Consider the following 452,868-nt stretch of genomic DNA (forward strand, 5'->3'; position numbering starts at 1 on the left):
CGACGACGATCTCGTCGGCATCGGGGAAACGCGTCTCCGTGGCGAAGACGGGCCGCGCGTCACACACGGTCACGCGGTAGCCGAGGAACTTGCCGACCCTGACGAGCGCCGACGCGAAGTCGATCGCGCCGAACACGATCATGCGGGGCGGCGGGACGCTGGACTCGACGAGGATCGTGAGGGGCTGCCCGCAGCGCGAGCCGTCCTCGCCGATCTCCGTCGTACCAGTGCGCCCGGCGTCCAGCATCGCGCGGGCCTCGCCCGCCACGGTGCGGTCCAGCTCGGGATGCCCGCCGAGCCCGCCCTCGAAGCCCGCGTCGGCATCGGCATCGGCACGTACGAGAAGGGCGCGGCCCACGAGTTCCGCGGGCCCGGAGGTGATCCGGGCGATCGCCGCGGCCCGACCCGCCGCGGCCGCGGCGATCGCGGACGCGAGTACCGGCCGCGCGGCGGAGTCCGCGCGGACCGGGGTGACGAGGATGTCGATGATGCCGCCGCAGGTCAGGCCCACGGCGAAGGCGTCCTCGTCGCTGTATCCGAAGCGTTCGAGCACGCTCTCGCCGTCTTCGAGTGCCTGCTGACACAGGTCGTAGACGGCGCCTTCCACACACCCGCCGGAGACGGAGCCGATCGCCGTGCCGTCGGAGTCGACGGCCAGAGCGGCGCCCGGCAGCCGGGGCGCGCTGCCGCCGACCGCCACCACGGTGGCGACGGCGAAGTCGCGTCCCTGCTCGACCCACCGGTTCAGCTCTTCGGCGATGTCCAGCATGTCCGTTCTCCTAACGGGTGTGTGGTTACCAGGATGAGCGGCTACTTGACGCCCATCCAGTTCTCGATGGGATGGAGCGCGAAGAAGGCGAGGAACACGAGCGCGAGCACCCACATGAGCCAGCCGATCTCACGGACCTTGCCCTGGCCGGCCTTGATGAGGACGTGGGCGATGACGCCCGCCGCGATACCCACCGTGATGGAGTACGTGAACGGCATCAGGACGGTGGTCAGGAACACCGGAATGGCGGTGGCCTGGTCGGTCCAGTCGATGTGCCGGGCGTTGCTCAGCATCATCGCGCCGATGACGACGAGGGCGGCCGAGGCGACCTGGGTCGGGATGAGCTGGGCGAGCGGCGTGAAGAAGAGGCACAGCGCGAAGGCGAGGCCGGTGACCACGCTCGCGAAGCCGGTGCGCGCGCCGTCGCCGACGCCCGCGGTGGACTCGACGAAGACGGTCTGGCCGGAAGCTCCGGCGAACCCGCCGACGACACCGCCGGCACCGTCGATCGCCAGGGCCTTGTTCAGACCCGGCATCTTGCCGTCCTTGTCGGCGAGGTTGGCCTGCTGGCCGATGCCGATGATGGTGCCCATGGCGTCGAAGAAGCCGGCGAGCACCAGGGTGAAGACGATGACGCCCACGGTGATGGCGCCGATGTCGCCGATGCCGTTGAAGGACACCTCACCGAAGAGGCCGAAGTCGGGCGACGAGACGATGGAGCCGCCCAGCTCCGGAGCGTTCAGGCCCCAGTCCTTGGGGCTCATGCCCGCGAGCTGGTGGACGATCGCGGCGAAGACGGTGCCGCCGACGATGCCGATGAGGATCGCGCCGGGGACCTTGCGGACCTGGAGCAGGAAGATCAGCAGGACGGTGACGGCGAAGCAGAGGACGGGCCAGCCCATGAGCTTGTCGTCGACGCCCAGCTGGATCGGCTTCGAGTACATGTCGCCGTGCTTGGACGGCATGGAGGTGACGAAGCCCGCCTGGACCAGACCGATCAGCGTGACGAACATGCCGATGCCCATGGTGATGGCGTGCTTCAGCGCCAGGGGAATCGCGTCCATGATCAGGGACCGCAGGCCGGTGAGGACAAGCAGGATGATGATGGCGCCGTAGATGAGGCACATCGCCATCGCATTGCCCCAGGTCATCTCCGGGGCGACCTGGAAGGCCATGACGGCGGAGACACTGAGTCCCGCCGCGAGGGCCAGCGGCACATTGCCGAGGAGCCCCATGACGATGGTGGTGGCGGCCGCCGCGAAGACGGTGGCGGTGGTCAGCTGATCACCGTCGAGCCGGTGTCCCGTGGCGTCGGGGACCGAGAGGATCACGGGGTTCAGAAGGATGATGTAGGCCATCGCCATGAAGGTGGTGACGCCGCCACGCACCTCCCGACCGACCGTCGATCCTCTCTGGGTTATGTGGAAATAGCGGTCGAGCCAGGACCTGCCGGCCGGGACGCGTGAGCCGTTGCCCGCGTCCTCTGCCGTGGTCTTCGGCTCCGTTGACTGCTGGGTCATGGTGCCTAACTCCCAAGGTTCATAGGGGCACCCGCAACAGGCTGGTCGAAAAGGGGGTCGGGCCTGTGGAGACTGCGGGATTTGGGATGGTGCGTTTGGCTGCACGACCCGGGGGACGGCCCGAGACGAACTGGGGCTCCGAAGAGCGTGGGTGCTGCGTGGGTACTGCTCAGGTACTGCGATGACCGCGAGCGGTGCGGTACTGGGGTTCTCCGGGCGGCGCGCGCGACGGGAAGTGTGACGTTCCATGGGAGGCACACGCCGCCCGGAGAGATCTTGGGATCAGATGCCGGTCACGTACCAGTCAGGTGTTCCGGACGTACCGGCGTCTTGTTCAGCTCCAGGCCCGTCGCATTCCGGATCGCCGCGAGGACGGCCGGGGTCGACGAGAGAGTCGGGGCCTCGCCCATGCCGCGCAGGCCGTAGGGCGCGTTCGGGTCGGCCAGTTCGAGCACGTCGACCGGGATGGTCGGCGTGTCGAGGATGGTCGGGATGAGGTAGTCCGTGAAGGAAGGGTTGCGCACCTTCGCGGTCTTCGGGTCGACGATGATCTCTTCCATCACCGCGACACCCAGGCCCTGGGTGGTGCCACCCTGGATCTGGCCGACCACGGAGAGCGGGTTGAGCGCCTTGCCGACGTCCTGGGCGGTGGCCAGTTCGATGACCTTGACCAGGCCGAGCTCGGTGTCCACCTCGACGACCGCGCGGTGCGCGGCGAACGAGTACTGGACGTGGCCGTTGCCCTGACCGGTCTTCTTGTCGAAGGCCACGGTCGGACGGTGCCGCCACTCGGCCTCGACCTCGACGCTCTCGCCTTCGAGCAGCTCGGCGAGGTCCGCGAGGGCCTCGCCGCCGTCGGTGACGACCTTGCCGCCCTCCAGGAGGAGTTCGGCGGTGGCCCACGCCGGGTGGTACGAGCCGTACTTGCGGCGGCCGATCTCCAGGACCTTCTCGCGGACGAGCTCGCAGGAGTTCTTGACCGCGCCACCGGTGACGTACGTCTGACGGGACGCGGACGTCGAACCGGCGCTGCCCACCTGGGTGTCGGCGGGGTGGATGGTCACCTGCTGGACGCCGAGCTCGGTGCGGGCGATCTGCGCGTGGACGGTGATGCCGCCCTGGCCGACCTCAGCCATCGCGGTGTGCACGGTCGCGACCGGCTCGCCGTTGATGACCTCCATGCGCACCTTGGCGGTGGAGTAGTCGTCGAAGCCCTCGGAGAAGCCGACGTTCTTGATGCCGACCGCGTAGCCGACGCCGCGGACGACGCCTTCGCCGTGCGTGGTGTTGGAGAGTCCGCCGGGCAGCGCGCGGACGTCCGCGCCCTCACTGGACTCCCACTGGCGCTCGGGCGGCAGCGGACGGGCCTTGACGCGACGCAGGATCTCGGCGACCGGGGCCGGCGAGTCGACCGGCTGTCCGGTCGGCAGGAGCGTGCCCTGCTCCATGGCGTTGAGCTGGCGGAACTCGACCCGGTCCATGCCCACCTTGTCGGCGAGCTTGTCCATCTGGGCCTCGTACGCGAAGCAGGCCTGGACGGCGCCGAAGCCGCGCATCGCGCCGCACGGCGGGTTGTTCGTGTAGAGGGCGATCGCCTCGATGTCGACGTCCTCGACCACGTACGGACCGACCGACAGGGACGAGGCGTTGCCCACGACCGCCGGGGAAGCGGACGCGTAGGCGCCGCCGTCCAGGACGATCTTGCACTTCATGTGCGTGAGCTTGCCGTCCTTGGTGGCGCCGTGCTCGTAGTAGAGCTTCGCCGGGTGGCGGTGCACATGGCCGAAGAAGGACTCGAACCGGTTGTAGACGATCTTGACCGGCTTGCCGGTGCGCAGCGCCAGGAGGCAGGCGTGGATCTGCATCGAGATGTCCTCGCGGCCACCGAACGCACCGCCGACGCCGGAGAGCGTCATGCGCACCTTCTCCTCGGGCAGGCCGAGGACGGGGGCGATCTGTTCGAGGTCCGAGTGCAGCCACTGGGTGGCGACGTACAGGTCGACGCCGCCGTCCTCGGCCGGTACGGCGAGGCCGGACTCCGGGCCGAGGAAGGCCTGGTCCTGCATGCCGAAGGTGTACTCGCCCTTGACGACGAAGTCGGCCTTCTTGGCCGCCTCTTCGGCGTTGCCGCGGACGATCGGCTGGTTGTGCACGATGTTCGCGTGCGGGACGTGCTCGATGTACTCGTCGCTGCGGCCCTCGTGCACGAGGACGGCGTCCGGAGCGGTCGCCGATGCCTCGTCGGTGATGACGGGCAGTTCCCTGTACTCGACCACGATCTTCGCGGCGGCGCGGCGTGCGGTCTCCGGGTGGTCGGCGGCCACGAGGGCGACCGGCTCACCGTGGTGCCGGACCTTGCCGTGGGCGAGGACCGGGGTGTCCTGGATCTCCAGGCCGTAGTTCTTCATCTCGGCCGGCAGGTCGTCGTACGTCAGAACGGCGTAGACACCCGGCGTCTTGAGCGCCTCGACCGTGTCGATCGACACGATCTCGGCGTGCGCGACGGTGCTGCGGAGCGTCTGGCCCCAGAGCATGTCCTCGTGCCACATGTCCGAGGAGTAGGCGAACTCGCCGGTGACCTTCAGAGTGCCGTCCGGGCGCAGCGTGGACTCGCCGATGCCGCCCTTGTTGTGCTTCTGGGTGACGTTGGTGGGCGCGCCCGTGGTGGTCTTGGAGGGCGTACCCGTGGTGGTTCCAGCCATGATCAGACCGTCTCTTCCTGACGGGCGGCCGCCAGGCGGACCGCGTCCAGGATCTTCTCGTAACCGGTGCAGCGGCAGAGGTTGCCGGAGAGCGCCTCACGGATGTCGGCGTCCGACGGCGACGCGTTGCGCTCGAGCAGCTCATCGGCAGCGACGAGGAGACCGGGGGTACAGAAACCGCACTGGACGGCGCCGGCGTCGATGAACGCCTGCTGGATCGGGGAGAGTTCGCCGCCCTCGCCGGTCTGGCCGTCGGTGCCTTTCGCCTGCCACTGGCGGGCTTCCTGGAGGCTGGTGCCGCCGCAGACGGAGCCGCAGGCGCCGCCCGGGTGGGAGTCCTCGCGGTGCTTGGCGTAGTCCGCGAGGCCCTCGACGGTGACGACCTCACGGCCCTGGACCTGACCGGCCGCGACCAGACAAGAGCACACCGGTACGCCGTCGAGGCGGACGGTGCAGGAACCGCACTCGCCCTGCTCGCAGGCGTTCTTGGAACCGGGCAGGCCCATGCGCTCGCGCAGGACGTACAGAAGGCTCTCGCCCTCCCAGACGTCGTCGGCTTCCTGCTGACGGCCGTTGACAGTGAAATTGACGCGCATGGTTACGCCGCCCCTTCAAGCTTGCGGCCTTCGCCGCGGTACGACTCCCAGGTCCACATCAGCGTGCGGCGGGCCATGACACCGACCGCGTGGCGGCGGTAGTTGGCCGTCCCGCGCACGTCGTCGATCGGGTTGCAGGCGCCCGACGCGAGCTGCGCGAACTGCTTCGCGATGGAGGGGGTGATGATCTTGCCGTTGTCCCAGAAGCCACCCTCTTCGAGGGCCGCGTTCAGGAATTCCTCTGCCGCCTTGGCACGGATCGGGGTCGGTGCCGCCGAGCCGATGCCGGTGCGGACCGTGCGGGTCGCGGGGTGCAGCGCGAGGCCGAAGGCGCAGACCGCGATGACCATGGCGTTGCGGGTGCCGACCTTGGAGAACTGCTGGGGGCCGTCCGCCTTGGGGATGTGGATGGCCTTGATCAGCTCGTCCTGCTCCAGGGCGTTGCGCTTGACGCCCTTGTAGAACTCGTCGATCGGGATCAGACGCGCACCACGGGCCTGCGACTCGACCTCGACGTCGGCGCCCGACGAGAGCAGCGCCGGGTGGGCGTCACCGGCGGGCGATGCGCAGCCGAGGTTGCCGCCGACGCCGCCGCGGTTGCGGATCTGCGGGGACGCGACCGTGTGCGAGGCCAGCGCGAGACCGGGGAGCTCCGTGCGCAGCTCCTCCATGATCTGGGTGTACGGAACCGAGGCGCCCAGCTGGACCGTCTCCTCGCCCACCGCCCACTCGCGCAGCTCGGCGATGCGGTTGAGGTCAAGCAGGTACTCGGGACGACGGTGGTCGAAGTTGATCTCGACCATCACATCGGTGCCACCTGCAATCGGCACAGCGGTGGGGTGCTCGGCCTTGGCGGCGAGCGCCTCCTCCCAGCTGGCGGGGCGAAGGAAGTCCATGAGGCTCTCTTCTTCGTATCGTGGGTCGTTCTTCGAGGCGATCCAGCCAAGCCGGACCGAAGGCCTCTCGACTGCTCGTTCATGTGCTGTTAACGCGGAGTGGGGCAAGTACACCGCCCCGTCGTCCGGTGGGGTCAGTCACCGAAACCATGAAGGAGTTGGCTGGCCAAGCCGCGCGTCTTGTAGATTCGTATGAAGAACGGGTCTCAGCAACCTCGCGGATTCCCCCTGGAACCCGGAGGCACCCCAGGACACGAGGGCCCGAGTCGACCATCGGCAACACAGAGTCGACACACCTGAACTGTCTGTACATCCCATTCGAGACAAGATCGGCGGCGACCACCATGCGGCTGCGCGCACTCCTTGACACCGACGCGCTGGGCCTGCGGCTGCTCGGCGGTGAGGAAGAGCTCGACCGCACCGTGCGCGGTGTGATGACCACGGACCTGCGCGACCCCAGCCGGTACCTCGCGGGCGGCGAGCTGGTCCTGACGGGCCTGGCCTGGCGCCGCGACGCCTCGGACACGGAACCCTTCGTACGCATCCTCGCGAGCGCGGGCGTCGCGGCACTCGCCGCGGGCGAGGCCGAGCTGGGCGATGTCCCGGACGACATCGTGGAGGCCTGCGCGCGGCACCGCCTGCCGCTGTTCGCCGTCAACGAATCGGTCGCCTTCGCGACGATCACGGAGCACGTCGTCCGCCAGGTCTCCGGCGAGCGGGCCGGCGATCTGGCGGCCGTCGTCGACCGGCACCGCCGCCTGATGACCTCGGGCCCGACCGGCGGCGGCCCCGACGTCGTCCTCGACCTGCTCGGCTCCGACCTGGACCTGCGGGCGTGGGTCCTGTCCCCCGCGGGCCGCGCCATCGCGGGATCCAGCGCGGCGGGCCCGGCCCTGCCCACGCCGGTGTGCGCGCGCCTGGCCGCCGAGCACCTGGCCGCGGCCCGCACGGGGCGGCGGGGGCCGCACCGGGCCCAGGTGGAGGGCACGACATACTCCCTGTTCCCCATTCGGAGCAGCGGGCGCGGTCCGGTTTCCGCGTCGGCGGCGTCCGCGGCGAGCACGGCGGCCCTGCGCGACGTGCGCGAGACGGTCCTCTCGGACTGGTTCCTCGCGGTCGAGGCCGACGCGGGCGACTGGCCCGAGGAGCGGCTCGACCTGCTGCAGGGCGTCACCCAGCTGATCGCGGTGGAGCGCGACCGGCGCGACGCCGCCCGCACGGTGCGGCGCCGACTGGCCCAGGAGGTCCTCGAACTGGTCCAGACGGGCGCGGCCCCCGCGGAGATCGCCGCGCGCCTGCGGGTCGCGGCCCCCGTACTGCTTCCGGGTCTGGGCGCCGCACCGCACTGGCAGGTCGTGGTGGCCCGCGTCGAGTGGGAGGGCGGCGAGATCGAGGGCGGCCCCGTGGCCCAGTCCCTCCTGGAAGAGATCCTCGTCGACCCCCTGTCGGCGGGCCCCGAGCCGTCCGACCGCATCGCGGTGGCCCATACGGGTGACGAGGCGATCGCGCTCGTGCCGCTGCCCGCTGTCTCCTCGGAGCACGACGGCTCGGAGACGGGCCTCCTTGCCGATTCACTCCTGGAGTCCGTCCGCGACCCGCTGTCGGCGGGCCTCGACGGCGACGGCCGCCTCACGCTCGGCGTCAGCGCGTCCGTGCACTCGGCGGAGGGTCTGCGCGGCGCCCTGGAGGAGGCGCGGCACGCCCGCCGGGTCGCGGCGGCGCGTCCGGGGCGGGTCTGCGCTGCGGGTCACCAGGAGCTGGCCTCGCACGTCCTGCTGCTGCCCTTCGTCCCGGACGACGTGCGCAAGGCGTTCACGGCCCGTCTCCTGGACCCGCTGCGGGACTACGACCGGCGCCACCGGGCGGAGCTGGTCCCGACCCTTGAGGCCTTCCTCGACTGCGACGGCTCGTGGACGCGGTGTGCGGCCCGGCTGCACCTGCACGTCAACACGTTGCGCTACCGGGTGGGCCGTATCGAGCAGTTGACGGGTCGTGACCTTTCGCGCCTCGAGGACAAGCTGGATTTCTTCCTGGCACTGCGGATGAGCTGACCCGGCGGCCTCGGTCAAACCCCTTTCATGGCAAGCCCTTTGTGAATTCTTTCACCCAGCCCCTTGGCCGGATGAGCCGATCCATGCTGAGATGCGCCCACGACTCAACAGCTCAATGGCGTGCTCGGGGAGGGCAACGTGGCGCATACCGCCATGTCTGGTTCCGGAACGACTGCAGGGGACGATCCACTCCAGACCGCGGTATGGCGGCTGCGCTCGCGCGGCTGTTGGACCGACGCGGCCGCGCTGCTCGCCACGCGAGGGGGTCCTGCGGCGGCTCTCCAGAGAACGTCACTCCTGGTGGAGCGGTGCCTGTTCACGGGGGACGGCTGGGCCGAGGCGGAGGACGGACTGCGTACGGCCGAGGCGCTCGCCGTGGAGGACGACGACCGCGGGGCCGCGGCGTGCGAACGCGGTCAGCTGGCGTACGCGTCCACGGTCCTCGCGGTGCGGGACCGGGCGGACGAGGCGCGTACGGCGCTGGGGCGGGCGGCGGCGCTGCTCGCCCCGAATGCTTCGGGGCGCCCTCTCCTGGACTTCCGCCGGGGCCTGATCGCCGAGCACATCGCGGACTCGCCCCAGGCGGCGCGGGCCGCCTACCGGCGGGCGCACGCGGGGGCGACGGCGCACGGGGACGCCTTGTTGCTGTCCTTCACATGGCACCACCTGGCCGGACTCGCCCTGCGGGAGGGGGAGTTGGCGGAGGCGCGGCACGGGTTCGCGGAGTCGCTGCGGATCCGGGAGGAGCTGGGGTACTTGGTGGGGACGGCGCCTGCGCTGGCCGCTTTGGCTGACGCGGAGCCGGAGCCTGAGGCGGGCCGCCTCCGGGCCGAAGCGGCGCGACTGTTCCGGTTGATGGGTGGGGTGCCGTCCTGGCTGGCCCACCATTTGTCGCCGCCGGCGCCGGCGGCGTGAGGTTCGGGCGGGCCCTGCGGGACTTTCCCCCACCCCGCCCCTTCCCGAAACCATGGGGCTCCGCCCCCTGAACCCCCGACAAGATGCCCTCGATCGCCGGACGGGCTGATGTTCAGCCCGTCCGGCGACTGAGGACGAACTCGGCGGAGCCGGTGATGACGGCAAGCAAGGCTCCGGTCCAGCGGATCCTTCAGCCCCCCGCCCCCGCGAAGTGCTCCCTCACCAGGGCCTGCACGACCCCCAAGTCCTGCACCACCAAGGCCTCGAGCAGAGCCATGTGCTCCGCCGCGTCGGCGACGAGATCCGCCCGGCGGCCGTGCACGGGCCCGCTCACCAAGGGCCACTGCGACCGGCGGTGCAGATCGTCCGCCACCTGAACCAGCTGCTGGTTCCCCGAGAAGGCGAGGACCGCGCCGTGAAAGGCCCGGTCCGCCTCCGCGTACCGCGCCAGGTCACCGCCCGCCGCCGCCACCACACTCGCCTCCGCGAGCGGCCGCAGCTCGCACCACCGCGCCGCGGGCACCGTACGGGCGAGCCGCAGCATCACCGGGACCTCGATCAGTGCCCGCACCTCCGCCAGCTCCCCCAGCTCGTGCGCGCTGCGCTCGGTGACCCGGAAGCCGCGGTTCGGTACGACCTGGACCGCTCCCTCGATCGCCAGCTGCTGCATGGCCTCGCGCACGGGAGTCGCCGAGACCCCGAAGCGCTCGCCGAGCACGGGCGCCGAGTACACCTCGCCCGGCGCGAGGTCGCCCCCGACGAGCGCGGCCCGCAGGGCGTCCAGGATCTGGCCGCGGACCGAGTTGCGCTGCACCGTCTTGCGGGGCGCGGGCACCACCGGCACCGGCGCTTCCCCGTGCGTGTGCTCACCGCGGGCCGACGAGGCCCGCACCTGCTCCGGTACACGGACGGCGAGGCGGTACGCGTCATGCGCTCTGGCCTGCTCCACGAGGTCCACCCCAAAGTCCACTCGGTCCGAAAGGTACGAGAGGCACCATAGGCGGACAGCCCCGCAGTTGAAACCTCGATCATTCCGGGTAAGGTTAGGCTTACCTGTAATCGATCGCGATTCGGTGGTCCCCGTATGTCCGTTCCCGCCTTGGCGAAGCGCGCCCCGAGCGCCCTCGCGGACGCCTACGTACGCCTCAACGAGGTGTTCCCCGGACTGCGCGTGACCGAGCTCGGCGACGAGGAGCAGGCCCCACAGGGAGGCGGTTGGGTCACCGCTTCCCGGCTCGCGGAGGGCGGGGCCGACCTCGACGCTTTCCTGGCGTGGGACGACGCGCAGGTACGGAAGGACTACGGACAGGCCGGACGCCCGGACGTCATCGCCGGCTTCGCGCTGCACCGCTACGCCTGGCCGGCCACGCTCCTGATCACCATGCCGTGGTTCCTGCACCGCCGCGTGCCCCGCTATCCCGTGCAGAACGTCTCCTTCCAGCGCACCCTCGGCCGCCTGGCCGTCCGCAGCACGGGCTTCGCCTGTCTGCCCGGGGATCCGGCGGCCTCGCTCCCCGGCGCGCACGTGGTGCCGGACGAGGAGGCCCTGCGCGCGGAGGTGCGGGCCGCCGTCGCCGAGCACCTGGGACCGCTCCTCGACGCCTTCGGGCCCCGGATGCGGCGCCGCTCGCGCGCCCTGTGGTCCGTCGCCACGGACGAGATCGTCGAGGGACTCTGGTACATCGCCCATCTCCTCGGCGAGGAGCAGCGCGCCACGGCCGATCTCGAGCGACTGCTTCCGGGCGCCACCAAGCCGTACGTGGGGACGGCGGGGTTCCGTGAGCTGAGGGGGCCGAACGGCGAGTCCCTGCCGACACGGGACCGGGCGAGCTGCTGCATGTTCTACACGCTGCGCCCCGATGACACCTGTGTGACCTGTCCGCGCACCTGCGACGCGGAGCGTGTCGAGAGGCTGAGCGCCGCCGCGGCAGCCTGACCTGAACGCCGTCCGGCCCCGAAACCGCAGCCTCTCCCCCTTGAACCACCCTTTCGTGTTCGTTTAATCGAACTCAACTCCCCTCGCCTAGGCCTGAGTTCGAGCAAAACGGCGCGCGCCGCACCCCTTTGCACCCCCCTAGGCGTTCTCTTGCCCGAAAACCCCTCTGGGGGCCATCGGGATTGGGTCACTATGGCGCCCGAACGCCCTACCGCGACGCAAGGGACCCCAGATGAGACTGACCGACATATCGCTGGACTGGCTGCTTCCGGGCTGCGTCCTGCTCCTGGGCATGCTGGTGGCGGTGGCGGTACTCGCACGCGGCAAGCGCGCCGGGCAGAAGGCGGCCGCCGGTGCCTCCAGCGACGACTCCTGGGAACGCAGCGAGGAGCGCCGCAGGCGCAAGGAAGCCATCTATGGAACGGCCTCGTACGTTCTGCTGTTCTGCTGTGCGGCGGTCGCCGCCGCACTCTCCTTCCACGGCCTGGTCGGCTTCGGCCGGCAGAACCTCAACCTCACCGGCGGCTGGGAGTACCTGGTCCCGTTCGGGCTCGACGGCGCGGCGATGTTCTGCTCCGTGCTCGCGGTGCGCGAGGCGAGCCACGGTGACGCGGCCCTCGGCTCGCGCCTCCTGGTGTGGACGTTCGCGGGCGCGGCCGCCTGGTTCAACTGGGTGCACGCGCCCAGGGGGCTCGGCCACGCGGGCGCCCCGCAGTTCTTCGCGGGGATGTCGCTTTCGGCGGCGGTGCTCTTCGACCGCGCGCTGAAGCAGACACGCCGTGCGGCACTGCGCGAACAGGGCTTGGTGCCGCGGCCGTTGCCGCAGATCCGGATCGTGCGGTGGCTGCGCGCGCCCCGGGAGACCTTCGGCGCCTGGTCGCTGATGCTCCTCGAAGGCGTACGCACCCTGGACGAGGCGGTCGAGGAGGTCCGCGAGGACCGGCGCGAGAAGGAGCGCACCCGGATCACCAGGCGGGGCCGGGAGAAGCTGGAGCGTGCGCAGCTCAAGGCGATCAGCCGCGGCCATCGCAGCCTTCCCGGCCGCGGCACAGGACGCCAGGTCGATCTGCCGGCGGTCGCGCCTGCCGCCGGCGCCGCGCAGGTCGGCACGGACCCCGTCATAGCGGCGCAGCCGCAGGAACAGCTGCCGCTGCGCTCCCGCCCCTCTCTCCAGGCCGTGAAGGGCGGCACTGAACCCGTCACCGTCGACCTCACGGCCGAGGACGACACCCAGACGCTGCCACGGCTCGACTCCCTGGAGCAGAAGCTCAAGGATCTGGAGCAGCAGTTCGGCTGATGTCAGCAGCGTGGGACGGGAGTTGACCGGCGGCCTTGCTCATGCCGGGCCGCCGTCCAGCTCGAACCACACCACCTTCCCGACCCCGTGCGCCCGCACACCCCACGCGTCCGCGAGGGATTGCACGAGCAGCAGACCCCGGCCGTGCGTGCTGTCGTCGGCGTTCGGCACGTTCAGCTTCGGGTGTCGCCCCACGAAGTCCCTGACCTCCACCCGCAGCCTGCCGGGCCGCAGGGTCGCCGTCAGGATGGCGTCATGGTCGGTGTGCACCAGTGCGTTGGTGACCAGCTCGCTGGTCAGCAGCTCGGCTGTCTCGGATCTTCCGGGCCTCCCCCAGGGCCGGAGCATTTCACGCAGCGCGCCCCTTACTTCGGGCACCGCTCGCAGGTCTGATCGGCCCAATCTGCGCCGGAGTTGAGCCCGATGAGGCTCCACCGGTTTGCTGTCGGTCGGCTCGTCCCTTGCTTTCGGCGAAGAAGTCCCGAGATGAATGGGACCGCCCCCTCTTACCTGCCTTGTCATGACCCCCGCCCACAAACGAGTCAGATCCTTCCTTCTCGAACACCCTCACGGAATGCATGCCCCACCCGGTTGGCGGCACTCATGTCCAACCATCAACCTTTGGCGTGGGTGCACCCGAGCCCGGCGGGGAAGTGAAGCGGTGGACCGTTTCTGATTGATCCCGACCGAGCCCGATCGAGCCGCACCGGGCCGGCCCGAGCATTCCGAGGAGCCGCCGTGCACGACGACCGACTGCTGGTCGAGGGACGCCTGGAGCGCGCCCTGAGGCAGTTCATCCGCCCCGCCCAGTACGCGGACCGCGTGCCGCTCGCCCTCTCCGTCTGGCACGCGCCGGGCGAGCCCGTCCCCGTCGCCGAGGCTCTCGACGCCTCGTACGAACCCTTCGAGACGGGCACCGAGTGGGGAAAGCCCTGGTCAACGAGTTGGTTCCGGCTGCGCGGACAGGTGCCCGACGCCTGGCGCGGGCGCCATGTGGAGGTGGTCGTCGACCCCGGCTTCACCGGCGACGGGCCCGGTTTCCAGGCGGAGGGTCTGGTGTACGACGCGGCGGGCGTCCCCCTCAAGGGCATTCACCCGCGCAACCGGCACATCACCGTGGCGGCCGCCGCGCAGGGCGGTGAGCCCGTCCACCTCCTCCTGGAGGCGGCGGCCAACCCAGCGGTCCTGCACGACTTCGAACCGACGCCCCTGGGCGACGTACTGACCGCTGGCGATGGCACCATCTACCGATTCGCGTCTGCCGATCTCGCCGTACTGGACGAGGACGTCTGGCAGTTGACCCTGGACATCGAGGTCCTCTCGGAGCTGATGTACGAACTGGACGCCGCCCGTCCGCGGCGCCACGAGATCCTGCGCGCCCTGGAGCGGGCGCTCGACGCGCTCGATCTGCACGACGTGTCGGGCACGGCGGCAGCCGCCCGCGCCGAGCTGACGGAGGTCCTCGCGAGCCCCGCGCACGGCAGCGCGCACCGGGTGTCGGCCACCGGGCACGCCCACATCGACTCGGCCTGGCTGTGGCCGCTGCGCGAGACGGTGCGCAAGGCATCCCGCACCTTTGCCAATGTGACGGCTCTCGCAAAGGACTATCCCGAGCTGGTCTTCGCCTGCTCACAGGCCCAGCAGTACGCCTGGGTCAAGGAGCACCAGCCGCACATCTGGGAGCGCATCAAGAAGGCCGTCGCGGACGGCAATTGGGCGCCGGTGGGCTCCATGTGGGTCGAGTCGGACGCCAACATGCCGGGCGGCGAGGCCCTTGCCCGGCAGATCACGCACGGGATGCGGTTCTTCCGCGAGGAGCTGGGGGTTCGGACGGAGGAGATCTGGCTGCCGGACTCCTTCGGCTACACGGCGGCGTTCCCGCAGCTGGCGAAGCTCGCGGGCGTCCGCTGGTTCCTCACCCAGAAGCTGAGCTGGAACCAGTCCAACAAGATGCCGCACCACACCTTCTGGTGGGAGGGCATCGACGGCACCCGCGTCTTCACGCACTTCCCTCCCGTGGACACCTACAACTCCCAGATCCACGGCGCCGAACTCGCCCACGCGGAGCGGAACTTCACCGAGAAGGGCCGCGCGTCCCGCTCCCTGGTGCCGTTCGGCTGGGGCGACGGCGGCGGCGGCCCCACCCGCGAAATGCTGGAGAAGGCACGGCGGTTGCGCTCCCTGGAGGGTTCGCCGCGCGTCGAGATCGAGCGGCCTTCGGCATTCTTCGCCGCCGCCGAGGAGGAGTACGGGGCCAAGGCGCCGGTCTGGTCCGGTGAGCTCTATCTGGAGCTGCACCGCGCGACGTACACGACACAGGCGGCGACCAAGCGCGGCAACCGCCGCACCGAACACGCCCTGCGCGAGGCCGAGTTGTGGTGCACCGCCGCCGCGGTGCGCGACCCCTCGTACGTCTACCCCTATGCGACCCTCGACCGGCTCTGGAAGACGGTGCTCCTGCACCAGTTCCACGACATCCTGCCGGGGTCGTCGATCGCGTGGGTGCACCGGGAGGCCCGCGACACCTACGAGCGCGTGCTCGCCGAGCTGGATGGGATCACCGCGTCGGCGGTCCGTTCCCTCGGCGCGGGAGGACCCGCCGCGCTCAACGCGTCGCCGTACGCGCGCAGTGAGGTCGTCACGACCGACGAGGGCGCCCTGGTGCACGTCAACGTCCCGGCCCTGGGCAGCACGAACCTCGAAGAGGCCGCCTCGTACACACGGGAGACCGGCGCCACCGCTCTCCTGGCCGACGGCGAGATCAAGTTGCTGAACGAGCATCTCCAGGTCGCGATCGACGCGGACGGCCTGCTGACCTCCGTGCACGACGTCGACGCGCACCGCGAGGTCCTCTCCCCCGGCTCGCGCGGCAACCTCCTCCAGCTGCACCCCGACCACCCGACGCACTACGACGCGTGGGATCTCGACAAGCACTACCGCAACACGCACACCGACCTCACGGACGCCGAGTCCGTGGAGCTGGTCGAGGACGGCCCGCTGCGGGTCGCCGTCCGTGTGGTGCGGGCCTTCGGGGATTCGCGGATCACCCAGGAGATCCGCCTCGCGGCGGGCAGCCGTCGCGTCGACGTCGTCACGGAGGTCGACTGGCGGGAGTCGGAGAAGGTGCTCAAGGCCGCCTTCCCCCTTGACGTGCACGCCGAACGGTCCGCCGCCGAGATCCAGTTCGGGCACGTGCACCGCTCCACGCACGCCAACACCGGCTGGGACGCGGCCCGTTTCGAGATCTGCGCGCACCGGTGGCTGCGGGTCGCCGAGGACGCGTACGGGGTGGCGGTGCTCAACGACTCGACGTACGGCCATGACGTGACGCGCGCGCCGCACGGCGACGGGCTCGGCACCACCGTGCGCCTCACGCTGCTCCGCGCCCCGCACAGCCCGGACCCGGAGACGGACCTGGGCGTGCACCGGTTCACGTACGCGCTGCTGCCCGGTGCGACGACGGGTGACGCGGTCCAGGAGGGGCTCGCGCTGAACCTGCCGTTGCGGGTGGCCGCCGCGCCCGTGCTGCCTTCCCTGGTGAGCGTCGACAATCCGGCGGTGACCGTGGAGTCGGTGAAGCTCGCCGACGACGGGAGCGGCGACGTCGTGGTGCGTCTGTACGAGTCGCGGGGCGGGCGCGCGGCGGCCGTGCTCACCACGTCGTTCGCGGTGAGCACGGCCGAGGTGGCCGATCTCCTGGAGCGCCCGCTCGAACCGGCCCACGCCGACGACGCGGGGCTCGTGCTCGCGCTGCGGCCGTTCCAGATCGTGACGCTGCGGCTCAGGCCCGCCTGAGCGGCCTGATCCGACGTCAGGGGCGTGGCACGTTCCGCAGGTTGGAGCGTGCCATCTGGACCATGCGGCCGACGCCGCCGTCCAGGACGATCTTGCTGGCGGAGAGCGCGAAGCCGGTCACCATCTCGGAGCTGATCTTGGGCGGGATGGAGAGGGCGTTCGGGTCCGTGACGATGTCGACGAGGGCGGGGCCCTTGTGCGAGAAGGCGTCCTTCAGGGCGCCCACGAGCTGCTTGGGCTTCTCGACGCGCACGCCGTAGGCACCGGCGGCGCGGGCCACGGCGGCGAAGTCGGGGTTGTGGTTGGCCGTGCCGAACGAAGGGAGCCCGGCCACCAGCATCTCCAACTCGACCATTCCCAGAGAGGAGTTGTTGAACAGGACGATCTTCACTGGCAGGTCGTACTGGACGAGCGTGAGGAAGTCCCCCATCAGCATGGAGAATCCGCCGTCGCCCGACATGGAGATGACCTGGCGCTTGCGGTCGGTGAACTGGGCGCCGATCGCCTGCGGCAGCGCGTTGGCCATGGAGCCGTGGCTGAAGGAGCCGATGATGCGCCGCTTGCCGTTCGGGGAGATGTAGCGGGCCGCCCAGACGTTGCACATGCCCGTGTCGACGGTGAACACCGCGTCGTCGGCGGCGAGTTCGTCGACGACGGACGCCACGTACTCGGGGTGGATCGGGATGTGCTTCTCGACCTTGCGCGTGTAGGCCTTGATGACGCCTTCGAGCGCGTCCGCGTGCTTCTTCAGCATCTTGTCGAGGAACTTGCGGTTGGTCTTGGGTGTGACGCGCGGGGTGAGACAGCGCAATGTCTCGCGTACGTCGCCCCAGACGGCGAGGTCCAACTTCGAGCGGCGGCCGAGGCGTTCGGGCCGCACGTCGACCTGGACGATCTTGACGTCATCGGGCAGGAAGGCGTTGTACGGGAAGTCCGTGCCGAGCAGGATGAGCAGATCGCACTCGTGGGTGGCCTCGTACGCGGCGCCGTAACCGAGGAGACCGCTCATGCCCACGTCGAAGGGGTTGTCGTACTGAATCCATTCCTTGCCGCGCAGGGCGTGGCCCACCGGCGACTTGATCTTCTCGGCGAACTCCATGACCTCGGCGTGCGCGCCGGCCGTGCCGCTGCCGCAGAAGAGGGTGACCTTGTCGGCCTCGTCGATCATCGCGGCGAGCTTGTCGATCTCCGTGTCGCCGGGGCGCACCGTGGGGCGCGAGGTGACGAGGGCGCTCTCGGGTGCCTTGTCCGGGGCGGGCTCGTCGGCGATGTCTCCGGGCAGTGTGACGACGCTGACGCCCGACTGCCCGATCGCGTGCTGGATGGCGCTCTGCAGCAGCCGCGGCATCTGCTTCGGGCTGGAGATCATCTCGCTGTAGTGACTGCAGTCCTGGAAGAGCCGGTCGGGGTGGGTCTCCTGGAAGAACCCGAGGCCGATCTCACTCGACGGGATGTGCGAGGCGAGGGCGAGGACGGGCGCCATGGAGCGGTGGGCGTCGTACAGGCCGTTGATCAGGTGGAGGTTGCCGGGGCCGCAGGAACCGGCGCAGACGGCGAGGCTCCCGGCGATCTGGGCCTCGGCGCCCGCCGCGAAGGCCGCCGTCTCCTCGTGCCTGACCTGCACCCACTCGACGCCCTTGGTACGCCTGATCGCGTCCACGACCGGGTTGAGGCTGTCGCCCACGACTCCGTACATGCGGCGCACACCGGCGCGGTGGAGGATGTCGACGAACTGTTCGGCGACGTTCTGCTTGGCCATGGCTTCACGAACCCTTCAGTCCCCTTGACTCTCTTGGGTCCATGAATTCACAGGGCGGGCGCTCACGCCTCCCAAACGGTGGCCGCCGTCCGGTCGTCCGCGTACCCCTTGACCCTGACCTGGATGTCCGCGAGGAAGGTCGCGAGGCCCGGCGGACCGCTCTTGGCCCACCGCTGCGTGAGGTGAGCGGCGAGATCGGGCTCGCCGCGCAGAGGCTCGGCGAGACCGCCGCTGCAGAGCATCAGGGCATCACCCGGGCGGGCTACGGAGGCGCGGAAGCGGAAGGGTTCGCGGGGTGGCGGCTCGGGGGCGGGCTCGTACGGACTCGGGGGCGTGATGATGCCCATGTCCATGGTGAGCCGATCGCCGTCGGGGGTCTCCGGAGGCACGGAACCGAACCCGACGACCGGGGGGCCCGCGTCATTCGTGGAGTCGCTGACGTGCGGCTCGATGTCCTGCCACGCGCCGTCCCTGAGCCGGAAGAGTCCGCCGCCGCCGACACCGAAGAAGACGCGGGTGCGGCACTCGGGGTCGGCCGGCAGGAGGAGACACCGCAGGGACGCCGCGTACTCCTCGGGTTCGATGCCGAGGTCGACGGCGTGCGCGCGGAGCTTGCCGAGGCTGCGGTCGGTGAGCCGGTGCAGGCCGCTCTTGAGGTCGCCGCGCCGGGCGGCCCGGATGTCCTCGGAAAGCCGCTGGTGACTGCGGCCCACGGCCCGCCCGATCCACGCGCAGGCCTCGGCGGCGGCGCGATGGGCGCCCGGGGTGGCCCGCGCGCCGGTGGCCATGGCCACCAGGACCAGGGCGCTCTCCCCGGTCCCGAAGCGCGCGGTGAGCAGCGAGTCGCGCCGCGGCTCGCCCCGATAGCGGGCGGAGTCCCCGCGCACGGAGACGGCGCGGAGCGTGGAGGTGCCGTAGCGGGCTCCGTCCAGGACGGTGTCGGCGACGAGGTCGCCGAGGTCGTCCGGGTCGGCGGTGGGCAGGACCGTGGGCTCGGCGTCGTAGGTGGGCGGGCCGTCCCCCACGTACGAGACGGCGGCGGCCACGGGGTCCGGCGCCACGGACGGCTCCGGTTCCACCGGGGCAGGTGCCTGCTGTTCCGGAACCGCAGACTCCTCGGGCGTGCGAGGCGCGGGCACGGCGGTGGTGCGGCTGGGGTCGCCGGGGGGCTTCGCGGGCCCCGCCGGGAAGGTGACCGGGCCCGTGGGCGCGGCGGGGGGTTCCCAGGGAGCGATGCCCCGTGGAGTGAACGGTTCGCGTGGGGTGAGCGGTTCGCGCGCGGGAAGCGGTTCGCGCGGGGTGAGCGGTTCGCGTGGGCTGAGCGGTTCGCGCGCGGGAAGCGGTTCGCGCGGGGTGAACGGTTCGCCTGATTCAGGCCCGGCGCCCGCTCCACCCCGCCGGTCCTGGGCATCCGGGGGCGGTGCCTCCGGGGCCGCCCCGGGGGCGGGTGCGGGATCGGTTACGGCCTCGCCCGCCGCCGCGGAGACCGCCGAGGCGAACCTGTCGTCGAGGGTGTCGGCCGCCTCGGCCGGACCCGTGTCATGAGCGGAGTCGTCGTACAGCTGACCCCACCAGTCGTCCTCCTGGCCGGAGGCCCCGTCGTGCCTCTCCCCCTGCTGGCTCATGCCCCTATTGTCCACCGCTGGAGCCGCACGAAAACGGTGCATCCGGAAATTCCGGCCACCAGAAGGGTGATGAGGGCCGCCGGGCGGGCCCACCCCCCACGGGAGGACCGCCCGGCGGTGTCTGTGTGTCTAGCGCACGTCGTAGGCGCGAGCCACCGTCTGAGTGACGGAACTTCCGTTCGTATCCGTCAGTTCGGTCCTGAGCCAGACCTGCTGGCCCGAGGCGCCCGCGTGATCCACGGTGGCGGTCCACTTCCCTCCGGAGGCGGACGTCTTGGCCTCGGTCCAGGTCTTGCCCTCGTCGTACGAGTAGGACAGGGCCGCCGACTTGAGCGCGCCGGGCTCGTAGCCGGCGTGGCCCGTGGCCGTGAGGGCGATGCGCTGACCGTCCTTCGCCGCCAGGGTCTTCATGCCGTCCTCCGGCAGCTCGTAGCGCGGGAACAGCATCGGGATCCCCTGCGAGTAGGCCTCCTCGTCGAGGTGTGAGCGGAATGCCCACGTGGTCTGCGTCTCCGTGGACCGATGCCAGACCTTCGAGCCGATCTTCCGGGTGTCGAGGGTGAGTTCGTACGCGGAGTCGTCGGCCGGGACCGTGAACACCCCGAACGGCCAGCCCGACCGTCCCACGACCTCGCCGTCACGCTTCAGCTCGACGCTGCCGATGTCACCGAAACCGCCCTGGACGCCCTGGTGTTCGCCGTCGCCCCAGAAACCGGGAGCGACTCCGATCTGGTTGCCCTGCCGTTCCCCCGCGAGGCCGAGTTCTCCGTCGGCGTCACGGGGCGCGACGGGGGTGAGCACTCCCTCGTACCACTTCTCGATGCGCCGCTCCCCCTTCTCGTACGTCCGCACCGGGTCGATCATGAACTCCCCGAACGGGAAGCTGCTGGACACCTGGTGGCCCCAGCCGGTCGTGCCCGCCGAGTAGTACTCGGTGCGCTTGCCGGGGGCCGGCACCGACTCGATGTCGGCGAAGTACACCTCGAGTCCCGAAGGGCGGACGGCCGAGGGCAGGTCCACGTAGTCCGTGGCCGTGCCCATCGCGCGGTACGTCGCCTCGTTGGCGGCGAGGTCCTTGTCCCGCACGCGGTAGGTGCGGTCGTCGCGGATCTGGCCGGTCTCGGGGAAGGCGAGGTTGTAGACGTAGGGGCTCTTCGCCGTCCCCCTCCACGTCAACTCGACTGTTCCTTCGCCCAGTTCAGTGAGCAGTGCGGTCGCCTCGGCCGTCTCGATGCCGAGGACCGGCAGCGGGGAGCCGCCCAGGCCGACCGAGGGGTACCAGCGGCCCGGCGCCGCGCGGTGGGCGATGACCGCCACCGCGCCCGCCGCCTTCGCGTTCGTCGCGACGGCGTTCGCACTGCCGCCGTCCGGGAGCTCGACCAGGGCGATCTTGCCCTTGACCCCGGCGGCCTCCAGCTCGGCCGGTGTGCCGGACCCTGCGTCCACGAGAGCCGCCCTGCCCGTGCCGTCCAGGTTGGCCGATCCTGTGGACGCGGTCACGGGATGCAGCGACTTGCCGCCCACTACGGCGAGTTCGGAGAGCAGGGGCGCCGCTGCGCGCCAGTAGCTGCCGGACTCGAAGGTGCCGTCGGTCGCCTTGCCCTCGACGGACTGGTAGAAACCGCGGATGGAGCGCGGTCCCGCCGCGGTGCCCGCGTGCAGCCAGTTGTCGGCGCCCCAGGTGCGGGCGAACCCGAGGGTCGCGCCGCGCACTTCGGACTCCTTGTCCGTCTTGACGGCGAGGCGGTGCGCCTTGCGGGCGTCGAGCGTGACGGTCATGTCCTTCTTGACCTCGACCTGGGGCCGGGCGATGTGCGTGAGCGAGTCGGTCAGGGTGCCGCCGTCCGCGTCCGGGGTCGCGATGAAGCCGGTCAAGAAGTAGGCGCCGGGGCGGACTCGGTACGTCTGGTCGTTCGCGCCCTCGTTGAAGCGCCGTTCGCCGGTGGCGTCGTCGGTGCCGATGAGGTCGACGGACGACGGGCCGTCGGCAGGCTTCCCGGCGCGGTCGACGAGCTTGACGCGCAGGCTCACGGTCTCCGGCTGGACGTAGAGGGAGAAGGGCGTGGAGACCGCGACGCCCCCGTCGGCCTTCGCCAGGACGCGGCCGGTCACGTCGCCGTACTGCGCCTTCTTCAGGTCCGTGTCGGGGTCCAGCTTCAGCGGGACCTCGACCGTGGCCCCGGCGGCGACCTGCACGGAGCGTTCGCCGAGCCTGGCGATGCCCGAGCGCACGGGCGAGCCGTCGTTGCCGGTGACGCCCTGCACGGACAGCTTCAACTCCACGGCCTTGTCGGTGGTGTTGGTGTACGGGACGTCGACCGTCGTACGGTCCGAGTCGTCCTGGGGCCAGCCGAAGCTGCCGCCCTGCACGGCGGGTGAGCCGAGCACCTTCTGGTCGACGGCGGCCTTCACGTCGAGGCGGCCACCGCCCGTCTCGGTCACGTCACCGGGGATGCCGCTGTCCGCCGACGACACGAGGGCCGACTTGATCTGCTGCGCGCTCCAGTCCGGATGGCGCTGCCTGACCAGGGCGGCGGCGCCCGCGACGTGCGGGGCCGCCATCGACGTACCGCTCATGGACTGGTAGGCGTAGACGCCCCTGCCGCCCGCCGCCGCGGCGGAGATGCCGACGCCGGGCGCGGCGATCTCCGGCTTCAGCGTGTGCGAGCCGTACGCGGGCCCGCGGCTGGAGAAGTTCGCCGTCGAGTCGTCGCGGTCGACGGCGCCGACGGTCAGGACGCTCGGCGCACAGCCGGGCGAGGAGACGGAGTTGAGGCTCGGCCCCGTGTTGCCCGCGGCCAGGACGAAGAGGGTGTCCTTGCTCGACTGCGCGAGCTCCTCCGTGGCCGTGCTCATCGGGTCCGTGCAGTCGGTCCGCGCCGGGTTGCCCAGGCTCATGGAGACGACGTCGGCCTTCTCGTCGACGGCCCACTGCATGCCCGCGATGATCCATGAAGTGGCCCCGGAACCACTGTCGTCGAGGACCTTGCCGTGCAGCAGCCCGGCGCCGGGTGCCACGCCCTTCTTCTTGCCGTCGCTCGCCGCGCCGGTGCCGCCGACGGTGGAGGTGGTGTGGGTGCCGTGGCCCTGGCGATCCTCGTTGTCCGGCGAGTCGGTGAAGTTCTTCGTCGCGCCCATCCGGCCCTTGAGGTCGGGGTGTTCGGCGTCGGCTCCGGTGTCGAGCACGGCGACCTTGGTGCCCTTGCCGTCGTAGCCCGCGGCCCACGCCTCGGGGGCGTGCACCTGCTTGGTCGAACGGTCGAGGGTGGCCTCGACCTTGGCGTCCAGCCACAGCTTCTTCAGGTCGGACGCGGAACGGGACTCGGGCGACGTGATGTCCGCCCAGAAGTCCGCGGCCTTCTTCTTGTCGGCCCGCAGCGCGACGCCGTCGACGGGTTCGAGGACGAGCCCGCGCTCGGCGCCGCGCGGCGTCGCGGGCACGGAGCGCGTGACGTCGACCGAGGTGTCGTACACCGCGATCAGCGGCAGCTGCTTGGCGTGCGCGTCGTCGTAGCCCTGGCGGACGAGCCCTGTGACGTTGAAGAGTTCCTCGTCGACCTTGCCCTCGGAGATCGCGTGGACGGCGCCCTCCGGGTAGACGTACAGGTCCTGGCCGGACTGCCGCGTCTGGATGAGGGGCACGGTCCCGTCGGCTCCGGGCAGGGCGCTCGCGCCCGCGCGATCCTTGCCGTCGGACGTCACGAGGATGCGGTCGCCGGTGACGAGGGTGACGACGGAGCTGCCCCCGTCGCGTGCGGCGCTCCCCGCGGCCCCCACCAGGGGACTCGTGTCCGCCGTGGCCACGCGTGGCTCGGCCACGGACGGGACGGCCGCGGTGACGGCGAGGACGGCGGCGGACGCCGCCCCCAGGGCCGTACGCGATATCGGGCGCATCGCTCTCCCCAAGGTTGTCGGGCATGCGGAACCACAGCCGATATCCGACCAAAGGCCGTATTCGCGGCTGCCGTTGGTGCTGCGGTGGCGTCACCTTGGCAGAGAGGCGGGGGGTACGGGGATGATGTCCGGGGGCGGGTTTACGCCGTGGCTGTTTTCCGCCAGGGCGCCGTCGGAACGGATCCTTGGGGAGGGATGTCGGCGCATGCTGGCTGCGATAGGTCTGGACGAGACGCACGAATCGGCGTACCGCGCGCTGGTCGCGGTGGGCGCCGCCGACGTGCCCGATCTCGCGCGGCGGCTCTCGCTGGGCGAGCCGGACACCGTGCGCGCGCTGCGCCGCCTGGAGCTGGCCGGCCTCGCGGCCCAGGCGTCCGGCAAGGCGGGGCGGTGGGTGGCGGCCCCGCCGGGTGTCGCGCTCGGCGCGCTCCTGACCCAGCAGCGGCACGAACTGGAGAAGGCCGAGCTCGCGGCGAAGCTGCTCGCCGAGGAGTACCGCGCGCAGGCCGCCGAGCCCGCGGTGCACGACCTGGTCGAGGTGGTCACCGGCGCGGGCGCGGTCTCACAGCGCTTCCTCCAGCTCCAGCTGGGCGCGAGCGACGAGGTGTGCGCCCTGGTGACCGGCAACCCCGTGGCGATCACCGGCATGGAGAACGACGCGGAGGAGCAGGCGGCGGGCCGCGGCGTCACCTACCGCGTGGTGGTCGAGCGCTCCGTGCTCGCGCTCCCCAACGGCCTGGTCGAGCTCTCGACGGCGATCGGCCGCAACGAACAGGTGCGCGTCGTGGACGTCGTCCCGACGAAGCTGGTGATCGCGGACGGCTCGCTCGCGATGGTGCCGCTGACCTCGCGCAGGGCGGAGCCGGCCGCGCTCGTGGTGCACGCGAGCGGCCTGCTCGAATCCCTGACGGGCCTCTTCGAGGCGGTGTGGCGGGACGCGCTGCCGCTGCGGCTCGGCGAAGGCGGCAACTCGGTCACCGAGAACGCCCCCGACGGCCCGGACGGCGCGGACCTGGAGATCCTTTCGCTGCTCCTCGCGGGCCTGACGGACGCGAGCGTGGCCAAGCAGCTCGACCTGGGCCTGCGGACGGTGCAGCGCCGGGTCAAGCGCCTGATGGAACTGACGGGCGTGACGACGCGGCTGCAGCTGGGCTGGCATGCGTACGAGCGGGGCTGGGTGGCGCGGTAGACCTGGCCGGAAGGCGCTGCCCTGGGAGCCGGCCAGGAGGACGCGACCTGCGGTTTTGCCCCGGCTCCTGCACGCTTGACAGATGGGAGCGTGGGAACTCCTGCTGGTCGGAGTGGTGCTGCTGCTCGGGATCGGCGGAGTGCTTGTGCCCGGTGTGCCGGGGCCGTGGCTGGTGTGGGCCGCGGTTCTGTGGTGGGCGCTGAAGGACCCGGAGCCGGTCGCCTGGTGGGTTCTTGTCGGCGCGTCCGTGGTGCTCCTCGTGGCACAGGGCATCCGATGGCTGCTGCCGCCACGGCGCTTCCGGCAGAGCGGGGCCACGCGGCGGACAGCCGTGTACGCGGGGGCCGGGGCGCTCGTCGGGTTCTGTGTGGTGCCGGTGATCGGGTCGATACCGGGGTTCATCGGAGGGATCTACCTGTCGGAGCGGCTGCGGCTCGGCAGGCGCGGGGACGCGGTCGCGGCGACGCGGACGGCCATGCGGGCGGGCGGCTGGAGCGTGCTGACCGAGCTGTTCGCGTGCCTGCTCATCGCGGGGGCGTGGCTGGGGGCCGTGATCTGGGGCTGAGGCCCGACCGGGCGTCGGCGCGGGGAGCCGCCGGGGGCTCTTCTTGCGCATTCGCAGGGGGCTCTTCTTGCGCACTCATACGCATACGCAGCGCACGTTCACATACATGCACCCCCATCGGATCTCTCTCGACTCATTGACGAGATGACGCGCCTTCTCTAGCTTTCAGCGAGGTAAAGCTCCGATGACTCGGGAGACGCGATGCCCAGACCGTCCAGAAGAACCGTGCTCGCCACCGGATCGGCGGTCGGCGGCGCCCTGATGGCCGGCGGCCTGCCCGCCCAGGCCTCGGCCGCGTCCCGGGAAGCGGCGGAGGTGACCACACCCGGCGACCCCTGGCGCACCGTCCTCGATGACGCGGACCTGGTCTGGCAGAAGCTGCCCAAGACCTGGTACGAGGGCCCGTACCTCGGCAACGGTTTCCTCGGCTCGGGCATCTACGCGGAACCGAGCACGCGGCCGGGCGGCGGGACCACCGCGCTGCGCTTCAACGTCCAGCACGCCGAGGTGCAGGACCACCGCCCCGAGTTCGGCTCCCTCTTCGGCCTCGCGCGCCTGCCGATCGGCCACTTCACCCTCGAACCCGTCGGCAGGATCACCGGCATCGACTGGCGCCTGCGGCTGCGCGACGCCGAACTGACGGGCATCCTCACCACGGACAAGGGCACCCTGAAGCTCCGGGCGCAGATCCACACCACACGCTCGGTCCTCGTCGTCGAGGTCACGCCGAGCGCGGGCGAGCGCGGCTTCCGCTGGGTGTTCCACCCGGCGGAGGCGATCAGTCCGCGCGCCGCGTTCAAGCCGCTGCCGGAGGGGTACGCGGGCAACCCTCCCGCCCAGGTCGAAGAGCACGACGGCGTGACGGCCGCCGTGCAGCCGCTGCTCGCGGGCGGCCAGCACGTCACCGCGTGGCGGGAGCGGACACGGGGCGGCGTTCGGACGCTGTATGTGAACGTGGCGCACTCGCATCCGAGGACGACGGCCCACGACCGTGCGGTGCGCGCGGTGCGGAGTGCGGCGAGCCTCTCGTACGACGGGCTCGCGGCGTCGCACCGGGCCTGGTGGCACGCCTACTACCGCAAGAGCTTCCTGTCGCTGCCCGATGCCCGGATGCAGCGCTTCTACTGGATCCAGCTCTACAAGACGGCGGCCGCCGCCCGTCGCGACGCACCGGTGATGGCGACCTGCGGCCCCTGGCTGGAGCCGACGCCATGGCCCAACACGTGGTGGAACCTGAACGTGCAGCTGGAGTACTGGCTGATCCACGGCTCCAACCACCTCGAACTGGACGCGGTCACACGAGCGTTGAGCGAGTTCCGGTCCAACCTCACCCAGGAGATGGCGGCCCCCTACCGCGCCGACTCGCTCGGCGTCCCCCGCACCACGGACCCGTCCCTGGTGAACGGAGCATCGGTCACGGACGGCGGCTACGGGGTGGGGATCCCCGGCCAGGACCCTCCAACACCCGAGGTGGGAAACCTCACTTGGGCCCTGCACAACGTCTGGCTGAGCTACCGCCACACGATGGACGAGTCGATCCTGCGAGACGTCCTCTTCCCGCTCCTCCGTAAGGCCATCAACTATTACCTGCACTTCCTGGAGCCGGGCGCGGACGGCAGGCTGCACCTCCCGGCGACCTACTCCCCCGAGTACGGCGGCAACTCGCGCGACTGCAACTACGACTTGATGCTGCTGAAGTGGGGCTGCCGAACACTGCTGGAAGCCGCTGAACTCCTGGGCGTGGACGACACGTTGGCGCCGCGGTGGAGGGAGGTGGACAGCAGGCTGGCCGCGTACCCGACGGACGAGAACGGCTACATGATCGGCGCGGACATCCCCTTCGCGAAGTCGCACCGCCACTACTCCCACCTGCTCGCGGTGTACCCGCTCTACGAGGTGACGGGCCGCACGTCGGAGGAACGTGCCCTAATTGAGAGGTCGTTGGCGCACTGGGTCGGCTTCGAGGGAGCGCTGCAGGGCTACACCTTCACGGGCGCCGCGTCGATGTCCGCGCTGCTCGGCAAGGGCGAGGACGCGCTGAAGTACCTGGGCCAGCTGATGAGCCGCTTCATCCAGCCCAACACCATGTACAAGGAGTCGGGTCCGGTCATCGAGACCCCGCTCTCCGCCGCGCAGTCCCTGCACGACATGGTCTGCCAGTCCTGGGGCGACGTCATCCGCGTCTTCCCCGCTCTGCCGTCGGCGTGGGCGGACCTCACGGTGCACAACTTCCGTACGCAGGGGGCGTTCCTGCTCAGTGCGGTGCGGGAGGGCGGGGCGACCCGGTGGGTACGGCTCGTGAGTGAGGCGGGGGCGCCGTGTGTGGTGCGGCACGGGATCGCGGGGGCGGTCGAGGTGCGGGACGGGCGGGGGCGTGAGCTGCGGTACGAGGATGTGGGCGAGGGTGGCGCCGGGGTCATCAGGATCACCCTGAGGCGGGGCGAGTCGGCGCTGATCACCGCGAAGGGTGACCGGCCGGATCTGCGGATCACCCCGGTCGAACCGAACGAGGAGGCACCGCGCTGGGGCCTGCCCGCGGCTTAGGCTCTCGCCATGACCGAATTCAGCGAGGCCGAGCGGGCGTACCTCAAGTCCCAGCGGCTGGGGCGGATGGCCACCGTCGACGCGACGGGGCAGCCGCAGGCGAATCCTGTCGGGTTCTTCCCGCAGGACGACGGGACGATTCTCGTGGGCGGGTACGCGCTGGGCACCACCAAGAAGTGGCGGAATCTGCAGAAGAATCCGAAGGTGTCGCTGGTGGTGGACGATGTGGTGAGTGAGAGGCCGTGGAAGGTGCGGGGGGTCGACATCCGCGGGGATGCCGAGCTCCTCACGGGGCCGCACGAGTTGGGGCCTCACTTCAGTGAGGAGCTGATTCGGATTCATCCTCGGCGGATCCACAGCTGGGGGCTTGAGCAATAGATGGTCCCCAACCCCGCCCCTTCCCGAAAACCCGCTCTGGCGCGGGGGGCCTTGGCTGCCGTCCATCACCGGCTCCGCCGAGTTCGTCCTCAAACGCCGGACGGGCTGGAATACAGCCCGGCCGGCGTTTGAGGCCATCTTGTCGGGGTCCGGGGCGGAGCCCCAGATAGGTCCGGGGCGCAGGCACGGTTTTCGGGAAGCGGTGGGGTGGGGTGGGGGACAAAATCCCTACCCCGCCGCCAACAAATGCCGCACGCCATAGGACCGCCACGGCCGCCACCCCTCAGGCACCGACACCGCGGGCAACCTCACATCCGGATCCCCCAGCGCCCTCATCCGGATAACCGCCACGGCCCCCGCATCCACCCCACCCAAGGCCGCAAGGCCAGCCCCCGCATCCTCCCGATCCGCCCCCGCGTCAAGCCGAACCCGCCCATCCGCAAGGGCAGTAGCCAACTCCCCCAGCGGCCCCGGCTCGTCGGCCAGCGCGCCCGGCTCCGGGAAGACACGCGTCAGCGACCCGCACGCCGCGTCCAGCGCCTTCCCGTACCGCTCCACAAGACCCGCAGCCGCGCTCGTCCCCACCAGCGCCCGTACCGCGAACTCCTCGGGATCCGCCGCACCCGGCGACCGGAGGCCGGGACGCGCCGCGACCAGTGGAGCCAGCCGCGCGTCAGCGCCGAGCCGCTCGTCCACCGCGTACGGATCCGCGTCGAGGTCGAAGAGGCGCCGCAACCGCTGCACGGCGGTCGTGAGGTCGCGGAGGTCGGTCAGGTGGAGCCTGGCGTCCAGCCAGCCGCCGACCCCGTGGTCGCTCTCCTCCACGGCCACGATCCCCGTGCCGTACGGCAGCCGCAACGTACGCCGGTACGTCCGGCCACCCCGCTCCCCGGTGACCTCCTCGATCCCGGCGACGGCCTCATCGGAGAGCAGGTCGAAGACGGCGCCCGCCTGGTACGCCCCTCGGTAGGCGAGCCGCAGCGGAACCCCGGCCGCCGGGGTCGCCTGCCCCGCGCCCCCGCCCCGCGGCGCCGCGGCCCGCAGCGCGGTGGGCGTCAGGGCGTACACCGCCCGGATCGTGTCGTTGAACTGCCGCACGCTGGCGAACCCCGCGGCGAACGCGATCTCCGTGATCGGCAGGCCCGTGGTCTGGAGCAACACCCTTGCGGTGTGCGCCCGTTGGGCACGCGCGAGGGCGACAGGGCCCGCCCCCAGCTCGGCGGTGAGCTGACGCTGCACCTGCCGTGCGCTGTAGCCGAGCCGCACGGCGAGACCGGAGACGCCCTCGCGGTCGACGACGCCGTCACCGATCATGCGCATGGCCCGGCCCACGACATCCGCGCGTACGTTCCACTCCGCGGACCCCGGCACGGCGTCCGGGCGGCAGCGGCGGCAGGCGCGGAATCCGGAGCCCTGGGCTGCGGCCGCGGTGGCGTAGTACCGGACGTTCTTGCGCTTCGGGGTCACCGCGGGGCAGCTGGGCCGGCAGTAGATGCCGGTGGTCTCGACGGCGAAGAAGAACTCCCCGTCGAAGCGCGCGTCGCGGCTGAGGACCGCCTCGTACCTCGTCTCTTCATCGATCACGTCTCCCAGTGTGCGACGTCGAGCGCACTTCGGCTGGCGGAATTCGGACACCGCGTTGGAGGGGGGAGGGCAGCGCCACGCTCGCGGCGGCTGCCGCGCCCGGACCAGGTGACGGGTCACGAGCGCTGTTCACCGGCATGAGCCGCTCCGGCACAGGAGCGCGAGTGGGCAGCGGGGCCGGGCGCCCGAAGCGCCCGGCCCCGCCCCGCACCGCCCCTAGCGGAGGCGCCCCCGCTTGGCCTCCATGGCCGCCCTGCCCTCCGCGCCCCGCAGCTTCCACATGCGCCGCATGTCCGCCCTGACCTTCGCGTCCGTCTTGGCGACGATGCGCTGGTTCTCGCGGATCAGCTTGCGGTAGCTGTCGAGACGGCGGTCGGGCAGCGTGCCGTCCTCCACGGCGGCGAGCACCGCGCAGCCCGGCTCCGCGGTGTGGGCGCAGTCGTGGAAGCGGCAGTCGGCGGCAAGCTCCTCGATCTCGGAGAAGACCTGGCCGACCCCCGAACCGGCGTCGAAGAGGCCGACTCCTCGCAGCCCCGGCGTATCGATGAGGACACCACCCGCAGGGAGCACGAGGAGGTTGCGGGTCGTCGTGGTGTGGCGGCCCTTGCCGTCCACGTCACGGGCGGCGTTGACGTGCATGACGTCCTCGCCGACCAGGGCGTTGGCCAGCGTCGACTTGCCCGCTCCGGACTGGCCGAGCAGGACGGACGTACCGCCGGAGACGATGGCGCACAGGACGTCTACGCCTTCCCCGGTGGTGGCGCTGACCGGGAGCACCTGGACGCCGGGGGCGGACGTCTCCACGTCCTCGACCAGGTAGGACAGGCCCGTGGCGTCCGGGACCAGGTCGGCCTTGGTGAGGACCACCAGCGGCTGGGCACCGGACTCCCAGGCCAGGGCCAGGAACCGTTCGATCCTGCCGAGGTCGAGCTCGACGGCGAGCGAGATCGCGATGATCGCGTGGTCGACGTTGGCCGCGAGGATCTGCCCCTCGGACCGCTTGGAGGAGGTGGAGCGCACGAACGCGGTGCGGCGCGGCAACAGCGTCCGGACGTACCGCGGATCGCCGCCCTCGGGGTCGACGGCGGCCCAGTCCCCCGTGCACACGACCTTCATCGGGTCGCGGGGCACGACGAACTCGGTGTCGGCACGCACCGTGCCGACCGGCGTGACCACGTCGCACTGACCGCGGTCGACGCGCAGGACACGGCCGGGCAGCAGGCCCTGAGCCGCGTACGGGGTGAACTCGGCCTCCCGGTCCTCGTCCCAGCCGTAGGCCGCGAGAGGGTGCGAGGACGGAGAAGAAGGCTGCGGAGTCGCAGTGGAAGACAAGGGGTGACCCTTCACAAGGGTGGCCCGGCGCACGCGCACTCCGGCGCGCGAAAGAGAGGAAGGTCAGCCGGTGGCCACGGAGGTGGAATGAACGGACTTCTCGATGCGGGCAGCGCCCATCTCAACGACAGCCATCGGTCACACCTCCTGGATCACACTCGACCTGCACCGGCAGCGGATCAGCCGCCGGACGACAGAGGCAACCCTAGCTCCGGGGTCAGGCGGAGCGCCAACCCTTTTCGCGCCCCGCGGTGACCGGCGCCCCGGCCGCCGCTCGGGCCCGGCGTACCGCGGACACCGGGGTCGGCGCGAGCGTCTTGCGCAGGTTGGTGCGCATCGTCGACGCGGCGTCGAGCACGTAGTTCTGCCGGACCTTCCAGGGGCCGCGGTCGCCCTGCCGGGGGAAGGCGTCGATGGAGCGCTGGACGTAGCCCGACGCCAGGTCGAGCAGCGGGCGTTCGTTGAGCGTGGTCGTCGGCCTCGGCTCCACCGCCGCGTAGTCGTTCTCGCGCATGTGGTTGAGCACCTTGCACACGAGCCGGGACGTGAGGTCGGCGCGCAGCGTCCAGGACGCGTTGGTGTAGCCGATGCAGACGGCGAAGTTCGGTACGCCGGTCATCATCGCGCCGCGCCACACGAACTGCCGGTTCAGCCGCACCGGTTGACCGTCGACGCGCGGTGCGATGCCGCCGAAGGCGAGGAGTTGGAGTCCGGTGGCGGTCACGATCACGTCGGCCTCCAGGACGCGGCCCGACCTGAGGCGGATGCCCTCGGGGACGAAGCGGTCGATGTGATCGGTGACGATCTCGGCGTCGCCCTTCTTGAGGACCTGGAACAGGTCGGCGTCGGGCACCGCGCACAGCCGCTGGTCCCACGGGTCGTAGGTCGGCGTGAGGTGGTCGGCGACCAGCTGGTCGTCCTTGACGATGCGCTTGTTGAGGCCGGTGAGCAGCTTCCGCGCGGCCTTTGGGCTGCGGCGGCAGAACTGGTAGAGGCCGATGGCGAAGAGGATGTTCTTCGTCCGCACGAGCCGGTGCGCGGCGCCCGCGGGCAGTACGGCGCGGATGCCGTCGGCCAGCCTGTCCCGCGAGGGCAGCGAGCCGATCCAGGTCGGGGTGCGCTGCAACATGGTGACGTGCGCTGCGCTCCGCGCCATGGCGGGCACCAGGGTGACGGCGGTGGCTCCGCTGCCGATGACGACCACGCGCTTGCCCGCGTGGTCCAGGTCCTCGGGCCAGAACTGCGGGTGCACGACCGTGCCGGTGAAGGAGTCGGCGCCTTCGAACTCGGGGGCGTGGCCCTGGTCGTAGTCGTAGTAGCCCGTGCAGGAGTAGAGGAAGTCGCAGGTGACGGTGGTCAGGGTGCGGCTGCCGTCCTCGTCGGTGCGCTCCAGCGTCACGGTCCAGCGTGCCGTAGCGGTGGACCAGTCGGCCCCGACGACCTTGGTGCCGTAGCGGATCCGGCGGTCGATGCCGAACTCCGCGGCCGTCTCCTTGATGTAGCTCAGGATGGACCGGCCGTCGGCGAGGACCTTGGAGTCGCGCCAGGGCTTGAAGGCATAGCCCAGGGTGAACATGTCGGAGTCCGAGCGCACACCCGGGTACCGGAACAGGTCCCACGTCCCGCCCATGGACTGCCGGGCCTCGATGATCGCGTACGAGCGCTCGGGGCACTCGGTCTGCATCCGGTACGCGGCGCCGACGCCGGAGAGACCGGCGCCCACGATCACGACGTCGATGTGCTCGGGCAGGTCACCGACAGCGGCGGTGGCGGCGGTGCTCGTGTCTGCGGTGTGGGTCATGGTCCTCAGTGTCCGGAAGCACACCCGGCAGGAATTGACCGGGGACGACAGTTCTTTGACCCTGGACGACATGTCCGTGATCAGATCGGCGGGGTTGCGCGGTTTCCGCGCCACGGTGGCGGAGCTCGGCGGCGACGCCGAGGCCTATGCCCGGCAGGCTGGCTGCCCCACGGCCGCTCTCGACGGGGACGACCTCCTGGTGCCCGAGGAGGCGATGGCCACCGTACTGGAGCTCGCGGCCGAGGATCTCGGCTGTCCTGATCTCGGCCTGCGCATCGCGGCCCGGCAGGACCTCGGCATGCTCGGCGCCCTGGCGCTCGCCATCCAGAACTCCGACACCCTCGGGGACGCGATGGAGTGCACCACGCGCTATCTGTTCGTCCACGCGCGTTCGCTGAGCCTCAGCCTGGAGCCCGATCCGTACGGCACACCGGGGGTCGCCGCCCTGCGCTACGGCGTGCGCGAAGGGGTCGAGGCGCCACCTCAGGGCATCGACCTCTCCCTGGGGTTCATGCACCGGGCCATCGTCTACCTGGTCGGTCCGTACGGCCTCGGCTCGGTCGAGCTGCCGCATCCTCTGCTGGCCCCGCTGTCGGTGTACGAGGACTTCTTCGGCGTACCCGTGAAGGCGGACCGCCCCGCGGCTCTGCTGCGGGTCCCGCTCAGCCTGGCCGACCGGCCGCTCGGCGGCGGCAACGCGCATCTGCGGCGCCTCGCGCTCGCGTATCTGGACGAGCAACTGCCCAGGGAGCGGGCGGACGTCGTCAGCGGCGTCCGTGCCGTGGTCGGGCGGTCGCTCGGCACCTCTCCGCCCGAGATCGGGACCGTCGCGCGCCTCCTGAACGTCCACCCGCGGACCCTGCAGCGGCGGCTGCGCGCCGCGGGCACGACCTTCGCCGACGTCGTCGACGGGGAGCGCCGCGACGCCGCCCGCCGCTATCTCACGGAGACCGACGTGCCGCTGGGCCAGATCGCCCTGCTCCTCGGCCTCTCCGAGCAGTCGGCCCTGAATCGCTGTTGCCGTCGCTGGTGGGGCATGACCCCGCGAGCGGCACGGATGGACGCGGGCCGGTTGAGCGGAGGGTGCGATTCCGGCCAGAATCGTCCGCCGAAAGGGCCATGATCTGGCTTGTCTTGCCGTGGACCACGTAGATGCCCCAGGCATCCAATGGGACGCGTAAAGGGAGCCCCTCCGCTTGTGAGGTAAGTCCATGACGGAATCAGTCGCGTCCGAACAAGTAGCTTTCCCGCAGGACCGTAATTGTCCCTATCACCCGCCGGAGTCGTACGAACCGCTCCGCGAGGCCCGGCCGCTCTCCCGGGTCCGGTTGTTCGACGGGCGTTCCGTCTGGGCGGTCACCGGCCTCGGGACGGCCCGAGACCTGCTCATCGACCCGCGCCTCTCCGCCGATCGCGAGAACGAGGCGTTCCCCATGCCGACCGAGCGCATCGCGAAGGTGCGCAATCGCCGTGTCGCCCTGCTCGGCGTCGACGACCCCGAGCACAACACGCAGCGCCGCATGCTGATCCCCAGCTTCTCGGTCAAGCGGATCGCCGCGCTGCGCCCCCGGATCGAGGAGACGGTCGAGCGGCTCCTCGACACCGTGGAGGCGCAGGGGTCGCCGGCCGAGCTGGTCGGCGCGTTCGCGCTGCCGGTCCCGTCCATGGTGATCTGCGCGCTCCTGGGCGTGCCCTACGCCGACCACGAGTTCTTCGAGGAGCAGTCGCGCCGGCTGCTGCGCGGCCCGCGCGCCGAGGACATCGAGCGGGCACGGGACGAACTGGACGCCTACTTCTACACGTTGATCGACCGCAAGCAGCGGGAGCCGGGCGACGGCCTCCTCGACGAGCTGATCCACCGCCAGCTCTCCGAGGGCGCGCTCGACCGCGAGGAAGTGGTCAGCCTGGCGACGATCCTGCTCGTCGCGGGGCACGAGACCACGGCGAACATGATCTCCCTGGGGACGTTCACGCTCCTCCAGCACCCGGAGCGGCTCGCCGAACTGCGCGCCGAGCAGAGCCTGATGCCCGCGGCGGTCGAGGAGTTGCTGCGCTTCCTGTCCATCGCGGACGGAATCGTCCGGGTGGCGAAGGAGGACATCGAGGTCGCGGGAAGCACCATTCGCGCGGACGACGGCGTCATCTTCTCCACCTCCCTCATCAACCGCGACACCACGGCCTACGAGGCGCCGGAGGAACTGGACTTCCACCGTGCCGACCGCCACCACATCGCCTTCGGGTTCGGCATTCACCAGTGCCTCGGCCAGAACCTCGCCCGCGCCGAGATCGACATCGCCCTGCGGGCCCTCTTCCGGCGAATGCCGGAGCTCCGGCTCGCGGTGCCCGCGCGGGAGATCCCGTTCAAGCCGGGCGACACGATCCAGGGGATGCTCGAACTCCCCGTCGTCTGGTAGGAGATGGAGGACATGAAGGAGATGAGCGTGCGAGTCCATGTGGATCAGGAGCGGTGCGTGGGCGCGGGCATGTGCGCGCTCACCGCTCCGAGCGTCTTCACCCAGGACGACGACGGCTTCAGCGAGGTCCTCCCGGGGCGCGAGGACGGCGGCGGCGATCCGCTGGTGCGGGAGGCGGTGCGGGCCTGCCCGGTGCAGGCCGTCACCGTCGAGGGGCTCTAGGGCCGCGGCGTCACACGGCTGCTAGCCCCGCAGCTTCACCGTGAAGCTGCGTCCGTACGCGTGGTGGGTGTCGACGTCGATCCGGGTCCCGCCCTTGACCCGGCTCACGCGCACGCCTTCGTCGGCCGTCACCTTGCTCAGGCGACGGCCGCGGAGCAGCACGCTGATCCTGTCGCGGTCCATCGTCGGATCGGACACCGCCACGGTCGTCGGGCCAAGCCGCTCGCGGCGCACGAGCACCGACGCGGGGCCGTCGATCCGCATCCCGGCGGCCTCGTGGCGGCCCGCCGTGAAGCTGTTCGCGGCGGTCAGGCCGAGGCCCGCGTGGCTGACGGCCTGGAGCCGCACCGTGTTCGCGAGGACCTTCAGCGGCTGCCCGCCGCGGTACGACCTCAGCCCGGCCTCGCCCGCGTTCGGCACCAACGCGTAGGCCAGGGAGACGGGCCGGGCCCCGGCGGCCCGGTCCACCGTCACGCCGAGGACGTTGCGCGTCACCGGGGTGTCCGGGTTCGCGGTGCGGACGACGCGGCGGCTGCGGGTGACCTCGTCCAGGGCGACCCGTACCTCGGGGGTGTCCAGGAAGACGTAACCGACGGAGGTGCGCTGCGTGGCGTTGGCGTAGCGCAGCCACCGGAGGTCGCCCGTGCCCGCGCCCGTCCACGGGCGGCCGTCGCGGAGCTCCCCCGTGACGGAGACCCGGTCGCCCGGTGCCGCGGTCCGCGCGTCGACCGTCGTCGTCACGGCCCGCCCGGCGCCGTCGCCGACACCCGCGGCGAGCACCACGATCTCCTCGTCGAGCAGGAACCACGACTTCGTGGCGTTCGCGCCCCGGTAGACCGTGAAGTCGTCAGGCAGCAACTCCCGGTCGTCGAAGGCGACATCACTGGACTGCACCGCGCCCACCGCGCCGTACGCCCCGAGGACCGCGCCCCCGGAGTGCTGGTTGGTGCCGCGCGGGAAGTAGACGTACTTGTTCTGCGACTCGGACGACGAGGTGAAGTTCAGCGGGTGGCCGGGGTTGTCGTAGTACGGCTTCCCGTACAGCTCGGGGACCGTGCCGCGCCGCTCGACGGGAGCGGTGACCCCCGCGAGGCCGTACGGCGAGACCGTGGTGAAGTAGTCGACTCCGTACGCCTGGGTCTGGTCCTGCCCGGAGAGGTAGAGGTAGTGCGCGCCGTCGCCCTGGAACCACGGCATGAGGTTCTCGCCGTTCATGTACTCGTACTTGCTGATCCGGTCGGAGCTGCGTGCGAGCGCGAAGGCGTAGCCCGGTCTGCGGTGGACGTTCTTGTCCATGGCGTTGAAGGCGACGCTGCGCGACGCGGGGTTCAGGTCGGCGGGCGGGACCGAAGCGTCGCCGATGATGTCCGCGTACCGCACGATGCTGACCGGTGAGACGAAGCTCGTCGGGTTGAGGGCGGCCCGGGAGGTCGACCTGATGTGCTTGACATAGCTCTGCAGGGCGGTGGCGTCGGCGCCGGTGGAGAGGGACGAGAGGTCGACGACGGCCTCGACCACGACCGCGACGTCGACGTAGCCGCCGTCAGGACGTGACACCGCGCGCCCCTTGACGATCTCCATCATCCAGCCCTCGAAGATGAGCGGCGCGAATCCGTCGCGCACCCACCTCTGGACGGTCGGCACCAACTCGTCGCCGTGCGCGAAGCCCGTGCCGTCGAGGATCTTGAGGGTCTGCACGACCCGCGTGAGCAGACCCTTTCCGTACGAGCCCGTGTACGCGACGGAGGCGTGCTGGATGAACGAGCCGTCCGCGTAATAGCCGTCCGTCACCCCGTGGTTGAGGCGGTACGGGTCGATGGTGACGAAGACCGTCAGCTGGTCGGTGAGGGCCTTGCGGATGCGGGCCTCGCCGCCCGCGCCGATGAGCGCGCCCTGGAGGATCCGGTTGGTGGTGATGTCGGCGAGGTTGGCGCCGGTGTGGAAGCGCGAGTCGAGGTTCACGTCCCCGTCGGTGCCGTTGCGCAGGTAGGCGTCCATCGAGGCGACGTAGGTGGCGATCAGGTCGGGCGCGTAGCCGCGCACCTCGTCGACGAGGAGCGCGAGGGTCTTGCTGACGTGCTGGGAGATGCCGATCTCCCAGTGGAACCAGTTGCCGTAATAGCCCTTGGACTGGTCGCCGTAGTAGCGCTCGTGCAGCCAGCCGAGGCCGTCGATCACGCGGCGCTGCACCGCGGTGTTCCCGTAGAGGTCGGAGGGGGTGCCCGGGGCGCGGGTCGCGAGGGCGATCTCGTACAGGCGCTTGAAGGCCGTGTTGAGGTTGGCGTCGTCGGTGCCGAGCACCAGGCCGGCGAAGAGTTCGCCGTCGCCCGCGTCGTCCATGGACTTCAGGTTCGTCCGCGCGGTCTTCTCGACGGCGGCGAGCTTGGCGGCCGTCTCTGGGCGCGCGTTCGACGCGGTGGTGCCCGCGAAGATCCCCACCGTGTTGGCCAGCAGGCGCTCGCTGTCCGCCGCGGCTTCGGCGGCGCTCACGGGCAGCGCGGGGATCACCGCCAGGAGACCGGCGGCCGACAGGGCGGACAACAGGCGTCTGCGGGTGATCTCCATGGCGACCTCCGCCGGTGAGTTGGCGTTGCGGCGTTCTGGCGGGCGGAGTCAAGCAGATGCCCCGGGCCGGGACAAGGGTGGGTGCCGCGCCGCCCCACGCCACGGCACCGTTCGGAGCAGCAGCGACTACGCTCGCTGTGTGAGGTCGGAACTGCACACATCGGGGCCGTACGCCGTCGTGGCCGTCGCGTCGTCCGCCGGAGGCATTCAGGGCCTCGGCGCGCTCCTGGGCGGGCTCGGGCCCGATCTTCCGGTGCCGGTGCTCGTGGTCCAGCACCTCGATCCACGCCACCGGACGCTCCTCGCGCAGGTCCTGGCCCGGCGCACGGAACTCGGCGTGAAGCTGGCGGAGGACCAGGAGAGCGTCGAGGCGGGGACGGCGTATCTCGCGCCGCCCGACCGGCACCTCCTCGTGGGCCCGGAGGGCGTGATCACGCTGTCGAACAGCGAGCTCGTGCACTTCGTGCGCCCCTCGGCCGACCTGCTCTTCGAGTCGGTCGCCGGCGCGTACGGACCGCGGGCCATCGCCTGTGTCATCACCGGCACCGGCATGGACGGCGCGATGGGCGTGGAGGCCGTCAAGTCGCGCGGCGGCACCGTGATCGCCGAGGACCCGCACACCGCACGGTTCGCGGGGATGCCCACGGCCGCGGTCGAGACCGGTTCCGTGGACTTCGTGCTCCGCATCGACGAAATCGCCGCGGCCATCCGAGGACTGGTAGAGGACAAGAGGCAGTGATGAGCGAGTCGCCCGGCGCCGGGACAGAGCAGGGCTCCGCACAGGGTGTGCAGGGGCACCCGGGGCCGGCGAGCGAGACGGAGCAGGTGCAGGAAGCGGAACGAGTGAGTGCGGTGGAACAGGAGCATCAGACGGAGCGCGCGCAGGAGACGGTCAAGGCGCGAGACGCGGACTCCGACCGGGCTCCCGACCTCGGTCTGGAGGAGCTGCTCCTGTTCATCCGGGACGCGCGCGGATTCGACTTCACCGGATACAAGCGGTCCACGCTGGGACGCCGCATCCGTAAGCGGATGGGCGATGTCGGCATCCCCGACTATGGGGACTACCGCGATCTCCTGGAGACGGACACGGACGAGTTCCGCGCGCTGTTCAACACGATCCTGATCAACGTCACGTCGGTCTTCCGCGACCCGGACGCCTGGGGGCTCCTCAAGCACGACGTACTGCCCGCGATGATCGCGGAGGCCGGGCCCGACAGCGAGATCAGGGTGTGGAGCGCGGGCTGCTCCAGCGGCGAGGAGGCGTACTCGCTCGCCATCCTGTTCGCGGAGGAGATCGGCGTCGAGGAGTGCGTGCGCCGCGTCAAGATCTACGCCACTGACGTCGACGAGGAGGCGCTGCGCGACGCCCGCCTCGGCCAGTATCCGGCGAAGGCCTTGGCGTCGCTCTCCAAGGAACTGCGCGACAGGTATTTCGAGCGCCAGGGCGCACAGTACGTCTTCCGCACCGACCTGCGGCGACGGGTGATCTTCGGGCGGCACGACATCACACGGGACGCCCCGATCTCCCGCCTCGACCTGCTCGTCTGTCGCAACACCCTGATGTACTTCAACGTCGAGGCCCAGACCCAGATCCTGGACCGCTTTCACTTCGCCCTGCGGGAGGGCGGTCATCTCTTCCTCGGCAAGGCCGAGATGCTCCTGAACGACGGGGAGCGGTTCGAGGCGGTCAGCATCCGTCAGCGCATCTTCCGGCGCCGCCCCGGCGACAGCTCGCCGCCCTACCCGTCGATCCCGGTCAAGGTCCGGACCACCGGCGTGACGGAGGAGCAACAGGCCACCCGCCACCGCCAGTTGCTCGACCTGATCCTCGACTCGACGCCGGGCGCCAGCGTCGCCCTGGACAGCAACGGCATCATCATGCTGGTCAACAACGGGGCCCGCGCCCAGTTCGGCCTCACGTCCAACGACATGGGCCGCCCGTTCCAGGACCTGGAACTCTCCTACCGGCCCACCGAGCTCCGCTCCCTGATCGACCAGGCCACGCACGAGCGCCGGACGCTCCAGGTGCACGGGGCCGAGCGGCGTCTGGGCAACGATCTGCAGTACTTCGACATCACCATCCAGCCGATCATGGGCGGCCCCGGCGTGCCGGTGGCCACCAACGTCACGTTCATGGACGTCACTCAGTCCACCAAGCTCAGGGCAGAGATAAAGCGCGTCCGCGTGCACCTGGAGGCGGCCTACGAGGAACTCCAGTCGACGAACGATGAGCTGGAGACCACCAACGAGGAACTCCAGTCGAGCATCGAGGAGTTGGAGACCACCAACGAAGAGCTCCAGTCGACGAACGAGGAGCTGGAGACGACGAACGAAGAGCTCCAGTCCGGCAACGAAGAGCTCGAGACGATGAACGACGAGATGCGCTTGCGCACCACGGACCTGGACGAGGCCAGGGCCCTCCTGGAGGGCGTGGTGAGCAGCATCGCGGCAGGAGTGGTGGTCCTCTCCGCCGATCTGCGGGCCAGGAGCTGGAACCGCGGCGCCGTCGACCTCTGGGGTCTGCGCCCGGACGAGGTGCTCGGCCGGCCGTTCTTCGCCCTGGACTTCGGGCTGCCGACCGATCGGCTCCACGACGTCATCCAGCAGTGCGTCGCGTCGGGCAAGCGGTCCGGTCCCGTGTCCATCCCGGCGGTCAACCGCCTCGGACGCCACATCGAATGTTCGGTCATCTGCTCCCCGTTCGACGCCCACAACGGCGGCGTCGTCCTGCTCATGGAAGACCTCGCGAGCGAGGGCGGCAACTGAACCGGTACGCCGTATTCTGTCGGCATGAGCTCCATGCAGGGCGGCAGTCCCGGACTGTCGGGTGGTCAGGCCGAGGCCGCCTGGCAGAGAGCCCATCGAGCCGCTGAACGCGCCGAGCGTGAAACGGCGAACGCCGAACGGCACGACGAGCTGTTCGCGGAGACCGGGCGCGAGTTGCACGTGGGGATGGCGACTCGGCACCGTGCGGTCGCCAAGCGCCACCAGACCACGGCCGGCCTCCAGACGGCTTATGCCCGCCGACTGACGGAGGCGGCGGTCAGGGGTGGTGGTTTCCGCCCTCTTTTCATGGCAGGCGTAGCGGAGGCCTGCGGAACCTCAAGCGCAGCCCTCACCCTCGTCGGGACGGACCTGAGCCAACTCGCGGTCGCCGCTTCCGACCGGCCGTCGCGCGGCGCCCAGGATCTGGAGTACGTCCTGACCGCGGGCCCCGGCCGCGACGCGGTCCGCCTCCGCCGAGCGGTGTACGCGTCGGGCGCGGCGCTGGAGAGGCGCTGGCCCGGTTACGGTTCCGGCCTCGCCGCCCTCGGCCTGAAATCGGTCGCGGCACTTCCGTTGGGGATGCCTTCGGAATGCATAGGGGCGCTCACCGTCTTCGATTCCTCGTCGGTCGTCGCACGATCGGGGAAGTTCCGCGAGGTCGCCGCCGCGCTGGCGGACGGCGTACTGATCGGCCCGGACTCCGATCCCGGGCTCTACGGCGGCACGGATCTGCGTACCGTGGTCCATCAAGCGGCCGGTGTGCTGTCCGAGCAGGCGGGCGGTTCGATCGCCGACGCGCTGGCACTCATCAAGGCGCGGGCGTACGCCCTGGGCATGCCCCTGGAAGCGGTGGCCCGGCGCATCATCTCCGGGGAGCTGAACCTCCGGTAGCCCTCGCCTCACCCCCCGGCCCCGGTCAGCCGTGCCGCGTCCCGCCGCGCCCGGCGATGTGCGGCGGGGCCCCGATGCCGGGCGGGAGCAGCGGGTCGGCGACGGGTGTGCCCCAACTGGCCGTCAGGGGAAGGTTTCCGGCCCATACGCCGAGACCGGCGTCCGGCCCTTCGCCGTCGTCCGGTGGACCCACGCTCGTCTTGACCGACGCCTCCTCCAGGGAGAGTGCGAGCAGTGTCGTCGCGGCGAGCTCCTTGCGGCTGGGGCGCCGGGCGTAGTCCCACTGGCCGGGGGCCGCGTGCTCGGTGAGCAGGCGCAGGCCCGTCAGCTTCTCGTCCGGCTCTGTGACCTTGCGCGGGACGCCGTGGATCATCGCGCTGCGGTAGTTGACGCCGTGCTCGAAGACCGAGCGGGCGAGGATCAGGCCGTCCACGTGGGTGACGGTGACGCAGACCGCCGCGCCCGGGTCGGCGGCCAGGCTGCGGCTCGCGACCGAGCCGTGCAGATAGAGCTGGGTCGCGTCCCTGCCATAGACGGTGGGCACGACCATCGGATGGCCGTCGACGACGACGCCGAGGTGGCAGACGAACCCCGCGTCGAGGATCGCCTCGAGGTCGGCGCGGTCCAGACTGCCTTGCTCGCGAAGGCGGCGGTGGCGGGTGCGGTCGGTCTGCGGGAGCGTGCCGGGGAGGCCCGGGGGCGACGGCACGTGCTGGTCGGTCTGCTGCTCGCTGCTGGTCACGCCTCCGCAAGCTACCGATATCGCGCCCGGAACGCCATACCCCAACGAATTACATCCAGAACGTCGAGCATGTACGACGAAATCCGCAGCCCATGCCGTATTCGTCCAACTCCGTCGCGGAGAATCCAACAACCCCCGCCGCGCGAGTGTTGTGACGTCCCACCTCCCCGCTGTCTGATGGAGGCCATGGAGCTTCCCTACTTTGAGGACGTATCCCCCGGCACCGGCAGCCTCCCGCCCCGCGCGTGGTACGCGCAGTCGGATGCCACATCCCTTTTCCTGAACGGCAGTTGGCGCTTCCGACTCTCCCCGACAGCCCACGCCGCCGACGACTCCTTCGCCTCGGACGGGTACGACGCCACGGCCTGGGACACCGTGGCGGTCCCCGGCCACTGGGTGCTGCAGGGGCACGGCGCGCCCATCTACACCAACATGGTCTATCCGTTCCCGGTCGACCCGCCGCGCGTACCCACCGAGAACCCGACCGGCGACCACCTGCGCACCTTCGACCTGCCGGCCGGCTGGCCCACGACGGGCGCCGCGACCCTGCGCTTCGACGGCGTCGAGTCCTGTGCACGCGTCTGGCTCAACGGCACGGAGCTCGGCGAGTTCAAGGGCTCGCGGCTTCCGCACGAGTTCACGGTCGGCCACCTCCTGAAGCCGTCGGGCAACGTCCTGGCGGTCCGCGTCCACCAGTGGTCGTCCGGTTCGTACCTGGAGGACCAGGACCAGTGGTGGCTGCCGGGCATCTTCCGGGACGTGACCCTCCTGCACCGCCCGGAGGGCTGCGCGCTCGACTTCTTCACGCACGCCTCGTACGACCATCGCGCGGGGACAGGGACGCTGCGCGTCGAATCGGACGTGGACGGCCGGGTCACCGTGCCCGAGCTGGGGATCGATGTCTCCACCGGCGAGTCCGTGACGGTGGCCGTGGATCCCTGGACCGCCGAGACGCCCCGCCTTTACGACGGGATCCTGGCCACGGCGGGCGAGCGCGTACCGCTGCGGATCGGCTTCCGCACGGTCGCCGTCGAGGACGGGGTCATCAAGGTCAACGGCCGCCGGATCCTGTTCCGCGGCGTGAACCGGCACGAGTTCCACCCGGAGACGGGCCGCGCGCTCGATCTCGCCACCATGCGCACCGACGTCCTGCTGATGAAGCAGCACAACATCAACGCGGTCCGCACCAGCCACTATCCGCCGCACCCCGCCTTCCTCGACCTCTGCGACGAACTGGGCCTGTGGGTCATCGACGAGTGCGACCTGGAGACCCACGGCTTCACCGAGCAGGGGTGGCGCGACAACCCCGTCGACGACGACCGCTGGACCCCGGCCCTCCTGGACCGCGCGGCCCGCATGGTCGAGCGCGACAAGAACCACGCCTCGGTGATCGTCTGGTCCCTGGGCAACGAGTGCGGGACGGGCCGCGGCCTGACCGCCATGGCCCGCTGGATCCGCGCGCGGGACGACGGCCGCCTCATCCACTACGAGGGCGACGCGTCCTGCGCGGACACCGACATGTACTCACGCATGTACGCCGACCACGCCGAGGTCGAGCGCATCGGCCGCCGCGAGGACATGGACGGCCCGAAGTCACGCCGCCAACTCCCCTTCATCCTCTGCGAGTACGGGCACGCGATGGGCAACGGACCGGGCGGCCTGAGCGAGTACCAGGAGCTGTTCGACGCGCATGAGCGCAATCAGGGCGGCTTCATCTGGGAGTGGATCGACCACGGCATCGAGCACCCGGAGTTCGGCTACGCCTACGGCGGCGACTTCGGCGAGGAGCTGCACGACGGGAACTTCGTCTGCGACGGCCTGGTCTTCCCCGACCGGCTGCCGTCGCCGGGGCTCGACGTATACAAGCGGGTCATCCAGCCGGTGCGCTTCGCGTACGACGCGGACGCGGGGACGGCCAGGATCACCAACCTGCACGACTTCGCGGACCTGTCCCATCTGTCCTTCGAGTGGACGTACGTCGGCGACCACGACGCGGTGTGCGAGGCGGGAGAGCTGGCCGTTCCGCCGGAGCTCGGACCCGGCGAATCCGTCGAACTGAAGCTGCCGGGCGCCCCGTCGGCCGGCCCTGACGTCGAGACCTTCCTGCATCTCACGGCGATGGTGGGCGTGAGGACCATGAACTGGACGAAGCTGGATCACGTGGTCGCGCGGGCCGCGTTCCCGGTCACTCCCCGTCCTGCCATCCGCCCTGCCGCGGGTGAACAGCCGCTGCCCGACGGGGACTTCATCACGCTCGGACCCGGCACGTTCGACGCCCGCACCGGCGAACTGCGCACCCTGCACGACATTCCCCTGACCAGCACCCCGCGCCTGGACATCTGGCGGGCCCCCACCGACAACGACAACGGGGCCTCCTGGCAGGGCGGACAGCGCAACGGCCTCGTGTGGCGCGAGCTCGGTCTGCACCGCATGCAACACCGCCTTGATGCCGTCGAGTTGACGGACGACACGCTCACCGTCCGCACCCGCGTAGCACCCGCCTCGCGCGAAATCGGCCTGCGTGCCGTCTACCGCTGGACGTCCGACGGAACCCAGTTGCGCCTCACGGTCTCCGTGGCGCCCGAGGGCGAGTGGACGGCGCCGCTGCCCCGGCTGGGCATCCGACTCGGGCTGCCCGCCGCGTACGGCTACGCGCACTGGTTCGGCGGCGGCAACGGCGAGGCGTACCCGGACACGGCGGCGGCCTCCGACATCGGCCACCACCGTATGCCGGTGGACCGGATGCAGACCCCGTACGTGCGCCCGCAGGAGAACGGCGCCCGTGCGGACGTCCGTTGGGCCGAGCTGCGGGCCGGATTCACCGGTGCGGGGGTGCGGGTGGTCGGCGATCCCGCCTTCTGGTTCACGGCGCGCCGCTGGACCAGCGAGCAACTGGACGCGGCCACGCACCGCACGGATCTCGTCCCCGGCGACACGGTGTGGGTCCATCTCGACCACGGGCAGCACGGCATCGGATCGCAGTCGTGCGGGCCCGGTGTGCTGCCGCAGTACGAACTCCACGCCGCCCCGGCGGAGTTCGCGTTCACCTTCTCGCACCGCGAGGCCACACCCGAGGAGGAGCCGCCGTCGATGCCTCCGCCGGGGCGAACCTCGCTCTGACCGGGGTTTTCCGGTGTCTCAGCACTAGACTGGACGTCATCGTCGAACCACGTGTCACCTTGGGGGGAGGGAGCACCCCTTGTCGCAACAGCGGCTCGGCCGCAACCCGCTTGGACCACCGGCCACCCCTCCTCCCGCGCCGGGCGACTCGCGCCCCAGCCGGTTCGTGGGCTGGCTCGGCGGCTTCGGGTGCGCCGCGGCGGGTTACGCGGTGTTCCAGTCCCTGGTGGGCGTGTTGCCGGACGCGATCGCCGGCGACACCGCCCGCTATGGAATCGCGGCGGTCAGCGGCATCGGCACGGGGGTCGCCGCCTGGCTGGCCGCCGCGCTGATCCGGGCCAGGGCGGACGCGGACGGCACGGCGGGCGCCCGGCTGCCTGCCCCCAGGGCGCCGCAGGCCGCCCCCGCCCCCGGCCCGTTCCCGCTGCTCGCCGCCGCCGCGTATGCCACGCTCACCAGGGAAATCGCCACCGTCGACACCACGGAGAGCGGCCGCCTCACCGGCTGGGCCCACGCCCTGGACGAGCAAACGCTGCCGGTGCGCCCCACGCCGACCGGCACGGGGTACGGACTGCACATCGTGCTCGAACTCGGCGTGCAGGACGGCAGGTTGAGGGCATCGGAGCTGGTGGACACCCTCTGGCGGCTGCGACTCGCGGACGGCGGCTGGGCCGCACGCTCGCAGGGGTCGACGGCCCGCCCCGAGGTGACCGCGCTGGTGCTGGGTGCCCTCGCGCGGGCCGGCGCGGATCCGGAGCGGCTCGCGCAGGAGGCGACGCGGTGCGCGGCACGCTTCACCGAGGCGATCGAGCCGTCGGGGCTCGGCAGGACCCATGTCGTGACGACCATGCTGCGCGGTCTGCTGCGCGCGGCGCCCGACTCCCCCGACCTGGCACGGCTGCGGGCCGAGCTGGTCGACCGCACGGTCACCGATCCGCTGCGTGAGCACCGGCGCTGCTGGGGCCCCGCCCTGCGCGCGCCGGTCACCCGGCCGTCGGCGGTGCACACCGCGCAGGCGGTGGTCGCCCTGGACCGCGCGGCCCGGGTGCTCGGCGAGGACAGCAACACCCGCGCCGCACGGGAGGACGGCATCCGCTGGCTGCTCGCCTGCCCGTCGCCCGAGCACGAGGACTGCGCCGACCTGCGCAACACCCAGGAGGAGGTGCGCCGCCCGCATCCGGTCGACTCCTGGCGCCAAGAGGTCCTCTCCGTACGGCACTTCACCGCCGCCTGGATGATGCGGGCGCTGCTCACGCCGGGCGCCTGGGAGATCGCTTCGGAGGAAGGCCGCGAGGACGCGTGGCACGCGCTGGTCGCCGGAGCGGTCCGCTCGGTGTGGCGCCAGCAGGACGACGGGATCTGGAACTGGGACGGGTTCGATCTCGGCCGCCCCCTGTGGATGACCTATCAAGGGCTTTCGGCGCTGCGCGCCCATGCCGTATGGATGTATCAGCCGGGTGGTTGATCCCCGGCGGCGCGCTCGCGACCGAGGGGGAGAGTGACCGCATGGGTGGTCGGCACGTGCACAGGGCCAGGCGCCTGCTCGAAGGGGCCCTGGACGCGGCGCTGCCGGAGGAGCAACTGGTGCGGGCGGCGCGCGCGGTCGTCGCCGAACTCGGCTCCCCCGACCGACTCTTCGACCTGGTGCGCGAACTGGCGACCGGTGTCGGGGCGCCATCGGGCTGCGCACTCCTGTCGTACCGCCATGTCCTCGGCTTCGACAAGCTGCTGCTCGTCGACGGCGGTCCGCGGCACATGCTGCGCGCCCACGTCTGGCACCCCGGCACGCGCGATGGGGGTCTCCCCCGCTCGAACGCGGTTGAGAGCTTGGGGAAGGGCCGCGAGGACATCCACAACCACCGCTCGCCACTTGCCTCTTACGTGGTGCGGGGCGCGCTCGGCATGGAGCTGTACGAGCCGCTGCGTGGCCCCGCGGACCCGGGCGAGAGCGGCATCGCGGCGTCCCGGTACCGGGAGTCCCTGTCGGACGTGGAGGGCCACTGGCTCCTGGAACCGGCGGGCCCGGCGCGGCTGCGGCTCACGCAGACCGCGGAGTACGGCGCGGGCAGCGGTTACGGACTGCCGTCGTACGCCCTGCACCGCGCGTGGTGCGCTTCGGCGGGGACGGCGGTGACCCTGTTCCTGGAGACGGGGGCGGGGCGGCGGCGGTACACGGACGTGTTCGCCGACCCGGCCGCCTCGGGCGCGGGTGGCCGCGCGGAAGCGATCGTCAAGCGCCCGATGGAGGTGACGGAGTATCTGGCGGAGCTGGAGTCACTGGCGAAGCTGCTCGTCCAGTGACCACGCCGCCTGGCGCACGATGTCCCGGTTGTAGTCGTCGATCTCGACCGAGCCGAGGTCGTCCGGGGGGAGCCACCGGTGGTCCTGGTCGGGGTGCGGCAGCGACACGTCGAGACTCAGCGGCCTGATCAGGAAGTTGTCCTGCCAGTTCTTGACCTCGTGCCCGCGGTAGTGGCTGACGAAGGACGACTCGCCGACCTTGCGGAGCACCTCGCCGCGCAGCCCGGTCTCTTCCTTCAGCTCCCGAAGGACGCCGTCCAGCGGACTCTCGCCGGGCTCGAGCTTCCCGCAGGGAACGCCCCACACCCGCGGCAGGAACCGCTCGGTCTCGCTGCGTCGCACCAGCAGCACACGCCCGCGGTGCACCACGACGGCAGCCGCCAGTCGGTTGTCACTCGGCAAGTCCATGGCATCCACCGTAGCGAGGATTCGCGGGCCGGGACAGTCGGCCGGGGCGGCTCCACTCCCCCGGCGTCCGTTTTCTTCAAGACGCGCGGGGGGCCGCTGCCTAGGCTGCGGAGCATGAACACGGACATCACACCCCGCTTCGACCTGGTCGGTCTCGTCGTCTCCGACATGGCCGCCACACTCGCCTTCTACCGCCGTCTCGGCCTGGAGTTCCCCGCGGGTTCCGAGGACCAGCCGCACGTCGAGGCGGCTCTCCCCGGCGGTCTGCGCATCGCGTTCGACACGGAGGAAACCATCCGCTCGTTCGTCGAGAACTGGGAGCCGCCGCAGAGCTCGGGCCGCATCGGTCTCGCGTTCCACTGCGAGACGCCCGCGGGCGTCGACGCCGCGTACGAGGAGCTGGTCGGCGCCGGCTACCACGGTGAACTCAAGCCGTGGGACGCCTTCTGGGGCCAGCGGTACGCCTCCGTACTCGACCCGGATGGGAACGGCGTCGACCTCTTCGCCCCGCTGTCAGGCCCGGCCGCTTAGCCCGGCCACTTGGCCCGACTGCCTGGTCCGACTGCCTGGTCCGGCTGCCTGGTCCGGCCGCTGACCGAGCAGTTCGCTCAGCGGCATACCCGCCAACTCCTTGACGTCACGGGCCAGATGGGCCTGGTCGGAGAAGCCCGCGACGACCGCGGTCTCCGCGTACGCCAGGCCTCCCCTGGCCAGGGCGAGCGCGCGCTGCAGCCGCAGGACACGGGCCAGCGTCTTGGGACCGTAGCCGAACGCGGCGAGTGAACGCCGGTGCAGGAGACGGGCGTTGACGCCCGCCTCCTCGGCGGTCGCCGCGATGCTGCGCCCCGCGTCCAGGGCCTCGACGACGTGCGCGAGCAGCGGGTCGGGCGGCTCCGCAGCGCCCGCGCGCGCCAGCGCGACGGACTCCAGCACGGCCGCCGGATCGCGGGCCGCGTCCATGCGTTCGGTCAGGCGGCGGGCCTCGGCGGACGGCCACAGATCGGCGAGGTCGACGCGCCGGTCGCGGAGTTCGTGCGCGGGCACGCCGAGGAAGGCGGGGGCGGTGCCGGGGTAGAAACGGATGCCCACGTACCGGGCGGCGACCTCCGGTTCCGGGCTGTACGCGCGGGTGTCGGGGCCCGCGACCATGAGCCTTCCGCCGGTCCACAGCAGGTCCATGCACCCGTCGGGCAGGACCGGGTAGACGGGGCCGGCCGCACCGCCGCTTGTGCGGGTCCACAGGACCGCGCCCGCGACACGGGACGGCCGCTCCGCGTACTCGACAGTCTCGTACGACACGCCTTCAGGCTACGCCGCTCAGGTGCTATGCCGCCCGTGAGCGGTGCTCCTGCGGGCTGACCCCGTACACCCGCTTGAAGGCGCTGGACAGGGCGAACGCACTGCCGTACCCGACGCGGCGCGCGATCGCGGCGATGGTCTGCTCGCTGTCCCGCAGCAGGTCGGCGGCGAGCGCGAGCCGCCAGCCCGTCAGGTACGCCATCGGCGGCTCGCCCACGAGTTCGGTGAACCGCCGGGCGAGCGCGGCCCGCGACACCCCCGCCTTCGCGGCGAGCGCGGCGATCGTCCAGGGGTGCGCGGGGTCGTCCTGGAGCAGCCGGATCGCCTGTCCGACGACGGGGTCCCCCATCGCCCGGTACCAGGCGGGCGCCTCGGCCTCCGGCCGCGAGAACCAAGCCCTCAGCGAGGCGATCATCAGCAGGTCGAGCAGCCGGTCGAGCACGACCTCCTGCCCCGGCTCGTCCTTGGCGATCTCGTCGGCGAGCAGCGGGGTGAGCGGGCAGTCCCACACCTCGGTCGGCAGGATCAGGAGCGGGGGCAGGGCGTCGAGGAGCCGCCCGGTGATCTCGCCGCGCGCCTGATAGGACCCGATCAGCATTTCCGCGGCGCCGTCGAGCGATTCGCCCCAGGTGCGCAGGCCGAGATCCTTGTACTGCTCTTTGGGGGTGCCGACGAGGGACACACACCGTTCTCCGGGGAGGATCTCGGCGCGCGGCGGCGTGTCCGGGGCGTCGGCGACGGTGTAGTGGTCGGGGCCGCGCGCGACGGCGACGTCTCCGGGGCGGATCAGCTGGGGCTCGGCGTGGTCGGGCACGATCCAGGCGGTGCCGCGCACCATGATCATGATCGAGAGGGGTGCCTCGTCCGCGATGCGGACGGACCAGGGCGGGTCGAAGCACGCGCGGATCATGAAGGCGCCGCGTGCGCGCGGGCCCTCCAGCAAGCCTGCGAGTACGTCCATGTCCGAAGCGTAGACGCACGCGTATGAGGGTGAGTCCCTGGCGGATGGCTCCTTGTGGCGCGGGCCAGTTCACTGAAGTCATGACAGAGAACGCGCTCAACGCGCAGAGCACTCAGATCATGACGGTGCTGGTCACCGGCGCGACCGGCAAGACCGGCCGCCGGGTCGTGGAGGCCGCCGAGGCGGCGGGCCACACGGTGCGGGCCGCTTCGCGCTCGGGTGCGGTGCGGTTCGACTGGTACGACCCCTCGACGTGGGACGACGCGCTGCGGGGCGCGGACGCCGCGTACCTCGCCTACCAGCCCGACGTCGGCGCGCCCGGAGCGGGCGAGACGGTGGGTGCGCTGGCCCGCCGCGCGGTGGAACTGGGGGTGCGGCGCCTGGTGCTCCTCTCCGCACGGGGCGAGGACCAGGCGGAGCCGACCGAGCGGGCGGTGCGGGAGTCCGGGGCGGAGTGGGCGGTGGTGCGGGCGAGTTGGTTCGCCCAGAACCTGAGCGAGGGGCCGCTCCTGGAGGGGATGCGGGCCGGGGAGCTGGTGTTCCCCGGCGGTGAGGTGCTCGAACCCTTCATCGACACGCGGGACATCGCGGATGTGGTGCTGGCGGTGCTTCGCCCTGGCTCGGGCTACGCGGGGCGGGTTCTGGAGATCTCGGGGCCGCGGCTCCTGTCGTTCCGCGACGCGGTGGCCGAGGTGTCGGTGGCTGCGGGGCGGGAGATCAGGTATGTCCCCGTCTCGGCGAGGGAGTACGGGGGTGCTCTCGCCGAGTACGGGGTTCCCGCGGAGGAGGCGGAGTTCCTGATCGAGCTCTTCGAGACGAACTTGGACGGCCGCAACGCGCGTCTCTCCGAGGGGGTGCGGGAGGTCCTGGGGCGCGCGCCTCGTGACTTCGCCGATTTTGCTCGGGAGCAGGCGGAGGCGGGCGTCTGGAAAGCATGAATCCTCCCCGACCCCGCCCCTTCCCGAAACTGGGGCTCCGCCCCAGACCCCGGTCCTCGATCGCCGGAACGGGCTGAAAGATTCAGCCCGGTTTCCGGGAAGGGGTGGGATGGGGGAGCCCGCAGGGCCCGCCCCTACTCCGCCGGTGGCTCCCCGTTCTTCTTCACGTGCGTCCGCAGCCGCGACGAAACATCGTCCGGCGGCAGGAACCGCGACCACCGCTCGGGGAACTCGGACGGCATGTCCGGGTCGTCCGGATCCGCCGAAGCCTCCCGCGCAGCCGCCGCCCGCGCCACCACCTCAACCGCCCGTGCCTCCCGGATCCGGTCGTTGGCCGCACGCGCGGCGGCCGTCGCGACGGAAGGCCACACCCGGTCGATCGCGGCGTTCACCGCGGCGCCCACCAGAACCGCGAACGCCGACACACCGATCCACAGCAGCACGGCCACCGGCGCCGCCAACGAACCGTAGATCGTGGGTCCTTCGACCGTGCTCGTCAGGTAGATCCGGAGCAGGAAGCTGCCCAGGACCCACATCCCGAGGGCGATCAGCGCGCCCGGCATGTCCTCCACCCAGGGCGAACGCACCGGCACCGACACGTGGTACAGCGTCGTCAGGAACACCACCGAGAGCAGCGTCACCACCGGCCAGTACAGGACCTGCACCACCGTCGTGGAGCCGGGCACCAGATTCACCACCGCGTCCGGACCCGCCACCATCAGCGGCAGGGCCACCGAGCCGATCAGCAGCGCCACGATGAACAGGCCGAACGCGAGCAGCCGGGTCTTGACGATGCCGCGGGCGCCGTCCAGGCCGTACATGACCGTGATCGTGTCGATGAAGACGTTCACGGCACGCGAGCCCGACCACAGGGCGAAGAGGAAGCCGATCGAGATCACGTCGGGCCTGCCCACCCGCATGACGTCCTCCAGTATCGGCTGCGCGATCTGGCTGACGCCCTTGTCGGAGAGGACCGTGCGGGACGCCTCCAGGATGTTGTTCTCGACGCTGGCGATCGTGTTCGCGCCGGTCCACCGGTCCACGTACGCGAGCAGACCGATCAGGCTCAGGAGCAACGGCGGTACCGACAGGAGGGTGAAGAACGCGGCCTCGGCCGCGAGCCCCAGGATGCGGTATTCCACGCATGAGTTGACCGTGTCTTTGAGCAGCAGCCAGGCAGTCCTGCGCTTGGAGACGTTGCTGTAGAGAGCGCGGGCCCGGTTCCAGCGGCCCGACGGCCTTCCGGGAGTTTCATTTGCCTGGTGCACCTCCTTACCGTAGCGGCATGGCAGCCAGCACCCACACAGTGACCAACCAGGCTCCGCCCCTGGTGGGATACGACGTCTTTTCGTCCGACCGGGCTCTCACAGAGGCAGTCGAACGGCATCTCGATCCCGCCCTTCTCAGTACCGCTCGCGAGCAACTCTCCCAACTCGGGCGCACCGCCGGGTCGGCGCAGGCGCGGGAATGGGGGTTCCTCGCCAATGAGAATCCGCCCGTTCTGCACACCCATGACCGCTATGGGAATCGCGTCGACGAAGTCGCCTTCCATCCCGCGTGGCACCGGCTGCTCGGCAAGGCGGTGTCGTCCGGTCTGACCACCGCCTGGTCGCGGCCCGGCGGTCATCTGCGGCGCGCGGCCGGGTTCCTGGTGTGGACGCAGGTCGAGGCGGGGCACGGCTGCCCGCTGTCGATGACCCACGCGGCGGTGCCCGCGCTGCGGACCGATCCCGCGCTCGCCGCCGAATGGGAGCCCCGGCTCACTTCTCTCGTCTACGACGAAGGTCTGCGGCCCGCGCCCCAGAAGGCGGGAGCTCTCTTCGGGATGGCCATGACGGAGAAACAGGGCGGAAGTGATGTGCGCGCGAATACGACGCGTGCGCGGGCCCTCGCGGAAGACGGGACCTATGAACTCACGGGGCACAAATGGTTCTGTTCCGCACCCATGTCCGATGCCTTTCTCGTGCTCGGGCAGACCGACGCGGGACTCACCTGCTTTCTCGTGCCCCGGGTGCTCGACGATGGAACGCGGAACGCCTTCGCCATTCAGCGCCTGAAGGACAAACTGGGCAATAGGTCGAACGCGTCCAGCGAGGTCGAGTTCGACGGGACGTGGGCGCGCCGGGTCGGCGACGAAGGGCGCGGGGTGCGCACCATCATCGAGATGGTGGCGGCCACGCGGCTGGACTGTGTGGTGGGCTCGGCGGCGATCATGCGGCAGGCCGTCGCGCAGGCCGTGCACCACGCCACGTACCGCGAGGCGTTCGGCGGCAAGCTCGTCGACAAGCCGCTCATGCGCAACGTACTGGCGGACCTTGCCCTGGAGTCGGAGGCGGCCACGACGCTGGCGCTGCGGCTCGCGGCGGCGTACGACGACGGGAGCGAGCAGGAGCGGGCGTTCCTGCGGATCGCGGTGCCGGCCGCGAAGTACTGGGTGACGAAGCGCTGCACGCCGCTCGTGGTGGAGGCCTCGGAGGTGCTCGGCGGCAACGGCTACGTCGAGGAGTCGGGGATGCCCCGGCTGCTGCGCGAGTCGCCGCTCAACTCGATCTGGGAGGGCTCGGGGAACGTACAGGCGCTTGACGTGCTGCGTGCGTTGCAGCGGGAGCCGCAGGCGCTGAACGCCTTCCTCCAGGAGGTCGGCCTCGCACGCGGCGCCGATCACCGTCTGGACGGCGCGATCAAGGGGATGCTCACCGAACTGGCCGATCTGGACGGCATCGAGGCGCGGGCCCGCCGGCTCGTGGAGCGGATGGCGCTGGTGCTCCAGGGTTCGCTGCTCGTGCGGTACGCGCCCCCGGAGGTGGCCGACGCGTTCTGTGCGTCACGGCTCGGCGGTGACTGGGGCTCGGCGTTCGGGACGCTGCCGCACAGCCTGGATCTGGCCGCCGTGGTGGAGCGGGCCGCTCCCGGCGGCGACTGAGCGCCTGCGCGACCGGATGAAGTCGCGGGGGTGATGCTGCGCCGACACGGCACCACCCCCGCTTTCAAGCCCCGTTGAGGAGCGTGAACGCCGCGCGAGCGGCGTTGGCCTCATCTTCGACCGGCGCACGGCTGTTCGCGAGAGTTGCAGACCGTTGCAAGTCATCCGTTTATCACTGAACTAATACCCTCGCAGGCGGCGAGGGGGCACGATGGGTAGATGCCACGACGCACTGGCTCTGCTCCGGAAGGACCCAGTGATGAACGCGACTTCGACGATCAACCTCGCGAGGATCTCCACCATGGACTGCACGCAGGCCGCGCGACTGCTCGCAAGTGTCCGTCAGGCGGCACTCGCCGGAGAGCAGCCGCGCATGCTGCCACGCCCGGTGATCGAGGAGTCGTGGGGGCGCATGCTGCTCGACGGGGTCGATCCGGACCGCGACTTCCGCTCCAGGCTGCTCAGCATCGAGGAGCTGGAGGAGCGCCGCCGCGCGTCGCCGCTGATGGAGATCATGCCGGTGCTGCGGGACGCGCTCGTCTCGGTGGCGGACGCGGCGCACCACATCATGGTCGTCTGTGACGCGGAGGGCCGGGTCCTGTGGCGCGAGGGCGAATCCTCGGTGCTGCGCAAGGCGGACTCACTCGGCTTCGAACTGGGCGCGGACTGGGCCGAGAGCACCGTCGGCACGAACGGCATAGGCACACCGCTCGTCGTGCGCCGCCCGGTGCAGGTGTTCTCCGCCGAGCACTTCGTGGAGACGCATCACGCGTGGACGTGCACGGGCGCCCCCATCACCGACCCGCGTGACGGCCGCCTCCTCGGCGTGGTCGACATCAGCGGACCGCTGAGCACGATGCATCCGGCGACGCTCGCCCTGGTCGACTCGGTGGCCAAGCTCGCGGAGGCCCGGCTTCGGGAGAACCATCTGCGGGCGCTCGACCGGCTGCGCTCGGTGGCGGCGCCCGTTCTCGCCCGCCTCGCGGGGCGCGCCGTCGCGGTGGACTCCCACGGGTGGACGGCGGCGGTCACGGGCATGCCGCCGACGGACCGGATATCCCTGCCCAAGTCCCTTTCCGCGGGCCACATCTGGCTCTCCTCGCTCGGGACGTGTGCCGTGGAGCCGCTGCCCGGCGGCTGGCTGCTGCGCGTCGAGGATGACCCGAAGCCGCTGGCCGCGACCCGCGTCGTCCTGGACGTGAGCGCGCCGCGCCGCTGGTCGGTCACCGTCGAGGGCGGCGGCACGGGCGGCTGGACGCATGAACTGAGCCCGCGCCACGCGGAGTTGCTCTACCTCCTGAGCACGCATCCCAAGGGGCGCAGCGCGTCGGGCCTCGCCGAGGACATGTTCGGCGACCCGGCACGCACGGTGACGGTGCGCGCGGAACTCTCCCGGGTCCGGCGCTACTTGGGCGGGCTCCTGGCCCACCGCCCCTACCGCTTCCCCGAGGACGTGGACGTGGAGGTGATCCTGCCCGAGCACCCGGCCAACCTGCTGCCGCACTCGACGGCGCCCGCGGTGCGCGAGGCCCGGAGCAGACCGGAGCGTTGAGTCGCGCTACGCCGCTGCCGCGATCGCCCGGACGGGTTCGTACGCGATGAGTACGTCCTCCGGATTCCGTACGCCCTCCAGCGCGGCGGCGGCCTGGGCGAGGACGGCCGCTTCGGCCGCCACGAGCTGGACATCATCGCCCCGGCCGTGGCCGACCTCCGCGCCGCGGGCCTCGACGTGACGGGCCCGTTCCCTTCGGACACGATCTTCCTGCGCGCACGGTCGGGCGAAGCGGAGCCGCGCCAGGCAAGGGTGGCGGACCGGAACCTCACACCCCTTGAGCAGGCGGGCCACGGCACGAGTGACCCCGCTCCGCATCGGCGCGGCCCCGCCTTGGCCGTCGCCCCCGCCCCATGGTTCTCTGACCTGCATGAGCCTCACCGTCACCACCTGGTCCCTGGAGCAGACCGCTCCCACCGATCTACTGCCCGCCGCCGCCCCTGAGGGCGACGACGTACGGATCGTCCGGGCCGAGATCCCCTCCCCCGAGTTCAGCCGCTTCCTCTATGCCTCCGTCGGCGGCGACATCCGCTGGACGGACCGGTTGTCCCTCTCTTACGCGCAGTGGCAGGAGGAGCTGGGGAAGCCGGGCGTCGAGACCTGGGTCGCGTACGACAAGGGGACGCCCGCCGGGTATGTGGAGCTGGCGGCGCAGGAGGGCGGTGTCGTCGAGGTCGTGTACTTCGGGCTCATCCCCGCCTTCCGGGGGCGGCGGATCGGCGGGCATCTGCTCTCGTACGGGGTGCGGCGGGCCTGGGACCTCGCCGAGCGGTGGCCCGAGCTCACCCCGACCAAGCGGGTCTGGCTGCACACCTGCTCCAAGGACGGCGAGCACGCGATGGACAATTACCTGCGGCGGGGCTTCAAGCTGTTCGACACGAAGGTCGAGCAGGAGCCGGACGTTCCGACCCCGGGGCCCTGGCAGGGGGCCTAGCGTTCCGCGCGGGGGCTGCCTTCTTCGGCCGCGGGTCCGTCGTGGCTGGTCGCGCGGTTCCCCGCGCCCCTTCGGGGCCCGAAGCAAGTGACCGACACCACACCGTCTCGTATAGCGAGACCACTCAGTCCACATTTTGGATAATGGTGGACTGGGCCGAAAGTCCCGTGACACGCTTCCGTCATGGATCGCACTGGAATTGCCTTGGTGAGTCGACGTCACGTCGATCTCTGCCGCATGTCCAGCGCCATGTGTCCGGCGAGCTGACAGCACCAGCGCCGACGACTCCCCCTGCTTGACCATCCCCTTGCGCACCGCCGCGCCCCTAGCGCGAAGTGTGCAGGTCAGAGCCGCCCTCAGCCCGCCTTGAAGGACGTATTAGCCATGGCTGCCACCCCTGAAAAACCCACGACTGCCGCGCCCCGGCGCAAAGCGAGCCGTCACCGTGGTGAGGGCCAGTGGGCCGTAGGCCACTTCACGCCGCTCAATGGCAACGAACAGTTCAAGAAGGACGACGACGGTCTCAATGTGCGGACACGCATTGAGACGATCTACTCCAAGCGTGGGTTCGACTCCATCGACCCGAACGATCTTCGTGGACGTATGCGCTGGTGGGGGCTCTACACCCAGCGCCGGCAGGGGATCGACGGCGGCAAGACCGCCATCCTGGAGCCCGAAGAACTCGACGACGAATACTTCATGCTGCGCGTGCGCATCGACGGCGGGCGGCTCACCACCGAGCAGCTGCGCGTCATCGGCGAGATCTCGCAGGAGTTCGCGCGCGGCACCGCCGATCTCACCGACCGGCAGAACGTCCAGTACCACTGGATCCGCATCGAGGACGTCCCCGCGATCTGGGAGCGGCTCGAAGCCGTGGGGCTCTCCACGACCGAGGCCTGCGGTGACACGCCCCGCGTCATCCTCGGCTCGCCCGTCGCCGGTGTCGCCGAGAACGAGATCATCGACGGCTCCCCCGCCATCGACGAGATCCAGCGCCGCTTCATCGGCAACCCGGAGTTCTCGAACCTGCCGCGCAAGTTCAAGACGGCGATCTCGGGTTCCCCTCAGCTCGATGTCGCGCACGAGATCAACGACGTCGCCTTCGTCGGCGTCAACCACCCCGAGCACGGCCCCGGCTTCGACCTCTGGGTCGGCGGCGGCCTCTCCACCAACCCGAAGCTGGGCGTGCGGCTCGGCGCCTGGGTGCCGCTCGACGAGGTGCCGGACGTGTACGGCGGTGTCATCGGCATCTTCCGTGACTACGGCTACCGGCGCCTGCGCAACCGCGCCCGCCTGAAGTTCCTCGTCGCCGACTGGGGGCCGGAGAAGTTCCGGCAGATCCTGGAGGACGAGTATCTCGAGCGGAAGCTCGTCGACGGGCCCGCGCCCGAGCAGCCGTCCGGCGCCTGGCGCGACCACTTGGGCGTGCACAAGCAGAACGACGGCCTCTTCTACGTCGGCTTCGCCCCCCGCGTGGGCCGCGTGGACGGCGCGACGCTCACGAAGATTGCCGACGTCGCCGCGGCCCACGGCTCGGGCCGCCTTCGCACCACCGCCGAGCAGAAGATGATCGTGCTCGACGTGGCGGAGGCTCAGGTCGAGTCCCTCGTCGCCGGGCTCGAAGCCCTCGACCTGCGGGTCAATCCCTCCCCCTTCCGGCGCGGCACCATGGCCTGCACCGGCATCGAGTTCTGCAAGCTGGCCATTGTCGAGACCAAGGCGCGCGGCGCCTCGCTGATCGACGAACTGGAGCGCCGCATCCCGGAGTTCGACCAGCCGATCACCATCAACATCAACGGCTGCCCGAACGCCTGCGCCCGCATCCAGGTCGCCGACATCGGCCTGAAGGGGCAGTTGGTCCTGGACGGCGACGGCAATCAGGTCGAGGGCTTCCAGGTGCACCTGGGCGGCGCGCTCGGCCTGGAGGCCGGGTTCGGCCGCAAGGTCCGTGGCCTGAAGGTCACTTCGGCCGAGCTGCCCGACTACGTGGAGCGCGTCCTCAAGCGCTTCGAGGAGGAGCGCGCGGACGACGAGCGCTTCGCCACCTGGGTCGCCCGCGCCAGCGAGGAGGCGCTGTCATGAGTGAACGTGCCGCGCCCTTCTACTGCCCCTACTGCGGTGACGAGGACCTGCGTCCCAACGAGACCGGTCACGGCGCGTGGGAATGCGCCGCGTGCAATCGGGCCTTCCAGTTGAAGTTCCTTGGGCTGCTCGCCCAGGGAGTTCAGCGCAACGGCGGTGGAGGGGAAGAGATATGACGGCCGTTCAGGCTCAAGGACAGCGTACCGACGAGGAATTGAAGGCTCTCGCCGAGCAGGCGGGGCGCGACCTGGAGGACGCATCGGCCCTGGAGATCCTGCAGTGGGCCGTCGACACTTTCGGTGAGCGCTTCTGCGTGACCTCCTCCATGGAGGACGCCGTCGTCGCCCACCTCGCCTCGCGCGCCCGCCCCGGCGTCGACGTCGTGTTCCTCGACACCGGCTACCACTTCCCGGAGACCATCGGCACCCGTGACGCCGTCGCCGCCGTGATGGACGTCAACGTCATCACGCTCACGCCGCGGCAGAGCGTCGCCGAGCAGGACGCCGAGTTCGGCGCCAAGCTGCACGACCGCAACCCCGACCTGTGCTGCGCCATGCGGAAGGTCAAGCCCCTTGAGGAGGGACTGACTTCGTACGCCGCGTGGGCGACGGGACTGCGCCGCGACGAGTCGCCGACCCGGGCGAACACCCCGGTCGTCGGCTGGGACGAGAAGCGCCGCAAGGTCAAGATCTCGCCGATCGCCCGCTGGACGCAGGACGACGTGGACGCCTACGTCTCCGAGCACGGCGTCCTCACCAACCCCCTCCTCATGGACGGCTACGGCTCCGTGGGCTGCGCCCCCTGCACCCGCCGCCTTCTGGAGGGCGAGGACGCGCGCGCCGGACGCTGGTCGGGCAACGCCAAGACCGAGTGCGGGATCCATTGATGACAGAGCCGCAGAGCGTGACAGAGCCTCGACACGTATCGGAGAAGCACGTGACCACCGGAGCCACCATCTGGCTCACGGGTCTGCCCAGCGCGGGCAAGACCACCATCGCCCACGAACTCGCGGGCAAGCTCGGCGAGGACGGCCACCGCGTCGAGGTGCTCGACGGCGACGAGATCCGCGAGTTCCTCTCGGCGGGCCTCGGCTTCAGCCGCGAGGACCGGCACACGAACGTGCAGCGCATCGGCTTCGTCGCCGAACTGCTCGCGCGCAACGGCGTAAAGGTCCTGGTGCCGGTGATCGCACCCTTCGCCGACAGCCGTGAGGCGGTGCGGGGGCGCCACCAGACGGCCGGCACGCCCTACCTGGAGGTCCATGTGGCCACGCCGGTGGAGGTCTGCTCCGTACGCGACGTGAAGGGTCTGTACGCCAAGCAGGCGGCCGGCGAGATCTCCGGGCTCACGGGGGTCGACGACCCGTACGAGGCACCCGAGTCACCCGATCTGCGCATCGAGTCCCAGGACCAGACCGTGCAGGAGTCCGCGGCGGCCTTGCGCGCGCTGCTCATCGAAAGGGGTCTGGCATGACGACCACCGTGGCCACCGTGACCGAGGGGACGGACAGCCCGTACGCGCTGTCCCACCTGGACGCCCTCGAGTCCGAGGCAGTGCACATCTTCCGCGAGGTGGCGGGTGAGTTCGAGCGGCCGGTGATCCTCTTCTCCGGCGGCAAGGACTCGATCCTCATGCTGCACCTGGCGCTGAAGGCGTTCGCCCCGGCGGCGATCCCCTTCTCGCTGCTGCACGTGGACACCGGGCACAACTTCCCCGAGGTCCTGGAGTACCGCGACCGCGTGGTCGCCGAGCACGGCCTGCGGCTGCATGTCGCCTCCGTGCAGGAGTACATCGACGCGGGCAAGCTGCGCGAGCGCCCGGACGGGACGCGCAACCCGCTCCAGACCGTGCCGCTGACCGAAAAGATCCAGAGCGAGAAGTTCGACGCGGTCTTCGGCGGCGGACGACGGGACGAGGAGAAGGCCCGCGCCAAGGAGCGCGTCTTCTCCCTGCGGGACGAGTTCTCGCAGTGGGACCCGCGCCGCCAGCGCCCCGAGCTGTGGCAGCTCTACAACGGCCGCCATGCGCCCGGAGAGCACGTCCGCGTGTTCCCGCTGTCCAACTGGACCGAGCTGGACGTGTGGCAGTACATCGCCCGCGAAGGCATCGCACTGCCGCAGATCTACTTCGCGCACGAGCGTGACGTGTTCGCGCGCTCCGGCATGTGGCTGACCGCCGGTGAGTGGGGCGGGCCGAAGGACGACGAGACGGTCGAGAAGCGGCTCGTCCGCTACCGCACCGTCGGCGACATGTCCTGCACCGGCGCCGTCGACTCCGACGCCACCACGCTGGACGCCGTCATCGCCGAGATCGCCGCTTCGCGGCTGACCGAGCGCGGCGCGACGAGGGCCGACGACAAGCTCTCCGAGGCCGCCATGGAAGACCGCAAGCGCGAGGGGTACTTCTAACCATGACCAGCACCACCGAACCCGACAAGGCGCAGCCGCTCTCCACGGAGCAGCTGTCGGCCACCACCCTGCTGCGGTTCGCCACCGCGGGCTCCGTCGACGACGGCAAGTCCACCCTCGTGGGACGCCTTCTGCACGACTCCAAGTCGGTCCTCACCGACCAGCTCGAGGCCGTGGAGCGCGTGTCGCTCGGCCGTGGCCAGGAGGCGCCCGACCTGGCGCTGCTCACCGACGGTCTGCGGGCCGAGCGCGAGCAGGGCATCACCATCGATGTCGCCTACCGCTACTTCGCCACCGCCCAGCGCCGGTTCATCCTCGCCGACACCCCGGGCCACGTGCAGTACACCCGGAACATGGTCACCGGCGCCTCGACGGCCGACCTCGCCGTGGTCCTGGTCGACGCCCGCAACGGCGTCATCGAGCAGACCCGCCGCCACGCCGCCGTCGCCGCGCTCCTGCGCGTCCCGCACGTGGTGCTCGCCGTGAACAAGATGGACCTCGTCGACTACGAGGAGACGGTCTTCGCGAGGATCGCCGAGGAATTCACCGCGTACGCCAGCGAGTTGGGCGTCCCGGAGATCACCGCGATCCCCATCTCGGCGCTCGCCGGCGACAATGTCGTCGAGCCGTCCTCGAACATGGACTGGTACGGCGGCCCGACCGTCCTGGAACACCTGGAGACGGTCCCGGTCAGCCACGACCTGACCTCCTGCCACGCGCGTCTGCCCGTCCAGTACGTGATCCGCCCGCAGACCGCCGAGCACCCCGACTACCGCGGCTACGCGGGACAGATCGCGGCGGGCACCTTCCGGGTCGGCGAGTCCGTGACCGTGCTGCCCTCGGGCAAGACGTCGAAGATCGCCGGGATCGACCTCCTCGGCAAGTCCGTGGACGTGGCGTGGACGCCGCAGTCCGTGACGCTGCTCCTGGAGAGCGACATCGACATCGCGCGCGGCGACCTGATCGTGCCGAGCGGTGACCAGCCGGGGACCTCGCAGGACCTCACGGCGACGGTCTGCCACGTCGCGGACACCGCGCTTGCCGTCGGCCAGCGGGTGCTGCTCAAGCACACCACCCGCACGGTCAAGGCGATCGTCAAGGACATCCCCTCGCGACTCACCCTGGACGACCTCTCCCAGCACCCGGAGCCGGGGCAGCTGGTGGCCAACGACATCGGCCGCGTCGTGATCCGCACCGCGGAGCCGATCGCCGTCGACGCGTACGCCGCCTCGCGCCGCACCGGTTCGTTCCTCCTGATCGACCCGGCGGACGGCACGACGCTCGCGGCGGGCATGGCGGGCGACGCGTTCGCCGAGACCGTCGAGACGGTCGAAGAGGCCAAGAAGGCGGCGGACGACGAGGGTTGGGACTTCTGACCATGACCTCGATCGACTATTTCTCGACCTTCGCGAAGGAGGGCGGCCGCGTCGGCAGCGGCGCCCTCGGCAGCGGGCAGGGCGGAGTCGGGCGATGTGCGTAATGACGTACGCGCACCGCATGCGCGCCCACACCCCCCGCGAGTTCCACCTGCGAAGACGAAAACCTGCCGATCTCCCGGCCACGCCCTGACGGTGTGACCGCCGGGCCAACGAGAGGACCACCTCCCGTGCCTGCCAGCTTCCGCACTCCACGCACGACCGGCGGCCGCCCCGCCCTCGCCGCCGTCGCCGCCCTGCCGCTGATCGCCGTGGTACTGACCTCCTGCGGTTACGGATCCGCCGCTGAGGACAAGAACGACAAGGCCGAGGTGGCCGCGGGTGCGAAGAGGATCGAGGGCCTGGACGAGGTGAAGATCGGGTACTTCCCGAACCTCACGCACGCCACCGCCCTTGTCGGCGACCAGGAGGGCCTGTTCCAGAAGGAACTGGGCGCGACGAAGGCGAAGTACACGCAGTTCAACGCGGGTCCATCGGAGATCGAGGCACTGAACTCGAAGTCGATCGACATCGGCTGGATCGGCCCGTCGCCCGCGATCAACGGCTACACCAAGTCCCAGGGCGAGAACCTGCGCATCATCGGCGGCTCGGCGTCCGGTGGCGTGAAGCTCGTGGTCAACCCGGACAAGATCAAGTCCCTGGACGACGTCAAGGGCAAGAAGATCGCGACGCCGCAGCTCGGCAACACCCAGGACGTGGCCTTCCTCAACTGGATCAAGGAAAAGGGCTGGAAGGTCGACGCGGAGAGCGGCAAGGGCGACGTCTCGGTGGTCCGCACCGACAACAAGATCACCCCGGACGCCTACAGGTCCGGCTCGATCGACGGTGCCTGGGTGCCGGAGCCGACCGCGTCGAAGCTGGTCGCCGAGGGCGGCAAGGCGATCCTCGACGAGGCCGACCTGTGGCCGGACAAGAAGTTCGTGATCACGAACATCATCGTGTCGCAGTCGTTCCTCAAGGAGCACCCGAAGGTCGTCGAGGCCGTCCTGCGCGGTTCGGTGAAGACCAACCAGTGGATCAAGGACAACCCCGGCAAGGCAAAGGCGTCCGCGAACGCCGCCCTCAAGGAGGCGTCCGGCAAGGAGCTGCCCGCCGAGGTCATCGACCCGGCGTGGAAGTCCATCCAGACCACGGACGACCCGCTGGCCGCCACGCTCGACTCCGAGGCGAAGCACGCGGTCAAGGCCGGCCTCCTGGACCAGCCGAACCTCAAGGGCATCTACGACCTGAAGCCGCTGAACAAGGTCCTCAAGGGCGAGGGCAGGCCCGCCGTCGACGACGCCGGTCTCGGCGTCAAGTAACCCCGGAATCAGACCAGTTCCCAGGAGGTGACGACCATGGCGACCACGACCCTCGCCAAGGCGGCGGAGGACATCATCGCCGCCCCGCACGCAGCCCGGATCGAGCACGTCTCGAAGTCCTTCTCCACGCCCGCCGGGCAGCAGCTCGTCCTGGACGACATCACGCTCGATGTCGCTCCGGGTGAGTTCGTCACCCTCCTGGGAGCCTCGGGCTGCGGCAAGTCGACGCTGCTCAACCTGGTGGCCGGGCTCGACAAGCCGTCCGCGGGCGACATCGCCACCGACGGCCGCCCCGCCCTGATGTTCCAGGAGCACGCGCTGTTCCCGTGGCTGACCGCGGGCAAGAACATCGAGCTCGCCCTGAAGCTGCGCGGCGTCGCGAAGGCCGAGCGGCGCGAACGGGCCGAGGAACTCCTGGGTCTCGTACGGCTCCAAGGGGCGTACGGAAAGCGGGTGCACGAGCTGTCCGGCGGCATGCGCCAGCGGGTGGCGCTGGCCCGCGCGCTCGCGCAGGACGCCAAGATCCTGCTGATGGACGAGCCGTTCGCCGCGCTCGACGCGATCACGCGTGACGTCCTGCACGACGAGCTGACCCGCATCTGGCGCGAGACGAACGTCTCCGTCCTCTTCGTCACGCACAACGTGCGCGAGGCCGTGCGCCTCGCCGAGCGCGTCGTGCTCCTCTCGTCGCGTCCGGGCCGGGTGGCGCACGAGTGGCGTGTCGACATCCCCCACCCGCGCCGCATCGAGGACTCCGCCGTGGCGGAACTGTCCGTCGAGATCACCGAACAACTGCGTGGGGAGATCCGCCGACATGGCCAGCACTGACACTCCGGTCGACAAGGCCGAGAGGGACAGCAGCCAGGACCTGGCAGGTCTGGAGGCGGGCCTGGACGCCCTGGACGCGGTCCAGACCCGGCGCATCCCCTTCCGCCAGACCTTCGTCCAGAAGATCCTGCCGCCGGTGACCGCCATCGTGCTGGTGCTCGTGGTGTGGCAGGTCCTGGTGTGGGCGAAGGTCACCGACTCCTACAAGCTGCCGGCGCCCTCCGCCGTCTGGGACGAGGTGGAGGAAGCCTGGCTGCAGGGCACGCTCCTTGAGTACATCTGGACGTCCGTGTCGCGCGGGCTGCTCGGCTTCCTGATGGCGCTCGCCATCGGTACGCCGCTGGGTCTGATCGTGGCCCGGGTGCGGTTCATCAGGGCCGCGATCGGCCCCATCCTCTCGGGCCTGCAGTCGCTGCCGTCGGTGGCATGGGTGCCGCCCGCCGTGATCTGGCTGGGTCTCAACGACCAGATGATGTTCGCGGTGATCCTGCTCGGCGCGGTGCCCTCGATCGCCAACGGCCTGGTCGCGGGCGTCGACCAGGTGCCCCCGCTGTTCCTGCGGGCCGGCCGCACGCTGGGCGCGACGGGGCTGCGTCACACCTGGCACATCGTCATGCCCGCCGCGCTGCCCGGCTATCTGGCGGGCCTGAAGCAGGGCTGGGCATTCTCCTGGCGTTCCCTGATGGCCGCGGAGATCATCGCGCAGTCGCCGGATCTGGGCATGGGCCTCGGCCAGCTCCTGGAGGCGGGCCGTACGAACAGCAGCATGTCGCAGGTGTTCTTCGCGATCCTCCTCATCCTGATCGTCGGCATCGCCATCGACCTGCTGATCTTCAGCCCCCTTGAGCGGCGCGTGCTGCGCAGCCGCGGACTCCTCGTGAGGAGCTGACCCACCATGTACCCCCGTCCCGTCCTCTTCGTCGTCGCCCACGGCAGCCGCGACCCGCGGCATGCCGCGACGGTGCGCGCCCTGGTGCGGCGGGTGCGGGAGCAGCGGCCGGGGCTGCGGGTGGAGACGGGGTTCCTGGACTTCAACTCGCCCTCGGTCCCCGAGGTCCTCGAGTCCCTGGACGCCGAGGGGATACGCGACGTGATCGCCCTCCCCCTGCTCCTCACCCGGGCGTTCCACGCGAAGTCGGACATCCCGGCGGTCCTGGGCCAGGCGCCGCCCCGCCTCCGCATCCGCCAGGCGCCGGTGCTCGGCCCGTCGCCCCTGCTCCTGACCGCTCTGGACCAGCGGCTGTACGAGGCGGGGCTCACCCCCGCCGACAAGTCCTCGACCGGGGTCGTGCTGGCCTCGGCGGGGTCATCGGACCCGGAGGCGATCGCAGTGATCGCTGAAATCGCGCGGGAGTGGCGGCACACCGGTTGGTGCGCCGTGCGGCCTGCGTTCGCCTCCGCATCTCTGCCCCGTACGGAGGATGCCGTACGGGAACTGCGCGATCTGGGGGTGCGCAGGGTGGCGGTGGCGCCGTACGTCATCGCGCCCGGTTTCCTGCCGGACCGCATCGCGCGGGGCGCCGCCGAAGCGGACGTCACGGCCCAAGTACTCGGCGCGTCCGCCGGGTTGGCACGGCTGCTGCTGCGGCGCTACGACGAGGCGCGCGCCGAGTCCGGTGCGGTCGGGCGGGTGGCGCGGGTTCCCGTGCTGGCCTAGCTTGTGGGTTCATGACCCTCACCAGATCCCGCACGCTGTGGCTGCGGACCGAGCCCCTGCACGCAGTGGTCTACTTCGAGGAGCGCTGCCGCGATCTGGGCAGGGCGCTGGGCCTCAAGGGCTTCTGGATGGGCTATTTCGCCGCCCGTACGGCACCCATGGGCCCGGTCGAGTCGGGCCCCGCGACAGCAGCGCTCGGTGTCTTCGCCCCCGGGATGGTGGCGCAGGCGCTCCCCGCCGCCTGGCAGTACGTGTCGCCGGGCCGGATCGTGGAGGAGCGCGCCGGCTACACGGCGCGAGCCCTGCGCGCGCTGATCCCGGGCATCGACGACCAGGCCAGCGCCCTGTGCCCGCCCCTCGCGGCGATGGTCGGGGACGCCCCGTCGCTGGCCCGCCCGCTGTTCACGGCCAACCGTGACGTGAGCGAGCGGACCGACCCGGTTGAGCGGCTGTGGCAACTGGTCACCTGTGTGCGCGAGTTCAGGGGCGATGCGCATGTCGCCGCGCTCGCCGACCACGGCCTGGACGCCTGCGAGGCGCTGGTGCTCGCCGCCGCGACGGGCCGCGTGGACCCGGACACCATCCGGCACGACCGGGGATGGTCCGAACAGGACTGGGCGCACGCGGTGGACCGGCTGCGCGGGCGCGGCCTCGTGGACGGGGAAGGGCACATCACGGAGCGCGGTCGCACGGAGCGGGAGTCGATCGAGGACGCCACGGACCGCCTGTCGGCGCGCCTCCTTCGCCCGCTCGCCGCGCGGGACGCGGACACGCTCCTGGTGGCCCTCGAGCGTCCGGTGCGGCATGTCCTTGCGGCGGCCATCATCCCCTTCCCCAACCCGATCGGGCTTCCGCGGCCCACGAGTTAGTCAAGCGGGTTGCCGAAGTACGGCTCCTGCCCCTACCGTCACGCCGATGACCCCCGTACTCCGCTCCGAGCGTCTGCACCTGTCCCCCTACGTCGCCGCCGACGAGGAACAGTTCGTCTCGCTCCTCCAGGACGAGGCCGTGGGGCGCTGGTTCGGGGACGGGATGCAGAGCGTGGAGCAGACCCATGCGCTGTTCCGCCGGATCTTCGGCCTCGTGTACGCGGAGAACCAGTTCCCGGTCTGGGCGGTCAGGCACGAGGGGCGCTACATAGGCCACGCGGAGATAAAGCCGTCGCCGGAGAGCTGGCTGGACGGCCACGAGATCGTCTACGGCCTCTTCCGGGGCAGCTGGGGCATGGGCCTGGGCACGGAACTGGCCCGCCTGCTCACCTCGTACGGCCATGAGACCTTGGCCCTGTCCGAGGTGCACGCGACGGTGGACGCGGAGAACACCGCGTCCCTCACGGTCCTCAAGCGCCTCGGTTTCACGCAGGGCCGCGCGGTCGCGGAGGACAACGGCCGCACCACGCTCCTGATGACCTCGGTGCTCAGCTGACGGCCGCCCCCGAGGCCCTCTCGCCCGCTCGCGCCACAAGGCCGAGCAGTTCGGTCACCGACATCGAGCCCGCGTCGCGCCGCTCCCGTGCGAACGCGTTCGCCACGCCCTGCAGGGCATCGTTCACCGGTGTCGGCACCCCGTGCAGGCGGCCGAGCAACGCGATCTCGCCGTTGAGGTAGTCCGCCTCGATGGAGCCGGTGCCCCGGCTCAGGCTCTGCCAGGACGAGCCGCCGCCGCGTTCCGAACCGTCGAAGGGCTCGAAGCGGATGTGGTCGCCCCGTGTCTCCTTCTGCTCCCGCTCGCTCGCCGCCGCGATCCCGGCGGCGGCTAGCACGGCCTCGCCCTCCGCTCGGGCCTGCCGGTAGAGCGCGATGGCCTCGGGGTCGGCGAGCACGCCCGTGACGGCCTCGATGGAGTTGGCCAGGTTGGCGAGCAGCTTCCCGTACTTCCAGCGCATCACGTCCGCCACGACGGGCGAGAGCAGCCTGGACTTCTCCAGGTCGGCGGAGACGAGGCGGGCTGTGTCGTCCGTGCCCCGCGGGTAGCGGCCGATGTGCAGGATGCCGGTGTAGGGGGCACCCGCCGCGGAGACGTGGCCCGGCTCGACGTGGGTCGCGGGCAGCCAGACGCACATCCCGTACACCCGCCGGAAGCGGCGCAGCGCGATGCGCTCGCTCTCCACGCCGTTCTGCGCGCAGATCAGCGGGAGCACCTCGCCCGCCGTGCCGCCGCCCGCGACGGGGCGCCCGCTCCAGGCGTCGAGCGCGGCCCGGCAGTCCTGTGTCTTCACGGCGAGGAACAGCACGTCGTCCGCCCGCAACTCGCCGAGTTCGGCGGGCCCTTGGACGACGGGCAGTCGGTGGGTCGCCGTCCCGTCGGGTGTCTTGACCCGAAGGCCGCCCTCCCGCACCGCCTCGTAGTGCGCACCTCGCGCGACGAGGACCACGTCGTGTCCGCTCTCGGCGAGGCGTCCACCCACGGTGCCGCCGATCGCCCCTGCCCCGATGATGATGTAGCGCATGGATCCGAGCCTCGCACATCACGGCGGCCTCGCACATCACGGCGGGACGATCAGGCCTCTGGCGGGCCGTCCGCGCTGAACGGCGTCCCCTGGTGGAACCAGAGCAGCCACTCGTCCGCGTACAGCCGCCACAGCGAACTACGGTGCGCCAGACGGCCGTTGCTGTCCGTGTCGAAGGTGAGGTGCACGAGGTCGTCGGCGAGCTGGACGCCCCGCATCCGGGAGGTCATGATCGGGCGCCCGGTCCGGCTCGTGCTCTCGGTCAGGGCCTTGATGATGGACGCGCGGTCCCAGTGGGTGCCGGAGACGCCGAACTCGGTGAACTCCGGGTGCAGCAGCCCCTCGAGCAGCTCGGGCGACGACCGGACCTCGGGGGCGAGCAGGCGCAGTTCGGCCTCGATGGCCGCATCGACGGCGGGCGTGCGCTCAGCCACGGTCCGACTCCTTTGTCAGCTCCACCAGTTTGGAGACGGTGTTCCAGTTGCGGGACGTGGCGACGACACCCCTGAACAGGGCGGGACGCGAAAGGGCCTCGCCCAGTTTGGAGCCGCCGAGGCCGTCCGGCGCGTAGAGGTAGAGCGCGCGGTCGCCGAGCCGGAACTCCTCGGGCAGGAAGGCCGCCGCGTCGATCGCGTCGAGCCGGGACGCGTCGATGGGCTCGGAGAAGTACGTGACGTGCAGCTGCTTGCCTTCGAGCGATGCCGCGGGGAAGGGGCAGGCGTCGGCGACCGCCTTCAGATAGGCGCCGTCGCGCACCAGGACGTCCACCGTGAAGCCGAAATGCCGCTCGATGGCCTCGCTCACGCGCGCGGCCAGGTCGTCCTCGTCGGCGGCTTCACAGGTGAAGACCGCGTTGCCGCTCTGCAGATGGGTGCGTACGTCGCCGAACCCGAGACCGGAGAGCAGGGTGCGCAGCTGAGCCATCGGCACTTTTCTGCTGCCGCCCACGTTGATGCCGCGGAGCAGCGCCGCGTATGCCTTGACCGTCATCCGCACACCATAGGACGGCCGTCGCGCCCCGTGGGGGTGGGCGCGACGGCCGCCGGTCCAGTGGGCGTTACCCGTCGGTTGTTACTCGACGACCTTGAGCAGCTTGTTGGGCGTGCCCTCGCTCGGGTTCGAGATCTTGTCGGGGGTCGCACCGTCGGTCAGCGCCTTGGCGACGGCGTCCGGCTTGGCGTCGGGGTGGGCGGCGACGTAGATGGCGGCGGCGCCCACGACGTGCGGGGTGGCCATCGACGTACCGGAGATGGTGTTGGTGGCGTCGTCACCGGTGTTCCAGGCGGACGTGATGTCCGAGCCGGGAGCGTAGATGTCCACGACCGAGCCGAAGTTGGAGAAGTCCGACTGCTCGTCGTCCTTGGTGGAGGAGGCGACCGTGATGGCCTCCTTCACGCGGGACGGGGAGCCCTGACCGGCGTCCGACGACTCGTTGCCGGCCGCGACCGCGAAGGTGACGCCGGAGGCGATCGCCTTCTGGACCGCCGCGTCGAGCGCCTCGTCGGCGCCGCCGCCCAGGCTCATGTTGGCGACCGAGGGGCCCTCGTGGTTCTTGGTGACCCAGTCGATGCCCGCGACGACCTGCTCGGTGGTGCCGGAGCCCTGGTCGTCCAGGACGCGGACCGCGACGATCTTCGCCTTCTTGGCGACGCCGTGCGCCTCACCGGCGATGGTGCCGGCGACGTGCGTGCCGTGGCCGTTGCCGTCGTCCGCGTTGTCGTCGTTGTCGACGGCGTCGAAGCCGGACGTGGCGCGACCGCCGAAGTCCTTGTGGCTGACGCGGACACCGGTGTCGATGACGTACGCCGTGGCGCCCTCACCGGCGGCGTCCGGGTAGGTGAACTTCTTGTCACCGGCGGTGTCCGCCTGGTCGACGCGGTCCAGGCCCCACGACGGCGGGTTGTCCTGGGTGGCGTCGATGGTGAACTTCTTGGACTGGACGACCTTGCCGACGGCCGGGTCGGCGGCCAGGCGCTTGGCCTCGGTCTCGCTCAGGCTCTTGGCCGAGAAGCCGTTGATCGCGGACGAGTAGTTCCGCTTCAGCTCGCCGCCGTACTCCTTGGCCAGGTCGGACTTGGCGCCCTTGTCGGCCTTCTCGTCGAGCATGACGATGTAGCTGCCGGAGACGGCGCCCTTGGCGTCGGCTCCGTAGACCTTGCCCTCGGCGGGGGTTGCCGCGCCGGCGAACGAGGTGGCGAAGACGGTGACGCCGACAGCGGTGGCGGTCGCGGCTATGGCCGAGACGAGCTTCACCGAGCGTGCACGCTTGTGTGTTGCCATGAAGAGGGATCTCCTCGTGGTGATGTGGGGGGATGTGGGGGTTTTCAAAACTTCACTGCAACGACCCTTGAGATCCGGAAGATCTCCGGGCGTTGGGACGAAACCATGTCTGATTGACGCGCGCAGATCAATACCTACATACACCTGTGACTTGTTCAACAAGGTTCTGTAATAACAAAACGGGCCCCCGTCGGCAGATCGGACATCACGCTGCCCAAACCCCTCAAGTCGTCATAGATGTAAGGGGCTTGTGCTGCCCGGACTCCTTCTTGACGAGGAGGGCTCCCGGTCCCGAGGGAGGAGAGCGCGCCCGCCGGGTTCACCGGCCGGCACGACGAGCGCTTCCCGGCCCCGCCCTAGTTTCGAGCCATGGGGAATCAGAGCATGCGAGTACGGGGGACAGCCGCTCGGGCCGGCGCTGCTCTCGCTCCTGGGCGAGCGGGTGGAGAAGGGCCGCGTGCCGTTCCTGCGGCGCAAGGAGCGGGCGGGCGGCGTGCCCAGCGAGAGCAGGCTGTGGCGCGCGGTCGTCGGCAAGGTCCTGAGGCGTCCGGTCGTCTCGGTGGCGATCTCGGCGGGCGTCCTCGCGGCGATCGCGCTGCCCGCGCTCGGCATGAAGACCCAACAGCTGACGCTGGACCAGGAGTTCGGCGACTCGCTGCCGATCGTGGCGACGTAGAGCGGGTGAACGAGGCGTTCCCGGGCGGCTCGGAACCCGCCGAGGTCGTGGTGAAGGCGGACGACATCGACGCGGCCCCGGTGCGGGCGGCGATCGCCGACTTCCGTGAGCGGGCGGTGAGTTCGGGGGCGTCCAAGGGGCCGGTCGAGGTGAAGGTGCACGAGCGCGAGAACGTCGCCTTCCTCTCCGTACCGCTGGTGGGCGGCTCCGATCAGGAAAAGGCCGAGAAGAGTCTCGACCTCCTACGGGATGAAGTGCGGCCCGCGACGTTCGGCGACCTCCCGGATCCGGGAGGCGCGGCTTCAGGGTCGTACGACGAAGGACGCGATCAGCCACGGGGTGGTGACCACGGCGGGCGTCGTGACGAGCGCGGCCGTGACTGACGAGGTGTGTCCTCAAACGCCGGACGGGCTGGATGGTTCCAGCCCGTCCGGCGTTTGAGGACGAACTCGGCGAAGCCGGTGATTTACGGCATGCAAGGCCAGGTGCACGCCTACGCCGCGGCGATGAGTTTCCGCTCCTCGAAGGAGTCGATCGTCCGCGTGAAGTCCCGCGTCGACAGCAGCAGCTTGTAGATGATGGCCAGCTCGAAGACGAGAAGGAGCGCGCCGGAGACGATCGTCGCCGGAAGCACCACGTCGAACAGCGGGCCGATCATGAAGACGCCCATCTGGAACTCGATCCCGCTCACCAGGTGCGTACGGATCCGGTGCCGCAGCAGGAAGGACCGCGCCCGCAGGTACGCGGGGAACTTGCCCCGGAACTCCTGGTGCAGGTCGATGACCTGGCGCTTGGGCGCGAGGTCCGCGGCCGCCGGGGTCTCCGGTACACCCTGCTCCGCCTGCGTCTTCTGCAGGTCCTGCTCGATGTCGGCCTCGGGGTTTTCCCGGAGGAGGTCCTCCATGAAGGCCAGCTCGGCCTCGTTCTCGGCCCGGCGGGCCGCCTTCATGCGGACCTTGATCTGCTTGCGCATGGTGTGCCTGATCTTGAAGATCTCAAGCCCGTTGATGTAGCGCAGCGTGTCTAGGGCGACCACGGCGACCGCGGCCCAGATGTAGAAGGCGTCCCCGGTGCGGTGGAACTGCCCGCCCATCAGGGCCACCGCACACGCCATCACGCGGATGCGGTCGAAGACGAAGTCGAGCCACGCACCGAACACCGAACCGGTGCCGGTGAGCCGGGCGACCTTCCCGTCCATGCAGTCGAGGATGAAGCTGAAGTGGTAGACGACGGCACCGGCGACGAGCCACTGCCAGTCACCCATCGCGAAGAACGCCGCGGAGACGAGGCCGAGAAGGAACGCGCCCCAGGTGATCTGGTTGGGCGTGATTCTGGTCCGCATCGCCGTCCACCGCACGAGCGGCGTGGCGACCGGATCGACCAGGATCACGGTCCACCACGCGTCGCGCTTCTTCTGTGTGATGCGGCGCACCTCGTCGAGGGGCGGTATGTCTCGTCGCATGGGGGTCAACTTCCTGGCGTTCGCGGAACGTTCACCTCACGCTAAGAAGACATTGGTTCAAGGAACAAGAACCTGAGTGTGCAACCTTTGGCCGGGGGTAACGGTCAACCTTGCAGGACGAGTCAATACCCATGCCAGAACCACCCTGCGTTACCTGAGCGTTATCGAACGACAGCTGTGTAACAGAACCGGCCGGGGCGAAACCGGAACGCCGCGCGGAGCATCACGGCAACACGCCGGACGAGCGTCATACCGGACGAGCGTCACGCCCGAGCCAGCCGGAGCCACAGCCAGACCGCCGTCGGCGTCACGCCCCGGCCTCCTCGGTCGCCTCGGTCGCCCCGGTCGCCTTCGCGAGCTCCTCCTCGATCAGGTCGGCGGCCATCTTCGTGCCACCCTCCCCCGCCATCCCGGCCCGCACATCGGCGAGACGGCGCGCCACCTCCGGGTCGCCGACCAGGCCGAGCACCGCGTCCCGCAGCGTCTGCGCGGTGGCCTCCTCCATCGGTACGTGCCGGGCCACCCCGAGGCCCTGGAGCATGTCCGCGTTGCCGAACTGGTCGACGGCCTGCGGCACGGCGACCATCGGCGTCCCGGTGGCGAGCCCCTCCTGACTGCCACCCGCACCGGCGTGCGTGATGAAGGCGTCGGCCTGCTTGAGCACCGCGAGCTGCGGGACCCACTGGTGGACCTCCACGTTGCCGGGGACATCCCCCAGTTCGCTCGCCTCGACGTGCTTCCCGACCTGGAGCACGACATGCCATCCGGGCAGCTCCCCGAACGCCTCGATGCACGCGCGGTAGAAGTCCGGCTGCTTGGTGAAGGACGAACCGAGCGAAACGAGCAGCACCTTCTCCGCACCGGCCGGACGCTGCCAGTCACCGTGTGCCGAGCGGTCACCCTGGCAGGCGCCGACGAACGTGTGCACCGTCTCGTCGACCCGGTCGGCGTTCGGCTGGAACGCCTTGGGGATCAGGACGAGCGAGCGCGGCGGGCGGCCGACGAAGGGGTCCGGGTGCTGGGTGATCCCGTTCTCCTCGAGCCAGGCGTGGAAGCGCGCGTAGTACGCCTGGCCGCGCTCGGTCTCCTTCAGCTCGGCGTACATCGGCTCCGAGACCTCCTCCTCGTACCCGTCCCAGGCCACGAGGTTCGGCGAGAGCGAGATCTCGGGGACGCCCCAGCGGCGGGCGAGGACGCGCGCGGGATAGGAGGTGATGTCGTGCAGGACGAGGTCCGGCTCATCGCCTTCGTACGCCTCGGAAAGCTGGGGCAGCACGTGGATCGCGTCATGGAGGAACGGCTCGATGTTGTCGATCACTTCGGTCCCCCAGGCCTCGGGGTCGTCGTCCGGGCCCGGCAGCGTCGTCTCGTAGGGGACGGGCTCGGCGCCCGTCTCGGCGACCTTCTCGGCGAAGAGGTGCGGGATCGCGTACGTGACGCGGTGGCCGCGGGCGACGAGCTCGCGGATGACTTCCAGGCTCGGATTGACGTGCCCGTGGGCGGCGATCGAGAACATGGCGATATGGGCACGCTGGCGTGTGGTCATGGAGAGACCATAACGAGACGAGACGTCTCGTGCAACGTGTTTGCCCGACCCCTCGCTCCATTCGGCCCGATCGAGATCGAGCTACTCGACGTCCAGCCCACTCCGCGATGCCGCGTCGTTGTACCGCAGCAGGCACTCGGCGAACTTCTCCAGATCCGGACCGCTCCACTCCGCGAGCCGCTCCTGGAACGCGACCCGGCGCGCGTCGGTGACCTGCGCGAGGACCTCGATGCCCCGGTCGGTGAGGTGCAGCACGTGCACCCGGTGGTCGGTCGGGTCGAGGCGCCGCTCCACGAGGCCACCCTTCTCCAGCGCGCCCACCTGCCTGCTGATCGTCGACTTGTCCAGCGTGTAGTGCACCGCGAGGTCCGTGGCCCGGCATCCGCCCTGGTACTCGAGGTGACTCAGGAGCGTGTACGACACGAGCGAGAGCTCGGGGTGCATCCGCGCGGCGGTGGCGCGGGCCCGCCGGGCGAACGCCGTCATCTCCCGCTGAATGATCTCGATGGACCCGTCTCGGTCGGCCACGATTTCTCCCTCTCCACGAATGGTTGTACAGTACAACACTGAGATTGAGTGTAAAAGCCAACTATTGCGAGAGGTCTCCGATGACCGCCACCTCGGCGCCCGCCCACAAGGCATCTGCCGGCCCAGCACCCGCCTCCGGACCACTCCGCCACGTCCTGCTCCACCTGGTGACACCCCTGCTGATGTGCCTCGGCATGGGCCTCGCCTACATGGGCGCGTTCGTCACGCCGGAGCCGCACGACCTGCCGATCGCCGTCGTCGGATCGGGCGAGCAGACCCAGGCCCTCGCGCAGACCGTCAAGGACGAGGCGGGCGACGCCCTCGACGTACGGACCGTCGGCTCCCGTGCCCAGGCGGTCGAGGGGCTCACGTCGATGGACATATCCGGGGCCTACGTCCCCGACGCCGAGCACCCCGAGGTGATCGTGGCCACCGCGGGCTCGGACATGAGCGCCATGGCGGTCGAGAAGATCTTCACGCCGGTCGCGGCGGAACAGGGCGTCCCGCTCAAGGTCAGCGATGTGGCGCCGACCGTGGACGACGACCCCACGGGGCAGGGCCTGTTCTTCCTGCTCGTCGCGGTGAGCATCGGCTCGTACGCGTCGGTCGCGGCGCTCGGTGCCGCCGGGGCCGGGATGCGGATGCGGGCACGGGCGGGGCTCGCGGTCGGCGTCTCGTTCGCCGTGAGCCTGATCGGCGCGGCGCTCGCCGGGCCCGTCTTCCACCTGGCGCACCAGGGGCTGTGGGGCGTGTGGGCCATGGCGTGGCTGTACTCCGCCGGGATCCTGCTCATCGGCGTCGGCCTGCACACCTTCCTGAAGCGCTGGACGACGCTGACGATGATGGTGCTCTTCGTGATGCTCAACTTCACGTCGTCCGGCGGTCTTTTCCGGCCGGAACTCCAGAACGGCTTCTTCGGCTCACTGCACGCCTTCTGGAACGGCGCCGGATTCGTCGAGGGCATCCGCAGCCACCTCTACTTCGGCGGGCACGGACTCGGCGGGCACGTGTGGACGTTGGCCGGGTGGCTGCTCGTCGGCCTGGCGGTCACGGGCGTCGCGGCGCTGTGGGAGCGGCGTGGGGCCCTGTCCCGGCCTTCCCCCACTTCCCCCTCCCCCGAGAGCCGCGAGGAGTCCCAGGAGAGGTCCGAGGAAGAGATGGAGGAGTCGGTCGCCGTCTGACCTACCGCTGGTAGCGCGCCAGCACCAGATTCCCGTCCTTCACCAGGCGTTTGCGCAGCTCGTCCAGACCGATCGCCCCGCTGTAGTACTCCTGGAGCGCCGGGGTCGCCACCTTGTCCTTCCACTCCGGATACCCCCGCACCGACTGCGCGGGCGCCGACCGCAGGTCCTTGGCGAGGGCCGTGCCCACCGCCCAGTCGTGCTTCTTGGTGTGCAGGGCCGGATCCTTCAGGGCCGCCGAGCCGGTAGGGAGCATCCAGTCGCCCTGTGCGAGGCGCACCATGTTCTCCGGTTGGAGAAGGAAGTCGATGAACTCGACCGCCTCCTTCTTGTGCTCGGTGTCCTCCGCGACGGACAGCGTCTGCGGGCTCACGCCCTGCGCGAGCCCCTCCGCCCCCGCCGGGGCCGGGAGCACCTGCCAGTCGAAGCCCTTGGGTACCTGCTGGACGATCTGCTGGCGGTAGGAGAAGCCGAGCGGGACCATCGCGTACTTGCCGCCGAAGAAGCCAGGCAGCGTGTCGGAGCCGCCCATGCCCAGAGTCGTGCCGGACGCGCTCTTGTCGGTGGCGACCTGGTCGTGGACCGTGCGCGGCATGATCTCGTCGGCCTTGTCGAAGCGGACGTCGACCTTGCCGTCCTCGCCCCGGTGGAACATCCGGCCGCCCGTGGAGAGCGAGAGGTTGAGCGTCGCGGAGACCGGCTCCTTGAGCGGCCAGGCCACGCCGTACTTGCCCTTGCCGTCGCTCAGTTCCTTGGTGACCGACCTGAACTCGTCCCAGGACCAGGGCTTCTCGGGCGACGGGATCCGTACACCCGACTCCTTCAGCCACTTCGCGTTGGCGATCAGGACGCGGGGCTCCTGGAGGAACGGCACTCCGTAGACACCGTCCCCGAACCGTGTCGTCTCCCAACTGCGTTCCGGGATATCGGACTTGAGCCGGTCGGGGAGCAGCTCGTCGAGGTCCGCGAGATAGCCGCCGTACGCGAAGTCCGCGAGGTCGTCCGACGCGTCATGGATGATGTCGGGCGCCTCACCTCCCTCGAAGGAGGTGAGCAGCTGGTCGTGGACGCTGTCCCAACTGCCCTGGACGTACTCGACCTTGACGTCCGGATGGGCGGCGTTCCACTCCTCGACGAGCTCCTTGTTCGCGTCGATGGACTCCTTCTGCCAGGCGAGGGACTGAAACCGCAGAGTGATCTTCCCGTCGTCGTCACCCGAGTCGCCACTGCAGCCGGTGAGCAGCAGCGCGAGGGCCGCGGCGGCCGCGGTCACGAAGCGTGGGGTCGTGCGGCATGGGGGCACGAGGCGTGGGGTCGTGCGCATCAGGCCTTCACCGCCCCCGCCAGCATGCCGCCCGTGATCCGCTTCTGGATGATCGCGAAGATGACGAGCGAGGGGATGGTCGCGAGGAACGCCGCCGCGGCGAGCGGCCCGAGGTCCGCGACGCCCTCGGTGCCGATGAAGCGGTTGAGGATGACCGGCAAGGTCTGCTTCTCCGGGGTCTTGAGCAGGACGAGCGCGAAGAAGAACTCGTTCCATGCGGTGATGAAGGCGAACATCGCCGTGGCGACGATGCCGGGGGCGAGCAGCGGGGCGACGACCGAGACGAACGTGCGCACCTTGCTCGCGCCGTCGACCGCCGCCGCCTCCTCCAGTTCGGTGGGCACGGCGCGGACGTATCCGACGAGCATCCACAGCGCGAAGGGCAGCGACCACACCACGTAGACCAAGATCAGGCCGAGCAGCGAGTTGATCAGGTGCAGGTTCTTCAGGATCAGGAACAGCGGGATGATGATCAGGACGAAGGGGAACGCCTGGCTGATCACCACCCAGCCCGTCGCCGCCTTCGAGACGCGATTGCGGTGCCGCGCCATGACGTACGCCATGGGGGTCGCGATGACGACGGCGATCAGGGACGCGCTGAGCGCCGCGATCAGGGAGTTGCCCGCGGCCTGGAGCAACGGCTGTTCGTCGAAGGCCTGCCGGAAGTTCTCGAGCGTCGGGTCCTCGGGGATCCAGGTGGGGTGCAGACTGCCCAGTTCCCGCGCGGGCTTGAAGGCCGTGGAGATCAGCCAGAGGAACGGGAAGGCGAGGAAGACGAGATAGGCGGCGAGAGCCAGATACTGCGCGGCGCGCGTCGACTTCTTCGTACGCATCATGACTCGTCGCCTCCCTTCAGGCGGCCGACGAGGTAGAAGGCGAGGATCACGGAGATCACCGCGACCATCACGCAGCCCATGGCCGCGGCGTAGCCGAACTGGCCGTACCGGAAGGCCTCTTCGTAGGCGAAGAGCATGGGCAGGCGGGTGCGGCCGCCGGGGCCGCCCTGGGTGAGGACGTAGACCAGGGCGAAGGAATTGAAGTTCCAGATGAAGTTGAGCGCCGTGATGGCGAGCGCGATCGGCTTGATCGCGGGCCAGGTGACGGTGCGGAAGCGGCGCCAGGCGCCCGCCCCGTCCATCGCGGCGGCCTCGTGCAGCTCGCGCGGGGTGTTCTGCAGCCCGGCGAGCAGCGCGACGGTGGTCTGCGGCATGCCGGCCCAGACGCCGACGACGATGACGGCGAGGAGTGCGGTGGCCGTCCCGGTCAGCCAGTCCTTGCCCTCGCCCAGGCCGAAGTTGGAGAGCGTCTCGTTCAGGACGCCCGCGTCCGGGTGGTAGACGAGCCGCCACATGATGCCGACGACCACCTCGGGCATCGCCCAGGGAATGATCGCGAGCGCCCGTGCGAGCCAGCGCATCCGCAACGGCTGGTTGAGCAGGAGGGCGAGGCCGAGCGCGAGGAAGAACTGCGGCACGGTGACGCCGAACGCCCAGATCAAGCCGATGCGGAACGAGTCCCAGAACAGGGTGTCGTGCAGCAGGTCCTGGAAGTTGAGGGCGCCGACCCACTGGGTCGGTTCGGTGCGGCCCGACTGGGAGTCGGTGAACGCGAGCGTGATGCCGTAGAGGAGCGGGCCCACGCTGAGGATCAGGATGGGGATCAGCGCGGGAAGCACCAGGAACCAGGCGCCGTGGTCCGCGCCTCTGCGGGCGGACGCGCCGTTCGCTGACCGCTTCGTCGCGGTCGCCAATGTCACGGAATCGGCTCCTTTGGGCGGCTCATCGGGTTTTGGCCGCCCAGGCGGCCCCCGTCATCGTGCTGATGGGATCTTGATACGTCAAGCAGCTACGCAGGCCTCACAGCCGCTTGGCCTGTGCGAATGGGAGACTGTGTCGGCGGTGGGCGTGGCGAACGGTGCGGGAGGCAACGGATGGACGAGGCGCGGGCACGGGACGTACTGAGCGCTGCGGGCCTCGAGGGGGACGCGGCGCTGCTCGCGCTCGGCGAGAACGCGGTGTTCGGCAGCGGTGACACGGTGGTCAAGGTCGGGCGTGCGGCGCCCGAGCTCCTCGACCGTGCCCGGCGGGAGTTGAGGATCGCCCGGTGGCTGGAGAAGTCAGGGGTGCCCGCGGTGCGGGCGGCCGAGAGTGAGCCCCGCCTGGTGGACGGTCATCCGGTGACGGTGTGGCACCGGCTGCCCGAGGCCGTGCGCCCTGCCGAGCCGCGTGACCTCGCCGCACTCCTGCGCCTCGTGCACGCGCTGCCCGCGCCCGCGTTCGAACTGCCCCGGCGTGAGCTCCTCGGCGGGGTCGAGCGGTGGCTGCGGCTCGCCGGAGACGCGATCGACGTCGAGGACGCGGACTATCTGCGCGAGCGCAGGGACGGCTTCGAGGCGGCGGCGTCGGCGCTCACCCCGCGCCTTGCTCCTGGCCCCATTCATGGCGACGCTCTCCCCCGGAATGTGCTCGTGGGCCCGGACGGCCCGGTTCTCGTGGACCTGGAGACCTTCTCCGCCGATCTGCGGGAGCACGATCTCGTGGTGATGGCGCTCTCGCGGGATCGGTACGGCCTGGCGGCCGAGGCGTACGACGGGTTCGTCGCGGAGTACGGCTGGGACGTGCGGGAGTGGGACGGCTGCGCGGTGCTGCGGGGCGCCCGGGAGACGGCCAGCTGCGCGTGGGTCGCGCAGCACGCCCCCAGCAACCCCAACGCCCTGGCCGAGTTCCGCCGCCGGGTCGCCTCGCTCCGGGACGGGGATCCGGCCGTGCGGTGGTATCCGTTCTGAGCCTCGCCGGGCCGGGGGCACCCGTCCTCAGACGCCGGACGCGCTGAACTCCTCCCGGAGGGGCCACACACCGTCCACGACGGCGTCCGTCTCCCCCTTCTTCCGCAGGAACTTCTGGAAGTCCGCCGCCCACTCCGCGTACCAGTCGATCTGCCGGCGGTGCAGCTCGGCCGGGCCGACAGCGGCCAGCTTGGGGTGGCGGTCGGCTATCGCAGTGGCCAGGCGGGCCGCGGCCAGGGCGTCCGACGTGGCGTCGTGGGCGGACTCCAGGCGCACCCCGTACTCCGTGCAGACCGCTTCGAGGTTCCGCTTGCCCTTGCGGTAGCGCTCGACGGAGCGGTCGATCGTGTACGGGTCGATGACCGGGGCCGGTTCGGCGCCGCCCAGGCGCTCGCGCAGGGACGGCAGGCCGTGCCGGTGCAACTCGGCGGAGAGCAGGGTCAGGTCGAAGGTGGCGTTGTACGCCACGACCGGGACGCCCGTCTGCCAGTACGACACGAGCACGGCGGCTATCGCGTCGGCGACCTCAGCGGCCGGTCTGCCGTCCGCCGCCGCCCGTTCGTTCGAGATGCCGTGCACCGCGACCGCCTCCGCGGGGATCTCGACCCCCGGGTCGGCGAGCCATTCCCTGCGACCGAGCGTCTCGCCGGCCCTGACCTCGATCACAGCGCCCGTGACGATGCGCGCCTCGCGCGGATCCGTCCCGGTCGTCTCCAGGTCGAAACCGATCAGCAGCTCCCGGTGCCAGCCCATGGCCGCCCCCTTCTCTGTGGTGCTTTCCCCCATTGACCACCACGATCCCACGCGCCACTGACAATCCGAGGCGCGCGTTCCGCTTGCTCAGGAGACCGGCCGCGAGTCGGCCCAGGCCAGTTCGAACTCCTCCCGGTACGTCTCGAAGAGTCCGTTCTCGTCCGGCTCGTCCGCCTTCACCACCCGGCGGCCGCCGCGCAGCACGAGCACCGGCGCCTCCATCCCGCGCGTCCTGCGCAGATACGACTGGACGACCGCGATGCCGTCCGCGCCGTCCCCGTCGACCAGATACGCGGTGAAGCGGGGCGTCTCGTCGAAGACCTGGATCTCGAAGGCGCCCGGATCGCGCAGGCGGGCCCGCACCCGGCGCATGTGCAGGATGTTCATCTCGACGCTGCGGCTCAGCTCGCCCCGCTTCAGGCCCAGTTCACGCTCCCTGCGCTTGACCGCGCTGCTCGCCGGGTTGAGGAAGAGCAGCCGCACCCGGCAGCCGGACTCCGCGAGGCGGACGAGGCGGCGCCCGGAGAAGTTCTGGACCAGGAGGTTCATGCCTATCCCGATCGCGTCGAGGCGACGGGCGCCCCCGAAGATGTCCTCGGCCGGGAACTGCCGGAGCAGCCGTACGCGGTCCGAGTGGACGCCCACCACGTCGGCGTACCGGTCGCCGACCAGGGACTCGACGGCGTCGACGGGCAACCGGCGCGCGGACGGCACGTCGGTGCCCGTGCCGAGTATGTCCAGGAGCCTGGCCGACGCCCGCTCCGCCTGGGCGAGCACGGCCGTGGACAGGGCGCGGTTGCGCGACACGACGTTCCGGGTGACTTCCAGCTCGTCCAGGGCGAGTTCGACGTCCCTGCGGTCGTCGAAGTACGGCTCGAAGCACGGCCAGTGCTGCACCATCAGCTCGCGCAGCTGGGGCAGCGTGAGGAAGCTCAGGACGTTGTCGTCCGCCGGGTCGAGCAAGTAGCCCTTGCGGCGGCTCACTTCGCGTACGGCGACGGCCCGCTGGACCCATTCCTGCCCTGCGGGCCCCGCGGCGGCGACCACCCAGTCGTCGGCGTGGACCGGTTCGTAGATGGGGCGCAGGACAGCGGCCACGACCGCGCGCAGCCGCTGCTCCACGAGATTCAGCCAGATGTAGGCCCGCCCGGCGCGCTGGGCGCGGGTGCGCACCTCGCGCCAGGCTTCGGCGCCCCAGTCCAGTTCGGGTCCGATCTGGGATCCCATCTCCATCGGCCGCGCCAGGGACACCGCTCCGGGCGGGCCGTCCGCGGAACCCCCCTCGTGACCCTCGTCACCAGGGGGCAGTTCCCGCCCTCCCGAGCTCACCCAGCGCACCCCTTCCGCTCCCCCGAGCACTCCCCCGTTCAACGATCAAGGAAGGGTACTCCGGGAGCGGCGGCCGGTGCAGCCGGATGGAGAGGGAGTTTTCTCAACTACCGCCCTCTGGATTGCCGTTCTGGTCGGCGAGCTCGGCGGGAGTGAGCGGATTCATAGCGGTCACGTCACGCGGGGCCAGGGAGAAGCCCTGCCAGTGGACCGGCATGGGCTGCTGGTCCTCGTCCCGTGCGACGTGGTGGAAGCCGATGTTGACCCAGGTGATCGGGTGCTTCAGCGTCTGGCCGTTGACCCATTTGTCCACGCTCTTGGGGCCGCAGTTCTCGGACAGATTGTCGCTGGTGTACTTCTCGCATTTCTTGTACTCGGTGAAGTACACGTCGTGGTTGCTGTAGTTGCGGCCGGGGTGCTTCACGGAGTGGCCCGGCACGATCTCGTACGACCGGGGGTGGCCGTCGCTGTTCTTGCCGGCCGTGCTCACCACGCGCCACCAGCGCATGCCCTTGACGTCGCCGATGAGTTCCTTGGTGACGGGGGTGCGGGTCGTCTTCGTCTTCGGCTGGCCGTTGCCGGTGGGCCGCGTCACCTTGGAGTCGTACTGCTCGACCTTGGCCTTCGGGGAGCCGTCAAGGCCGAAGTTGAGGCGCCAGGAGACGTTGTGGCTGTGGCTCTCCGCGTAATCGCTCGCGCCCTTGCCGATGGGCCAGCCGCGGCCGTCGGTGCCGTTGTAGTCGCTGGGAGAGAGGCTGCCGGTGGCGCCGACGTTCGAGGTGATCGTGCCGTCGGACGAGAAGCGCCACTCGGTGATGTACTCGTACCAGGACGCCTGGTTGACGGTGTAGATGAGCAGGTCCTTGCCCTGCGCCTGGTAGACCTTGTTCGGGTTCGAGTACAGGTCAGGGGTCATGCGGTAGGCGTGGCCACGCGCGCGCGTGGTGGTGCACAGGCCCTTGACCTTGCCGCCGGGTATGGGCGACGAACTGCCGACCTTGACGGTCTTGATGGTGCCGCCGGGACACTCGGCGGGCTTCAGGGGGACGAGGTCGGTGCCGAAGGTGGCGCCGGTGATGTCCTGGTACTCGTTCTCGCCGTCGTCGTAGGGCACATGGACCTGGGCGAGCCGTGCGCTGGTGAGGACGGGTATGGGCTTGGGCTCGTTCTTGGGCTGGTACGAGATGTTGTCGAGCACGAGGCCGGCGTTGGTGTTGTAGTGCCAGCACATGCGCCAGGTCGTGCCGCCGTCGACGGTCTGCTCGATGCGGTAGTCGGCGCTGCACGCCGGGGCGGCGGCAGCGGGGGCGTCCTTGGCGGTGTTCTGTGTGGCGCCCGCCGGGCCTGCGGCGGCGACGGCGGTGCCCAGGAGCGCGGTGACCGCAAGGCCGATGGAGAGGCGCTTGCGGGCACCGTTGAGTCTGTTCACGTGCATGCGAGATGACTCCCTTGTACGGAAGTGAAAGAGTGCGGGCGGGTGGCCCGGCCGCTCAGCGGAGGCGGGTGACGGTGCGGTCGCTCAGGTCGACGATCAGGTCACGGGTGTCGATCCAGGGCCCGTTGACGACCTTGCTGACGACGCTGAGGCACCGGTGCTTGCCGCACTCGGCGAGCGGGGCCGGCAGCTTCTCGACGGTTTCCTTGTGGAACACGAAGGCGCTGAGCGTCAGTTGGTCGGGCGAGGTGAGCGCCTTGCCCATCGCGTCCTTGTAGTCCTTCTTGAGGTCCGCGCCGAGCGCGTCGGCGATCAACAGCTGCGCCGCTTCCCGGAGTTCCTCCTTGGCCGCGGGCGGCTGGACGCCGTGCGAGGTGTCGGTGTCCTCCACCTTGCCGGTGTCGAGGTTGACGGTCCTGGTGACCAGCGCGTCGTCCTTGTAGTCGTAGTAGACGATCTCCGCGCGGCGCGGCCTGTCGGGGTCGACGGCCTCGGTCGGGTCCGCCTCGCTCAGATTGCTCGCGAGGAGTTGCGGGCCGCGGTCCCCCTCCACGTCACGGGCGGACATGCGGACGTCGCCCTTCATGGCTATCTGCTCGGCGCGCTTCATCTCGTCGTCGGTCAACGGATCGCTGCCGACGCCCTTCTCGCCCTCCTCGGGCGCGGCCTCGACGACCGCGTCCTTCGGGATCGCGTTCTGCTCCGCCGCTGCCGCGGCGGCACTGCGGTCCTGGCCCCGGGACTCCCCCGCCCCGGCCGTGCCCGGCAGTGTGATTCCTGCCATCACTGCGGTGGCGGCCACGGCGACCGCCGTACCCGCCACTACCTTCCCCAGATGGCGTCTGACTAGTTCGCGCACATCCTCCCCCTACTTCCCCTGCTGTCCCACTCATGGGCATACCGAGTATGTGGTCGGTGCGTTAGACGGCTTCAACTCCTGGGTGGTTGCCCCACTTTCGGGGAGACTCTGACCAAAGTCACCCCGAGCCGAGGGGGCGGTAGTGGAAGAGTCGTATGCATGCAGGTGTGGCCAGGGCAGGCGTATCCACTCGGTGCCACGTACGACGGCGCCGGCACGAACTTCGCGGTCTTCTCCGAGGCCGCCGACCGCGTAGAACTCTGCTTGTTGCACGACGACGGCTCGGAGACAGCCGTCGAGCTGCGTGAGTCCGACGCGTTCGTGCGCCACGCGTACCTGCCCGGCGTGATGCCGGGCCAGCGGTACGGCTTCCGCGTGCACGGCCCGTACGAACCCGCGCAGGGGCAACGCTGCAACTCGGCGAAGCTGCTGCTCGATCCGTACGCACGGGCGGTCAGCGGCCGGATCGACTGGGGTGAGGAGGTGTACGGCTACCGCTTCGGCGCCCCCGACAAGCGCAACGACATGGACTCTGCGCCGCACATGATGACCTCCGTGGTGGTCAACCCGTACTTCGACTGGGGCGACGACCGGCCCCCGCGCACCCCCTACAACGAAACCGTGCTCTACGAGGCCCACGTGAAGGGCCTGACCATGCAACACCCTGACCTGCCACAGGAGTTGCGCGGCTCCTACGCGGCGCTCGCACATCCGGCGGTCATCGACCACCTGACGCGACTGGGCGTGACGGCCCTCGAGTTGATGCCGGTGCACCAGTTCGTGAACGATCACCGACTGGTCGACATGGGCCTGAACAATTACTGGGGCTACAACACGATCGGCTTCTTCGCGCCCCACAACGCGTACGCCTCCTGGGGCGACCGTGGCGAGCAGGTCCTGGAGTTCAAGCAGGCGGTCAAGGCGCTGCACGAGGCGGGCATCGAGGTGATCCTCGACGTCGTCTACAACCACACGGCCGAGGGCAACCACCTGGGCCCGACGCTCTCCTACAAGGGCCTTGACAACGCCTCGTACTACCGCCTGACGCACGACCCCCGCTACTACATGGACACCACGGGGACCGGCAACTCCCTCCTGATGCGGTCGCCGCACGTACTCCAAATGATCATGGACTCACTGCGGCACTGGGTCACCGACATGCACGTGGACGGCTTCCGCTTCGATCTCGCGGCCACACTCGCCCGGCAGTTCCACGAGGTGGACCGTCTGTCGTCGTTCTTCGACCTCGTGCAGCAGGACCCCGTGGTGAGCCAGGTGAAGCTGATCGCCGAGCCTTGGGACGTCGGCGAGGGTGGCTATCAGGTCGGCAACTTCCCGCCGCTGTGGACCGAGTGGAACGGCATGTACCGCGACACCGTGCGCGACCTGTGGCGCGGCGAGCCGCGCACCCTGGCCGAGTTCGCGTCACGGCTCACCGGTTCCTCGGACCTCTACCAGGACGACGGTCGGCGCCCGCTGGCGTCGATCAACTTCAGCACCTGCCACGACGGCTTCACGCTGCACGACCTCGTCTCGTACAACGACAAGCGCAACGACGCCAACGGCGAGGACAACCAGGACGGCGAGAGCCACAACCGCTCCTGGAACTGTGGCGTGGAGGGCGAGACCGACGACCCGGACGTCCTGGAGCTGCGCGAACGGCAGATGCGCAACTTCATCGCGACGCTGATGCTCTCCCAGGGCGTCCCGATGCTCAGCCACGGCGACGAGTTCGCCCGCACGCAAGGAGGCAACAACAACGCCTACTGCCAGGACAACGAGATCGCCTGGGTGCGCTGGCCGGAGAGGGAGAGCACGCAACTGGAGTTCACCCGCGCCATGGCCTGGCTGCGGCGCGATCATCCCGTCTTCCGCCGGAGGCGGTTCTTCCACGGCCGCCCGGTCGAGGGCACGCACGACGACCTCTCGGACATCGCCTGGTTCACCCCGGAGGGCGAGGAGATGACGCAGGAGGACTGGGACGCGACGCAGGCACGGGCGCTGACGGTGTTCCTGAACGGCAACGCGATCTCCGAACCGGGCACGCGCGGCGAGCGGATCGCCGACGACTCGTTCCTGCTGATGTTCAACGCGTCGGCCGGGCCCCTGGAGTTCGTGGTCCCCGTCAATCACGGCCGCCAGTGGCAGGTGGTCGTGGACACCGCGCGGGCGGACGGTGTGCCTCCGGGCACCGGGCCGAAGGCGCGGGCCGGGGAGCGCCTGACGCTCACCGACCGGAGCCTCACCGTTTTGCAGCGCCCGGCGTGACCGGGGACCTGCCCTGCGCCGGGGGGCGGGCCACCAGCGCCACAAGGAACGCGACGCCGGCCGCGGCGCTGCCGAGCGCGAACGCCGCTCCGGGTCCGTAGGACTCGGCCAGCCGTCCCGCCACGGCGAGCGTGACGGCCTGGCCGCCGACGAAGGCACTCGCGGCGAACGTCATCCCCTCGGCGAGCCGCCGCGGCGGGCAGGAGCGCTCGGTGAGCGCGAAGCCCGTGATCAGGTTCGGGGCGAAGATGGCGCCGAACACCGTCACCACGAGATACAGGCCCGTCATGCTGTCCGTCCACACAAGCGGCAGCGAGAGCAGCGCGGCGGAGGCCGTCGCCACGCGCCAGCGCGCATAGAGCCCGAAGCGTTCGGGCAGCGCGGCCATGGAGAGTCCCGCGACGGCGCTCATGACGCCCATGGCGGCGTAGACGAGGCCCGCCTGACCCGGCTGCCCCAACTCCTCCGTGAGGGCCGTGATGCCCGCTCCACAGGCGCCGAGCAGGACGCCGACGAAGACGAGCCCGACGCGTACGACGACGACCGCGCGCGGGAGGCGCTGCCGACCGCCACGCGCGCGTGCCGCCCCGTCCGCCCCGTCCGCCGCGTCGGTCGCGTCGGTCGCGTCGGTCGCGCGCACCGTCCGGCCCGTGGGGTGCAGCGCGAAGCCGGAGCCGCAGACGGCGACCAGGAGCGCGGCGGCCCCGAAGGCGTACGCCGGGTGGCCCGCGACGGCCGCGAGGCCCACCAGGGCGGGGCCGAGCACGAAGGACAGCTCGTCCATGGTGCTCTCCAGGGACAGCACGGTGTTGACCGTACGGCCGTCGCCGCCCGCCGCCCGGACCAGCGGGACGGCGCGTGCGCGGGCCAGCGGGCCGATCCCGGGGATGCTCGCGCCGGCGAGCACGGCGAGGACGATCAGTGCGGGCGTGGGCAGGTCGAACAGGGCGCCGAGCGTGTACACGGCGATCGCCACGGCGTTGAGCAGCGAGAAGCCGAGGACGACGGCGCGCTGGCCGCGCCGGTCGGCGAGGCGGCCGACGAACGGGCCCATGGTCACCTGGCCGAGCGCGAGCGCGCAGGCCACCACGCCGCCCGTGGCGAGCGATCCGCTGGTCTCGGTGACCAGCAGGACACTGCCGAACTGGATCATGGCCACGGGGAGCCGGCCGAGGAACGAGATCACCGGAAGGAGCGCACCGGTGTGCCCGATCACTTCCCGATAGGTGTCGAGGAGTCCGGGGGCGTCCTGGGCCTGGCGCGGCTCGTCCCGTGCGACCTGTGCTTTTGCAGCCATCGTCCGAAGCTAGCGACACCCTGCCCGCCAGAAGCATGAGTCGATGGCACGAAAGCCCGCCAGGCGGGTACGTACGTTCGCATGACGCCTGAGCGCTCAGAGCCCGCGGTGCCGCCACCGCCCACCGCCACCTATCGGCTGCAGCTGCAGCCGGAGTTCCCGTTCGCGGCCGCCGAGGCGGCCGTCCCGTATCTGGCCTCGCTGGGAGTCTCGCACCTGCATCTGTCGCCGGTCCTTGAAGCCGTCCCGGGGTCCACACACGGCTACGACGTCGTGGATCCCGCGCGTGTGCGCGCCGAGCTGGGCGGCGAGGAAGGGCTGCGCGCCCTGTCGCGCACCGCGCGGACGCACGGTCTCGGTCTGGTCGTGGACATCGTGCCGAACCACATGGCGGCGGTGCCGCGCCACAACCACGCCCTGTGGGAGGTGCTGCGCGAGGGCCCCGCATCGCCCTACGCCCGGTGGTTCGACATCGACTGGGACGCGGGCGGCGGTCAGGTACTGCTTCCGGTGCTCGGGCGCGGGGTCGGGGACGAGCTGGAGCAGCTGCGGGTCGACGGGAACGAGCTGCGCTACCACGAGCACGCCTTCCCCCTCCGCGAAGGCACCGCGGAGCTGCCGCTGCCGCGGCTCCTGGACGCCCAGTGGTACCGCCTCGGGTGGTGGCGGCTTGCCCGTACGGAGCTCAACTACCGGCGCTTCTTCACCATTTCGGACCTCATCGGGGTGCGCGTCGAGGACCCGGAGGTATTCGACGCGACCCACGCGAAGATCCTCGAACTACTGGGGGAGGGGGTCGTGGAGGGGCTGCGGATCGACCACCCCGACGGGCTCGCGGATCCGGGGGCCTACCTCCAGCGGCTCCAGGAGGCCACGCGCGGGCGCTGGACGGTCGTCGAGAAGATCCTCAGCGACGGGGAGCAGCTGCCCGCCGCGTGGCCCGTGGCGGGCACCACCGGATACGACGCGCTGCGCCACCTCGACGGCCTGTTCACGGATCCGGCGGGCGCGGGCGAACTCCTGGGCCAGTACCGGAGGTTCACGGATCCGGCGGTGGACCGGGGCGGCGACTGGGGGGCTACGGTGCGGCGCGCCGCGTACAAGGTGCTCACCCATGAGCTGGCCGCCGAGACCGACCGCCTCACGCGCGAGGCGACCGCGCTCTGCGCACCGGATCCGGCGCTGCGCGACCACGCGCCCTGGGCGCTGCGCACCGCGCTCCTGGAGCTGCTCGTGCGGCTTCCCGTCTACCGGCCCTACGTCTCCGGGGGCGCCGAACCGGCCTCGGTGCTCACGGTGCGGGCCGCCGACGAGGCCAAGGCGGCCTTCGCGGTGCGGGAGGAGGCCGAGGCGGTCGACGTCGTACGGGACTTCGTGCTCGGGCGGCTCGGCTCCGGGCCCGCGCTCGACGGCTTCCGCGCGCGGTTCGCGCAGACGGCGTCGGCGCTGCGGGCCAAGGCGGTCGAGGACACGGCGTTCTACCGGCACGCGCCGCTCCTGTCGGCGGCCGAGGTGGGCGGCTCACCCGAGCGCCCCGCGGTGGCTCCGGAGGCCTTTCACGCCTACTGCGCGCGCGTGCAGCGCGACTGGCCCTACGCCGGGACGGTGCTCAGCACGCACGACACGAAGCGCAGTGCCGACGTGCGGGCGGGCATCGCCGTGCTCACGCAGTGCCCGGACCGGTGGGCCGACCTCCTGGTGGACGTGACCGAGCAGACCGCCCGCATGGGCGGCACCAGTGCGCCGGATCCCCAACTGGCTTGGGCGGCCTGGCAGACGGCCGTCGGCTTCGGCTTCCCCTACGACGAACGGCTGCAGAAGGCCCTGCTCAAGCACGTGCGCGAGGCGGGCCTGCACACGAGCTGGACCGAGCCGAACGAGGCGTACGAGAAGGCCGTGACGGCGTTCGCCGAGGCGGGTCCCTGCGGGCCGCCGCTCTACACGATCGCGGAGTTCGCGGGCGGCCTGCGGCCCCATGTGCGGGCGATCGTCCTCGGGGCCACACTGCTCCAGCTGACGATGCCCGGGGTGCCGGACCTCTACCAGGGCACGGAGGGCGAGTACCGGGCCCTGGTGGATCCGGACAACCGGCGGCCCGTGCGGTTCCAGCCGCATGTCCTGGAGTACCTGGAGCAGCACCGTGACCGCTGGGACCTCTCCGAGGAGAAGCTCGCGCTGACGACGACCGCGCTGCGGCTGCGCAGGCGCCGCCCGGAGCTGTTCGGCGGCGCGGCCACGTACGAGCCGCTGGCGGCGCGAGGGCCCGGCGCGGCGCACTGCGTGGCCTTCGCGCGCTCCGGAGAGGTGATCGCGGCGGTGACCCGGCTCTCCTTGCGGCTGGAGGAAGCGGGCGGCTGGGACGCGACGGAACTGGTGCTTCCGGAGGGGCGGTGGACGGATCTGCTCACTCGGGGGCGGGAGTTCACGGGGCACGCGCGCGTGGCGGAGCTCTTCGGGGAGCTGCCCGCGGTGCTCCTGGAGCGGATCCCGGCACGGCAGGAGCCGTCTCCTGCGGGGTCCGAGGCCTCAGCGGGGGCGGACGAGTAGCAGGCGGGGCGCCCGCGCCATGAATCCGCTGGGCGCTGCCCTGAAGCCGGGCGCCCAGCGCAGGCCCGGCATCGCGTCGAGCAGGGCCCGCAGTCCGCACTCGGCGGCGAACCCGGCCAGGGCGGCTTCCAGGCGGAAGTGGCGTCCCGCGCCGAACGCGAGGTGTGCCGGGTCCGCGCGGAAGATGTCGTAGCGGTCGGGGTCGGCGAAGCGGAACGGGTCGCGCCCCGCCGAGCCGATGAGGCAGGCCACGACGGCTCCCGTGGGCAGCGTGGTGCCGCCCAGGTCGAACGGCTCGGTCACGCGGCGCAGTACGACGGGGGTGGGCGGGTCACGGCGCAGGGACTCCGCCCAGGCGCCGGGTATCAGCGCCGGGTGCGCGCGCACGAGGTTCAACTGGGCCGGGTGGTCGAGGAGGTTGGCGAAGAAGGAGGCCAGTGCGAGCGCGGTGGCCTCGCCGCCGCTGAGGAGCGTCGCGGCGAGACCGGTGACGGTCTCGTCGGCGAGCGCCCGACCGTCCACCCGCACCCCGCACAGCAGGGAGAGCAGGTCCGAGCCGGGATGGGCGCGCCGCCGCGTGACGTGGCGGCGCAGGAGTGCGCCCAGCTCCGGGTGAGCGGATCCGCCCGGACGCACGGGCCCTTTGCGGCACCACTCCTGCACCCGGGCGGCGTCCTCCCAGGGCAGCCCGAGCGCGGCTACGGCGGTCGCTGCGGGCAGCCAGACGCTGAACTCGGCGACGAGGTCGACCTCGCGCCGCCCGGCTATCCGCCGGGCGAGGACATGGGCGGTGCGCTCGGCGGCGGCCCGCAGCACGGGCTCGAGCAGCCCCCGGTAGGCCGGGCTCAGCCGGGATTCCACCGGCCCAAGCCGCACGTCACCGAGGGCGGCCCGCACATCCGCGTACCGGCTGAGCAGCCAGGCGCCGAGGAGCTCGTCACGGACGAGGGGGAAGTCCTCGCGGAGGGTGCGATAGAGCGGGTACGGGTCGTGCGCCACGTCGGTGGCCAGGAGGCTGAGCAGCTCCGCCCGTCCGGCGTTCGAGGACGAGCTCGGCGGAGCCGGTGACACGCGGTGCCCCTGCGGGGCCGAGCTCGAGTACACGGATTCAGGGCATCACCGAAGGACAGCTCACGCCCTCCGCATACACCCATTCGGGTGACAGTGCGGGGCAAGCCCGCAGGGGGATGACATCCCTTGGGTCGCGCGCTTGACACGTGCCCGACCGCGTGGCGTACTGCGGATTGCGTCAGCGGACAAGACGGGGGTGAGTCAACTGGCGGATCAGCGCTATCCCAATGTGGCCGAACTCGTGCTGTCCGCCCGGGAGTTGGCCGCCCACCGCCCCGAGCTGAGCGCCCTGCGCCAAGTGGGCGCGTCGCGCGCCGGACGGCCGCTGCACCTGCTGTCCGTCGGCCGCTCTCCCCGCGCCGTCCTCGTCGTCGCCGGCGCGCACTCGAACGAACCGACCGGCGGCTCGACGCTGCTCCACCTCGCGGAGTGGACGCTGCGGGACGAGGACCTGCGTGCCGACACCTCCTGGCACTTCCTCCTGTGCGCCGACCCGGACGGCGCGAGCCTGCACCGTACGCCGGCGCCGCGCACCCTGTTCGACTACCACCGGCACTTCTTCCGCCCCGCGGGACCCGAGCAGCCGGAGTGGTCGCCCTCGGTGCTTCCGCCCGACCGGCTGCCACCCGAGACCCGCACCCTGACCGGCGTCATCGACGAACTGCGGCCCTACTTGCAGGTGTCGCTGCACGGAACCGATCTCGGCGGCAGCTGGGTGCAGTTGACGCGGGACATACCGGGGCTCGCCGAGCCGTTCGCCAAGTCCGCGGCGGCGCTGCACATCCCGGTGGAGACGGGGGCTTCGGACGCCGCAGGCTGGCCGGTCTCGGGGCCGGGGGTCCATGTGCTGCCGGGCCCCGGTTCGGCGGCCGCCTATCCGAGTCTTCCCGAGGACGCACGGCACACCACCTGGCACCACGCGCACCGGTACGGCGGCCTGACCGCCATCGTCGAGGTCCCGATGTGGGCGAGCGACCTCGTGGACGACCTGACCGTCCATCCCGCCCCTGCCCTCGCGCTGCGCGGCTTCTCGCAGCGGCTGCGCGCCGACGCACGCCTGGTCGAGGACATCCTCGGGGAGGCGCTGCCGCGGCTCCCCCAGGCGCAAGGGCCACTGCTGCGCGCGGCGCGCTGGGCACTCGACCTGGTGCCGGGCCTCGCCGACGACTGGGCCAGGCTGCCGCCCGCCGGTACGTCGATGGCGTACGTCGGCAGCGTCGACGCCTTCGGGCGCCGCCTGCCGCTGCGGGCCGCCGCGATGCTGCTGCGGGTCCTGGACGCGGCCGGGGACCGGGCAGCGCCTCGCCTGGAGCGGCTCGTCCTGCGCTGGAGCGACGCGTTCGCCGAGCGGTTCAGGGCGCGCTGGGTTCCGCTGGAGGACCAGGTCGAGCACCAGTCACGGACGACGGTCGAGGCCGCGCGCCACGCGCGCGTGCGGGGAAACTGACGCCACGCGCGCGTGCGGAGATAGAGAAACCGACCGCACGCGCGATTGCGGGGAAACTGACCGCACGCGTCAGGAGGCGGAGAGCCGGAAGCCCATCTTCCCGAAGCTGACCTGATCGCCGTCCTGGACGACGGCCGCGCCGATCACCCTGCGGCCGTTCACGGACGTGCCGTTGGTCGAGCCGAGGTCGCGCAGCACCCACATGCCGCCCTGCCTGCACAGCTCGGCGTGCACCCGGGAGACCGTCTCGTGGCTGAGCCTGAGGCCGTTCGCCGGGTCACGGCCGATCCGCAGCGGAAACGGATTCGCCTGCACCGGAAGGAGCAGCTTCGGCAGCTTCTCGGCCTGCCAGGCCCTGCGCAGCCGGACCGTGAACCCGGAGACCGCGCCGACGGTGCCGAACACCACCCGCGAGAGGCGTCCCTCGGTCCGCAGATCGGCGGTGAGCGCGGCGAGTTCGTCGGGCTGACGGGCGGCGAGCGCGAGCTCCATGCGCCGCACGAACGTGTCGTGCGACAGCTTGCCGAGGGCAGCGCCCTCCCTGAGCACCTCAAGCGCCCTGTCGCGCTCGGCGTCGGTCAGCCGCGCGGGGTACGTGTGGATCTCGAAGGACGACGTCACGCTGCTGATTGTCGGTCAGCTCGGCCGGGGTGTCCAGAAAACGCGGAACGACCCCGAGCCGATCACTTCTGAAGCACGATGGACGGACGTCACCAGGTATGACGTAGGGATGAAGACGGATGGCCGAGCGCGGATGACAGACGAGGGGGAACTGTCAGTGGAGTTCGAGGTGTGGGCACCGGAGGCCGAGCACGTCACGCTGGAGTGCGAGGGCACCACGCGCGCGTTGGCGCGCGACGACGGCAGGCCCGGGTGGTGGACGGTGGAGGCGGAAGCCGCCGACGGGGCGCGCTACGGCTTCTCGCTCGACGGCGGCCCCGTGCTGCCCGATCCACGCTCGCGGCGCCAGCCGGACGGTCCCGACGGGCTCAGCGCCGTCGTCGAGCACGACCGGTACGCGTGGCGCGCGCCCTGGGCGGGGCGCGGGGTGCGGGACGCGGTCCTGTACGAACTGCACGTGGGGACGTACACACCGGACGGCACGCTCGACTCGGCAGCGGGGCGGCTCGGTCACCTCGCCGAACTGGGCGTCACGCACGTGGAGCTGATGCCGCTCTGCCCGTTCCCGGGACGGCACGGCTGGGGGTACGAGGGCGTGTCCCTGTGGGCCGTGCACGAGCCGTACGGCGGGCCCGAGGCCCTGAAGCGGTTCGTCGACGCGGCGCACGCGCACGGCATGGCCGTCGTGCTCGACGTGGTCCACAACCACCTTGGCCCGTCCGGCAACCATCTGCCCGCGTTCGGGCCCTACTTCACTCAGACCCACCACACGCCGTGGGGCGCGGCGGTCAATCTCGACGCTCCCGGCTCGGACGAGGTCCGCGCGTTCCTGATCGGCAGTGCTCTCGCCTGGCTGCGCGACTACCGCCTGGACGGTCTGCGCCTGGACGCGGTGCACGCGCTGCGGGACACGCGCGCGTGCCACTTCCTGGAGGACCTCTCGGCGGCCGTGGACGAGCTGGCCGTGGAGCTCGGCAGGCCGCTCTCGCTGATCGCCGAGTCCGACCAGGGCGACCCACGGGTCGTCACCCCACGGCCGGAGGGCGGGCTCGGCCTGCACGCGCAGTGGAACGACGACTTCCACCACGCGCTGCACACCGCGCTCACCGGCGAATCGCACGGCTACTACGAAGACTTCGCCCGCGCGCCGTTCGCCGCGCTCGCCAAGACGCTGACGGGTGGCTTCTTCCACGACGGCACGTACTCGACCTTCCGGGGGCGCGGGCACGGCCGTCCCGTGGACCGTGCCCGGACGCCCGCGTACCGCTTCCTCGGCTATACGCAGACCCACGACCAGATCGGTAATCGCGCGCAAGGAGACCGGCTCTCCGCCACCCTCTCCCCCGGCCTGCTCGCCTGCGCGGCCGCGCTCACCCTCACCGGGCCGTTCACGCCGATGCTGTTCATGGGCGAGGAGTGGGGCGCCGCCACGCCCTGGCAGTTCTTCACGGACCACACCGACCCGGAGCTCGCGGACGCCGTGCGCCGGGGCAGGCGGCGGGAGTTCGCGGCGCACGGGTGGGCCGAGGGCGACATCCCGGATCCGCAGGATCCGGCCACGAGGAAGCGCTCCTGTCTCGACTGGGCCGAGCCGCTGACCGACCCCCACGCGCGCGTGCTGGCCTGGTACCGCGAACTGATCGCCCTGCGCCGCACCCGCGGCGACCTCCTCGACCCCGATCTGGCGGCGCTCCGGGTCGCCTACGACGAGCAGGACCGCTGGTTCGCGGTCCGGCGCGGCGATCTGCGGATCGCGGTGAACATCGGCAAGGAAGCGGTCGACATCCCGTTGGGCGGCCGGGGCACGCGGGTGCTCGCGGCGTGGGACCCGGTCACCGCGCCGGGCGCGGACGGGCTGCTGCGGCTGCCCGCCGAGTCGTGCGCGGTGCTCGCGACGCCGTGAGGCCCGGCGACCCCCGGGTGACGTCAGTCGACGATCGCCAGCTCGCGGGGCGTGGAGTTGAGACGCCGTGCGCCGTCATCGGTGACCGTCACGATGTCCTCGATGCGCACTCCGAAGCGGCCCGGCAGATAGATGCCGGGCTCCACGGAGAAGCACATCCCGGGCACGAGCGGCAGCTCCTCACCCTCGATCATGTACGGCGGCTCATGGGTGGTGACGCCGATGCCGTGCCCGGTGCGATGGATGAAGCGCTCGCCGTACCCGGCGTCGGCTATCACCGCCCGCGCCGCCCTGTCGACGTCCTGGCAGGCGGCGCCGGGCCGCACCGCGCGGCAGCCGGCTTCCTGTGCCTCGCGCACGATGTCGTGGACCCGCTGCTCCTCGGCGTCGGGCTCGCCGACGTGCACCGTGCGCGAGGTGTCCGAGCCGTAACCGTGCATCAGACCGCCGAAGTCGAGGACGACCATGTCACCGTGTTCGATGACGCGCCGGCCCGCTTCATGGTGCGGATTGGCGCCGTTCGGTCCGGACCCGACGACGGTGAAGTCGACCTGTGAGTGCCCGAACTGCCGCAGCAGGTGGGCGAGATCGGCCGCTACGTCGGTCTCCGTGCGGCCCGCGAAGGGAACCTTCTTGATCTCTTCGTACGTCGAGTCCGCGGCGGCACCGGCCGCCGCGAGGCGCTCCAGTTCCGCGGCGTCCTTGACGGCGCGCAGCATGGGGAGCGCCTCGGTGAGGGAGACGTAGGAGGTGTTCGGCAGCTCCTTCTGGAAGCCGAGGAGATGCATGGCCCAGGAGTTGTCGCTGATCCCGAAGCGGCCGTCGACGTCCAGGAGCGGCGCTGTCGCGGCGTACGGGTCCTTGCCGTCGGTCCAGTCGCGCAGCGAGAGCGCGCTCGCGCCCGCCGCCCGTTCCGCGTCCGGGGCCTCCAGGGTGGGCACCATGAGCACCGGATCCTGGCCCGCGGCCAGCACGAGGACGGTGAGGCGCTCGGTGTCCGCCGTCGGCGCGTAGCCGGTGAGCCAGACCAGGTCGGGGCCCGGCGCGACGAGCAGTCCGTCGAGCCCCGCGTCCGCCGCGGTGGCCGCGGCGCGATCCATGCGGGCCTTGTAGTCGTCGGCGGTGAAGGGCGCGGGGGTGCTGCCGGTCATGAGGGCCTCCAGGGCTGCTCGCTGGGCGCAGGGCGCGGGCACTGGGCGCTTACGGCGCGGTGCCGGTGCTGCCGATCCTGCCCCTGCCGCGCCGCGTGCGCGACCCAGTTCTGGCCCTCCCCGTCACGTCATGTCACGAAGCCCGGCGTCACCGACAGGGACTGCCGCTCCCCGCTCGCGTGGCGGACGGTCACAGTGACGTTCCTGCCCGGGTCCGCTGCGGCGACCGCCGCCGCGAGGGCCTTGGCCGACGCGACGCGGGTCTTTCCGAAGGCGAGCAGGACGTCTCCGCGTACGAGACCGGCGGTGTAGCCGGGGCCCGGACTGTGCACACCGACGAGCAGGGCTCCGGCGCCCCTGGGGGCGTCGACGGCCTCCACGCCGAGGGTGGGGCGCGCGGCGCCCCGCTCCTCGCGCCTGTCGGGCTTGGCGGGCTTGGCGGGCTCCTTCTGCGGAGGCTGCGGCAGCGGCGGGGCGGCGGGCTTCGATGCCGCACCCGGAGCGGCGGGACCGCCGGGCCCTTTGGCCCCGGCCTGTGCCTGCGCCTCCTTCTGCATGTCCGCCAGCTTGCTCATGCCGATGACGGTGGCGCTGACGGTGCCGAGCCCTATGCCCGACAGCACGAGGACCGCCGAGAAGAGCAGCCCGAAGAGCAGGGTGACCAGCCGCCGCCCGCGCCGCCGGGCGGCGTGCGGGCGGTGGCCGGATCCGGACCTGCGGCCGGCACCGATACCGGGGCCACTGCCAGTTCCGGTCCCTGTGCCTGTGCCTGATGGCCGCCCGGCACCGGCCTTCCGCCCGAAGCCGAGCTTCCGCCCGATGGCGAATCTCCCGCCTCTGCCGCCTCTGCCCCCTCGGCTGAACTTGGCGCCTCCGCCGGGATCCTGTCCTGGCATCGGCTTGGGACGCAACGCAGTCTGTTCCATGGCTCGCCTCCGGCCACAGCCCTACCCGGCGTGACCCGGCGCGACGATTCACGAACGAGTGACGTCCACGTGTGCGGCCACGGAACGGGACGGCCGTCCGCGGGCTCCGTCAGCCCGCCCGGCCTCCCCCGTCGTGACCTCCGTGACCTCCCTCGTCATGGCCTCCGTGCCCCGCCCCGTGGTCGAACTTCAGGGCCTCCTTCGGCATGACCACGAAGGGGCGCATCATGCCCATGTCCTCGTGCTCCAGGAGGTGGCAGTGGTACATGAAGCGGCCATACGCCCCGTCGAACCTGCCCATCACCCGCAGCAGTTGGCCGCCTGGGACGAGGAAGACGTCCTTCCAGCCGCGCTCGTTCGGGGCGAGGGGGATCTCCGTCTTCGGGTCGAAGGCGATCGGGGCCAGGGTGCCGCCCACCGTGACGTCGAAGCCCGACGTGTCGTACGCGTCGCGGCCCAGGAGCTGGAAGTCGGCCAGGTGGATGTGCATGGGGTGGGTCACCGGCGGGTTCACCGCGAGGTTCAGGAAGCTCCACTGTTCGTGGCTGCCCTCGGCGATGGTGAAGCCCAGGCCGTCGTTGAAGGTGCGGGCGGTCCTGCGGTAGGTCTTGGTCTTCCCGTCCTCGCCCCGGAGCTGGATGACTCCCTCGGTCGGGACGCGGATGTCGCCCGCATCCTTGATCTCGGCCATCTCCCAGATCTCCGGGTGACCCCCGCCGCCCTTCGTGGCGGGCGGCGTCAGGACGATCAGGCGGTGGCCGTGCTCGGTGTCGTGGCTCAGCGGGCGGAAGGTGCCGGACAGGATCTCCGGCAGCGAGAAGGGGTCGTCGCATGCGGCGTCCCTCACGCGGAACTCCATGACCTGCGGATAGCGCACGTCGTTCGCCGGGTCCGGCACCCCGGGCGCCTGCCCCCTGCCCTTGTTCACCAGACGGACCCGCTTGCCCCCGAGCGCGCGGAAGTCGATCAGCAGGTCCATCCGCTCGGCCGGGGCGACGGTGAGCGTGGGCAGCGCCTCGTCGAAGTCCACCGGCACGGGACGCGGCAGCAGGCCGCCGTCGCTGCCGATCTGGTGCAGGACGCCCCGCACCGGGTTGTTGTCCTCGTCGACCAGGACGAGGTCATAGATGCGGGCGTTCGACGCGTTCACCAGGCGGAAGCGGTGCCAGGCCGCGTCCACGTCCGCGTACGGCCAGATGCGGCCGTTCACCGTGCTGTAAGGGCCCGTGAAGGGGATCGAGACGGGCTTGCCCGTCTCCGGGTTCTCGGCCTGGACGATCACGGTCTTGTGCAGCAGGCGGCCGTTCAGCCGGCCGTCCTCGTCCGTGTCCAGGTTCCGGTCGGCGAGCAGCAGCGGGATCTCCCGCTCCCCGGAGGGGAGGTGGAGTGCGTCCTCTTCGTCGTCCCTCACCAGATACGTGCCGTACAGCCCCGCCTGGACGTTCCAGCGGGTGATGTTCATGGCGTGGTCGTGATACCACCACTGCACCGCCTGGTGGTCGTTCGGGTACTCGGAGAGCTGTGCGTCGCCGAAGCCCACCGCGTTGTCCGCCCAGCCGTCGTTGCCCCCGCCGGTCTGCGCGCCGTGCAGATGCGTCACCGACCACGCCGGAAGCGCGGCGACGTCCTTGTTCGGCTCGACGCCCCCGCGCCCCGGCAGCGTGGCCGGACTCGGGTCGGCCCGCGGGACCTCGACGGAGGTGACGGGATACTCGCTGCCCTTCGGGATGCGGTTCGTCCAGGCGATCCGGACGCGGCGGCCACGCCGCACCTCGATCGTCGGGCCCGGTACGCGGCCTTCGTACCCCCACATCAACGTCGGCGGGAGCTGCGGGTGCAGCCGGATCCATGCCGGGCGCAGCGCGACCTCGGTCTCCGCGGGCACATCGGTCTCGTCGCGCACGTCGACGGAGTCCGGCCGCAGGACCGGCGGCACCGGCAGCGGCGCGACGTACGGAGTCAACTCCCCCGGGGCCGGAGCCGCGTCGGCCCCTTTGTCCGTGATGCGCTCAATGATGTCGGTCAAGATGAACACCCCCCGTGTTGATCAATGCAAACGCAATGACCCCTGTCGTACGGGCCAGTTGGGCGGGCCTGGTCTGCGGCCACCCCTCACCTCAGAAGACTCGCGGCACATCGTCCAAGTTCCACGAATCCCCCATTCCGCAAGAAAAGTATCGGAAACCACATAGGGAATCGGCTCGTCCTGTTGTGGGTCTGCCGTCAGTGACCGCTGTTACTTTCGGAGCATGACCGAACGTGCACTCCGCCTGCTGCGACAGGACCCGCGTCTGGCCGAGCTGGCCGCGTTCCCTTTCGCATTCGACCTGTCCCGCGCGGACCACGTCGAAGAGGTCCGACTCGCGTCGGGCGGGTCGCTGGACCCGATCGCGGGGGACGATTCCGGGGGCACGTATTTCGTGTGCGGTGACGGATCCGTGCTGTACGCCGACTCCGAGGGGTCCGCCGGGACCATCGGGGACAGCGTGGACGAGGCCCTGGAGATCCTCGTCGGCCTGCCCGGCTGGCTGGACTACGTACGCCTGTCGCCGACCGACGGCGAGGCGCGGATACTCGCCGAGATCGCCGACACGGAGGGCGACTTCCGTGAGGACTGCGTACCCGATCTCGACGCGCGCCGCGCGGAACTGCGGGCCGCGCTCGGTCTCCCCGAGCGCTCCCCCCTCCAACTCGTCGCACGCCTGCACGCCGCGCTCCTGCGCACCGAACCGGACCACCTCCTCCTCAACGCCCTCGAGCACCTGGCGTACCGACGCCTCGACCCGCATCCCCGCCCGCCCCTCTGGGAGCAGGTGCTCGCCAAGGGCCGCACGGACCTGGCCCTGCTGCGGACGGGCGACCGAACGGTCTGGGACGCCGTCGCCGGGGACCGGCCGCGCAGAGTGGCGGCGCTGCGCGCCGCTCAGTACGACCGGCGGAACACGGACCGCGCACTCCTGCGCCACCTCCTCAAGCACGAGGCGGACGCCTCCATGTCCGACGAACTGCGGCTCGCCGTCGTCCTGGTGGGGCTCCACTGCCTGACCGAGGACCTGCCGCTGCTGCGTCAGGTCCACGAGACGACGTACGACACCTGGTGCGGCCTGGCGGGGCTTCCGGAGGAGGCCGGTCAAGTACAGGCGTGGGCGCGCTCGTTCGACGAGTCCAACTACGGGGTGGACCCCGGCGACGAACCGGAATCCACCTGGCTGGAGCTCGCGCGGGACCAGGGGATGGTGGAGGCCGCCCGCACCTACCTGATCCGCGAGCTGGACGACACGGGCCCCGACGCCGCCCAACTGGCCGTCCTGCGCGATGAATTGACACTGATCGGCGACTACACCCAGGCGGTGCGCGCCCAGCGTCTGCACCGGTCCCTGCAGGACACCGACGAGGGCCGCGCGGCGGCCGACGCACGACTCGCCGACCTCGAACGGAGGGCAGTGGAAGCGACGGCGACCGAATCGTAGATTTTCCCGCACCGGCGGCGTCGCCGCCTCTAGGCTGCGGGACGGAGATCAGCTCCGGGAAGGACCACGTCTATGACCGACGCACCGCTGCCCGCGGAGCTGCTCCTGGACCGGGACGCCTCTGACGACCTGCGGCGGGAGCTGGTCTCCGCGCTGGAAGGTCTCGGCGTCCACACCGCGCGCGTGCGCCGCGCGGTCGACCACCGGGGCGCGGCGGACATCCCCTGGATCATGCTGGCCTCCCTGCCCCTGCAGGCGTTCCTGAGCGGGCTCGGCGCGGAGGCGGTCAAGGACTCGTACGCGGCGTTCAAGGACGTCGTACGCCGGTCGTCGCGCGCTGCCACGGATCCCGCCGACCCGGCCCCTCGGCCACTGGTGCTCCAGGACCGGCGTTCGGGACTGCGCGTGGTCCTGGAGCCCGACCTGCCGGGCGAGGCGTACGAGCAGCTCCTCGGCCTCGACCTCACGCAGTTCAGCGAGGGCCCGCTGCACTACGACAGGGAGCAGGGCCGCTGGCGCTCCGAACTGGACGAAGCGGCCGGCTGACCCGACGGGCGGCGACGGGAACGGGGGTGGTGTGACGTGGGGCCGCATGCCGACCTGGGCCGCGCGGAACAGGCGCGCGTCCACCTCGGGCTCGGGCGGGCTCACCTCGCGGCGGGGGACGCCGGACAGGGGGCCGTGGAGTTCGGGCGGGCGCATGAACTGCGGCCCGACGATGCCGAGCCCCTGCACTGGCTGGGGTGCGCGGCGGCGCACCGGGCGGAGTACGAGTCAGCGGACGCCTACTTCACCGCGGCGCTCGGGTGCGCGAGGCCACACCGCCGGTCGCTCGTTCAACGGGCTTACGTACGCGTGCGGTTGAGGCGGTACACGGATGCGCTGGACGATCTGCGCACCGCGAGCGGCGAGGACGCGCTGGACGCCGACGCGCGCTGGGTGATGGCGGCGCTTTCCGGCGGCGGCGCGGCGGGGGATGACCTCGCTCTGTTGCTGCGCAAGGCGGCGCTGACGGAGTTGGCGGGGCCGGCGGGGCCCGCCGATGACGACAAAGGGTGGCCGTCTGCGAGCAGCGGCGTTCGGGCAGCCCAACTACTCGATGCTTCCCGGGCGTTAAGCGGTCCTGCGGTGGAGGCGGAGTTCGTGCCGCTCTACGCGGTCGCCCTCGTCCTCGGAGGGCGGCGCGAAGCCGCGGTCGGGCTGCTGGAGGACGCCGCCCGGCGCGACCCCGCGGATCACCGCGTCACCCACACGCTGGCCCTCGCGCTGCTCAACGCCGCGGGCCGCTGGGAGCGTTGCGTGGCCGCCTGGGGCGCCCTCCTGCACGACGCCGCCTTCTGGGAGCACCGGCGCACCTCGGCCGAGGCCAGGTTCGGCGTGACCGCGGAGGAGGACCTCGACGCGGGGCTCCGGGCAGACCTGCGGGAGCTGCTCGAGCGGCGGGTGCCGGAGGGGGACGGCGGTGACCGGGTGCCCCCTGGGGCGCTGCTGCGGCGGGAGGCGGACGCCGCGAGGATTCTGGCCGGGGTGGGCGGGTTCCCTGCCGGGCGCGGCGGAGGTCACCTGGCGTGCGGCCCGTTACGCGTCGCGGGGCTCGGCCTGGTGGACGAGTTCGGCGCCTTCGCCGCGACGACCGCCGCCCCCGACCCTCACGTCACGTACGCCTTCTCCGAACTCGGCTTCGCCCAGCTCCTGCTGAAGCAGGGCAAGCCCGCGGACGCCCTCGCCTCGCTCACCGAACTGCGCTGCAGCCGGTGCCGCGAGCGCACGAACGGGCAGGCCTCGGACGAGGAGGAGCGGAAGGACGGGCCGGGAACAACGACCCCAGTAGCCGCCGCCATCTGTGAACCTGACTGCGGGCGCTTCGACGAGCTGAACCCCGCCTATGCCGGACACCCCGACAAGCACCACCGCCTCGCGCGTGACGCCCGCGCGCTCGCGCTGCGGGCCCGACTGGACCTGGGACGCACGCAACTCACCGCACCACTGCCCGACTTCGACGGGGCGGCGGCTTCCTGGCGGCGTGCCCTCGTGCACGCCAGGGAGCTGGAGCGCTACCGCGAGACCCAGGCCGCTGTCGTCGACCTGGCGCTCGGCGCGGCGCGGGCGGCGCACCGCGCGGGGGATCCGACGCGGGCCGTGGACACGCTTGAGACGGTCCGCTCCATCACCGGGGCCAATGAACGGGGCCGCCTGGAAGGGCAGTTGGCGCGACTCCTCGCCGACCGGGGCATCACGGCGGTCAACCGGGACAGCACCCTGCTCGACGGCCCCGCGGATGACCTGAGGCGCTCCGTCGCCTTCAACCCGCACCTGCTGCGCGCACAGGTCAGCCTCGGTGTCGTACTGCGCGGGCTCGCGGCGCGGCGGTGGCGTTCGGGGAGCGTGTCCGGGGCCAGGGCTACCCTGCGGGACGCCCTGGACCAACTCGGCGCCGCGCTGGTCCACTTCCCCGACGACCCCGAGCTGACGGAACAGCGCGACGCGGCCCTCGCCGATCTGGACCACGTCACGGCAGAGCGACACGAGAGCGGGAGGTGACGGCAGTCGATGCTCGCCTACGAAGAACTCCGCATCCGCATCCGCCCCATCGGCACGAACCGCTATCTCGTCACCGCCAACGGCCCCGCGACAGCCGCCGAAGCGATCGCGGTGCACGGCGAACCCGCCGCCTTCCGTGACCGGTGGGACGAGCTGATCTCGGCCGAGCTCGGCCTGTCCCCCATGGGCGAGCAGCACACGGTGGCGCAGCTCCAGGGTCTCGGCCGTGGCGTCTTCCGGCTGCTCTTCGGCGAGCGGAACCCGGAAGGTGTCGGCGCCTGCGTCGGCCTGGCGCTGGAGCGGGCCCAGCAGATGCGGCCCGCGCGCGGACTGCGGATCCGGTTCGACGTGCCGGAGGAGCTGCGTGACCTCCCCTTGGAGACCCTGTGCGCGCCGCCGGGGCAGCCGGAGCAGTCGATCGCCCTCAACAACGGTTATTCGTTGGTGCGTTCACTTCCCGGCGGCCCACTGGGCCAGCGGCTTCCGGAGCCCGCGGACGAGCCGAGCCTGATCCGGCTGCTCGTGGCCTGCGCTTCGCCCCTCGACGCGAGCCTGCCGCGCCTGCGCCCCGACGCCGAAGTGGCCGCCCTGCGCCACGAGTTGCCCGAGGTGGCCGTGCAGACCACGGTGCTCGAACGGGCCACGCGCAAGAGCCTGGAGACGGCCCTCGGCGCCCACTCGCCCCTGCCGACCGCCCTGCTGCTGATCGCGCACGGGACGTACGACCATGAACTCGGCAAGGGCGTGGTGGCCCTGGAGACCGAGGGCGGCGGCGTCGACCGCGTACCCGCCGACCTGCTCAGCGGGATCCTCCTGAAGGCACCGGGGCTGCGCCTCGTGGCGCTCAACCTCTGCTCCGGGGCGGACAGTTCGCTCGCCGAACCCTTCTCCGGGCTCGCTCAGGCGCTGATCGGCGGAGGCATGCCCGCCGTGGTGGCGATGCGGGGGCGGGTGAGCGACGTGTCGGCGGGGCAGTTCAGTCCTGAGCTGTTCAAGGGGCTCGCGGCGAACCGTACGATCGACGAGGCCATGGGCGCCGCGCGCCGCCGCATCTCGCATCTGCCGGGGCACACGGCCGTGGAGTGGGCGACGCCCGCGCTGTTCCTGCACGAATCCTGCCGCCAGGGCTGGCTGTTCAAGGCGCGCGAGGTGCGGGACGACGGCGGCGCCGTCGCCGACCCGCTGCGCGAGGGCGCGGACGCGCTGCTGGCCTTCCAGCGTCCCGTCGGGCACGTCGACTCGACGGTCCTGATCGGTGCGGCGCGGTATCAGCGCGATCTCGGGCAGTGGGCGCAGGTGCAGCGGATACTGCGGGCCGAGACCCGCCAGTTCGAGGGCGAGCAGCGGCGGCTGCGCGCGGAGGCGGCGTTCGAGCTCGCCTGGGGCGAGCTGGAGAAGCTGTGCGGTCTGCTGGCGGCCGAGCGGGACGCGGACGCCGCCGTCGAGCAGCTCGAGTCCCTCCGTGACGCGCTGCCCGACCCGGCGCCTGCCTGCCTCACGGCGGAGGTGGAACGGCTCCGGCGCCTCACGGGGCTCGCGGAGCAGGCGCGCGCCGCCGAGCGGGCCGGGGACTGGGCGGAGGCGATCGCACGGTACGAGGAACTGCTCACCGCCCACCCGGTGGGCCTCAAGGACACGACGTCCCGCCTCTCCACGGCCCGCGACGAACTCCACGTGGCCGAGGCCTTCGCCACCGCCGAGCGGGCCCGCGTCGGCGCCGACTGGGCGACCGCCACGGCCGCGTACGCCGATGTCCTCGCCCGGCGCTCCGACCACGGGGCCGCGGTGGCGGGCGCCGCGTACGTGGGGGGCCGCGTCGCGCAGGACGCCCGGGAGTGGGCCGCGGCGGAGGCGGGGTTCGCCGCGTGCCGGGGCCTCGCGGACTCCGTGGCTCGGGCGGCATACGTACGCGGGCGGGCGGCGGCCGAGGCGGAGGAGTGGGGGGTGGCGTGCGGGGCGTTCGCGGAGGCCGTGGCGGTGACGGACGCGGGGCCAGCTGCGGGGCCGGACGCGGGGCCGGACGCGGAGGCGAAGGCGCTTCACACGGCGAGCGGCAGCGAGCCGCCCCCCGCAGAAGCCCCCTGCCCCGGCCCTGACCTCACTTCCTGGCACGCCTACGCCACCGGCCGTGTCGCCGCGGCCGGGCGCACCTGGGCCGATGCCGTCGAGGGGTTCGCCGGGGCCGGTGACTTCCTGGACGGCGGCGTACGACTGCACTACGCGCGGGCGCGAGATGCCGCGGACCGTGAAGCCTGGCCGGAGGCGCTCGTCGAGCTGGAGGCCGCCGCGGCTCAAGGATGGGACGCGGAGCCGTGGTTGAGCGGGCTGCGGGAGCGGACGTACCAGGGGGTGCTGGACGCGGCGGGCGTCGGGAGCTGGGCCGACGCGCTCGCGGGCCTCGACCTGTTGCCCCCCGAGTACCGCGATGTGCGGCCACGCAAGTACTACGTCCAGGGCCAGTTGGCGGCCTCCGGAGGCGACTGGGTGAAGGCGGCGGACGCCTTCGCGGAGTGCGTGGCCGCGGGCCCGGCGCCGGCGGGCTGCGGGTTCGACGACGTCGACGCGCTGCGGACGTACGCCCAGGGGCGCCGCTGCCAGGACGAGTCGCGCTGGCAGGACGCGCTGGCCTGCTTCACCCACCTGTCGTCGGACCTCCTCGACGTGCCCGACCGTCTCCTGTACGCACGCGGCCGGGTCGCCGACGCCCGCGCGGAGTGGGCCGGGGTCATCGACGGCTTCGGCCGGCTGCCCGACACGTACGCCCACGGCGAGGTCCGCGACCGGCGCCGCTATGCGCGCGCCCGGGTCGCCGCCGAACTGCGCGGCGACTGGGGCGCGGTCCTGAGCCTGCTGGCCGACGTCCCGGACACGGGCCGCGCGGGAGCGGTCGGCGCCCTGCGCCGCAAGGCGGAGGGCCGCCTTGCGGAGGCGGCGGACGACTGGGCGGGCGCCTGCGAGATCTACGCTCGGGGGCTTCCGCCGGAGGGCGCCGAAGCGAGACAGAACGGCACCACCCACGAGAGCCCCCGCTACCTCCCCGCCCGCGCCGCTCCTGCTGAGGAGACCGGAGCGCGGGTCAGCGTGACCGCCCTCGCGCCCGACGCCAGCCCTGAACCTGAACCTGAACCCGAACCCGACCAAGAACCCCGTCACCTCCACCTCTACGCCCTCGCCCGTACCCACGAGCTCGCCGGCGCCTGGGGTGACGCTCTTCTCGGGTACGAGGCGCTGCCCGACAGCTGGGTCGATGTCGTGGTGCGGCGGCGGTACTCGCGGGCGCGAATCGCCGAGGAGGCCGCCGCGAGCGCCGTGGAGTGGCGTGCCGTCGTGGACGCCTTCAGCTCCGTCAGCTCCGGGAGCCCCGGGAGCGCCGAAGCCGGGCCCTTCGGGGACGCCGCCGCTCGGCGGCGGTATGCCCAGGTGCGGCTCGCCGAGGCCGAGGGGGACTGGAGCCGCGTGCAGGAGGAGGCCGCCGCGCTCGGGGAGCACCGGGACGCCGCCGCGCTCGGCGACTACGCGCGCGGACGCCTGGCCGACGCCCGCCAGGAGTGGCAGCAGGCCGTCGACGCCTTCCGGCGGTGTGCGGGGCACCGGGACGCGCGGGCCCATCTCGCGTACGCGCAAGGGAGGTTGCTGGAGGCGGGTGGGCGATGGAGCGACGCCGTCGCCGCGTACGAGCGGGCCGGTGGCGGCCTCGACCGGGCCGACGCACGATGCCGCAGGCTCCGGCGGCTGCTCGAACTGCTGCCGTGGGCGGACGGGCTCACCAGCGCTCCGCTCGTCGCTGATCCCTTCGCGTCCAGCGACCCGACGTACCCGTACTTCGCGCTGCGTGATGCGGGCGTCGACCCCGGCTCCACCATGGACGTCGTCAACGACGCCTCGTACACGCTCCTCGAACGCGGCGGCATGAAGTGGTCCGAGCGCGTCGCCTGGGACCGGCTGCGGCTTCCGGGGCGGCGGCTCCAGCTTGACGCGCTCCTGTACCGGTGGCACTCCCCCGCCGCGCTGCGCGACGCGATGGCCGGGCTCTCGCCGGACGAAGGGGCGGGGGCAGGGCTCCTGGGGGATCTGTGCGAGCGCTTCCCGCAGGACGCGCCCCTTCTCCTGCTGCTCGCCAGGGACCGGGAAGCCGCAGCCGCCGAGTGGGAGCGGCGGCTCGCGGCGGCGCCGGGCGACATGTCCGTCGTCCATGGGCTGGCCGCCGCCCGGCTCTGGCAGGCGCAGGAGCTGGAGCAGAGCGGGGCCTGGGAGCACGCCGTCACCGCCTGGGAGGCGGCGCTCGCCTACTGGGCGACACTGCTGAGTGACGACGACTACTGGGACGGCTGGCGCGCCGAACGGGCCGCCTGCTACGAACGTGACCTGCCGGGCGAGGACATGGCCCAGCTGCGCCTCGAACTGAGCCAGCATCTCTTCGGGCAGCTGTCCGCCTGCGAACAGCGCCACACCGAGCAGGAGCGTCCCGAACAGGCCGCCGCGTACCAGGAGTTGGCGGCACTGCTTGAAGCCGAACTGGGCGCGGCCCGCGTACTGAAGGACATGGGCGGCCTGCGCGACGTGCCCGGCGCGGGAGCCGCACCGCTCGCCTGCGGCCCCCGTTATCTGCGCCTGCTCCATCTGGAGGCACCGCTCGGCGCGCTCGCCGCCGCCCTGGACGCGGCGGCCGAGCAGGGCAAGGACCCCGGCGTCTACGCGGTACGCGAACTGCGCTGGGCCTTCTCGGAGTTGGCGCAGAGCTTCGTCCTCTCCGAAGTCCACAAGTTCGAGCCCGCCCTGCGCGCGCTGCCCGCCTTCGCCACCCTCACCACGCTGCCCGCCGACTGCGCGGGCCCCGCGTCGGGGGCCACGCCGTCCGAGCACATCGAGGGGTGCGCGCACTGCCAGGACTTCCTGCGGCGCAATCCCGCGTACGTGCAACTGCCCGAGCGGCACACCAAGTTCCTCCAGGACGGCGTAGAGCTGGCCGTCCGCGTGCGCCTCGCGCTCTCGCGCACCGCTCTGACCGACGGCGCGGGCGGCCTTGCCCGCGCCCTCGAGGAGTGGGCCGAACTCGTCCGCGTGTCCCGGCGCGGCGGGATGCAGGCGCGCAGCAAGAAGGCGGTGGTCGGCACGGTGCTCGGCCGCGTCGAGGCCCTGGTCGACCGGGGTGGCGCGCAGCGCGGCGACTGCCTGGACGAGGCCGTCACGCTCGTCGAGGCGGTACCGCCCGTCCTGCACCCGCTCGACCGTGAGCTGGTGGGCCAACTCAACGCCAAACTCTCGGCGTTGCTGTCCATGCGTGGCGTGTGGCGCGGCTACACCCGCACCAAGTACGGCATGCACTCCGACGCCTACGGAGCCGAGGCCGACCTGCGCCGCGCCCTGGCGCTCAACCCGGCGTCCAGCCACGCCCGCGACAATCTGGCGCGCGCCCTGGTCTTCACCCTCGACGCGCACACGCACACGATCCCGGGCCGCCTGAAGATCCTCCACGAGGCGCTCGGGCTCCTGGACGTGGGCCTCGGGCAGGCCCTGACGCACGGCTACCGCGAGACACTCGGGGAGGCGCTCGACGAGCTGGAGCGGCTCCTCGCCCGGGACCTCGGCGTGGACGGGCTGCGCGACCTGATGCGCAGCGACAGCGAGGAGACGCCACCAGAGGAGGGTGAACTAGCCGCCTGGGCAGGCTCGTTGACGGACCGCGCCGAGGAGTCGCTCCGCCGTGACGACATCCGGAGTGCCCTGCACCATCTGATCCGCGCGACCCGCGCCGACCCGACGAACAGCCGCATCCGGCGCGCCCTGCTCGACGCCGTCCAGCGCCGCCTCGACGCGCCGACGAACAGCGGCACCACGGACAGCGGCACCACGGACGGCGGCTCACAGGAAGGAGGCGAGGCACCATGATCAAGGACCCCGCGACGAGCTGGGACGGCGGCCCGTTCCCGTACGACGCGCTGGCCGACGTGGGCGTCACACCCCGGACGTCGCACGCCGACCTCCAGGACGTCTCCTTCGAGCTGCTCGCCCGGCGCCTGATGACGCCGGTCACCCAGCAGGCGTGGGACGAACTGCGCGTCGTACGCCGCCGGATGCTCGCCGACCTGCTCCTGTACGACGTGGACTTCGCGTCGGATATCCCTGCGGCCCAGGCGGCGCTCGACCGTGCGCTCGCCGCCGCCGAACGCTCCACAGGTCCGCCACCCGAATCCTCGCTCCCGGAGGAAACCGCGCGTCTCCTCGACGGCCTGATCACCTTCGACACCTGACATCCCCGCGACACCGAGGAGCCCGCCTCCGATGAGTACGCAGGACCCGCCCCCCGCCACGACGGCCACCGCCGCCCGCCTGGCCCACGAGAACTCCCTGGCGATCGCCGCGCGGGACGCGGCCCACCGGGCGCTGACCGAACAGCTGCTCCTGGTGCTCGCCGACACCCTGGACTCCTTCGACCGGCTGCTCGCCGAAGGCACGGCGGCCGACCCGCAGTCGTACCGCCGAAGCCTCGAACTGATCGCCCGGCAGCTGGAAGCGGCCATGACCGGACAGGGAGTCGAACCCGTCGGCCGGGTCGGCGAACGCGCCGAGCCCGCGATCCACCACGTCGCCGAGGTCCGGGCCGAGCCCGGCGCCGCGGACGACGAGGTCCTGGAAATCCTGCAGCGCGGATATCGATACCGGGGGCACATCCTGCGCGCCCCCCGGGTAGTTGTCGCCGTGAACGGCGACGCCGAGCAGGGAACGGAGCGTTCATGAAGGCCATCGGCATCGATCTCGGCACCACGAACAGCGCGGTCGCCGCCCACGATCCGCACCGCGGGGACATCGCGGTGCTCACCAACAGCAAGGGCGAGCGGCTCACCCCGTCCGTGGTGGGCCTGGCCCGGCAGGACCGCCCGCACCAGCCACTGGTCGGCGAGGACGCGCTGAACTGGGCGATCAGACAGCCCAAGGACACGGTGGTGTCCGTGAAGCGCCTGATGGGCCGGGACTTCGCGGACACCTCGGTGGCCGAGGCGCGCGACAGGCTGAGCTACGAGATCGTCCCGGGACCGGCCGACGATCCGCGGGCGCACGTGGTGCTCGGCGAGAAGACGCTGCCGCCCGCCGAGATCTCCCGGATGATCCTGGAGAGGCTCGTGCAGGACGCGACCCGGACCCTGGGCGAGCAGGTCACGCACGCCGTGATCACCGTGCCCGCGTACTTCCGTGACGCCCAGCGGGCCGCGACCCGTGAGGCCGCCGAGCACGCGGGCCTGGTGGTGAAGAAGATCGTGGACGAGCCCACGGCCGCCGCCGTCGCCTTCGGCCTGCACAAGCCGGACGGCGAGCGCAGCCGGGTCCTGGTCTACGACCTGGGGGGCGGCACCTTCGACATCTCGGTCCTGAACGCGGTCAAGGACCGGGAGGGCAACAGCCAGTTCCAGGTGCTGCGTTCGGCGGGTGACATCTGGCTCGGGGGTGACGACTTCGACCTCGCCATCGTCGAGCGGATCATCCAGTGGATGCGGGACGAGCACCAGGTCGATCCGTCGGGCGACAAGGCGTTCCTGTTCCAGGCGAAGAAGGCGGCCGAGCGCGCCAAGCGGGAACTGAACGACCTCGACGAGACGTACATCGTGATCCCGGCGGCCCACCACAGCGAGAAGGGCGTCCTCGTCGACGTCGAGATGACGCTCTCCCAGGGCGAGTTCCACGCGATGATCGCGCCTCTCGTGTCGCGGACGATGGACGTGGTGACGCAGACGCTCGGCCGCTACGAACTCACGCCCAAGGAAATCTCCGACGTCCTCCTGGTGGGCGGCGGCACGCTCACCCGGCCCGTCTACGAGGCGGTCGAGGCGTACTTCGGCAAGGAAAAGGTCCGCAGGAACATCAACCCCATGGAGTGCGTCGCCTTCGGAGCGGGCGTGCTCGCTGAGACCCTCGACGGCGTGGAGTGCCCGGACCCGGAGTGCGCGAAGGTCAACGAAGACTCCGCGCAGACCTGTGAGGACTGCGCGGAGAGCCTGGTCAACGCCCGCCCGGTCGGCTCGACGGGGCTCTACGAATCGACGCCCATGGCGATGGGGATCGCCGCGGTCAAGGGCTCCCAGCGCGACGTGTTCGTCGAGATCATCCCGGCGGGCTCCCCCTATCCGCTGCCCGAGCCGCGGCAGCGGACCTTCCACGCGACCGACAGCCGCCGCATCCGCGTCCCGGTGTACGAGGGCGACAGCCGGGTGGCGAGCGAGAACCACGAGCAGGGCGTGGTCGAGTTCGACCTGCCGCAGGAGATCGAGATCAACCGGCACGTGGACGTGTCGTTCAACTACTCCGCGGACCGCATCATCACCGTACGGATCAGTGTGCGCGGCACGGACATGACCCTGGAGGCGACCCCGAACCGGGAACGGCCGAGGACGCCGCCCCCCGAGACGGGCGCGGAGGTCGACAGCCATGTGCTGCGCGAGGAGTTGGGGTACGCGGAGCGGGAGGCCGACCACTTCCTGAAGCGGTACGGCACGTACATCGAGCCGGTGCAGGCGATGAAGGTGCGCCGGGACATCGAGCAGGCCCAGCGGGCGGCGGCGATGGGCGACAGCGGCGAGTACAAGCGGCTGACCGAGCTGCTGCTCGACGACGTGTTCCACCAGTGCGGTCTGGCCAGCCAGTTCCGGCAGGCCGAGCTGGCCTCGGAGGGCGCGCCGCCGGACACGGTGCGGCAGATCAACGAAGCGGTCGACTTCGTCAAGCAGGCCCACCGGCAGGGCAATCGGGTGCAGACCGCGCAGCAGGCCCGCAACCTCCGCAGCCTGGTGGCGGTGGCCCAGTCGGAGCGCCGGGTGCAGTCGCTGCCCGACCGGCCCGACTACGGCGGCATCCTCCAGGTCGGGGAAGACACGGTCGACGGATGACGTCAGCGGTGGAGCGCGCCTCTGTGTGCCTCGGGCTCGACTTCGGCAGTACAGGCCTGCGCGCGCTGTTCGCGCTGCCGGGAGCGCCCGCGCGGCGGCTCGAAGCAGCGGCGGGCGACTGGCCGTGGCTGCTGTGCGAGCCCGCCCCGGCGGGCGTCCTGCCCGTCGCCTTCCCGAGCCTCAAGAGCCGGGTCGGCAGCGGGCGGCCCGTCCGGGCGCAAGGAGCGTCGTTCCCGCCGGAACAGCTGGTGGCCCGGATGCTGCGGATCCTGCGGGAACGGGTGGAGACGGAGACGTCGGGGACGGTCACGCAGACCGTGATCAGCGTGCCCGCGTTCTACCGGTCGGCACAGCGTTCGGCCCTGCGGGACGCGGCGCGGGACGCGGGGCTCGCGCCGGTGCGACTCATCAGCGACGCGATGGCCGCGGTCGTCGGGCACGCGTCGGAGCGGGAGAACGGCACCTTCCTCGTGTACGGGATGGGGTACGAGGGGTTCGAGATCGGCCTGGTCCGCGGTGTGCGGGGGCACTACCGCGCGCTCGGCCACGAGGGTGCGACCACATCGGGCGGGCGCGCCTTCGACGGGGAGGTCCTCGCGTCGGCGGTACGGCTGCTGCGCAGACACCGGGGTCCCGGCTCCGTGACGGGCGTGGACCCGGAGGTGTGGCTCGCGCTGCGGGCGCGGGCGCAGGAGGCACGGGAGGCGCTGAGCACGCCGGGAAGCGCGGGGGCCGCCGAGCTCTCCCTGGACGTGGGCACGGGGCCGCCGCTGGAGGTGCGGATCACCCGGCCCCATCTCGACACCTTCCTCGCCCCGCATGTGCGCCGCACGGTGGACCGTGCGCGCTCGCTCCTCGACCAGTCGGGGATGACACCGGCCGACGTCGACACGCTGCTCCTGACGGGCGGCAACTCCCTGATGGAGCAGGTCGGTTCGGGGGTCGCGGAGCTGGGCGGCCACCGGGTGCAGGCACCGCCCGAGCTGCTCGCCCTGGGGGCGCTGAAGCACGCGGTGCGACTCGCGGGCGGGGCCGCCGGGGCCGCCGCGCTGGAAGAGGGGCCGCTGCAGCCCGCCGACCCTGCCGACGACACGCTCTCGGACGCGCCCGCCCTGACGGCGACGCTGGTCGGGGGCGCGGAGACGCCACCGCGGGGAGAGGTGGAGCGGGCCCGCGCGCTCGCGGGGCAGGGGCGCACGGAGGAGGCGGTGGCGCTGCTGCGGGGGGTCGTCGCGGAGGCGGGCGCGCTGCTCGACACGCTCACGTCGAAGGCCGGGGAGCCGGTGGTCGGGGACCCGACGGTCCGGGTGCCGGTGGGCGGGGATCCGGTTGCCGTCGAGCCGGAGACTCCGCCTCCCGCCGACCGGGTGGCGCTGCGCCAACTCGCCCGCGCCGAGCATCTGTTGGAGCTCGCACGGTACGACGAGGCCGTGCAGGCCTCGCACGCGGCGTGGCTCGGAGCGGCCACCAAGGCCGCCGGGGCCGACGTGCTCGACGCGATGATCGACGTGCACTGCGCCGCCGCGATGGCCGACACCTCACCCGGGCACTTCCCCGACGCCGAACGGTGGCTGCGGTGCGCGTACAGCCATGACCCGACGAGCGAACGCGTGCGCGGGCTCCTCGCGGAGCGCACCTACCGGCACGCGGTCGAACTACAGCGCCTCGGCGGACGCGATGAGGCGATTGAGGCCCTGGGGAAGTGCCTCACATGGAATCCTGAACACGCCGATGCCGAGGCCCTGTTGCGGCGGTTGAACCGCGACGGGAGGAACCGGCGAGGCCCGAGAGCAGGGGGAAGCGTTTGACGCCCGCAGAACTGCTGGACAAGCAGAAACTCATCGATGAGTTGCAGCGTCTGGCAGCCCATCCATCGCTCGCACCCCGGTCGGCCGAACTGACCGTACTGGCGAAGGACTTGAAACCCGCACACCAGCTGGACCGGTGGGCCGAGGTGGACCTCGTGGACGCCTACGTACGCCCCGAGAGCGTGCTCACGCCGCCCACCGGGCAGGCCGGGCGGCACGACGGCCGCCTGGAGGCAGCGCTGGGGATCCTCGTGTTCATCCCGCTCCTGGTGACGTGGTTCGGGCTGCGGGAGGCGGTGCGGGCGTACGGGGAGCTGAGCAAGGAGGACCCCAAGGAGTCGACGCGGCCCTTCCTCCAGCTGTGGCAGTCCGGCTTCGGCGGACATCTGTCGGCCCTCGGCCGCTTCGAGAACGTGGCGTTGATGGCGGTGCTCCTGATCGCCCTCCTCGTCCTGCTCTCGGTGTGGCACGCGCGGGTGAGGGCGCGTACGGACCGGGAGGAGACGGAACAGCAGGGCGAGCGGGAGCGGCTCCTGGCCGAGCTCGCCTCCGTCCTCACGCGTACGCAGATGGTCCTCGCCCCGCACCGCAGCGCTTCGCCCCAGCAGTTCACCTCGGAGCTGACCAAGGCGGCCACCCAGATGCGGCAGCTCGCGTCGAAGGCGGAGACCAGCCACAAGGCGCTGACCGGCACGACGACGACGGTGAGCAGGTCCATCGACGCGCTGAAGGCCGCGGCGGACGCGCTGACCCTCGAAGTACCGAAGCTGGGCGCCGCGGCGTCCCGCATCGAGCAGACCTTGCTCGACGGCCGGAAGGCGGCGGCCAAGGCGAGCGCCGCCGACGCGAACGCGGCACGCGACATCGCCGACCGCGTCAAGACGGCGGGCGACACGGTCGAGTCCTCCCTGAAGTCCCTGATCGCCGCCCAGCAGTCCCTCGTCACCAAGTCGGAGACGGTGGCCGCGGCCACCGACCGGGCCTCGCAGGCACTGGTCGACAGCACGGGGCGCACGGGCGACGCGGTGGACGGGATGCGCGAGGCGACGGAGCGGTGGGACGCGGCGGCGGCGCACTGGCAGGACGCGGCGGCACGGCTCGACGCACGGATCGGGGCGCTGGTGGGGGCGTCGGGCCTGCCGGGCACGCCACCGACCGTGCCCGCGCCGGCGTCGACCCTGCTGGGAACACCGACCGTGCCGGCGTCGGCCGGAACGGCGGGGAACGGACACGGCTGGGGCGGTGGCGCGAACGGAGACCCGGCCGCTGGGTACGGCCCCTCCGGGAACGACGGCCTGCCGTACGGCGGCACGACGGGCAACGGCACGCCGTACGGCGGCGGTACGGCGACCGGCGGCACGGCGGGCAGTGACGCCTGGAGCGGCGTCGACGTCGGCGTCGACGCGGCCGGCGGGCACACCGCCGACGGACAGACCGGCGATCGACAGGCCCCCGACGGTCACACCGCCGACGACAGTCTCCGCAGCGAGGCGACCCGTGCCCTGCCCGCCCGGGGACGTCGCATCCCCTCCCCCGCGGAACCCGTCGACTCACCGCCGCGCCCACCGCGCCAACCGCCCGGCGGAGGTGACGCGTGAGCCGACCGCGACGCCGGGGGCGGATCAGCGTGGTCGTCCTCGCGGGGTGGCTCTTCGCCGATCTGCTCCTCGTGCTCGCCCTGGTGTCGATGGCCGACCGCCCCGACCCCCTGGCCGACCGCCCCAAGGCGTCCGAGCGGAAACCGAAGCCGTCGCCCTCCACGTCCAAGCCCCCCGCGGGCCCCCGCTCGGTGGAGCTGGAACCGGAGGAGTTCCGGGTCAAGGGCGCGGACAAGGGCGATCTGGCCCGGCAGATCCACAAGAACACCGGGAAGTGGGCGGGGCGGGAGGCAGCACTGGTGCTGACGTTCGGCGGCTCCAGGAACGGCGAGGCGTACGCGCATCGCGTCAACTCCGCACTCAACAAGGGCCGTTCGGACATGTTCACGAAGAAGACGGCGACGGACGACTTCCACAAGCTGGGCGACCCCGCCTCGACGGCGACGGTCAGGGTGTACTTCTACACGACGCCGGGCGGCTGACCGATGACGAGCTGGCGACCCGGCGCACGCCCGCCGGACGACGGCGGCGCCTCCGGGCTCCCGTTGCCGACGCTGCCCGCCTTCCCTGCGATGCGCGGCTACGTCCAACTGCACGCGACGTTAAGGAAACTCGGCTTCCGCCACGCCGCGGACGCCCTCCGAGCCCCGGCCCCCGCGCCCGCTTCGGGACAATCGACGGAGGCGCTGTTCGGCACCCTGCCGAAGGCCGAGACCGACGACGGCTTCCGCGTCCTCGACGGCCTGTGGTTCCCCGCACGCGGCGGCCTGTGGCAGCGCGTCGATCTGGCGTACGTCCAGGAGTCACGCGACCGGTGGATGTCTTCGGCGCACGCGCGCGCCATGGACGTGGCCGCCGTCGTGGACGTCCTGGAGACCGTCGTACGCGACGACCCGATGGGCCTGCGCCGCATCGTCCTGTGGGAACTGTGCTGCCGACTGAGCGACGGCACCGCGGAGCACGGCCCCCGGCCCACCCACGCGCCGCCCGCCGCCGCGCACGCCGTCGCCCTCGGCGTGCACCGCGCCGAGGCGGGGCCGCTCGTGGACGCCGTCGCCGCCGTCCGCTTCCCGGCGGCAGGCGATGCCCGGGACGCGGCCGAGACCCTCAACGACATCTGGCCCGGCACCAGGCTGCGCGAGGCCGAACGCCTCGCACACCTCGTCCCTCCGGCGCCCACGGACCACGTGCTGGCCGCCCTGCTCGACACTCTCCACGCCCGCTCCACCGCCGTACGTCAACTCACCCTTACAGCGGAGCAGTTGACGGATCGCGGTGACCTCCGTGGCGCGGCGGCCGCCTGGCTCGGCGCCCTGCGGCAGGCCCGCGACGACGTGGACGCGCGGGCGGGCCTCCTCCGCGTCGCCGCGCTCCTGGCCGACGAGCCGTCCGCCCCGGTGGAGTCGGAGGTGACGGCCGTCGTCGACGACCGGACCCTACGACTGTCCTGGCGCGCCCCGGTCCGCGGCGGGGGCACGGTCTCGTACCGCGTGCTCCGGTACGTCGAGGGCGCGCCCGAGCTCGCCGTAGAGGTGTCGGACGACAGCGCCCTCACCACGGTCGACCTCGATCCCCCCACCGGACGCCCCCTGCGCTACGCCGTGTTCCCCGTCCGCGGGGACCGCATCGCCGGGGTGCCCCGCGTCACCCCGCAAGTACTGCTCACTCCGGACGTCTCGGAGCTGCGCGCCGAAGCGGTGCCGGACGGCGTGCGGCTGCGGTGGCGGCCGGACCCGTCGGCCCTGGAGGTCAGCGTCGTACGGATGGCCGAGGGCGAAGACGGCCCGCCGCAGCACGTGTTCTGCGAGCACGACCGGCTCCTGGACGCGCCGCTGACCGTGGGCCGGTACGTCTACGAGGTCCGCTGCGCCTACCCGGGGCCCGGCGGCCGTCTCGTCTGGTCACCCGGGCGCACCGTCACCACCCGCGTCGACCGCTGGCCCTCACCGGTGGATGAGCTCACCGTCCGGCGCCTCGACGACGGCCGCGTACGCATCGCGTGGCGGCCGCCCGCCCGGGGCGATGCCCACCTGGTGCCGTGGTTCGCGCACCCCCTGCCGCCGGGCGCGGACGTGTCCGAGCACGTCGGCCGCCTCGCGTCGCCCGACGGCGCGCCGCCGACCTGCGCCGACGTGCTGCCGCCGCCCCGTGAGCGGCTGCGGATGACGGCCGTGAGCGTGCTCGGCGACCGCGCCGTCTCGGGGCCGAACATCGTCGTCGAACGCCAAGGGGAGGTACGGGACCTGGCGGTGCGGCGGGTGGCCGCCGACCGTGCCGAGCTGCGGTTCGAGTGGCCCGAGCCCGCCGTGCTCGCGCTCATCACCTGGGAGGACGGCGTGCGGGGCGGTGAGCAGCGCGTGGCGCGCAGCCGGCACGTCTCGGGCCGGGCCGTGGCGCTCCAGGTCTCCCCTGCGGAGTGCCGGTTCACCGTGACCGCGCTGCCGCGGCCGGATGCGGTGGCCATCGCGGCACCATCCGCCGAGGCCGTGCTGCCCGCAGCGCCGCCACCGGTGCCGGTGCTGCCGCCGGCGCCCGCCCCGTGGTGGCGGGCCTGGTGGGGACGGTGGCGTGCGAAGCAGCCGCCCGCTGCCACCAGGCCCTGACCCCCGCCCGCTCCCACCAGGCCCTGAACTCCCAGACCCTGACGTCCGCCTCCGCCCTAGTCCTTGACCTCCGCCTCCGCCCCGCCCCCGAACTCCAGCAACAGCCCGGCCCGCAGCGCGATCGTCCGACCGGGCTCCACGTCCCGCACGGTCCCGTCGTCCTTGCGCGCGGTCCACACGTCCTTGGTGTGGTTGGTGAGGCCGAACCTGCCCGGGTTCTGGGGGTGTGCGGTCACCTCGCCCACCACGGCCCGGAAGTCGTGCCGGTCGGGGTACTCGACCAGGTGGTGGGCGTAGACGCGCGCGCTCGGGGCGAGCCTGATGCCGCGCCGGGTACGCAACGTCCCCGTACCGGTGACGAGTTCGAGCCGCGGCGGAAGCACCAGCGTGCGGCTGCACTTCCAGCAGTCGGGGGCCGCGCCGTCCGGCTGTGTGAGGTTCTGCTTGCCGCAGGAGCCGCATTGGGTGATGGCGTCGAGTACCTGGCTCAGGGCGTCGCACCACTGCGACTCGCGCACCCGCTTGACCGGGGTCCGCACCCCCTCCGTGAAGGTACGGATGAACAGGTCACGCAGGATCGGCGGCAGCGCGCCCCAGGTGGCGACCACGGTCGGCTGCTCGCCGGGGTCGGGGCGGTTGCGGGTGTCGGACGGGTCGTAGATGAAGACCGGATCGGTGCCGTACAGGCGCCGCTTGGCCGCCTCGTCCATGCAGCGGATCTGCAGGGCCTGCGCGCCGTTGAACGGGTGGTCGTTCATCAGGAGCAGGAAGAGCAGGACGGCCAGCGAGTGCAGGTCGGTCTGTGTGCCGGGCTGCGCCCCCTTGTCGCGGCGGACCAGCTCGGGTGCCATGAAGTCCATCGTCCCGGCGACCGCGGCGGACTCGCCCTCCACCACCGCGTTGTCGTTGTCGCACACCAGGACGTCCCCGGTGCTCGGGTCGAAGAAGATGTTGCCCCAGTTGATGTCGCGGTAGGCGATGCCTCTGGAGTGCAGCGACCGGTAGGCCTCGACGGTGTGCAGCGCCACGGTGACCAGCGTGCGCATCGTCGCGGCGGACACCGAGGGGTCGCGTCGGAACAGCGCGGGCAGGTCTCGGAAGCGCGCGGGCCGTACGTCCATGAGGTAGCCGAAGCCCGGTTGGCTGCCCTCCGGGTCCAGGACGATGGCGGTGGGCCAGAGGAAGCGGTCGTCGCTCCAGCCGCGCGCGATGAGCCCTTCGAGGATCTGCCGCTGGCGGGCGTCGGCCAGCTGCGGGTAGTACCACTTCAGCGCGCGATCGCCCTGCGGCGTCGTCACGCGGTAGACCTCGCCCTGGCCGCCGGAGCCGAAGAGCTCGGCCACCTTGACCTTCTCCCCCGACTCGGCCACCAGGGTCTTTCCGGCGGCGAGCATCCCGTTCACCATGCGGTTCCTTTCTCGGCTTCCTGTTCGGCTGAGCGGTCGACCGAACCGTCGACCGAGCCGTCCCTCACGTTTTCGGGCTCAGCGGGTGCCGTGGCCGCCAGAGCGCCCACGAACGTCGTGTCGTCACCGGAGTACTTGGCGGCGCGCTCCAGCCAGTCCGCGAGCTGCGCCTGCACCGCGGGCACGCCCTGTCCCGCGGCGCGCTCGGTGACGCCGGTGGCGAAGTCCAGGAATCCCTGGTGGTCGGCGAAGCTCTTGGAGAGGCCGTCGGTGGAGATGAGCACGGCCGGCGGCGCGCCCCCGGTGAAGGGCTGCCAGTGCGAGCGCATCTTGCGCCAGGGCTCCGGCTCGCACAACGAGTCCGTCTCGTCCCCCATGTCGGGCCCCGTCGAGAGCGGCGTGTGCGGGGTGCCTTCCGCGTCGACGAGGACTATGTCGCCGTCGCCCAACTGCCAGCAGAAGAGCATGCGTTCGGTGAGGACGGCACCGATGAGCGTGCTCCCGTACACAGCGAGGTCCGGCGCGGCGCCGCCCGCACCCGGCAGCAGGCGTCGGCCGTGCGCCGGGGAGTTGCAGTCGTGCAGCAGCGCCCGCTCGCGCCAGCGGTGCGCCACTTGCTGCGGCAGCCTGCGGGCCTCGGCGCGCAGGGCGGTCCAGCCCGTCGCGTCGGCGCCGACACGCACCACTTCCCGCGCGAAACCCTCCGCGCACGCGGTGAACTCCTCCACCGCCCACCAGGAGCCGAGGTCGCTGCGGAAGTGGGCCGCGGAGCCATGGCCGTCGGCGACCGTGAGCACCGCGGCACGCCCGTCCGCGACGGAGAGGGCGCCGCAACTGTCCTGGCTGTACTTCTTGCCGACTCCCTTGACCGTCGCACCGAGCAGGGCCCAGCTGTCGGTCGCGGGCCGGGCCCATGCCGGTGTGGAGGGCCCGCTCACCAGATGTCGTCTTCGTCGCCCTTGGTCAGCGGCGTCGGCCCGAGGGGAGGCGCGGGCTTGGCGTCCTCGACCGTCGGCGTCGACGCCTCCTTCACGACGGCCGTCGACATCCAGCGGATGGCAGCGGCGAGCTGTCGGGGGTTCTTGGCCTGCAGCGGCTCCAGCTCGGGGTTGCCGAGGAACTCCTTGAGCATGCTCTTGTCCGCGTCGTCCCCGATGGCCACCGCGACACGTACTGCGCGCTTGCCCCAGGGCGTCGCGTCGATCTCGCGCAGGCCCGCGCGCCAGTCGTCGGTGGGCTGCCCGTCGGAGGCGAGCGCGAGCACCGGGGGCAGCGCGCGCTGCGGCATGGGCGGGGTCTGCAGCGCGCCGGCCGCGAGCTTGAACCCGGCGCCCATGTCGGTGCCGCCGTACGTGTGCACGTCCTCCCAGGCGAACCGGTCCACCGGGGTCGGCTCGCTCACGTGCCAACTGGCGCCGCTGGCAAAGGAGATGGCACGTACGAGGAGTGAGGCGGCCGGGTTGGACTCGGCCGCCTGCTGCATCTCGGGGATGGCCTCGCGGATGGCGAAGTTCAGTTCGCCGATCTTGCCGTTCACGCCCATGGAGCCCGAACAGTCGAGCATCCAGATGAAGTGGACGGGGCGGTTCGCCATACTGCCGCCGGGGAAGTTGTCGGCGGCTTCACCGGACTGGGCGGTGACGCTGGTCTGGCTGGTCTTCCTCACGCTGGTCCTCTCGCGCGTAGGCGGGTCGGTGGCTTGGGTGGGGTGGTGTGGTTCTGGCTCTGGTGCGTGTGCGTGGTGCTGGTGCGTGTGCGTGGTGCGTGCGTGCTTCCGGTGTGTGCTTTGGCGTGCGGTCCGAGGCCCGGTCAGTGGCCACAGCCAGGACCGTTGCCGTGGCCATGGCCATGGACGTGGACGTGGCCGGGACCCGACCCCGGCGTCGGCGGCCCTTGCGCCCCCGCCTGCCGACTGCGCCAGGCGTTCCACTCCTGGACCCGCTGCGAGCCCCGCCCGTGCGGCTGCCGGGCGATCTCCGTGGCGATCTCGCCGAGCGTCCAGTCGTTCAGATGCGGCACGACGGGGGCGAGGACGCGGGTCAGCAGCTCGTCGGCGACCCGCTGCCACACCATCGTGATCCGGGGCCCCTGCCGGGGGCGCCAGACGTGGTAGAGCGCGGCGATCTCGGCCGGCTGGCGGGGCAGTTCGCGGATCAGCCGTTGCCGAGCGCCCTCGTCGAGGAGGTACTCGCGATAGGGCCGAAGGACGTCGTCGCCCGTGCCCATCAGGAACTCCAGCGACGGCCGATGGCACAACTCGACGGGCGACGCCCCGGCGAACCCCCGGCCGACCCACGCGCCCGTCCCTTTCAGCAGGACGTCACCGAGCGGCGACGCCTGCCGGAACTGGACGCGGACACGGTCGACGGCAAGGCGCAGCGGCATGCGGCCCTCGGCGAACTCATATGACGTCAGGAGGAGTTCGGCCGTGGCGCGCTGCAGCGCGGTCAGCTGCCCCGTCGCCCGCAGGTCCCGGGCGAACGCGACGAGGTCGCCGTCGACCCGCTCCGGCGATCTGAGCAGGACGGCGAGCGGGACGACATAACCGGCCTCCACGATCATCCGTGTCGGGCAGGCGCGGGCGAGCTCCGCCAGATCGGCGATGTCGGGCTGCGTGCCTCCCCACACGATCCGCCACAGCCGCTTCAGCGTCCCGGGGTCGGTCACCTCGCCGCCCGGCAGCAGTTCCGTCAGCGCGGCGAAGAGCCGGGCGCCCCGCAAGCAGTGCGGATGCCGCCGGAAGCGGGCCCCGGCTTCGGCGAGCCGGAGGAACAGCGGCGCCTCACCGGCCTCGACGCGCCGCCGGAGCCACTCCCCCTGGGGGGAGTTGGCAAGGTCCCGGAGTTTGCTGAGCTTGCCCTCGGTGACGCCATCGGCGAGCAGGTTCAGGACCTGCCGGTTCAGGCCCGCGTGGCCGAGCGACTCCAGGACCTCGACGGACTCCGCGCACGCGCGCCGCCCGGGGTTGAGCAGCGCGTTGGCGAGCCGTTCCGTCGCCTTGTCCAGGCCACGCCCCGCGTCCACGCCCAGGGCGAGCGCGAGCCGCAGTGGTTCGGTCCAGGTGCCGACGGGCTCGCGCAGGGTGCGCCGCAGCACGTCGTCCGCACGGCCGCCGAGCTCACCGCGCAGCCGCTGCCAGGCCTCGGCACCCAGCGGGAGGCTCTCGCAGACGGCGAGGTCGGGCAGTGTGCCCTGCTGCTCGGCCACTGCCGCGTAGTGCCGGACCAGGGCGAGGGCGAGCGGTTCGGCCGCTGCCGGGTCTTCGGCACCGAGCGCGCGACAGAGTCCGTACAGCTCGTCGACGAGCGGGCTGTCGGCGCCCTCCTCCGCCACGGAGGCGGCATGGGCGCGCACGATGTCCCGGCGGGCATCGCCGGACATCGTCGTCAACGTCCGTACGTCCAGGGTCGGGTGGGTCAGTGCGAACGGGTCGTCGTCGGCCCCCGGTTCCGGCGGTGTGCCCTCGATCCACTGCCGGGCGGTCACTTCGGCCCAGGTGTCGGGCATCGGCGTGCTGCCCTGGCCGCCCACGCCGTCGTGCACGCGATAGAGGTGGTCCAGCGTCGGCCCGTCGAAGCGGTCGAAGTCCGCGTCCGGGCCGATGCCGAGGATCTGCTGCGGCGCGCGCCGCGGCTCCGTGGTCCATGTGCTGAACGTCAGCGAGGCGGCGTACGCAGCGGGCAGCGAGGCGCAGGCGAGGGCGACCCAGTGGGCCACGGTCCGCGCATCGTGCTCGGCGACGACGATCTGTCGCCCGGCCCGCTCGTCGAACAGGCGGCGTACGTCGGCGAGGAAGGGTTCGAGGCGGGACGCGTGCTCGCGGGCGAAGGCGGTCAGGCCTTCGGGCGCCACGTCCTCCAGGGGCGAGGGGAGTTCGGCGTGGCTGTCCGCGTACGCGACGTCGACCCGCGGCCCGGCGACGGTGCTGCAGAGCAGGCCCGCGCCGTCCGGGAGTCTGCTGCGGCTGAGGCCCTGGCGGTGCCCGACGGCCAACACGAGGGCGGCCAACTCCATTGATTCAGGGGGCTGTTCCTTCTCCTGCTCCTGTGGTCCCGCCGGTGCGGGGATCAGACGGACGGATCCGGTGTCCGGCTCCTCGTCGAGCCGGTAGCTGAGGCGGCGGATGGCCATGCCACATTGTGACCACCCGCGCGCTCCCATCGCAGGCCGTCCGCCAAGTTTTCACCTTCCCCGGGAAGCACTCGGCTTCCTGTTGAGGCGCTCGGCTCATCGCGCGCTCCGGGGCCGCCGCGCACCCTTGCGGTACCGACGGGTTGGGGCCACCGTGGTCCCGGGCCGCCACGAACGGCCCTTTCCTCACGGTGATCGGAGTCGACGTGGCACCCTCCCCCTCCTCCTCTTCCTTCCGGCTCCCCCACGCGCTCCTGGGCGACGGCCCCCACAAGGTGATCGCCGTGCACGGCTGGTTCGCCGACCGCTCGGCGTACGCGCCGGTGGCGGTGGACCTGGACCTCGACGCGTTCCAGTACGCGGTGGTCGACCTGCGCGGTTACGGGGAGGCGAAGAACGCCGTCGGCACGTACACGACCTCCGAGGGGGCCGCCGATGTGGTCGAGCTCGCGGACCGCCTCGGCTGGGACCGTTTCTCGCTGATCGGCCACTCCATGGGCGGCTCCGTGGCCCAGCGGGTCGTGACGATCGCACCGCACCGGGTCCGCAGACTGGTCGGCGTCTCCCCCGTGCCCGCCTCCGGCCTCGACCTCCCGCCGGACCAGTGGGAGCTGTTCGCCGAGGCCGACCGGCTGGCGGGCAACCGCCGGGCGATCATCGACATCACCACCGGCGGCACACGGCCCGCGGCCTGGCTCGACCGGATGGTGGAGCGCTCGCTCGACGTCAGCGACGCGAAGGCGTTCCGTGCCTGGCTCGACTCGTGGGCGCGCGAGGACTTCCACGACCGGGTCGAGGGCTCGACCGTGCCGGCGCTCGCGGTGGTCGGGGCGCTGGATCCGGCGCTCGGAGCGGATCTGATGCGCAGCACCTGGCTGCGCTGGTTCGCGCGCGCCGAACTGACCGAACTCCCCGAGGCGGGCCACTACGCGATGGACGAGACGCCGCTCGCCCTCATCCGCACCATGGAGGACTTCCTGCGGAAGGACGTCGAGCGCGGCAGCGGCTCATGAGCGCACAGGTGTCTCCTGGTGCGGGCAGCGAAGTCGCTTCTCTGTCCGGCGGTAATGAACTCACCGCTGTGCCGGATGTGTTCGACCCCAGGCAGTACGCCGACGGGGTGCCGCACGACCGCTACCGCGTACTCCGCGACCGGCACCCCGTGGCCTGGCAGGGGGAGCCGCAGGTGCTCGACTGGCCTGCGGGACCCGGCTTCTGGGCGGTGACCCGGCACGCGGACGTCGTCCGTGTGCTCAGGGACTCCGCCGCCTTCTCCTCCCACCTGGGCGCCACCCAGATCCGGGATCCCGACCCGGACGACCTGCCGTTCATCCGCCGCATGATGCTCAATCAGGATCCGCCCGAGCACGGCGCGTTGCGGCGTCTGGTGAGCCGCGCCTTCACGCCCCGGCGCGTGGAGCGCTTCGAGTCCCTGGCCCGCGACCGGGCCCGCGCCCTGCTCGCCTCCGCGGCAGGCCTGGCACGCGACGGGGACGGCACCTGCGATCTCGTCGCCGACGTCACCGACGATTACGCGCTGCTCAATCTCTCCGATCTGCTCGGCGTGCCCGAGAGCGACCGAGGCCTGCTCCTGCACTGGACACAACGCGTGATCGGCTACCAAGACCCGGACGAGGCCGGTCAGATTAAGCTCGGCCCGGACGGAAAGCCGCTCAACCCGCGCTCGCCCGCGATGCTGCGCGACATGTTCGGCTACGCGCAGGATCTCGCGGCGCACAAGCGCCGCGTGCCCGCCGACGACATCATGACCACCCTCGCGACCGACCCCGAACTGACCGCGCCGGAACTGGAGATGTTCTTCTTCCTGCTCACCGTCGCGGGCAACGACACCGTACGCAGCGCGGCGCCCGGTGGTCTCCTCGCGCTCGTCGAGCACCCGGACGAGTACCGCCGCCTGCGCGAGGGCGATGTCCCGCTCGCCACGGCGGTGGACGAGCTGCTGCGCGTGCACCCTCCCGTGCTGACCTTCCGACGGACGGTCACCCGTGACACGGAGCTGGCCGGCCGGTCCGTCCGCGCCGGGGACAAGGTGGTCGTCTTCCACGCGTCGGCCAATCACGACGAACGTGTCTTCGCGGACCCGCACCGCGTCGACCTGTCCCGCTCGCCCAATCCCCACGTCTCGTTCGGCGAGGGCCCGCACGTCTGCCTGGGCGCACATTTCGCGCGCCTGCAGCTCCGCGTCCTGTACGGGGAGTTCCGCGCCCTGAGGACCGCGCCGCTCGAAGCGGCGGGCCCGCCACGCCGGCTGGTCTCCAACTTCATCAACGGGTTGAAGTCGGTGCCGGTCCAGGTGCCCCCGATCTAGGTGTCGCCGGTCCAGGTGCCACCGGTCCAGGTGCCGCCGGCCCCAGTTCTCCCGGCGCCTCAGACCACTTCGCTCACCTGAGCACTCCACATCACAATCTGGTCTCGCTGCCCCGTCAGGGTCTTGTCAGCCGCCCGTGTAATCGATTCCAATCCTCCGTGTAATCGATTCCACAAGGAGGTGGACCGGCGATGGCGAGCATCAAGGACGTCGCGGCCGAGGCAGGCGTATCCGTCGCCACGGTCTCGCGCGTCCTGAACAGTCACCCCTCGGTCAGCCCGGCGGCCCGCACCCGCGTGCTCGCCGCGGTGGAGAGCCTCGGCTACCGCCCGAACGCCGTCGCCCGGTCCCTTCGCACCGCCCAGACCCGCACCCTCGGCCTGGTCATCAGCGACGTACTGAACCCGTACTTCACGGCACTGGCCCGCTCCGTCGAGGAGGCGGCCCGCGCGCTCGGCTACAGCGTGATCATCGGCAACGCCGACGAGCGGCCGGAGCTCCAGGACCACCACGTGCGCACGCTCCTGGACCGGCGCATCGACGGGCTCCTGGTCTCCCCCACCGACGGCGGCTCCCCGCTGATGCTGGACACCGCGCGCTCCAGCACCCCGATGGTGTTCGTGGACCGCTGGATCCCGGGCGTGGACGTGCCCGTCGTCCGCGCGGACGGCCGCGCGGCCGTCCGCGACCTGGTCGCCCACCTGCACGGCATCGGCCACCGCAGGCTCGCGATCATCGCGGGGCCCGCGGCCACCACCACCGGAAGCGAGCGTGTCGAGGCCTTCCGCGAGGCACTCGGCGCGTACGGGCTCGTGCTGCCCGCCGACTACATCGGACAGGGCGACTTCCAGGCCGACAGCGGGCGCCGGGCCACCGAGCGGTTCCTCGCGCTGCCCGAGCCGCCGCACGCCATATTCGCCGCCGACAACCTGATGGCGCTCGGCGCGCTGGACGCGATCCGGGCGCACGGCCTGCGCGTCCCGCACGACATCGCGCTCGCGGCGTTCGACGACATCCCGTGGTTCGTGCACACCGATCCGCCGATCACCGCCATCGCCCAGCCGACCGGCGATCTGGGCCGGGCCGCCGTGCAGGCCTTGGTCGACCGGATCGAGGGCAGGCGCCCCCGGTCCGTCACCCTGCCCGCACGTCTCGTCGTACGCCGCTCCTGCGGCGAGTCCCCCACCGACCAGAGGAGCAACACGTGAGCAACCAGGATGAGTTGCTGCGGATCGAAGGCATACGCAAGACCTTCCCCGGCGTCGTCGCGCTCGACTCCGTGGACTTCGACCTGCGCCGCGGTGAGGTGCACGTCCTGCTCGGCGAGAACGGCGCGGGCAAGAGCACGCTGATCAAGATGCTCTCCGGCGCCTACCGCCCCGACAGCGGCCGCATCCTCGTGGACGGCGAAGAAGCCCGCATCCACGGCGCGCAGGACGCCGAACGGCTCGGCATCGCCACGATCTACCAGGAGTTCAACCTCGTACCCGACCTCACCGTCGCCGAGAACATCTTCCTTGGCCGGCAGCCGCGCCGCTTCGGGATGATCGACCGGAAGGCGATGGAGGAGGCCGCGGAGAAGCTCCTGAAGCGGGTCGGCGTCCAGGTTTCACCCCGGGCCAAGGTGCGTGAACTCGGCATCGCCCGGCTCCAGATGGTGGAGATCGCCAAGGCGCTCAGCCTGGAGGCACGCGTCCTGATCATGGACGAGCCGACGGCCGTCCTGACGAGCGAGGAGGTCGACAAACTCTTCGCGATCGTGCGGCAGTTGCGCACGGACGGCGTCGGCGTCGTCTTCATCACCCACCACCTGGAGGAGATCGCCGCGCTCGGCGACCGCGTCACCGTCCTGCGCGACGGCCGCAGCGTCGACCAGGTGCCCGCGTCGACCGCCGAGGACGAGCTGGTACGCCTGATGGTGGGCCGCAGCATCGAGCAGCAGTACCCGCGCGAACGCCCGGACACCGGGGGCGCGTTGCTCACCGTCGAAGGCCTCACGCGCGACGGTGTGTTCCACGACGTCAGCTTCGAGGTGCGGGCCGGTGAGGTCGTCGGCCTCGCGGGGCTCGTCGGCGCGGGGCGTACGGAGGTGGCGCGTGCCGTCTTCGGCGCCGATCCGTACGACGCGGGTTCCGTCGACGTACGCGGCGAGCGGCTGCCCCGGCACGACGTGATCGCCGCGATGGGCGCGGGCATCGGCCTCGTACCGGAGGACCGCAAGGGCCAGGGACTCCTGCTCGACGCCTCCGTGCAGGAGAACCTCGGTCTGGTGACGCTGCGTTCGGCGACCCGCTCCGGGCTCGTGGACCTCAAGGGCCAGCGGGTCGCGGCGGCAAGGATCGCCGAGCAGCTCGGCGTGCGGATGGCCGGGCTCGGCCAGCACGTGCGCACGCTGTCCGGCGGCAACCAGCAGAAGGTCGTCATCGGCAAGTGGCTGCTCGCGGACACGAAGGTGCTGATCCTCGACGAGCCGACGCGCGGCATCGACGTGGGCGCGAAGGTCGAGATCTACCAGCTCATCAACGAACTGACGGCCTCCGGGCACGCCGTCCTGATGATCTCCAGCGATCTGCCGGAGGTCCTTGGCATGAGCGACCGCGTGCTCGTGATGGCGCAGGGCCGCATCGCGGGCGAACTCACCGCGGACGACGCGACGCAGGACGCGGTGATGGCGCTGGCCGTCAGTACCGCGGCAGCCGACTCATCAGCAACGACACCGAACGACGCAACCGAAGGGAAGGCCTCCCGTGGCCACTGAAACGCTGAAGAGCAACGCGGGTGGCGCCACCGGTCTGCGCCGCGTGCTCCTCGACAACGGCGCGCTGAGCGCCCTGGTCGTCCTGTTGGTGGCGATGTCGCTGCTGTCCGGCGACTTCCTCACCACCCAGAACCTGCTCAATGTGGGCGTGCAGGCCGCCGTCACGGCGATCCTCGCGTTCGGCGTCACCTTCGTCATCGTCTCGGCGGGCATCGACCTCTCGGTCGGCTCGGTGGCCGCGCTCTCGGCCACCGTCCTTGCCTGGACGGCGACTTCGCAGGGTCTTCCGGTCTGGCTGGCGATCATCTTCGCCGTCGGCACCGGCATAGCGTGCGGATTCGTCAACGGCCTGCTCGTCTCGTACGGCAAACTCCCGCCATTCATCGCGACGTTGGCGATGCTGTCGGTGGCCCGCGGCCTGTCCCTCGTCATCTCGCAGGGCAGCCCGATCCCGTTCCCCGACTCGGTCTCCAACCTCGGTGACACGATCGGCGGCTGGTTGCCGGTCCCGGTCATCGTGATGATCGTGATGGGGCTCGTCACGGCCGTCATCCTGGCCCGTACGTACATCGGCCGTTCCATGTACGCGATCGGCGGCAACGAAGAGGCGGCCCGCCTCTCCGGCCTGCGCGTCAAGCGGCAGAAGCTCGTCATCTACGGCCTCTCCGGCCTCTTCGCCGCCGTCGCGGGCATCGTCCTCGCGTCCCGTCTGGTCTCCGCGCAGCCGCAGGCCGCGCAGGGCTACGAGCTGGACGCGATCGCCGCGGTCGTCATCGGCGGGGCGAGCCTTGCGGGCGGTGTCGGCAAGGCGTCCGGCACGCTCATCGGCGCGCTGATCCTCGCGGTCCTGCGCAACGGCCTCAACCTCCTTTCCGTGTCCGCCTTCTGGCAACAGGTCGTGATCGGCGTCGTCATCGCGCTCGCCGTGCTCCTCGACACGCTGCGCCGCAAGGCGGGGGCTACTCCCGGTGCGTCCACGGGCGCCGCGGCAGGCGGCGGCAAGAAGGGGCCGCAGGCACTGAAGCTGGGCATCGCAGCCGTGCTCGTGGCGGCCGTCGTCGGCGCCGTCTCCTTCTTCAACAACGGTTCATCCGGCACGACCACGAAGGTCGGCATGTCGCTCTCCACCCTCAACAACCCCTTCTTCGTCCAGATGAAGGAGGGCGCGCAGGCGGAGGCCAAGAAGGCCGGGATCGACCTGACGGTCACGGACGCGCAGAACGACGCGTCCCAGCAGACCAACCAGCTGCAGAACTTCACCGGTGAAGGCGTGAAGTCGATCATCGTCAACCCCGTCGACTCGGACGCGGTGGGCCCGGCGGTGCGCGGCGCCAACAAGCAGGACATCCCGGTGATCGCCGCCGACCGCGGCGTGAACAAGGCGAAGGCGGCGACGCTCGTCGCGTCCGACAACGTCGCGGGCGGCAAGCTGGCCGCGAAGACCCTCGGGGAGAAGCTGGGCGGCAAGGGCAAGATCGTCACGCTGCAGGGCGTCGCGGGCACGTCGGCGAGCCGCGAGCGCGGAAAGGGCTTCGCCGAGGGCATCAAGGAGTTCCCCGGCATCGAGGTCGTCGCCTCCCAGCCCGCGGACTTCGACCGCACCAAGGGCCTGGACGTCATGACGAACCTGATCCAGTCCAACCCCGGCATCGACGGCGTCTTCGCCGAGAACGACGAGATGGCCCTCGGCGCCGTCAAGGCGCTCGGCAGCAAGGCGGGCAAGTCGGTCTCGGTGGTCGGCTTCGACGGAACTCCCGACGGGCTGAAGGCGGTTGAGGCAGGCACGCTGTACGCGTCCGTGGCGCAACAGCCGAAGGAGCTGGGCAGGATCGCCGTAGAGAACGCGGTGAAGGCGGCGCGCGGCAAGGACGTCGAGACGATGGTGAAGGTCCCGGTGAAGGTGGTCACGGAGAAGAACGTGGCCGACTTCTCCTGACCCCGCCCCTACCGTCACCGCAACCACGCACGACCAGGTCCGGATCCGGACCCCAGCACGGATCTGGACCTGGACCCGATCAGGAGCAGGAATCAACGATGCACGAGCATGACGACGCCACATACGACCTCCTGGTCGTCGGGTCGGCCAACGCCGACCTGGTGATCGGCGTCGAGCGCCGCCCCGCCCCCGGCGAGACGGTCCTCGGCTCCGACCTCGCCACGCACCCCGGTGGCAAGGGCGCCAACCAGTCGGTCGCGGCGGCCCGCCTGGGCGCCCGCACCGCCCTGCTCGCGCGGGTGGGCGACGACGCGCACGGCAGGCTCCTGCTCGACTCGCAGCGCGCGGCGGGTGCGGACACGGTCGGCGTCCTGGTCGGCGGGGCGCCCACGGGCGTCGCGCTGATCACCGTCGACCCGTCGGGCGACAACAGCATCGTGGTCTCGCCGGGCGCCAACGCCCGGCTGACCCCCGAGGACATCCGCGCGGCGGGCAGCCTGCTCGCCGCGTCCCGGGTGGTCTCGACCCAGCTGGAGATCCCCATCGAGACGGTCACGGAGGTCGTACGCACGCTGCCGTCCGCGACGCGGTTCGTCCTCAACCCGTCGCCTCCGGCACCGCTGCCGCCCGAAGTCCTCGCGGCGTGCGACCCGTTGGTGGTGAACGAGCACGAGGCGCGCTACATCCTGGGCGACGACGCGGCCCCCGCGGACTCCCCCGCCGACTGGGCGAAGGCGTTGCTCGCCCTCGGCCCACGCTCGGTGGTGATCACTCTGGGCGCGGAGGGAGCGCTGACACTGACGGCGGACGGCGGGGGCTCCCCCGTCACCGTCCCCAGCCCGAAGGTGGACGCGGTGGACACGACCGGCGCAGGCGACGCGTTCACGGCGGCCCTGGCCTGGCGCCTCGGCCTGGGCGACGACCTCCCGACGGCGGCGGCGTACGCGGCGCGCGTCGGCGCGGCGTCGGTCACCCGGCAGGGCGCGCAGGAGTCGTACCCGACGGCGGGCGAGGTCCCGGCGGCCACCGAGGTCCCGGCGGCGGGCGAGGTCCCGGCGTCCGCGGCCCAGGAAGAGACTCCGCGCGCATGAAGAAGACCGGCATCCTCAACCGCCATCTCTCCGGCGCCCTGGCCGAGTTGGGCCACGGCGACACGGTCCTGGTCTGCGACGCGGGCATGCCCATACCGCCGGGCCCCCGCGTCGTCGACCTGGCCTTCCGCGCGGGCGTCCCGTCCTTCGCCGAGGTCCTGGACGGGCTGCTCGCCGAGCTGGTGACGGAGGGCGGAACGGCGGCGACGGAGGTCCAGGAGGCGAACCCGGCGACGGCGGGGCTCCTGTCCGCCCGCGTCACGCCCCTGACGCTCATCCCGCACGAGGAGCTCAAGCGCCGCACGGCGACGGCCCGCCTGGTGGTTCGCACGGGTGAGGCCACGCCGTACGCGAACGTGCTGCTGCGGTGCGGGGTGTTCTTCTAGGCGCCGCCCCGAAGGGGCGCGGGGAACTGCGCGACGAGTCACAGCCCAGCGGCAGACGAACGACGGACTCCGCGCGCAGCACTCCCCTGCTAACCCGCCCCGTTCGTGAAACTCAGCGTCCGGTAAACCGTCACCCCGCCCGCCAGCTCCTCGCACGCCCGCGCCGCCGCGCTCACGCGCTGCGTGTACGAGGGGTCGCGGGTGTCCAGGAGTATCCCGAGCGTCGTACCGCTGTGCGCCACGGCGACCCCCAGGCCACCGACCTCGCGGCAGATCTCCCGCATCGGCTCCAACGACCACTTGTGGCGCAGCACTTGGTTCATCTGCGCGCTGCGGGTCGCCACCCTGCCGACCTCCGCCAGGTCTCGGCGCCGGATGGCGCACGAGAGCCGGTCGAGGAGGCGGGCGTACTCATACCGGTCGGCCAGGGTGAACGGCTTGGGGATGCGGTTGAAGTCGACCGTGTCGACCGAACCGCCCTCGTCGAACCCCACCACGGCCATGACCGGGAGCGACCCGAGGACGCCGCGCAGCCGCACCGTGCGGTGATGGAAGGCGACGATCGCCGGGTAGAGCACCCCGTCCGTCGGTTCGATGTCCGCGAGCAGCCGCTCGATCCGGGACGGCGTCATCTCGACGCGCAGCGCCTGCCCGACCGCCCGCGCGGTCGCGACCAGGTCGGCGGATGAGCTCGCCAGGCCCTTTCCCTCGGGGATGACGCTGTTCACGTGGAGGGTGCCCCCGGCCGGGACCCCGGTCTGCCGCTCGGCCAACCCGGCGATCGTACGCGCCAGTTGCAGCGCCTTGGTCTTCCCGGCGGGACTGACCACCACATCACCGAGGCCGGGCTCCTGCCGGAACGTGGCCATCGTCCACCGCGCGACGGGCAACGTCACGAGGAAGTCCCCGTCCTCCTCCGGCAGCACACCCTGCAGCAGCTCGCCGAAGGTCCCGAAGGCGGTGCCCACGCCGACACCGCCCGGCCCCGCACCCGCCGACCGAGGTCGCGGCCCTGCCTCCTGGGACAGCTTCACAAGTCTCCTCTCCACATCCCGACGCCTGGAGGCACCTGCAGGCGCCTCCAGGCGGTCTCCCGACACCTCTCGACACCTCTCGACGTCTCCAGGCCCCACAGGCTGCCACAGCTCTAACCGTCTTGACAATCATTTTCATCTAGTGTGATGCTCTCGGCTCGGCGACCGCGACACAGGGGGCGAGGCCATACATGCACGAGCACATAGCCGAAGCGGTGAAGAGACCCGATCTCATATCCCTGGAGCCGGACTTGATCTGCCTCCGGTTCGAGACGATGAAGATCTATTCGGCCCTGGGAGCGGTCCGTCACCTTCTTGATTCAGGTGCCGTGAAACCCGGCGACACCCTCATCGACAGCTCCAGCGGCATCTACGCACAGGCACTCGCACTCGCCTGTCACCGCTATGGAATGAAGTGCCACATCGTGGGTTCCACGACCGTGGACCGCACCCTGCGCATTCAATTGGACATTCTCGGCGCCACGCTGGAACAGGTGCGGCCGTCCAAGAATCTCCGGCTCGACCAGGAGCTGAGAGTGCGGCGGATCGCCGAGATACTCGAGGCGAATCCGTCGTACCACTGGATGCGGCAGTACCACGACAGCATTCACTACTACGGCTACCGCGACGTGGCCGAGACGATCGACGCCGAGGTCCCGCAAGGGCCGCTCGCCCTGGTCGGCGGGGTCGGATCGGGTGCCTCGACCGGTGCCATCGCCGGATACCTGCGGGAAGCGGGCCGCGATGTGTCGCTCGTCGGCGTGCAGCCCTTCGGCAGCGTCACCTTCGGCTCGGAGCGCGTGGCCGACCCGGACATGATCATCGCCGGGATCGGCAGCGCCATCGCATTCGAGAACGTCCGGCATGACGCGTACGACCGCGTGCACTGGGTGAATTTCGACTGCGCGGTTTCCGGCGCGGTCTCGCTCCTCAGAACCAGCGGCATCTTCGCCGGCCTTTCCACCGGGGCGGCCTATCTGACCACTCTCTGGGAACAGCGCCGCGACGATTCCCGTACGTACGTCTTCATCGCGGCGGACACCGGTCACCGCTATGTCGAGAACGCCTACGCGCATCACGCGCAGGCGCCGGACATCGACACCTTGAAGCCGCATGAAATCTCTTCGCTCGACGAGCTGCGGCATCCCTGGTCGACCACTTCCTGGCCCGACCTTCCATGAGGCCCCCGACCTTCGATGAGGCCCGACCTTCCATGACAGCGTCCACCACCACACCGAAAGAACTCCCCATGTCACACCCCGAGCCGCGCACGCCCCACAACGTCGCGGAGCTCATCGACGCCGTCCTGGCGGGCGACTACGGACCCGACCCCAAGGGCCTCTCCGTCACCAGCGCGTTCTGGCTGTACAACACCACCCGCCTCGCGGGCAGCCAAGTCACCTACCACAACCACTACTTGCTGCTCCGGGTCGGCACGGCCTTCGGCGCCTGCTCCTTCGAGGCCGGTGAACTCGCCCCGGACTTCTGCGAGAACGCCTCGGGCCACACCCTCGACAAGCTGCTGCGCGCCGAGTCCACGCCCGTCCGTATCGCCGCGCTCGACGCCTATCTCGCGCAGGTCAGCCCGCACCGGGACGCCCCAGCGGCCGAGCGCGTCACGCTGCCCACCGGCACGCCCGAGGTCCGGGCCAAGGCCCGCGACGCCGCCATCGCCGGGCTGCTCGACATCGAGCCGGGCGCGAAGGTGGCGCTCATCGGCGTGGTCAACCCCCTCGTCGCGGCGATACGTGAGCGGGGCGGCGTCTGCCTGCCCTGCGACCTCAATCTCCGTACGACCCAGTGGGGCGACCGGATCACCGACGACATGACCGAGGTCCTGAAGGAAGCGGACGCCGTGGTCGCCACCGGCATGACGTTGAGCAACGGCACCTTCGACCTGATCCTCGCGCACTGCCGCGAGCACGACGTGCCGCTGGTGGTGTACGCGCAGAGCGGCAGCGCCGTGGCCCGCGCGTTCCTGCCGGCCGGGGTCACCGGCCTGTCCGCCGAACCCTTCGCGTTCTCGCAGTTCAGCGCCGACGAGACGCCGCTCTACCGCTACAAGGAGGTGGCATGAGCGTCGACTCCAAGGGTTCCGAGACGCGCGAGGCTCCCGAGGACTCCGCGCTGCCGGGTGATCTGCGGATGGCCCGCACGCTGTGGCCCGTCCTGGTCGCGTCCGCGGTCGGCCTGCTGCCGTTCACCGTCTTCAGCACGTATCTGGTGCCCATGGCCGAGGACGCCGACAGCAGCGTCGCCACACTGGGCGGCCTGCGCGGACTGGGCGGGCTCGCGGCCCTGCTGGTCGGCACCGCGCTCGCCCCGCTGATCGACCGGGTGCGCAAGGAGTGGGCCGCTGCGGGCGGGCTCGCCGCGCTGGGTGTGTCCGCCGCACTCGGCGCGAGCGGGGACTTCATCCTGCTCGCGGTCTTCTGCCTGCTCGTCGGCGCCAGTACGTCGGTGCTGAACCCGGCGCTCACGGCGGCGGCGGCCGACCGCTTCGGTTCGGGGAAGGCCGCCGGGCGCGCGGCGACGCTCGTCACGGCGACGCAGTCGATGACGGCGATGCTGGCGGCGCCCGTCATCGCGCTGCCCGCGCTGTTCTGGGGCTGGCAGGGTGATCTGTTCGCGGTGACCGGTCTTTCGCTGATCCTCGCCGCCATCTTCTTCGTACGCGGCAAGGACAAGCCCGTCGAGGAGAAGGACGCGTCCCAACGCCTGGGCTACATCGCCTCGTTCAAGGCGCTCGGGACGATCCCCGGTGTCGTGCCGCTGCTGCTCATCGCCCTGCTGCGCACCGCTGTGTTCATGGGCTACCTCTCCTATCTGGCGGCCTACTACGACGACCGGTTCGGACTCGACCCCGGGCTCTTCGCGTTCGTATGGACGCTCAGCGGCGCGTCGTTCTTCGTGAGCAATCTCCTCACCGGGCGGGTCACGAACTCCGCCGAGCCGCGGATCGGCACCGAGCGGATGCTGGCCTTCGGCCTGGTCGCCGCGCTCGTCTCGGTCGTCGGCTTCTACTTCACGCACTGGCTGCCGCTCGCCCTCGCGATGACGTCCCTGCACGCGGCGAGCCACGCCGTCGTGGCCGCGTGCGTGGTCAGCCTGCTCGTCCGGCGCTGCGGGACCCAGCGGGGCGCGGCCCTGAGCGTGAACGCCGCCGGGATGAGCCTCGGGGTCTTCGTGGGCGCGGGCCTGGGCGGCCTCGGTCTCGGCCTCGCCGGGTATCCGGGGATCGCCATGGCGTTCGGGGCGCTGGTGGTCGTGGCGCTGGTGGCGGCGGTGCTCGTACTGAGGGCCGGACCGGGCGAAGAGGTGGAGCCCGCGGCCTGAGCGTTCCGCCGGGAGGGCGGTGAGGGAACCGCGGGCCGGCGGGGGCCGGTCGCGCAGTTCCCCGCGCCCCTTTTCAGGGCGCGGTACCGCGCTGACTGCGTCGAGTCCGCCCAGCGCCTCGCCGGAACCAACACCCCTGCCTCCAACCCGACTTGAAAGGACCGACCGCCATGCCTCCACCCGCGCCCTCCCCCACGGCAGCCGTCGCCCCGGCGCCCGGCTCGCCCCCTCCGGACCCCCCGGCCAGGGTCAAGGGCGTACGGGGCCTGCTCGCCTCGCGGGCGGGGCTGGCCGCGGCCTGCGCCGGGCTCCTCCTCGCTCTCCTCGTCTCCGTCGTCGTGGCGATCGGCCTGGGCTCCGCCGTCGTCACGCCCGGCGACACGGCCCGGCTCCTGTGGGCCGCGCTGAGCGGCGGGAGCATCGACGCCGATGAGGTGACGACGTATCAGATCATCTGGCAGATCCGCACACCACGCGTACTCCTGGCGGCACTTGTGGGGGCAGGGCTCAGCGCGGTCGGCGTCGCCATCCAGGCGCTTGTGCGCAACGCGCTCGCCGATCCGTTCGTCCTGGGCGTCTCGTCCGGGGCGTCGGTCGGGGCCGTCGGCGTCACCGTCACGGGCGGCCTCGCGGCGCTCGGCATCTACGCGGTGTCGGTGGGGGCGTTCATCGGGGCGCTCGTCGCTTCCATTCTCGTGTACGTCGCCTCAGCGAGCCGCGGTGGCGGGCTGTCGCCGCTGCGGCTCGTCCTGACGGGCGTGGCCATGGCGCTCGGCTTCCAGGCCGTGATGAGCGTGATCATCTACTTCGCGCCGGACAGCGAGGCGACCAGCATGGTCCTGTACTGGACGATGGGCAGTTTCGGCGCCGCGAGTTGGGGCGCCCTGCCCGTCGTGGCCGCCTGCGTGCTGCTCGGTGTCGCCGTGCTCTACCGCTACAGCAGGGCGCTGGACGTCCTGGCGCTCGGCGACGAGACCGCGACGAGCCTGGGCATCAGCCCCGACCGGCACCGCAAGGGCCTGCTCCTGCTCGCCTCCCTCATCACCGGGGTGATGGTCGCCGTGAGCGGCGCGATCAGCTTCGTCGGCCTGGTGATGCCCCATCTCGTACGCATGGTGGTCGGCGCCACGCATGCTCGGGTGCTTGCCGTCGCACCGCTGGTCGGTGCGGTGTTCATGGTCTGGGTCGACCTGGTGTCGCGGACTCTCGTGGCACCGCGCGAGCTGCCGCTCGGGGTCATCACGGCGCTGGTCGGAGTGCCGGTGTTCATCGCGCTGATGCGGCGCAAGGGCTATATGTTCGGGGGCCGTTGAGTTGGATGCCATGAATCTCGCACTCGACGGTCTGTCCGTGACGATCGACGGCAAGCTCCTCGTCAGGGACCTGTCCCTGGAGGTGGGCGGCGGTCAGATCGTGGGTCTGGTCGGCCCGAACGGCAGCGGCAAGTCCACCGCGCTCAAGTGCGTCTACCGCGCGCTGCGGCCGAGTTCCGGTGTGGTGCGGGTGGGCGACGACGATCTCGCCCGCCTCACGCCGCGCCGCACCGCGCAGGTCGTCGCGGCCATGGCCCAGGACGGCGCGGTGGACCTCGACTTCACGGTGGAGGAGGTCATCGCGCTGGGTCGCGCGCCGCATCTGCGCGGGAACCAGGCGCTCAGCGCACGCGAACAGGACCTGTGCGCACGGACGATGGCCCGCCTCGACCTGACCCGCCTCGCCGACCGCGGCGTACTCACCCTGTCGGGCGGCGAACGTCAACGCGTGCTGTTGGCAAGGGCGTTGGTGCAGGAGCCGCGGATCCTGGTGCTCGACGAGCCGACCAACCACCTCGACGTACGGCACCAGATCGAACTGCTCTCGCTGTTGAAGGGCTCGGGCCTCACCGTCCTCGTCGTCCTGCACGACCTCAACCTCGCGGCGGCCGCATGCGACCGCATCGGGGTGCTTTCCGGTGGCGAGCTGGTGGCCGCCGGAACACCGGAAGAGGTGCTCACCACGGGTCTCGTCGACGAGGTGTTCGGCGTCAAGGCGAGCGTGATCAGCCACCCTCTGACCGGCGACCCCCAACTCCTCTACGCGCTGAGCCCATCGGCTCCCCTCTGACCCCGCTCCCCCTTCTCCCCCTGGCTCTCCTCTGAAAGGCACCACCAGGCCATGCCCAGAACACGTACCACTACCACTGCCACCATCGGATCGGCGCTCGCGGCGGCCCTGCTGCTCGCCGGCTGCGGCGCCGAGGTCGACTCGGACTCCAAGAGCGCGGGCGCGGCCGAGAAGGTCACCGTCAAGCGCTGCGGTGAGCCGGTCGCGTACAGGACTCCGCAGCGCGCGGTGGCCTACGAGGGCGGCAGCGCGGACAAGATGTTCAGCCTCGGCCTGACCGAGCACGTACACGGCTATGTGATGCCACCGGCCAACCCCCCGGTGAGCGAGTCCCCTTGGGCGTCGGAGTACGCCAAGGTGAAGATGCTCGGCGACGACCTGCTCAACAAGGAGCTCGTCGTGGAAGCCAAGTCCGACTTCGTCGTCGCGGGCTGGAACTCGGGCTTCAGCGACCAGCGGGGCATCACCCCGGCGATCCTGGACAAGCTCGGGATCCAGAGCTTCATGCACACGGAGAGCTGCTTCAACTATCCCAAGTACCCGGAGAAAGTGACCCCGTTCAAGGCGCTCTACTCCGACCTGGACCGGCTGGGCAAGATCTTCAAGGTCGAGAAGAAGGCGGACGAGGTCGTGGGCGACCTCAAGAAGCGCGTGGCGGCCGTCGAGTCCAGGGCCCCGAAGGGCGACCCGGCCTCCGTCTTCCTCTACGACTCCGGCACGGACCAGCCCTTCACGGCGGGCAGCCAGGTCCCGCCCAACGACATCATCAAGTCCGCCGGCGGCAAGAACATCTTCGACGGCCTCGACGAGCGGTGGACCCAGGTGAACTGGGAGGCCGTGGCCAAGGCCGAGCCCGAGGTCATCATCATCTTCGACTACGGCGACATGCCCGCGAAGAAGAAGATCGACTTCCTGAAGAAGTCCCCGCACACCAAGGAACTGCCGGCCGTGAAAAAGAACAACTTCTTCGTGCTCGACTACAACGAGGGCATCAGCGGGCCGCGGAACATCGACGGCTTGGAGAAGTTCGGGAAGTACCTGCGGGACCTGAAGCGCTGATCACGCCCCTCCCCAGCCCCGCCCGGCCGCCCTACTGAACCTCCCCAGCCCCGCCCGGCCGCCTTACTGAGCCTCGTCCAGCGCTCCCGTGAGGCGGCCGAGCAGCCCCTGGAGAGTGAGGATCTCCTCGACGGTCATCCCGGTCGAAGCGAGGATCCGGCGCGGGACGGGCAGCGCCCGCTGGCGCAGCTCGGATCCGGCATCCGTCAGCTGAACGGTGACGGAGCGCTCGTCGGCGGCGCTGCGCTCACGCCGTACGAGCCCTGCGGCCTCCAGCCGCTTCAGGAGCGGCGAGAGGGTCCCGGAGTCGAGGCGCAGCCGTTCGCCGATCGCCTTGACGGGCTGTGGCCCGTCCTCCCAGAGCACCAGCATCACCAGGTACTGGGGGTAGGTGAGGCCCAGGTCCTTGAGGGCATCGCGGTAGACGCCGCCGAAGGCGCGCGAGGCGGCGTGCAGCGAGAAGCAGACCTGGTGGTCGAGGCGGAGGAGCTCGGCGTCGGGCACACCGGGGATCTCATGTCCGGAAGGTACGGCGGTCGGCGATGGCGTCATGGTGTCCAGCGTACCTCGCACGCGTCATTTAGTTGTGCGCAACTAAATCGTGTGCAACCATTAGCGGCAGAGCGAACGAGCCCGTTCGCCTCTCGTGCTCCGACCGAGGGAAGAGGACACCCCCATGAACGCGCTGTACACCGCCGTCGCCACCGCCAACGGCCGCGAGGGCCGCGCCGTCAGCTCCGACGGCCAGATCGACCTCGCGCTCGCCATGCCCCCGGCCCTCGGCGGGAACGGCCGGGGCACCAACCCCGAGCAGCTCTTCGCCGCCGGGTACGCGGCCTGCTTCGCCAGTGCGATGGGGGCGGTCGCCCGCGAGATGAAGGTCGACACCAAGGACGTCTCGGTGACCGCCGAGGTCTCCATCGGCAAGGACGACGCGGGCTTCGGGCTCGCGGTCGTGATGCGCGTGGAGCTGCCGGACTCCCTGGCGGGCGAGAAGGGGCAGCAGCTGGTCGAGGCGACGCACGCGTACTGCCCGTACTCGAAGGCGACGCGCGGCAACATCGAGGTCGAGCTCGTCATCGAGTGATCGAGTGATCGAGTCACCTTGGGCCGTGGGGCCGGGCGACCGGATGCCCGAGCGGGGGATCGAACAGGTGAGGTCCGGACGGCGGGTACCGTAGAGGGACCGATCTCATGGGCCTCCTGGTGGGCTGCGTGAACCCCAGGAGGCCCAGCATGACGACGAACCGCGGACGCAAGGACGTGATCCGGAACCGGATGACGTCGACCGGCGAGTCGTACAACGTCGCCGCCCGCAACCTCAAGGCGATGAAGGACATGGGCGCCACCCGCGAGGCCGTCGTCACGCAGCGCTGGCAGCCCGCCGAGACCCTGGACGTGCCGTGCCCCTGCGGCGGCACCTGCGAGCCCGGCGAGAAGTGCGACCGCTGCCACGCCCGCCACCGCCACGTGGCCCGCTACCCCGGCAGCCGCACCGAGGTCGAGACCTGGGTGGACCGCTACGACTGCATGGGCTGCTCGGCGTACTACACGATCCTCGTCGAGCTGCCCGGCCGCCCGTGGGGCGTCACCGAGACGGTGATCCAGGGCGGGTCGGCCGAGCCGGTGATCAAGGCCAGGGTGTTCCCGGGCGTGAAGCATCCACTGCTGCGTCCCGAGTCGCCCGAAGAGGACTGACCCCCAAGCCATCGAGCGTCCGATATCCGAAACTGGCTGACCGGCATCTGACCGGTTTCCTCCCTTGACGGCGAGTCGACCGACCCCGAATATCAGGCAACGCACTTCGCGCCAAGCACCCCACTTCAGCTCAGCACAGCACAGCTCCAGCGCCCTGCGACATCCGCGTCGCAGGGCGTCAGTACGTTCCGTCCCCATCGCTGTTCGGAATACGGAGCCCCACATGCGAATATCCAGACCGGCCCTGCCCCGCGCCCTGAGACGGACCACCGCGGCCGTCGCCACGCTCGCCGCCGCAGGACTGATCGCCGCCACCGCGCCCGCGGCCCTGGCAGCACCATCGCCGACGCTCGCGGCCCCCGACATCCCGCTCGCCAACGTCAAGGCGCACCTCTCCCAGTTCCAGTCCATCGCCTCGGCCAACGGCGGCAACCGCGCGCACGGGCGCCCCGGCTACAAGGCCTCGATCGACTACGCGAAGGCCAAGCTGGACGCGGCCGGATTCACCACCACCGTGCAGCAGTTCACCTCAAGTGGCGCCACCGGCTACAACCTCATCGCGGACTGGCCGGGCGGCGACCCGAACGAGGTCCTGATGGCGGGCGCCCACCTGGACAGCGTCAGCTCTGGCCCCGGCATCAACGACAACGGTTCCGGCTCGGCCGGCGTCCTGGAGACCGCCCTCGCCGTCTCACGCGCACAGCTCGAACCGACGAAGCACCTGCGGTTCGCCTGGTGGGGCGCGGAGGAACTGGGCCTTGTCGGGTCCAAGTACTACGTCAACAACCTCCCCACCACCGAGCGTTCGAAGGTCTCCGGCTATCTCAACTTCGACATGATCGGCTCCCCGAACCCGGGCTACTTCGTCTACGACGACGACCCGGTCATCGAGAAGACCTTCAAGGACTACTACGCGGGCCTGAACGTCCCCACGGAGATCGAGACCGAGGGCGACGGCCGCTCCGACCACGCCAGCTTCAAGAACGTGGGCATCCCGGTCGGCGGCCTCTTCACCGGCGCGAGCCGCACGAAGTCCAGCGCCCAGGCCCAGAAGTGGGGCGGCACGGCGGGCCAGGCCTTCGACCGCTGCTACCACTCGTCGTGCGACACCACGGCGAACATCAACGACACGGCACTCGACCGCAACAGCGACGCCATAGCCCACGCCGTGTGGACCCTCGGCACTCAGACCCCCGTCCCGCCCGGCGACTCGTACGAGAACACGGCGGACGTCGCCATCCCGGACAACGGCGCTGCCGTGACCTCCACGGTCAACGTGACCGGCCGCACGGGCAACGCCCCGGCCACCCTCAAGGCGGACGTCGACATCCGCCACACGTGGCGCGGCGACGTGGTCGTCGACCTGCTGGCCCCCGACGGCACGGCGTACCGCCTGAAGAACTCCAGCGGCAACGACTCGGCGGACAACGTCATCGCGACGTACACGGTCAACGCGTCGAGCGAGGCGGCGAACGGTGCGTGGAAGCTGCGGGTGCAGGATGTGGCGGCGCAGGACACCGGCTACATCAACAGCTGGAAACTGACGTTCTAGACCTGGCGCTCCAGACCTGGCGCTCCAGACCTGACGTTCCAGACCGGACCGGGCTGCGCGATGCCGTCGTCGAGGGCATCGCGCAGCTCCGTGTCACGCCACGAGCCCGGGAGCTCGGGCAGGCCGTCGGAACGCGAAGGCCGCGGCCACCCCGCCAAGGAGCCCGAAGAGATGGCCCTGCCAGCTGACCCCGGCCGTCGTCGGCAGCACGCCCCACAGGATCGAGCCGTAGACCGCGCCGATGACGAGCCCCACGACCACGTCGCCTATGCGTCGGTCCACGAAGCCGCGTATCAGCAGATAGCCGAAGAGGCCGAACACGACCCCGGAGGCGCCCGCGGTCACCGAGTGCCCGGGGGCGGTGAGCCAGACGCCCAGGCCGCTGACGAGGATGATCAGTGTCACGACCGCGAGGAAGCGGCGGATTCCGGACAGGGCGGCGACAAAGCCGAGGACGAGGAGCGGCACGCTGTTCGCCGCGAGGTGGCCGAAGCCGAAGTGCAGGAAGGCGGCGGGCACGACATCACGCAGCTCGCCGACCTCCCGCGGGGAGACGCCGAAGGTGTCGAGGCCGTGGCCGCTCACCACATCGACGGCCTCGATCACCCAGAGCAGGGCGACCCAGCATCCGATCAGAACGGCCGCGTCCCTGGCCCGCGCACCGCGGGACGGTGGTGCGGGCGGTGTCGCGCCGTAGGTTCCGTACGCCATGGGAACCTCCTGGCATCCCTTGTGTACGGCTCAACGTCCGAAGGCTCCGTCCCGGTTCCCGCCCTACGGCACGGCGCGGCCGGGCAGCGCCGCTCAGCTCTCGTCGGGCGCCAGCGTCAGCGAGATCGAGTTGATGCAGTACCGCTGGTCCGTCGGCGTCGCGTAGCCCTCGCCCTCGAAGACGTGACCGAGGTGCGACCCGCACCGCGCGCACCGCACCTCCGTGCGCACCATGCCGTGCGAGGAGTCCTGGAGCAGCTCGACCGCGTCCGTGTCCTTGGGGTCGAAGAAGCTCGGCCAGCCGCAGTGCGACTCGAACTTCTCCTCCGAGGTGAACAGCTCCGCCCCGCAGGCGCGGCAGGAGTAGACGCCCTTGGTCTTGGTGTCCGTGTACTCACCCACGAACGCCGGCTCCGTGCCCGCCTGGCGCAGCACCGCGTACTCCGAGGGGCTCAGCTCCGCGCGCCACTGCTCGTCCGGCTTCTCGACGTCGTACGACATGACACTGAACCCCTTACTTCGACAGCTCTGACAGGATCTGCGGGCCGAGGTCCGTGACGTCGCCCGCTCCCATCGTGAGAACGAGATCACCGGGCCTCGTCATTCCCGCGATGACCGCGGCGGCCTCGGTCTTGTCGTGCACGGCGCGTACGTCGGCGCCGGCCTCGACGGCCGCGTCGATGATCAGGGCGCTGGTGATGCCGGGGATCGGGTCCTCGCGGGCGGGGTAGATGTCGAGGACCACGGAGGCGTCCGCGAGGGCCAGGGACTGGCCCATCTCCTTGCCGAGCTCCTGCGTGCGGGAGAAGAGGTGGGGCTGGAAGAGGACCAGGAGGCGCGAGTCGCCGGCGGAGGAGCGCATCGCCTCCAGGTCCGCCGTCATCTCTGTGGGGTGGTGCGCGTACGAGTCGATGACCTGGACGCCCGCTGCCTCGCCCTTGAGCTGGAGGCGGCGCTTGACGCCGGTGTACGAGCCGATGGCCGAGGCGAGGTTGTGCGCCGGGATGCCGAGGGCGATGCCCGCGGCCAGGGCGGCCACCGCGTTGTGGGCGTAGTGGCGGCCGGGGACAGAGACCGTGAACGTCAGGAACTTGCCGTTCAGGATCACCGTGACCTCGCTGGTCAGGCCGCGCGGGGTGATCTTGTGGATGCGCAGGTCGGAGCCCTCGGACTCGCCGTACGTGACGACCTTGAGGTCGCCCGCGCCGCGCACGCGCTGCGTCAGCTCCGCCGCGCCCGACTGGTCGGCGGCGATCACCAGCGTGCCGCCGGGGACGATCTTGCCCGCGAAGGTCTCGAAGGACTCGTAGATCTCGTCCATCGACGCGTAGTTGGCGTGGTGGTCGAGCTCCACGTTCAGGACGATGGCGACCTCGGGCGCGTACTTGTGGAAGCTGCGGTCACTCTCGTCCGCCTCGGCCACGAAGATGTCGCCGTCGCCGTGCAGCGCGTTCGAGCCCGGGGCGTCCAGGTCGCCGCCGATCGCGTACGAGGGGTCGAGGCCGAGGGTGGAGAGGGTGACCGCGAGCATCGACGTCGTCGTGGTCTTGCCGTGCGTGCCGGCCACCGCGATCGGACGCAGGCCCTCCATGAGGGAGGCGAGCGCGTCCGAGCGGTGGACGACCGGGATGCCGAGCTCGGTGGCGCGGGCCAGCTCGGGGTTGTCGGCGCGGATCGCGGAGGAGACGACCACGCAGGTCGCGTCGGACGCGAGGTGCGCGGCGTCGTGGCCGATGTGGACCGTGGCGCCGAGGGTCCGCAGGGCCTCGGCGGTGGCCGACTCCCGCGCGTCGCTGCCCGCTACCTTGGCGCCGCGCTGGGCCAGGATCTTGGCGATGCCCGACATTCCGGCGCCGCCGATGCCGATGAAGTGCGGTCGGTCCATGGCGGTGGGAAGGCCGGGTGCCATACGTGTATCTCCAGGTGTGACGGCGACTGAACGTGCCGGGCCGTGGGGCCCGACGGGTCCAGCCTAGTAACTGGGCCGGCCCAGCCTAATTCCTAGTCCTCCGTGTGCGAGAACAGCTTCAGGACCGGTACGCCCACCTTGTGCCGGGCACGAGACGCCCAGTCCCGGTGGAAGAACTCTTCCACGTAGTGCGGGTCGGTCAGCACGATGACCTCGTCCGCGTCCGACTCGTCGACCAGCTGCTTGAGGGCGTCCAGGGGGTGGTCCTCGATCAGCTGCCCCGTGGCCTCGCAGCCAGAGGCCCGCAGCGCCGTCAGCGAGACCTCAAGCGCCTTCTGCGCGGGTGCCGTCGCTTCCTGCCCCTCGGGGACCTCCCCTTCCCTCGCCGCCTCGTCGAGCTCCCCCATAGCCACGTCGTCGATGGCCCGCAGCAGGCGGTCCGCCTGATCGCCGCGGGGCTGGAGCAGCACCCGGAAGGTGACCGTCTCGTCGCCGTGCAAGGTGGTGACGAACTCCACGTCGGCGGAGGTCAGGGCCTTCTCGATCATCAATACGCTTGTGAACACGACAGGCGCCCTTCTCATCCGTGGGCTGCCGAGAGTCTGTCTCGACAGGCCCCTGCGGAAACCATCCTGCCCCGTGGCCGCACGGGGTCTGCGACTTTTAGTGTGCCCAACGGAAGCCAAACGGAACGGCACATTCCGCTGATTGTCAGGTTCGACGGTATCGGGTGAAGAGGAACCCGGCCTCCTCCAGTACGGACGCCAGTACGAATTGCGACGGCACCTCCACCGCGGACCCCCACGCGATCCGCTGCGCGTCCCCCGCGGTGAGCATCGGGGACACCGTCAGACAGAGCTCGTCCAGGGCCCCCGCGGCCACGAACTGGCCGAGCAGTCGGGGCCCACCCTCCGTGAGCAGCCGGGTCAGGCCGCGCTCGGCCAGGGCGGGCGCGACCCGCTCCGGCTCGACCACCGCGCCGTCCCCCGCGAAAACCACCACGGCGCCCGCCTTTTCGGCCGCGGCGACCCGGTCGGTGGGCGCCGCGGCGCCGGTCACCACGAGCGTGGGCACCGGGGGCGCGGTGAAAAGCGGAAGGGTGAAATCCAGGTCCAGGCTCGCGCTGACGACGGCGATCGCGGGCGCCACCGCCTGCCCGGCGGCCGCCCTGCGCTCGGCGAACGCCTCACGCGCGCGTGCCGGTCGGTAACCCTCTTGGCGGACCGTTTCGGCACCGACCACCACGGCATCGGCGAGTCCGCGCAGGGTGCCGAAGATCCGCATGTCCGTGGCGCTGGAGATCGGCTGTGACCGGCCGTCGTGCTGGGCCGCGCCGTCGAGCGTGGACACCATGTTGGCGCGCAGCCACGAGGTGCCGCCCGAGGGATAGGGGTACGCGTCGGCAAGCTCGCCCAGCCCCCACTCTCGTACTGCTCTTTCGTCTGTCTGGTCGGTCACAGGGAACAGGCGTCGCATGTCCAGCAGTCTTGCACGGCGCTTAGAGTTAGGGACCGTGTCGTCCTCCACCGCCGCCCCCGGGCAGAGCCCCATAGCCGAAGCGGCTCCCCTGTCGCTGTGCGCCCGCGAGCCCCATGTCCCCGCCGACCGTCTGGTCGCCGAGATGGTGCCGCCGCCGCGCTTCGACTCCGTCCGCTTCGATACGTACATCCCGGATCCGAACCAGCCCAGCCAGACCGAGGCCGTGCGGGTCCTGAGCGGCTTCGCGGCCGGGCTCGGCGGGGCGCACGCGTCCGGCGCCGGGAAGCGGCGGTGGTTCGCGCGTTCGAAGCCCGCCGCCGCCACGGGACCCCGCGGTGTCTACCTCGACGGCGGATACGGCGTGGGCAAGACCCACCTCCTCGCCTCCCTCTGGCACGCGACGCCCGCCGCGCCCGAGCAGAAGGCGTTCGGCACCTTCGTCGAACTGACGAACCTGGTGGGGGCGCTGGGCTTCCAGCAGACCGTGCGCACCCTCAGCGATCACCGGCTGCTCTGCATCGACGAGTTCGAGCTCGACGACCCGGGTGACACGGTGCTCGTCTCGTCGCTGCTCGCGCGGCTCGTCGAGGAGGGCGTGGCGCTCGCCGCGACCTCGAACACGCTGCCGGGCAAGCTCGGCGAGGGACGGTTCGCGTCCGCAGACTTCCTGCGCGAGATCCAGGGCCTGGCCACCCACTTCAAGTCGCTGCGCATCGACGGCGACGACTACCGCCACCGGGGTCTTCCGGAGGCGCCCGCCCCGTACTCGGACGAGCAGGTCACCAAGGCCGCGTACGCGACCGACGGCGCGAGCCTCGACGACTTCCCGCACCTGCTCGACCACCTGGCGCGCGTCCACCCCAGCCGGTACGGAGCGCTCACCGACGGGCTCGACGCCGTCTGCCTCACGGACGTGATGCCCGTCCCCGACCAGTCGACCGCGCTGCGCCTGGTCGTGCTCGCCGACCGCCTGTACGACCGCGAGGTCCCCGTGCTCGCATCGGGCGTCCCCTTCGACCAGTTGTTCAGCCAGGAGATGCTCGACGGCGGCTACCGGAAGAAGTACTTCCGGGCGATCTCACGGCTCACGGCACTCGCGCGGGACGCGAAGGAACTCGTGAAGGCGTAGCGACTCGCGGAGACTCACCGCTACGCGCGTGGTTCCCGCACACCAAGGCGCGTGGTACACACATCCGGTCATGTTCCTGTCCGCCAGCAGGAGGTCGACCTTTTATGTCCACGACACGACGTCAGGTACTCGCCCGTACCGGTGCGGTAGGTGCGGGCATCGCCTTCACCGGCGCGCTCACGGAGCTCTTCGCCGGGAGCGCGGCCGCGCAGGGCAAGGCCGGGTACGGGCCGCTGGTGCCCGACCCCGCCGGACTGCTCGATCTGCCAAAAGGTTTCCGCTACAAGGTCCTCTCGCGTGAGGGCGGCGATCTGCCGTCCGGCGAGGGCAAGGTGCCGAGCAACTTCGACGGCATGGACGCGTTCCGCGGCAAGCGCGGCGGAACACACCTCGTCCGCAATCACGAGAACCGCCACAACGGCAGAACCCCCGTGCCCACGGTCAAGGGCCTCACCTACGACCCGATGGGCAAGGGCGGCTGTACGGCGCTCGCGCTCGATCGCCACAACAACGTCCTGAGCGAGCGCGTCGCGATCGCCGGGACCGCGGTCAACTGCGCGGGCGGGCCGACCCCTTGGGGCACCTGGCTCACCTGTGAGGAGACCGAGGACAAGGCCGGTACGAACGGCTACACCAAGGACCACGGCTTCATCTTCGAGGTCGACCCCGTCGACCCGCACCGCACCGGAGCCGTGCCGCTCACCGCGATGGGCCGCTTCCAGCACGAGGCGATCGCCGTCGATCCCCGGCGGGGCGTCGTCTACGAGACCGAGGATGCCTTCCTCAAGCCCTTCGGTCTCTTCTACCGGTTCCTGCCCAAGAAGCCCGAGGGCGGCCGTGGTTCGCTCCGTGCGGGCGGCAAGCTCCAGGCGATGCGCGTGCCCGGAGTGCCCGACCTGTCCGCGATCCAGGAGACGGGGGCGTGCTTCGAGGGCATCGAGTGGGTCGACGTACCGGACCCGCTGGCAGCACAAACCCCCATCAGGGACCAGGACTTCGGCCCCAAGGGCATCACCCACGCGCAGAAGCTGGAGGGCTGCTACTGGGGCGGCAAGTCCGTCTACTTCGTGTCGTCGTTCGCGCACAGCGCGGAGGGTTCCGCGGCCGACCACTTCGGCCAGATCTGGCGCTACGACCCGTCCGAGCGCCGCCTCACCCTCGTGATCGTCTTCGGCCCGAGCACCGACATCCAACTGCCGGGCGAGTCCCCCGACAACATCTGCCTCGCGCCCAGCGGCGGCCTGATGGTGGCCGAGGACGGCGACGGCGCGCAGCACGTGTACGGCCTGACCCGTCGCGGCGACGTCTACGCGATGGCCCGCGGCCGGCAGAACGTCGGGACCCCGGAGAAGCCCGAGTGGGGCGAGTTCGCGGGCATCTCGTTCTCGCCGGACCACGACACGATGTACGTCAACTGCTACAACCCCGGCACGACGTTCGCCGTGACGGGGCCCTGGCACAGGACCTGACCTGACGCGGGGTGCGCGGCGGCTCCGAAGCGGGCCGCCGCGCACCCCGCGCGGGACCGAGGCCGCTAGGAACCGATCAGCGGATAGTGGTCGGACAGGTTGGTGTACGTGTACTCCTTGCCCCAACTGGACACCGTCCAGGGCGCGCTCTGCTCCTTGACCACTTCGTTGTGCCAGGTGGCGGGGCGGGCGTGGCCCTTGCGGTGCAGGACGTAGTCCAGGTCCTCGCGCGGGTCGTCCGGGTAGCGCTCGGAGGCGATGGAGTTGTCCTGGGTGTCGAAGGAGTACGGGTGTCCGCTGCGGCCGTCGGCGGGGGCGAAGCCGCCGTCGGCGAGCATCGATGCGTACTCGTCGCTGTGCGAGTCGACGTTCAAGTCGCCCGCCACGATGACCTGTTCGCCCGCCGGGATGTTCTTGGCGTCCAGGAAGGCGTCCATCTCCTTGAACTGCTGCGCGCGCGTCGATGCCGCCTCGCCGGAGCCGCAGCCCGGGTCGGTGGACTGGGCGTGGGTGCCGACGACGTGCACCTTCGTACCGTTGACGTCCAACTGGGTATAGACGAAGCCCTTGTTGGAGTACGAGTCGGAGCCGCAGGCGTCCTTGTAGACGTACTGCTCCTTGCGCTGGATCGGCCACTTGCTCAGGACGGTCACGCCGCCGTCCTCCGGAGTCACCGAGGAGTACGCGCCGCCCGTGGCGTCCCAGCCGTCCTTGCTGCGGCCCATGACGGGGGTCTGGTGCGGGTAGCGGTCCGCGGCGTTGGCCTTCAGCGCGTCGGACGAGGAGTTGTCGAAGGCCTCCTGGAGGACGACGACGTCCTTGCCCTGGAAGAAGTCCGCGGCCGGGATCGCCTTGGCGCGGTGGTCCTGACCCCAGTTCGGGTAGAGGTTCTTGCTGAACAGGAAGGCGTTGTACGAGAGCACTTTGAGTGCGGGAGTGTCGACAGAGGCGGCAGGCGCGTCGGCGGCGGTCGCGGACGGGGCGACGGCGACGAGCGTCGCCGCGGCGAGCACCGTGGTGATCGCGGCGGCGTGAGTCCTGCGCAGCGCTGGGTGCGGCACTGAATCTCCTGTGAGTGGGGGGCTGTTGGGAGGGTGCACGTGATGTGCCCGTTGGGGCGCCGCAATCCAATCAGCCGTGATTACTTCTGGGGATACTTCACGTGAACAAAGATCCCGCTGCGGGAGAGCGATGTTTTTGTCCGGCCCGCCCGGTGTGATCACAGGTCGGCGAGCGTGCTCTCCACCGTGTCGAGCAGCGCCTGCCGGTCGTCCTGGACGCGGGCGATGACGCGCAGGCCGTAGTACGTGCTCTGCACGCGGCGGGCGACGGCCGTCGCGTCCGCAGTGGAGCGGAACTCACCGGCGCGGCTGCCGGCCGTCACGACCGCGCGCAGCTCCTCCTCCACCCGGTCGAAGTTGCGCCGTACGGCGTCCTTGACCTCCGGGTCGAGCCCGCCGATCTCGACGGCCGCGTTGATCGCGAAGCAGCCGCGCCCCTCCGCCTCGTCGAGATCGGCGTCCACGGCGTGCACCATCATGTCCCGCAGCCGCTGCTTGGCCGGCCCTTCGCCCCGCAGGATCTCGATCTGCTCGGCGGTGCTGGTCTCGTAGTAGCGCTGCAGGGCGCGCAGATACAGCTGACGCTTGCCGCCGAAGGTGTTGTAGAGACTGGAGGGCCCGAGCCCGGTGCTGTCACACAGCGCGCGCGTCGAGGTGCCCTCGTAGCCATGACGCCAGAAGGTGTCCATGGCCGCGGTGATGACGCGGTCCTCGTCGAACTCTCGTGGCCTGGCCATGCCCCCCACAGTACGGGTTTTGGAATACACGTACAAAATGTGGCCGTGGCTACGTGGGGATCTCCGACGCGGACGCCGAGCGAGATTCCGGCGGAGGCGCACCGGTGTGCCGCCTTGGTCATGCGGCAACGTGCGTACGCTCGCGGGGCTCCGTCACGGCGCTCCGCCCCGCCCGCTGGAGCCGAGCCGCCCAGAGCGCGGCCGCCGCCCCGGCGGCGGCGAGCGCGGCGCCGACCCAGGCGACGGAGGCGTAGCCGAGGCCGGCCTCGATGGTCAGGCCGCCGAGGAGCGGGGCCAGGGTGTTGCCCACGTTGAACGCGGCCGTGTTGGTGGCGCCGACCAGTGTCGGGGCGGCCGGGGCGAGGGTGAACACCCGGGACTGCAGGGCGGGGTTGGTGACGTACCCGACGAGACCCAGGAGGAACACCAGCGCGATCACGACGACGGTGGAGCGAGCCGTCAGCGCGAGCAGCGCGGAGAAGAGGGCGAGCGCGCCGAGCCCCAGGACGAGGGTCCGCAGGGGGCGCGCTTCGGCGGTGCGTCCGCCGATGAACAGGCCCACCATCCCGCCGACGCCGAACAGGGCGAGGACCGCGGGCACCCACCCCTCGGCCACTCCGCTCACCTCGGTCAGCAGGGGCGCGAGATAGCTGAAGGTGACGATGACCGCGCCGAAGGCGAAGGCCGTGATGGCGTACGAGAGCCAGAGCTGGGGACGCGCCATGCCGCGCAGCTCGGCCTTCACCGACGTACGCCCGGCCTCGCCCCGTCCCCCGGGGACGACGAGCAGCGTGCAGACGAGGCTCACCACGGTGGCGGCGGCCACCGCCCAGAACGCGGCGCGCCAGCTGGAGTACTGACTCAGCACGGTGCCCGCCGGTACGCCGACGACCGTGGCCAGCGTCAGCCCGCCCGCCACGATGGCGACCGCCTTCCCCTTGGCCGCGGACGGCACGAGGGCGACCGCGGTGGCCACGGCCACGCCCCAGTACCCGGCGTACGCGAGGGCGCTGACCACGCGGGTGACGAAGAGGACCCCGTAGCCGGGCGCGAGCGCGCCGACCACGTGGGCGACGACGAAGACGGCCTGGAGGGAGACGAGGGCGGTCCGCCGGGGCCAGCTGAGGGTGGCCACCGCGAGCAGCGGCGCACCGACGACCATTCCGATCGCGAAGGCAGAGATCAGCAGCCCCGCGTCCGGGATCGACACCCCGAGGTCGGCGGCCATGCCCGGCAGGAGCCCGGAGAGCATGAACTCCGAGGTCCCTTGAGTGAAGATCCCGAGCCCGACTATGTACACCGCAGGCGGCATTGACGCCCCTCCTGATCACGACCCACTTTTTGGAGCACTTGCTCCAAAACTGACGATCAGGACGCTAGCACATTCTGAAGCGGTCGCTTCAGAATGTGCCGCCAGCCGTGCCGCGTCGCGTCGCGCCGTTCTGGCCGGAGGCGTTGTCAGTGCCGGGTGCCATTCTGAGCGCCATGAAACCGTCCCCCCTGACCAGCGCGAAGCCGCTGACCCTGACCGGCATCGACGCCGCGCTGCGCGCATCGTGGGCCGCCGACACCTGCTCGCCCGATGACGTCGCCCGCACCCCGTGGACCGCCGGGAATCCGGCCTGGGGGCAGTGCGACATCACCGCGCTCGTCGTGCACGACATGTTCGGCGGCGAGCTGCTGGTCGGTGAGGTGTGGTCGGCCGATGGCGAGCGGCAGGGCTTCCACTGGTGGAACCGGCTCGCGAGCGGGGTCGAACTGGACCTGACGCGGGAGCAGTTCCTGCTGGGCCAGCGGATCACGGAACCGCGCTCCGTGGAGCGACCGCCGGGTCGGCTGCCGCGCCGCCAGGAGGAGTACGAGCTGTTGCGGCGGCGCGTCTTCGAGGCAATGAGCCTGAAGCTGCCCACGCCGGGCGGCTGAGCCCCGCGCCGGGCAGCCGCACCGGGCGGCTGAGCCCCGCGCCGGGCAGCCGCACCGGGCGGCCGAGCCCCGCGCCGGGGTGATTCGGCCGTCCGGGGTAGCGCGGATCGGCCCGTGGCCCGCTCTTCGGCGATTCATCCTTTTTATGCCGATATGTTCGGCTGATGATCACCCCCACACGGAGACCGCGCGCGCCGAGACTCCGCGCACCGAGACTGGCCGCCTGCGCCCTGACCGCCCTCGCCCTCACCGCGCTCGCCGCCTGCGGCTCGGACCCCGCTCCGGGCGACCGCGACCAGGCCACGCGCCCCTCGGCAAGCGCCTCGCCCCGACCCGCGACGCTCGCCCCGGGTCCAGCGGGCCTCACCCCCGTCTTCAAGAACGCCCCCCGCACCCCGGCGACCGCCGCCCCCACCGTCGCCCTCACCTTCGACGCCGACATGACCGCCGACCAAGGCCCCCGCGCAGCGGCGGGTGAGCGGTTCGACAATCCGGCGCTGGTGGCGACGTTGCGACGCCTGAAGGTGCCGGCGACGTTCTTCATGACGGGACGGTGGGCCGAGGAGTACCCGGCGCAGGCCAAGGACATCGGCCGGGATCCGCTCTTCGAGGTCGCCAACCACTCGTACAGCCACTACGCCTTCACCAAGCGCTGCTACGGCCTGCCGACCGTCCCCGCATCCGGCATGCGCGCCGACATGGAGCGCGCCTTCGCCGCCTTCCGCAAGGCGGGCGTCGAGCGCCAGGTGCCGTACTTCCGCTTCCCCGGCGGCTGTTACGACAAGCGGGCACTGCGCGAGCTGGCGCCCGGCGGTGTCACGGCCGTGCAGTGGGACGTGGTCAGCGGCGACGCCTTCGCGACGGACGCCGACGCGGTGGCCCGGCAGGTGCTCGACGGGGTGAAGCCCGGCTCGGTCGTCGTCATGCACTGCACGCGCAGCGCGGCTCCCACGACGGAACGTGCCCTGCGGACGATCGTCCCGAAGTTGCGCGAGCGCGGCTTCCGCTTCGTCCGCGTCTCGGAGCAGATCCGGATGTCGGAGCGGCGCGGGGCGGCCGACACGCGCGGTTAGTACGCCGGATAGCCTGGCTCTCATGGACGACACCAGCGCTGAGAGCCCGTCCGCCGAGGGCCCGTCCGCCGGGGCGCCGTCCGCTGAGAGCCCGCCCGTCGAGGGCCCGTTCGCCGAGTGCGTGCTGTGCCGCGAGCCCACCGAGTACCCGGAGACGCACAAGGGCGTGACGCTGTGCCCGGTGTGCGAGTGGCACGAGGCGCAGCGCACCGCCTGTTCGGGCTGAGCCCTCCCCCGAACCCGGCCGCTGAGGGCTCACCCCCTGCGCGAAGCCATCCCGCAGGCCACCCCCACCGCGGCCACCGCGAGCACCCCCGCCACCGCGACCGGCAGCAACGGCACCGGCACCTCCCCGTCCCGCGACCCCGTGACCAGAGCCGTCAGGGTGGCCTTCGCCGGGGAGCCCGTGGTCACCAGGGCCAGCAGCGAGGCGAGCAGCAGCACCGGGATCGCCCGCCCCGGCGAGCGCATCAGTGGCCGACTGGTGACGGCGCCGACGGCGGTGCCGAGGAGCGCGCTCGCCAGCATCGCGAGGAGCCCCGCACCGCCTGCCGCGAGGCGGTTCACGGCCGCCCGGTGATCGGTGCTCGCCGGGTCGCTGATCACCGATACGACGAGGGTGGCGACGGCGCCCAGCACGGCCGCGGCAAGGAAAGCAGCGAGCAGAGAGGCTAGCTGCGCCCGCCAGGGTCCGGCCGCCGAAGCCACGCAACCGCGGGCGGCGGTCGGCTCGTTGGAGGTGCAGATCCGCACCAGCCAGGCAGCGACGGGCAGCAGCGCGGCGGCCGCGTACGCGAGGGAGTCGAGGATCGGCTGCCCGCTCTGTACACCGACGGCGAGGAACGCGGCGTACAGGATCACGGGGGCGAGCCAGCGCTGCGAGCGCAGGAGGAGGGCGGACTGGTAGTGGAGCAGGGCGTTCACCGGTCGCGCACCTCGCTCGTCGTGGGCGCGGCCGAAGGTGTGGCCTGGCCCGGGACCGAGTCCGCGTCCGGGACCGAGCCCGAGTCCGCGTCCGGGACCGAGTCCGAGTCCGGGACCGAGTCCGCGTCGGCCCCCGGCGGCGACATCGTCACCGACACCACGTGCCACGGCGGACGCGCCGTCAGGAGCGCGCGCAGCGCGACATCCGAGTGTGTCGCCGCCACCGTCAGCCGCAGCGCCCCCTCAGGGGAGTGCCCGGTGACGACCCCGGGCGCGGAGGGCGGCGCGGCACCCGGCGGCCCTTGCGCCTCGATCACGACCGAAGGGGCCCCCGAAGCGGCAGCTCCCCTCGAAGTACCCTCCGCCGTACGGATGTTCACCGCCGAGCCGACCACCGCGTACGTCACGTCCACCGCACCCGCGAGCCGCCGCGGGTCGTGGTCCACGAAGACGACGGCGCCACCCTCCGCGACCCGCTCGGCGACGGCCCGGTCCAGCTCGTCCCGCGCCTCGGCGTCCAGGCCCGTCCACGCCTCGTCGAGGACGAGGAGCTCGGGACCGGCGAGGAGTGCCTGGGCCACGGCGACCTTCTGGCTGCTGCCCTTGGACAGTTCGGACAGGGGCGTACGCGCGTGGCTCCCGGCCCCGAAGCGTTCGAGCCAATCCGCCGCGCCCCGCGCGGCCACGCCCTTCGCCAGGCCCTGGATGCGGCCCAGGTGCGTGAGATATCCGGCGGCCGTGAACGGCAGTGCCGCGGGGAAGCGTTCGGGGACGTACGCCGTGCGCGGCCGTCCGGCGACGCGGGCCTCGGTCGGGGCGTCGATCCCGGCGAGCAGCCGCAGCAAGGTCGACTTGCCGGTGCCGTTCGCGCCCTCGACCCGCACCAGCGTGCCCGCGCGCACGCCGAGCCCGACGCCGCGCAGGACCCACGGCCCGCCCATGGAATAGCGCCGCCCCACCCCGTCGAGCCGCAGCGCGGCCCCCGCAAGATCACTGTCCATGTGGCCATCCTCGCGCAAGGGTCCGGCAGCGGGGCAAGCCGCAAACTCCCTGCCGGGCCCGATCTTCCGCCTGGCAGACTGGACGCGTGAGCAGCGACCAGACCGCCGGGAACCCCCAGCCGCAGGACACCCCAGACCCCCAGGACAGCCCCTTCCGGGTGGAGCAGACGACACGCGACGAGGCACCGCAGTACGTGCTGCCGCTGGTGGCGCGCATCGAGCGCGCCGAGCCCCCGCACCGTACGGACGCCCTGGAGACCGCGGCACGCGCGGTGCTCGTCATGCTCGGCGACGAGCGGTCCCACGGGGACGGCCCGTGGGCGCAGGCCATGCGGGACTGGCAGGACGCCCGGATCCGCAAGGTGGTGCGGCGGGCCCGCGGCGCCGAGTGGCGGCGGGCCGAGGCACTCCCCGGCATCACGGTCACCGGCAAGTCGGCGGAGGTCCGCGTCTTCCCGCCGGTGCCGTTGGACGGCTGGCCCAAAGATCTGGCGCGGCTCCAGGTGTCCGGCACAGAGCTGGACGACCCGGAACCCCTGACGCCCCCGGACGGGACCGCCCCCGTCCTGTGGATGAGCCCTGATGTCGACATGTCGGCCGGCAAGGCGATGGCACAGGCGGGGCACGGCGCCCAACTGGCGTGGTGGGAGCTGTCGGACGAGGAGCGCGCGGCCTGGCGGGACGCCGGTTACCCGCTCGCCGTCCGCACCCCGGACGCCGCGCTCTGGCGCGAACTCGTGGCGAGCGGCCTGCCGGTGGTGCGGGACGCGGGATTCACGGAGATCGCGCCCGGTTCCTGCACCGTGGTCGCCGATCACCCCGCCCTGCGCTGATCCGGCCACCCCTCGGCCCCCTCGGCCTGCGCCTCCTCGACACCGTCCGCCGACGCTCCTCGCACCCGGGAAGCCGTGGACCCGGGGCCCGCCATCTACGTGCGCACCCACACTGACGTGCGCATCCACAGGCGCGGCGGAACGAGGGAGGATGTACCTCGGGAAACGTACGACGGAACGGCGCTGAGGAGACCGGCATGGCGAGCGAGCTCGGCGTGAGCGAGAGCACGGGCGCGGGCGCGGGCACAGGCACGCGTGCCGACACGGCGAGCCCGAAGCTCGACGGCCGCGTCGAGCGCGGCAACCAGACCCGGCGCCTCGTCCTGCGCCGCACGGTCGACATCGCCTCGGTCGAGGGCCTGGACGCGCTGTCGGTCGGCCGTCTCGCCACGGAGTTGAAGCTCAGCAAGAGCGGGGTCTTCGCGCTCTTCGGCTCCAAGGAGGAGCTGCAGCTCGCGACCATCCGCGCGGCGGCGCGCATCTTCCTCGACAGCGTGGTGGAGCCCGCCCGGCAGTCCCCGCCCGGCCTGGACCGGGTGTGGCAGCTGTGCGCGCGCTGGCTGGACTACTCGGAGCGGCGGGTCTTCCCCGGCGGCTGCTTCTTCTACGGGGTGATCGCCGAGTTCGACGCCCGCGAGGGGGCGGTGCACGACGCGCTGGTCCGCGCGAACGGCGACTGGACCGGCCAGGTGGAACAGTGCATCACCGAGGCCCGCGACACGGGCGGCCTGCACCCGGACACCGATGCACCCCAGCTCGCCTTCGAGCTCATCGCCCTGATGGAGACGGCGAACGCGCACTCGGTGCTGCACGACAAGCCCGACGCCTACCGCAGGGCGGGCGCCGGCATCACGGCCCGCCTGCGCGCGGCGGCGACGGACCCGTCACTGGTGCCGCAACTCCCCTGAAGTGTCCGGCCGATCGGATTCTGAACCGATCCGGGAAAGAAGTAGCACGACCGTTCGTTTAGATTTACGCTAGTCGCATGCACCCCTCGACCAAGCCCTCGACCGAGTGCTCGAAGCGCTCGATCATGCGTACGCGCTGGCAAGCGGGCCCCGAGGCACACACCCCGGGCCCGGTCCTGGTGAGCGTCACGGAGTTCACCGCCCACCGTCACTCTCAGAACCTCCCGATCGCCCTGGCGGGACTGCGACTGCGCAGGAGCTGGCCACAGACCCCCGGCGCCGTCGGCATGTGGCTCTGGATCGACCCGTGGCGCAAGCGCTCGGGATCGGTCTCGGTCTGGACCCGCGAGCGGGCGCTGTACGCGTTCGTCGGGCGCTCCGACCACGTACGGATCGTCCGCGCGCACCAGGGCCGGGGCACGATGCGCGCCACCGCCTGGACGGCGGACCGGCTCGATCCGGCTGCCGTCTGGGCCGCCGCGTACGCACGGATTACCGACCCCAAGCTCCAAGTCCCCGGTCTGACAAAGGTGTTCACGCCACGGAAGGATCCTGAGACCCCATGAACGACCTCGTCGCGCTGGACCGCACCGCCGTCCAGGAATCGCTCCGCATCCTCCGCGCGGCCCGCGGAACCGACTGGCAACGCCCCTCCCCCTGCACCGGCTGGACGCTGCGCGACCTGGTGGCGCACATGACCGCGCAGCACCACGGCTTCGCGGCGGCGGCGCGGGGCTCGGGCGCCGACCGTACGTACTGGATCGCGCCGGAGCTCGGCCGCGATCCGTTCAAGGTCTACGACGAGTCCGTACGCCATGTGCTGGCCGCGTTCACCGAAGAGGGCGTCCTGGAAAGGGGGTTCACGCTTCCCGAGATCGGCGGGACGTTCACGGGAAGCGTCGCGATCGGCTTCCACTTCCTGGACTACGTGGTGCACTCCTGGGATGTGGCGACGACCATCGGCGTCGGCGTCGACCTCCCCCGGCCGGTCGTCGAGGCCGCGCTCGACATCGCCCGCAAGGTGCCGAAGGATCCCGAACGGCGGGGCCCCGGCGCCGCGTTCGGACCGGCCCTGCCCACGCCGGAGGATGCGTCCCCCATCGAGGAGATGCTCGCTCTCCTCGGGCGGGACGCCGGACGGCCGCCCGGCCCCTCACACCGGTATGGCGAAGCGTTGAACATCACGCACGCCTCTTCCGTATCTCCTGGTACCAGGAAGTAGCTTGCCCTCACGGCAGGTTGACGGGCAGGGAGGCACGGCACATTGCGGCGCATCAACGGCACGGCTCTGATCATCGCGGCACTCGTGGTCACACTGGGCGCGCTCGCGTTCCCCATGTGGTCCTACGCCGACCGTTCGGGCACGGGGCCCGCCAATCTGGCCGCCGGATCGGTGGCCACCCAGTGGGGTCCGCTGTCGGCCGCCGACCGCGACCTGCTGGTGAAGGTGCGGCTCGCGGGACTGTGGGAGATACCAGCGGGACAGCAGGCCGTCGAGCGGGCGCCGACCGAGGCGATCAAGGAGGCCGGTGACCATCTGATCGTCGGCCACACGGACCTGGACAAACGGACCCGTTCGGCCGCGGCGCAGCTCGGCGTGGAGCTGCCGAACCAGCCGACCGCCGAACAGCAGGGCTGGCTCCAGGAGTTGACCGAGGCCGACGGCGAGACGTACCAGCGGAAGTTCGCGAATCTGCTGCGCGTCTCGCACGGCAAGGTGTTCAGCGTGATCGCGCAGGTCCGTGACAGCACCCGCAACACGCTGATCCGGCAGCTTGCCACCGACTCGAACCAGACGGTCCTCGACCACATCACGATGCTGGAGGCGACCGGACTCGTCGACTTCGACGACATCGCGAACGGCGGCGCCGCCACCGCGACGGCCAGCCCCAGCGGGCCTCCGCCGCCCTCCGGCGTCGCTCCCCCGGAGCCCCCGCCCGCCGGACCGACCGGCGATGTGTCCACGACGTCGCGGCCCTCGCCCGCACCGCCCGGAGAGGTCAACACGAACCGGCCGGAACCTCAAATGTAGCTCTGAACGTCCCTCCTCAGGGGTTCGGCAACGTCTGTCGGGGCCATGACCCCTGCACACGTTCACAAGACACGAGCACGACGCGGGGTCTTGGCGGAGGAGGGGGAACATGAAGCACCTGGGGACCGGCATCGGGTGGCGTCCGGAGATCGCGGACGCCGTGGAACGGATGCCCGGCATCGACTGGGTCGAGGCCGTCGCGGAGAACCTGTGCCCGGGGCACCTCCCCGACTCCCTCCTGCGGCTGCGCGAGCGCGGCGTCACGGTGGTGCCGCACGGTGTCTCGCTCGGCCTCGGCGGCGCCGACCGCCCCGACGAGACCCGTCTCGCCGCGTTGGCCGAGCGTGCGCAGGCGCTCGGCTCGCCGCTGGTCACCGAGCACATCGCGTTCGTACGGGCCGGTGGCCCGCTCATGGCTTCGCAGCCGCTGGAGGCGGGCCACCTGCTTCCGGTGCCGCGCACCCGCGACGCCCTCGACGTGCTGTGCGAGAACGTCCGCATCGCGCAGGACGCGCTGCCGGTACCGCTCGCGGTGGAGAACATCGCGGCGCTGATCTCCTGGCCCGGCGAGGAGATGACGGAGGGGCAGTTCCTGTACGAGCTCGTGGAGCGCACGGGCGTGCGCCTGCTCATCGACGTCGCCAACCTCCACACGAACCACGTGAACCGCGGCGAGGACCCGGCCAAGGCCCTGGACGAGCTGCCGGTCGAGGCCATCGCCTACGTCCATGTCGCGGGCGGTTTCGAGCGGGACGGGGTCTGGCACGACAGCCACGCCCACCCGGTCCCCGAGCCGGTCCTCGCGATCCTGTCGGACCTGGCGTCCCGGGTGACCCCGCCGGGCGTCCTGCTGGAGCGGGACGAGGACTTCCCGGCGCCCCAGGAGCTGGAGCGCGAGCTGGACGCGATACGGGAGAGGGTGCGGACGCAGGCACCGGCCTCCGGCGAGTGCGCCACCGTCGCGGCACCGGCCTCCGGCGAGTGCGCCACCGTAGAAACACCCGCAACACCCGCAACACCCGCAACACCCGCAGCGCCTGCAATACCGGCAGCACCCGCAACACCCGCCGCTCCCGTCACCGCCCCCACCCGCCAGCGCCTCGCCCTCGCGCAGACCGCGCTCCTGTCCGCGCTCGTCGCCGGGACGCCCGCGCCCGAAGGGTTCGACCGGGCCCGGCTGACCGTGCAGAGCCGGGCGCTGACCGGCAAGCGGGCGGATGTCGTGGCGAAGGTGGCGCCCGAGCTGCCGGAGATCCTCGGCAAGGCCGCCTTCCGCGCGGAGTTCCTCAGCTACGCCCAGGCGCGGCCGATGTCCGGCGGGTACCGGCGCGACGCGCTGGACTTCGCCGAGCGGCTGCTGCTCGCCGGGCAGCCCGAGGACGCGGACACGCGCGGGCGGCTGACCCAGTGGTGGCTCGAGCGGTCCGGGCCCGCGCCGCTCGACGCGCGGCCGGTCACGCGGTGGCTGCGGGCGGCGCGGTTCGCGCTGCGCCGGGGCTGAGGGGGCCGCCGTGGAGGTCCTGCCCATCGGCTTCGCTCTGCTGATCTCGGTCTCGTCGGTCGTCCTCCTCGTCGGCGTCACCCGCATCAGGCAGGCCACGCCGCAGCAACCCGACGCACAGCATGGAGCCGTGTTCGACCCCCTGGAGGCGGCCTTCCTCGCCGGCGGCCCCGGCCGGGTGGCCGACGCGGCGATCGCGGCCCTGCACGAGGACGGACGCCTGGTGGTCGCGTACCCCGGCATCGTCGCGGTCCAGTCGACCGAGGCCCGCAACGCGGTGGAGGGCGCGGTGCTCCAGGCCCAGGCCGCCGCGCCGAGCGGCGCCCTGCACTGGCTGCGCGTGGGCGTGATGCGCAGCCCCGCCGTACAGGCGATCGGCGACGCACTGGCCCTGCGCGGTCTGATGGTGCGGCCCGAGGCCCTGGCCCGCGTGCGGCGCCACAAGATCCGGCACAACGCCCTGAGCTTCACCGGGTTCTTCCTCGTCATCGGCGTCATCGCCGTCGAGGACGCGACGGCCCCTCGTGGGACCCCGTGAGCGCGTCGACCATCGTCTTCATCCTGGCCTGGGTGATCGGCGCCCTGATCGGCCAGCTCTGCAGCCGCGCGACGCGCACCCGGCTGACCGCCACGGGCCGGACCGCGCTCTCGGAGTACCGCGCCGCGGGCGCGCACGCGTTCGGCGCGGCGCACCGCGTGGCGGTGGAGGGCCTGGTCGGCGTGCTCGACCCCGTACTGCGCGCGCAGTTGCAGGCCGCGCACCGCATCCGGCCGGGGCGTACGACGGGGACGTCCGCGCCGTACGCGAGCTCCGGAAGCACGATCGCGTGGTGCTCAGGCACCGGGAGCGGTTCGGCGTGCGGAGGCTCCAGCTGCGGCGGCGCCGGCGGCTGTGGTGGCGGGGGCGGCAGCTCCTCCTGTGGTGGAGGCGGCTCCGGCGGGGGCGGCGGTGGCTGCGGAGGAGGCGGTGGTGGCGGGGGCGGCGGTTCCTAGCCGCCGGCCGTGGCACGGGAACGGTGGCCGCCCGCATCCGATGCCCCTTACCCGTACGGCAGTTGACGTACTCCGGGCAGTAACCCGCGGGAGCCTCCCCGCCGCGCACTAACGTGCGGCGGTGCAACAGGAGGCGTCATGCGATCCATCAACGGCACCGGCCTCATCGTCGCGGGGCTCGTCGCGACGCTGGCCGCTCTGCTCTTCCCCGTCTGGTCGTACGAGGACAGGTCGGGCACCGGCCTGGACAGACTCAACGCGGAGACCGTGTCGACGGAGTTCGGCCCGCTCTCCGCGCTCGACCGGGACTTCATCATCAAGGTGCGCCTCGCGGGCCTCTGGGAGCTGCCCGCCGGACAGCAGGCCGAGGCGCGCGGCACCAGCAAGGCCGTCAAGACCGCGGGCGAGCATCTCGTCGAGGGCCACACGTTCCTGGACGCGCGCGTGCGCGAGGTGGCGGCGCGGCTCAACCTGGAGCTGCCCAACCAGCCGACCGCGCAGCAGCGGGAGTGGCTCGACGAGATGAGCGACGCGCACGGCGACGCGTACGAGGAGAAGTTCGCCAACATCCTGCGGGCCGCCCACGGCAAGGTGTTCTCGGTGGTCGCCGAGGTCCGCGCAACCACCCGCAACTCGCTGGTGCGCACGCTCGCCGACGACGCGAACACGACGGTCCTCGACCACATCACGGTCCTGGAGGACACGGGCCTGGTCGACTTCGACGATCTGGCGCGCGACGCGGCGTCGGCGGGCCCCCGTCCGGTGACCCGCTCCCCCGCCCCTCCGGTCCCCGCCCCGTCACCGGCTCCGGCGAACCCGGTCACCCCGTCGCCCACGTTCTCGCTGCCCCCACCGGCGTCCCGGCCCAAGCCGACCAAGCCCCCGAAGCCCAGGGAGGAGAAGAGCGACAAGGGCAAGGACAAACCCCGCTCCAAAGCGGAACGTTACGCACCTGCGATCCCGCGTCCGCATGCTGAATAACCCGTGGCGTCGCCCCCACTGCCTCGCATAGAACACCGGCATGTTCTGGCTTCCCCTCCTTCTGGTGGCCTGGGTCGTGACGGGCCTGTCCTGCGCCCGGCTCTGCCTCACGGCGTACCGCGCCGCCCCGCGCGGCGCTGTTCCTGGGCATCGCCATGAACTGACGCTCTACGAAGCCGCGTTTCTCTCCGGCGGCCCCGCGCGCGTCACCGACCTCACCCTGGTGTCGATGGCCCGCACCCGGCGCCTGCTGCTCGCGCACACCGGCTGGGCGACGGTCGTCGACCCGGTGGGCGGGGACGCCATGGAGCGTTCCGTGCTCGGCGCGATAGGGCCCGACGGCCAGTCGCCCATAGCGCCGGTGCGCCGGGCCGCGGCAGGCACCGAAGCGATGCGCGAGCTCGCGGACCGCCTCGTCGCCGCGGGCCTCGCGCTGCCGGACGGTGCTTGGTCGGGGGGCGCGGGAGCGGTCCGGCAGGTGCGGGCGGCCGCGGTGGCGGTGGTGGCGCTGGGGGCCGTTGCGCTCCTGATGCCCGCCCAGGAGCCGCCGGGAGAGGTGCCCGTGGCGCTCTGGTTCGCGCTGCCCCTGGCCTTGAACACGAGCTGCCTCGCCGTCGCCCGCTTCGAGATCCACCCCTACCCGCGCTGGGCCTCGCCCGCGGGCCAGCTCCTCCTGAGCGCGCTGCCCGCGCGGGGCGGCTCCGACCTCACCGCGGTCGCCGTACGCGGCACGCGCGCGCTCGCCGATCCGGAGCTGCGGGCGGCTTTCGCGCACCGGGATGCGGCGCATCGGGGTCATTGAGCCCGACACGCCCGACACCGGCAGGGCGGTGCTTTACTTCGCGTATTACCAAACGAATCATCCCTTTTGTTCGAGCAACGCACGGCCGAATGAAGGGATGAAGAAGAGCGATGAGAGCAGCAGCCGCCCTCTACGGAACCGCCGGATCCTTGGTCCTGACCGCACTCGTCGCCGCCCCCACGGGAAGCGCGTCCGCGGCCGACACCGCCCCCTACCCGGAAGCACGCGGCACCCTCGTCGCGGCCGAGCGCGCCAAGGCGGCCGGCGTCCGCTTCGGTGCCTGTCCCGCGGCGGAGGGCCTGCCGCCCTCGGTCAAGTGCGGCACCGTCTCGGTGCCCCTCGACTACGCCCGCCCGGACGGCAAGCAGATCAGACTGACCGTCAGCCGCACCAAGGCCACGGAGAAGGCCGAACCGCGGCGCGGCAAGGCCGTCAAACGGCAGGGCGCCCTCGTGTTCAACCCCGGCGGCCCCGGCGGATCCGGCATGTACTTCCCGATGGTCGGCATGCTCCCCGAGTGGAAGCGCATCGCGGCGGCGTACGACCTCGTGGGCTACGCCCCGCGCGGTGTCGGCCGCTCGGCGCCGATCTCCTGCCAGGACCCCAAGGAATTCGCCAAGGCGCCGACCCAGGCTCCGACCCACCCCGACGCCGCGTACAAGCTGAAGCGGATCAAGCAGGCGAAGGAGTACGCGCAGGGCTGCGTCGAGCGCTCGGGCAAGGCCGTGCGGCACTACACGAGCCTGAACAACGCGCGTGACCTGGATGTGCTGCGGGCGGCGCTCGGCGAGAAGAAGCTGACCTTCATGGGCGCCTCGTACGGCACCTACTTCGGCGCGGTGTACGCCTCGCTCTTCCCCTCGCACGTGCGCCGAATGGTGTTCGACTCGGCGGTCAACCCCGACCCCGCACAGATCTGGTACCGCAACAACCTCGAACAGTCCGCGGCCTTCGAGCACCGCTGGGCCGACTTCCGCACGTGGACGGCCAAGCACGACAAGACGTACCACCTGGGCAAGACGCCCGAGGCGGTCCAGCGGAGCTACGAGAAGGTGCGCCGCGAACTCGCGGCGAAGCCCGCGGGCGGCAAGGTCGGCCCCGGCCAGCTGCAGGCGGCGTACCTCCAGGCCGGGTACTACGACGACTACTGGCCGACGCGGGCATCGGCGCTCTCGGCGTATCTGAAGGGCAACCCGAAGCCGCTGATCGAGCAGGCCGGGCCCGAGCCGAAGGCGGCCAAGGAGCAGGAGAACGGCAACGCGGTCTACACGGCCGTGGAGTGCAATGACGCGCCCTGGCCGACGGACTTCCAGACCTGGAACCGCGACAACTCGCTCCTCGCGCGCAGCGCTCCCTTCGAGACCTGGGACAACGCCTGGATGAACCTGCCGTGCGCCTACTGGCCCGCGCCCCGGCAGCGGCCCGTCGACGTCGGCACCGATGAGGGCGAGCTCGCCCCGACGCTGATCCTGGCCGCCGAGCGGGACGCGGCGACGCCGTACGAGGGCGCGCGGGAGCTGAACCGCAGGCTGCGGGGCTCGGTCCTGGTGACCGAGCGGGACGCGGGGACGCACGGCATCGGCGGCGGCCCCAACCGGTGCGTCAACGGGTACATGGAGGCGTACCTCCTGGAGGGCAGGCTCCCCGTGCGGCGCGCGGCGTGCGCACCGCACAAGGAGCCCGAGCCGCTGTCCGGCGAGCGGGCGGCGGCTCTCCCCAAGGAGCGCTAGCTACAACGCGCTCAGCCGCTCGAGCGGAAATGGCGGCTGGGCCAGCGGGCGCACCGCGAGCCGGGTCAGCGGCAGGGCGTTGTCGTCGCCCGCCGTGCGGTTGGCGTGCAGGACGCCGCAGTGTGTGCAGCGGTGGACGAGAACCCACTCGCCGTCTCCTCGTACGGAGATGGCGAGGGGTTCCATCCGGGCTCCGCACTCCGCGGCCCGGTCGCCCGGGGTGTCGTCGAGGTGACGGCTCCACAGGCAGTTCGGACAGTGGTTGCGGTGGTCGGTGCCGGGGGCGGTCATCGAGACGTCGAGACCGCACTGGAGGCAGCGGAAGGACTGGGCGCGCGCTTCAGTGCGCGCCCGCCGTGATGTGTTGCGGGACATGGTGAGGATGACTCCTGAGCAACGCGGAAGTGGCTGGACTCGAGCTGTTCCGCGGGGCCCTGGGCATACACGCACCATCTTTCGTTCTCGGCTTCGACCTCTCGATGAAACGCTCACCGGGCGGGCACGGCAACCGAATTAACTAGGCGAGGCCCGCCACCAGCTCGGCGACCGACTTGCGGCGGCCGGTGTAGAACGGCACCTCTTCGCGGACGTGCATACGGGCCTCGGACGCGCGCAGGTGCCGCATGAGGTCGACGATGCGGTACAGCTCGTCCGCCTCGAAGGCAAGCAGCCACTCGTAGTCGCCCAGCGAGAACGAGGCGACCGTGTTGGCGCGCACGTCGGGGTAGCCGCGGGCCATCATGCCGTGGTCCTTGAGCATGCGGCGACGGTCCTCGTCGGGCAGCAGGTACCAGTCGTAGGAGCGCACGAAGGGGTAGACGCTGATGTAGTCGCGCGGCGTCTCGTCGGCCAGGAAGGCCGGGATGTGCGACTTGTTGAACTCGGCGGGGCGGTGCAGCGCCATGTTCGACCAGACCGGCTCCAGGGCGCGGCCGAGCTTGGTGCGGCGGAAGAGGTTGTAGGCCTCCTGCAGCTCGTCCGAGGTCTCGGCGTGCCACCAGATCATGACGTCGGCGTCGGCGCGCAGGCCCGACACGTCGTACGTGCCACGGACGGTGATGTCCTTGGCGGCAAGCTGATCGAACAGCTCCTGGACCTCTTCGGCGTAGCCGGCACGGTCCTCCGGGAGCAGGTCGCGCAGCTTGAAGACGGACCACAGCGTGTAGCGGATGACCTCGTTGAGGTCCTTGGCCTTCTTGCCCGCGTTCGGGCTCTTGGCGGGGGCGTCGTCACTCATGGTCCTATTCTCCTCCGGCGCCGTGCAGGCTCTGCACCGGGTTGGCGGTGAGCTCCTGCACACCGGCCAGGTCACCGCCCAGCTGGTCGACGGCGGCGTACGCGCTCGCGATGCACGCGGGGATGCCCACTCCGTCGTACGCCGCTCCGCACACGGCCAGGCCGGGCAGCTTGCGCACGTGCTCGCGGACGCGGGCCACGCGCGCGTGGTGGCCGACGGGGTACTGCGGCAGGCCGTCGTGCCAGCGGGTGACGCGGGTGGCGACGGGCTCGGCGTCGAGGCCGATGGCCGCGCGCAGGTCGCGCCGGGAGAGGGCGATGAGGTCGGCGTCGTCGCGCTCCAGGACGGCGGTTTCGCCGTACCGCCCGACGGAAGTGCGCAGAACCAGCAGGTCAGGTTCCTCGTCGGCGATCCAGCCCCACTTGCGCGAGGCGAAGGTGGACGCCTTGATGGTGTGTCCGTCGACGGGCGGCACGAGAAAACCGCTGCCTTCGGGGAGGTCGGTCTCGCTGCGGCGGTAGGCGAGGGTCATCAGGGCCATGGAGGCGTACTCGACGGACGCGAGCTCGGCCGCCGCCGCGGGTGCCTCGACGCCGAGGAGCGCGGCTGCGGCGTAGGCGGGCACGGCGACGACTACGGCTTCGGCGTCGATGGTCTGCTCCGCGGTGCTCACCTGCCAGCCCTGCGGGGTGCGCCGCAGCTCGGTGACCGGCGTCCCGGTGCGGATCTCCCCGCCCCGCGCGCGTACCGAATCGGCGACGGCGAGCGGCAGTTGGCCGACGCCGCCCTCGATGCCCATGAAGACGGGCCCGGTCTGCTGACTCTGCGCGGCCCTGGCCTGGATGGCGCGGACGCCCTCCGTGAGGGAATCATGCGTGCGGGCGGCCTCGAAGAGCTGCGGGACCGCCGAGCGCATCGAGATGCGGTAGGCGTCCCCGGCGTACACGCCGCCGAGCAGCGGCTCCACGAGGCGGTCGACGACCTCTCGGCCCAGGCGCGCGGCGACGTACTCGCCCACCGCGACGTCGTCACCGACCTCGGTGGGCGGCAGTTCACGGTCCCGCTCGATGCGGCTCAGGCCCTCATCGGAGAGCACCCCGGACAGGGCCGACGCGTCGCCGGGTACGCCCATGACGTGCCCCTTGGGCATCGGCCGCAGGGCCCCGCGGGTCCAGATCGCGGCGGTCGCGGTGGCGGGCGGCTGCAGCCGGTCGGCAAGGCCCACCTCGCGGGCGAGGGCGACGGCCTCGGGGCGGCGGGCCAGCATCGACTCGGCGCCGAGGTCGACGCGGACGCCCTCGATCGCGCCGGGGAGCAGCTTGCCGCCGAGCCGGTCGGAGGCCTCCAGGACGGTCACGCGGGCTCCGGTGCCGAGCAATCGGTGGGCGGCCGCGAGGCCGGCGATCCCGCCGCCGATGACGACTACATGACCCGTTCGTGTGTCCGTTTCGCGCATGCCTCCACTCTACGAGGAGCCCGATACGCGTCGTACGAGTCCCGAACGTGACCCCATCGGGACCGATCGGCAACCACCGTTCCGCCCCTCCCCGGCGTCAAAGGAACACCAGCCACCACGACCTTCGGGGGGTACGTCGAGATGCACGCGTCCAGCACGTCCAGGCACCGCACCGTCCAGGCACTCTCGGCGGTCCTGCTCGCCGCCGCCCTCGCGCTCACCGGGTGCAGCGACGGCAGCTCGGGCAGCGGCGACAACGACGGCGGCAAGGCGGCGGGCGGCGCCGCGCGGGACGAGGCGGCCCAGTCCGGCAACAAGGACGACAAGGGGTTCGGTGGCGGCCAGGCGGACAAATCCGGCCGGAAGGAGCCGCCCAAGCTCAACGGCACGCACATCATCCGCACCGCCACCCTGACCGTCCGCGTCGAGGACGTGCCGAAGGCCCTGGCCGAGGCGCGCGCGGCGGCCACCGACGCGGGCGGGGTCGTCGGTGACGAGACCACGGACCGCGACGGACGCGGCCACGAACGCTCCCGCATCGTGCTGCGTGTCCCGCAGGACCAGTACGAGGGTGTCCTCAAGTCCCTTGAGGGAACGGGCAAGTTGATCGAGCGCAAGGCCAAGGCGCAGGACGTCACCGATCAGGTCGTCGACGTGGAGAGCCGCATCAAGTCGCAGCGGGCGAGCGTGGCGCGCGTGCGGGAGCTGATGGACAAGGCGACGAAACTGAGCGATGTCGTCACCCTGGAAGGGGAGTTGAGCACCCGCCAGTCCGAGCTGGAGGCGCTGCTGGCCCAGCAGTCCTCGCTGAAGGACCGTACGAGCATGTCCACGATCACGCTCTCGCTCAGCGAGACGGCCGTGAAGAAGGCGGACGCGGACGACGACGACCCGACGTTCGTGGACGCCCTGTCCGGCGGCTGGAGCGCCTTCGTGACGATGCTGCGGTGGCTCCGCCGTCGGCGCGGTCCTGCCGTTCGTGGCGGTGGCGGCGCTGCTGTTCCTGCTGTGGCAGCGCCTGGTGCGGCCCCGGCTGCCGCGGCGGACCGCGGTGGCGGCGGCTCCCGCGGTTCCGGCGGCACCGGCGCGCGAGGGCGACGACGACTAGAGAGCCGTCAACTGCCGCCTCGTCGTAGCGTGTCCGTATGAGGATCGCGAAGGAACGACTGGTGGTCATCGGGGGTGACGCGGCGGGCATGTCCGCCGCGTCACAGGCACGCAGGCTCAAGGGCCCGGACGAGCTGGAGATCGTCGCGTTCGAACGCGGCCACTTCACCTCGTACTCGGCCTGCGGCATCCCCTATTGGGTCGGCGGCGACGTCCCGTCGCGGGACGAGTTGATCGCGCGTGCGCCCGATGAGCACCGGGCACGCGACATCGATCTGCGGATGCGTACGGAGGTCGTGGAGATCGATGTCGAGGGCGGCCGGGTCCGCACCCGGGACCTGGAGTCCGGCGGGGAGGACTGGACGTCGTACGACAAGCTCGTGATCGGCACCGGTGCCCGGCCCATCCGCCCGCCCCTGCCCGGCATCGACGCCCCCGGCGTGCACGGCGTACAGACCCTGGACGACGGCCAGGCGCTCCTGGACACGCTGGCCCGTACGCCGGGCCGCAGGGCGGTCGTCATCGGCGCGGGCTACATCGGCGTCGAGATGGCCGAGGCGCTGATCCAGCGCCGGTACGAGGTCACGGTCGTCAATCGCGGCGCCGAGCCGATGTCGACGCTCGACCCGGACATGGGCCGTCTCGTCCACGACGCGATGTCCGGCATGGGCATCGAGATGGTGAACGGCGCCGAGGTCACCAAGATCCTCACCGGTGACGACGGCCGGGTCAGGGCGGTGGCCACCGAGGACGCGGAGTATCCGGCGGACGTGGTGGTGCTCGGCATCGGCGTGCGCCCCGAGACGGAGCTCGCCCGCGCGGCGGGGCTGCCGCTGGGCCGGCACGGCGGTCTTCTCACGGACCTCGCGATGCGGGTGCGCGGGCACGAGAACATCTGGGCGGGCGGCGACTGCGTCGAGGTGCTCGACCTGGTCTCGGGCCGCGAGCGCCACATCGCGCTCGGCACCCACGCCAACAAGCACGGCCAGGTCATCGGCTCGAACGTGGGCGGGAGTTACGCGACCTTCCCCGGTGTCGTCGGCACGGCCGTCAGCAAGGTCTGCGACCTGGAGATCGCCCGCACCGGGCTGCGCGAGAAGGAGGCGCGGTCGGCAGGACTGCAGTTCACGTCGGTGACCATCGAGTCGACGAGCCGCGCGGGCTACTACCCCGGTGCGGCCGTGATGACCGTGAAGATGCTCGCCGAGCGCCTCACGGGACGGCTGCTCGGCGTCCAGATCGTGGGCCGCGAGGGCGCGGCCAAGCGCGTCGACATCGCGGCCGTGGCCCTGACGACGCGGATGACGGTGGACCAGATGACCGCGCTCGACCTCGGCTACGCGCCGCCGTTCTCGCCGGTGTGGGACCCGGTCCTGGTGGCGGCACGCAAGGCCGTCGCCTCGGTTCGGGCGGCGGACTAGGGCCCTAGGCGACGGGGGTGTCCGCGGGGCCTTCTCCGAAGTGGGCCTCGCGCCGCTCCCGTACCTTCGCGAGGGTGTCGCGGGCAGTGTCTGCGGTGAAGGCCGGGCACAGGAGCGTGCCCAGCGGGGCGCCCCAGCCGCTGGACGCGCGCTCCAGCTCGTAGACCTGCCGGCCGCCGGGGCTGCTCAGGTGGAGGCCGACCCAGACGGCGTCCGGTCCGCTGCTGGGCAGGCCGGGGTGACCGTCGTGCGCGCACCGCGCGTCGGCGAGATGGCGGAGGGCCGCTTCGAGACCTGCCGCGAGGGAGTCGAGGGCGGGCTTCGAGTGCATCAGGTCGGAGAGGGCGTACCAGGAAACGGCCGTGGCAGCGATGACGAGTCCCGCCCGGTCGTCGGGGTCCGTGGCCCGCCCCAGCGCGTCGCCGACGCAGGAGATCTCGGACTCGACGTCGGTGCCGGGCTTCGGGTGGCCGTGCAGGACGGCCGAGAGCGAGTCGATGTCGCGCCGGGTGTCCTCGGGGAGGCGCGGCGGGATGCCGGTGGCCGAACCGGGCTCGATGTAATCCATCGCGATGCGGGCGAATCCGGCGACGTTGCGCGGGCAGAGCCACTCGTCGCGCGGCCGCTCACCCTCGGCCCACTCGGCGTTCTCGTCGGCCGCGTCGGACAGGACGTCGCGCAGGTGGAAGAGGTGGTCCTCCAGCTCGTCCTCGGCGTACGGATGGCGTTCGTGGGCGCACGGCCGGTCCTTGAGCGCCCGGTCGGCCGCCCGCACCGCGTCGGACACGGCAGCGACCACGCCGACGCCGGGCAGCCAGCCGACGTACGGAAGCATCATGACCAGGCCGAAGGTCCACTGATGCGCGAGCTCACCGCCGGGATCCGCGGCGAGCTCGCGGGCGCATTCCAGGACGATCCGGTCCTTCTGGGCGTCGTCGTGGCACTGGTAGTCGTCCAGGACGCCGCCCCAGACCTCGACGAGATCACCGATCTCCATCGCGGGCACGTGCCCTCCCCCTCCTCACCCGTCACATTCAGGCGAGATTTTCGGCCAACTACGAAACGACTTAGTCAGCGCGCGGTCCGGGTGTGGACATGCTCGACGAGCCGCGTCAGCGCCTCCGGGTCGGTGGACGGCAGCACGCCGTGGCCGAGGTTGAAGATGTGCCCCTCGAGCCCGGACGCGGCGTCGAGGACCTCGTCCGTCTTGGCCTCGATCGCCTCGCGCGTGGCGAAGAGGACCGCCGGGTCGAGGTTGCCCTGCAGCGCCTTGCCGGGACCGACCCGCCGCACGGCCTCGTCCATCGGCACGCGCCAGTCGACGCCCACCACGTCGGCACCCGCCTCGCCCATCAGGCCGAGCAGTTCGCCCGTACCGACACCGAAGTGGATGCGCGGCACTCCGTACGAGGCCACCGCGTCGAAGACCTTCTTCGACGCGGGCATCACGGAGCGCCGGTAGTCGGCGGGGGCAAGGGCGCCCACCCACGAGTCGAAGAGCTGCACGGCGCTCGCGCCCGCCTCGATCTGCACCTTCAGGAAGGCGCCGGTGATCTCCGCGAGCCGGTCGAGCAGGTCGGCCCACAGCTGCGGGTCGCCGTACATGAGGGCCTTGGTGTGCTCGTGATTGCGGCTGGGGCCGCCCTCGACCAGGTAACTCGCGAGGGTGAAAGGCGCGCCGGCGAAGCCGATGAGCGGGGTCGGACCCAGCTCGGCCGTCAGCATGCCGATCGCCTGCGTCACGTAGGTCACGTCGTCCGGCGTCAGGTCCCGCAGCTGGGCGAGGTCGGCGCGCGAGCGGATGGGGTTGGCGACGACCGGGCCGATGCCCGGCTTGATGTCGAGGTCGATGCCGATGGCCTTGAGGGGTACGACGATGTCGCTGAAGTAGATCGCGGCGTCGACCTTGTGACGGCGCACGGGCTGCAGCGTGATCTCCGTGACCAGCTCCGGCATCATGCAGGACTCCAGCATGGCCGTGCCCTCGCGCACCTTGCGGTACTCGGGCAGTGAGCGCCCCGCCTGCCGCATGAACCAGACCGGCGTGTGCGGCACGGGCTCGCGCCTGCAGGCCTTCATGAAGGCTGAATCGTTGACGGCGTCCGTCGCTGCGTTCTGCTGGCCCGCGGGGCTCTGACTGTTGTTGGCACTCACGCGGAAAGTCTCGCACGGGGCCGTGCGACCCCCGTCCCGAGGGACACCCTGGCTTGACCGGGGCCGCTCGCACGGGTGTCTCTCCCTGCGCGAAGCCGCCGTTCCCCTTAATCTTCCCCGCATGGCTGCGGCTCAAGGACAACGGTCGGACGGCGCTGGCGAGATGGAAAGTACGGAGGGGAAGGTGGCGGAATCGGCTCCGTTGCCCTTTCGCGCGGCGGTCGAGGCGCTGCGCGGGGCAGGGCTCCGGCCCGAGATCGAGATCGACCCGACGCGGCCCCCGCAGAGGCTGGCCCCGCACGCGTACGCCCTCGAGGCTGCGGTGGTCGAGGGGGACGAGGATCTCGCTGACGGGCGTCTGGTCCTGCTGCACGATCCGGCCGGGCATGACGCCTGGCAGGGCACCTTCCGCCTCGTCACGCTCGTCCGGGCGGAGTTGGAGCCGGAGATGGCGGCGGATCCGCTCCTTCCCGAGGTCTGCTGGTCCTGGCTGACGGGTGCGCTGCAGGCACGTGGCCTGGCGTGCGGAGAGGCCAGCGGCACCGTCACGCGCGCCAGTTCGCACTACTTCGGGGGGCTCGCCGAGCGGCCCGCGGCGTCCCAGATCGAGATCCGGGCTTCGTGGACGCCGCGCGAGGGGCCCGGCGGGGTGCCGGACACGGCGGCGCATCTCGCGGCGTGGTGCGACCTCCTCTGCCAGGTGGCGGGCCTGCCACCGGTGACCCCGGGGAACGGCGACGGATCCGTGGTGTCGCTGCCGCAGCGACGGGGGCCGCAGACGCCGTGACCGGCGGCGGGGATGAGCGATGACCGGCGGCGGGGATGAGCGTTTGGCTGGTGGCGGGGATGAGCGATGGCGGGCGGCGGGGATGAGCGATTCTGAACGACTGCGATTCGGGTTGATCTTCGGATGATCGATCGTGTGTCCGAATGGTCCGAATTGTTACTCACCAAATCGTGATCATTCTCTAAAGGCGGGCGGGTTTGGTGCCGAAGAGGTTGGTGACCTTGAAAGCACGGTTCGCTCCGGCTTCTTCCCCGAGCCGGTCTACGTCCCGCACCCCAGGAGGCCTGGTGTCCGTTCTCCTCGAGCAGCCCGCAAGCCTGGTCGCCTACCGCCCGAACAAGCCGACCGCCATGGTCGTCGTGGCCGACCCGCGCGTACGCTCCACCGTCACCCGCCACCTGTGGGCCCTCGGTGTACGCGACGTGATCGAGGCCTCGTCGATCGCGGAGGCTCGTCCCCGCATCGGCAACCCCCGTGACATCTGCGTCGCAGACGTCCACCTCCCCGACGGCTCCGGCCTGACGCTCCTCTCAGAAACCCGCGCGGCGGGCTGGCCGAACGGCCTCGCCCTCTCCGCCGCCGATGACATCGGTGCCGTACGCAACGCCCTCGCGGGCGGCGTCAAGGGCTACGTCGTCACCGGCACCCGCAACAATGTCGGTCTCCCCACCCGTCCCGGCGCCGCGCCCATCGGCTCGGCCGCCGCCCGAATGCACCGCCGCCCGCCGGGCGCCCCGAGCCACCCCGGTGGCTACCGCGAGCTGTCCGGCCGTGAGGTGGAGGTTCTCCGCCTGGTCGCGGAGGGCCAGTCGAACAAGGCCATCGGCGTCTCGATGGGGCTCTCCGCCCTGACCGTGAAGAGCCATCTCGCCCGGATCGCACGCAAGCTCGGCACGGGTGACCGGGCCGGGATGGTCGCGGTGGCCCTGCGCACCGGAATCATCCACTGACTCATTTACACCCCTCGCGCGCCCGTCGACGGAACGTTCCGTCGACGGGCGCTGTGCATACACAGATACCCTTGACAGGTGACCGACGCCCAAGAGACCGCAGCAGACAGCTCACTGCGAACCACCGGAGGCGGCCCTCCGGACGACGTCGAAACGGCGCCGATCCCTTTGGACGAGCCGCGCGATGGCATCCCCCCGGTGGTCGCGGACGAGACCGCCCTCGCAGAGGTGATCGCCGCTTTCGCGGCAGGAAGTGGCCCCGTGGCCGTGGACGCCGAGCGTGCGTCCGGCTATCGGTACGGCCAGCGTGCCTACCTCGTGCAGCTGCGCCGTGAGGGCGCGGGCAGCACGTTGATCGACCCCGTCGCCTGCCCCGACCTGTCGGGGCTCGGCGAGGCGATCTCCGGGGCCGAGTGGGTCCTCCACGCGGCCACGCAGGATCTTCCCTGCCTCCGCGAAATAGGCATGATCCCCACCAGCATCTTCGACACGGAGCTCGCCGGGCGCCTCGCCGGTTTCCCCCGGGTCGGCCTCGGCGCGATGGTCGAGGGCGTACTCGGCTTCGTCCTGGAGAAGGGCCACTCGGCGGTCGACTGGTCGACACGGCCGCTGCCCGACCCCTGGCTGCGGTACGCGGCGCTGGACGTCGAGCTCCTCGTGGACCTGCGGGACGCGCTGGAGAAGGAGCTCGACCGGCAGGGGAAGCTGGAGTGGGCCCGCGAGGAGTTCGACGCGATCTCCTCCGCGCCGCCGGCGCCTCCGCGGGTCGATCCCTGGCGGCGTACGTCGGGCATGCACAAGGTGCGGCGCCGTCGCCAGATGGCGGTCGTACGTGAGCTGTGGACCGCGCGGGACAAGGTGGCCCAGCGGCGTGACGTGTCGCCGGGCAAGGTGCTCAGCGACGGCGCGATCGTGGAGGCGGCGCTCGGGCTTCCCCCGAACGTGCACGCACTCGCCGCCCTCACCGGCTTCGGGCACCGCATGGGCCGCCGGCAGCTTGAGCAGTGGCAGGCCGCGGTGGACCGGGCCAAGGCCCTGCCCGATGCGGAGCTCCCGCAGCCGGGCCAGACCGTCTCCGGCCCTCCGCCGCCCCGCTCCTGGGCGGACCGCGACCCGGCGGCCGCGGCACGCCTCTCCGCGGCACGAGCGGCGGTCTCGGCACTGGCCGAGGAGCTGAACATGCCCCAGGAGAACCTGATCACGCCGGACACGGTACGAAGGGTCTGCTGGGAGCCGCCGGCCCAGGTGGACACGGATTCCGTGGCCGCGGCGCTGTCCTCGCACGGTGCCCGGCAGTGGCAGATCACCCAGGTGACGCCGGTCCTGGTCGCTGCGCTCGCCGTGACTGCGGGAAGCGTCCCTCCCAAGTGACCGCCGCCTCCGCCTGACACCAACACCGCCGCTCCGCGCCGGATGCTTCCCACCCACCCACCCGATGACCCCGCAGCACGGGGGCACCGGGCCGGGTGGGTGGTCCGCATTACGGGGCACCAACGGCCAACGCCTCCCAAGCCGCCCCCCTACGACGACGGGCGGATCCCGGGCGATCGGGCGATGGGCGGGAAAGATCCGCCGCGCAGCGGCGGGACAGGAGACGCTCCAGGCGCCCCCGCCAGACAATGTGACCTTCGCCTCCCCGAGGCGGGACTGGGCAGCATAGTTACCGGCAAGTAGCATGGAACCCGGAAGCGCGCCGGCAGGCGCACCCGCACCCTGGAGGAGAGCCATCGTGCCTCGTACCGTCAGGGACGTCGTCTTCGTTGATGGCGTCCGCACCCCGTTCGGCAAGGCGGGCCCGAAGGGCATCTACCACGAGACCCGTGCGGATGACCTCATCGTGAAGGCCATCCGGGAGCTCCTGCGCCGTAACCCGGCCCTCGACCCCGCCAAGATCGACGAGGTCGCCATCGCCGCGACCACGCAGATCGGCGACCAGGGTCTGACGCTGGGCCGCACCGCCGGGATCCTGGCGGGCCTGCCCCAGTCCGTGCCGGGATACTCCATCGACCGCATGTGCGCGGGCGCCCTGACCGCCGTGACGGCGACCGCGGGCTCCATCGCCTTCGGTGCGTACGACGCCGTCATCGCCGGTGGCGTCGAGCACATGGGCCGCCACCCCATGGGCGAGGGCGTCGACCCGAACCCGCGGTTCGTGAGCGAGAAGCTCGTCGACGAGTCCGCCCTCTTCATGGGCATGACCGCCGAGAACCTGCATGACCGCTACCCCACGATCACCAAGCAGCGTGCCGATGAGTACGCCGTGCGTTCGCAGGAGAAGGCCGCCAAGGCGTACGCCAACGGCAAGATCCAGCAGGACCTCGTGCCCGTCTCCGTACGGCGGACGAACGAAGAAGCCGGTGAGACCGGGTGGGGCCTCGCCACTGCCGATGAGCCGATGCGGCCCGGCACCACCCTGGAGAGCCTCGCCGGGCTGAAGACGCCGTTCCGTACGCACGGCCGCGTCACCGCCGGCAACGCCGCGGGCCTCAACGACGGCGCCACGGCGTCGATCATCGCCTCCGAGGACTTCGCCCGCGAGCACGACCTGCCCGTCAAGATGCGGCTCGTGTCCTACTCCTTCGCGGGTGTCGAGCCCGAGGTCATGGGCTACGGGCCCATCCCGGCCACGGAGAAGGCCCTCGCCCAGGCGGGGTTGTCCATCTCCGACATCGGTCTCTTCGAGATCAATGAGGCCTTCGCCGTGCAGGTGCTCGCCTTCCTCGAGCACTACGGCATCGCCGACGACGACACGCGCGTGAACCAGTACGGCGGCGCCATCGCGTACGGCCACCCCCTCGCCTCCTCCGGCGTGCGTCTGATGACGCAGCTGGCGCGGCAGTTCGAGGAGCAGCCGGACGTCCGCTACGGCCTGACGACGATGTGCGTCGGCTTCGGCATGGGCGCCACCGTCATCTGGGAGAACCCGAACCACAAGGACGCCGGAGGCGACAAGTGAGCAGCTCCACCAGCTCCACCACGGAGCTTCTGAAGGGCGCGGCCGAGCTGTTCCCGGACGAGGTCGTGACGCAGGCGCACGTACGCCACCTCGACCTGCCCGCGGGCGCCGGGCGCTTCGCGCTCATCACGCTCGACAACGGCTTCGACCACACCAAGCCGACCACCTTCGGTCCCGGCTCGCTCGCGAACCTGAACACCGCGATCGACCAGGTCGAGAAGGAGGCGGCCGAAGGCACGATCGTCGGCGTCGGTGTCACCGGCAAGCCGTTCATCTTCGCCGTCGGCGCCGACCTCAAGGGCGTCGAGATCCTCAAGCGGCACGAGGACGCGCTCGCCATCGGCAAGGGTGGGCACGAGGTCTTCAAGCGGCTCTCCGGGCTCGCCGTGCCGACCTTCGCGTACTACAACGGCGCCGCGATGGGCGGCGGTGTCGAGGTCGGTCTGCACTGCTCGTACCGCACCGTCTCCAAGGCGCTCCCCGCCTTCTCGCTGCCCGAGGTCTTCCTCGGTCTCGTACCGGGCTGGGGCGGCTGCGCGCTGCTTCCCAACCTGATCGGCGCCGACAAGGCCGTCTCGGTCATCATCGAGAACTCGCTGAACCAGAACCGACAGCTCAAGGGCAAGCAGGTCTACGAGCTCGGCATCGCCGACGCGCTCTTCGAGGGCGCGGACTTCCTGGAGCAGTCGCTGATCTGGACGGCCTCCGTCCTCAACGGCTCGCTCACGGTGGAGCGCCCCGAGATCGACCGCGGCGAGGCCTGGGACGCCGCCGTCGCGCGCGGCCGTGGCATCGCGGACTCCAAGGTGCACGGCGCCGCCCCGGCCGCCTACCGCGCTCTGGAGATCATCGCGGCCGCCAAGGACGGCGACCTGCAGAAGGGCTTCGACGCCGAGGACACGGCGCTCGCCGACCTCATCATGGGCGGCGAACTGCGCAGCGGCATCTACGCGTTCAACCTCGTCCAGAAGCGCGCCAAGCGCCCGGCGGGTGCCCCGGACAAGAACCTGGCGCGCCCGGTCACCAAGGTCGGCGTCGTCGGTGCCGGTCTGATGGCCTCGCAGCTTGCCCTTCTGTTCCTGCGCCGTCTTGAGGTGCCGGTCGTCCTGACCGACATCGACCAGGCGCGCGTCGACAAGGGCGTGGGCTACGTCCACGAGGAGATCGACAAGCTCCTCCTCAAGGGCCGCGTCAACCAGGACAAGGCGAACCGTCTCAAGGGGCTCGTCTCCGGCGTGCTCGACAAGGCCGAGGGCTTCTCCGACGCCGACTTCATCATCGAGGCCGTCTTCGAGGAGATCGGCGTCAAGCAGCAGGTGTTCGCGGAGGTCGAGGCCGTCGCTCCGGCGCACGCGATCCTCGCCACCAACACCTCCTCGCTCTCGGTCTCCGAGATGGCGTCGAAGCTGAAGCACCCCGAGCGGGTCGTCGGCTTCCACTTCTTCAACCCCGTCGCGATCCTGCCGCTCCTGGAGATCGTGCGCGGCGAGCAGACGGACGACGCCTCGCTGGCCACGGCCTTCGGCGTCGCCAAGAAGCTGAAGAAGACCGCGGTCCTGGTGAAGGACGCCCCGGCGTTCGTCGTGAACCGCATCCTCACCCGCTTCATGGGCGAGATCCAGAACGTCATCGACGAGGGCACCCCGGTCGCCGTCGCCGAGAAGGCCGTCGAGCCGCTCGGTCTGCCGATGTCGCCGCTGGTGCTCCTTGAGCTGGTCGGTCCGGCCATCGGGCTGCACGTCTCCGAGACGCTCAACCGCGCCTTCCCCGACCGCTTCACGGTCTCCCCGAACCTCGCGGCGGTCGTCAAGGCCGGCAAGCGCGGCTTCTACGTCTACGACTCCGGCAAGCCGGAGCTCGACCCCGAGGTCGCCGCGCTCCTGAAGCAGGGCGACTTGGTCCTGACCGAGGAGCAGGTCCGCGACCGCGTGCTCGACGCCATGGCGCAGGAGATCGGGCTCATGCTCGACGAGGGCGTCGTCGCCGAGGCGCAGGACATCGACCTGTGCCTGATCACGGGCGCCGGCTGGCCCTTCCACCTGGGCGGCGTCACGCCGTACCTGGACCGTGAGGGCGTCAGCGAGCGCGTCAACGGCAAGCGGTTCCTGGCGCAGGGCGTGGCCAGCGTTCCCGCGTAGCACCTCCGCATACGGGCGATGCCCGGCCGGCCAGGAGGCCGGCCGGGCATCGCCCGTTTCGCGCGCTTGGCGCCTGCGTCTACACCCGCGTCCACGCGTCGAGCGCGAGGCCCGACTCCGCCTTCTGGCGCGCGAGCCGCAGGGTGCCGTCGAGGCCGACCGTCGCCATCACCACACGGTCCTGCGCGTCCAGGGCCAACGCCGGGTGGCCCAGGCAGGGTTCACCCGTCCCGGCCCACCAGACGCCCGCCTTCTCGTCCTCGGTGGGATGGGCCGCGATCACCGGGCGGCCGTCCTCGCCCCGGTGGGCGAGGACCGTGCAGTCGTGGCCCTCTATCGCCGTGCGCAGGGCCGCCGTCGGCCCGGAGCCGGGGGTTCCGCCGAGGGGCCGCATGGCGTCGCCGTCGGAGCGGTGGGCGATGACTCCCTTGCCGCGGGCGTCGGTGGCGTAGTACGTGAGGCGGTCCGGGGCCGTCTCCAGGGCCGTGCCCGAGCCGGGGGCCGGGGGCAGCGCGATGTCGTCGGTGCGCGTCAGCTCGCCGCCCTGTTTCTCCTGGGTCCAGTGCAGCGTCTTGTTCTCACCGGGGCCGAAGACCTCGACGCGGCCGGTCGAGGTGGCGATGGCCGTGATGCCGTCCAGGACCTCGCGGACCTTGAGGTCCTTCCACCCCTCCCACTTGCCGCCCTTGCCCTCGCGGCGCATCCGGACGCTGTTCACCGCGTCGCGCACGAAGACGTGGACCGTGCCCGCGGCGTCCACCGCGGCTGCGGGAGCGCCCAGGTGCGGCGCGCGCTCGACGAGCTTGGTGTGCGGGTTGCCGATGGACCGCCAGTCCATGAGGGGCCGCCCCGACTGGTACTGGACCGAGTGCACGATGTCGACGGCGGTCTTCCCCTCGCCGTCGCGCAATTCCCTGCGGCCGAAGAAGTGCACGTACCCGTCGGCTCCCTGCGCCAGGGTGAGGTAGGTCAGGTCGGGCGCCTCGAAGAACTCCGGCCCCGACCAGTCGGGGCCGCCGGGCGCGCTCTCGGTCCAGCGCAGCAGTCCGCCTTCGGCGCGGGTGTACGCGGTGAGCCTGCCGTCCCGGCCGCGCAGCAGCCAGCGGGAGCTCTGAAGGACACCGGTGCTCACGGTTTCTGACCTCGGCGGCATGACTCGGTGGCACCCTTCCACGTCCACGTACGCACAACGTTCACCGGTTAGTTTACGTTTGCCGGATGAGAACTCTTGTCGTCGTGGACGCCGCGAACGTCGTCGGGTCCGTCCCCGACGGCTGGTGGCGCGATCGCCGCGGGGCCGCCGAGCGACTGCGGGACGGTCTCGTCGCGTACGCGGACGAGGGCCTGCCGGGACATCCGGGGCCGGTGGAGATCGTCCTCGTCGTCGAGGGCGCGGCCCGAGGTGTGGATTCGGTGCCCGGCGTACGCGTCGAGAGCGCGCCCGGCAGCGGTGACGACCTCATCGCGGAGCTGGCCGCCGGGGCGGCGGGGCGCTCCTGCCTGGTCGTCACTGCCGACCGTGAACTGCGGCGCAGGGTGGCCGAGTCGGGCGCCGAGTGCGCTGGCCCCCGTACGGTGCGTCCCCAGAGTTCTTAGCGCCCCCGGCAGAGCCCCTACAGCCTCTTCGCGCTCCGCAGTGTGGAGGCGTAGTAGCCGTTGCCGTCGAGGCGCGACGTGCCGCCCTTGTCCCCGATCGTCGGGCCGTTGACCTCTTCGCGGCTGGAGATGAAGAGCTTGTGCCCGTCGGCGTCGTGGCCGAGGAAGATCCCCACGTGGTCCAGGCGCTGCTTGGTGCGGGCGTCCAGCTTGAAGAAGACCAGGTCACCGGGTTGGACGACGTCGATCGACTTGGGGCGGTCCGCCGAGCCGACGCCCTTGAGCTCGATGACGTCCGTGCCCGCCTTGCCGCGCGCCATGCCGTTGGCGGTGCGGGGCAGGCCGTCGCCGGACCGGTCGTCGGCCATCAAGGGGTAGCGGGCGCGGTAGCCGAAGACCGTGCGGATGAACCCGGAGCAGTCCATGGCGCGGGCCCGTACCTTCTCCGGCTGGATGGTGGTGCCGTTGCGGAACGTGTACGGGATGCCGAGGTAGTCGAAGAAGTCCGACTCCTCGAGCCGCAGGTCGTTGCCCGCGCTGCCGTCGGGGTTGATCGGCCCGAAGTCGGCGTCGCCCGCGTAGGCGATGCCCTCGTCGTCCTTCTTGACCGGCGCGCCCTCCACGTACTGGAACGCCATCGCGAAGATGTCGTCCTCTTCGCTGCCGGAGAACTCCTTGTACCAGTCCTTGAACCACTTCTCCTTCTCGGCGCCCTCACGCCAGGTCTCGGGCATGAGCCGCACCCAGTCGTTCGTCACGACGCGGGACTTGGTGTTCGTGGGCTCGGTGAAGGTGCGGCCGGGGCCGGTCAGCGTGGCGGTGCGGGCGCCGTCCGTGAAGGTGGCGACGACCTTGCCGCTCTCGGTGCGCAGGACGGAGCGGTCGGGGTTCTTGAGGCGCTCCCACTTCTGCTTCCCGCTCCCCGGCTGCCCGTTGCTGTTCTGCAGCCCCGGGGTGTCGGTGACGGCCTGGATCTTGGGCGCTTTTGCCTCTTCGTCCTTGCGCAGTTCCACGGTCAGGTACGCGCTGCCCGCGAGGAGGGCGAGCACGGTCGTCGCGTGCAGGACGGGACGCTTCTTCTTGGGCGGCATGAATGACTCCTGGAATCAGGCGGACGGCATGAAGCCGAGGAGGATCCCGGCGGTGAGGACGACGTAGGCCATGAGCGTCACCGAGCCCGTGGCGAGCAGGGTGGGGCCCTTGGGCTGGCGCACCAGCTGGTAGGCGATCAGGCCGGGGACGATGAAGCCGAGGGTCTGGTTCGCGTACATGAGCGGGAACTCGATCGAGAGCACGATCATCACGGTCGCCTGGAGGGTGACGCCGAGCAGCACGACCGCGGCGAACAGGCGCTTGCCGTAGAGGATCACGAACTTCTGCATCAGGAGGGTGCCGACGTAGGTCAGCACGGTCACGCCGACCACCATGGCCGCGCGCTGCAGGTCCTCGACGAGGGTCAGGGCGAGCCAGCCCGGGGTGATCATGCCGCCGGGCGAGAGGTTGGTCGTCAGATAGCAGACCAGGGAGAAGAGCAGCCCGAGCGCGATGCCGACCGCGGCGATCTCGGGGGTGAGGACGGAGGGAATCAACGGGGCTCTCCTGGGCTGTGCCACTGCTGGTCGTCGTCGTGGGCGGGCGGTACGGGCGCCACCCGCGGCTCGAACATGCCGCGGGGCGCGGGGGGTTGGGGAGGCAGGTAGGCCTCGGGCTGCTGGTAGGCCTCGTACTGCGGGTGGGCCTCGTACTGCGGGTAGGCCTCGTACTGCTGGGCCGGGGCCGCGTACCGCGTCTCGTACGCCTCCGGATAGTGCTGGTAGGGGTCGACGTGCGGCTCGTAGAACGGGGCGGGCTCCTCGGGGGCCTGCTCCTCGCTCTCGTCCGGCGGCAGTTCAGCGAGGCGCTCCAGGAGCAGTTCGCCCTGGCCGTGGATGTTGCCGATCGCCACCAGCGAGGAGTCGGGGCCGAGCTGCCCGAGGATCTGGTGCATGAACTCCTCGGGGTCGCGCCGGTCGCCGCCGAGGTCCACGGCGCGCCCGCGCCACTCGGCGGGGATCGCGTCGATGGCGGACTTGGCGGGGTGGCCGATGACGAAGACCTTCTCCGGCCGGAGGTCGGGGATGATCTCGCCCATCTGGCCGTTGCGCTCCACGCGGTCGGGACGGCAGTTGATGACGACGTGCAGCGGGCGGTGGATGGCGCCGAGGTCGAGCAGCTGGTTGATGTTCATCAGCGTCGACTCGGGGTCGTTGGCCGCGAAGACGTTGGCGAAGCGCACCTTCTTGCCGTCCTCGGTCGCGTACCGCTCGACCGAGAGGACACCGGGGTCCGGCGGGGCGTCGTACATGCCCTGGAGCGCGACGTCGCGGCCGACGCCGAGGAGCTCGGCGACCTTCAGCGCGATCGCCACGTTCTCCTTGAAGGTGAACCAGCTGAAGCCGCGCAGCTCGTCGTCGCTCACCGTCTCGGGGTTGGCGTAGATCAGCTCGCAGTTCCGCGCGTCGGCCTCTTCCTTGAGGATGTCGAAGCGGTCCTGCTCGGCGGTGACGCAGATCCCGCCCTCCGGCATGGAGCGGGACAGGGAGCGCGCCACGTCGTCGAGGGTCGGGCCCATCTCGGCGAGGTGGTCCTCACGGACGTTGCAGAGCACGCCGATCGTGGAGCGGATCAGCTTGGACTGGTTGATCTCCTGGAGCGCGGGCATGACCGCCATGCACTCGATGACCAGGGCGTCCGGTTCGTACGCCGCGGCCCGCCGCACGATGCCGATCTGCTCGACGACGTTGGCGATGCCGAACTTGCGGTAGACGGGCTCCTCGGTGGCGTCCGGGTGGATGAACCGGGCCGCGGTACCGGTGGTCTTGGCGACCGTGGTGAGTCCGCCGCCCCGCAGGGCGCCCGCGCAGAGGCGGGTGATGGAGGACTTGCCGCGGATGCCGTTGACGAGGACCCGCGAGGGGATGTGCTCCAGGTTGGTGAAGTGCCGCCGTTGTTCGACGACTCCGGCCACCAGCAGGATGGCGCCGCACACCACGAGCACGGTGTAGAGGAAGAGCACGGGGGTTCAGTTCCTTCCGGCGAGGCCGGCCGTGACGCCGTCCCGCTTGCGCTGTGTGCCCGTCGGCAGCTGCTGCCGCAGGAGTTCCAGGCTGCGGGTGACGGCGCCGACCTCGTCGTGGTGGCGCGGGTAGAGAACGGTGCGGCGGTCCCCGTCGGCGAGCGCCTCGGCCTGGTCGGCGAGGTGCCGCAGCGGCCGTACGACGACGATGTGCAGCCAGCCGAGACAGGCGGCCGCGGCGGTGATGCCGAGGAGACCGGCGAGGACGGTGCGGTTCTGCAGGCTGTACTCGGGGATGGCGAGGCTGGATGCGGGCTGCCAGCTGAGTACGGTCCAGCGCAGTGACCCCGCGGCGCCGCCGCCTGCGAAGGGCGCGGCGGCGGCGATCTCGATCCCGTTGCCGCCGCCGCGGTAGAGGACTCCGCTGGGGCGCGGGCTGAGGCCCACCTTCTGCCCGGTGCCCTCCGCGAGGGCGTTGAGCCGCCGGTTGGGCAGGCTCTCGAACTCGCGGTAGCCGGTGTTGGCGCCGATCACCCTGCGCTTCTCGTCGACCACGCGGACCTCGCCGAGGCCGGGGCGCCCCAGGAGCGAGTTGAGGAACTCGATGCGGAACTCGCCGACCACTGCGGCCCCCGCACGGCCCGGCACCTCGGCCGTACCGAAGATGACCGGCTCCTTGCCGCCCTCGTCGACGACCCGGATGGCCTTGCTCGACGGCCCCTCGGCGGACGGGCTGCGGGGGTCGCCGCCCGCCTCCGCGAGGACCTTCCCCCGGGCGTCGAGCACGTACAGCGACTGGTAGCGCGCGTGCTGGTTGATGGTGCTCTCGAGGACCTTGGTCATGTCCGACGGCTCGGTGCGGTCCCCCATGAGGGAGGCGACCGATGTGAGGTCGGCGTGGCCTTCGTTGAGGGCGCGGCGGACCCGGTCGGTGAGGGTGTCGGTGCGCTCGCGCTGGTCGTTGACCATCTGCTGGGGTACGACGACGGTGTCGCCCGCGCGGTTGAGCAGCAGCATGAGCGGCGCGGACCACGCGAGCAGGAGCACCGCGCAGACCGCGAGCAGGGTGCGGCTGCCCAGCCTGCGGCGGGGGCCCGGCCGCGACTCCGCGGGCTCGCCGAGCAGCTGGCGGCGCAGACGTTCGAGGGCGGCGCCGATGCGGGCGGCCTCGCCGCGGCGGGGTACGGAGACCGGCCGTTCGAGGTCGCCCCTGGTCAGCCTGCGGCCCTCCAGGAACAGCTGGATCAGCGGGCGCTGCACGGTCCGCAGGAGCAGGAAGACGGTGACCGCGCCGATGAGCAGCAGGGCGCCCGCGGCGAGCAGTCCGAAGGCCGAGCTGCTGGTGGCCGTCGGGTCCTCGGCGACCGGCACCATCGCGACGACGGCGAGGCCGAGCCGGGTGGCCACGGTGGCCTTGCCCGCCTCGGGCCCGGCGAGGCTCGCGTAACCGCCGATGGCGCGCTCACCCAGGTAGCGCTCGCCGGTGAGGTGGCCGCTGACACCGAGGAAGCCGCCCGAGCCCGGCTCCTTGGACCTGATCGGGTGCGCGCGGGTCTTCTTGGCGGCGGTCGTGGCGAAGGCCTTGAGCTGCTTGTTGGACTGCTTCACCTCCTCGCGCTGCAGATCGGTGAGGACCTGTTCGGGCTCGGGGATGCCGTCGGTGCTCAGGACCTTGCCGTCCTGGCCGACGACGGCGATGGAGCGGAACTTGCCGAGGCTGATACCGGGGAAGCGCAGGCTGCCGGAGGCGACGAGGAGCTGCTGCGGCTGCCCCTTCCAGGTGAGCAGGGCGAAGGAAAGCAGGCGCGTCTCGCCGCTCTCCAGGCGCACCATGCGCGGGGCGAGGCCGTCCTTGTCCGCGAGCGCGCCGCGGTCGATGGCGGTCAGCGGCAGGTTCTCGCCGCGGGCGGCGAGGAGCTTGCCCGAGGAGATCTCGACGACCGCGGTGCCCATCCACTTCTGGTAGACGCTGCCGATCTTGTCGAGGACGGCGTCGGCGGGCACCGGCTCGCCCGCGCTGAAGAGTTCGGCGGTCCGGGTCAGGTCGGTGACGGACTCGTCGATGGAGGCGCGCAGCGCGATGGCGCCGTCCTCGGCGAAGTGCTGCTGGGACGACTTGATCGCTTGGGGTACGGCTTCCTGGCCGGCGCGGCCGAGGGTCAGGGCGGTGACGCCCGCGAGGGCGAGGAGCAGCACCGAGAGGACCGCGATGGGGGGACGTATGCCTCCCAGCAAGGACATGTCGGTTCTTCGGCGGGCCTTGGGCCGCCGCCTCGAACGCGAAGCGGCCAAGGGGTGCTCCTCTCCTGGAATTCCTGGAATGACGCGAGAACACGCAAGCGCAGAGTGATGCGTTCCGGAGAGCTTTGACCGACGAGGCACCCGAGAGGATGTACGAGATATGGGAAATGTGAGCTAGCTCGCGCTGATCGCTCGACGCCCCTTACGTCAGGAGACGCACGGCTCCTGCGCCGACCGCTGCAGGCGTGCCCCGGGTGGTGTCCGGCGGCTGTACGCAGGGCGAACGGCCGGGGTCAGGAGCCGGGCAGCGCTTCCAGCGGTTCGAGGCCGTCCTTGCTCGCGCCCCGGTTCAGGAGCGTGCCCTGGGTGCGCTCGAAGGCGAGGCGGTAGCGGGAGCGCTGCTCCTCGCTGAGGCCGTCGCCGTCCCGCAGCGTGGCGGCCACGTCCAGGAGCCGGTGGTCCTGGACCGCGTCCTTGGGCAGGGCGCCCGCCTCGTCCGGGTCCGGCGGGATGTCCACGAACGTCGGCACGTACTTGGCGTCGACGTCCCACTCCCCGCCGCGCTGGACGAACTCGAACCAGCCGATGACGCCCTCCTCGGTCAGCCCGTTCGGCACGTCGTGCCGGGCGATCTGGTTGCCGAGTCCGTACGCGATCCAGGTGCCGTCGACCTTCTCCATCGGCTGGACGACGTGCGCGTGGTGGCCGATGACGAGGTTGATGCCGGTCTCGCGCGCGATCCTGCGGGCGAGCCTGAGCTGCGAGGAGCTGGCGTTGGGCTGGTTCTCGCGCCCCCAGTGGATGCTGAGGATCACGACGTCGGCGCCCGCCGCGCGTGCCTTCTTCTCGGCGGCGGCGATCGCGTCGAACTTGTTCTGGTTCACGATCCACGGCTTGCCCTCGGGGACCTCGCGGCCGTTGAAGCCGAAGGCGAAGGCTATCTGCGCGACCTTGACGCCCTTCACCTCGGTGATGAGCGGTTTGTCCGCCTCCGCCGCGTCGCGCGCCGAACCGGTGTGCTTCAGGCCCACCTTGTCGAGCGTGTCCAAGGTGCGGGTGACTCCGGCGGGGCCGTGGTCGAGGGTGTGGTTGGACGCGGTCGAGCACTGGTCGTAGCCGACGTCCTTGACCGCCGTGGCGACCTGCGGCGGCACGAGGAAGTCGGGGTAGCTCTCGAAGGGGCCGCCCGGCTTGCCCACCACCGGCTCGAAGTGGCAGATGCCGAGGTCGGCCTTGCTGATGACCGGTTTGATCCCGGCCATCATCGGCCCGAAGTCGATGCCCTTCTCGCCCTTGCCCGTGGCCTTGGCGTCCTTGCGGGCCTGCTCGGTCAGTTGCGGGTGGATCAGGATGTCGCCCGCCGCGGCGACGGTGAACGAGGGGCCGCCGTCGGCGGCGGCCTTGTCGTCGCCGACGAAGGAGTCGCAGGCGGTGGTGGTGCCGGCGAGCAGGGACGCGGAGGCCACACAGGTCACGAAATGCCTGCGGAAGGGACGTGTCATCACAGGGATATCTTTATACAACCATGAAGCACTCCCGTACCCGATTGATCACGATCGCGAAGAAGCTCGGGACGGTCGCCGCCGTGACGGCCGTCGCCCTCAGCCTCGTACAGTGCGACGCGGCCCCCTCGGACAAGGACCACAAGCCCTCACGGTCGGACCGGAGCCCGTCCGCCCCCGCCCAGGGCGAACGCCCCGGCGGCCGTCTGGAGCGACGGGTCACCGACTACACCTCCGGCTTCGACCAGGACAGCGGATACCGCCGCCCCACGCGCGACGACCGGCGCACGATGGCCGCGGGCATCGCGCTGCTCCTCGACCACAAGCGCACCGAGGCCGAACGCCGCCTGGCCGACGTGGACTTCGCGGTGCGGACGGTCACCGACCCGGCAGGCGGCCGACGGTTCGCCGAGGTCGCCGACCGCTCGGAGGGCGCCGGGGCTCCCCGCGGCTGGGGGCGCGTCTACATCGATCTCGACTCCCCCGTCCGCTGGTCGGCCCAGATCCCCCACCCCGTCGCCGACCGGTACACGGAACGGCTCGGCGCGGAGCTCCTGAGCCGCGCCGAGGGCGGCGTCCTTGTCGTCGCGGGAGCACATCGCAAAGCCGGGCGCGGTGATGAGGCGGACGTGGCGCACCGCAGGGACAGCGTCTTTCACGCCATCTGCGCCGAACTCGCGCGCCGCGGGCTCCCCGGGGTGCAGCTGCACGGGATGGACGACGACTCCGCGCCGAAGCACGATGTCGTCGCCTCCACGGGCCGGGGCAGGGAGGCCGTCACCGAGGGCCGCGGCCTCGCGGACGCGCTGCGGGAGCAGGGCTACGACGTCTGCCGGGCCTGGGCCAGGTCCTGTCCGCTCGCGGGCCGCTCCAACGTGCAGGGCCGGACGGCGGCGGCGCTCGATGTGCCGTTCCTGCACATCGAGTTCGACGCCCGGATCCGTGCGGACCGTGACCACTCGCAGGACGTGGTCGAAGCGCTGGCGGACGTCACGCGCACCTGGCGGCGCACCGACCAGCCGCCCCCCGCTCACCCCACCCGCGCGTACACCACGGCCCCCTCGACCCGCAGCACCGGTTCGTAGCCCGTCGTGAGGATCCGCCGCAGCGACGGCACCCGGTCCGGGCCGTACGGCTTGCCCCGCGAGTCGTCCACGATCAGCGCGGGCGGGGCGGCCGCGAGTTCGCCGCGGAAGACGCGCCAGGCGCCGTCCACGGCGTACTTCTCGCCCACTTGAGGGCCGTCGCGGCCGCCGCTGTAGTTGGTCAGGAGACCGGCCGTGAGGTAGCGGCTCGCGGGCGGGCGGTCGGCCAGCCAGTACGTCTCGGGGTGTATCCCCCACACGAGGACCCGCTCCCCCGGTGACGTGCGCGCCTTGACCTCGGCCGCGATCCGCTGCGCGTGCGCCAGTTCGGGGCGCGGCGCCAGCATCCCCCAGGCCACGAACAGCGCGCACGCCCCGGCCGAGACGGACACCGCGGTCAGCGTGCGCTCCCTGGGCAGGACCTGGAGTGCCGCGGCACCCAACAGAGCCAGGGGTGGGGTGAGTTGGAGGTAGTAGTGCCCGAAGAAGTGGAAGCCGACGAGGACAGCACCCGCCGATGAGGCGAGCCAGAGCCACAGGTCCGCCGAGCCGGTCCGGGCGACGCGCAGGACCCGTACGACGGGCGGAATGATCCCGGCGCAGGCCGCCGCGAGGATCCCCGCGTTCATCAGGCCCCGGAACAGTACGTGGAGTTCGGACCCCGTGAAGGAGGCGTACGCGCCCGAGCCCGTCACCGTCCAGAACAGGAACCCCGCCGGGTTCGTGACCGCGGCCGCCGCGAGGACGGGCGCACACAGGCCGACTCCCAGGCGCAGTACGTCCTTCCGGGCCGCGCCCGCCTGCCAGAGCAGCCAGGCCACCGGCACCAAGGCCGCTCCCCCGGTCTGCTTGGCCAGGAACGCGGAGGCCACCGCGGCGCCCGCCGCAACCCAGCGGCGCCGGTCCGCGCACCACAGGGCGGCTGCCGTGCACGGCAGCATGAACACCTCGAAGGTGGCCGCCTGGACGTCCTCGGGGTTCAGGCCGACCGAGACGAGGAGATGGAGCACACCCGCCGTACGGCCCGCTCGGTCGCCCCAGCGGCGCCGGGCGATGGCGGCGATGATGACGGCGGTCAGGAGCTGCGCCGCCACCGCGAACGCCTTCAGGGGAAGCAGCGTCGCGTCGCCGAAGAGCGCGAACGCCCCTTCGTACAGCCAGGGGACGAGCGGCGGCTTGCGGTCGACGACCGTTTCGTAGAGCTCTCCCCCGTGTCCCAACATCCGTGCCTGGACGGCGAGATAGCCCTCGTCCGGGCTCCACAGCGGCCACCGGAAGGACGGGATCCTGGTGACGCAGGCCAGTACTGCGAGGAGCGGGAGCAGACGCGACCAGTACCGCACGAAGGGCGCCGGGGCCGGCTCCGTACGCGGGCGCGACGGGCCGGGGTTGCGTACGGAACGTAGTGACGCGGGAGGCTCGGCGAGCATGCTGGCACGCTATCCGGCCCCGCAGTCCCTTCCTGATCGGGACATACGGGGCCGGTCGATCGGGCTGAAAGTGACCGTCTCGGCTACTGGGCGTCACCACCCTGGGGCTGCTTCCCCTGTCGGCCGAGCAGGCTGTGCGAGCGCCCGTAGACGAAGTAGACGACGAAACCGAGAGCCATCCAGACGGCGAACCGCAGCCAGGTCTCGGCCGGCAGGTTCAGCATCAGCCACACCGAGGCCGCCACCGAGAGGATGGGCACGAGCGGCACCAGCGGGGTGCGGAAGGCGCGGGGCAGGTCCGGGCGCGTGCGGCGCAGGATGATGACGCTCAGGGCGACCACGACGAAGGCGAAGAGCGTGCCGATGTTCACCAGCTCGGCGAGTTCGTCGAGGCTGGTGAAGCCCGCGAGGATCGCGATGAGGACACCGAGCAGGATGGTCGGCCGGTGCGGCGTGCGGTACTTCGGGTGGACGTGCGAGAAGAACCGGGGCAGCAGTCCGTCGCGGCTCATCGCGAAGAAGACGCGGGTCTGGCCGAGGAGCAGGATCATGCAGACGGTGGTGAGGCCGACGGCGGCGCCGAAGCTGATCACGCCGCCGTAGAAGGGATGCCCGGTGGCCTTGAAGGCGTCGGCGAGCGGGGCGTCCACGGACAGTTCGCTGTAGTGCTGCATGCCCGTGACGACGATCGACACGGCGACGTACAGGACCGTGCAGATGAGGAGCGAGCCGAGGATGCCGCGCGGCATGTCCCGCTGGGGCAGCTTGGTCTCTTCGGCGGCGGTGGCCACGATGTCGAAGCCGATGAAGGCGAAGAAGACGATGGAGGCGGCCGTGAAGATGCCGAGCACGCCGAAGTTGGTGGGCGCGTAGCCGAACATCAGCTGGATGAGCGGGGAATCGATGCTGTTGCCCGCAGCCACTTCCTCCGCCTTGGGGATGAAGGGCTTGTAGTTGTCGGTGTCGATGAAGAAGGCGCCCGCGATGATGACGATCAGGACGACGGCCACCTTGATGGCGACGATGACCGTGGTGACGCGGGCGGAGAGCTTCATCCCGAGGACCAGGACGACCGTCAGGACGAGCACCAGCGCGGTGGCGAGGATGTCGAAGCTGAAGCCCTCGGCGGCATCGGGCCCGCTGAGCGCTTCGGGCAGCTGCCAGCCCGCGTTGTCCATCAGCGAGCGGACGTAGCCGGACCAGCCGACGGCGACCACCGCCGTGCCGAGGGCGAATTCCAGGACCAGGTCCCAGCCGATGGTCCAGGCGGGCAGCTCGCCCAGCGAGGCGTACGAGAAGGTGTACGCCGATCCGGCCACCGGCACGGTGGAGGCGAACTCCGCGTAGCAGAGCGCCGCGAGGGCGCAGACGACGCCGGCGACGGCGAACGCGATCGCGGTGGCGGGCCCCGCGGTCTCCTTGGCCACCGCGCCGGTCAGCACGAAGATGCCGGTGCCGATGACGACGCCGACGCCGAAGACCGTGAGATCGAGGGCGGACAGCGACTTCTTGAGCGCGCGCTCCGGCTCCTCGGTGTCCTTGATGGACTGCTCGATGCTCTTCGTTCTGAAAAGGCTGCTTGCCACGGACCTACCTCCACGCTTGTCGTCCCCGACATGATCGAGAGGGCGAGTACCCCGTAGGCCCCGGCGCGAGCCTATTCACGCGAATGGGCCGGTTCCACCACCCGTACAGGGTGCTGGAACCGGCCCATCGGCGGTGCGGGTTGACCCGATCAGTCGCGCGCGGGCTCTCCCGCCTCGACGGAGTCCACGGCCGCGGTGCGCTCGAACCGGCCGTCCAGCTTCGCCACCAGGCCGGTCACCTGGCGGGCGATGTCCGGGGCGGTCAGGCCGATCTCGGCCAGGATCTCCTTGCGCGACGCGTGGTCGAGGAAGCGCGGCGGGATGCCGAAGTCGCGCAGCGGCACGTCCACGCCCGCGTCGCGCAGGGCCTGGGCGATCGCCGAACCGACGCCACCCGCACGGGAGTTGTCCTCGACGGTGACGACCACGCGGTGCTGCTCGGCGAGCGGGGCGAGCGCCTCGTCGACGGGCTTGACCCAGCGGGGGTCGACGACCGTCGTCGTGATGCCCTGCTTGTTCAGGAGGTCGGCGATCTCCAGGCACATGGGCGCGAGCGCGCCCACGGAGACCAGCAGGACGTCGGGGCGGCTCGTGCCCGCCTTGCGCAGGACGTCCATGCCGCCGACCTTGCCGACGGCCTTGACCGCCGGGCCGACCGCGCCCTTGGAGTAGCGCACCACGGTCGGGGCGTCGTCGACCTCGACGGCCTCGCGCAGCTGGAGGCGGACCTGGTCGGCATCGCGCGGGGCGGCGATCCGCAGGGTCGGCACGCACTGCAGGATCGACATGTCCCACATGCCGTTGTGCGAGGCGCCGTCCGTGCCGGTGACGCCCGCGCGGTCCAGGACGAAGGTGACGCCGCACTTGTGCAGGGCCACGTCCATCAGGAGCTGGTCGAAGGCGCGGTTGAGGAAGGTCGCGTACACGGCGAAGACGGGGTGCAGGCCGCCGGTGGCCAGGCCCGCGGCGCTCACCGCGCCGTGCTGCTCGGCGATGCCCACGTCGTAGACCCGGTCCGGGAACTCCTCGGCGAACTTCTTCAGGCCCACCGGCTGCAGCATGGCGGCGGTGATCGCGACGATGTCCTCGCGCTCACGGCCGAGCTTGACCATCTCCTCGCCGAACACGGAGGTCCAGTCCATGCCGGACGCGGCGATGGGCAGGCCCGTGTCGGGGTGGATGACGCCGACCGCGTGGAAGTGGTCGGCCTCGTCCTCCAGGGCGGGCTTGTAGCCGCGGCCCTTCTCCGTGATGCAGTGCACGATCACGGGACCGCCGAAGCCCTTGGCGCGCGCGAGTGCGGACTCCAGGGCCTCGATGTCGTGGCCGTCGATCGGGCCTACGTACTTCAGGCCGAGGTCCTCGAACATGCCCTGCGGGGCGATGAAGTCCTTCAGGCCCTTCTTCGCGCCGTGCAGCGTCTCGTAGAGGGGCTTGCCGACGACCGGGGTGCGCTCCAGGAGGTCCTTGCCGCGGGCCAGGAAGCGCTCGTAGCCGTCCGTGGTGCGCAGGGTCGCCAGGTGGTTCGCGAGACCGCCGATGGTCGGGGCGTACGAACGTTCGTTGTCGTTGACGACGATCACCAGGGGGCGGTCCTTGGCGGCGGCGATGTTGTTCAGCGCCTCCCAGGCCATGCCGCCGGTGAGCGCGCCGTCACCGATGACGGCGACGACGTGGTCGTCCTTGCCCCGCACCTCGTTGGCCTTGGCGAGGCCGTCGGCCCAGCCGAGGACCGTCGACGCGTGCGAGTTCTCGATCACGTCGTGCTCGGACTCGGCGCGCGCGGGGTAGCCGGAGAGGCCGCCCTTGGTGCGCAGCTTGGCGAAGTCCTGGCGGCCGGTGAGCAGTTTGTGCACGTAGCTCTGGTGGCCGGTGTCGAAGAGCACCTTGTCCTGCGGCGAGTCGAAGACGCGGTGCATGGCGATGGTGAGCTCGACCACGCCGAGGTTGGGGCCGAGGTGGCCGCCTGTCTTGGAGACTGCGTCGACGAGGAAGGCGCGGATCTCGCCGGCCAGCTGGTTCAGCTCCTCCGGGCTGAGCCGGTCCAGATCGCGCGGTCCCCTGATGCGGGTCAGCAGCGGCACCCGTGCCTCCTTGCAGTAGAGCTGTTCGAGCGTTGACCGGATTGTTGCCGGGCCTGTTGAGTCTAATGTTCCGTCGTTGACGACGGCGTCCGGGCCGTGAGTTCCGCGTCACGCGATCGGCGGTACCCCGGGGTACACAGAGGGCTGCCCGGCACCGCGTCTTTGCGGTGCCGGGCAGCCCTGCTCTGGGGTTCTGGCAGGTCAGGCGCGGCCTGCCGTCTTCTGGGTCTTGCGGGTGATGGAGTCGATCACGACCGTGGCGAGCAGTACGCCACCGGTGATCATGTACTGGACCGGCGTCGCGATGCCTTCGAGCGCCAGGCCGTACTGGATCGAGGTGATGACCATGACACCCAGGAGGGCGTTCCAGGTGCGGCCCCGGCCACCGAAGAGGCTGGTGCCGCCGATGACGGCCGCCGCGATGGCGTTCATCAGGAGGTCACCGGTGCCGGCGCCCTGGTTGGCCGCGGCGATCTTGGAGGCCATGAAGAGGCCGCCCGCCGCCGCGAACGTACCGGCGATCGCGTAGACCGAAGTACGGATCAGGGTGACGTTGATGCCTGCGCGGCGGGACGCCTCGACGCTGCCGCCGAGGGCGAAGACCTTGCGGCCGTAGGTCGTGCGGCGCAGGACGAAGTCGGTGCCGACCAGGACCACCAGGAAGATCACCAGGGCAAGGGGCAGGCCCTTGTACTGGTTGAACATGATCGCGGCGGCGAAGGCCACCACGGCGAGGACCACGGTGCGCACGATGATCTCGCTCAACGGCCTGGACGGGACACCGGCCGCGTCGCGGCGGCGGCTGTCCAGGAAGGCGGAGAGGAAGAACGCGGCGACCGCGACGATCGCCAGGCCGTAGGCCGCGGCGACGTCCGTGAAGTAGTACGAGGTCAGCTTGGCGATCAGGCCTTCGGAGTCGAGGTTGATCGTGCCGTTGTCGCCCAGGATCTGGAGCATGAAGCCCTGCCAGAACAGCAGGCCCGCCAGGGTGACGGCGAATGCCGGGGCGCCGATGCGCGCGAAGAAGAAGCCGTGGATGGTGCCGATCACGGTGCCGGAGAGTACGGCGACGATCAGCGCGACCCACTCGGGCGCCCCGTGCGTGACGGCGAGGACGGCGGCGACCGCGCCCGCGACACCGCTGACCGAGCCGACCGACAGGTCGATCTCGCCGAGCAGCAGCACGAAGACGATGCCGACCGCGATCATGCCGGTGCCGACCATGGCGACGGAGATGTTGCTGATGTTCTCCGCGGTCATGAAGCGCGAGTTCATCGAGGCGAAGATCGCCCAGATGATGATGAGGCCCACGACGACCGGGATGGAGCCCAGGTCACCGGCGCGCATCTTCCGCTTGAACTCGGTGATGTATCCGGCGAAGCCCTGTTCGCGCACGAGCAGGCGGGGGTCGACGGCGGTGACGGCGTCGGCCGCGGCGGCCGGGGCGTCGACGGGTGCGTCGCCGGGCGTGGAGGTCTTGTCGATGCTCACTTCTGGGCCTCCCCATTGCGCGCCGCGCGACGGGTCACGGCATTGTCCGTGGCGCCCGTGATGGCGGAGATGATCTCTTCCTGCGAGGTGGCCTTCACGTCGAAGACGCCGTTGTTCCGGCCGAGCCGGAGCACCGCCACCTTGTCCGCGACGGCCTTGACGTCCGCCATGTTGTGGCTGATGAGGATGACCGCGTGGCCACGCTCGCGCAGCCGCTCCACCAGGTCGAGGACCTGGGCGGTCTGCTCGACGCCGAGTGCGGCGGTGGGCTCGTCGAGGATGACGAGCTTGGGCTCGCCGAGCATGGAGCGGGCGATCGCCACCGTCTGCCGCTGGCCGCCGGAGAGCGAGGCGATCGGGATGCGGACGCTGGGGATGCGGATCGAGAGCGTGGTCAGCAGCTCACGGGCGCGGCGCTCCATCTCGACCTCGTTGAGCACGCCGCGCCTGCGCAGCTCACGTCCGAGGTAGAGATTGCCGACGACGTCGATGTTGTCGCACAGCGCGAGGTCCTGGTAGACGGTCGCGATGCCGAGATTCTGGGCGTCATGGGGCTTGTTGATCGATACGGACTTTCCCTCCCACTCGATGACACCGTCATCGATGGGATGCACGCCGGCGATCGTTTTGACCAGCGTGGACTTTCCTGCGCCGTTGTCGCCGACCAGGGCGACCACCTCACCGGCGTGGACCTCAAGCTCTACGTCGGTGAGCGCCTGGACGGCACCGAATCGCTTGGAGACCCCGCGCAACGCCAACACGGGCGTAGCGGACACGTGAACCATCTCCTTCGCCGCCTGACCGGCGGGAGGTTGAACAGAAGAGAACGAGAAGAACCAGAAGCCAGAGGAACGAGAGCCGGCGGCGGTGCGACCAGAGCGCGTTTTTCTGTCCGGCGCCCCGCCATAGCTGCGGGGCTGTTGGAGCGGGGCGCCGGACAGGCCTCAATGGTGCTGAAGTCCCGGGGAACCGAAGGGACTTACTTCAGGCCGACCTTGCCGCAGTCGGCCTTGTACTTGGCCGTGCAGATCTCGTCGACCGCGTAGATCCCGTCCTTGATGACGGTCTCCTTGATGTTCTTGTCGGTCAGCGAGACGACCGGCACGAGCACGGTGGGCACGTCCTTGGCGGAGGGGCTGTCGACGGTCGTCTTGGCGATCGAGTCGAGCTTCTCGCCCTTGCCGAGCGCGACGGCCATCTTCGCGGCGATCTCGGCTTCCTGCGGGTAGGACTTGTAGACGCTCATGAACTGCTCGCCCGCGACGATGCGCTGCACACCGGCGAGTTCGGCGTCCTGGCCGGTGACCGGCGGAAGCTTGCTCAGGCCCGCGGCCTTGAGGGCGGTGATGATGCCGCCCGCCATGCCGTCGTTCGCGGAGTAGACGCCGTCGATCTTGTCCTTGCCGATGGAGGAGATCGCGCCCTCCATGTTGGCGTTGGCGTTCTCCGGCTTCCACTCCTTGGTGTCGTACGACTTGCCGATCTTGACCTTGCCCTTGAGCTCGGACTCGGCGCCCTTCTTGAAGAGCTTGGCGTTCGGGTCGGTGATCGCGCCGTTCATCATCACGATCGTGCCGCCGTCGGCCTTGTCGCCGAGTGCCTCGAGGAGGGCCTTGCCCTGGACGCGGCCGACCTCTTCGTTGTCGAACGAGGTGTACGCGTCGATGGGGCCTTCGGCGAGGCGGTCGTACGCCACGACCGGGATGCCCGCGTCCTTGGCCTTCTTGACCGAACCCGCGATGGCCTTGGAGTCCACCGCGTCCACGATCAGCACGTCCACCTTGTTGGTGATCATGGTGTCGGCCTGCTGGTTCTGTACGGAAGCGTCCTGCTTGGCGTTGGCGTAGGTGATCTTGCCCTTGCCGTTCGTCAGCTCCTTGACGTGCTTCTCGATCAGCGGCTTGTCGAACTTCTCGTAACGCGCGGTCTGGTTCTCCGGCAGGAGCAGTCCTATGTTCAGCGCGTCGCCCTTCTTCGAGCCCGAGCCCTCTTCATCCTTGTCACCGCCGGACTCCTTGGCGCTGCCACAAGCGGCAAGGGTGATGGCCATGGTGGTGGCGGCAACGGCAACGGCGGCACGACGCATACGCGTGTTCATTCGGGAACCTCCCTGACGTGGCCGCGTCGTTGCGGCCGAGGTGGCTCGAAGTCAACTCGGCCGCCACACCAGCGTCAAGGAGTAAATCCTTAACGAGATGACAACGGTGCCATGCGTTATCTAAGTGAAGGCAGGTGCCGTCGCGGACAACGAGCCATCCAAAAGGGTCGAATCGCCCATTTCGCTGAGCGCGAGAGCCAGCGCCCCGAGCACCTCGGCACGGCCGCCGAGCGCCCCTGGAAGGACGGACAGCTGGCGGGCCGCGCTGGGGATGGCGTAGCGCCCCACGGACTCCCTGATGGGCCCCAGAACCAGCTCACCGGCCTCCGCGAGGTCACCGCCGAGGACGACCCGGCTGGGGTTGAGGAGGTTGCAGAGGTTCGCCACGCCGCTGCCGATGTGCCGGCCGACGTCCGCGATCACCCGGCGGCAGCCGGGGTCGCCGTCGCGCGCGAGGCCGACCACGCGCTCCATGGTCAGCTCGGTGCCGTGGCTCGACTGGAGCAGGGGCAGCACATAGCGGGCCGCGGTGAAGGTCTCCAGGCAGCCGCGGTTGCCGCAGCGGCAGACGGGGCCCGACTCGTCCAGGGTGATGTGCCCGATCTCGCCGGCGGTGCCGCCGGGACCGCGGTAGATCCGCCCGCTGATCACGAGACCGGCGCCGACACCGCTCGCGACCTTGATGTACGCGAGGTCCTTGACCCCGCGGCCGCTCCCCCAGACCAGCTCGCCGAGCGCACCGAGGTTGGCGTCGTTGTCGACGTGCACGGGGACGCCCAGGCGGCCCCCCAGCTCCTCGGCGGGCTTGGTGCCGGTCCAGCCCGGCAGGATCGAGGTCGAGCCGAGCGTCCCGGATTCCACGTCGATGGGTCCCGGCACGCCGAGGCCGACGCCCGCGATCTTCGCGGGGTCCACGCCGGTGGCCGCGATCAGCCTGCTGACCAGTTGCTCGGCCCGGTCGAAGCCCTGCGCGGCCGACGCGTCCACGTCCAGCGGCTCGGCCTCCTCGGCGAGCACCTGGTGGGCGAGGTTGCCGATGGCCACGCGCAGGTGCGTATGGCCGAAGTCCACGCCGATGACGATGCCCGCGTCGCCACTGAGCGAGACGCTGCGGGCCCTGCGGCCGCCTGCCGAGGTGGGCGTGACCTCGACCGTTCCGCCGTCCTTGAGCTCCCGGACGATGTTGGAGACCGTGGCCGCGGACAGACCCGTCGTCCTGGCGATCTCCGCCTGAGTGAGCGATCCGGCGAGCCGTACGGCACGTACGACCCGCTCGAGATTGGCCCGGTGCAGCGACGACTGCGACCCCGGAGTCTCCATTGACTCAGCCACCCTTTTTCCGTATGCCGTGAATACGGGGCAGCACCGTCGCCGCCCGTACAAGTTGTGAACTCCAAGCTCTGCTGAACGGGTTGGCGCAGTCAAGTCCTTGACGTAAATATCCGCTCCTGAACAGCGGGACAGGCCGGGCCCAAGCGGCGAGGATGCACCCCAAACCACCCAGACCCGGCCTGTGCGGGCCGATCCGTTACTTGACCGATCCCGCGGTGAGACCCGAGACCACGTGCCGCTCGATGAAGGCGAACAGCACGATGACCGGCACGATCGCCACCACGGAGGCCGCGAAGAGGTAGTTCCACTCCACGGTGTAGGCGCCGATGAAGTTGTTGATGCCGACGGTCAGCGGCTGCTTGTCGGGTTCGGTGGTGAGCGTGAGGCCCATCACGAACTCGTTCCACGAGGTGATGAAAGTGAAGATCACCGCGGTGACCACACCCGGCAGCGCGAGCGGCAGCGTCACCTTCACCATGGCGCCGAACCGGCTGGTGCCGTCCACCATGGCGGCCTCTTCGAGCTCCGGCGGGATCGAGCTGATGTAGGCCGTCAGGATCCACACCGCGAACGCCAGGTTGAACGCCGCGTTCGTGATGATCAGCGTCCAGACCGAGTTGAGCATGTCCAGCTGGTGGAACTCGCGGTAGAGACCGACCAGCAGGGCGGTGGGCTGGAACATCTGGGTGACCAGGACGAGGAGCAGGAAGATCTTGCGTCCCCGGTAGCGCATGCGCGCCGTGTAGTACGCGGCGGGCAGCGAGACCAGGAGCACCAGGAGCGTGGCCCCGCCCGCGACGAGGAGGGTCACCTGGAGGTTCTGGCCGAGCTCGGACTCCCTCCACACCTCGATGAAGTTCGACCACTCCAGGTTCTGCGGCAGGTAGGTCCGGTCGCGCAGCTCGTCCTTGGGACGCAGCGCGGTGATCACCATCTCCAGGTACGGAGCCAGGAAGATCGCCGCGAGCGCCCAGGCGACCACCGTGATGACCAGCGTGCGCGGCCGGAACGTGCGCTTGGGCTTTGGGGCGGAGCCCTTCGGGGACCCCGCGCGGGGCGCCGTCGCGGTGGCCATCAGTCCTCCTCGTTCCACCGGCTGACCTTCAGGAAGATCAGCACGAGCACGACGACCATCGCGAAGTTGACCACGGACATGGCGGCGGATTCGCCGATGTCGGTCTCCTTCAGCTTGTACATGAACACCATGGTCGTGGAGGTGTCATAGCCGGGACCGCCCTGCGTCATGGCCCAGATGATCGGGAAGGAGTTGAAGACGTTGATGAGGTTGATGACCACACCGACGAGGAACGCGGGCCGCAGCATCGGCACCGTGATGTGCCGGTACGTCTGCCATGGGCTCGCCCCGTCGATCCGCGACGCCTCGTAGACCTCGCCCGGAATGGTCTGCAGACCGGCGAGCAGCGTGTACGTGGTGAAGGGCAGCGACACGAAGATCGCGACCGCCATCATCCACGGCCAGGCCGTCTCCGGTTTGCCCAGCCAGTCCTTGGAGTTGTCGATGAGGCCGAGGTCCAGCATCAGCGTGTTGAGCACGCCCGCGGTCTGGTTGAGCATCCACTTGAAGCCGATGGCGGTCATCAGGACGGATGCCGCCCAGGGCGCGATGAGCGCCCAGCGGGTGACGGTGCGGCCGGGGAACTTCTGGTTGAACAGCTGGGCGAGGGCCAGCGAGAGCAGCATCGTCACGGACACGACGACGACGGTCCACACGACCGTCCAGATCAGGACCGCCCCGAAGTCGGTCTCCTCGAAGAGCTTCTTGTACTTGTCGGTCCCCGCGCTGCCGCGCACGATGCCGGCGATGGAGATGTTGAGGAACGAGGTACGGATCAGCTCGACGATCGGCCAGACGACCACGGCGAGGATGAGCAGGATGACGGGCGCTATCCAGGGCAGCGGGCCGAGCCGGGCGATGCCGCTGCGACGGCTCACCGGCCTGGGTGCGCGCCCGCTCCGTCCCCGGCCGGTGTCGGCCGGGGGCGGAGGGGCCTTCAGTGACACAAGGTCTCCTAGCGAACGGGACGTACGAGATGTACGGGACGAAGAGGAGCTGCCTGATCTCTACTTGCTCTTGGCGGCTTCCGCTTCCGCCTTCTTCTGCAGGTCACCGAGGACCGACTTCGGGTCGTCGCTCGCGGCCTTGCCACCGGTCTTCTTCATCTCCGCGGAGATGATGTCCCAGGAGGTGTCGCCCAGGGGGTAGAACTTGGCGTTCGGCAGGACCTCGAAGAACGGCTCCAGGTCCTTGTGCTTGCCGTTGGTCTGCATCTCCTTGAGCGTGTCCTGGGTGACGGGCATCAGGTTGTACATCTCGTCGAACTCCAGCATCTTCTTGGAGTACGTGAAGTCCAGGAACTTCTTGACGCCTTCCTTCTCCGCGCCGCCGTCCTTGAACGCCATCATCCAGTCGGCGACGCCGAGCGTGGACTCCAGCGGGGCCTCCTTGCCGGGGATCGGCACGACGCCGTAGTCGACCTTGCCGTCCTTGGACATCTGGATCAGGCTCGGGTGACCGTTGAGCATGCCGACCTTGCCGGCCGCGAAGTCCGCGAAGGCCGTCTTGCGGTCGGTGGAGGCCGGGTTGGAGTACGTCAGGCCGGGCTTGACCAGGTTCTTCTGCAGCCACTCGAAGGTCTCGACGTTCTGCGCGCTGTCGAGCGTGTACTTGCCGCTCTCGTCGGTGTAGCCACCGCCGTTGCCCAGCTCCCACATCATCGTCTCGCCCTGGGTCTCCTCGGGGCCGAGCGGGAGGGCATACGGGGTCTCGGCCGCCTTGGAGGACTTGATCTTCTTTGCGGCGGCGGCGAGTTCGTCCCACGTCTTGGGCGGCGTCTTCACGCCCGCCTTCTCGAGGACTTCCTTGTTGTAGAACATCACGCGGCTGGATGAGACCCACGGGATGCCGTACTGCGTGCCGTCCACCTCGCCGGCCTTGGCGAAGGTGGGGATGAGGTTCTCCCGCGTCTTGGGCGAGAGGACCTCGTCGGCCTTGTAGAGCAGGTCGTCCGCGACCTTGTCGGCATAGCCGCCGGTCTGCAGGAGGTCGGGCTGGTCGCCCGCCTGGATCATGTTCTTGACCTGCTTGTCGATCTCGTTCCAGTTGATGACCTGGACGTCGACCTTGTAGCCCTTGTTGGCCGCCTCGAAGTCCTTCTTCACGCCGTTCCAGTAGATCTTGGAGGCGTTGGAGGCCTTGTCGCCGTAGTCGGCGGCGACGATCTTGATCGTCTTGCCGTCCCCGCTGTCGCTGTCACCGCCGCACGCGGTAAGTCCCAGTGCCATCGCGAGCGTTGCCGCACCGGTGGCGATTACTCGATTCCTCATGCTGTTCAACCCTTCGACATCGGTGTCGACTTGAACGCGGGCAAAAGGTTCCCCCCGCGGCGCCGTGGGGCCGACATTACTCACGGCCGGAATTGGCGCGACAGGCCTAGACCACTTTCGTGGCCAAGCTGAAATCACCTGCGGTCAGGGTCACTTGAGAGCCCCCGCGGTAAGCCCCGCCTGCACCTGACGCTGGAACACGGCGTACACGACGAGCACCGGAAGCATCGCGATCGTCAGGCCCGCGAAGAGCGCTCCCCAGTCGCCCCGGTACCCCTGCGAGACCGCCAGCGAGGCGAGCCCCTGCGGCAGCACATAACTGCTCTCCTCCTCGTTGTTGAGCAGCAGCGGAAGCAGGTACTGGTTCCACTGGCCGAGGAAGTTGAAGATGCCGATGCTGACCAGGCCCGGCTTGGCCATCGGCAGCATGATCTGGAAGAACGTCCGCGTGTGCGAGGCCCCGTCGACCATCGCCGCCTCCTGGACGCCGGTCGGCAGCGTACGGAAGAAGGACGTCAGGAAGAAGGTGGTGAAGGGCAGCGAGTAGGCGATGTACGCGATCATCAGGCCCGGCCGGGTGTCCAGGAGGCCGAAGTTCTCCATGACCGCGAAGAGCGGGACGAGGGCGAGGATGACCGGGAACATCATTCCGCCCGCGAAGAGCATGAAGATCAGCCGGTTGCCCGGGAAGGTGAAGCGGGCGATCACATACGCGGCCATCGAACCGAGCAGCATGGTGCCGGTCAGCGAACCCGCCAGGATGATCAGCGAGTTGATGGCGTACTGCCCGATGCTCGCGTCGGTCCACGCGTTGGTGAAGTTCTCCCAGTGGAAGGAGGTCGGCCAGCCCATCGGATCGCTGAGGATCTCGACCGAGGGACGGAACGCGGTGAGGGCGACCCAGACGAGGGGGCCCGCCGCGAGGATCACCCACAGGACGAGGAAGGCGTGCGAGAAGACGTTCAGGGTCGCGCCGCCCGCGGAATCGGTCTCACGGCGGGGTGCGTCGGCCTTGTCGGTGCGGGGCGCGGTGGTCGTGGTCATGATGCAGAGGCTCCCGCGGTCTCAGTATTCGATCCGGTCGCGATTCCCGATCCTCATGACGATCAGCGAGAACGCCATGCTGAGGACGAGGAGGACGACGCCGATGGAGGTGGCATAGCCGTATTGACCGTCACGGAACCGTTCGTAGAGGAAGACCGGAGTGACCTTCAGGACGTGCTCGGGCACCATGACCAGAACGATCGCGAACGAGTCGAGTGCCTGGATCCCCATGTAGATCCAGCCGGTCCGCACGGTGTCCCAGATCAGCGGAAGCGTGACGTTGAAGAAGGTCCGCCCCCGGCCTGCGCCGTCGAGCAGCGCGGCCTCGTAGATGTCCTTGGGGATCGCGCCCATCGCGGCGGAGAACAGCACCACGTAGAAGCCGACGAAGCTCCAGGAGAGCACGATCATCACCGCGATGAGGGCCAGCGAGCGGTCGCCGCCCAGCCAGGCGGGTCCGTCGAAACCCACCTTGTCGAGCCCGCCGTTGATCAGACCGCTGTTGGTGTTGAAGACGCGGCCCCAGACGACGGCGATGATCGCGACGGACAGGACCTGCGGGAAGAAATAGACGACCTTGTAGAACGACGAGCCCGCGACTCCCGCGATGGCCTTGCCCTTACGGTGCCGACCACCCGACGTGATCATGTAGGCGAAGAACATGCCGAGCACGAGCGTGAGCACCGGGGCGACGATCGCCAGGGTGACGCTGACTTCCAGGGATTCCCAGAAGCGCTCGTCGTTCCACATCTTCGTGAAGTTGTCGAAGCCGATGAAGTTCGCCACCGGCCCGCCGGACCAGTCGGTGAACGAGTAGTAGATCGCCTGGATGAACGGCGAGATGACGAACAGGGCGTAGAACGCGAGCGGCAGCGACAGGAAGCCCACGATGAAGCGGTACTTGTCGAGCGTCCGGTAGCGCCGGTCGTATCGCACGCTCTGCGGGGTGAAGCGGGGCGGAAGGAGCACCGCCAGGACGAAGAGCAGCGGATTCGGCGCCTTGGGCGGGACCGCCCGGTCCGGTGCCTTCTTCGAGGGTGGGGAACCGTCCACCCGGGTGTCAGTCTTCACGCCACTCCGCCCCGCCTCGCTCACGTGCCCACGTACTCGGTCGATCCGCCGCTGATCAGGACTTCTTGACCTTGACGACGTCAGGGTCCTTGAGGATCCGGGCCCCGGCCTTCTCCATGATGTCCATGGCCTGCTTGGTACCGATCTGTCCCAGCATGAACTTGGCGATCATGTCGTTGAAGTCCTCGCGGAACAGCTCGTTGTACCAGTCCATGTGCTTCGCGATGACGACGTTGTCGCCGGCGGCCTCGATCGCCTTCTGCACGCTGGCCACACCCGACGGCAGCTTCTGTCCGTCGATGGCTCCCTTGACCACCGGGAGGGCGGAGAGCTCCTTGAAGTTGTTCAGGGCGGCCTCCCTGCTGTACATCGCCCGCAACCACTCCAGGCCGCCCTGCCGGTTCTGCGCCTTCTCGGGGACGACGTAGAACTCACCGGCCGGCGCGTTGATCGTGCCGAACGGCATCTTGTCGCCCGAGTCCAGTGACGGGCTCGGGCCGAACGACATCCCGAAGTCCTTCGGGGTGGTGTCCTTGGCCTCGTTCTCCACCCAGGAGCCGTTGGGCACGAAGACGCACTTGCCGCCCTTGGTCCAGGCTGTCTGCATCTCGGTGTGCGCCTCGGTGCCGTCGAAGCCGGTGAGGACGTACTTCTTGGCGACCAGTTCCTCCCAGGCCTCGAAGACGTCCTTGACCGCGTCGTTCTTCCAGGCGCCCGGCTCGAGGTAGTCCATGGCCGTGGCGATCTCACGCCCGCCGCGCTGGGCGAACATGGTGTACATGCTGAAGAACATGTACCGCGGGTGCCCGCCCGGGTAGCTCCAGCCGTGGATGCCCTTGGCCTTCGCCTTCTTGCAGACGGCCAGCATCTCGTCCCACGTCTTCGGGTACGCGGAATCCAGGCCCTCCTCAAGGAGCTTCTTGGAGTAGTAGGTGCCGTAGACCGTCAGCGAGATGCCGGCCTGGAAGGTGCCCGAGCCACCGAAATTGCCGCTCGCCTCGACGGCCGGAGCGAGGATGTCGCGCACCTTCACGCTCGGGTCGTCCCACGACGGCGCGTCGAGCAGCTCGGTGAGGTCCGCCACCTGCTTGTTGGAGACCAGCTTGCCGGGGTTCATCTGGTCGGCGCCGGAGTTGTTGATGACGTCGGCCGTCGGGTTGCCGCGGACGATCTTCGGCTGCACCTGAGTGGCGACCTTCGTCGTCGACTTCTGGCCGGCCTCGGAGTCCGGGTACCGCTTCTTGTACATGTCGGTCACGAACTGGGCGTACTTGTCGCCGTAACCGCCGTTGAAGACGACCACGGCGAGCCCGGCGTCTTCCTTCACGCCGAGCGGGTTCTTCTTGGACTTCTCGCCCTTTTCGGCCTTGCTCTCTTCCCCGCCACCGCTCGCGCAGGAGCTGAGGGCGCCCACGGCCGGTACCGCGAGAAGGCTGGTGGCCGCCGCCCTCTTCATCACGTCACGACGGTTGATGCTGGTGGATCCCATGCTCAAGCCCTCGCCTTCCAGGACTCAGGCGGCGTACGGGGCTCCCGACAGCTCGCCGAAGGCGAAGGGCCCGACACCGCGGGTCAGTTGAAGCTTTGGTGTATCTGAACGTGCGACAACTACATGGCAAGGGCTCGCACCCGCCACTCAGGGTGCCGATAGGTATAGTCCACTTCTCGGCAGCAGAGCAAGATCGAATGCAGCTTCGGCCAGCAGTCTTTCCCGAGTTGAGACCTCGCGGAGATGTGGACTGGTTCGTTCACGGCGTGAGCAAATCCGACCCGACGTGTCGACGGTGTTTCCTTGAGGTTTGCGGGTGTTTGACACCCACCGCCTCGCCCACCGATCTTGCCTCCCCCTTCCTTGCTCCTCGTTGGACTTTCCCCTCACTCCCCTTGGACTTTCCCCCTGACCCCCCGGACGCCACCGTTCCCTTCCCACTCCCGCCGACCCTTCCAACAGCCTTGACACCACCCGCCACTTGGCGCCCTACTGGACCTTGCGCAGCCATGTGACAACGTTGTCCAACTCTCAGGGAGGGGCTCGGGGATGCCGCACAGATCACGCAGACCTCGCTTCAGACACCACCGTTCGGCCGCGGTCCTCGGAGCGGCCGCGTTCACGCTGGTCGTGACGGCGCAGGGCGCAGCCGTCGCCAAGCCGGAGGAACCGCCCAAGGTCGACAAGGAGTTCGTCTCCTCCTTCGAGGAGGGCGAAGCCCAGCCCGACTGGCTGAACACCGTGGAGACCGGCCCCGACGGCAAGAAGCGGACCGCCGGCGTCAACGGCGCGTTCAGTTCAGGAATACCCGGAAGTGTGAACGACCACGTCACGGAGGTCCGCGCCAGCGGCGAGAACTCCGGCAGCGGCGAGGTCAAGGAGAACCTGATCGACGGTGAGCCCACCAGCAAGTGGCTCACCTTCGCGGCGACCGGCTGGGTCGAGTTCGACCTCGACGAGCCCGCCAAGGCCGTGACGTACGCACTCACATCGGCGAACGACCACGACGAGCGCGACCCCAAGGACTGGACCCTCCAGGGCTCCACGGACGGCAAGGACTGGAAGGTCCTCGACACCCGCAAGGGCGAGGCGTTCGACAAGCGTCACCAGACCAAGAAGTACGACTTCGAGAACTCCACCGCGTACGCGCACTACCGCCTGGAGGTCACCGCCAACAACGGCGCGTCCGACGCCCTCCAGCTCTCCGACGTCCAGCTCTCCGTCGGCGGCAGCGAGACACCCGCGCCCGAGGACATGCTCTCCCTGGTGGACCGCGGCCCCAGCGGCTCCCCGACCGCGAAGTCGGGCGCCGGGTTCACCGGAAAGCGTGCGCTGCGCTACGCGGGCACCCACAAGGTGGACGACCGCGGCTACTCGTACAACAAGGTCTTCGACGTGAACGTCGCGGTGCGGCGCGACACCGAGCTGTCGTACCGCGTCTTCCCGTCCATGGCGGAGGGCGACCTCGACTACGACGCCACGAACGTGTCCATGGACCTGGCCTTCACCGACGGCACCTATCTGAGTGACCTCAAGGCCATGGACCAGCACGGCTTCCCGCTGACCCCGCAGGGTCAGGGCGCCGCGAAGGGTCTCTACGTCAACCAGTGGAACAACGTGGAGGCGCGGATCGGGCAGGTCGCGCGCGGCAAGACCGTCGACCGGGTGCTCGTCGCGTACGACTCCCCCAAGGGCCCGGCGAAGTTCCGCGGCTGGGTGGACGACGTGTCCCTGAAGGAGAAGGCCCCGGCGAAGCCGAAGGCCCACCCCTCGGACTACGCGGACACCACCCGCGGCACCAACTCCAGCGGCGCGTTCTCGCGCGGCAACACCTTCCCCGCGACAGCCGTGCCACACGGGTTCAACTTCTGGACGCCGGTGACCAACGCCGGCTCCCTGAGCTGGCTCTACGACTACGCGCGCGGCAACAACGCGGACAACCTGCCGACGATCCAGGCGTTCAGCGCGAGCCACGAGCCGAGCCCGTGGATGGGTGACCGGCAGACGTTCCAGATGATGCCGTCGGTCGACAAGGACACCCCGTCGGCGTCCCGCACCAAGCGCGCGCTGCCCTTCAAGCACGAGAAGGAGACGGCACGCCCGCACTACTACGGCGTGACGTTCGAGAACGGTCTCAAGGCCGAGATGGCCCCGACCGACCACGCGGCGATGATGAAGTTCACCTATCCCGGTGACGACGCGAGCGTCATCTTCGACAACGTCTCGGAGAAGGGCGGCCTCACCCTCGACGAGGAGAAGGGGATCGTCAGCGGCTTCTCGGACGTCAAGTCCGGGCTCTCCACCGGCGCCACCCGCCTCTTCGTGTACGGGACCTTCGACTCGCCCGTCACCGCGGGCGGCAAGCTCGACGGCGGGGGAGGCGGCGACGTCACCGGCTACCTGCGCTTCAAGGCCGGCAAGGACCGCACGGTCAACCTGCGCCTGGCGACCTCGCTCATCAGCCTCGACCAGGCCAAGGCCAACCTGGACCGCGAGATCCCGCCCGGCACCTCCTTCGACCGCGTGAAGGACCGCGCGCAGAAGAGCTGGGACGACATCCTCGGCAAGGTCGAGGTGGAAGGCGCGAGCGAGGGCCAGCGGACCACGCTCTACTCCAGCCTGTACCGCCTGTACCTCTACCCGAACTCGGGCTTCGAGAAGGTCACGAAGGACGGCAAGTCGAAGTACCAGTACGCCTCGCCCTTCTCGCCGCAGACGGGTCCGGACACCCCGACCCACACCGGCGCGAAGATCGTCGACGGCAAGCCGTACGTGAACAACGGCTTCTGGGACACCTATCGCACGACCTGGCCGGCCTATTCGCTCCTCACGCCGAATAAGGCGGGTGAGCTGGTCGACGGCTTCGTCCAGCAGTACAAGGACGGCGGCTGGACGTCGCGGTGGTCCTCGCCCGGATACGCGGACCTGATGACGGGCACCTCGTCGGACGTGGCGTTCGCCGACGCGTACGTCAAGGGCGTGGACTTCGACGCCGAGGACGCGTACGACGCCGCCGTGAAGAACGCGACGGTCGTACCGCCGAGCAAGGGCGTCGGCCGCAAGGGAATGGAGACCTCTCCCTTCCTCGGCTACACCCCCAGCGAGACCCACGAGGGCCTCTCCTGGGCCCTTGAGGGATACCTGAACGACTACGGCATCTCGCGCATGGGCCAGGCCCTCTTCAAGAAGACGGGCGAGAAGCGCTACAAGGAGGAGTCGGAGTACTTCCTCAACCGCGCCCAGGACTACGTGAAGCTCTTCGACGACAAGGCGGCAGGCGGCGGAACCGCCCCGGGCTTCTTCCAGGGCAAGGACAAGAAGGGCGAGTGGCGCGTCCCGTCCGAGAAGTTCGACCCGCGCGTGTGGGGCCACGACTACACGGAGACGAACGCCTGGGGCTACGCCTTCACCGCTCCCCAGGACTCGCGCGGCCTCGCCAATCTGTACGGCGGCCGCAAGGGCCTCGGCGACAAGCTGGACACGTACTTCAACACTCCGGAGACCGGGTCCGCCGAGTTCGCGGGCTCCTACGGAGGCGTGATCCACGAGATGACCGAGGCACGCGACGTACGCATGGGCATGTACGGGCACTCCAACCAGGTCGCCCACCACGCCGCGTACATGTACGACGCGGCCGGTGAGCCCTCCAAGACGCAGGAGAAGGTCCGCGAGGTCCTCTCCCGCCTCTACACGGGCAGCGAGATCGGGCAGGGCTACCACGGCGACGAGGACAACGGCGAGCAGTCGGCCTGGTACCTCTTCTCCTCGCTCGGCTTCTATCCGCTGGTCATGGGCAGCGGCGAATACGCCATCGGCTCCCCGCAGTTCACCAAGATGACCGTGCACCTGGACGGCGGACGCGACCTGGTCGTCAAGGCGCCGAAGAACAGCGCGAAGAACATCTACGTCCAGGGCCTGAAGGTCAACGGCAAGAAGTGGACCTCAACCGCACTCCCCCACAAGGAGATCGCCCGCGGCGGTGTCCTGGAGTTCGACATGGGTCCGAAGCCGTCGGCGTGGGGCACGGGCAAGAACTCCCAGCCCGCGTCCGTCACGCAGGACGACAAGGTGCCGTCGCCGCGCGGTGACGCCATCAAGGGTGACGGCGCGCTCTTCGACAACACCTCGGACACGGACGCCACTTCGGAGTCCGGTTCGGTGGAGCTGCCGGTCGCCAAGGAGACCAAGGCCGTGCAGTACACCCTGACGTCGTCGTCCGACAAAGCGAAGGCGCCGAAGGGCTGGGTGCTCCAGGGCTCGATCGACGGCGAGAAGTGGAAGGAGCTGGACAAGCGGTCCGGGCAGTCCTTCGCCTGGGACAAGCAGACGCGGGCGTTCACCGTGGATGATCCCGGCACTTACCGGCACTACCGCCTGGTCCTGGACGGGTCGTCGACGCTGGCGGAGGTGGAACTGCTCGGCTGACGGGACTCAGTCCTCAGCCCGAACTCGCACCACACGATTTTGCCGGGGTCGCGCTCCATGACCCCCCACGTGCCGGCCAAGGCTGCAACCAGCAGCAGGCCGCGCCCCGACTCGTCGGTATCTTCCCCTTCACCGACGAGTCGGGGCCAACCGGCTCATCGCGTGCCCGCAAGGGCGGCAGCTTCGGGTTGGCCGGGAGCCTTGATGCTCGCCGGGGCCGCCCGGTACTCCGAAGTGTGGCGGTTCCGGCGGCCCTGTAAAGGGCGCTCCGCTGCGCTACGCGTCGGCTGCGCCGATTCCGCTCCGCTCCACCCTTGACAGGCCCACCTCCACCGCAGGAAGCCTTGTGACCGGGCTGCCAGGAAGGGGACGTATGGGGGGATGGGCTGTTCGGTCTCCTGCCACCTGCGGACTGGTTCTTCTGGAGTGGGCGTCACGCGGTGAGGGGGCCGTCCGGCAAGCGGGGAAGTTTCGGTGGCGGTGTCGGGTGTCGTGCCGTCTGCGGACTGGTTCGTCGCGGCATGCCGTCAGGCTGAAGGGGTGCGCGGTTGGTCCGGGAGGCGGCGCCGGTCTCGTCAGGCGTTTGCTGACCGGATCTTGGCGGCCCCGTCGCGCGCCACGCGGTCGAGGGGCGGCCCGAATCTCAATAACTACTTCACCGAAGCAGGTCCCCCTACCCGGAAGGCGATCCCGCCAGGCGCCGATAAAGGGGAGACGACTGAAACGTGTGTGACTGCCGTGACCTCGCGGCACCCTCTCCACCTCGCCATAACGGACATCTCCGGCATCAGAGAGGCCAATTCGGAGCGAACTGCTGGAAATTTCCACGGATTGGAGCATGAGGAGGCGTGTCGTGGAATTTTTCTGCGATCTACCATCTGCCATCCGGCTTCCGGCCATCCGCCAGGCGGTTCCCGACCGGCCGACCCGCCGACCGACGAGGGCCGCCCCGTGACCGAACGCCGCTCCGTGACCGAGCCCCGCATGGGCATGGACCGGCCCGCACCCGGCAACACCCGACACCCCGACACCCCGACACCCCGAGACCACCTGCCGCCACCCACCACCCACCGCCTGCCGCCTGCCGCCTGCCGCCTGCCGCCACCCACCACCCACCGCCTGCCGCCACCCGCCACCCGCCACCCGCCACCCGCCACCCGCCACCCGCCACCGGACGGTCCCCGCTTGCCGGACGGCGGTCTCCTCACCGAGTGACGCCCACCACGGAAGAACCAGTCCGCAGATGGCAGGAGACCGAACACCCCATCCACCTCCCCCATACGCCCCCTTTCCGGGCCGCCCGCTCGGCGTTCACCTGCGGTGGAGGGTCGGGTGTCAAGGGTGGAGCGGAGCGGAATCGGCGCAGCCGACGCGACGCAGGAGCGCCCTTTACACCCGGCCCGGAACCGCCAACCTCCGATAAGGCGGGCGGCCCCGGTCGCCCCCAACGCCACCGGCCACCCAAAGCTCCGCCCCCATGCGCCCGTCATGCGCAGGAGTCGGGCCGCCACCCCGGGGCCGCAGCTCCCGGCCCTCACCACCACCGCGGACCACTACCTCGGTCCACCACCACGGATCACCACGACGGTCCACCACCGCGGTCCACCACGACGGACACCACCACGGACCACCACCACACACCGCCAAGGAAATCGAGTGCGCCCAAGCCCCCGGCCGACTACAGTCGCCGCCGTGTCCGTGACCAAGTAACTCCAGGTGCCCCACCCGCCCCGCGGGTCCGGCACGGAAGCGTCCTGTCTTCCTCCGCCCCCGCCGGTTGACGGCCCGGGGCCGACCTGGAGTGGCCGTACACGTGAACACCTTTCCCCGGCGCACGCTCACGCTCGCCCTTCTCTCCCTCCTCCAGTTCCTCATCGCGATCGACGTCACCGTCGTGAACGTCGCTCTCCCCGCCATCGGGGAGCGCTTCGACGCGGGGCCGGCCTCCCTGTCCTGGGTGGTCACCGGCTACACCCTCGTCGGCGGCGGCCTGCTGCTGCTCGGCGGGCGGCTCACCGATCTGCTCGGCAGGCGGGGGATGTTCCTGCTCGGCGCCGCGCTCTTCGCACTCGCCTCGCTCGCGGCGGGGCTCGCGCCGAACCTGGAGACGCTGATCGCCGCCCGATTCGCGCAGGGCGCGGGCGAGGCCCTCGCCTCACCGGCCGCGATGTCACTGATCGCGCTGCTCTTCCCCGGCCCCGAGGAGCGCGCCAAGGCGCTCGGGATCTGGGGCGCGATCTCCGCGGGCGGGCTCGTCGTCGGCGTACTGCTCTCCGGCGTGATCGTCCAACTCCTCGACTGGCGCTGGATCTTCGGCATCAACGTGCCGCTCGCGGCGGCCGTCATCGCGATCACGCCCACGTTGGTGCGGGCGGACGGTCCGCGCGCGTCAGGCCGTCGGCTCGACCTGCTCGGCGCCGCGCTCCTGACGGGCGGCCCCATCACTCTCGTGTACGGCGTCCTGCGGGGCTCGGTGGCGGCGATGCTCGCCGGAGCGGCGCTCCTGACCGCCTTCGTGCTCGTCGAGGCGCGTACGAAGAGTCCGCTCGTGCCGCTCTCCTTCTTCGCGCACCGCGCCCGAGCGGTCGCGAACGCGGCGACGGTCCCGCTCAGCGCGGGCCTCTCCACGAGCTTCTTCCTGCTCACCCTCTACATGCAGGACGTCGTCGAACTCTCGCCGCTCCAGGCCGGGTCGGCGTACCTGCCGTTCTGCGCCGCGCTGTTGGCGGCGATCTTCCTGACGTCCCGTCTGATCGGAGCGGTCGGTACGAGGTACACCGCGCTACTCGGCCTGCTCCTCACGGCGGCCGGGCTCGGCTGGCTGGCGCGGCTGCCGGACCAGGGCGGCTTCTGGGTCGACGTGCTGCCGGGCATGATCGGCGTGGCGGCCGGGATGGGCATCGGGCTGCTCTCCCTCCAGAACGCGGCCCTCTCCGACGTCACCGAGGACGACGCGGGCACGGCCTCCGGCGTCCAGCGCTCGGTGGACCAGCTCGGCGGCTCGCTCGGACTCGCGGTGCTTGTGGGTGCGGTGGTCGGTGGCGGCACGGCCCAAGGGGCGGACTACCGGGCCGCGTTCGGGTGGGCCGCGCTCGGGGTGCTCGTCGCGGCGGCGGGCGTGGCGCTGATGCGCGAACGGAGCCTTCGTCGGCCACACTGAATCCATGGAATACGTCGGCCGGGTGCCCGCCCCGCCGCTCGACCGGTTCATCGACGACATCTACTGCCTGACCGGGGTGCCGCGCCACACCCGGATCAATGTCCCGCCGATGCCGTCGGCGCATCTGTTCCTCAACCTGGGTGACCCCGCCCGCCTGTGGGACTCCGACCCGTCGGTGCCGCCGGCCGAGTTCACTGATGGGTGGTTCATGGGCGTATGGACCAGACGTTTCCTCGTCGAGTACCCCGCACAGGTGCGGCTTGTCGGGGTGCACTTCAAGCCCTGAGGGCTTTCACAGTTCGTCGGCATGCCGGCGATCGAGCTGCGGGACCGATGGGTGCCGGTCGACGCCGTCTGGCAACGGTCCTTGGACCGGATTCGCAACCAGGTCGGCGACGTCGCATCGGCCACCGAGACGCTGCGGGTGCTGGAGAGGGAGCTGCGATCGCGACTTGCCGGGACACCGTCGCGCGGTCTCGAGCTGGTCCTGCACACAGCCGGGCGTCTGGCAACGTCCCACGGCGCGCTCCCGGTCGGTGCGCTCGCGGACACCGCCGGCGTGAGCGGCAACCACCTGGCCACGCAGTTCAAGTCTCACGTCGGGGTCACCCCGAAGCGGGTGGCGCGGATCTACCGCTTCGCGCGGCTGATCCTCTCCGTGGACGCCTTGCGCCCGGTCGACTGGTCGGAGCTCGCCCATGCGGCGGGCTACTTCGACCGGGCCCATTTCAGCAGGGAGTTCAAGGACTTCACCGGCCATACGCCGACGGAGTACCTGGCCCTGCGGCGCCGGTACCCGGCCGAGCGGGGCTTCCCGCCGGACGCGGGTCCGATGCCCGCCGATTGATTTCTTACAAGCGCCGTGGCTCCGGTCTGCGACAGGATCCGGTGCGACAGCGCGAGGAGAGTTCGAGGAGAACCTGTGGGCACGGTCATCATGCACAACGTGGTGTCGCTCGACGGCTTCATCGCCGACAAGAACGACGATGTCGGGCCGCTCCATGATTGGTACTTCAACGGGGACACCCCGATCACCGAAGGCGGCGACCAGGGTTACGACCATTCCGGAGCCGGAAGCGGCTTCAAGGTCTCAAGAGCGTCGGCGGAGTACGTCCGGCCGATGTGGGAGGCGATCGGCACGATCGTGATGGGCCGCCGCCTCTTCGACCTGGTGAACGGCTGGGAGGGGCAGCCGCCCGCGGGCGACCACGTGGTCGTGGTGTCCCACCGGCCCAAACCCGATGGCTGGCACCCCGAGGCTTCGTACCATTTCGTCGACGACGTGCGGGCCGCGGTCGACGAGGCCCAGGAGCTCGCCGGGGAGCGGACCGTCGCGGTGAACGCCGGCGATGTGGGGAGCCAGATCCTCGCGGCCGGCCTCGTGGACGAGGTGGCGATGGACGTGGTGCCGGTGGTGTTCGGGTCGGGCAAACGCTACTTCGCCGGCATCCATGGGCAGCTTCTGCTGGAGGACCCCCACGTGGTCGTCCAGGGCGACGGGGTGCTGCACCTGAGGTTCAATGTGCGCCGATAGCCCCGGACGGGAAGGAGTTCGCGCCATGACACACGACGACGACCTGGTGGCCCATGCGCGGGCCGTCACCGACGCCAATCTCTACCTGGTCCTGGGCACGACCGATCCGGACGGCCGCCCGTGGACCTCCCCGGTCTACTTCGCCCCGGGAAGCGACCGGGAGTTCTACTGGCTCTCCGCCACTGACGCCGAGCACTCCCGCCACCTCGCCGAGCGCCCGCAGGTGAGCATCGTCGTCTTCGACTCCACTGTCGCGCCGTACCACGGCCGCGCAGTGTACGCGGCCGGGGAGGCGCGCGAGCTGTCGGGCAGCGACATCGACCGCGCGCTGGAGGCCTATCCCCGGCGGGATGGCGGGGGCGGCGTCACGCCTTTCACCCAGCAGGAGGTGAGCGCGCCCGCCCCTTACCGGCTCTACCGGGCGACGGCGTCGGACCTGTGGGTCCTGTGTCCCCGGGAACCCCGGCAACCGTGCCCGCTCCACGGCCTCGCCAAGGACCACCGGGCCCGCGTTCCGGTCATCGGCGGGAAATAGCTCGACACCGCGATGTCGCCGTGCCTAAGATCCACGACGACATCGCGTGTCGGTCACCGGCTGGGTGAGGCATGGAGGTGTCGGGAGATGCCTTCTGGAGGCATTCCTTGTCAGTCGAGCTGAACCACACGATCATCCACGCCCGGGACAACCGGGAGTCCGCCGAGTTCTTCACGGACCTGCTGAGCCTGAAGATCACCTCGGAGTGGGGCCCGTTCATCGCGGTGGAACTGAGCAACTCCGTCACCCTGGACTTCGCCACCATCCCCGCGGACAAGATCACCCCGCAGCACTACGCGTTCCTGATCTCCGAGGCGGAGTTCGAGGCGGCGTACGAAAAGATCAGGGCACGCGGCATCGACCACTGGGCGGACCCGCACCAGAAGCTGCCGGGCGAGATCAACACGAACGACGGCGGGCGGGGGGTCTACTTCCTGGACCCGTCGCAGCACGCCATGGAACTGATCACGACCCCGTACGGCGGCTGGCCCCTTTAGGGACGCGATGCTGTGACATGTGCGGCTCCGCCGCATGGGCGCGACAAGCCCCCGCGAGCCGCAGACAACACACGAGGGCCGCACCCCCGACACATCGGGGGTGCGGCCCTCAACTACTGCGTGCGCAAAGCCTACTTGCGGATCAGGCTGCGCAGCACGTACTGCATGATGCCGCCGTTGCGGTAGTAGTCCGCCTCACCGGGAGTGTCGATGCGGACGACCGCGTCGAACTCCACGCCCGTGTCGGTCGTGACCTTCACCGTGCTCGGCGTACGGCCCTCGTTCAGCTCGGTCACGCCGGTGAAGGAGAAGGTCTCCTCGCCGGTCAGGCCGAGGGACTCGGCCGACAGGCCCTCCGGGAACTGGAGCGGCAGGACGCCCATGCCGATGAGGTTCGAGCGGTGGATGCGCTCGTACGACTCGGCGATGACGGCCTTGACGCCGAGGAGCGCGGTGCCCTTGGCGGCCCAGTCACGGGACGAGCCCGAGCCGTACTCCTTGCCCGCGAGGATCGCGAGGGGGGTGCCGGCCGCCTGGTAGTTCTGCGAGGCGTCGTAGATGAAGGAGACGGGGGCGTCTTCCTTGGTGAAGTCGCGGGTGAAGCCGCCCTCGGTGCCCGGCGCGATCTGGTTGCGCAGGCGGATGTTGGCGAACGTGCCGCGGATCATGACCTCGTGGTTGCCTCGGCGCGAGCCGTAGGAGTTGAAGTCGCGACGCTCGACGCCGTGCTCCGTGAGGTACTTGCCGGCCGGGGTGTCGGCCTTGATCGCACCGGCCGGGGAGATGTGGTCGGTGGTGACCGAGTCACCCAGCTTGGCCAGGACGCGGGCGCCCGTGATGTCGGAGACCGGGGTGGTCTCCATCGTCATGCCCTCGAAGTAAGGGGGCTTACGGACGTACGTCGACTGCGGGTCCCACTCGAAGGTGTTGCCGGTCGGGATCGAGAGCGCCTGCCACTGGGCGTCGCCCGCGAAGACGTCCTGGTAGGACTTGTTGAACATGTCCTCGCCGATGGAGTTGGCGACGACGTCGTTCACCTCGGCCTCGGAGGGCCAGATGTCCTTCAGGTAGACGGGGTTGCCGTCCTGGTCCGCGCCGAGCGCGTCCTTGGTGATGTCGACCTTCATCGACCCCGCGAGGGCGTACGCGACGACCAGCGGCGGGGACGCCAGGTAGTTCATCTTGACGTCGGGGTTGATGCGGCCCTCGAAGTTCCGGTTGCCGGAGAGCACCGAGGTCACGGCGAGGTCGTGGTCGTTGACCGCCTTGGAGACCTCCTCGGGCAGCGGGCCCGAGTTGCCGATGCAGGTGGTGCAGCCGTAGCCGACGAGGTTGAAGCCGACCTTGTCGAGGTAGGGGGTGAGCCCCGCCTTGTCGAAGTAGTCGGTGACGACCTTGGAGCCCGGGGCGAGGGTGGTCTTGACCCACGGCTTGCGGGTCAGGCCCTTCTCCACGGCCTTCTTCGCGACGAGCGCGGCGGCGACCATGACGTACGGGTTCGAGGTGTTGGTGCAGGACGTGATCGCGGCGACCGTGACGGCGCCGTGGTCGATCTCGTACGTCGATCCGTCGGGGGCGGTGACGGTGGTCGGACGCGAGGGCACGCCGTTCGAGGAGGCCGGGGCGTCGGAGGCCGGGAAGGACTCCTTGCCCGCCTCGTCGTCGTCCTCGACGTAGTTGCGTACGTCGAGCGCGAACTGCTGCGCGGCGTTGGCGAGGACGATGCGGTCCTGCGGGCGCTTCGGGCCTGCGATGGAGGGGACGACCGTGGAGAGGTCGAGCTCCAGCTTCTCGGAGAAGTCGGGCTCGGCGGCCGGGTCGAGCCAGAGGCCCTGCTCCTTGGCGTACGCCTCGACGAGCGCGACCTGCTGCGCGTCACGGCCGGTCAGGCGGAGGTACTTCAGCGTCTCGTCGTCGATCGGGAAGATCGCGGCGGTGGAGCCGAACTCCGGCGACATGTTGCCGATGGTGGCGCGGTTGGCGAGGGAGGTGGCGGCGACGCCCTCTCCGTAGAACTCGACGAACTTGCCGACGACGCCGTGCTTGCGCAGCATCTCGGTGATCGTGAGGACGAGGTCCGTGGCGGTGGTGCCCGCGGGCAGCTCACCGGTCAGCTTGAAGCCGACGACGCGCGGGATGAGCATGGAGACCGGCTGGCCCAGCATCGCGGCCTCGGCCTCGATGCCGCCGACGCCCCAGCCCAGGACGCCCAGGCCGTTGACCATCGTGGTGTGCGAGTCGGTACCGACCAGCGTGTCGGGGTAGGCCTGACCGTTTCGGGTCATGACCGTGCGGGCCAGCTTCTCGATGTTGACCTGGTGGACGATGCCGGTGCCCGGGGGGACGACCTTGAAGTCGTCGAACGCGGTCTGGCCCCAGCGCAGGAACTGGTAGCGCTCCTTGTTGCGGCCGTACTCCAGCTCGACGTTCTGGCCGAAGGCGTCCGCCGTGCCGAACTTGTCGGCGATGACGGAGTGGTCGATGACCAGCTCGGCCGGGGAGAGCGGGTTGACCTTGTCCGCGTCGCCGCCGAGCTCCTTGACGGCCTCACGCATGGTGGCGAGGTCGACGACGCAGGGCACGCCGGTGAAGTCCTGCATGATCACGCGAGCCGGCGTGAACTGGATCTCCTGCGAGGGCTGGGCCTGGGAGTCCCAGGAGCCGATCGCACGGATGTGGTCGGCGGTGATGTTCGCGCCGTCCTCGGTGCGGAGCAGGTTCTCCAGCAACACCTTCAGGCTGTAAGGGAGGCGCTCGGAGCCCTCGACCTTGTCCAGCTTGAAGATCTCGTACGACTCGTCGCCCACGCGCAGCGTGCTGCGGGCGTCGAAGCTGTTCGCCGACACGACAGTCTCCTTCATATATGTGCGCGTTTCCGTCACATCCTGCCGCCACGACTCCTCGTCGATCCGCTAAGGTAAGGCTTAGTTAGGTAACCCTTACCGTGTGGCGGCTTCTGGTGCGCCTCGGCAGATATCTCGATGTCGAGATAACTCTAGTACATGCCCCGGCGTGACGACGAAGTGCGCCCGCTCACAGTTCGGCATGCCCTCCTTCGGGTGTGCCCGCTACGGACGTGCCGGGCACCTCGTCGAGCACGGCCACATCGAGCGCCCGCAGCCGCGCGGGGTCGGCGACGACCTCGTACGCGGCGACCCGCCCGTCCTCGACGCCGATGACCAGAGCCAGGAGCAGCCTGCCCCGCGGCGCCACGACGAGGCCCACCGCGCCGCCGACGAGCGCGGGCTCCGCGAAGCGGGCGTTGCGCTTGAGCAGGACCGTCTCGTCCGCCACGGCCCGTGCGCCGCGGATCACCGCGGCGTTGCCCTTCGGCAGCGCGGAGAGGTCGGCCGTGCGGACGACGTCGGGCGCGAGGACCGTGAGCAGGGCCTCCAGGTCACCGGTGCGGGCGGCCGCGAGAAAGGTCTCCACGACACGCCGGTGCTCCGTGAGCACCGGGGCGGCGAGCGCCTCGGGCGGGACCCGCACCTTGTGGCGGGCGCGGCTCGCGAGCTTCTTCGTGGCGACCGGGGTGCGCTCCACGACGGGCGCGATCTGGTCGAAGGGCACGGCGAACAGGTCGTGCAGCACGAAGGCCACCCGCTCGGCGGGTCCCAGCGTGTCGAGCACCACGAGCAGCGCGCGGCCCACCGAGTCGGCGAGGAGCACCTCCTCCTCCGGGTCCCCGCTCTCGCCGGGCTGCGAGACCCGTTCGGGCAACCGCTCGCCCGCCGGTTCCTCGTGGCGCTTCGCGGCGGAGCGCAGCATGTCGAGGCAGAGGCGGGACACGACCGTGCGGAGCCAGCCGGTGAGGTTCTCGATCTCGTCGGCGTCGGTGCGGCTGAGGCGCAGCCAGGCCTCCTGGACGGCGTCGTCGGCATCGCTGAGCGAACCGAGCATCCGGTAGGCGACACCCCGCAGATGGCCCCGGTGCGCCTCGAAACGGTCCGCGAGCATCTCTTGCCCGTTCATCGGTCACCTTTCCCCGTCGTACGCCGTCACCTTCGCGTCCCTCACGGCAGAGCCGCCGTGACAGTAAACGCCGCGAAGGAGAACGCGATGACCGCAGGGGACATCGAGGCGACCGTCGCCGCCGCGCGGCGGCGGGCGCGCGGCGGGCCGGCTTCGACAGGGAGTCCGCGAACGCCCTCCTGGACGCCGGGTTCGCCGACGCCGTGTCCTTCGCCACCCACTGCATCGCCAACCCCCGACCTGGTCGACCGGTTCGCCCTGGGCCGGGAGTTGGCGGCCGGTGACCCCGCCACGTACTACATGGGCGGCGCGGAGGGATACGTCGCCTATCCGGCCGCGGTCTGAGCACGTGACGACGCGCGCACGAGGAGCCCTGCCGGAACGACGACCGCGCCCGGCTCCGCCGCGCCGCCGCCCTCGATCAGGTCGACGAGGAGGGCGACGGCGGCGCGGGCCGTGCGCTCCGGGTCGAGGGTCACCGTGGTGACGGGCGGCTCGGTCTCCGCGTACGCGGGGTCCTCGCTCGCGCAGACGAGCAGCAGATCCTCCGGGACACGCAGGCCGTGCCGGGCCGCGGCGGCGAGGAGTTGGCGGCCACCTGGGTCGTAGACGGCGTGGACGGCGTCGATCCGTCCGCTCACCACCTCTCGTCCCAGGACCTCGTCGAAGGCGTGACCTTCGTCGTCGTACGCGTCGAAGGGGACCACCAGCGGGGACATCGCGTGCTCGGCGCACCAAGCGACGTACGTCTTGGTCACCACGCGCGCGTAGTGCTCGTCGCCGTCGCCCGCCTGGAGCGCGACGCGGGTCGCGCCGGAGGCGGTGAGGTGGTCGAGGACCTCGCGGGTGGTCGCCTCATGGTCGTTGTCGACCCAGTGGTCGCCGGGGCGCGGGTCGCCGGGGACGCCGTCGAAGACGAGCGGGACGCCGCGGGCCCGTAGCGCGTGGACCATGGGGTCCCCGCGCGGGCTGTCCATGATCAGCATTCCGTCGACGGCGAGGCCGTGCCAGGTGTCTTCCGTGACGCGGTCGGCGGGAAGCGTGGTGAGGGCGTAGCCGCGGGTGTGCGCGGCGGTGGTGGCCGCGGTGATCGCCCGGGAGAAGTAGGCGACCTCGGTGTAGCTCCAGGCTCTGGGGTACGTGGTGACGGCGATGCCGATGGTTCTTGTTCCGGCAGCCGCGCCGTACCCCAGGGCGGTGGCGGTTTCCCGTACCCGGCGGCGCGTCGAGTCGCCCACGCGGCCCGTGCCGTTCAGGGCGTGCGAGACCGTCGCGGTCGATACCTCCGCTGCGCGGGCTATGTCGGCGAGGGTTGGCCTTGGCACGGGGCTCATCGTACGGATTCCGTCGTGGCCGGTGGGTTCTGGTTAACGGGTTACGCGGCAAGTCTTTGTGCCGCCGCTTCGCGGCGGATCTCTTCCGCCCACCCACCCAAGCACTCCGCGACACATCGTCAGTGTGTCCGGGGCCGACCGTACCCAGGAGCGCCCATGCCCTCTCCACACCCCTCCCCCCTCTCCCGGCGCGGACTGCTCGCCACCGCCGGCGCCACCGGGCTGATCACCGCCGTGGGCGCGCCCGCCGCGGCTGCCGCGCCCCGGCGGTCCGCGTCCCTCGTCGTGCACAACGCCCGCGTCTTCAGCGGCACTCGGCGGCACGACCACGCGCAGGCCGTTGCCGTCGGGCGGGACGGGAAGATCCTTGCCGTGGGGAGCGACTCCTCGCTGAAGCGGTTCATCGGGCGGGACACCGAGGTCGTCGACGCGCGCGGCGGGACCCTCATGAGCGGGATCCATGACGGGCACGCCCACCCCATGGACGCCGCCAACCGCTCGCTGAAGCCGTCCCTCGCCGGTGCCGAGCAGACCGTCGAGGAGCTGCGGAAGACCCTCACCGGGTTCCTGAAGGACTCCGCCGATCAGGAGCCCGACGGGTGGCTCGTCGTGGAGGACTGGAACCCTGTGGGGCTGCTGCCGCATGGGACCACTCCGCACCACTCCCTGCTCGACGCCCTGCCGACCCGGCGTCCGATCGCCCTGCGCGGCGGCGACGGGCACAACATCTGGGTCAATCAGCGTGCCCTCGACATCGCGGGCATCACCGCGTCCACGCCCGATCCCGTCGGCGGCAAGGTCGTCAAGGGCCCGGACGGCAAGCCGTCCGGCGTGCTCAAGGACGACGCCCAGCCGCTCGTCACCCGGCACATCCCCGAGCCCGACCAGGAGCAGCTCGTCGCCGCCGCCGCGAAGATCCTCGCCGAGGCCGCCGCTTCGGGGATCACCACCTTCATGGAAGCCGTCGTCGGCAAGGGCGAGTTGGGCCTCTACAAGGCGCTCGCCGAGAGCGGGAAGCTGTCGCAGCGCATTGTGCCCGCCCTGCGCATCGACACCGACAAGACGAAGGACCCGGCCGCCGCCCTCGCCTACGCGCGCGGACTGCGGGAGGCGTTCGACGGCGTACGCGGACTGCGGTTCGGCACGGTGAAGGTCTTCCTCGACGGGGTCATCGAGTACCCCGCACAGACCGCCGCACTGCTCGAGCCGTATCTGGACGAGAACGGGAAGCCGACCGACCACCGCGGCGAGCTGTACGTGTCCGCCGCCGACTATGGCCGGCTCACCGCCGCCTTCAACAAGGACGGCTGGCAGATGCACGCGCACGCCATCGGCGACCGCGCGGTCCGCACCTCCCTCGACGGGTACGCGTATGCCCTGCGCGCGACCGGAGCGCGCGGCCTGCGCAACACCACAGCGCATCTCCAACTCGTCGACCCCGCCGACCTGCCCCGCTTCGCCCGGCTCGGTGTCATCCCGTGCATGCAGCTCCAGTGGGCGACCCGCAACACCTGGACCATGGATGCCCTGCTGCCCTACATCGGTGCCGCGCGTCACCGTTGGCAGTACCCGGCGCGCAGCCTTGAGCGGCACGGGGCGCGGCTCGCCGGCGGCTCGGACTGGCCCGTCGATCCGCTCCAGGTGTGGAACCAGGTGCGTACCGCCGTCGACCGGTTCGGGAACGAGGGCGAGGGCGACCAGGGGGATCTGTATCGCGAGCAGGAAGGACTGAGCCGCTCGTCCGCCCTGCTCATGCACACCCTCGGCACGGCGCGTCAACTCCGTATGGAGCATCTCACCGGAACCGTCGAGCGGGGGAAGTCGGCCGATCTGGTGCTGCTCGACCGCGATGTGACGCGGTGTCCGGTGGCCGACATCAGCTCTGCCGAGGTGCGTCTGACGTTGACCGGGGGCACAGTGGTTCATGACGCCGACTCGTCGGCCGGGCGCGCTGCCGCCGCCCGGGTGACGCGCGCGGCGGCGGGGCCGCGTCCTACGGCGCAGGCCGCGGTGCACGGCGGGCGGCATGCCTCGTGCGGTTGCGGCTGACCCGGCGCAGGCAGAGGAACACGGAAGCGACGTACAGGAACTTCCGTACCGAATCGGACGTTTCACGGATGGCCTACCCCGGCGCGCACGTCATCTCATATCTGAGATAACCTGCGAAACATGGCAGACGACTACCTCGTACGTATCGGCAAGCTCATCCGCGACGCCCGCCAGCACAGGGGCTGGACGCAGTCGCAGCTGGCCGAGGCGCTCAGCACAAGTCAGAGCGCAGTGAACCGCATCGAGCGCGGCAACCAGAACATCAGCCTTGAGATGATCGCCCGTATCGGCGAGGCTCTCGACAGTGAAATCGTCTCGCTCGGGTACGCGGGTCCCATGCATCTGCGAGTGGTCGGCAACCGCCGGCTCTCCGGCTCCATCGACGTCAAGACGAGCAAGAACGCCTGCGTGGCGCTGCTCTGCGCCTCCCTGCTCAACAAGGGACGCACGGTGCTGCGCCGCGTGGCGCGCATCGAGGAGGTCTACCGCCTCCTCGAAGTGCTCGGCTCGATCGGCGTCCGCACCCGCTGGATCAATGACGGGGTCGACCTGGAGATCGTGCCACCCGCCGAGTTCGACATGGAGGCGATCGACGCGGAGGCCGCCATCCGGACCCGCTCGATCATCATGTTCCTGGGCCCGCTGCTGCACCACATGGACCGCTTCAAGCTGCCGTACGCGGGCGGTTGCGACCTCGGCACCCGCACGATCGAGCCGCACATGATCGCGCTGCGCCGCTTCGGGCTCGACGTCGCGGCGACCGAGGGGCTCTATCACGCGGAGGTCGCGCGTGACGTCGTCCCGGACCGCCCGATCGTGCTGACCGAGCGCGGCGACACCGTGACCGAGAACGCCCTGCTCGCCGCGGCGCGCAGCGACTGCACGACCGTCATCCGCAATGCCTCGTCGAACTACATGGTCCAGGACCTGTGCTTCTTCCTTGAGGCGCTCGGCGTGAAGGTCGAGGGCATCGGCACGACGACCCTCACGGTGCACGGCGTCCCGACCATCGACGTCGACGTCGACTACTCCCCCTCCGAGGACCCGGTCGAGGCGATGAGCCTGCTCGCCGCGGCGGTCGTCACGGAGTCCGAACTGACCGTGAACCGCGTCCCGATCGAGTTCCTGGAGATCGAGCTCGCGGTCCTGGAGGAGATGGGGCTCGACCACGACCGCACGGCGGAGTACTTCGCCGACAACGGCCGTACGCGTCTGATCGACCTCACCGTCCGGCCCTCCAAGCTGGAGGCGCCGATCGACAAGATCCACCCGATGCCGTTCCCCGGCCTGAACATCGACAACGTCCCCTTCTTCGCGGCCATCGCGGCGGCGGCGCAGGGCAAGACGCTGATCCACGACTGGGTCTACGACAACCGCGCGATCTATCTGACCGACCTGAACCGCCTCGGCGGACGCCTGCAACTCCTGGACCCGCACCGGGTGTTGGTGGAGGGGCCGACCCGCTGGCGCGCCGCCGAGATGATGTGCCCGCCCGCTCTGCGGCCCGCGGTGGTCGTGCTGCTCGCGATGATGGCCGCCGAGGGCACGTCCGTGCTGCGCAATGTGTACGTGATCAACCGGGGGTACGAGGAGCTGGCCGAGCGGCTCAACTCCGTGGGCGCGCAGATCGAGACGTTCCGGGATATCTAGGACCTCATCTCGCGATACGGCGCCCGGCTCTCCTGACACGACTGGGCAACGATCGCCGGTCGTGCCTGGAGATGTGCGAGGGCGCGGTGTTGGGGTGGGTACATGGAAGATCGCACCCTTGTCCCCGGCACTCGCGCCCTCGTCCTGTGCGCCGCACTCGCCCTGTTCGCGGCGGGATGCGGCGAGGGCGCGCCGAGGGCGGACACGTCGCCTTCCCCGGACGGCAACCCGGTGTCGACTCCGACGGCCTCCCGCCCGGTGCCGTCCGACGGCAAGGGGTCCAAGGACCCGGACGACATCAACGGAGACGGACACCGCGACCTGCTCATCGCCGTTCCCTCCGGCAGCGAGAACAAAGACGGCCGGACCGGCGTCGTCTTCGGCTCGGCCAAGGGGCTCGACCCGTCGACCCACGCCGTGTACGACTACGCGCCGGGCTTCGTCACCACCGCCGACCTGGACGGCGACGGCTATCCCGACTTCGTCTCCACCGACCGGTCGACGGAGCGTGAACAGCCGACCGTGGACTGGGGCGGCCCGAGCGGACCGAAGCCCGGCACGGAGGCGACCCGGATCCAGATGCCGGCCGACGTCCCGAACGAGGGGCTGTCCGGTCCGGTGCGGGGCGACTTCGACGGGGACGGGCACCACGACATCGCCGCGGTCCGGCAGGACGGGTCCGTGGCCCTGATGTACGGCCCCTTCACCCGCGCGGGGGCTCCGGCCCGCACTGACTCCCGCCCCGGCGAAGGCAGTTGGCTCGCAGCGGACGACATCGCCCCGTCGGGCGAGCCACGCGCGACCGGCCTCGTCGTCCACGAGGGCAGCGACGGCGAGCAGACGGGCGGGATCCTCTACCCGGCGAGCACCGGAAGCGGCCTCTCCCGGACCTCCGTCGAGCTGCGCGAGGGCAACGCGGTGGCGTGGGGCGACTACGACGGCGACGGCGCCCGCGATCTGGCCATCGGCGACGACGGAAGCCGCAACAACGAGCCGGACACGGGGGAAGAACCGGAGGTGATCGCCTCGCTCGCGGTCTACCCCGGCAAGGGCGGCGAGCCGATCACGCACAAGATCCCGCGCAGCACCAACTCCTACTACGGGCCCGGTGGTTACACGTCGGTCGACCCGGACGGCGACGGCAAGGACGGCATTCTCGTCGCCACGGACAAGGACGCGCTGCTGATCGAGGGCGAGAAGCGCACGAAGATCCTCCGGGAGGGCCCGGCCCGCGCGGACGGCAAGAAGACCCCACCCCGCTGGCGCCACGCCCGCCCGTACGCCGCCGCCGACTTCGACGCCGACGGCAAGGAGGAACTGATCCTGAACTGGGGCACCGGCACGCTCTTCGGCCTGTACGGCGAGCAGCCGACGCACTGGTGGATCACGGACGGCACATCGCCACGGGACAAGACGGCGTTCACCACGACGTCGTTCGAGGGGCGCGGCTGAGGTTCGGCGACCCCCATGCGGCGACCCCTATGTGGCGTCCACGAACTCCCGGATCGCCGCCGCCAGAGCGTCCGGGCGATCCAGCGGGATCAACGTGCGGCAGTCGTCCAGTTCCACCAGGCGGCTCTTGGGAAGCAGTTCGGCGAACCTGCGGCCGTGGGCCGGCGGCAGCATCTTGTCCTGCTTGCCCCAGACGATCAGGGCCGGCCTGTCGTACGTGCGCAGCGCCTCCGCCGCCTCCAGCATCTCCGTCTTGCGCGCCGAGCGCAGATAGTGGATCAGGATCTGTCGGGCCACGGGGTCCGTGCGCAGGGGTGCGATCCAGCGGTCCGTCAGGTCGTGCGGGACGGGGCGGTGCGCCATCAGTGCGTATCCCGTCCCCGGGACGCGGCGCATCGCGCGTACGGACATGACGCGGATCAGGAAGGCGATGCCTCCGGGGAGGCGTGCGGCGACGTCCAGCATCTTGCCGCCCGCGCCCGGCGGGTAGTTGTCGAAGGCCTCGCAGCCCGCGATGACCATCCGGCCCACGCGATCGGGCCGCTCGGCCGCCAGTTGCTGGAGCCGCCCCGCGTCGTTCTCGACGAACACCGCGTCATCGCCGAGCTCCAGCGCGTCGGCGAACTCGCCGATCAGCCGGGCCATGGTCAGTGGCGTCAGCTCGGTGCCCGGTTTCAGCGGCACTCGATGGCTGCCGTACGGAAGGGTCGGCACCAGGCAGCGGAACTCGTCGCCCAGTTCCTCGACGACGTGGCGCCATACGCTGCCGTCCTGGACGAGGCCGTGCAGGAGGACGAGCGGTGTGCCCGTCCCTCCGGTGTCCTCGTACTCGATCGGTCCCACGGTGAGTTCGATCCGTTCCATGGCCGCCCCGATTCCTCGCCGATGGTGCCCTTGACGCTATGCGGCTCAGTAGAGGACCGCCACCCCTTCGAGCTCGACCAGGCACTGCTCGTCCCAGAGCCGCACCGCGCCGATCACCGCCATGGCGGGGTAGTCGCGGCCTGCCAACTTCCGCCAGATACGACCCAGTTGCGGTGCTTGTTCGCGGTAGTCGGCCACGTCTGTGGCGTAGATGGTGACGCGGGCCAGGTCGGCGGGGGTGCCGCCCGCGTGGCGCAGGGCCGTGAGGAGGTTGGTCAACGCCTTCTCGAACTGCTCGGGGAGGGTGGTGGCGGTGACCTTGCCGTCGGTGTCCAGGGCGGTCTGGCCCGCGAGGAAGACGAGGCGGGAGCCGGTTGCGGTGACGGCGTGGGAGAAGCCGGTGGGTGGGGAGAGGTCTACGGGGTTGAGGCGGTTGAGGGGCATGGGGGTGGGGCTCCTTCGGGAGATCTTTCAGCCCGTCCGGCGTTTGCGGACCGGGGTCTGGGGCGGAGCCCCAGTTTCGGGAAGGGGCGGGGTAGGGGAATTCAAAGGCTCTGACCCGAGTACAACTCCTTCGCGATGATGCTCCGTTGAACCTCGCTCGCCCCCTCATAAATGCGCGGCGCCCGCACCTCCCGGTACAGATGCTCCAACAAATGCCCCCGCTGCAAAGCGCGCGCCCCGTGCAACTGGACCGCCGCGTCGACGACATACTGCGCCGCCTCAGTGGCCACCAGCTTCGCCATCGCCGCGCGCCGCGCGATGTCCGGCTCATCGCGGTCGTACGCCGCCGCCGCCGCGTACACCATCAGGCGCGCCGCCTCGGTCCGCGTCGCCATCTCCGCGACCTGATGCGAAACGGCCTGGAGGTCCTTCAACTTGCCGCCGAACGCGTCCCGTTCGGCGGTATGCGCGAGCGTCGCGTCCAGCGCCGCGCCCGCCATGCCGACCGCGAACGCGCCGACGCTGGGGCGGAAGCGGTTGAGGGTCGTCATGGCGACGCGGAAGCCGCGGTCGGGTTCGCCGAGGACGTCGTCATCGGTGACGGTCACACCATCGAAGGCAAGGGCGCCGATCGGGTGCGGGGAGAGCATGTCCAGCGGGGTGCCGGTGAGGCCCGCGCGATCGGCGGGGACGAGGAAGGCGGTGACCCCACGGGCACCCGCGCCGGGGGTCGTACGGGCGAAGACGGTGTAGAAGTCGGCCTCGGGAGCGTTCGAGATCCAGCACTTCTCGCCGGTGAGCCGCCAGGAGGACGGGCCGTCCGGATCGGCGCGCAGGGCCAGGGCAGCGGCGTCCGAGCCCGCGCCGGGCTCGGAGAGCGCGAAGGCGGCGATGGCCCGCCCCGCGCGGGCGGGCGCCAGCCACTGCTCGCGCTGGCGCACGGAGCCGTACGCGGCGACGGGGTGCGCCCCGAGCCCCTGCAGGGCGAGCGCGGTCTCGGCCTCCGTGCAGGCGTAGGCGAGGGACTCGCGCAGGAGGCAGAGACCCAGGGCGCCCGCGGTGGCGTGCGGGGCCCGTGCGGAGCCCCCATCCCCCGCGAACAGGTGTCCCAGCAACCCCAACTCCCCCAGCGCCTCCACCAGCGGACGGTTCACCCGGCCCGGCTCGCCCTTCTCCGCAAGGGGGCGCAACCGCACCTCGGCAAGAGTCCGTAGCTCCGCACACCAGGCGGATTGTTCTGGATTGAGCGAGAATGCCGTCATGCCGGGCCCCTCCTCTATCGCGCACCGTTGACTGTCGTCACCATCACGATACGCTCGTTGTGCGAGCTCACCACAAGCCCGAACGGCAAGGGGGCGACCCGCTGTGGACGCCAAGAGTGCAGTCAGACTCCACCCGTCAGCTCACGTCGACACCTTCGCCCGGGAGCATCTCCCGCCGCCGGAGCAATGGCCCGCGTTCGTCCACGACCGGCCCGAGCTCCATTACACCAATCGCCTCAACTGCGGCGCCGAGCTCCTGGACCGCACGGTCGAGCGGCTCGGCGGCGAGCGGCCCGCGTTCCGTGCGGGCTCCGGCGAGGTGTGGACGTACGACGAGCTGCAGCGCCACGTCGACCGGATCGCGCACGTCCTCACCAGTGAGCTCGACGTACTGCCCGGTCAGCGCGTCCTGCTGCGCGGCCCCACCACGCCCTGGCTCGCGGCCTGCTGGCTCGCAGTGATGAAGGCGGGCGCGGTCGCGGTCACCGTTCTGGCCCAACAGCGCTCGAACGAGCTGGCCACGATGTGCGAGATCGCCGAGGTCGGCCACGCGCTGTGCGACGTCCGCGCCGTGGACGACCTGATCAAGGCCGGGATCCCCGGGCTGAGCGTCACCACCTTCGGCGGCGACGCGGACGACGACCTGCTGGCGCGCGCCGCCGGACAGCCCGATGTGTACGAGGCCGTCGACACCGCCGCCGACGACGTCGCCCTCATCGCCTTCACCTCCGGCACCACGGGGCGCCCCAAGGGCTGTATGCACTTCCACCGTGACGTGCTCGCCATCGCCGACACCTTCGGGCGCCATGTGCTCAAGCCGGGGCCCGACGACGTGTTCGCGGGCAGCCCCCCGCTCGGCTTCACCTTCGGGCTCGGCGGCCTGGTCATCTTTCCGCTGCGGGTGGGCGCCTCGTCGCTCCTGCTCGAACAGGCGGGCCCCAAGCAGCTGTTGCCCGCGATAGCCGAGCACGGCGTGACGGTGCTCTTCACGGCGCCGACCGCCTACCGCGTGATGCTCGACGAGCTGAGCGGGCCGGACGCGCCGGAGGTCACCTCGCTGCGGCGGTGCGTCTCCGCGGGCGAGAACCTGCCCGCCGCCACCTGGCAGGCCTGGCACGAACGCACCGGGCACCGCATCATCAACGGCATCGGCGCCACCGAGCTGCTCCACATCTTCATCTCCGCCGCCGACGACGCGATCCGGCCCGGCACCACGGGCCGGCCCGTCCCGGGCTGGCACGCGCGCGTGGTCGACGATTCGGGGGCTCCCGTGCCGGACGGGGAGCCGGGTCTGCTGGCCGTGCGCGGTCCTGTCGGCTGCCGTTATCTGGCCGACGAGCGCCAGCTCCAGTACGTACGCCACGGCTGGAACGTCACCGGCGACACCTACGTCCGGGACGCCGACGGTTATTTCACCTATGTGGCCCGCGCGGACGACATGATCATCTCGGCCGGGTACAACATCGCGGGCCCGGAGGTCGAGGAAGCGCTCCTGCGCCACCCCGACGTCCTGGAGGCGGCCGTCGTGGGGCGCGCCGACGAGCTGCGCGGGCAGAGCGTCGTCGCGTACGTCGTCCCGCGCTCGGGCACGGAACGGGACCCGGACCGGCTCCGCGAGTTCGTGAAGGGCGAGCTGGTGCCGTACAAGTGCCCGCGCGAGATCGTCTACCTGGACGCGCTGCCGCGTACCGCGACAGGCAAGCTGCAACGGTTCCGGCTGCGGGAGCCGGGGACCGTAGAGTGATCACGTGTCCGAGCAGCACACTCCACGGTCCCTGATCGTCACCTTCTACGGCGCCTACGGGCGCGCGGCCCCCGGCCCGGTGCCCGTCGCCGAGCTGGTCAGGCTCCTCGCCCCCGTCGGCGTGGACGCCCCGTCCGTGCGCTCGTCCGTGTCCCGGCTCAAGCGGCGCGGTCTCCTCGTCCCCGCGCGGACGGCGGCCGGCGCGGCGGGGTACGACCTGTCGCCGGACGCGCGGCAGCTCCTGGAAGACGGCGACCGGCGCATCTACGCGGCTCCGCCGGCCGGGCGGCGGGGCGGCGGCTGGGTGCTCGCCGTCTTCTCCGTACCGGAGTCGGAGCGCCAGAAGCGACATGTCCTGCGCTCCCGCCTGGCCGGACTCGGCTTCGGAACGGCCGCCCCTGGGGTGTGGATCGCCCCCGCGCACCTCTACGAAGAGACCCGGCACACCCTGGAGCGCCTCCAACTCGCCTCGTACGTCGACCTGTTCCGCGGCGAGCACTTGGGCTTCGCGGCGACGGCGGAGGCCGTGGCCCGCTGGTGGGACCTGTCCTCCATCGCCAAGGAGCACGAGGCGTTCCTCGACATGCACGAGCCGGTACTACGGGCCTGGCGGGGCCGCACGGACACCCCGCCGGAGGAGGCGTACCGCGACTACCTCCTCGCCCTGGACTCCTGGCGCCGCCTGCCGTACGCGGACCCCGGACTGCCGGGGGAACTCCTCCCGGACGGCTGGCCCGGGGGCCGGTCCGCCGAGGTGTTCACGGCACTGGACCGGCGGCTGCGGGACGCGGGGGCACGCTTCGTCACCTCCCCAGCTTGAGGCGGGGCTTGGGGGCGTCCGTGCGGCCCGTCTGGGGTCGGCGGCTGCCCGCCCCGTACTGCTTCGGCCAGCTGACTCCCGGTCCGGCATACCCCTGTTCGGCCGCCGCGTGCAGCGTCCAGTGCGGGTCGTACAGGTGCGGGCGCGCGAGTGCGCACAGGTCCGTACGGCCCGCCAGGAGCAGGGAGTTGACGTCGTCCCAGGAGGAGATGGCGCCGACCGTGAGGACGGGGACGCCGGTTTCGTTGCGGATGCGGTCGGCGAACGGCGTTTGGTAGGAGCGGCCGTACGCGGGACGCTCGTCGGAGACGACCTGACCCGTCGAGACGTCGACCGCGTCGGCTCCGTGCGCGGCGAAGGCGCGGGCGATCTCGACGGCGTCGTCCGCCGTGGTGCCGCCGTCGGCCCAGTCGGTGGCCGAGATGCGGACGGTCATGGGTCTGCCGTCCGGCCACAACTCCCTTATCGCGTCGAAGACTTCGAGGGGGAAGCGGAGGCGGTTCCGCAGCGAGCCGCCGTACTCGTCGGTCCGGTGATTGGTCAGCGGCGAGAGGAACCCTGACAGCAGGTAGCCGTGCGCGCAGTGCAGTTCGAGGAGGTCGAAGCCGCTGCCCTCGGCGCGCCGGGCCGCCGAGACGAACTCCTCGCGGATCGCGGTCAGTCCGGCCCGGTCCAACTCGTGCGGGCGCTGACTGTTCTCCTTGTACGGGAGCGGCGACGGCGCCACCAGCGGCCAGTTGCCCTCGTCCAGGGGTTCGTCGATGCCCTCCCACATCAGCTTCGTCGAGCCCTTGCGGCCCGAGTGGCCGAGCTGGACGCCGATCGCGGTGCCGGGCGCCTGGGCGTGCGCGAAGTCGGTGATCCGGCGCCAGGCTTCGGCCTGTTCACCGGTGTAGAGCCCGGCGCAGCCCGGCGTGATGCGGCCCCGCTCGCTGACGCACACCATCTCGGTCATGACCAGGCCCGCGCCGCCGAGCGCCCGCGCGCCCAGGTGGACGAGGTGGAAGTCTCCGGGGACGCCGTCCACCGCTGAGTACATGTCCATGGGGGACACAACCACGCGGTTGCGCAGGGTGAGGTCGCGGAGACGGAAGGGCGTGAACATCGGCGGCGTGCCCTCCGGGCAGCCGAAGTCGCGCTCGACGGACCCGGTGAAGTGGGCGTCGCGCAGCCGCAGGTTGTCGTGGGTGACGCGGCGGCTGCGGGTGAGGAGGTTGAACGCGAACTGGCGTGGCGGCTGGCCGAGGTAGTCCGGAAGGCGCTCGAACCACTCCAGGCTCGCGCGGGCGGCACGCTGCGTGGACTCGACGACGGGGCGGCGCTCCGTCTCGTACGCGGCGAGGGCGGTGGCGATATCCGGCTGCTCCTCCAGGCAGGCGGCGAGCGCGAGGGCGTCCTCGACGGCGAGCTTGGTGCCGGAGCCGATGGAGAAGTGGGCGGTGTGGGCGGCGTCGCCGAGCAGCACCGTATTGCCGTGAGACCAGCGCTTGTTGACGACCGTGCGGAAGTTGATCCAGGCGGATTTGTTGCCGCGCAGGGCCCGGCCGTCGAGGGCGTCGGCGAAGATCTTGGCGCAGCGCTCGGTCGACTCCCCCTCATCGAGCTCCGCGAACCCGGCCGCTTGCCACACCTCTTCGCGCATCTCGACGATGACGGTGGACTCGCCGGTCCCGGCCGTGGAGAACGGGTAGCCGTGCAGCTGCATCACGCCGTGCTCGGTCTCGGCGATCTCGAAGCGGAAGGCGTCGAAGGCGAAGTCGGCGGCGAGCCAGATGTAGCGGCAGCGGTGCGTCTCGACGCTCGGCCCGAAGGCGTCGGCGTGCGCCTCGCGCGTGAGACTGTGCACGCCGTCCGCCGCGATCACCAGGTCGTACGCGGCGGACAGCTCGGATGCGGGCGGCGCCTCGGCACGGAAGCGCAGGTCGACACCGAGGTCCCGGCAGCGCTCGTGCAGGATGCCGAGCAGCCTGCGCCGCCCGAGCGCCGCGAAGCCGTGCCCGCCCGAGGTGTGCCTACTCCCCCGGTGCACGATGTCGATGTCGTCCCAGCGGACGAACTCGGCCTGCAGCGCGGCGTAGACGACGGGGTCGGCGTGCTCGATGCCGCCGAGCGTCTCGTCCGAGAGGACGACGCCGAAGCCGAACGTGTCGTCCGGGGCGTTGCGCTCCCAGACGGTGATCTCGCGCTCCGGGTCGAGCCGCTTGAGGAGGGCCGCGGCGTAGAGCCCGCCGGGGCCACCGCCGATGACGGCAATGCGGTGCGCCTCGGACACGGACCGCCCGGCGGCCGCAGGCCGCTCGCTGGGGGGTGGCTTCTTGCCTCGCGGCAGCAGTCCGTCCCCTCGCGTCTCGCTCATGGTCAGCGCCCCTGCCACTTGGGCGGGCGCTTCTCCGTGAAGGCCGCGTGGAATTCCTTGTAGTCCTCGCCCGTCATGAGGAGCGCCTGCGTGGCCGCGTCCAGCTCCACGGCCGCGGCGAGCGGCATGTCGAGTTCGGAGGTGAGCAGCGCCTTGGTCTGCGCGTACGCGAGGGCGGGACCGTCGGCGAGGCGGCGGGCCAGGGCCTGCGCGGCTTCGGCCGCCTTGCCCTCGTCCGTCAACTCGCTGATCAGACCGATGCGTTCGGCCTCAGGTGCGCGCACCGGATCGCCGAGCATCAGGATCCGGGTGGCGTGGCCGAGGCCGACGACGCGGGGCAGGAGGTACGCGGCGCCCATGTCACCGCCCGACAGGCCGACCCGCGTGAAGAGGAAGGCGAACCGCGCGGAGGGATCCGCGATGCGGAAGTCCGATGCGAGGGCGAGCACGGCACCGGCGCCCGCGGCCACCCCGTGCACGGCGGCGATCACCGGGAAGGGGCACTCACGGATGGCCCGGACGACCTGTCCGGTCATGCGGTTGAAGTCGAGCAGCTGCGCGGTGTCCATGCCGAGAGTCGCGCCGATGATCTCGTCGACGTCACCGCCCGAGCAGAAGCCGCGCCCCTCTCCGCCGAGCACCAGCGCGCGTACGGACTTGTCGCGGGACAGCTGGGCCAGGAGGTCGCGCAGGTCGGCGTAGGCGCCGAAGGTGAGCGCGTTCAGTTTGTCGGGGCGGGCGAGGGTGACCGTGGCGACCCCGTCGTCCACCTCGAAGCGGAGGTGCTGCCAGTCGGGGGTGCTCGGGATGGAGCCGGTGAAGGGACTCATGGCGACGTGCGGCCTCCTCGGTCGGGGCTGCGGCGGTCTACCTCTCGAAGTTATCACCCATCCGTGACTGTCGTCACGAGTGCGCGATAGCGCGCCCGCCTCCCAGGCGCGGGAACGGAAATACCGAAATGCGCGTCTTGTACCCCGAGGCACCACAGGGTCGGACGTCCCGGACATGCCCGACCGTCGACCCTGTCGACATAGCGCTTAAGATTCCTACGGTTGAAAGCAGGATCACCTGCTGCCCTGAACGGACCCGCCTTGCACGAACCTCCCGCTCCTGCCTCGTGGCGCATCGCGCTGCCGCACACCACGGCGGCCGTACCGATCGCCCGCGCACTGGTGCGTACAGCGCTCATGGACATCGAGTCGTCCGCCGACACCGATACCGCCGAGCTGCTCACGGCCGAGCTGGTGGCCAACGCCGTGGAGCACACGTCGGGGGACGACCCGATAGAGCTCGTCATCGAGCTCCTGCCGACCGGCTGCCAGGTCGAGGTCCACGACTCCAACCCGCAGCCGCCCGGCGACCTCACGGACCCGTCGGCGACCGACGAGCCGGACCCCTGGCAGGAGCACGGGCGCGGCCTGCTCCTGATCCGCGCCCTCAGCTCGTCCTGCGGTCACCGCCCCACCGACTCCGGCAAGGCGGTCTGGTTCACACTCCCTGCGGCGTAGGCGTCTCGGCGTCGGCGTCGGCGTCGGCGTCGGCCGCCCGGCCGAGCCGCGAGTGACGGCGCCCGTACAGCGCGTACACCAGGCTGCCCACGGCGAGGAACACCGCGAACTGCACCCACGTCGTCCAGCCCGTGCCCCAGATCAGGTAGAGGCAGAAGCCAACACCCAGGATCGGGCTCACGGGGTACAGCGGCACCCGGAAGGTGCGCTTGAGGTCCGGCGCCGAGCGGCGCAGCGCGAGCACCGCCACGTTCACCGCGACCATGATCGCCAACGTGCCGATGGTCGTCAGGTTGACCACCACGTCGAGCGACGAGAAGGCGGCGGGCACGGCGAAGACCGCCGCGACGATCCAGGTGTTGGCGACCGGCGTCGAGGTCTTCGGCGAGACCCGCTCGAAGACGCGCGGGATGAGCCCGTCGCGGGACATCGACATCAGGATGCGGGTCTGCCCGTACATCACGGCGAGGACGACGGAGGCGATGGCCACGACCGCGCCGAAGGCGATGATGCCGCCGCCGACCGTCGATTCGGTGACCTGGTTGACGACCAGCGAGAGCGCGGCGGGCTTGTCGGCGACCGCGTCCGAGCCCAGTGCGCCGATCGCCCCGAGGGCGACGGCGACGTAGAGCAGCGTGGCGACGCCGATGCAGATCAGGATGGCGATCGGGATGTTGCGCCGGGGGTTCTTGACCTCTTCGCCCGCCGTGGTGATCGCGTCGAAGCCGATGAACGAGAAGAAGGCGAGCGACGCGCCCGCAGTGATGCCGGATGCTCCGGCGCCCGCGAAGGGGGTCAGGTTGCCGGCCTTGAACGCGGTGAACGCGATCGCCAGGAAGAACAGCAGGATCCCGATCTTGAGGATGGCCATGGCGGCCGTCGCCCGCGCGCTCTCGCGGATGCCGCGCACGAGCAGCACCGCGGCCAGCAGGATCACGACCACGGCGGGCAGGTTCACGACGCCGCCCTCACCGGGACCCGCGGAGAGCGCGTCGGGCAGGTGCCAGCCGGTGAGGCTTTCGAGCAGCTCGTTCAGGTACTGGCTCCAGCCGACCGCCACGGCGGAGACGGAGACGCCGTACTCCAGGAGCAGGCACCACCCGACCAGGAACGCGGTGCGCTCGCCGAGCGAGGCGTAAGCGAAGGAGTACGAACTGCCGGAGACCGGGATCGCGCCACCCAGCTCGGCGAACGAGAAGGCGGTGAAGATGCAGGTCACGGCGGCCAGGAAGTACGAGACGGCGACCGCGGGGCCCGCCTCGGCGACGCTGTCGGAGAGCCCGACGAAGATGCCGGTGCCGACGATCGCGCCGACGCCGAAGCAGACCAGCTGGAACAGGCCCATGGTGCGCTTCAGGCCGTGGCCTTCGAGGTCGGCTCCCGATTCGGCGACGAGGACTTCGGGGGACTTGATGCGGAGTCCTGACGGACCGGTCGAGCGCATGCGGTGGTTCTCATTTCGGTGGTGCTGGGGGCGGCGGGGGTGTGCCGCGAAGAAGCGGGGCCGGGGGAAGGTGTTCCCCGCCCCGCCCGTGTGATTTCTCAGGTTTCAGGCGAGCGTGGCGACGAGGATCGCCTTGATCGTGTGCAGGCGGTTCTCGGCCTCGTCGAAGACGACGGAGTGCGCCGACTCGAAGACCTCGTCGGTGACCTCGAGAGAGCTTAGACCGTGCCGCTCGTGGATCTCACGGCCGACCTTCGTGCCCAGGTCGTGGAAGGCCGGGAGGCAGTGCAGGAACTTCACGTCCGGGTTGCCCGTCGCGCGCAGCACGTCCATGGTCACGGCGTACGGAGCGAGGGCCGCTATGCGCTCGTCCCAGACCTCCTTGGGCTCGCCCATGGAGACCCAGACGTCGGTCACGACGAAGTCGGCGCCCGCGACACCCTCGGCGATGTCCTCGCTGAGCGTGATCCGCGCGCCGCTGGCCTCGGCGAGCTCGCGGGCCTGGGCCACGATCCCGTCGGCGGGCCAGTAGGCCTTCGGCGCGACGATGCGTACGTCCATGCCGAGCAGCGCGGCGGTGATCAGGTACGAGTTGCCCATGTTGAACCGGGCGTCACCGAGATACGCGAAGGCGATCTGGGATAGGGGCTTCGCGCTGTGCTCGGTCATCGTGAGCACGTCGGCAAGCATCTGGGTGGGGTGCCAGTCGTCGGTCAGGCCGTTGTAGACGGGCACGCCCGCGTGGGCGCCGAGCTCCTCGACCGTCGCCTGGGCGTCACCGCGGAACTGGATGGCGTCGAACATCCGGCCGAGCACCCGCGCGGTGTCCTTCGCGGACTCCTTGGAGCCGATGTGGGACCCGGCCGGATCGATGTACGTCGTCGACGCGCCCTGGTCGGCCGCCGCGACCTCGAAGGAGCAGCGGGTGCGCGTGGAGGACTTCTCGAAGATCAGCGCGATGTTCTTGCCGGTCAACCGCCGCGTCTCGGTGCCCGCCTTCTTGGCCGCCTTCAGCTCCGCGGCCAGATCGATCAGGCCGCGGAACTCCTCGGCGGTGAAGTCCAGCTCCTTGAGGAAGTGGCGGCCGGTGAGGTCGATGGCCATGATGGCGCTCCAGGGGTACGCGTACGGGGATTCTGGAAGTCTATACGACACTCCACATTTCTATACAGGCCCCGTTTCGTCCCGCAGGCTCAGTCGACGGGATCCCGCTGCACGGGGCAACTCATGCACCGCGGCCCGCCCCGGCCGCGCCCCAGCTCGCTCCCCAGGATCTCGATCACCTCGATGCCCTCCTTGCGCAGATGTGTGTTCGTCGTCGAGTTCCGTTCGTACGCCACGACGACACCCGGCTCGACCGCCAGCACGTTGCAGCCGTCGTCCCACTGCTCGCGCTCGGCCGCGTGCACGTCCTGGGTCGCCGTGAGGACCCGGATCCGGCTCAGGCCGAGCGCCGCCGCGATCGCCCGGTGCATGTGCTCCGGCGGATGGTCGGTGACCTTCAGCTCCCGGCCGTCGACACCCGGCTCGATGGTGTACGAGCGGAGCATGCCCAGGCCCGCGTACTGCGTGAAGGTGTCGGCGTCGACCATCGTCATCACCGTGTCGAGATGCATGAACGCGCGTCTCTTCGGCATGTCAAGGGCCACGATCGTCTGCGCCGAACCCGCCGCGAAGAGCTTGTGCGCGAGCATCTCGACGGCCTGTGGCGTGGTGCGCTCGCTCATGCCGATCAGGACCGCGCCCCGGCCGATCACCAGGACGTCGCCGCCCTCGATGGTGGAGGGGTAGTCCGACTGCCCCTGGGACCACATATGGAATTCCTCGGCCCGGAAGAGCGGGTGATGCTGGTAGATCGCCTCGAAGTGCACGGTCTCGCGCTGCCGCGCAGGCCAGCGCATCGCGTTGATCGAGACGCCGTCGTATATCCAGGCCGACGTGTCGCGCGTGAAGAGGTGGTTGGGCAGCGGGCCGAGCAGGAAGTCGTCCAGGTCCATGCAGTGGAAACGCACGGACGTCGGCTCCGGGTGGCGCTCCAGGAACTCCCGCTTCGTCATTCCGCCGATCAGCGCCTCGGCGAGCTCGGCCGATGGCATCGTCTCGAACGCCGCCCGCAGATGGTCCGTCGCCAGCGGCCCGTACTCCTTCTCGTCGAAGACCCGGTCCAGGACCAGGAGGCGCGCGCCGGGCACGTCCATCGCCTCGGTCAGCAGGTCCCCGAAGAGGTGGACGGCCACCCCGCGGTCGCGCAGCACATCGGCGAATCCGTCATGTTCCTGGCGGGCTCTGCGGACCCACAGAACGTCGTCGAAGAGCAGCGCGTCCTTGTTGGTCGGGGTGAGCCGTTTGAGCTCCAGATCAGGACGGTGCAGGATCACGCGGCGCAGCCGCCCGGCCTCGGAGTCGACATGGAATCCCATGGAGTCCATCTTTCCCCTGCCGGACGGCCGACGCCCCGCCGTTGGCCGAACACGACCCGCCGTCGGCCGAACGTGACCCACCGTCGGCGGAACGTGACCCGCCGTCGGCTAGAGCCGCGGGTCCACCGGCTCCGATTCCAGGGCCAGCACCGCGAACACCGCTTCGTGGACCCGCCACAGCGGCTCGCCCGCCGCGAGCCGGTCCAGGGCCTCGAGCCCGAGCGCGTACTCACGGATCGCGAGCGAACGCTTGTGGCCCAGGAAGCGGCCGCGCAGCTTGTCGAGGTGGTCGGGGCGGGTGTACTCCGGGCCGTAGATGATCCGGAGGTACTCGCGTCCGCGGCACTTGATGCCGGGCTGCACGAGCCGCCCCTTTCCATCCCTGACCAGCGCCTCGATCGGCTTGACGACCATGCCTTCGCCGCCGCGGCTCGTCATCTCCAGCCACCAGTCGATGCCCGCCTGGACCGACGCCTCGTCCCCGGTGTCGACATAGAGCCGCCGGGTGGTCTGCAGCAGGCCCGTGCCGTCGTGCTCCACCATGCGGTCGATCAGCGCGAGCTGCTCGTCGTGCGGGAGCGCGGCCAGGCTGCGGCCCTGGACGGCCAGGATCTGGAACGGCGCGAGGCGCACGCCCTCCAGGCCGTCCGTCGGCCAGCAGTAGCGGCGGTAGGCGTCCGTGAACGCGGCGGCGTCCACGGCTCGTTCGCGCTGCTTGGTCAGGAGCCCCCCGGTGTCCACGCCGCGTGCCGCCGCCGCTTCCAGGGCGGCGATCGCACCGGGGAAGACGGCTCGGGACGCGGCGCCCACGGCCGCGTACTGCGTGCGGAGCAGGCCGGACGCCTTCAGCGACCAGGGCATCAACTCCGCGTCGAGCAGCAGCCAGTCGGTCTCGAGCTCCTCCCACAGGCCCGCGTCGGTGACGGCGGCGCGCACGCGGTCGAGGATCTCCTCGGTGACCTCTGAGTCGTCGAGGAAGGGGCGGCCCGTGCGGGTGCAGAGCGAGCCGGTCGGCCCGTCCACGCCGAAGCGCTCCCGGGCCACGTCCGCGTCGCGGCACACCAGGGCCACGGCGCGCGAGCCCATGTGCTTCTCCTCGCACACGACCCGGGCGACACCGTCCTGGGCGTACGACGCGAAGGCCTCGGCCGGGTGCTCCAAGTAGCCCTCGCGCTGCGACGTCGCGGTCGGCGCCATCGTCGGCGGCAGGTACGGAAGGAGCCGCGGGTCGACGGCGAAGCGGCTCATGACCTCAAGGGCCGCCGCCGCGTTCTCCTCGCGCACGGCGACGCGTCCCGCGTGCCCGGTCTCCACCGCGCGGCGGCCGTGCACGTCGTTCAGGTCGAGCGGCCGTCCGTCGTGGCCGCCGGGCGCCTCCGTGCGCAGCGGCTTGGCCGGCTCGTACCAGACCTGCTCCGCCGGTACGTCGACGAGCTCGCGCTCCGGCCAGCGCAGCGCGGTGAGCCTGCCGCCGAAGACGGCGCCGGTGTCCAGGCAGATGGTGTTGTTCAGCCAGGTCGCCGTGGGCACCGGGGTGTGGCCGTAGACCACGGCGGCGCTGCCGCGGTAGTCCTCCGCCCACGGGTAGCGAACGGGCAGACCGAACTCGTCGGTCTCGCCGGTCGTGTCGCCGTAGAGCGCGTGCGAACGCACTCGGCCCGACGTACGCCCGTGGTACTTCTCCGGCAGGCCCGCGTGGCAGACGACGAGCCTGCCGCCGTCGAGCACATAGTGCGAGACGAGCCCGTCCACGAACGTCCGCACGCTCGCGCGGAACTCCTCGCTCTCCGCCGCCAACTGCTCGACGGTCTCGGCGAGTCCGTGGGTGTGCTGGACCTTGCGGCCCTTGAGATAGCGACCGAGCTTGTTCTCGTGGTTGCCCGGTACGCACAGGGCGTTGCCGTCGCCGACCATCGACATCACGCGGCGCAGCACGCCCGGGGAGTCCGGGCCGCGGTCGACGAGGTCTCCCACGAAGACCGCCGTACGCCCTTCGGGGTGCGCGCCGTCGACGTATCCGAGCTTGCCGAGCAGGGTGTCGAGCTCGGCGGCGCAGCCGTGGATGTCGCCGATGATGTCGAAGGGGCCCGTGAGGTGCGAGAGGTCGTTATAGCGCTTCTCGGTGACGATCGTGGCGCCGTCGATCTCCTCCACGCCCCTGAGGACGTGCACCTTCCTGAACCCCTCGCGCTCCAAGTGCTTGAGCGAGCGCCGCAGTTCGCGCTGGTGGCGCTGGATGACGCGGCGCGGCATGCCCGCTCTGTCGGCGCGCTCGGCGTTGCGTGCGGCGCAGACCTCCTCGGGCACGTCAAGGACGATGGCGATCGGCAGCACGTCGTACTGCCTGGCCAGCTCGATCAGCTGCTTGCGGCTGTCGCTCTGCACGTTGGTCGCGTCGACGACCGTGCGTCGGCCCGCGGCGAGGCGCCTGCCCGCGATGTAGTGCAGCACGTCGAAAGCGTCGCGGCTCGCCCCCTGGTCGTTCTCGTCGTCGGCGACGAGGCCGCGACAGAAGTCGCTGGAGAGCACCTCGGTGGGCTTGAAGTGCTTGCGCCCGAAGGTGGACTTGCCGGAGCCGGTGGCGCCGACGAGGACGACGAGGGAGAGGTCGGTGACGGGCAGCACGCGTCCGGCGCGGGTGGTTTCGGTACTGGAGCCGGTGTCGGTACTGGAGCCGGTGTCGGTACTGGTGCTGGATTCGTTCGTCATGCTGCCTGCACCTCCTTCGCGGTCTTGTCGCTGTTGTCGCTGTTGTCGTTCTTCTCGTTCTTTTCGTTCTTGTCGCTCCGTGTGAAGACCGCCATCTGGGTCGGTGGCCCCACCTCGGGGTCGTCGTCACCGACGGGCACGAACTCCACTCCGTAGCCATGCCGTTCGGCCACCTTGCGGGCCCAGTCGCCGAACTCCGCCCGCGTCCACTCGAACCGGTGGTCACCGTGCCGGACGTGCCCGGCGGGGAGCGTCTCCCAGCGGACGTTGTACTCGACGTTCGGCGTCGTCACGAGCACCATGCGCGGCCGGGCGGAGCCGAACACCGCGTACTCCAGGGCGGGCAGCCGCTCCTCGTCGAGGTGCTCGATGACCTCGCTGAGCACGGCGGCGTCGTACCCCTTGAGTCGCTTGTCGGTGTACGCGAGCGAACCCTGGAAGAGCTTGACGCGATCGGCCTGCCGCTCGCCCATGCGGTCGAGCTTCAGCCGCCGCGAAGCGATGGTCAGTGCCCGCATCGACACATCGACACCGGCGATCTCGGTGATCCGTGTGTCCTTGAGCAGCGCCTGCACCAACTGGCCCTGTCCGCACCCGAGATCGAGCACGCGCCCGGCCCCGGCTCCGGTCAGCGCCGCGAGGATGGCCTCACGCCGCAGCACGGCGAGCGGCACGGGCTTGTCCGAACCCTCTTCGACATCAGAATCAGCGCTCTCCTCGTCGACCGCGTTGTCGATGTCGTCGACGTCCGTGTCGTCCGCGTCGGCCAGCCGCACCAGTTCGAGCCGGTGCATGGCTTCTCGGGTCAGCGACCAGCGCCGCGCCAGATAGCGGCTGGTGATGACCTTCTGCTCCGGGTGGTCCGCGAGCCAGCCCTCACCGGCGCGCAGCAGCTTGTCGACCTCGTCCGGCGAGACCCAGTAGTGCTTGGCGTCGTCGAGCACGGGGAGCAGGACATAGAGGTGCCGCAGCGCCTCGCCCAGGGTCAACTCGCCGTCCGGCACGTCGAGTACGAGATGGACGTACCGCGAGTCGCCCCACTCCGGGAACTGCTCGTCCAACGGGATCCGCGTCACCGTGACCGTCCAGCCCAGCGGCTCGAAGAGCTTGTGCACCAGGTCGGCGCCGCCGCGGGCGGGCAGCGCGGGCACCTCGATCCGCAGCGGCAGCGGCCGCTGAGCCCGCTCGGGCCGCGCGTTGCACACCCCGCGCATCGCGCTGGAGAACACCGCGCTCAGCGCGACGGCGAGCAGCGACGACGCCGCGTAGGGCCGGTCGTTCACATACTGCGCGAGCGCCGCATCGGGCGCCCCGCCCCGTCCCTTGCCCTTCCCCCGCCGCACCAGCGCGACGGGGTCCACCTCGAGCAGCAGCGCGGCGGTGCAGCGCTCCACGGACGCCTCTGGGTAGAGGACGTGCGCGGTGCCATAAGAGGTGGAGAACGCCTGCGCCTTCTCGGGATGCTTGTGCAGCAGGAACCCGAGGTCGGTCGCGGGGCTCTCAGGGGTACCGGAGGTACTGATCGTCAGGAACACGGGTATGCCTCGAAACGCAATCTGAACTGCGGGAACTTACGGTTGCGGCTCCAGCGCGCCTCTAGACCGTACAGCGAACCCCTCTGACACCCTCAGGGGTTTTCGGCCCCCCCCCTCAGCCCTCCGCCCAGCCGTGGCTCTTGGCGTGCTGCACCAGTTGTTCGCGGAGCTGCTTGATCTGCTCACCGGTCATCCACGGAGCCGTGCCGAGCAGCAGCTCGGTCACCTCGAACGAGTACTCCGCGACGCTGAGCACGTCGCACGTGGGCTCCTCACCGTCGTCGAGAACCGCGGCGGCGGCCTGGATCGACGGAGGCACTTGGGCCCGGCCCGCGAACGGCGGTGCCGCCGGCACCTGCGCCCCCTTGGGAAGACGGACGGACGACGCCTTAGGTCCGCGCTCGCCCTCCTCGATCTCGAACTCGACCTGCGCCCCCGTGTACACCAAAGGCTCCGGAATGAGCAGATCGTTGGCGTGCAGGAAGACGTCTTCCCCGCCATGCTCGGGGGCGATGAACCCGTAACCCCGCGCGCCGTCGAACCGGACAACCCTGCCAGCGACCATCTCGACACCCCAACACCATCTCCGGGCCCCTCGCCCGGACAGCCAGTGCCGAAGCCTAACCTCCGGGCCACGAGCCGTGCGGGCGAGCGGCCCATCGCATCTCCTGGGCAGGCAGCGGCAACACGGCCGGAGCGGGGCTGAAACTGGATCCGGCAGCCGGGCAAGATAGCTGCATGGACCTTCGAATCTTCACCGAACCGCAGCAGGGTGCGACCTACGAGACGCTGCTCCGCGTCGCCAAGGCCACCGAGGACCTCGACTACAGCGCCTTCTTCCGCTCCGACCACTATCTCGTGATGGGCTCGGCCGACGGCCTCCCCGGCCCCACGGACGCCTGGATCACCCTCGCCGGGCTGGCCCGCGAGACGCGGCGCATCCGGCTCGGCACCCTGATGACCGCGGGCACGTTCCGGCTGCCCGGCGTCCTCGCGATCCAGGTCGCGCAGGTCGACCAGATGTCGGGCGGCCGCATCGAGCTGGGCCTCGGCTCGGGGTGGTACGAGGCGGAGCACTCCGCGTACGGAATCCCCTTCCCGAAGGAGAAGTTCGGGCGCCTGGAGGAGCAGCTCGCCATTGTCACGGGCCTGTGGGAGACCCCGGTCGGTGAGCACTTCACCTTCGACGGCACCTTCTACCAACTCTCCGATTCCCCCGCCCTTCCCAAGCCCGCGCAGCCCAAGGTGCCCGTCCTCATCGGCGGACACGGCGCCAAGCGGACGCCCGCCCTCGCGGCCCGCTACGCCAGCGAGTTCAACATTCCCTTTGCCTCTCTTGCCGATACCGAGCAGCAGTTCAAGCGCGTGCGCGCCGCCGCCGAGGAGCACGGCCGCAAGGGCGACGACCTCACCTACTCCAATGCCCTGGTGGCCTGCGTCGGCAAGACGGACGCGGAGGTGAAGCGCCGCGCCGACGCCATCGGGCGTGAGGTGGAGGACCTGAAGGCGAACGGGCTCGCCGGGTCCCCCGCGGAGGTCGTCGAGCGGATCGCCGCTTACCAGGCCGTCGGCTCGCAGCGCATGTACCTCCAGATCCTCGACCTGGAAGACCTGGACCACCTGGAGCTGATCTCCTCGCAGGTCATGTCGCAGCTGAGCTGACCGCGGCGCGAGCGACCCTGGTGGAGTTGGCCCCTGGTGGCGTCTCCCCCATCGCGCTCCCGTCAACTCCACCGGCCCCGCCCGTCCCGCTCGGCCCCAGCAGGGTGAACTTCCGTCAACCCGGCATCTGGTACGCATCCGCCTCAGTGACCCGCCGCCACGGGTGGTCGTTGGCTCGGGCGGAGCCGGACCGCCCGGCCCCCGCGCCGGCGGCCGCTGCCGGCGCGTCGCTCGCATCAGCTGCCCTCCGCTGTGGGGAGGGCGAGGGCCGAGGAGGCCGTCATGTCCCAGGAAGCCGAACCCGAGCGGGAGGCCGGGCGCGAAGCGTCCGTGCCCGAGCAGCAGGGCCCACCCAAGGACCTGCTGCAGCAGATGGAGGAGCTGATGGCCGCGCTGAGCGCGGATCTGACCCAGCTCGACGCCGATCTGCAGCAGTCCACTCCGGCCGACGCCAACACCGCGCCCCCAGCCCCGCGTCCTCCCGTCGGCGACGAGTCCAGTCGCTTCTGACGGCACCGGCACTCCCCCGGCGCCTGTGCCACCCGGCCGTCCGCGGCCCCCACCGCAGCGCCGGATCACGGCGACCCCGCCGCCGAGTCGGGCTCGGGCAGGCCCTGTTCGCGTACCGCGAGCCTGCGCAGCATTTCGAGCACACGGTCCCTCGACTCGTCGGCGGCGTCCATCCCTTCCATGCACTGCCAATACACCCCCTCGTCGTCCGCGCCCATCGCCACGCCGACGAGCGCGATGCCCACCTCGCCGAGCAGTTCGTCGAGCCCTCGCAGCACTTCATGCGGCCGGCCGATGCCCGTCAGACGTGCCGCCCGCAAGCCCTCCGTCCCGAGGCCCGGGGTGTCGAGGGCCGCCCCGCAGCCCCTGCCGCCGCCCTCGCTGAGGCCCAGCGCCTCGCCCCGCAACTCCGGCGGCCCCGCGATCGCGAGCCTGCTGCCGATCGCCCGCGCGAGGGCCTGGGACTGCCACACCTCGGCCACGATGTCCGACGGTTCCTCGCTCCGCGCCAGAGCGTGCCTGCTCGCCTCAATGAGCCGCATCGCCTCCATGCGCACCCCCATGTATCCCGCGCGCAACCACCGCACGTTCGCCCGAACTCCCTTGCTCACTACCCAGAGTGAACGCCAGCAGGACGGAAAGCTAGAGCAACTCGGAAATCTGTGGACAAGTTATCGACTGTGGATAAAGCGTCCACTCCGGAGAGTGACGGATCTATGGGCAAACACTGCACGGGCCCGGCAGGAGCCCGGCACGAGCCCGGCAGGAGCCCAGCGCGAGCCCGGCACGCGCCTCACGTAGCCGGAAAGCGCCTCTCGTTCCGGTCGATCTTCGCGGCGAGCGCCGCGAGCGCGTCGATGCCGAGCACCTCGCAGAACTGCAGCAGATAGGCCAGCACGTCGGCGACCTCGTCCGTCACCCGGTGCGCCGAGTCCGGGTCGTCCATCACCCGCGCCGACTCGTCGGGCGTCAACCACTGGAAGATCTCGACCAGTTCGGAGGCCTCCACGCTGAGCGCGGCCGCCAGGTTCTTGGGCGTGTGGTACTGCTCCCAGTCGCGCTTCGCCGCGAAGTCGGCCAGCCGCTGCTGCAGTCCCGCTACATCAAGTTCAGTCACGGCTCCAGGTCTACCACCGCGGCCCCGCCCACCTCCGCGGCCCACGACGCGTCACTCACCGTCCCGACGAGACGGATGTGCCCGCGCTCGCAGGTGCGCGCCGCCAGTTCGGCGAGCCCGTGCTTCTGCCGCCGGTCCAGAAAGTGGTCGAGGCCGTCGGCGAGCACGGTGAGGTTCTGGTAGGCCGACGGCACCTCGGCCACCGGGTCCACCTCGAGCACTCCGGGTCCGGTGAGCAGCACAAGGGCGAGCGCCAGATACCTCAACTCGCCGTCCCCGAGCCGTCCGACGGGCGACCTGATCCCGCCGCCCCGGTCGATGAACGCCTGGACCGACCCGTCGTCGGCCACCTCCGCGAACACGTCGGCGACCGGCCCCGCGCACCCCGCCCGCACCGCGGCCACCAGCAGCGCATGACGGATGCCGCACTCCTGTCTCGTACGGAGAAGGACCTCGGCCAGGTTGTCGCAGCCGCTCAACAGTCGGCCGGCGCCGATCAGTCCAGGAGGTACCGGCAGCCGCATGAGGCCGGGCCGGGGAGCGCACGGGAACACCGAGCGCAGTGCGACCACCACCTGCTCGGCCGCCGCGAGCACCAGGCGCTGCCCCTCGGTCTTGCCCGCGACGCGCAGCGGCAGCAGCGCGGTGCCGAGCCGGTTGTCCGGCAGGGGGCCGCGTGTCACCGGCGTCGCGCCCGCCGTGTGCCAGGCCGCCTGCACCGCTCGCCGTCCCGGATCGCGCAGTGCCGTCTCCAGGAGGGTGAGCCCGCCCCTGGTCAGCCGCTCGCCCACGACGCGGAGTTCTGGTTCGGCCTGCACGGCGACGTCGAGCCGCACCTCTCCGACGGGACCGTCGATCGTGCAGCCGATCCGGAAGCCGCGCCGCTGCTGGTCGTCGCCCCGTGCGCGATCGGGCACGCAGGCCACGGGGTCGGCGAAGACGTCGACGAGTTCCTCACCCGCCCCGAGCCGTGCCAGCGCTTCGAACGCGGCGAGCGCGGTGGACTTGCCGCTCCCGCTGGGCCCCGCGACGAGGGTCAGCGGACCGAGCGGGAACACGCCGCCCCGGTGGGTGGCGAAAGCCGAGAGCCGCAGTTCGGTGACGCGGCTGCGGTCCGGAACCGACGGCGGCTCGGCGACCGCCTCCGGGGGGTGCACTGTCATGCCCGGACGGTAGGCGGCGACGGATCCGGTGAACCGTTCCGCCCAAGTGACCTTCCTACGAATGAGGGATTCCCGGCGGAGCGTGCCCTACGACTGCTCCCCAGCCACTACACCCAGGACCACACCAACGCCCACGACCACGGCTACGACTGAGCCGCCTCGACGAGCCCCTGCACCTCGGTGCCGGGCGGCGCCAGCAGGAAGACGTTCTTGTCGACCCGATGCATCCCGCAGCCGAGGCCGAGGACCACACCACTGCTGAAGTCCAGGACGCGCTTGGCTACTTCCGTCTCGGCCCCGGTCAGGTCGAGCAGGACCGGAATCTGCGCCATCACGGTCTCGGCGACCTCGCGGGCGTCCGCGAAGATGTTCACCCGCATCACCACAAAACGCCGTCGTGCCTCGGTCTCCGCGTCCGGCATCGCGCGGTGTCCGGGCCAGGACGGCCATTCGTTGCGGCTGCGCAGCGGTACGACCTGGGCGAGCCCTTCCCACTGTTCGTCGGTGACGTCGTGGCTGTTCAACGCTCCACCCCGTCCTGGCTCGCACTCGATATCTGCACTGACTCATTCTTACGCGACCTCACCCGTTCGGCCCAACAGCGACACGGTGTGGGCGGACCAGTGTGCCAGGGCCGGCGGGTCAGTGTCCCAGGAGTCCCACAAGCCCTTCGGAGAGGCAGCCGCGCCAACAGGCCCAGTCGTGACCGCCGTTGTACTCGCCGAGGGTCACCGGGCAGCCGCGCGAGCGGAGGCTCTCGTGCAGATCGCGATGGTGATCAAGAATTTCGGTTTCGCGCAGTCCGACGTCCAGGCGCACGGTGACCGGCCGGGACGCGTCGGCGCCGAGGCGCAGGCGTGCGACGGGCGCGGACTGGGACAGGACGTTGCCGAACCGCTCGGGCCGCAGGAAACCCGCGTACAGGGACGCCAGTCCGCCGAGGCCCTGGCCCGCGACGAGTGTGCGCGCGGGGTCGGTGGTCAGCGGCCAGCGGCCCGCCGCCCAGGGCAGCAGTTCGTCGGCGAGGAAGCTCACGTGGCGCTCGTGGGCCTCCAGTTCCCGGCGGCGTGTGACCCTGTCGACGGCGTCCGGGGCGAGGACGGCCAGCGGCGGCAGGGCGCCGTCGGCGATGAGGGCGTCCAGCGTGTCCTGGAAGGCGAGCCGCCCGAACCACATGTCGCCGTCGCACAACACGAGCACGGGCAGCTTCGCCGCTCGATCGCCCGGCGGGAGATACGCCCACACGTCCCGCTCGGCGCCGAGCACCCCCGCGGGCAGCCTGTGCCGCTCGACCTTGCCCCGGAGCACCTCGGTGTGCCGCTCCGCGATCGTCGGCGCGGGCGCCTGCGGGAGCTCGAAGACGGAGGCTTCGCGGTCCGGCCAACGACCGGGCATCCGGCGGTGGTTGAGCGGATCGGGAGCGGCGTGCGCGGACAGGGAGAGCAGCCGTTGCTGGAGGGGCGCGGCGGATACGGGCGGTTCGCCGGGAGAGATGTCGGCCGCCATGCGGTACGAGCCGCGATGGTCGGCGCGCAGCCGGTAGGTGAGGTGCCAGATGTCCGTGCCGTCCAACGGGACAAGCCGGGACGCGGCGAGGTCGGCGCGGTCCGCGATGCCTTCGGCGAGCAGCAGGACCTGCCGGGTGGCCCGGTGGCCGCGCCACAGGAACGTCGCGTCACAGTGGTCCGGGTCGCCGTCGACGGCTTCGATCAGGGGGGTGCCGCGGCGCGCGGCGCCCGCCCAGAACTCCTCCAGAACGGCGGCTCGTTCAGGCTCTGCTGCCGCGCGCTCCGCCACTTCCGCGACGCGTGCGACGCAGGGCGCGGTGCCCGGGAGCCTACGGGGCGCCGCGTCGGCCGCGAGTACCCCCGTGTCCACACTCACCCGCACACGAAGAGGACCCGCATCGTTCCCCGCCTTCCTGGTCCAGCACACCACAACATCAAGTTAGCTTAGCCTAACCTAAGGTGTGCATGGCTCGTGATACCCGTGATCACCCCCTCAGCGGCCGGAAGAACGTGCGCAACTCCTGAGCCACCTGCTCGGGCTCCTCGTGCGCCATGGCTGCCCGCCCCTCTTCGGAGTGCTCCAGTGCCGCAGATCGGTGAAGGCGCGCTCGGCCAGGCTCCTGGGATAGTCCGCGAACGCCGGTTCATGGCTGAGGGTGGTGGCTCCGGGGACCGTGTTTCAGTACGTCGTCGGAGACGGCGGTCCGGAAAGGAGCGGGCTCAGCGGTCATGGTTCCTTCGGTGCAGGAGAGGAAGGCCACCACCACGACTCCGCGGCGGCGGCGCGGAGTCGTCGTGGTGACGCCGCGGCGGGCGGCAGACAGGCAGGCAGGCAGGCAGGCAGGCAGGCAGGCCCATGATGCGGGACGCGCGAGAATCTGCCCATGGATTTTGACCGCACAGCTGCCTACCTGCGCCGCATCGGCGCCGAGCGCCCCGCGGCTCCCACCACGCGGGCCCTGCACGACCTGCACCTCGCGCATCTGCGCACCGTCCCCTTCGAGAACCTCTCCATCCACCTCGGCGAGGACATCGAACTCACCGAGGACTCCTTGGTCGCGAAGATCGTCGACGCCCACCGCGGCGGCTTCTGCTACGAACTCAACGGGGCGTTCGCGGCGCTGCTCACCGCCCTGGACTTCGAGGTGACGCTGTTGCAGGCCCGTGTGTACGACGAGGCGGGGCACCCCGGGATCCCGTACGACCACATGGCACTGCGCGTGCGCACATCCGACGGGGGCGACTGGCTCGCGGACGTCGGCTTCGGCACCCACAGCCACTTCCCGCTCGCCTTCGCAGAGCGCGGCGACCAGGCGGACCCGGGAGGCACCTTCCGCATCACCGAGACCGCCGATGGCGATCTGGACGTCAGCAGGGACGGCAAGGCGCAGTACGTCGCCGACCGGCGCCCCCGCGCCCTGGCCGACTTCACCGCCGGCGCCTGGTGGCACCGGACCTCGCCCCGGTCCCACTTCACGCGGTCACTGGTCTGCTCGACTCTCACCGGCACCGGACGGATCACCCTCAGCGGCCGCACCCTCACCACGACGACAGCCGGTGAGCGCCACACCGCCGAGTTGGCCACGGACGCCGAGGTACTCCAGGCGTACGCCAAGCACTTCGGCATCGCGTTGAAGCAGGTGCCGCAGGTGAAGGAGGCCGTGTCCAACGGAGGCGATGACGCCTCTTGACCTTTCCTCCAAGGGGGTGGCATCTGCCATGGACAATCGCCCATACATGTTGTAGATGCCAGGCAAGGAGGCTTATCGTGGCGCGCATGCAGTCCTACACCATCGGACAGGCAGCGCGTCTGCTCGGCGTCAGTCCCGATACCGCTCGCCGCTGGGCCGACGCCGGACGGGTCGCGACCCATCGGGACGAAGGCGGCCGTCGGCTCATCGACGGCCGCGATCTCGCCGCGTTCTCCGTCGAGGTCGCGCAGGGGCAGGCACAGGGGGGCACCGGCGAGGACGACGTCCCCTACACCTCGGCCCGCAACGCCTTTCCCGGCATCGTCACCGCCGTGAAGCTCGGCGACGTAGCGGCCCAGGTCGAGATCCAGGCAGGTCCGCACCGGCTCGTCTCGCTCCTGACCCGGGAGGCCGTGGAAGAGCTTGGCCTGGAGGTCGGCATGCAGGCGACCGCCCGCGTGAAGTCCACCAGCGTGCACATCGACCGCACCTGACCCCTGGTCCGCACCCCACGGTCCGCAACCACGGGCCGGACCGCGCCGCCGGCCTCGCTCCAAGGAGTTCCACGCCCATGTCCCTCGCTCTCACCCCCGCCCGGCGCCGCACCGCCGCCGCCGTCCTGACGGCCGCCCTGCTCGTCCCGCTCGCCGCCTGCGGCAACGAAGACGGCAAGGACGACAGCGGCAAGAAGGCCGCGGGCGCCGCAGCCCCGAAGGCCGACCTGACGGTGCTCGCCGCCTCCTCACTCACCGACGTCTTCGAGACCGCCGGTGCCGCATACGAGAAGGAGCACCCGGGGACGAAGGTCACCTTCTCCTTCGCCGGTTCCCAGGAACTGGCCTCCCAGGTCAAGCAGGGCGCCCCGGCCGACGCCCTGGTCACCGCCGACACGAAGACCATGGATGGTCTGGGGTCCGACACCGGGAAGCCGTCCGTGATCGCCAAGAACCGCCTGGTCATCGCGGTCGGCGAGGGCAACCCGAAGAAGGTCGCCGAGCTGAAGGACCTCTCCGGCAGCAAGCTGAAGGTCGTCCTCGCCGCCCCCGAGGTGCCGGTCGGCCGCTACAGCAAGCAGATCCTGGACGACCAGAAGATCGACGTGAAGCCGGTCTCGCAGGAGCCCAACGTCCGCGCGGTCCTCAGCAAGGTCGAACTGGGCGAGGCGGACGCCGGGTTGGTCTACAGGACCGACGCCGCCACCGCCCCCAAGAAGGTCGACGCGGTCGAGATCCCCGACGGTCAGAACGCGATCGCCGAGTACCCCGCGGCCACGCTGAAGACGTCGAAGCACGCCCAGGCCGCGTCGGCGTTCGTGAAGTGGCTGTCCACGCCCGCCGCGCAGAAGATCCTCCAGGACGCGGGCTTCGAGAAGCCGTAGCCCCCCACCGGCCGAGGTGAGGGGGCCGACCGCCTCCCCGGTCGGGGCGCGAGCCGGGCCGTCCCCCCGGAACGCCCCGTACGCCCCCTCACCTCGTGACACCGTCCTCGTGACACGGCACCTCGTGACACCGCACCTCGTGACACCGCACCGAGCGCACCCCAGGGACCACGATGAAACGACTGCGCGGCCGCACACCTGGCCCCCGCACCCCGATCGCCCTCGCGATCCCCGCGCTGCTGGCCATCGCGTTCCTGATGCTGCCGCTGCTCGGGATTCTCGCCCGTACCGAGTGGGGCGAGCTCGGGTCCCATCTGACGAGCGAAGGAACCACGCAGGCGCTGCGGCTGTCCCTGGTCGTCTCCTTCTGGGCGCTGGGACTCTCCCTGCTGCTCGGGGTGCCGCTGGCCTGGCTCCTCGCCCGTGTCGACTTTCCCGGCAAGGCCGTCGTACGTTCCCTCGTCCTGCTCCCGATGGTGCTTCCGCCCACGGTGGGCGGTGTCGCCCTGCTCCTGGCCTTCGGGCGGCGCGGGCTTCTCGGCCCGTGGCTGGAGGACACGTTCGGGATCACCCTGCCGTTCCACATGTCCGGCGCGGTGGTCGCGGCGACCTTCGTCGCGATGCCGTTCCTCGTCATCAGCCTCGAAGGCGCGCTCGGCGGTCTCCGCCCCCGTTACGAGGAGACCGCGGCTTCCCTGGGGGCCTCTCCGGTACGGGTGTTCTGTACGGTCACGCTGCCCATGGTCGCTCCCGGGCTCATCGCCGGGGCGGCCCTGACCTGGGCGCGGGCGCTAGGCGAGTTCGGCGCGACCATCACCTTCGCCGGCAACCTCCCCGGCACCACCCAGACCTTGCCCCTACAGGTGTATCTGCTGCTCCAGGACTCCCCCGAGGCCGCGACGTCCGTGTCGCTGCTGCTGCTCGCCATCGCCATGGCCGTGCTCGTCGCGCTGCGCGGCCGCTGGATGAGCGCTCCGGGCAAGCGGCGCAACGGCCCGCCTGAGCCGCTGCCGGACGACGCGGCCGCACCCGGGCTCCCGCAGCCCGCCGCGGCCGAGCCCTCGCCGCCCACGGAGCGTTGGTCCCTGCACGCCGAGGTCAGCGGCTTCAACCGGCTCACCCTGGACGCCGAATCGGGGACCACCATCGCCGTCGTCGGACCCAATGGCGCGGGCAAGACCACGCTCCTGCGCGCGCTCCTCGGCCTCACCCCGCGCGCGCACGCCGAACTCCGCCTCGGCGACACGGACGTCACCGAACTGCCGCCGCACCGCCGTCATGTCGCCTGGGTCCCGCAGGACGGCGCCCTGTTCCCGCACATGAGCGCCCTCGCCAACACGGCGTACGGACCGCGCGCCCTGGGTGTCCCGCGGGCCGAGGCCCGCCGGCGCGCCCAGGAGTGGCTCGACCGGCTCGGCGTCGGCCACCTCTCGCACCGCAGACCGGCCCAGGTCTCCGGCGGTCAGGCCCAACGGATCGCGCTCGCACGGGCGTTGGCGGCCCGCCCCCGGCTGCTCCTCCTGGACGAGCCGCTCGCCGCGCTCGACCAGACGACCCGGGCCCACGTGCGCCACACCTTGCGTACGCACCTCGACACCTTCGGCGGTGTCTGCCTCATCGTCACGCACGACCCGGTCGAGGCGGTGTCCCTCGCCGACCGGGTTCTCGTACTCGACCAAGGCCTTGCCCTCCAGGACGAGACGCCCGCCGAGGTGACCCGGCACCCGCGCTCCCCGTGGGTGGCCAGGATGCTGGGTCGCAACGCCTGGCCCGGCACCGCGGGACCCGAAGGGCTCGCCCTGCCCGGCGGCGGGAGCCTCGTGATCGCCGACCCGCTGCCGCCGGGCACCGAGGCCCTGGCGATCATCGCCCCGGAAGCGGTCTCCGTGCACCGCGACAGACCCACCGGCAGCCCCCGCAACGTCTGGCCCGGCACCATCCGCGAGATCACCACGAGCGGCAGCCGCCTGCGCCTCCTGATCACCTCGCCCCAGGCTCCGGACCTCGTGGCCGAGATCACCCCGCAGGCCGCCGCCGAACTCGGCCTCACCGACGGGACGTCGGTGTGGACCAGCGTGAAGGCCACGGAGGCGACGGTCGTGCCCACCTGAGCCGTGGGGCTGGGGCTGCGGGCTGCGGGCTGCGGGCTGCGGGCTGCGGGCTGCGTCAGCCGAAGCGTTCGTGGTCGGCCAGGACCTCGGCGATCAGGCGCTGGTCGAACGCCGCCCGCTCCGGGTCGGTGTCGATGCTCCCGCTCAAGGTCAGCAGGCACTTCCACAGCAGCCAGCCGCGGGCCCGCGCCCACGTCGCATCGTCCTGAGCGACCGTGTGCCGGAACGCCTCCCGGCTCTCGCCGGAGAACATCCCCCACGCGATCACCAGATCACAGGCCGGGTCGCCGACGCCCGACGTGCCGAAGTCGATGACGGCGGTCAACTTGCCGTCGGCGACCAGCAGGTTGCCCGAGGCGATGTCGCCGTGGAACCACACGGGCTCCCCGCGCCACTCGGCCGCGAGGGCGGCCTCCCAGACGACGGCGGCCTTGTCCGTGTCGACGTGGCCCGCAAGGGCGGCGAGGCAGCGCCGGGTCTCTTCGTCGTAGTACGCGGGAGAGGCACCCCGATACCAGCTGTGCTCACCGGCGAGCGGGCCCCCGGTGGTGTCGCAGCGCTGGAGGGCGAGGATGAACTCGGCCACGGAGACCGCGAACTGCGCCATGTCGTCGATGCGTTCGCGGGCCGCCGTCTCGCCGTCGAGCCAGCCGCGGACGGACCACGGGAAGGGATATCCCTCACCCGGTGCTCCCTCACCCAGAATCGGCGGGACGGCGACCGGCAGGGACGGTGCGAGCCGGGGCAGCCATGCGTTCTCCTTGGCGACCGCGGGGACATAGCCGGGGGCCGTGGGCAGTCGGGCCGTCAGGGAGTCGCCGACGCGATACGTCCTGTTGTCCCAGCCGTCGACCTCCACCGGCCTGACGGGCAGGTCGCGCCACTGCGGAAACTGCGCGGCGAGCAGCCGCTTCACCAAGGCGGCGTCGATTCCGGCACGGCCGTCGGGGGGAATCGGAACCATGCGGGGATCATCGCCTCCGGCGATCGCGTCGCGCAATGAATTATCGCGTTGTCGAGCGATTGGAACGACTTCAGTCAACAGTGATCACCAACGCCGCGGAGCACGGTCCTGACCCTAGGGTCGGCACCATGGATTCCAGTTCTGTGACCAGGACGGTCTCCGTCACCCGTATGAACTCCGGGGACCACGCGTGCCTTGGGTTCGACGACGACGAAACCCGTTGGGAACTCCGTGCCGCGTATGCCGACATCGGCCTCTCGCGGGGCGAGCAAGTGGTGTTCTTCACCGACCGGGCGACCACCCCCGCCCTCGCGGCCGAGCGATTGAGTTCCAGCGGCTTCCCGCTGGGCGCCGCACTGATGGACGGCCGTCTTGTCGTGGTCAACGAAGTCCCCGGCTACGACCCCGTCAGCGGCTTCGACCCGGCCGAACGGGCCCAGACCTGGGTGGAGTTGACCGACAAGGCCCGCCACGACGGCTTCTCCGGGATCCGGGCCCTCGGCGACATGGGCTGGGCCGCGGATCCGGGCGTCGACCAGGATCTCCTGGTCGAGTACGAGACCGGGCTCTCGCCTCTCTTCGCGGACATCGGGTTCACCGCGATCTGCGAGTACGACCGGCGGAAGTTCGGCGAAGTACTCCTGGGCCGAGTCCAACGCGCCCACCCCAAGCGGGTCCTGCGGCGTCTCGGCGCCCTGGACATCTCCCGGACCGGCACCGGGCTGCGGATCGCCGGAGACGTCGACCTCGCGACGCGCGAGGAGTTCGACGCGACGCTCGCACACGCCTTAGCGGGCCCCGAACGCCCCGGCGTGCTCGACCTGTCCGAGCTGTGCTTCATGGACATACACGGTGCGTCGACGCTGGTACGGCTCGCGGGCGGGCTCCCCTGCGACCACCTCCTCGCGGTCCACTGCCGACCCGAGCAGGCCACATTGATGCGGCTCTGCGGAGCCGCCGAAGTGCCTCAACTCGTCCTGGGCGAAGGGTGATCCGCGCAGTGATCCTCAACCGCGGCATCGGCAACGACGACAACGGCGAACCGGCCCCGCACCGGGAACGCCTCGAAGCGCACCAGGAGCACGTCAGCGGCATACTCGCTGCCGCTCCCCGCATGAGCACCCTCCTCGAACTCCCCTTCACCATCGCCGACTTGGCGCGTCTGCGGCTCCAGGTCGCCCGCCGCGCCGAGGACGCGGGCCTGTACGACCCCCGGCTCAGCGACTTCGTGCTCGCCGTGCACGAGGTCGCGAGCAACGCCGTGGTGCACGGCGGCGGCAAGGGCCGCATCCATCTCGCCCACACGGACGAGGGGTTGCGGTGCGTCATCGCGGACAGCGGTCCTGGGCTGCCCCGGCGGGAGCCGTGCGGGTCGGCCGCCCTGCCCGAGGGCGACGACGCCGAGAACGGCCGGGGCCTGTGGCTGGCCGAGGCCCTCACGGACCACTTCGACGTCGCGATGTGCGAGGCCGGGACGACGGTCACGCTGGTGGCACTGCTGTCCTGACCGCGATTCCAAGGACCCTCACCACCCGTCAGGCCGACGCCCGCTCGACGAGCGTTGGCCGGAACACCATCGACTGCGGCGATCCCCCCGGCCGCTTGATCCTCCCCAGCAGCAGCCGGGCCATCTCGGCGGCCATCTCCTCCACCGGCTGCCGGACGGTGGTCAGCGCGGGCTCGCAGGCCCCGGCGGCCTCGCTGTCGTCGAAGCCGACCACCGCCACGTCCTGCGGCAGCCGCCTGCCCGCCCGCAGAAGGGTCTGCAGCGCGCCCTGCGCCATGAGATCCGACGCGACGAACACGCCCTCCAGGTCCGGGTGTTCGGCCAGGAGCCGCCCCATCGCCTCGGCGCCGCCCACCCGCGTGAAGTCCGCCTCCGCACAGGGCTCCCCGGTGATGCCATACGCGGCCAGCGCCTCGCGGAAGCCTTCGAGGCGCTCCTGGGCGGCCGGCATGTCCTGCGGTCCGGCGATGGTGCCGATCCTGCGGCGCCCCTCGGAGACCAGGCGGTCGACGGCCATCCGCGCCCCCGCCCGCTGGTCCACCTCCACGTACGGCAAGGCGACCGTCTCCGCCGGGCGACCCGCGAGCACAGCGGGCAGGCCGGTCTCCGCGAGCAGCCGGGGCAGCGGATCGGACGCGTGCGAGGAGACGAGCACTGTGCCGTCCACGTGCCCCTGCCGCAAGTACGAGAGGAACTGCCGACGGGAGGTGTCGTCGTCCACCAGCATCAGGACCATCTGGACTCCGGCCGGGCGCAGCACGTCCAGGAGCCCACCGACCACGCGCCCGAAGTGGGGGTCGGTGAACATCCGGCCGACGAAGGGCGCCTCGACCGGCCGCCGCTCCCGCTCGGACACCACCAGGGCTATGGAGTCGGTCCGTTGGGTGACCAGGGAGCGAGCGGCCTGGTTGGGCACATACCCGGTGGCGTCGACGGCCTCCTCCACCTTGCGGCGCAGCACCGGGTCGACCGTGGGCGCGCCGTTCACGACCCGGGAGACGGTGGCGCGCGACACCCCCGCCGTCCGGGCCACGTCCTCCAAGGTCACCGGGCGGGCGGGGCGGCGCAGGGCATCGGCAGTCACCTGGTCTTTATAGCAACCGTGTCGGGCGGGCGGCGGTCAGAACTTCGTCCCTGATGAGGCGTCAACCAGGTGCGCCGCGAGGGTCGTCGGCTGGCTTCCCGCGCTGCCGGACATATCACCCACGCACCAGCGATTGACGTCAACTTACCCACACAGGCACCTAGTTGACTTCTCACCACCTCAACGCCACCGAACCGGTGTGACATCGTGCGCACCCCCTTGACGCGCCTTGTCGAAGACACAACTATCCAACGCGAGAGAGCGCTCTCTCACCGACCACCGTTCAGGTTCTGAACGCGAACCGAACGCCTGCGGCACCGCTCTGCCCCACCCCACTCCAGAGGTGTGCCGCCCCCACCACCCGCCCCCACCACCACCAGCGCCACCATCAGCGCCCCGGCGAACCAACCGCCCCGCCAACAGAGGGACTTGCCATGTCCGAGCACCTGTCTCCGTCCGCCGCGAGATCCACTCTCTCCCGCCGTTCCGCCCTGGCCGCCGCTCTGGCGGTCCCGGCCACCGGCCTGCTCGCGTCCCCAGCGGTCGCCGCTCCCGACACGCCCGCGGCACAGGCCCCCGCCGCCCGCCGTCCCCGGGGTGCCGACGCCGCCGCTCCCGACTTCGGCCCGAACGTCATCGTCTTCGACCCGTCCACCGGGGGCATCCAGGCGAAACTGGACGAGGTCTTCAAGAAACAGGAGTCCGCGCAATTCGGCACGGACCGCTATGCCCTGCTGTTCAAGCCCGGCACCTACAGCGGCCTCAACGCCCAGATCGGCTTCTACACCTCGATCATGGGCCTGGGCCTGTCCCCCGACGACACGCACTTCAACGGCGACGTCACCGTCGACGCAGGCTGGTTCGACGGCAACGCCACGCAGAACTTCTGGCGCTCGGCGGAGAACCTCTCCCTCTCGCCGGTCTCCGGCGGCAACCGCTGGGCTGTCTCCCAGGCCGCCCCGTTCCGCCGCATGCACGTGCGCGGCGACCTGAACCTCGCGCCCAACGGATACGGCTGGGCCAGCGGCGGCTACATCGCCGACAGCCGCATCGACGGCACCGTCCAGCCGTACTCCCAGCAGCAGTGGTACACCCGCGACAGCTCGGTCGGCGGCTGGCTGAACGCCGTGTGGAACATGGTCTTCTCCGGTGTCGAGGGCGCCCCCGGCGACTCTTTCCCCGAGCCGCCCTACACCACCCTGAACACCACCCCGTACTCCCGGGAGAAGCCCTTCCTCTACCTCGACGGCGGCGAGTACAAGGTCTTCCTGCCCGCCCTGCGCACCAACGCACGCGGCACCAGCTGGGGCAACGGCACCCCGCAGGGGCAGTCGCTCTCGCTCTCCGCCTTCTACGTCGCCAAGAAGGGGGACAGCGCGGCCACCCTCAACGCTGCCCTCGACCAGGGTCTCCACCTCCTGCTCACGCCCGGCATCTACCACCTCGACCAGCCGATCGAGGTGAAGAAGGCGAACGCCGTGGTCCTCGGCATCGGTTACGCCACCCTCATCCCGGACGGCGGCGTCACCGCGGTGAAGACCGCCGACGTGGACGGCGTGCGCCTCGCCGGATTCCTGGTCGACGCGGGCCCGCAGAACTCCGACACGCTCGTCGAGATCGGCCCCGGGGGCGCGAGCGCCTCGCACGTCGGCAACCCGGTCACCGTCCAGGACGTGTTCATCCGCATCGGCGGCGCGGGCGCGGGCAAGGCCACCACGAGCATGGTGGTCAACAGCCGCCACACCATCGTCGACCACACCTGGGTGTGGCGGGCCGACCACGGCGAGGGCGTCGGCTGGGAGACCAACCGGGCCGACTACGGCGTCGTCGTCAACGGCGCCGACGTGCTCGCCACCGGCCTGTTCGTGGAGCACTTCAACAAGTACGACGTGCAGTGGAACGGCGAGCGCGGGCGCACGATCTTCTACCAGAACGAGAAGGCGTACGACGCCCCCAACCAGGCCGCCATCCAGAACGGCAGCCTCCGGGGCTACGCCGCGTACAAGGTCGCCGACTCCGTCACCACCCATGAGGGCTGGGGCCTTGGCAGCTACTGCTTCTACAACGTCGACCCGACCATCGTGCAGGAGCACGGCTTCGCCGCCCCGAACAAGCCGGACGTGAAGTTCCACCACCTGCTCGTCGTCTCGCTCGGCGGCAAGGGGCAGTACGCGCACGTCATCAACGCGATCGGTGCTCCCACGTCGGGCTCCGACACGATCCCGTCCAAGGTCGTCACGTATCCCTGACCTCCCTGACCTCCCGGACCTCCCGGACCTCTCTGACCTCCCGGACGGCCAAAGGTTCCGTCAGCGACCGGGCGCCGTGCGGGCGGGTGCAACGGTTCGTACCAACTCCGCACATATGTACGCACGTTGAAGGCAAGGCGGAGTAACGTCGCGACTGTGCGATAGGAGCGGCTGGGTTGACGGCGGCCGCCGCGCACCGGGTGGCGACGGCCGCCCGAGGCGCGAGGGACGAGGCTCCCCTTCGTCGCTTCCTCGCGCAATGCCCTCCATGGGTGAGATGCGGGATTTCCCACCACGAAGGGCTCTGGCGGGAGCCGCGCCGTCGGTGACGCGGCTCCTGCTGGCCACGCGACGACGGCACAGCGGTACCCGAGGGGGCAGCGTGTCAACGATGGTGATGACCGGCGGCACCTCGGGCTTCGGAGCGATCGCGGCCGAACGGCTGACGCGGTTCGGAACGGGCCTGGCCAAGGATCTCCCGCTCCCGCTCCGAACGGCCTGGTCCCTCTTCGGCGCACCGGCGCTCGGTCGGCCCCTGCGCAAGGGGCAGCTCACCTGGCCGGAGGTATCGGAGCCGGCGCGCGGGGACGGTGTGGCGCAGGCGCAGGCCCTGTGGGAGGACAGCGGAAGGCTGGTCGGACTGCCGCCGGGGTGACGGCGGGACGACGATACGGCGGCCTGACCGAACGGGCTGGACCGGCGCGAGCAGCGTGGGCTCTCCTCGATGGCGTGGCGCTCGATGGCGTCCGTCAGCTTTCGTGGACCGCCATCTCACCGAGCAGCGACCAGTCGTCCTGCGGCACCTTCACGTTGACGATCCTGGGCGTCGCGGCGAGATGGGGCGGGAGTGTCTGCTGCGCCGCCTTGAAGTGCGCCGAGCCCACGTGTGCCGCACCGGCTTCGTCGTCCCGGAAGGCCTCCACCAGTACGTATTCCGTGGGGTCCTCGATGCTGCGGGACCAGTCGAACCACAGGCATCCGGGCTCGGCGCGCGTCGCCCGGGTGAACTCCTCCACCACCTCGGGCCACCGGTCGGCGTGCTCGGCAAGGACGCGGAATTTCACGGTGATGAAAATCAAGGGGCCACTTCCTGTTTCGTCGAGAGGGGATCAGGTCACGGGGTGAGGATCGCCCGGCCGCGGATCCGGCCGCTTCCGAGATCGTCCAGGGCGTCCTGGAAACGGTCGAGAGGGTACTTGGCGGTGTGCAGGCGCACGCGGCCCTGCGCGGCGAGGACCATCAGCTCGCACAGGTCGTTATAGGAACCGACGAGGTTGCCGATGAAGTTGATCTCTGCGGAGATGATGTCGATGGTCGGTACGTCGATGTTCTCGCCGTAGCCGACCACGTGGTAGTCCCCCGCCCGGCGCAGCATGCCGACACCGTCCTTGGTGGAGCCACCCTCACCGACGAAGTCGATCACCGCCTCCGCCCCCTGCCCGCCGGACAGTTCACGCACCCGCTCCACCTGGCCGCCGTCGGCGAGGACACCGTGGTCGGCCCCGATGGAGACGGCCAGGGCCAACGCGTCGGGATTGCGGTCGACGACGACGATCTCGGCGGCGGTGATGGCCTTGAGCACCTGTACGCCGATGTGCCCGAGGCCGCCCGCGCCGATCACCACGCACCGGTCACCCGGCCGCAGCTTCCGGGCGGCCTTGGCCGCGGCGTGATAAGCCGTCAGGCCCGCGTCGGCGAGCGCCGCGACATCGGCCGGTTCGAGGGAGTCGTCGATCCGCACGACACTGCGTGCGGAGGTCTTCAGGTACTCGGCATAGCCACCGGCCGTGTCGATGCCGGGGAAGAGGTTGTTCTCGCAGTGCACGTCGTCACCCGCCCTGCACGCCCGGCACAGTCCGCAGGTGATCAGCGGGTGCACGATGACCTTGTCGCCCTCGGAGACATTGGTGACGGCGCTGCCGACCGCGTGGACCCAGCCGGCGTTCTCGTGTCCGATCGTGTAGGGCAGTGCCACTCCGGACTTCTGCGCCCACTGGCCCTCCAGGATGTGGATGTCGGTGCGGCACACGCCCGCACCTCCGATCCTGACGATCACGTCGTACGGGCCGGTGATCTCGAGGGCCGGGACCTCGGCCATCTCGAGGTTCTTGCCGTAGCCCACGACCTGGACTGCTTTCACGAGACGTTCTCCTTCGGTGGAGCGGTGAGGTGGAGGGGTTCTTGCGCGTGCGGGGACTGGTCGGCAGCCGACTGCGGATACCGCGTACGGAGCAGGCCCCGGCAGAAGTGCGCGTTGCCCTCGATCGACACCCGGACCGCACGGGCGAAGCGCAGCCGGAGCGGGATCTCCCCCGGCGGGTAGCGGCGCCCGTCGTCGTCCACCAGGACCGGGTCGGACTCTGTCACCCCGAGGCCCAGCGCCGCGCGCCGCCGCAGCAGCGCGCGGGAGGCCGTCGTGTCGGGGAGGTCTCCGAGGACCACGTCCTGGAGATCCTCCTCGGCGAGGTCCGGATTCTCGCGGAGCACGAGAGCCAGCGCGCGCTCCATCGCCGCGGTGTGCGCCTTGCGGCGGAACGTCAGCCGCAGCGCTTCGAGGTCCTTCTCCGCCTCGTCGCCGAAGGTTCCGCGGTAGCCGGCGTCCGCGGCGAGCCCGCGGTTGATCAGGTCCGAGTCGTGGTGGTCGTCGAGCATCACCACGACATCCCGTGTCCAGGGCAGTGCCGTCAGCGCGTCCTTGGAGTCCGAGGCCATCAGGTAGGCGAAGTTCGGCGAACAGAAGGAGGTGGGGAGCCTGAGGCGGACGGTGAGCGCTCCGTCGGGGGTCACCGTCACGGAGCGTACGAAGCCGAGGTCGGTGATCGGTTCGTCGAGCTCCGGGTCGAGGACCGCGTCGAGCGCCGCGCGAGCTGCCTGCGCCCGTGAGGCGGCGGGCATCTCAGGCCACCACCGGTTCGGCGACGCCGAGCCCGGCCGGGACCTCGATGTCGTACATGGCTGCCGCGTTCAGTCCGAGGATCTTCTTCTTCTGCGCCGTGGTGATCGGCGCGTACTCGGTCATGTCATCGGGGATCTGGAAGTCGACGAACCGCTCGATCAGCCAGCGCGGGGTCCACAGCGCGTAATCGCTGGAGAACTGGATGCGGTCCTCGTCCAGCCAGTAGAGGAGTTCGCCGATGATCTGCGCGAAGTACCGCGGCCGGCTGTGGATGAAGGGCATCGCGACCGCGAGACCCGCGTGCACGTTGGGCTCCTGCGTGGCGATCCAGCAGAAGTCCTCGAGGCGGGGCAGACCACAGTGCTCGACGACGAAGTTCATCTCGGGGAACTGCGTGGCCGCCTTGTCGACGTCCGCCACATCGAACGCGTCCCGGTCGAGCGGCCGGATCGTCGGGCCCTTGTGGACGTGGATGTTGTTGATCCCGAGCTCCTGACAGGCCTCGAGATAGCGGTACGTCCACGGGTCGTCCAGCTTGTAGCCGCGGCTGTCGCCCTTCCACTCCGCGGTGTACAGCTTCGCGCCCTTGAGCTGGAACCGCTCGGCGTCCCGGCGCAGTCGGTCGAGTCCCTTCTGCTCGTACCGCGGGTCCCAGGAGTGGTTGTACGTCAGCTTGTCCGGGTGCCGCTGTGCGAGCGCGAAGGACTCCTCGGTCTGCCCGAAGCCGTTGCGGTAGAACGCCCCGAGGCGTGCGGGCTGGAAGATGGCGTGGTCGACGTACCCCTCGACGAAGAGGTCCCTCATCAGGCGCTCGCCGCCGTAGTAGAGGTACTCCTCGTAGGGCCAGAGCTCCGACTCGGGGCTCAGGTTGCGGTGGTAGTCGTAGAAGCAGTCGATGAACTGCTTGCCGTGGATGTTGAGTTGGTTCTCGGGGCGCGCGTCCCAGAGCGCGATGTGCGCGTCCACGATGAAGTAGTTCTCGCCGTCCTTGGAATACATTTCTCTCCTCAGTTCGCGATGGACGGTTGCGACGGTCGGCGACGGTGGACGGTTCGCGTCAGGAGAACTGGATTCCGCCGTCGATCATGACGGACTGGCCGGTCATGTAGTCCGAGTCCCGCGAGGCCAGATAGGAGACGAAGGACGCGACGTCCGAGGGCTCCTCGACCCGGCCGAGTGCGATGGCCTCCGCGTACTTCTTGATGGCCCGGCCCTTCTGCAGGCCCTCGGCCTCCGCGAGGCGCTCGTCGATCAGGTCCCACATGTCGGTGCCGACGATTCCCGGGCAGTACGCGTTGACGGTGATGCCGTGCTGCGCCCACTCCATGGCCGCGGCCTGGGTCAGTCCGCGTACGCCCCACTTCGACGCCGAGTAGGCGCCGAGCAGCGCGAACGGGCGGTACGCGACGATCGAGGCGGCGCCGATGATCTTTCCGCCCCCGCCCTGGGCGATCATCTGGCGCGCCGCGGCCTGGTAGGAGAGGAAGACGCCACGCAGGTTCACCGCCATGACCTGCTCGAACTCGTCAAGACCGGTGTCGAGGAGCGAAGTGACCCTGGCGATACCGGCGTTGGCCACATAGACGTCGACCTTGCCGAAGCGACCAGCCACTTCTTCCACGAGCGCGTCGGTCTGCTCCTTGCTGGTCACATCGGCGTGCACGGCCAGCGCCCGGCGTCCGGTCTTCTCGATGCCGGCCGCCACCTCGCTCAACTCCTCGCCCATGGCGGGGAGATCGGCGACGGCCACATCAAGACCGTCCTTGGCCAGCCGCTCCGCGATGCCGCGGCCGATGCCCCGGGCCGCGCCGGTGACGATCGCGGTACGGGCTGTGCTGTCGGCGGAAGTCATAGGTGCTCCTGTGCTCGACGGAAAGCGGCCGCACCCTTCGTGCGGTGCTCGCACCCCTCGTGCGGTGCTGTCCATCAGCGTGGGGGCGGGAGGCGCCGTCGAGTTTTTCAATGTGGAACACACCCGGCCCGTCTCTGATCAAGGTCTCCGATCAGGGCGCGGAGAACGCACGGAAAAGTCGTGGCGAACCACCCGTTGACAGGTGCAAACGCGTTCGTAATATGGCGGAAACACGCTCATCGGAGGCGCCATGCTCAGTGACGGCACAGCGCGGGACCGGACCATCGCGCGAGCACGCCTGAAGTTCCTCGAGAACGCGGAGCTGCCTGCGGCGATCGTGCCCGAGGGCATCCGCAACTCCTGGCAGCGCTCCAAGCACCTGGGCATCGGCACGGACGAGGTGGTCGTCCCCTACCAGCCGGACTACGACCGGGAGAGCCGCCTGGTGCGCGCGGCCACGCCGGTCCTCGATCGCCTGGAGCAGGCGCTGGCGGGTTCGGACGCCTGCGTCATCGTGACGGACCGGAAAGGTTGGGTGCGCGACCGCCGTGTCGGGGAGAAGCGGCTCTCGGCGCACCTGGACCGGGTCCACCTGGCACCCGGCTTCAACTACGCCGAACAGTTCGTCGGTACGAACGGCATCGGGGTCGCGCTCGAGGAGCGCCGCCCCAATGTGGTCCTGGGCACCGAGCACTTCAACGAACGCCTGCAGAACGTCTCCTGCGCCGCCGCCCCGATCCGTAACTCGGTCACCGGACGGGTCGAGGGAGCCATGAACCTGACCTGCTGGAACGGCCCGGCGCGCACGCTCATGACCGCTCTGGTGCAGGAGGCAGCCGGCGACATCGAGCGCGTGATGTACGAGTTCAGCAGCTCGCACCAGCGCGCCCTGCTCGAGGCGTTCCAACAGGTCACCCACTACGGCGACCGGCCGGTGCTCTGCCTCGGCCAGGATCTCGTGCTGGCCAACTCCGCCGCTTCGGCGAGGCTCACCGGCGACGACCACCGGCTGCTGCACAAGGCCGCGGCTGAGCTGGGGCACGCACCCCGCACCCGCAAGCAGGTCCAGCTGACCGGTGGGGAAACGGTGCTGATGCGCTCCCGTCAGATCGACAGCTCCGCAGGCGCGGCGGGATACCTGCTGGAGCTGGCGTTCACGGACCGCCCGTCCGACGAGGCCGACTCCAGCGCCCGATCCGGATCCCGTGCGCGCGCCGGCACGGGCACGGGCATCGGCACCAGCGCCGGCACCCGCAGCCGCTCGCGCTCCCGTGCGGAGCAGCAGGCCGCGACCCGGCCTTGGCCGCTGCCGGGCCTGGCAGGGACGGACCCGGCGTGGAACACCGTTGCCCGTACGGTGTCGCGCTGCGCCCGCGAACGGACGCCGCTCCTGCTCCACGGCGAGCCCGGAACGGGGAAATCCGCCCTGATCCGCGCCACGCACGCGCTGACCGGAACGGCGTCGGCGCCGGTGATGGTGAACGCCGGGGCCGTTGGCGCCGACACCGACCTATCCACCGCCTTGCGGGCGGCGCCCACCGGGCCGGGCCGCGCCCTGGTCCTGCGGAACATCGACGAGGTGGCCCCCGAGCAGGGGCCCGCCGTCGCACGGGCGCTGGATGCCGCGGCGGCACAGGGCACCTGGATCGTGGGCACGCTCCACCGCGCACCGGGCGCCCCAGGCGTGCCGGAGCCGCTGAGGCGCTGCTTCGTCGAAGCGGCGGCGGTACCCGCCCTGCGGCACCGCATCGCGGACCTCCCGGCCCTGGCGGACTGTCTGCTGCAACGCATCGGCGCGGGCGTGGAGTGCGCACCGGAGGTTCTGTCCCTGCTCCGCCGGCACGACTGGCCCGGCAACATCCGCCAGCTGAATCTCGCCCTGCGCGAGGCCGCAGCGGGCCGCCGCACGTACCGCGTCGAGCTCCGCGACCTGCCGCCGTCCCTGCACAGCGCGGGCACCCGCCCGCTGAGCGCCTGGGAAGCCTCCGAGCGCGACACCTTGGTCCAGGCCCTGCTGGAGGCGGACGGCAACAAACTGCTTGCGGCCCAGCGCCTTGGCATCTCCCGCACGACGATCTACCGCAAGATGAGGGCCTACGGCATCACGCTGCCCGCTCGTCACTGAGCCGGGCCCGGCGGCGCTCGGGCGCTACATGTCGGCGCCGGTGAAAGCGCGGCGAATCGTCAGGTCCACTACGTCCGTGCCGAATTGCACGATCGAGTAGACGACAGCCGATCCGGCGGTGGTGCAGCAGGTCCGGGTGATCTGTAGCAGAGGGACGGGCTGCGAGTTCGTTCCGGTGGCGAAGGCCTCCCCCGAGAGTGCGCCCTGGATCTTCCCTTCCATGCGGTGCAGTGTCTCGCCCGACTGTCCCCAGTGGAGGCCGATGAAGTCGACCTCCACATCGTGCAGATGGGTCAGGTCCACCGTCCGTCCGCCGATCGTCTTGAGACACCAGTCGCGCAGGTGGACCGCGGGGCGCTCGTCGACGGTGAAGACGCGTTCGACGTACCAGGTCTCCGCGTCTTCGTCGGGCAGGTCGAGGTGAGCCGCGACGTCGGGATCGGGCCTGACCGAGGCGTGGTTCCAGTGGGACAGGCCGGGTTCGTGGCCCGCGTTCTTGATGATCTCCTTGCCAGGGTCGGCCACCAGGTGTATCGGCGCCAGTTCCGGTCGTTCAACGGTCGTCCGGCACGGCCTCTGGTGAGTGTGGTGAAGGCCAGGTCATCGGAGGCGAGTCCGCGCAGGGGGCGCCCGAGGGCGTCGAGGACGTTGGGCGGGAGCGGGACTTCACGTCGGCTTCGCGTCGTCTTCGGTACGGCTTGATGCCGTTGCCCGTGTCTGGACGCGGGCACCGACATCATCGCCACCACGCCCGGCAGCCACAGGGTCATCTTCCAGCGCAAGCACACCACTACGGCGAAGCCTGGTCGAGGAGACTCACCCGAACCAGAAAAGTCCAGGTCACCTGGCCTTTACTGCTGGCTCCAAAATCGCCACACACTCCACATGATGCGTCATCGGAAACAGATCGAACGCCCTCAACGACCGCACCCGATACCCCCCATCCCGGAAGTACCCCAAGTCCCGCGCCAGCGCCGCCGGGTCGCAGGCCACGTACGCGATCCTCCGTGCCCCCAGGCCCGTCAGGTGCTTCACCGTCTGCTTGCCCGCGCCCGCGCGCGGCGGGTCGAGGACGATCAGGTCCACCTCTGTGATGCCGGTGCGTGGCAGAGCCGCCTCGACCTTGCCCTGTTCGATGCGGACTCGGTCGAATGCGGCCAGGTTGTGGCGGGCGTCCTCCACCGCTCGCTTGCCGGACTCGATGCCCAGGACCGCGCCCTGGTCGCCGACCCGGTCGGCGATCGCGCCGGCGAACAGGCCCACTCCGCAGTAGAGGTCCAGGGCCGTCTCGCCCTTGCGGGGCGTCAGGCCCTGCATGACCGCGAGCATCAGCGTCTCGGCGGCCTTCGGGTGGACCTGCCAGAAGCCGCCGTTGCCGACGCGGTACGTGCGGCCGTCGGCGCGCTCGCGGACGAACGGGCGGCCGTGGACTCGGTGGACCCCGCCGTCCTGTTCGGCGATTCGGAGGACTGATACCGGCTTGTCCAGTTCGACCAGGGGGAGGCGCGCGCCCGGCTTCGGTTCCAGGATCACCTGGCGGTCCTGGGAGCCCGTGGCCGCGATCGCCTCGACCGACTCCATGCCGGACCAGTCGTGCTTCTCGATGCCCAGCTCCGAGACCCCGGGCGCCGCGATCATGCAGTGCTCGATCGGCTCCACCTCGTGCGAGCGGTGGCGGCGCAGGCCCGCGTTGCCGTCGGGGTCCACCGCGTACTGGACGCGCGTGCGCCAGGCCGGGACCTCGCCGGAGGGCAGCTTGTCGCCCTCCGCCGGGACGACCGTGCCGTCCCAGCCGGCCTCCTCGGGGGTCAGGCCCGCGAGGCGCGCCAGCTGCTCGGTGATGACCTCGCCCTTGAGGCGGCGCTGCGCGCCCGGCTTCGCGTGCTGCCAGTCGCAGCCGCCGCAGCGGCCGGGGCCGGCGTAGGGGCACGGGGCCTCGACGCGGTCCTTGGAGGGGTCGAGGACCGTCACCGCGTCCGCGCGCAGGAAGCGGGAGTCCTCGTCGCCGTCCGTCACGCGGGCGATGACCTTCTCGCCGGGGAGCGTGTGGCGGACGAAGAGGACGCGGCCCTCCGCCGTGCGGGCGACGCAGTGGCCGCCGTGCGCGACCGGGCCCACCTCGACCTCGTACTCCTGCCCGACGAGGGAGGCCGCCTGCGGCCCCTCAGCGCGCGAACCCTCCGAGCGCGAGCCCTCCTTCGAGTTCCCCACCTGCGATTTCTTCGGTTCTGCCTGCATGGCGGGGTGACTCCACTACGTAAAGGGGGATCGGCCGAAAGAAACGGCCGGACAACAGCCCACCAGTCTACGTGGGTGTTCTCCGGCCGCTCACCAGCATCATGCTCAGCCCTTGCTGGTCGGCTCCTTCGGCCTCTTCTCCACCGGGCCCCTTCGCACCGCACCCGGCGCGTTCCACTCCGACCGCTTCCGGGCCCGCTTCTTCGCGGCCTCGGAGGAGTCGAGCTGGTAGGGCACCGACGTCACCATCACGCCCGGCGTGAACAGCAGGCGGCCCTTGAGACGGAGCGCGCTCTGGTTGTGCAGCAGGTGCTCGTACCAGTGGCCCACCACGTACTCCGGGATGATCACGCTGACCACGTCGCGCGGGCTCTCGCGGCGCAGGTTCTTCACGTACTCGATGATCGGCCGGGTGATCTCGCGGTAGGGCGAGTCGAGGATCTTCAGCGGGACGGTCAGGCCGCGGCGCTCCCACTCCGCCTTGAGGGCCTTGGTCTCCGCCGCGTCGACGTTGATGCTGAGCGCTTCCAGCGTGTCCGAGCGCATCAGCTTCGCGTACGCGACCGCGCGCAGCGTCGGCCGGTGGATCTTGGAGACCAGCACGATCGAGTGCACACGGGAGGGGCGCACGCTGTCGTCGGACGGGGTGTCCGGGGCGGCGATCTCCTCGGCCACGCGGTCGTAGTGGCGGCGGATCGCGGACATCGTCGCGTAGAAGATCACCATGCCGAGCAGCGCGACCCAGGCGCCGTGCGTGAACTTCGTGACGAGTACGACGATCAGGACCATGCCCGTGAAGAAGGCACCGAAGGCGTTGATCGCGCGGGAACGGATCATGTGGCGGCGCTTTGCCTGGTCCTTCTCGGTGCGCAGATGGCGGTTCCAGTGCCGGACCATGCCGATCTGGCTGAGCGTGAAGGAGACGAAGACGCCGACGATGTACAGCTGGATCAGCTTCGTCGAGTCCGCGCCGTAGATCCAGACGAGCAGGATCGCGGCGCCCGCGAGCAGCACGATGCCGTTCGAGAAGGCGAGCCGGTCGCCGCGGGTGTGCAGCTGGCGCGGCAGGTAGCGGTCCTGGGCGAGGATCGAGCCGAGCAGCGGGAAGCCGTTGTACGCCGTGTTGGCCGCGAGGAAGAGGACCAGCGCGGTGGCCGCGGCGAGGATCATGAAGAGGAAGCTGCCGTGGCCGAAGACGGCCTCGGCGACCTGGGAGATCACCGGGTTCTGGACGTAGTCGGCACCGACCGACGCACCGTTGTGGAACAGGTCCTTGGCCGGGTTCTCGGCCATCCTGACGTTGGTCGTCATGGCGAGCGCGATGATGCCGCAGAACATGGTGACGGCCAGGCCGCCCATCAGGGCCAGGGTGCTCGCCGCGTTCTTGCTCTTGGGCTTGCGGAAGGCCGGGACGCCGTTGCTGATCGCCTCGACACCGGTGAGCGCGGCACAGCCGGAGGAGAAGGCTCTCAGGAGCAGGAAGACCAGGGCGAAGCCCGCAAGGCCCTGGTGCTCGGGCTTGATCTCGTAGTCCGCGGTGGGCGCCTTCATCGTCTCGTCGAGGATGATGCCCCGGAAGGCACCCCACGCGATCATGAGGAAGACGCCGACCACGAAGACGTACGTCGGGATGGCGAAGAGCTTCCCGGACTCCTTCACGCCGCGCAGGTTCATCAGCGTCAGGAGCACGATGACGCCGACGGCGCAGAGCACCTTGTGCTCGACGACGAACGGGATCGCCGAGCCGAGGTTCTCGATGCCCGAGGAGATCGACACCGCCACGGTCAGGACGTAGTCGACGAGCAGGGCGCTCGCGACGGTGAGTCCGGCCTTGGGACCGAGGTTGGTGTTGGCGACCTCGTAGTCGCCGCCACCGCTCGGGTAGGCATGCACGTTCTGCCGGTACGACGCGACGACGGTGAACATCAGCACGACGACCGCGACAGCGATCCAGGGGCTGAAGTGGTACGCCGACACACCCGCGATCGAGAGGACGAGGAGCACTTCCCCCGGCGCGTAGGCCACGGAGGAAAGCGGGTCGGACGCGAACACGGGTAGAGCGATGCGCTTCGGCAGGAGGGTTTCTCCGAGCCGGTCGCTGCGCAGTGCGCGCCCGATGAGGATCCGTTTGGGCACGTCGGTCAGTTTGGACACGCAGAGGATCGTAAGCGTTCGAATGGGTGCCCGCCCACCCACCACCCCCTAACCGCGCCGGTTAGCCACGACGCGCCGTCCCGGGCTCCGCCCAATGCCCGGAAAGCGGACGCTCTTCGGCGGCCTGCGGTGCTTCCGGCACCTCCCTCGCCCCGGCCCCGTACCGCCCGGCGGCACGCTCCTCGGCCCTGCGGATCGCACGGGACGGCCACCAGGTGGCACGTCCGAGCAGCAGCAGCGCCGCCGGCAGGATCATGATGCGGATCACGAACGCGTCGAGCAGGACGGCCGCCGCGAGGACGAAGCCCATCTGCTTCATCTCCAGGATGTGCAGCATCACGAAGCTCGCGAAGACGGTGACCATGACGATCGCGGCGCTGGTGACGACCTTGGCCGACGAGCTGATGCCCTGGATGACGGCCTGTCGGGTGGGTACGCCGTTCAACGCGGCCTCCCGGATCCGGCTGACCACGAACACCTGGTAGTCCATCGAGAGCCCGAACAGGATCACGAAGAGGAAGAGCGGCACCCGCGACGAGATCCCGTCGAGCGAGATGAACGAGAGCAGTTCCTCGGCCCACTTCCCCTGGAAGACCAGGACGAGCAGCCCGAGCGCGGACCCGACGGAGAGCAGGTTGAGGGCGGCGCCGAGCAGTCCGAGGACGACGGAGCGGAACGCGAGGACCGTCATCACGAAGGTCATCAGGAGCAGGAAGCCGAGGACGAGCGGCAGCTTCTGGTTCTGGTGCTCCACGTAGTCGGTGCCGCGGGGCACTTCGCCGGTGACGGCGGTCTCTACGCCGGGCAGTTTGCCGACGGTCGCGGGGAGATGGTCGTGGCGGAGGTGGTCGAGCGAAGCTTCGGCCTTCTCCGAGTACGTCGGGTGGGAGGCGTTGAGCTCCAGAGTGCTGGTCCTCCGGTCCTCAGAGGAGCGGAGGACTGGCGCACCGGAGGGGTACGAGAAGAGCGGATCGGCCTGCGCCCGGCGGTCCAGGTCCCGCAGGGCGGCCCGCACTTCGGTCGCCTGCGACGCCTCGGCCCGCACCACGACCAGGTGCCGGACGCGCTGTTCCGGGAAGGCTTCGAGCAGCCGGTCGTACCCCTTCATCGCCTCGATGTCGCGCGAGAAGCTGTCGCGTGCCGGGTTCTTGAGGTTCATGTCCAGTGCGGGCAGCGCGAGCCCCAGCATGACGAGGACCGAGAGGCACAGAGTGAGCGCGGGGTGCTTGCGGGCGGGCGCGAGCAGGGCGTTCCAGCCACGGCCCGGCTCCTTCTCGCCGTACGCCCTGCGGACCTTCTTGCCCTGGGCGATCCGCTTGGCGGCGCGGCGCTCGGTGCGGCGGCCGAGCTTGACCAGGAGCGCGGGCAGCACCGTCACCGAGCTGACCACGGCGACGGCGACCACCAGGATGGTGCCGGTGGCGAGGGAGTCGAAGATGACGTCACGCGCCAGGAAGAGCGCGGTGGTGGAGACGATCACGGCGAGTCCGGAGACCACGATGGCGCGGCCCGCCGTCGCGGCGGCGGCCTCGACCAGGGCCTCCGAGGTGAGGCGGCCCCCCGCACGGGCCCGCTCCTCGCGTTCGCGCTTGAGGTAGAAGAGCGTGTAGTCGACGCCGACGGCCATGCCGATCAGCAGGATCATGCTCATCCCGACGCCGGTGTCGGGCAGCAGGTGCGAGGCCAGCATCGCCAGGCCCATCGTCGCCATGATCGAGGTGATCGCGAGCAGCAGCGGTACGCCGACCATGACCACCGAGCCGAAGACCAGGGCGAGCGTGATCAGGGTGATGGGCAGCGTGATCGCCTCGGAGAACTGCAGGTCTTCGTTGCGCTGATCGTCGACGCCCTTACTCACGGAGGCGTCGCCGGTCTCCTCGATCACCAGGCCGGGGTGGGCCTTCGCGGCCTCCTCGGTCTGGGCCTGGAGCGGCGGGACGCTCTCCTGGTCCTCCTGCTCGGAGCCGTTCAGCTCCACCTGGACCCGCAGGACCCGCCCGTCGGCCGACTTCACCGGCCCCGCCACCGAGGCGACCTCCGGCAGCGACTTCATCCGGGCGGTGATGTCCTTCACGGCGGCGTCCGCCTCCGCCTTGTCGAGCGGTCCCGACTCGGCGCGGATCAGCACCTGTTCCGTGGGGCGCATCTGGACGCCACCCTCGGTCGCCAGGGCCTCGGCGCGGCCCGCCTCGCCGACGCGGAAGTCCTCCGACGTCGCGCTGTTCATGCCGGCGGCGATGCCGCCCCCCAGGCAGAGCACCACGAACACCAGCCACCCGACGATCGCGCGCCCTGGATGCAGTGCGCTCCATCGGGCCACGCGCACCGTGACCGATCGCTTCCCCATGACCATCCCCGCCCCTTCGTCATGCTCCAGTCCTTCATGTGTAAGTCGAGACTGACAGGTGAAGGAATGAGCCGTCAACTGTCATTCGAGGCTGGTTCGGGGGCTGATTCAAGGCTGGCTCGGGGCTGGTTCGGGGCTGGCCCAAGGCTGGACGGGCCGCCGACCTGCGGCGGATTGACAGTGGATCCCGTCATACGTAAGCCTTGACTGACAGGTTTCGGGACCAGCGAGAAGGCGGACCATGGACAGCGAAGAGCTGCTCGCCTTCCTCTCCGCGGTCGGCCACACCCAGCGCCTCCGGATCATCACCGAGCTGGCCCCGGGGCAGCTGTACGTCAGCGAACTGGCGCGGCGGCTCGGTGTCTCCCGCCCCCTGCTCTACATGCACCTCGAACGTCTGGAGAAGGCCGGTCTCGTCGTCGGCCGCCTGGAGCTCTCCGACGACGGCAAGGCGCTCAAGTACTTCGAACTGGCGCCGTTCGACGTGCGGTTGAACGTGGAAACGATCCTCGCGGCCGTCCGGCAGGACGCGGCGGACGAGGGCGCACAGCACTCACCAGAGGGGTCTTAATGGACGACGTGATCATCCCGGTCGCCTTCTTCCTGATACTCGCCGGCGCGATCGTGGCCGTCGCCTACTTCCAGTCGCAGCGCAACCGCGAGCGCGACCGGCAGTGGGCCGAGGCGATGGAGCAGTACCGCGTGGTCGTCGAACGTGCCAGGTCCGAGCAGGAGGCGGCGCGGCTGCAGCTCGTCGAGCTCGACCACCGGCTCAAGTCCGTCGAGGGTCTGCTGCGCAGCGTCGACTGATGACGTGAGGACCGGCAGGTGCACGGGGGTGCCCTCCACGGACCGCGCGTGTGTAGCTTGGGCGTCGGTCTGAGACGCTTTTACCGTTCAGCCTGAGCAAAAAGTATTGACACAGCCGGAAGGACGGGCGTGCACATCGTCATCATGGGCTGCGGGAGAGTCGGATCCGCTCTCGCGCAAACCCTGGAACAACAGGGGCACACGGTCGCCGTGATCGACCAGGACCCCACCGCCTTCCGCCGTCTGGGCTCCGGCTTCGGCGGCCGCCGTGTCACCGGTATCGGCTTCGACCAGGACACCCTGCGCGAGGCCGGCGTCGAGGAGGCAGGCGCCTTCGCCGCGGTCAGCAGCGGCGACAACTCGAACATCATCGCGGCCCGCGTGGCCCGCGAGATGTTCGGCATCGAGAACGTCGCCGCGCGCATCTACGACCCGCGCCGTGCCGAGGTCTACCAGCGCCTCGGCATCCCCACCGTCGCCACGGTCCGCTGGACCGCCGACCAGATGCTGCGCAGGCTGCTGCCCTCCGGGGCCGAGCCGCTGTGGCGCGACCCCACCGGCGGCGTGCAGCTCGCCGAGGTGCACGCGTCCGAGTCCTGGATCGGCCACAAGATCAGCCAGCTCCAGGAGGAGACGGGCGTACGCGTGGCCTTCCTCACCCGGCTGGGCGAGGCGGTCCTGCCGACCTCGCAGACGGTGCTCCAGGAGGGCGACCTGGTGCACGTGATGATGCGCACCGACGACGTCGAGAAGGTCGAAGCGGCGTTCGCCGAAGGCCCTGAGGAAGGCGGTCACTGATGAGGGTCGCCATTGCCGGAGCGGGCGCGGTGGGTCGCTCCATCGCCGGTGAGCTCCTGGAGAACGGGCACGAGATTCTGCTCATCGACAAGGCGCCGACCGCCATCTCGGTCGAGCGCGTGCCGCAGGCCGAGTGGCTGCTCGCCGACGCCTGCGAGATCACCTCGCTCGACGAGGCGGCGCTCCAGCGCTGCAACGTGGTGATCGCCGCGACCGGCGACGACAAGGTCAACCTCGTCGTCTCGCTGCTCGCGAAGACCGAGTACGGCGTTCCGCGGGTCGTCGCCCGCGTGAACAACCCCAAGAACGAATGGCTCTTCAACGAGTCCTGGGGCGTCGACGTCGCGGTCTCGACCCCGCGTCTGATGTCCGCGCTCGTCGAGGAGGCAGTGAGCGTCGGCGATCTCGTCCGGCTCCTCCGCTTCAGCCACGGCGACGCGAACCTCGTCGAGCTGACCCTGCCGCCCGAGTCGGCCCTCGCGGGCACGCGGGTCGGCGACGTCCAGTGGCCCGAGGACACCTCACTGGTGACGATCATCCGCGGCACGCGCGTCCTCGCGCCGACCGCGGATGACTCCCTTGAAGCGGGGGACGAGCTCCTCTTCGTGGCCGCCCAGGCTCGCGAGGAGCAGCTGGAGGATCTGCTTTCGGTGCGCCGGGAGGAAGCTGCGGGTTAGCCGCTCCCGCAGTACGTGGATGGGGGGTGCCCGGGATTTCCCGGGCACCCCCCATCTGTTTCAGCCCGTCCATCTGTTTCAGCCCGTCCGGCGTTTGAGGACGCGGCGAAGTCGGTGATCGACGGCAACCGGAGCCCCGGCTAGGCCCGCTCCTTCTCCTCCTTCTCCGCGGCCTCCATCTCGGCGAAGACGTCAATCGGCGGCGGCGCCTTCGCGAGGAAGACCCACGTCAGCCAGACGGCGAGCAGGAACGGCGGGATCTTCAGGGCGATCAGGACCCAGCCGAACTGGGTCGTGTCCGCCCACCAGTACAGCGGGAAGAGGATCGCGCACTTGGCGAGCAGGATCAGGCCCCAGGCCCAACTGGCCTTCGTGTACGCCTTCTTGCGGCCGGGATTGCGGGTCCGCCAGGAGAGGTTCTCCTTGAAGACCGGGCCGAGGATCAGGCCGATCAGCGGGACGCCCGCGACGGCCGTGATGATGTAGGCCAGGGCGAGGCCCAGGGTGTAGAGCATGCCCGGCAGATAGAAGTCCTTGGCGTTGCCGGTCATCATTGCGAAGACCACACCGAAGGCGACACCGAAGACGCCGCTGAAGGCGTGCTTCACGGTGTCCTTCATGACCAGGCGGACCGCCACGAGCACCAGGGACACCGCGAGGGCCGCGATGGCCGCCATGTGCAGGTCCTTGTTGATCGTGAAGATCGTCACGAAGAGGAGGCCGGGGAGAACGGTCTCCACCAAGCCCCGCACACCGCCGAAGGCCTCGAAGAGCGCGGCCTCGGTCACGGCTCTGGAATCGGCTTCCTCGTCCGTGGTTCCCTGGTCCGTCGGCTTATCGAGGGACGTCACCGGCTACTCCCGTCCGAGGGGTCTGAGTTCGTATTTCGGGTTGAAGAGCACCCGGCGGCCCCGGCTCATGGAGACCCGGCCGGACGCGATCAGCTTGCGCCCCGGCTCTATCCCCACGATGGAGCGCCTGCCGAGCCACACCACGTCCAGTGCCGCGGAGCCGTCGAACAGCTCCGCCTCCAGGGCGGGGACCCCGGCGCGTGGCCGCAGCGTGACCGTGCGCAAGGTACCAGTAACCGTGACTATCTGGCGGTCTTGGCAGTCTCCGATACGGGTACACCCAGCCGTTTCGGCGTCCTCGCGCAGCTCCTCCGACTCCAGGTCCTCCTGGGAGGACGACAGCCGGTCGAGCATGCGCCGGAAGCGGCCTGCCGGCTTCTCGGAACCAGGAACAGCACTCATACAGGAAGCGTACCGGGGGTCGCCGACAGCGCCGCAATGGGTGCGCTCATCTGTGCTTATGCCCGCTCAGCCCGACCTCGACCCTTGACTCATCGCTCGAACCTGTAACCCATTCCCGGCTCGGTGATGAAGTGCCGCGGATGCGCGGGGTCCGCCTCCAGCTTGCGGCGCAGCTGCGCCATGTAGACGCGCAGGTAGTTCGTCTCCGTACCGTACGAAGGGCCCCAGACCTCCTGGAGCAGCTGCTTCTGGCTGACCAGGCGCCCGGTGTTGCGCACCAGGACTTCGAGCAGATGCCATTCGGTGGGCGTCAGGCGCACGTCGCGCCCGTCGCGGTTGACCTTCTTGGCTGCCAGGTCGACCGTGAAGTCCTGCGTGTCCACCATCACGTCGTCCTCGCCGGCTCCGGTGGGCTCCGCCCGGCGGATGGAGGCGCGGAGCCGGGCGAGGAGTTCGTCCATGCCGAACGGCTTGGTGACGTAGTCGTCGGCGCCCGCGTCGAGCGCCTCGACCTTCTCGTCCGAGCTGTGCCGCGCGGAGAGCACCAGGATCGGGACGCGCGTCCAGCCGCGCAGGCCCCTGATGACCTCGACCCCGTCCATGTCGGGCAGACCGAGGTCGAGCACGATCACGTCGGGGTGGCGAGCGGCGGCGAGCTGGAGCGCGGTGGCTCCGTCCGGAGCCGCGTCCACTTCGTACTTGCGCGCCTTCAGGTTGATGACGAGGGCGCGTACGATCTGCGGCTCGTCGTCGACCACGAGCACCCGGGTCATCTGTACCTGCCTTTCGGGCCTTTGGGTCTGGTCGGTTCCGGCCATCTCGGTGGTCATGAGGTGGCCTGGGCGGAGAGGTCGGGCACGACCGGCGGTCCACCCGCCGCCGCCCGCAGGGTGAGGACCATGGTGAGGCCGCCCCCGGGGGTGTCCTCCGCCTCGATCGTGCCGCCCATGGACTCGACGAAGCCGCGTGCGACCGCGAGGCCCAGGCCGACGCCCGCGCCGCGCGGAGCGTCACCGTAGCGCTGGAACGGCTCGAAGATGCGGTCCTTGGCGGCGTCCGGGACACCGGGCCCGCGGTCCACGACGCGTAGTTCGACGCGGTCGCCGAGCGTGCTCGCGGAGACGAGGACGGGTTCGGCGCCGGGGCTGTACTTGACGGCGTTCTCGACGATGTTGGCGACCGCCCGCTCCAGGAGGCCCTTGTCGACGGTGACCATGGGCAGCGTCTCGGGGATGTCGAGGTCCGCGCTGCCGTCGGGGACACCGCCGAGCGCCATGGGGACGACCTCGTCCAGGTCGATCTCACGGATCAGCGGGGTGACGGTGCCGGTCTGCAGGCGTGACATGTCCAGGAGGTTGCCGACCAGGTGGTCCAGGCGGTCGGCGCCGTTCTCGATGCCTTCGAGGAGCTCGGCCTGGTCCTCCTCGGACCAGGAGACGTCGTCCGAGCGCAAGGACGAGACGGCGGCCTTGATACCGGCGAGCGGCGTACGCAGATCATGGCTGACGGCGGCGAGCAGCGCGGTGCGGATGCGGTTGCCCTCGGCGAGGGTGCGGGCCTGGTCGGCCTCGGACTTCAGCCGCTGGCGGTCCAGGACCACGGCGGCCTGGGCGGCGAACGCGGCGAGCACCCGGCGGTCCTCCGCGGGCAGGACCCGGCCGGACAGGGCGAGCGCCATGTGGTCGCCGACCGGCATGTCCACGTCCGCGTCCTCGGGACGTTCGAGCATGCGGCCGTTGCCGACCCGGCCCGCGCAGGTCCAGGGTGCGACGTCGCTCGCGCGCTCCAGGAGGGCCACGGAGTCCATGCTGAAGGTCTCCCGTACGCGTTCGAGGAGGGCGTCCAGGCTCGTCTCGCCGCGCAGCACGCTGCCCGCGAGGAAGGACAGTATCTCCGACTCGGCACGCAGCCGGGCGGCCTGGTGGGTGCGGCGGGCGGCGAGGTCCACCACGGAGGCCACGGAGATCGCGACGCCCACGAAGACGATGATCGCGACGATGTTCTTGGAGTCGGAGATCGTCCACAGGTGTTGCGGTGGCGCGAAGTAGTAGTTCAGGAGCAGCGAACCGGCCGCCGCGGACGCCAGGGCCGGCAGCAGACCGCCGAGCAGCGCGGCGGCGACCGTGAGCGTCAGGAACAGCAGCATGTCGTTGGCGAGACCGAGGTCCACGTCGACGTGGGTCAGGAGCAACGTCAGGAGCGCCGGGCCACCCACGCCCACGATCCAGCCCCAGATGCTCCGGGACCGCCCGAGCCGCGCCCCGCGGGCCACGGGCAGGCCGCGGCCCTTGGCGACCTCGCCGTGGGTGACGATGTGGACGTCGAGGTCGGGACCCGATTCGCGGGCTACCGTCGCGCCGACGCCGGGTCCGAAGATGTACTGCCAGGTCTTGCGGCGCGAGGAGCCGAGGACGATCTGGCTTGCGTTGACGCCGCGCGAGAAATCGAGCAGCGCCGCCGGTATGTCGTCGCCGATGACGTGGTGGAAGGTGCCGCCCAGGTCCTCCACCAGGGTGCGCTGGACCGCGAGTTCCTTGGGCGATGCCGCGGTCAGGCCGTCGCTGCGGGCGATGTAGACGGCGAGGATCTCGCTGCCGGAGCCCTTGGCGGCCATCCGCGACGCGCGGCGGATGAGCGTGCGTCCCTCGGGGCCGCCGGTGAGGCCGACGACGATGCGCTCGCGGGCCTGCCAGGTGGAGCGGATGCCGTGCTCGCCGCGGTACTGCTGGAGGTATTCGTCGACCCGGTCGGCGACCCAGAGCAGCGCGAGCTCGCGCAGGGCGGTGAGGTTGCCGGGCCGGAAGTAGTTGGACAGCGCCGCGTCGACCCGGTCGGACTTGTAGATGTTGCCGTGGGCCATGCGGCGGCGCAGCGCCTGGGGCGACATGTCGACGAGCTCGATCTGGTCCGCGCGCCGCACCACTTCGTCCGGCACGGTCTCGCGCTGGCGTACGCCGGTGATCGACTCGACGACGTCGCCGAGCGACTCCAGGTGCTGGATGTTCACGGTCGACACGACGTCGATGCCGGCGGCGAGGAGTTCCTCGACGTCCTGCCAGCGCTTGGCGTTGCGGGACCCGGGGACATTGGTGTGCGCCAGTTCGTCCACGAGGGCGACGACGGGCGCACGCTCCAGGACGGCGTCCACGTCCATCTCGGTGAAGAGGCTGCCGCGGTAGTCGAGGTCCTTGCGGGGCACCTGCTCCAGGCCGTGCAGCATCACCTCGGTGCGCGGTCGGTCGTGGTGCTCCACGAAGGCCACGACGCAGTCGGTGCCGCGCTCGATGCGGCGATGCGCCTCGGACAGCATCGCGTACGTCTTGCCGACGCCCGGTGCCGAACCGAGGTATATCCGAAGCTTGCCGCGTGCCATGGCCCCATTGTCTTCCCGAAACTGCTCTGTACGCAGCGTCGACCTTACGGCCAACAATTCCCGCATAACGGACGAAGGTGCCCCGGGGCACGCTCTTTGACGTAACCCTGATGTGGGAGTCCGGCGCGCCCTGCCGTCCCAGCCGTCCAGCCTTCCCCGCCGTCCCGGCGGGGGCTCAGCGCTCCACGATCGCGCCGTCGCTCAGCTCCAGGACCCGGTCGGCGAGGTCGAGCAGCGCCGCGTCGTGCGTGGCGACCAGGGCGGTGACGCCCTCGCCGCGGACGACGGCGCGCAGCAGCTCCATCACCGCGAGCCCGGTCTCGGCGTCCAGCTGTCCGGTGGGCTCGTCGGCGATGAGCAGGGAGGGCCTGTTGGCGAGCGCGCGGGCGATCGCCACGCGCTGCTGCTGTCCTCCGGAGAGCTCGCCGGGTCGCTGCTCGGCGTGGTCGGTGAGGCCGACGAGGGCGAGCAGCAGCGCGACGCGCTCCTCACGCTCGCGGGGGTCGGTCTTGCGCAGCCGCAGGGGCACGCCGACGTTCTCGGCGGCGGTGAGGATCGGGATGAGTCCGAAGGACTGGAAGATGAAGCCGACGCGGTCGCGGCGCAACTCCAGGAGGCCGCTCTCGCCGAGGCCCGCGAGCGCGAGACCCTCGACGGTGATCTTCCCCGTGTCCGGGGTGTCGAGCCCGCCGACGAGGTTGAGCAGGGTGGTCTTGCCGGACCCCGACCGCCCCTTCAGGGCGACGAGCTCACCGCGGGGGACGGCGAAGGAGACACCGCGCAGGGCGTGCACGGCGGACGCGCCGTTGCCGTACGTCCGGTGCAGGTCCTCGACGACGACCGCGCTCTCCGCCATGCCCACTCCCCCGTACGGTCCTGTTGGGCCGGGCGCCAGTATGGTCACCGGACGCCCGACCCAACAAGGTCCGGATCAGCTCGGGTTGTCCGCGTGGGTCAGGGTCTCCCAGGCGACGAACAGGTTGTTGGAAGCTGCCGGACGGTTCCTCTCGGTGAGCTTCTGGGTGTTGGTCATGGCGTGGCCGAGGCGGTTGTGGAGCGCGTTGTAGCCGACCTCGGTGACGGGCCCGAGGCCCCGGTGGACCGAGCCGCCGCAGAGCGAACTCGGCGGGGCCTCGCCCAGTTCGTACTTGGCCTGGAAGCCGAGGCCCTGGCGCAGCCGCTCGCCGACGTCCGTCTTGTAGAGGTCCTGGCCCTGGATGCGGCTGGTCTCGGCGACGTGGGAGATCGCGGAGAGCCCGTATCCGGTGTGGGTGAAGTCGCGGCACGTCTCCTGGGTGAGCCCGGTGGTGAAGGTGCCCTGTCCCTGCCAGTACTTGACGATCTTCGCGCGGGTGTCCAGGTTCTGGCTCGGCACGGTCTTGGGCAGATCGCCGTCGGAGGCGAGGTAGACGTACGCGGCGGTGCGCGTACGGAACTTCGCCATCGCCTTGTCGTACGACCCCTTGTCCTCGATGAAGACGGAGATGCCGATGGCGGCCTCCATCATCGACAGCTCCCAGTTGCCGTTGGAGTTGGAGCCGTTGATGATCTCGGGCAGGTAGACGTTGCGCAGCATGGTCGCGAAGCGGCCCGAGTTGCCCCAACTGCCGGTGTACGTGTGCTTGATGATCTCGGCGGCCTTGGGCCAGGACGATCCCGCCCAGCCGGTCTGGAGCGGGGCGTTGCTGTTGGTGTGGTCCTTGATCGTGCCGGACCAGGCGTCCATCAGCTCGATGGACTTCTTGGCGTAGCGGTCGTCACGGGTGACGTACCAGGCGAGCGCCGTGGTGTACGCGGCTATCGCGTCCTCGCGCTCTTCGGTGCACCCGTGGTTGGGGTCCGAGTAGGAGCCGCACTCGACGACCGCGCGGGGCTTGGGCGTGCGGGACAGGGAGGCGTACTTGCTCCCCATCATCTGGTCGTAGGCGCCCTTCCAGGGCTGGGCGCCCGCGTTGACCTTCTCCCTGGTGTAGTCCAACTGTCCGCGGGAGACGGTGACTCCGGGGTGCACGAAGGTGCTCGGCGCGGCGTCGGCGCGCTCGGTGCCGGGCCAGGCGAGGAGGGTGGCGACCAGGGCGGTCACCACGGTGGCGAGCGTCGCGAGGACTGCCGTGCGGGGTCTGCGGTGGTGGCGCACGGGTGTGGGGGTGTCAGCCATGCGAAGGGCCATCCATTCTCGTATGTGAACTTCAAGTGTCTTTCTGAACATGCGCGTTGGCCCGAGACCATAGGTACGGACCATGCTTCCGTCAAGGCATGAAGTGAGAGGTGCCGTGCACGGGAAATCACGGGACGACAGCGCTCCTGCTCACGGGCCGGGCGGGGCCTCGTCCGGCCCCTCGCCCCAGACGCCGATGTGGCCCGGCTCCTGCGTGAGCCGCACACACCGGCACAGCCCATAGCGCTCTACGTAGTCGCACGGCAGCTGCAATCGCCCCGCCCGGTCCAGAACCGTGAACTCCTCCCCGTTGGCGGAGGCGACCGCCGACCCGCACCCGCCCCCGCGGTCGGCGGATCGAGCCCCGAGAGGATCGGCAGGAGGGTGGACTTGCCGGATCCGGACGCGCCCACCAGAGCCACGCACTCCCCTTCCCCGCGTGACCGGCACAACATGGACGTACGCGAATGTGGCCCGCAATGCTCCGATCAGAATGACCGAGTCACTGCGGGCCACAGCCGAACCACCGTAAACTTGAACGGAGTTGATCCAGCGTCAGCTCTTCGCGGCAGCCAGTTCCCTCAACGCGACATTGAGCTCGAGGACGTTCACCCGGGGCTCCCCCACGAAGCCGAGGATCCGCCCGTCGACGTGCTCGTCGACCAGCTTCTCGACCTTGTTCACGTCGAGCTTGTTCTTCTCGGCCACTCGGTGCGCCTGCAACTCCGCGTACTCCGGGGAGATGTGCGGGTCCAGGCCCGAGCCCGATGAGGTGACGGCCTCGGCCGGCACGTCCGAGGGCTTGACCTTGAAGTCGGCCGTGGAGTTGTCCTTGACCACGGCGGCCTTGGCGGCCTTGACGTTCGCGATCAGGTCCGCGTTGTCGCCGGACAGGTTCGTCGCACCCGACAGGATCAGGTCGTACTGGGTGTTCACGCCCGAATCCTGGTTGGAGCCGAGGCCGTTGGACGGCCGGGGCTGGAACCACTTCAGGTCCGGGTCCGGGGTCTCCTGGCCCTTCTTCAGCGGCAGGTCGTACCGCTGCCCTATGAGCTCGGAGCCGACGACCTTGCCGTCGACCCTCACCTCGGAGCCGTTGGCCTTGTCGTTGAACAGGCCCTGGGCTATCCCGGTGACGGCCAGCGGATAGATGACACCGCAGATCACGGTCAGTACGAGCAGGGCACGCAGGCCCGCTCCCAACAACCGCGCCGTGCTTCCAACGGAGTTGTTCATGACGATCAGCACGCTTTCAGGAAACTACAGCCCGGGAATGAGGGAGATGATCAGGTCGATGATCTTGATGCCGATGAACGGGGCGACGAGGCCGCCGAGCCCATAGATGCCGAGGTTGCGCCGCAGCATCCTGTCCGCGCTCATCGGCCGGTACCGCACGCCCTTGAGGGCCAGCGGCACGAGCGCGACGATGATCAGCGCGTTGAAGATGACGGCCGACAGGATGGCCGACTCCGGGGACGACAGGTTCATGATGTTGAGCTTGTCGAGACCGGGATAGACCACGGCGAACATGGCGGGGATGATCGCGAAGTACTTCGCGACGTCGTTGGCGATCGAGAAGGTCGTCAACGCGCCCCGGGTGATCAGGAGTTGCTTGCCGATCTCGACGATCTCGATGAGTTTGGTCGGGTTGGAGTCCAGGTCCACCATGTTCCCGGCCTCCTTGGCGGCCGAGGTTCCGGTGTTCATGGCCACGCCCACGTCCGCCTGGGCCAGGGCGGGCGCGTCGTTCGTGCCGTCACCGGTCATCGCGACGAGCTTGCCACCGGCCTGCTCCCGCTTGATCAGCGCCATCTTGTCCTCGGGCGTGGCCTCGGCGAGGAAGTCGTCCACGCCCGCCTCGTCCGCGATCGCCTTGGCGGTCAGCGGGTTGTCACCCGTGATCATGACCGTCTTGATGCCCATGCGCCGCAGCTCGTCGAACCGCTCCCGCATGCCCTCCTTGACGACGTCCTTCAGGTGGATGACGCCGAGTACCCGCGCGCCCTTCTCGTCCTCCGCCGCGACGAGGAGCGGTGTGCCACCGGCCTGCGAGATCGTGTCGGTCAGGGCCTGGGCGTCCTCGGAGACGGTGCCGCCGTTCTCGGTGACCCAGGCGACGACCGAACCGGTCGCGCCCTTGCGCACCTTGCGCCCGGTGCCGTTCTGGACGAGGTCGACACCCGACATCCGCGTCTGCGCGGTGAAGGCGACCCACTCGGCGCCCTCCAACTCCCCCTGGTGGCGCTCGCGGAGCCCGTACTTCTCCTTCGCCAGTACGACGATGGAGCGGCCCTCGGGCGTCTCGTCGGCCAGCGAAGAGAGTTGGGCGACGTCCGCGAGCTCGGCCTCGGTCGTCCCGCGCACCGGCACGAACTCGGCGGCCTGGCGGTTGCCCAGCGTGATCGTGCCCGTCTTGTCGAGCAGCAGCGTCGAGACGTCGCCCGCGGCTTCGACTGCCCGCCCGGACATGGCCAGTACGTTGCGCTGGACGAGGCGGTCCATGCCCGCGATGCCGATCGCGGAGAGCAGCGCGCCGATGGTCGTCGGGATCAGGCAGACCAGGAGCGCGGCGAGCACGATCATGGACTGCTCGGCACCGGCGTACACGGCGAACGGCTGGAGCGTGACGACGGCGAGCAGGAAGACGATGGTGAGGGACGCGAGGAGGATGTTGAGCGCGATCTCGTTGGGCGTCTTCTGCCGGGCCGCGCCCTCGACCAGGTTGATCATGCGGTCGATGAACGTCTCGCCGGGCTTCGTCGTGATCTTGATGACGATGCGGTCGGAGAGGACCTTCGTGCCGCCGGTGACGGCTGAACGGTCACCGCCCGACTCCCGGATGACCGGGGCCGATTCACCGGTGATCGCCGACTCGTCGACGCTCGCGACACCGTCCACGACGTCGCCGTCGCCGGGGATCACGTCGCCCGCCTCACAGACGACCAGGTCGCCGATGCGCAGCTCGGTGCCGGGCACCTGCTCCTCGATCGTGCCGTTGAGGCGGCGGGCGACCGTGTCGGTCTTGGCCTTGCGCAGGGTGTCCGCCTGGGCCTTGCCGCGGCCCTCCGCCACCGCCTCCGCCAGGTTGGCGAAGATCGTGGTCAGCCAGAGCCAGACCGCGATCGCCCAGCCGAACCAGTCCCCCGGGTCCTTGACCGCGAGGACCGTGGTGACCACCGAGCCGACGAGCACCACGAACATGACGGGAGACTTGACCATCACCCGCGGGTCGAGCTTCTTCACCGCGTCCGGGAAGGACTTGAGAAGCTGCTTGGGGTCGAACAGACCCCCGCCGACACGGCCGCTGTCCTTGTGCCCGCCGGGCAGGTCCTGGTGCGGCGCACGGGTGGGAGTGGCGGTGGACATGGAGCCGGGCTCCTCTGGCTTCTTGATGTCGGTGGTCATGACGCCAGCCCCTCGGCGAGCGGCCCGAGGGCCAGCGCGGGGAAGTAGGTCAGACCGGTGATGATCATGATGGTGCCGACCAACAGCCCCGTGAAGAGCGGCTTCTCGGTACGCAGCGTGCCCGCGGTCGCCGGGATCGGCTTCTGCTCGGCCAGCGAACCCGCGAGGGCCAGGACGAACACCATCGGCAGGAACCGGCCGAGCAGCATCGCGAGCCCGATCGTGGTGTTGAACCAGTTCGTGTCCGCGCTCAGGCCGGCGAAGGCCGAACCGTTGTTGTTGGCGCCCGACGTGAAGGCGTAGAGGATCTCGGAGAAGCCGTGCGCCCCGGAGTTGAGCATTGAGTCCTTGGGCGTGGGCAGCGCCATCGACACCGCCGTGAAGCCGAGCACCAGGGCCGGGGTGACCAGGATGTAGCAGGCCGCCAGCTTGATCTCGCGGGTGCCGATCTTCTTGCCCAGGTACTCCGGCGTACGGCCCACCATCAGGCCGGCGATGAACACCGCGATGATGGCCATGATCAACATGCCGTACAGACCCGACCCGGTACCACCCGGCGCGATCTCGCCCAGTTGCATGCCCAGCATCGTGATTCCGCCACCGAACCCGGTGTACGAGGAGTGGAAGGAGTTGACCGCACCGGTCGAGGTAAGGGTGGTGGCCACCGCGAAGATCGACGAACCGGCGATCCCGAACCGCGTCTCCTTGCCCTCCATCGCGCCGCCCGCGGCGTCGAACGCCGGACCGCCGTGGTGGAACTCGGTCCACATCATCAGGGCGGTGAACCCGACCCAGATCGTCACCATCGTGGCGAGGATCGCGTATCCCTGCCGCACGCTGCCGACCATGCGGCCGAAGGTGCGGGTCAGGGCGAACGGAATCACCAGGATCAGGAAGATCTCGAACAGGTTGGACAGGCCGTTGGGGTTCTCGAAGGGGTGGGCGGCGTTGGCGTTGAAGTAGCCGCCTCCGTTGGTGCCCAGCTCCTTGATGACCTCCTGGGAGGCCACCGCCCCGCCGTTCCACTGCTGGCTGCCGCCCAGGAACTGGCCGACCCCGTGGATCCCGGAGAAGTTCTGGATCGCGCCACAGGCCACGAGGACGAGCGCGCCGATCACCGAGATCGGGATCAGGATGCGTACGACACCACGCACCAGGTCGGACCAGAAGTTCCCCAACTCCCCCGTGCGGATGGGGGTCCCCCCGCTCGAGCGAAGCCGAGAGTGGGGGAGGGCGAAGCCCCGCACCAGGGCCACCGCGACGGCGATGCCCACGGCCGCGGAGACGAAGTTCTGCACCGCAAGGCCGCCGGTCTGCACGACGTGGCCCATGGCCTGCTCGCCGTAGTACGACTGCCAGTTGGTGTTCGCCGCGAAGGACGCGGCGGTGTTGAACGCCTGGTCCGGATCGATCGACTTGAAGCCGAGCGACCCGGGCAGCGAGCCCTGGAGCCGCTGCAGCAGGTACAGGAACAGCACGCTCATGGCGGAGAAGGCGAGCACCCCGCGCAGATAGGCGGGCCAGCGCATCTCGGCGTTCGGATTGGCGCCTATGCCCTTGTAGATCCACTTCTCCACGCGCAGATGCTTCTCGGAGGAGTAGACCTTGGCCATGTAGTCGCCCAGCGGACGGTATGCCAGGGCCAGCGCGACGATCAGCGCCAGGAACTGGAGCACACCAGCAAGAACAGGACTCATGTCGTACTCAGAACCTCTCCGGGAACACGAGAGCGAGGACGAGATAGCCCAGCAGGGCGACGGCCACGACGAGACCGACGATGTTCTCGGCAGTCACAGCTTCGCCACCCCCTTGGCGATGAACGCCACCAGCGCGAATACCGCGATCGTGGTGACGACGAAGGCCACGTCGGCCATCGTGTGCTCCTAGATGAGATGCGATTGATCTGACGTCTTGAGCAAACCCCCTCCGTGGCTGGATTCGACCGCCGTTGACGGCTCCCTTACGTCCGTCGGCACTCCATTGACGGCTCTCTTACGGCTGCTTGCGCTTTCCCGCCCTCACCTGCAAAAACGCCGGTGGGCCGCACTCCCGTCGGGGAGTACGGCCCACCGGCCTCTACTTCGTGATCAGGGCGCCCGGAGGCGCCTCAGCACGTCGGGGCGCGTGCCTAACGCACCTCGGTGATCTCGGGGCCCCGCTGGAGCTGGCCCATGCCGCCGGAGAAGCGCGAGCCCTCCTGCTGCTCCTGCTGGACAGCGCCCTCGGCGACCATCTGCGCGTCGTCCGGCAGCTTCAGGACGATCGGGTCGCGGGGCGCCATCGGGCCGTCGCCGCGCACGATGACGGTGTCCCGGAAGATCTGCTCGAGCAGCCCCGCGGCCTGCGGCTGCACCGCGCCCTGGCCGGAGATGACCCCGCGCAGGAACCACCGCGGACCGTCGACACCGATGAAGCGCACGACTTGCACCCCGCCCGTGCCGTCCGGCAACTGCACCGGCACCTGCGCGCGCAGCTCCCAGCCGAGGGGGCCCTCGACCTCGTCGATGACACCGCCCTGCTGCGTGATGCCGGAGGCGATCTCCTCGCGGACCTCGCCCCAGATGCCCTGCTTCTTGGGGGCGGCGAAGCCCTGGAGCTGGATGGCGCTGTCCTGGAGGACGACCGTCGCCGCGACGATCGCGTCACCCGCGACCTCCACCCGCAGCTCCATGCCCTCGACACCCGGTACGAAGAGGCCGCCCAGGTCCACCCGGCCCTCGCCGGGCTCCCGGACCTCGGAGACATCCCAGGGGCCGTCGGGGCGGGGCTCGGGCTCGAGCCTCACGCGCGACTGCGCCGCGGCCGTGTCGTCGCTGTCGGCGGCGTCACGGTCCTCGACGACCTGCTCGGCCTCGCCCGCCGCGTCCTCGGCGGCACTGTCCTTCTTGCGACGTCCGAACACGTCACTGTCCTTCCCGGTCAGATACGACCGATGCGTATCGATTCCCACCCGTTTGTTCACCCGAGCCGACGCCCACAGCGGCATGGCCGCCGGTGGACCCGAAGCCCCCCTCGGCCCGCGCCGAGTCGGGAAGCTCCGCCACCTCGCGGAAGCGCACCTTCTCGACCTGCTGGACGACCAGTTGGGCAATCCGGTCGAAGCGCTCGAACCGCACGCGTTCGCGCGGGTCGAGATTCACCACGATCACCTTGATCTCTCCACGGTACCCGGCATCCACCGTCCCTGGGGCATTCACCAGAGCGACACCGCAGCGGGCGGCGAGACCGGATCGCGGGTGCACGAAGGCCGCGTACCCCTCAGGCAGCGCGATAGACACCCCGGTGGGCAGCACCGCCCGCTCACCCGGGGCCAGTTCGCGCGCTTCGGTGGTCCGCAGATCCGCTCCGGCGTCACCGGGCTGCGCGTACGACGGCAGCGGTACCTCGGAGTCGACGCGACGGATCAGGACGTCGAGCTCCGGACGGGATGCGGGGGTCACGGGTTCACCTCGAAAGCGCGGGCACGGCGGAGCTGGTCCGGGTCGTCCATGGCGGCCCGGATCTCCTCCGGGCGGCCGTTCTCGACGAAGTGGTCGACCTTGACCTCGATGAAGAGGGCCTTGGCACGGACGGCGACGGGCCCGTCGGGGCCGCCGATCCGCCCGGTGGCCCGGGAGTAGATCTTCCGCCCCGCCACGGCGGTCACCTCGGCCTCGAGGAAGAGCACGGTGCCCAGCGGCACGGGCAGCGCGAAGTCGGTCTCGAGCCGCCCGGTCACGGCGATCACCCGCAGCAGCCAGTTCAGCGAGCCGAGCGTCTCGTCGAGCGCCGTGGCGAGCACTCCGCCGTGGGCGAGACCCGGCGCGCCCTGGTGGGCCTCCCGGACGGTGAACTCGGCGGTGACGCCCACGCCTTCACCGGCGTACGCCGCGAGGTGCAGCCCATGGGCCTGTCCTCCGCCGCAGCCGAAACAGTGCTCGTAATGGGCTCCGATGAGCTCGCCGGGGGCGGGCGCGTCGGGGTGGCGGACGGGCGCTATTGCGTCGGCCGGGGGCGTCAGAGCTGCTGAAGTACCACTCACAGCCGCAGACCTTACCCGCCCACCCGTCTCCCACCGCCGCCCTGCCTGACAGCGCTGCGCGCTGACTGCCCCCAGCCCCAGCGACTCAGCTCATCGTGCCAAGCTTGCTTACATGCAGCCTTACGAAGAACGCCTGACGGCGCCCCGTTCCTGGTGGCTTGTCTCGGTCCTGGTCGGCGTCGCGATGGCGCTGATCATGCTCCCCTTCGGCACCCTGCCGCTGCTCGGCGGCCTGGTCGCGGGGACGGCGGTCGCCGCGGTCGTCACCAGTGCGTACGGCTCCCCGCGGATCCGCGTGGTGGCCGACTCGTTCGTCGTGGGCGACGCGAAGATCCCGGTCTCCGCCCTGGGCGAGCCGGTGGTCCTGGACGCGGAAGGGGCGCGCGCCTGGCGCGGCCCGAAGGCCGACCCGCGCGCCTTCATGCTGCTGCGCGCCTACATCCCCACGGCACTGCGCGTGGAGATCACGGACCCGCAGGACCCGACCCCGTACGTGTACGTGTCGACGCGGGACCCCGAGGCGCTCGCGGCGGCGCTGACCGCGGTACGGGCTTCTTAGGGACTGCTGCTCGCTTCTTGGGGACTGCTGCTCGGGGACGTGCGGCGAGCCTGCCGCGTCAGTGCCCCAGCTCCTTCGGCGGCGTGCCGCGGCGCAGCGGGTCGAGGGGCTTCACGGGCTGCTCAAGGGGCGGCAGCTCTGGCAGGGCGTCCCAGGGCACCTGCGACCTCCGCAGGTCCGCACGGACCCGCTCAGCGAGCTTCTTGGTGTCCCGGCGGTTCATGACGGCCCCGACCGCCGCGCCCACCATGAAGGGCATCAGGTTCGGGAGGTTCCGCACCATGCGCTTCATGATCTGCTGGCGCAGCTCGCGCTTCATCTGGCCGCCGAGCGCGGCGTTGATCGACGCGGGCTTCACGACGTCGATGCCGCGCTCCTCGGTCCACGCGGTGAGGTAGGCGGAGCTGCGCTCCTTGAGGTTGCCCGGCGGACGCCGGCCGTAGACCTCGTGGAGTTCGGCGATCAGCTTCAGCTCAATGGCCGCGACGCCGGTGATCTCGGCGGCCATCTCCGCGGGCATCGCGGGCGGCACGGGCATCATCGCGGCGGCGCCGACTCCGGCACCGACGGTCGATGTCGCGTTGGCCGCGCCGGAGATGAGTTTGTCCGCGAGCCGCTCGGGGTCCAGGCCCGGGAACTGCTTGCGGAGGGTGGCCAGGTCGCGGATCGGGACGCGCGGGGCGTTCTCGATGATCCGGTCGGCGAGGTAGCCGATCCCGGCCTTGGCGCTGCGTCCGCTCATGCGTACGCCCGCCCTGACTCCGTCCGTGACGGCGGCAACGCGGCCCTTGGACCCGCTGGTCCCAGGCGCTGTGCCGGCCGCCGTCTCGTCGTGCGCCACCTCCAGGGCGTTCGCTGGTCCGAGCGAGGCTGTTCCTGTGGGGGAAGAGCCCCGCTCGTCGTCACGCACGCCGTCGGGGGCGACGCTTCCTTGGTCCGCTCCGCGCTTGCGGAAGCGGCGCTTCCTCGGCGGGGTCGAGCCTGTCACGGCCGACCCTGCCCTAGTCGCAGTCGCGGCAGATCGGCTGGCCGTTCTTCTCCCTGGCCAGCTGGCTGCGGTGGTGCACCAGGAAGCAGCTCATGCAGGTGAACTCGTCCTGCTGCTTCGGGAGCACCCGAACGGCGAGCTCCTCGTTCGAAAGGTCCGCGCCGGGCAGCTCAAGGCCCTCTGCGGCCTCGAACTCGTCGACGTCTACGGCCGAGGTCGACTTGTCGTTCCGCCGCGCCTTGAGTTCCTCGATGCTGTCCTCGTTGACGTCATCGTCGGTCTTGCGTGGGGTGTCGTAGTCCGTTGCCATGTCGCTCTCCCCCTCTGGGTGTCTGCGGTGTCTCAGCGCACGTAACGCGTGAGAGGCCGGACTTGTGCCCGACCTGAGGCGGAGATTTTGCCTCACATCAAGGTCTGTTACTCAATCGACACCCAACCGCACCCCTGAAGAGGTGATCGGTTTGGATGGCGATCGGGACCGTACACGGTCCGAATGTCGCACTTCACAGGTGCCACCCCGTGTACTTCCCGTGATCAAGACCCCTGAAAACCCGGATTTTCCCGGCTTTCCGACGACTTTCACGATCACGGAGAGTAGATGGCCGAAAATTCGCCCCTGTGATCGATCGCACACGGAATCTCCAGGAACAGGTCCAGAAAATTCCGCGCAAAGCGAACACGTCGGCGCGTCCGCGGCAGCATCTCAGAGAGGAAGGGTGACTCGCATCACGAGCCCTCCCCCCTCGCGCGGCTCCGCGATGATACGGCCCCCGTGGGCCCGCGCCACCGACCGGGCGATCGACAGGCCGAGTCCCACGCCCTTGTCGCTGCCCGTGCGCTCGGTCCGCAGCCGCCGGAACGGCTCGAAGAGGTTGTCGATCTCGTACGCGGGCACCACGGGGCCCGTGTTCGACACCACGAGGACCGCCTGGCCGTGCTGGGCCTCCGTGGTGACCTCGACCCAGCCCTCGTCCGGGACGTTGTACCTCACGGCGTTCTGGACGAGGTTCAGGGCGATGCGCTCCAGGAGGACGCCGTTGCCCTGGACGACCGCCGGGCCACGCTCCCCTCGGATCTCCACGCCCTTCGCGTCGGCCTCGGACCGCACCTGGTCGACGGCGCGGTCGGCGACCTCGGCGAGGTCGACCGGCTTGCGCTCCACGATCTGGTTGTCGCTGCGGGCGAGCAGCAGCAGGCCCTCCACGAGCTGCTCACTGCGTTCGTTCGTGGCGAGCAGCGTCTTGCCGAGTTGCTGGAGCTCGGGGGGCGCCGCCGGGTCGGAGAGCTGCACCTCGAGCAGCGTGCGGTTGATCGCGAGCGGTGTGCGCAGTTCGTGCGAGGCGTTCCCGACGAACCGCTGCTGGGCGGTGAAGGCCCGCTCCAGGCGGTCGAGCATCTCGTCGAAGGTGTCGGAGAGCTCCTTCAACTCGTCGTCCGGACCGTCCAGTTCGATGCGCCGGGACAGGTCCGTGCCGGCCACCCTGCGCGCGGTGCGTGTGATGCGGCCGAGCGGCGACAGGACGCGGCCCGCCATCGCGTAGCCGAAGGCGAAGGCGATCACCGCGAGCCCGAGGAGGGCGAGCAGTGAGCGGCTCAGGAGGTTGTCCAGAGCGTTCTGGCGCATCTTGTTGACGCACTCGTTCAGTGCGGAGTTGAGCTGATCCGCGGGGATCTGGGTCCCGGTCGGCAGGTTGTGGCAGGTCTTGCTGCTCACCGTGGACCCGCCCTCGATGGCGAACGGCAGGTCGGTCCCCACGTTCAGGGCCTGCGCGGCGAGCAGATAGATGATCGAGAGCAGCAAGATGCCCGCGATCAGGAACATCCCGCCGTAGAGCAGAGTGAGCCGTATGCGGATCGTGGGGCGCAGCCACGGGAAGGGCACTTCGGCCTTCCGGGGGTCCCAGGTGGGTTTCGGAGGCGCTGCTGGTGGCGCCGGGGTCGCGGCCACCGGGGATCAGATCCGGTAACCGGAGCCGGGCACCGTCACGATGACGGCGGGCTCGCCGAGCTTCCGCCGCAGGGTCATGACGGTCACCCGGACCACGTTCGTGAACGGGTCGGTGTTCTCGTCCCAGGCCTTCTCCAGGAGCTGCTCGGCGGAGACGACGGCGCCCTCGCTGCGCAGCAGCACTTCGAGGACGGCGAACTCCTTGGGGGCGAGCTGGATCTCCTTGCCGTCCCGGAAGATCTCCCGGCGGTTCGGGTCGAGCTTGATCCCAGCGCGCTCCAGGACGGGCGGAAGCGGCACGCTCGTACGCCGGCCCAGGGCACGCACGCGTGCCGTGAGCTCGCTGAACGCGAAGGGCTTGGGCAGATAGTCGTCGGCGCCGATCTCCAGGCCCTCGACGCGGTCGCTGACGTCGCCCGACGCGGTGAGCATCAGGACGCGGGTCGGCATGCCGAGCTCGACGATCTTGCGGCAGACGTCGTCGCCGTGCACGAGCGGGAGGTCCCGGTCGAGCACCACGACGTCGTAGTCGTTGACCCCGATACGTTCCAGGGCGGCCGCTCCGTCATACACGACGTCGACGGCCATGGCCTCCCGGCGTAGTCCGGTGGCCACCGCATCGGCGAGCAGTTGCTCGTCCTCGACGACGAGTACGCGCACGGCGCTGTCCTTCCTCTGTGCCCCTGCGGGCAGGTCTGTTCGTGGGGTGTGGCCTCCATCCTGCCCCTTTCGGCCATAAACCGGCTGTAAGGCGGGGGGTCCCGGCCGTCGCAAGGCGGTGCCCCGGACGGGAATGCGGGATTTTCTCCGACGGTTGAGGTTTCCGTGGAAGGGAGCCCGGGGAGGACGACCTCACACCCGCGATCACGCTTTGTATGTGGCGCGCCACAACCCGCTTCTCCAGGGCGGGCGGCTTGAGACGTGATCGCCCCTTCCTTGAGGGCACACCCCCGTGCCATCGACCCACGACCCAGCCGAGGGGGCGCAACCATGGACGCTTTTACCGCAGGACTGCTGCAGCGCATAAAGGCCACGGAGTCCGACCTCACGAAGGCCCGTGAGACGGGCGACGACTTCCTTGCCGAGGTCGAGCAGGCGGAGCTGGAAGATCTCCACCGGCTGGCCGCCGAGCACGGGGTGGAGGTCGGCGCGCTGCACGCCTGATCCATCTCGCCGGCAGAACCGGCGGAAGGGCCCCGGCATCCGTGGACGAGATGCCGGGGCCCTTCTGTGTGCGCATGCGTGCGTGTGGTCCGTGCGGGACCGCACGGTTGATCAGTCGTGCCAGGCGCCGAGCGTCTCCAGGCGGCCCTGCAGGTCCTCGAAGAGGCCGGGCGGGGCCGCGACGGTCAACTCGCCCGTGGGGGCATCGCCGGGACGTCCGCCGGTCAGCGCGCCCGCCTCACGGGCGACGAGGTCACCGGCCGCGAAGTCCCACGGGTTGAGGCCGCGCTCGTAGTACGCGTCCAGGCGGCCGAGCGCGACATCGCACAGGTCGATCGCCGCCGAGCCGCCGCGGCGGATGTCCCTGACCAGCGGGATCAGCTGCCGGACCACCTCGGCCTGCTGGGCGCGGCGCTGGGCCACGTACCCGAATCCGGTGCCGACGAGGGCCTGTTCGAACGGGGGCGCGGGTCGGGTGTGCGCGGGCTTGTCGTTGACGAAGGCGCCCTCTCCGAGGACCGCGCGGTAGGTCTCGCGGCGCATGGGGGCGTGCACCACGCCGACGAGCGTCTCGCCGTCCTTGCGGGCGGCGATGGACACGGACCAATCGGGGCGTCCGTAGAGGTAGTTGACGGTGCCGTCGATGGGGTCGATCACCCACTGGACGCCGCTGCTGCCCTCGGAGCTCGCGCCCTCCTCGCCGAGCACGCCGTCCTGTGGCCTGCGCTCGGCGAGGAAGTCGGTGATCAGCTTCTCGGAGGCGATGTCCATCTCGGTGACGACGTCGACCGCGCTGGTCTTCGTGGCGGCCACGCCCAGGTCGTCCGGGCGTCCGTCGCGCAGGAAGGCTCCGGCGCGGTGCGCGGCCTCCAGGGCGACGCCGAGGAGTTCGGCCTTGAGCTGCTGGTCTGCGGGGTCGGTCACGGTGCTCCTGGTGCCTTCGTGAGTTACGCGTACGGGCTGTCGACGCCCGCGGCCGCGGGCTTCGGTGCTCGCGAGGGGCAGCAGCCCACCGGGCAGAGGTCGTGGCTCGCGCCGAGCGCGCCCAGGGCGCAGGGCGCGACCTCGCGCCCGCTCTCGGCGTCGGCCCGCTCCAGGACCATCTCCCTGATCCCGGCGGCGAACCGCGGGTCGGCGCCGACCGTGGCCGAGCGGCGGACCGGCAGGCCCAGCTCCGCGGCCTTGGCGTCGGCCTCGGTGTCGAGGTCGTACAGCACTTCCATGTGGTCCGAGACGAAGCCGATCGGGACCATCACCACGGCGGGTGCGCCCGCGGCGTGCCGCTCCTCCAGGTGGTCACAGATGTCCGGCTCCAGCCACGGGATGTGCGGGGCCCCGCTGCGCGACTGGTAGACGAGCTGCCAGGGGTGCTCGACGCCGGTCTCCTCGCGCACCGCGTCGACGATGAGCCGGGCCACGTCCAGGTGCTCCGCGACGTACGCGCCGCCGTCCCCGTGGTCCTCGACGGGCCCCGAGGTGTCGGCCGCCGCGGTCGGGATGGAGTGCGTCGTGAAGGCGAGGTGCGCCCCTTCGCGTACGGCGTCGGGGAGCTCGGCCAGGGACTTCAGGACCCCGTCGATCATGGGGCGGACGAAGCCGGGGTGGTTGAAGTAGTGCCGCAGCTTGTCGACGCGCGGCACCTCCAGGCCCTCGGAGGCGAGCACGGCGAGGGAGTCCGCCAGGTTCTCCCTGTACTGGCGGCAGCCCGAGTACGAGGCGTACGCACTGGTCGCGAGGACGAGCACGCGGCGGTGGCCGTCCCGGACGAGCTCGCGCAGGGTGTCGGTCAGATAGGGCGCCCAGTTGCGGTTGCCCCAGTAGACCGGCAGGTCCAGGCCGTGCTCTGCGAAGTCCTTGCGCAGGGCGTCCAGCAGGGCGCGGTTCTGGTCGTTGATCGGGCTGACCCCGCCGAACAGGAAGTAGTGCTGCCCCACCTCCTTGAGCCGCTCCTTGGGGATGCCACGGCCCCGCGTCACGTTCTCCAGGAACGGGACGACGTCGTCGGGGCCTTCGGGGCCGCCGAACGAGAGCAGCAGCAGGGCGTCATAGGGAGAGGCATCGAGCGCATCGGACATGTCTCCGATCCTGCCACCCGCCACTGACAGCCGGAAAATCACGGTGCGTTCGGCCCCGCCGGGCCCGTAAGCTGTATTGGCCATCTTTACGCCTTACCGGGGGCCCCTACGCGGAGCCGTCCGGCGCCTCAGCGGAGTCCCACGTGCCAAGCCCCTACCGCGCCATCTTCGCCGCCCCCGGCACCAAGGGGTTCTCGACGGCGGGCTTCCTCGGACGGATGCCGCTGTCGATGATGGGCATCGGCGTCGTGACCATGGTGTCCCAGCTCACGGGGCGGTACGGACTGGCGGGCGCGCTCTCCGCGACCGTCGCCCTCTCCGGCGCCGTGATCGGCCCGCAGATCTCGCGTCTTGTCGACCGGCACGGCCAGCGCCAGGTGCTGCGGCCCGCGACGCTGGTCTCCCTGGCCGCGGTCGCCGGGCTCCTGCTCTGCGCGAAGTACGAACTGCCGGACTGGACGCTCTTCGCCTTCGCCGCCCTCGTCGGCTGCGTGCCGAGCGTGGGCTCGATGATCAGGGCGCGCTGGGCGGTGCTCTACCGGGACACTCCGCAGCTGCACACCGCGTACTCCTTCGAGTCCGTGGTGGACGAGATCTGCTTCATCTTCGGGCCGATCATCTCGATCGGTCTCTCCACGGTGTGGTTCCCCGAGGCCGGACCGCTGGTGGCCGGGGCCTTCCTCGCCGTGGGCGTCTTCTGGCTGACGTCCCAGCGGGCCACCGAGCCCGTGCCGCACGGCCGTGAACACCACACCAAGGGCTCGGCATTGCGCTCCGGAGGGCTCCAGGTCCTGGTCGCGACCTTTGCCGCGACGGGTGCGATCTTCGGGTCCATCGACGTGGTGACCGTGGCGTACGCCGAGGACCAGGGCCACAAGGCGGCGGCGAGCCTGGTGCTCGCTGTGTACGCGCTCGGCTCCTGTGTGGCCGGTGCCGCCTTCGGGCTCCTGCACTTCAAGGGTGCTCCCGCACCGAGGTGGCTGCTGGGTGTCTGTGCGATGGCCGTGAGTATGATCCCGCTTCAGTTGGTCGGGAACCTTCCGTTTCTGGCCGTGGCGCTGTTCATCGCGGGCCTCTCCATCGCACCGACCATGATCACGACGATGGCCCTCGTCGAACAGCACGTACCACGCGCGAAGCTGACCGAGGGCATGACCTGGGTGAGCACCGGACTCATGGTCGGCGTCGCGCTCGGCTCCTCCGCGGCCGGCTGGGTCATCGACGCGGCCGGATCGGACGCCGGGTACGCGGTCCCCGGACTGTCCGGGACCGTCGCGGTGGCGGTCGGGGTCCTGGGGTATCGCCGGCTGAAGAAGCCGGTTCCGCGACGGGGAGGCACCCATGAGCACGGCATCGGGCACGGGCAGCGCGAAGAGCACAGCAGCGTGGCGTAACTGGGCGGGCAACGTCACGGCACGCCCGGCCAGGGAGGTCACCCCCGCGTCGGTGGACGAGCTCCGTGCCGCGGTGCGTCAGGCCAAGGAAGACGGCCTCAAGGTGAAGCCGGTCGGCACCGGCCACTCCTTCACACCGGCCGCGGCGACCGACGGCCTCCTGATACGCCCCGAACTCCTCACCGGCATCCGCAGGATCGACCGCGAGGCCGGCACCGTCACCGTGGAAGCGGGCACTCCGCTGAAGCGCCTGAACGCGGCGCTCGCCCGCGAAGGCCTGTCGCTCACGAACATGGGCGACATCATGGAGCAGACGGTCTCCGGTGCGACCAGCACGGGGACGCACGGCACGGGCCGCGACTCGGCGTCGATCTCGGCGCAGATCACGGCACTTGAGCTGGTCACCGCGGACGGCTCGGTCCTGACCTGCTCCGAGAAGGAGAACCCCGAGGTCTTCGCGGCGGCCCGGATCGGACTCGGCGCCCTCGGCGTGATCAGCGCGATCACCTTCGCCGTGGAGCCCGTCTTCTTCCTCACCGCGCGTGAGGAGCCGATGACCTTCGACAAGGTCACCAGCGAGTTCGACGCGCTCTACGCCGAGAACGAGCACTTCGAGTTCTACTGGTTCCCGCACACCGGCAACTGCACCACCAAGCGCAACAACCGCAGCGCGGGCCCCGAGGACCCGCCGGGCAGGATCAGCGCCTTCGTAGAGGACGAAATTCTCTCCAACGGCCTCTTCCAGGTGGTCAACACGGTCGGCAGGGCAGTCCCCGCGACCATCCCGGGCATCGCCAAGATCTCCAGCAAGGCGCTCTCCGCCCGCACCTACACGGACATTCCCTACAAGGTCTTCACAAGCCCGCGCCGCGTGCGCTTCATGGAGATGGAGTACGCCGTCCCGCGGGCAGCCCTCGTCGAGACGCTGCGCGAGCTGAAGACGATGGTGGAGCGCTCGAATCTGCGGATCAGCTTCCCCGTAGAGGTCCGTACCGCCCCCGCGGACGACATCACGCTCTCCACGGCCTCGGGCCGGGAGAGCGCGTACATCGCCGTCCACATGTACCGGGGCACGCCCTATCAGACGTACTTCACCGCCGCGGAGCGGATCTTCACCGCCCACGAGGGCCGGCCCCACTGGGGCAAGATCCACACCCGGGGCGCCGACTACTTCGCGCAGGCCTATCCGCGCTTCGCCGAGTTCACGGCCCTGCGCGACCGCCTGGACCCGGACCGCCTCTTCGGCAACGCCTACTTGCGCCGCGTTCTGGGCGACTGAGGCGACTTGGGCCGCCGGGACCGCCGGGGCCGCCCCCTACGGGGTGGCGGTCTCTCGCTGCGTGTCGCTTCCGTCGCCGGTGTCGCCGCTCGACGGGGTCGGCGTCGGAGTGGGGGTGGGGGTCGGCGTGGGGGTGGGCGTCGGGTCCGTCTTGGAGCCGTCGCCGGAGTCGGAACCCTTGTCGGGGTCATCCTTCGAACCGGAGTCGGAGTCGGAGTCGCTTCCGGTGTCCGGGGACTGCGAGTTCGCCCCGCTCGGGTCCTGCGAGGCACCGTCGCCCTGTTGGGATCCGTCGCCCGTACCCGTGGAGGGCCCGTCGGACGGCTGCTCGGAGGGTTCGGTCGAGGGCGTGGGCTGGTCATCGCGCGAGCTGTGCCCGCCGCCCGTGAAGCCGTTGCTGATCGTGGTGCCGTGGCCTCCGCTGAAGTCCTCGCCGGAGACGATCTCGTACGTCGTGATCCCGGCCATGGCCACACCGAAGACGACCGCGGCCGCGATCAGCGGCCGCTTCCAGCCTCGGACCTGCGTGCGATGCGTGGTCCCGTCGGTGAACTCGTCCGAGGGAAGCGGCGACTCGACCGGCGCTGCGGGAGACGTCGGCCGCAGGACGCGCGTCGCGTCGTCCCTGGGCACCAGTTGCGTGGCGTCGACCGACCCGAGCATCTGCGTCTTCTCGGCGGCGGCGTCCGCCACGGGCAGCATGGTCGTGCGATCGGCGTCGACATCGGCGACCCGCAACACGGTCGTGCGATCCGCCTCGGCGCCCGCCACGCGCAACACGGTCGTACGGTCCGCGGCAGCCTCCGCCACCGGCAACACGGTCGTGCGGTCCGCCTCACCGCCCGCGAGCGGCACCGCGGTGGCGTCCGGGTCGGCCGCCCTCCCCCATGTCGTCGTCACGGGCCCCGTCCCGGCATGTGCCGCCGCTCCCGTGTACGCCGCCGCTCTGAACGTCTCCGCCACCGGCGCACCCGAATCGGTCAGCGGCACCTGATGTGCCCGCGGCTTCGCCTGCACCGCGACGTCACGTATCTGCTCGCCCGTGCGCCGGAAGAAGTGCTGGAAGAGCGTGCCGCCACAGGTCGCGACAGCGCTCACCACACCGGCGCCCAGGATCGTGCCGTAGACGCCGAAGCTCGACGCGAGCTTCGCCGCCACGACCGCGGCCACGGCGCTTCCCGCCACCTGCGGCACACTCAGGTCGAGGCGCCGCCTCTCGGTCGGCTCCCCCTGGCCCGTCGACGGGCCGCTCGACTGGTCCTTCGGCTGGTCCTTCGACTCCGCGCCGGAACCCGGCTTTTCACGCATCTCCGACCCTTGCCTGCCTTTCTCGACTGACTGCACGAGAAAGGGACGTATGGGTGTAGTGGATAGTTCCGTTTCTGGAGATTCCGTGAAGTGTGCCACTCGTACACCACCCTGCCCGGGTATCCCCGGGCGCCAACTCCCGTCCCCTGCGAGAAGTTCGGCGGCGCGGCGGACCACCCGCGTGGCCCGAATGGAGTACTGTTGCGAGCCCTGGGTCCGGTCTCCCACCTGGGTGCCCGGGGCCTTCCAGGACCGCCGGGAGGGGGCTCGCTGCGCAGGGTGACCAAAGTGGTCACTGAGAGTTGCGAAGAGGTAACCGTGCCATAACGGCGGCCTTGGGCCCATGCCCGACACGCCGGGCAACTCGGCAAGGTTGTGGCAGGCTGCACCCGGGCAGGCCACACTCGACTAGCGGAAGCAGCGACGCACGTGACGTCGGCAGGCACCACCCGGGAGGTCCCCATGCCCGAACTGCGTGTCGTGGCCGTCAGCAACGACGGCACACGGCTGGTGCTGAAGGCTGCGGACAGCACTGAGTACACGCTTCCGATCGACGAGCGGCTGCGCGCCGCGGTGCGCGGTGACCGTCCGCGCCTCGGCCAGATCGAGATCGAGGTGGAGAGCCACCTCCGCCCCCGCGACATCCAGGCACGGATACGTGCCGGAGCCAGCGCGGAGGAAGTCGCCTCGCTCGCCGGAATCCCCGTCGATCGCGTCCGCCGCTTCGAAGGACCCGTGCTCGCCGAGCGCGCCTTTATGGCGGAGCGGGCCCGGAAGACCCCCGTGCGCCGTCCCGGCGAGAACACCGGACCCCAGCTCGGCGAGGCCGTATCGGAGCGACTGCTCCTGCGCGGCGCCGACAAGGAGACCGTCCAGTGGGACTCCTGGCGCCGTGACGACGGCACCTGGGAGGTCCTGCTCGTCTACCGCGTCGCGACCGAGCCGCACTCCGCGAGCTGGACGTACGACCCGCCGCGGCGGCTCGTCCAGGCCGTGGACGACGAGGCGCGCTCGCTGATCGGCGAGACGGACGACATCGCCGCGCCCGAGCCCAGCTTCCCGTTCGTGCCGCGCATCGCCCGGCTGCCCCGGGACAGGCCTTCGCTCGACCGGCCGCTCGACCGCGCCCTGGACCGGCAGTTGGAGCGTCCGAGCCCGCCGCCTCCGCCCCCGGAGGTGGCCGAGGAGAACACGGCGACCGCCGCGACCGCGTCCGTGTCCGAGTCTGAGCGGGACTCGCTCACCAGCCTCCTGGAGGCGGTGCCGAGCTTCCGCGGCGACATGATCGTGCCGGAGCGCCCCGCGCTGCCTGCCACGGATCTCCCGCCCGCCGAGGAGCCCGAGCAGGACCCGGAGGCCGAAGAGCCCCCCGCGGCGTCGGCCGGGGCGGGTGCCGCGTACGCGGACGTCCTGATGCCGCGCTCGGTGGCCAGCCACCGCGACCGCCTCGTCGGCACGACCGACCGCCAGGCGGAGGCCGACGGCGTCCGCCCCGGACGGCGCGCGGCGGTACCGAGCTGGGACGAGATCGTCTTCGGCACGCGCCGCAAAAAGCAGGAGTAGCAGCTCGTCGTACGCGGTCGGGGCCCCGCACCGTGCAGGTGCGGGGCCCCGACCGCGTACTGCCTGCCTCCTACTGCGGATCCGGCCCCTTGGCCACCGGACGGGACTCGTCCGACGACCACTCCGACCACGAGCCGACGTACAGCGACGCCGGGATCCCCGCCACCGCGAGGGCGAGCACCTCATGCGCGCCGGACACGCCTGAGCCGCAGTAGACGCCGACCTCGGAAGTGTCGGACGCGCCCAGGGAGTTGAACCGGGCCGCCAGCTCGGCGGCCGGCCTGAAGGTGCCGTCCGCCGTGACGTTCTCCGTGGTCGGCGCCGAGACCGCGCCCGGGATGTGGCCGCCGACGCGGTCGATCGGCTCGACGTCGCCGCGGTAGCGCTCGGCCGCGCGGGCGTCCAGGAGCAGCCCGGAGCGGGCCAGGGCCGCCGCGGCGTCGGCGTCCAGGAGGTCCGTGGTGTTCGTCTCGGGGACGAACGTGCCCTCGGCCTCCGGGCGCTCGTCCCCCGCCGTCAGCGGACCGCTCCACGCCGCGAGGCCGCCGTCGAGCACCCGCACCGAGGGATGCCCCGTCCAGCGCAACAGCCACCAGGCGCGTGCCGCGGCCCAGCCCTGCCCGCCGTCGTACACGACCACGTCCCGGTCCGGCGAGACTCCGGCGGCCCGCATCACCGCTCCGAAGCGCTCCACGTCCGGCAGCGGGTGCCGTCCGGCCGGACCCGCAGGGCCCGCCAGGTCCGCGTCCAGGTCGACGAAGACCGCCCCGGGCACATGGCCCTTCTCGTACTCGGCCCGCCCGTCGAAGGCGGGGGCGCCCGCCGCCTTGGCGGTGCTCAGCTGCCAGCGGATGTCCAGGAGCACTGGCGGGTTCTCGCCCGCCAGGTCGCTCGCGAGTTCGGATGCGGAGATGATGGCATTCATGGGCCCCATCCTTGCGTACGGGGTGGCCGCATCGTTCAGGTCCGGCTACCCTGCTCCGCCGGACCCCGCCGAACACGCGGCGTATGGATCCAGGCACGCCGTGTACTGCTGAACGACACCACTGTGCAATCGCGCGTTTACGGATGAGAGACGGCGAACCGGGCATCCTCTGGGCGAAGCCGGGGGGGCAAGCGGCGCCGCCGGGGCGCGCGGTACCGCAGGTGGTGCGAGCATCTGCACGGGCGGGCAAACGCGCGATATAGGCATGTGCGTTCGAAAGCGGAAGCCGAGCGGCCACCTGACGGGCCGAGGAGAGAGTGACGATGACGGAGGCACGGGGGTCGACGGGCGGGCGTGACGGCTCGGGGGCCGTCCGCCGCGCGCCCGGCACACCCACCTGGGTGAGCCTGATGGCGCATGGCCTGAGCGCGACCCAGGAGTTCTACGGAGCGTTGTTCGGCTGGGAGTTCCAGCCTGGCCCGGAGCAACTCGGGCCCTACGTACGGGCGCTGCTCGACGGCCACGAGGTCGCCGGGATCGGACAGCTGCCGCCCGACCACCATCTGCCGATCGCCTGGACGCCGTACTTGGCGTCGGACGACGTGGACGCGACGGCCGAGGCCGTGCGGCACTGCTGCGGCACGATCGGCGTCGGCCCGCTGGACGCGGGCCCCGCCGGGCGGATGGCCATGGCGGTGGACCCCGCGGGCGCGGTGTTCGGGATCTGGCAGGCGGCGGAGCACGTGGGCGCGGCCCTCGTCGGGGAGCCGGGGGCGCCCGCCTGGAACGAACTGGTGACCCCGGAGACTGCGGGCGTCGTCAAGTTCTACCAAGCGGTCTTCGGATACACCGAAGAGGCAGTCGTCTCGGCCGACTTCGACTACGTGACGCTCCAGGTCGAAGGACGCCCCGTGGCCTCGGTGCACGGCGTGGGCCAGAGCCTGCCGCGGGACCGGGGCGCGCACTGGATGACGTACTTCGAGGTCGCCGACGTGGACGAGTCGGTGGAGCGGGTCGTCGAACTCGGCGGGCACGTCATCAATCCCGCACGGGCGGGCAGCCACGGCCGGGTGGCCACGGTCGCCGACCCGGAGGGCGCGGTCTTCACGCTCGTACGGTCGGAGGGCTGACTCAGACGCGGGCGGCCGTGTCGGCGGTGTCGGCGCTGTCGACCGGCAGCACGTCGGGCGACAGGGCCCCCGCGTGGGCGGTCGCCGCCGTCATCCTGCGCCGGTGGTGACGGCGGCACAGCACCTCGTAACCCACCTCGTCCGCCGCGTGGTTGACGTCGCCGACGACGACCTGAGCGCCCTCGACGACCATTGCACCGCCTATGGTGCGGGCGTTGTGGGTGGCACGGGCACCGCACCAGCACAGGGCCTCGACCTGCAACACCTCGACGCGGTCGGCGAGTTCGACCAGGCGCTGCGAGCCGGGGAAGAGCTTGGAGCGGAAGTCCGTGGTGATGCCGAAGGCGAAGACGTCCAGGCCCAGGTCGTCGACCACGCGCGCGAGCTGGTCGATCTGTCCGGGGGCGAGGAACTGCGCCTCGTCCGCGATCACGTAGTCCGCGCGGCCGCCCTGCGAGAGGTGGTCGACGAGATGGGCGTAGAAGTCGAAGTCGTCCGCCGCCTCGATCGCGTCCGTGACCAGGCCGAGCCGTGAGGAGAGCTTGCCCTCGCCCGCGCGGTCGTCACGGGTGAAGATCATCCCCTTCAGGCCGCGGGTCGAGCGGTTGTGCTCGATCTGCAGAGCCAGGGTGCTCTTTCCGCAGTCCATCGTTCCGGAGAAGAACACCAGCTCGGGCATGGGGGGTTGAGCCTTTCGGGACGTACGGGGGCAGTGCGGGTCAGCACTTGATCACGAGCGTACTTCGAGGAGCGGTACGAGCTGCTCGACGGCGGTCATCGAGCCGTGCATGCCGACCAGGGCCGACTCCTTCGGCTCCTTCTCGGTGGCGATGATCGCCACGTCGTCGTGGGCCGCCGCGATGACGTCGCCGATGCGTCCGTACACCCGCTCGTCGACGACGCCGGGCGGGCCGAACCAGCCAGCGGCGATCGCCTCGTCCCGGCTCGCGACCCAGAACTGCTCGCCGAGCACCTCGCGCCAGACGGTCAGGACGTCGTTCTCGGCACCCGGCACCGCGTACACATGGCGCGCGCGGCCCTCGCCGCCGAGGAGGGCGACGCCCGCGCGCAGCTCCCAGTCCTCGTCGAAGTCGATGCGGGACTGCTCGTCGAAGGGGATGTCGAGCATGCCGTGGTCGGCGGTGACGTACAGGGCGCTGCGCGGCGGGAGTTGCTCGGCCAGACGCTGAACCAGGCGGTCGACGTACATGAGCTGGCCGCGCCAGGCGTCGGAGTCGACGCCGAAGCGGTGGCCCTTGCCGTCCACTTCCGCGTAATACGTGTAGACCAGCGACCGGTCGCCCGCGCCCAGTTGTTCGGCCGCGAGGTCCATGCGGTCCTCGCCGGAGAGCTTGCCGCGGAAGCTGCCGCCGCTCAGTGCGATCTTGGTGAGCGGGGTGTTCTGGAACGTCGGGGAGGACACCTGTGCGGTGTGCACGCCCGCCGCGTGGGCCTGCTGGAAGACCGTGGGGTACGGCTGCCACTTGCGCGGGTCCGTCCACGGGTTCCAGCGGAGCTGGTTCATCAGCTCGCCGGTGGCGGGGTTGCGGACCGTGTACCCGGGCAGGCCGTGCGACGCGGGCGGCAGACCCGTGCCGACCGAGGCCAGGGAGGTCGCGGTGGTGGCGGGGAAGCCCGCGGTGATCGGGCGCCCCGTACCTCCGCGCGACGAGCCGATGAGCGAGGTCAGGAAGGGCGCGTCGGCCGGATGGGCACGGAGCTGCTCCCAGCCGAGGCCGTCGATCAGGAACACGCAGTTCCGGTCGGCCGGCGCGAGTTCCGGGATGACGGGCGAGAAGCCCTCGACGCCCTGGTGGGAGACGAGCGTGGGCAGCAGGTCGGCGAGCGAGCCCACGCCGTACTCGGGCAGGGGCGCGGAGTCGAGGGAGAGCGGCTCTACGTCGTCCCACGCGGGCAGGGACATCAGCGGGCGGTCTCCGCGGTCGCCTCGGACAGCGCCTGTGCGAAGACCAGGGTCTGGCGCACGGTGTCCGGGCCGTCGCCCGCCTCGCTGACGCGGAGGCTGAGGTCGTCGGCGGTGGAGCTGCCGGTGTAGCCGTGGTCCGCCTCGCAGTTGGGGTCGCCGCAGGCGGCGGGCTCCAGGTCGATGCGCGACACGGCGCCCCAGCCGATGGTCAGGACGACCTCGCGGGGCAGCGAGCCCGGGACGTACTTCTCGGGGTTGGCGACGACGCGGCTGACGACAACCGACGAGATCCGGCCGATTTTCACGGACTCCGTGGAGGTCGTCGCGTACGGCGTCGGAGAGGTGCTGTCCGCCGCCTGCTCGTCGGTGTGGCTGACGATGAAGCGGGTGCCGGTCAGGACGAGGACCGTCACGTGCCGGCGCACTTCGTTCGCGTCGAACGTGGTCTCCTGGTGGACCAGGTACGACCCGATGGGCTCGCCGCCGATCGCGGCCTCCACCGCCTCGGCCACGAGGGCCGGGTAGTAGCCGCTGCGCTCGATCGCCGCGCGCAGCCCCTGGGTCGTCGTACCGGTCTTTGCCATGCCGTCCATCCTACGACCCGTCGGAGGGCACACGGTGCCCCACTGGCCGCCTCAGTACCCGGGCAGGGCTCGCGGACCGAGGTCGCTGCGGGCCGGCGGGGGCGCGAGGCGCACGGATGCGCCGAGCACGGAGAGGCCGTGCTCGGCGACGACCACGGGCTCCAGGGACACGGCGACCACCTCGGGGTGATCGTCCACGAGACGCGACACCCGCTGGAGCAGCTCCTCCAGGGCCGGGGTGTCCACGGGGGCCGAGCCGCGCCAGCCGAAGAGGAGCGGGGCGGTCCGGATGGACCTGACCAGGGAACCCGCGTCCCGGTCGGTCACCGGGACCAGCCGGTGCCCGGTGTCGCCGAGCAGCTCGGACGCGGCGCCGGCGAGGGAGAACGAGAGCACTGCTCCGGCCGCCGGGTCGATGACCGCGCGGACGACGGTGTCGACGCCACGGGGTGCCATCGCCTGCACGGCGGGCCGCAGCTCGGCGGGCTTGCCGAAGGCGTGGGTCAATTCGGCGTAGGCGCGGCGCAGTTGCTCCTCGTCCGCGAGGTCGAGCCGTACGCCGCCGAGGTCTGCGCGGTGACGCAGGTGCGGGGCGGTGGTCTTGAGGGCCACGGGGTAGCCGAGCGCGCGGGCGGCCGCCACGGCCTCGTCCGGGTCGGGCGCGGGCCGGGCGTCCCGTACGTCGATGCCGTAGCGCCCCAGCAGTTCGCGGGCGTCGTCCTGGGCGAGGGTGGCGCCGCGCGGGTCGCCCTGCTCGGCGAGGAGCTCACCGATCCGCCGGGCGGCACCGCTCTCGTCGATGTCCTCGTACTCGTGGACCTTGCCCGGCTCCCTGGCCTCGCGCCGCCACTGGGCATACTTCACGGCTTCGGCGAGGGCCCGGACGGCACGCTCGGCGGCGGGGTAGGCGGGGATGCGGTCCGCCGCCGGTGCCGCCGTGGGCCCACCCTCTGTGGCCGCCGCTGCTGTGGGCAGGCGTCCCGCAGGGCGATGGGGGCCTCCCCCGCTCGAACGAAGTCGAGAGCTTGGGGAAGGGTGGGCACAGCCCCCGCTGCCGGGCGCAGGCGCAGTGGCGTCAGGGCGAGTCCGGGTAGCGGCGGCCAACGCTTCGGCGAGGCCGCCGAGTTCTACGTGGACCACGGCTACGGGCTTCGCGGGGCAGCCGGCAGCCGCCGCGTGCAGCTCGCCGGCCAGCGTCTCCGGGGACGCCGTGATCCCGTCCTCCCCCACCCAGGGAATCGCCGTCACGATCACCGCGTCACAGGAGTCGTCCGACAACGCCTCGGCAAGCGCCGCCCTGAAGTCCGCGGGAGTGGCCCCCGTGGTGAGATCCCGCGGCGGCATCGGCCGCAGTCCATCGGCCACACACGCGTCGTACGTAAGAAGCCCGAGCGACTCGGAGTTGCCGAGGATGGCGACCCGCGGCCCCGAGGGCAACGGCTGCCCCGCGAGCAGCAGCCCCGCATCCACCATCTCGGTGACCGTGTCGACCCGGATGACCCCCGCCTGGCGCAGCAGCGCCGACACCGTGGCGTGCGGAAGCCGTGTGGCCTGCACCGCGTGCCCCGTGGGCGCGATCCCGCTGTGTTTCGCCCCCTGCACCACGACCAGTGGCTTCGCCGTCGCCGCGCGTCGCGCGAGCCGCGTGAACTTGCGCGGGTTGCCGATGGACTCGAGGTACATCAGGGCGACATCGGTGTCCGGGTCCTCGTACCAGTACTGGAGCACGTCATTGCCGGACACATCGGCACGGTTGCCCGCGCTCACGAAGGTCGAAAGGCCCGCACCGCGCCGGTGCAGCCCGGAGAGCAGCGCGATGCCGATCGCGCCGGACTGGGTGAAGAGGCCGATCCTGCCGCGCTCGGGAGGATGCGGGGCGAGGGACGCGTTGAGCCGCACGTCCGGCGCCGTATTGATGACCCCGAAGGCGTTCGGGCCGAGGATGCGCGTGCCGTACGACCGTGCCTGGCGCACCAGTTCGCGCTGCCGCTCACGGCCCTCGGGGCCACTCTCCGCGTACCCGGCGGAGATCACCACAAGGCCGAGCACCCCGAGCTCGCCGCACTCGGCCACGGCCCGTGGCACACGCTCGGCGGGCACGGTCACGACGGCCAGCTCGACGGGCGCGTCGATGTCCCGCACCGAGCGGTAGGCGGGCACCCCGTCGACCTCGGCGCCGTCCTCGAACGCGCTGTTCACCGCGTAGAGCCGTCCCGTGAAGCCCGCCTCGCGCAGATTGCGCAGGACACTGCGGCCCACGCCGCCCGGCGTACGCCCGACGCCGATCACGGCGACCGACTTCGGAGTGAGAAGCCGCTGCACGGACCGTGCCTCGGCGCGCTGCTCACGAGCACGCTGCACGGCGAGCGAGCGGTCGGTCGGCTCCAGATCGAATTCGAGACGTACGACGCCGTCCTCGAAGCTGCGCTTCTGCTGGTAGCCCGCATCCGTGAACACCTTGATCATCTTGGTGTTGGCGGGCAGGACCTCGGCGGCGAAGCGGCGGATGCCGCGCTCCCTGGCGACGGCGGCGATGTGTTCGAGGAGGGTCGACGCCACGCCCCTGCCCTGGTGGGCGTCCTGTACGAGGAAGGCGACCTCGGCCTCGTCGGCGGGCGCGCTCGCCGACATCCCGCGCTCGTCGATGCGGTCGAACCGCACGGTGGCGATGAACTCGCCGCCCACGGTGGCCGCGAGGCCCACCCGGTCCACCTGGTCGTGGTGGGTGAAGCGGTGCACGTCCTTGGCGGACAGGCGGGGGTAGGGCGCGAAGAAGCGGTAGTACTTCGACTCGTCCGAGACCTGCTCGTAGAAGCTGACCAGGCGGTCGGCGTCCTCAGCCGTGATGGGCCTGATCCGGGCGGTGCCTCCGTCACGCAGGACGACGTCGGCTTCCCAGTGGGAGGGGTATGCGTGCCGGTCCGACGGGGTCTGCATGGGGCCAGGGTACGGGTCGCGGGGGCGCCTTGGCCGGGGCAGGCTAGGAGTCGTCGACGGGCCGGGACGTAAGACCCCCCTGGCGCGAGGACGTACGGTCGAAGGGCACGGACCAACCGTCGACCAGGGTGCGGACCGACGTCCGGCGGAGCACCCATGACGGCATGAGACACTGGTCTAGACAAGTGTGAGACACCTGGAAGGGCAGCAACACATGGCTGAGCGCCGCGTCAACGTCGGCTGGGCCGAGGGCCTTCACGCCCGACCCGCCTCCATCTTCGTCCGCGCGGCCACCGCCGCCGGCGTCCCCGTGACGATCGCCAAGGCTGACGGCAACCCCGTGAACGCCGCCTCCATGCTCGCGGTGCTCGGCCTGGGCGCGCAGGGCGGCGAGGAGATCGTGCTCGCCTCCGACGCCGAGGGCGCGGACGCCGCTCTCGACCGTCTGGCGAAGCTGGTCGCGGACGGCCTCGAGGAGCTCCCCGAGACCGTCTGAGACCGCCTGAGACCGGGCTGAGACCGTCTGGTCGAAGACTGGAACTCATGCGCCGAAGGGCCCGCCCGAAATTGGGGCGGGCCCTTCGGCGTTCCTGTGTCCGTTCACTGAATATCGACATCGGGCTCGACATAGGGCTCGACTTGGAATCGACATCGGACGCGACACAGGACACTGAATTCGGGCAGCGGAAATAACCCCCCGCCCAATAGCCACCGAATAGCACTTCTTTGTATACGGCGCCTCTGTTAATGCCGGAGGCCCACCGTGTTTACGGGATGTTGCGAATCCCTCACACGATCACGGCCCCGCCCCCGCTCGCCCCGCCCGCCCTGCGGAGGGAAGCGCAGCCGGTGCGCGGCCGTCGCCCGCTCCGTGTGGGCCGCGGTGAGCGACCTCGCCCGCTCCGCGTCCCCGCGAGCGACCGCGTCGACGATCGCGGCGTGCTCCGCCCAGGACTCCGCGGGAGCGGCCGAGGCCTCGACGACGTACATCCAGGCGATCTTGTGCCGGAGCTGGGTGAGCAGCGCCGTGAGCCCCTGACTGCCGGACGACTGGGCGAGCGTCTCGTGGAACCAGCCGCCCAGCGAGCGCAGATCCTCGCTCTGACCGCGCCTGGAGCGCTCCTGGCCGAGCCTGACGAGGCCGCGCAGGACCTTCAGGTGCGCCTCCGTGCGGCGCTGCGCGGCGCGGGCCGCGCCCAGCGGCTCCAGGAGCATGCGGACCTCCAGGAGGTCGGCCGCCTCCTGCTCGGTCGGCTCGGCGACACACGCGCCCGCGTGCCGGCGCGTGACGACGAAGCCCTCGGCCTCCAGGGTGCGCAGGGCCTCGCGCACGGGGACGCGGGAGACTCCATAACGGCGCGCGAGCAGTTCCTCGGTGAGCCGGCCACCCCGCTCGTAGACACCGGAGACGATGTCGTCCCGGATGGCCGTGCATACCGAGTGCGCGGGAATGCGCATGACCTGACCTCCGCCTTAATCCCCGCGAAACGCGGTCGATCGACGCCTGTTCAGTGACTCTATTGCAGAACGACTGAATTTCCGACGGTCGGCCGAAATCCATGGATACTTTTGGCCAAAGGCGGTGCGGGAACGGCGAAAGCCCCGGCTCTCGACGAGCCGGGGCTTTCGGTGAATCGGGTGCGCGTCGCGCGAAACGCCTGGGATCAGACGTTGACGCCGTGCGAGCGGAGGTACGAGACGGGGTCGATGTCCGTGCCGTAATCCTCGCCGGTGCGGGCCTCGAAGTGGAGGTGCGGGCCGCTGGAGTTGCCGGTGGAGCCGGAGAGGCCTATCTGCTGGCCCGGAGTGACCGCCTGGCCGACGGTGACGCTGAGAGACGACATGTGGCCGTACTGGGTGTACGTACCGTCGTTCATCTTGATGACCACGTTGTTGCCGTAGGCGCCGCCCCAGCCGGCCTCGACGACCGTGCCGGAGCCGACCGCGTGGACCGTGGTGCCGGACGCCGCGTGGAAGTCGACGCCGGTGTGGCTGCCGGAGGACCACATGGCGCCGCCGGTCTGGTAGCCCGTGGAGATGGACGAGCCGGAGATCGGGGAGACGTAGCTGTTGAGGCGCTTGCGCTCGGCCTCGCGAGCGGCACGCTCCTTGGCCTCGCGCTCCTTCTTGGCCTTGGCCTTCGCCTCGGCCTCGGCCTTGCGCTTGGCTTCTTCGGCCTTCTTCTTGGCGGCCTCTTCGGCCTTCTTGGCGGCCGCGGCGGCGTCGGCGGCCTGCTGCTGGGCCGTGGCCTGCGCGTCGATGCTCTCGGCGAGCGAGTCACCCACGGAGACGGCCTGGGTCAGGCCGGTGTGCTGCGGAGCCGGTGCTTCGTCGGCGGCGAGCGCCGGAGCGGCCAGGCCTCCGATGACACCGGTGGTGGTGAGGGCTGCGACGCCCGCCACGTTCGCGGTCGTACGCGTGAGGCGGCTCGGGCGACGGTGCTTCCCGGTGGCACGGGTGAACGCCATGAAGCGGCTGATCCTTTCCTTCCTTCTCGCCTACCGGGTTAGCTGACGGGTTCGGAGCAGGAAGGTCTCCTACGAGTCCCTCACCTCTCGGCAAGGTTCCCGATTCACCCCAAGGGGACATGTGGGTCCCCGGCTCCCCTGGCTCGCGCCGTACGGGGACTCGGCGATGACTGTCCGGTGCCGCGGGTGCGGCGTACTGCATGACGAACAGCCGGACCAGACGCTAAGCGGGGCATCTTTCAAACGACAAACGGATCAGAGCTTTTGTAGCGCACGCCACAGGTCAGACACGTAACCTCCATAGCAATTCGGACATATGAGGACCCCGGTGACTTTTTCCAGCCACCGGGGTCCCGATATGTCCTGACTGTCACTCAGCTCGCGACGGCCGCTCGACTCTCAGCGGTCACTCGGCCCGCAGCGGTCTCAGCTCCAGCCCTCTCAGCTCCAGCCGTCTCCAGTCGCCTCAGCTCCTACTCAGCCCGTGACGACACTCACTTCACCGATGCCGAGCGCCCTGACGGGCTCCTCGATCTGCGCGGCGTCACCGACGAGCACCGTCACGAGCCGGTCCCCGGGGAAGGCGCTCACCACGGCTGCGGTGGCCTCCACGGTGCCGGTCGCGGCCAACTGGCGGTACAGCTGCGCCTGGAAGTCGTCCGGCAGGTGCTGCTCGACCTGATCGGCGAGCGTGGCCGCTACGGACGCCGCCATCTCGTACTTGAGCGGGGCGACGCCCACCAGGTTCTGGACGGCGACATCACGCTCGGCGTCCGTGAGGCCCTCGGCGGCGAGGGTGCGCAGGACCTTCCACAGGTCGTCGAGCGCCGGGCCCGTGGACTCCGTGTCCACGGAGCCGCTGATGGCGAGCATCGCGGCGCCCGTGCCATCCGGAGCGGAGCGCAGGACCTGGGCGAACGCCCGCACACCATAGGTGTAGCCCTTTTCCTCACGCAGGACGCGGTCCAGACGCGAGGTGAGGGTGCCGCCCAGGCAGTACGTGCCGAGCACCTGAGCGGGCCACACGCGGTCGTGACGGTCCGGTCCCACGCGGCCGATGAGCAGCTGCGTCTGGACGGCGCCGGGGCGGTCCACGATGACGACACGCCCGGTGTCGTCGGCGGTCATCGGGGGCACGGGGCGCGGCTCGGCCGTGCCACCCGTCCAGGCGCCGATGGTGTCGGCGAGGACGGCGTCCAGGTCGACGCCGGTCAGGTCGCCCACGACGACGGCCGTCGCCGTGGCCGGACGCACGTGCTTCTCGTAGAAGGTGCGCACCGCGGCCGAGTCGATGGCCGTGACCGTCTCCTCGGTGCCCTGGCGGGGGCGCGACATGCGCGAGGTGGCCGGGAACAGCTGCCGGGAGAGCTCCTTGGCAGCGCGGCGTGCCGGGTTGGCGGCCTCGTGCGGGATCTCGTCCAGGCGGTTGCGTACGAGGCGCTCGATCTCACTGTCCGCGAAGGCGGGGGCGCGCAGGGCGTCGGAGAGCAGGCCCAGCGCCTTGGGGAGGCGGGAGACCGGGACTTCGAGGGAGACGCGGACGCCGGGGTGGTCGGCGTGCGCGTCCATCGTGGCGCCACAGCGGTCGAGTTCGGCGGCGAAGTCCTCCGCGGAGTGCTTGTCCGTGCCTTCGTTGAAGGCCCTCGCCATGATCGTGGCGACGCCGTCCAGGCCCGCGGGCTCGGCGTCGAGCGGCGCCTCCAGGTGGACCTCCACGGCGACGACCTGCTGGCCGGGGCGGTGGCAGCGCAGCACCGTGAGGCCGTTGTCCAGGGTGGCGCGCTCGGGCGCGGGGAAAGCCCACGGCCGTGCCGTGCCTGCCTGGGGCTGCGGGTGGAACTGCATCGTTGCGGCCTCGCTCACTTCGCCGCCTCCTCTTCGTCCTCGTCGGTGGCTTCGGCGCCTTCGGGGGCCGCTGTTCCCTCGGTGGGCTCGTACACGAGCACCGCGCGGTTGTCGGGGCGCAGGCGGGCCGCGGCGGCCGCCTTGACCTCTTCCGCGGTGACGTCCAGGACGCGGCCGACGGCGGTGAGGGCGAGCTGCGGGTCGCCGAACAGGACGGCGTACCGGCACAGTTCGTCGGCGCGGCCCGACACCGTGGCGAGCCGGTCGAGCCACTCGCGCTCCAGCTGCGCCTGTGCGCGCTCCATCTCCTCGGCGGTGGGACCCTCTTCCGCGAAGCGGGCGAGCTCCTCGTCGACGGCGGCCTCGATGACGGGGACCTCGACGTCGCCGGACGTCTTCACGTCGAGCCAGCCGAGCGAGGGGGCTCCGGCGAGGCGCAGCAGGCCGAACCCGGCCGCCACCGCCGTGCGGTCGCGGCGCACCAGGCGGTTGTAGAGCCGGGACGACTCACCGCTGCCGAGGACCGTGAGCGCGATGTCGGCGGCGTCGCACGCGCGCGTGCCGTCCTCCGGGAGGCGGTAGGCGGCCATCAGGGCGCGGGCCGGGACCTCTTCCTCGACGACCTCGCGCAGCTCCTTGCCGATCGTGTCGGGCAGCGAGCCGTCGCGCGGCGGCTGCTTTCCGTCGTGCGAGGGGATGGACCCGAAGTACTTCTCGACCCAGGCGAGGGTCTCCTGCGGGTCGATGTCGCCGACGACCGACAGGACGGCGTTGTTCGGCGCGTAGTACGTACGGAAGAAGTTCCGCGCGTCCTCCAGCGTCGCCGCGTCCAGGTCGGCCATGGAGCCGATCGGGGTGTGGTGGTACGGGTGACCCTCGGGGTACGAGAGGGCCGTCAGCTTCTCGAATGCCGTGCCGTACGGAACGTTGTCGTAGCGCTGGCGGCGCTCGTTCTTGACGACGTCCCGCTGGTTCTCCATGGACTCTTCGTCGAGCGCGGAGAGCAGGGAGCCCATCCGGTCCGCCTCGAGCCACAGGGCCAGCTCCAGCTGGTGTGTGGGCATCGTCTCGAAATAGTTGGTGCGCTCGAAGCTCGTGGTCCCGTTGAGCGAACCGCCCGCGCCCTGCACCAGCTCGAAGTGGCCGTTTCCGTGCACCTGCTTCGAGCCCTGGAACATCAGGTGCTCGAAGAGGTGCGCGAGGCCCGTACGGCCCTTGACCTCATGGCGCGAACCGACGTCGTACCAGAGGCAGACCGCTGCGACCGGGGTCAGGTGGTCCTCGGAGAGCACCACGCGCAGGCCGTTGGCCAGCCGATGCTCGGTCGCTGTCAGGCCGCCGGAGCCGGCCTCGGCTGTGGCCGTGTGACCCATGGGCATGTACGTCCCTTCGATCGCGAAAAGCTGGAAATTCTGCCAGTCGTGCCACTGTATGCAAGCGTGCTGACAACCGGTGAAGTTCCCGCTCCGCGCTCGGCGTAGTCGCGGTCGAAGTCCGGGTCGTGGTCGGCGTTGTCAGTGGGACAGTCCACAATGGTCGGCGTCAGATCCCGTTGATGCCCTGGCAGACACCGTGAAGGAGCCGCAGCAGCGATGGCCCGCCGCAGCACGAAGACCCCGCCACCCGACGAGTCGTTCGAGGAGAAGATCCTCGACATCGACGTCGTCGACGAGATGCAGGGCTCCTTCCTCGAGTACGCGTATTCGGTCATCTACTCGCGCGCCCTTCCGGACGCCCGCGACGGCATGAAGCCGGTGCACCGCCGGATCGTGTACCAGATGAACGAGATGGGCCTGCGCCCCGACCGCGGCTATGTGAAGTGCGCCCGCGTCGTCGGCGAGGTCATGGGTAAGTTGCACCCGCACGGCGACGCGTCGATCTACGACGCCCTGGTGCGCATGGCCCAGCCCTTCTCCATGCGGCTTCCGCTGGTGGACGGCCACGGCAACTTCGGCTCGCTCGGCAACGACGACCCGCCGGCCGCCATGCGGTACACCGAGTGCAAGATGGCCGACGCGACGTCGTTGATGACGGAGTCGATCGAAGAAAACACAGTCGACTTCGAGTCGAACTACGACGGCCAGGAGCAGGAGCCGGTCACCCTCCCGGCGGCCTATCCGAACCTCCTGGTCAACGGCGCGTCGGGCATCGCCGTCGGCATGGCGACGAACATGCCGCCGCACAACCTCGGCGAGGTCATCGCCGCGGCCCGCCACCTGATCAAGCACCCCGGGGCCGACCTGGAGACGCTGATGCGTTTCGTGCCGGGCCCGGACCTGCCCACGGGTGGCCGCATCGTCGGCCTGTCCGGGGTCAAGGACGCCTACGAATCAGGACGCGGCAGCTTCAAGATCCGCGCGACGGTGGCCGTGGAGAGCGTGACCGCCCGCCGCAAGGGCCTGGTCGTGACCGAACTGCCCTTCTCCGTGGGCCCCGAGAAGGTCATCTCGAAGATCAAGGACCTGGTCGGCTCGAAGAAGCTGCAGGGCATCGCCGACGTCAAGGACCTCACGGACCGCTCGCACGGCCTGCGCCTGGTCATCGAGATCAAGAACGGCTTCGTGCCGGAGGCCGTCCTGGAGCAGCTCTACAAGCTGACGCCGATGGAGGAGTCCTTCGGCATCAACAACGTAGCCCTGGTGGACGGCCAGCCCCTCACGCTCGGCCTCAAGGAGCTCCTCGAGGTCTATCTCGACCACCGCTTCGACGTCGTGCGCCGCCGCAGCGAGTTCCGCCGCGGCAAGAAGCAGGCGAGGCTGCACCTGGTCGAGGGGCTCCTGGTCGCCCTCCTGGACATCGACGAGGTCATCCGCCTCATCCGCTCCAGCGACAACTCCGCGCAGGCCAAGGAGCGCCTGATGGAGCGCTTCTCGCTGAGCGAGATCCAGACGCAGTACATCCTCGACACGCCGCTGCGCCGCCTCACCAAGTTCGACCGCATCGAGCTGGAGTCCGAGCGCGACAAGCTCAAGGCCGAGATCGACGAGCTGACGCGGATCCTGGAGTCGGACGCGGAGCTGCGCAAGCTGGTCTCCTCCGAACTGGCCGCCGTGGCCAAGAAGTTCGGCACGGACCGGCGCACGGTCCTCCTGGAGTCGGCGAGCACCCCGGCGCCCACGGTCTCGCTGCAGGTGGCGGACGACCCGTGCCGCGTACTGCTCTCCTCGACCGGCCTCCTCGCCCGTACGGCCAATGGCGAGCCGTTCGCCGAGAGCGACACCAAGCGCGTCAAGCACGACGTGATCGTCTCTGCCGTCCCCGCGACCGCGCGGGGCGAAGTGGGCGCGGTGACCTCCGAGGGACGCCTGTTGCGCCTCTCCGTGGTGGACCTCCCCCAGCTTCCCGAGACGCATGCGGCGCCCAACCTCTCCGGAGGCGCGCCGGTTTCGGAACTGCTCTCCCTGGAGACGGACGAGACCCTGATCTGCCTCATGACCTTGGACGAGTCCTCGCCGGGCCTGGCCCTGGGCACCGAACAGGGCGTGGTGAAGCGAGTGGTCCCGGACTATCCGTCCAACAAGGAGGAGTTGGAGGTCATCACCCTCAAGGACGGTGACCGGATCGTCGGCGCGGCCGAGCTGCGCACGGGCGAGGAGGACCTGGTCTTCATCACGGACGACGCGCAGCTCCTGCGCTACCAAGCCTCGCAGGTCCGTCCGCAGGGCCGCCCCGCGGGCGGCATGACGGGCATCAAGCTCGCGGACGGCGTCAAGGTCATCTCCTTCGTGGCGGTCGATCCCGCCGTGGACGCCGTGGTCTTCACGGTGGCGGGCTCGCGCGGCACGCTCGACGACTCGGTGCAGACGACGGCCAAGGTGACGCCGTTCGACCAGTACCCCCGCAAGGGCCGGGCCACGGGTGGCGTCCGCGTCCAGCGCTTCCTGAAGGGCGAGGACTGCCTGAGCTTCGCGTGGGCGGGCCCGACGCCGCCGCTCGCGGCCCAGCGCAGTGGCCTGCCGGCGGAGCTGCCGGAGATCGACCCGCGCCGGGACGGCTCGGGCGTCTCCTTGGCGAAGCCGGTGGCGGCGGTGGCGGGCCCGGTGTAGTCAGTAGCCCTCCGGCTCCTGGACGTCCTGCTGCCCTTCCTGGACGTACCGAAGTACGCCCCACATGCTGTGCCCGTCATCGGCACCGGCCTGTGGGGCGTACTCAGCACTGGCCTGTGGGGCGTGCTCCTGTGGGGCGTGTTCCTGAGGGGCGTGCTCCTGAGGGGCGTACTCACGGCACGCCTCGAGCTCCTTCTCCAGGGCCGGTGCGTCGATGCCCGCCCCGATGAGCACGAGCTGGGTGAGCCGGGGCTCACCTGCGGCCCAAGGCTCTGGATAGAAGCGCAGGAACCGCCCGACGGCGTGCACGGCGTACTTGTTGCGCGGATCGTCGGCGCCGAAATCGACGTACCCCTTGATGCGGTAGAGCCCTTCGGGCCGACTGTCGAGGAGGGCCATGAAGGGGCGGGGGCTCATGGGCACTTCGGAGGAGAAGGAGAGGCTTTCGTAGGCGGAGTGCAGGTGGTCATGATGCAGGTCGCCCTCATCATGAGCATGCGTGTGCAAGTCATCGAAGGACAGTTGCCCGAGCCGCTCCCCCACGGGCCTGCGGTCGAGGAGCAGCTCCACGTCGACGCGCCCGAAGGAGGCGGGGACGACGGCCGCACGATCGGTGAAGCCACGGACGACGCCGAGGATGCGCTCCCGTTCCTGGTCAGGGACGCGATCGATCTTGTTGACCACCACGAGATCGGCGATCCCCAGATGCCGATCGACCTCGGGATGCCGCTGCCGGGTCGCGTCGAACTCGGCGGCGTCGACGACCTCGACGAGCCCCCCGTACACGATGTGCGGATTCTCGCTGGCCAGCACCATCTTCACGAGCTCCTGCGGCTCGGCGAGCCCGCTGGCCTCGATGACGATGACGTCGATCCGGGCGGAGGGCTGGGCAAGCTTCTCGAGATACACGTCGAGCTCACCGGCATCCACCGCACAGCACAGACACCCATTGCCGAGCGAGACGGTGGAGTCACCGAGCTGCCCGGCGACCGCCATGGCGTCGATCTCGATGGACCCGAAGTCATTGACGATGGCACCGATGCGGCTGCCGCCGCTGCGGTGGAGCAGATGATTGAGCAGGGTCGTCTTGCCGGACCCCAGAAAGCCCGTGAGGACGACGACCGGGATCTGCCCGGCACACGGCTGAGTCAACGTGCGACCCCTTTCACACTGACGCGTGCACCGGCGCGGGCGCCAGCTCTCGTACGACGAATGAATGCTGCCCCAGGATACGAGCGCGTAGAAACACCGCGAAGTGAACGATTGTTAGCGGCGCAGGCGGGGCACACATTGGGCACGGCGCCGGGACATGCGACCACCGCTGCCTTCCGTGCGCCTCCTCTCCGCCTCCCTGCCGATCAGAGCCGCTCGGCATCCTGGGAGGCGGCAAGCGCGCCGCCCATCGCTCGCCGGTCCTCTCCCTGTCGACCCGCATCCGACGACCGGCGGACGGTCGCCTGATTCGGGGGTTGACATGGCACGGATAAAACATGCAACAGGAGTGTTCTGCTCCCTGGTCACGGCTGGGCTCGGTCTGGCCGCGGGAGTAGCGGCGACCACGGCCGCGCAACAACGCGCCTTGGGAGCGTTGGAAGCGCGACTCAAGTGCTTGGAGCAGGCGACGCGATGTCAGCGTCACGCGAACCTGACCAATCAACAGCGCCTGCACTGGGAGTTGTTGAGCAAAGCGATGGACGACGCCGACCTGGCCGAGGTGCTCGACGCCTACGGGGAGGGTGTCTCACCCAAGAGGCAGCGCCAGTACCTCTACGCCAACGCCATGTACACCAACATGGTCCTCAACTACCGACTCGGAAACTTCACCCGGGACCAGTTCCACGGCTACGCCCGGGGCATGCTCCAGAACCCCATAGTCCGCGAATACTGGCATGCCACACAGCATCACCGGGCGACACTCGATTCCGCCTCCGAGGAGGCCGAACTGGGTCTGCTGGTCGATGAACTCCTGCAGCAGTTGGAGGAGGCGGACATCGACGAGTGGTGGGTGATCGGCGATGTCGATGACCCACCGTCCGGCGCGTAGCCTCTCCTGCCGCCTGCGGGCCGCCGCCTGCCGTCTACCGCCGCCCGCCGCCCGCCGCCCGTCTGGCGTCTGGCGTCTGGCGTCTGGCGTCTGGCGTCTGGCGTCTGCGGCTTAGGCTATGCGTCCAGTTTCCCGCGGTCTGCCGCCTTTCGGGCGACAGGCCGTGACCAACGTCACAGGACCGCGTTACGAGAGGTGGGCTCTCGCACGCACGCGCGCGCGAAACTTGACACCAACCACCGCAAGAGTGCCGACGTTTCACGCGGTCCAGTCGGCATGCCCGGCCGGTCTCAGGACGCTGCGCAGGCGTCGCACGTGAGGCCAAAGGGAAACGAAAAGTGGCTCAGATTATCCGTCGGCTCGGTGCTTCTCCGCGCGCTCGCGGCTGCGCGACCGGCCAGAACTGCCCCGACATTTTTGAACTGTCCGACGGGAACTTCGCTGTCATCGGGACGGAGGCGACAGCCAAGCTCGACGCCGAACTCCCCGCGGATGCCTCACGCGCCGACTACGAACGCATCGTCATCGTTTCCCGCGACACCCTCATCCGGGCCAAGGCCGACATCCCCGAGTCCTGACGCGCCACACAGTGATCGATCGACCACCAGGGTGTCGGCCTCGTCCCGCACCGGCCGACACCCTGGACTCGCGGAGTTCGACACACTCCCGTCAGGCCGCAGTCGGCACCTTCTGCGGCGCAGTCGCCCCCACATACCGCGCCGCAGGCCGAATGATCTTCGAATCCTCCGCCTGCTCAAGGATGTTGGCCCCCCAGCCCACCACCCGCGCCGCCGCGAACGTCGGCGTGAACATCTCGCGCGGCAGGCCGCACAGTTCCATGACGACGCCCGCGTAGAACTCCACGTTGGTGTGCAGCTCTCGGCCCGGCTTCAGTTCGGCGAGGATCGCCTCGACCTGGTGCTCGACCTCGACCGCGAACTCCACCATCCGGCCACCGAATTGCTGCGCGATGCCCCGCAGCATGCGCGAACGCGGGTCCTCCGTGCGGTAGACGGGGTGGCCGAAGCCCATGATGCGGTCCCCCGCGAGGACTCGCTCGCGGATCCAGCCGTCGATGCGATCGGGCGTACCGATGGCATCGAGCGTGTCCAGGGCGCGGCTCGGCGCCCCGCCGTGCAGCGGGCCCGACAGCGCACCCACGGCACCCACCAGACAGGCCGCCACGTCCGCGCCGGTCGAGGCGATCACCCTGGCCGTGAACGTTGACGCGTTGAAGCCGTGATCAATGGTGGAGATCAGATACTGCTCGATCGCCCGCGCACGGTCGGGATCCGGCTCCGAACCCGTCAGCATGTAGAGGTAGTTGGCCGCATAGGACAGGTCGTCGCGCGGCTCTACGGGGTCCAGCCCCTGCCCCAGGCGGTACAGCGCCGTGAGCAGCGTCGGCACCACGGCGGACGCCGCCAGCGCATCGGCTCGGCGCCCATCGCCGTCGATGTCGTACACCGGGCGGAAGCCCTTCGCCGCACCGAAGAGCGACAGCGCCGTACGCAGCCCCGAGAGCGGCCCCGACAGGGCGCTGGCGCGGGCTATGGCGGGCAGCGCGGCGCGCACCTCGTCGGGCAGCCGGCGCAGGGTCGCGGTCTGCGCGGCGAAGGCGGACCGCTGCTCGGCATCCGGCAGCTCACCGTGGAACATCAGGTGCCAGACGTCCTCGAAGCTGCGGGTCTGCGCGAGTTCGACGGCCGAGTACTGGCGGTAGTGGTAGAAGCCCTCGTATCCCCTGACGTCTCCGAGCCGGGTTTCGGTCACGACGACGCCCGCGAGCCCGCGGGGGACCTCCACGGGGGCGGTGGGGGTGGTGGTGGAGCCATTGATCGGCATGTTCTTCCTCGACTTCCTCCCTGGACTTGATTCGACTGTCCATGCTTGACTAAACCTCTGTCAATATTGATTGAATCAATGAACGCGTCGACCTAATCCAGATACGGTGGCTCCATGACGGATCGAGAAGTGACCCGCACCGACAGCGAGACGCCGGGCCACGCCGCGCCGGCAGCCACCCGCGAAGGCCGGCGCCTGAGCACCCGGGAAGCCGCTGAACTGCTCGGCGTGAAGCCGGAGACCGTGTACGCGTACGTGAGCCGCGGTCAGCTCAGCAGCCGCCGCGGCCCCGGCGCCCGTGGCAGCACCTTCGACGCCAAGGAGGTCGAGTCACTCGCCCGCAAGAACCGCCGGGAACCCGCGGCCACCTCCGCGAGCAGCGAACTCTCCGTCCGCACCCGCATCACGCTCATCGACAAGGACCGCTACTACTACCGCGGAGTCGACGCGATGGAGCTGGCCCTGGCGCACTCCTACGAAGAAGTGGCCGAGTGGCTCTGGACCGGAGTCATGCGCCCCGGAATCCGCTTCACCGCCCCCAAGGAGACCGTCGGCGCCGCACGCCGGGCCATCGACGCACTGCCCGAGCACAGCGGCCCGACCGACCGCCTGCGCGTGGCCGCCATTTCGGCCGCGGCAGCCGATCCCCTCCGCTTCGACCTCTCCGAAGAAGCCGTCATCGGCACGGCACGCACCCTCATCCCCACGCTGGTCACCGCGCTGCCACCGGTCAGCCGCAGCCACCGGGACGGCGGCCCCCTGTCCCACCAGCTCTGGGCACGGCTGACGGGACAGCGGCCCCACGAAGCCTCCCTGCACGCCCTGGACACCGCGCTCGCCCTGCTCGTCGACCACGACCTCGCCGCGTCGACGCTCGCCGTCCGCGTCGCCGCCTCCGCCCGCGCCCACCCGTACGCAGCCGTGTCGGCCGGACTCGGCGTCCTGGAGGGCCCCCTGCACGGCGCGGCCAGCGGTCTCGCGCACCGCATGCTCCTGGACGTACTGGACCGGGGCAGCGCCGCCCCCGTAGTGGCCGACGAACTCCGCGCGGGACGCCGCGTCCCGGGCCTCGGCCACCGGCTCTACCCCGGCGACGACCCGCGCGCGGAGGCGCTGTTCGCCCTCCTGGAGGTCATCCCCCAGGCCGGCCCCGCCCTGGCCGCGGCCCGCGACGTGGTCGCCACCACGGCCCGCCATACGGACCTGCACGCCAACGTCGACCTGGCGCTCGCCGTTCTGACCGCCTCGTCCGGGATGCCCGCCGAGGCAGGCGAGACGATCTTCGCCGTGGCACGCACGGCCGGGTGGATCGCCCACGCCCTGGAGGAGTACGAGGAGCGGCCGCTGCGCATGCGCCCCAGCGGGCAGTACGTCGGACTGCGTCCGCCCCAGCCGATGCCCTCGCCCCACGACGGATGAATCACCCCAGACCCGGTGCGGGTTAGGCTCACCTGTGTGAGTACGTGCGCCACCGCTTCGCGGGATCTGGACGAACCTCTCGCGGGGACCGCGGCCACCGCCAGGACCTGGCTGCTGCTGGAACAGCCGGGCCCGTGGGGCGCCAAAGCGCTCACTTCGAGCCACCTGGACCCGGAGATCGGCCGCGCCCTTGAGGCCGCCGCCGAGGGGACCGGCGTACGCGTCGCGCTCATCCGCCGCCCCGGCCGCCATGCCGACAGCCACGCCCCCGCACTCCGCCGCGTGTACGCGGCCCACACCACGCCCGGCAACACCTGGCTGCGCGGCCACGTCACGGACAGTCCCGAAGAGCTCCTCGACCTCGACTTCACGGCACTCGGCGCGGGCGACCACGGCGGCTTCGGCACCCCGCACACGGGCGCTCCGCTCGCCCTGGTCTGCACGAACGGCAAGCGTGACCGCTGCTGCGCCCTCCTGGGCAGGCCACTGGCCGCCACGCTCGCCACGTCAGGTGAACAAGGCGTCTGGGAAGTCACTCATCTGGGTGGTCACCGCTTCTCCCCCACGCTGCTCGTCCTGCCCTACGGCTATGCGTACGGCCGCTCCGGGCAGGCCGCCGTCAAGGAGATCCTCGAAGGGGTGCGCGCGGGCCGCGTCGTCACCGAAGGCTGCCGGGGCAGTTCCGCCTGGGAACGCCCGGGACAGGCCGCCGAGCTCGCGGTGCGCACCGCGGCGGGCGAGGACGCCGCAGGCGCCCTGAGCGTCGTCCACACGGCCGGCACGGCCCCGCGCTGGGACGTGACCGTGGCCCACACCGACGGACGGCACTGGCGCGTGACGGTCGCCCAAGGGGCCTCGCTGCCGCCGCGGCCGGAGAGCTGCGGCGCGGCACTGGCGGCCCCGGCACGCATGGATGTCGTGGCGGTGCGGAGGATCGCGTACGACGCCGTACAGGAGATCCCCGCCACAGTGACTTCGGAGTAGCCCTCCGCTCGCCGTACCGTTCGTACACATGAGCCCGACCTCCCCCGCAAGAAGACTCCGCCTCGGCCTGCCGCGGCGCGTCTTCTCGCAGGTGCTGCTGATGCAGTTGGCGATCGCCGCCGGGGTCGCCGTGCTCGCCACGGGGCTCTTTCTGGCGCCGCTCAGCGATCAGCTGGACGATCAGGCGATGCGCCGCGCGCTCGCCATCGCGCAGACCACGGCGGCCCAGCCGCACATCGCCGAGGACCTGCGCTCTTCGAAGCCGACCGTCGACGGACCCGTGCAGACGGAAGCGGAACGGATCCGGCGCGCCAGCGGCGCCGAGTACGTCGTGATCATGAACAAGGACGGCGTTCGCTGGTCCCACACCGACCGCGACGAGGTCGGCCACGTCGTCTCGACCGACCCCAGCGAGGCGCTCGCCGGGGACGAGGTCATGGAGATCGACGACGGCACCCTGGGCCGCTCGGCGCGCGGCAAGGTGCCGCTGCGGGACATCGACGGCAGCATCGTGGGCGCCGTCTCCGTGGGCATCGAGTACGACAGCGTCCGCGCCCGGCTGGTCCACGCGATCCCCGGCCTCTTCGCGTACGCGGGCGGCGCCCTCGCCGTCGGCGCGCTCGCCGCCTATCTGATCTCACGCAGGGTGCAGCGGCAGACGCGTGACCTCGCCTTCTCCGACATCTCGGCGCTCCTCGCGGAACGCGAGGCCATGCTGCACAGCATCCGCGAAGGCGTCGTCGCGCTGGACCGGGCAGGTCGGATCCGGCTGCTCAACGACGAGGCGCAGCGCCTCCTGGGCCTCGGGACGGAAGCCATCGGGCAACCGCTCGACGCCGCGATCGGTCCGGGACGTACGACCGATGTGCTCGCCGGGCGCGTGACGGGCACCGATCTCCTGACCGTCCGCGGTCAGCGTGTCCTGGTCGCCAACCGCATGCCCACGGACGACGGCGGCGCCGTCGCCACCCTGCGCGACCGCACCGAACTGGAGCAGCTCGGCCGCGAACTGGACTCCACCCGCGGCCTCATCGACGCGCTGCGCGCCCAGGACCACGAACACGCCAATCGCATGCACACCCTGCTCGGTCTCCTGGAGCTGGAGATGTACGAAGAGGCGGCGGAGTTCGTCGGAGAAGTAGCGGGCGCGCACCGGGTGACCGCCGAGCAGATCACGGAGAAGATCGGCGATCCGCTGCTCGCCGCGCTCCTGGTGGGCAAGGCCACGGTCGCCGCGGAACGTGGCGTCGTCCTCGCCGTCCCGCGCGACACCGCACTGCCCGACCGTCTGATCGACCCGGGCGGTCTCGTCACCATCGTCGGCAATCTGGTCGACAACGCACTCGACGCCGCGGCGGGCACCCTCCACGCGCGCGTGGAGGTCGATGTACGCACGGAGGGGCGAACCGTCGTCCTCCAGGTGCGCGATACGGGACCTGGTGTACCGCCCGCGCAACGCGAGACGATCTTCACGGAGGGCTGGTCCACCAAGGAACCCCCGGCCCACGGCAAGCGTGGCATCGGTCTCGCCCTGGTCCGCCGGCTCGCCGAGCGGCAGGGAGGCAGCGCACGAGCGGACGCTTCCCCTGAAGGGGGCGCCGAGTTCACCGTCGTCCTGCCCGAAGCGCTCGCACAGGCCGAACTGGCCCCCACGGAGGAGACACGATGATCGAGGTGCTCGTCGTGGACGACGACGTCCGGGTCGCGGACGTCAACGCCGCCTACGTGGCGAAGGTCCCGGGCTTCCGGGTGGCCGCGAAGGCCCACGGCGCCGCCGAGGCGCTGCGGCTGATCGAGGAACTCCCCGTCGACCTGGTGCTCCTCGACCACTATCTGCCGGACCAGACGGGTCTCGCGGTGGTCCGTACGCTGCGTGAGCGCGGCCATCAGACCGACGTGATCATGGTGACCGCCGCCCGCGATGTCGCCACCGTGCAGGCCGCGATGCGCCACGGCGCGCTGCAGTACCTGGTCAAGCCGTTCTCCTATGCGGGCCTTCGCGCGAAACTCGACGCGTACGCGACCTTGCGCCGGACCCTGGACGGCGGGGGCGAGGCCGAGCAGGCCGAGGTCGACCGGATCTTCGGAGCCCTGTCGGCGACTCCGGCGCCCGAGCTACCCAAAGGGCACTCCCCCACCACGGCCGAGCTGGTCCGCAGGGCGCTGATGGGCGCTGAAGGGCCGCTCTCGGCACAGGAGTTGGCCGACCGCACCCGGCTGAGCCGCCAGACGGCACAGCGCTATCTGAAGCTCCTGGAGCGCTCGGGGCGGGTCCGGCTCAGCCTCAAGTACGGGGACACCGGCCGCCCGGAACACCGCTACGAATGGGCGCCCAGCGTCTCCTAGCCCTGCCTGTGCGGCGGTTAGGCCGCTCCCGCCCCGGTGAGCGACCGCACCTCGGTCTCGGCGTGCTTGGCTTCGTCCGCGGGCTCCGTCGAGGTGACGGTGCCCAGCCATCCGGCGAGGAAGCCCAGCGGGATGGAGACGAGGCCCGGGTTCTCCAGTGGGAAGTACTGGAAGTCCATCCCCGGGAAGAGCGAGCTCGGTTCGCCGGAGACCACGGGTGACAGCACGACGAGCACCAGGGAGGGCACCAGGCCGCCGTAGACGGACCAGACAGCTCCCCGTGTGGTGAAGTTCCGCCAGAACAGCGAGTAGAGCAGCACGGGTAGATTCGCGGACGCGGCGACCGCGAAGGCCAGGCCCACCAGGAACGCGACGTTGAGATCTCGGGCGAGCAGCCCCAGGCCGATCGCGACCACGCCGATTCCGGCAGCCGCGAGGCGCGCCACCGCCACCTCACTGCGCGGTTTCGCGTGCTTGCGCCGCAGCGACGCGTACAGGTCATGGGCCACGGACGCCGACGAGGCGAGCGTGATCCCGGCGACGACGGCGAGGATCGTGGCGAAGGCGATGGCGGCGACGATGGCGAACAGAACCGTTCCGCCTGTCGAGTCCGCGCCGCCTCCCAGATCGAGCGCGAGGAGCGGAACTGCCGTGTTCCCCGCGGCATTCGATCCCCGCACGGCATCGGAGCCCACGATCGCGGCGGCGCCGAAGCCGAGCACGATCGTCATCAGATAGAAGCTGCCGATGAGACCGATGGACCAGACGACGGAGCGGCGGGCGGCGCGCGCGGTCGGCACCGTGTAGAAGCGGGAGAGGATGTGCGGAAGACCGGCCGTGCCAAGGACGAGCGCGAGGCCGAGGCTGATGAAGTCCAGGCGCGAGGTCCAGTCACCGCCGTACTTCAACCCGGGCGCGAGGAATTGGCTGCCGTGTCCGCTGCGGTCGGCCGCGGTGTGCAGCAACTGGTCGAAGTCGCCGTGGAAACGCACCAGGACGAGCACGGTCAGCGCGATCGCGCCGCACATCAACAGGACCGCCTTGACGATCTGGATCCAGGTGGTGGCCCGCATCCCTCCCAACGACACATAGATGACCATGAGCGCGCCGACGCCGATCACCGTCCAGGCCTGCGCCGCCCCGCTCGTCCCGCCGAGCAGCAGCGCGACCAGCGAGCCCGCCCCCACCATCTGCGCCACCAGATAGAGAACGGACACGGTGACCGAGGAAGTTCCCGACGCGATGCGCACGGGCCGCTCCCTCATCCGGGCGGCGACCACGTCGGCGAGCGTGAACCGGCCGCAGTTGCGCACCAGTTCGGCCACCAGGAACAGCACGACCAGCCAGGCGACGAGGAAGCCCACCGAGTAGAGCAGCCCGTCGTACCCGACGAGCGCGATGAGTCCGGCGATGCCGAGGAAGGAGGCGGCCGACATGTAGTCGCCCGCGATGGCGAAACCGTTCTCCATGGGCGAGAAGAGCCGTCCGCCCGCGTAGAACTCCTCCGCCGAGCCGTGTCGGTTCCGGCTCACCCACGTCGTGATCGCGAGCGTGACGGCCACGAACACGCCGAACAACAGCAGTGCCAGCGTCTGGTGGTCCCCGGTCATCGCTCGCTCCCCCGGGCCAGTTCCTGCTCGCTCCGCCGGCCGTGCGCCCGCTGGTCCAGAACCCGTTCCTTCTGGTCCTGCTCACGCTTCTGATCCCGGTCACGCTTCTGGTCCTGCTCCCGCTTCTGCTCGAACACCGCCCAGCGCAGATCGAGCGCCGCACGATCCCTCCTCAGCCGGGCGTTGCGCGCATACGCCCAGGTCAGCAGGAAGGTCGAGAGGAACTGCCCGAGGCCCGCGACCATCGCGACGTTCACGGACCCGGCGACAGGCCGCGCCATCAGCCCAGGCGCCGTCGTCGCCATCACGACATACGCCACGTACCAGGTGAAGAAGACGGCCACCCCGGGGACGACGAACCGCCGATACCGGCCCCGCACCTCCTGGAACGCAGCACTGCGCTGAACCTCCAGATAGATGTCGGCCGTGCTCGCGCTCCGCTCCGGCGTGGCTCGGGGCGACGGCACGGGCGCCGGCGCGCCCGTGCCGTCCAACTCGCCCCAGCCGGAAGCAAGGGCGTCGTACCAGGGATCCCTCGGATCACCGGTCCGCGCCTGCCCGGCATCGCGCCCGTCGTGCTTCTCCACCGAACTCTCCTTGTCCGCAGCCTTGTTCGGCTGCGTGCCCAAGGATGGACAGAACGGGAAGATCCCTGACTCTTCTCTCCCCGCTGTTCACCCCATCAGGTGAAGGAGCTCGTCAAAGTCCCCCTTCAAGAGCGCCTGGCGCTCGGCGGCTTGGCCAATCCGTGTCCATAGGCGTAACGCACCGCCTGCGCACGGTCCTTGAGCCCCGTCTTGGCGAAGAGATTGTTGATGTGCGTCTTCACCGTCGCGGTGGAAACCTGCATCGCGCGGGCGATCTCCTGGTTCGTCATCCCCTCGGCGATCAGGACGAGCACTTCGGTCTCGCGGGCGGTGAGGCCGTCGGGGGGCTCCGGCGGGGGTGCGGGCTTCTCGGACTCCGACAGCCGCTCCAGTAGCCGCCGTTGGATCTGCGGCGACAGCCCCGCCTCGCCCGAGAGCACGTCCTCCACGGCCCGCACGATCTCGTCCCCGCCGGCGTCCTTGGTGAGATAGCCGCGTGCGCCTGCTCTCAGCGCGGGGAAGAGCGAGTCGTCGTCGGCGAAGGTCGTCAGGACCACGACCTGCGTTCCCGGATACTCGGCCCGGATGCGACGAGTGGCCTCCGCACCGTCGACCCGCGGCATGCGCAGATCCATCAGGACGACATCCGGGGCGAGTTCGGCGACGAGCCGGACGGCCTCTTCGCCGTCGCCCCCGGAACCGACGACCTCGATACCGGGCAGCAGCCCCAGCAGCATCACGATGCCCTCGCGCACCACGGTCTGGTCGTCGACCACGATCACCCGCGCCGGCGCCTTGGCGCCGCCCTCCGTCGTCATGTGGGCACCTTCAGCGTCACGATGAAGCCTTCCTCACCAGGACCGGCCGTCAGGGATCCGCCCAGCAGCTCGGCCCGCTCCCGCATTCCGAGCAGACCGTACCCGGCCCCGGAGGTGGCGAGTTCGCCCGGCGATCCACCCGAATCCCTTACGTCCAAGGTCACTTCGCCCTCCCCGTACGCGAGACGCACGAACACCTTGGCGCCCGGCGCATGCTTGCGGACGTTCGTCAGGGCCTCCTGCGCGACGCGGCGCACCGCCTGGGACGCCTCGGCGGGCAGGGCACGCCGCGCGCCCGTCACGGAAACCGAATCCTTGTCCGAGGTGACCAGTTCACGCAGGAAGTCCTCGACCGGCGTCATCTCGCCCCGCAGCGCGGACAGCGCCTGCCGGGTCTCCGCGAGTCCTTCGCGGGCCATGGACCGTGCCGCCACCACCCGCTCGAGTATCTGCTCGCGTGTCGCCTCCCCCTCGATCAGCAGGCGTGCCGCCTCCAGGTGGACGAGCTGCGCGGAGAGGCTGTGCGCGAGCACGTCGTGGATCTCCCTGGCGATGCGGGACCGCTCGGCCAGCGCGGCTGTCTCGGCCTCGGCGGTGCGGGCGGCCCGCTCCTGGGCGAGCAGTCGCTGGGCGTTGCCCCGCGCGTCGGCGTCGAGCCGCAGGGTGTACCCGGCCAGCGCGAGCCCGACGACGATGAGGCCCGTGACGGCCCAGTTGTCGTTGTTGTACGCCGCGAACGCCGCCATCGCCAAGGTCACGCAGCCTGCAGCCGCCAACAGCGGAAGCCGCTCCAGAGCCAGGACTGCCGCGCTGCACCACAGGACGAGCGCCAGCACTCTCCAGTCGCCCGCCTGCGCGGCATATCCGCACCCCAGCAGCAGAACCAGCAGAGTGACCGATGGCCACAGCCGGTGGTCGAACGAGGCGCGCAAGAACGCCCATGCAAGCCCGCCGCACAGCACGACCAGACCGACACCGGCCGCCAGGCGCCAGCCTCTGTCGTGATGGAACACGTTCCACAGCAGGCCGCCGGCGATCGCCAACCGCAGGACCCTGACGAACCACAGCCGGCCGACGCTCTGTCCTTCCCGGCTGAGTCCTTCCCGGAAGGGCCATCTCATCCACCGGTCCGAGATCACACGGGGTCCTTCCGCATCGGCTCGTACGCCGCGTCCGCAACACCGTACGCCGGGCGGAACAGGCCCGCCCGCTGCGCCAGCATGCCGCTGCGGACGAGCAGCGTGGCCGCGAGAGCCAGCATCAGAGCGGCGCTGCCCTGCCGCACACCCAGCAGTGCGCCGATGCCGAACAGGCCGAGCCGCAGCCCGATCCCGACGGCCCAGACGATGGCCGTGGCCCTGGTCCCCTTGCCCCAGACGGAGCCGTCCGGCGCTGTCCATACGTGCGTGGTCCGCGCCCAGCCGAAGCCGATGGCCAGACCGACCAGCAGTTCCGCACCGAGCAGGGCGACGGCCGCCGCCTGGTGATGGGGATCCAGCACGCCGGGCTCGCGCACGGCCAGGAAGACCAGCGCGGCTGGTATGACCCACCAGCGCCTGTCCGAGGTGATCTGCTGCGCCTTGAATTGGCGCACGATCACCAAGGCGACGACGGCGCAGACCACCAGAACATTGGCGAGCCCGGACATGACGGCCTCCGTGGATCGAGGAAGTGCGAAGTCGATCCGAGGTGGATCAACGCCTTCGACGCTACGGAAAAGACCTGGTCAAGACATCGGAGCAGGGGTGGAACGTGGGTGGAGCCGAGGGCTCCACCCACGGGTGGAGTGCGTTCCGTACGAGCGGAACGCACCGGCGTCGTGCGAGCGCTACGCGTCGATGCGCGAACGGTCCAGCGTCGCCGCCGAGCTGGTGATGAACTCCTTGCGGGGCGCCACGTCATTGCCCATCAGCAGATCGAAGACCTGCTCGGCGGCGTCCAGGTCGCCGATGTTGACCCGCCGCAGGGTGCGGTATCGGGGATCCATGGTCGTCTCCGCGAGCTGGTCCGCGTCCATCTCACCCAGACCCTTGTAGCGCTGGATGGAGTCCTTGAACCGGATCCCCTTGCGCTGGAACTCCAGGAGCGTCTCGCGCAGCTCGTTGTCCGAGTACGTGTAGACGTACTTGTCCTGGCCCTTCTTCGGCTGGACCAGCTCGATGCGGTGCAGCGGCGGCACGGCCGCGAAGACCCGGCCCGCCTCCACCATCGGGCGCATGTAGCGCTGGAAGAGGGTGAGCAGCAGAATCCGGATGTGCGCGCCGTCGACATCGGCGTCGACGAGAAGAATGATCTTCCCGTAGCGCGCCGCGTCGATGTCGAAGGTCCGGCCGGACCCTGCCCCTATGACCTGGATGATCGCGCCGCACTCGGCGTTCTTCAGCATGTCCGTCACGGACGCCTTCTGAACGTTGAGAATCTTGCCGCGGATCGGCAGGAGGGCCTGGAACTCGGAGTTCCGCGCCAGCTTGGCGGTGCCGAGGGCCGAGTCGCCCTCGACGATGAAGAGCTCGCTGCGCTCCACGTCGTCGCTGCGGCAGTCGGCGAGCTTGGCGGGCAGCGAGGAGGACTCCAGGGCCGTCTTCCGGCGCTGGGCGTCCTTGTGCTGACGGGCCGCGATGCGCGTGCGGGCCGCCGCGACGGCCTTCTCCATCACGGCGCGCGCCTGCGCCTTGGCGTCGCGCTTGGTCGACGTCAGGAACGCCTTGAGCTCCTTGGCGATGACGTTGGCGACGATGCGGTTGGCCGCCGAGGTGCCGAGCACCTCCTTGGTCTGACCCTCGAACTGCGGCTCCGCGAGGCGGACCGTGACGACCGCGGTCAGCCCTTCCAGAGCGTCGTCCTTGACGATGTCGTCCTCGGCGACACGCAGCACCTTCTGAGAGCGCAGCACCTCGTTCATCGTCTTGGTGAGCGAGCGCTCGAAGCCCGTCATATGGGTGCCGCCCTTGGGGGTGGCGATGATGTTGACGAAGGACCGCAGCATCGTGTCGTAACCCGTGCCCCAGCGCAGCGCGACGTCCACGGCGAGCTCACGGGTGACCTCGGTGGGGGTCATCTGGCCGTGGTCGTCGAGGACCGGGACGGTCTCCTTGAAGGTGCCCTGGCCGGTGAAGCGAAGGACGTCACAGACGGCCTTGTCCTGGGCCAGGTACTCGCAGAACTCGCTGATGCCGCCGTCGAAGCGGAAGGACTCCTCGCCCTTGGTGCCGCCCTCTCCGAGCCCGTACTCGTCGCGCACGACGATGGTCAGGCCCGGCACCAGGAACGCGGTCTGGCGGGCACGCTGGTGCAGCGTCTCGAGGTTGAGCCTGGCGTCCTTGAGGAAGATCTGGCGGTCGGCCCAGTAGCGCACGCGCGTGCCGGTGCGCGTCTTGGGGATCTTCTTGGCCTTGCGCAGCTTGGCCGACGAGTCGAAGTCGGCGTCGGGGCCGGGCTTGGCGAACGCCCCGGGGACGCCACGACGGAAGCTGATCGCATGGGTGTGCCCGTGGAGGTCCACCTCCACGTCGAGGCGCGCGGACAGGGCATTCACCACGGAGGCACCCACGCCATGCAGGCCGCCGGAGGCAGCGTAGGCGCCACCGCCGAACTTTCCGCCCGCATGCAGCTTCGTCATGACGACCTCGACTCCGGAGAGGCCGGTCTTGGGCTCGACATCCACCGGGATGCCTCGGCCGTTGTCCCGGACCTCTACGGAGGCGTCGTCGTGGAGGATGACTTCGATGTTGTCGCAGTAGCCGCCCAGGGCCTCATCGACGGAGTTGTCGATGATCTCCCAGAGGCAGTGCAGCAGGCCACGGCTGTCCGTCGACCCGATGTACATGCCCGGACGCTTGCGAACGGCCTCGAGCCCCTCCAGGACGAGCAGGTGCCGCGCGGTGTAGTTGGAACCGTCCCGGTCTGCTCCGGTCAGCAACGCTGTGGACGGCACGGACGTCTCGGCGGTCACGCGGTTCGCTCCTCGCTGAATTTCAAAAGGGGCCCCTTGGGGTAAGGACCCGGCTTCGGTTGCCGCTCAGAGGGTACCGAGGCCTGGTAGAGCCGTTGTCACGCCACCCTCGTCTCGACTCACACTAGTCCAGCACCGTACGCTTGTTCGATCCCTCGATGGAGTGAAGCGCACGTCACGTTCCCTTCCAGGCATGAACCATTTAGGCTCCGGGCACGTCCTCATGAACAACCGGCAACCCAGCCGGCGGACGACCGACCTGACAGACAGCGCGAAACCGTACGACACGTAAGAGACGTAATACGGCACATTCGCCGCCAACCGGCAGCAGACAGCCGCCTCGGAAAAAACTTCGAGGAAAAGCCACGAGCGGGAACGTTTTCGGCCTGGTTGGATGTTGACCCTGGTACGACAGCTCGTCGAGCTAGAGAAGAGGCGACGTGACTACTGTTCTGACCCCCGCGAGCCCCCTGACGGCCGCTGATCGCTGCGACCGCTGCGGCGCCCAGGCATACCTGCGCGTCGTCCTGTTGAGCGGCGGTGAACTGCTCTTCTGCGCCCACCACGGCCGCAAGTTCGAGCCGGAACTCAAGAAGATCGCCGCTGAGATACAGGACGAGACGGAGCGGCTGACGGCCGTCCCGGAGACCCCCGACGAGGATCGCTGACACCTCGCACCCACGACGAGCCATCCGGCGCACGCCAGGCCGGTGACCGGGCGGCCGACCCTGATAACCCCAGGGTCGGCCGCCCGCTCTCGTTAGACGGGCGCCCAGGCCCCTCCTCGGCGGCCCCTGGCGGCGCCCCGCACTCGCCACGCGGGCAACTCCCGTACTGTCAGCCGCCCAAAGGCACGTCCCGCGCGACGCCCGAAATCCGCGTATAGACCCCGGGGCTCCCGGCCCGCCCACAGCCGCTCCCCCACGAAACCAGGCCGATCAGCCGCCCGCGCGCGACGAGCGGACCGCCGCTGTCCCCCTGGCACGCGTCCCGCCCGCCCTCAAGTTCCCCCGCGCACAGCATGGATGCGGCCGAGTACGTTCCGTCAGAACTCCCCGGGTAGGCCTCCCCGCATGTGGAGTCAGGCAGTACTCGTACATGCGCGGAGCGCAACGTACGCGCGTAATCACCCGCCCCCGTTGTGTCACCCCACCCGTAGACGGCCGCGCGGGTGCCGGGCTCGTACGCCTGGTCCCCCTCGCCCGCCATACGGATCGTGTAGCCCTTGGGCAGCGGGCTCGCCAGCTCCAGCACCGCGACGTCACCGGAGTTCGAGTAGCTGTCGTACTCCGGATTGACCGACGCCTCGCGCACCGGAATCTCACGCCCCTGCGACGTGCCCAGATCCTCCCGACCGGCGATCACCTTCAGGTCACTCATCTCGCGCAGCGGCACTCCGAGGACTTCCTCACCCAGACAGTGCGCCGCGGTGAGGACCGTCGAGCGCCCGACCGCCACGCCTCCGCAGAACTGTCCCGAGCGCGTACCCCCGAACCGGTCACGGCTGGACAGCGCCACCACCCAAGGGCTGTCGGCCACCCGGACCGGACTGCCCCCGATGACGACGCTGTCGGCCGCCGCCGGGGCCGGAGCGGCCAGCGGCAGCACCGCCACCGGGGCGGCAAGGGCCAATGCCACCGTGATTGTTCGGGCGAAAGGACGAGGCATGCGATCTCCTCACTCTGGGTTGCCATGGCACACCCACAGTGATCCAGCGCGGCATGCCCCGCACCCGCGCCACGCACATTCCTCGCCAGGGCGAACACATCGGACAAACAGAAGACCCGAAGCCTCGTACGAGACTTCGGGTCTTCCTTGTGGAGCGCTGGTGACTAGTCGAGGTAGTCGCGCAGGACCTGCGAACGCGACGGGTGACGCAGCTTCGACATCGTCTTCGACTCGATCTGACGGATGCGCTCACGCGTCACTCCGTAGACCTTGCCGATCTCGTCGAGCGTCTTCGGCTGGCCGTCGGTGAGACCGAAGCGCATGGAGACCACGCCCGCCTCACGCTCGGACAGGGTGTCGAGCACCGAGTGCAGCTGCTCCTGAAGGAGCGTGAAGCTGACCGCGTCGGCCGGGACGACCGCTTCGGAGTCCTCGATGAGGTCACCGAACTCGCTGTCGCCGTCCTCACCCAGGGGGGTGTGGAGGGAGATCGGCTCGCGGCCGTACTTCTGGACCTCGATGACCTTCTCCGGGGTCATGTCGAGTTCCTTGGCCAGCTCCTCCGGGGTGGGCTCACGGCCCAGGTCCTGGAGCATCTGACGCTGCACGCGCGCGAGCTTGTTGATGACCTCGACCATGTGCACCGGGATACGGATGGTGCGGGCCTGGTCGGCCATGGCGCGGGTGATCGCCTGACGGATCCACCAGGTGGCGTACGTGGAGAACTTGTAGCCCTTGGTGTAGTCGAACTTCTCGACCGCGCGGATCAGACCGAGGTTGCCCTCCTGGATGAGGTCCAGGAAGAGCATGCCGCGGCCGGTGTAACGCTTGGCCAGGGAGACCACCAGACGGAGGTTGGCCTCCAGGAGGTGGTTCTTGGCGCGGCGCCCGTCCTCGGCGATGATCTCCAGCTCACGCTTGAGCTTCGGCGCGAGCTTGTCGGCGTTCGCCAGCTTGTCCTCGGCGAACAGGCCGGCCTCGATGCGCTTGGCGAGCTCGACCTCCTGCTCCGCGTTGAGCAGCGGGACCTTGCCGATCTGCTTCAGGTAGTCCTTGACGGGGTCGGCGGTGGCACCGGCCGCGGCGACCTGCTGGGCCGGGGCGTCGTCCTCGTCCTCGTCGGACAGCACGAAGCCTGCCTGGGGACCCTCTTCCGCGGACTCGCCCTCACCGGGCTTGCCCTTGGCGGGCGTCTCCTCGGTGGCCTCGTCGTCCACCATCTCGTCGTCCTGCTTGGACGTCTTCTTTGCCGCTGCCTTCTTGGCGACGGTCTTCTTGGCGACGGCCTTCTTGGCCGTCGTCTTCTTGGCTGCGACCTTCTTCGCGGGCGCGTCCTCAGCTGCGACATCTGCGGCCGACGCCTCGGGGGCGGCGGTCGCGGTGGCCTGCTTAGCCGTGGCCGTCTTGACCGCGACCGTCTTGGTCGCGGTGCGCTTGGCCGGGCTCTTCGCTGCGACGCTCTTGCGGGGGCGCTTCGGCTCCGCGGCACTGACCATCAGCGTCACACCCTCTTCCTCGAGGATCTGGTTGAGGCTGCGCAGAACGTTCTTCCACTGAGTGGCCGGAATCTGGTCAGCTTCGAAGGCACGACGCACGTCATCGCCGGCGATCTGCCCATCAGCCTTTCCCCGCTCGATGAGCGCCATGACAGAGACGGATTCGGCGATCTCCGGCGGGAGCGTACGGGATGTGCTGGCCGACACGAACAACCTCTCGGAACGTTGGAAAACGGCTTCCGGCCCCGTCCATTGTGGACCAGGACCGACGACCGACGACTGGGGATGGGCCGACGGCGCAGGCGGGCCGGGGAGCTACACAGCGTCGCGAACGACTGCTGTATTCCCTCCTCGGCTATCACCTCTTAGGTCATCGCGCTGCCCCGAGGAGCGTTACGCCCAATCTACGTGGCCCGAGTCACACCCCGTAAGCACTCAAAAGCGGCCAGATACGGTCAGAAGCGTCCAGATCTAGGCTCTGACGGCCCTCCAGACGGTAACGACCACGTCGCCGGGTCCCTGACGGTTCCCCGAGGAACCCGCAGAGGCCCGGCGACGGTACCGCGCCAACGGAGTGATGAGGTCGGGCCGCGAGGCGCATCAGCCGGCCGTCCGGACGCAGACCCGCGGCCCGTCAGTGCTCGCGGGGGGCGGGCACGACGCGCTCCACCTCCGGGTGGACCGTGAGCAGCTGGCGCATGGCGGCCTCGGCTCCGGGGCCGTCGCCCGCGCCGAGGGCGTCGACGATGCGCGAGTGGTGGACCAGGGACGCCTCGGTGGGGCGGTCGCAGCCGGTGATCGGGCCGCCCGAGACCTGGAGCGCCGCCGAGACGATGCCGGACAGGTGCTCCAGCATGCGGTTGCTCGCGAGCTGGATGAGCAGCGAGTGGAACTCCGCGTCGGCGCGGGAGAAGGTGATGCCGTCGCCCTGACTCAGGGAGTGGCCCATGATCTCGACCATGTCGGCGAGCCGCTGCTGCACCTCCTCGCGGCCGTGGCCCGCGGCGAGCCGGGCGGCGAGGGGCTCGATCGTCCAGCGCAGCTCGCTGAGTTCGCGGCGCTGGTCGTCGCGCTGCGGCCCGAACGCGCGCCACTCGATGATGTCCGGGTCCAGGAGGTTCCAGTCACTGACGGGCCGCACGCGCGTACCGACATTCGGCCTGGCGCTCACCAGGCCCTTGGCTTCAAGTACGCGCAGCGATTCCCGGACCACGGTGCGGGAGACCTCGAAACGCTGGCCGATCTCCTCGGGGACCAGCGGGCGGTCGGCGCCCAGGTCGCCGGAGACGATCATCTGGCCGAGCTGCTGGACGAGTTGGCCGTGCAGCCCGCGGCCACGGCTGCCTGCGGTGCGTCGGCCCACGCGGCCGAGATCCTGGTCGGCGCTGTCCCACGAGGGCGCGACAACGCGGTCGGCACCAGGGGCCTCTGCGTAGGGGTAGCGGTCGAGTTCGCCCGGACCGGCGAGGCCGGAGTCTGCGGAGCGGGCGGCGGTCATCATGGTGTGCGCAAGGGTACTCACGGATCCTTTGTCGGCGTGGCTCCCAAGTCCCTTGAGGTCTTTGGTGAAAAGCACACGAAAGGGTGATCGCTTACCCCGCCGCAATTGACGCCTTATCGGAAAGAAATGGGCGTTCTCCGGGGAGTTGTGCGCAGCACGGGAACAGAAGCGCGCGGCGGTCGCTATCGGACCCTGCTGCGCATCCCCGTGAGCAGATAGGCGCAGAGCAGAGCGGTCAAGGACAACATCAGTGCGCTCCCCACAGGTTGGGCGACCATCCGCACTCCCCCCGCCAGATATCGCTCCACGCCGAACGGCCACTGCACCAGCGCGAGATCACGAAGCCTCCCCGGCAGTCCCGCCGCCGATCGCACAGACGGTCCCTCCAAGGCCTTCTGTACGAGCGGTACGACGACGATCGGTACGGCGAGAACCGCGGCGAGACCGGCGGTCGTGGACCGGAAGACTCCTCCGGCGAGCACCCCCGCCCAGGCGCACCCCGCAACCAGAGCGAACCAACTCGCGCCCAGCGAAGGCCAGTCAGCGGGAACTTTCGCGGCCTCCTCTCCGTATACCAAGTGGAGCAGGCCGGCGTCGGAGACCAGGACGAGCAGGCTCAGGAGGAGCGCGGTGCCCGCCGCCACGAGCAACTTGGCGCAGAGAAGCCCCAAACGGCGGGGAACGGTGCCGCGGTCGGCGGCGAGGGCGGGATGGCGGAACTCCTCACCGAACGCGAGGGCGCCGAGCAGTCCGGCGCCAAGCGCCGCGGGCGGCAAGGGAAGTTCCTGGGGCCAGGCGGCCAACAGGCGCGGCTGCGGCGTGTGACCGGTCCTGGCGAGGAAGACGCAGAGGACGGCGGAGACGGCGAGCACGGCGCCCGTGGTGAGGTAGCCGGTGCCGACACCGGCGGCGCGACGCAGTTCGTAACGCAGAGGGCGAAGGGGGCTGCGGGCGGGCCGGATCGAGATGGGGGGCGGCAAGGGCAAGGGGGCTGGTGTTTCGGGGGTCCCAGAAGCCCGAGGAGTCGTGGCGGCGGCCGGGTCCGTGGGGGTGAGCGGGATGAGGTTCTTGGCCGTGGACACGACCTCGGGGCCGGGCTCAAGCTCGGGGTCAGGCTCAAGGGCGGGGCCGGGCTGAAGTTCGGGGTCGGGCTCAAGCTCGGGGTCGGACTGAAGTTCGGGGTCGAGCTCAAGCTCCGCCCTCGCCTCAACCTCGGCGTGAACCACGGCCTCAGGCGGCGCATCGGCTTCCGCGCGTGGAGGTGCGGATCCGGGTGCAGGTTCGGTCGCGGCTGCGGGTGCCACAGCCACAGGCCCCGCATCTCCGATCTCGTCGGCCAGTTGATGGACGAGGATTCCGTGACGGAACGCCGTCTCGCCGATGTCGGCGCAATTGCTGCCGTACACAGAAAGCCGGTTGCCGTCCTCCTTCACCACCTCGATGGAGCGTTGCCCGACACGGGCCTCCTTGGACAGCAGAGCGCCGAGGCGTGCCGCGTGCGGGCTGCGCACCGCGACCCGGGGGCGCAGCCGGGTACGGGCGAAGTCCCCGGCTTCTTGGTCTGCGACCAGGCGGCCCGCTTCCAGCGTGACGACCCGGTCGGCCGTCCGTGCGGCCTCCTTGGCATCGGCTGTGGAGAAGAGCACGGTTCCCCCCTGGGCGGCGTGCGCGCGCAGAATCCCGTGCAGCCACCCGCCCTCGCGGGCAGAGAGCCCGTCGGCAGGACCGTCGAGGACGAGCGTGTGCGGGTCGGCGAGCAGCGCGCAGCCCAGGCCGAGGCGGCGGTCCATGCCGCGCGAGAGCGTGCCGAGCCGCTGATCGCGGAGGCTGACGAGGCCGACGACTTCGAGTACGTCGTCGGCGCGCTGGACGGGCACACCGGCGGCGGCACACAACATGCGCAGCTGACCGCGTACCGTGCGGCCGGGGTGCCCCGGAACCTCGCCCAGAAGGACGCCCACCTCGCGCGACGGATGAGTGATGCGGTGCAGCGGACGCCCTCTGAAGTAGGTGACTCCTCGGCCCTGTTGGATTTCGAGCATGAGCCTCAGCGCCGTCGTCTTGCCGGCGCCCTGTGCGCCGAGCAGTGCCGTGACACGGCCTGTTCGCGCCTCGAAGGACACGTCGTCGACGGCGGGCGGCAACTCCTGCCGGGGATTGCTGGTCAGTCCGATGGCCTGGATCATCGCTTCTCTCGCGGGATGTGCGACCGCTCGGCGGCCAGGGCTCGTCCGCCGGGTCGGGGACGGACGAGCCCCGTGGGTACTTCTGCAAGATAACGCGATATTTCCTTCATTTCGGTCAGGGCGTGAGCCGCGGGTGTCCATCACGCGGCCGGACCGACGGGTGACCAGCGCGTGATCCGTGGCGTGAGCCTCAGACCTCGGGGCGCAGCATCGGCGGGTTGAGCAGCGTCGCGCCGCCCGCGCGGAAGAGCTGGGCGGGGCGGCCGCCCTGACGCGTTGTGGTGCCGCCGGTGGGGACGAGGAAGCCGGGCGTGCCGGTCACCTTGCGGTGGAAGTTGCGCGGGTCGAGCACCACACCCCACACGGCCTCGTACACCCGGCGCAGCTCACCGACGGTGAACTCGGGCGGGCAGAAGGCCGTAGCCAGCGAGGAGTACTCGATCTTCGAACGGGCGCGCTCCACGCCGTCCGCCAGAATCTGCGCGTGATCGAACGCGAGTGGCGCCGCCTGCTCGTCCTCCCGGCCGTACCCGCCCTGGTTGAGCAGTGCCTCGACCGGCGCCCAGCGCGCGCTGTTCGCATCGCCGCCGGCCCGTGGTGCGGGCAGATCGGGAGCGAGCGCGAGATGGGCGACACTGACGACCCGCATCCGCGGATCGCGCTTGGGGTCGCCATACGTGGCGAGCTGCTCCAGGTGCGCGCCGTTCACCTGGACCGGAGTGTCCGGAGCGTGGGCACACAGCCCCGTCTCCTCGACCAGCTCCCGCGCGGCGGCCGCCGACAGATCCTCGTCGTCGCGCACGAATCCGCCGGGCAGTGCCCAACGACCCTGGAACGGCGGCTCACCCCGGCGTACGGCAAGCGCGCAGAGCGCGTGGCGGCGAACGGTCAGCACGACCAGATCGACGGTGACAGCAAAGGGCGGGAAGGCCGACGGGTCGTAGGGCGACATGCCGCGATCATAGTCGTCTGCCTGACGATAAACAGCTCCTCCGGCATCCGATCCCGGCTCGATTCACCAGGTCCGGCGTCAGGTTCGCGCCACACCCATCACAGGTTCTCCCCTCTGGGTCACACCCCCAGCTGCAGCCCCTCTGCCGCCTCCTCGACCATGGCGAGGCCGAGTCTGCTGACGCGTACGGCGAACGGAGCACCCGCGACGCGCAGCGCCGTCAGCCCCAGCTCCCCCAGGGGCGCGCCCCGGACAGGACTCAGTGTCACCGTGCCCGATGGAGCGTCCGGCCGGATCCCGGCGAGCGCCGTGAGGAGCTGCACCCCGGCGGCCGCAGCGGTGGCCGCCGGACGACAGGCCGCCGGGTGCGGCAGCGGAGCTCCGCCCTCCGTGCGCTGCTCCCCCGCGTACATCTCGGGCAGCCGGTAGCCGAACGTCTCGGCCGCCGCCAGCACCCCCCGCAGCAGCGCGGTCGCTTCCTTCTCGTACCCCGCGGCAGCCAGACCCGCGACGGCGACCGCCGTCTCATGGACACGGACCGCTCCGCCACGATGTCCGAAGGGGTTGTACGCGGCTTCCTTGACGCCCAGGCTCCGCAGCCCCCACCCCGAGTCCATGGCGGGCCCGCCGAGGAGCCGGGCGAGCTGCTCGGTCTGCACCTTGTCGAGCAGCCCTGGTGCGAGCGCGCCCGACCCGAGCAGGCCCGTGTCGAGGAGGTGGGCGGCGGCGCCGGTGAGGAGGGGCACGACACGGCCGTCGGCCGTGCAGGCCGCGGCGGGCCGGCCGCCCGCCCGGTCCTCCACCCAGAAGTCCTCCCGGAACATGCCGCGCAGGCGCTCCGCCCACTGCCTCAGTTCGGTGCCGCCCGAACGGCCGTGCGCGTCGAGCAGGTCGGCGCCGAGCAGCGCGGCCCGATGGGCATGGGCCTGGGTCTCGCAGCGCGCGGGGCCGCCGGGACAGGGGTCCGGCAGGCGCCCTCGGCCGTCGGCCGCCGCAAGCATCCATCGCAGGCAGCGCTCGGCCGCCGGCAGCAACTCCTCCGTCTCCTGGGCATGCAGCCCCCACCGCCACGCCTCCGTCAGCAGCGCCGGGAACAGCAACGTCGCCTCGACTCCCGTACACCCGGGCGGCAGATGCGGTCCCGTGTTCCGCAGCGGCCCGGGGATCATGCCCGCCCGCGGTCCCGTGCCCACGAGTTGACGGCGGGCCAGCGTACGTAATGTGCCCGCGGCGATCCGGGTGCCGAGCGGCAAGGCCATCCGGGCGGCCGCGAGCGCCTCGGCCGGTGCGAGACCACAGCGCCAGGGCGCCCCCGCGGCCAGGTGGACGTCGGTCGGGTGCTCGGGGTCCCGCAGCAGCAATGCTTGGAGATCCTCCACGGATCGGTCCAGCAGATCCCGAGCCCTGAGGTCGTCCCCCGCGGCCCGCGCCGTGGCGAGGGCGAGCGAAGCCCCCTGCCCGACCGCCCTCACCGGACCGGCGCCATCCGGCCGCACCCTCAGCTCCAGGGTCCAGGTGCCGCCCGGCGGCAGTTCCACCTCCCAGCGCAGCAGCCCCGCGGAGGCCATCGCGTCCGCGGGCGCCGGGTGCGCGGTGACCACGCAGTGCCCTGCGGCCGAGGACCAGCGCATGCCGGAGTCGTGGACACTGGCGGGCAGTTCGGGCCCGGTGCTGCCGGACGCCACCGCGCCGAGCTCCGCCAGGTCCGTGCCGAGCGACACCTCCACCGGCAGCCGTAGATGGCGGCCTGCTGAGCTGCGCAGGATGATCCGTTCTGTGCCGTCCGCGTAACGGTTCCGCTCGACGACCACCTCCGGATCCGGACCGCCGTCCGCGGACGGACGCAGCGTCGCGACGAAGCGGGCACGGTCGGCCGAGACCATCCGCGCCTGCACGGCGACCGGCTCGCGCCCCGCCACCCGCAGTTCGCAGCGCGACAACAGCCTGCGCCCCGCGCGGTAGAACCCCTCGAGCCCGCGGCCGGTCAACTGCCCCTGTTCCGTGGAGATCGCGAGCGCGGGCAGGGCGACACAGATCAGCGCGGCGTGCGCGGGCGGCAGCTGCGCGGGGCGACGCGGCGCGGGAGACGGGGCCTGCCCGGCGGGCAGGCGCGATGGAGTCGGCAGGGGCCGCTGGGGACCCTCTCTGCCGGAGGCAGGAGACGAGGCGGGCAGGGACATGGGGCGGCTTCTTCCGCGCTGTCCGCGCTACGGGGAGTCGGAGGTCATACGGCGGCTCGACCCAGGCACGGGTACCGCCACTCAGGTGAACGGACCTGCGCCACCCCAAGTCACGCCCACGGGGCGGGAAGCCACCCGGCCGGCCCTGGTCCTCCGCGTACGACACCCCGGCAGGCGGCCGTCCCGCCCCTGTCCGCCGGTGCGGAACTCCTACGTTCATGTGTCGTTCCTCGCCGCCCGTCGGGTGGTGCGACGGCGGTTCTGCGGCCCCGTGTTCGGCCTGTCGGTGACCCGTGAACCAGTTCCGTCCTTCGGACGTCCGGGGCGGCGGCGTCGCGGAGCGACACCGGGCGGCTCCGGCGCGGGGTCCAAGGGCTCCGTACCGAGCGGCAGTTCGGGCTGGACCGACCTCTGGCCACGGTCGCTCCGCTCCCTGCGCAAGCAGCGGCGGATCGGCTCCGGGTCCAGGTCACCGGTGCAGGCATGGTGCAGGAGTTGAGCGAAGGTGTACTTGGGATCGGCGTGCAGCGCCATGCCCAGCGCTTCCTGACCCTCCGTCGTGTCGCCGAGGGACCACGCGACCCAGCCCGCCAGGGACAGCGGCGCCGCGGCATGCTCACCGTAGGCGCCGACGCAGCGACGGGCCAGGGCCCTCCAGAGACGAAGTGCCGGTGCCGCGTCGTCGCCCTCCATCCACTCCGCAGCCTGATCACGCGTCGTACGGTCCTGGAGGCCGATGATCAACGCTGCGGCCTCGTCGTGTGCGAGGAGTTCGTCGTCCTGGAGATCCGCCTCCAGCCTGTCGCTCACCGATGGCGCGGCCGTCATACGCGCCATGATCCTGCGGGCCAGGTCGAGCGTGTCAGCGGCTACCTCGGCCTGCCCGTCGTCCTGCAGGATCCGGTGCACGATCTCCATGCCCGCGGCGTCGAGTGCCGCCTCCTGATCCGTCGCGGCGGCGGACTCCCACGGCGCGAGACGTGCCCGCATCTCCTTTGGCGTGACGCCCACTTGGAGACCGGCGTACGCCGTGGCCGCGGCCAGGACCGACGTGCCGGGTCGCATCAGCGGAACGCCCTCCGGTGGACAGCATTGCTCGTTCGGGCAGCAGTAGGTCCAGAAGTTTCCCGCAGAGATGCACACGACCTCGAACACCGGGACGTCGAGGCTTCCGCATGCGATGCGGATCACTTGCGCGAACGGTCGCAGGCGCTCCATGACCTGCCGGCCGGATTCGGCGCCGACGGGCTCCGCGCACAGGAAGGCGACGACGCCGTCGGGCCGGGCTCCGCGCCGCTCGCAGCCGCCCACCAGGCACTGGGCGAGCTGCTCCGCGATGGGTGGCCAGTCCTCCGCGCGCCCGGGAATGCCAAGGCGCACGCGCCCACCGAACCGCCCCCGCTCGCCGTGCAGAGCGATGAGGACGACGCTCTCCTCGGGCCGGAACCCGAGCAAGTACGGCAAGGCGTCCGCCAGTTCGGCTGGCGTGCGCAAAGTGACCATGGTCTCGTCGATGGGATCGATGGGATCGATGGGATCGATGGGATCAGTTGAATCAGTCGGGCTGGCTGAGTCAATCGGGTCGGTTGAGTCGATGGGGCCGGTTGAGTCGATGGGGCCGTTTTGTTCGCTGTGATTCGCCATGCGCCGACTCTCCCGCGGATCACCAGATTCCGGTTTGCCCTGTGGATAACTAGAGGCAGGGGCACGTCAAGAGTTATCCACAGCTCGGCTGACTCGTTCGCCTAATGTCAGACCCATCGGGTTGCATGGGGGCATGAGCAACGAAGATCTGCGCACGGCGGCCGATGCCGTACTCGCCCGCCTCGTCGGCGGTCCCGCGCCCGCAAGCGGAGAGGAGCCACCGTCGGACGGTCCACGGCTGCGCGAGGACCAGTGGCGCGCGATCGAAGCGCTGGTCGCCGACAAGCGCCGGGCGCTGGTCGTGCAGCGCACGGGCTGGGGAAAGTCCGCCGTGTACTTCGTCGCGACCGCGCTGCTGCGGGAGCGCGGCAGCGGCCCCACAGTGATCGTCTCCCCGCTGCTCGCGCTCATGCGCAACCAGGTGGAGTCGGCGGCGCGAGCCGGGATCAGCGCCCGCACGATCAACTCCTCCAACACTGAGGAATGGGAGACCATCCAGTCCGAGGTGGCCTCCGGTGACGTGGACGTCCTCCTCGTCAGCCCGGAGCGGCTGAACAACCCGGACTTCCGCGACCAGGTCCTGCCCAAGCTCGCCGCCGCGACCGGCCTGCTCGTGGTCGACGAGGCGCACTGCATCTCGGACTGGGGCCATGATTTCCGGCCCGACTACCGACGGCTGCGCACCATGCTCGCCGACCTGCCGCCGGGCGTCCCCGTCCTGGCCACCACCGCGACGGCCAACGCCCGCGTGACGGCCGACGTGGCCGAGCAGTTGGGCACCGGCGGCAGCTCGGACGCGCTCGTGCTGCGCGGAGCCCTCGACCGGGAGAGCCTGAGCCTGAGCGTTCTCCAACTTCCCAACGCCGCGCACCGGTTGGCTTGGCTCGCCGACCACCTGGACGAGCTGCCGGGCTCGGGGATCATCTATACGCTCACCGTCGCCGCCGCCGAGGAGATCACCGCCTTCTTGCGGCAGTGCGGGCACACCGTCACGTCGTACACGGGAAAGACGGAGAACGCAGACCGTCAGCAGGCCGAGGAGGACCTCCTCGCCAACCGCGTGAAGGCCCTGGTCGCCACCTCCGCCCTGGGCATGGGCTTCGACAAGCCCGACCTCGGCTTCGTGGTGCATCTCGGCTCCCCCTCCTCCCCCATCGCGTACTACCAGCAGGTCGGCCGCGCGGGCCGCGGCGTCGATCACGCGGAGGTACTGCTCCTTCCGGGCAAGGAGGACGAGGCGATCTGGAACTACTTCGCCTCGCTCGCCTTCCCGCCCGAGGAGCAGGTCCGGCGCACGCTGGACGTGCTGGCGGAGGCGGGCAGACCGCTGTCGCTGCCCGCGCTCGAGCCGCTGGTCGAGCTGCGCAGGTCACGGCTCGAGACGATGCTCAAGGTTCTCGACGTGGACGGCGCGGTCCGGCGCGTCAAGGGCGGCTGGATCTCCACGGGAATGCCGTGGGCGTACGACGCCGAGCGTTACGCCTGGGTAGCCAAGCAGCGGCAGGCGGAGCAGCAGGCGATGCGTGACTACGCCACGACGCCCGGCTGCCGGATGGAATTCCTGCGGCGTCAGCTGGACGACGAGGCAGCCGCACCCTGCGGGCGGTGCGACAACTGCGCGGGCGCGCGCTTCACCGACGCCGTGTCCTCCGGGGCACTGGACACGGCACAGGGCGAGTTGGTCCGCGCGGGCGTCGATGTGGAACCCCGGAGGATGTGGCCGACCGGCCTGGCCGCGGTCGGAGTCGACCTCAAGGGACGCATCCCCGCGGGAGAGCAGGCCTCCCAGGGCCGGGCCTTGGGCCGCCTCTCGGACATCGGATGGGGCAACCGGCTCCGGCCGATGCTCGCCCCGCAGGCCCCTGACGGACCGGTGCCCGACGACGTGGCGAAGGCCGTGGTCGGCGTCCTCGCCGACTGGGCGAAGGGTCCGGGCGGGTGGGCCTCGGGTGGCACCGATGCTCAGCAGCGGCCGGCCGGCGTCGTGACCATGTCGTCGCACACCAGGCCTCAGCTGATCCAGTCGCTGGGCGCACGGATCGCGGAGGTCGGCCGGCTTCCGCTCCTCGGCTCCATCGAGTACGCCGCCGGAGCCGATACGACGCATGTGCCGAGGACCAACAGCGCCCAGCGCCTGCGTGCCCTCGACGGGACGCTGACCGTGCCCCCCGAGCTCGCCGCGGCACTCCAGGAAGCGGGCGGTCCCGTTCTGCTCGTCGACGATCTGACGGACAGCGGCTGGACTCTGGCGGTGGCGGCACGCATGCTCCGCCGGGCCGGAGCCAAGGGGGTGTTGCCGCTGGTCCTGGCCGTGCAAGGCTGACGCAAGCGTCGATCCGGGGCGCAGTGGGCAGGGATATAGGCGGCGCATCACCAGATACCGGTCGACGGCCCCAATTGCTCGTTGCCGCAAGGCAGTCCGACGGGAAGAATTGGTATCGCTCCCCGCGCGGCTCCCCGTGGCCCGGTAGGACTGTGCCGCGGTGCGCTCCTCAGTCCGACCCCGCCCTCTGGGCGCGTAGCCGAAGGGAGGACCGTGACCTTCGGATTCGCTCCGTCCGCTGCGGCATCGATGTCGGAGTCTTCGACGTCGGCCGAGATGTCCGCCGATTCCGCCAACCGACTGGCCCGGATGCTCGAGCCCGCGGAGTGGTCAGCCGCGGGAATTCCCCTGCTGCGCAATCCGCGTGAGGTCGTCAGCGGCCTGCATGCCCGGCATCGCCCGACGCCCGCGACAGCCGTCGTCGCCGTCCTCGATCCGGAGGAACGGCTCCGGGCGAGCGCTTCGTTCACCCGGCGGCCGAGCGCGGCGGACGGCTGGGTCTTTCGTAACGCGCTGCTCGCGCAGCTGCGTAGGGTCATCCCGCACGACCTGCGGCGCCGCACCCCGGTGCGCACCGCCGTCCTGCTCTACTGCCGTGACGGTGACGCGCGTTGGACGCAGGAGGACGGGGCCTGGATGTGGGGGCTGCGGGATGCCTGCACGCTGCACGGGCTGCGGTGCGGCGCCTACATCACGCTGACCCGTGACGGCTGGCAGGTGCTCGGTGAGGGTCGCGGCGGCCGTCGGCCCAGTTCCGGCTCGAACCCGGAGGCCTTCGCCGAAACCGATCCGCCACCACCGCGCACCGGCGGCGCCGCGTCCGACGTACTGCGCCGGGCGGCGGCACGCTGAGGTCCGCCGCCCCGACTTCGCGAGGCGGTCAGCCGCCATCGGCCACCGACCGACTACGGGGGAGAGCAGTGCGCGTCGCCGCCTGCGTCGCATGAAACGCAACGCACACGGCGTCCGGCCCACTTGGCTCTGCCACGAACGCCGGACACCCCACGGCGGAACCCGCCACGGGACACCGGCACTCGGCGCTCACCCGTCGGCCACGGCCACGGCCACGGCCGCGGGCCGCTCGGACCACGGAGGTCGGAGCGCGCCGGCCAGGCTCAGCAGTTCGGACGCGGATGTCGGACGGCGAGCGTCAGACGCCAGCGCCCAGCATCGCGTTGATCCGCTGCGGGTCACCACAGACGATCAGCAGGGCTCCGGCCCGGGTGAGCGCCGTCGGCAGCGCGCCGACCGCGGTCTCCTCGCTGCCGCCGTTGATGGCGACGACGACCACGGGGCGGGACACGGCACGGTCGAGGACGGCGGCGTCGGCGTAGAAGACGTCGTCGCCCGCGTCGTGCTGAGCCCAGTAGGAGGCCTCGCCGAACGACAACTCGTGCGTGGCCCACGGGTGCGGGTCGCCGGTGGTGATCACCAGGACCTCCCCCGGGGCGCGGCCCGAGTCGAGCAGCAGGTCGACGGCTTCCTCGGCGGCGTCGAGCGCCCCCTCGACGGAAGCCGGGATCAGCTGGATCTGCGGAACCGAAGCGACCGAAGCACCGGCATCCGTGGCGGAACCCGCAGGGGAACCGGTGGGACCCGCGGGAGCGGTGGAAGGTCCGGAAACAGCCGGGGCGGAAAGACCCGGCTTGGCGGCCGGCTCACGCGACGTGCGCTGCGCCGGCGGCGTCGGCCGGGCGGGGCCCGGTCGGCCTGGACGCGGCGCAGCCGCGGGACGCGGGCCGGGTACGGGGCGGGGGGTCGGCGTGATGCGGCCACTGGCCGGGGTCACGCGGGGACCCTGGGCACTCTCGTGAATCTGAGGCTCCTCGGGACTGAGAGGCATGCGTTGTTGTCTATCAAACGCCGATGCCCTGGGCATCAGCGGGGGTGGCACATGAGTGCGAGTGGAACTGCCGGAAGAGTCAGAAGTCGAAGCCGAGCTGGCCCTCGATTTCCGGAACGCTTCCATCCGCCCAGCTGCGGGCCTTCTTGAGGTGCCGCCACTGGGGCAGCGCATCAAGATACGCCCACGACATCCGGTGGTACGGGGTGGGCCCCCGCTCCGCCAGCGCGGCCTTGTGCACCGGCGACGGATAGCCGGCGTTGGCCGCAAAACCGAAGTCTGCATGTTCGATACCCAGTTCGGCCATCATTTTGTCGCGCCGAACCTTCGCGATCACCGACGCCGCGGCGACGGCCACACAGGATTGATCGCCTTTGATCACCGTACGAACGCGCCAGGGAATCCCGAGATAGTCGTGCTTCCCGTCGAGGATCACCGCTTCCGGACGCACCGGCAGCGCCTCCAGCGCACGCACGGCGGCGAGCCGCAGCGCGGCGGTCATCCCCATGTCGTCGATCTCCTCGGGCGAGGAGTGCCCCAGGGCGTAGGCCGTGACCCAGCTCTCCAGCTCCCCGGCGAGCGTGGTGCGCCGCTTGGGAGTGATCAGCTTGGAATCGGTGAGCCCTTCGGGCGGCCTGCGCAGTCCCGTGATCGCCGCACAGACGGTGACCGGTCCCGCCCACGCTCCGCGCCCGACTTCGTCGACGCCGGCAATGATCTTCGCTCCGGTGGTAGCGCGAAGGGAGCGCTCGACGGTGTGAGTGGGTGGTTCGTACGGCATGGCGCTTCACAGCCTACGCCGCAGCATGCGGCCCGCGACACCCAGGCCTACCGACGGAGCAGCGGCACCATTACCTGGTCGATCAGTTCGGTGAACTCCTGCTCCCCCCATTCGCTCCCGCACACCTTGGAGCGGTACATCATCATCGCCGGGATGACGTCACAGACGTAGGGATCCATGGCCTCGGCGCGCACCTCACCGCGCTCGACTCCACGGCGTACGACCTCTTTGATCAGCTCCACACTCGGCCCGATGACCCCGTCGAAGATCACCCCATGGAACCGCTCGGCCGACACCGTGTCGCACTCGTGAAGCACGGAACGCAGGGCGAATCCAGGGCGCGAGAACATCGCCTCACGCATCTGCCTGCACAGTTGGAGGAGATCCTCCCTGACTCCGCCGCAGTCCGGCGCGGAGTCGAGTTTCGGAAGTCCTGCCTGCAGGGCGTCCACGACGAGGTCCTCCTTGGAGGGCCAGCGGCGGTAGACCGCCGCCTTGCCGGTCTGCGCGCCCGCGGCCACACCTTCCATCGTCAGGCCGTTCCAGCCGACGGTGCTGAGCTGCTCCAGCGTTGCCTCGAGGATCGCCCGTTCGAGCACGGGGCCCCGGCGGCGCAGGGAGGCCGTCTGAGCGGCTGCGGCGCTCCAGCGCGAAGTAACCATGAATATCTCTCCGTTGGAGTTGCGAGGCAGCGCCAGTGAACGGTTGCGTTCACTGATGGGGAGTCACTACCGTTGACGGAACAGTGAACGGTGCCGTTCACTAACGCACTTGTGGGGGACCCATAGTGACAACCTCTCAGTTAGCTCAAGATCAAAAGCCCGGCGCTGCCCGCCGCGAAGGCCGACCCGGTATCGCCCTGACCGTCATCGCGGCCTGCCAACTCATGGTGGTCCTCGACGCGTCCGCTTGATCATGTGTTGCAGAGTCCTCCAGAAGCAGCCGAGGTTCAACAGCCCCTGAAACCTCCAGATCAGGAAGCTGTACGTCGTTTGATGTGTCCGGCACGGGCACCGTCTCCGCATCCGCCAGGGCAGTGATCACGCGCCCCCAAGTGCCATCTTCAGACCATCGGGTCCACCGCGACATCAGCGACTTGGCCACGCCCCGCTCAAGACGAGCCGCCGCAGGAGCCCATCCTTCAGCCGTCCGTGCCTTCCAAAGAATCGCCTCAACCGACTGCCGCAAGGGGAGATCGGTCTTCTTGCCTGACCCTCGCCCTGTCTTCGTTACGAGGGGTTCGATCAGCGCCCATCCCGCATCAGAGACTTCGGTGGGAATCTCCGCGCCACGCGCCATGAACCAAGCACCCACAGCACACTCAGCCTTAGCCCTCTTTACCGGCACCGGTCCCGCGATTCGTACTCGGATGTCTGCCAGGTCGATCACGTCCAACTGGTCTCGCGGGGGCATGTAAGGCATCTCATCCCGTGCCAGTTCCGCGAGAGCCCGAAGGTCCCGAGCGCGCTGCTCGGCAGCCAACGTCTCTTGTTGCCAGGCGACCGCTTCCCCTCGAAGCTTTTTCAGCCGCTCCAGTTCCTCACCTAGGGGCTTGACTGCCTGAGTCACGAGTCGTTGAGAGTCTTGCTCACCCAGGCCCATTTGGGCCGCCTGTGTGGCCGTTGTACCCAAGACGGTGGCTATGGCTTGCTGCTGTACTGCAATTTCACCGTCGAGACTTTCGATTCGGTCAGCATGGGCGTCATGGAACCCTAGGGTCATGTCCACCCATTCACCGGCCTGACGCATCAGCTCCTCTGTATTCCCCAGGAGTTGCGTCACCTTTCCCCATACCGCAGCTTCGATTTGACTCGCAGGTATCTGACTACATGTGCAGGTTTCAGCCCCCGCATATTTCTCACTCTTGCCAGAACAGACGTAGGTGCGCTCACCCGTTGACGTCTGAATTCGCCCCACATAGTAAGAGCCGCATAGGCTGTCGATTCGCTTAGACAGCGGATACACTTGCCTGCCAGATTTTGGTGCGCGACGAGTGCTGATCTTCTCGGCGGCCCTCTTAAGCTGCCTCACCTGGTGTTCAGTAAAGACAGGTTCCAGTTCGATTACTACCGTTGCCCCGTATACGGGGTTCCCGTCGGTATCTACTACTGTCCCCCTGCCGTACCGGGAGTCTCTCGAATCTGTGTCCCGGTAAACCTGCTTCCCTTCCAGTACGGCGCGCGACATCAGACGAGATTTCAGGTTCTCTCGGGACCAGGGGCGACCGGAGCGATTCAGCATTCCTTCCACGTTGAGACGGGAAGCTGCTTCGGTCCAATCGAGACCGTCGTCAGCAATGAGCGTCCTGGCATGCCGAAGGGTGATTGCCTCGCCTTTAAGGAAGCCATCTTCCTCGAATATATCTAGAACGAGGCAGCTCTCACCCTTTTTACCTTGGTCTTGAATCCGCCAGCCGTAGGGAACTGTTCCCCCGACGTAGCCGCCGCTTTCCGCCTTCTCTTGCAGCCCGCCTTGCGTTCTATCCCTGATCTTTTCGCGCTCATCCTCTGCATAGTCCGCAGCCTTGCGCATTCGTGAGCGACCTTCGGGAGTCGTGTTGTAGTAATCGCCTTTCACGACTGCGACGAATACACCAATCGGGTCTTCCAACTCCCAGACCCACGGCCAGAATGCACGTCCGGCCCTTCCGATCGCACGCTCTTCGTACACCACCACGACATCAAATGGCCGAGGCTGCTTACGAGCATCGACCATCAGGCGCTTGAGGTCTTTACGGTCGTTCGCTTGCAGACTGCCGCTCACGCCTTCATCAGCGTATCGATCAACGCATGCCCAGCCCTTATCTGCAATGTATTTCGCCGTCTTCTTACCTGTGTAGGCTATGCCGTATCCCTTGGCCTGCTCCTCAGTGGACACCCGCAGATACTCAACAGCGCGGAGCCGAGCACCGGCTAATGGTTGAGCCGCAACATCGATTGCGGACGTGAGAGCATGCGTCATGTCAGTCCCTTCACGACTGGCAGGCCAGTCCTCGGACCGGCCCGACCCCGATGGCGTTCCCGCGCCGTCGGGGTCGTTCATTTGGTCACCAGACTAGCCCCCTACGGCCCATTACGCCGAGCACTGCGATAGGTCAACTCGGCCTATCTCCGGGGGAGTTAGAGTCCCCCCGGGAAAGATGGCCGAACAGGAGGCGCGCCAAGCGCCGCCGCTCAGCTGGCCCCCACTCAGCCGCCCGCCATTTGACTCGTATGGCAGGCCCTTCGGAGGCTTCTCTCTTGCGCGGCTCACTCACGGATGCCCCCCATCCGTCGTCGAGCGCCAACTCTCCTCATGTCGCGCTTCGTTGTTGAGGGTTCGGGCATCCCTGAGGTCTTCGGCGATGCCCGCCGCCACCTCAGCCTCAGCGAGGGTGTGACCAGAGCCGACGTAGCGCCAAGCCGAGTCCGTGACTGCGCCGTCAGGTATGCCTAGGCCCCCGCTTTGGTGTTCTGCCCGTACGGTGCGCAGCGCTCCGTACGTGGTGGAGTAGCGGCGTGATTTGGTAAGGACGTGTCCCCGGTAGCCGAGTGTGTGTGTCCAGGAGCGCAGGTTGAGACTGGCCAGTTCGGGCAGGTCGCCCAGGCGCCAGCAGATGCCCATGAGCGCCCGCAAGTGCGCGTTGACCGGGGCGAGTCGGATGCTCTCGGTATCGGTAATCCGGTAGTCGACGCCGCCCGAGTCACCGACCGACTTGGAGACATACCTAGCGACGTAGGCAGCAACGGCACTATCGGTCACCGCGGATTGTGTGAATGCGTCGCTGCGGATCGGGTGCACGTCGAGTTGGCGCCCCCAGCGGATGACCCGCTCCCCCGTGGCTGGCGAGTAGGGAGTGTGGACCTCCACGGAGTCCGCGGCCGACCGCACCGCTTGCTCTAAGAGTTCGGCCGTGGCCCAGACGGGAGGCGGAGAATCGGGCCCCTCTGGTCCGTCCAGACGGATGACTGCATGGAAGTGAACGGCCCCTCGTTTCTGGTATTCAGCGACCTTCGTAAACGACAGCATCAGGTGCTCTTTAAAGGCCGTCTGTGTAATGCCCGCCGCAGTGGCCAAGTACCGTCGAATGGCGTGGCAATAGCGGTTCCATAGGATGCCGGCGGAGGCATGCCAGAGAGCATGTCCCACGTAGTCATAACAGTCCCGGCACAGCGGCTGTCCCACCGCCGAGTCAGTGTCTGCATGCTGCTGCCCGCAGCCGATCGCCCGCCCGTGCTCGCAGGTTCCGCCGTCGCGTCGAGGGCGACAGTAGGCGCCCGCGTCGGTAGCGCGATGCACCGCGCCGAACGAGGGTGCAGTGAGGGTGACGAAGAGGCGGGGATGGAGCTGGACCCGCTCAGGGGCACCCTTGCCGCCTAGGAGACCGGAGCGGACCAGGTGGAACGTGTCGCCCGCATGCAGGTAGGAGCACGACTGGCAGCGGGATGCACGGCGGTTGCGGCAGCGCACCGGCATCCTGCCGCCCGGCTCACCGGTCGTGTCGTAATGGCGCAGCACGACGCCGGTTGCGGCATCCACCAAGGTCGTATGACCGGACAGGTAGATGGGGTGGGCGCAGCCGCCGATGGATTCGATCTGGTCTAGCCAGCGGGCAAAACCCGGCTCTTGCACGAGCCGGATGAAGTCGCGTTCGGTGGACGAAAGAAGGCGCAGACGCTCAGCCTCATTCAGGACCGAGCGTCGCGCCTCAGCAGTTATGGGATACACGGGGAGGCCCCCTTTCGCGCGGGAAGGGTGTAATGGTCATGGCAACTCCTGAATTCAACTCGACTTGTCTTGTCTTTACTGATCTCAACTGTGGCTATTCTCGGCTCTAAGAATGTGCGTGATGTGAGAGTGAGGAAGTTCGGTCGCGCCTATATTTCGCGGACATCTGGCAGAGTTTTGCCTCAGCCGACGAGGGAATCTCCGAGGAATCGGAACGTCCACCAGACGGGATATCCCATGGGGGTCATCGCGAGGAGGAATCCTGCCATGCAGATCAGGAAGGCCTGATACCAGCGGATCTCACGGGATCGCGCGATCATGATCGTGAAAAGGAACAGGAATGCGTCGATGGTGTAAATGGTGGACTGCGTCATGCCGCTCCCTTTCCTTTCTGGAGGGCATCCGGCCGTGACAAGAACGGCTCGACCGGGCCCCGTGTGCGTGCGACCTCTTCCACCTCTTGTGGAGCGACCTGGTGGGACCGGGCGCGCATCCAGCGGGCCCCACTGGCGACCACGGCAACGCCTTGCTCCTCTTCGGAGATCGTCTGCGCGACGATCACGGCATCCGCGTTGAGGTCGCCCAACGTCATCTCTGCCGAGGCTTGGTCATGTGCGCGGTGGGCGATCCGGCCGCCTAGCTGTGCGCGCAGGAAGGTGACCCGGGGCCCGAGATCGGAGCCGACGCGTTGCCCGGCAAGCACCAGGTGCACGCCGAGCGCGGCCCCGAGTTGTGCCAGGCGCAGGAGCAGCGTTCCGCAGTGTTCGGATTCCTCGCGTCCCTCGCGGGAGCCGTCGTTGAGGTACAGCTCTGCCAGTTCATCGACGATCACGACGACCGGCACCGGCCGGAGGGATGCGGGCAGGGACCAGATGGAGCGCACACCCTCTGCCCGGCATAGCCGCATCCGCTCCTGAATCTCCGTAACCATCCGTTCCAGCAGGATGATTGCTTCCCGGCGGTCGATAGCCAGCGCCTCGAAGCGTCCGCCGAACGGGCCCAGTTCCATGCCGCCCTTGCAGTCGATGCCGACCAGGGCGACCCGTTGTGGCGAGAGCCCTTTGATCAGCGCCGCCAGGAGGGAGGACTTCCCGCTCTGGGTCGCTCCGGTGATCAGCCAGTGCGGCACCCGCCGCAGGTTGATCAGCCAGGCTTCGCCGTCCTCCACGCGGCCCACGTCGGCCGACAGCAGCGCCGCCACAGCCCCGTGCCCGGCAGGGCGGTCCCCGGTCAGCGGGTCCAAGGCCGTCACGCGTACCAGGACCTGACCCCGCCGTGGTGAGGTGACCCGTACGCCATGCACCCGCCAGGCGTGTTCCATGGCCCGTGCCGCCGCCAGGTAGGGCGCAGGGGTCTGCCCGGGGTGCATCGTCACGCGGACCAACAGCCCGTTGCGTGTCGGCGTGGGCCAGCCCAGGCGCGGGGGTTTGGGCCGCAGCGCCTGCCCCTGCACCACCGTGTCGCGCCCGAGGATCCGCTGATTGGACCGGTTGCTGACGGACATGTTGTTGAGCAGGCACAGCCGCCGCCAGGTCCACCACAGCCGCAGCGCGACGCGGGGGTACCCGGTCAGCCACCAGCGCAGGGGCCACGCGTTGACGTCGACGCCACGGGCCAGCAGCCTTGGTTCCCACCACCGTTGGGTGAGGGCTCCGGTGATCAGAAGGGCGGTAAGAATCCAGACGATCAGCGAGCCCGGCATCAGTCGCTACCTTCCATGCGGGCCAGGAGCCAACGGGCCCGGATCATGGCCGTCTCGGAGTGCACGGCCGCCATCCCGAGCAGATACTTGATCACCGCCGTGTCACCGGCGACGCCCAGCAACGACTCGGCACCGGACATCACCTTGAGATCACGCATCAGGTACCCGAGCACCTCCTGATCACCGTCCGATCCCGGCGGGTCGGATCCCTCGCTCTCACCGCAGGGTCCGGCAAGCTCACGCATCTCGCGCGCCATCCGCTCCGCCTCGTCAGCGATCACCCCGGCACACGGGCGCGTGCACGCGAACACATGCGCCTCGTCCACGTCGGGCGCCCTGCCCACCGCTACGTGATCCACCCGCGCGCGCAGGAAGTCCGCGCCGCACACCACGCAGGCCGCACCGTCTGACTGCGCGGCCGACAGATGCCAGAAATCCATCATCAGGACTCGCCCCCCGACGACTTCCCCCGCGCACCCGACGACGAGGCAGGAGCGCCACCAGGAGCAGCCGGACCGGCCACGACAGTGATCGCGTCCGCCCTCCACGAGGTACCCGTACGGCCATCCACCGCCCATTCGTTGGACCACAGATTCGTGACCTTGACCTCTGCGCCTGCCGTGATGCCCTGGGGCTCAGCGCCGGAGACCACGACGTCGATGGCCTCCACACGGCGCCCCTCTTCCGGCACTACCGAAATGTTGGTGACCCACTGGGGGTTGCCCTCCCGGTCGTGGCGCTGCTGGCCCTCCGGGGTCAGACGCGGCTGGGGCGCTATCGAGCAGCGCAGCTCTCGCCACCGCTCCGTGGCTATCGGTCGGTTCCGCATGTTTCACCTCTCCACTCAGCTCATTCGGTTCACCACTCATTCGGATGAGTGGATGAACCATGGTGATTCGCTGTGCAGTCATGCGTCAACCACTTATGCTCATGAGCGGAGAAGTTGCCCACTAGCACACGGCACCGACAACGAGCCCAGCCCGAACGTCCGGCCGTCCACCTGACCCGTAGGGAGCGAGCTCTCATGACAGCCCGAAAGCACGTCCAGCGACCGGAACCCATGTACATGGTCGTCGCGCGCGACCTGGCCAACGAGATCAAGGAGGGCCGCTACGAGCCGGGGCAACTCCTGCCGTCCGAGAACGACATGGTGGAGATGTTCGGGGTCGGCAAGGCCACCGTCCGCCAGGCCGTAGCGGAGCTGCGCGGCATGGGTCTGGTCTACTCCCGCCAGGGGAAGGGCGTGATCGTCCGTGAGCGGGACAGCGCCGCACGGAGCCTGCGGGTAGACCGCTCCATCCAGCGTGCGGGCAAGGTCTGGCAGATGCCGGACATGACCGAGGTGGAGCCGCCCGCCGTCTCTCGGATCACCCTGGACGGCATGCCCGCAGCTCTTCTTGACCAGCCGGACCAGGACGCCATCAGCGTGGATCGCCTCATCCACGACCCCGAGAGCGGAGCCAGGATGGCCCACCGGATGCTCATCCCGCTCGCCACCGCCGCCGACACGCCCTCACTCGCCGAGACGCCCGCCGCCCCGGTGACCGACCTCTACCGCCAACTCTCCGACGCCGGGCATGCCCTCGCTTTCACCGAAGAGGTCACCGCCCGCACTCCGCTCCCCGACGAGCGCAGCACCCTGCAACTCGTCCCCGACGCGAGCCCGCTCCTGATCACCTACCGCGTCACCAGCGACGCCGACAACGGCCGTCCGCTCCTGTGCGAGGAGCTACGGGCGCCCGCCGCGACATGCCGTCTCAGCTTCCCTGTGACGCCGACGAAGGCAGCCGCCAAGCGGACCCCTCGCAGCCGACCCGCATCGGAGTAACTTCGCTTTACTTGCTCAAGGGCGCGCCTTCGGCGCGCCGGGCGGCACCGCCCGCACCGGCCGGGCATGCGGCCTTCGGCCGGTCCCGTCCGCACGGCCGGACCGCCCGCACACTGGCCGCACCCCGAGCAGCAGCAAAGCCCCCGCGGATCCACCACGGGGGCCCTTTCGTCTGCCCAGACATCACCGGGAACCCACCGGACACCGCCAGGCCTTCGCCACCGCACGAGCGCAGGCCAACTCTCGCCGCGTGAACGGCAGCTCACCACGCGCCCACCGCGCCGGGACTTTTCATGATCAGCATCGTTGGGAGCGGTGGCCGGCCACGGGCCCTGGGGGCCCTTTTTGGCAGGCCCCCTGCCCTCAACCCACGTACACCGGAGGGCAGTCCACCGCCAGCGACCACAGGAGCACGCCCGCTCAAGAGCATTGACAGCGTGGCTGAGACCGGATGTGGTGCAGCGAGCCAGGTTCGGTCGGCCGTCGACCTCGCGCCGCAGGGGGCTGACTTTCGGTGGTGCGGGCCCACGGACCAGAACCAGGCGCGGACGGCTCCACCTCGGCCATGTCCGGCACCTGCCAGACCTTGCCCGCACGCCGATGGACCCGCCCGCCGCTGGAGCCGGATGATTCAGCCCTTGTTGCAGTCCCGTGCATGCTCCCGCGCGGCGAACATCGCAGGCCCCGCGCCCGTGATCCGGATCGGTCGTCGACATCCCCCACAGCGGATGTAGTTCCCCTGGACCGTCACCCGCTTGCCCTTCCGGTTACGCCACTCCTGCGCCATGCCGCCTCCTTCAGTCCGTTGATCGGTCCCAGGCCCTCAACCGGCCCGATCTTCCTCCGCTAACGCGACCAGCACCCGAGCGATCACCCGAGCACCTTCAGGACGTATCCACACCACGGACTCACCGTTTGTGCCCGTGTGCGGGACCGCCCGCACCAGGTGACCGACGCCCAGCGCCTCAGCAGCCTGATTCACTTCGGTCGCGGCCTCATCCGCAGCGCACCAAGCAGAGACGTAGTCCACGTCTTCCACCCACACCGCGTCATCCGGCCCGCCGCTGTAGTTGCCTCCCCGCTGGTTCACCATTGCGCGCCTCCAGCTCCTCACTGCGGCATATGCCGCCATCGCACCTGCAAATAGTCACGTTGCAGGCGGCCAAATCGCATCGTTCAGGCCCACGTTCCCCCGGAAATGCTCAGTCTGCTACAGGCCGTGATGTTTATGAATGCTAATAACAGAAATATTCTCACGTCTCACGCGACTATTGATCTCGCACGCCGCACGCCACACGCTCACCACGCACCCCACCAGGCCGGATGGAACCAACCCCCGCCAGGTCACGGTGAGTTGAACACCCAATGATCCGGGGCGGAGCGATCCCGCCGGGAGCCCACATCGAGCCAGGCGCACGAACGGCCCCCTCCCTGCCAACGCAGAGAGGGGGCCGCATTCCTACGGGCTCACCCGTCAACCACAGGCCGTCAGTACAGGTACGACCCCACGACCCAGCCGACATAGCCGCCCGGCAGACCACCCGCCGATCCGCCGCTCAGGACCACCCGGTACCAGGACTGCCCACCACTGTCCTGCTTCTTCCCGATCAGCTTCATCCTGTCGCCTGTATAGAGCTGCCCCAGAACCCCGTAATTGGTGCTCGGACCCGTGCGCACCCGCAGCCCATCGACCGTGGCCCGCACGTGCTCACCTCGCGTCAGGCGCCCGTCAGCAAGTCCGTTGTCCACCGCCTTATGCGGAGCCACGACAGCACCACTGGAGCCATGCGGCCCCGGCAGGGGCATCGCAGACGCCCCCGCCGCTCCCACAGTTCCCAGCCCCAGCACCGCCGTGCCAGCAACGACCAGCGCACGCAGACCCTTACGGCTTCCCATCATCTGACTGCCTCTCAGTTCGCAATGTGACGAGCAGCCAGCACCGACCAGTTTGCCGGTTGACCACTCATCCGAATGAGTGACCAGAATGGGGCAGCCCCGGGCGCCAGGTCAACCACTTATCCGGATGAGTTGTCGTAGGCGATGCCCCGCACAACCCCGTGGAGGGTTGTGCGGGGCAGTCGTGACCCGCCATGAGCGACCGTTCCAACCGCGCCAGTCGCGCCGGTCGCGCCAGGACTTTCATGATCCAGATCGTGGGGGCGCGGTGGCAGGCCACGGGCCTTGGGGGCCCTTTTTGGCAGGCCCCTCCCCTCAACCCACGTACGCAGATGGGCTGTTCACCGGTAGGGGTGTGGGCGTCGTCAGGCAGTCTTCCCGAGTGTGGCGGACCAGGCGCCCCGACTGATGTGGCAGGTTCCATCAGGGTCGATGCGCACGCGAGCCCCGGAGAGCGGGAGTCCGCCCTCCGTATTTAGTCGGTTGCGGATGCGTTCGAGGGCATCCCACAGGCGACGGGGGCCGCCCTGGTGGACGGTGGGAGCGTCCGACCAGACGCCTTGGGCGCGCGCCCAGGAGCCGTCAGCGTGCGCCATCCACGCCGTGCGGAGGTGGTCTGGCCCTTCCCAGAAGCGGTGTTCGATGCCTGGAGAGGTCAGTTCGAGCATGGACCACACGTCCCAAGCCTCCCGCACGTTGAGCACCGGATACCGCCCTGAAGTGATCTCCTCGCCCTCCTGGTCACGGATCTCCGTGAACCGTTCGCTCAGTCCGGGCGCGTAGTCCTCGCCGTGTCGAGTGCGCATGAATCCTGCCCGCTCTTGCTCCACCCTGCCGACCGCTCCCCCGTCCGCCACCTTGTCGGCGGTGATGATCAATCCCGTACCGGCCAGCGTGGTAACGAGCCGCCCACCCAGCCGGAGCGCGGACAGACACGAGGCGGGAACGGGACTGAGGGACACGGTGGCAATGATCCGGTCATAGCTACCGGAGAGAGGCCCCGTGATATCGCAGACAGCCATGTCCGGATGCAGGCCGATGGAGTCCAGCCGCTCCGCGGCGGTCTTCACCAGGTGCGCGTCTACGTCCAGACTCGTCACCTGCCGATCCTGGAGCCGTCGGCATGCAAGCGCCGTTCCGTAGCCGGAACCCGTCGTCACCAGGATGTGCGAGTCATCAGCGATCATCGCGTGCCGGTACATGTCGACCACCAGACTCGGCAGCGTCGATGAAGACGTAGGCAATCCGCTCGCCGTCGACTCTGTCGCGAGATCGGCGTGCACGCCGCCGACGCGCGTGACCACGGTCCTATTCGCGTACACGGTGGACAGCCACGCCGGGTGGTCCACAGGCCCGGTCCGCAGCGCCCATTGCCCCGCATCGTTGGCCCACCAGTTCGGCACGAACAGATGCCGGGGGGTAGCCGCCAAAGGCGCGCGCCAGCGCGACACCGGATGCGCCACCTCGTCCGCGAGCCGTTCGGCGTAGGGCTTCCAGTCGTCCATGGATGCAGCCCTCTCAGTAGGACGGATTGCAGGCTGGCGTTTCCGCCGGAGAGCAGTCGTCGCCGTCCTGGTCAGGATTGCATCCCGTGGCTTTCCCCTCCAGGACGCCAGGGGAGGGCTGACACGAGTCCTCTGCGGGGGTGCACGTCTGCGGAATGCAGCTACCCTCCCTCTTCGGGATCACGGCCATGTGCTCGCGCCACTCGGCCCCGTTCAGGATCTCGGTAAGGGTCTGGTGTCGGAGGTCGCCGGAGGTGAGCCACCGCGACATCACACACGGGGTCACCACGCCATCGGGGTTGATGGCTGCACGGTCCGTTCCGCACCGGCCGCACAGCTCTGCCGGATTGTGGATCTGGTGGGTGCTGGTCTCGCCGTTCCCGATAGCCCGGACCCGGTCAGTACGGATCTCGCCCACTACACCGATGCGCCGCAGCTCTGCCCGCGCAGCGTCGACCCGCTGTCCGTCGAGTACGTGCACGAGCGAGGCGCGCAGCGGGATTCCTCTCCGGGCCGCCTCGATGATGTTCGACTTGGTGCGGACGTACGAGCCACGCCCACCGGTGATCTTCTCGTGCTCCTGCGCGCTATCGCTGTAATAGCTCGTCGCCAGGCGGACACCAGGACGCGCAAAGACCTCCCACATCGAGGGACGGATGTGGACGAGATTGGTGAAGACCTCAACCCGCATTCCCAGACTCAGCGCCCGTTCGATGAGCTGCGGCAGGTTCGGGTGGAGCGTCGGTTCACCACCGATGTACTGCACCATCACCACCCCGAGCACCGCCGCCTGGTCGAGCACCTCGAACCAGTCATCACGCGTCATACTGCCGTGACTTCCGCCGGGCCCCGACTTCGCGTAGCAGTGGGACGCGCAGGTGTTCTGACACTGCCCTGTGATCTCCAGTGCAAGAGACTTGATCTGTTCCTCAACCCTGTTGGCCGGACTTTCCATAATCACTGTCACGGTGGCACTCCCTTGGTGTCGTTGCGTCCTTTGATCGCGGCCCCTTCTCGGCCACCGACAGCCGAGAAGGGAGTCTCATTGCAGGCGACTAGACGGCCCGCTCCGGCCGTTGTCCTCAGCCGCGTTGAAGGAGCGGCCAGAGCGAGCCTTAACCGCCCTGCCGTGGAACCGCCCGCGTACGGCAGGGACGGAGTCTGGGGCCTCTGACCACCCCCAGCCAGACCGAAGGAGCACCTTCAAGCTCTAGCCGGGGGTGGCGTCTTAGCGAGCGCTCAAGGCACTCAGGTCTCGCTGATGGAGTTGGATCCCAACCATGTGGGTCATCTCAGCCATGCACGTTGCGCAGCCGTAGATGTCTCCGGTCCCTACAGACGTCGATACGGTGCCAATCCAGAGCACCCACGCCCGTGCGCGGCGGCAATAGAGCATGCAGAGCCCCGTGGCCCACTGGTTGCGTGGCCTAGACCTCACGTAGATCAGGTCTTGAGGTGACTCAGCAATCGCGGGACCAGTCACCGACGCGCCCCGATCTGAGCCGGACGGTAGACCGTCCCAGGGCGGGACATCACCCAAGGTCCATGCCCCTCAAGTACTAGAATCCTGCCGCCACTTGCCGACTTACACCTCATGTCGACGACTCTGCGGTACGCCCCTGCCACCCAAACGTAGTCGTGCACATGGACATCATTCGGAAGCGCCTTAACGGGGGTGGTACCGGAAGGAGCCTCCCGGTCCACCGCTTGCGCTGCGGGCATGCAGTGCTCGTTTCGGGCCACCCACTGTGCGCCCGCAGCGTTCTCCACGGTGAGTGCCGCTCCAATGACACCGAGGACTGTCGCGAAGGACTTGCGCCGCAGCTCCCAAATCTCGTCACCTGCCTCGAACTTGCTCACCGGGCCTCCCTCCCCAGGGCGCGGCAGAGCTGGTGCCCTTCGGCAAGGCTCACCGCCCCGAGGTGGATCAGGGGTTCCACAGGCCCCCAATCGACCCGCATCTGAGGGAGCTTCACCCCATGCACCTTGAAGGCCACAGCCAGCGCCTCGAAGGTGTCCTGAACGACGTTGCCCTCTGCTTCCTTGCCATCTTCAACTTGCCGCGCGGAGTCCATCCCGACTCCCTCCGAATCTGTACGCCCTACGTCACTGTGTGTATGTAGAGCGTTGCCCTCTGGACGTAGCATGGGAAGGACCGTCAACTCTCCATCGCCGCTGTCAAGAGGGGCCCCGTATGGCAAGTTCACGGATGAAGCGCACACCAAGGCAGAGCTACGGGGAACACCTGAAGCGGCTCCGAGAAGCTGCCGGACTGACGCAACATGAACTAGGCGACAGAGTCGTCCTGTCACCGTCAATGATCGCTCACATCGAGGCTGGTCGCAGGAAACCACAGGCCAAGGATGCGGTGAGGCTCGATAAGGAGCTGAACAGCGATGGCTTTTTCGTGCGCTTCCTAGGAACGCTCGAACTCGTAGACGTGGCCGACCACTTCGCCGAGGCGCTTGAAGCGGAACAACAGGCCATCGCCATTAACGAGTACGCCGTTTCACTCGTGCCGGGACTGCTACAGACCCCGAACTACGCCCGCGTCATCTACAGAGCCCAACAGCCGAACTTCATTCCCGAGGAAGTTGACAGGCGCGTTGTCAACAGGATGAAGCGAGCCGAGATCTTGAAGAACCCCGACGCCCCTACCGTCTGGTTCATCCTCAATGAGAACGTCATAAGGTCGCAGGTAGGCGGCCGGAGAACGATGGCTGAACAGTTACGGCACATCGCAGCCCTCGGGCGCTCCGGGAGGGTTCGCCTACAAGTCGTGCCGCACAAGCACGGGGCGCACGCAACCATGGGGAGCATGGTCAGTTTGTTCCGCTTTGCCGATGCTCCTGAGCTTGCTTACGTGGAGGCGCTGTACACAGGAAACCTGCTCGACGATCCGGCGATGGTTCAGCAGTGCAAGGACGCATACGATCTGGCGAGGGCGAGCGCGTTGCCATCGGACCTCTCCCTAGACCTGCTCGAATCGGTGGCGGAGGAATACACCAATGATTGCTAAGCGCATCCCCGACGCGTCCTCACTCGCTGGCTGGCGCAAGTCCAGTTACAGCGGCGGGGACAACGGCAGTTGTATCGAGGTCTGTGACGGGCTGACTGGTGTCGTCCCGGTCCGCGACAGCAAGAACCCCGAAGGCCCAGCCCTGGTCGTGCCAGACCGCAACTGGGGTGCCTTCGTGGACTGGATCAAGGCCTGACCCCGACCCCACGGAGAAGCCCCCGCGTCGCGGGGGTTTCTTCATGCCCGCAGGTCAGGACGCCAGCTCCATTCGGAACCGCAGAACACACGGTGCAACGGTTCCTGACGCGACGATTGTGAACATCGCGCTCCCGCACATTCAGGACGCGCTCAAATTCTCCACCACTGACCTCACTTGGGTCGTCAGCGCGTACACACTCACCTTCGGTGGCCTGCTGCTTCTCGGTGGCCGCGCCGGTGACATCCTCGGCCGCCGCCGGGTCTTCATGACCGGCATCCTGGTGTTCACCCTCGCCTCGCTCCTCGGCGGATTCGCCCAGGAGCCCTGGCAGTTGCTGGCCGCACGCGCCCTGCAGGGCGTAGGTGGCGCGATCGCGTCGCCCACCTCCCTGGCACTCATCACGACGACGTTCCCCGAAGGCCCCGAACGCAACCGCGCGTTCGGTGTCTTCGCGGCCGTCTCCGCGGGTGGCGGCGCCATCGGTCTGCTGGCCGGCGGCATGCTCACGGAGTGGCTCGACTGGCGCTGGGTACTGTTCGTGAACGTACCCATCGGCGTCCTGATCGCCTTCCTCGCCCCGCTCTACATCAACGAGTCCGAGCGCCATCCGGGCCGTTTCGACATCGCGGGCGCCCTCACGTCGACCCTCGGCATGGCCTCCTTGGTCTACGGATTCATCCGGGCGTCCGAGGACGGCTGGCGCGACAGTCTCACCGTGGGGTCGTTCGGCGCGGCGATCGTCCTGCTCCTGGCCTTCGCGCTGATCGAGAGCCGGGCGAAGGAACCGATCACTCCGCTGAAGATGTTCGCCGACCGCAACCGCTCGGGCTCGTACGTGATCATGCTGAGCCTGGCCGCCGCGATGTTCGGCATGTTCTTCTTCATCGTGCTCTTCGTCCAGAACGTCCTGGGCTACACACCGATCGAGGCGGGCCTCGCCTTCCTGCCGGTCACGGTCGCGATCGTGGCGGGCGCTGGCATCTCCCAGCGGCTGCTTCCAGTCCTCGGGCCCAAGCCGTTCATGGTGGTCGGCTCGGCCATCGTCGCCCTCGGACTCGGCTGGCAGACCTTCGTCAGCCCGGACAGTTCGTATGTGAGCGGAGTGCTCGGCCCGATGCTGCTGTTCGGCTTCGGCATGGGTCTGAACTTCGTGACCCTTACATTGACGGCCGTCTCCGGAGTAGCCCAACACGAGGCGGGCGCGGCATCCGGGCTGCTCAACGCGACGCAGCAGGTGGGCGGTTCACTCGGCCTCTCCATCCTGACCACGGTGTTCGGCACGGCGAGCCGGGACGAGGGCAAGGAACAGATGGCGGACTTCATGGCGAACGCGTCGCCGGAACAGAAGGCCGCCTTCGCCAAGACCGGCGAACTGCCGGCGCCCTGGGGACACGAAGTGCTGTCCCAGGGGATCTCCACGGCCTTCATACCGGCCGTCGCGATGGCCCTGCTCGCCCTGGTCATCGCCGTGGTGCTCGTCCGGGTACGCAAGAGCGACATGGACGCGCTCTCCGGCACGGCGAGCGCGGCGGGCCCCGCGGCCGGCTGACGGGGGGCGACTCTGGCGAAGGCGTACGTGCATGCCGGGCCGTCCACGGCGGCGAGCGGGGCGGCCCGGCACTCGCCGCCTCACCCGCCTCACCCGCCTCACCGTCGTGGACGGCCGGAGCGCGCCTCAGCGGTACGAGGTCTCCTCGCCGACGCCCTGGCAGTCCGCCACGGTCGCCGTGGGTGGCCGTTCGTCGATGATCTCCCTGGCGCGCGCCTCCCCCAGGCTGGTGGCGTACCAAGGGCCGCGCTCGGCCCCGAGGCCGTTCGCGATGCCTTCAAGAGCACAGGAGCGCAGCGGCTCCGGCAGCCCGTCGACAGCCGGTGCGGCGTCGGCGGACAGCCCGCGCGCGTACTCCAGGTCGAACTTCCCGGTGTCCTCGTAGCGCTGGACGTTCCGTTCGGCGATGAGTCCGTCGGGCGAAAGGAGTCCGAAGGCCAGCACGCCGGCGGCTGCACTCGCGGCGACGGCGCGCGGCAGCCACCGCGCGCCCCACACCCCGGCCGCCATGATCAGCACGATGATCAGGCCGAGCCAGAGCTCCACGGCCACGACCGACACCCTGAGCCGGGTCAGGCCGTACGCCTCCACGTACATGTCCATGCGCCGCACCGCCGACGCCACGACGACGAGCGTGAGGGCGCAGAGCGTCCCGAGCACGGCCCGCACCAGACCGCGGTCACGTGCCCCGTCACGGGGCGCCCAGCGCAGGGCCAGGACGATGACGACCAGGGTGAGCAGCGTGGCGACCAGCAGCTGCCAGAAGCCCTGGCGCGCATACGCGGCGTACGAGAGGTCGGTCTTCTCCAGGACCGCGTCGTACCCACCGAAGAGCACGGCCAGCTGCACCACGTTGAACACCGCGAACAGCAGGTTCAGGACGATCAGCGGCAGCGCCCACTCGACGCGGCCCCGCTCCCGGCCAGGACCCACGAAGAGCCGGTCCCAGCGCACGGGCGCGGCAGCGGTGTGCGCCGCGGCGAGCGCTCCGACGATGCCGACGGCGAAGAGCAGCACACGCCAGGGCCCTTCGGCGACGGAAGCGTCGGGCATCAGATCGCCGAGCAGCCCCGCGAAGGCGGCATCGGCCCCGGCGAACAGCGCTCCGAAGACCACCAGCAGCAAGGCGGTCACCGCGACCGCCCGCAGCACGGGCCCGCTCCTGGAGCCGCTCGCGCGGCTTCGCACCCCGCGCCAGCCCCAGCCCAGACCGGAGATCACCGCGTCGAAGAGACCGAGCGGGCCGAGCAGTACGCCGGGCCAGGTGCGGCAGCCGTGCAGCGCGAGCGAGCCCAGCGCGACGGCGGAGACGATGGCGAGGAACGAGGGCCAGCCCGCGTCCCGCAAGGCGGGCACGGCCAGCAGCGCGAGGCCACCGATCGCCCAGGCCAGCGTCCAAGGGCGCGGCCTGCGGCCGGCCTGTTCGGCGGCGAAGTACGCGGCGAGCGCGGCCGGCACGGCGACGATCAACAGGTTGAGCGCGAGCCCGTCACCGAGCAGCAGCATGCTCAGCAGGCCGGTCCCGAGCACCGCGCCCAGCGTGCCCGTCCGGACCGGAGCGGGCGGATCGGCCCGCAGATCGGCCAGCAACGGCTCGCGCTTGTCCGGGCGGGCCGGATAATCCCAGTCGGTACGAGGCTGTGGGCTCCCCGCCGCGGCACGCGGGCCGGGAACCGCGTCCTCGGGCTCGTCTGCGTGGCTCTCCGCTTGTGGACCTCTGAGCGGACCTCTCACTGGATTTCTTGGTGGATCTGTCACATCTGATGGCTCAGGCGTGGATGGTGAATCGGACACGGGACCCCCTCCCGGCCGGTCCGCACGGGCAGCGGACGGCACGCACGCGTGGCGGGGCCGCCGGGCGACCGGCATCTCGTTGAGGACACGCAAGTGATGATCAACTCGCGGCCTGCGGGAAGAATAGCGGCAGGGCCGACAACGACCCCCGCGTCGGCCAAGCTGTGGCATGACCGTGACAGTCACACCAGGCCCCGAAGCGCATCCGGCTCCCGAAGTCAGCCCGCCGCGACCGGCACCCAGTCGGGCAACGCCTCGGTCTGCTCCTGCCACTTCGCAGAGGGCGCTCCGCCCTCGCCGGAAGCGACCACGCCGCCCACGATGGCGCAGGTCGTGTCCATGTCGCCGCCCACCTGGGCGGTGGACCAGATGGCCTGCTCAAAGGCGCCGAGGCCGCGCGCGGCCGACCACAGCGCGAACGGCACCGTGTCATGAGCAGTCGTACGACGGCCGCAGCCGAGGACCGCGGCGACCGTCGCCGCGTCTCCGTAGTCGAGCATGTCCCGCGCCCGGCGGAGCCCCGCTCCCACGGCGCTGCGCGGCACGAGGTCGATGACGCCGTCGAGCAGCGCCTTCGGTGCGGGCGGACCGGCAGGATCGGCGGCCAGCGCCGCGGCAGCGGCCACCGCCATGGCTCCCACGACCGCCTCACGGTGCTGATGGGTGGGGTACGCGGAGATCTCCGCCTGGTGCGTCGCCTGCTCCGGATCGTGCGCGTACCAGGCGCCGAGCGGCGCGATCCGCATGGCCGCCCCGTTCCCCCAGGAGCCCTGCCCCTTGAAGAGCGCGGAGGCCAGCTCCCGCCAGTCCCCACCCTCCCGGACCTGCCGGAGCAGCCGGTTCACTGCGGGGCCGTAACCACGGTCGAAGTCATGGTGCTCGGCGAAGGACAGGGCGAGCGCGTCCTGGTCGATCCTGTCGTGGCGCTCCAGGACCGCGATCACGGAACAGGCCATCTCCGTGTCGTCGGTCCACTGCCAGGGGCCTGGGGGCGCTTCCCGGCGCTTCAGCAGCGGGTAGTTCGCGGGCACGAAGAACTGAGAGCCCAGCGCGTCCCCCACCGCCAGTCCACGCAGGCTGGCCAGAGCGCGGGCCAGGCGCCGGTCGGGAGAGGAGTCAGCGGTCATCGCCCTGCCACTCTATCCGGTGACGCCGTACGGTTCGGGTTCGCGCCAGCGTTCGAACGGCCGGTCCAGTGTGTACTTGCCGTCATCGCCCAGCACAAGCGTCCGCATCTCGCCGTTCCCGGGGTTGGACAGCGACTCGAAGTCCGCCACCGACCAGTGGAACCAGCGCATACAGAACAGCCGCATGGTCAGCCCATGGGTGACCAGAAGCACGTTCGGCGGATGGTCCGGGGCCTCGAAGCTCCGGTACAGGCTCTCCAGGAACGCGCCCACCCTGTCGTACACGTCGGCCCCGGACTCGCCCTGGGCGAAGCGGTAGAAGAAGTGTCCGTACGCGTCGCGGTACGCCTTCTGGAGCTTGACGTCGTCCCGGTCCTGCCAGTTCCCCCAGTCCTGCTCCCGCAGCCGGGGCTCCTCGCGCACCCGCACGAGGTCGGGGTCGAGCCGCAGGGCCCGGAAGGTCTCATGGGTGCGGCGGTAGGGCGAGACGTACACGCTCACCCGTTCCAGACCGACGGCCTCCCGCAGCTGCTCACCCGTCTCGTCCGCCTGCCGCCACCCCTTCTCGGTGAGCGCCAGCGCGTGGTCTGGTTCGCGTTCGTACACGGTGTCGTCGGCGTTTCCTGCCGACTCGCCGTGCCGGACAAGGAAGATGCGCCGCGGACGTGCCATACGGAAACCCTAGATCGGCCCTCCCCGGGCGGCTCAACCGGTCGGCCGTCCGGGCTCCATCCGGCGTGTGCGACCGTCGCCCCGGCGGGAGGTCATCCGCACGCCGTCACACGGTCCACGACGGCTCCAGTTCCACGATGTCCCCGGCAAGGGCCGCGACATCGGCCTCCGTCTGGGCACGCAGCGACAGCCGTTCCACCCGCTCCCTGCGGTACTTGCCGTGCTCGGCGGCCGACCGCCACATCGACAGGACGAGGAACTCGTGTCCGGGCGCCTCGCCGAAGAGCCCACGCACCATCCCCGGAGAGCCCGCCATGGCCGGATTCCAGACCTTCTCCTGCATCAGCGCGAAGTTCTCCACGCGCGCCGCGCGGACCCGGCAGTGCGCCACCCGTACCACGTCGACGTCCGTGAAGCGCGGCTCGAAGCCCGTCTTCACGTCGAAACGGTGGTCGAAGAGCTTGCTCTGGACGTCCTTGAAGGTGCCTGACTGCGAGGCCGCAAGCCGGTCGTGGGAGCGTGCCATGAAGGAGTCGTAGAAGGCCCGGCTCTCCCAGAAGGCGAAGACGTGCGCCACGCCTGGCCGCTCCCGACTCCACCCCCCGCCCTGTCCCCGGAACCCCGGCTCCCCCAGAAGCCCCGCCCACTTCCGCTGCCCCTGCCCGAACCCCCGTCGGTCCACCACGGTGCAGCGAATCCATTTGACCAGCACCGCGCCATCGTAAGGCCGCCCGGCGTGGCTCGGGTCACGCTCCGGCGTAGTGCGCCCGGATCAGCTCGGCGCGGTCATCGGCGTCGAGTTCGATACCGAACTCCCGGACGAGCGCCTCCCCCAACTCGTGGGCGGGTACGTCCCGTTCGCCCGATGTGCCGTCCGGTCGCGTCACCGTCAAGCGCCCGCCGACCAAGGTGCGGCGCGCCTCCGGAGCGGCCCGCTGGATCACCGGGCGCCGGATGAACGACGACCTGGGGTGAGTCGATGTGTAGTGGTTCATCACTACGTAGTCGACGGGAAGGCGTTCTTCCAGCGTGTATTCGTAGAGATCGAACCAGCCGTCCGCGTGCTCGGTCCGCAACACCCGTGCACCGTTCGGCTCCTGGACGATCCCGAACCGCCAGTCTCCTTGTCGTACGTCTTGCCGTACGTCGCCCTCGTCCCCCAAGGGAATCGGTTCGAGCAGCCCTTCGGCGCCGAAACCGACGTCGCAGTGCCACTGCCGCCCGTCCGCCTCGACCTTCAGGAGCATGTGCGTCACCGCGCGACGCGACGAGGCGCCCGCCCTGACCCGGGCGCCGAGCCCCGTGACGGCGAAGCCGATCCGGTCCAGAACCGCCGCGAACAGGAGGTTCTGCTCGTAGCAGTAGCCGCCTCTGCGCTGCCGCACCAGTTTGTCCTGCAGCGCCGCCAGATCCAGCAATACGGGCCGGCCGAGCATCATCTCCAGGTTCTCGAAGGGGATCGACGCCACATGCGCGCGGTGAAGCGCACGGAGCGTCTCGGAGTCGGGCTTCGTCCCGCCCTCGTGGCCGACCCTGGCCAAGTAGGCCCCGATGTCCAGTTCTTCCCCGTTCCACGTCATGGGGCCAATGATCTACGCGCCCTGTGCGCACGCCACCCGAAATTCCCATGGCGGGCCCAACAGCCTTGCCGACCAGGAAACTTCGGTGATGTCAGCCATTCGTCGTAGCGTGTCTGTAGGACATGCCGTGTGGACATGCCTGGTGGGTGAGTGCCAGCCGGGACCACGACGAGGGGGAACTCTGTGAGCAGCGTCAGCAAGGGGATCAAGAAGGTCGAGGTGGGGCTCAAATGGGATCCGAGCCCCGTCGGTGCGCCCTCGCATGATCTCGACATCATCGCCGCGACCTACTCCGCGGACGCTCCCTACGACAGCCCCGTGTATCTGGTGCACTTCGACAGCCGCGCCCCCGACGGGACGATCACCCTCAACAGGGACAGCAAGACAGGCCAGGGCTTCGGCTTCGACGAGGTCATGACCCTGGAGCTCGACCGGCTCGCGGCCACGTACGCGCGCGTGGTGGTCGGTGTGGCCATACAGCCCCAGGAGGAGCGGAAGGTGTTCGGCGAGATCCCGAACACCTCGGTGCGCATCCGCGAGGGGTACACCGACCTCGCGCAGAGCGACCTCTCCGTGGTCTCCGGGTACACGGCTGCGACGATCGCCGAGTTCAATCGGGACGAGTCGGGAGCGTGGTCCTTCCGCGAGATGATCCGCGGGTTCGACGCCGACCCGACGTCTTTCGCCGCGGTGATGGGCGCCGATCTCTGAGATCGGCGCCTGGAGGATGCCGCCCCTGGCGTTCAGGCTTCACTCCCTGCCTTGCCCGAAACTCCGGGCCTGGCGGGGGCTGCGATCAGCTGCAACCGCTGGTCGAGCCGCAGCCCTCGCAGATGTAGCAGGATCCGGCGCGCTGCATCTTCGTACCGCAGGAGAAGCACAGCGGTGCGTCGGCCTGGATGCCCAGCTGCATCTCCACGAGCTCGGCGCTGGTGTGCGCCTGCTGCGGAGCGGGCTTCTCGGCCTCGACCTTCGGCACGGCGACCGCCTTCAGGACCTCGGGCTGCCGCGGGGCGGACTGGGCCAGGCCCTCGACGTCGACCTCGGACTCCTCCAGGGACGGCTCGTACGAGCCGGTCTCCAGGTGACGCTGACGCTCCTCGGCCGAGTGGATGCCGAGCGCGGAGCGGGTCTCGAAGGGCAGGAAGTCCAGCGCCAGGCGGCGGAAGATGTAGTCGACGATCGACTGCGCCATCCGCACGTCCGGGTCGTCCGTCATGCCGGCCGGCTCGAAGCGCATGTTCGTGAACTTCGAGACGTAGGTCTCCAGCGGAACGCCGTACTGCAGGCCTACGGAGACGGCGATCGAGAAGGCGTCCATCATGCCCGCGAGGGTCGAACCCTGCTTGGACATCTTCAGGAAGACCTCGCCGAGACCGTCGTCCGGGTAGGAGTTGGCGGTCATGTAGCCCTCGGCGCCACCCACGGTGAACGAGGTGGTGATCCCCGGGCGGCCCTTGGGAAGGCGCTTGCGGACGGGGCGGTACTCGACCACCTTCTCGACCGCGGCACGGATCGTGTCCTCGGTCTTCTCGGTGACCTCTGCCTTCTCCTGCTCCTTCTTCTTGGCGGAGAGGGGCTGGCCGACCTTGCAGTTGTCGCGGTAGATGGCGAGCGCCTTGACGCCCAGCTTCCACGCCTCGTAGTAGACCTCTTCGACGTCCTCGACAGTGGCCGTCTCGGGGAGGTTGACCGTCTTGGAGAGCGCGCCGGAGATCCACGGCTGGATGGCCGCCATCATCCGGACGTGGCCCATCGCGGAGATGGAACGCTCACCCATCGCGCAGTCGAAGACCTCGTAGTGCTCGGTCTTGAGGCCCGGAGCGTCGATCACATTGCCGTGGTCGGCGATGTGGGCGACGATCGCCTCGATCTGCTCCTCCTGGTAACCCAGGCGACGCAGGGCCTGCGGCACGGTGCCGTTGACGATCTGCATCGAGCCGCCGCCGACGAGCTTCTTGAACTTGACCAGGGCGAGGTCGGGCTCGAGGCCGGTCGTGTCGCAGGACATCGCGAGACCGATGGTGCCGGTCGGGGCGATGACCGACGCCTGAGAGTTACGGAAACCGTTCTTCTCACCGAGGCGGAGCACGTCCTGCCAGGCCTCCGTGGCGGCGGCCCAGATCGGCGTGTCCAGGTCGTCGACGCGGGGCGCCGTGGCGTTGGCGTCCGAGTGCTGCTTCATGACGCGCTTGTGCGGCGTGGCGTTCTTGGCATAGCCGTCGTAGGGGCCGACGACCGCGGCGAGCTCGGCGGAGCGCTTGTACGACCTACCCGTCATCAGCGAGGTGATGGCGCCGGCCAGCGAGCGGCCGCCGTCCGAGTCGTACGCGTGGCCGGTGGCCATCAGCAGGGCGCCGAGGTTGGCGTAGCCGATGCCCAACTGGCGGAAGGCGCGGGTGTTCTCGCCGATCTTCTGCGTCGGGAAGTCCGCGAAGCAGATCGAGATGTCCATCGCGGTGATGACCAGCTCGACGACCTTGGAGAAGCGCTCGGCGTCGAAGGACTGCGTGCCCAGGCCGTCGTCCTTGAGGAACTTCATCAGGTTCAGCGAGGCGAGGTTGCAGGACGTGTTGTCCAGGTGCATGTACTCGCTGCACGGGTTCGAGCCGTTGATCCGGCCGGACTCCGGGCAGGTGTGCCAGGCGTTGATGGTGTCGTCGTACTGGATGCCGGGGTCGGCACAGGCCCACGCGGCCTCGGCCATCTTGCGGAAGAGCGACTTGGCGTCGACCTCCTCGATGACGTCGCCCGTCATGCGGGACGTGAGGCCGAACTTGCCGCCCTCCTCGACCGCCTTCATGAACGTGTCGTTCACGCGGACCGAGTTGTTGGCGTTCTGGTACTGGACGGACGTGATGTCGTCGCCGCCCAGGTCCATGTCGAAGCCCGCGTCACGCAGGGCGCGGATCTTCTCCTCTTCCTTCACCTTGGTCTCGATGAAGCCCTCGATGTCAGGGTGGTCGACGTCGAGGATGACCATCTTGGCCGCGCGACGCGTGGCGCCGCCCGACTTGATCGTTCCTGCGGAGGCGTCGGCACCGCGCATGAAGGAGACCGGTCCCGAGGCGTTGCCCCCGGAGGAGAGCAGTTCCTTGGAGGAACGGATGCGGGAGAGGTTCAGGCCGGCGCCGGAGCCGCCCTTGAAGATCATCCCCTCTTCCTTGTACCAGTCCAGGATCGAGTCCATGGAGTCGTCCACGGCCAGGATGAAGCAGGCGGAGACCTGCTGCGGCTGAGGCGTGCCGACGTTGAACCAGACCGGCGAGTTGAAGCTGAAGATCTGGTGCAGGAGGGCGTACGCCAACTCGTGCTCGAAGATCTCGGCGTCGGCGGGCGAGGCGAAGTAGCTGTAGTCCTCGCCGGCCTTCCGGTAGGTCTTCACGATGCGGTCGATCAGCTGCTTGAGGCCGGTCTCGCGCTGCGGGGTGCCAACGGCCCCGCGGAAGTACTTGCTGGTGACGATGTTGACCGCGTTCACCGACCAGAAGTCGGGGAACTCGACGCCACGCTGCTCGAAGTTGACCGAGCCGTCGCGCCAGTTGGTCATGACGACGTCTCGGCGCTCCCAGACCACCTCGTCGTACGGATGCACGCCGGGCGTCGTATGGATGCGCTCGATACGCAGACCCTTGCTGGCCTTGGATCCCTTGGCTCGGGAACCTCGTGCCGGGCCGCTCGTCGTCTCGGTCATGCCGCCTCCCTGTATCAGGCTAAAACGCCCTGAAGTGCCACGATGTTCCCGTGACACGGTGTTGTCTGGTGCCGCGGAGCCCGCGAAGGCGCCCGCAACAGGTCTGTGTGTGCCGCCGTCGGCCGGTCAGCCGGTCAGTCGGCGGCAGTGGCGGGCACCGGGACTTCGACAGTCCCTCCGGGCCCGCAGCCTTTCGCGCCGGGCTCGCCGCCGGCGCCCCGCGGCTCGTCGTCGAGCCGCTTTTCCCGCTGGTCCCTCAGCTCCCCGATGGCAGCCTCGAAGTCCTCAAGTGAATCGAACGCCCGGTACACGGACGCGAAGCGCAGGTAGGCCACCAGGTCCAGCTCCTGCAGCGGACCGAGTATGGCCAGACCCACGTCGTGCGTGGTCAGTTCGGCGCTTCCGGTGGCCCGCACCGCCTCTTCGACCCGCTGGCCGAGTTGAGCGAGGGCATCCTCGGTCACCGGCCGCCCCTGGCAGGCCTTGCGTACGCCGTTGATCACCTTCGTACGACTGAATGGCTCGGTCACGCCGCTGCGCTTGACCACCATCAGCGAACACGTCTCCACGGTCGTGAAACGACGGGAGCAGTCCGGACACTGACGGCGTCTGCGGATCGACGTTCCGTCGTCGGTGGTGCGACTGTCGACCACGCGACTGTCGGGGTGCCTGCAGAAGGGGCAGTGCATGGAACTCCCAACCCTCCTTCACGACACGACTCATAGGCCTCAACGGGCCCATGAGGCCCTCGAAGCAGCCCCAAGCATAGGCGATGGCCGAGGCCTGAAAAGACCGGGGACCACAACTTCTGGGCTGTGGTTGCAATCCAACCACTAGATCTGGGGTTTGGCCGTAAATTCGGCCCCATCGCGTGTCGCGTACTCACGGCCCGCTGTGAACAGTACGAGCCCGCCCCGCGCGACGCACGAGAAGGGGGCGGTGCCAGGTTGACCGAGCGACGAGTGGCAGTATGGGGGCCCCACTGAGGGGGCTGCGACCCCGGCGGTGAAGCGTACCGTAATGAACCGAAATGCCATTCGGCTCGAACGTTAGCCATACACCCAGACGCGTGATCGCGGCGGGCGTTCTGCGATTTTTCACTCGAACGTGTGTTTGGCGCAACCTTTCGAAAGCAACTACCGTTGGCTAACTAGGGAGAACATCTCGAGAGGGGCCGACAGACGTGACCACCACCGCAGACAGCGCCACCATCACTGCCCAGGACCGCCAGAGCCGACTCGAGCCGGTGCATGCCATGAATGACGCAAGCACGAACCAGGAGGGCCCCAAGCCCACACGCTCCCTACCGGGGCGACCTCCTGGAATCCGCGCCGACAGCTCGGGGCTCACCGACCGGCAGCGCCGCGTCATTGAGGTCATCAGGGACTCTGTGCAGCGGCGGGGCTACCCGCCGTCGATGCGGGAGATCGGCCAGGCGGTCGGCCTCTCCAGCACCTCATCGGTGGCCCATCAGCTGATGGCCCTGGAGCGCAAGGGCTTCCTGCGCCGTGACCCGCACCGCCCGCGCGCGTACGAGGTGCGTGGCTCGGACCAGCCGAGCAGCCAGCCCACGGACACGGCAGGCAAGCCCGCCGCTTCGTACGTGCCGCTCGTCGGCCGTATCGCGGCCGGTGGCCCGATCCTCGCCGAGGAGTCGGTGGAGGACGTCTTCCCGCTTCCCCGGCAGCTGGTCGGTGACGGTGAGTTGTTCGTCCTCAAGGTCGTCGGCGACTCGATGATCGAGGCCGCGATCTGTGACGGCGACTGGGTGACGGTGCGCCGCCAGCCCGTCGCGGAGAACGGCGACATCGTCGCCGCCATGCTGGACGGCGAAGCGACGGTCAAGCGGTTCAAGCGCGAGGACGGACACGTGTGGCTGCTGCCTCACAACTCCGCGTATCAGCCCATCCCCGGAGACGAGGCGACGATCCTCGGCAAGGTGGTGGCGGTGCTGCGGCGGGTGTGAGCCTCCGCCCCTGACCGGGCCCCGGAACCAACTGCGCCGGTTCCGGGGCCCTGCTGCGTCCGGGGCCGGCACCCGGTCCGGGCCCGGCAGGCGGTCCCGGGACGATCCGTGCGCTACTCGTCGCCCCTCGCCTCGACGGTCTCGGCTTCGTCGGCCTTCGCATCGTCGGCGTCCTTGATTGTGACTGTCGCCTTCGCCGCCGCGTCGATCGCCGCCAGGGAGCGGCGCACCTGATTGCGGTCCGACGTGTACCAGAAATCGGGCAGCGAAGCCCGCAGATAGCTGCCATAGCGCGCGGTCGCGAGCCGGGGGTCCAGGACAGCGACCACGCCACGGTCCTCGGAGGCCCGCACGAGCCGCCCCGCGCCCTGGGCCATCAGGAGCGCCGCATGCGTCGCGGCGATGGCCATGAAGCCGTTGCCACCTGCGTCGTCCACCGCCTTTTGGCGGGCGCTCATCAGCGGGTCGTCCGGACGCGGGAAGGGGATCTTGTCCATGACCACCAACTGGCAGCTGGCGCCCGGCACATCGACGCCCTGCCACAGCGAAAGCGTCCCGAACAGGCAGGTCTGCGAGTCCGCCGCGAAGTTCTTGATCAGCTCTCCCAGCGTCTCCTCGCCCTGTAGCAGGATGGGCACGTCGAGCCGGCCGCGGAGCTCCTCGGCGGCGTTCTGAGCGGCGCGCATGGACGAGAACAGGCCGAGCGTGCGGCCGCCTGCCGCCTCGATCAGGTCGGCCAGCTCGTCGATCATGTCGCTTCGCGTGCCCTCGCGTCCCGGCCGGGCCAGGTGCTGGGCCACGTACAGGATCCCCTGCTTGCGGTAGTCGAAGGGCGAGCCGACGTCGAGGCCCTTCCATACCGGGGCGTCCTCGGACTCGGTGCCCTCGGGGGCGAGCCCCAGGGAGGCGCCCACCCCGTTGAAGTCGCCGCCGAGCTTCAGGGTCGCCGATGTGAGGACCACGGAGCGGTCGCTGAAGAGCTTCTCGCGGAGCAGGCCGGACACCGACATGGGCGCCACCCGCAGTGAGGCTCCGAAGCGGTCATGACGCTCGTACCAGACGACGTCCCACTCGGAGCCGTTCGAGATGCGCTCCGCCACGTCATGGATCGACTCGACGGAGGCGAGGGCCTGCTTGCGTACGGCGTCCTCGTCCTGGACCGACTTGTCGCGCGTGGAGCCGAGCGCAGTGATGACCGTGCGGGCGGCGTCACGCAGGGCCATCAGTGCGTACCCGAGGTCCTCCGGGACCTCCTCGATGCGGCCGGGGAGGGCCAGCTCCATCACCCGCTCGAAGCCTTCGGACGCGGTCTGGAGCTGATCGGCCACCTTCTCGTTGACCAGCTTGGACGCCCGGCGCACGGCACGGTTGACCTGGCCCGGAGTGAGCTCGCCGGTGGCGACGCCGGTGACCCGGGAGACCAGCTCATGGGCCTCGTCCACGATGAGCACTTCGTGCTGAGGAAGGACGGGGGCACCCTCGATGGCGTCGATCGCGAGGAGTGCGTGATTGGTGACCACGACCTCGGAGAGCTTGGCCCGCTCGCGCGCCGCCTCGGCGAAGCACTCCGCTCCGTACGCGCACTTCGTCGCTCCCAGGCACTCCCTGGAGGAGACGGACACCTGGGACCACGCGCGGTCGGAGACCCCGGGCGTGAGGTTGTCCCGGTCGCCGGTCTCGGTCTCGTCCGCCCAGTCGCGCATCCGCAGCAGGTCCTGGCCGAGCTTGCTGGTGGGGGCCGCGGCCTCGAACTGGTCGAAGAGCCCCGGGCCCTCCTCCTCTTCCTGCGGCACTCCCTCGTGGAGGCGGTGCAGGCACAAGTAGTTCGAGCGGCCCTTGAGCATGGCGAACTGGGGGCGGCGGCGCAGCAGCGGATGCAGGGCGTCCACCGTCCGCGGCAGGTCACGCTCCACGAGCTGGCGCTGCAGCGCGAGCGTGGCCGTCGCGACCACCACGCGCTCTCCGTGCGCGAGGGCGGGGACCAGATAGCCGAGGGACTTGCCCGTGCCGGTACCGGCCTGGATCAGGAGATGGGAACCGGCGTCGATCGCCTCGGCGACGGTCTCGGCCATCGTCACCTGGCCAGGGCGCTCTGTGCCGCCGACGGCGGTGACGGCGGCGTGCAGGAGCTCGGGAAGGGAGGGCTTTGTCATAGCGCGACCACCCTACGGGTCTCCACTGACAATCCTTCGATCAAGGCTGACGGAGAGGGTTCAGCACGCTTCCGTGCACGGCGGCGTGCGGGCGCTCCGGGCGGTCCCGGTACCCGTCGAGGTGGAGCCGGTTCCGGTTGAGGCACAGTCGCTCGATGCGCGGCGTGAGCAGGTCGAACATCTCGTACCGCTCCTTGAGCTGGGGGGCCCGCGCCTGATGACGGAGGATCTCGGCGCGGACGAGGGACCAGAAGTCGGCCTCCGGGATGCCCAGCTGCTCCTGGCAGAGCGGGGCGAGATAGCGGAAGACGCCCACGAAGAGCCCGGAATGGATGAACTGCGTGAGGAAGTCGGGGCGTTCGGTGAGCAGGACGTCACGGACGTCGTCCGGCATCGACGCGTGCTCCGGGAGGGCCTCGGCGCTGACGTTCACGTCGTCGACGAAGTCCTTCACCGCGAGCCGTACGGGTACGTCCTTGTCGTCGAAGACGACGATGGCGTTCTCCCCGTGAGGGGAGAACACGGTGCCGTACCGGTACAGGAACTGCAGGAGCGGAGGCAGCAGCGCCGCGAAGAGGTGCCGCAGCCAGACCTCGGGCGCGAGGCGCGAACGCTCGACCAGCTCGGCGACGAAGGCCTTGCCGTGCGGGTCTGTGTGCAGCAAGGAAGCAAGGGTCCGGGCGCGCTCGTCGGGGGCGAGATACCGGGTGATCGGTTCGCGCCAGATCGCACCGAGCAGCTCTTTGTACTGGTAGGAGACTTCGGGCAGGCCGTCGTAGAGCGGATGCTCGACGGTCACCGACGCGACCTCGCCGAGGAGGATCACCCTGCATTCGTCCCGCAGGAAGGGATCGGCGTCGCGCAGGGCGTGCATCCAGGCGGTGACGGCAGGGGCGGCCAAGGTGCGCTCGGTCGGAAGTCCGCGCCACACCAGGGTGTTCAGGACCGAAAGGGGCAGCTTGACGGTGTGCCGGTCGGGACGGGACAGATTCAGGAACGTACGAATGGACTGCTGGGGCAGCCGCAGATCGCCGTCGGTGGTGAGGGGAACGATCATTCCCGCGGCGACGGAAGGGGCGAAGAGGGGCAGGACGATGTCGTCCCACTGCCACGGATGCACCGGCAAGTAGAGGTAGGCGTGCGGGTCGAGGCCGCGTGCCCTGAGTATGTCTGCGAAGGACTCCCTCGTGGCGGGAGCGAGTTCACGTGTATAGAGCCTTTCCGCGGTGTCCAGTCCGGCGACGCCTCGGTAGGCGGCGAGGTCGGTGTGGACCGCGACCCAGGGAAGCCGCGTGGTGAGACGGGCCTCGGGCGCCCAGCGGGCGGTGTCACTCGCGGAGAAGCCGATGCGGCCCTTGTTGAGGACGAGCCAGGGGTGTCCGGTCTGATGCCCTTCGAGTTCCGCGTAGCCGAGGTCGGCGAGCTGCGCCGTGGTGAGGGCGGTCTGGTCGAGCCGGGCGTCGGCGGCGAGCGTGACGGTCAGCTCGCGGATGAGGTGGCCGAGCGTGGCGCCGTCGATTCCCAGGGTGCGGTGGGCCCGGGTGAGGAAGCGAAGGGGGTCGCTGAAGGGGAGCGGCGGTCCCTCGGCCTCGGCCAGGGCCAGGCTGGCCGGATCGACGTACCAACTGCCGTACGAGCCACGGTGGGCGCGGAAGAGGAGGCGGGGGGTCGGCTGTGGCACTTCGCTCGGGCGGCTATGGGCTCCGTCCCCATCGTTGCCGTTGCCGTCGCCGTCGTCGCCGTTGCCGTCGCCGTCGCCATCGAGGCGGATGCTGTAGCTGTGTGTGTCGCCCGGTCCGGCGGGGATGGGCTCGATGATCTCCTCATACGCGAACTCACCGACCATCTTGGCGAGGAGGCGGCGTCCGATCCTTGCCCACCTGTCCGGAGTCAGCTCCGGCGGGTCGTAGAGAGCGGATGGTTCTCGGGGTGTCGGGGGAACGGACGGATTCGGCACGGGGACTCCTCAGGGAGGGAACCGGATCAGGTCGAGCGGTGTACTAAGAGTGAGCGGGTCAGAGCACTGCGCGCAGGGCCCGATCACGGACCATGAGCGCCGCGCGCTTGTCGGGGAGATCCACCTCGGCGGCGAAGCGGAAGCCGGCGCTGAGAAAAGCAGAGACGGAGGGGGTGTTGCGCAGGTCGGGTTCTGCGATGACACGTGCGCATGCGGCGCGACGGTCGAGCACAAGGTCGGCGACGGCTCTCAACAGCGAGGTGCCGAGCCCTCGGCCGCGGTCGGCGACACCGCCGATGAGGAGGTGAAGACCAGTGTCATGCGGGCGGGCCGGATAGTGGCGGGCCAGGGCGTCGAGGTCCGCACGGTAGACCTCCCAGTAGCTCATCGGCGTGCCGTCCAGGACACCGAGGCAGGGGACGCTGCGTCCGTCGCCGTCGAGCTGGCCGCGCAGATGCTCCTGCGTGACGTCATCAGGGCCGGCCAGCTCCCAGAACGCCGCCACGGCAGGGTCGTTCATCCACCGGCTGATGAGGGGGAGATCGCGTTCGACGCGTACGGGGACGAGTTGGAAGACACCGGCAGAGGTCGTCGCGGGGCCCCAGTCGGCGACGTTGTCGAGCAGATCGTCGACCGACGAGACGCTCGTCCGTGCCGGTGCCTGTGCAGATGTCCGTGCGGGGGCTGCCGTGCAAGGTGCTCCACTCGCACCGATCAGAGCGATGAGTTCGTCCGGGAGGCGCAGGTCCAGGGTGTCTTGGACATCTGCCCTGTCGGTGGCCTGATCGGCTGTCCTGTCGGCGGTGGAGGACTCGGTGGCGGACACGGGGGTGGTCTCGGTTCCGGCGTCGGTGCTCGCATCGGGGGGAGGCGGAGGCACGGCGTCGCTCCTCTCGGAAAGGTCAGAAAGGGTGGGTCATGTTCCTCAGGAATGAAGGGGATTCGCGATGGAGACGTAGACGGACTGGGTGTCGACCGGACCCTCGAGCTCGTCGAGCCCGCGAAGCCGGGTCAGCAGGTTGGCCTTGCAGCGCAGCACGGGTGAGTCGAGCAGCAGGGCGGGCAAGGGCGTATACAGAGGTGCGGGACCGGACACGACGTCGCCGAGGAAGCGGCGGAAGGCAGCGAGCAACAGCTTCTCGTCGGCCAGGTGTTGGGCGCCGAGCGCTCCGATGAGGCCGAGGACGTTGTTGATGCCGAGGTAGTAGGCGAAGCGCTCGTCCGCCACCTCGTCGGACACGAACGTGTCGCTGTGCTCGCCGATGCCCGGGAGCCGCCGGTCGAGCTCGGCGCGGCGGGACTCCCGGTAGTAGTAGCCCTGGTTGTCGCGGTACCGGCCGCCCACGGGCCAGCCGTCGGGGTCAAGCAGCAGCAGCGTGTTCTGCTGGTGGGCCTCCAGGGCGACTCCTGCCTCGCTGTCCAGCCAGAGCACGGGGCGCACGACGTTCTCCAGGTAGCGCAGGAACCACTCCGTGGCGACGGCTCCCCGGGGTCGGCCCGTCCGCCCGGCGAGGCGGGTGACGATCTCGCCGAGCCGGGAGCGCATCGGGGCACGGTCGTGTCCCGTGGACTGCGGCGACGGCCTGGGCGATACGAGTCCCGCGATGCAGGTGGCGTCGTCACCGGGGCCGAAGGGGTTGTGCCGGATCATCACGTCGAGTCCGGAGACGGGCTCGCCGTCGGGGCCGGTCACGGCGAGCCAGGCGGGGTCGCGGATCACGTCGAAGCCTGGGTGGGCCGCCTGCCACTGCTCGGCGAGGCCGCTGCGCAGCAGCCGGTGGACCTCGACGCCGCGGTGGAGTTCCTTACGGAGATTCTCACGACGGGAGTTGGTGATGCGCAGGCCGAGCGAGAGCTTCAGCATGGCCGCGGCGCCCGAGCGATAAAGGGTGCGCACGGAGGAGGTCGGGTACCACGGTGTGCCGTGGGGGCCGAGGTCCTGGAGGAGTCCGGCTTCCAGGAGCGTGGCGGTCGCGGGGCGGTGCCGGAGCTCACGGATCTGCCAGGGGTGCAGGGGCAGGGCGGCGCGGCCTTCCGGCAGCGGCAGGTCCGGGCCCGCGAGGCGAGCGGTGAGCTGCTCGGCCGGGACGGTGCGGCCCCGCTCGGTCCAGGCCGAGTCACCGGCGAGCACGGCGGGGTCGACGGCGAGCCAGTGCAGCGCGAAGGCACCGCGCAACTCCGGTGAGTACAACCGGGATTCGGTGTCGGAGAGCCCCTCGCGGCTCTTCGGCGTGGGGTGCAGGGGGTGGCCGAGGAGCAGGGACTGTTCGGCGGCGAGAAAGAGGTCGGGTTCGTCGCCGGGGTTGTGCCGGCGGTCGGCGATGAAGGTGGCGGTGCGCCGCACCGAGTCGGCGACGCGGCCGACGAGGTCCCCTCCCTCGACCCGCGCGCTGTCACCGTCGCTACCGGTGCCGGTATCAGGGCCAATGCGGTCGGCCCCACCCTGCCTGGCGGCCTCGCCCTGCGTGTACGGGGCGGCGGCTGTGTCCTGTTGGCCCGTCTCGCGGCCCAGCAGAGCGGCGACGGTGACGGCGTCGGCCGGGGGTGCGCTCTGCGGACCGTCCTCCAGGTACGGGAGGCCGAACCGGTGCCAGCCGGTAGCCGACCAGTAGTGCACGGGGACGAGGAGAGCGGTGCCGCTGGCGTCGAGCGGGATGCGCAGGGCGCCGTGCTCGGGGGCGGGGAAGTTGTTCTCGCGCACCCAGCAGCGCAGGAGGTTCTCGATCGCCGCCACCTGCGCCGCGGTGTGCGGATCGGGATGCTCCAGGAGGTCGGCGGTCGCGCCTCGCAGCTGCTCGGTCTGCCGGCCTCCCTTCTGCCGGGGAACCGTGCCGGGCTCCGCCACCAGCGAGGATTGCTTGCCGCACGCGCCTGGGACGTGGGGGTGGGGTGGGCCGTCGGATGCGGGGGTGGCGTTCAAGAGGGCTTCCTTGTGGGGTCGTTCGGGCTCCGGGGCGACGGGCTGGAGCTGTGCTGATGTCTCTGGGCCGTCCGCGGTGCGGCCCGGGTCCGGCATGGCTATCCGTGGCGCGGACGCGCCGCCGCGGAGATCGCGTCGGCGAGGCGGTCCAGGATCGCGGTCGCCTGCTCGTCCGTGATGGTGAGAGGAGGAAGGAGGCGTACGACGCTGGAGTGCCGTCCGCCCAGCTCGACGATGAGTCCGCGGCTCAGGCATTCCCGTTGCACTGCCGCAGCGAGTTCGGGTGCGGGGGGACGCGGCTGCGGGCGGCGGTCCAGGGCGAGGGGGCCGCCGGGTCCGGCAGGCATCCGGCGCGCGACCGGGGCGGATTGGTCCATGGCGGCCGGGTCGACGAGTTCGACGCCGATCATCAGGCCTCTGCCCCGGACGTCGCCGATGCAGGGGTGCTCGGCGGCCAGGGACCGCAGCTGGGCGAGCATGCGGGTGCCCAGGACTCCCGCGCGTTCCGCGAGACCGTTCTCACGGACGTACGCGAGGGTGGCCGCGCCCGCCGCCATGGCGAGCTGGTTGCCGCGGAAGGTGCCCGCGTGAGCGCCGGGCGGCCAGACGTCGAGGTCGTCGCGGTAGACCACGACGGCCAGGGGCAGGCTGCCGCCGATGGCCTTGGAGAGGACCATCACGTCCGGGGCGACGCCGCTGTGCTCGACGGCCCAGAAGGTGCCGGTGCGCCCGACGCCGGTCTGGACCTCGTCCGCGATGAGCGGGATCGAGCGTGCGGCGGTGATCTCGCGCATCCGGCGCAGCCAGTCGTCGGGCGCGGGGATCACGCCGCCCTCGCCCTGCACCGGTTCGAGGATCATCCCGGCCGGCTGCGGCACTCCCGACTTGGGGTCGTCGAGGAGGCTCTCGGTCCAGCGGGCAGCCAGTTCGGCGCCGTCCGCACCGCCGATGCCGAACGGGCAGCGGTAGTCCTGTGGGTAGGGCAACCGCGCGACGCGTACGTCCTGTGCGCCGCCGGATGCTTCGAGTGCCCCTGCCGTCATCCCGTGGTAGGCGCCGGTGAAGGCGAGCATGCCGTCGCGCCCGGTCGCCGTACGCACGAGTTTGAGCGCGGCCTCCACGGCGTCCGTGCCCGCGGGCCCGCAGAACTGGATCCGCGCGCGGTCCGCGAGTCCGCGAGGCAGTGTGCGGAACAGCTCGGTGGTGAAGGCGTCCTTGACCGGTGTGGCCAGGTCGAGAACATGCAGCGGCGCCCCCGAGTCCAGGACCCTTCTGATCGCTTCGAGCACGACCGGATGGTTGTGCCCGAGGGCCAGGGTCCCCGCACCCGAGAGACAGTCGAGGTAGCGCTGTCCGTCGGCGCCCTCGATCGTCAGGCCGCGTGCCCGTACCGGCACGATCGGCAGGGCGCGCGCATAGGTGCGCGCCGCCGACTCGCGCGCCGACTGGCGTCGCAGGATCCCCTCGTGTGCTGCGGAGTGCGCCGCGGAAACCGCCGCGGGCGCCGGCTCGGTCACGGCCACGACTGTTGGTCCTCCCGCTGGGAATGGGCGCTTCCCACTCGATCTGGGCTAGCGCACCGACGAGTTGGCAGGGGGAGATGAACGCAGGCCGCCAGCCCCCCGTACGTACCAACGACGGGGGCTGCGGAGGAACACGGGTGGTCGGAAGATCCTTGCCGTGACGGAACCGTTGCCGTTCCGTCGGCTGTCCCCTACGGCACCGGCATAGTGTGAGGTGCCGTTCATCCGCGGCAGGGTGTGCAGCGCCACGGAGGTACGCGGTGCTCAACGCACTGTGCGGCACACGGTGTCCGGCATGTGAACGATCTCGAAGCCCAGGGGGAATCTCTCTATGCGACCCATACGCCCGCTCAAGACCGCTCGTCATGGGAGGAGTGCGCGCGGCAGAACCTCCCCTGTGGCGGCGGCCGTCGCCATCGGCGCGGCACTCGTTCTGACCGCGACAGCCTGTGGCCCGAGCGAGGACAACGCGGGCGACGAAGCGTCCGCGTCCCAGCCCGCCGACGACGGCAACAGCACCGACGACGGCAAGGTCAAGATCCCGGACGACATCCAGGACCGGCTCAAGGAGCACGGCATCGACCTGGACAAGTGGAAGGACGGGGCCTGGAAGAACTGGGACAAGGACGACTGGCTCCGCGAGGCCGGTGACTACGTCAACCCGATCATCGAGGGACTCTGGGACCCGGACCGCATGCGGGACGCGGACAAGAACCCCGACCGCGGCGTCGACGACAACGACATCTCCGGTGACCAGGGCGTGACCGACCCGACGCCCGAGCCGGTGGAAGCGGCGGCCCTGAAGACGCCGTACGACGCCAGCGTTCCGGAGTCGGGCAAGCTGTTCTTCGACGGCCCCGACGGCTCGATGGTCTGTTCCGCCACCGTCGTGAAGGACCCGGCGAACCCGGGCAAGTCCAACATGGTGTGGACCGCGGGCCACTGCGTGCACGCGGGCGCGGACGGCGGCTGGTACCGCAACATCGCGTTCGTCCCCTCGTACAACAACAGCGGCAAGTCGGCCGCCGAGCTGGAGACCGCACCCAAGGAAGAGGTCGCTCCGCACGGCGTCTGGTGGGGCGACTGGGCGCAGACCTCCGATCAGTGGATCGAGCAGGGTGGCCCGACGGGCGGCAAGGGCGCGCCGTACGACTTCGCGGTCATCCACGTGACGCCCGAGAAGGGCAGTGAGGGCAAGTCCCTCGAGGAGCAGGTCGGTTCGGCACTCCCGGTGGACTTCAACGCCCCGGCGGTACCCAAGATCGCCGACATGACGGCGACCGGCTACCCGGCCGCTCCGCCGTTCGACGGCCAGAGGGCTTTCCAGTGCGCCGACAAGCCGGGCCGGCTCTCGATCAGCAAGCCCGAGCCGACGATGTACCGCATCGGCTGCACGATGACCGGCGGTTCGTCCGGCGGCGGCTGGGTGGCCAAGGGCTCGGACGGCAAGCCCGCCCTGGTGTCCAACACCTCCATCGGCCCGGTGGCGGCCGGTTGGCTGGCCGGCCCGCGTCTCGGCAAGGAGGCCAAGGGCATCTACGGCGCGGTCAGCGAGAAGTTCGCCGACAAGTAAGCCGACGCGTAAGCCGACAGGTACGCGTCTGAGCGCCTGATGTACGACGGCGGGGTCGCCGGAAATCTTCACGACCCCGCCGTCGTTCGTCCCCAAACGCACAGGCATAGTGGGGTGTTGCGTCAGCGGGGATCTCCCGGAGCTTCCACGCGGACACATGACAAGTACATGGCAATTGCAGCGATTACACGTTCAACTCGGGGGTTACAACAGCATGCGTTCCACTCGTGCGCCCTTCGCGCGCAGTCGCGCGCGGCGTCTCGCACTCGCCGCCACCGGCCTCGCCGCGACTCTGGCACTCACTGCCACGGCCTGCGGCCCCAGCGACAACAAGGCCGACGGTAAGGCCGACGGCACCTCGCAGGGTGCCGACAAGGGCTCCGACACCGGCTCCGATGCCAAGCTGCCCGGCGACATCGCCGACAAGCTGAAGGACCACGGCATCGACCCGGACAAGTGGAAGGACGGGGCCTGGAAGAACTGGAACAAGGACGACTGGCTCCGCGAGTCCAAGGACTTCGTCAACCCGGTCATCGAAGGGCTCTGGAAGCCCGAGCGGATGAAGAAGGCCAAGGACCCGAACAAGACGATCGCCGCGAAGGACGCCGCCGCAGGTCAGGGCGGTACCGACCCCGAGCCGTCGCCGGTCCAGGCCAAGCGCGAGAAGACGCCGTACCACGAGAACGCCGCACCGGTCGGCAAGATCTTCTTCGACGCCCCCGAGGGCTCGATGGTCTGCTCCGGCACGGTCGTGAAGGACCCGCGCAACCCGGGCAAGTCCAACCTCGTGTGGACCGCGGGCCACTGCGTGCACGCCGGTTCCGCCGGTGGCTGGTACCGCAACATCACCTTCGTGCCGGCCTACAACGACCTCGGCAAGTCCGAGGCCGAGCTGAGCAACGCCGCACCGCAGGAAGTCGCCCCCTACGGCCAGTACTGGGCCGACTGGGTTTCGACCTCCGCCGAGTGGATCGATCAGGGAGCCGCTTCGGGCGGTGCCGGTGCGCCGTACGACTACGCCGTGATGCACGTGAAGCCGGAGCAGGGCTCCAAGTCCCTCGAGGAGACGGTGGGCAACGCGCTCAAGGTCGACTTCTCGACTCCGTCGGCGCAGAGCGTGAGCTCGATGGGCGCATGGGGCTACCCCGCCGCTCCCCCGTACAACGGCCAGATCATGCACAAGTGCATCGACAAGCCGGGCCGCCTCTCGCTGACCTCCACCCAGCCGACGATGTACCGCATCGGCTGCACCATGACCGGTGGTTCGTCCGGCGGCGGCTGGTTCCGGATGGTGGGCGGCAAGACCCAGCTGGTCTCGAACACCTCGATCGGCCCGACCGAGAACACCTGGCTGGCAGGACCGCAGCTGGGCAGGGGCGCCCAGCAGGTCTACGACATGATGAGCGAGAAGTACGGCTCCAAGTAGCCGCACCGGCGGGCGACCGCCGCACCTCGCAGGCACCTCGCACATGACACGGCGAAGGCCCGCCCCCTACGAGAGGGAGCGGGCCTTCGTCATGTGTACCGCGTGCACCGCGCCTGCCGGGAGCTGCCTTCAGCCCGCGACCGGCACGTACGGCGTGAACTCCGCCGCCAGTTCCTCGTGCACCCGGGCCTTGAGCAGCGTGCCCTCGGCGGTGTGCTCCTCGGAGAGCACCTCGCCATCGGCATGCGCCCGCGAGATGAGCTGGCCCTGCGTGTACGGAACGAGGGCCTCGATCTCGACCTCGGGCCGCGGCAGTTCGGCGTCGATCAGCGCGAGCAGCTCTTCGATGCCCGCGCCCGTGCGCGCGGAGACCGCGATCGCGTGCTTCTCGTTGCGCAGCAGCCGCTGGAGGACCAGCGGATCGGCCGCATCCGCCTTGTTCACGATCACGATCTCGGGCACGTCCGTCGCGCCCACATCGCGGATCACCTCGCGCACGGCGGCGAGCTGCTCCTCCGGCACCGGGTGCGAACCGTCCACCACGTGCAGGATCAGGTCGGACTCGCCGACCTCTTCCATCGTGGAGCGGAACGCCTCGACCAGGTGGTGCGGCAGATGCCGCACGAACCCGACGGTGTCGGCCAGCGTGTAGAGCCGGCCGCTCGGCGTCTCGGCCCGGCGCACGGTCGGGTCGAGGGTGGCGAACAGGGAGTTCTCCACCAGGACGCCCGCGCCCGTGAGTCGGTTGAGCAGGGAGGACTTGCCCGCGTTCGTGTAACCGGCGATCGCGACCGAGGGCACCTTGTTGCGCTTGCGCTCCTGGCGCTTGATCTCACGGCCCGTCTTCATCTCCGCGATCTCCCGGCGCATCTTCGCCATCTTCTCGCGGATCCGACGACGGTCCGTCTCGATCTTGGTCTCACCGGGACCACGCGTCGCCATGCCGCCGCCACCGCTGGATCCGCCGCCACCCATCTGACGGGAGAGCGACTGACCCCAACCACGCAGGCGCGGGAGCATGTACTGCATCTGGGCAAGGGCTACCTGCGCCTTGCCCTCTCGGGACTTGGCGTGCTGGGCGAAGATGTCCAGGATCAGGGCGGTCCTGTCGACCACCTTGACCTTGACGACGTCTTCGAGGTGGATCAGCTGGCCGGGGCTCAGCTCACCGTCACAGACGACGGTGTCCGCCCCGGTCTCGAGGACGATGTCACGCAGCTCCAAGGCCTTGCCGGATCCGATGTACGTCGCCGGGTCGGGCTTGTCGCGGCGCTGGATGACGCCGTCGAGCACGAGTGCGCCCGCCGTCTCGGCGAGGGCCGCCAGCTCGGCGAGCGAGTTCTCCGCGTCCTGCACTGTGCCCGAGGTCCACACGCCGACGAGCACCACTCGCTCCAGACGGAGCTGTCGGTACTCGACTTCGGTGACGTCCTCGAGCTCGGTGGAGAGGCCGGCGACGCGGCGCAGAGCCGCGCGCTCGGAGCGGTCGAACTGGTCGCCGTCCCGCTCTCCGTCGTGTCCGTGGCTCCAGGCGACGTCCTCTTCCATCAGGGCATCGGCCCGAAGACCTTCGGGATAGTTCTGCGCGAGGCTCTGCGCGTCCTGGGAAGGGGAAGAAGAGGAGGTCATTGGATCCTTACGTCGATGGGATTCGTCATAGGGGTCAACGCTCGGGGCCGCCCCGAGATTCCCCGGGCCGGCCGGTACCGACCCTGAGATCACCCCGAAGGGTTTCCCCGGACCCGCAGTGGCGCCGACCTGAAGATGGTTGCACGGAACGGCCCGTCTCGTCACGTGGGTTATTTCCCGGCGGGAGCGGCCTTACGCCAGTCCGGGTGCCCCGGCATCGGCGGCGTCTTCGCGCCGTACAACCAGGGGTCGAAGAATCCGCTCAGATCACGGCCCGCGGTGGAGGAAGCAAGCCGCACGAAGTCCGCGGTCGTCGCGTTACCGTCCCGGTAGGTCTGCACCCAGGCCCGCTCCAGGCGGTCGAAGTTCCGGTGTCCGATCTCCTGGCGCAGCGCGTAGAGCACCAGCGCACTGCCGTCGTAGACGACCGGGCGGAAGATGCTGATCTTCTGACCCGGCGCGGGGCCCTTCGGCGCGGCCGGCGGCCCGCCCGCCTGCCGCCACCCGTCCGACTGCCGGTAGGCCTCCTTCATCCGCTTCTCCAGGGACTTCTTCGACTTCTCCTCGGCGAAGAGCGCCTCGTACCAGGTGGCGTGCCCTTCGTTGAGCCAGAGATCGGACCAGGTGCTGGGGCTCACGCTGTCGCCGAACCACTGGTGCGCCAGCTCATGCACCATGATCGAGTCCACGTACCACTCCGGGAACTCGGGCCGCTTGAACAGGTCGCTCTCGAACAGGGAGAGGGTCTGCGTCTCCAGCTCGAAGCCGGTCTGCGCCTGCGCCATCAGCACGCCGTACGTCTCGAACGGATAGCGGCCGACCTTCCCCTCCATCCAGCTGATCTGGTCCGGTGTCTTCTTCAGCCAGCGCTCCATCGCCTTGCGGTCCTTGGTGGGCACCACATCGCGTACGGGCAGACCGTTCGGCCCGGAGCGGTGCACCACCGTGGACCGGCCGATGGACACCTGCGCCAGTTCCGTCGCCATGGGGTGGCGGGTGCGGAAGGCCCGCGTCGTGGTGGACCCGGTGTGCGCCGTGGCGACGGGCAGACCGTTGGCGACGGCGGTGAGCCCCTTCGGGGTGGTGATGCGGAACGTGAACTGTGCCTTGTCGGCGGGGTGGTCGTTGGACGGGAACACGCGGTGCCCGGCGTCGGCCTGGTTGGCCATGGCGAGCCCGTCGGCCGTGGGCACCCACCCGCCGTCCTGGTCCTTCGTCGGCCTGGGGTCACTGGTGTGCCGGACAGTGACCCGCATCTGCTCGCCCCGGCCGACCGGCCGCGACGGCGTGACGACCAGGTCCTCACCGCTGGATTCGAAGCGGGCGGGGGCGCCGTTGACGGCGACGGAGCGGACCTTGCCGTGGGCGAAGTCGAGGTTGACCCGCTTCAGTGGTGCGCTCGTGCGGGCGTCGATCACCGTCACGGCATCGAGCGGCTTCTTGTTGTCGCCGTGGTACGTGAAGGCGATGTCGTACGACATGACGTCGTACCCGGGGTTGCCCAGGTGTGGGAAGAGCCGGTCGCCGATGCCGAGCGGTCTGGCCGGTGACGGCGCGCTCGCGGCGAGGAGGGTGGCGGATGTGGCCGCGGCCAGGAGCGCGGTCGCGATGCGGAGAGTCTTCGGCCGCGAGGCCTTGACCTGGGGGGTGAGCAGCATGAACTACCGCTATCAGCGCGGACCTTCCGCACCGGTGTCGGCACGCGCCACGCCACTCGAACGAGTCGCCAGTAGGCGGCTGAGTCGACGCCGCCACCCAGTGGCGCGCTGCTACGAAGTCGCCGCCGGGTGCTGGGCACGGCTGACGTCGTACACGCCGGGCACCGCGCGCATCGCACGCATGAGACCCGGAAGGTGGGCCGCGTCCGGGAGTTGCAGCGTGTACGTGTGGCGCACGCGCTGCTGGGTCGGTGGCTCGACGGTCGCCGACATGATCTCGACGCCCTCCAAGGCGATGGCTTCGGTGAGGTCGGCCAGCAGATGCGCCCGGCCGAACGACTCGGCGATCAGCGTCACCCGGCACTCCGCGCTGTCTCCCCAGCGCACGCCTACCTCGGCGCGCCCCACCTCCTTCATGCGGGCCACGGCGGGGCACTCGACGCGGTGCACGGTGACCACGCCGCCGCGCACGGCGAAGGCGGTCACCTCGTCCGGCGGCACGGGCGTACAACATCCCGCGAGCCGTACGCTCGCGCCTTCCCGGTCCACGACGGCGTTCGCCGCGGCGGGTCGGGGGAAGTCGGTGGTCTGCGGCGGGGGTGCGGGCTTCTCCGGGGTCGAGGCCGCGGGAGCCGTCGCGGGCGTGGGGTGGGTCGTGAGCCAGCGGCGGATGGCGATCCGGGCGCCGGGCGTGCGCGCGTGGTCGAGCCACTCGCGGGAGGGCCCGGACGCCGCGTCCTGGCCCATGAGCAGCTGGACCGTGTCGCCGTCCCGCAGGACCGTGCTCAGCGTCGCCAGGCGTCCGTTGACACGCGCGCCGATGCAGGCGTGGGCGTCCTCGCCGTACTGGGCGTAGGCGGCGTCCACGCAGCTCGCACCGGCGGGCAGTCCGAGCGTGCCGCCGTCCGGGCGGAAGACGGCGATCTCGCGGTCCTGGGCGAGGTCCTCACGGAGCGTGGACCAGAACGTGTCCGGGTCGGGGGCAGCTTCCTGCCAGTCGAGCAGGCGGGAGAGCCAGCCGGGCCTGGTCGGGTCGGCGCGCTCGCCCTCGACCGCGTACTCGGAAGGGGCGTCGGCCACGGCATCGGACTGCTCCTCCGAAGGAGGAGCGTACGGATTGCGCAGCGCGACGACGCCGGCCTCGGCGACCTTGTGCATCTGGTGCGTACGGATGAGGACTTCGGCGACCTCGCCGTCCGGGCGGGCCACGGCCGTGTGCAGCGACTGGTAGAGGTTGAACTTCGGTACGGCGATGAAGTCCTTGAACTCCGAGACCACCGGCGTGAAGCAGGTGTGCAGCTCGCCGAGGACGCCGTAGCAGTCCGCGTCCTCGTTCACCAGCACCAGGAGCCGTCCGAAGTCCGCCGCGCGCATCTCGCCGCGTTTGCGGTGCACCCGGTGGACCGAGACGAAGTGCCGTGGCCTGATGAGGACTTCGGCCGCGATGCCCGCCTCGCGCAGCACCGCGCGGACGTCGTCCGCCGTCCCTTCCAGCGGGTCGCCGCCGCCCACCGCGTTGGCCGCGATCAGCTTCTGGACCTCGGCGTACTCCTCCGGGTGGAGGATCGCGAAGACGAGGTCCTCCAGCTCGGTCTTGAGTGCCTGCACGCCGAGGCGCTCGGCGAGCGGAATCAGCACGTCCCGCGTCACCTTGGCGATCCGTGCCTGCTTCTCGGGGCGCATGACGCCGAGCGTGCGCATGTTGTGCAGGCGGTCGGCGAGCTTGATCGACATGACGCGTACGTCGTTGCCGGTGGCCACGAGCATCTTGCGGAAGGTCTCGGGCTCGGCGGCCGCTCCGTAGTCGACCTTCTCCAGCTTCGTGACGCCGTCGACCAGATAGCAGACGTCGTCGCCGAATTCCGTGCGCACCTGATCGAGCGTCACATCCGTGTCCTCGACGGTGTCGTGGAGCAGGGACGCGGTCAGGGTGGTGGTCTCGGCGCCCAGCTGGGCGAGGATCAGGGTCACCGCGAGCGGATGTGTGATGTACGGCTCACCGCTCTTGCGCATCTGGCCGCGGTGGGAGGACTCCGCAAGCACCCAGGCACGCCGCAGCGGCTCCAGATCCGCGTCCGGGTAGTGGCCTCGATGGGCTTCCGCCACATGGCCGATCGCGTCCGGCAACCGGTCCCGGGTGGCGGGCCCCATCAGGGCCGCCCGGCCGAGCCTGCGCAGGTCAAGCCGCGGACGACCGCGCCTGCGCTGCGCTCCGGGCGTCACGGGGCCAGACATCGCGGGGTTTGTGGCCTCCGCACTCATGGGCACCTCCGGCTGCTCCGACCGGCGGTGAGCGGACGACGGCGTGCTCCGTCCGGGCCGGTGCTTGATGCTACCGAGCCCACCACGCGCCGCTGACCGCCTCTCGCCGAGCGCGAAACGGATCACCCATTCGAGCGACAGTTCACGGGTTTACAGTTTCGAGCCATTCCGCGTCGATCTCACCTTCGGCGACGATCACCGCGGGACCCGTCATCTCGATCTCGCCGTCGGGCCGCTCGGTGATCACCAGGCGCCCACCGGGCAGATCGACGGTGTACGTGACCGGCGAACCGGTCGTGGCAGGATCCGCCCCGTCCTTGCGGGCCGCCGCCACGGCCACGGCGCACGCGCCGGTGCCGCACGAGCGGGTCTCGCCCGCGCCGCGTTCGTGCACGCGCATGGCGACGTGGCGCGGGCCCCGGTCGACCACGAACTCGACGTTCACGCCGTCCGGGTACGCCGAAGCGGGGCTGAAAGGGGGCGGGTCGTACAGGGTGCCCGCGTCGGCCAGGTCGTCCACGAAGGCGACCGCGTGCGGGTTGCTCATGTTCACGTTGCGCGCGGGCCAGTTGTGGTCGGCCACGGAGACCGTGACGTCCCCTTCGGGGAAGGACGCCTTGCCCATGCCGACGGTGACGTCCCCGCCGGCGGCGGCCTTGGCGATGTGCACGGTCTTCACGCCGCCCCGGGTCGCGACGGCCAGATCACCCTCGCCCACCAGTCCGGCACGCTGCAGATAGCGGGCGAAGACGCGCACTCCATTGCCGCACATCTCGGCGATCGAACCGTCGCCGTTCCGGTAGTCCATGAACCACTCGGCCTCGGCGGCCAGATCGCGCACCTCGGGGTGCGCCGCGGTGCGCACGACGTGCAGCAGGCCGTCGCCACCGATGCCCGCGCGGCGGTCACACAGGGCGGCGACGGCGGCCGGGGGCAGCTCGATGGCGTTGTCGGGGTCAGGGATGATCACGAAGTCGTTCTCGGTCCCATGCCCCTTGAGGAAGGCGATCCGCGTGCTCATTCCTCGATCGTACGGGGTGCCTGGGACAGTCGGTCGTCAAGGTGCCCGCCAGGGCTCTGACCTCGTACGACTCTCGGACGACGGCGTCAGCGGAGGCGCGCCACGCGCCACACGGCGAGCACGGCGACGGCCAGGAACACCAGGGCGTACGCGGACACGATGCGCCAGTCCAAGCGGCCTCCGGAACCGCGCTCCGGCAGCCCCGGCCAGGTATGCCCCACGCGGCGCGCGGCCATCATGCCCCAGCCCGCGGCGCAGGAGCTGATCAGGAGTCCGAGCATGGCGACGACGGCGCCGCCGTCCCCGAAGTCGAAGGCCAGCGGGAAGGCGAACATCAGCGATCCGGCCGCGGCGAGTATGACGATCGGCGCGAGCTGCCAGATGCGCAGACGGCGCTGCGGGCGCAGTTCGACCTCGACCTCGGCGGCCATCTCGTCCGCTCCTGGGCCGTCGGCACTCACGCCGTCCGGTGCCCCGTCGGGGCCGTCCGGAGTCAGCTCGCCGTTGTCGTGCGCGGTGTCACGAGGGCCGGCCTCCATCGCCATCCGCCCTCCCACTCCGGACTCCACTGGTCGATCGATGACCGATGATGGCACGGCGCCAGGGGCCGGGATGACCGCCGGAGCGTCCCGATGCCATCACGTGATCAGGCTGTGACCGCTCGTTCGACCAACGCCAGTGCCTGTCCCGGGAGTTCCCCGCGATCGGCGACGGCGCCACTGAGCCAGTGCACCCGGGGGTCGCGGCGGAACCACGAGTCCTGACGGCGCGCGAAACGCTTGGTCGCGCGCACTGTCTCCGCGCGCGCCTCGTCGTCGGTGCACTCCCCCGCGAGCGCCGCGAGCACCTGCTGGTACCCGAGCGCGCGAGACGCCGTACGCCCCTCGCGCAGCCCCACGGCCTCCAGGGCACGCACCTCGTCGACGAGGCCCGCGTCCCACATGCGGTCCACGCGCGTGGCGATGCGTTCGTCGAGTTCGGGCCTGTCGACGTCCACGCCGATCTGGACGGTGTCGTAGACGGATTCGTGTCCGGGAAGGTTGGCGGTGAAGGGCTTGCCGGTGATCTCGATGACCTCGAGGGCGCGGACGATCCGGCGGCCGTTGCTGGGGAGGATGGCCTGGGCCGCTCCGGGGTCGGCGGCGGCGAGGCGGGCATGGAGCGCGCCGGAGCCGTGGAGCGCGAGCTCCTCCTCGATGCGGGCCCGGACCGCGGGGTCGGTACCGGGGAACTCCAGGTGGTCGACGGCCCCCCTGACGTAGAGCCCGGAGCCGCCGACCAGGATCGGCCAGCGTCCGTCGGCAAGGAGACGGTCGATCTCCGCACGCGCCAGCTTCTGGTACTCGGCGACACTCGCCGCCTCCGTGACGTCCCAGATGTCGAGGAGGTGGTGCGGCACTCCGTCGCGCTCCTCGAGCGTCAGCTTGGCGGTCCCGATGTCCATCCCTCTGTAGAGCTGCATGGAGTCGGCGTTGACGACTTCGCCGCCGAGACGCTGGGCGAGGAAAACGCCCAGATCGGACTTTCCTGCCGCGGTCGGCCCGACGACGGCGATGACCCGCGGTGCGGGAGCTGCTCTACTCACCGCCCCAGTCTCGCAAACCCTGCGGCCACTTCCCGAATGAGCTACGTGACGCCACAGGTCCGGGGTCGTTGCCTGTTGCGAGGTTCCGGCCGCCGGTTTCAAGGATCGGCGACCCGGGCGGCGCAACAGGGCGCACCGGGCGGCGCGGGATTTCGCCCACACGAGTAGCGTATGGAGTAGATATGGGCGTTTTTGCACGGTTCCGCCGGAAGTCCAAGGACACGGCAGAGGCGTCAACGACCGGGGCGGCGGCCGACACCCCGACAGCCGAGCCGGAAGCGGCAGGAGAGTCCTCCGAGGCCGCGAACGGCAAGGAAGAGGCCAAGGCCGAAGCCGCCGCCGAGGGCGCGGCCAAGGGCGCGGCCAAGGGCGACACGGAGGCCGGGACAGAGTCCGAAGTCGACGCCGAGGCCGGTGTCACTGCCAAGCCCGAGGACAAGACGGAGACCGAAGCGGCTGCCGCGGAGAACGTGGACATCCCGAAGCAGCAGTCCGCCGAGAAGGCGGCCGACAACGACGAGGCCGACGAGGGCGCCCGCAAATGACTCTCCCAGCGAGGGAAGGTATCCGATGGGCTTCCTGCAGAGTCTGAAAGACAAGCTCGCCCCGGCGAAGGACAAGGTCGCAGACCTCGCGCAACAGCACGGGGACAAGATCGACCAAGGTCTCGACAAGGCCGCGAAGGTGGTCGACGACAAGACCAAGGGCAAGTACAGCGACAAGATCCAGACGGGGGCGGGCAAGGCGAAGGACGCCGTGGACCGCCTCGCCGGGACGCCTGACGAGGGCAAGGACACGGGCAGCGGGACCACGGGCGGCGGCACCCCTCCTCCGACGTCGCCTCCCACACCCCCTCCGGCTCCCTGAACCACCACTGAGAACCACCGCTGGACGACACCGCTGAACGACACCGGCGGACGGCCGTGGAGTGCCACCAGCTCCGCGGCCGTCGCCGTGCGTCGTGCGTCGTATGTCCTGCGTCGTGTCGTGTCGTGCCCGCGTCGTGCCCGTCGTGCCGGACGTGTGCGCAGAGGCCGGCTCGGGTGTGCCCAGCCCGGCTCGGCCCAGCCCGGCTCGGCTCAGGCCGTTACGACCAGGCGGCCACCAGATACCCGACGCCGTACGGAGCGTCGTCGTAGAGCAGCTCGCCGCTCAGGCCCGCGCCATCGGCCGCGCCCGCGAGCACCTGCCACGGCGCCCGGCCCGCGGCCTTCAGTTCGTGCGCCAGCTCCTCGTCCACCCCCTTGAGCGCGTCGACGTCCGCCTCACCCAGCGCACGGGCGATCTGCGCGTCGAACCCGGCCGCCCGCTCGTCCAGATACCCCGGCGCCTTCAGCGTGCGGCACGCGCTGGCGTCGCCCATCACCAGCAGCGCCACCCGGTCGCCCCGCGCCGCGATGTCCCCTCCGACTTGAATACACCGCTCGGCCCCCAGAGGTTCCCCCACCCCGAGCCCTTCCAGCGGGGCCGCCGACCACTCCGTGCGGTCGAGCAGCCAGGCGGCGACGGCGAGGGACGTCGGAAGGCCGTCCGCGGCATCCGGGGCGTCGCCGCCCGCACGTCCCAGGCGTACGTCGACGTCCACGCCGAAACCGCGGAACGAGCCACGGGCGCCCTGCGGATGCGGCCCACGCCTGCTCTGCTCGGCGGGGCCGACCACGACGAGCCGGTCGGGTCGCGAAGCGGCGAGGACCCCGATGGCGTCCGTGCACGCGGCACGCGCGGCGTCCAGTTCAGGGGCGGCGCCCGCTGCGACCTCGGGGACGAGCAGGGGCGGGCAGGGGCAGACGGCTGCGGCGACAAGCATGATCCGCAGCGTAACGCGCGCTCATAGGTGCTCGGCCCGTCATCCGCCGCTCCCTCGGTCAGCCCCGGCCAGCCGCGGTCAGTCGCAGGTCAGTCGCAGCCGCAACCGCTGCCGGCCGCCACCGGAAGCGGCTCGGGGGCGCCCACCTTCGGCAGCCCGAGCATCACACCGGCGGGTTTGGCCGCCGCCTCGGTATTGCGCTTTTCCCAGGCGTCACCCGCGCGCGTGGGGCGCACGGAAAGGACGGGGCCCTCGGCGAGCAGGTGGTGCGGCGCCGCGTACGTGATCTCCACCGTCACGACGTCACCGGGGCGGACCTCGGTGTCCGGCTTGGTGAAGTGGACCAGGCGGTTGTCCGGGGCGCGGCCGGAGAGGCGGTGCGTTGAGCCGTCCTTGCGGCCCTCGCCCTCGGCGACCATCAGCTCCAGGGTCCTGCCGACCTGCTTCTTGTTCTCGTCCCAGGCGATCTCCTCCTGGAGTGCGGACAGACGCATGTAGCGCGCCTGCACGACCTCCTTGGGGATCTGCCCCTCCATGGTCGCCGCGGGCGTACCGGGGCGCTTGGAGTACTGGAAGGTGAAGGCGTTGGCGAAGCGGGCCTCACGGACCACATGCATCGTCTGCTCGAAGTCCTCCTCGGTCTCCCCGGGGAAGCCGACGATGATGTCGGTGGTGATCGCGGCCTCGGGCATGGCGGCGCGGACCTTCTCGATGATCCCGAGGAAGCGGTCCTGGCGGTACGAGCGGCGCATCGCCTTCAGGACCTGGTCCGAGCCGGACTGCAGCGGCATGTGCAACTGGGGCATCACGTTCGGGGTCTCGGCCATGGCGGCGATCACGTCGTCCGTGAAGTCGCGCGGGTGCGGCGACGTGAAGCGCACGCGCTCCAGGCCCTCGATCTTCCCGCAGGCCCGAAGGAGCTTGCTGAAGGCCTCGCGGTCACCGATGTCCGAGCCGTACGCGTTCACGTTCTGGCCGAGCAGGGTGATCTCGGAGACGCCCTCGGCGACGAGCGCCTCGATCTCGGCGAGGATGTCGCCGGTCCTGCGGTCCTTCTCCTTGCCGCGCAGGGCGGGCACGATGCAGAACGTGCAGGTGTTGTTGCAGCCCACGGAGATGGAGACCCAGGCCGCGTACGCGCTCTCGCGGCGCGTGGGCAGCGTCGAGGGGAACGCCTCCAGCGACTCCGCGATCTCGACCTGCGCCTCTTCCTGGACGCGGGCCCGCTCCAGGAGCACCGGCAGCTTGCCGATGTTGTGCGTCCCGAAGACGACGTCGACCCAGGGTGCCTTCTTGACGATCGTGTCGCGGTCCTTCTGGGCCAGACAGCCGCCGACGGCGATCTGCATGCCCGGCCGCTTCGTCTTCATCGGCGCCAGGCGGCCGAGATTGCCGTAGAGGCGGTTGTCGGCGTTCTCCCGCACGGCGCACGTGTTGAAGACGACCACGTCGGCGTCGCCGTCCGAGCCCTCGGGCGCACGTTCGTATCCGGCGCCCTCGAGGAGACCGGAGAGGCGCTCCGAATCGTGGACGTTCATCTGGCACCCGTAAGTGCGTACCTCGTACGTTCCTTTAACGCCCACTGCCTGTCCCCGGTCGCCGCTGCTCATGTGACAAGGGTAGGCGGTCGGGGAAGTTTCCCTGCCGGGAGCTCGGCCCTGGCCATTACTGCGCGTGGCCTGGCAGGATCGCGCGCATGCTCGAGGCACTCCCCCACATCAGCAGGCGCCGCGCACTCCAGGGTGCCGCGGCCGCCCTCGTGGTCTTCGGGCTGTTGATGTGGTGGCTCGTCCCGGCGGGCGACGACTCCCCCAAGGGCCGGATGACGTTCAGTACGGGCGTGAAGAACGCGGTGTACGAGCGGTACGGCAAGCTCCTGCGGACCGCGGCCTCTCATGACATGCCCGACGTCGACATGGAGCTGCTCAACAGCGAGGGATCGCAGCAGAACGTCGAGCGGGTGGCCACGGGGGAGGCCGATTTCACCATCGCGGCCGCCGACGCCGTCGAGAAGTACCGCCTGGAGAACCGCGAGGGCGCGGACCGGCTGCGCGGCTGCGCACGGCTGTACGACGACTACGTCCAGCTCGTCGTCCGGCGCTCGTCGGACATCGGCAGTGCACAGGACCTGAAGGGCAAGAAGGTGGCCGTGGGGCAGCCGCGCTCGGGCGTGCGGCTGATAGCGGACCGGGTCCTCAAGGCCGCCGGACTCGATCCGGACAAGGACCTCACGTCGGTGGACGCCGGCATCGACAAGGCGCCCGATCTTCTGAAGAAGGGCGACATCGACGCCTTCTTCTGGTCGGGCGGGCTGCCGACCACCACGGTGCGGCTGCTTTCCGAAGAGTTCGACATCCGCCTCGTCGAGCTCGGCACCCTAGTGGACGCCCTGCACAAGCAGGGCGGCGCCTCCCGCTACTACCGGGCCGCGGTGATGCCCGCCGACGCCTATCCCTCCGCTCAGCAGAACGACGCCGTACCGACGCTGGCCGTAGCGAACCTCCTGGTCACCACGGACCGCGCGGACTCGAAGCTGACCGAGGGCCTGACCCGCACGGTGATCGACAGCCGGGACCACATCGGTGACGAGGTGCACGCGGCCCAGCTGGTGGACCTGCGCACAGCCCTCTACACGGACCCGCTCACCCTGCACGAGGGCGCACGCCGCTACTACCGATCGGTCAAGCCGTAGCCGTCAGGCCGCGGGCCCCGGTTCGCCGCGCGGGACGCTGACGATCACCCGCAGCCCGTGCGGCTCGTGCTGTGCGTACGCGATGGAACCGCCGCCCGCGGTGAGCAGGGCCCGCGAGATGGACAGACCCAAGCCCGAGCCCTTCACGTTCTGATGGCGGTTGCTGCGCCAGAAGCGGTCGCCGATGCGGGCGAGTTCGTCCTCCGTGAGGCCGGGGCCGCCGTCCGTGATCACGATGGTCGTCAGCTCACCACTCCAGGAGACCTCCACCCGCACCTCCTCGCCCTCGGGCGTGAACTTGAGGGCGTTGTCGATCACCGCGTCCAGGGCGCTGGACAGCGCGACCGGGTCGGCCCAGCCGGTGGTCGCCGGGCAGCTGCCCGTCAGCCGCACCCCGTGCTCATCGGCCAACGGTCGCCAGGCACCGATCCGCTCGGCCGCGAGCTCACCGATGTCGGTGACATGCAGATCGGCGGCGGAGTGCTCGGCGAGCGCGAGCCCGAGGAGGTCGTCGAGAACCTGGGCGAGGCGCTTGCCCTCGGTGCGCACGGAGGCGATCTCTTCGTTCCCCTCGGGCAGTTCGAGGGCGAGCAGTTCGATGCGGAGCAGCAGGGCGGCGAGCGGGTTGCGCAGCTGGTGCGAGGCGTCGGCGACGAAGGCGCGCTGCTGCTCCAGGACGTCCTCGACGTTGTCGGCCATCTCGTTGAACGACCGGGCGAGACGCCTGAGTTCCGGCGGTCCGCCCGCGGCCGCCACCCGCGACTTCAGCCGCCCGGTCGCGATGTCGTGCGTGGTCGCGTCCAGGACCCGCACCGGGCGCAGCACCCAGCCGGTGAGGCGCAGCGCGGCACCGACGGCCAGGAGCATCGCCGCCGACTCGCCCGCGCCGATGAGCAGCCATCCCTGCAGCGTCTGCGAACGCATGCGCCCCGTGGGCGACTCGGTGACGACGACGGCGACGACGTCACCGTCCCTGATCACCGGCGATGCGACGACGAGTCTGCCGCGCTGCCAGGGCCACACCTGACGCGGATCGTGGCTTCCACGGGACCTGAGGGCCTCCTCGAAGGCCTCCCGCACCTCGGCGCCCCTGGGGGGCAGGTACCAGCTCCCGGGGGCGTGAGCCATGGGCCCACGGTCCCGGAAGAAGACGCCCGCCTTGATCCCGTAGACCTCGTGGTAGTAGTCGAGTTCGGTCTGGAGGGTTTCGCGCCGTTCATCCTTGCCCTGCTGCCGCGATCCGGTGGGACGTTTCGTGACGAACTGCGCGAGCGCCGCGAATCGGGCCGTGTCGTCGATCCGGTCGACGATCACCTTCTGCTGCTGGGCAGCCGCCACGCTCACCGCGAGCGGGAAGCCGAGCGCCAGCAGCACACCCGCCATGAGGACGATGAGCAGCGGGAGGAGGCGAGAGCGCACCTGACCTCGCTACTCGCTACGCGGCCGGGGCGACGAGCCGGTAGCCCACGCCCCGTACGGTCTCGATCAGGGCCGGCATGTGCAACTTGGATCGCAGGGAAGCGACGTGCACCTCAAGGGTGCGCCCCGTCCCCTCCCAGCTGGTGCGCCACACCTCGCTGATGATCTGCTCCCGGCGGAACACCACGCCCGGCCGCTGCGCGAGGAGTGCGAGCAGGTCGAACTCCTTGCGGGTCAGCTGGACCGTCGAACCGTCCACACTGACCTGGCGGGTGGGCAGTTCGATGCGTACGGAACCGAGGCGCAGCTCGCTGTCCGCGGGCCCCGCGGCAGCGCCGGACGGGGGACGCCGGATGACCGCGTGGATGCGGGCGATCAGCTCCCCCGTGTCGTACGGCTTGACCACGTAGTCATCGGCTCCGAGGTTCAGGCCATGGATCCGGGAGCGCACGTCGGCGCGCGCGGTCACCATGATCACGGGGATCGACCCGCGCTTGCGGATCTTTCCGCACACTTCGTAGCCGTCCTGATCGGGCAGCCCCAGATCGAGGAGCACGACTCCGAAGGGCGCCGTTTCGCCGGGCAGCAGGGCCTGCAGCGCTTCCTCCCCGCTGCGGGCGTGCACGACGTCGAAGCCGTGCCTGGCCAGGACCGCGGACAGGGCGGCGGCCACATGATCGTCGTCCTCGACGAGGAGCAGTCTCATACGGGCCCCCTCCGGTTCATCGGTCGTTCCGTTCGCGCTCGCCGATGGCCGGTATGCGCGCGTACAAGCACCAAGGCATCCACGCCGATGGATAAGGACCGCGTCAAGAGGGTTCGGGTCACGGACACGTTCCGTTATGCAGCCGGTACGCGCCGGGGCGTCCCCTTCACACGGAGTGTCCGGTTGCGGCCGGATCGTTATGCTCAATTTCCCCTCAGATGTAATGACGCTGGTCGCACCGGGTTATTACTGTCCTCCCAACCGAGGAGGATGGAGCAACAAGCCGTGACCGAAGTATCGGTGACCAAGGACGCCATACCGCCCGGGGCGGACGACCTGGTCGTGCTGAAGAACGTCAACAAGCACTTCGGCGCTCTGCACGTCCTCCAGGACATCGACCTGACCATCACCCGCGGTGAGGTCGTCGTCGTGATCGGCCCCTCCGGGTCGGGCAAGTCGACACTGTGCCGCGCCATCAACCGCCTGGAGACGGTCGAATCGGGAGACATCTCGATCGACGGCAAGCCGCTGCCCCAGGAGGGCAAGGAGCTCGCCCGTCTCCGTGCGGACGTGGGCATGGTCTTCCAGTCCTTCAACCTTTTCGCGCACAAGACCGTGCTCGAGAACGTGATGCTGGGCCAGACCAAGGTGCGCAAGACGTCCAAGGCGGAAGCAGAGACGAAGGCGCGCGGTCTCCTGGACCGCGTGGGTGTCGCCTCGCAGGCCGACAAGTACCCCGCGCAGCTCTCCGGCGGCCAGCAGCAACGCGTCGCGATCGCCCGCGCGTTGGCGATGGACCCCAAGGTGATGCTCTTCGACGAGCCCACGTCGGCGCTCGACCCGGAGATGATCAACGAGGTCCTCGAGGTCATGCAGCAGCTCGCGCGTGACGGCATGACCATGGTCGTGGTCACCCACGAGATGGGCTTCGCCCGATCCGCGGCCAACCGCGTCGTCTTCATGGCGGACGGCCGGATCGTCGAAGAGGCCGTGCCGGACCAGTTCTTCAGCAACCCGCGCAGCGACCGGGCCAAGGACTTCTTGTCGAAGATCCTTAAGCACTGAGGAAACACTGAGGCTCCCACGTCGTCTCAACGCCAGTCGAAACAAAGGATGTTCACGATGAAGCTCCGTAAGTCCGCCGCCGCCGTAGCGGCGCTCGCCGCTCTTTCGCTGGCCGCCACCGCCTGCGGCGGCAAGGAGGGCTCCGCCGGTGACAAGCCGGAAGGTCCGGACGACTCCGGCGCCAAGGCCCTCAGCTACGAGGTCAAGAAGGACGCCTCGGTCGACTCGTCGGTCTTCAAGGCGGCCAAGAAGCGCGGCAAAATCGTCATCGGTGCCAAGGCCGACCAGCCGTACCTGGGCTTCCAGGACCAGTCGACCAAGGAGTACTCCGGCTTCGACATCGAGATCGCGAAGATGATCGCCGCTGATCTCGGCTTCACGCCGAAGCAGATCGAGTGGAAGACGGTCGACTCCGGTGCCCGCGAGACCGCGGTCTCCAAGGGCGACGTCGACCTGATGATCGGCACGTACACGATCAACGACGAGCGCAAGAAGCAGATCGACTTCGCCGGCCCGTACTTCCACGCCGGTGCCTCCCTCCTCGTCCGCAAGGACGAGAAGGAGATCAAGGGCCCGGAGACGGTCCGTGACAAGAAGGTCTGTTCCATCGTCGGCTCCACGCCGCTGCAGAACATCAAGAAGCCGAAGTACGGCGCCGACGTCACCGAGCTCTCCAAGTACTCGGAGTGCGTCGCCCAGCTCCTGAACAACCAGGTAGACGCCGTCACCACGGACGACGCGATCCTGATGGGCTACGCCGCCCAGAACGAGGGCAAGCTCCAGGTCGTCGGCAAGCCGTTCTCGGACGAGCCCTACGGCGTCGGCCTCAAGAAGGGCGACGCGGCCCTGCAGACGGCCGTCGCGGACGCCATCAAGGCCCACCAGGAGAACGGCGACTACAAGAAGGCGTACGACGCCACCCTCGGCAAGTCCGGCTCCGAGTACAAGGACCCGCCGGCCTTCACCGACCCGAAGTAATCCGGCACGCCCCGCTCCGTCCGCGCTCGGCCGCGGTACGGAGCGGGACGTTCGCTGCGCGCATCGCTGCCGGACCTGTCGCGAAACCCTGCCACCGCCCCCGGCCCTGACGGCCGGGGCCCGTCGCGCTACCTGCGACCCGTCGCGAAAGACCTCGCGGAGAATTCATGGACGTACTACTCGACAACCTGTCGCTCTTCCGCGAAGGGTTTTTCGGGACTCTGAAGCTGACCGCATCCAGCGCGCTCGTGGCTGTGGTCGTCGGGGTCATCATCGCCGGGTTCCGGGTATCACCCGTGCCGCCGCTGCGAATATTCGGCACCCTCTGGGTCACGCTGCTGCGGAACACCCCGCTCACCCTGCTCTTCCTTGTGGCGTTCTTCATCGTCCCCAAGGTGCTCTTCCCCGACCTGGACTCCTTCCTTCTCGCCACGCTCGCCTGCGGGTTCTACACCTCCGCGTTCGTGACCGAGGCGGTCCGCTCGGGCATCAACACCGTGCCGCTGGGGCAGGCCGAAGCGGCCCGCGCGATCGGGCTCACGTTCACCCAGACGATGCGGCTCATCGTGCTGCCCCAGGCCACGCGCACCGTGGTGCCGCCGCTCGCCAGCATCTTCATCGCCCTGACGAAGAACACCGCCATCGCGGGAGCCTTCGACAACGTCGATCTGTTCAACGTCTCGAAGACGCTGAGCAACGACGGCTACGACATCGCGATGATCTTCATCTGGATCACGCTCGCGTACCTGATCATCACGTACGCCATCAGCGGGCTCTTCCGACTTCTTGAGCACCGCCTGGAGGTTGCCCGATGAGTGCCAACGTCCTCTTCGACGCCCCCGGCCCCAAGGCCCGTATCCGCAACATCATCTACAGCGTCGTCGGCACCGCCGCCCTTCTGGGCGGCATCCTCTGGATCGTCCTCCGACTGAACGACCAGGGCGAGTTCGACGCCGACCTGTGGGACATCTTCAACTACACCGGAATCCAGCAGAACATCCTGGACGGTCTGTTCGCCACGCTGAAGGTGTTCGCCTTCGCGGGCGTCTTCTCCCTCGCGTTCGCCGTGGTGCTCTGTGTGGCGCGGCTCTCCGAGCACAGGCCGGTGCGCTGGGTCGCCGTCGCCTTCATCGACCTCTTCCGGTCCATTCCGCTGCTCATCACCATCTTCGCCCTCTGGGTCGGCCTGCTCGGCGACATGACCCCGTTCTGGGCGCTGGTGATCGGTCTGACCATCTACAACGGATGCGTCCAGGCCGAGGTGCTCCGCGCGGGCATCAACGCGGTGCCCAAGGGACAGATGGAGGCCGCCTACGCCCTGGGGCTGCGCAAGACCCAGGTCATGACCACGGTGCTCTTCCCGCAGGCGATCCGGTCGATGCTGCCGACCATCATCAGCCAGCTGGTGGTGACGCTGAAGGACACCTCGCTCGGGTTCATGGTCCTCTACCCCGAGCTGCTCCACTCGGCCCGGCTGATCGCCAACAACACCCCGGTCAACGGCGTCTACCCGTTCGTCCAGACGGTCACCGTTTTCGGCGTCATCTACATCGCGCTCTGCATGCTCCTCTCCTCGCTGGCGACCTGGATCGAGAAGCGGGGACGTCGCACCAAGACCGGCATCGCCGTCGCCGCTGCCGCCGAGCCGGCCGAGGCACCCGGTGTGCTGGACGCCTCCGCTCCGCTCGGCCCCACCACGGGGGCCACCGAGGCCGCAGACGCGCAGCCGGGCGACGGCCCCACGGAGAAGAAGAACTGACACGCCCTCAGCGTCGGGGCGCACCCGCCTGAGAGCTCGTACGTCAGGGGCCCGCCGAGGACACTCGGCGGGCCCCTGACGCGTCTCCTGCCTCCCGTTCCCCACGAACGGCCCTCAGGAGGGCTCCGCGGCCGTGCGTCCAGCTTGACGGGTCGGCACGCAGTCTGTTGCATACGTTCTGTGATCGTGCACCGGGCTCCAACTGCCAGTTCCTGTACGTACGTCCAGCGCTCCCGGGCCCTCGCGGCGGGAGGGTACGCACAGTGGACCCGGTGATCGTCGTCGGCGCGGGCCCCGTGGGGCTCGCTCTTGCCCTGGCCCTCGCGCGTCACTCCGTACCCACCGTGGTACTCGACGAAGGGCCCGGCAAGGACGAGCAGCGGGCCGCGCGGACCGTCATCCTGCGGGATGACACCGCGGCCCTCATGGAGCGGCTCACCGGTCGCTCCTTCGGCGACCAGGAGTCGGGCGCACGGTGGGGCGGCTGGCGCTCCCTGCGGCGCAAGCAGCTGATGCGCGAGCTCACGTTCAGTGATGAGATGCCGGCCCCGCTGCACGTGGCCCAGCACACGCTGACCGGCGCCCTGCGCGCGGCCATCGCCGACGAGCGTCTCGTCAGGGTCGCGGTGGAGAGCAAGCTCGACTCCCTGGAGCAGGACGCGGGCGGTCTTACCGCCCACACGCGTGGGCCCAAGGACACTTGGTGGCGCGGCAGTTATCTGGTGGGCTGCGACGGGCCGCGGTCGACGGTGCGCAAGCTCCTCGACATCCGCTTCCCGGGGCGCACGGCCGTCGAACGACACGCCGTGGCCGCGCTGCGCACGGAACTTCCCAGGCCCGGTGAGGCGTTGTTGCATCGGATGCCTCCGTGGCGCCACGGAGGCGCCGAGGTGACGGGCCGTCCGCTCGCCGACGGGGTGTGGCGGCTCGACTGGCTGCTGCCGCCACGCGGTGATCTCGTGACGCCCGACGCCCTTGTGGTGCGCATCCGCGAGACCCTCGCGGGCTGGTGCGAGGGCTCCACGCCGCCGTACGAACTGCTCGACACGGGCGTGCACACCGTCCACCACCGCCTGGCCCGCCGGTGGCGGGTCGGCCGCGCCTTCCTCGCGGGCGACGCCGCGCATCTGCTCGGAGCGCTTGGTACGCAAGGGCTCGACGAGGGACTGCGGGACGCGGACAACCTCGCCTGGAAGCTGGCCCTGGCCTGGCACCACGGCCCGCGGGACGCCCTGCTCGACAGCTATCAGGCCGAGCGGCGGGCCGGCGTCGCCGCCCGCCTGCGCGCCGCCGACCAGTCGCTGCCGATACTGCGGGGCGGCGGAGGCCTGCGCGCGTACGTGCCGGGGTCGGCGCGCGGGCACGACATGCTCCTCACCGACGGCCACGTGGGACGCGGTCCGCTCGGCGCACCCGGATCGTACGCGGAGTCACCACTGGCACCTGAACCCTCCGAGTCCGAGGTCCCCGTGGGTACGGAGCCGGGAGCACCGGTGACCGATGTGCCGGTGACGGCACCCGACGGGTCCTTCGTGCGGCTGCGGGACCGGCTCGGCGTGGGGCAGCTGCTCGTCGTCCTCGTCGCGCCCGGCACGGTGGTGTGGGAGCGGCGGCACTGGGTGAAGGCCGGGATCATGCCTCGCCTCGCCGCCGCCGTCACGGCGCTGCCGCACCCTGCGGAACTGCTCGTCGCGGAGAGTTACCCCGGCGCCCCCGCACACTCCGTGCTGCTCATCCGCCCCGACGGCCACCTGGTCACCGCGCTCGGCGGGGTACGCCCCGCAGAGCTGTATACGGCGGCCGAGGCGGCCCTGGGCGGGGCGGTGCCTCAGCGGCGTGCGAACAGGGCGGACGGCGCGGCGGACAGCAAGGAGAAGGCGGAGAGCACGGCCGCCGCGAGCCGACCGGCCTCACAGTGAACAAGAGTTGACCGGCACGCAGCGTCATGGTCTACTCCGAAACGTGACCGACACCGATGTGCGCCTGTGGCGGAGGGTCCATATGGACCTCGTCCGCTATGCGGGCTGCGTGTGTCGCCCGTCCTTCTGATTTCGCCTTCCCTCTGCGCGCCCTCGCCCTCTTCTTGGCGCGCGTTTCCGCGATCTTCCAGGACGGTAACCGTGTCTCCTTCTGCTTCTGCCATCACCTCACCCCCTGTCTCCACCACGCATGCCTCCGCAGCGGTGTCCGCGCCCACCGCCGCGGAACTCCTCGATTTCGTACGCCGCAGCGCCGCAGACGCCGATCTCATCGCCTCGTTGCCGCTCGACCCCGAGGGGCGCACTTGGGTGCGGCTCGAAGGGCCCGGCGGCAGCGAGGCATGGCTGATCGGCTGGCCACCGGGCACCGGTACCGGATGGCACGACCACGCGGAGTCGGTCGGGGCCTTCCTCACCGCTGCCGGAACCCTCAAGGAGAACTCACTCGCCGCCCGGCTGCCCACCGACGGCTGGCAGACCCTGGAGCTCTCCGAAGGGGTGGACCGCGGACGGGAGTTGACGGCCGGCGAGGGCAGGGCGTTCGGCCAGAACCACGTGCATGAAGTTCTGAACGAGTCCACCGGCGAACACGCCGTCTCCGTGCACGCCTACTATCCGCCGCTGCCGCGTATCCGCCGCTACAGCCGTACGGGCGCGGTCCTGCGCCTGGAGTCCGTGGAGCGCCCGGAGGACTGGCAGTGAGCGAGCATCCCGTAGACGCACGTCCCGTAGGAGACGAGCGTCCCGTGGGTATTGATGAGTTGCTGGAGCGTGTGCGGCTCGACCTCGACCGGGTCACACCGGAGGAGGCGCGGGACATCGCCGCCGCCGGTGGACTTCTGGTCGACATCCGGTACGCCGCCCTGCGCGAGCGGGACGGGCTGATCCCCGGCGCCCTCGTCGTCGAGCGCAATGAGCTTGAGTGGCGGCTGGATCCGCAGGGCAGTCACCGTGCCGCGGAGGCCGACAGCCATGACCTGCGGACCGTCGTGATCTGCAACGAGGGCTACGCGTCGAGCCTCGCGGCGGTCTCCTTGCGGCAGTTGGGGCTGCGGCACGCGACCGATCTCATAGGCGGGTTCCAGGCATGGAGGGCCGCCGGGCTTCCTGTCGCGGCGTGACATACGTGCCAACGCGTGGGCGCCCCCTCCGGGTTCGGTAAGGGGCGCCCACCATTGTCTACTGCCGCTTACTCCTTGGCCGTCGCCACCGTGACAGGGCGCGGCTTCAGCGCGACGCGGCCCGGGAGCGCCGTCGCCGTGAGGGCGAGGAGGCCCGCGACGGCCACCACGGAGACGTACACCAAGGGTGTGATCGAAGGCGCGGCGCTGCCGGTCATGCCGACGCTGAATGCGGTCAGGACGGCGAGTGCGATGCCGCTGCCGATGGCCGTGCCGATGAGCAGGACGGCCAGGGCCTCGGTGCGCAGCATGCGCAGGACCTGGCGGCGGCTCGCACCCGCCAGACGCAGCATCGCGAACTCGCGGATGCGCTCGGAGACGGACATCGCGAGCGTGTTGACGACGGCGATCGCGGTGAACGCCAGGATGAGGCCCATGGCCAGGTAGTTCACCTCGGCGTTCGCCTGCTGACGCTCGGCCTGGAGGTTGTCGGCGGCGGCCGGAGCGAGAACCCGCACGCCCGGGAACTTCACGACGCCTGCCGCGAGTTGTTCCTGTGTACGGTCGCTCTTGATCAGGACCGTGGCGGCGAGCGGGTTGTCGACGTGGCGGGCGACCAGGTCGTGCGCCATGGTCAGGTCTCCGAACCCGAGCCCGCGCGCGTACACGGCGCTGACTTTGAGCGCGGTCTTCGTGCCGTCGCCGAGCGTGAGCTTCAGAGTGCTGCCGGGCTTCAGGTCGAGCTGGTCCGCGGCCAGTTCGCTGACGGCGACACTGTCCTTGCCGAAGCCCTTCAGGGACCCGGCGGTGACGTCCGGGTCCCAGGTGCGGGTGAGACCGGCCGTGCTGACGCCCTGCGCCGGGTACTTGTCGAGTCCTACGCGCACGGTGGTGCGGACGACCTCGGTGGCCGCCTCGACGCCTTCGGTCGTACGCAGCTGCCGCGCGGCCGTGGCCGGGACGCCGGGTCCCTGTGCCGCCAGGACCCAGTCGGCGCGGATGCCCTCGCGGGCCTGCGCGCGGGCCGCGTCGCCGAGGGTGGGCTGGACGAACAGGACGGTGCAGGTCATGCCGGTGAGGAGGGCGAGCGGGGTGACGGCTGCCGCCATCCGGGCGGCGTTGCCACGGAGGTTGGCGTGCGCGAGACGGCCGCCGGGGCCGGAGAGCCGCAGCGGGCCACGGAGCACAGCGGCCGCCGCCCTGACCACGAGCGGGCCGAGGAGGGCGATGGCGGAGGAGAGGACCACAACGGTCAGGAACGTCACGGGAGTCGACGCCGGCTCGGTGCGCAGCACGCTGAGCACGGCGACCAGCACGGCGCCTCCGGCAAGGAGGACGAGTCCGGCGATGACGCGGCTCCACGACGGCCCGGTGCGCTCGACACGCGCTTCGGCGAGGGCTTCGGCCGGGCGGATACGGGCGATGCGGCGGGCCGAGAGCCGGGCGGCTGCCCATGCTCCGAGCAGCGTCGCGGCCACGGCGGCGAAGAGCGGGAAGACGCTCACGGTCCGCTCCAGGGTGGCGGGGACGGCGCCCATGTCCACGAACCTGCCGTGCAGCCAGCCGCCGAGCGGGATTCCGGCGAGCGAGCCGATGACGCCCGCAGCCGCGCCGACGATCAGGGCCTCTCGGCCGAGGAGCCTGCGGATCTGCTTCGGGGTGGCGGCGATGGCGCGGAGCAGGGCGAGTTCGCGGTGGCGCTGCTGCACGGAGAGGGCGAAGGTTCCGACGACCACGAGGATGGCGACGAGGAGGGATGTGCCGCCCATCGCACCGCCCATGCTGACCAGCTTGACGCGGGCGCCCGCTGCGTCCAGGAACTCCACGGGGCCACGGTCGTCGCCAGTGCTGACCTGGGCCTTCGTGCCGTCGAGGGCGTCAGTGACCGCCTTCTTGAGGTCGCCGGTCCCGGTGCCCTTGGTCGGTACGACGCCGAGGGCGGTGATCCGGCCGGGGTGCGCGGCGAGCCGCTCGGCCTCTCCGGCGGAGAAGAAGAGGGATGTCTGGTGGGCGAGGGCACCTCCGGCGGGGGCCGCGACACCGGTGACGCGGTAGGAGCGCGGGGCCTGTGTCGACTGGACGGTGAGGCGGTCACCGGTCTTGAGGTGGGCCCGTCCGGCGAGGTCGCGGTCGATGACGAGGTCACCTGCGGCGCGCGGGGCCGCGCCCTCGACGAGACGGAAGGGGGTCAGCGCGGCCGACTCCCAGGCGTGTCCGTACGCGGGCTTGTCGGTGAGGTCACCGGCGGAGGGGGCCAACGGCACGGCGAGGAAGGTGAGTTCGGGGACGACCTTGCCGACCTCCGGCAGGCCCTTGAGCTTGCGCGCGATGTCGTCCGTCAGCCAGGCCCGCTCGGCGATCGGCTTGGCCTTGTGCTTGACCTTGGTCTTGCCCTTCTTGTGCTTGACGGTGGTCTGGTGGACGTTCTGGTCGGCGGAGACGACCACGGGGGCCGCGGCGTAGCGCTCGGTCTGGATGGTGCCGCGCAGGCCGGTCTCCAGGAGGGTGCCGCAGGCCGTGATGAGCGCGGCGGCGCACATCAGTGCCAGGAAGGCGCCGAGGAATCCGCCCTTGCGGTCTCGGACGGTCTGCAGTGCGTAGCGCAGCATCATGATGTCGCCTCGGGCTCGGAGGAGTGGGAGGGCGTGGGCTCTTCGGTGGGCGCGGGATCGTCTGTCGGCGCGGGCGCCGGGAAGGCCAGGAGTCGCGTGAGGACGGTGCGGGCGTCGGCCGGTGTCTCGGCGTCGGGGCGCTTGTAGCGGTTGAGGAGGGCGATGTACTCCTCGAAGAACTCGCGGAGTTCGGGGAGCGTCAGCCGGATCGTGCCGCGCGAGTACGGAAACGCGTCGGCCCACTCACCGAGTTCGGCGCCACCGTCTCGCTGCAGCTGCTCGAAGAGCTCCAGGTCGGCGGCGTACGAGAGGTGGTTCAGCTCGTCCATGACGAGCCGCGTCTCGGCGTTCTGCTCGCTGCGCGGCGGGAAGCGCCGGTCGCCGGGGACCGCGCGCCACCAGCGTTCGCGTCCGTGGCCCGTGCCCGCGGTCTCCTCGACGAAGCCGTAACGGGCGAGCTCGCGCAGGTGGTAGCTGGTGGCCCCGGTGTTGAGGCCGAGCGCCCTCGCCAGCGTCGCGGAGGTGGCCGGGCCGTGCGTGGTGAGGTGCTGCAGCATTTGCTGGCGCCGGGGCTGCGCGAGCGCCTTGAGGACGCGGAGGTCGCTCAGCTCCTCGGGGGCGCCATCGGTGGTGCCGGGTTCCTTTGCCATGCGTACACAGTCGTCTGTGCACAGATTCCTGTGCAGTGCGGCGGCCCGGCGTCTTCGTTGGGGGGTTAACCCCACCTCGGGTGGCTCCCACCTCGCAGGTGAGGGGGAGTTGGGGTCGGCCCGCGCAACGCGAAAGGGCCGGGCCGCGGTCGTCCTCACCGCGTCACCCGGCCCTGACCTGGGCCCCACCCCCGCGAGGGCCCTGGTCGTTTCAGCCCCCGTCGTACCCCAAGTCCCCCGTGTCCTCGCCCTCTTCCTCGAGCGCCTGCCGGACGATCCGGAGTGCCAGGCCTTCCGAGTAGCCCTTGCGGGCGAGCATGCCCGCGAGGCGGCGCAGTCGCTTGTCGCGGTCGAGGCCCCGCGTCGCGCGGAGCTTGCGGGCGACGAGCTCGCGTGCGGTCGCCTCCTCCTGCTCGGAGTCGAGCTGTCCGACGGCCTCCTCGATCAGCGTGGCGTCCACGCCCTTCGTGCGCAGCTCCTGCGCGAGTGCTCGTCGGGCAAGGCCCCGGCCGTGGTGCCGGGACTCCACCCACGCGCCCGCGAAGGCGCCGTCGTTGATCAGGCCGACCTCTTCGAAGCGGGTCAGCACTTCGTCCGCCACGTCGTCCGGGATCTCCCGCTTGCGCAGCGCGTCCGCCAACTGTTTGCGCGTGCGCGGGGTCCCGGTGAGCAGGCGCAGACAGATCGCCCGCGCCTTCTCCCCCGGATCCGCCGTCTGCGGCTCCCCCTTCTCGGCCCTCGACGAGGAAGGGGGGCCGCTGTCCTGTGACCCGCCGCCGCCTCGGCCTTCACCGAAGCCGCCACGCCGTCGGCGACCTCTCCGGCCGCCGCCCCCGCGGAAGCCGGTTCCGTCACCCTCCTGGTCGGCGCCGCCCTGATCCACACCGTTCGCGAAGCCTCTGCCCGCGGGGTCGGTGTGATGCTCGGGGGTGATCTGGTCCGCCCAGTCCGTGCGCCGCGTCATGGATCAGCTCTTGGCCGCGGCGGCCTTGGGCTTGGTGGCCTTGGTCGCCGGTGCGGGCACCGTCTTGGCGGCGTCCTCGGCCGCGTCCCCCGCGTCCTTGGCCGGCTCGGCTGCGGGCTCCTCCGCCGTCGGCTTCACGCCGACGCCCAGCTTCTCCTTGATCTTCTTCTCGATCTCGTCGGCGAGATCGGGGTTGTCCTTGAGGAAGTTGCGGGCGTTCTCCTTGCCCTGGCCGAGCTGGTCGCCCTCGTACGTGTACCAGGCGCCGGCCTTGCGGACGAAGCCGTTCTCCACGCCCATGTCGATCAGGCCGCCCTCGCGGCTGATGCCGTGGCCGTAGAGGATGTCGAACTCGGCCTGCTTGAAGGGGGGCGCGACCTTGTTCTTGACGACCTTGACGCGGGTGCGGTTGCCGACCGCGTCCGTGCCGTCCTTCAGGGTCTCGATGCGGCGGATGTCGAGCCGCACCGAGGCGTAGAACTTGAGCGCGCGGCCACCCGTCGTGGTCTCCGGCGAGCCGAACATCACGCCGATCTTCTCGCGGAGCTGGTTGATGAAGATCGCGGTGGTCTTGGACTGGTTGAGCGCGCTGGTGATCTTCCGGAGCGCCTGGCTCATCAGGCGGGCCTGCAGACCCACGTGCGAGTCGCCCATCTCGCCCTCGATCTCCGCGCGCGGCACCAGGGCCGCGACGGAGTCGATGACGATCAGGTCGAGCGCACCGGAGCGGACCAGCATGTCGACGATTTCCAGAGCCTGCTCGCCGTTGTCCGGCTGGGACAGGATCAGGTTGTCGATGTCGACGCCCAGCTTCTTCGCGTACTCGGGGTCGAGTGCGTGCTCGGCGTCCACGAAGGCGACGGCGCCGCCCGCGCGCTGTGCGTTCGCCACGGCGTGCAGCGTCAGCGTCGTCTTACCGGAGGATTCCGGTCCGTACACCTCCACCACACGGCCGCGCGGGATGCCGCCGACGCCGAGCGCGACGTCGAGCGCGGTCGACCCGGTGGGGATGACCTCGATGGGGTCGTTCGGCCGCTCGCCCATGCGCATCACTGCGCCCTTGCCGAATTGCCGTTCAATCTGTGCGAGCGCGGCTTCGAGCGCCTTCTCGCGGTCGGTTCCTGCCATGGGTTCCACCCGATTTGCTTGTGTCGATCGCTTCACGTCAATGACGCTAGCGCCTGCCACTGACAATCCGCCCCGACGCCCGTCCGGCCTGTGGATAACTCGAGGCGATCGCCCCGCCGAAATCCGCCGGAGCCCCAGGGATCCCCCGCGAAAACCCCGGGAAAACGCCGCCAGGCAACCTATAAGAATGGATGTTCGATTTTGGTGTCAAGCGCACCACGCGGCTCCACCGAGACTACGGAAGGGTCCGGTCCGCCGGGCGCACAGAGCCTCTCCGCCCCTCCGCGTCGCGCTCCCGCACCCCGATCTACTCCCCCGGGCGTCGTGAGCGGCCTTCGGCCGGACGACGACCGGCCTGCGCCTTCGCACCAGGCTTGGCCGCATGGAAAGTGCCCGCCCGACGGCCTCCGCCGCCGCCCTGTGGCGCTCGGCGCGCCCCGCCGAACGCCTCTGCTGCGCGACCGGCGCCGCCCTGATCCTCTCGGGCCTCGCGCATCTGCTGGTCTTCGCGGTCGACGGCGGGCCGGGTCGCTGTTCTCGGCGCCGAGGTCTGGGGAATCGTCACCTACTGACGTCCACTACTGATGTCCGCTACTGACGTCCACCCGAGCCCGAATCGGGGCCGGGGCCCGACTCGGAGCCGGGGCCTGAAGTGGAGTCAGGATCCGAGCCCGCGGCCTCCTCCGCCGCGACCTCCGCCTCCGACGACGCCCCCGGCTGGTTCGGCCCCCGCAGAGCACGCCGCACGCGCGAGAGGAGGGATGCTCCGCCCCTGCGCCGGTGCCCGTGGACCCGCGGATCGTCCGTGACGTCGTACCGCTTCACGTACGCCCCCAGGAAGGCCTGCAGGGTCGCGATCGCCGGGATGGAGATCAGGGCGCCGACCGCGCCGAGGAGTGCCGTGCCCGCGATGACCGACCCGAAGGCGACCGCCGGGTGGATGTCCACGCTCTTGGCGGTGAGCTTGGGCTGCAGCACGTAGTTCTCGAACTGCTGATAGACCACTACGAAGATCAGCACCCACAGCGCGTACCAGGGATCGACCGTGAAGGCGATCAGCATCGGCAGCGCGCCCGCCAGATACGTGCCGATCGTGGGGATGAACTGCGAGACCAGGCCGACCCACACCGCGAGCACGGGCGCGTACGGCACGTCGAGGGCTTCCAGCAGGACGTAGTGCGAGATCCCGGAGATCAACGCCATCAGGCCGCGCGAGTAGATATAGCCGCCGGTCTTGTTGACCGCGATCTCCCAGGCGCGGAGCACCTCGGCCTGGCGGGCGGGCGGCAGCACGGAGCAGAGCGCGCGCCGCAGCCGCGGTCCGTCGGCCGCGAAGTAGAACGAGAACAGCAGGACCGTCAGGAGCTGGAAGAGGCCGCCGAGGACCTGCGCCGACACGTCCAGGACACCGCTTGCGCTGTTCTGCACGTACTTCTGGAGCCAGTCCGAGTGGACCAGGCTGTCCTGGATCTCGACCCGGGAGAGCTCCGTGTGGAACGTCTGGTTGATCCAGCTGATGACGTCGTCGAGATACTCGGGGAAGTCCTCGACCATCTCCACGATCTGGCCCGCGAGCATCGAACCCATGAGCGTGACGAAGCCCGCGCTCACGATCAGGACGCCGAGGAAGACCAGGAAGGTGGCGAAGCCCCTGCGCAGCCCGCGCGCGGCCATCCAACTCACCGCCGGCTCGACCGCGAGCGCCAAGAAGAACGCGATCAAGATGTTGATCAGCAGCCCGGTCAGCTGATGGAAGGCCCAACTGCCCAGCTGGAAACAGGCGATGAGCGCGAGTGCGAGCACCATGGCGCGCGGCAGCCAGCGCGGCATCCTGGCGGCCCGCCCGGTCTCCGCCCCGTTCGGGGGCTGTGCGGGCGGCGTCGTGCCGAGCGGAGCTACGTCCTGAGTGACCTGCGCGGTCTCGTCTGTCGATGACACGGGGCCAGTCTCGCCCACGCCACGGACATTCAGCCGCCGACCCCGCATCTTCACGCTCACCGGCGCCCGGGACGGGCGCCCGAGGCGGCGGACTGTCCGCGATCAGCGCCTGTCGGCCGGTACGTCCATCGCCGCGCACACCGCGCGCCAGACGTCCTTGGCCTCCCAGCCCGCGTCCAGCGCCTGATGCACCGTGCGCCCGCCGAGCTCGGCCATCACGTGATCACGAGCGAACGAATCGGCGTATCCCTGTCCGAAGTGGGCCGCCATCCGCTCCCAGAAAACCGTCAACCGCATGCGTTCAGTATCGCGCCCTTGAGAGTGCAGCCGGACGCAGGGGGCTCACCGAAGGCGCTTTCCGGCCTACGGTCTGTACATGGCCGAAACCGGAGCATCCCCGCACGCCGCGCCCTCGCCGGTCGCACGCGCCGAGCACTTCGTCTGGCTCACCGCGCGCGTCCTCGAACAGCGGCGGTTCGCGTACCACTTCCTGAGCGGCAGGGGCGGCAGCGGCGCGAGCGGCACCGACGCCGACCCGGCGGCGGACGCGGTCGAGACCGCCCTGGCCGCGTACGCCACCGAGGACGGCGGCTACGGTTACGCGCTCGAACCCGATCTGCGCGGACCCGTGAGCCAGCCCCTGCACACCGGGCACGCGCTGCGCGTCCTGGACTCGATCCGGCGCTGCGGCGGGCAGCGGGTGGAGCGCGTGTGCCGCTATCTGACCTCGGTGTCGACGCCCGACGGTGCCCTTCCGGCGATCCATCCGAGCCAGCGCGGCTACCCCTCGGCGCCGTTCGTGCCCGTGGTGGACGATCCGCCGAGCGAACTCCTCGCCACCGGCCCCGTAGTGGGCCTGTTGCACCGCAACGAGGTGTGGCACGCCTGGCTGTTCCGGGCCACCGACTTCTGCTGGGCCGCCGTCGAGTCGCTCGAGAAGTCCCATCCGTACGAGATCGAGGCGGCCGTCGCGTTCCTCGACGGAGCCCCCGACCGCCCGCGCGCGGAGGCGGCGGCCGACCGGCTCGGCAGGATCGCGAGGGAACAGGGCCTCGTGGCGCTCGACCCCGAGCAGGTGGACGCGTATCCCGTGGCGCCCGGATACGCACCGGGTGAGCACCACTTCGCGCACGACTACGCGAAGGCACCCGAGTCGCTCGCGCGCGCGTGGTTCACCGACGAGGAGATGGCACGCTCCCTGGACTTCCTCGAGCGCGAGCAGCAGGAGGACGGCGGCTGGCCCGTGCGGTGGCGGCAGTGGGCGCCGACCACCGCACTAGAAGCGCGCCCGATCGTCACCATCGAGGCGCTGCGCACGCTACGGGCGTACGGACGGTCCATCGCCTGACTGCTGTTCCTCGGCCTCCCTCAGCAGCAGTGCCGCGATGGCGAGCGCCGTGCCGCGCGGCGTCGACAAGTCGATACCGGTGCGTTCGTCGATCTTCGCGAGGCGGTTGTCGACGGTGTTGGGGTGCAGGCCGAGGGCGGCGGCGGTCGCCCTGCGCTCCTGCTGATGACCGAGGTGGGTACGCAGCGTCTCCAGGAGCTCGGGCCTGTCGGCCACCGGGTCGAGCAGCGCGGAGATGAGGTGGCTGCTCTCGTTGCGGCGGGAGAGGTGGTACTCCAGGAGCACGTCGTCCATGCGGTGCAGTCCCGGAGGCATCCCGCACGCGCGCGTGATGCGCAGGATCTCGGTGGCGGTACGGGCCGCGTCGGTCACGGCCTCGGGCCCCGCGGCATCCACGGCGGCCACGCGCACGGGAAGCTCGCAGGCCTTGCTGAGGCGGCGCGGCAGGTCTTCGGGGGGCCTGCACTCCTTGGGCACGATGACCCGGCCGCCATCGGCCTCCAGAAGTGCGAGCACCTCCAGGTCGAAGGCGTGGTCCAGGGCGGTCTGCACGCGCCGCAGCCGCCGTCGCACCGACACGGGGCCTTCGGTCGGCGCCTCGTCGAAGCCGACCGCGAGGACGAGGACGGGCCCCGCCAGGCGCAGTTGGTCGAGCAGCACATGGCCGGGCGGCACCATGCCGTCGAGCAGACCGCGGACGAGGGAACTGCGCTGGGCGCGCTGCTCGGCCTCCAGGGCCGAGCGCTCGTCCAGATAGGTCTCGGCCACGGCACCGACGACCGCGGGGTGCGACTGCAGCAGCACGTCCACGAGTTCGAGCAGGGCCGCTTCCTCCCCGGGGCGTGCCACCTCGCGCAGCGCCTGCCACAGGACGTAGACACCCAGGGCGTGCGTACGCAGCAACAGGTGCAGCGGCATGCCCTCTTCCGCGCGCTGCGCGGCCCGCTCCCGGAAGAGGCGGTGGCTGCCGGGCTGATCGATGACGCGGCGCAGGAAGAGCCGCACTCCGTGACGTGCGGTCGCGGCTATCTCCAGGTCCTTCACGTCGTCGGGGAGCTCCGCGTAACCAGGCAGTTCCTCGAACGACTCACGGGCCATCCTGCGGGCCAGTTCATTGACCCTGGGCTCGCACCGCGCGGCGAGTGACCTGGCTTCGGAGGACAGCGTCACGAGGTCTCCTCTCCAGGGGCGGGGCCACGGTTGTGACGCGTCACATTACCCACGGGGCCTGTACGTGACGGGAGCGGGCGTTTCGGGGCCACAGAGACCGGCAGGGGCAGCGGCAGCGGTCAGCCGGTGAGCGCCCGCACCCCCGCGGTGACGGCCACCGCCGCCCCGATGACGACCAGGAACGGGGCGCGCAGCAGCAGCGCCACGGCTGCCGCCACGAGCCCCAGGGCCTTGGCGTCGAGTTCCAGGACGCGCCCATCGGCGAAGGCCTGCTGGGCAGTGAGCGCGGCGAGCAGCGCCACGGGCAGCAGGGCCGCCATGCGCTTGACGAGCGGGCGCTCCAGGGCGCCCACGGGCACCAACAGGCCCGCGAGCTTCACGAGGTAACAACCGACGAAGGTCACGCCGATCGCGATCCAGATGTTCAACGGTCTTCCTTCTGGGCGTCGTTCGGGACGTCACTCCGGGCATCGTTCTGTTGGGCGTTGTCGGTGCGTGCGCCTTCCTGGGCGGCGGCCTTGCGGCCCTCTACGTAGAGCACGGCCGGCACGGCGAGCGCCGCCACCAGGACCGGCACCCCCGCGGGCAGCACAGGCAGCAGGCCGAGCCCCAGGACGACCGCGATCGCCGCCACGGCCCGCTCCGTGGTCGTCCGCAGCATGGGTGCGAGCAGCGCGAGGAAGACCGCGGGCCCCGCGGCGTCCAGCCCCCAGGCGTCGGTGTCACCGATGGCCTCGGCGCCGAGCGCACCGAGGAACGTGGTGAGGTTCCACAGCACGTAAAGGCTCAGTCCGGTGACGGTGAAGCCGATGCGGGCAGCTCGCCGTGTCGGCTGTGCGAGCGAGACAACGGTGGTCTCGTCGATGACCCAGTGGGCGGCGAAGGGGCGCACCGCGCGCGGGAGGGCGAGGAGTTGCGAGAGCCGCAGTCCGTAGAACGCGTTGCGTACGCCGAGGAAGAAGGCGCCCGCCGCCGCGGTGAACGGGTTCCCGCCGCCCGCGAGCGCCCCGACCAGCGCGAACTGCGAGGCCCCGGTGAAGACCAGCAGGCTGAGCGCGCAGGTCTGCAGCACGGTGAGGCCGCTGCCCGCCGAGGTCACTCCGAAGGCGAAGCCGGAGAGCCCTACGGCGATCCCGACGCCGAGGGCGTCGCGGACCACGGCGGCATCGGGCTTCTCCGGTGCCCGGGGGGTCTGGTCGTCGTGCTCGATCATGCCTGGAGCTATGTCTGGAGCCATGTCTGCGGGTGTCGTCTGTTCTGCCACACGCCGGACGGTACGAGCAGGGCCGATTCCCCGTCTTGTACGTTCTTGCGCCCGCGTTCTCGTACGTCCTCGGGCCCGCGGTCTCGTACGTTCTCGCGCCCGCGGTCTTCTGCGTGCCTTCGCTCGCGCTGGTACGCCCCGGGCGGCACCCCGACGATCCGCGCGAAGTGCCGGTTCAGGTGCGGCTGGTCGGTGAAGCCCACGGCGACCGCCGCCTCCGCGGGCGCCGTCCCCGCGTCCAGGAGGCGCCGTGCGGCGCGCACCCGCGCGTCGGTGAGCCACGCGTGCGGAGGCATCCCGTACACGTCGCGGAAGGCCCGGAGCAGGGCGAAGGGGCCGGTTCCCAGGTCGCCGGCCAGCCGCTCCAGGCTCGGCGGGTCCACCAGCCGCTCCTCCAGGACGGCACGCGCGCGTGCCGCGGTCCTGGCACCCGCCGTGCGCACGGCACGCTGAGGGACGGGCCCGCCGTTCAGCCGCAGCAGTCGGGTCACCGCCACCCGCAGCAGGGTGTCGGCGGCGAGCGCGTTGCCTTCGTCCGCGGCGCGCAGCACCCGGTGGACGAGGGTCACGGCGTACGGGTCCTCGAGCACCGGACGGACGAAGCCGGGGGTTCCGCGGATGCCGGTGGTCTCGGCGGCGATGGCGGCGACCAGATCCGGCGAGGGGTAGACCGCCGCGTAGCGCCAGCCCTCGGGCGCTCCGGCCCGGCCCGTGTGCGTGGTGTCCGGGTTGATCAGGGCGAGCGTTCCGGGCCCCGCGTGCTGATCGGCGCCGCCGTGGTGGAAGACGTCGACGCCCTCGGCGATCGCCGCGATCACGAAGTGCTCGTGGGTGTGCCGCACGAACGTCTTGTTGATGTAGTGGGCACGCAGCAGGTCGACCTCGGGCAGCTCCGCGTACCGCCAGTGCCGTGCCTGCTCCGCCGAACCTGCCATGACCCCATTCTGCGCCAGCGACGCAAACCCTTTTCCGCAGGTCGGCGCCGTTGTCAGTGGCGGGGTGCACGATGGGGTCATGGTCAGGTCCGCATCCAGTACTCCCGGCGCCCCCGGCGCCCTCGATGGGTTCTCCCCCGCGACCCGCAGCTGGTTCACGGGGGCTTTCTCCGCGCCCACGTCCGCGCAGGCCGGGGCGTGGAAGGCCATCGGTGAGGGCTCGGACGTGCTGGTCGTCGCGCCCACCGGCTCGGGCAAGACGCTGGCCGCGTTCCTCGCCGCCCTCGACCAGCTGGCCTCGACCCCGCCGCCCGCCGACCCCAAGAAGCGCTGCCGGGTCCTGTACGTGTCTCCGCTGAAGGCCCTCGCGGTCGACGTGGAGCGCAATCTGCGCAGCCCCCTGACCGGCATCCGCCAGGAGTCCGTGCGCCTCGGGCTCCCCGAGCCCGAGGTGCGCGTGGGCATCCGCTCGGGCGACACCCCGCCCGCCGAGCGCCGCGCCCTGTCCACGCGCCCGCCGGACATCCTGATCACCACACCCGAGTCGCTCTTCCTGATGCTCACCTCGGCCGCGCGGGACGCCCTGACGGGCATCGAGACGGTGATCCTGGACGAGGTGCACGCGGTCGCGGGCACCAAGCGCGGCGCCCATCTCGCCCTCTCCCTGGAGCGGCTCGACGAGCTGCTGCCCAGGCCCGCCCGCCGCATCGGCCTGTCGGCGACGGTCCGCCCGGTGGACGAGGTGGCGCGCTATCTGTCCCCGCAGCGCAGGGTGGAGATCGTCCAGCCGGCGTCCGGCAAGGAGTTCGACCTGTCGGTGGTCGTGCCGGTCGAGGACCTCGCGGAGCTTGGCGGCTCCCCGGTCGCCGACTCCGACCAGGGCGCCGAGCGCCCCTCGATCTGGCCGCACGTCGAGGAGCGCATCACCGACCTCGTCCAGGCGCACCGCTCGACGATCGTCTTCGCCAACTCGCGCCGCCTGGCGGAGCGCCTGTGCAACAGGCTCAACGAAATCGCGTACGAACGCGCGACGGGAGAGCCCCTCCCCGAAGACCACTCCCCGGCGGAGTTGATGGCCGAGTCGGGCGCGGCCAAGGGCGCCCCTCCGGTCCTCGCCCGTGCCCACCACGGCTCGGTCTCCAAGGAACAGCGCGCACTCGTCGAGGAGGACCTGAAAGCGGGTCGCCTGCCGGCCGTCGTCGCCACGTCCAGCCTGGAGCTTGGCATCGACATGGGCGCGGTCGACCTGGTGGTCCAGGTGGAGTCACCCCCCTCCGTGGCCTCCGGCCTGCAGCGGGTCGGCCGGGCGGGACACCAGGTGGGCGCGGTGTCGACCGGTGTCGTCTTCCCCAAGTACCGAGGGGACCTGGTGCAGGCCGCCGTGGTCACCGAGCGAATGCGGACCGGCTCCATCGAGTCGCTGCGCATCCCGGCCAACCCGCTGGACGTCCTGGCGCAGCAGCTCGTCGCGACGGTCTCCCTCGACACCTGGCAGGTCGACGACCTGCTGGCCCTGGTCCGCCGTGCCGCCTCCTTCGCGTCGCTCCCGGAGTCGGCGTTCACAGCCGTCCTGGACATGCTCGCGGGCCGCTATCCGTCGGACGCCTTCGCGGAGTTGCGCCCCCGCGTGGTCTGGGACCGCATCGCCGGCACGGTCACCGGGCGGCCGGGCGCGCAGCGCCTGGCGGTCACCTCCGGGGGCACGATTCCCGACCGCGGCCTCTTCGGGGTCTTCCTCGCCGGCGCCGACCCCAAGAAGGGCGGAGGCCGCGTCGGTGAGCTCGACGAAGAGATGGTCTACGAATCCCGGGTGGGCGACGTCTTCACGCTCGGCACGAGTTCGTGGCGCATCGAGGACATCACACGCGACCGCGTACTCGTCTCCCCCGCCCCCGGCGTCCCCGGAAGGCTCCCCTTCTGGAAGGGCGACCAGCTGGGCCGCCCGCTCGAACTGGGCCGTGCCGTGGGCGCGTTCCTCCGCGAGGTCGGCTCCCTGTCACGTGACGACGCGCGCGTGCGCCTCCTTGCCGCGGGTCTGGACGACTGGGCGGCCGACAATGTCCTGACGTACCTCGCCGAGCAGCGCGAGGCCTGCGGCCACATCCCGGACGACCGCACGATCGTGGTCGAGCGGTTCCGCGACGAACTGGGCGACTGGCGGGTCGTGGTGCACTCCCCGTTCGGCGCGCAGGTGCACGCCCCCTGGGCCCTGGCCCTCGCCTCCCGGCTGACCGAGCGGTATGGCATGGACGCCCAGGTCATGCACGCCGACGACGGCATCGTGCTGCGCCTGCCGGACGCCGACCTGATGGGCCTGGACCTGCTCGACCAGGAACCCGCCGACCAGCCCCTGGGGTACGACAGCGACCAGCCCCCCGTAGGCGCGGGAGACGTCGCCTTCGACAAGGGCGACGTCAATCAGATCGTCACGGACCAGGTGGGCGGCTCGGCCCTGTTCGCCTCGCGCTTCCGCGAGTGCGCCGCCCGAGCGCTGCTGCTGCCGCGCCGCAGCCCCGGAAAGCGCACGCCCTTGTGGCAGCAGCGCCAGCGCGCCGCGCAACTGCTCCAGGTGGCCAGCGAGTTCGGCTCGTTCCCCATCGTCCTGGAAGCGGTCAGGGAGTGCCTCCAGGACGTCTTCGACGTCCCCGGCCTCACGGAACTGATGGGCGACATCGAGTCCCGCAAGGTCCGGCTCGTCGAGGTCACCACCCCCGAGCCGTCCCCGTTCGCCCGCTCGCTCCTGTTCGGATACGTGGCGCAGTTCTTGTACGAGGGCGACTCACCCCTCGCCGAGCGGCGCGCGGCGGCCCTCTCCCTGGACTCCCGCCTCCTCTCCGAGCTCCTCGGCCAGGCCGAGCTGCGCGAGCTGCTCGACGCGGACGTCCTGACGGAGCTCGAGCAGGAGCTCCAGTGGCGCACGGAAGACCGCCGCGTCAAGGACGTCGAAGGCGTCGCCGACCTGCTGCGCCTCCTCGGTCCGCTCACCGACGCCGAGTTGGCCGAGCGCGGAGCCGAGCCCCAGTGGCCGCAGGAGCTGGCCTCCGCCCGCCGCGCGATCAGCGTCCGCATCGCCGGAGCCGACCACTGGGCAGCGGTCGAGGACGCGGGCCGGCTGCGCGACGCGCTCGGCACCGCACTGCCGGTCGGCGTCCCGGAGGCGTTCACCGAGCCGGTCAAGGACCCCCTTGGCGATCTCGTTGCCCGGTACGCACGCACGCACGGCCCGTTCACCTCGGCGACGGCGGCGGCCCGCTTCGGCCTCGGCGTCGCGGTGACCGAGGGCGCGCTGCAGCGCCTCGCCGCCAACCAACGCGTCGTACAAGGAGAGTTCCACCCGGCGGGCATCGGCCAGGAGTGGTGCGACGCGGCCGTCCTGCGCCGCCTGCGCCGCCGCTCCCTGGCAGCGTTGCGGCACGAGCTGGAGCCGGTGCCGCCCGCCGCGCTCGCCCAGTTCCTGCCCCAGTGGCAGCACTTGAGCGGGCACGGCCTTCGGGGCGTGGACGGACTGGTGCGCGCCATCGAGCAGTTGCAGGGGGCCACAGTGCCCGCGTCCGCGCTCGAGAAGCTCGTCCTGCCCTCCCGCGTCTCCGGGTACGCACCGGCGATGCTCGACGAACTCACCGCCGCCGGAGAGGTGGTGTGGGCCGGTGCCGGATCCCTGCCGGGCAAGGACGGCTGGGTCTCGCTCTACCTGGCGGACGCCGCTCCCCTGCTCCTGCCACCGGCGCATCCCCTGGAACTCACCGCGCTCCATCAATCGGTCCTCGACACCCTCTCCGGGGGGTACGGCCTGTTCTTCCGGCAGATCGCCGACCAGGTCCGCGCCACGACCCACCCCGAGGTCTCCGATCCCCAACTGGCCGACGTGATCTGGGACCTGGCCTGGCCCGGAAGGCTGACGAACGACACGCTCGCCCCCATGCGCTCGCTCCTCGGATCGGGCCGCACCGCGGGCTCCACGGCCCACCGAGCCAAGCGCTCCGCCCCCCGCGGGCGCTACGGCACGCTGACGGCCGCCGCCCGCCCCACGTCGCGTACGGGCCCCCCGACCGTGGCGGGCCGCTGGTCGCTGCTCCCCGCCCACGAACCCGACCCCACCCTGCGCGCCCACGCCCTGGCCCGCACTCTCCTGGACCGGCACGGCGTGGTGACGCGTGGGGCGGTCGCGGCCGAGGGGGTCGAGGGCGGCTTCTCGGCGACGTACCGCGTCCTGTCGGCCTTCGAGGACAGTGGCCAGGCACGGCGCGGCTATGTCGTCGAAGGGCTCGGCGCCGCCCAGTTCGCCATGGACGGCGCGGTGGACCGACTGCGCGCGGCGGCGAACGCCCGCGACCGCACGGACAGTTCACCGTCCGCCATGAACTACTCCCCGCGCCCCTCGGACACCCAGGCCATCGTCCTGGCCGCCGCCGACCCGGCCAACGCCTACGGAGCCGCGCTCCCCTGGCCCGATCCGCCGACCGAAGCGGGCCACAAGCCGGGCCGCAAGGCAGGCTCCCTCGTCGTCCTCGTCGACGGCGAACTGACCCTCTACATGGAGCGCGGCGGCAAGACCCTCCTGGCCTGGCCCGCGTCCCCGGAGGACGACACCCCCGCCACCGAGGACGCCCGCCTGCACGCGGCCGCCGAGGCCCTCGCCGCCGCGGCCCGAGCGGGCGCACTCGGCACGGTCACGGTCGAGCGCATCAATGGCGGCTCGGCCCTGACCTCCCCCTTCGCCGTCCTCCTGGAAGGAGCAGGCTTCCACGCCACCCCACGGGGCCTACGCCTGCGCGCGTAGCCCGTGCCACGGAGCCAGTTGCTGGGAGCCCGTGCGGCGCAGCCCGTGCCGTGCCCCCGCTCAACCTCCTCCTCCACGCCCCGCTCGACCCCCTCCTCCACGCCCCGTTCAGCCGCGCCCGCCCCCGGCGCAACCTCACCCGCCCCGAACCCCCACATGCCACCCTGGACCCCATGCCCGAAGGAGACACCGTCCACCAGGCAGCCCGGCGCCTGCACACCGCCCTCGCCGGGCACACCGTCACGCGCTCCGACCTCCGCGTCCCGAAGCTCGCGACCGTAGACCTCACCGGGCGCACCGTTCTGGACGTCACCCCGCGCGGCAAGCACCTCCTCACCCGCTTCGAGGGCGGACTCACCCTGCACTCCCACCTCCGCATGGACGGCTCCTGGAAGGTGTACGCCCCCGGCGAGCGCTGGAGCGGCGGCCCAGGACACCAGATCAGGGCGATCCTCGGCACGGCCGAGCGCACAGCCGTCGGCTACCGCCTGCCCGTGCTGGAACTCCTCCGCACCGCCGACGAGCACAAGGCCGTGGGCCACCTCGGCCCCGACCTCCTGGGCCCCGACTGGGACCCTGACCTGGCGCTCACCAACCTCCTGGCGACGCCGCACCGCCCCATCGGCGAGGCCCTGCTGGACCAACGCAATCTCGCGGGCATCGGCAACGTCTACAAGAGCGAGCTCTGCTTCCTCCTGGGCGCCACCCCCTGGCTCCCCATCGGCGAGCTGGCGGCCGAGACGGCCTCCCGCCTCCCCGCCCTCGCCAAGAAGCTCCTGGAAGCCAACCGCGACCGCCCGGCGCGCACCACCACGAGCCGCGACCGCCAGGGCCAGCGCCTGTACGTCTACGGCCGCGCCCCTCGCCCCTGCCTGCGCTGCGGCACCCCCATCCGCAGTGCCGAACAGGGCGACGGCTCCCGCAGCCGCCCCACGTACTGGTGCCCCACCTGCCAACAGGGCCCCACCGCGACGACCCCCTAAATCCGGCACCCACCCGCTAGTTGACGCCCCGTCAGATCCACCCGTACCGTCCCGTCATGCCCCTCACGGCGTACGACCTCAGCGGACGCACCGCATTCGTCACCGGCGCGGCCAGCGGCATCGGCAGAGCCTCGGCCGTGCTCCTCGCGGAAGCGGGCGCAACCGTCCACTGCGCGGACCGCGACGCCCAGGGGCTCCACGAGACGGCGACGCTTATCAAGACCGCGGGCGGCACCGCACACATCCACCCCCTGGACGTGGCGGACAGGGCCCAGGTCGACCAGGCCGTCGCGAACGCCACCGCGACCACCGGCCGCCTGGACGTCATGGCCGCCATCGCCGGGATCATGCACAGCAGCCCTGTCCTGGAGACCCGCGACGAAGACCTCGACCGGGTCCTGAACATCAACTTCAAGGGCGTCCTGTACGCCTGCCAGGCAGCGGCCCGCGCGATGATCGCGGCGAACACCGACAAGACCCACGAAACCCACGGGACCGACGAAACCCACGGAACCAACGGAACCCACGAGACCCACGAGACCCACGAGACCCACGGGACCGACAAGACCCACGAGACCGACGGCCCACGCCGCACAGGCAGCATCATCACCATGGCCTCAGGCGCCGTGGACACCGGCGGCCCCGGCCTTCTCTGCTACGGCGCGGCGAAGGCAGCCGTCGTCCAGCTCACGAAGACCCTCGCCACCGAGGTGGGCCGACACGGCATCCGCGTCAACGCCGTCGCGCCGGGCTGGATCCGCACCCCCATGACCGACCGGCACGACACTGAGGCCCAGGCGCACACCGAGGGGCTCATGGTCCGCATGTCCCCCCTCGGCCGCGTCGGCGAACCGGAGGACATCGCACACGCCGTCCTGCACCTGGCATCCGATGCCTCAGCCTTCACGACGGGCCAGATCCTCCGCCCGAACGGCGGCGTCGCCATGCCTTGGTGACAGCGCCACCGGCGGCCTGGGCAGCGCCCTTGGCCGCACGCCCCCCGGGCCACCGCAGCGCGCCGTCCGACTGCCCGGCGTGCCTCTCGGGGGCGCCGTCCGACCGCCTGGCGCGCCCCTCGGGCCGGAACACGACCCCCGCACGGGACTTCGGCACACAGTGCACCGGCAGCAGGCTCAGCCCCCATCCCCCTGCCGCGACCGCCCCCTCCAGAACCCCCGCGCCGGGCACGAACGCCAGCCGCAGCACGCCCCACCACCAGAGCGCACCGAGCGCAAGAGCCGGCACCCACCGCACGACTCTCCATGCCACGGCCACCACCTCCGTACGAGGCCGACGCCTGACGCCCGAGATACCCGACCGACGCCCAACGCCCGCTCGACGTTAGACGCCCGGCGGATCCGAGCGGGAGGGCGCACCACAGCGCACACGAGGCACGGCAGCCGCCGCAACCGCCCGAAGTCGCCGCAACCGCCGCAACCACCCGGATCAACCGTTCACCTCACCGGCGAAGCGCCAGCAGCCCTCCGCCTCCGCGATCAGCAGCTCTCCGAGGATCGACCGGGGGTCAACCGCGGATCAATCGCGGATCAACCGGGGGTCAACCGTGGATCGACCAGGGATCAACCGTTCTCCGCCTGGAACATCCAGTGATGCTTCTCCAGATCGGCTGTGATGCCGATGAAGATGTCCTGGCTGACCGGGTCCGCCTCGCCGGTCGCCTCGACCCGCTCCCGCATCCGCGTGATCACCGCACCGAGCGCGTCCACAAGCGTCCCCACCGCGTCCGCGTCCTTGACCCAGCCACCGGCGACCCCCTCGATGCCGCTACTCCGCGCCACGGTCGCCGCACGCCCGTCGGGCGAGACGCCGAGGGTGGACGCCCGCTCGGCCACGGTGTCGGAGTGCGTCCGCGCCGTGTCCACGACCTCGTCGAGCTGCAGATGAACCGAGCGGAACCGCGTGCCGACCACGTTCCAGTGGATCTGCTTGGCCACCAGCGAGAGGTCGACCAGGTCCACGAGCGCCCCTTGCAGGGCGTCCGACACCGTCTTCAGATCCGTATCGGACAGAGGGCTCTTCACGACGTACATCCAGCCTCCAAAGCTCACGAACCCCCGCAATCGAAAATCCCCACCAACAATGGCACACCTGCACCAATTGGGGCATCTCAGGGCAGCCGGACGAACAGCCCTGCAGGAGCCGGCAGACAGACAGAAGCCCCGACCGGTAACCCGGCCGGGGCTTCCACACATCTGAGCGCTCAAGCAGCCGCAGCGTGCACAGTCAGCGCAGCATCACGCGGCGACGACGTCCACCGCCTCTGCAGGCGCCTTGATCGTCACCCGCTCCGGCGGCACACCGCTCACCGAGACGGAATTGAGCATGGGACGAACCGGTGCGCGCACCGGTTCCGTAGCCGCTGCCGACGCAGCCAGTTCGGCGAGAGAGAGCTCATCGCTCACCTCGCGCATGAGCTCGGACATCCGTACGTCAAGCGCGTCGCAGATCGCGGAAAGCAGCTCGGAGGATGCCTCCTTCTGCCCCCGCTCCACCTCGGAAAGATAGCCGAGCGAGACTCGGGCGGACGAGGAGACTTCGCGCAGAGTACGGCCCTGGCGCTGGCGCTGCCGACGCAGCACGTCACCCAGCAGGCGACGGAGCAGAATCATCGGTGGCTCCCTCCTCGGACCGCGTAGCCGCATCCTTCACGCCCCACCGTACCGCCTCGCGCCGCGGCCGTGCGGGGAGCGATGTCGTGTTCACTCAGGGCTGCAAACATCAAGTCCCCCCGTTCTGTTCCGTATCCTGTGCCCGCCCATTCCCGGTACGTTCGCCGGACAGCCGCTCGAGCAGCAGCGTGAGCACGCTCCGTACACTCTCCATACGGATGTCCGCACGCTCACCGTTCAACCGCAGAGCGGCCACTTTCCCCTCAGAGCGAAGCGCGGAACCCGGTCCGCCGACCGTGGAATCCGGCCCGTGGACGGTGGAATCCGGCCCGTCGACCGCCACGAAGACGGTCCCGACCGCCTGCCCGTCCTGCGGATCAGGCCCCGCGACGCCCGTAGTGGCTATCCCCCAGTCCGCGCCCATGACCTTGCGCACACCGGCCGCCATCTGCAGCGCCACCTCGGCATCCACGGCGCCCCGCTCGGCCAACAGAGTGCCGTCGACCCCGAGCACCCCGTGCTTCAGCTCCGTCGCGTACGCGGTCACGGACCCCCGGAACACCCGTGAGGCCCCCGGCACGGCCGTCACCTCGGCGGCCACCAGACCGCCGGTGAGCGACTCGGCGACAGCGAGGGTCTCGCCCCGCGCCCGCAGCAGCCGCAGAACCTCCGCGGCCGGACCGAGGGACGTCACGACGCCGACTCCCGAGTCCCTTCGCCGGAGGCCGCGGCGGAAGCGGCGGCCGCTTCCCGCGCCTCGGCGAGGCCGAGGCGGCGCAGGACGACGGCCTGCCGCACATAGTCGAGCGCGGTCACCACGGTCAGGACGACGGCGACCGCCATCACCCAGAACCGCAGCGTGGCGAGCGGCCCGGTCAGCGCGAGGACGTACATCCCGGCCGCCGTGCCCTGCCAGAGCGTCTTCATCTTGCCGCCGCGACTGGCCGGAATGACACCGAAGCGGATCACCCAGAACCGCAGCAGTGTGATCCCCAGCTCACGCCCGAGAATGACGCCCGTCACCCACCACGGCAGATCGCCGAGATACGAGAGGCAGATCAGCGCGGCACCCATGATCGCCTTGTCGGCGATGGGGTCGGCGATCTTCCCGAAGTCCGTGACCAGGTTGTACGTACGTGCCAGGTGGCCGTCGAACAGGTCGGTGATCATGGCGACGGCGAAGGCCGCCCAGGCCCACGCGCGCCAGGCCGGGTCGTACCCGCCGTCGGCGAGCAGCAGCATCACGAAACCCGGCACGAGCAGCAGCCGGATCACCGTCAGCAGGTTGGCGACGTTCCACACGCTGGCCTGATTGACGGCCGCAGCGCCCAACTTTCCACCGCGCACCGGCTTGGCGCCCTGCGCGCCGGAGCCGCCCGCCGCGGATGCCGGGACTCCGGTCATCTGCGTGCCTCCTCGGCCGGGATCCGGGGCGAGTCCCCCAGAATTTCGCTGTACTCAGCCACCAGGTCCACGCCTTCCGTGCCGACCACCTTTGCCACGACCATACGGCCGACCTGCAGATCGTCCCCACCCGTGGCGCCGGTGAAGCGGATCTGGCCGTCCGTCTCGGGCGCCTGGTGAGCCGCCCGGCCGATCGCGCCGTCCTCGTCGTCCACGGACTCCACGAGCACCTCGACGGTCTCACCGAGACGGTCGTCGGCACGCTGCGAGGTGAGTTCCTCGGCGAGCCGCGAGATGCGCGCGAGCCGCTCGTCGACGACGTCCTGGTCCAGCTTCTTGTCGTACGTCGCCGCTTCCGTGCCCTCCTCGTCGGAGTACCCGAAGACGCCGATGGCGTCCAGCCGCGCACCCGTGAGGAACCGCTCGAGCTCGTCCACGTCGGCCTCGGTCTCGCCGGGGAAGCCCACGATGAAGTTGGACCGCACACCCGCCTGCGGGGCCTTGGTCCGGATGGTGTCCAAGAGCTCCAGGAAGCGGTCGGTGTCCCCGAAGCGACGCATCGCCCGCAGCACGCCGGGAGCGGAGTGCTGGAAGGACAGGTCGAAGTAGGGGGCGACCTTCTCCGTGGAGGTCAGTACGTCGATGAGCCCGGGGCGCATCTCGGCGGGCTGGAGGTAGCTGACGCGCACCCGCTCGATCCCGTCGACGGCGGCCAGCTCGGGAAGCAGCGTCTCCAGGAGGCGGATGTCCCCGAGGTCCTTGCCGTACGAGGTGTTGTTCTCGGAGACGAGCATGACCTCCTTGACGCCCTGCTCGGCCAGCCAGCGCGTCTCGCCGAGCACGTCCGAGGGGCGGCGCGAGATGAAGGACCCGCGGAAGGAGGGAATGGCGCAGAACGAGCAGCGCCGGTCGCAGCCGGAGGCCAGCTTCACCGAGGCGACGGGGTTGGAGCCCAGGCGGCGGCGCAGCGGCGCACGCGGCCCGGAAGCGGGCGCGACGCCTTCGGGCAGATCCTGCGGGATGACGGCGGCCTCGACGGGCCCGTGCCCCGGAAGCGCGACGTCCGCCTGGGCGTCCTGTCGCTCGGCCGGACTGATCGGCAGCAGCTTGCGCCGGTCACGCGGGGTGTGAGCCTCGACGCTGCCGCCGCTGAGGATGGTGTTCAGGCGGGTGGAGATGTCGGAGTAGTCGTCGAAACCGAGGACGCCGTCGGCTTCGGGGAGGGCGTCGGCGAGCTCCTTGCCGTACCGCTCGGCCATGCAGCCGACGGCCACGACGGCCTGGGTCTTGCCGTGCCCCTTGAGGTCATTGGCTTCCAGGAGGGCGTCGACGGAGTCCTTCTTGGCGGCTTCGACGAATCCACAGGTGTTGACTACGGCTACATCCGCGTCTTCGGCGGCCTCGACGAGCTGCCAGCCGTCCGCCTCCAAGCGGCCTGCAAGCTCCTCCGAGTCCACCTCATTACGGGCGCAGCCAAGAGTGACAAGGGCGACGGTACGGCGTTCGGGCATGCTCTCAAGACTACTTTGTCCCTGCCCGGCCCCCCGCCGCGAGGGTCCGGGCTCCCGTCACACCGCTCAGCCGACCTCGGGATCACCCTTGGTGTACGTGAGCCGCTCGACCTGACCGGGGTCGAATTCGCTCTCCACGGCCTTGCCGTTCACGAACAGCTTGATCGCGCCCGCGTCGCCGAGGACCAGGTCGATCTTCTGCTTGTCCTGGAAGGTCTTCGACTTGCCCTCTTCGAGGACGCCGTCGAAGAGCGTCCGGCCGTTGTGGTCCTTGGCCGAGATCCAGCTGCGGCCGTCCGGCGCGCTGACCTTGACCGTGACCTTGTCCTTGGGCGCGCCCGCGATGGCGCTGTCCGACGGGTCCGGCTTGGGGTCGGCCGGCTTGTTCGGCGCCGGCTTCGTGGCGGGCTTGCTGGTGGCCGGCGTGGACCCCTCGGCGACCTGCGACTTCGACCCGTCCGATTCGCCCCCGCCGCTGAACGCGGTGAAGCCGACGAAACCGATCACGGCGACGATCGCCGCCACCATGGCCGCGGTCCAGTTGGGACGGCGCGGATCGGACCTGATCCGCTCGGCCTCGAAGAGCGGCGCCGCCGGGGTGGGCGCGGGCGGGTGCCCGCCGTGCGCCTCGTCGTACCGGGCCAGCAGAAGGGCGGGGTCGATCCCCACGGCGCGTGCGAGCGTCCGGATGTGACCGCGGGCGTACACATCGCCGCCACACCGGGAGAAGTCGTCCTGTTCGATCGCGTGCACGATCGGGATGCGCACCCGGGTGGACGAACTGATCTCGTCGACGGTCAGGCCCGCGTCGATGCGTGCCTGCTGCAGCGTGCGCCCGATCGAGGGCCGGTCGTCAGCCGGGGTCTCGGCTGCCGGACGGTCGTCAGCGGGCAGGTCGTCTGTGGGTCGGTGGTCTGAAGGGCGGTCGTCTTCAGGGGAGTTGCCGATGGACACGGGGGCGCCTTTCGAGCGTGTAGCCACCTGCCGGATGTTCAGTCTAGGGGGGTTCGGAAAAGGTGGGGCAACTGGGCGAGGGACTTTGTACGCCATCGGAATGGCCGGACATCCTGATGGTGGAGCATGGATGCTGCCCCTCCCCTCAACTTGACGTATGCCGAAGGGAAACGGTTGCCTGCCGCTCCCTTACGGGTGAGCCTCCCCGCGGATCACGGCAAGCACGCCATCCAGCTCGTCTCCCTTCACAAGAACGTCACGAGCCTTGGAGCCCTCGCTGGGGCCCACGATGCCGCGCGATTCCATGAGGTCCATGAGCCGTCCGGCCTTGGCGAAGCCGACCCGCAGCTTGCGCTGAAGCATCGACGTGGACCCGAATTGCGTGGAAACCACCAGCTCAGCGGCCTGGCACAGCAGATCGAGGTCGTCGCCGATGTCCTCGTCGATCTCCTTCTTCTGCTTGGTCCCGACGGTGACGTCGTCCCGGAAGACGGGCGCCATCTGGTCCTTGCAGTGCTGGACGACCGCGTGGATCTCGTCCTCGGTGACGAAGGCGCCCTGCATACGGGTGGGCTTGTTCGCGCCCATCGGCAGGAAGAGCCCGTCGCCCTTGCCGATCAGCTTCTCCGCGCCCGGCTGGTCGAGGATGACGCGGCTGTCGGCGAGCGACGAGGTCGCGAAGGCGAGCCGCGACGGCACGTTCGCCTTGATCAGGCCGGTCACGACGTCCACGGACGGCCGCTGGGTGGCGAGGACCAGGTGGATGCCCGCCGCACGCGCGAGCTGCGTGATGCGCACGATCGAGTCCTCGACGTCGCGCGGGGCGACCATCATCAGGTCGGCGAGCTCGTCGACGATCACCAGGAGGTACGGGTAGGGGCTGAGCTCCCGCTCACTGCCCTCGGGCGTCTTGAGTTTGCCCTCGCGGACGGCCTGGTTGAAGTCGTCGATGTGCCGGTAGCCGAACGCCGCCAGGTCGTCGTAGCGCAGGTCCATCTCGCGTACGACCCACTGGAGCGCCTCGGCGGCCCGCTTGGGGTTGGTGATGATCGGCGTGATCAGGTGCGGGATGCCCTCGTACGCGGTGAGCTCGACGCGCTTGGGGTCGACGAGGACCATCCGTACGTCCTCGGGGGTCGCCCGCATCATGATCGACGTGATCAGACAGTTGATGCACGAGGACTTACCGGAGCCGGTGGCTCCGGCGACCAGGATGTGCGGCATCTTCGCCATGTTGGCCATCACGTAGCCGCCCTCGACGTCCTTGCCGAGCGCGACGAGCATGGGGTGGTCGTCCTCGGCGGCGTCCGCGAGGCGCAGCACGTCGCCCACGTTGACCATCTCGCGGTCGGTGTTCGGGATCTCGATGCCGACCGCGGACTTGCCGGGGATGGGGCTGATGATGCGGACGTCGGGGCTGGCGACCGCGTACGCGATGTTCTTGGCGAGGGCCGTGATCTTCTCGACCTTCACGGCCGGGCCGAGCTCGATCTCGTACCGCGTGACCGTCGGGCCCCGCGTGAAGCCGGTGACGTCCGCGTCGACCTTGAACTCGGTGAACACGTTGCTGAGCGAGGCGACGACCACGTCGTTGGCGGCGCTGCGGGACTTGCCGGGGCCGCCGCGCTCGAGGAGGTCGAGCGAGGGCAGCGAGTACGTGATGTCGCCCGCGAGCTGCAGCTGCTCGGCGCGCGGCGGCAGATCCCGCGGCACGTCCGGGGCCGCCTTCGTCAGATCCTTCACGCCGGAGTCGGACGAGGACGTGTCGCGGGACTCCCCCGGCTTCTTGCGGAGCACACCGGGCGGCGGGCTGTCCGTGGCGCGTGCGGTCGGCACCGGCGCGGAGCTCTCCACCGCCTGCCGCTCGTCGCGCTCCCCGGACACGCCCTGTGTGAGGTCGGCGACCAGCGGCGAGGGCGGCATGCCGTGCAGGACGGCGCCGTCCAGGGCGGCAGCGGCGGCGGCCGCCACGTCCACCGCGTCCATCGGCCGGTCCAGGGAGGGCTGTGACGCCCTGCGGGGCCTGCGCCGCCGGGTGAGCGCCTCTTCCTCGGCCTGGTCCGGTGCGTACGCCTCTGGGGCCTCCGTGCGCCGACGCGAGCGGGCGGGCAGCGCCTCGCGCCACTGCTCCTCGTACCGCTCGTCGTCCCCGTAGTCGCCCTCCGCCGCTTCGGGTGCCGGCTGGACGATGCCGAGCTTGGTGCCGAGCAGCCGCAGCCGCTGGGGGATGGCGTTGACGGGCGTCGCCGTGACCACGAGCAGCCCGAAGACCGTCAGCAGAACCAGCAGCGGTACGGCGAGGATCTCGCCCATGGTGAAGATCAGCGGAGTGGACGTGGCCCAGCCGATGAGGCCGCCCGCGTCCCTTATGGCCTCCATGCCGTCCGCCCGGGCGGGCGATCCGCAGGCGATGTGCACCTGCCCGAGCACGCCGATGACGAGCGCGGACAGGCCGATCACGATGCGGCCGTTCGCCTCGGGCTTCTCGGGGTGCCGGATGAGGCGTACGCCGATGACCGCGAGCAGTATCGGGAGCAGCAGATCGAGGCGGCCGAACGCGCCGGTCACGAGCATCTCGACGAGATCGCCCACCGGGCCCCGCAGATTCGACCACGTGCCCGCCGCGACGATCAGCGCGATGCCGAGCAGCAGCAGAGCGAGACCGTCCTTGCGGTGCGCCGGATCGAGTCCCTTGGCGCCTCGCCCTATGCCGCGGAACAGCGCGCCCACGCTGTGCGCGAGACCGAGCCAGAGGGCGCGCGCGAGGCGGTACACACCCCCTGTGGGGCTTGGCGCCGGCTTGGGCGCGGGCTTCTTCGCCGCGGCTTTCTTGGCGGGCGCCCTCTTCGCCGGAGCCTTCTTGGCGGGCGGCTTCTTGGCGACGGCCTTCTTCGCCGGAGCCTTTGTGGGCGCGGCCGCCTTCTTCGCGGGCGTCTTCTTGGCTGCGGACGGACGTGAGGCCATGGGTCTGAGGTTACCGGTGGAGGCGACTGCGGACACGTGTGCCTACTGCTTCACCCGTTGGTGTCGCCCTTGCGGGGGCGGTGAACTGACGGATGTTCACCGCCTCCGCGTCGGCTTTCGCCGGTCCTCGCGTCGGCTTTCGCCGGTCCTCGCGTCGGATCAGCTCTGCGAGGACACCGAAGGCGCACCGCTTCCGGTGCCCGGCTCCAGGGCGTCAAGAGCCCGCCGCAGGCCGGTGAGTTTGCGTTCGAGATGGGCCGCGGTGGCGACGGCGGCGGCATCGGCCGAGTCGTCGTCGAGCTGTTTCGACAGCGCTTCCGCCTGTTCCTCGACGGCCGCGAGGCGCGCGGAGAGCTCGGCGAGCAGCCCCGCGGGCTCCTTGGCGTCACCCGCCGCGGACTTGCCTCCGCCTTCCAGCTGGAGACGCAGCAGAGCTGCCTGCTCCCGCAGTTGGCAGTTCTTCATGTACAGCTCGACGAACACCGAGACCTTCGCGCGCAGCACCCACGGATCGAACGGCTTGGAGATGTAGTCCACCGCACCCGCCGCGTACCCGCGGAACGTGTGGTGCGGGCCGTGGTTGATGGCGGTGAGGAAGATGATCGGGATGTCCCGGGTCCGTTCTCGCCGCTTGATGTGCGCGGCGGTTTCGAAACCGTCCATGCCCGGCATCTGGACATCCAGCAGAATGACCGCGAAGTCGTCCGTGAGTAGTGCTTTGAGCGCTTCCTCCCCGGACGATGCCCGTACCAGTGTCTGATCGAGCGCAGAGAGGATGGCCTCCAGCGCCAGCAGATTCTCCGGCCGGTCATCGACCAGGAGGATCTTGGCCTTCTGCACCATGGCCCGCCCTCCTCGCCCCGGCGGTACACCGGGCGCCGCCCCAGGGGACGACTCCCTTACGCCGTCCGTCCTTGTGCCGGTCATGGTAGCCGCACCCCGCCTGTCGCCACACCCTGTCACCGCGATGTCACTGTGCACGTAGCAGAAACGCGGTGGGAGACCAGAAGGTTCCCCGAATACCGTGGTTCTACACGGCCTCGGCCACACTCTGTCAGCAACTCCGCGTAATGAAGCCTCTTCTCGGTCACTCCCCGCGCATCCACTGCTCCATCACCGAGAGCAGATGATCCGGGTCGACCGGCTTCGTAACGTAATCGGAGGCGCCGGAGTCGATGGCCTTCTCCCGGTCGCCCTTCATGGCCTTCGCGGTGAGCGCGATGATCGGGAGCCCGGCGAACTGCGGCATCCTGCGGATCGCCGTCGTCGTCGCGTACCCGTCCATCTCCGGCATCATGATGTCCATCAGGACGACCGTCACGTCGTCGTGCTGTTCCAGGACTTCGATGCCTTCGCGGCCGTTCTCCGCGTAGAGCACCGAGAGCCCGTGCTGTTCCAGGACGCTGGTGAGCGCGAACACGTTACGGATGTCGTCGTCGACGATGAGCACCTTCTCACCGCCGAACTGGTAGCCGGGACGCGCCTCGGGCGCCTCCCGCTCCGCGGCCGCCCACTGCTCCTGCGAGCGCTCCTCCTGCTGCCCCACCGGGCCCTGCCCCGGCAGCACCGGCGGCTGCTCCGAGGAGGCGTGCGCGGCGCGCCGGCGGCGCCTGAAGAGCGTGCCGGCGGCGGGCATCGAGTCGAGGCGCGGCGGCGTCTCCTGCTCGCTCTGCGGCGGCTGCTCGGCCGTGGACGCGCCCTCTTCCAGGGCGGGCCGCGAGACCACTCCCGGCAGCGGCGCCAGCGTCGCGTACCCCTGCGGCGGCAGTTCGCTCGGGTGCAGGGGCAAATAGAGCGTGAAGGTCGAACCGCGGCCCGGTTCGCTCGCCGCGTGGATCTCTCCGCCGAGCAGCCGCGCGATCTCCCGGCTGATGGAGAGCCCGAGACCCGTACCGCCGTACTTCCTGCTCGTCGTTCCGTCGGCCTGCTTGAACGCCTCGAAGATGACCCGCATCTTGCTGCCGGCGATCCCGATGCCCGTGTCGCTCACCGAGAAGGCGATCAGATCCGCGTCCGCGTCCCGCAGCGAACCGGCCTCCAGGAGCTGTTCGCGGATGGCGTTGGGCACATCGGCGTTCGCGTGCCGGATCACCAGCTCGACCGCTCCCGAGTCGGTGAACTTCACCGCGTTGGACAGGAGGTTGCGCAGCACCTGAAGGAGCCGCTGTTCGTCCGTGTGCAGCGTCGCGGGCAGCTCCGGGGAGACGCGTACGGAGAAGTCGAGCCCCTTCTCCGCGGTCAGCGGCCGGAACGTGGCCTCTACGTAGTCCACGAGTTGGACGAGTGCGATGCGTGTCGGGGAGACGTCCATCTTGCCCGCCTCGACCTTCGACAGGTCGAGGATGTCGTTGATGAGCTGCAGCAGGTCCGAGCCCGCCCCGTGGATCGTCTCGGCGAACTCCACCTGCTTGGGGGTGAGGTTCGCGTCGGCGTTGTCGGCGAGCAACTTGGCCAGGATCAGCAGGGAGTTGAGCGGCGTACGCAGCTCGTGCGACATGTTCGCCAGGAACTCGGACTTGTACCGCATGGAGACGGCGAGCTGTTCGGCGCGCTCCTCCAGGACCTGCCTGGCCTCTTCGATCTCGGTGTTCTTGACCTCGATGTCGCGGTTCTGCTGGGCAAGCAGCTCGGCCTTCTCCTCCAGTTCGGCGTTCGAGTCCTGGAGTGCCTTCTGCCGGCTCTCCAACTCGGCCGAGCGTTCCCGCAGTTGCTCGGTGAGCTCCTGCGACTGCTTGAGCAGCACCTCGGTCTTCGTGTTGACGCTGATGGTGTTGACGCTCGTCGCGATCATCTCGGCGATCTGGCTGAGGAAGTCCTTCTGGATCTGCGTGAACGGCTGGAATGCGGCCAGTTCGATCACGCCGAGGACCGTTCCCTCGAAGAGCACCGGCAGGACGATCACCTGCGCGGGCGGCGCCTCGCCGAGCCCGGAGGCGATCCGCAGATAGCCGGACGGCGCGTTCTCCACGAGGATCGTGCGCCGCTCCTGCGCCGCCGTGCCGATCAGCGTCTCGCCGGGCCGGAAGGACGTGGGCATGGAGCCCATGGAGTAGCCGTAACTGCCCATCATGCGCAGTTCGTACGCGTCCCCCTGCTCGGCGCCGGGCTCCGTGCCGTCGTCCGTGGGCAGCGCGAGGAAGAAGGCGCCGTGCTGCGCGGAGACCACCGGCGTCAGCTCGCTCATGATCAGCGAGGCGACGTCCTCCAGGTCGCGGCGGCCCTGCATCAGACCGGAGATGCGGGCGAGGTTGCCCTTGAGCCAGTCCTGTTCCTTGTTGGCGAGGGTGGTGTCACGGAGGTTGGCGATCATCGAGTTGATGTTGTCCTGGAGGGACTGGATCTCGCCCGCCGCGTCCACGTCGATCTTCAGGTTCAGGTCGCCGCGCGTCACCGCGGTGGCGACCTCGGCGATGGCGCGTACCTGACGGGTCAGGTTTCCGGCCATCTCGTTCACGGATTCGGTGAGGTCGCGCCAGGTGCCGTCGACGTCCCGCACCCGCGCCTGACCGCCCAACTGCCCTTCCGTGCCCACCTCGCGGGCCACGCGCGTGACCTGCTCGGCGAAGGACGACAGCTGGTCGACCATCGTGTTGATGGTGGTCTTGAGTTCGAGGATCTCGCCCCGGGCGTCGATGTCGATCTTCTTGGTCAGGTCGCCCTTGGCGATCGCGGTGGTGACCATCGCGATGTTGCGGACCTGGCCGGTGAGGTTGGAGGCCATGCCGTTCACGGACTCCGTCAGGTCCTTCCACGTACCCGAGACCCCGGGCACGCGCGCCTGGCCGCCCAGGATGCCGTCCGTGCCCACCTCGCGGGCCACGCGGGTCACCTCGTCCGCGAACGAACTCAGGGTCTTCACCATCGTGTTGACGGTGTCGGCGAGCTGCGCGACCTCGCCGCGCGCCTCGACGGTGACCTTCTTGGTGAGGTCTCCGTTGGCGACCGCCGCCGCGACCTGGGAGATGTTGCGCACCTGGCCGGTCAGGTTGTTCGCCATCAGGTTGACGTTGTCGCTGAGGTCCTTCCAGGTGCCCGTGACGCCAGGGACCCGCGCCTGGCCGCCGAGGTTGCCCTCGGTGCCCACCTCGCGGGCCACGCGGTTCACCTGCTCGGCGAAGTTCGAGAGCTGGTCGACCATCGTATTCACGGTGGTGACGAGTTCGAGGATCTCGCCCTTCGCGTCGACGGTGATCTTCTTGGAGAGGTCTCCCATGGCGACGGCCGTGGTGACCTCGGCGATGTTGCGGACCTGAAGGGTCAGGTTGTTCGCCATGCCGTTCACGGACTGCGTGAGGTCCTTCCAGGTGCCGGAGACACCCTGCACCTCGGCCTGGCCGCCCAGGATGCCGTCGGTGCCCACCTCGCGGGCCACCCGCGTGACCTGCTCGGCGAAGGCCGACAGCTGGTCCACCATCGTGTTGAGGGTGTTCTTCAGCTCCAGGATCTCGCCGCGCGCGTCCACGTCGATCTTCTGCGACAGGTCGCCTCGCGCCACCGCGGTCGCGACCTGTGCGATGTTGCGCACCTGGGCGGTGAGGTTGCCCGCCATGCCGTTCACGGAGTCGGTCAGATCGCGCCACACACCGGCCACACCGGGCACCTGCGCCTGACCGCCGAGGCGGCCCTCCGTGCCCACCTCGCGGGCCACGCGGGTCACCTGCTCGGCGAAGGCCGACAGCTGGTCGACCATCGTGTTGATGGTGTTCTTCAGCTCCAGGATCTCGCCGCGCGCGTCCACGTCGATCTTCTGGGACAGGTCACCGCGGGCGACCGCCGTCGTGACCTGGGCGATCTGGCGTACCTGCGACGTCAGGTTCCCGGCCATGAAGTTGACCGAGTCGGTCAGTTCCTTCCAGGTGCCGCTGACGCCGTCCACGCGGGCCTGGCCGCCGAGGCGGCCCTCCGTGCCCACGTCGCGCGCCATCCGCGTGACCTGATCGGCGAAGGACGACAGCTGGTCCACCATCGTGTTCACGGTGTTCTTCAGCTGGAGCATCTCGCCGGAGACGTCGACGGTGACCTTCTGCGACAGATCGCCGTTGGCGACCGCCGTCGTGACCTGCGCGATGTTGCGGACCTGACCCGTGAGGTTGCGGAAGGCGGTGTTGACCGAGTCCGTCAGGTCCTTCCACGTACCGGCCGCGCCCTGCACCTGTGCCTGGCCGCCGAGCTCACCCTCCACGCCGATCTCGCGCGCCACACGCGTCACTTCGGCACCGAAGGCGGAGAGCTGGTCCACCATCGTGTTCACGGTGTTCTTCAGCTCGAGCATCTCGCCCGCGACGTCGACGGTGACCTTCTGCGACAGATCGCCGTTGGCGACCGCCGTCGTCACCGTCGCGATGTCCCGCACCTGCGTGGTGAGGTTCCGGAAGACCGTGTTCACCGAGTCGGTGAGGTCCTTCCACGTCCCCGCCGCGCCCGGCACGTTCGCCTGACCGCCCAACTGCCCCTCGGCGCCGACCTCGTTCGCGACGCGGGTGACCTCGTCCGCGAACGTACGCAGCGTCTCGGTCATCTGGTTGATCGTCTCGGCGAGTTGGGCGACCTCGCCGCGCGCGCTGACCGTCACCTTCTGGGACAGATCGCCGTTCGCGACGGCCGTCGTGACCTGGGCGATCCCACGCACCTGGGCGGTGAGATTGCCGGCCATAAGATTCACTGAATCAGTGAGGTCCTTCCACACTCCCGCCACACCGGGCACCTGCGCCTGGCCGCCGAGCTCACCCTCCGTGCCGACCTCGCGCGCGACGCGGGTCACCTCGGAGGAGAACGACGAGAGCTGGTCCACCATCGTGTTGACGGTGTTCTTCAGCTCCAGCATCTCGCCGGCGACGTGAACCGTCACCTTCCGGGACAAGTCACCCTTGGCGACCGCGGTCGTGACGAGAGCAATGTCACGTACCTGAGCGGTCAGCCGGTACGCCATGGTGTTCACCGAATCCGTGAGATCCTTCCACGAACCGGACATTCCGCGCACCCGTGCCTGGCCACCCAACTTGCCCTCGGTACCCACCTCGCTGGCCACGCGCGTGACCTCGTCGGTGAACGTGGAGAGCTGGTCGACCAGGTTGTTGACCGTCCGGCCGACCTTCAGGAACTCCCCGCGCAGCGGATGGCCGTTCCCCTCGTCGACCTGCGCCCGCAGCTCCATCCGCTGCTCCAGGTCGCCCTCCGCAACCGCGGAGAGCACCCGCCCGACCTCGGACACCGGACGCACGAGATCGTCCACGAGGGCGTTCGACGCGTCGATCGCCGCCGCCCACGAGCCCTCACTGGCGCCGCTTTCCAGCCGTTCCGTGAGCTTTCCCTCGCGTCCGACCATGCGCCGCACACGGGAGAGCTCTCCCGTCAGATGCAGGTTCCGGTCGGCCACCTCGTTGAAGACGGCAGCGATCTCGGACATGACGTCGTCACCGGAGACCGTGAGCCGCTTGCGGAAGTTTCCGTCACGCATCGCCGCGAGCGCCGCGAGCAACCTGTTCAGGGCCGCCGTGTCCACTGACGTAGTCGCCCCATGGCGCGGTTTGCGCTGTTTACTCTGGGACTGTCCGTCTTTCGCACGCGTTTTAGTGCCCCGCGTCGCTGCGCCAGACTCCACTGTGTCCCTCCCGCAAGGGTCGACCGTACTGCTCGGGTTACCTGGGCTCTCTCCAAGAAGCTTGCCCAGTGTTTCACCATGGCTGAACCAGGCCATAACAGTTCGGCAGCTTCGCACACCGTCCGCACACCCTCCGGGCGGAAACACTGACGACCGGCATCAGCATGGACGGCGAAGGTAAGTAACCTGGCATCCGGCTGTCCAACCACCCCGGTCCTGCCCGGCCTGGGCGGTGGCACACGTACAAGCGGGCATCGGAGGGGCGGCCGCACCATGGTGGGAGACTTGGGCGTCGATACTCGTACGAGGAGTTCTGTGATCACCGCGCGCGCGGCTGCGACTTTCGACCCCGTCGGGCGGTCCGTCGCGACGGCCCGCTCCTTTGTCCGCGACACCCTCCAGGGCTGGGGGTTCACGGACATCGTCGACGACGCGGTCGTCCTCACCAGCGAGCTGGTCACCAACGCCGTCGTGCACGCCGGAACCGCCGCCGACGTCCTCTGCCTGCGCAGCGAGGACGCCGTACGCATCGAGGTCTCCGACCACTATCCGGAACGTGAGATCCCGCTTCAGCAGTCCGCGGCGAGCATGGGCAGCCCCGACCGCGAGGGAGGCCGCGGCCTCCAGCTGTGCGCGGCGCTCGCCACCCGCTGGGGCGTCGACTACAGCCCCGCCCACAAGCAGGTCTGGTTCCAACTCGACCTCCCCGACCGCTCGGTGGGCACCCGCGCCGCAGGGCCCGCCCTCCCGGCCGAGCTGCTCCCGCTCACCGATGGCCGAGTCCGCGTCGCCGTCGTCCAGATCGACCGTGTGGGCGCGATCTCCGCCTGGAACGAAGACGCGGAAGAGCTCTTCGGGTACGCGGCCGAGCAGGTCACCGGCAAACCGCTCACCGACTTCGCGGCCTGGCCGCACACCCCGGGCACCAGCACAGGCATCGTCGAGGCTCTCCAACTCTCCCGCTGGGAGGGCAGTTACGGCATCCGCGGCTCCGACGGCCGCGTGACCCCCGTCTACGCCTCACATCTGCGCGTCCGCGACACCGACGGCGAACCGTCCACGGTCTGCCTGCTCGTCCGCGACGACGAGCGTGCCGTCCTGCAGACCCCACTGCGCGGCCCCGCCCCCGAGCCCGGCGCGCTCACGGAGTCGCACACCGCCGACCCCTTCGAGGTCTTCATCGGCTCCCCGGCCCCTGACGACCTCGACGGTCTGCTCCAGCGCACGGTCGAGCGCGCCCGCGACATGCTGGACGGCGACGCCGCCTTCCTGCTCCTGGCCACGGACGACGAGACGGAACTCGAGGTCCGCGCCTCCACCGGCCTGCCCTCCGCCCGCCAGCGCTTCGCCCGCGTCCCAGTGGAGGCGGGCCCCGGACGGTACGGCTCCGCCCGCATGCCGGCCGTCCACGAGGACCTCACGGTCGTCCCCGGCGCCGTACCGCTCCTCAACGGCACGGGCATGCGTTCCGTCGTCACGGTCCCGCTGAAGGTCGAGGGCCGCCTCACGGGCTCCCTGGGAGTCGCGGCCGAGTCCCCCGACCGGTACTCGAACGAAGAGGCCCTGCGTCTCCAGTTCGCCGCCGACCGCATCGCCCTCGCCGTCGAGTCCGCGCGTCTGGGCGAGCTGGAGCGCCTGCGCCGCGGCTCGCTCTCGTTCCTCGTCGAGGCCTCCGACCTCTTGGCGGGAACCCTGGACCGCGACCAGACCCTGGCCCTCATGGCCCAGATGACGGTCCCGACGCTCGCCACCTGGTGCGCGGTCTACACGATCGCCGACCAGTCGTCCGAGCCCTATCTCTCGTACGTCCTCCATGAGGACGAGGAGCGCATCGACGGCCTGAAGGCACTCCTCTCCAAGATCGCCCCTCCCGACCCCGTGCCGACCCCCGGAGCCCGCGTCTGGGCCGCACCCTCGGAAGCGGCCCACCAGGCCGCCCTGCGCACCTCCATGCGCAGCCTCGGCCTCGGTGAGCCCCTGAGCCTGGGCTCGGGCATCGGCACGACGCTCTCCACGGCGTCGGCAGTGGGCGGCGAGACGGTGGTCCTGCCTCTGGTCGCCCGCAACCGCGTCATCGGCATGCTCACCCTGGGCAAGCCCTCCGACGAACACTTCCGCCAAGAGATCCTGGAACTGGCCGAGGACCTCTCCCGCCGAGCGGCCCTCGCGCTCGACAACGCCCGCCTGTACTCGGAGCGCATGGCCATCAGCCAGTCCCTCCAGCGCAGCCTGCTGCCGCCGGGGCTCCCGCAGGTCCCGGGCGTCGAGGTCGAGGTCATCTACCGCGCGGCAGGCGAGGGCAACGAGGTCGGCGGCGACTTCTACGACCTCTTCCCGATCCGCGACGGCGCGTACGGCTTCGCCATCGGCGACGTCTGCGGCACGGGACCGGAGGCCGCCGCGGTCACCGGCCTGGCCCGCCACGCCCTGCGCCTCCTGGCCCGCGAGGGCTTCGGCGGCCCCGCGGTTTTGGAGCGCCTGAACGCGGCGATCCTCGACGAGGGTGCCCGCAGCCGCTTCCTGACCCTCCTCTACGGGGAGCTGTGGCCGCAGGAGGACGGCTCGGCGGTCCTGAAGATCGTCTGTGCGGGACACCCGCTCCCGCTCCGCCTGCGCCAGGACGGCACGGTCGAGCCGTACGCGGAACCGCAGCCGCTGCTCGGCGTCATGGAAGACCTGGAGCTCTACGAACAGACGATGACGCTCGATCCTGGCGACGTCCTGCTCTGCGTGACGGACGGGGTCACCGAGCGCCGCGAGGGCACCCGCATGCTCGGCGACGACGGCCTCGCGGACGTCCTCACGACGTGCACGGGCCTCACCGCGGGCGCGGTCGCGGCCCGCATCATGCGCGCGGTGGAGCGCTTCGCCACGGACGCCCCGTCGGACGACATGGCGATCCTCGCGATGCGCGTCCCGGGCCTCCACAAGGACTGAGACATTCCCGCCGCTCCAGAAACGAAAGAAGGTCCCCGCCCAACTGGGCGGGGACCTTCCCTTCTTACTCTCTGAGCCCCCATGCGGAATCGAACCGCAGACCTTCTCCTTACCATGGAGACGCTCTACCGACTGAGCTATAGGGGCCTGTTGCGCTTCGCGGCTTCCCGCTCGGCAACGGAATAGATCATACCTGAAATCGAAGGTGCCTCGAACCGACCGTTCCTCTGGACCGCCCGCACCGCCACTGCCACTCTGCGCGCATGCCGACCCGACGTGGTACATCCATGCGGTACTCCTTACCCCTGGCCCTGGCCGTCCTGCTCCTGCCGCTCGCGGCCTGCGGATCCGGCGACGACAACGAAGCCACGGGCCAGAAGCCCACCAAGAAGCAACCGGCCGCGGAGACTCCGCGCCCCGGCGATCAGAAGGTCACGCTCACCTGGAAGGGCAAGAAGCGCGTCTATACGGTGCACGCCCCTCCCGGCTACACCCGCACCAAGAAGCTCCCCCTGATCATCGCCATGCACCCGTATCCGGCCACCGGCGCGGACGCGGCCACGATCAGCGGCCTCAGCGCCAAGGCGGACAAGGAGAACTTCCTCGTCGCCTACCCCGACGGCCTCAACCGAGGCTTCAACGCCTTGATCTGCTGCGGCACGGAGGACGACGTCGGCTTCATCCGTACGATGACGAAGAGGCTGACCAGCACCTGGAACGCCGATCCGGACCGCGTCTACGCGACCGGCATCTCCAACGGCGGCGACATGTCCTACAAGCTGGCGGTCGAACTCCCCGACACCTTCGCGGCGATCGCCCCGGTCAGCGGCGGCTATCTCGGCCCCGACTCGGCAACGGACTCGTACATGCCGAAAACACCCGTCTCCGTGATCACCTTCATCGGTGGCCTCGACGAGCACTACACAGGGATGGACGAGGGCATCACGGCCTGGCAGAAACGCCTGTCCTGCAAGGCGGGCCAGCCGGAGAAACTCAAGAACAAAATCAAAAAGACAACGGCCAAGTGCCGCGACGGCTCGGACGTGATCGTCCATCGGCTGCCCGACATGGGCCATTCCTGGCCGGGCGGCGCGGGCGGCAGCATGTCCGACCCCACCGCGGGCGTCAACGCCACAGACCTGATGTGGGAGTTCTTCAAGTCCCACACCAAGAAGGCCCCTTAGCGAACGGGGTTCCTAGAAGGCCGGCTGGAGAAGCCCGCCGAGCGCGTTGCAGGCGGAGACGACGCGCTGCAGTTCACGCCGCGACATCGACGCGTCGACCGGCAGCGCCAGTGTGTCGTCCGCGGCCCGCTCGGTCTCGGGCAGGTAGACGTCCCGCCAGAACTTCGGCGTGCGGTGAACGGGCGTCTTCACGGGCACCCGGCATTCAACTCCCTTGGCCCGGACGGCACGCGCGAAAGCGTCCCGGTCCGGCCGCCCGTTGCCGGGCACCCGCACGACGTACTGCTGATAGCTGTGCCCCTCGACACCGTCCGGGGTGATCACACCGCCGAGCCGACCGCTCAGGTAGGTCGCGTGCGCCCGCCGCTGCGCGAGCTCGTCGTACGGTGCGTCCAACTCGCCCTGCTCAAGCACGAGAACGCCGTACCGCTGCCCGACGTCCCGAAGCCGCCGGACGTCGGCCGGGTGCCCGAATCGGTGCACGACGGCCACAGCGGCCGTGCGCGAGGTCACGGCGGCAGCCACCGCGTCAGGATCAAGGCAGTACGTAGACCGATCTATGTCCGCGAATACGGGCAGGGCCCCTGCTAGGACCACAGCCTCGGCGATCTCGACGTTTCCGTACGCCGGCACGATGACCTCGTCACCTTCACCGACACCTGCGGCTCGCAACATGCCAACTGTCCCCATGTCTCGAGATGTTGGCTGCGGAACGTGAACAGGAAGTGACGCAAAACAAAAAAGAGCTGGTCCCTGAACCGAAGTTCAGGGACCAGCTCTTCTAATAATAGTTCGGCGGCGTCCTACTCTCCCACAGGGTCCCCCCTGCAGTACCATCGGCGCTGTGAGGCTTAGCTTCCGGGTTCGGAATGTAACCGGGCGTTTCCCTCACGCTATGACCACCGAAACACTATGAAACTGTCAACCGCACCGCAGTCGTGGCCCGACATACGGGGTTGTTCGTGGTTTCAGAACCAACACAGTGGACGCGAGCAACTGAGGACAAGCCCTCGGCCTATTAGTACCAGTCACCTCCACCCGTTACCGGGCTTC

Annotated in this window: 376 protein-coding genes, 1 tRNA gene, 1 rRNA gene, 6 pseudogenes and 1 riboswitch (1 of these 385 only partly in view); of the genes and pseudogenes, 169 read left to right on the top strand and 215 right to left on the bottom strand. The window is 70.4% G+C overall.

Annotated elements, in window-relative coordinates; genetic code table 11:
* From AC5P1C_RS00845 to AC5P1C_RS00865, 5 genes are all read right to left on the bottom strand, one after another.
* Positions 1-769 carry the 5' portion of an XdhC family protein gene (locus AC5P1C_RS00845; RefSeq protein ID WP_493863667.1) on the bottom strand. Its footprint begins 395 nt before the window's first position, so 769 of the gene's 1,164 nt are visible here — the first part of the coding sequence; its start codon is at positions 767-769; its stop codon lies beyond the left edge, outside the window.
* 41 nt (positions 770-810) lie between these two features.
* Positions 811-2,289, bottom strand: coding sequence for an NCS2 family permease (locus AC5P1C_RS00850; RefSeq protein WP_493863668.1), 1,479 nt, complete (start codon positions 2,287-2,289; stop codon positions 811-813).
* Between the two features lie 293 nt (positions 2,290-2,582).
* A complete protein-coding gene (gene pucD, locus AC5P1C_RS00855; protein WP_493863669.1) occupies positions 2,583-4,991 on the bottom strand; it encodes a xanthine dehydrogenase subunit D in 2,409 nt (802 codons plus the stop codon).
* Positions 4,992-4,993: 2 nt separating this feature from the next.
* The gene (locus AC5P1C_RS00860; protein WP_493863670.1) at positions 4,994-5,587 is read right to left on the bottom strand and encodes a (2Fe-2S)-binding protein; all 594 of its coding nucleotides are present in this window, start codon (positions 5,585-5,587) and stop codon (positions 4,994-4,996) included.
* A 2-nt stretch (positions 5,588-5,589) separates the two neighbouring features.
* A complete protein-coding gene (locus tag AC5P1C_RS00865) occupies positions 5,590-6,483 on the bottom strand; it encodes an FAD binding domain-containing protein (RefSeq protein ID WP_493863671.1) in 894 nt (297 codons plus the stop codon).
* A gap of 344 nt (positions 6,484-6,827) precedes the next feature.
* On the opposite strand from AC5P1C_RS00865, the gene AC5P1C_RS00870 reads away from it, so the two are divergent.
* The gene (locus tag AC5P1C_RS00870; RefSeq protein ID WP_493863672.1) at positions 6,828-8,534 is read left to right on the top strand and encodes a PucR family transcriptional regulator; all 1,707 of its coding nucleotides are present in this window, start codon (positions 6,828-6,830) and stop codon (positions 8,532-8,534) included.
* Positions 8,535-8,687: 153 nt separating this feature from the next.
* The gene (locus tag AC5P1C_RS00875; RefSeq protein ID WP_493863673.1) at positions 8,688-9,449 is read left to right on the top strand and encodes a hypothetical protein; all 762 of its coding nucleotides are present in this window, start codon (positions 8,688-8,690) and stop codon (positions 9,447-9,449) included.
* 190 nt (positions 9,450-9,639) lie between these two features.
* Here AC5P1C_RS00875 and AC5P1C_RS00880 read toward each other — a convergent pair whose 3' ends face one another.
* Positions 9,640-10,398, bottom strand: a complete 759-nt coding sequence (locus AC5P1C_RS00880; protein WP_493863674.1) for a GntR family transcriptional regulator — start codon at positions 10,396-10,398, stop codon at positions 9,640-9,642.
* 135 nt (positions 10,399-10,533) lie between these two features.
* Here AC5P1C_RS00880 and AC5P1C_RS00885 point away from each other — a divergent pair, with 135 nt between their 5' ends.
* Positions 10,534-11,385 carry a (2Fe-2S)-binding protein gene (locus tag AC5P1C_RS00885; RefSeq protein ID WP_493863675.1) on the top strand — a complete coding sequence of 284 codons (852 nt, stop codon included), beginning with the start codon at positions 10,534-10,536 and terminating at the stop codon, positions 11,383-11,385.
* 232 nt (positions 11,386-11,617) lie between these two features.
* A complete protein-coding gene (locus AC5P1C_RS00890) occupies positions 11,618-12,682 on the top strand; it encodes a DUF2637 domain-containing protein (RefSeq protein ID WP_493863676.1) in 1,065 nt (354 codons plus the stop codon).
* A 39-nt stretch (positions 12,683-12,721) separates the two neighbouring features.
* On the opposite strand, the gene AC5P1C_RS00895 is transcribed toward AC5P1C_RS00890, so the two are convergent.
* The gene (locus tag AC5P1C_RS00895; protein WP_493863677.1) at positions 12,722-13,204 is read right to left on the bottom strand and encodes an ATP-binding protein; all 483 of its coding nucleotides are present in this window, start codon (positions 13,202-13,204) and stop codon (positions 12,722-12,724) included.
* A gap of 216 nt (positions 13,205-13,420) precedes the next feature.
* Between AC5P1C_RS00895 and AC5P1C_RS00900 the strand changes: the two genes are divergently transcribed.
* Entirely contained in the window at positions 13,421-16,477 is a 3,057-nt protein-coding gene (locus AC5P1C_RS00900; RefSeq protein ID WP_493863678.1) for an alpha-mannosidase, read from the top strand.
* Between the two features lie 16 nt (positions 16,478-16,493).
* Here AC5P1C_RS00900 and AC5P1C_RS00905 read toward each other — a convergent pair whose 3' ends face one another.
* The 3 genes from AC5P1C_RS00905 to AC5P1C_RS00915 form a co-directional block, all read right to left on the bottom strand.
* The gene (locus tag AC5P1C_RS00905) at positions 16,494-18,236 is read right to left on the bottom strand and encodes a pyruvate dehydrogenase (RefSeq protein WP_493863679.1); all 1,743 of its coding nucleotides are present in this window, start codon (positions 18,234-18,236) and stop codon (positions 16,494-16,496) included.
* Positions 18,237-18,298: 62 nt separating this feature from the next.
* A complete protein-coding gene (locus AC5P1C_RS00910; protein WP_493863680.1) occupies positions 18,299-19,861 on the bottom strand; it encodes a protein phosphatase 2C domain-containing protein in 1,563 nt (520 codons plus the stop codon).
* Between the two features lie 129 nt (positions 19,862-19,990).
* A complete protein-coding gene (locus AC5P1C_RS00915; RefSeq protein ID WP_493863681.1) occupies positions 19,991-23,755 on the bottom strand; it encodes a S8 family serine peptidase in 3,765 nt (1,254 codons plus the stop codon).
* A 205-nt stretch (positions 23,756-23,960) separates the two neighbouring features.
* On the opposite strand from AC5P1C_RS00915, the gene AC5P1C_RS00920 reads away from it, so the two are divergent.
* The 4 genes from AC5P1C_RS00920 to AC5P1C_RS00935 all read left to right on the top strand — a co-directional run bounded on the left by AC5P1C_RS00920 (position 23,961) and on the right by AC5P1C_RS00935 (position 28,431).
* Entirely contained in the window at positions 23,961-24,944 is a 984-nt protein-coding gene (locus tag AC5P1C_RS00920; RefSeq protein WP_493863682.1) for a helix-turn-helix transcriptional regulator, read from the top strand.
* An 82-nt stretch (positions 24,945-25,026) separates the two neighbouring features.
* Positions 25,027-25,509 (top strand): DUF456 domain-containing protein, encoded by a 483-nt coding sequence (locus AC5P1C_RS00925; RefSeq protein WP_493863683.1) that lies wholly within the window; start codon positions 25,027-25,029, stop codon positions 25,507-25,509.
* A 201-nt stretch (positions 25,510-25,710) separates the two neighbouring features.
* Positions 25,711-28,053 (top strand): glycosyl hydrolase family 95 catalytic domain-containing protein, encoded by a 2,343-nt coding sequence (locus tag AC5P1C_RS00930; RefSeq protein WP_493863684.1) that lies wholly within the window; start codon positions 25,711-25,713, stop codon positions 28,051-28,053.
* 9 nt (positions 28,054-28,062) lie between these two features.
* Positions 28,063-28,431: a PPOX class F420-dependent oxidoreductase gene (locus AC5P1C_RS00935; protein ID WP_493863685.1), complete on the top strand. Its 369-nt coding sequence runs from the start codon at positions 28,063-28,065 to the stop codon at positions 28,429-28,431.
* A 228-nt stretch (positions 28,432-28,659) separates the two neighbouring features.
* Here AC5P1C_RS00935 and AC5P1C_RS00940 read toward each other — a convergent pair whose 3' ends face one another.
* From AC5P1C_RS00940 to AC5P1C_RS00950, 3 genes are all read right to left on the bottom strand, one after another.
* Positions 28,660-30,012 (bottom strand): AlkA N-terminal domain-containing protein, encoded by a 1,353-nt coding sequence (locus tag AC5P1C_RS00940; RefSeq protein WP_493864014.1) that lies wholly within the window; start codon positions 30,010-30,012, stop codon positions 28,660-28,662.
* Between the two features lie 219 nt (positions 30,013-30,231).
* Positions 30,232-31,347 carry a ribosome small subunit-dependent GTPase A gene (gene rsgA, locus AC5P1C_RS00945; protein ID WP_493863686.1) on the bottom strand — a complete coding sequence of 372 codons (1,116 nt, stop codon included), beginning with the start codon at positions 31,345-31,347 and terminating at the stop codon, positions 30,232-30,234.
* 217 nt (positions 31,348-31,564) lie between these two features.
* Complete coding sequence (locus AC5P1C_RS00950; protein WP_493863687.1) at positions 31,565-33,148, bottom strand: flavin-containing monooxygenase; 1,584 nt, start codon at positions 33,146-33,148, stop codon at positions 31,565-31,567.
* 70 nt (positions 33,149-33,218) lie between these two features.
* Between AC5P1C_RS00950 and AC5P1C_RS00955 the strand changes: the two genes are divergently transcribed.
* The 3 genes from AC5P1C_RS00955 to AC5P1C_RS00965 all read left to right on the top strand — a co-directional run bounded on the left by AC5P1C_RS00955 (position 33,219) and on the right by AC5P1C_RS00965 (position 35,784).
* A complete protein-coding gene (locus AC5P1C_RS00955) occupies positions 33,219-34,271 on the top strand; it encodes an AraC family transcriptional regulator (RefSeq protein ID WP_493863688.1) in 1,053 nt (350 codons plus the stop codon).
* Positions 34,272-34,359: 88 nt separating this feature from the next.
* Positions 34,360-35,562, top strand: coding sequence for a cytochrome P450 (locus AC5P1C_RS00960; protein ID WP_493863689.1), 1,203 nt, complete (start codon positions 34,360-34,362; stop codon positions 35,560-35,562).
* A 12-nt stretch (positions 35,563-35,574) separates the two neighbouring features.
* The gene (locus tag AC5P1C_RS00965; RefSeq protein WP_493863690.1) at positions 35,575-35,784 is read left to right on the top strand and encodes a ferredoxin; all 210 of its coding nucleotides are present in this window, start codon (positions 35,575-35,577) and stop codon (positions 35,782-35,784) included.
* A gap of 21 nt (positions 35,785-35,805) precedes the next feature.
* On the opposite strand, the gene AC5P1C_RS00970 is transcribed toward AC5P1C_RS00965, so the two are convergent.
* Positions 35,806-38,349, bottom strand: coding sequence for a polysaccharide lyase family 8 super-sandwich domain-containing protein (locus tag AC5P1C_RS00970; protein ID WP_493863691.1), 2,544 nt, complete (start codon positions 38,347-38,349; stop codon positions 35,806-35,808).
* Between the two features lie 139 nt (positions 38,350-38,488).
* Between AC5P1C_RS00970 and AC5P1C_RS00975 the strand changes: the two genes are divergently transcribed.
* From AC5P1C_RS00975 to AC5P1C_RS00985, 3 genes are read left to right on the top strand one after another with little or no spacing between them, the layout of a single operon-like run.
* Positions 38,489-39,088: a chemotaxis protein CheB gene (locus AC5P1C_RS00975; RefSeq protein WP_493863692.1), complete on the top strand. Its 600-nt coding sequence runs from the start codon at positions 38,489-38,491 to the stop codon at positions 39,086-39,088.
* A complete protein-coding gene (locus tag AC5P1C_RS00980; protein WP_493863693.1) occupies positions 39,088-41,115 on the top strand; it encodes a CheR family methyltransferase in 2,028 nt (675 codons plus the stop codon). Before AC5P1C_RS00975 ends, AC5P1C_RS00980 begins: the two co-directional genes overlap by 1 nt.
* A gap of 24 nt (positions 41,116-41,139) precedes the next feature.
* Positions 41,140-42,006, top strand: coding sequence for an ANTAR domain-containing protein (locus tag AC5P1C_RS00985; RefSeq protein WP_493863694.1), 867 nt, complete (start codon positions 41,140-41,142; stop codon positions 42,004-42,006).
* Positions 42,007-42,031: 25 nt separating this feature from the next.
* Here AC5P1C_RS00985 and AC5P1C_RS00990 read toward each other — a convergent pair whose 3' ends face one another.
* Positions 42,032-42,715: a pyridoxamine 5'-phosphate oxidase family protein gene (locus AC5P1C_RS00990; RefSeq protein WP_493864015.1), complete on the bottom strand. Its 684-nt coding sequence runs from the start codon at positions 42,713-42,715 to the stop codon at positions 42,032-42,034.
* 219 nt (positions 42,716-42,934) lie between these two features.
* Between AC5P1C_RS00990 and AC5P1C_RS00995 the strand changes: the two genes are divergently transcribed.
* The 3 genes from AC5P1C_RS00995 to AC5P1C_RS01005 all read left to right on the top strand — a co-directional run bounded on the left by AC5P1C_RS00995 (position 42,935) and on the right by AC5P1C_RS01005 (position 48,169).
* Positions 42,935-45,868: a glycoside hydrolase family 2 TIM barrel-domain containing protein gene (locus tag AC5P1C_RS00995; protein ID WP_493863695.1), complete on the top strand. Its 2,934-nt coding sequence runs from the start codon at positions 42,935-42,937 to the stop codon at positions 45,866-45,868.
* A 79-nt stretch (positions 45,869-45,947) separates the two neighbouring features.
* Positions 45,948-47,333, top strand: a complete 1,386-nt coding sequence (locus AC5P1C_RS01000; RefSeq protein WP_493863696.1) for a hypothetical protein — start codon at positions 45,948-45,950, stop codon at positions 47,331-47,333.
* A 41-nt stretch (positions 47,334-47,374) separates the two neighbouring features.
* Positions 47,375-48,169: a hypothetical protein gene (locus AC5P1C_RS01005; protein WP_493863697.1), complete on the top strand. Its 795-nt coding sequence runs from the start codon at positions 47,375-47,377 to the stop codon at positions 48,167-48,169.
* On the opposite strand, the gene AC5P1C_RS01010 is transcribed toward AC5P1C_RS01005, so the two are convergent.
* Complete coding sequence (locus AC5P1C_RS01010) at positions 48,143-48,577, bottom strand: NUDIX hydrolase (RefSeq protein ID WP_493863698.1); 435 nt, start codon at positions 48,575-48,577, stop codon at positions 48,143-48,145. The two genes, AC5P1C_RS01005 and AC5P1C_RS01010, sit on opposite strands and share 27 nt — an antisense overlap.
* A 126-nt stretch (positions 48,578-48,703) precedes the next feature.
* On the opposite strand from AC5P1C_RS01010, the gene AC5P1C_RS01015 reads away from it, so the two are divergent.
* Complete coding sequence (locus AC5P1C_RS01015; protein WP_493864016.1) at positions 48,704-49,108, top strand: VOC family protein; 405 nt, start codon at positions 48,704-48,706, stop codon at positions 49,106-49,108.
* Here AC5P1C_RS01015 and AC5P1C_RS01020 read toward each other — a convergent pair.
* Positions 49,091-49,876 carry a DUF6597 domain-containing transcriptional factor gene (locus tag AC5P1C_RS01020; protein WP_493863699.1) on the bottom strand — a complete coding sequence of 262 codons (786 nt, stop codon included), beginning with the start codon at positions 49,874-49,876 and terminating at the stop codon, positions 49,091-49,093. The genes AC5P1C_RS01015 and AC5P1C_RS01020 overlap by 18 nt on opposite strands.
* 25 nt (positions 49,877-49,901) lie before the next feature.
* The gene (locus tag AC5P1C_RS01025; RefSeq protein WP_493863700.1) at positions 49,902-50,837 is read right to left on the bottom strand and encodes an AraC family transcriptional regulator; all 936 of its coding nucleotides are present in this window, start codon (positions 50,835-50,837) and stop codon (positions 49,902-49,904) included.
* An 80-nt stretch (positions 50,838-50,917) separates the two neighbouring features.
* Between AC5P1C_RS01025 and AC5P1C_RS01030 the strand changes: the two genes are divergently transcribed.
* Positions 50,918-51,775, top strand: coding sequence for an NmrA family NAD(P)-binding protein (locus AC5P1C_RS01030; protein ID WP_493863701.1), 858 nt, complete (start codon positions 50,918-50,920; stop codon positions 51,773-51,775).
* A gap of 134 nt (positions 51,776-51,909) precedes the next feature.
* Here the strand turns inward: AC5P1C_RS01030 and AC5P1C_RS01035 are convergent, their stop codons facing one another.
* A complete protein-coding gene (locus tag AC5P1C_RS01035; protein WP_493863702.1) occupies positions 51,910-53,043 on the bottom strand; it encodes a YihY/virulence factor BrkB family protein in 1,134 nt (377 codons plus the stop codon).
* A 17-nt stretch (positions 53,044-53,060) separates the two neighbouring features.
* Here AC5P1C_RS01035 and AC5P1C_RS01040 point away from each other — a divergent pair, with 17 nt between their 5' ends.
* The 17 genes from AC5P1C_RS01040 to AC5P1C_RS01120 all read left to right on the top strand — a co-directional run bounded on the left by AC5P1C_RS01040 (position 53,061) and on the right by AC5P1C_RS01120 (position 68,321).
* Positions 53,061-54,698, top strand: coding sequence for an acyl-CoA dehydrogenase family protein (locus AC5P1C_RS01040; protein ID WP_493863703.1), 1,638 nt, complete (start codon positions 53,061-53,063; stop codon positions 54,696-54,698).
* A 259-nt stretch (positions 54,699-54,957) separates the two neighbouring features.
* A complete protein-coding gene (locus AC5P1C_RS01045) occupies positions 54,958-56,250 on the top strand; it encodes a GAF domain-containing protein (protein ID WP_493863704.1) in 1,293 nt (430 codons plus the stop codon).
* A gap of 147 nt (positions 56,251-56,397) precedes the next feature.
* Complete coding sequence (locus AC5P1C_RS01050) at positions 56,398-56,694, top strand: hypothetical protein (RefSeq protein ID WP_493863705.1); 297 nt, start codon at positions 56,398-56,400, stop codon at positions 56,692-56,694.
* The gene (locus AC5P1C_RS01055) at positions 56,621-57,184 is read left to right on the top strand and encodes a GNAT family N-acetyltransferase (protein ID WP_493863706.1); all 564 of its coding nucleotides are present in this window, start codon (positions 56,621-56,623) and stop codon (positions 57,182-57,184) included. The genes AC5P1C_RS01050 and AC5P1C_RS01055 overlap by 74 nt, the downstream gene beginning before the upstream one ends.
* A 183-nt stretch (positions 57,185-57,367) precedes the next feature.
* The gene (locus tag AC5P1C_RS01060) at positions 57,368-57,451 is read left to right on the top strand and encodes a putative leader peptide (RefSeq protein ID WP_323178717.1); all 84 of its coding nucleotides are present in this window, start codon (positions 57,368-57,370) and stop codon (positions 57,449-57,451) included.
* A 117-nt stretch (positions 57,452-57,568) separates the two neighbouring features.
* On the top strand, positions 57,569-59,266 hold the full coding sequence (locus AC5P1C_RS01065) for a nitrite/sulfite reductase (protein ID WP_493863707.1): 1,698 nt from the start codon (positions 57,569-57,571) through the stop codon (positions 59,264-59,266).
* Positions 59,263-59,442: a hypothetical protein gene (locus AC5P1C_RS01070; protein WP_493863708.1), complete on the top strand. Its 180-nt coding sequence runs from the start codon at positions 59,263-59,265 to the stop codon at positions 59,440-59,442. Before AC5P1C_RS01065 ends, AC5P1C_RS01070 begins: the two co-directional genes overlap by 4 nt.
* Positions 59,439-60,152, top strand: a complete 714-nt coding sequence (locus AC5P1C_RS01075; protein WP_493863709.1) for a phosphoadenylyl-sulfate reductase — start codon at positions 59,439-59,441, stop codon at positions 60,150-60,152. The genes AC5P1C_RS01070 and AC5P1C_RS01075 overlap by 4 nt, the downstream gene beginning before the upstream one ends.
* Positions 60,152-60,739, top strand: a complete 588-nt coding sequence (gene cysC, locus AC5P1C_RS01080) for an adenylyl-sulfate kinase (RefSeq protein ID WP_493863710.1) — start codon at positions 60,152-60,154, stop codon at positions 60,737-60,739. Before AC5P1C_RS01075 ends, cysC begins: the two co-directional genes overlap by 1 nt.
* Positions 60,736-61,674, top strand: coding sequence for a sulfate adenylyltransferase subunit CysD (gene cysD, locus AC5P1C_RS01085; RefSeq protein WP_493863711.1), 939 nt, complete (start codon positions 60,736-60,738; stop codon positions 61,672-61,674). The genes cysC and cysD overlap by 4 nt, the downstream gene beginning before the upstream one ends.
* Positions 61,675-61,676: 2 nt before the next feature.
* Positions 61,677-63,050 carry a sulfate adenylyltransferase subunit 1 gene (locus AC5P1C_RS01090; protein WP_493863712.1) on the top strand — a complete coding sequence of 458 codons (1,374 nt, stop codon included), beginning with the start codon at positions 61,677-61,679 and terminating at the stop codon, positions 63,048-63,050.
* 230 nt (positions 63,051-63,280) lie between these two features.
* A complete protein-coding gene (locus AC5P1C_RS01095) occupies positions 63,281-64,411 on the top strand; it encodes an ABC transporter substrate-binding protein (RefSeq protein ID WP_493863713.1) in 1,131 nt (376 codons plus the stop codon).
* 36 nt (positions 64,412-64,447) lie between these two features.
* Positions 64,448-65,239 (top strand): ABC transporter ATP-binding protein, encoded by a 792-nt coding sequence (locus AC5P1C_RS01100; RefSeq protein ID WP_493863714.1) that lies wholly within the window; start codon positions 64,448-64,450, stop codon positions 65,237-65,239.
* Positions 65,226-66,128: an ABC transporter permease gene (locus tag AC5P1C_RS01105; protein ID WP_493863715.1), complete on the top strand. Its 903-nt coding sequence runs from the start codon at positions 65,226-65,228 to the stop codon at positions 66,126-66,128. The genes AC5P1C_RS01100 and AC5P1C_RS01105 overlap by 14 nt, the downstream gene beginning before the upstream one ends.
* A 6-nt stretch (positions 66,129-66,134) precedes the next feature.
* Entirely contained in the window at positions 66,135-66,896 is a 762-nt protein-coding gene (locus tag AC5P1C_RS01110; protein WP_493863716.1) for a sirohydrochlorin chelatase, read from the top strand.
* Positions 66,897-66,907: 11 nt separating this feature from the next.
* Entirely contained in the window at positions 66,908-67,765 is an 858-nt protein-coding gene (locus tag AC5P1C_RS01115) for an SCO6745 family protein (RefSeq protein WP_493863717.1), read from the top strand.
* Positions 67,766-67,811: 46 nt separating this feature from the next.
* Entirely contained in the window at positions 67,812-68,321 is a 510-nt protein-coding gene (locus tag AC5P1C_RS01120; RefSeq protein ID WP_493863718.1) for a GNAT family N-acetyltransferase, read from the top strand.
* Here AC5P1C_RS01120 and AC5P1C_RS01125 read toward each other — a convergent pair.
* The 4 genes from AC5P1C_RS01125 to AC5P1C_RS01140 all read right to left on the bottom strand — a co-directional run bounded on the left by AC5P1C_RS01125 (position 68,314) and on the right by AC5P1C_RS01140 (position 71,625).
* Complete coding sequence (locus AC5P1C_RS01125; RefSeq protein WP_493863719.1) at positions 68,314-69,345, bottom strand: ketopantoate reductase family protein; 1,032 nt, start codon at positions 69,343-69,345, stop codon at positions 68,314-68,316. The two genes, AC5P1C_RS01120 and AC5P1C_RS01125, sit on opposite strands and share 8 nt — an antisense overlap.
* Before the next feature lie 50 nt (positions 69,346-69,395).
* Positions 69,396-69,779 (bottom strand): nuclear transport factor 2 family protein, encoded by a 384-nt coding sequence (locus AC5P1C_RS01130; RefSeq protein WP_493863720.1) that lies wholly within the window; start codon positions 69,777-69,779, stop codon positions 69,396-69,398.
* Entirely contained in the window at positions 69,772-70,335 is a 564-nt protein-coding gene (locus AC5P1C_RS01135; protein ID WP_493863721.1) for a DUF1697 domain-containing protein, read from the bottom strand. The genes AC5P1C_RS01130 and AC5P1C_RS01135 overlap by 8 nt, the downstream gene beginning before the upstream one ends.
* Before the next feature lie 81 nt (positions 70,336-70,416).
* Positions 70,417-71,625 carry a S8 family peptidase gene (locus AC5P1C_RS01140; RefSeq protein WP_493863722.1) on the bottom strand — a complete coding sequence of 403 codons (1,209 nt, stop codon included), beginning with the start codon at positions 71,623-71,625 and terminating at the stop codon, positions 70,417-70,419.
* Positions 71,626-72,037: 412 nt separating this feature from the next.
* Between AC5P1C_RS01140 and AC5P1C_RS01145 the strand changes: the two are divergent.
* A pseudogene (locus tag AC5P1C_RS01145) lies at positions 72,038-72,630 on the top strand (hypothetical protein); the annotation flags it as partial.
* A gap of 164 nt (positions 72,631-72,794) precedes the next feature.
* Here the strand turns inward: AC5P1C_RS01145 and AC5P1C_RS01150 are convergent.
* From AC5P1C_RS01150 to AC5P1C_RS01160, 3 genes and pseudogenes are all read right to left on the bottom strand, one after another.
* Positions 72,795-73,763 (bottom strand): CDP-alcohol phosphatidyltransferase family protein, encoded by a 969-nt coding sequence (locus AC5P1C_RS01150; protein ID WP_493863723.1) that lies wholly within the window; start codon positions 73,761-73,763, stop codon positions 72,795-72,797.
* 307 nt (positions 73,764-74,070) lie between these two features.
* Positions 74,071-75,344 (bottom strand): annotated as a pseudogene (mgt, locus tag AC5P1C_RS01155) (macrolide-inactivating glycosyltransferase).
* Between the two features lie 46 nt (positions 75,345-75,390).
* Positions 75,391-75,837 carry a MarR family winged helix-turn-helix transcriptional regulator gene (locus AC5P1C_RS01160; protein ID WP_493863724.1) on the bottom strand — a complete coding sequence of 149 codons (447 nt, stop codon included), beginning with the start codon at positions 75,835-75,837 and terminating at the stop codon, positions 75,391-75,393.
* A gap of 80 nt (positions 75,838-75,917) precedes the next feature.
* Here AC5P1C_RS01160 and AC5P1C_RS01165 point away from each other — a divergent pair, with 80 nt between their 5' ends.
* Positions 75,918-77,018, top strand: coding sequence for an ABC-2 transporter permease (locus AC5P1C_RS01165; protein WP_493863725.1), 1,101 nt, complete (start codon positions 75,918-75,920; stop codon positions 77,016-77,018).
* Between the two features lies 1 nt (position 77,019).
* On the opposite strand, the gene AC5P1C_RS01170 is transcribed toward AC5P1C_RS01165, so the two are convergent.
* Genes AC5P1C_RS01170 through AC5P1C_RS01180 form a run of 3 tightly spaced genes read right to left on the bottom strand, consistent with a single transcriptional unit; the run spans position 77,020 to position 80,098 of the window.
* On the bottom strand, positions 77,020-78,342 hold the full coding sequence (locus tag AC5P1C_RS01170) for an ABC transporter substrate-binding protein (protein ID WP_493863726.1): 1,323 nt from the start codon (positions 78,340-78,342) through the stop codon (positions 77,020-77,022).
* The gene (locus AC5P1C_RS01175) at positions 78,342-79,178 is read right to left on the bottom strand and encodes a carbohydrate ABC transporter permease (RefSeq protein ID WP_493863727.1); all 837 of its coding nucleotides are present in this window, start codon (positions 79,176-79,178) and stop codon (positions 78,342-78,344) included. Before AC5P1C_RS01175 ends, AC5P1C_RS01170 begins: the two co-directional genes overlap by 1 nt.
* Entirely contained in the window at positions 79,175-80,098 is a 924-nt protein-coding gene (locus AC5P1C_RS01180) for a carbohydrate ABC transporter permease (RefSeq protein ID WP_493863728.1), read from the bottom strand. Before AC5P1C_RS01180 ends, AC5P1C_RS01175 begins: the two co-directional genes overlap by 4 nt.
* A 174-nt stretch (positions 80,099-80,272) precedes the next feature.
* Here AC5P1C_RS01180 and AC5P1C_RS01185 point away from each other — a divergent pair, with 174 nt between their 5' ends.
* Positions 80,273-81,127: a phosphotransferase enzyme family protein gene (locus tag AC5P1C_RS01185; RefSeq protein ID WP_493863729.1), complete on the top strand. Its 855-nt coding sequence runs from the start codon at positions 80,273-80,275 to the stop codon at positions 81,125-81,127.
* Positions 81,128-81,154: 27 nt separating this feature from the next.
* On the opposite strand, the gene AC5P1C_RS01190 is transcribed toward AC5P1C_RS01185, so the two are convergent.
* From AC5P1C_RS01190 to AC5P1C_RS01205, 4 genes are all read right to left on the bottom strand, one after another.
* Positions 81,155-81,880 carry a 3'-5' exonuclease gene (locus tag AC5P1C_RS01190; RefSeq protein ID WP_493864017.1) on the bottom strand — a complete coding sequence of 242 codons (726 nt, stop codon included), beginning with the start codon at positions 81,878-81,880 and terminating at the stop codon, positions 81,155-81,157.
* 87 nt (positions 81,881-81,967) lie between these two features.
* Positions 81,968-83,239: a DUF5919 domain-containing protein gene (locus AC5P1C_RS01195; protein WP_493864018.1), complete on the bottom strand. Its 1,272-nt coding sequence runs from the start codon at positions 83,237-83,239 to the stop codon at positions 81,968-81,970.
* 73 nt (positions 83,240-83,312) lie between these two features.
* Positions 83,313-84,644: a copper amine oxidase gene (locus tag AC5P1C_RS01200; protein WP_493863730.1), complete on the bottom strand. Its 1,332-nt coding sequence runs from the start codon at positions 84,642-84,644 to the stop codon at positions 83,313-83,315.
* A gap of 55 nt (positions 84,645-84,699) precedes the next feature.
* The gene (locus AC5P1C_RS01205; protein WP_493863731.1) at positions 84,700-85,446 is read right to left on the bottom strand and encodes a Tat pathway signal sequence domain protein; all 747 of its coding nucleotides are present in this window, start codon (positions 85,444-85,446) and stop codon (positions 84,700-84,702) included.
* A 216-nt stretch (positions 85,447-85,662) separates the two neighbouring features.
* On the opposite strand from AC5P1C_RS01205, the gene glgX reads away from it, so the two are divergent.
* Positions 85,663-87,771 (top strand): glycogen debranching protein GlgX, encoded by a 2,109-nt coding sequence (gene glgX, locus AC5P1C_RS01210; protein WP_493863732.1) that lies wholly within the window; start codon positions 85,663-85,665, stop codon positions 87,769-87,771.
* Here the strand turns inward: glgX and AC5P1C_RS01215 are convergent.
* Positions 87,746-89,068, bottom strand: a complete 1,323-nt coding sequence (locus AC5P1C_RS01215; RefSeq protein WP_493863733.1) for an MFS transporter — start codon at positions 89,066-89,068, stop codon at positions 87,746-87,748. The two genes, glgX and AC5P1C_RS01215, sit on opposite strands and share 26 nt — an antisense overlap.
* An 81-nt stretch (positions 89,069-89,149) precedes the next feature.
* Here AC5P1C_RS01215 and treY point away from each other — a divergent pair, with 81 nt between their 5' ends.
* A complete protein-coding gene (gene treY / locus AC5P1C_RS01220; protein ID WP_493863734.1) occupies positions 89,150-91,615 on the top strand; it encodes a malto-oligosyltrehalose synthase in 2,466 nt (821 codons plus the stop codon).
* On the opposite strand, the gene AC5P1C_RS01225 is transcribed toward treY, so the two are convergent.
* Positions 91,595-92,686 carry a cytochrome P450 gene (locus AC5P1C_RS01225; protein ID WP_493863735.1) on the bottom strand — a complete coding sequence of 364 codons (1,092 nt, stop codon included), beginning with the start codon at positions 92,684-92,686 and terminating at the stop codon, positions 91,595-91,597. The two genes, treY and AC5P1C_RS01225, sit on opposite strands and share 21 nt — an antisense overlap.
* A gap of 196 nt (positions 92,687-92,882) precedes the next feature.
* On the opposite strand from AC5P1C_RS01225, the gene AC5P1C_RS01230 reads away from it, so the two are divergent.
* Positions 92,883-94,133: a M14 family zinc carboxypeptidase gene (locus tag AC5P1C_RS01230; RefSeq protein WP_493863736.1), complete on the top strand. Its 1,251-nt coding sequence runs from the start codon at positions 92,883-92,885 to the stop codon at positions 94,131-94,133.
* 69 nt (positions 94,134-94,202) lie between these two features.
* On the opposite strand, the gene AC5P1C_RS01235 is transcribed toward AC5P1C_RS01230, so the two are convergent.
* Positions 94,203-94,754 (bottom strand): FHA domain-containing protein, encoded by a 552-nt coding sequence (locus tag AC5P1C_RS01235; RefSeq protein ID WP_493863737.1) that lies wholly within the window; start codon positions 94,752-94,754, stop codon positions 94,203-94,205.
* A 157-nt stretch (positions 94,755-94,911) separates the two neighbouring features.
* Between AC5P1C_RS01235 and treZ the strand changes: the two genes are divergently transcribed.
* Entirely contained in the window at positions 94,912-96,657 is a 1,746-nt protein-coding gene (gene treZ, locus AC5P1C_RS01240) for a malto-oligosyltrehalose trehalohydrolase (protein WP_493864019.1), read from the top strand.
* 23 nt (positions 96,658-96,680) lie between these two features.
* On the opposite strand, the gene AC5P1C_RS01245 is transcribed toward treZ, so the two are convergent.
* From AC5P1C_RS01245 to phsA, 3 genes are all read right to left on the bottom strand, one after another.
* Entirely contained in the window at positions 96,681-97,808 is a 1,128-nt protein-coding gene (locus AC5P1C_RS01245) for an aminopeptidase P family protein (RefSeq protein ID WP_493863738.1), read from the bottom strand.
* Positions 97,809-97,936: 128 nt separating this feature from the next.
* Positions 97,937-98,734, bottom strand: coding sequence for a PDZ domain-containing protein (locus tag AC5P1C_RS01250; RefSeq protein ID WP_493863739.1), 798 nt, complete (start codon positions 98,732-98,734; stop codon positions 97,937-97,939).
* A gap of 109 nt (positions 98,735-98,843) precedes the next feature.
* The gene (phsA, locus tag AC5P1C_RS01255; RefSeq protein WP_493863740.1) at positions 98,844-100,760 is read right to left on the bottom strand and encodes an O-aminophenol oxidase PhsA; all 1,917 of its coding nucleotides are present in this window, start codon (positions 100,758-100,760) and stop codon (positions 98,844-98,846) included.
* 223 nt (positions 100,761-100,983) lie between these two features.
* Between phsA and AC5P1C_RS01260 the strand changes: the two genes are divergently transcribed.
* The 11 genes from AC5P1C_RS01260 (at position 100,984) to AC5P1C_RS01310 (ending at position 119,633) form a co-directional block, all read left to right on the top strand.
* The gene (locus tag AC5P1C_RS01260) at positions 100,984-102,204 is read left to right on the top strand and encodes a hypothetical protein (protein WP_493863741.1); all 1,221 of its coding nucleotides are present in this window, start codon (positions 100,984-100,986) and stop codon (positions 102,202-102,204) included.
* Positions 102,205-102,276: 72 nt separating this feature from the next.
* The gene (locus AC5P1C_RS01265) at positions 102,277-102,750 is read left to right on the top strand and encodes a hypothetical protein (RefSeq protein ID WP_493863742.1); all 474 of its coding nucleotides are present in this window, start codon (positions 102,277-102,279) and stop codon (positions 102,748-102,750) included.
* 36 nt (positions 102,751-102,786) lie between these two features.
* Positions 102,787-104,745, top strand: coding sequence for a tetratricopeptide repeat protein (locus tag AC5P1C_RS01270; RefSeq protein ID WP_493863743.1), 1,959 nt, complete (start codon positions 102,787-102,789; stop codon positions 104,743-104,745).
* Between the two features lie 9 nt (positions 104,746-104,754).
* Positions 104,755-110,634: a CHAT domain-containing protein gene (locus AC5P1C_RS01275; protein ID WP_493863744.1), complete on the top strand. Its 5,880-nt coding sequence runs from the start codon at positions 104,755-104,757 to the stop codon at positions 110,632-110,634.
* Complete coding sequence (locus tag AC5P1C_RS01280) at positions 110,631-110,996, top strand: hypothetical protein (RefSeq protein WP_493863745.1); 366 nt, start codon at positions 110,631-110,633, stop codon at positions 110,994-110,996. The genes AC5P1C_RS01275 and AC5P1C_RS01280 overlap by 4 nt, the downstream gene beginning before the upstream one ends.
* A gap of 31 nt (positions 110,997-111,027) precedes the next feature.
* On the top strand, positions 111,028-111,483 hold the full coding sequence (locus tag AC5P1C_RS01285) for a nucleotide exchange factor GrpE (protein WP_493863746.1): 456 nt from the start codon (positions 111,028-111,030) through the stop codon (positions 111,481-111,483).
* Entirely contained in the window at positions 111,480-113,624 is a 2,145-nt protein-coding gene (locus AC5P1C_RS01290) for an Hsp70 family protein (RefSeq protein WP_493863747.1), read from the top strand. The genes AC5P1C_RS01285 and AC5P1C_RS01290 overlap by 4 nt, the downstream gene beginning before the upstream one ends.
* Entirely contained in the window at positions 113,621-115,432 is a 1,812-nt protein-coding gene (locus tag AC5P1C_RS01295; RefSeq protein WP_493863748.1) for an Hsp70 family protein, read from the top strand. The genes AC5P1C_RS01290 and AC5P1C_RS01295 overlap by 4 nt, the downstream gene beginning before the upstream one ends.
* Complete coding sequence (locus AC5P1C_RS01300) at positions 115,429-117,030, top strand: hypothetical protein (RefSeq protein ID WP_493863749.1); 1,602 nt, start codon at positions 115,429-115,431, stop codon at positions 117,028-117,030. Before AC5P1C_RS01295 ends, AC5P1C_RS01300 begins: the two co-directional genes overlap by 4 nt.
* Positions 117,027-117,512, top strand: coding sequence for a hypothetical protein (locus AC5P1C_RS01305; protein WP_493863750.1), 486 nt, complete (start codon positions 117,027-117,029; stop codon positions 117,510-117,512). Before AC5P1C_RS01300 ends, AC5P1C_RS01305 begins: the two co-directional genes overlap by 4 nt.
* Before the next feature lie 3 nt (positions 117,513-117,515).
* Positions 117,516-119,633, top strand: coding sequence for a thioesterase domain-containing protein (locus AC5P1C_RS01310; RefSeq protein ID WP_493863751.1), 2,118 nt, complete (start codon positions 117,516-117,518; stop codon positions 119,631-119,633).
* Between the two features lie 56 nt (positions 119,634-119,689).
* Here AC5P1C_RS01310 and AC5P1C_RS01315 read toward each other — a convergent pair whose 3' ends face one another.
* The 4 genes from AC5P1C_RS01315 to AC5P1C_RS01330 all read right to left on the bottom strand — a co-directional run bounded on the left by AC5P1C_RS01315 (position 119,690) and on the right by AC5P1C_RS01330 (position 125,170).
* Entirely contained in the window at positions 119,690-121,039 is a 1,350-nt protein-coding gene (locus tag AC5P1C_RS01315; RefSeq protein ID WP_493863752.1) for a protein kinase domain-containing protein, read from the bottom strand.
* The gene (locus AC5P1C_RS01320; protein ID WP_493863753.1) at positions 121,033-121,977 is read right to left on the bottom strand and encodes a PP2C family serine/threonine-protein phosphatase; all 945 of its coding nucleotides are present in this window, start codon (positions 121,975-121,977) and stop codon (positions 121,033-121,035) included. The genes AC5P1C_RS01315 and AC5P1C_RS01320 overlap by 7 nt, the downstream gene beginning before the upstream one ends.
* The gene (locus AC5P1C_RS01325; protein ID WP_493864020.1) at positions 121,974-122,633 is read right to left on the bottom strand and encodes a vWA domain-containing protein; all 660 of its coding nucleotides are present in this window, start codon (positions 122,631-122,633) and stop codon (positions 121,974-121,976) included. Before AC5P1C_RS01325 ends, AC5P1C_RS01320 begins: the two co-directional genes overlap by 4 nt.
* A 215-nt stretch (positions 122,634-122,848) precedes the next feature.
* Entirely contained in the window at positions 122,849-125,170 is a 2,322-nt protein-coding gene (locus AC5P1C_RS01330) for a GTPase-associated protein 1-related protein (RefSeq protein ID WP_493863754.1), read from the bottom strand.
* A gap of 206 nt (positions 125,171-125,376) precedes the next feature.
* Between AC5P1C_RS01330 and AC5P1C_RS01335 the strand changes: the two genes are divergently transcribed.
* The 7 genes from AC5P1C_RS01335 (at position 125,377) to rbsD (ending at position 133,670) form a co-directional block, all read left to right on the top strand.
* Positions 125,377-126,183 (top strand): alpha/beta fold hydrolase, encoded by an 807-nt coding sequence (locus tag AC5P1C_RS01335; protein WP_493863755.1) that lies wholly within the window; start codon positions 125,377-125,379, stop codon positions 126,181-126,183.
* Complete coding sequence (locus tag AC5P1C_RS01340; protein WP_493863756.1) at positions 126,180-127,499, top strand: cytochrome P450; 1,320 nt, start codon at positions 126,180-126,182, stop codon at positions 127,497-127,499. The genes AC5P1C_RS01335 and AC5P1C_RS01340 overlap by 4 nt, the downstream gene beginning before the upstream one ends.
* A gap of 191 nt (positions 127,500-127,690) precedes the next feature.
* Positions 127,691-128,707, top strand: a complete 1,017-nt coding sequence (locus AC5P1C_RS01345) for a LacI family DNA-binding transcriptional regulator (RefSeq protein ID WP_493863757.1) — start codon at positions 127,691-127,693, stop codon at positions 128,705-128,707.
* Positions 128,704-130,257, top strand: a complete 1,554-nt coding sequence (locus AC5P1C_RS01350; protein ID WP_493863758.1) for a sugar ABC transporter ATP-binding protein — start codon at positions 128,704-128,706, stop codon at positions 130,255-130,257. The genes AC5P1C_RS01345 and AC5P1C_RS01350 overlap by 4 nt, the downstream gene beginning before the upstream one ends.
* On the top strand, positions 130,247-132,193 hold the full coding sequence (locus AC5P1C_RS01355) for an ABC transporter permease/substrate-binding protein (protein ID WP_493863759.1): 1,947 nt from the start codon (positions 130,247-130,249) through the stop codon (positions 132,191-132,193). The genes AC5P1C_RS01350 and AC5P1C_RS01355 overlap by 11 nt, the downstream gene beginning before the upstream one ends.
* 98 nt (positions 132,194-132,291) lie before the next feature.
* Positions 132,292-133,284: a ribokinase gene (locus AC5P1C_RS01360; protein ID WP_493863760.1), complete on the top strand. Its 993-nt coding sequence runs from the start codon at positions 132,292-132,294 to the stop codon at positions 133,282-133,284.
* Complete coding sequence (gene rbsD, locus AC5P1C_RS01365) at positions 133,281-133,670, top strand: D-ribose pyranase (RefSeq protein ID WP_493863761.1); 390 nt, start codon at positions 133,281-133,283, stop codon at positions 133,668-133,670. Before AC5P1C_RS01360 ends, rbsD begins: the two co-directional genes overlap by 4 nt.
* An 89-nt stretch (positions 133,671-133,759) precedes the next feature.
* Here rbsD and AC5P1C_RS01370 read toward each other — a convergent pair whose 3' ends face one another.
* Positions 133,760-134,698 (bottom strand): GHMP family kinase ATP-binding protein, encoded by a 939-nt coding sequence (locus AC5P1C_RS01370; RefSeq protein WP_493864021.1) that lies wholly within the window; start codon positions 134,696-134,698, stop codon positions 133,760-133,762.
* A gap of 197 nt (positions 134,699-134,895) precedes the next feature.
* On the opposite strand from AC5P1C_RS01370, the gene AC5P1C_RS01375 reads away from it, so the two are divergent.
* The 6 genes from AC5P1C_RS01375 (at position 134,896) to AC5P1C_RS01400 (ending at position 141,202) form a co-directional block, all read left to right on the top strand.
* A complete protein-coding gene (locus AC5P1C_RS01375) occupies positions 134,896-135,885 on the top strand; it encodes a pyridoxal-phosphate dependent enzyme (protein ID WP_493863762.1) in 990 nt (329 codons plus the stop codon).
* Between the two features lie 68 nt (positions 135,886-135,953).
* A complete protein-coding gene (locus AC5P1C_RS01380; RefSeq protein WP_493863763.1) occupies positions 135,954-136,781 on the top strand; it encodes a Rossmann-like domain-containing protein in 828 nt (275 codons plus the stop codon).
* Positions 136,778-138,040 (top strand): MFS transporter, encoded by a 1,263-nt coding sequence (locus AC5P1C_RS01385; protein ID WP_493863764.1) that lies wholly within the window; start codon positions 136,778-136,780, stop codon positions 138,038-138,040. Before AC5P1C_RS01380 ends, AC5P1C_RS01385 begins: the two co-directional genes overlap by 4 nt.
* 170 nt (positions 138,041-138,210) lie before the next feature.
* Complete coding sequence (locus AC5P1C_RS01390; RefSeq protein ID WP_493863765.1) at positions 138,211-139,353, top strand: FecCD family ABC transporter permease; 1,143 nt, start codon at positions 138,211-138,213, stop codon at positions 139,351-139,353.
* A gap of 10 nt (positions 139,354-139,363) precedes the next feature.
* Positions 139,364-140,143 (top strand): ABC transporter ATP-binding protein, encoded by a 780-nt coding sequence (locus AC5P1C_RS01395; protein WP_493863766.1) that lies wholly within the window; start codon positions 139,364-139,366, stop codon positions 140,141-140,143.
* A 51-nt stretch (positions 140,144-140,194) separates the two neighbouring features.
* On the top strand, positions 140,195-141,202 hold the full coding sequence (locus AC5P1C_RS01400; RefSeq protein WP_493863767.1) for an ABC transporter substrate-binding protein: 1,008 nt from the start codon (positions 140,195-140,197) through the stop codon (positions 141,200-141,202).
* Positions 141,203-141,265: 63 nt separating this feature from the next.
* Here AC5P1C_RS01400 and AC5P1C_RS01405 read toward each other — a convergent pair whose 3' ends face one another.
* Complete coding sequence (locus AC5P1C_RS01405) at positions 141,266-141,754, bottom strand: MarR family winged helix-turn-helix transcriptional regulator (protein ID WP_493863768.1); 489 nt, start codon at positions 141,752-141,754, stop codon at positions 141,266-141,268.
* 124 nt (positions 141,755-141,878) lie between these two features.
* On the opposite strand from AC5P1C_RS01405, the gene AC5P1C_RS01410 reads away from it, so the two are divergent.
* The 3 genes from AC5P1C_RS01410 to AC5P1C_RS01420 all read left to right on the top strand — a co-directional run bounded on the left by AC5P1C_RS01410 (position 141,879) and on the right by AC5P1C_RS01420 (position 144,452).
* Positions 141,879-142,289, top strand: coding sequence for an organic hydroperoxide resistance protein (locus tag AC5P1C_RS01410; RefSeq protein WP_493863769.1), 411 nt, complete (start codon positions 141,879-141,881; stop codon positions 142,287-142,289).
* Between the two features lie 149 nt (positions 142,290-142,438).
* On the top strand, positions 142,439-142,900 hold the full coding sequence (locus AC5P1C_RS01415) for a hypothetical protein (protein WP_493863770.1): 462 nt from the start codon (positions 142,439-142,441) through the stop codon (positions 142,898-142,900).
* Between the two features lie 223 nt (positions 142,901-143,123).
* A complete protein-coding gene (locus AC5P1C_RS01420; protein ID WP_493863771.1) occupies positions 143,124-144,452 on the top strand; it encodes a M28 family metallopeptidase in 1,329 nt (442 codons plus the stop codon).
* Between the two features lie 93 nt (positions 144,453-144,545).
* Here the strand turns inward: AC5P1C_RS01420 and AC5P1C_RS01425 are convergent, their stop codons facing one another.
* The 5 genes from AC5P1C_RS01425 to AC5P1C_RS01445 form a co-directional block, all read right to left on the bottom strand.
* A complete protein-coding gene (locus AC5P1C_RS01425) occupies positions 144,546-145,163 on the bottom strand; it encodes a rhomboid family intramembrane serine protease (protein WP_493863772.1) in 618 nt (205 codons plus the stop codon).
* A gap of 93 nt (positions 145,164-145,256) precedes the next feature.
* The gene (msrB, locus tag AC5P1C_RS01430; protein ID WP_493863773.1) at positions 145,257-145,664 is read right to left on the bottom strand and encodes a peptide-methionine (R)-S-oxide reductase MsrB; all 408 of its coding nucleotides are present in this window, start codon (positions 145,662-145,664) and stop codon (positions 145,257-145,259) included.
* A 13-nt stretch (positions 145,665-145,677) separates the two neighbouring features.
* Positions 145,678-147,072, bottom strand: coding sequence for a UDP-N-acetylmuramate--L-alanine ligase (gene murC, locus AC5P1C_RS01435; protein WP_493863774.1), 1,395 nt, complete (start codon positions 147,070-147,072; stop codon positions 145,678-145,680).
* Positions 147,073-147,164: 92 nt separating this feature from the next.
* Positions 147,165-147,638, bottom strand: coding sequence for an indole-3-glycerol phosphate synthase (locus AC5P1C_RS01440; RefSeq protein WP_493863775.1), 474 nt, complete (start codon positions 147,636-147,638; stop codon positions 147,165-147,167).
* A 145-nt stretch (positions 147,639-147,783) separates the two neighbouring features.
* On the bottom strand, positions 147,784-148,548 hold the full coding sequence (locus AC5P1C_RS01445; protein ID WP_493863776.1) for a pyrimidine reductase family protein: 765 nt from the start codon (positions 148,546-148,548) through the stop codon (positions 147,784-147,786).
* Positions 148,549-148,585: 37 nt separating this feature from the next.
* Between AC5P1C_RS01445 and zapE the strand changes: the two genes are divergently transcribed.
* Both zapE and AC5P1C_RS01455 read left to right on the top strand, forming a co-directional pair.
* Positions 148,586-149,680, top strand: a complete 1,095-nt coding sequence (gene zapE, locus AC5P1C_RS01450) for a cell division protein ZapE (protein WP_493863777.1) — start codon at positions 148,586-148,588, stop codon at positions 149,678-149,680.
* A gap of 104 nt (positions 149,681-149,784) precedes the next feature.
* Positions 149,785-151,149: an alkaline phosphatase PhoX gene (locus AC5P1C_RS01455; protein WP_493863778.1), complete on the top strand. Its 1,365-nt coding sequence runs from the start codon at positions 149,785-149,787 to the stop codon at positions 151,147-151,149.
* Between the two features lie 65 nt (positions 151,150-151,214).
* Here the strand turns inward: AC5P1C_RS01455 and sph are convergent, their stop codons facing one another.
* From sph to AC5P1C_RS01470, 3 genes are all read right to left on the bottom strand, one after another.
* A complete protein-coding gene (sph, locus tag AC5P1C_RS01460) occupies positions 151,215-152,210 on the bottom strand; it encodes a sphingomyelin phosphodiesterase (protein WP_493863779.1) in 996 nt (331 codons plus the stop codon).
* Positions 152,211-152,368: 158 nt separating this feature from the next.
* A complete protein-coding gene (locus AC5P1C_RS01465) occupies positions 152,369-152,947 on the bottom strand; it encodes a TetR/AcrR family transcriptional regulator (protein ID WP_493863780.1) in 579 nt (192 codons plus the stop codon).
* 118 nt (positions 152,948-153,065) lie between these two features.
* Entirely contained in the window at positions 153,066-154,259 is a 1,194-nt protein-coding gene (locus tag AC5P1C_RS01470; RefSeq protein ID WP_493863781.1) for a Cmx/CmrA family chloramphenicol efflux MFS transporter, read from the bottom strand.
* Between the two features lie 173 nt (positions 154,260-154,432).
* Here AC5P1C_RS01470 and AC5P1C_RS01475 point away from each other — a divergent pair, with 173 nt between their 5' ends.
* The 3 genes from AC5P1C_RS01475 to AC5P1C_RS01485 all read left to right on the top strand — a co-directional run bounded on the left by AC5P1C_RS01475 (position 154,433) and on the right by AC5P1C_RS01485 (position 156,169).
* Complete coding sequence (locus tag AC5P1C_RS01475) at positions 154,433-154,870, top strand: YunG family protein (RefSeq protein WP_493863782.1); 438 nt, start codon at positions 154,433-154,435, stop codon at positions 154,868-154,870.
* 164 nt (positions 154,871-155,034) lie between these two features.
* Entirely contained in the window at positions 155,035-155,943 is a 909-nt protein-coding gene (locus AC5P1C_RS01480; RefSeq protein WP_493863783.1) for a polysaccharide deacetylase family protein, read from the top strand.
* A 22-nt stretch (positions 155,944-155,965) separates the two neighbouring features.
* Entirely contained in the window at positions 155,966-156,169 is a 204-nt protein-coding gene (locus AC5P1C_RS01485; RefSeq protein WP_493863784.1) for a hypothetical protein, read from the top strand.
* Between the two features lie 29 nt (positions 156,170-156,198).
* On the opposite strand, the gene AC5P1C_RS01490 is transcribed toward AC5P1C_RS01485, so the two are convergent.
* Together AC5P1C_RS01490 and AC5P1C_RS01495 are read right to left on the bottom strand one after the other, a co-directional pair.
* Positions 156,199-156,867 (bottom strand): ABC transporter, encoded by a 669-nt coding sequence (locus tag AC5P1C_RS01490; RefSeq protein WP_493863785.1) that lies wholly within the window; start codon positions 156,865-156,867, stop codon positions 156,199-156,201.
* A complete protein-coding gene (locus AC5P1C_RS01495) occupies positions 156,864-157,868 on the bottom strand; it encodes an ABC transporter ATP-binding protein (RefSeq protein ID WP_493863786.1) in 1,005 nt (334 codons plus the stop codon). The genes AC5P1C_RS01490 and AC5P1C_RS01495 overlap by 4 nt, the downstream gene beginning before the upstream one ends.
* A gap of 86 nt (positions 157,869-157,954) precedes the next feature.
* Here AC5P1C_RS01495 and AC5P1C_RS01500 point away from each other — a divergent pair, with 86 nt between their 5' ends.
* The 11 genes from AC5P1C_RS01500 (at position 157,955) to AC5P1C_RS01550 (ending at position 167,648) form a co-directional block, all read left to right on the top strand.
* Positions 157,955-158,701 carry an aminoacyl-tRNA hydrolase gene (locus AC5P1C_RS01500; RefSeq protein ID WP_493863787.1) on the top strand — a complete coding sequence of 249 codons (747 nt, stop codon included), beginning with the start codon at positions 157,955-157,957 and terminating at the stop codon, positions 158,699-158,701.
* Between the two features lie 197 nt (positions 158,702-158,898).
* Positions 158,899-159,609: a TetR/AcrR family transcriptional regulator gene (locus tag AC5P1C_RS01505; protein ID WP_493863788.1), complete on the top strand. Its 711-nt coding sequence runs from the start codon at positions 158,899-158,901 to the stop codon at positions 159,607-159,609.
* Positions 159,610-159,686: 77 nt separating this feature from the next.
* A complete protein-coding gene (locus tag AC5P1C_RS01510; protein ID WP_493863789.1) occupies positions 159,687-160,175 on the top strand; it encodes a hypothetical protein in 489 nt (162 codons plus the stop codon).
* Complete coding sequence (locus AC5P1C_RS01515) at positions 160,172-160,831, top strand: TIGR03086 family metal-binding protein (protein WP_493863790.1); 660 nt, start codon at positions 160,172-160,174, stop codon at positions 160,829-160,831. The genes AC5P1C_RS01510 and AC5P1C_RS01515 overlap by 4 nt, the downstream gene beginning before the upstream one ends.
* A gap of 42 nt (positions 160,832-160,873) precedes the next feature.
* Positions 160,874-161,641 carry a DUF4142 domain-containing protein gene (locus tag AC5P1C_RS01520; protein ID WP_493863791.1) on the top strand — a complete coding sequence of 256 codons (768 nt, stop codon included), beginning with the start codon at positions 160,874-160,876 and terminating at the stop codon, positions 161,639-161,641.
* Positions 161,642-161,750: 109 nt separating this feature from the next.
* Entirely contained in the window at positions 161,751-163,142 is a 1,392-nt protein-coding gene (locus AC5P1C_RS01525; RefSeq protein ID WP_493863792.1) for an MbnB/TglH/ChrH family RiPP precursor modification enzyme, read from the top strand.
* A 10-nt stretch (positions 163,143-163,152) separates the two neighbouring features.
* Positions 163,153-163,680, top strand: coding sequence for a TIGR04222 domain-containing membrane protein (locus AC5P1C_RS01530; RefSeq protein WP_493863793.1), 528 nt, complete (start codon positions 163,153-163,155; stop codon positions 163,678-163,680).
* Positions 163,677-164,135 (top strand): hypothetical protein, encoded by a 459-nt coding sequence (locus AC5P1C_RS01535; protein WP_493863794.1) that lies wholly within the window; start codon positions 163,677-163,679, stop codon positions 164,133-164,135. The genes AC5P1C_RS01530 and AC5P1C_RS01535 overlap by 4 nt, the downstream gene beginning before the upstream one ends.
* A gap of 138 nt (positions 164,136-164,273) precedes the next feature.
* Positions 164,274-165,116, top strand: a complete 843-nt coding sequence (locus AC5P1C_RS01540) for a DUF4142 domain-containing protein (protein WP_493863795.1) — start codon at positions 164,274-164,276, stop codon at positions 165,114-165,116.
* A 40-nt stretch (positions 165,117-165,156) separates the two neighbouring features.
* Positions 165,157-165,918, top strand: coding sequence for a TIGR04222 domain-containing membrane protein (locus AC5P1C_RS01545; protein WP_493863796.1), 762 nt, complete (start codon positions 165,157-165,159; stop codon positions 165,916-165,918).
* Between the two features lie 110 nt (positions 165,919-166,028).
* A complete protein-coding gene (locus AC5P1C_RS01550) occupies positions 166,029-167,648 on the top strand; it encodes an alpha/beta hydrolase (protein WP_493863797.1) in 1,620 nt (539 codons plus the stop codon).
* On the opposite strand, the gene AC5P1C_RS01555 is transcribed toward AC5P1C_RS01550, so the two are convergent.
* From AC5P1C_RS01555 to hemG, 3 genes are all read right to left on the bottom strand, one after another.
* Positions 167,649-168,023 (bottom strand): RNHCP domain-containing protein, encoded by a 375-nt coding sequence (locus tag AC5P1C_RS01555; RefSeq protein WP_478761992.1) that lies wholly within the window; start codon positions 168,021-168,023, stop codon positions 167,649-167,651.
* 142 nt (positions 168,024-168,165) lie between these two features.
* Complete coding sequence (hemQ, locus tag AC5P1C_RS01560; RefSeq protein WP_493863798.1) at positions 168,166-168,885, bottom strand: hydrogen peroxide-dependent heme synthase; 720 nt, start codon at positions 168,883-168,885, stop codon at positions 168,166-168,168.
* Between the two features lie 4 nt (positions 168,886-168,889).
* Complete coding sequence (hemG, locus tag AC5P1C_RS01565) at positions 168,890-170,341, bottom strand: protoporphyrinogen oxidase (protein ID WP_493863799.1); 1,452 nt, start codon at positions 170,339-170,341, stop codon at positions 168,890-168,892.
* 141 nt (positions 170,342-170,482) lie between these two features.
* On the opposite strand from hemG, the pseudogene AC5P1C_RS01570 reads away from it, so the two are divergent.
* Together AC5P1C_RS01570 and AC5P1C_RS01575 are read left to right on the top strand one after the other, a co-directional pair.
* A pseudogene (locus tag AC5P1C_RS01570) lies at positions 170,483-171,449 on the top strand (DUF4349 domain-containing protein).
* Positions 171,450-171,486: 37 nt separating this feature from the next.
* Positions 171,487-172,869 (top strand): FAD-dependent oxidoreductase, encoded by a 1,383-nt coding sequence (locus AC5P1C_RS01575; RefSeq protein WP_493863800.1) that lies wholly within the window; start codon positions 171,487-171,489, stop codon positions 172,867-172,869.
* Positions 172,870-172,873: 4 nt separating this feature from the next.
* Here AC5P1C_RS01575 and AC5P1C_RS01580 read toward each other — a convergent pair whose 3' ends face one another.
* Complete coding sequence (locus AC5P1C_RS01580) at positions 172,874-173,875, bottom strand: hypothetical protein (protein WP_493863801.1); 1,002 nt, start codon at positions 173,873-173,875, stop codon at positions 172,874-172,876.
* 65 nt (positions 173,876-173,940) lie between these two features.
* Positions 173,941-175,023 carry a uroporphyrinogen decarboxylase gene (gene hemE, locus AC5P1C_RS01585; RefSeq protein ID WP_493863802.1) on the bottom strand — a complete coding sequence of 361 codons (1,083 nt, stop codon included), beginning with the start codon at positions 175,021-175,023 and terminating at the stop codon, positions 173,941-173,943.
* 121 nt (positions 175,024-175,144) lie between these two features.
* Between hemE and AC5P1C_RS01590 the strand changes: the two genes are divergently transcribed.
* The 5 genes from AC5P1C_RS01590 to AC5P1C_RS01610 all read left to right on the top strand — a co-directional run bounded on the left by AC5P1C_RS01590 (position 175,145) and on the right by AC5P1C_RS01610 (position 181,854).
* On the top strand, positions 175,145-175,810 hold the full coding sequence (locus AC5P1C_RS01590) for a DUF3000 domain-containing protein (RefSeq protein WP_493863803.1): 666 nt from the start codon (positions 175,145-175,147) through the stop codon (positions 175,808-175,810).
* A gap of 287 nt (positions 175,811-176,097) precedes the next feature.
* Entirely contained in the window at positions 176,098-176,760 is a 663-nt protein-coding gene (locus AC5P1C_RS01595) for a response regulator transcription factor (protein ID WP_160507754.1), read from the top strand.
* Positions 176,761-176,838: 78 nt separating this feature from the next.
* The gene (locus AC5P1C_RS01600) at positions 176,839-178,131 is read left to right on the top strand and encodes an HRDC domain-containing protein (protein WP_493863804.1); all 1,293 of its coding nucleotides are present in this window, start codon (positions 176,839-176,841) and stop codon (positions 178,129-178,131) included.
* A 358-nt stretch (positions 178,132-178,489) separates the two neighbouring features.
* Positions 178,490-179,716 (top strand): thiolase family protein, encoded by a 1,227-nt coding sequence (locus AC5P1C_RS01605; RefSeq protein ID WP_493863805.1) that lies wholly within the window; start codon positions 178,490-178,492, stop codon positions 179,714-179,716.
* Positions 179,713-181,854, top strand: a complete 2,142-nt coding sequence (locus tag AC5P1C_RS01610) for a 3-hydroxyacyl-CoA dehydrogenase NAD-binding domain-containing protein (protein WP_493863806.1) — start codon at positions 179,713-179,715, stop codon at positions 181,852-181,854. Before AC5P1C_RS01605 ends, AC5P1C_RS01610 begins: the two co-directional genes overlap by 4 nt.
* Before the next feature lie 79 nt (positions 181,855-181,933).
* Here the strand turns inward: AC5P1C_RS01610 and AC5P1C_RS01615 are convergent, their stop codons facing one another.
* Positions 181,934-182,986 (bottom strand): PLL family lectin, encoded by a 1,053-nt coding sequence (locus AC5P1C_RS01615; protein ID WP_493863807.1) that lies wholly within the window; start codon positions 182,984-182,986, stop codon positions 181,934-181,936.
* An 86-nt stretch (positions 182,987-183,072) separates the two neighbouring features.
* Between AC5P1C_RS01615 and AC5P1C_RS01620 the strand changes: the two genes are divergently transcribed.
* Positions 183,073-183,450, top strand: coding sequence for an NTP pyrophosphohydrolase (locus AC5P1C_RS01620; RefSeq protein ID WP_493863808.1), 378 nt, complete (start codon positions 183,073-183,075; stop codon positions 183,448-183,450).
* Between the two features lie 17 nt (positions 183,451-183,467).
* Here AC5P1C_RS01620 and AC5P1C_RS01625 read toward each other — a convergent pair whose 3' ends face one another.
* From AC5P1C_RS01625 to AC5P1C_RS01645, 5 genes are all read right to left on the bottom strand, one after another.
* Entirely contained in the window at positions 183,468-184,541 is a 1,074-nt protein-coding gene (locus AC5P1C_RS01625; RefSeq protein ID WP_493863809.1) for a C40 family peptidase, read from the bottom strand.
* Positions 184,542-184,556: 15 nt separating this feature from the next.
* Positions 184,557-185,039: a poly-gamma-glutamate biosynthesis protein PgsC/CapC gene (locus AC5P1C_RS01630; protein WP_493863810.1), complete on the bottom strand. Its 483-nt coding sequence runs from the start codon at positions 185,037-185,039 to the stop codon at positions 184,557-184,559.
* Positions 185,036-186,505, bottom strand: a complete 1,470-nt coding sequence (gene pgsB / locus AC5P1C_RS01635; protein WP_493863811.1) for a poly-gamma-glutamate synthase PgsB — start codon at positions 186,503-186,505, stop codon at positions 185,036-185,038. Before pgsB ends, AC5P1C_RS01630 begins: the two co-directional genes overlap by 4 nt.
* Positions 186,506-186,511: 6 nt before the next feature.
* A complete protein-coding gene (locus AC5P1C_RS01640) occupies positions 186,512-188,746 on the bottom strand; it encodes a cache domain-containing protein (protein WP_493863812.1) in 2,235 nt (744 codons plus the stop codon).
* 293 nt (positions 188,747-189,039) lie between these two features.
* Complete coding sequence (locus AC5P1C_RS01645; RefSeq protein ID WP_493863813.1) at positions 189,040-190,248, bottom strand: CapA family protein; 1,209 nt, start codon at positions 190,246-190,248, stop codon at positions 189,040-189,042.
* A 23-nt stretch (positions 190,249-190,271) separates the two neighbouring features.
* Between AC5P1C_RS01645 and AC5P1C_RS01650 the strand changes: the two genes are divergently transcribed.
* Complete coding sequence (locus AC5P1C_RS01650) at positions 190,272-191,333, top strand: hypothetical protein (protein WP_493863814.1); 1,062 nt, start codon at positions 190,272-190,274, stop codon at positions 191,331-191,333.
* Here the strand turns inward: AC5P1C_RS01650 and AC5P1C_RS01655 are convergent.
* From AC5P1C_RS01655 to ngcE, 13 genes are all read right to left on the bottom strand, one after another.
* A complete protein-coding gene (locus AC5P1C_RS01655; protein ID WP_493863815.1) occupies positions 191,279-192,763 on the bottom strand; it encodes an ArnT family glycosyltransferase in 1,485 nt (494 codons plus the stop codon). The genes AC5P1C_RS01650 and AC5P1C_RS01655 overlap by 55 nt on opposite strands.
* A gap of 83 nt (positions 192,764-192,846) precedes the next feature.
* Positions 192,847-194,349 (bottom strand): amino acid permease, encoded by a 1,503-nt coding sequence (locus tag AC5P1C_RS01660; RefSeq protein ID WP_493863816.1) that lies wholly within the window; start codon positions 194,347-194,349, stop codon positions 192,847-192,849.
* Positions 194,350-194,498: 149 nt separating this feature from the next.
* Positions 194,499-196,433 carry a 1-deoxy-D-xylulose-5-phosphate synthase gene (gene dxs, locus AC5P1C_RS01665; RefSeq protein WP_493863817.1) on the bottom strand — a complete coding sequence of 645 codons (1,935 nt, stop codon included), beginning with the start codon at positions 196,431-196,433 and terminating at the stop codon, positions 194,499-194,501.
* A gap of 201 nt (positions 196,434-196,634) precedes the next feature.
* Complete coding sequence (locus AC5P1C_RS01670) at positions 196,635-197,924, bottom strand: sugar ABC transporter permease (protein ID WP_493863818.1); 1,290 nt, start codon at positions 197,922-197,924, stop codon at positions 196,635-196,637.
* Positions 197,921-198,709: an ATP-binding cassette domain-containing protein gene (locus tag AC5P1C_RS01675; RefSeq protein ID WP_493863819.1), complete on the bottom strand. Its 789-nt coding sequence runs from the start codon at positions 198,707-198,709 to the stop codon at positions 197,921-197,923. The genes AC5P1C_RS01670 and AC5P1C_RS01675 overlap by 4 nt, the downstream gene beginning before the upstream one ends.
* Before the next feature lie 194 nt (positions 198,710-198,903).
* Complete coding sequence (locus AC5P1C_RS01680) at positions 198,904-200,022, bottom strand: ABC transporter substrate-binding protein (RefSeq protein WP_493863820.1); 1,119 nt, start codon at positions 200,020-200,022, stop codon at positions 198,904-198,906.
* Positions 200,023-200,142: 120 nt separating this feature from the next.
* Positions 200,143-201,342 carry an ROK family transcriptional regulator gene (locus AC5P1C_RS01685; RefSeq protein ID WP_493864022.1) on the bottom strand — a complete coding sequence of 400 codons (1,200 nt, stop codon included), beginning with the start codon at positions 201,340-201,342 and terminating at the stop codon, positions 200,143-200,145.
* A 208-nt stretch (positions 201,343-201,550) separates the two neighbouring features.
* Entirely contained in the window at positions 201,551-202,429 is an 879-nt protein-coding gene (locus AC5P1C_RS01690; RefSeq protein WP_493863821.1) for a carbohydrate ABC transporter permease, read from the bottom strand.
* Positions 202,429-203,307: a carbohydrate ABC transporter permease gene (locus tag AC5P1C_RS01695; protein ID WP_493863822.1), complete on the bottom strand. Its 879-nt coding sequence runs from the start codon at positions 203,305-203,307 to the stop codon at positions 202,429-202,431. Before AC5P1C_RS01695 ends, AC5P1C_RS01690 begins: the two co-directional genes overlap by 1 nt.
* A gap of 129 nt (positions 203,308-203,436) precedes the next feature.
* A complete protein-coding gene (locus AC5P1C_RS01700) occupies positions 203,437-204,699 on the bottom strand; it encodes an ABC transporter substrate-binding protein (RefSeq protein WP_493863823.1) in 1,263 nt (420 codons plus the stop codon).
* Positions 204,700-204,849: 150 nt separating this feature from the next.
* Complete coding sequence (locus AC5P1C_RS01705; RefSeq protein ID WP_493863824.1) at positions 204,850-205,743, bottom strand: carbohydrate ABC transporter permease; 894 nt, start codon at positions 205,741-205,743, stop codon at positions 204,850-204,852.
* A gap of 21 nt (positions 205,744-205,764) precedes the next feature.
* Positions 205,765-206,679, bottom strand: coding sequence for a carbohydrate ABC transporter permease (locus AC5P1C_RS01710; RefSeq protein WP_493864023.1), 915 nt, complete (start codon positions 206,677-206,679; stop codon positions 205,765-205,767).
* Positions 206,680-206,869: 190 nt separating this feature from the next.
* Entirely contained in the window at positions 206,870-208,303 is a 1,434-nt protein-coding gene (gene ngcE / locus AC5P1C_RS01715) for an N-acetylglucosamine/diacetylchitobiose ABC transporter substrate-binding protein (RefSeq protein ID WP_493863825.1), read from the bottom strand.
* 549 nt (positions 208,304-208,852) lie between these two features.
* Here ngcE and AC5P1C_RS01720 point away from each other — a divergent pair.
* On the top strand, positions 208,853-212,728 hold the full coding sequence (locus tag AC5P1C_RS01720) for a GH92 family glycosyl hydrolase (protein WP_493863826.1): 3,876 nt from the start codon (positions 208,853-208,855) through the stop codon (positions 212,726-212,728).
* Here the strand turns inward: AC5P1C_RS01720 and AC5P1C_RS01725 are convergent.
* A pseudogene (locus AC5P1C_RS01725) lies at positions 212,671-212,844 on the bottom strand (ATP-binding protein); the annotation flags it as partial. The gene AC5P1C_RS01720 and the pseudogene AC5P1C_RS01725 overlap by 58 nt on opposite strands.
* 835 nt (positions 212,845-213,679) lie before the next feature.
* Here AC5P1C_RS01725 and AC5P1C_RS01730 point away from each other — a divergent pair.
* The 7 genes from AC5P1C_RS01730 (at position 213,680) to AC5P1C_RS01760 (ending at position 218,454) form a co-directional block, all read left to right on the top strand.
* The gene (locus AC5P1C_RS01730; RefSeq protein WP_493863827.1) at positions 213,680-213,943 is read left to right on the top strand and encodes a hypothetical protein; all 264 of its coding nucleotides are present in this window, start codon (positions 213,680-213,682) and stop codon (positions 213,941-213,943) included.
* A 598-nt stretch (positions 213,944-214,541) separates the two neighbouring features.
* Positions 214,542-215,888 (top strand): MFS transporter, encoded by a 1,347-nt coding sequence (locus AC5P1C_RS01735; protein ID WP_493863828.1) that lies wholly within the window; start codon positions 214,542-214,544, stop codon positions 215,886-215,888.
* 4 nt (positions 215,889-215,892) lie between these two features.
* Positions 215,893-216,174, top strand: coding sequence for a DUF6597 domain-containing transcriptional factor (locus tag AC5P1C_RS01740; RefSeq protein ID WP_493863829.1), 282 nt, complete (start codon positions 215,893-215,895; stop codon positions 216,172-216,174).
* Positions 216,175-216,195: 21 nt separating this feature from the next.
* On the top strand, positions 216,196-216,735 hold the full coding sequence (locus tag AC5P1C_RS01745) for a helix-turn-helix domain-containing protein (RefSeq protein ID WP_493863830.1): 540 nt from the start codon (positions 216,196-216,198) through the stop codon (positions 216,733-216,735).
* Positions 216,736-216,810: 75 nt separating this feature from the next.
* The gene (locus tag AC5P1C_RS01750) at positions 216,811-217,422 is read left to right on the top strand and encodes a dihydrofolate reductase family protein (RefSeq protein ID WP_493863831.1); all 612 of its coding nucleotides are present in this window, start codon (positions 216,811-216,813) and stop codon (positions 217,420-217,422) included.
* A 25-nt stretch (positions 217,423-217,447) separates the two neighbouring features.
* A complete protein-coding gene (locus AC5P1C_RS01755) occupies positions 217,448-217,957 on the top strand; it encodes a pyridoxamine 5'-phosphate oxidase family protein (protein WP_493863832.1) in 510 nt (169 codons plus the stop codon).
* Positions 217,958-218,064: 107 nt separating this feature from the next.
* Positions 218,065-218,454, top strand: coding sequence for a VOC family protein (locus tag AC5P1C_RS01760; RefSeq protein ID WP_493863833.1), 390 nt, complete (start codon positions 218,065-218,067; stop codon positions 218,452-218,454).
* A 131-nt stretch (positions 218,455-218,585) separates the two neighbouring features.
* Here AC5P1C_RS01760 and acnA read toward each other — a convergent pair whose 3' ends face one another.
* Positions 218,586-221,300: an aconitate hydratase AcnA gene (acnA, locus tag AC5P1C_RS01765; protein WP_493863834.1), complete on the bottom strand. Its 2,715-nt coding sequence runs from the start codon at positions 221,298-221,300 to the stop codon at positions 218,586-218,588.
* A 187-nt stretch (positions 221,301-221,487) separates the two neighbouring features.
* Positions 221,488-222,426, bottom strand: a complete 939-nt coding sequence (locus tag AC5P1C_RS01770) for a sigma-70 family RNA polymerase sigma factor (protein WP_493863835.1) — start codon at positions 222,424-222,426, stop codon at positions 221,488-221,490.
* Positions 222,427-222,513: 87 nt separating this feature from the next.
* On the opposite strand from AC5P1C_RS01770, the gene AC5P1C_RS01775 reads away from it, so the two are divergent.
* Positions 222,514-222,771, top strand: coding sequence for a hypothetical protein (locus AC5P1C_RS01775; protein ID WP_493863836.1), 258 nt, complete (start codon positions 222,514-222,516; stop codon positions 222,769-222,771).
* Here the strand turns inward: AC5P1C_RS01775 and AC5P1C_RS01780 are convergent.
* Entirely contained in the window at positions 222,753-223,760 is a 1,008-nt protein-coding gene (locus AC5P1C_RS01780; RefSeq protein WP_493863837.1) for a LacI family DNA-binding transcriptional regulator, read from the bottom strand. The genes AC5P1C_RS01775 and AC5P1C_RS01780 overlap by 19 nt on opposite strands.
* A gap of 156 nt (positions 223,761-223,916) precedes the next feature.
* Between AC5P1C_RS01780 and AC5P1C_RS01785 the strand changes: the two genes are divergently transcribed.
* From AC5P1C_RS01785 to AC5P1C_RS01795, 3 genes are all read left to right on the top strand, one after another.
* Positions 223,917-225,809 carry an amidohydrolase gene (locus AC5P1C_RS01785; RefSeq protein ID WP_493863838.1) on the top strand — a complete coding sequence of 631 codons (1,893 nt, stop codon included), beginning with the start codon at positions 223,917-223,919 and terminating at the stop codon, positions 225,807-225,809.
* A gap of 120 nt (positions 225,810-225,929) precedes the next feature.
* Positions 225,930-227,459: a helix-turn-helix domain-containing protein gene (locus AC5P1C_RS01790; RefSeq protein ID WP_493863839.1), complete on the top strand. Its 1,530-nt coding sequence runs from the start codon at positions 225,930-225,932 to the stop codon at positions 227,457-227,459.
* A 102-nt stretch (positions 227,460-227,561) separates the two neighbouring features.
* Entirely contained in the window at positions 227,562-228,911 is a 1,350-nt protein-coding gene (locus AC5P1C_RS01795; RefSeq protein WP_493863840.1) for an FG-GAP repeat domain-containing protein, read from the top strand.
* 27 nt (positions 228,912-228,938) lie between these two features.
* Here AC5P1C_RS01795 and AC5P1C_RS01800 read toward each other — a convergent pair whose 3' ends face one another.
* The 3 genes from AC5P1C_RS01800 to AC5P1C_RS01810 form a co-directional block, all read right to left on the bottom strand.
* Positions 228,939-229,775: an alpha/beta fold hydrolase gene (locus tag AC5P1C_RS01800; RefSeq protein ID WP_493863841.1), complete on the bottom strand. Its 837-nt coding sequence runs from the start codon at positions 229,773-229,775 to the stop codon at positions 228,939-228,941.
* Between the two features lie 45 nt (positions 229,776-229,820).
* The gene (locus AC5P1C_RS01805) at positions 229,821-230,219 is read right to left on the bottom strand and encodes a RidA family protein (protein WP_493863842.1); all 399 of its coding nucleotides are present in this window, start codon (positions 230,217-230,219) and stop codon (positions 229,821-229,823) included.
* A gap of 101 nt (positions 230,220-230,320) precedes the next feature.
* Complete coding sequence (locus AC5P1C_RS01810) at positions 230,321-231,481, bottom strand: acyl-CoA dehydrogenase family protein (protein WP_493863843.1); 1,161 nt, start codon at positions 231,479-231,481, stop codon at positions 230,321-230,323.
* A 103-nt stretch (positions 231,482-231,584) separates the two neighbouring features.
* Between AC5P1C_RS01810 and AC5P1C_RS01815 the strand changes: the two genes are divergently transcribed.
* Positions 231,585-233,225 (top strand): AMP-binding protein, encoded by a 1,641-nt coding sequence (locus AC5P1C_RS01815; protein ID WP_493863844.1) that lies wholly within the window; start codon positions 231,585-231,587, stop codon positions 233,223-233,225.
* A gap of 4 nt (positions 233,226-233,229) precedes the next feature.
* A complete protein-coding gene (locus AC5P1C_RS01820; RefSeq protein WP_493863845.1) occupies positions 233,230-234,045 on the top strand; it encodes a PaaX family transcriptional regulator in 816 nt (271 codons plus the stop codon).
* Here AC5P1C_RS01820 and AC5P1C_RS01825 read toward each other — a convergent pair.
* Positions 234,029-236,401 (bottom strand): bifunctional salicylyl-CoA 5-hydroxylase/oxidoreductase, encoded by a 2,373-nt coding sequence (locus AC5P1C_RS01825; protein ID WP_493863846.1) that lies wholly within the window; start codon positions 236,399-236,401, stop codon positions 234,029-234,031. The genes AC5P1C_RS01820 and AC5P1C_RS01825 overlap by 17 nt on opposite strands.
* Positions 236,402-236,403: 2 nt before the next feature.
* Positions 236,404-237,231: an enoyl-CoA hydratase family protein gene (locus AC5P1C_RS01830; RefSeq protein WP_493863847.1), complete on the bottom strand. Its 828-nt coding sequence runs from the start codon at positions 237,229-237,231 to the stop codon at positions 236,404-236,406.
* Between the two features lie 246 nt (positions 237,232-237,477).
* On the opposite strand from AC5P1C_RS01830, the gene AC5P1C_RS01835 reads away from it, so the two are divergent.
* Complete coding sequence (locus AC5P1C_RS01835; protein ID WP_493864024.1) at positions 237,478-237,909, top strand: ATP-binding protein; 432 nt, start codon at positions 237,478-237,480, stop codon at positions 237,907-237,909.
* On the opposite strand, the gene AC5P1C_RS01840 is transcribed toward AC5P1C_RS01835, so the two are convergent.
* The 6 genes from AC5P1C_RS01840 to AC5P1C_RS01865 all read right to left on the bottom strand — a co-directional run bounded on the left by AC5P1C_RS01840 (position 237,890) and on the right by AC5P1C_RS01865 (position 246,582).
* Positions 237,890-239,353: an amino acid permease gene (locus AC5P1C_RS01840; protein WP_493863848.1), complete on the bottom strand. Its 1,464-nt coding sequence runs from the start codon at positions 239,351-239,353 to the stop codon at positions 237,890-237,892. The two genes, AC5P1C_RS01835 and AC5P1C_RS01840, sit on opposite strands and share 20 nt — an antisense overlap.
* Before the next feature lie 105 nt (positions 239,354-239,458).
* On the bottom strand, positions 239,459-240,457 hold the full coding sequence (gene argF, locus AC5P1C_RS01845; protein ID WP_493863849.1) for an ornithine carbamoyltransferase: 999 nt from the start codon (positions 240,455-240,457) through the stop codon (positions 239,459-239,461).
* An 89-nt stretch (positions 240,458-240,546) separates the two neighbouring features.
* Positions 240,547-241,773 carry an arginine deiminase gene (locus AC5P1C_RS01850; protein ID WP_493863850.1) on the bottom strand — a complete coding sequence of 409 codons (1,227 nt, stop codon included), beginning with the start codon at positions 241,771-241,773 and terminating at the stop codon, positions 240,547-240,549.
* 108 nt (positions 241,774-241,881) lie between these two features.
* A complete protein-coding gene (locus tag AC5P1C_RS01855; protein ID WP_493863851.1) occupies positions 241,882-244,482 on the bottom strand; it encodes a polynucleotide kinase-phosphatase in 2,601 nt (866 codons plus the stop codon).
* Positions 244,479-246,017: a 3' terminal RNA ribose 2'-O-methyltransferase Hen1 gene (locus tag AC5P1C_RS01860; protein ID WP_493863852.1), complete on the bottom strand. Its 1,539-nt coding sequence runs from the start codon at positions 246,015-246,017 to the stop codon at positions 244,479-244,481. Before AC5P1C_RS01860 ends, AC5P1C_RS01855 begins: the two co-directional genes overlap by 4 nt.
* Before the next feature lie 115 nt (positions 246,018-246,132).
* Complete coding sequence (locus AC5P1C_RS01865) at positions 246,133-246,582, bottom strand: cold-shock protein (protein WP_493863853.1); 450 nt, start codon at positions 246,580-246,582, stop codon at positions 246,133-246,135.
* Between the two features lie 173 nt (positions 246,583-246,755).
* Here AC5P1C_RS01865 and AC5P1C_RS01870 point away from each other — a divergent pair, with 173 nt between their 5' ends.
* Both AC5P1C_RS01870 and AC5P1C_RS01875 read left to right on the top strand, forming a co-directional pair.
* A complete protein-coding gene (locus AC5P1C_RS01870; RefSeq protein ID WP_493863854.1) occupies positions 246,756-247,679 on the top strand; it encodes an LLM class F420-dependent oxidoreductase in 924 nt (307 codons plus the stop codon).
* A 282-nt stretch (positions 247,680-247,961) separates the two neighbouring features.
* The gene (locus AC5P1C_RS01875; protein ID WP_493863855.1) at positions 247,962-248,189 is read left to right on the top strand and encodes a hypothetical protein; all 228 of its coding nucleotides are present in this window, start codon (positions 247,962-247,964) and stop codon (positions 248,187-248,189) included.
* Between the two features lie 65 nt (positions 248,190-248,254).
* Here the strand turns inward: AC5P1C_RS01875 and AC5P1C_RS01880 are convergent, their stop codons facing one another.
* The 5 genes from AC5P1C_RS01880 to fes form a co-directional block, all read right to left on the bottom strand.
* A complete protein-coding gene (locus AC5P1C_RS01880; RefSeq protein WP_493864025.1) occupies positions 248,255-248,740 on the bottom strand; it encodes a DUF6099 family protein in 486 nt (161 codons plus the stop codon).
* Positions 248,741-248,982: 242 nt separating this feature from the next.
* Positions 248,983-249,306: a nucleotide pyrophosphohydrolase gene (locus AC5P1C_RS01885; protein ID WP_493863856.1), complete on the bottom strand. Its 324-nt coding sequence runs from the start codon at positions 249,304-249,306 to the stop codon at positions 248,983-248,985.
* Positions 249,303-250,469 (bottom strand): AAA family ATPase, encoded by a 1,167-nt coding sequence (locus tag AC5P1C_RS01890; protein WP_493863857.1) that lies wholly within the window; start codon positions 250,467-250,469, stop codon positions 249,303-249,305. Before AC5P1C_RS01890 ends, AC5P1C_RS01885 begins: the two co-directional genes overlap by 4 nt.
* A gap of 143 nt (positions 250,470-250,612) precedes the next feature.
* Positions 250,613-250,993, bottom strand: a complete 381-nt coding sequence (locus tag AC5P1C_RS01895; protein ID WP_249587197.1) for a cell division protein SepF — start codon at positions 250,991-250,993, stop codon at positions 250,613-250,615.
* A gap of 118 nt (positions 250,994-251,111) precedes the next feature.
* The gene (gene fes, locus AC5P1C_RS01900; protein WP_493863858.1) at positions 251,112-252,353 is read right to left on the bottom strand and encodes an enterochelin esterase; all 1,242 of its coding nucleotides are present in this window, start codon (positions 252,351-252,353) and stop codon (positions 251,112-251,114) included.
* 508 nt (positions 252,354-252,861) lie between these two features.
* Between fes and AC5P1C_RS01905 the strand changes: the two genes are divergently transcribed.
* From AC5P1C_RS01905 to AC5P1C_RS01920, 4 genes are all read left to right on the top strand, one after another.
* Entirely contained in the window at positions 252,862-253,668 is an 807-nt protein-coding gene (locus AC5P1C_RS01905) for an arylamine N-acetyltransferase family protein (RefSeq protein WP_493863859.1), read from the top strand.
* 86 nt (positions 253,669-253,754) lie between these two features.
* Positions 253,755-254,162, top strand: a complete 408-nt coding sequence (locus AC5P1C_RS01910) for a TOBE domain-containing protein (protein ID WP_493864026.1) — start codon at positions 253,755-253,757, stop codon at positions 254,160-254,162.
* 77 nt (positions 254,163-254,239) lie between these two features.
* The gene (gene modA / locus AC5P1C_RS01915; protein ID WP_493863860.1) at positions 254,240-255,046 is read left to right on the top strand and encodes a molybdate ABC transporter substrate-binding protein; all 807 of its coding nucleotides are present in this window, start codon (positions 254,240-254,242) and stop codon (positions 255,044-255,046) included.
* 173 nt (positions 255,047-255,219) lie between these two features.
* The gene (locus tag AC5P1C_RS01920) at positions 255,220-257,157 is read left to right on the top strand and encodes an ABC transporter permease (protein WP_493863861.1); all 1,938 of its coding nucleotides are present in this window, start codon (positions 255,220-255,222) and stop codon (positions 257,155-257,157) included.
* Positions 257,158-257,212: 55 nt separating this feature from the next.
* Here AC5P1C_RS01920 and AC5P1C_RS01925 read toward each other — a convergent pair whose 3' ends face one another.
* Complete coding sequence (locus tag AC5P1C_RS01925; RefSeq protein WP_493863862.1) at positions 257,213-258,121, bottom strand: aminoglycoside phosphotransferase family protein; 909 nt, start codon at positions 258,119-258,121, stop codon at positions 257,213-257,215.
* A 128-nt stretch (positions 258,122-258,249) separates the two neighbouring features.
* Here AC5P1C_RS01925 and AC5P1C_RS01930 point away from each other — a divergent pair, with 128 nt between their 5' ends.
* Positions 258,250-259,113 (top strand): MEDS domain-containing protein, encoded by an 864-nt coding sequence (locus tag AC5P1C_RS01930; protein ID WP_493863863.1) that lies wholly within the window; start codon positions 258,250-258,252, stop codon positions 259,111-259,113.
* A gap of 8 nt (positions 259,114-259,121) precedes the next feature.
* On the top strand, positions 259,122-259,628 hold the full coding sequence (locus AC5P1C_RS01935) for an ATP-binding protein (protein ID WP_493863864.1): 507 nt from the start codon (positions 259,122-259,124) through the stop codon (positions 259,626-259,628).
* A 28-nt stretch (positions 259,629-259,656) separates the two neighbouring features.
* On the opposite strand, the gene AC5P1C_RS01940 is transcribed toward AC5P1C_RS01935, so the two are convergent.
* Entirely contained in the window at positions 259,657-260,697 is a 1,041-nt protein-coding gene (locus tag AC5P1C_RS01940; protein WP_493864027.1) for a LacI family DNA-binding transcriptional regulator, read from the bottom strand.
* A gap of 449 nt (positions 260,698-261,146) precedes the next feature.
* On the opposite strand from AC5P1C_RS01940, the gene AC5P1C_RS01945 reads away from it, so the two are divergent.
* Both AC5P1C_RS01945 and AC5P1C_RS01950 read left to right on the top strand, forming a co-directional pair.
* On the top strand, positions 261,147-262,961 hold the full coding sequence (locus AC5P1C_RS01945; protein WP_493863865.1) for a pectate lyase-like domain-containing protein: 1,815 nt from the start codon (positions 261,147-261,149) through the stop codon (positions 262,959-262,961).
* Positions 262,962-263,343: 382 nt separating this feature from the next.
* A complete protein-coding gene (locus AC5P1C_RS01950; RefSeq protein ID WP_493863866.1) occupies positions 263,344-263,616 on the top strand; it encodes a hypothetical protein in 273 nt (90 codons plus the stop codon).
* A 94-nt stretch (positions 263,617-263,710) separates the two neighbouring features.
* Here AC5P1C_RS01950 and AC5P1C_RS01955 read toward each other — a convergent pair whose 3' ends face one another.
* Genes AC5P1C_RS01955 through AC5P1C_RS01975 form a run of 5 tightly spaced genes read right to left on the bottom strand, consistent with a single transcriptional unit; the run spans position 263,711 to position 267,709 of the window.
* Positions 263,711-264,040: a putative quinol monooxygenase gene (locus AC5P1C_RS01955; protein ID WP_493863867.1), complete on the bottom strand. Its 330-nt coding sequence runs from the start codon at positions 264,038-264,040 to the stop codon at positions 263,711-263,713.
* 35 nt (positions 264,041-264,075) lie between these two features.
* Positions 264,076-265,101 carry an NAD(P)-dependent alcohol dehydrogenase gene (locus AC5P1C_RS01960; protein WP_493863868.1) on the bottom strand — a complete coding sequence of 342 codons (1,026 nt, stop codon included), beginning with the start codon at positions 265,099-265,101 and terminating at the stop codon, positions 264,076-264,078.
* Positions 265,098-265,856, bottom strand: coding sequence for an iron-sulfur cluster assembly protein (locus AC5P1C_RS01965; protein ID WP_493863869.1), 759 nt, complete (start codon positions 265,854-265,856; stop codon positions 265,098-265,100). Before AC5P1C_RS01965 ends, AC5P1C_RS01960 begins: the two co-directional genes overlap by 4 nt.
* Position 265,857: 1 nt before the next feature.
* Positions 265,858-266,856 (bottom strand): amidohydrolase family protein, encoded by a 999-nt coding sequence (locus tag AC5P1C_RS01970; RefSeq protein ID WP_493863870.1) that lies wholly within the window; start codon positions 266,854-266,856, stop codon positions 265,858-265,860.
* A gap of 58 nt (positions 266,857-266,914) precedes the next feature.
* A complete protein-coding gene (locus tag AC5P1C_RS01975) occupies positions 266,915-267,709 on the bottom strand; it encodes an acetoin reductase (protein WP_493863871.1) in 795 nt (264 codons plus the stop codon).
* 250 nt (positions 267,710-267,959) lie between these two features.
* Between AC5P1C_RS01975 and AC5P1C_RS01980 the strand changes: the two genes are divergently transcribed.
* Positions 267,960-269,834 carry a sigma-54-dependent Fis family transcriptional regulator gene (locus AC5P1C_RS01980; RefSeq protein WP_493863872.1) on the top strand — a complete coding sequence of 625 codons (1,875 nt, stop codon included), beginning with the start codon at positions 267,960-267,962 and terminating at the stop codon, positions 269,832-269,834.
* A 24-nt stretch (positions 269,835-269,858) separates the two neighbouring features.
* Here AC5P1C_RS01980 and AC5P1C_RS01985 read toward each other — a convergent pair whose 3' ends face one another.
* The 4 genes from AC5P1C_RS01985 to AC5P1C_RS02000 form a co-directional block, all read right to left on the bottom strand.
* Positions 269,859-270,359, bottom strand: a complete 501-nt coding sequence (locus AC5P1C_RS01985; RefSeq protein WP_493863873.1) for a UTRA domain-containing protein — start codon at positions 270,357-270,359, stop codon at positions 269,859-269,861.
* Between the two features lie 315 nt (positions 270,360-270,674).
* Positions 270,675-272,072, bottom strand: a complete 1,398-nt coding sequence (locus AC5P1C_RS01990; RefSeq protein WP_493863874.1) for a class I SAM-dependent RNA methyltransferase — start codon at positions 272,070-272,072, stop codon at positions 270,675-270,677.
* Positions 272,073-272,177: 105 nt separating this feature from the next.
* A complete protein-coding gene (locus AC5P1C_RS01995) occupies positions 272,178-274,226 on the bottom strand; it encodes an APC family permease (protein WP_493863875.1) in 2,049 nt (682 codons plus the stop codon).
* Positions 274,227-274,287: 61 nt separating this feature from the next.
* The gene (locus AC5P1C_RS02000; protein WP_493863876.1) at positions 274,288-276,573 is read right to left on the bottom strand and encodes an MMPL family transporter; all 2,286 of its coding nucleotides are present in this window, start codon (positions 276,571-276,573) and stop codon (positions 274,288-274,290) included.
* 241 nt (positions 276,574-276,814) lie between these two features.
* Here AC5P1C_RS02000 and AC5P1C_RS02005 point away from each other — a divergent pair, with 241 nt between their 5' ends.
* The 4 genes from AC5P1C_RS02005 to AC5P1C_RS02020 all read left to right on the top strand — a co-directional run bounded on the left by AC5P1C_RS02005 (position 276,815) and on the right by AC5P1C_RS02020 (position 278,858).
* Positions 276,815-277,144, top strand: coding sequence for an ArsR/SmtB family transcription factor (locus AC5P1C_RS02005; RefSeq protein WP_493863877.1), 330 nt, complete (start codon positions 276,815-276,817; stop codon positions 277,142-277,144).
* Complete coding sequence (locus tag AC5P1C_RS02010; RefSeq protein ID WP_493863878.1) at positions 277,144-277,383, top strand: hypothetical protein; 240 nt, start codon at positions 277,144-277,146, stop codon at positions 277,381-277,383. The genes AC5P1C_RS02005 and AC5P1C_RS02010 overlap by 1 nt, the downstream gene beginning before the upstream one ends.
* A gap of 129 nt (positions 277,384-277,512) precedes the next feature.
* Positions 277,513-278,181 carry a potassium channel family protein gene (locus AC5P1C_RS02015; RefSeq protein ID WP_493863879.1) on the top strand — a complete coding sequence of 223 codons (669 nt, stop codon included), beginning with the start codon at positions 277,513-277,515 and terminating at the stop codon, positions 278,179-278,181.
* Positions 278,181-278,858, top strand: coding sequence for a potassium channel family protein (locus tag AC5P1C_RS02020; RefSeq protein WP_493863880.1), 678 nt, complete (start codon positions 278,181-278,183; stop codon positions 278,856-278,858). Before AC5P1C_RS02015 ends, AC5P1C_RS02020 begins: the two co-directional genes overlap by 1 nt.
* 140 nt (positions 278,859-278,998) lie before the next feature.
* On the opposite strand, the gene AC5P1C_RS02025 is transcribed toward AC5P1C_RS02020, so the two are convergent.
* The 14 genes and pseudogenes from AC5P1C_RS02025 to AC5P1C_RS02090 all read right to left on the bottom strand — a co-directional run bounded on the left by AC5P1C_RS02025 (position 278,999) and on the right by AC5P1C_RS02090 (position 293,068).
* On the bottom strand, positions 278,999-279,709 hold the full coding sequence (locus AC5P1C_RS02025) for a DUF3159 domain-containing protein (protein ID WP_493863881.1): 711 nt from the start codon (positions 279,707-279,709) through the stop codon (positions 278,999-279,001).
* A 3-nt stretch (positions 279,710-279,712) separates the two neighbouring features.
* The gene (locus AC5P1C_RS02030; protein WP_493863882.1) at positions 279,713-280,111 is read right to left on the bottom strand and encodes an OB-fold nucleic acid binding domain-containing protein; all 399 of its coding nucleotides are present in this window, start codon (positions 280,109-280,111) and stop codon (positions 279,713-279,715) included.
* Positions 280,112-280,200: 89 nt separating this feature from the next.
* Positions 280,201-280,884, bottom strand: a complete 684-nt coding sequence (locus AC5P1C_RS02035) for a response regulator (RefSeq protein ID WP_493864028.1) — start codon at positions 280,882-280,884, stop codon at positions 280,201-280,203.
* 53 nt (positions 280,885-280,937) lie between these two features.
* The gene (locus AC5P1C_RS02040) at positions 280,938-283,484 is read right to left on the bottom strand and encodes an ATP-binding protein (RefSeq protein WP_493863883.1); all 2,547 of its coding nucleotides are present in this window, start codon (positions 283,482-283,484) and stop codon (positions 280,938-280,940) included.
* A gap of 175 nt (positions 283,485-283,659) precedes the next feature.
* Positions 283,660-284,340, bottom strand: a complete 681-nt coding sequence (locus tag AC5P1C_RS02045) for an ABC transporter ATP-binding protein (RefSeq protein ID WP_493863884.1) — start codon at positions 284,338-284,340, stop codon at positions 283,660-283,662.
* 75 nt (positions 284,341-284,415) lie between these two features.
* Positions 284,416-285,642 (bottom strand): alginate lyase family protein, encoded by a 1,227-nt coding sequence (locus tag AC5P1C_RS02050; RefSeq protein ID WP_493863885.1) that lies wholly within the window; start codon positions 285,640-285,642, stop codon positions 284,416-284,418.
* Positions 285,643-285,968: 326 nt separating this feature from the next.
* Positions 285,969-286,076 (bottom strand): annotated as a pseudogene (locus AC5P1C_RS02055) (ATP-binding cassette domain-containing protein); the annotation flags it as partial.
* A gap of 121 nt (positions 286,077-286,197) precedes the next feature.
* Positions 286,198-286,878, bottom strand: a complete 681-nt coding sequence (locus tag AC5P1C_RS02060) for a potassium-transporting ATPase subunit C (protein WP_493864029.1) — start codon at positions 286,876-286,878, stop codon at positions 286,198-286,200.
* Between the two features lie 24 nt (positions 286,879-286,902).
* Positions 286,903-289,047: a potassium-transporting ATPase subunit KdpB gene (gene kdpB / locus AC5P1C_RS02065; protein WP_493863886.1), complete on the bottom strand. Its 2,145-nt coding sequence runs from the start codon at positions 289,045-289,047 to the stop codon at positions 286,903-286,905.
* Complete coding sequence (gene kdpA / locus AC5P1C_RS02070) at positions 289,044-290,744, bottom strand: potassium-transporting ATPase subunit KdpA (protein WP_493863887.1); 1,701 nt, start codon at positions 290,742-290,744, stop codon at positions 289,044-289,046. Before kdpA ends, kdpB begins: the two co-directional genes overlap by 4 nt.
* Before the next feature lie 7 nt (positions 290,745-290,751).
* Positions 290,752-290,841 carry a K(+)-transporting ATPase subunit F gene (kdpF, locus tag AC5P1C_RS02075; protein ID WP_033264828.1) on the bottom strand — a complete coding sequence of 30 codons (90 nt, stop codon included), beginning with the start codon at positions 290,839-290,841 and terminating at the stop codon, positions 290,752-290,754.
* Positions 290,842-291,175: 334 nt separating this feature from the next.
* Complete coding sequence (locus AC5P1C_RS02080; protein WP_493863888.1) at positions 291,176-291,949, bottom strand: DUF3710 domain-containing protein; 774 nt, start codon at positions 291,947-291,949, stop codon at positions 291,176-291,178.
* Position 291,950: 1 nt separating this feature from the next.
* Positions 291,951-292,487 (bottom strand): dUTP diphosphatase, encoded by a 537-nt coding sequence (gene dut, locus AC5P1C_RS02085; RefSeq protein WP_493863889.1) that lies wholly within the window; start codon positions 292,485-292,487, stop codon positions 291,951-291,953.
* Entirely contained in the window at positions 292,484-293,068 is a 585-nt protein-coding gene (locus AC5P1C_RS02090; protein ID WP_493863890.1) for a PaaI family thioesterase, read from the bottom strand. Before AC5P1C_RS02090 ends, dut begins: the two co-directional genes overlap by 4 nt.
* Positions 293,069-293,180: 112 nt before the next feature.
* On the opposite strand from AC5P1C_RS02090, the gene AC5P1C_RS02095 reads away from it, so the two are divergent.
* Positions 293,181-293,627: a DUF3093 domain-containing protein gene (locus AC5P1C_RS02095; protein WP_493863891.1), complete on the top strand. Its 447-nt coding sequence runs from the start codon at positions 293,181-293,183 to the stop codon at positions 293,625-293,627.
* 58 nt (positions 293,628-293,685) lie between these two features.
* On the opposite strand, the gene AC5P1C_RS02100 is transcribed toward AC5P1C_RS02095, so the two are convergent.
* The 4 genes from AC5P1C_RS02100 to AC5P1C_RS02115 form a co-directional block, all read right to left on the bottom strand.
* Entirely contained in the window at positions 293,686-294,615 is a 930-nt protein-coding gene (locus AC5P1C_RS02100) for a hypothetical protein (protein WP_493863892.1), read from the bottom strand.
* A 13-nt stretch (positions 294,616-294,628) separates the two neighbouring features.
* Entirely contained in the window at positions 294,629-294,925 is a 297-nt protein-coding gene (locus AC5P1C_RS02105; protein WP_055544889.1) for a DUF4193 domain-containing protein, read from the bottom strand.
* A gap of 393 nt (positions 294,926-295,318) precedes the next feature.
* Entirely contained in the window at positions 295,319-296,563 is a 1,245-nt protein-coding gene (locus AC5P1C_RS02110; protein WP_493863893.1) for a sensor histidine kinase, read from the bottom strand.
* Between the two features lie 6 nt (positions 296,564-296,569).
* Positions 296,570-297,223, bottom strand: a complete 654-nt coding sequence (locus AC5P1C_RS02115; protein ID WP_135331070.1) for a response regulator transcription factor — start codon at positions 297,221-297,223, stop codon at positions 296,570-296,572.
* A 330-nt stretch (positions 297,224-297,553) separates the two neighbouring features.
* Here AC5P1C_RS02115 and AC5P1C_RS02120 point away from each other — a divergent pair, with 330 nt between their 5' ends.
* A complete protein-coding gene (locus tag AC5P1C_RS02120; protein WP_167357823.1) occupies positions 297,554-297,727 on the top strand; it encodes a hypothetical protein in 174 nt (57 codons plus the stop codon).
* A 111-nt stretch (positions 297,728-297,838) separates the two neighbouring features.
* On the opposite strand, the gene AC5P1C_RS02125 is transcribed toward AC5P1C_RS02120, so the two are convergent.
* Both AC5P1C_RS02125 and AC5P1C_RS02130 read right to left on the bottom strand, forming a co-directional pair.
* Positions 297,839-298,651 carry an inositol monophosphatase family protein gene (locus AC5P1C_RS02125; RefSeq protein WP_493863894.1) on the bottom strand — a complete coding sequence of 271 codons (813 nt, stop codon included), beginning with the start codon at positions 298,649-298,651 and terminating at the stop codon, positions 297,839-297,841.
* Positions 298,652-298,674: 23 nt separating this feature from the next.
* A complete protein-coding gene (locus AC5P1C_RS02130; RefSeq protein ID WP_493863895.1) occupies positions 298,675-299,802 on the bottom strand; it encodes a ferrochelatase in 1,128 nt (375 codons plus the stop codon).
* Between the two features lie 143 nt (positions 299,803-299,945).
* Between AC5P1C_RS02130 and AC5P1C_RS02135 the strand changes: the two genes are divergently transcribed.
* Positions 299,946-301,196, top strand: coding sequence for an MFS transporter (locus tag AC5P1C_RS02135; protein ID WP_493863896.1), 1,251 nt, complete (start codon positions 299,946-299,948; stop codon positions 301,194-301,196).
* A complete protein-coding gene (locus AC5P1C_RS02140; protein WP_493863897.1) occupies positions 301,144-302,475 on the top strand; it encodes a D-arabinono-1,4-lactone oxidase in 1,332 nt (443 codons plus the stop codon). The genes AC5P1C_RS02135 and AC5P1C_RS02140 overlap by 53 nt, the downstream gene beginning before the upstream one ends.
* Before the next feature lie 36 nt (positions 302,476-302,511).
* On the opposite strand, the gene AC5P1C_RS02145 is transcribed toward AC5P1C_RS02140, so the two are convergent.
* Positions 302,512-303,783 carry a hypothetical protein gene (locus tag AC5P1C_RS02145; RefSeq protein WP_493863898.1) on the bottom strand — a complete coding sequence of 424 codons (1,272 nt, stop codon included), beginning with the start codon at positions 303,781-303,783 and terminating at the stop codon, positions 302,512-302,514.
* A 462-nt stretch (positions 303,784-304,245) separates the two neighbouring features.
* Between AC5P1C_RS02145 and sepH the strand changes: the two genes are divergently transcribed.
* Complete coding sequence (gene sepH, locus AC5P1C_RS02150; RefSeq protein WP_493863899.1) at positions 304,246-305,346, top strand: septation protein SepH; 1,101 nt, start codon at positions 304,246-304,248, stop codon at positions 305,344-305,346.
* 70 nt (positions 305,347-305,416) lie between these two features.
* Here the strand turns inward: sepH and AC5P1C_RS02155 are convergent, their stop codons facing one another.
* Positions 305,417-306,271 (bottom strand): sulfurtransferase, encoded by an 855-nt coding sequence (locus AC5P1C_RS02155; RefSeq protein WP_493863900.1) that lies wholly within the window; start codon positions 306,269-306,271, stop codon positions 305,417-305,419.
* Positions 306,272-306,594: 323 nt separating this feature from the next.
* Here AC5P1C_RS02155 and AC5P1C_RS02160 point away from each other — a divergent pair, with 323 nt between their 5' ends.
* Positions 306,595-307,401, top strand: coding sequence for a VOC family protein (locus AC5P1C_RS02160; RefSeq protein WP_493863901.1), 807 nt, complete (start codon positions 306,595-306,597; stop codon positions 307,399-307,401).
* A 1-nt stretch (position 307,402) separates the two neighbouring features.
* Here the strand turns inward: AC5P1C_RS02160 and AC5P1C_RS02165 are convergent, their stop codons facing one another.
* The 4 genes from AC5P1C_RS02165 to AC5P1C_RS02180 are packed head-to-tail and all read right to left on the bottom strand — an operon-like array spanning position 307,403 to position 312,849.
* Entirely contained in the window at positions 307,403-308,080 is a 678-nt protein-coding gene (locus tag AC5P1C_RS02165) for a thymidine kinase (RefSeq protein WP_493863902.1), read from the bottom strand.
* Between the two features lie 51 nt (positions 308,081-308,131).
* A complete protein-coding gene (locus tag AC5P1C_RS02170) occupies positions 308,132-309,325 on the bottom strand; it encodes an alkaline phosphatase family protein (protein ID WP_493863903.1) in 1,194 nt (397 codons plus the stop codon).
* Positions 309,325-309,921 (bottom strand): DUF5998 family protein, encoded by a 597-nt coding sequence (locus AC5P1C_RS02175; protein ID WP_493863904.1) that lies wholly within the window; start codon positions 309,919-309,921, stop codon positions 309,325-309,327. The genes AC5P1C_RS02170 and AC5P1C_RS02175 overlap by 1 nt, the downstream gene beginning before the upstream one ends.
* Before the next feature lie 42 nt (positions 309,922-309,963).
* Positions 309,964-312,849, bottom strand: a complete 2,886-nt coding sequence (locus tag AC5P1C_RS02180) for a bifunctional acetate--CoA ligase family protein/GNAT family N-acetyltransferase (protein ID WP_493863905.1) — start codon at positions 312,847-312,849, stop codon at positions 309,964-309,966.
* Positions 312,850-313,063: 214 nt separating this feature from the next.
* Here AC5P1C_RS02180 and AC5P1C_RS02185 point away from each other — a divergent pair, with 214 nt between their 5' ends.
* Positions 313,064-313,345: an HPr family phosphocarrier protein gene (locus AC5P1C_RS02185; protein ID WP_190085156.1), complete on the top strand. Its 282-nt coding sequence runs from the start codon at positions 313,064-313,066 to the stop codon at positions 313,343-313,345.
* A gap of 248 nt (positions 313,346-313,593) precedes the next feature.
* Here AC5P1C_RS02185 and AC5P1C_RS02190 read toward each other — a convergent pair whose 3' ends face one another.
* From AC5P1C_RS02190 to AC5P1C_RS02205, 4 genes are all read right to left on the bottom strand, one after another.
* A complete protein-coding gene (locus AC5P1C_RS02190) occupies positions 313,594-314,307 on the bottom strand; it encodes a GntR family transcriptional regulator (protein WP_493863906.1) in 714 nt (237 codons plus the stop codon).
* Between the two features lie 206 nt (positions 314,308-314,513).
* Positions 314,514-315,317, bottom strand: coding sequence for a M23 family metallopeptidase (locus AC5P1C_RS02195; protein ID WP_493863907.1), 804 nt, complete (start codon positions 315,315-315,317; stop codon positions 314,514-314,516).
* Positions 315,318-315,329: 12 nt separating this feature from the next.
* Positions 315,330-315,493, bottom strand: a riboswitch (cyclic di-AMP (ydaO/yuaA leader).
* A 301-nt stretch (positions 315,494-315,794) separates the two neighbouring features.
* Positions 315,795-317,180 (bottom strand): M16 family metallopeptidase, encoded by a 1,386-nt coding sequence (locus AC5P1C_RS02200; RefSeq protein ID WP_493863908.1) that lies wholly within the window; start codon positions 317,178-317,180, stop codon positions 315,795-315,797.
* Positions 317,177-318,535, bottom strand: coding sequence for a M16 family metallopeptidase (locus tag AC5P1C_RS02205; protein ID WP_493864030.1), 1,359 nt, complete (start codon positions 318,533-318,535; stop codon positions 317,177-317,179). Before AC5P1C_RS02205 ends, AC5P1C_RS02200 begins: the two co-directional genes overlap by 4 nt.
* Positions 318,536-318,754: 219 nt before the next feature.
* Here AC5P1C_RS02205 and AC5P1C_RS02210 point away from each other — a divergent pair, with 219 nt between their 5' ends.
* Positions 318,755-321,208 (top strand): DNA gyrase/topoisomerase IV subunit A, encoded by a 2,454-nt coding sequence (locus AC5P1C_RS02210; RefSeq protein ID WP_493863909.1) that lies wholly within the window; start codon positions 318,755-318,757, stop codon positions 321,206-321,208.
* Here the strand turns inward: AC5P1C_RS02210 and AC5P1C_RS02215 are convergent, their stop codons facing one another.
* On the bottom strand, positions 321,209-322,360 hold the full coding sequence (locus AC5P1C_RS02215; RefSeq protein ID WP_493863910.1) for a CobW family GTP-binding protein: 1,152 nt from the start codon (positions 322,358-322,360) through the stop codon (positions 321,209-321,211). It abuts the gene before it with no gap.
* Positions 322,361-322,682: 322 nt separating this feature from the next.
* Here AC5P1C_RS02215 and AC5P1C_RS02220 point away from each other — a divergent pair, with 322 nt between their 5' ends.
* Together AC5P1C_RS02220 and AC5P1C_RS02225 are read left to right on the top strand one after the other, a co-directional pair.
* Entirely contained in the window at positions 322,683-323,252 is a 570-nt protein-coding gene (locus AC5P1C_RS02220; RefSeq protein WP_493863911.1) for a DUF6082 family protein, read from the top strand.
* A 350-nt stretch (positions 323,253-323,602) separates the two neighbouring features.
* On the top strand, positions 323,603-323,830 hold the full coding sequence (locus AC5P1C_RS02225) for a hypothetical protein (protein WP_493864031.1): 228 nt from the start codon (positions 323,603-323,605) through the stop codon (positions 323,828-323,830).
* A gap of 91 nt (positions 323,831-323,921) precedes the next feature.
* On the opposite strand, the gene AC5P1C_RS02230 is transcribed toward AC5P1C_RS02225, so the two are convergent.
* Positions 323,922-325,097, bottom strand: a complete 1,176-nt coding sequence (locus AC5P1C_RS02230) for a citrate synthase/methylcitrate synthase (RefSeq protein ID WP_493863912.1) — start codon at positions 325,095-325,097, stop codon at positions 323,922-323,924.
* Positions 325,098-325,211: 114 nt separating this feature from the next.
* Between AC5P1C_RS02230 and AC5P1C_RS02235 the strand changes: the two genes are divergently transcribed.
* The 4 genes from AC5P1C_RS02235 to AC5P1C_RS02250 are packed head-to-tail and all read left to right on the top strand — an operon-like array spanning position 325,212 to position 329,846.
* Positions 325,212-326,516 (top strand): citrate synthase family protein, encoded by a 1,305-nt coding sequence (locus AC5P1C_RS02235; protein ID WP_493863913.1) that lies wholly within the window; start codon positions 325,212-325,214, stop codon positions 326,514-326,516.
* Between the two features lie 36 nt (positions 326,517-326,552).
* On the top strand, positions 326,553-327,500 hold the full coding sequence (locus tag AC5P1C_RS02240; protein ID WP_493863914.1) for a ferredoxin family protein: 948 nt from the start codon (positions 326,553-326,555) through the stop codon (positions 327,498-327,500).
* A 28-nt stretch (positions 327,501-327,528) separates the two neighbouring features.
* Positions 327,529-329,169 (top strand): sensor histidine kinase, encoded by a 1,641-nt coding sequence (locus tag AC5P1C_RS02245; RefSeq protein WP_493863915.1) that lies wholly within the window; start codon positions 327,529-327,531, stop codon positions 329,167-329,169.
* Complete coding sequence (locus AC5P1C_RS02250; protein ID WP_493863916.1) at positions 329,166-329,846, top strand: response regulator; 681 nt, start codon at positions 329,166-329,168, stop codon at positions 329,844-329,846. Before AC5P1C_RS02245 ends, AC5P1C_RS02250 begins: the two co-directional genes overlap by 4 nt.
* Positions 329,847-329,863: 17 nt before the next feature.
* Here AC5P1C_RS02250 and AC5P1C_RS02255 read toward each other — a convergent pair whose 3' ends face one another.
* The 6 genes from AC5P1C_RS02255 to AC5P1C_RS02280 form a co-directional block, all read right to left on the bottom strand.
* Complete coding sequence (locus AC5P1C_RS02255) at positions 329,864-331,456, bottom strand: monocarboxylic acid transporter (protein ID WP_493863917.1); 1,593 nt, start codon at positions 331,454-331,456, stop codon at positions 329,864-329,866.
* Positions 331,453-332,085 carry a DUF485 domain-containing protein gene (locus tag AC5P1C_RS02260; RefSeq protein ID WP_493863918.1) on the bottom strand — a complete coding sequence of 211 codons (633 nt, stop codon included), beginning with the start codon at positions 332,083-332,085 and terminating at the stop codon, positions 331,453-331,455. Before AC5P1C_RS02260 ends, AC5P1C_RS02255 begins: the two co-directional genes overlap by 4 nt.
* Positions 332,086-332,168: 83 nt before the next feature.
* Positions 332,169-332,861, bottom strand: coding sequence for a response regulator transcription factor (locus AC5P1C_RS02265; protein WP_493863919.1), 693 nt, complete (start codon positions 332,859-332,861; stop codon positions 332,169-332,171).
* Complete coding sequence (locus AC5P1C_RS02270; RefSeq protein WP_493863920.1) at positions 332,858-334,000, bottom strand: sensor histidine kinase; 1,143 nt, start codon at positions 333,998-334,000, stop codon at positions 332,858-332,860. The genes AC5P1C_RS02265 and AC5P1C_RS02270 overlap by 4 nt, the downstream gene beginning before the upstream one ends.
* A complete protein-coding gene (locus AC5P1C_RS02275) occupies positions 333,997-334,509 on the bottom strand; it encodes a DUF1453 domain-containing protein (protein ID WP_493863921.1) in 513 nt (170 codons plus the stop codon). Before AC5P1C_RS02275 ends, AC5P1C_RS02270 begins: the two co-directional genes overlap by 4 nt.
* A gap of 180 nt (positions 334,510-334,689) precedes the next feature.
* Positions 334,690-336,813, bottom strand: coding sequence for a DNA gyrase/topoisomerase IV subunit B (locus AC5P1C_RS02280; protein WP_493863922.1), 2,124 nt, complete (start codon positions 336,811-336,813; stop codon positions 334,690-334,692).
* A gap of 440 nt (positions 336,814-337,253) precedes the next feature.
* On the opposite strand from AC5P1C_RS02280, the gene AC5P1C_RS02285 reads away from it, so the two are divergent.
* Positions 337,254-337,481, top strand: coding sequence for a DUF7455 domain-containing protein (locus AC5P1C_RS02285; RefSeq protein ID WP_493863923.1), 228 nt, complete (start codon positions 337,254-337,256; stop codon positions 337,479-337,481).
* A 169-nt stretch (positions 337,482-337,650) separates the two neighbouring features.
* Here the strand turns inward: AC5P1C_RS02285 and AC5P1C_RS02290 are convergent, their stop codons facing one another.
* The 7 genes from AC5P1C_RS02290 to AC5P1C_RS02320 form a co-directional block, all read right to left on the bottom strand.
* On the bottom strand, positions 337,651-338,481 hold the full coding sequence (locus AC5P1C_RS02290) for a S1 family peptidase (protein WP_493863924.1): 831 nt from the start codon (positions 338,479-338,481) through the stop codon (positions 337,651-337,653).
* 164 nt (positions 338,482-338,645) lie between these two features.
* Entirely contained in the window at positions 338,646-340,190 is a 1,545-nt protein-coding gene (locus tag AC5P1C_RS02295; protein WP_493863925.1) for an RNA polymerase sigma factor, read from the bottom strand.
* A gap of 421 nt (positions 340,191-340,611) precedes the next feature.
* Complete coding sequence (locus tag AC5P1C_RS02300; RefSeq protein ID WP_493863926.1) at positions 340,612-341,499, bottom strand: FadR/GntR family transcriptional regulator; 888 nt, start codon at positions 341,497-341,499, stop codon at positions 340,612-340,614.
* A 161-nt stretch (positions 341,500-341,660) separates the two neighbouring features.
* Complete coding sequence (locus AC5P1C_RS02305; RefSeq protein WP_493863927.1) at positions 341,661-343,664, bottom strand: ATP-binding cassette domain-containing protein; 2,004 nt, start codon at positions 343,662-343,664, stop codon at positions 341,661-341,663.
* A 190-nt stretch (positions 343,665-343,854) separates the two neighbouring features.
* The gene (locus tag AC5P1C_RS02310) at positions 343,855-344,616 is read right to left on the bottom strand and encodes an NUDIX hydrolase (protein WP_493863928.1); all 762 of its coding nucleotides are present in this window, start codon (positions 344,614-344,616) and stop codon (positions 343,855-343,857) included.
* A gap of 119 nt (positions 344,617-344,735) precedes the next feature.
* Positions 344,736-346,796: a glycogen debranching N-terminal domain-containing protein gene (locus AC5P1C_RS02315; RefSeq protein ID WP_493863929.1), complete on the bottom strand. Its 2,061-nt coding sequence runs from the start codon at positions 346,794-346,796 to the stop codon at positions 344,736-344,738.
* Between the two features lie 216 nt (positions 346,797-347,012).
* Positions 347,013-348,299: a DUF4192 domain-containing protein gene (locus AC5P1C_RS02320; RefSeq protein ID WP_493863930.1), complete on the bottom strand. Its 1,287-nt coding sequence runs from the start codon at positions 348,297-348,299 to the stop codon at positions 347,013-347,015.
* Positions 348,300-348,573: 274 nt separating this feature from the next.
* Here AC5P1C_RS02320 and AC5P1C_RS02325 point away from each other — a divergent pair, with 274 nt between their 5' ends.
* Both AC5P1C_RS02325 and AC5P1C_RS02330 read left to right on the top strand, forming a co-directional pair.
* The gene (locus AC5P1C_RS02325; protein WP_493863931.1) at positions 348,574-350,763 is read left to right on the top strand and encodes a RecQ family ATP-dependent DNA helicase; all 2,190 of its coding nucleotides are present in this window, start codon (positions 348,574-348,576) and stop codon (positions 350,761-350,763) included.
* 213 nt (positions 350,764-350,976) lie between these two features.
* Complete coding sequence (locus AC5P1C_RS02330) at positions 350,977-351,615, top strand: hypothetical protein (RefSeq protein WP_493863932.1); 639 nt, start codon at positions 350,977-350,979, stop codon at positions 351,613-351,615.
* A gap of 298 nt (positions 351,616-351,913) precedes the next feature.
* Here the strand turns inward: AC5P1C_RS02330 and AC5P1C_RS02335 are convergent, their stop codons facing one another.
* The 9 genes and pseudogenes from AC5P1C_RS02335 to AC5P1C_RS02375 form a co-directional block, all read right to left on the bottom strand.
* Positions 351,914-352,606 carry a hypothetical protein gene (locus AC5P1C_RS02335; protein ID WP_493863933.1) on the bottom strand — a complete coding sequence of 231 codons (693 nt, stop codon included), beginning with the start codon at positions 352,604-352,606 and terminating at the stop codon, positions 351,914-351,916.
* Between the two features lie 79 nt (positions 352,607-352,685).
* Positions 352,686-353,387: a ribonuclease HII gene (rnhB, locus tag AC5P1C_RS02340; protein ID WP_493863934.1), complete on the bottom strand. Its 702-nt coding sequence runs from the start codon at positions 353,385-353,387 to the stop codon at positions 352,686-352,688.
* A gap of 47 nt (positions 353,388-353,434) precedes the next feature.
* Positions 353,435-354,049, bottom strand: a complete 615-nt coding sequence (locus AC5P1C_RS02345) for a TetR/AcrR family transcriptional regulator (RefSeq protein WP_493863935.1) — start codon at positions 354,047-354,049, stop codon at positions 353,435-353,437.
* A gap of 391 nt (positions 354,050-354,440) precedes the next feature.
* Positions 354,441-356,429 (bottom strand): annotated as a pseudogene (locus AC5P1C_RS02350) (recombinase family protein); the annotation flags it as partial.
* A gap of 210 nt (positions 356,430-356,639) precedes the next feature.
* A complete protein-coding gene (locus tag AC5P1C_RS02355) occupies positions 356,640-358,094 on the bottom strand; it encodes a replication initiator (RefSeq protein WP_493863936.1) in 1,455 nt (484 codons plus the stop codon).
* A 182-nt stretch (positions 358,095-358,276) separates the two neighbouring features.
* Positions 358,277-358,468 carry a hypothetical protein gene (locus AC5P1C_RS02360; RefSeq protein ID WP_493863937.1) on the bottom strand — a complete coding sequence of 64 codons (192 nt, stop codon included), beginning with the start codon at positions 358,466-358,468 and terminating at the stop codon, positions 358,277-358,279.
* Complete coding sequence (locus tag AC5P1C_RS02365; RefSeq protein ID WP_493863938.1) at positions 358,465-359,796, bottom strand: FtsK/SpoIIIE domain-containing protein; 1,332 nt, start codon at positions 359,794-359,796, stop codon at positions 358,465-358,467. Before AC5P1C_RS02365 ends, AC5P1C_RS02360 begins: the two co-directional genes overlap by 4 nt.
* Positions 359,796-360,239 (bottom strand): hypothetical protein, encoded by a 444-nt coding sequence (locus AC5P1C_RS02370; RefSeq protein ID WP_493863939.1) that lies wholly within the window; start codon positions 360,237-360,239, stop codon positions 359,796-359,798. The genes AC5P1C_RS02365 and AC5P1C_RS02370 overlap by 1 nt, the downstream gene beginning before the upstream one ends.
* Complete coding sequence (locus tag AC5P1C_RS02375) at positions 360,239-360,625, bottom strand: hypothetical protein (protein ID WP_493863940.1); 387 nt, start codon at positions 360,623-360,625, stop codon at positions 360,239-360,241. Before AC5P1C_RS02375 ends, AC5P1C_RS02370 begins: the two co-directional genes overlap by 1 nt.
* A gap of 195 nt (positions 360,626-360,820) precedes the next feature.
* On the opposite strand from AC5P1C_RS02375, the gene AC5P1C_RS02380 reads away from it, so the two are divergent.
* Positions 360,821-361,624 (top strand): GntR family transcriptional regulator, encoded by an 804-nt coding sequence (locus tag AC5P1C_RS02380; RefSeq protein WP_493863941.1) that lies wholly within the window; start codon positions 360,821-360,823, stop codon positions 361,622-361,624.
* Between the two features lie 631 nt (positions 361,625-362,255).
* On the opposite strand, the gene AC5P1C_RS02385 is transcribed toward AC5P1C_RS02380, so the two are convergent.
* The 6 genes from AC5P1C_RS02385 to AC5P1C_RS02410 form a co-directional block, all read right to left on the bottom strand.
* Positions 362,256-362,411 carry a hypothetical protein gene (locus tag AC5P1C_RS02385; RefSeq protein ID WP_493863942.1) on the bottom strand — a complete coding sequence of 52 codons (156 nt, stop codon included), beginning with the start codon at positions 362,409-362,411 and terminating at the stop codon, positions 362,256-362,258.
* Between the two features lie 36 nt (positions 362,412-362,447).
* Positions 362,448-362,717, bottom strand: a complete 270-nt coding sequence (locus AC5P1C_RS02390) for a hypothetical protein (RefSeq protein ID WP_493863943.1) — start codon at positions 362,715-362,717, stop codon at positions 362,448-362,450.
* Positions 362,718-363,112: 395 nt separating this feature from the next.
* Complete coding sequence (locus tag AC5P1C_RS02395) at positions 363,113-363,391, bottom strand: SH3 domain-containing protein (protein ID WP_493863944.1); 279 nt, start codon at positions 363,389-363,391, stop codon at positions 363,113-363,115.
* A 494-nt stretch (positions 363,392-363,885) separates the two neighbouring features.
* Positions 363,886-365,025: a methyltransferase domain-containing protein gene (locus AC5P1C_RS02400; RefSeq protein WP_493863945.1), complete on the bottom strand. Its 1,140-nt coding sequence runs from the start codon at positions 365,023-365,025 to the stop codon at positions 363,886-363,888.
* A 13-nt stretch (positions 365,026-365,038) separates the two neighbouring features.
* Positions 365,039-365,992, bottom strand: coding sequence for a radical SAM/SPASM domain-containing protein (locus AC5P1C_RS02405; protein ID WP_493863946.1), 954 nt, complete (start codon positions 365,990-365,992; stop codon positions 365,039-365,041).
* A gap of 889 nt (positions 365,993-366,881) precedes the next feature.
* The gene (locus tag AC5P1C_RS02410; RefSeq protein WP_493863947.1) at positions 366,882-367,100 is read right to left on the bottom strand and encodes a hypothetical protein; all 219 of its coding nucleotides are present in this window, start codon (positions 367,098-367,100) and stop codon (positions 366,882-366,884) included.
* A gap of 134 nt (positions 367,101-367,234) precedes the next feature.
* Between AC5P1C_RS02410 and AC5P1C_RS02415 the strand changes: the two genes are divergently transcribed.
* From AC5P1C_RS02415 to AC5P1C_RS02425, 3 genes are read left to right on the top strand one after another with little or no spacing between them, the layout of a single operon-like run.
* Entirely contained in the window at positions 367,235-368,044 is an 810-nt protein-coding gene (locus tag AC5P1C_RS02415) for a helix-turn-helix domain-containing protein (RefSeq protein WP_493864032.1), read from the top strand.
* Positions 368,034-368,240 carry a DUF397 domain-containing protein gene (locus AC5P1C_RS02420; RefSeq protein ID WP_493863948.1) on the top strand — a complete coding sequence of 69 codons (207 nt, stop codon included), beginning with the start codon at positions 368,034-368,036 and terminating at the stop codon, positions 368,238-368,240. Before AC5P1C_RS02415 ends, AC5P1C_RS02420 begins: the two co-directional genes overlap by 11 nt.
* Before the next feature lie 43 nt (positions 368,241-368,283).
* Positions 368,284-369,792: an MFS transporter gene (locus AC5P1C_RS02425; RefSeq protein WP_493863949.1), complete on the top strand. Its 1,509-nt coding sequence runs from the start codon at positions 368,284-368,286 to the stop codon at positions 369,790-369,792.
* A 126-nt stretch (positions 369,793-369,918) separates the two neighbouring features.
* On the opposite strand, the gene AC5P1C_RS02430 is transcribed toward AC5P1C_RS02425, so the two are convergent.
* From AC5P1C_RS02430 to AC5P1C_RS02450, 5 genes are all read right to left on the bottom strand, one after another.
* Positions 369,919-371,661 carry a DUF4153 domain-containing protein gene (locus tag AC5P1C_RS02430; RefSeq protein ID WP_493864033.1) on the bottom strand — a complete coding sequence of 581 codons (1,743 nt, stop codon included), beginning with the start codon at positions 371,659-371,661 and terminating at the stop codon, positions 369,919-369,921.
* A gap of 143 nt (positions 371,662-371,804) precedes the next feature.
* On the bottom strand, positions 371,805-372,713 hold the full coding sequence (locus AC5P1C_RS02435) for an ADP-ribosylglycohydrolase family protein (protein ID WP_493863950.1): 909 nt from the start codon (positions 372,711-372,713) through the stop codon (positions 371,805-371,807).
* A 12-nt stretch (positions 372,714-372,725) separates the two neighbouring features.
* Entirely contained in the window at positions 372,726-373,385 is a 660-nt protein-coding gene (locus AC5P1C_RS02440; protein ID WP_493863951.1) for a histidine phosphatase family protein, read from the bottom strand.
* Between the two features lie 106 nt (positions 373,386-373,491).
* A complete protein-coding gene (locus AC5P1C_RS02445) occupies positions 373,492-374,097 on the bottom strand; it encodes a YdbC family protein (protein WP_493863952.1) in 606 nt (201 codons plus the stop codon).
* 34 nt (positions 374,098-374,131) lie between these two features.
* The gene (locus AC5P1C_RS02450) at positions 374,132-374,965 is read right to left on the bottom strand and encodes an arylamine N-acetyltransferase family protein (RefSeq protein WP_493863953.1); all 834 of its coding nucleotides are present in this window, start codon (positions 374,963-374,965) and stop codon (positions 374,132-374,134) included.
* Positions 374,966-375,148: 183 nt separating this feature from the next.
* On the opposite strand from AC5P1C_RS02450, the gene AC5P1C_RS02455 reads away from it, so the two are divergent.
* Entirely contained in the window at positions 375,149-375,676 is a 528-nt protein-coding gene (locus AC5P1C_RS02455; RefSeq protein WP_493863954.1) for a TerD family protein, read from the top strand.
* A gap of 85 nt (positions 375,677-375,761) precedes the next feature.
* On the opposite strand, the gene AC5P1C_RS02460 is transcribed toward AC5P1C_RS02455, so the two are convergent.
* Together AC5P1C_RS02460 and nrdR are read right to left on the bottom strand one after the other, a co-directional pair.
* A complete protein-coding gene (locus tag AC5P1C_RS02460) occupies positions 375,762-378,659 on the bottom strand; it encodes a vitamin B12-dependent ribonucleotide reductase (RefSeq protein ID WP_493863955.1) in 2,898 nt (965 codons plus the stop codon).
* 134 nt (positions 378,660-378,793) lie between these two features.
* Positions 378,794-379,348 carry a transcriptional regulator NrdR gene (nrdR, locus tag AC5P1C_RS02465; protein ID WP_493863956.1) on the bottom strand — a complete coding sequence of 185 codons (555 nt, stop codon included), beginning with the start codon at positions 379,346-379,348 and terminating at the stop codon, positions 378,794-378,796.
* A gap of 494 nt (positions 379,349-379,842) precedes the next feature.
* On the opposite strand from nrdR, the gene lexA reads away from it, so the two are divergent.
* Complete coding sequence (lexA, locus tag AC5P1C_RS02470) at positions 379,843-380,625, top strand: transcriptional repressor LexA (RefSeq protein WP_249587324.1); 783 nt, start codon at positions 379,843-379,845, stop codon at positions 380,623-380,625.
* Between the two features lie 113 nt (positions 380,626-380,738).
* On the opposite strand, the gene AC5P1C_RS02475 is transcribed toward lexA, so the two are convergent.
* The 5 genes from AC5P1C_RS02475 to AC5P1C_RS02495 form a co-directional block, all read right to left on the bottom strand.
* Entirely contained in the window at positions 380,739-382,778 is a 2,040-nt protein-coding gene (locus AC5P1C_RS02475) for an ATP-dependent DNA helicase (RefSeq protein ID WP_493863957.1), read from the bottom strand.
* Between the two features lie 40 nt (positions 382,779-382,818).
* Positions 382,819-384,735, bottom strand: coding sequence for an IucA/IucC family protein (locus tag AC5P1C_RS02480; RefSeq protein ID WP_493863958.1), 1,917 nt, complete (start codon positions 384,733-384,735; stop codon positions 382,819-382,821).
* A gap of 58 nt (positions 384,736-384,793) precedes the next feature.
* Positions 384,794-385,615: a GNAT family N-acetyltransferase gene (locus AC5P1C_RS02485; RefSeq protein ID WP_493863959.1), complete on the bottom strand. Its 822-nt coding sequence runs from the start codon at positions 385,613-385,615 to the stop codon at positions 384,794-384,796.
* Between the two features lie 45 nt (positions 385,616-385,660).
* The gene (locus AC5P1C_RS02490) at positions 385,661-387,655 is read right to left on the bottom strand and encodes an IucA/IucC family protein (protein WP_493863960.1); all 1,995 of its coding nucleotides are present in this window, start codon (positions 387,653-387,655) and stop codon (positions 385,661-385,663) included.
* A 98-nt stretch (positions 387,656-387,753) separates the two neighbouring features.
* Complete coding sequence (locus tag AC5P1C_RS02495) at positions 387,754-389,178, bottom strand: diaminobutyrate--2-oxoglutarate transaminase family protein (RefSeq protein ID WP_493863961.1); 1,425 nt, start codon at positions 389,176-389,178, stop codon at positions 387,754-387,756.
* Between the two features lie 331 nt (positions 389,179-389,509).
* On the opposite strand from AC5P1C_RS02495, the gene AC5P1C_RS02500 reads away from it, so the two are divergent.
* Positions 389,510-390,751 (top strand): trypsin-like serine peptidase, encoded by a 1,242-nt coding sequence (locus AC5P1C_RS02500; protein WP_493863962.1) that lies wholly within the window; start codon positions 389,510-389,512, stop codon positions 390,749-390,751.
* A gap of 214 nt (positions 390,752-390,965) precedes the next feature.
* The gene (locus AC5P1C_RS02505; protein ID WP_493863963.1) at positions 390,966-392,177 is read left to right on the top strand and encodes a trypsin-like serine peptidase; all 1,212 of its coding nucleotides are present in this window, start codon (positions 390,966-390,968) and stop codon (positions 392,175-392,177) included.
* A gap of 129 nt (positions 392,178-392,306) precedes the next feature.
* On the opposite strand, the gene hflX is transcribed toward AC5P1C_RS02505, so the two are convergent.
* The 6 genes from hflX to miaA all read right to left on the bottom strand — a co-directional run bounded on the left by hflX (position 392,307) and on the right by miaA (position 400,332).
* Positions 392,307-393,806: a GTPase HflX gene (hflX, locus tag AC5P1C_RS02510; RefSeq protein WP_493863964.1), complete on the bottom strand. Its 1,500-nt coding sequence runs from the start codon at positions 393,804-393,806 to the stop codon at positions 392,307-392,309.
* A 170-nt stretch (positions 393,807-393,976) separates the two neighbouring features.
* Positions 393,977-395,464 carry a M1 family metallopeptidase gene (locus AC5P1C_RS02515; protein WP_493863965.1) on the bottom strand — a complete coding sequence of 496 codons (1,488 nt, stop codon included), beginning with the start codon at positions 395,462-395,464 and terminating at the stop codon, positions 393,977-393,979.
* Between the two features lie 111 nt (positions 395,465-395,575).
* Complete coding sequence (locus tag AC5P1C_RS02520) at positions 395,576-397,726, bottom strand: RelA/SpoT family protein (protein ID WP_493863966.1); 2,151 nt, start codon at positions 397,724-397,726, stop codon at positions 395,576-395,578.
* Positions 397,727-397,868: 142 nt separating this feature from the next.
* A complete protein-coding gene (dapF, locus tag AC5P1C_RS02525) occupies positions 397,869-398,747 on the bottom strand; it encodes a diaminopimelate epimerase (protein ID WP_493863967.1) in 879 nt (292 codons plus the stop codon).
* A gap of 86 nt (positions 398,748-398,833) precedes the next feature.
* Positions 398,834-399,286, bottom strand: a complete 453-nt coding sequence (locus AC5P1C_RS02530) for a hypothetical protein (protein WP_493864034.1) — start codon at positions 399,284-399,286, stop codon at positions 398,834-398,836.
* 107 nt (positions 399,287-399,393) lie between these two features.
* Positions 399,394-400,332, bottom strand: a complete 939-nt coding sequence (gene miaA, locus AC5P1C_RS02535) for a tRNA (adenosine(37)-N6)-dimethylallyltransferase MiaA (RefSeq protein WP_493863968.1) — start codon at positions 400,330-400,332, stop codon at positions 399,394-399,396.
* A 182-nt stretch (positions 400,333-400,514) separates the two neighbouring features.
* Here miaA and AC5P1C_RS02540 point away from each other — a divergent pair, with 182 nt between their 5' ends.
* Positions 400,515-400,877, top strand: coding sequence for a hypothetical protein (locus tag AC5P1C_RS02540; protein WP_493863969.1), 363 nt, complete (start codon positions 400,515-400,517; stop codon positions 400,875-400,877).
* Between the two features lie 25 nt (positions 400,878-400,902).
* The gene (locus AC5P1C_RS02545) at positions 400,903-401,199 is read left to right on the top strand and encodes an antitoxin (protein ID WP_493863970.1); all 297 of its coding nucleotides are present in this window, start codon (positions 400,903-400,905) and stop codon (positions 401,197-401,199) included.
* A 220-nt stretch (positions 401,200-401,419) separates the two neighbouring features.
* On the opposite strand, the gene AC5P1C_RS02550 is transcribed toward AC5P1C_RS02545, so the two are convergent.
* Complete coding sequence (locus tag AC5P1C_RS02550; RefSeq protein WP_493863971.1) at positions 401,420-402,139, bottom strand: class III extradiol dioxygenase subunit B-like domain-containing protein; 720 nt, start codon at positions 402,137-402,139, stop codon at positions 401,420-401,422.
* An 89-nt stretch (positions 402,140-402,228) separates the two neighbouring features.
* Positions 402,229-403,749 carry a tRNA (N6-isopentenyl adenosine(37)-C2)-methylthiotransferase MiaB gene (gene miaB, locus AC5P1C_RS02555; RefSeq protein WP_493863972.1) on the bottom strand — a complete coding sequence of 507 codons (1,521 nt, stop codon included), beginning with the start codon at positions 403,747-403,749 and terminating at the stop codon, positions 402,229-402,231.
* Between the two features lie 86 nt (positions 403,750-403,835).
* Here miaB and AC5P1C_RS02560 point away from each other — a divergent pair, with 86 nt between their 5' ends.
* Entirely contained in the window at positions 403,836-404,831 is a 996-nt protein-coding gene (locus tag AC5P1C_RS02560; protein WP_493863973.1) for a TAXI family TRAP transporter solute-binding subunit, read from the top strand.
* 3 nt (positions 404,832-404,834) lie between these two features.
* On the opposite strand, the gene AC5P1C_RS02565 is transcribed toward AC5P1C_RS02560, so the two are convergent.
* Together AC5P1C_RS02565 and AC5P1C_RS02570 are read right to left on the bottom strand one after the other, a co-directional pair.
* Positions 404,835-406,250 (bottom strand): sensor histidine kinase, encoded by a 1,416-nt coding sequence (locus AC5P1C_RS02565; protein ID WP_493863974.1) that lies wholly within the window; start codon positions 406,248-406,250, stop codon positions 404,835-404,837.
* 16 nt (positions 406,251-406,266) lie between these two features.
* Entirely contained in the window at positions 406,267-406,956 is a 690-nt protein-coding gene (locus AC5P1C_RS02570; RefSeq protein WP_160507591.1) for a response regulator transcription factor, read from the bottom strand.
* A gap of 285 nt (positions 406,957-407,241) precedes the next feature.
* Here AC5P1C_RS02570 and AC5P1C_RS02575 point away from each other — a divergent pair, with 285 nt between their 5' ends.
* The 8 genes from AC5P1C_RS02575 to AC5P1C_RS02610 all read left to right on the top strand — a co-directional run bounded on the left by AC5P1C_RS02575 (position 407,242) and on the right by AC5P1C_RS02610 (position 413,858).
* Positions 407,242-408,021, top strand: coding sequence for an amino acid ABC transporter ATP-binding protein (locus AC5P1C_RS02575; protein ID WP_493863975.1), 780 nt, complete (start codon positions 407,242-407,244; stop codon positions 408,019-408,021).
* Between the two features lie 57 nt (positions 408,022-408,078).
* Positions 408,079-408,999, top strand: coding sequence for a glutamate ABC transporter substrate-binding protein (locus AC5P1C_RS02580; RefSeq protein WP_493863976.1), 921 nt, complete (start codon positions 408,079-408,081; stop codon positions 408,997-408,999).
* Positions 409,000-409,166: 167 nt separating this feature from the next.
* On the top strand, positions 409,167-409,814 hold the full coding sequence (locus AC5P1C_RS02585; protein WP_493863977.1) for an amino acid ABC transporter permease: 648 nt from the start codon (positions 409,167-409,169) through the stop codon (positions 409,812-409,814).
* Positions 409,811-410,758, top strand: a complete 948-nt coding sequence (locus AC5P1C_RS02590) for an amino acid ABC transporter permease (protein ID WP_493863978.1) — start codon at positions 409,811-409,813, stop codon at positions 410,756-410,758. Before AC5P1C_RS02585 ends, AC5P1C_RS02590 begins: the two co-directional genes overlap by 4 nt.
* Positions 410,759-411,021: 263 nt before the next feature.
* Entirely contained in the window at positions 411,022-412,677 is a 1,656-nt protein-coding gene (locus AC5P1C_RS02595; RefSeq protein ID WP_493863979.1) for an FAD-dependent monooxygenase, read from the top strand.
* Between the two features lie 82 nt (positions 412,678-412,759).
* Positions 412,760-412,807 carry a hypothetical protein gene (locus tag AC5P1C_RS02600; RefSeq protein ID WP_352018865.1) on the top strand — a complete coding sequence of 16 codons (48 nt, stop codon included), beginning with the start codon at positions 412,760-412,762 and terminating at the stop codon, positions 412,805-412,807.
* Positions 412,808-412,899: 92 nt separating this feature from the next.
* Positions 412,900-413,439, top strand: coding sequence for a cupin domain-containing protein (locus tag AC5P1C_RS02605; protein WP_493864035.1), 540 nt, complete (start codon positions 412,900-412,902; stop codon positions 413,437-413,439).
* A complete protein-coding gene (locus AC5P1C_RS02610) occupies positions 413,436-413,858 on the top strand; it encodes a rhodanese-like domain-containing protein (RefSeq protein WP_493863980.1) in 423 nt (140 codons plus the stop codon). Before AC5P1C_RS02605 ends, AC5P1C_RS02610 begins: the two co-directional genes overlap by 4 nt.
* Before the next feature lie 68 nt (positions 413,859-413,926).
* Here AC5P1C_RS02610 and AC5P1C_RS02615 read toward each other — a convergent pair whose 3' ends face one another.
* From AC5P1C_RS02615 to recA, 4 genes are all read right to left on the bottom strand, one after another.
* Complete coding sequence (locus AC5P1C_RS02615) at positions 413,927-416,470, bottom strand: FtsX-like permease family protein (protein ID WP_493863981.1); 2,544 nt, start codon at positions 416,468-416,470, stop codon at positions 413,927-413,929.
* Positions 416,467-417,120 (bottom strand): ArsR/SmtB family transcription factor, encoded by a 654-nt coding sequence (locus AC5P1C_RS02620; protein ID WP_493863982.1) that lies wholly within the window; start codon positions 417,118-417,120, stop codon positions 416,467-416,469. The genes AC5P1C_RS02615 and AC5P1C_RS02620 overlap by 4 nt, the downstream gene beginning before the upstream one ends.
* Positions 417,121-417,331: 211 nt before the next feature.
* Positions 417,332-418,084 (bottom strand): recombination regulator RecX, encoded by a 753-nt coding sequence (gene recX, locus AC5P1C_RS02625; RefSeq protein ID WP_493863983.1) that lies wholly within the window; start codon positions 418,082-418,084, stop codon positions 417,332-417,334.
* Positions 418,085-418,087: 3 nt separating this feature from the next.
* Positions 418,088-419,212, bottom strand: a complete 1,125-nt coding sequence (gene recA, locus AC5P1C_RS02630) for a recombinase RecA (RefSeq protein WP_493863984.1) — start codon at positions 419,210-419,212, stop codon at positions 418,088-418,090.
* A 382-nt stretch (positions 419,213-419,594) separates the two neighbouring features.
* On the opposite strand from recA, the gene AC5P1C_RS02635 reads away from it, so the two are divergent.
* Entirely contained in the window at positions 419,595-419,810 is a 216-nt protein-coding gene (locus AC5P1C_RS02635) for a hypothetical protein (protein WP_493863985.1), read from the top strand.
* On the opposite strand, the gene AC5P1C_RS02640 is transcribed toward AC5P1C_RS02635, so the two are convergent.
* Both AC5P1C_RS02640 and AC5P1C_RS02645 read right to left on the bottom strand, forming a co-directional pair.
* Complete coding sequence (locus AC5P1C_RS02640) at positions 419,804-421,150, bottom strand: AI-2E family transporter (RefSeq protein WP_493863986.1); 1,347 nt, start codon at positions 421,148-421,150, stop codon at positions 419,804-419,806. The genes AC5P1C_RS02635 and AC5P1C_RS02640 overlap by 7 nt on opposite strands.
* A gap of 102 nt (positions 421,151-421,252) precedes the next feature.
* Entirely contained in the window at positions 421,253-421,447 is a 195-nt protein-coding gene (locus tag AC5P1C_RS02645; RefSeq protein WP_493863987.1) for a DUF3046 domain-containing protein, read from the bottom strand.
* A 79-nt stretch (positions 421,448-421,526) separates the two neighbouring features.
* Between AC5P1C_RS02645 and AC5P1C_RS02650 the strand changes: the two genes are divergently transcribed.
* The gene (locus tag AC5P1C_RS02650; RefSeq protein ID WP_493863988.1) at positions 421,527-422,498 is read left to right on the top strand and encodes a hypothetical protein; all 972 of its coding nucleotides are present in this window, start codon (positions 421,527-421,529) and stop codon (positions 422,496-422,498) included.
* On the opposite strand, the gene AC5P1C_RS02655 is transcribed toward AC5P1C_RS02650, so the two are convergent.
* The 4 genes from AC5P1C_RS02655 to AC5P1C_RS02670 all read right to left on the bottom strand — a co-directional run bounded on the left by AC5P1C_RS02655 (position 422,469) and on the right by AC5P1C_RS02670 (position 425,867).
* Positions 422,469-423,668 (bottom strand): PucR family transcriptional regulator, encoded by a 1,200-nt coding sequence (locus AC5P1C_RS02655; RefSeq protein ID WP_493863989.1) that lies wholly within the window; start codon positions 423,666-423,668, stop codon positions 422,469-422,471. The genes AC5P1C_RS02650 and AC5P1C_RS02655 overlap by 30 nt on opposite strands.
* Before the next feature lie 119 nt (positions 423,669-423,787).
* Complete coding sequence (locus AC5P1C_RS02660) at positions 423,788-424,096, bottom strand: AzlD domain-containing protein (protein WP_493863990.1); 309 nt, start codon at positions 424,094-424,096, stop codon at positions 423,788-423,790.
* The gene (locus tag AC5P1C_RS02665; protein WP_493863991.1) at positions 424,093-424,905 is read right to left on the bottom strand and encodes an AzlC family ABC transporter permease; all 813 of its coding nucleotides are present in this window, start codon (positions 424,903-424,905) and stop codon (positions 424,093-424,095) included. The genes AC5P1C_RS02660 and AC5P1C_RS02665 overlap by 4 nt, the downstream gene beginning before the upstream one ends.
* Positions 424,890-425,867 (bottom strand): AraC family transcriptional regulator, encoded by a 978-nt coding sequence (locus AC5P1C_RS02670; RefSeq protein WP_493863992.1) that lies wholly within the window; start codon positions 425,865-425,867, stop codon positions 424,890-424,892. Before AC5P1C_RS02670 ends, AC5P1C_RS02665 begins: the two co-directional genes overlap by 16 nt.
* 79 nt (positions 425,868-425,946) lie before the next feature.
* On the opposite strand from AC5P1C_RS02670, the gene AC5P1C_RS02675 reads away from it, so the two are divergent.
* From AC5P1C_RS02675 to AC5P1C_RS02685, 3 genes are all read left to right on the top strand, one after another.
* On the top strand, positions 425,947-430,647 hold the full coding sequence (locus AC5P1C_RS02675) for an ATP-dependent helicase (protein ID WP_493863993.1): 4,701 nt from the start codon (positions 425,947-425,949) through the stop codon (positions 430,645-430,647).
* A 173-nt stretch (positions 430,648-430,820) separates the two neighbouring features.
* Complete coding sequence (locus AC5P1C_RS02680) at positions 430,821-431,630, top strand: Fpg/Nei family DNA glycosylase (protein ID WP_493863994.1); 810 nt, start codon at positions 430,821-430,823, stop codon at positions 431,628-431,630.
* 56 nt (positions 431,631-431,686) lie between these two features.
* On the top strand, positions 431,687-432,586 hold the full coding sequence (locus tag AC5P1C_RS02685; protein ID WP_493863995.1) for an SDR family NAD(P)-dependent oxidoreductase: 900 nt from the start codon (positions 431,687-431,689) through the stop codon (positions 432,584-432,586).
* Here the strand turns inward: AC5P1C_RS02685 and AC5P1C_RS02690 are convergent.
* The 10 genes from AC5P1C_RS02690 to AC5P1C_RS02735 all read right to left on the bottom strand — a co-directional run bounded on the left by AC5P1C_RS02690 (position 432,534) and on the right by AC5P1C_RS02735 (position 447,694).
* A complete protein-coding gene (locus AC5P1C_RS02690; RefSeq protein WP_493863996.1) occupies positions 432,534-432,899 on the bottom strand; it encodes a hypothetical protein in 366 nt (121 codons plus the stop codon). The two genes, AC5P1C_RS02685 and AC5P1C_RS02690, sit on opposite strands and share 53 nt — an antisense overlap.
* 311 nt (positions 432,900-433,210) lie before the next feature.
* Positions 433,211-433,681 carry a Dps family protein gene (locus AC5P1C_RS02695; protein WP_493863997.1) on the bottom strand — a complete coding sequence of 157 codons (471 nt, stop codon included), beginning with the start codon at positions 433,679-433,681 and terminating at the stop codon, positions 433,211-433,213.
* 204 nt (positions 433,682-433,885) lie between these two features.
* On the bottom strand, positions 433,886-434,260 hold the full coding sequence (locus AC5P1C_RS02700; RefSeq protein WP_160507571.1) for a helix-turn-helix domain-containing protein: 375 nt from the start codon (positions 434,258-434,260) through the stop codon (positions 433,886-433,888).
* A 109-nt stretch (positions 434,261-434,369) separates the two neighbouring features.
* The gene (locus AC5P1C_RS02705; RefSeq protein WP_493863998.1) at positions 434,370-434,954 is read right to left on the bottom strand and encodes a CinA family protein; all 585 of its coding nucleotides are present in this window, start codon (positions 434,952-434,954) and stop codon (positions 434,370-434,372) included.
* A complete protein-coding gene (gene pgsA / locus AC5P1C_RS02710) occupies positions 434,951-435,664 on the bottom strand; it encodes a CDP-diacylglycerol--glycerol-3-phosphate 3-phosphatidyltransferase (protein ID WP_493863999.1) in 714 nt (237 codons plus the stop codon). Before pgsA ends, AC5P1C_RS02705 begins: the two co-directional genes overlap by 4 nt.
* Positions 435,661-437,175 carry a 30S ribosomal protein S12 methylthiotransferase RimO gene (rimO, locus tag AC5P1C_RS02715; protein WP_493864000.1) on the bottom strand — a complete coding sequence of 505 codons (1,515 nt, stop codon included), beginning with the start codon at positions 437,173-437,175 and terminating at the stop codon, positions 435,661-435,663. The genes pgsA and rimO overlap by 4 nt, the downstream gene beginning before the upstream one ends.
* Before the next feature lie 66 nt (positions 437,176-437,241).
* Positions 437,242-438,129 carry a helix-turn-helix domain-containing protein gene (locus AC5P1C_RS02720; RefSeq protein ID WP_493864001.1) on the bottom strand — a complete coding sequence of 296 codons (888 nt, stop codon included), beginning with the start codon at positions 438,127-438,129 and terminating at the stop codon, positions 437,242-437,244.
* A 189-nt stretch (positions 438,130-438,318) separates the two neighbouring features.
* Entirely contained in the window at positions 438,319-441,093 is a 2,775-nt protein-coding gene (locus AC5P1C_RS02725; protein ID WP_493864002.1) for a DNA translocase FtsK, read from the bottom strand.
* 159 nt (positions 441,094-441,252) lie between these two features.
* Entirely contained in the window at positions 441,253-441,936 is a 684-nt protein-coding gene (locus tag AC5P1C_RS02730; RefSeq protein WP_160507566.1) for a response regulator, read from the bottom strand.
* 244 nt (positions 441,937-442,180) lie between these two features.
* On the bottom strand, positions 442,181-447,694 hold the full coding sequence (locus AC5P1C_RS02735; protein ID WP_493864003.1) for a HAMP domain-containing protein: 5,514 nt from the start codon (positions 447,692-447,694) through the stop codon (positions 442,181-442,183).
* Between the two features lie 273 nt (positions 447,695-447,967).
* Here AC5P1C_RS02735 and AC5P1C_RS02740 point away from each other — a divergent pair, with 273 nt between their 5' ends.
* Positions 447,968-450,631, top strand: a complete 2,664-nt coding sequence (locus AC5P1C_RS02740; RefSeq protein ID WP_493864004.1) for a SpoIIE family protein phosphatase — start codon at positions 447,968-447,970, stop codon at positions 450,629-450,631.
* 74 nt (positions 450,632-450,705) lie between these two features.
* Here the strand turns inward: AC5P1C_RS02740 and AC5P1C_RS02745 are convergent.
* Positions 450,706-450,778 (bottom strand) — tRNA-Thr (locus AC5P1C_RS02745).
* Between the two features lie 140 nt (positions 450,779-450,918).
* Between AC5P1C_RS02745 and AC5P1C_RS02750 the strand changes: the two genes are divergently transcribed.
* A complete protein-coding gene (locus AC5P1C_RS02750; RefSeq protein ID WP_493864005.1) occupies positions 450,919-451,815 on the top strand; it encodes a CE1 family esterase in 897 nt (298 codons plus the stop codon).
* A gap of 12 nt (positions 451,816-451,827) precedes the next feature.
* On the opposite strand, the gene AC5P1C_RS02755 is transcribed toward AC5P1C_RS02750, so the two are convergent.
* Both AC5P1C_RS02755 and rrf read right to left on the bottom strand, forming a co-directional pair.
* Positions 451,828-452,490, bottom strand: a complete 663-nt coding sequence (locus tag AC5P1C_RS02755) for a DegT/DnrJ/EryC1/StrS family aminotransferase (RefSeq protein ID WP_493864006.1) — start codon at positions 452,488-452,490, stop codon at positions 451,828-451,830.
* A 115-nt stretch (positions 452,491-452,605) separates the two neighbouring features.
* Positions 452,606-452,722 (bottom strand): 5S ribosomal RNA (gene rrf, locus AC5P1C_RS02760).
* Positions 452,723-452,868 lie beyond the last annotated feature (146 nt).

The organism is Streptomyces sp. A18, from assembly GCF_059026065.1.

Coding starts and splice junctions, on each gene's coding strand:
- AC5P1C_RS00850 (WP_493863668.1), bottom strand. CDS start 2,289: ATGACCCAGCAGTCAACGGAGCCGAAGACCACGGCAGAGGACGCGGGC.
- pucD (WP_493863669.1), bottom strand. CDS start 4,991: ATGGCTGGAACCACCACGGGTACGCCCTCCAAGACCACCACGGGCGCG.
- AC5P1C_RS00860 (WP_493863670.1), bottom strand. CDS start 5,587: ATGCGCGTCAATTTCACTGTCAACGGCCGTCAGCAGGAAGCCGACGAC.
- AC5P1C_RS00865 (WP_493863671.1), bottom strand. CDS start 6,483: ATGGACTTCCTTCGCCCCGCCAGCTGGGAGGAGGCGCTCGCCGCCAAG.
- AC5P1C_RS00870 (WP_493863672.1), top strand. CDS start 6,828: ATGCGGCTGCGCGCACTCCTTGACACCGACGCGCTGGGCCTGCGGCTG.
- AC5P1C_RS00875 (WP_493863673.1), top strand. CDS start 8,688: ATGTCTGGTTCCGGAACGACTGCAGGGGACGATCCACTCCAGACCGCG.
- AC5P1C_RS00885 (WP_493863675.1), top strand. CDS start 10,534: ATGTCCGTTCCCGCCTTGGCGAAGCGCGCCCCGAGCGCCCTCGCGGAC.
- AC5P1C_RS00890 (WP_493863676.1), top strand. CDS start 11,618: ATGAGACTGACCGACATATCGCTGGACTGGCTGCTTCCGGGCTGCGTC.
- AC5P1C_RS00895 (WP_493863677.1), bottom strand. CDS start 13,204: ATGACAAGGCAGGTAAGAGGGGGCGGTCCCATTCATCTCGGGACTTCT.
- AC5P1C_RS00905 (WP_493863679.1), bottom strand. CDS start 18,236: ATGGCCAAGCAGAACGTCGCCGAACAGTTCGTCGACATCCTCCACCGC.
- AC5P1C_RS00910 (WP_493863680.1), bottom strand. CDS start 19,861: ATGAGCCAGCAGGGGGAGAGGCACGACGGGGCCTCCGGCCAGGAGGAC.
- AC5P1C_RS00915 (WP_493863681.1), bottom strand. CDS start 23,755: ATGCGCCCGATATCGCGTACGGCCCTGGGGGCGGCGTCCGCCGCCGTC.
- AC5P1C_RS00920 (WP_493863682.1), top strand. CDS start 23,961: ATGCTGGCTGCGATAGGTCTGGACGAGACGCACGAATCGGCGTACCGC.
- AC5P1C_RS00925 (WP_493863683.1), top strand. CDS start 25,027: ATGGGAGCGTGGGAACTCCTGCTGGTCGGAGTGGTGCTGCTGCTCGGG.
- AC5P1C_RS00930 (WP_493863684.1), top strand. CDS start 25,711: ATGCCCAGACCGTCCAGAAGAACCGTGCTCGCCACCGGATCGGCGGTC.
- AC5P1C_RS00935 (WP_493863685.1), top strand. CDS start 28,063: ATGACCGAATTCAGCGAGGCCGAGCGGGCGTACCTCAAGTCCCAGCGG.
- AC5P1C_RS00950 (WP_493863687.1), bottom strand. CDS start 33,148: ATGACCCACACCGCAGACACGAGCACCGCCGCCACCGCCGCTGTCGGT.
- AC5P1C_RS00955 (WP_493863688.1), top strand. CDS start 33,219: ATGTCCGTGATCAGATCGGCGGGGTTGCGCGGTTTCCGCGCCACGGTG.
- AC5P1C_RS00960 (WP_493863689.1), top strand. CDS start 34,360: ATGACGGAATCAGTCGCGTCCGAACAAGTAGCTTTCCCGCAGGACCGT.
- AC5P1C_RS00965 (WP_493863690.1), top strand. CDS start 35,575: ATGAAGGAGATGAGCGTGCGAGTCCATGTGGATCAGGAGCGGTGCGTG.
- AC5P1C_RS00970 (WP_493863691.1), bottom strand. CDS start 38,349: ATGGAGATCACCCGCAGACGCCTGTTGTCCGCCCTGTCGGCCGCCGGT.
- AC5P1C_RS00980 (WP_493863693.1), top strand. CDS start 39,088: ATGAGCGAGTCGCCCGGCGCCGGGACAGAGCAGGGCTCCGCACAGGGT.
- AC5P1C_RS00985 (WP_493863694.1), top strand. CDS start 41,140: ATGAGCTCCATGCAGGGCGGCAGTCCCGGACTGTCGGGTGGTCAGGCC.
- AC5P1C_RS00995 (WP_493863695.1), top strand. CDS start 42,935: ATGGAGCTTCCCTACTTTGAGGACGTATCCCCCGGCACCGGCAGCCTC.
- AC5P1C_RS01005 (WP_493863697.1), top strand. CDS start 47,375: ATGGGTGGTCGGCACGTGCACAGGGCCAGGCGCCTGCTCGAAGGGGCC.
- AC5P1C_RS01010 (WP_493863698.1), bottom strand. CDS start 48,577: ATGGACTTGCCGAGTGACAACCGACTGGCGGCTGCCGTCGTGGTGCAC.
- AC5P1C_RS01025 (WP_493863700.1), bottom strand. CDS start 50,837: ATGGACGTACTCGCAGGCTTGCTGGAGGGCCCGCGCGCACGCGGCGCC.
- AC5P1C_RS01030 (WP_493863701.1), top strand. CDS start 50,918: ATGACAGAGAACGCGCTCAACGCGCAGAGCACTCAGATCATGACGGTG.
- AC5P1C_RS01040 (WP_493863703.1), top strand. CDS start 53,061: ATGGCAGCCAGCACCCACACAGTGACCAACCAGGCTCCGCCCCTGGTG.
- AC5P1C_RS01045 (WP_493863704.1), top strand. CDS start 54,958: ATGAACGCGACTTCGACGATCAACCTCGCGAGGATCTCCACCATGGAC.
- AC5P1C_RS01055 (WP_493863706.1), top strand. CDS start 56,621: ATGAGCCTCACCGTCACCACCTGGTCCCTGGAGCAGACCGCTCCCACC.
- AC5P1C_RS01060 (WP_323178717.1), top strand. CDS start 57,368: ATGGATCGCACTGGAATTGCCTTGGTGAGTCGACGTCACGTCGATCTC.
- AC5P1C_RS01065 (WP_493863707.1), top strand. CDS start 57,569: ATGGCTGCCACCCCTGAAAAACCCACGACTGCCGCGCCCCGGCGCAAA.
- AC5P1C_RS01070 (WP_493863708.1), top strand. CDS start 59,263: ATGAGTGAACGTGCCGCGCCCTTCTACTGCCCCTACTGCGGTGACGAG.
- AC5P1C_RS01075 (WP_493863709.1), top strand. CDS start 59,439: ATGACGGCCGTTCAGGCTCAAGGACAGCGTACCGACGAGGAATTGAAG.
- cysC (WP_493863710.1), top strand. CDS start 60,152: ATGACAGAGCCGCAGAGCGTGACAGAGCCTCGACACGTATCGGAGAAG.
- cysD (WP_493863711.1), top strand. CDS start 60,736: ATGACGACCACCGTGGCCACCGTGACCGAGGGGACGGACAGCCCGTAC.
- AC5P1C_RS01090 (WP_493863712.1), top strand. CDS start 61,677: ATGACCAGCACCACCGAACCCGACAAGGCGCAGCCGCTCTCCACGGAG.
- AC5P1C_RS01100 (WP_493863714.1), top strand. CDS start 64,448: ATGGCGACCACGACCCTCGCCAAGGCGGCGGAGGACATCATCGCCGCC.
- AC5P1C_RS01105 (WP_493863715.1), top strand. CDS start 65,226: ATGGCCAGCACTGACACTCCGGTCGACAAGGCCGAGAGGGACAGCAGC.
- AC5P1C_RS01110 (WP_493863716.1), top strand. CDS start 66,135: ATGTACCCCCGTCCCGTCCTCTTCGTCGTCGCCCACGGCAGCCGCGAC.
- AC5P1C_RS01115 (WP_493863717.1), top strand. CDS start 66,908: ATGACCCTCACCAGATCCCGCACGCTGTGGCTGCGGACCGAGCCCCTG.
- AC5P1C_RS01120 (WP_493863718.1), top strand. CDS start 67,812: ATGACCCCCGTACTCCGCTCCGAGCGTCTGCACCTGTCCCCCTACGTC.
- AC5P1C_RS01125 (WP_493863719.1), bottom strand. CDS start 69,345: ATGCGCTACATCATCATCGGGGCAGGGGCGATCGGCGGCACCGTGGGT.
- AC5P1C_RS01135 (WP_493863721.1), bottom strand. CDS start 70,335: ATGACGGTCAAGGCATACGCGGCGCTGCTCCGCGGCATCAACGTGGGC.
- AC5P1C_RS01140 (WP_493863722.1), bottom strand. CDS start 71,625: ATGGCAACACACAAGCGTGCACGCTCGGTGAAGCTCGTCTCGGCCATA.
- AC5P1C_RS01150 (WP_493863723.1), bottom strand. CDS start 73,763: ATGCGACGAGACATACCGCCCCTCGACGAGGTGCGCCGCATCACACAG.
- AC5P1C_RS01165 (WP_493863725.1), top strand. CDS start 75,918: ATGACCGCCACCTCGGCGCCCGCCCACAAGGCATCTGCCGGCCCAGCA.
- AC5P1C_RS01170 (WP_493863726.1), bottom strand. CDS start 78,342: ATGCGCACGACCCCACGCCTCGTGCCCCCATGCCGCACGACCCCACGC.
- AC5P1C_RS01175 (WP_493863727.1), bottom strand. CDS start 79,178: ATGATGCGTACGAAGAAGTCGACGCGCGCCGCGCAGTATCTGGCTCTC.
- AC5P1C_RS01185 (WP_493863729.1), top strand. CDS start 80,273: ATGGACGAGGCGCGGGCACGGGACGTACTGAGCGCTGCGGGCCTCGAG.
- AC5P1C_RS01190 (WP_493864017.1), bottom strand. CDS start 81,880: ATGGGCTGGCACCGGGAGCTGCTGATCGGTTTCGACCTGGAGACGACC.
- AC5P1C_RS01200 (WP_493863730.1), bottom strand. CDS start 84,644: ATGCACGTGAACAGACTCAACGGTGCCCGCAAGCGCCTCTCCATCGGC.
- glgX (WP_493863732.1), top strand. CDS start 85,663: ATGCAGGTGTGGCCAGGGCAGGCGTATCCACTCGGTGCCACGTACGAC.
- AC5P1C_RS01215 (WP_493863733.1), bottom strand. CDS start 89,068: ATGGCTGCAAAAGCACAGGTCGCACGGGACGAGCCGCGCCAGGCCCAG.
- treY (WP_493863734.1), top strand. CDS start 89,150: ATGACGCCTGAGCGCTCAGAGCCCGCGGTGCCGCCACCGCCCACCGCC.
- AC5P1C_RS01245 (WP_493863738.1), bottom strand. CDS start 97,808: ATGACCGGCAGCACCCCCGCGCCCTTCACCGCCGACGACTACAAGGCC.
- AC5P1C_RS01250 (WP_493863739.1), bottom strand. CDS start 98,734: ATGGAACAGACTGCGTTGCGTCCCAAGCCGATGCCAGGACAGGATCCC.
- AC5P1C_RS01260 (WP_493863741.1), top strand. CDS start 100,984: ATGACCGAACGTGCACTCCGCCTGCTGCGACAGGACCCGCGTCTGGCC.
- AC5P1C_RS01265 (WP_493863742.1), top strand. CDS start 102,277: ATGACCGACGCACCGCTGCCCGCGGAGCTGCTCCTGGACCGGGACGCC.
- AC5P1C_RS01275 (WP_493863744.1), top strand. CDS start 104,755: ATGCTCGCCTACGAAGAACTCCGCATCCGCATCCGCCCCATCGGCACG.
- AC5P1C_RS01280 (WP_493863745.1), top strand. CDS start 110,631: ATGATCAAGGACCCCGCGACGAGCTGGGACGGCGGCCCGTTCCCGTAC.
- AC5P1C_RS01285 (WP_493863746.1), top strand. CDS start 111,028: ATGAGTACGCAGGACCCGCCCCCCGCCACGACGGCCACCGCCGCCCGC.
- AC5P1C_RS01290 (WP_493863747.1), top strand. CDS start 111,480: ATGAAGGCCATCGGCATCGATCTCGGCACCACGAACAGCGCGGTCGCC.
- AC5P1C_RS01295 (WP_493863748.1), top strand. CDS start 113,621: ATGACGTCAGCGGTGGAGCGCGCCTCTGTGTGCCTCGGGCTCGACTTC.
- AC5P1C_RS01310 (WP_493863751.1), top strand. CDS start 117,516: ATGACGAGCTGGCGACCCGGCGCACGCCCGCCGGACGACGGCGGCGCC.
- AC5P1C_RS01315 (WP_493863752.1), bottom strand. CDS start 121,039: ATGGTGAACGGGATGCTCGCCGCCGGAAAGACCCTGGTGGCCGAGTCG.
- AC5P1C_RS01325 (WP_493864020.1), bottom strand. CDS start 122,633: ATGGCGAACCGCCCCGTCCACTTCATCTGGATGCTCGACTGTTCGGGC.
- AC5P1C_RS01330 (WP_493863754.1), bottom strand. CDS start 125,170: ATGGCCATCCGCCGCCTCAGCTACCGGCTCGACGAGGAGCCGGACACC.
- AC5P1C_RS01340 (WP_493863756.1), top strand. CDS start 126,180: ATGAGCGCACAGGTGTCTCCTGGTGCGGGCAGCGAAGTCGCTTCTCTG.
- AC5P1C_RS01345 (WP_493863757.1), top strand. CDS start 127,691: ATGGCGAGCATCAAGGACGTCGCGGCCGAGGCAGGCGTATCCGTCGCC.
- AC5P1C_RS01360 (WP_493863760.1), top strand. CDS start 132,292: ATGCACGAGCATGACGACGCCACATACGACCTCCTGGTCGTCGGGTCG.
- rbsD (WP_493863761.1), top strand. CDS start 133,281: ATGAAGAAGACCGGCATCCTCAACCGCCATCTCTCCGGCGCCCTGGCC.
- AC5P1C_RS01375 (WP_493863762.1), top strand. CDS start 134,896: ATGCACGAGCACATAGCCGAAGCGGTGAAGAGACCCGATCTCATATCC.
- AC5P1C_RS01380 (WP_493863763.1), top strand. CDS start 135,954: ATGTCACACCCCGAGCCGCGCACGCCCCACAACGTCGCGGAGCTCATC.
- AC5P1C_RS01385 (WP_493863764.1), top strand. CDS start 136,778: ATGAGCGTCGACTCCAAGGGTTCCGAGACGCGCGAGGCTCCCGAGGAC.
- AC5P1C_RS01390 (WP_493863765.1), top strand. CDS start 138,211: ATGCCTCCACCCGCGCCCTCCCCCACGGCAGCCGTCGCCCCGGCGCCC.
- AC5P1C_RS01395 (WP_493863766.1), top strand. CDS start 139,364: ATGAATCTCGCACTCGACGGTCTGTCCGTGACGATCGACGGCAAGCTC.
- AC5P1C_RS01400 (WP_493863767.1), top strand. CDS start 140,195: ATGCCCAGAACACGTACCACTACCACTGCCACCATCGGATCGGCGCTC.
- AC5P1C_RS01405 (WP_493863768.1), bottom strand. CDS start 141,754: ATGACGCCATCGCCGACCGCCGTACCTTCCGGACATGAGATCCCCGGT.
- AC5P1C_RS01410 (WP_493863769.1), top strand. CDS start 141,879: ATGAACGCGCTGTACACCGCCGTCGCCACCGCCAACGGCCGCGAGGGC.
- AC5P1C_RS01415 (WP_493863770.1), top strand. CDS start 142,439: ATGACGACGAACCGCGGACGCAAGGACGTGATCCGGAACCGGATGACG.
- AC5P1C_RS01420 (WP_493863771.1), top strand. CDS start 143,124: ATGCGAATATCCAGACCGGCCCTGCCCCGCGCCCTGAGACGGACCACC.
- AC5P1C_RS01425 (WP_493863772.1), bottom strand. CDS start 145,163: ATGGCGTACGGAACCTACGGCGCGACACCGCCCGCACCACCGTCCCGC.
- msrB (WP_493863773.1), bottom strand. CDS start 145,664: ATGTCGTACGACGTCGAGAAGCCGGACGAGCAGTGGCGCGCGGAGCTG.
- murC (WP_493863774.1), bottom strand. CDS start 147,072: ATGGCACCCGGCCTTCCCACCGCCATGGACCGACCGCACTTCATCGGC.
- AC5P1C_RS01445 (WP_493863776.1), bottom strand. CDS start 148,548: ATGCGACGCCTGTTCCCTGTGACCGACCAGACAGACGAAAGAGCAGTA.
- AC5P1C_RS01455 (WP_493863778.1), top strand. CDS start 149,785: ATGTCCACGACACGACGTCAGGTACTCGCCCGTACCGGTGCGGTAGGT.
- AC5P1C_RS01465 (WP_493863780.1), bottom strand. CDS start 152,947: ATGGCCAGGCCACGAGAGTTCGACGAGGACCGCGTCATCACCGCGGCC.
- AC5P1C_RS01470 (WP_493863781.1), bottom strand. CDS start 154,259: ATGCCGCCTGCGGTGTACATAGTCGGGCTCGGGATCTTCACTCAAGGG.
- AC5P1C_RS01475 (WP_493863782.1), top strand. CDS start 154,433: ATGAAACCGTCCCCCCTGACCAGCGCGAAGCCGCTGACCCTGACCGGC.
- AC5P1C_RS01480 (WP_493863783.1), top strand. CDS start 155,035: ATGATCACCCCCACACGGAGACCGCGCGCGCCGAGACTCCGCGCACCG.
- AC5P1C_RS01485 (WP_493863784.1), top strand. CDS start 155,966: ATGGACGACACCAGCGCTGAGAGCCCGTCCGCCGAGGGCCCGTCCGCC.
- AC5P1C_RS01495 (WP_493863786.1), bottom strand. CDS start 157,868: ATGGACAGTGATCTTGCGGGGGCCGCGCTGCGGCTCGACGGGGTGGGG.
- AC5P1C_RS01505 (WP_493863788.1), top strand. CDS start 158,899: ATGGCGAGCGAGCTCGGCGTGAGCGAGAGCACGGGCGCGGGCGCGGGC.
- AC5P1C_RS01510 (WP_493863789.1), top strand. CDS start 159,687: ATGCACCCCTCGACCAAGCCCTCGACCGAGTGCTCGAAGCGCTCGATC.
- AC5P1C_RS01515 (WP_493863790.1), top strand. CDS start 160,172: ATGAACGACCTCGTCGCGCTGGACCGCACCGCCGTCCAGGAATCGCTC.
- AC5P1C_RS01525 (WP_493863792.1), top strand. CDS start 161,751: ATGAAGCACCTGGGGACCGGCATCGGGTGGCGTCCGGAGATCGCGGAC.
- AC5P1C_RS01540 (WP_493863795.1), top strand. CDS start 164,274: ATGCGATCCATCAACGGCACCGGCCTCATCGTCGCGGGGCTCGTCGCG.
- AC5P1C_RS01545 (WP_493863796.1), top strand. CDS start 165,157: ATGTTCTGGCTTCCCCTCCTTCTGGTGGCCTGGGTCGTGACGGGCCTG.
- AC5P1C_RS01550 (WP_493863797.1), top strand. CDS start 166,029: ATGAGAGCAGCAGCCGCCCTCTACGGAACCGCCGGATCCTTGGTCCTG.
- AC5P1C_RS01555 (WP_478761992.1), bottom strand. CDS start 168,023: ATGTCCCGCAACACATCACGGCGGGCGCGCACTGAAGCGCGCGCCCAG.
- hemQ (WP_493863798.1), bottom strand. CDS start 168,885: ATGAGTGACGACGCCCCCGCCAAGAGCCCGAACGCGGGCAAGAAGGCC.
- hemG (WP_493863799.1), bottom strand. CDS start 170,341: ATGCGCGAAACGGACACACGAACGGGTCATGTAGTCGTCATCGGCGGC.
- AC5P1C_RS01575 (WP_493863800.1), top strand. CDS start 171,487: ATGAGGATCGCGAAGGAACGACTGGTGGTCATCGGGGGTGACGCGGCG.
- AC5P1C_RS01590 (WP_493863803.1), top strand. CDS start 175,145: ATGGCTGCGGCTCAAGGACAACGGTCGGACGGCGCTGGCGAGATGGAA.
- AC5P1C_RS01620 (WP_493863808.1), top strand. CDS start 183,073: ATGAGAACTCTTGTCGTCGTGGACGCCGCGAACGTCGTCGGGTCCGTC.
- AC5P1C_RS01625 (WP_493863809.1), bottom strand. CDS start 184,541: ATGCCGCCCAAGAAGAAGCGTCCCGTCCTGCACGCGACGACCGTGCTC.
- AC5P1C_RS01640 (WP_493863812.1), bottom strand. CDS start 188,746: ATGTCCTTGCTGGGAGGCATACGTCCCCCCATCGCGGTCCTCTCGGTG.
- AC5P1C_RS01645 (WP_493863813.1), bottom strand. CDS start 190,248: ATGACACGTCCCTTCCGCAGGCATTTCGTGACCTGTGTGGCCTCCGCG.
- AC5P1C_RS01650 (WP_493863814.1), top strand. CDS start 190,272: ATGAAGCACTCCCGTACCCGATTGATCACGATCGCGAAGAAGCTCGGG.
- AC5P1C_RS01655 (WP_493863815.1), bottom strand. CDS start 192,763: ATGCTCGCCGAGCCTCCCGCGTCACTACGTTCCGTACGCAACCCCGGC.
- AC5P1C_RS01675 (WP_493863819.1), bottom strand. CDS start 198,709: ATGGTTCACGTGTCCGCTACGCCCGTGTTGGCGTTGCGCGGGGTCTCC.
- AC5P1C_RS01680 (WP_493863820.1), bottom strand. CDS start 200,022: ATGAACACGCGTATGCGTCGTGCCGCCGTTGCCGTTGCCGCCACCACC.
- AC5P1C_RS01685 (WP_493864022.1), bottom strand. CDS start 201,342: ATGGAGACTCCGGGGTCGCAGTCGTCGCTGCACCGGGCCAATCTCGAG.
- AC5P1C_RS01690 (WP_493863821.1), bottom strand. CDS start 202,429: ATGGCCACCGCGACGGCGCCCCGCGCGGGGTCCCCGAAGGGCTCCGCC.
- AC5P1C_RS01700 (WP_493863823.1), bottom strand. CDS start 204,699: ATGAGGAATCGAGTAATCGCCACCGGTGCGGCAACGCTCGCGATGGCA.
- AC5P1C_RS01705 (WP_493863824.1), bottom strand. CDS start 205,743: ATGACCACGACCACCGCGCCCCGCACCGACAAGGCCGACGCACCCCGC.
- ngcE (WP_493863825.1), bottom strand. CDS start 208,303: ATGGGATCCACCAGCATCAACCGTCGTGACGTGATGAAGAGGGCGGCG.
- AC5P1C_RS01720 (WP_493863826.1), top strand. CDS start 208,853: ATGCCGCACAGATCACGCAGACCTCGCTTCAGACACCACCGTTCGGCC.
- AC5P1C_RS01740 (WP_493863829.1), top strand. CDS start 215,893: ATGGAATACGTCGGCCGGGTGCCCGCCCCGCCGCTCGACCGGTTCATC.
- AC5P1C_RS01745 (WP_493863830.1), top strand. CDS start 216,196: ATGCCGGCGATCGAGCTGCGGGACCGATGGGTGCCGGTCGACGCCGTC.
- AC5P1C_RS01755 (WP_493863832.1), top strand. CDS start 217,448: ATGACACACGACGACGACCTGGTGGCCCATGCGCGGGCCGTCACCGAC.
- AC5P1C_RS01770 (WP_493863835.1), bottom strand. CDS start 222,426: ATGAACGGGCAAGAGATGCTCGCGGACCGTTTCGAGGCGCACCGGGGC.
- AC5P1C_RS01775 (WP_493863836.1), top strand. CDS start 222,514: ATGACCGCAGGGGACATCGAGGCGACCGTCGCCGCCGCGCGGCGGCGG.
- AC5P1C_RS01780 (WP_493863837.1), bottom strand. CDS start 223,760: ATGAGCCCCGTGCCAAGGCCAACCCTCGCCGACATAGCCCGCGCAGCG.
- AC5P1C_RS01785 (WP_493863838.1), top strand. CDS start 223,917: ATGCCCTCTCCACACCCCTCCCCCCTCTCCCGGCGCGGACTGCTCGCC.
- AC5P1C_RS01790 (WP_493863839.1), top strand. CDS start 225,930: ATGGCAGACGACTACCTCGTACGTATCGGCAAGCTCATCCGCGACGCC.
- AC5P1C_RS01795 (WP_493863840.1), top strand. CDS start 227,562: ATGGAAGATCGCACCCTTGTCCCCGGCACTCGCGCCCTCGTCCTGTGC.
- AC5P1C_RS01800 (WP_493863841.1), bottom strand. CDS start 229,775: ATGGAACGGATCGAACTCACCGTGGGACCGATCGAGTACGAGGACACC.
- AC5P1C_RS01805 (WP_493863842.1), bottom strand. CDS start 230,219: ATGCCCCTCAACCGCCTCAACCCCGTAGACCTCTCCCCACCCACCGGC.
- AC5P1C_RS01810 (WP_493863843.1), bottom strand. CDS start 231,481: ATGACGGCATTCTCGCTCAATCCAGAACAATCCGCCTGGTGTGCGGAG.
- AC5P1C_RS01825 (WP_493863846.1), bottom strand. CDS start 236,401: ATGAGCGAGACGCGAGGGGACGGACTGCTGCCGCGAGGCAAGAAGCCA.
- AC5P1C_RS01830 (WP_493863847.1), bottom strand. CDS start 237,231: ATGAGTCCCTTCACCGGCTCCATCCCGAGCACCCCCGACTGGCAGCAC.
- AC5P1C_RS01840 (WP_493863848.1), bottom strand. CDS start 239,353: ATGCGCTCGACCGGTCCGTCAGGACTCCGCATCAAGTCCCCCGAAGTC.
- argF (WP_493863849.1), bottom strand. CDS start 240,457: ATGGCCATCGACCTCACCGGCCGCCACTTCCTCAAGGAGCTGGACTTC.
- AC5P1C_RS01850 (WP_493863850.1), bottom strand. CDS start 241,773: ATGGGATTCCATGTCGACTCCGAGGCCGGGCGGCTGCGCCGCGTGATC.
- AC5P1C_RS01855 (WP_493863851.1), bottom strand. CDS start 244,482: ATGACGAACGAATCCAGCACCAGTACCGACACCGGCTCCAGTACCGAC.
- AC5P1C_RS01865 (WP_493863853.1), bottom strand. CDS start 246,582: ATGGTCGCTGGCAGGGTTGTCCGGTTCGACGGCGCGCGGGGTTACGGG.
- AC5P1C_RS01870 (WP_493863854.1), top strand. CDS start 246,756: ATGGACCTTCGAATCTTCACCGAACCGCAGCAGGGTGCGACCTACGAG.
- AC5P1C_RS01875 (WP_493863855.1), top strand. CDS start 247,962: ATGTCCCAGGAAGCCGAACCCGAGCGGGAGGCCGGGCGCGAAGCGTCC.
- AC5P1C_RS01880 (WP_493864025.1), bottom strand. CDS start 248,740: ATGGAGGCGATGCGGCTCATTGAGGCGAGCAGGCACGCTCTGGCGCGG.
- AC5P1C_RS01890 (WP_493863857.1), bottom strand. CDS start 250,469: ATGACAGTGCACCCCCCGGAGGCGGTCGCCGAGCCGCCGTCGGTTCCG.
- AC5P1C_RS01905 (WP_493863859.1), top strand. CDS start 252,862: ATGGATTTTGACCGCACAGCTGCCTACCTGCGCCGCATCGGCGCCGAG.
- AC5P1C_RS01910 (WP_493864026.1), top strand. CDS start 253,755: ATGCAGTCCTACACCATCGGACAGGCAGCGCGTCTGCTCGGCGTCAGT.
- modA (WP_493863860.1), top strand. CDS start 254,240: ATGTCCCTCGCTCTCACCCCCGCCCGGCGCCGCACCGCCGCCGCCGTC.
- AC5P1C_RS01920 (WP_493863861.1), top strand. CDS start 255,220: ATGAAACGACTGCGCGGCCGCACACCTGGCCCCCGCACCCCGATCGCC.
- AC5P1C_RS01925 (WP_493863862.1), bottom strand. CDS start 258,121: ATGGTTCCGATTCCCCCCGACGGCCGTGCCGGAATCGACGCCGCCTTG.
- AC5P1C_RS01930 (WP_493863863.1), top strand. CDS start 258,250: ATGGATTCCAGTTCTGTGACCAGGACGGTCTCCGTCACCCGTATGAAC.
- AC5P1C_RS01945 (WP_493863865.1), top strand. CDS start 261,147: ATGTCCGAGCACCTGTCTCCGTCCGCCGCGAGATCCACTCTCTCCCGC.
- AC5P1C_RS01965 (WP_493863869.1), bottom strand. CDS start 265,856: ATGCCCGCCGCCTCACGGGCGCAGGCAGCTCGCGCGGCGCTCGACGCG.
- AC5P1C_RS01970 (WP_493863870.1), bottom strand. CDS start 266,856: ATGTATTCCAAGGACGGCGAGAACTACTTCATCGTGGACGCGCACATC.
- AC5P1C_RS01975 (WP_493863871.1), bottom strand. CDS start 267,709: ATGACTTCCGCCGACAGCACAGCCCGTACCGCGATCGTCACCGGCGCG.
- AC5P1C_RS01980 (WP_493863872.1), top strand. CDS start 267,960: ATGCTCAGTGACGGCACAGCGCGGGACCGGACCATCGCGCGAGCACGC.
- AC5P1C_RS01990 (WP_493863874.1), bottom strand. CDS start 272,072: ATGCAGGCAGAACCGAAGAAATCGCAGGTGGGGAACTCGAAGGAGGGC.
- AC5P1C_RS02000 (WP_493863876.1), bottom strand. CDS start 276,573: ATGGGGAAGCGATCGGTCACGGTGCGCGTGGCCCGATGGAGCGCACTG.
- AC5P1C_RS02005 (WP_493863877.1), top strand. CDS start 276,815: ATGGACAGCGAAGAGCTGCTCGCCTTCCTCTCCGCGGTCGGCCACACC.
- AC5P1C_RS02010 (WP_493863878.1), top strand. CDS start 277,144: ATGGACGACGTGATCATCCCGGTCGCCTTCTTCCTGATACTCGCCGGC.
- AC5P1C_RS02020 (WP_493863880.1), top strand. CDS start 278,181: ATGAGGGTCGCCATTGCCGGAGCGGGCGCGGTGGGTCGCTCCATCGCC.
- AC5P1C_RS02030 (WP_493863882.1), bottom strand. CDS start 280,111: ATGAGTGCTGTTCCTGGTTCCGAGAAGCCGGCAGGCCGCTTCCGGCGC.
- AC5P1C_RS02035 (WP_493864028.1), bottom strand. CDS start 280,884: ATGACCCGGGTGCTCGTGGTCGACGACGAGCCGCAGATCGTACGCGCC.
- AC5P1C_RS02040 (WP_493863883.1), bottom strand. CDS start 283,484: ATGGCACGCGGCAAGCTTCGGATATACCTCGGTTCGGCACCGGGCGTC.
- AC5P1C_RS02045 (WP_493863884.1), bottom strand. CDS start 284,340: ATGGCGGAGAGCGCGGTCGTCGTCGAGGACCTGCACCGGACGTACGGC.
- AC5P1C_RS02050 (WP_493863885.1), bottom strand. CDS start 285,642: ATGGCTGACACCCCCACACCCGTGCGCCACCACCGCAGACCCCGCACG.
- AC5P1C_RS02060 (WP_493864029.1), bottom strand. CDS start 286,878: ATGAACAACTCCGTTGGAAGCACGGCGCGGTTGTTGGGAGCGGGCCTG.
- kdpB (WP_493863886.1), bottom strand. CDS start 289,047: ATGACCACCGACATCAAGAAGCCAGAGGAGCCCGGCTCCATGTCCACC.
- kdpA (WP_493863887.1), bottom strand. CDS start 290,744: ATGAGTCCTGTTCTTGCTGGTGTGCTCCAGTTCCTGGCGCTGATCGTC.
- AC5P1C_RS02095 (WP_493863891.1), top strand. CDS start 293,181: ATGCAGCCTTACGAAGAACGCCTGACGGCGCCCCGTTCCTGGTGGCTT.
- AC5P1C_RS02105 (WP_055544889.1), bottom strand. CDS start 294,925: ATGGCAACGGACTACGACACCCCACGCAAGACCGACGATGACGTCAAC.
- AC5P1C_RS02120 (WP_167357823.1), top strand. CDS start 297,554: ATGGACGCTTTTACCGCAGGACTGCTGCAGCGCATAAAGGCCACGGAG.
- AC5P1C_RS02130 (WP_493863895.1), bottom strand. CDS start 299,802: ATGTCCGATGCGCTCGATGCCTCTCCCTATGACGCCCTGCTGCTGCTC.
- AC5P1C_RS02140 (WP_493863897.1), top strand. CDS start 301,144: ATGAGCACGGCATCGGGCACGGGCAGCGCGAAGAGCACAGCAGCGTGG.
- AC5P1C_RS02145 (WP_493863898.1), bottom strand. CDS start 303,783: ATGCGTGAAAAGCCGGGTTCCGGCGCGGAGTCGAAGGACCAGCCGAAG.
- sepH (WP_493863899.1), top strand. CDS start 304,246: ATGCCCGAACTGCGTGTCGTGGCCGTCAGCAACGACGGCACACGGCTG.
- AC5P1C_RS02155 (WP_493863900.1), bottom strand. CDS start 306,271: ATGAATGCCATCATCTCCGCATCCGAACTCGCGAGCGACCTGGCGGGC.
- AC5P1C_RS02160 (WP_493863901.1), top strand. CDS start 306,595: ATGACGGAGGCACGGGGGTCGACGGGCGGGCGTGACGGCTCGGGGGCC.
- AC5P1C_RS02165 (WP_493863902.1), bottom strand. CDS start 308,080: ATGCCCGAGCTGGTGTTCTTCTCCGGAACGATGGACTGCGGAAAGAGC.
- AC5P1C_RS02170 (WP_493863903.1), bottom strand. CDS start 309,325: ATGTCCCTGCCCGCGTGGGACGACGTAGAGCCGCTCTCCCTCGACTCC.
- AC5P1C_RS02175 (WP_493863904.1), bottom strand. CDS start 309,921: ATGGACGGCATGGCAAAGACCGGTACGACGACCCAGGGGCTGCGCGCG.
- AC5P1C_RS02180 (WP_493863905.1), bottom strand. CDS start 312,849: ATGCAGACCCCGTCGGACCGGCACGCATACCCCTCCCACTGGGAAGCC.
- AC5P1C_RS02185 (WP_190085156.1), top strand. CDS start 313,064: ATGGCTGAGCGCCGCGTCAACGTCGGCTGGGCCGAGGGCCTTCACGCC.
- AC5P1C_RS02190 (WP_493863906.1), bottom strand. CDS start 314,307: ATGCGCATTCCCGCGCACTCGGTATGCACGGCCATCCGGGACGACATC.
- AC5P1C_RS02195 (WP_493863907.1), bottom strand. CDS start 315,317: ATGGCGTTCACCCGTGCCACCGGGAAGCACCGTCGCCCGAGCCGCCTC.
- AC5P1C_RS02205 (WP_493864030.1), bottom strand. CDS start 318,535: ATGGGTCACACGGCCACAGCCGAGGCCGGCTCCGGCGGCCTGACAGCG.
- AC5P1C_RS02210 (WP_493863909.1), top strand. CDS start 318,755: ATGGCCCGCCGCAGCACGAAGACCCCGCCACCCGACGAGTCGTTCGAG.
- AC5P1C_RS02220 (WP_493863911.1), top strand. CDS start 322,683: ATGGCACGGATAAAACATGCAACAGGAGTGTTCTGCTCCCTGGTCACG.
- AC5P1C_RS02230 (WP_493863912.1), bottom strand. CDS start 325,097: ATGCCGATCAATGGCTCCACCACCACCCCCACCGCCCCCGTGGAGGTC.
- AC5P1C_RS02235 (WP_493863913.1), top strand. CDS start 325,212: ATGACGGATCGAGAAGTGACCCGCACCGACAGCGAGACGCCGGGCCAC.
- AC5P1C_RS02245 (WP_493863915.1), top strand. CDS start 327,529: ATGAGCCCGACCTCCCCCGCAAGAAGACTCCGCCTCGGCCTGCCGCGG.
- AC5P1C_RS02250 (WP_493863916.1), top strand. CDS start 329,166: ATGATCGAGGTGCTCGTCGTGGACGACGACGTCCGGGTCGCGGACGTC.
- AC5P1C_RS02255 (WP_493863917.1), bottom strand. CDS start 331,456: ATGACCGGGGACCACCAGACGCTGGCACTGCTGTTGTTCGGCGTGTTC.
- AC5P1C_RS02265 (WP_493863919.1), bottom strand. CDS start 332,861: ATGACGACGGAGGGCGGCGCCAAGGCGCCGGCGCGGGTGATCGTGGTC.
- AC5P1C_RS02275 (WP_493863921.1), bottom strand. CDS start 334,509: ATGTCCGGGCTCGCCAATGTTCTGGTGGTCTGCGCCGTCGTCGCCTTG.
- AC5P1C_RS02290 (WP_493863924.1), bottom strand. CDS start 338,481: ATGCCTCGTCCTTTCGCCCGAACAATCACGGTGGCATTGGCCCTTGCC.
- AC5P1C_RS02305 (WP_493863927.1), bottom strand. CDS start 343,664: ATGATCCAGGCCATCGGACTGACCAGCAATCCCCGGCAGGAGTTGCCG.
- AC5P1C_RS02310 (WP_493863928.1), bottom strand. CDS start 344,616: ATGTCGCCCTACGACCCGTCGGCCTTCCCGCCCTTTGCTGTCACCGTC.
- AC5P1C_RS02315 (WP_493863929.1), bottom strand. CDS start 346,796: ATGTCCCTGCCCGCCTCGTCTCCTGCCTCCGGCAGAGAGGGTCCCCAG.
- AC5P1C_RS02320 (WP_493863930.1), bottom strand. CDS start 348,299: ATGGTCACTTTGCGCACGCCAGCCGAACTGGCGGACGCCTTGCCGTAC.
- AC5P1C_RS02325 (WP_493863931.1), top strand. CDS start 348,574: ATGAGCAACGAAGATCTGCGCACGGCGGCCGATGCCGTACTCGCCCGC.
- AC5P1C_RS02335 (WP_493863933.1), bottom strand. CDS start 352,606: ATGCCTCTCAGTCCCGAGGAGCCTCAGATTCACGAGAGTGCCCAGGGT.
- rnhB (WP_493863934.1), bottom strand. CDS start 353,387: ATGCCGTACGAACCACCCACTCACACCGTCGAGCGCTCCCTTCGCGCT.
- AC5P1C_RS02345 (WP_493863935.1), bottom strand. CDS start 354,049: ATGGTTACTTCGCGCTGGAGCGCCGCAGCCGCTCAGACGGCCTCCCTG.
- AC5P1C_RS02360 (WP_493863937.1), bottom strand. CDS start 358,468: ATGACGCAGTCCACCATTTACACCATCGACGCATTCCTGTTCCTTTTC.
- AC5P1C_RS02365 (WP_493863938.1), bottom strand. CDS start 359,796: ATGCCGGGCTCGCTGATCGTCTGGATTCTTACCGCCCTTCTGATCACC.
- AC5P1C_RS02370 (WP_493863939.1), bottom strand. CDS start 360,239: ATGATGGATTTCTGGCATCTGTCGGCCGCGCAGTCAGACGGTGCGGCC.
- AC5P1C_RS02375 (WP_493863940.1), bottom strand. CDS start 360,625: ATGCGGAACCGACCGATAGCCACGGAGCGGTGGCGAGAGCTGCGCTGC.
- AC5P1C_RS02380 (WP_493863941.1), top strand. CDS start 360,821: ATGACAGCCCGAAAGCACGTCCAGCGACCGGAACCCATGTACATGGTC.
- AC5P1C_RS02385 (WP_493863942.1), bottom strand. CDS start 362,411: ATGGCGCAGGAGTGGCGTAACCGGAAGGGCAAGCGGGTGACGGTCCAG.
- AC5P1C_RS02390 (WP_493863943.1), bottom strand. CDS start 362,717: ATGGTGAACCAGCGGGGAGGCAACTACAGCGGCGGGCCGGATGACGCG.
- AC5P1C_RS02400 (WP_493863945.1), bottom strand. CDS start 365,025: ATGGACGACTGGAAGCCCTACGCCGAACGGCTCGCGGACGAGGTGGCG.
- AC5P1C_RS02410 (WP_493863947.1), bottom strand. CDS start 367,100: ATGGACTCCGCGCGGCAAGTTGAAGATGGCAAGGAAGCAGAGGGCAAC.
- AC5P1C_RS02415 (WP_493864032.1), top strand. CDS start 367,235: ATGAAGCGCACACCAAGGCAGAGCTACGGGGAACACCTGAAGCGGCTC.
- AC5P1C_RS02420 (WP_493863948.1), top strand. CDS start 368,034: ATGATTGCTAAGCGCATCCCCGACGCGTCCTCACTCGCTGGCTGGCGC.
- AC5P1C_RS02425 (WP_493863949.1), top strand. CDS start 368,284: ATGCCCGCAGGTCAGGACGCCAGCTCCATTCGGAACCGCAGAACACAC.
- AC5P1C_RS02430 (WP_493864033.1), bottom strand. CDS start 371,661: ATGCCGGTCGCCCGGCGGCCCCGCCACGCGTGCGTGCCGTCCGCTGCC.
- AC5P1C_RS02435 (WP_493863950.1), bottom strand. CDS start 372,713: ATGACCGCTGACTCCTCTCCCGACCGGCGCCTGGCCCGCGCTCTGGCC.
- AC5P1C_RS02440 (WP_493863951.1), bottom strand. CDS start 373,385: ATGGCACGTCCGCGGCGCATCTTCCTTGTCCGGCACGGCGAGTCGGCA.
- AC5P1C_RS02450 (WP_493863953.1), bottom strand. CDS start 374,965: ATGACGTGGAACGGGGAAGAACTGGACATCGGGGCCTACTTGGCCAGG.
- AC5P1C_RS02460 (WP_493863955.1), bottom strand. CDS start 378,659: ATGACCGAGACGACGAGCGGCCCGGCACGAGGTTCCCGAGCCAAGGGA.
- nrdR (WP_493863956.1), bottom strand. CDS start 379,348: ATGCACTGCCCCTTCTGCAGGCACCCCGACAGTCGCGTGGTCGACAGT.
- AC5P1C_RS02475 (WP_493863957.1), bottom strand. CDS start 382,778: ATGACAAAGCCCTCCCTTCCCGAGCTCCTGCACGCCGCCGTCACCGCC.
- AC5P1C_RS02500 (WP_493863962.1), top strand. CDS start 389,510: ATGCGACCCATACGCCCGCTCAAGACCGCTCGTCATGGGAGGAGTGCG.
- AC5P1C_RS02505 (WP_493863963.1), top strand. CDS start 390,966: ATGCGTTCCACTCGTGCGCCCTTCGCGCGCAGTCGCGCGCGGCGTCTC.
- hflX (WP_493863964.1), bottom strand. CDS start 393,806: ATGACCTCCTCTTCTTCCCCTTCCCAGGACGCGCAGAGCCTCGCGCAG.
- AC5P1C_RS02515 (WP_493863965.1), bottom strand. CDS start 395,464: ATGCTGCTCACCCCCCAGGTCAAGGCCTCGCGGCCGAAGACTCTCCGC.
- AC5P1C_RS02520 (WP_493863966.1), bottom strand. CDS start 397,726: ATGAGTGCGGAGGCCACAAACCCCGCGATGTCTGGCCCCGTGACGCCC.
- dapF (WP_493863967.1), bottom strand. CDS start 398,747: ATGAGCACGCGGATCGCCTTCCTCAAGGGGCATGGGACCGAGAACGAC.
- AC5P1C_RS02530 (WP_493864034.1), bottom strand. CDS start 399,286: ATGGAGGCCGGCCCTCGTGACACCGCGCACGACAACGGCGAGCTGACT.
- AC5P1C_RS02540 (WP_493863969.1), top strand. CDS start 400,515: ATGGGCGTTTTTGCACGGTTCCGCCGGAAGTCCAAGGACACGGCAGAG.
- AC5P1C_RS02545 (WP_493863970.1), top strand. CDS start 400,903: ATGGGCTTCCTGCAGAGTCTGAAAGACAAGCTCGCCCCGGCGAAGGAC.
- AC5P1C_RS02550 (WP_493863971.1), bottom strand. CDS start 402,139: ATGCTTGTCGCCGCAGCCGTCTGCCCCTGCCCGCCCCTGCTCGTCCCC.
- miaB (WP_493863972.1), bottom strand. CDS start 403,749: ATGAGCAGCGGCGACCGGGGACAGGCAGTGGGCGTTAAAGGAACGTAC.
- AC5P1C_RS02560 (WP_493863973.1), top strand. CDS start 403,836: ATGCTCGAGGCACTCCCCCACATCAGCAGGCGCCGCGCACTCCAGGGT.
- AC5P1C_RS02570 (WP_160507591.1), bottom strand. CDS start 406,956: ATGAGACTGCTCCTCGTCGAGGACGACGATCATGTGGCCGCCGCCCTG.
- AC5P1C_RS02580 (WP_493863976.1), top strand. CDS start 408,079: ATGAAGCTCCGTAAGTCCGCCGCCGCCGTAGCGGCGCTCGCCGCTCTT.
- AC5P1C_RS02585 (WP_493863977.1), top strand. CDS start 409,167: ATGGACGTACTACTCGACAACCTGTCGCTCTTCCGCGAAGGGTTTTTC.
- AC5P1C_RS02590 (WP_493863978.1), top strand. CDS start 409,811: ATGAGTGCCAACGTCCTCTTCGACGCCCCCGGCCCCAAGGCCCGTATC.
- AC5P1C_RS02615 (WP_493863981.1), bottom strand. CDS start 416,470: ATGATGCTGCGCTACGCACTGCAGACCGTCCGAGACCGCAAGGGCGGA.
- AC5P1C_RS02620 (WP_493863982.1), bottom strand. CDS start 417,120: ATGGCAAAGGAACCCGGCACCACCGATGGCGCCCCCGAGGAGCTGAGC.
- recX (WP_493863983.1), bottom strand. CDS start 418,084: ATGACGCGGCGCACGGACTGGGCGGACCAGATCACCCCCGAGCATCAC.
- recA (WP_493863984.1), bottom strand. CDS start 419,212: ATGGCAGGAACCGACCGCGAGAAGGCGCTCGAAGCCGCGCTCGCACAG.
- AC5P1C_RS02635 (WP_493863985.1), top strand. CDS start 419,595: ATGGAAAGTGCCCGCCCGACGGCCTCCGCCGCCGCCCTGTGGCGCTCG.
- AC5P1C_RS02645 (WP_493863987.1), bottom strand. CDS start 421,447: ATGCGGTTGACGGTTTTCTGGGAGCGGATGGCGGCCCACTTCGGACAG.
- AC5P1C_RS02650 (WP_493863988.1), top strand. CDS start 421,527: ATGGCCGAAACCGGAGCATCCCCGCACGCCGCGCCCTCGCCGGTCGCA.
- AC5P1C_RS02665 (WP_493863991.1), bottom strand. CDS start 424,905: ATGGCTCCAGACATAGCTCCAGGCATGATCGAGCACGACGACCAGACC.
- AC5P1C_RS02670 (WP_493863992.1), bottom strand. CDS start 425,867: ATGGCAGGTTCGGCGGAGCAGGCACGGCACTGGCGGTACGCGGAGCTG.
- AC5P1C_RS02675 (WP_493863993.1), top strand. CDS start 425,947: ATGGTCAGGTCCGCATCCAGTACTCCCGGCGCCCCCGGCGCCCTCGAT.
- AC5P1C_RS02680 (WP_493863994.1), top strand. CDS start 430,821: ATGCCCGAAGGAGACACCGTCCACCAGGCAGCCCGGCGCCTGCACACC.
- AC5P1C_RS02685 (WP_493863995.1), top strand. CDS start 431,687: ATGCCCCTCACGGCGTACGACCTCAGCGGACGCACCGCATTCGTCACC.
- AC5P1C_RS02695 (WP_493863997.1), bottom strand. CDS start 433,681: ATGTACGTCGTGAAGAGCCCTCTGTCCGATACGGATCTGAAGACGGTG.
- AC5P1C_RS02700 (WP_160507571.1), bottom strand. CDS start 434,260: ATGATTCTGCTCCGTCGCCTGCTGGGTGACGTGCTGCGTCGGCAGCGC.
- pgsA (WP_493863999.1), bottom strand. CDS start 435,664: ATGACCGGAGTCCCGGCATCCGCGGCGGGCGGCTCCGGCGCGCAGGGC.
- rimO (WP_493864000.1), bottom strand. CDS start 437,175: ATGCCCGAACGCCGTACCGTCGCCCTTGTCACTCTTGGCTGCGCCCGT.
- AC5P1C_RS02725 (WP_493864002.1), bottom strand. CDS start 441,093: ATGGCCTCACGTCCGTCCGCAGCCAAGAAGACGCCCGCGAAGAAGGCG.
- AC5P1C_RS02730 (WP_160507566.1), bottom strand. CDS start 441,936: ATGGTGCAGAAGGCCAAGATCCTCCTGGTCGATGACCGGCCGGAGAAT.
- AC5P1C_RS02740 (WP_493864004.1), top strand. CDS start 447,968: ATGGTGGGAGACTTGGGCGTCGATACTCGTACGAGGAGTTCTGTGATC.
- AC5P1C_RS02750 (WP_493864005.1), top strand. CDS start 450,919: ATGCGGTACTCCTTACCCCTGGCCCTGGCCGTCCTGCTCCTGCCGCTC.
- AC5P1C_RS02755 (WP_493864006.1), bottom strand. CDS start 452,490: ATGTTGCGAGCCGCAGGTGTCGGTGAAGGTGACGAGGTCATCGTGCCG.